Here is a 348,982-nt window from a genome sequence, read left to right as displayed (position 1 = left end):
AAAAAAAAAAAAAAACATCAACCATTAATCTCTTAACCTATTAACTAGTAAATCCCAAACTGGTTCGTCCCAGCCCTTTTCCGCCTATTTAGATATAAATCCTTATATTTGTAGCAAATTATTCGGTTTTCAGGGTTTATTGTGATTCTTTTCTAGTCTTTCACTCCTGCCATTCTATGATTTCTTTTGGTCGAAATCAAACTGAAAAACCACCATTATATGCAATTATTGCATTCATTGCCGTGAGAAAAATTCTCTTTGCAGGCTAAAACAATCTGAAATACGAAACCATGCACGTAATAGATTATACAATCTTTATCGTTTATATGCTGGCTATGCTTGGAGTTGGCTATTATTTTTATAAAAAAAACACAACCGCAGAAGATTTTTATGTTAGTGGTCGAAACATGAACAGCTGGCATATTGGGTTGTCTGTTGTAGCAACAGATGTGGGAGGTGGATTTTCCATCGGGCTTGGAGGTTTGGGCTTTTCGATGGGATTGTCTGGTTCTTGGATGTTGTTTACAGGATTACTTGGTGCTTGGTTGAGCGCTGTTTTTTTAATCCCAAAGATAAGTCAATTAGGCCATCAACATAAATTTTTCACATTTCCACAAATTTTTAATCACTTTTATTCCTCAAAAGTAGCCCTGCTGGCAGGAGTCATTTCAGCAATTGGTTACATCGGTTTTACCAGTTCGCAGGTTTTGGCTGGAGCCAAATTAGCCTCGGCAACCATACCCCAATTAAACGTACAGACGGCATTAATAATCATGGGACTTATTGCTGTTGTCTATACTGCCATTGGCGGTTTGAAAGCGGTCATTTATACTGATACCATTCAATGGATAATTTTGATTTGTGGTCTTGTTTTTATTGGGATTCCCTTAGCTTATCATGCAGTAGGTGGTTATGAAGCCATTCAAAACGCACTTCCTTCCAATTATTTGTCTTTGACCCATATTTCAGGATATCAAATTTTAAATTGGTCAATAACCATCATTCCTATTTGGTTTGTAGGGATGACATTGTACCAAAGAATTTATGCGAGTAAAAATGAAAAAGAAGCTAAAAAGGCTTGGTTTATTGCAGGATTTTTTGAGTGGCCTATTATGGCTTTCATGGGTGTTATTTTAGGTTTATTGGCCAAAGTAGCCGCCAATCAAGGCTTATTCTTTGGAATTTCGGATGCAGCAAGTATGGATAGCGAAATGGGATTACCTGTTTTATTGGCTACTATTTTGCCTGTAGGTTTAATGGGGTTGATGCTTTCCTCTTATTTTTCAGCTATTCTCTCCACAGCAGATAGTTGTTTGATGGCCGCTTCAGGAAATATTGTAACCGATATTATTGGTAAATTCTTTAAATCCAAGTTAACCCATCAAAAAGAATTGCAAATGTCACAAATTGTAACCTTGTTAGTGGGGATTTTTGCCATTGTGTTGGCTTCCCAAATGCAAAATGTATTAGAACTCATGCTGTATTCGTATGCATTCATGGTGTCTGGTTTGTTTGTACCAGTGATAGGAGCTCTATTTTGGAAAAAAAGCCACTCCATTGCAGCATTTTGGAGTATGGTGCTGGGAGGGAGCACCACCCTATTCTTAATACTAACAAAAAATAAACTACCTTTAGGAATACAACTTTCACAAAATTTGGATGCAAACGCTTACGGTATCAGCCTTTCTGCCCTCGTTTTTGTGACCTTATCATTATATCACAGTACTAAAAATAAAAAAACAACATGGAATTCAAAATAATTAACACCACTACAGGAGAAGATTCAAAATATACTAACGAAGTCATTGCACAATTTCTTTTTACTCATCTCGAGCAATACGGCGATAAAATTTCCGATATTTTGAAATGTATTCAGTATGTGATGGATCCAAACAAGGGCGGAAATATAGTCATTGGAATCGACGAAGGAAAAATAGTTGGGATTACAATACTGAATAATACCGGCATGCAAGGTTTTATTCCTGAAAATATATTGGTTTACATTGCAGTGGACAACAGCCAACGAGGTAAAGGATACGGTAAAAAACTCATGCAAAAAGCTATCGAAATCACAGACGGAGCTATCGCACTTCATGTGGAGCCTGATAATCCAGCTAAAGGATTGTATGAAAAACTAGGATTTACTAATAAGTACCTTGAAATGCGTTTGATTAAATAACTAAACAATGGAGCTTTTGAATTTAAACACAAATGAATTAACGCTTTTGCGTAAAGATTTACATAAACATCCAGAAGTAGCTTTAAATGAGAAGAATACTGCTGAACGAATTACTGCTTTTTTACGTAATTATCCTCCTGACGAAATCATTAACCAAGTGGGTGAAACTGGAATTTTGGCCGTTTATAAAGGGACTAAAAAAGGGAAAACCTTAGTTTTCCGGACAGAGTTAGACGCACTTCCAATTGAAGAAATCAATACTTTTGAGCATGCATCAGTCAACAAAGGGGTCTCACATAAATGCGGACACGACGGACACATGAGTATTTTATGTGGATTAGCGACTCTTTTACATCACACGAGACCTGAAGCTGGAAAAGTAGTTTTATTGTTTCAGCCTGCTGAAGAGGACGGCCGTGGTGCTGTTCGTATTTTGGCCGATACTCGCTTTAAGGTTTTACAACCAGATTATATTTTTGCATTACACAATTTACCAGGATATCCTAAAAACCAAATTGTAGTTAAAAACAACACTTTTACCTGTGCAGTTAATAGTATAATCATTGTACTCAAGGGCAAAACTTCGCATGCTGGAGAACCAGAGAAAGGGATTAATCCGGCTATGGCAATGGCTGAAATTACTACACAGTTTTTAGCTCAAAACCAAGCAGATGCCACAAAAGAAAATTTTTGCATCCTCACTCCTATTTATTCAAAAATGGGAAAAAAAGCCTATGGCGTTTCGGCGGGTTATGGTGAAATTCATTTTACTGTGCGAAGTGACAGTAACGAACGCATGCGAAAATTAGAAGCCACACTAGAAAATGTAGCACAATCTATCGCCAAAAAATACCAACTTGAGCCTATTCTATCTTGGACACAAAGTTTTCATGCGAATGAAAACCATCCTAAAGCGGTGGATTATGTTCGTCTTGCGGCCAAGCACCATGCATTGGATATTCATGAAAAAGAATTTCCTTTTACTTGGGGGGAAGATTTTGGGATTTTTACCCAACATTATTCAGGTGCTATGTTTGGTTTAGGTTCAGGAATAGAAACACCTGCATTGCACAATCCTGACTATGATTTTCCTGACGATATCATTCCAACAGGGGTTGCCGTCTTTCATCAAATTGTCAAAGAAATTACGCATGCATACTAATTCAGTTATAGAACTCAGCCAGAATGCTTTAAAGAACAACATTGCTTTTTTGCGAAAAACTTTTGGCTCCAAAGTGCAATTGTCTTCGGTTGTCAAAGGAAATGCCTACGGACATGGGATTTATTCGTTTACCTCAATGGCCTATGCGGCAGGAGTAAATCATTTTTCGGTTTTTGATGTTGAAGAAGCTAAAACAATTCATGCTCATTTGAACCAAAAAGTAACTATTATGGTTATGGGATTAGTTACTGATGAAGATATGGAATGGGTTATTACGAATGAAGTAGAATTTTTTGTATTTGAAAAAAAACGATTGCTAAAAGCTTTAAAAACAGCTAAGTTGTTTCAGAAAAAAGCCAAGATTCATATCGAATTGGAAACAGGAATGAATCGTACAGGTTTTGACAAAAAAGAGCTAGGTTCTCTTATTGCAATTTTGAAAAAAGAAAAAGAATATTTTGAATTCAAGGGGATTTGTACGCATTATGCAGGAGCCGAAAGTATTGCTAATTACTATCGCATCGACAAACAAATTAAAAAGTTTGAAGAAATGCATCAGATTATCGTGGCGCACGATTTGAAACCTGAAATCAAACATTCTGCTTGTTCAGCAGCTTCTATTATGTTTCCACAAACTAGAATGGATTTGGTTCGAATTGGGATTATGCAATATGGTTTGTGGCCAAGTCCTGAAGTGTTTGTCAATTATCTCAATACTAAAAAAAGCAAAGTGGACCCATTGCAACGAGTTATAACTTGGAAGAGCAAAATCATGAATATTAAAACAGTACAAGCTGGAGAATTTATTGGTTATGGCAACAGCTTTTTGGCCGAAAGAAAAATGACAATTGCGGTAATCCCAATAGGATATTCCCATGGATACAGTCGTTCACTAAGCAATCAAGGGCGGGTTTTAATCAAAGGACATCGCTGTATGGTAGTGGGCTCTATCAATATGAATATGATGACTGTTGATGTCACGGATATTTCAAATGCAAAAATTGAAGACGAAGTTATTCTTATTGGAAGACAAGACAACATTTCCATTTCAGTGGCTTCATTTAGTGATTTGAGTAACCAATTAAATTATGAATTACTAACACGAATTTCAAAAACAATCCCAAGAAAAATAACCGACTAATGGCTTTTATACAACTATATAGAGACAAATTACAAAAGAATTATCATTATCTGGACTCGCTTTTTTCGTCCAAAAAAATTGAGTGGGGTGTTGTTTCCAAACTATTATGTGGAAATACAATTTACTTGCAGGAAGTAATTGCTCTTGGTGTAACAGAAATACACGATTCACGGGTAAGCAATCTTAAAAAAATTAAAGAGATTAATCCTAATATACAAACCGTTTATATCAAACCACCAGCTAAAAGAAGTATTGAACCCATAGTGCGTTATGCCGATGTGAGTTTTAATACCGAAAAATACACTATTCAATTGCTATCAGAAGAAGCACAAAGACAAAATAAAATCCATAAAATCATCATTATGATTGAGATGGGCGATTTGCGAGAAGGTGTCATGGGAGAAGAGTTAGTGGCTTTTTATGGCGAAATTTTAAAATTACCCAATATCGAAATTAGAGGTATTGGAACTAACTTAAATTGTTTAAGTGGTGTTATGCCTACTCAGGATAAACTTATTCAGTTGAGTTTATACAAACAATTGATAGAAGCAAAATTTAACATCAGTATTCCTTGGGTTTCTGGTGGCACATCTGTTGCTGTCCCTTTGATTTTAAAAAATGCGCGCCCTATGGCTGTCAATCACTTTAGAATTGGAGAAGCTTTGTTTTTTGGAAAAGATCTTTTTACAGGAGAAACCATCACAGGAATGCATCATGATGTTTTCAAACTTTTTGCTGAAATCATTGAAATAACCGAAAAACCCGACACACCCACTGGTGAACTCGGTGAAAATGTAGCAGGAAATGCTTTTGCGGTAGCTGAGGATGTGGATTATAGTACTACTTCGCTCCGGGCCATACTCGATATAGGATTATTAGACATGCAACCTCAATATTTACAACCTGAAGACGAAAGCATCACCATTGTTGATGCAAGTTCAGACATGTTAGTGATAGATATAACCCATTCGTCTAAAGAATATAAAATAGGAGACCTTATCAGTTTTACACTTCAATACATGGGTGCTTTGTATCTTTTAAATTCAGATTATATCGATAAAACCGTAATCTCTTGATTGAATTGTCCTTTTGGCTTTGCTAAAATTTTATTTCCTAGTAAAGCCAAAATGTTTAATTGTTAAGGTTTTGAACTAAATCCAACACCAATGCTAATTGTTCTTCTCTGGTCATGTTAGAATTGTCAATTTCTATTGCATCGGCGGCTTTTACCAATGGAGAATTGGCTCTATGAGTGTCAATATAATCTCTCTCTACTACATTTTGGAACACTTCATCATAGCTTACGTCATCTCCTTTTTGGATTAATTCGTCGTAACGTCTTTGTGCGCGAGTAGTTGCGCTGGCAGTCATGTAAATTTTGAGTTCTGCATTCGGGAAAACTACCGTTCCAATATCTCTTCCATCCATCACAATGCCTTTTCCTTTTCCCATTTCTTGTTGTTGCTCCACTAATTTAGTTCGAACTTCATCAACAGCTGCAATCTTACTTACAAATCCAGAAACTTCAATAGTTCTAATTTCTTCTTCTACAACTATATCATTCAATACCATAACGCCAAAACCCAATTCAGGTTTAAATTCGAATTGCAAACGGATAAAAGGCAAACTGTGAACCAAAGACTCTTTGTCAAAATAATCGTGTGTAATGTAGCCGTTTTGCATAGCAAAATAAGTCACTGCACGATACATTGCACCGGTATCTACATATACATATTCTAGTTGTTTAGCCAATTGTTTAGCTAAAGTACTTTTGCCCGTTGATGAAAATCCATCTATTGCTATGGTGATTTTTGAAGCCAAAATGTTTTATTGAAAATTAATGGTTAACCCAAACAAACTTGTATTTGCAGCCAAAGTATATCTTGAATAAGAATAATCAAATTTTAATTTGTTCATTCTTAATCCAAAACCTACTGAAAAGCCTGAAAAATTACGTTGTTCTACTATTTTTAATTCTTGAGCACGTCTAAAATTATAACTCAATCGCAAATTAAATCCTTTTTTAGGAAATAACTCCGCTCCTACAATAACATGCCTGAAAGCATTGCCTAAAAAGGATACTTTTTCTTCTTGAGTGGTGCCATCTAATGACGATTCAGCTCTTTCAGGATTTGCAAAAGCAATATTCCATTGTTGTAAATTTTCGAGTGTCAAGTGCCAGCGTATGGGAACGTGTTCTAATTCTTGCGACACACCAAAAATAATTTCTAAGGGTAATTTTTCTCGTATTCCAGAATAAGTTGTGAATTGTGTTCCAATGTTTCGAATAGCAAAACCCCAGTTGACATCATTGGCTTCATCAATATAAACCGCACCTAAATCAATCGCACCACCCCAAGAGGAATATGTTTCTAAGTTGGACGAAATCAATTTAGCATTGGCACCAATATACAATGAAGTGTAAGGAATGTTATAAGAGTACCCGCCAGATAAAGCAATTTCACTTCCTGTAAAAGAAGCAGTTTGTTCTCCGTTTTCGTCATAACCCTCAAAATTTCCATAATTAACATAATTAACTCCTGCATGAAATGTTTGCAAATGTCGGTCATAAGTGTAGGCATACGAAGCAGTTCCATAGGTTACTTCACCAAAATAATTGCCATAATTTAAGGAAAGATGGTTGTGCATCTCAGGATTGATAGATGCGGGATTAAAAATTCCTTGGTTTACATCTTGGTCATATAACGTAACCACTTTACCACCAAGAGCAGCTTGTCTTGGGGAAGTGACTAAACTTAAAAATTGGTACACATTCTTACCGCCTATTTGTGAATAAGACAATGAACTTATAAACAAAAACAAATAAACTAAATGCTTTTTTAACATGCTATAAATGACTCTATTGGTTGAGCAATACGGTGCATTTTTACTGTAAGCCTTTTAAAAGAGTAAAAGTATTCCCGATATTCCTATTCATTGGAAGTTTATTGAAACCCCAAGTTGTTTTTTAGTATAAAACGCGTTTGCGAAGATAAAATTATTATATATAACTAGTTGCTTTTTTATTGAAAATCAAACAATAAAAAACAAAACCAAAATTAGGGATATAAAATCATCCCATATTTTGGTTTTGTTACAGTCACTCTAATGTAGTGTTTTATAATTTCTTAGCGTTTTTTACTTTTTGATCAGTAATTGCAATTTCTAGTACTTCTTTCATTTCTTTTACATAATGAAAGGTAAGCCCTTCAATGTATTCAGGTTTAATTTCATCCACATCGCTTTTGTTTTCGTGACATAAAATCAACTCTTTGATGTTGGCTCTTTTTGCTGCCAAAATTTTTTCTTTGATACCTCCTACTGGCAGAACTTTTCCTCTCAAAGTGATTTCACCTGTCATTGCAATGCTCTTTTTCACTCTTTTTTGTGTAAACAAAGAGACTAGTGAAGTCAACATAGCAATTCCAGCACTTGGACCATCTTTTGGTGTGGCACCTTCAGGTACATGCAAGTGGATGTTGTATTTATTTATAACATCACTATCTAGTCCTAAAAATTCAGTATTGGCTTTAATATATTCTAGCGCAATAGTAGCCGATTCTTTCATTACAGTACCTAAATTACCCGTAATGGTCATACTCCCTTTTCCTGGAGAAATCAACGATTCAATAAATAAAATATCTCCTCCTACGCTTGTCCAGGCCAAACCAGTAACCACACCTGCCACATCGTTAGATTCGTATTTGTCTCTTTCTAAACGAGGTACACCAAGAACTTGTACAATATCAGCATCGGTTACTTTTTTGTTGTATTCCTCCTCCATAGCGACAGATTTAGCGGCATTACGAATTACTTGTGCAATTTTAGCTTCTAAACCACGCACTCCTGATTCTCGGGTATAACCTTCAACAATTTTTTCTAATTGTTTTTTACCAATAGTCAGTTGTTTGGAAGTCAGTCCGTGTTCTTTTAGTAATTTTGGAAATAAATGTTGTCTGGCAATTTCTACTTTTTCTTCAATAGTATATCCTGACATTTTTATTACCTCCATACGGTCACGCAAGGCAGGTTGAATCAATGACATATTGTTAGATGTTGCAATAAACATCACTTTGGATAAATCATAACCTAACTCTACAAAATTATCATAGAAAGCACTGTTTTGCTCAGGGTCTAATACCTCCAATAAGGCTGATGAAGGATCACCTTGATTGCTATTGGATAATTTGTCAATTTCGTCTAATACAAAAACAGGATTAGAAGTTCCTGCTTTTTTCAAACTTTGAATGATGCGACCCGGCATAGCGCCAATATAGGTTTTTCTGTGCCCTCTAATCTCTGCTTCATCACGCAATCCTCCAAGAGATATACGCACGTATTCTCTACCCAAAGCTTCGGCAACAGAACGACCAATCGAAGTTTTTCCTACCCCAGGAGGTCCTGTTAAACAAATAATGGGCGATTTCATATCATTACGCAACTTCAAAACAGCCAAATGTTCTATCATTCGTTTTTTGACATCTTCCAAACCAAAGTGGTCTCTGTCTAAAATCTTTTGAGCGCGTTTTAAATCAAAATTATCCACAGAATATTCATTCCAAGGCAATTCAAGTAACAATTCTAGGTAATTTCTTTGAATTCCAAAATCAGGTGCCTGTGGATTCATACGTCGCATTTTGGAAACTTCTTTTTCGAAATGCTTTTGACATTTGTCGTCCCATTTTTTGGTTTTGGACTTGGCAAGCATTTCTTCTATTTCTTCTTCCTGTGAATTGCCCCCCAATTCTTCTTGGATGGTTTTCATTTGTTGGTGCAAGAAATATTCTCTTTGTTGCTGGTCTAAGTCAAAGCGTACTTTAGATTGAATATCGTTTTTGAGTTCCAATTTTTGCAACTCAATATTCATGTATTTTAAAGTCTCTAAAGCTCTGTCTTTTAAATTATTAATAGCTAATAAATCTTGCTTTTCTTTAACAGATAAATTCAGGTTTGAAGTTACAAAATTGATTAAGAAAGACTGGCTCTCGATATTTTTAATAGCAAAAGTTGCCTCACTAGGAATGTTAGGGCTTTCTTTGATAATTTGGATAGCCACATCTTTTACAGAATCTAAAATAGCCAAAAATTCCGTATTTTTTCCTTTAGGTCTTTTTTCAAGAATGTCTTTGATTGTGGCTGACATATACGGTTCTTCTGAAAGTACTTCTGTAATTTCAAAACGTTTTTTTCCTTGTAAAATGACGGTAGTATTTCCGTCAGGCATTTTTAACACGCGCAAAATACGTGCTACTGTACCTATGGTGTGGATATCATTTTTGGTAGGCTCTTCTATATCTTCATTGATTTGGGCTACTACTCCAATTATTTTTCCAGCAGCATTCGCATCATCAATCAACTTAATTGACTTATCTCGACCCGCTGTAATCGGAATTACAACTCCTGGGAAAAGCACCATATTGCGAAGGGGCAAAATAGGAATTGTTTCTGGCAAAACCTCATTCATCATTTCCTCTTCGTCCTCTGGGGTCAATAACGGAATTAATTCTGCTTGGGAATCCAATTCTTGAAGTGACAGATTGTCAATTGTACTTATTTTATGATTTGACATAATTATTTTGAGTCATTTTGTCATTAAATAGGAATATATTTAATCACAAAGTTAAAATTATAGTGTTATATTTTATTGATAATCAAATACTAACAACTTCATTAGTACTCTCTTTACTGTTTAAAGTCAATCTTTGTGCCAAAATAATTGAGGCATCTTGCGGTTTTGTACACCACTTGTTTTAAAATATTTTTTAGGCACTAGTGCATGGAAGTGTACTAGGTTAATTTTGTTTTTTTATGTAATTGAATTAACAATACTACTCCAGTTAAGAAAAACAAAGCTAGGAAAACAATCGCAAATCGTGGACTTCCTGTTATTTGGTCAATTAAACCATATACCAACATTCCGATTACAATTCCGATTTTTTCAGCCACATCGTAAAAACTAAAAAAGGAAGCTGTGTCTTTGGTTTCAGGTAATAATTTTGAATACGTGGAACGTGATAAAGATTGAATCCCTCCCATAACCAGTCCTACTAAACCTGCCATTATATAAAACTCAAAAGGTTGTGTAATAAAATATGCCGCTATACAAAGCAACACCCAAAAGCTATTTATAGCTACAAGTGTGGGAATATTTCCGAATTTTGCAGAAGCATACGAAGTTATAAAAGCGCCTGCTATCGCTACTAATTGAATGACCAAAATACAAATAATTAACCCCGTTGTGCTTTCACTTTCAGAGGACCAAGCTATTTCTTGAGCGCCAAAATAAGTGGCAATCAACATCACAGTTTGTACAGCCATACTGTAAACAAAAAAACTGCGTAAATACCCTTGTAAAATAACATTTTGTTTCACAATTGCCCATACTGTTTTCAACTCTTTAAAACCGTTAAATAAAATGGAGGTAGTTACTTTTTTTGATGTGCTTCGATTTCCTTTAGGCAAATAATAATAAGTATATTGACTAAATACAATCCACCAAATTCCCACGGTTACAAAAGAATATTGCATCGCTTTTATAGCAGCGCTTCCGCTCGTATTTGAAATTCCGAATGCTTCAGGTTGCATCACCATACCTAAATTGACCATTAACAACAACACACTACCAAAATACCCTAACGAATATCCTTTGGCGCTAATAGCATCTTGTTGCTCAGGATAAGCAATATCAGGCAAATAAGAATTGTAAAAGACCAAACTTCCCCAAAAACCAATTAAGCCCAAAAAGTAACAAAGCAATCCAAAATAAATGGAATCCAAACTAAACCAATTTAAACCGATACATGATAAAGCCCCTAGATAGCAAAAAAATTGCATAAAACTTTTTTTATTCCCCACATAATCCGCTATTCCAGATAATAAGGGCGAAATAAATGCTACTACTAAAAAACCAACCGCTGTGACAAAACTAATTAAAGCCGAGTTTTTAAAATGATAACCAAAAACCGTGAGATAAGGATTTTTAGCATCAAATAAGGCATTATAAAATATGGGGAAAATCGCAGAACTTATTACCAGTGGATAAGCCGAATTGGCCCAATCATAAAAGGCCCATGCATTCAATAATTTCTTATCTCCTTTTAATAAATGACTCATAATGTGTGGTTTTCAAGTGGAATTAAAACGTGATTATTTTTATAGAATAAAAAAAGTACAACAGAACAAAAATAACATCCTGTCTTTATAAATTGCATTTTTATAGTTAAGATTTTATTCTCTTTCAAAAGTTATTTTTAAAAACAGATAATTATCAAAAAAATGCTTTTGCAAATGAATAAAAAAGAAAAAAAAACCAGACTTTTAGGTAAAATCTGGGTTTGATGTATTTATCGCAAACATTTTCTCAAAATGCTTACTGGGTGCTGTGCTTTACGACTGGTTCCGTCATAAATTTGATGGCGACAACTGGTCCCAGCCGCAGCTATTTCAGTGGTTTCGGCAGTAGCTCTAATTTTAGGAAATAAAGTATCTTCCCCCATTTGCATACTGATATCATAATGCTCTTTTTCGTACCCAAAAGAACCTGCCATACCACAACAACCAGAATTGTAAATGGTTACCGTATTGTTTTTAGGAAGATTCAACATCGCAAAAGTAGCCTCAATAGTACTCAATGCTTTTTGATGGCAATGACCATGAATTTTAATTTCCTTAACTTCATCAGTAAACGACGCTGGGGTGATGTTTCCTTTTAGGATTTCATTTTTAAAAAACTCTTCAATAGTAAAAACATTTTTGGCTAGTTTTTCCGCTTTAGTTTTATCCTCAGCCAAACGAATATACTCGTCTCTAAATGATAAAATCGCTGAAGGCTCAATTCCTATTAACGGTGCTTCATCGGTTACTACAGCACTAAAAATTTCGATATTGATATTGGCAATTTCTTTAGCTTCTTCCAGAAATCCTTTGGACAAATAGGCTCTACCGCTTTCTTCATGGTTTAAAATAACCACTTCGTAGCCTAAGGCAGTCAACAATTCGAAAGCATCGATTCCTACAGACACATCGTAATAATTGGTAAACTCATCACAAAACAAATACACTTTATTGTTGATTAAAGTATCTTGAATTACAGATTCTTTTTGATTTTCGTACCAATCTCTAAAAGTGATTTTAGCTAAATGGGGAACTTCACGTTTAGGAGCCACTCCCATCATTTTTTTAACCACTGACAAATTAGAAACCCAATTGGTAAAGGACGGAAAACCACTACCAAGATGATTCAGTTTGGCATTATTAGCAAAAATACGTGAGCGCAACGAAAAACCATTTGCTTTTTGGTATTGGTATAAAAACTCAGCTTTCAAGGAAGCAATATCTACATTACTCGGGCATTCACTGGCGCAAGCCTTACAGCTTACACACAAATCAAAAACTTGATACAATTCTTCATGGTTAAACTTGTTGGTTTTATCAGAATTGGTCAAATAATCTCTCAAGGCGTTGGCACGAGCACGAGTGGTGTCTTTTTCGTTTCGGGTGGCGCGGTAGCTCGGACAAAGCGTACCACCTGCCGATGGTAGTTTTCGGCAATCGCCAGAACCGTTGCATTTTTCAGCGGCTCGAAGAACCCCTAGACTGTCTGAGAAATCCTGAATCGTCTCAATTTCTGGTTCTACTCTACCGGGTTCAAAACGGAGGTTTTCATCCATTTTTAAGGCATTGACAATTTTGCCCATATTCAAAACCGAATGGGGGTCGAAAGCCAATTTTAATCGTTTCAACAATTCATAGTTCTGTTCCCCAATCATAAAGGGTAAAAACTCGCCACGTACAATTCCGTCCCCGTGTTCTCCACTCAAAGACCCTCTATATTTTTTTACTAAATGGGCTACTTCGGTAGCTATATTTCTAAATTGATAAACACCTTCTTTGGTTTTTAGATTCAAAACAGGACGCAGGTGGATCTCCCCTGCGCCAGCGTGAGCATAGTAAATTGCGCTTTGCCCATGACGTGCCATCATAGCTGAGAAATCAGCAATATAATTTGGTAAATCACTTAATTCCACCGCTGTATCTTCAATCGAATCGGCGGCTTTATCATCACCTACAATACTTCCTAACAAGCCCAAACCTGCTTTGCGCAATTCATTGATTTTGTCAATATCACCACCGTAAATTTTTGGCAGAGCATACCCAAAGTTATTTTTTTCCAAGTCGGCTATCAAGGCATCCGCTTGTTTTTCGGCCTCTTCCATGCTTTCGTACGAACCTACTTCAAACATCATCACCGCTTTGGGGTCGCCCACAATAAAAAATCGGTTTTTGGCTTGTTCTCTATTGGTTTTGGTACACTCAAGAATGGTGTCATCCATCATTTCACAGGTGTACAAATGATGCTTCATGGCTACCACAACGGCTTCCAAACTCTCTTGAATGGTATAAAAATGCGCCACTACCATCACATTATTTGTGGGAGGTAAATCATCTACTTTTAAGGTCACTTCGGTGGTAAAGGCCAAAGTTCCCTCGCTTCCGCAAAGCAATTTCCCTACATTAATTGTCGGTTCCGTACCACCAAATAAATCTGATTTTAATAAAATATCTACCGCGTAACCTGTATTTCTTCTGTGAATTTCAGGTTTTGGAAATTCTTTTTTGATTTCGTCTTGTGTCGCTTGAACCGATAGTTCTTCGTATAACGTTCGATAAATTTGATTTTCTAAAGTATCTCCTTTGGTTTTTTCGATAAACTCGGCTGAAGTAATTTCTTCAAAAACCACTTGGGAACCATCACTCAAAACGGCTTTGATTTTTACAATCTTATCTCTGGTTACACCGTAACGAATGGAAGTAGTTCCAGAAGAGTTGTTTCCTACCATTCCTCCAATCATACAACGATTTGAAGTGGAGGTATTAGGGCCAAAAAACAATCCATGAGGTTTTAAAAACAAATTCAATTCGTCCCGAATCACACCCGGTTGCACCGTTACTGTTTTATTTTCCTTATCAAAAGAAACAATTTTGGTAAAATGCTTGGAGACATCGACTACGATTCCGTTGCCCACCGTTTGCCCTGCCAGCGATGTCCCTGCCGTTCTAGGAGTAATTGATAATTGATGGTCTTTGGCAAAGCAAATTATTTTTACAATATCCTCAACCGTTTTGGGTAACGCTACCGCTTGAGGAACTAATTTATAAGCAGAAGCATCTGTTGCGTATAGTATTTTGTGTAGCTCATCATATAACAGGGTACCTTCTAACTTTTTAGCTAAGGTGTCAAATTTGGTTTGCAAAGACATGAATAATCGTGTTTAATAAGAATAGCAAATATAACGATAATCCCTTTTTAACCTTTATCAATGATAAAAGTTTGAATCAAGAATTACTGTTAGAAACAATGATGCTATAATCGATTGAAATTTAAACTAATAAAAAAGAGATTGTAAAAAACAATCTCTTTTGGGGTCTGTTTTTACAGTTTTGTGAAAAGACTTTCGTCAAAATCAGATTTAACCACTACATTTTTAGGACCACCCGCACCTTGTGAGCGATTAAAAGACAATAAAATATTTCCCATTTTTTGATAATTATCCCAAGCCAAAGTAAATTTAGGCTCTGCATCGTCATACTTTTTAAAATAAGACCATTGTTTTATCAAATGTTCTTTTTGGTCGATATATACCCAATATTTATTTTCAGGGGTAACGCCCACAGCATTAAACGTGAGTTGCAAAACATCGGCAGTATGCCCATCTGGTAAATTAGCTGTTTTAACATAGGATAAATGCACACCCGGATCTTGCAACTTCCAAGGCATTACGAGCCAGTACGAATCATTAATCCACCATTTTTGTGCTTGTTGAAGTAATTTGGTCGTTTTTTGTTCATCAGTAATCAAGTTGCCATTTTCATACGCTTTCCCTTTTAATGTATTGATGTTAACCAAAATTACTTGATTGGCCTCAGGATTTTCTACCCTCACATCTCCTGTCCATTTGTTCCAATATAATTTTCGTTTCCCAAAATCCCATTGAATGTATTTGGTGTTGTTATAATTTTTCATTCCTCCCATAGCGTCTTGCATGTTTTGGACTAACTTATTGATATCTTTTTGGGCTGACGTAGGTTGTACAAAGCAAAGTGAAATAATTAAGGTAAAAGCTAAAGGTATCAATCGGTTCATAGGAAGTTTTTTTATATGATAGTCATACAAAAATACATTGTTTTTGTTTCTAATTTTGGTTTCTGACTAAAATTAAATACAGGCAATGATGCATCAAACCGACCTAACGTGAAGTTAATTTTTGGGTTCCTCTTTTTCTACTCTTTATAAAATACTTATTTTTGCAGTCTAAAATTGAAAATATGCCAAATAAAAAATATAAAATCGCTGTAATTCAACTGAATTTAAATGACGTAGCCAAAAACAATTTGAAAAAATGCCTTAGTTGGGTGCGTGATGCAGCGAGTCAAGGAGCCGAAGTTATTTCACTTCCAGAATTGTACAGCAGCCATTATTTCTGTCAAAGTGAAGATGTAGATAATTTTGCGTTAGCAGAACCTTTGTACAGTACTTCCTTTATTGCTTTTAGCGAATTGGCGAAAGAATTAGGAGTGGTGATTATTGTTCCTTTTTTCGAAAAAAGAATGGCTGGCATCTACCACAACAGCGCTTACATTATTGATACCGATGGTAGTGAAGCGGGATTGTACCGAAAAATGCACATTCCAGACGATCCTCATTTTTATGAAAAATTCTATTTCACTCCTGGAGATTTAGGATTTAAAACGATTCCAACGAAAAAAGGAAAAGTGGGAACATTAATTTGTTGGGACCAATGGTATCCTGAAGCAGCTCGTTTGACCGCTCTAAAAGGTGCCGAAGTTTTGTTTTACCCTACAGCTATTGGATGGCATCCACAAGAAAAAGCCCAATACGGTGAAAACCAATACGGCGCATGGATGAACGTTATGAAAGGACATGCTGTTGCTAATGGTGTTTATGTAGCTGCGGCTAACCGCATTGGACTAGAACAATATATTGAAGGTACAGCGGGAATCGAATTTTGGGGAGCATCCTTTATTGCAGGACCTCAAGGGGAAATCTTAGCACAAGCTTCGCACGATAAAGAAGAAATCTTGATTGCCGAAGTTGATTTGGATTTACAAGAAAATGTACGTCAAAATTGGCCATTTTTTAGAGACAGACGTATTGATGCTTTTGATGACATTACTAAAAGAGCGATTGATTAAGTGCACGTCTTTGTAGAACAATAAAAAAAATCGGAGTATTACCTACTCCGATTTTTTTATGGATTAAAACAAGAAAGTCATCCCCGCTTTGAAATTTCGCCCTCGAGTACTGTAGCCTACTGTTTCAACAAAATTTTCATTAAAAATATTCGTAACTGTTCCAAATATTGAAAGCCTATTAGGAATAACATTAAATTTCACCAAGGCATTTACTAATTGGTAAGCATCTAATACCGATACTACAGGAGGATAACCTGTAAAACCATCTCTTTTATCTAAGTATTGGTAGGAAATCCCAACTGAAGCGTTGTTACTGATATCATAATCCATAGCTAGATTTACTTTATGCTTTGGATTGTACAAATTAGCTCTTACATTAGGAAATGTATTGTTTACCGCTTTTTCTTCCACTTGGGTGAAGGTGTAATTGGCATTAAAATTCAAATGGTTTGCTAATGCAATACGAAAAGCTGTTTCGATACCTTTGGCATTGTATTTTCCATCGGCATTAAAATAGGAAGATGCATAAGTTATTGGATTTGAATAATATTCAATTGCCGATTTTTCTTCTCTATAAAACCCTACAGTATTCCATGTAATTTTATTTTTCCATAATGAAACTTCAAAACCAGCTTCGATAGTAGCATTTTCTTCTGGTTGTAAATCTGTATTCCCTGCATAGGCATCATACAATTGGTATAAACTTGGTGTGATGTAAGCCGTACTATAAGAAGCCAAAAGTTTTAAAGGTAGGTCCTGAAAATTATAAGATGGATTGATGTTATACACAATGTGGTTGCCATAATCACTGTGATTATTCAAACGTGCTCCTGCATTAAGATTAAGACCAAAAGGAGAAGTATAAACCACATTTAAATAAGGATCAACCAAATTGAATTTGGCAAACTTATTAGAAATAGCAGTATAAATACTATTGATAGACATTTCAAAAAATTGATATTGAAGTCCAGTAACTAAAGATAAATCTGGAATAATCCTGTATTTATTGAAAAGGTCAATATTGGTATTTCTGGATTTGTAATGGGTGGTAGTCCCGTAATTCAAAAGTTCTTTCGCAATAAGATTCCCACTTGTGTTTAGGACTAATTCCCCATTGTCATACTTAAATTTAGGTGACAAACCGATACGATACTGTTCAGATAAATTAAAATTATTAGGGTCATCCTGAAAAGCACCTTTATCAAACTCGTTTCTCATTCGGTCATAATTGGCAAAGAAATCAAGGTTTATTTTTTTAGTTGGGCTTACGCCAAATTTAACCAATGCGTTGACTCTTGAAAATTTATCATCCTCAAAGTTATCGCCTTTGGCTTCTGAAATTCCAGAAGCTCCTGTAGCATTCACAGCAGCAAAATAATTTATTTTTTCTTCCTTAGCACCAAAACTCACTCCTTGGTTGATTTCGGCAGGACTGTACGAACGCTTATCAGCCGTGTTTTGTGTGCCCAAATTGAGGTAAGTACTTCCAGAGATGGTTTTATTTGTTCCTTTTTTCAAAGTAATATTGATGACACCTGATGCAGCACCTGTACCGTATAAAGTACTCGAAGCTCCTTTCATAATTTCGATACTTTCTACTTGTTCAATAGGAATCAAACGCAAATCATAATCAAAATTAATCCCTGATGCATCTGATACAGGCACGCCATCAATAATAATTAAAGTTTGTCGGCTACGGCTACCACGTATGTAGTAACTAAGATTTTTTCCGGGACTACTTTGATTTCCATTGATTTCAAGACCCGCAACAGAACTCAAAACATTGCCTAAAGTTTGTCCTTGTTTTTTTTCTAAATCAGCGGCTGTAATTTTGACAATAACTTTACCTGATTTTTCCTTTGTCATTGCAAATTTAGAATCCGTAATAACTACTTCTTCTAGTTCACTTGGAGTTGCTATAACTCCTTTTTTTTGTGCAAATACTGTTGCACCCATTATTAGGCATAGTGCACTAATACGAACGATTTTGTTGTTCATTTTATTAAAAACATTTTGCTGTGGTTATAACCACAACAGGATTAATAATGGGAGAAAAGCATAGAATTACCCATACCCAAACCTTTTTTCCCGAAAGTTTGATACTCGATGTATTAGGCAGGTCTCCTGGCTTGCGTCTTGTTGTTTACCTTCTCATCCGCCACGGCAGACAATGGTGTTGTAGATAACAACAAGCTTAATAGCTTACAGTTGCGGGTACAGCTTAGGATTTATGATTCCAGATTATGGATTATAAATAGAAAACGTTTCAAAACGAATGTCTATTTGTTGGTATCATTCACCTAATTCCCTTTTAATGCTGCTTTAAAATTGAAAAAACAGCAACCTCAATACGGCGGCAAAGATAGTATTAAATTTATTTTTTATTTAACAATTTTATTTTTGGTTACTATAAATTAGTATGTAGTTGTATTTTAGATGGTTATCACCATGAAAAAATTAACAAGCACTATAGAACTGAAAATTAAAGTCCCATTGGTCTAGCCCTGACAGCAATGAAAAAACTTTATATAGGGTAAAAAAATAGAAATCCCAATGAAAAACAACTTCTATAAAAAAGAATTATCCCAAACCACAAAACAATAATTATTGTGCAAAGTGGTAGTATAGGCTGGTAAAGAAATTTCGTTTTGAAATAATGGACAATCGAGTACTAGAGTGTGAAATTCGCCGTTTTCTCCACAAGGGTCGATTCCTTTTTGTTGTAATTCTTGAGCCAATTCAAGAGTAAGTATTTCACCTAGATAAGTTTCGCCCATTTGGGCATTGCAGGACACAATCATGGTTTTGATACCGTTCTCCAGCATTTCATATACGAGTTGAAGGCGGTCTTGTTGCCAAAGAGGTAAAATGGCTTTGAGTTCAGCTGCAGCGCATACTTTGTCTTCCCAATCTTTATGAGCTTGTAAGTCGATGTCACCAAAAACAGCTGCTTCAATAGCATAATTGTTTTTTATCCTTTTCAAGGTTTCGATATATTTAGGCTCGTATTCTTCCCAAGTGGCTGCAACAGCCTCTAAAGGCAATTGTAATTGTAAGGCTTGTTGATTTAAAATAGCCAAAGGGAGACCATGAGAGCGGGAAATTTTACCGTTTTCATTCATTACATTGAGCAAAACCTTAGGAGTAAATCCTTGTTCAACGGCTTTCATCATGGCATAACAACTATCTTTGCCACCACTCCAAGAAGTTAAAAAATTCATATTTATTTTGGCTTTAAAACCGCAAATATAGTATTTGCAATTGGAGTGAATTCTAAAAATAAATCGGAATTTTTATAATTTCTCCTACCTTTGTATCCAAAAAAGATGCTAAATAATGATATTTAAATCCCTTTTCCCTCTTTTGGTAGGGACTATTTTAATGCTAGTTTCCTGTAAAAAAAAGGAAGATGTCTCCAGTGTAACACAGTCTGTTACAACCAATCAAATTAAATATGCAACAAGTTTAGCTATCTATGAAAACAAGGATTTTTCGATTGTAAAAATCATTACCCCTTGGCCCAATGCAACTGAGGATTTGACTTATATTTTAAAAGAAAAACAAGGCCACGTCCCAGATAGTTTAACAAAATACCCTATCATTACCGTTCCACTCACGTCAATTGTTGTGACTTCCACTACCATTATTCCTTACCTTGAATTACTGGATGCCTCGGAAAAACTCGTAGGATTTCCTAATACAGATTATATTTCATCCCCAAAAACAAGAGAACGTATTGATAAAGGTTGGGTTAAAAATCTAGGACAAAACGAAAAATTAAATATGGAGCAATTGATTGATTTGGCTCCTGATTTGATTGTTACTTTCAGTATGGACAATCACAATCCGATGATTGAAAATTTAGAAAAGAGCGGTTTAAAAACTTTGGTACAAGCAGATTGGATGGAGCAAACACCACTAGGAAAAGCGGAGTGGATTAAATTATATGGTGCTTTACTAGGTAAAAAAAGAGAGGCCAAAAAAGAGTTTGACCAAATCGTGCAAAACTATCAAGAAGCAGTAAAACTAGCTGATACAAAAGGAGTGAAAAAAAGCGTGATGTATGGTTCTATGTACCAAGATCAGTGGTTTGTAGCCAAAGGGAATAGTTGGGTAGCTCAATTTATTAATGATGCGCAAGGAAATTATCTTTGGGCAGACACCCAAGGGTCAGGAAGTTTGTCTTTATCTTTTGAAACGGTTTTGGATAAGGCAAAAAACGCTCAAGTGTGGGTAGCAACTAGTTCATTCAAAACCTTGAAAGAAATGACAGATGCCAATCCTCATTATGCACAATTTAAAGCATATCAACAAAAAGAGGTTTATACTTTCGAAGGAAAATTAGGGGCTACTGGAGGTACTGTTTATTATGAGCTAGCACCTAGCCGCCCCGATTTGGTTCTAAAAGATTATATCAAAATGCTTCATCCTGAATTACTTCCTAATTATACATTTACTTTTGCACAAAAACTGAACTGATAGTGGCGTCCAAACAAACAATATATGCGTTATTTATTCTAACTGGAATAGGTTTTTTAAGCTTGTTTTTTTTAAACATTAGTCTAGGCTCTGTTACGATTCCTTTTGAAGAAATTGTGACTAGTTTGACCGGAGGACAAGCCAGTAAATCTACTTGGGAATACATCATTATCAATTATCGTTTACCTAAAGCGATAACAGCAATAATGGTAGGTATGGGATTGTCAATTAGCGGTTTATTGATGCAAACACTTTTTAGAAACCCACTAGCCGGACCTTATGTCTTAGGACTCAGCTCAGGGGCAAGTTTGGGAGTGGCTTTTGTAATATTAGGTGCTGGCCTGATGCCTTCTTTTTTGGCTTCGATTTTATTGTCATCGTATGGGATTGTGCTTGCCTCAACCTTCGGGAGTGCTGTTGTTTTACTAGCAGTATTGATTGTAGCCCAACGATTAAGAGATACCGCTGCCATTTTAATTGTAGGACTTATGTTTGGGAGTTTTACATCGGCTATTGTGAGTACTCTTACTTATTTCAGCACAGCTGACCAATTGCAAAAATTTACATTTTGGGCCATGGGGAGTTTGGGGAATTTATCATGGAATTCCATTTTAATTTTGACTGTTGCCGTGGTAGTAGGAATGGGATTGAGTTTGTATAGTATCAAAGCTCTTAATGCCTTGCTTCTGGGAGAAAATTACGCTAAAAGCATGGGGTTAAACTTCAATAAAACCCGCTTTATAATCATATTGGCTACTAGTCTATTAGCAGGAAGTATTACGGCGTATGCAGGTCCCATTGCTTTTATAGGTTTAGCGGTTCCTCATATTGCTAAATTGCTTTTTCAAACGAGTAATCACCAAATCCTTTTTTGGAGTACCCTACTTATTGGCGCTAGCATGATGTTGCTTTGTGATGTTATTTCACAAATGCCTGGATACGAAACAACTTTACCTATAAATGCCGTAACTTCGTTATTTGGAGCGCCTATAGTCATTTGGTTATTGGTGCGAAAAAGAAGATAAAATTGTTTTTATCCTGACACAAAGCCCTAATATAATCAAAATAGGAAGTATAACTTTAGAAAAAAATGCCATGCCTAACAACCCTATCTTAGAAGCTTCTCGTCTTCGTATTGGATATTTGACTAAAAATGATAAAAAAGTCATTGCTTCGGAGGTGAATTTGACGTTGTCTCAGGGGAAACTGATTGCTTTAATAGGTGCCAATGGAATAGGTAAATCGACACTTTTGCGTACTTTAACAGGAATTCAAAAGCCTCTTTTAGGCACAGTTGTGCTAGCGGGCAAACCTATAGAAAATTATAGTCCCTTGGCTTTAGCTCAACATTTGAGTGTGGTCTTGACTGAAAAATTGCCCCCAAGTAACCTAACAGTTTTTGAGCTCGTTGCCTTAGGAAGACAACCTTATACCAATTGGATAGGAAAACTGAACGATACCGACATTGCTAAGATACATGATGCTTTGGAACTCACCCAAATCAATCATCTAGCTTCTAAAAAACATTACGAAATAAGTGATGGACAATTACAAAAAGTATTGGTAGCAAGAGCACTAGCCCAAGACACTCCTTTGATTATTTTGGACGAACCCACCACTCATTTGGATTTATTACACAAAGTAGCGCTGTTCAAATTATTAAAAAAACTGAGTCAGGAAACTCAAAAAGCCATTTTGTTTTCTACTCATGATATCGATATGGCGATACAATTAAGCGACGAAATGATTGTCATGACTCCTGAGAAAGTAATTCAAGATACACCTTGTAATCTCATAACCCAAGGTTGTTTTAATACTTTATTTCAGGACGAACATATCTATTTTGATAACGAAAAAGGAAAATTTATAATTTCCTAAAATACTTCAAAATTTACAACTAAACCCTGCCAACAGTCAGGCAATTATCATATATAACCCGTTTGGTGAAATTAATAAGATTCATTAAAACTGGTAATTCTAATTTAAATCTAAAGTTAATTATACTTAAAATGTCAGTCTGAGCCTGTCGAAGACTTCATAGTATGATACATTTCGACAAGCTCAATGTGACAATAGTTATAAAATTAACTATTAAATTAATTTCACCCTACGGGTCATATATAGTTCTTTTTAAAGCCAATAGAAAGGCATTGACAAAACTTATTTATGAGCAGTCCAAATTTGTCTTCTCGCCTCACCAACTACAAAGGCAACCGAATTAGCAATGTTGAAACTTCTAATTTTATTAGACATCGGTATTTTCAAATGATGCTCAAATTGATCTAAAACTTCTTGGCTCAAACCCACACTTTCTTTTCCAAAAACCAGCCAATCTCCATCTTGAAACTCAATATCCAAATAAGAGGTTGTCGCATGTGAACTCATTAAGAAAACTCTTGACAAATCAGGAATTTGAGCCTTCCATTCTGCTACATTTTGATATTCAGTAACATCAAGGTGTACCCAATAATCCAATCCCGACCTTTTTAAGTTTTTATCATTAATTACAAAACCAAATGGATGAATCAAATGCAATCGGCTTTCAGTACCCACACAAAGTCGGCCAATATTTCCTGTATTATTAGGTATTTCAGGTTCTACTAAAACAATGTTTAACATTTTAAAAAGTTTAGGGTTTAAGAGTTTTATTTTATGAGTTTAAAAAAAGTTTAAAAAAGTTTAAGAGTTTAAAAGTTTAAGGGGTATGGTTTATGTTGTTTTAGTTGTTTATAATTATGATTGCAATTCTTTATTCCTATTCATATTGTAATTGAATATTGTCATTGCCATTGTTTATTGCCATTTCTATTTAATTCCAACTTGTTTAAGATTTGTAAATTCATCGACTTCAATAACTTCACCTGATTGTAAATTACCCAACATAACATCTCCTACCCTTACACGAACCAGCCTCAAAGTTGGAAAACCAACGGCTGCAGTCATTTTGCGCACCTGCCTAAATTTTCCTTCATTGATAGTGATTGAAGCCCAAGATGTAGGACCGTGACGCTCATCACGAATTTTTTTACCTCTAGGACCAAATTCAGGAATGCATTCAAGTAGTCGGGCTTGACATTTTTTGGTTTTGTATTTTTGACCGTTCACACCTATTTCTACCCCCATTTGGAGTTGGTCAATAGCTGCTTGGGTAATTACGCCATCCACTTGTACATAATATTCTTTTGCTACCTTTTTACTCCGAATTAATTCGCTCATTTTTCCATCCGTAGTAAGAAACAAAAGGCCTTCTGAATCTTCATCTAATCGACCTATAGCCATAGTACCTTCTGGAAAATCATACAATTCACCCAAAAGTTTTTTCTTTCGTTTCAACTCATAAATAAACTGACTGAGATAACCATAGGGTTTATATAACAAAAAATGGCGGTGGCGCATGGATTGGGTTTACATTTCAAGGGCAAATTTAGTTCTTTTCTATCGAGCTCCCTTTGTTAGATGAAAATTTTTAGCTTCAAAAAAGTATTAATTTGAAATAATTTCTTACCTTATAATCCCTTTTTTTGAATCGTTATGGTTTTATTATCAATTATACACCTTTTTAATTATGATAAAAAGAACATTACTTATTGAAAATAAAGCTTCCATTTCAGTTAAGCACCTTCAGCTAGTTGTTAAAACAGAAATTAGAGAAAGCACTATTCCCATTGAAGATATTGGGTTTATTGTCATTGATCACTCAGAAATCTACTTGAGTATTCCAGCGATGAATTTGCTTGTCGAAAACAATGCTGCACTTATCATTTGCGGGAAAAATCATTTGCCCAATGGACTATTTTTGAACCTAAATAGCCATCACATACAACAAGAAATTTTCAAAGCACAGATTGAGGCTTCTGTCCCACTGAAAAAAAAATTATGGCAACAAACCATTATCGAAAAAATTTCCAATCAAGGAATACTGTTGCAAAAAATTACCAAACAAAAAAATAGTTTTGATTTTCTGGCTAGCAAAGTTTTGAGTGGTGATACCACTAATATGGAAGGTGTGGCGGCCAATCAATATTGGAAAGTATTTTTTGATACGTATGACATTACTTTCAGACGAGAGCGATTTGGCGATTATCCCAATAATTTTCTCAATTACGGGTATGCTATTTTAAGGGCAGCAACTGCGCGAGCACTAGCAGGAAGTGGATTACTCAATACTTTAGGCATTCATCACAAGAGTAAGTACAATGCTTTTGCTTTAGCGGATGATATTATGGAACCTTTTCGTCCCTTGGTAGATGAAAAAGTATATGAAATTATGCAAAAATTCCCTGAGCAAGAGTTGAATACGGCTATTAAAGCGGAATTGCTACAATTGCTTACTCAAACCGTTTATTTTAAAGAAGAAAAAAGTCCTTTGATGGTTGCCTTGCAAAAAACAGCAAGCTCCTTGCAACAATGTTATACTGGAATTAGGAAAAAAATAAAATATCCTAAATTATGGAACTTAACGGATACCGAATAATGTGGTTGTTTGTATTTTTTGATTTACCCACCGAAACCAAAAAAGACCGTAGAAATGCTAGCTTATTTCGAAATAATCTTTTGAAGGACGGATTTTCTATGATGCAATTTTCTGTTTATGTGCGCCATTGTGCTAGTAGCGAAAGTGCCGATGTACACGAAAAACGAATTTACCAACTGCTCCCTCCTTTGGGAAAAGTGAGTATTCTCCGCATCACCGACAAACAATTTGGAAACATTCAAAACTTTTGGGGAAAAGCCGAAGTTCCTAAAGCACCTCAACCCACACAATTAGAGTTATTTTAAAAAAAATACGGTTGGATACCCCCTCTGCTAATACTCAAACAAAAAAATGTATCAATCTTGCCTTATCACTGCAAAAAAGATACATTTTTCAATACGATATTTTAGTTTAATCTTTTGAATATCAGAAGCTAACAAAGCAACTAATATCGTGTTTTCTAATCTTTAATCAAACCACAACAAACAGCGCACAACCTCAGATTGTGACTTCAATATCGTGTTTTCTAATCTTTAATCAAACCACAACGGGTAGTATTTATCATTAATCCACTAAACGAATATCGTGTTTTCTAATCTTTAATCAAACCACAACCGGTTTCGCTTAAATCGTTTATCCTGCATTAATATCGTGTTTTCTAATCTTTAATCAAACCACAACTTCTTGTTTATTGGCGTAGTAATTTTTATAAATATCGTGTTTTCTAATCTTTAATCAAACCACAACGTCATTACTCCGCGACCTGCAAGTGTTCCTAATATCGTGTTTTCTAATCTTTAATCAAACCACAACTATTGACTTATATAATAGTTCGACTGTTTTAATATCGTGTTTTCTAATCTTTAATCAAACCACAACCGAACGACCCTTTTATTAAAAAATGTAGGTAATATCGTGTTTTCTAATCTTTAATCAAACCACAACAACATTAGGAAAATTAGTAAAAGGCGTTCTAATATCGTGTTTTCTAATCTTTAATCAAACCACAACGCATTTTCTTACGCTCTCTTTGTGTTTTTGAATATCGTGTTTTCTAATCTTTAATCAAACCACAACTGGCCAGTACTTTTGGAGTTTTAGGTGTTTAATATCGTGTTTTCTAATCTTTAATCAAACCACAACGCTAAGTTGTAATTCTTAATGAATTTTTCCAATATCGTGTTTTCTAATCTTTAATCAAACCACAACTCTAATTTTTTAATTAATTTCACTAAACTCAATATCGTGTTTTCTAATCTTTAATCAAACCACAACGATTGAAAACTGGTGCCGTAAATTTAGTTTAATATCGTGTTTTCTAATCTTTAATCAAACCACAACGCTTAATTGGTTCTAAATCCTCAGCCATGAAATATCGTGTTTTCTAATCTTTAATCAAACCACAACCGTTTTGTTTAATGAAACCAAAGTAGGCAAAATATCGTGTTTTCTAATCTTTAATCAAACCACAACAAAAAGATAATGTAAGCTATTGGACAGATAAATATCGTGTTTTCTAATCTTTAATCAAACCACAACCAAGCGAAAATGTGTTATTGCCAACCGAGAAATATCGTGTTTTCTAATCTTTAATCAAACCACAACCGCTGTCTATCTCGTCTATTAATTTATAATAATATCGTGTTTTCTAATCTTTAATCAAACCACAACTAGATGGACAAAAGATTAGAGATTATGAAAAATATCGTGTTTTCTAATCTTTAATCAAACCACAACTAGTAAGCAACATCCCTACAATATTGTACAATATCGTGTTTTCTAATCTTTAATCAAACCACAACCAAGGGTATGTTACGGACTTAAAAGAAAAGAATATCGTGTTTTCTAATCTTTAATCAAACCACAACTAAAATGACAAACATCACCAACTGTAAGCAAATATCGTGTTTTCTAATCTTTAATCAAACCACAACTAGTAAGCAACATCCCTACAATATTGTACTAATATCGTGTTTTCTAATCTTTAATCAAACCACAACTTAATAGTAGTTTTAAGTTTTGAAACCTCAAATATCGTGTTTTCTAATCTTTAATCAAACCACAACTAGTATTAGACAATGATAATACACAAAAAGAATATCGTGTTTTCTAATCTTTAATCAAACCACAACAAAATCGTTTGGATGCATTGGAAACTGAAAAATATCGTGTTTTCTAATCTTTAATCAAACCACAACTACTTTGCAATTGCTGGTACTGATTGGTATAATATCGTGTTTTCTAATCTTTAATCAAACCACAACCAAATTGTTCTAAACATATTTCTGCTTTAAATATCGTGTTTTCTAATCTTTAATCAAACCACAACAAATAGGGATTGACAAAGTAGCCGATAGCAATATCGTGTTTTCTAATCTTTAATCAAACCACAACCAGCAAACAGTTATCGAAATTTACGCTCTAATATCGTGTTTTCTAATCTTTAATCAAACCACAACCGTTTCAGCTTTTAAAATTAGTGGGGTAGAAATATCGTGTTTTCTAATCTTTAATCAAACCACAACTTTGAGTAACTTCCCCGCTATGTTCTTGTTAATATCGTGTTTTCTAATCTTTAATCAAACCACAACCGATGGCTGGTATAAGCGGTGGTTTAGCTTAATATCGTGTTTTCTAATCTTTAATCAAACCACAACCTCCCTGCCATAACATTAGCACAGGGGTTGAATATCGTGTTTTCTAATCTTTAATCAAACCACAACTAATTTGTTTTTTTACATTTATTCCAAAAAAATATCGTGTTTTCTAATCTTTAATCAAACCACAACTGCCTTTTCAACTACATCTCTATATTCTGAAATATCGTGTTTTCTAATCTTTAATCAAACCACAACGAGTTGCTTCTACTACTGGAGTAGATTCTAATATCGTGTTTTCTAATCTTTAATCAAACCACAACAGCAATCGTAGGCGATTACGGGTTTGCGCTAATATCGTGTTTTCTAATCTTTAATCAAACCACAACATTGTTTTCATTTTCTTGAATTTTTGAAGTAATATCGTGTTTTCTAATCTTTAATCAAACCACAACATACCAACGCCCAACAATAAACGAACCTACAATATCGTGTTTTCTAATCTTTAATCAAACCACAACGCACCATTTGAGATTAATATTGTTTTATCAAATATCGTGTTTTCTAATCTTTAATCAAACCACAACCTCCGCACACGTATCTTATTCCTTTGTCCAAATATCGTGTTTTCTAATCTTTAATCAAACCACAACGCCCCATTTGAGATTAATATTGTTTTATCAAATATCGTGTTTTCTAATCTTTAATCAAACCACAACGATGATTGGAATATTGAAATTTAAAATAATAATATCGTGTTTTCTAATCTTTAATCAAACCACAACTCTGGTATTCTAAAGTGGTAAGTCGTGCTTAATATCGTGTTTTCTAATCTTTAATCAAACCACAACATTTAATTAAAAGCACTGGTCATAACATACAATATCGTGTTTTCTAATCTTTAATCAAACCACAACATGTTTGTTTTATAATGCGTATCTTTACTAATATCGTGTTTTCTAATCTTTAATCAAACCACAACTCTTTCTTTCCACCCCCAATACGGTAATGTAATATCGTGTTTTCTAATCTTTAATCAAACCACAACCTTCGAGGCTGTCCAATACTTCTTCCTGCTAATATCGTGTTTTCTAATCTTTAATCAAACCACAACCCCCTGAATGTGTTCTTTTAACTGGTGACGAATATCGTGTTTTCTAATCTTTAATCAAACCACAACAGTTCAAATCGAATTATGAAACCAATACCGAATATCGTGTTTTCTAATCTTTAATCAAACCACAACCATAATCTCCTTTGAACTCACCTAATGAATAATATCGTGTTTTCTAATCTTTAATCAAACCACAACGGAAATCGACTTTCGATTTTTGAAGCAACGATTTCCGTTGTGGTTTGAGCTGTTTAAGATTATGAAAATTTATGTCAAAGAACTTTACTTTTTATTTTGTTTTCCCTCATAGAGCTATAGCTTTTCGATTTTTCCAGAAACTGAAATTTTTACTTTAATTGGAGTAAAAGTATTCCAACCCGTTTTACCATCTCCAAAACTATGAATCCTCACATAGAATGGTTGGAAATTATTTTGTATTGATGCCTGAGAACTTTGTCTAAATTCATAAAATTTTGATGATAATTTCTGTATCCTATACAAATGTTCCTTTAAAACTTCATAATCTGGTTTCTCCCAATTGATTTCATCATCATTTAATCCCAATAAAAACATATCATTAATATGCAAAGTAGTTATAATTTCTTTACCTCCGACTGGTAATTGATACACGGCTTGCCCAGTTCTTTTACGTTCTACCACCGTCCAAAAAGTCACTACTTCCTCTTTAAGGTTTCCTTTTTCATCTTTATAAATTAAAACATGATGATTGTTTCTAGGATTTACCCATTGATTTACATTTACTTTGAGTTTTTCCGCACCACCAATATTCTCTTTTACTCTTACTTTCAATATGGGTACAGCAGCTCCATTTTTATTAGGTAAGAAAACTTGTGGTTGTTTCATTCCATTTTCGTCTGCTACAAAAAATGTATTGGCAGGAACTTTGTCTTTTATAAACCCACCTAATTCATTTACTCTTTTTAAAATTAATTTTCGAATTGTTTCATCAACAACTTTATCAATTTGTTTTGCTGTTTCCAAACTTTCAATTGGTTTTCTAACATGATACGCTTCTTCACCATTAAAAGTACGTTTTCCAAAAACCGTTTCCTTATGCAATTGACCTCTTGCTGCTACTCCAAGATTGGTATGTTTTTTACCGTTTTTCTCTACTGTTTTGGTTCTAATAGTAATATCATTTGATACTTTTTTGTGAGAAATCAAGATTTTTTCGACAGCCTTTTCTGCATCAGAATTAAAAGTTTCCCAAGGCAACGGAAATTTTTTCAAATCATAATTTCGGTTGTATCGATTCCATTTTGACAATTCTTGAACATACGAAACTTTTGTACAAGCCATAACCAATGCATCAATAGCATGATGGCGATGGTCTTCACGCGTTTTCTCTTTCTCATCATTCAAAATATGATTCAATCCCCATTTTTGACGTAAGTTTGATGTGGCTTGACCTGGAGAAACTGTTACTTTTTTACATATTTTTGATAAATAATTCTTTGCTTCTTTACTGATAAAACGGGTATCATTTAATTGTCGTGAAATAAAATCATCATCAAATTTTTGTTGCACAAATCGCTTGAATTTTTGATAGGCATTTGGATATTCTTTAGTGTCAGAAAATAATTTTAATGCTCTTTCCTTGATAGCAGACCAATTTTGTTCATCACTACCATAAAATTCAAAAGGAGTTTTGTTACCTTTTTTTATGTTTTCAGTTCCCAAACATAGTGTTTTATTAGAAAAACTATCGTTTAAGGATTTACTCCAAGGATGAATATGTTCTATTTGCCATTTGTTTGTAAACAATTCATTTATAGGTATTGACAAACCAGTATAAGGACAAGTTCTTTTACATTCTTCCCAAAGTTTAAATTTTAAAATATTATCATGAGATAGATGTGTATATTTTAAAACTTCTTCTTTTACTCTGTCATTTTCTCGTTCTAATCGCTTTTGATCTCTTCTAATTTGATTACGTTGTGATTTTGAAATTTTTAAATCACGTGCCATTTCTACTTTTATTTCGTCAATTTTACCGTGTTCATCAATCAATTCATTGACTAATTTTCGTAATTCAAACAAAGCAGTAATCACTATCGGATTTCTAATAGACTGTATTTCCTTATCCGCTTCCTTTCCTAGTGGTAATTTTTCTAATAAATCTGTAACATTAATAGTAGCTGAATGATGATACAATTTTCGTAATTGATTATCAGATATGCCATAATCGTTTCGAAGAATATCTTTTACAACATCTATAAATCCACCTTTGGTTTTTGAACGAACGATTCCTTCAATATTATCAATCAAAAAGTTTCTTTTTTCATCAGATAATTTTTCCCAACCTGAACCAAAAACATTTTTAATTCCACCCATCACAACAGCTACATCATAAGTATAACCTAGTTTCAAAAACGGTAATATGTTTGAAATCGCTTTACGACTTAAACTAGAATACCCATCTTTTAAATTAAATTTAGCTATTGCTATCGCTTGGTCTTCTGTAAAATTCCAATTTTTAATGGCATATTCTTTTAAATTAGATTTACTATCAAAAAAATACAATACATGCCAAATATCTTCTTGTTCTTTCTCTGAAAAATCAAACCATTTTTTTCCAAAGAATTTTTTATTAGATAAATTAGAAATGGTGTGTGTTCCAACTATTTTATCATCATCTTTATAATTAAATTTGAATTCTGCACTTTCTTTACCTATCATTTTTCTGATTTTTTTAAAATCAGGTTTTTCATTTGCAAATAAAAATTCAGCAATTTTTTCTTTCTCTTCCTGAGAAATCTTCTTTCCATTATATTCTACTGTATTTACCCATTGCCACACTCTAAATTCTTCAAATGCAATCGCGCTTAAAGGACATTTAGTTTTGGTAGGTTCAAATGAGCAATAACCAACTAAATGCTTTTGGGAACGTAAAGGTCTTTGATGAAAAAGTATTCCATCTACCATATAGCCATCTAATTTTCTTCCTCCAAACAAAGTCTTTAACTCAAGGTTAAAACTATTATGAAATTGAGCTTGCTTTTCCCAAATCAATTCAAATTCGTTCACATACATTTTTCGAGTAGTATATCTATTTCGTATTCTCTCTAATCCTTGTTGATAAGGTTGATTTTCTTTAGGATAAATTTCAAACAAATAAGAACCTAATGTTTTATCAGCTATATTTTGTTGTGTTTCTGTAATCCCAATTTTTCCTTCTTTAGGATTTCCTTTAAAAATAGCACCATCATCACTTCCTCCTTTTCTGCTATTACTCAAAAAACCTCTTCTTTGAATGAGATGATAAAAAATTCTACCTATTTCCTCTAAAGTTAATTTTTCGACAAGTGCTTTTTGACGTAATTCATACGGATTCAGTGCAAACCAATTTGCTAATTTTTCCGACGGAAATTGTTTTGTATTTTTCCAATCTTCAAAATCTTCCGAATTCATTGGACACATACTATTCTCAGACAAAGCTTTAAGCAAAACTTTTTTTCTAAGTCTTCTTCTAAAAAACTGTCGTCTCACTCCCCTAGCTCCTGTTCTACCAGCATTTTTAGACATTTCCCTACCTTCTCCTTCTCCTAAATTATCAACTCCCATCGGAAAAATTCTACTTCCAACACCTAATATTTTATTAATTTGATCATCAATCAAAGCCCACCCAATCGAGTTAGTCCCTAAATCTAGTCCTAAAATTTTTGCCATAGTAATTTAAAATTTTGAAAAAAATAAAAATAGTAAGAAAAATACAAATTAAATATTTTTTTCTATTTTGATAAATAAAAAGTTTTTACTTACATTTGTAACAGATTAAAACAATTCTAATCTTTAATCTTATCACAATAAGGCTATATGCCGTAGATGAAAATCTTTAGTCCTGCTTCGGTGGGACTTTTCATTTAAACTATTTTCAAAACAACATATACATACAAATGCAGGCATATAAGAATAGCGCATGATATATGAATCTACAGGTTGGCACTTGTGTAAAGACAGGTCGTGACTTGTCCCTACGTCATTCAATAAATTTTTCTATCCTGCCCTATGACATCCCCACAATTTATTCCTACTTTTACTTTTTATAAAAACACGATTATTCTATGCCTACACTTCTTTCTTTTTTATTGATTTTTTGTATTGCCCTGGCTTTGGGGTTTATGATTGGGAAATTCCTACTTACCGCACAATTTCAGGCGGAAAAAAGTGGATTAGAAGAAAAACTAAATGGATTAAATCTCCAAATTGCACAATTAAAAGAACAGCATCTTTCTGATAAAGTGGCTTTCGAAAAGCAACTCGAAATCAGCCAAATTGAAAAGGAATCCATTCGAAACGAAAAGGAAAGTTTGGCTATCCAACTTTCGAAAAAAGAAGTGGATTTTGAAAACCTATGGGAACGTCATAAGGAACAAAAAGAGGAAGTTGAAAAATTACAAGAGAAATTCACCAAGGAATTTGAAAATTTAGCCAACAAAATTCTGGATGAAAAATCCAATAAGTTTACTGAACAAAACAAAGAAAACATGAAAAATATCTTGTCTCCTCTACAAGATAAGATTCAGTTGTTTGAGAAAAAAGTAGAAGATACCCATAAAGAAAGTATTGATTATCATGCCGCTTTGCGTCAGCAAATTTTAGGTTTGCGTGAAATGAATTTGCAAATGAGCAAAGAAACCCTCAACTTGACCAAAGCCCTAAAAGGGGATAGCAAAATGCAAGGAAATTGGGGCGAGCTTGTATTAGAGCGTGTATTGGAAAAATCAGGATTGGAAAAAGGTCGTGAATATGATGTTCAACAAAGTTTTACTGCTCAAGAAGGCAATCGTGTCCAACCTGATGTGGTGATTAATTTGCCAGACGGAAAAAAGATGATTGTAGATTCTAAAGTATCCTTGACAGCTTATGAAAAATACATCAATGAAGATGAAGATGAATTAAAAGTAAATTTTCTCAAAGAACATGTTAATTCGATTAAGCGTCATGTGGAGCAGCTAGGAAATAAAAATTATCAGGATTTGTATCAAATAGAGAGTCCTGATTTTGTGTTGCTGTTCATTCCAATTGAACCAGCATTTGCTTTGGCTTTAAACGAAGACAATAGCTTATACAACAGAGCTTTTGAAAAAAACATTGTCATTGTGACTCCTTCCACCTTATTGGCTACGTTGCGTACTATCGATAGCATGTGGACCAATCAAAAACAACAAGAAAATGCGTTTGAAATCGCACGACAAGCAGGGGCTCTATATGATAAATTTGAAGGTTTTTTGGCCGATTTAATTAAGATTGGTAAAAAAATTGACGAAAGCAAAACAGAATATAGTGGGGCAATGAATAAACTTTTTGAAGGAAAAGGAAACCTCATTACTAGTGTCGAAAAATTAAAAAAAATGGGAGCCAAAGCCAAAAAATCACTCCCTGAAAACATCTTAGCTAGAGCGAAAAGAGACGAAGAAAAACTTTTAGAATAAAAACGGCTTGAAATCTAAAACACCTATTTTTTGACGTGTTAAAAAAGAGATAAAATTCGTATTTTATATTTCCATTTTCTATTAAAAATCCAAAAAAAATCGTAACTTTAAGAAGGACTCTAAAGTAGTTTTCATCATGAAAAAAACAGTACTTTTCTTCTTATTGTGTGTCATGACCGCTTATTCTCAAAAAATAGTGACGGTTGATAATGCTGTTGTTTTTTTTGAAGCTTCTGTTCCTTTATTTATTCCTGTAGAAGCTAAAAACGAGTCCGTTAAAGCCACCCTAAATATAAAACGAGGACATGTTTTTTTTGAAATACCTATGAAAAATTTTCATTTTGAAAGAAGTTTAATGGAATCTCATTTTAATGACTATTATTTAGAAACACATAAATACCCCAAAGCAAAATTCAAAGGAACTATAGAAAAGTTTGATTTAAAAGTAATAACCAAAATTCCAAAGACTTTTTTTATCAAAGGTGTCATTGAAATTCACGGTAAATCAAAACCAATTACTGTTAGCAGTAGCCTTTACAAAACCATTCAAGGCGGGATTGCGCTTTTTTCAGAATTCACACTTTTATCAGAAGATTTTAATATTGAAATTCCTTATCTGATCCGTGAAAAAATTGCTAAAACCGTGAATGTAAAAGTACAAACACTATTTCAATTGGAAGCAATAGACCCTAAAAGTATCACCGATACGCAATAGTAAAATATGATTTTAGACGCAATTTTGTAATGCTTGAGAAAGTTTATTATAGCCAAATTGAAATCCTAGATTTTCTATTTTATCAGACGAAACTCTTTTCCCCTTTAAAAGAAGTACGGACAACTCCCCTAAAGCCAATTTAATCAAAAAAGACGGCACTGCTGGCAACCAAAGTTTGTACCCCAAAACTTGTGCTAAGGTTGTCGAAAAAATGCTATTAGTCGTATGGTCATTAATGGCGGCGTTATATGCTCCCATCATTTTTGTATTCTGTAACGCTTCCAAATAAATTGCACACAAATCATCAATGTGTATCCAAGGCATGTATTGTTTTCCTGAACCTAAAACTGTTCCTAAACGCCATCGGAACGGTGGAACCATCTTTTTTAAAAAACCTCCATTCCTCCCCAAAACCAATCCTGTTCTTATTTTAACAATTCGGTTTGAATAGTTGAATAAAGCATCAGCTGATGCTTCCCAAACTTTACACGTTTGTCCTACAAAATCTGTTGCCGCTGCACTGGATTCCTCCATTATTTCGGGACTATTATCCGCTCCATAAATTCCTATTCCAGAAGCTGAAATAAAAGCTTCTAAATTTTTATCGTGTTTCTTTAATACCGATTCTATCAATTGCACAGGCCGAACTCTACTTTCAATTATAACTTTCTTTCTTTTTGCAGTCCATCGCTCATCAGCAATGCCAGCACCAGCCAAATGAATAATGTAATCCGCGCTCAAAACCGCTTCTTCCTCTATCTCAAAGCTGTCAACATTCCAGGTATAATAGTTTACATTGCTGGTCGCTTGTCTTTGGGTTCTACTTAAAACATTTACTGCAAAGCCATTTTGAATCAATAGTTGAATCAAATGTTTTCCAATAAATCCTGTTCCACCTGTAATCAGTACTGTTTTTTTCATATCACCATTTTTTGTTAACAAAGCTTACACAAAGATACAATTATATTTTGTTTAACTTTTTAAAAAATAAGTTAAACATTTTTTTAGTAACTTTATACAGAATTTAAAAATCAACATCATGGCAACTAAAAAAATAAAGATTACGCAAGAGTATCTCATCTCTCAGTACATGGAATATAGGTTGGAACACCAACAAAAACCATCATCGGTTTATGCCTTTAGCAAAGCGGCAGGGATGAATGAAGGGCAATTTTATAACTTCTTTGGAACTCTAGAAGCGTTAGAAAAAGAAATTTATACTGTTTTCTTCACAAAATCAGTCGAAATGCTAGAAAATGACTCCAATTATGCAACCTATGATAGCCAAACCAAATTACTGAGTTTTTATTTTACTTTTTTCGAACTATTAGCTGCCAATCGTTCTTTTGTCACATTAAGTTTGAATACTCATAAAAACCAACTCAAAAACGTATTGCTATTATCGGACTTACGTCAAAAGTTCAAAAACTATATTGCATCTATCCTTACCGACAGCTATCTTTTGAAACAAGAAAAAGCGAGAGAAATTCAACTCAAAGCATTACAAGAAGCCGCTTGGATTCAATTTTTACTTACCTTAAAATTCTGGTTAGAAGACGATTCGGCCTCTTTTGAAAAAACAGACATCTACATCGAAAAATCTGTTAAACTAAGTTTTGAACTTATCAATAGTAGCCCTTTGGAAAGCCTAATGGATTTTGGGAAATTTATTTTTAAAGAAAAAATACAACAACACTCATGAAAACAATAGACTACATCCCTACTTCAAAAATAGAAAGAGCTACTAAACTGGTACAAACAGGTGCTAAAGTAGGTGTCAACTACTTGAAATACTATGGCGAAAAAATTGTCAATAGTGATTTGACTCGCGACAAATTAAACGAAGAAAACGCTGAGGATATCTACGATGGCCTCAAAAGTTTAAAAGGAAGTGCTTTGAAAGTTGCGCAAATGTTGAGCATGGACAAAAACTTTCTGCCACAAGCCTATGTTGAGAAATTTTCGCTTTCTCAATTCTCTGTACCACCCTTATCGGCTCCATTAGTTTTAAAAACATTCAAATCGAATTTTGGTAAAACGCCTTACGAAATTTTTGATGAGTTTAATCCCAACTCCATCAACGCAGCTAGTATAGGACAAGTACACTTAGCTGTTAAAGAAGGGAAAAAACTAGCTGTTAAAATTCAATATCCCGGTGTTGCGAACAGCATTTCCTCTGATTTAGCCTTAGTAAAACCCATTGCTATCCGAATGTTTAATTTGCAAGGAAAAGACTCTGATAAATATTTTAAAGAAGTTGAAGACAAATTGATTGAGGAAACTAATTATGAATTAGAACTCGCTCAAAGTCAAGAAGTGGTTAAGGCTTGCAAAAAAATAGATAATCTGCGATTCCCTAACTATTATCCTGAATTTTCATCTCAAAAAATCATTACAATGGACTGGATGTCAGGAGTACATCTCTCAGAATTTAAAAACACCAATCCTGAGATTGCCAATAAACTTGGCCAAGCTTTATGGGATTTTTATATGTATCAAATTCATATTCTTAAAAAAGTACATGCTGACCCACATCCTGGTAATTTCTTGGTAAACCATCAAAACGAATTAGTAGCACTTGATTTTGGGTGCATGAAAGCCATTCCAGAGGACTTTTACATTCCTTATTTTGAATTGGTTGATAAAAAAATCATTAACGACCCAAAATTATTTCGTGCCAAATTATTTGAACTCGAAATTTTACGCAAGGATGATTCAGAAGACGAAATCGACTATTTCACTCAACTATTTTACGATTTATTGTCCGTGTTTACCCAACCGCTTCAATTTGAAGTATTTGATTTTTCTAACGAGAAATTTTTCAACAGTATTGCCCAATTAGGCGAACGTTTTTCCAAAGATACCCATCTAAAGAAAATGAACGGAAACCGTGGCTCCAAACATTTTATTTATATGAACAGAACATTTTTTGGTTTGTATCATCTCCTTTTTGATTTGAAAGCCACTATTGTAGTCAATCAATTTGAAAAATACCGATAATGAAAACAATACTCGACGATCTCGCTAAAGATAGAATTATAGAGATGGCTTGGGAAGACCGAACCACATTTGAAGCCATCAAAATGCAATTTGGTCTAAAGGAGCAGGAAGTAATCAACTTGATGCGATTAGAACTGAAACCTTCTAGTTTTAGAATGTGGCGCGAACGTGTTCAAGGTAGAAAAACAAAACATGAAAAACTACGCGTTTTTGAAAAAGGGCGGTTTAAATGCTCCCGACAACGACAAATTAGTATTAATAAAATTTCGAAACGATAATACATGAAAAACATACTCATCATAGGAGGAAGTAAAGGCATAGGAAGCGCCGTTTTACTTAACCAATTGGAAGCTAATAAAGTGATTAATTTAAGCCGAAACGCACCTGATGTTTCCCATCCAAACTTATTGCATCATAGTGTTGATATTACTCAAGATGCCTTACCGGAAATTGAGGATATTGATGCTTTGATTTATTGTCCGGGTACTATCAATCTCAAACCTATTGGCAATTTAAGTGTTGAAGATTTCAGGAACGATTTTGAAATCAACGTAATGGGTGCTGTAAAAGCGATTCAAAAGTATTTGCCCATTCTCAAAAATAGCAATGCACCTTCCATTGTTCTTTTTAGTACCGTAGCTACTAAATTAGGTATGCCCTATCATGCGAGTGTGGCTACTGCCAAAGCAGCCATTGAAGGATTAGTAAAATCCTTAGGTGCTGAACTTGCAGGAAGTGTACGCATCAATGCGATTGCGCCAACCATCACTGACACCCCTCTGGCGGCAGGCATATTACGCAACGAACGTATGAGAGAAAACATGGTAGAAAGACACCCTTTGAAAGGCTATTTGAATGTTAAGGAAGTGGCGGATATGGTTGATTTTCTGATTTCTGACAAAGCAAAATCCATGTCGGGGCAGATTATAACAATGGATTACGGACTAGTAACTTTTAAACTCTAAACTTTGAAAATTCTTCTAACAGGCGCAACAGGCTACATCGGAAAACGACTTTTACCTTTATTAATAAAAGAAGGCCATCACGTAGTGTGCTGTGTTAGAGATAAAAACCGATTTTCAGTCCCACAAGACTGTAAAGAAAACGTTGAAGTTATTGAAGTCGATTTTCTAAACGAAACAACACTATCTGCTATTCCAAATACTATCGATGCGGCTTATTACTTAATTCATTCCATGTCGAGTTCTTCAACTAATTATGATGAATTAGAAAAAATTTCAGCTCATAATTTTGTTCAAAAAATCAATATTACTTCTGCTAAGCAAGTAATTTACCTCAGTGGTATTGTCAATGACAAATCCCTTTCAAAACATTTATCGTCTCGAAAAAATGTCGAAAATATACTGAGCTCAGGAACTTTTGCCTTGACCACATTACGCGCTGGAATAATTGTAGGCTCTGGTAGTGCTTCATTTGAAATCATCAGGGATTTAGTCAACAAACTCCCCATTATGATTGCACCCAAATGGCTTAATACTAAATGCCAACCCATTGCTATTACTAATGTGCTGGAGTTTCTTATCAAATCTCTTTCTAATCCTGCTACCTACGGGCAAAGTTTTGATATTGGCGGTTCCGATATTTTAACTTATAAAGAAATGTTGTTGGCTTTTGCCAAAGTCAAAAAACTCAAACGTTGGATAATTACAGTACCTATAATGACGCCCAAACTTTCTTCTTATTGGTTGTATTTTGTCACTTCAACCTCTTATAAACTAGCCACTGCTCTTGTAAGCAGTATGAAAGTTGAAGTAGTTTGTCGTGATAATTCAATAAATAAATTGCTCCAGGTAAACCCCATGTCTTATGAGGAAGCGGTTACCAAAGCCTTATTAAAAGTGGACGAAGACAAGGTAGCTTCGAGCTGGAAAGATGCTTTCATCAGCGGACGTTTTAAAACGAATATCTCCCAACACTTACCCGTTCCTACCAAAGGATGCTATATCGATCAAAGGAAAATGACAATTAAAAATCAAGACTATACGCTCTCTAAAATTTGGTCCATCGGTGGTGAAACAGGTTGGTACTACGGAAATTGGCTTTGGGAAATTCGGGGTTTTATTGATAAACTAGTCGGTGGTGTAGGATTGCGAAGAGGACGAACCAATAAGCGAACCATTTTTGCTGGTGACGCTCTTGATTTTTGGAGGGTGTTGTATGCTAACAAGACACAAGGGAATTTAATTCTTTATGCTGAAATGAAACTACCCGGTGAAGCCTGGTTAGAGTTTAAAATAGTAGATACTGTTTTGTACCAAACGGCAACATTCAAGCCAAGAGGAATTTGGGGCAAACTCTATTGGTATGCCGTTTTACCTTTTCACGGGTTTATTTTTAAAGGAATGTTGAAAAAATTAGCTGATTAAATTCTTAGATAGAAGGCTAAAAAAAACATTGAGATTTTAAAATTAATTTCTCTTAACTTCTCAATGGTTTTTATATTAAAATGTGCTTTAAACTTGTGTAACTAATGAATAAAATCACTTCAAAATTCCCGCCTTATAGGTAGCAATCGCTCTGTCTCTAGCCATGGCATGATCTACCATGGGCTCGGCATAACCCAAATCAAATTCGGGAATCCATTTCCGAATGTAAATTCCTTTTTCATCAAATTTTTTCAATTGAATATCGGGATTAAATACTCGGAAATAAGGCGCAGCATCACACCCTGTCCCTGCAGCCCATTGCCAGTTGCCCACATTGGCAGACAAATCATAATCCAATAATTTTTGAGCAAAATAGGCTTCGCCCCATTGCCAACTAATCAAAAGGTGTTTGCACAAAAAACTCGCTACCACCATACGCACTCGATTGTGCATATACCCCGTTGCGTTGAGTTCGCGCATCCCCGCATCTACCATTGGGTAGCCTGTGTTTCCTTCACACCAACGCTTAAATTCGGCTTCGTTATTTCGCCACTGAATTCCATCATAAGACGATTTAAAATTGTGAGTTACAACTTTTGGAAAATGAAACAATATTTGCATGAAAAATTCTCTCCAAATCAGTTCGCTCAAAAAAACAGGATTTGTTTTTTGTGCCCAAACAACTAGTTTACGAATACTCACTGTCCCAAATCGTAAATGTGGCGATAAATAGGAAGTGGAATTCAAAGCTGGAAAATCACGCGTTTCATGATAGGTTTCAATTTGGGTTAGGTTGTAGGGGGTGACTTTGATAGTGCTTTCAACAAAACCAATTTCAGTCAAAGATGGAAAATGAAAATCTTCTTTATGAAACTTTTGCAAAAGACTTTCAGTTTCATAAATAACTAGATCACGTCCTTGTTTGTATTCTGACAACCATTTGTTTTTATAAGGTGTGTAAACGGTATAAGGCAATCCATCTGCTTTAACTATTTCGCTTTCTTCATAAATTACTTGGTCTTTATAGGCGTAGGCCGAAATGTTTTTTGACGTTAAATAATCGGATATGGCTTTGTCTCGTTGAATAGCATAGGGTTCATAATCCTTGTTATAAAACACTTCTTGAATATCAAATCGTTCAACTAAGTCTTGCCAAACTTGAAGTGTAGTGCCTTTTTGTACCAAAAGCGAACTTCCAATTTCGGATAATTTTCCCTGTAGCTTAAGTAGCAATTCATGAATAAACGTCACTCTCGCATCATCTTTAGGTAAATTTTCTAGAATAGCATCATCAAAAATAAAAACAGGAATTACCGGAAAAGGCGATTTCAAGGCGTGATACAAACCCACATTATCTTCCAGTCGCAAATCACGTCGGAACCAAAAAAGTGTTACTTTCTGTTTGCTCATTTTTAGGCATTAAAAATTTCATTTACTGCTTTTTCTCTGAAATTGAAAATTGTTTTCAATTTAGATTGCACCACCAAAGTATTCATTATTCTTCCTAAAATACCTAATGGTAAAGCATAATGCACGATATCAGTCATTTTTACCCCTTGAGGAGTTGTTTCAAAAAAATGTTTGTGATGCCATAAGGTATAGGGGCCAAAACGCTGTTCGTCAATAAAATAAGAATGGTCTTTTACCTGAGTAATTTCAGTAACCCATCGCAATTTTATTCCTAATAATGGACTTACTTTGTATTGAATAATTTGACCCGCATACATGGATTTTCCATCATAATCTGTAATGATAAAACCCATATCAGAAGGTGTTATTTTTTGTAAATTTTGCGGACTGGAAAAAAAAGCCCAACAATCTTCCAAACTCGCATTGATGTATTGAACGGTTTCTTTTTTATACACTTTCATTTTTTTTGATTTTTATTTTCTAGTCTTTCCATGATAACTAATGTCATCAATAGCATTGAGAATGCATAGCCTACATCTTCAATAGGTATGGTTCCCAATCGAATATTTAGATTTTCCAAATTATTGTAATACACAACGGGTTCGTCGATAAAACTTCCTGTTAGGATTCCGTTGACTAACGCAAAAGGAAGCAAAATAATGAGGAAGGTGATGAAAAAAGTTTGCAGAATTTGTGGCGCTTTTGAAACGGTATAAGTCAATAATAGCAGCAATAAACTATAATTTACGGTAGTGTACCATTTGCCCCAATTGAATAACAACACTGGCAATACCACGGCTACAATAAGCCAATAAAGTTGCCAAACACGAATTAGTTTGAGTCTAACTTTTGGAAAAAAATAATGAAAAGCAAAATGAATAAACAAACTCGCATAAGGAATACAAATAAAAAACAGCCATTCCTCAATGGGTAATCCTGCTATTTCTATACCCGTATGATATCTGGGGTTAAAGTGCCAAACACCAATTTTGGTAAAAAAAATATCCCAAGCAATAAAAACCACTGCCGTAACTAACAAGGCTGGAAAAAAGGATTTCCATCGTGAACTGAACCGCATTCGCTTTTCAAAACTATAGAGAAAAGGGATGATAAACGAAGCCAGATTTAAAATGAGATACAGTGACATTGAGTTTAATGGTTAATTGGGTAATTGTTTAGGGCGTAATTGTTTAGGGGGTAATCGGTTAGAGGTTAATCGGTTAAAGGTTAATTGTTTAAAGGTTAATTGTTTAAAGGTTAATTGTTTAAAGGTTAATTGTTTAAAGGTTAATTGTTTAAAGGTTTATCGGTTAAAATAGTCGATTAAACAATTAACCAGTTAACCCAATAACCCAACTAAAACTTCCAATATTTAAACGGGACAAACAACATTCCAAAACATTCGCCATGTTCTTTGCCTAAATGTTTATGGTGAACTTTATGAGCTTTTCGCAATCCAATTAAATAGCGGTTTTTGGTATTTTTAAACCATTTGAAGCGTTGGTGAATCAAAACATCGTGAATCATAAAATAGCAAAAACCATAAAAGGTAATTCCTAATCCTATAAAAAACAAGTAGTTAAAATTTGCCTCAGCACCAAAATAAAACAAAACGATACTCGGAATCGCAAAAATCACAAAAAAGATATCATTGCGTTCAAAGACATTGGCATATTTGGGTTGATGGTGGTCTTCGTGAAAATACCACATAAAACCATGCATCACGTATTTGTGTGTCAACCAAGTCACACATTCCATTAGCAAAAAAGTAACTAAAAATATTAAAAATGAAATCATTTTCTTTGGGTTTTAAAACATATACTATTATACCAACTTCAGTTTATAGGAAACAAAGGATTGTGCCAATAACCCTATTTTGGAATAATTAGATACTCTTATTCGGGTCGTTCCTATTTGATGAGATGGGGTGTTTTCCAATTTATGCAATAATTTTTTGTAATACACATAAGCGGTATAAACTCCAAATTTAGCTTCTATAGGTAATTTTACAATGCCCTGATAAGCTACCATAAAATCGGCTTCAATTTCATCAATAATGGCTTTTTTAGCTTTTTCATCAAAAGAATTCAAATCGACTCCTGGAAAATAATTGCGGTTCAAAATCAAATTGTCATCTTTCAAATCTCTCAAAAAATTGACTTTTTGAAAAGCCGAACCTAAACGCATCGCTTCCCCTTTCAAAGAATTGTATTTTTCTTCATCTCCTTTGACAAATACCTTTAAACACATCAAACCTACCACATCGGCAGAGCCATAAATATAATCATTATAGTCTGCTTTATTGTCATATTTGAGTTTTACTAAGTCAAGTTTCATGCTTTTTAAAAATGCCTGAATTAAATCATCGGTTATGTTGTATTCTTTTACGGTATGTTGAAAAGAATTCAAAATAGGATTCAAACTAATACCTGAGTGATAGGCTTTGTAATACTCTTTTTCAAAATCATTGATAAGTTGTTCCTTATCATAACCATGAAAAGAATCTACAATTTCGTCAGCAAAACGAACAAACCCATAAATACTATAGATAGCATCCCTGATACTTGGCGAAAGCATGTAAACAGCCATTGAAAACGATGTGCTATAATTTTTAGTAACTAATCGGCTACACTTAAACGATACGGTATCAAATATTTTTTTCATAAGCTAGGATGCTAAATTGTTTATTTATTAATTCTGAAACCAGTTTTCCTGAAATCAATGCTGGCGGTACGCCAGGTCCAGGAACAGTTAACTGCCCTGTAAAATACAAGTTTTTGACTTTTTTACTTTTTAGCTTTGGTCTTAAAAAAGCCGTTTGTAGCAAGGTGTTGGCCATTCCGTAAGCATTGCCTTTATAGGAATTATATTCAGACACAAAATCATTTTTGCAAAACGATTTTGTATAAATGATATGGTCTCTTACTTTTTGCTCTGTAATATGCTCAAAACGAGTCATTATTTTGTCAAAATATTGCGCTCTCAGTTCGGGTGTATCTTCAATACCTGGTGCTAGTGGAATCAGAAAAAATCCCGATTCCATTCCTTCTGGAGCAGCTGTAGGATCAGTAATAGAAGGAAAATTAGCGTAAAACAAAGGTTCATTAGGCCATTGCGGTTCATCATAAATTGCATGAGCGTGCTTGTCAAAATCTACATCAAAAAACAAATCATGATGCGCAACATTTTTTAATTTTGTATTAAATCCTACATAAAACAATAACGACGAAGGCGCAAAGACTCGAGATTCCCAATATTTTTCTGAATAGGCTCTGAATTCTTTATCCAATAAGGTTTCTGTATGATAGTAATCGGCGCCACTTAAAATCAAATCAGATTCGATGCGTTTCCCGTTGACAATAAGAGCGGTGGCTGTTTTATTTTCTACAATAATTTTTTCGATATTAGAATGGGTTTTGAAAGTAACTCCCAATTCTAACGCTAATTTTTCCATGGCTCGCACCACATCATACATGCCCGTTTTAGGATGCCAAGTACCTAATCCAAAATCAGCATAATTCATAAAATTATAAAAAGAAGGTGTATCTGCTGGCTTTGCACCCAAAAACAAAACAGGAAATTCAAGGATTTGCACTAGTTTTGGATTTTTGAAATGCTTTCGAACATCTTTCTTAATGTTGCTAAAAAATTGACCTATTTTTTTAGTTGTTTCCAGCGTCACTAATTCTAAAGGTGATACGCCGGGTCGATAAACCAATTCTTTGATGGCGATGTCATAATTGCTTTTGGCTTGCGCAATAAAGTTTTGGAGGTGTTTGCCACTCCCCTTTTCTATTCTTTCAAACGTTGCTATTATTTCGTCCAAATTATCTGCTATTGCAATGAAATCTTGTTTACCATAATATACGTTGTAGGCAGGAGAAAGTTTTATCAAATCATAATAATCAGTTGTTTTTTTACCAAAATCAGCAAAAAAACGTTCAAAAACATCGGGCATCCAATACCAACTCGGCCCCATATCAAAGGTAAAACCTTCAGCTTTGAATTGTCGGGCTCGACCACCAATACTCTCATTTTTCTCAAAAACAGTCACACAATGACCTGCTTGAGCCAAATAACACGCTGCTGCCATAGCTGAAAAACCGGAGCCGATAATGGAAATATTTTTTTTCATTTGTTCAACTAATAAAAACAATTAATAAACAGTACTATAACTGTTGAATACATTCAGCAATTGTATCAAAGCGCGTGATGTGTTGGGGCAATTTTTCAATATTTAATTTTTGAGCCATACGTCCAAATAACCAAATAGCGGTAGCATCATCTACTAATTCGCTGGTCATTGTTTCAACATACGACTCCAGTTCTTCTACTGCGGGCTGGATGGTGAAATAGGAAACAAAAACAATATTGGTAAAATGTTTTTTTACTTCATGTAAATTCTCCAAAGGAACACTTTCACCCAAATAAATGACTTGATAACCATGATTGGCCATTTCATAATTCAAATACAACAAACCTAAATCATGAATTTCATTTAAAGGTAAAGACAATACAAATGTTTTGTCAAATTTTGTTCTGTCTTTCGCTTGAGCCTCATGAACAGCTAGAATTATTTTTTGTCTAATCAAGTGACTCATAAAATGTTCATGAGCTGGCGTTATGGTATTGGTTTGCCACAATCCGCCTATTTCATCTAATAATGGAATAAAAACCTCTAAGAAAATTTGTCTAAAAGTTTTTTCTTCAGATAACCAATTATAAGTTTTTACAAATAATTGGTGATCAAAATTCATCATGGCCATTTTAAAAATATTCAGCGCATGATTTTTAGCATTTTTTTCTGTGACAATACCGCGAACCATTGCGGTAATCTCCTCATCAGAATAAGAGGCTATTTTTGATATTTTATACCCGTATTCATGCAAGAAATTAATATTTAAAAGCTTTTGCAAACTCTTTAGGTCATAAACGCGGATGTTAGTATCCGTTCGGAGTGGCTGAAAAACTTCATATCTTTTTTCCCAAATCCTAATGGTGTGCGCTTTGACTCCTGAAAGATTTTCAAGGTCTTTTATACTAAACGAACTTTTAATATTGTTTAACATAATTACAATTATATTAAACAAAAGTAAATTAAATATTTTGAATATCCCAGTAAATTGAGAATCAATTTCTAAACTAAATCTATTTTTTCAAAATCATGGAGTTTATCCAAATCCAAAATAGTTTTTGTTTGAGCATGATTGCGAGTGTACATTGGAACAAATTTGGCTCCATACACCACTTCTTTAAATATATAAGATGTTCTAGCCGCAACAGTTGTACTGAACATATCGTCAAAAGTCTTCACATAGACCAGCAATTCTCCATCAATGGTTTCAAAATCGGTTGAATTTAATTGATACAAGGGACTTTGTGGAGTTATAGGATGTACTAGAGTCCAGCTCAAACTTAGAGAACTTATTTTTTGTAATTCTAAGTCCAAATTATAGAATTTATTCACCTTTTGCCCATTTTCTTCCACCATCATTCCTAAAGTTATTTTGGCTTCAGCATCAGTAAAATTGGTGTTTTTATGTGGTGCCATGCGTATCATTAAACCTGTTCCTTGTTCATAAGGAGCTATTAAAGCATTATAGGAAAATTTTAAAAAAGCAGTAGGTTTACTAAAACGACCAAAAAACAAACCTGTAGCAATTGCAAAACTCAGCAATCCTATTAAGGCCTCAGTTGCTGATAAGGCACTGGTTAAAAAACCTTTAGGACTAATATGTCCATAACCAACAGTCGTAAAGGTTTGTGCACTAAAAAAATAAGCCTTTCCAAATTTTTCAAGGGCACTGTCTTCCATAGAAATCCCGTCCAAATGTTCAATGCCAATTCCAAAATAAATGAGTGCGAAGGCAAAATTAATGACGATATAAAATGCTAATACTATAAGCATAAATCGCCACATAGGCATTTGAATTAAAGTGTGATACCAGCTAATTCGAGCCAAAAGATTAATCCCTCTCTTTTCTATATTAGCCACACCGTCTTTATTCACAAAACGACCACCGTAACTGTTAGAATTTGTGCCAAATCCAGTATTCTTTTCTGTTTTGGCTATTTTATTTATTGTATCAAACACCCTCTTTTTTATTTAATTGAAAAAATAACCAGCTCAAATGCATAGAATCGCATTTCTTTTTTTATAAAAATAATCATTTAATGCATAATGTTTCGAAAATTAAAATTATTTCGTAAAGTGAAATAAAAATACCTCTATCCCTCTTCATGTATAATTATGGTAAGCCCCTAAGTATAATGTTAATTGATTTAAATAATTATAATTAACTAAAATTCAAATATTTACAATAAAAAAACAACTAAAAATTTACAACTATAAAGAGATTTTGAGTATCTTTATATTGGTTTTCAATATGTTTTCTAACAATTTCACAATGTAATTAATTTTAATTGTTAAAAATACTTATTACATAATGGTAAATTAACTAAAAGTTATGCTACTCCCTTGTGCAAATTGATACAGCGATTCAACCCACAAAGCTAAAACGAACAGAGCAATCCCCTTAACCTCTGGACACTAACCTACATTTTAAAATATTTTTTAATTTAATAATTAGTGTCATGAAAAAAATTGAAATGGAAATCCCGCTACAATCTGTTACGCTTAAAGGATCTATGGCAATTCCAGATCAAGCCACTGGAATCGTTATTTTTTCTAATGGTAGTGGTTCCAATATTTCGAATACAAGAATCAAATTTTTGGCCGAATTTATTCAGCAAAAAAACATTGGAACGTTGGTTTTTGATTTACTTACAGAAGCTGAGGACGAAATTTATGAAAATAGATATAATATTGATTTATTAGTCAGTCGCTTAATTCAAATAACAGAATGGTTGATGCAAAATAAGCATACCAAAGAACTACCTATTGGATACTTTGCATCTGGAACTGGTGCTGCAGCGGCAATGAGAGCAGCGGCTTACTTTGGTAAAACCATTAAAGCGGTAGTTTCTCGTGGTGGCCGACCTGATATGGTCATCAATACCTTAAATCAAGTACTCTCCCCTACTTTATTAATTGTAGGAGGTATTGATGTACCTATCATAGGAATGAACAAAATGGCTTTTGATGAATTACAATCAGTAAAAGAAATGAAAATTATTCCTAAAGCAACCCAACTTTTTAAAGAACCAGGAAAATTACAAGAAGCAGCCGAATTAGCGATATCTTGGTTCAAAAGATATTTTTTGCAACAAAACAAAGAAGCTAGTTTACGCTATGAATGATTATAGAATTAAAAGTTTCAAAATTGTATAAGTCTAGTTAATGCTTTAGTATTTTTTTTACTAAAGCATTTTTTATAAATATGCTTTTAACTTTAATTAATTCCAGTTAATTACATTCCAATTCAAATCTCATTTCGCAATACATTTTTATTTTTTTTAATATCAACATGTATAAGGCTATGAAACAACTATTTACACAGCGCATTTTTGTATTAACAAAAGTTATTTATAAATAATCTAAATAAATATTTGTTTTTCTGAAATCTGATTTTATCTTTGCAGAAAATTATTCTTATTCATTCTAAATAAATAAAAATGAAACATTCCAAATTATTTTTTTCTGCTCTTACTATAGCAACTTTAGCATTTACATCTTGTGATGACAATGATGATGCTGGTTTAAATTATGAAATTCCTACTGATTATACTTTCGAAAGAAACAGTACAACTACGGTAGATTATTCTGGACAATCAAGCCGTTTATTAATGTTGGCTGAAATGGGAACTTATATTGGTAATGCAGCAAAAAATGGAACAGTTGCGAGTGCGACAGTTTTATCTAACATGTATTCTAAAACAAACAATCCATTTTCAACATCTGATTTAAATACTTCTGGAAAACAATTAAAAGATAAAACAGCTGCTTCTAAGGATTATTTCTCTTTGTCTTTAGGCGGAGGAAGCACTGTCGAAAAAGCTACAGTTCAAGCTTTCTTTGAAACACAATTAACTAATGCTGCTACCGCAAGTGCATTACCACAAGCAAATGCATCAGCTGGAGTTGCAGGTGTTTATGTTGATGGAACTTCAAAAAGATTATTTGCAGCTAACGGATTAGAGCCTCAACAAATTTTATTAAAAGGAATGATGGGTGCATGTTTCTTAGATCAAGTTGTAAATAATTATTTGAGTACAAATAAGTTAGATGAATCTACAAACGTAGAAAACAACACCAATAAAGTATTAGAATCTGGAAAATCTTATACAACTATGGAACACCTTTGGGACGAAGCCTACGGATATATCTATGGTGCTGGTGGTGGAAAATACTGGGATAGTTATATCACTCAAGTAAATGCTGATGCTGATTTTAACACTGTAACTGCTGATATTAAAAATGCATTCATCAAAGGTAGAGCAGCAATTGTAGCTAATGATTACACAACGAGAAATGCTCAAATTAACATTATAAAAGAAAAACTAGCAATTGTTCCTGCTGTACGTGCTGTTTTCTATTTACAAGAAGGAAAAGCAAAATTGACTACGGATAATGGAGCTAAAGCCTTCCATGCTCTTTCAGAAGCGTATGGTTTCATCATGTGTTTACGTTATACAAATAAACCAGGAACAAACGCTCCTTATTTCACAAAAGCAGAAGTAGATACTATTCTATCAACACTTACTGCGGGAACAAATGGCCTATGGGATGTTGATTATTTAAATACAAAACTAGATGTATTATCAACTCAAATAGCTACTAAATTTGGTTTCACCGTTGCTCAAGCAGCTACCGTAAACTAACACAATAAATTCATAGTAAGAGCAGGTAACTGCTCTTACTTTTTTGTAGTTTTGCAAAAAATTTAAAATCGGGTACTTAAGCAATTAGAAAACTTGAATGTATCTTTTGTAAAACACCCTAGTTTTTAGATAAAAACAATACCCTTTCATGAAAAAAATTTTCTTTTTATTCAGTCTTAGTCTTATTGCAGTAGCGGTTGCCTGTTCATCAAGTGATGGTGGCAATGACAGCAGTGATGGTTTTGATAGAACAGCCTTGTTAACTCATTGGGCTAATAACATCATTCTTCCTAGCTATACCAATTACCAAACGAAACTACAAGTGGTTGTTACAAGTTCTACTACTTTTACAACAACGCCTACTGAAGCTAACTTACAAACTTTACGTTCAGCTTGGTTAGAAGCCTACAAAGCGTATCAGTATGTTTCTCAATACAGCTCAGAGAAAACAGACAATATTTATTTCAGAGAAAAAGCAAACACTTATCCTACAGATGCTAGTGCCATTAATGCTAACATAACTACTGGTACTTATAATTTTAGTTTAATTTCTCAGTTCAGCAAACAAGGTTTTCCAGCTTTGGATTATGTTTTGAATGGATTAGGAAATACAGATGCTGAAATTGTTGCATTATACACAGGACCCAATGCAGCCAAATACAAAAAATATTTAACAGACTTGGTTTCTACACTAAAAGCTGATGCCGATACTATTGTAACAGACTGGAATAGCACGTATAAAACAACATATATTGCTAATAATGGAAACACTGTAACAAGCTCTGTAAATACAACAGTAAATCTATTTATTAAGCACTTTGAAAAAGACATTCGCGCTGGTAAATTAGGTATTCCCGCTGGCGTATTTTCTGGAGGAACTTTATACGTTGATAAAGTTGAAGCTTATTACAAAAAAGATGTTTCTAAAATATTACTTACAACTGCTCTTCAAGCGTCAAAAGACTTTTTTAATGGTAAAAATTTTGATAACACCTCAACAGGTCCTAGTTTGAAATCGTATTTGGATTATTTAAATGCTGTTAGAAGTGGACAAAATTTAAGCACAGTAATTAACAACCAATTTGATTTGGCCTTTACTAAAATAAACGCTTTGGAGGCTAATCTTTCCAATCAAATTACAACTGATAAGATCAAAATTCTTGATGCTTATGATGCATTGCAACAAAATGTAGTGTACCTTAAGTTAGACATGATGCAAGCTTTAAAAATAACAGTTGATTATGTAGATAATGATGGGGATTAATTGTTGTCCTAATTTCATGAATTGAATAAATTTTATGCTATCTAATTATTTCAAACAAAATACATCAGCCGCAACGCTAGCCTTTTATAGGCTAGCGTTTGGTTTAATGATGCTTTTGAGTTTGATTCGGTTCGCGAGTTATGGATGGATTAAAAAATTTTACATTGAACCTCAATTTCATTTTACCTATTATGGATTCGAATGGGTAAAACCTATTGGGATTTATACTTACCTAATCTTTATCGTTTGTGGGATTGCCGCTTTATTTGTAGCAATTGGTTTCCAATACCGATGGGCGATTCTGATTTTCTTCTTGAGTTTTACTTATATTGAACTCATGGATAAAACTACGTATCTCAATCATTATTATTTCATCTCAATAATTAGTTTTGTGCTTTGTTTTTTACCTGCACAAAGTTACTTTTCAGTAGATGCCTATCGCAATGAAAAGATTCGTTTTCAAAAAATCCCAAAATGGACACTTGACATCTTAAAATTATTTTTGGCAATCGTGTATATTTATGCTGGAATTGCCAAACTTAATTCTGACTGGCTTTTTGAAGCAATGCCTCTTAAAATATGGCTTCCAGACAATACCAATCTTCCTGTTTTGGGTTATTTATTAAATCAAACCTGGACTCATTATGCTTTTAGTTGGGTAGGTGCACTTTATGATTTGGTTATCGTTTTTCTTTTGTTAAACAAAAGAACCCGCGGTTTTGGTTTTTTTCTTGTGGTTGTTTTTCATGTACTAACCCGCATCTTATTTCCTATTGGAGTATTTCCCTATGTTATGATTATTAGCTCTTTGATTTTCTTTGAAGCCACTTTTCATAAAAAAATACTACAATGGATAGCTCGTTTGTTTTCATTTGATTATTCCCTTTTTGAAAATGGAAAACATAAGAACCAGTGCTTTTCTCCTACACAACAAATCAAATTAAGTTTTTTGACTTTGTTTATAATGTTTCATTTAGTATTTCCTTTTCGTTATTGGTGTTATCCAAACGAATTGTTTTGGACTGAAGAAGGTTTTCGTTTTTCTTGGCGTGTTATGTTAATGGAAAAAGCTGGATATGCAGAATTTACGGTCAGAGATGCTAAAAACAATAAAAGTATAAGGGTTAATAATGCCCAATTCCTAACTCCTTTTCAGGAAAAACAAATGGCTTTTCAACCTGATTTTATTTTAGAATACGCTCATTTTTTAAGAGATCATTACCAAAAACAAGGATTTGAAAATCCTGAAGTATATGTGAATAGTTATGTTGCCCTTAATGGTAGGTTAAGCCAACAATATATAGACCCAACAATCAATTTAGTAAAAGAACATGAAAGTTTCAAACACAAAACCTGGATTCTTCCATTTAATGACACCATCAAAGGTTTGTAAAGTAATCCTATTTTTTATAATTACTTTAAATAGCCTTGCTCAACATAAAATATCCGGTACCATTACGGATAGTAAAGGAACCAAATTGGGTGCTGTAGAAGTTTTTAACAAAACTACAGGTACCAAAACATTGTCTAAACCTAATGGAGAATTTGAATTTAATTTCAAAAAGCAAGGTAGCTATGACCTTATTTTTTTTAAAAATGGGTATAGCATTTTGGAACAAATTAGCATTACGACAGGAAGTCAATTGACAGTGGTTTTGAACAAAATCAATGATTTATCGGAGGTTATTATTAAGAAACAAAACGACCGATTGTTTTCTATCCGAAAATTAAAAGACATTGAAGGTACTTCAATATTTGCAGGCAAAAAAACCGAAGTTGTAGATGTAACCAAATTAACTGCTAATAAAGCGACTAATAATGCACGTCAAATATTCTCTCAAGTGGTAGGATTGACAATTAATGAAAGTTCAGATGGAGGACTACAACTGAGTATTGGTGGTCGAGGATTAGATCCTAATAGAACTTCTAATTTCAATACCCGCCAAAATGGTTATGATATTAGCGCAGACGTTCTAGGTTATCCTGAAAGCTATTATGCTACGCCAACTGAAGCTTTGGAAGAGATTCAAATTGTACGTGGAGCAGCCGCTTTACAATACGGAACACAGTTTGGTGGACTGGTAAATTTCAAAATAAAATCACCCACTTCAAAACCATTTGAATTGGTTACCCGAAATACAGTAGGCTCTTTTGGTTTGTACACCAATTTTACTTCGGTAAGTGGTACTCATGATAAATTCAGTTACTATTCTTTTTTCAACTACAAAAAAGGAAATGGCTTCAGAGCCAACTCAGATTTTGATAGCCGTAACTATTTTGCTAATTTGAATTACAAATTCAATAACAAAACCTCTTTGCATTTAGATTACACCTATTTTAATTATTTAGCACAACAAGCAGGTGGATTAACCGACTTTATGTTTAATCAAGACCCTACTCAAAGCAATAGAGAACGCAACTGGTTTACTGTAGATTGGAATTTATTTGCTTTGAAATTAGACCATAAATTTGATAACGATGCCGATTTTTCGCTTCAATTATTTGGATTAGATGCTAACAGAAAAGCGGTAGGATATCGTTCAAACAGAGTTTCAAATCCAGATACACCTGGAAGTGTGCGAGATTTACTAGTGGGCGATTTTGTCAATTGGGGAGCAGAAGCACGTTATTTAAAGCGCTATGTCATCAAACAACAAACTAGTGCCTTTTTAATTGGGGGGAAATATTATCAATCCAAAAATACGGGCTTGCAAGGTCCCGGTAGTTCTGGAAGTGATGCTAATTTTAATTTGGCTACAAATGAATTTCCGAATTACCCAAATCAATCTAACTATACTTACCCTAACTTAAACTTATCTCTTTTTGGAGAAAATATATTTAGAGTAAATGCTAATTTATCGATTACCCCTGGATTTAGATTTGAATACATTCGTACTCAAGCCGAAGGATATTATAGGCAAATCAATGAAGATTTAGCCGGAAATGTAATCTTTGACCAAACCCTAACGGAAAACCGCATCAAAGACAGAAACTTTATTTTACTAGGTGTTGGTGTGAGTTATAAACCTGAAAACAAAATTGAATTGTACGGAAACGTTTCTCAAAATTACCGTTCTGTAACTTTTAATGATATTCGAACTGCCAATCCAAGTAGTGCTATTGATGCTAACATTACGGACGAAAAAGGCTTTACCTCAGACATTGGTATTAGAGGTCAAATAGGCGAAAAAATCACCTTTGATACTAGTATTTACGGATTATTATACAATGATAAAATAGCAGAATTTGAAGCTCAAAACCCCAATGGTTCCGCAGCTGTAGTACGCTATCGTTCTAATGTGGGAACCGCGTTGACTTATGGTTTTGAAACTATATTAGACTGGAGCATATCCAGAACGTTCTTTCCTGAAAAAGAAAACATCATTTGGAATGCTTTTTCAAATTTTGCACTTACAAACTCGGAATATTTAAAGTCGGATGCTCCAAACATTGAAGGAAACAAAGTTGAATTTGTTCCTTTAATTAATACGAAACTGGGAACAAGCATTGGATATAAAAACTTTTTATCAAGTGTTCAATTGAGTTATGTTTCGTCACAGTTTACTGACGCTAGCAATAACACTACCAATCCAAATGATAATATTTATGGAATATTTGGTGAAATTCCAGCGCATTATGTTGCTGATATTTCAACTTCTTATAAATGGAAAAATTTCAAATTGGAAGCAGGAATTACAAACTTTACCAATAACAGTTATTTTACTCGTAGAGCCACTGGATATCCTGGACCTGGAATAATCCCGTCTGATAGCAGAACGTTTTACACAACCTTAGAATTTGTATTTTAAGTATTCATTTAAAAGTCAAAAAAAAGACCATTTGCAAATTATATGCAAATGGTCTTTTTAATTTTATAAGAATTAAGCTTATTAACAGTAAATCCTGTAACTTTTAAAATTAATACTGTAAGAAACAAAAAGCTTTCCTTTTTTACCTTTGGATAAATAATTTTAAAAAACTGATAAGATGAATCTTAAAAGAATTTTTGGAAGCATCCTAACCTTATTAGGCATAGGCTCATTAATTTATACGGCAGTGCTCTTTAGTAACACAACCGATAGTACTCACGATATAAAATCTTTAATCATTTATGGAGTGTTAGGACTAATTTTCTTTAGTTCTGGAATTAGTTTAGTACGCACTATTAAAGATGAATCTTAATTTTTGCAACAACTTTAAATCTACTAATATGAAAACAACAGGAATACTACTCGTAATCATTGGAGCGCTAATGATGATTTACACTGGTTTCAATTATGTTACTAAAGAAAAAGTAGTTGACATAGGCCCCATAGAAATCAATCATGAGAAAAATAATCCAGTAAGTTGGTCTCCAATTGTTGGGGCAGTACTTTTTTTAGGTGGGATTGTTATGGTAGCGAAAAGCTCAAAAAAATAATAGCTAAGTTATGACTCTTGAAAGTTAAACTCAAAACTTTCATGTTATAACAAACTAACAAACAAAACATTAAGCATATTTACTTCTAAATCTCATTTAAGATTGGCATGCAGCATTTTAAAATAGTCAAATGCTTTTAACAGCCGGGAGCCGTACCACGAAAACATTTCTCCATCCACCAATACAATGGAAGTGTCGGGAAAAAGAAGTTGTAATTCATGGGCATCCTCTTTTTTGAAGGGATAAGGTTCAGAGGACAACAAAATCAATTCAGGTTTTTCTTGTTCTAATTGTTCTACTGTAATCTCGGGATAACGAGGTGTAGAGGAGAATACATTATCAAAATGATTGAGACTTAACAATTCTTGGATATAATTTGTAGAACCTGCAACCATATAGGGATTTTTCCAAATAAAATACGCTACTTTTTTAACCGGTTGTTTGACGATGAAATACTTAAAATCCTGTAAAGAAAATGCTAGTTTATCCAACCATTTTTTAGCTTCAACACGGCGATTAAAAAGTTGACCAAAGTCAGAAATCATTTGAAAATTATCTTCAATAGTTAAAATATCCGTCACCCAAACTGGACAAATCTCGCTAAGTTTTTCAACAATCTCTTTGGTATTTTCTTCTTTGTTACAAATAATTACATCTGGTTCTAATAGACGTATTTTTTCAAAATGAACCTTCTTAGTCCCTCCTACCTTTGTTTTAGTAGCTTTTAAATAATAAGGATGTACACAGAACTTTGTAATGCCAACCAGATTTTCCTCTAATCCCAAATCACACAATAATTCCGTTTGAGAAGGCACCAAAGAGACTATGCGTTTAGGAGTTTTCTCGAAAGTATGAACGGTGCCAAGCTGGTCAATTAATGTCATTTAAAGAGGGTAATTGGTTAATCGTTCAAGGGTTAACTGGTTAGTTAGATAATCGGTTAATTGGTTAATTGGTTAACTGGTTAACTGGTTAATTGGTCAACTGGTTATTAGAAAAAAATTAAACTTTTAAACAATTAACCGATTAACCTTTTCTACACTTTTAAACTTTTAAACAATTAACCTTTTCTAAACCCCTACCCCATCAAACCTGCCATTTCCTGTTGCATTTTTAACGCTTCGGCTCTTGCTTTTTCAGCAAAATCAGTTCCATTTGAAGCGTAAATAATACCACGAGAAGAATTAATCAACAAGCCTACTTTGTCATTCATACCGTATTGACATACTTCAGACAAACTTCCGCCTTGTGCGCCCACTCCAGGAACGAGTAAGAAACTATCTGGGATGATTTTTCGGATTTCAGTAAAATATTCTGCTTTGGTAGCTCCCACAACATACATCAAATTATGGCTATTTTTCCAAGATTGAGACGTTTCCAATACCCGTTTGTACAATTCTTTTCCCTGCACATCAAGGGTTTGAAAATCAAAAGCACCTTCATTTGACGTCAAAGCAAGCATAATGGTATGTTTATTTTCAAAAGCCAAAAATGGTTCTACAGAATCTTTGCCCATATAAGGAGCAACAGTCACACTATCAAAATTCAAATCTTCAAAAAAGGCCTTGGCATACATAGAAGAAGTATTCCCTATATCCCCACGTTTAGCATCGGCAATGGTAAAAATATCAGGATATTTTTCATTGATATATTCAATCGTTTTTTGTAAAGCCATCCACCCTTTGATACCATAAGCTTCAAAAAAAGCTGTGTTAGGTTTGTAAGCCACACATACATCATGGGTTGCGTCGATGATGGCCTTATTAAATTCAAAAATAGGGTCTTCAAGAGCTAGTAAATGAGGGGGTATCTTGTTGAGATCGACGTCGAGTCCTACGCAAAGAAAAGATTTTTTTTGTTGAATTTGATTGTAAAGTTGTTCTGTAGTCATGTTATAATTGGATTCTGATTGCAAATTTACAAACTAGAATCCATATAAATTGGAATTTTATAATATTCCTAAAAAATTGTATAAAGTGTTTCAGACTCGTTGCCAATACCTTTGTAAGGAACGTTAATGAAACAATTAAAATTAAAATATATGGAACCTAAAATTGGAATCACAAAAAAAGATTTAAATACCAGTATCGATTGTTTAACCGTTGTTTTGGCAAATGAAATGTTGCTGTACGTAAAAACTAGAAAATTCCATTGGAATGTTTCAGGGAACAGTTTCATGGAGTTACACAAACTTTTTGAAGCACATTATACACAGTTAGAACATACCATTGACGAAATCGCAGAGCGAATCAGTAAACTAGGAGCTAAAGCTATTGGAACAATGCAGGAATTCATAGATCATGCTTCTCTTAAAGAAAATCCAAAAACGGTAGAACAAAAAGACATGATACAAGAATTATTAGCGGATCATGAAACCATTTTAAAGGAATTAAGAGATTACATTGAAAAAATGGAGGACACTAATGATTACGGTACAGCTGATTTCTTAACCTCTATTTTGCAACAGCACGAAACACAAGCATGGACTATCCGAAAATATATAAATTAAAAACAATTATTAATATTTAAAATCAATTATCATGAATACTACAGAAATTAAAGGAAATTGGAATGAATTGAAAGGGAAACTAAAACAAAAATATGCCGAATTAACGGACGATGATTTGATGTTTGCCGAAGGAAAACAAGACGAATTATTAGGTCGTTTAGAACAAAAGCTGGGTAAGTCAAAAGACGAAATCAAAAAAATGATTGCCGAGTTGTAAGTCTAACATTTTGTTAGAAAAAACTTGAAGCCTATTGGTTTATAATTCTTACTTTTAAGGATTATAATCAATAGGCTATCTTAGTAACTAAATAAATTACCTTTATGCCAAATAAAAATCATGTTGCACTGGATTTATTAGCGGTTGTTTTAATTGTATTTATGGCTTACATATTACAAGACTTCATTATTCCGCTTTTATTTGCCATTATTTTAAGTGTTTTGATATATCCAATTGTTCAGTATTTTGAATCTCGCTTATGCTTTAATAGGATTATCTCCATCACATTAGCAATAACGATTTTTACAGCGCTCTTGTTGGTCATGTTTGTATTAATAGGAATACAGTTTGATGAAATAATGAGCAAAAGTGATAGTTACTATGCCAAGATAGAACAAAAAACAACCCCTTTATTAGCGGATTTAGAACAATTAATTGGTGTTTCCAGAAAAGATATTGTAGGGAATAACAAACTTGAAGTAAAAGAAATTGTAAAACAAAATTCCAGTAGCATCCTTCAATTTTTGACAAAATCGGGAGGTATATTAAGTGATTTTATATTATCACCATTATATATGTTTTTGTTTTTACTTTATCGAAATTTTTTGGTGAGTTTCCTTTACAAAGCTACTTCAGGTCTTTGTAATAAAGCTAAAACCAGAAAAGTTTTAGGCGAACTATATAAGGTACAGCAAAATTACCTCGTAGGTTTGGTTAGTGTGATGGTAATTGTGGGATTCCTCAATAGTATTGGTTTATTGTTTTTAGGTATTGATTATCCTTTTTTCTTTGGTTTTTTCTGTGCTTTACTACTATTAGTTCCTTATATAGGAATCATTATTGGTTCTTTAATTCCTGCATTAGTAGCATTGGCTACAAAGGATTCCTATTGGTATGCCGTAGGAGTTATTGGGATTTTTGGTTTTATACAATTTATAGAAGGTAATTTTATAACGCCTAAAATTACTGGAAATAAAGTTTCGCTAAATGCTTTTGTTTCCATTTTATCTATCGTTCTTTTTTCGATGCTTTGGGGAATTCCAGGAATGATTTTGGCCTTGCCTATTACGGCATCGTTAAAAGTGATTTTTGACAATTCAACCCATCTTCAAGCGGTTGGTTTTTTATTAGGTGAAGCAAAAGAAAAATATTTTAGTAATAAAGCCAAAAACCGATTAAAAATTTGGAAACGATTACGAAAATTAAAAGTATAGCTCTTTCCTAGATGATTTAGAAAAACGAAATTTATTTACACATACTAAGTCAATCAATTAAGGAAATTTTATAATAATTACATTTATTATTAAGCATACAAAAGCGTATTTTAGCAAAACAAAAATGACGAATAATGAATAAATCAACCATTTTCATAAAATAACGTTATTCAATTCGTATCAAAATAGACATATATGAAGGTATTTATAAAATTTGATTTTAATACTATTTGCAATAGAGTGCTAGAAGAAAAACTAAAAGAATCTGAAATTAAGTATCGGATTTTAGGGTTTGGTGAGGTCGAATTTTTAGAAAAAATAGCACCTGAAAAATGGGAACAGTTCACCCAAAACATCCATTCCTATGGTATCGAAATTGTTGAAAATCAAAAAACCATTTTGATTCAAAAAATAAAAGATGCTATTATCGAAATGGTCTTTAATGACGAAGCCAATGTATCTGTGAAAAGTTCTGTGTATTTAGCCGAAAAACTTAATCATAGTTATGGCTATTTATCCAATTTATTTTCTGAAGTTACCTATACTTCTATTGAAAATTTCATCATTCTACAAAAAATAGAATACACGAAACAATTGATTATCAACAACCAATTGTCTTTGACCGAAATTGCCTTTAAGTTGAACTATTCGAGTGTATCCCATTTGAGTTCACAATTTAAAAACACCACTGGACTGACACCTTCAGCCTTTCAAAGAATTATCAAAAAAAGAAGAGAACTAGCTACCAACAATTTTTAACTACAATAAACAATGCAACAAGACCATATTATTATTACGCTGGCTGATGATGACGAAGACGATAGGTTATTTTTCACAGATGCTTTTGACGAACTCAAAATCAATACCATTGTTAATACCGTAAACAACGGAAAGGAATTATTGAATTATTTGAACCATCCCGATACGAGATTGCCTAATATTATCTTTTTGGATTTGAATATGCCCATCATGAACGGTATTGATTGTTTGAAAGAAATTAAAAAAAACGAACAGTTTAAAGATATTGCTATCGCTATTTATTCGACCTCTTCTTCAGAGAAAGATATCGAAAATACGTTTGTATTAGGTGCCAATATCTACATCAAAAAACCTAGTAATTTTTCGGAATTAAAAAAGATATTGTCTGATGTAGTTGTTATCAACTGGCAATATCATACCAATAGTTTGAACAAAGAAAACTTTTTACTTCGCTTATAATTTATGAAGGATAACAAGTATAAATCGTCTATTTACCATAAGATTATATTTGCGATAAGCTTAATCGTATTGTTGTTCATAGGCGTCATTACCGTTAAACACATCAATAACATCTCTGATTCCTCCAGATTACTCATGCATACCTATGAAGTCAATTTGGAGTTAGAGCATTTATTTTCCTATATCAAAGATTCAGAAAACAGCATGCGTGGGTATTTAATCTCAAAAGACACTCTTTATCTTAAACCCTATAGAACAGCTACAAAAAACGTAAACAACTCTTTTTTGTTATTGAATAATTTGACGAAAGACAATCCCATCCAACAAAAGAATTTGGAATCCTTATATGGTATTGTCAATAAGCGTTACGAATACATCTCTAATTATGCCGATGCAAACCATAGTATTGATCTAACCAAAGACAATCATTTCAAAAAAAATTTTCGTGAAAGCAGTACCTTATTGGTCGAAATTAGAAATAAGCTGAATGAAATGGTTGCATTAGAAGAATTGTTTCTAAAAGAACGAAATAAGCTCTATCAAAGTCAAATCTACCTTACACCTATTTTAACACTTAGCATTTTGTTTCTTACACTTATGGTATTGGTTTTTGCGTATTACCAAACCAATAAGGACGTCGAAAAATTGCAAGCAGCTAACATTAAATTAAGTAAATCCCAATTTTTAAGTTATCAAGCAGAAATTCTGTCTGAATTTGGAACCTGGGAATGGAACTTAAACAATAACAGCCTGAGCTTTTCGGATAATTTATATCGAATATTAGGCGTCGAACCGCAGTCTTTTGAGGCTTCTGAAGAATCATTTTTGAAATTTGTACATCCAGAAGATATCGAAGTCGTTAAAGACACCAATAAAAAAATTGTAAACCAAGAAGAGGTTCCTTATACCTATTTCCGAATCATTAAAGCCGACGGAACTCCAAGACTACTAAGAGCTACAGGTAAACTCTTTACAGACCGTTTAGGGAATCAAACGGTATTAGGTGTGACAGAGGACATCACCGTGGAAAATGACAAAACCGAACTACTCAAAAGCAATTATGAGGATTTAATTAAAGCTAATAACCACCTTAAAATTTTTGAAGAATCGAGCAAGCAAGCTGAAATATTAGGCAAATATGGCAGTTGGGTTCTTAATTATGATACCTTAGAATTTACATATTCGGATAACCGATTTCGATTATTAGGTTTTGAACCTCAAGCTTTTAAACCTTCTATAGAAAAATTTGTTGAGTTTGTTCATCCAGAAGACAAACACATTGTGATCAATGCACTTGATAAGGCGCAAAAAGAAAAAAAATTCCCTACTATCAATTACCGCATCATTAGAAAAGATGGTAAAATTAGAAGATTTAGAACCAATGCCACTTCATTTATCGACTTTTTAGGTGCCAAATGTATGATTGGTACTACCCAAGATGTTACCGTGGATTACAACAAAAGTTTACAGCTAAAAGCTCGTAACAAGGAATTGGAACAAAAAATTAACGAACTCAATGAGTTCAACCATGTTGCTAGTCATGACTTGCAAGAGCCGCTTCGTAAAATTCAAACTTTCATTTCTCGTATCAACGATAAGGAAACCAATAACCTATCCGATTTTGGGAAAGAGTATCTCTCTCGTATTGAATCGGCATCCGTTAGAATGCGAGTACTGATCAATGATTTGCTACAATATTCACGAACAAATAAATCCGAAAACAAATTAGAAAAAGTGGATTTGAATATCGTTTTGCAAGATAGCTTAACCGAATTATCCCAAAAAATTGAAGACACACAAGCCCGTATCCACTATACTGATTTACCAGAAATCAACGGACTTCAATTTCAAATGCAGCAACTGTTTTACAACTTATTAAGTAATTCTTTGAAATATGCCAAAGAGCAGGTCATTCCAGAAGTTTCCATTTCTTATACTGAAGTCATGGCTAAAACAGAACTTCTTTTGAAAGAAAAACAAAACAAAAAGTACTACAAATTTGAGTTCACAGATAACGGAATCGGATTTGAGCAAGAACACGCTGAAAAGATTTTTTTACTTTTCAATCGTCTGCATGGTAAAACGGAATACCAAGGAACAGGTGTAGGATTAGCTATTTGTAAAAAAATAATCGAAAATCATAATGGATTTATTTTTGCAACTAGTGAGCCAGAAGTTGGCACTACATTTACCTTTTATATCCCCGCGTAAGCCCAAAATGGAAATTATATAAAGTCTGCATTGAATCATGTAAATCAAGCATCTCATTGTTTCTTTAATTTTGTAAAAAATGCAACTATGAAAAAAAGACTCCCTTTTAAAATACTCATCGGTAGTCTATTCTTAATTTTAGTTTTTGGCTCAATATATTCTTGTTTTAAACAAAGAAAAGATTTTGGTGAATTTGTTTTTCAAGAACCCACTCATGATGTAAATTCCACAATGGACTTTAATAATTTGGCGTGTTTAAATGAGTCGAACAAAAAGATTATCGACATCAGTACCTTGATTTTTAATCAAAATAAAAAAGTTCCACATCTTGCACTTGTTCTAAAGATTAAGAAAAATCATGAAAACAACAATTTCCTTTTAAGAGAACTTACTAAAAGGAATATGATTGTAATACCAAAGCCCATTTATCATTTGAATTTAGATAAAAAAGCCTTGGGAAATAAAGATTCAACTTCTTATTTGGTACAAATTTTAAACCAAGAAATTGATATTCAACTTGAACTTTTAAGCACTATAAAAAGTACAACGTTTAATCCAGAACTTAAAGCATTTGCTGAAAAAACAGAAAAAATCGTAATGCAAAACAGCAAAGATTTAAAAAGCAATTTTAAACTTTAATTCAAATGAAAACGGTTCAGCCTTATTTACAAACATTATGGACGGTCTTAAAACAGAGCGTCAATTGTTTTTTGGAACATAAGGCAATGAAAATGAGTGCATCTTTGGCTTATGTTACCATGTTTTCATTAGGTCCCTTATTGTTGGTTATACTCTATTTATCCGATTTCTTTTTAGGAAGAAAAGCAATTGAAGGGGAAATATTTAGTCAAATAAAAAGTTTTGTTGGACCATCTAGCGCACAACAAATTCAAACTATTATCGAAAATTTATCATTATCCGATGACGGAAATTTTGCAGGTATAATCGGGATGGTGACGTTACTTATAGGGGCTACATCCGTATTTGCTGAAATACAGGATTCCATTAATACCATTTGGGGAATTCAACCCAAAAAAAAATCGGGTTTCTGGCTGTATCTTAAATCCCGTTTGTTATCGTTTGGAGTTATCGGAAGTTTTGGTTTTATTCTTCTGGTTTCCTTAGGAGTATCAGCTATTATGGATACTTTAAGTGACCATCTCTTTTCAGCCTTATCCGATGTGTTTTATTACCTAGTTTATACAATTAATAGCCTAATCACTTTTGCCATTATATCCTTATTATTTGGTTCGATTTTCACTATTTTACCAGATGCTGAAATCAAATGGCGTCAAGTGAGACTGGCTTCTTTTACAACTGCCATTTTATTTATGATTGGTAAGTTTTTGATCTCTTTTTATATAGCCAATTCTAACATTCAAAACGTATATGGCACAGCAGGTTCTTTTGTAATTATTATGGTATGGGTTTATTATTCTTCTTGCATTTTATATTTTGGAGCCGAATTTGCTAAAAATTATGCACTTCAATATTCGACTCCAATTGTCCCTTCCAAATTTGCAGAAATAGTCCATGCTGTAACTGTTACTTCTAAAGAAAAAAATCTTCAAGACGCCCAAAAAGAGATAGATACTCTGTCTAAAAACGTATAAAGGATTTGCCTAGAGCATATTCAGTTGCCATCAACAAATTGATTATCATTAGTATAAAACAAGACTTCGAAAAGTTCAGCCTGATAGGCGTATAAAAAAACTAGTTATTACCTTAAATAGTTCCAGCCTTCATTACTACAAATAGATTGTGGTTTATTCCTAAAAAAAGTTAATAGCTTACAGTAATTTTTTTTTGTTCTAATACGCTGCGAATAAATTTCCAAAACCCATTGTATTGACACAATCTTAATAAAAAGATGCTTTTTTGGACTTATAAAAATTTCATACCACAGTTTTCAAATTTTAAAAAATTATTAGTAATACAAAATTTGTGAATTTGTGGTTAAATCCATTTTCAACCTTGGAAACTTTAAGTCAGCGAATCATTCCATGAATTTCAAATCCATAGTGGTTTAGTTAAATACATCCGACATACCTAATTGTTTTTTTTAACTAACACCCAACATTATTTTACTTCTTATTATACTTGATTTGTTTGTTTCTTTTACTAAATGGAAATTCTATAAAACATCGCAAATATCTTATAACAGGTTAGGCTTCTTCTTGTTGCATCTTTGTAATGTAGAAACAAATAAATATATATTCTTATGAAAAATCCAATTAGAACAATAGCAGCCCTAACTTTATTTATTGGCTTAGGAACATCTCAAATGAAGGCACAAGTTAACAACGGTACCCCACAATTTGGTATCAAAGGTGGTGTAAACTTTTCCAACATGTACACTGAAGATGTGGATGATAACAATGTATTGACCAGTTTTAATGCCGGTATTTATACTTTGATTCCAATAACAGATTTTGCTGCTTTCCAACCAGAAGTTCTGTTTAGTCGTAAAGGTTCAGAATTGACTTATGACAATGTAATTGCTTCAGGTAAAGCCAAATTCAAATTGAATTATATCGAAGTTCCTTTACTAGTAAAAGGAAATTTAACTAAGAATTTAAGTGTGCACGCTGGTCCTTATTTTGCTTACTTAATCGATGCTCAAGTGACTAATGAAACTAGTGATGGATCGTACAACTTTGAAGAAAATTTCGACAATGATGATTTCAACAAATTTGATGCAGGTTTATCAGCAGGTATCGGACTTGACTTTGATACAATTGGATTTGGTGCACGTTATAACTACGGTTTAACTACGGTAGGTAAAGAAAGAGATTCAGGTACTGGAACATATACTTTTCCTGATGGAAAAAACAGTAATGTAAGTGTGTACATGACTCTAAAACTGAATTAGTAACTTCTTAAAAAATAGAAATCATGTCTAACTTATTGTATTTAATCGCAGTAGTACTTATTATATCATGGCTATTAGGCGTTTTTGTCTATAGTGCGGGCTCTTTAATTCACTTACTTTTAGTAATTGCATTAATTGCCATTATACTAAGACTAATCAAAGGTAAAGGAGTATAAAAGAACATAAAACAACAATAACAAAAACAATTTAAAATCAATATTATATTATGGAAACGAATAAAACAATTATCGGAATATTAGCTGCAGCTGCAGTAGGTGCAACATTAGGAGTATTATTTGCCCCAGACAAAGGAACAAATACCAGAAAAAAAATTGCTAAAAAAACAGCAGACACCAAAGAGGAAATTAAAGGTAAAATTGATCAATTGAAAGAAACACTTTCTGAAAAATACAATGCCGCTCTTAAAAATGGTGAAAGAATTTTGGAGAACGGGCAAGCTGAAATGGCTAACATCAAAAACATCAATGAAAAGACTATTTTATAGTCTTTTCATTGAATACCATAGCATACAGTTATAAACTGTAAATAATTTTACTAATTTAAAAAAAGAAGAAAATGAAAAAAATAACATTTTTAATCGCAATAGCCAGTACAGGAATTGTTTTAACTTCCTGTAAAGATGAACACCAGCAACAAGCAGAGCAAAAATTAGATTACTACACGCAATACATTGATTCTGTAAGCGGTGTTGCCGAAGACAAAGCAGCAGCCAATTGGGACGCTATTGAAGAAAAATACAACAATGCCAAAATGGAAGTAGAAAGCTCGATTGCTACTGCTAGTGACAAAATGGCTCTTCAAGAAAAAATGGACAAAGCATCCATGAAATACGAAGAATTTAAGACGAAAATCGTTTCTCAAAAGGAATTGGCTAATAACAATAAAGGTGCATTGCATCAATCTCTTTTAGGTCCTGCTTATGTAAACGATGATATGCAATTTAACTGGGTAACTAAAGACAATATCCTTTCGGTTTATGACAATTTTGTAACGACAGTACAAAAAAACAAAGACACTTATTCTCGTGAAGATTGGGACGAAATCAAGTTAGTGTATGAAGCGCTTGACACCCGAAAAAATACTGTTGAAAAAGAAGGTCTTTCGGCAGAAGATAATCGTAAAATTGCAGCATTGAAAGTAAAATTTGCTCCAATGTACACTGTTAATCGTATGGGTGCAAAATCGGAAGAAAATGCTGCAGCAAAACAATAATTAAGCCTATTGCCAAATAAAATAAGCTAATAAATACAATGCCCCCAAATAGTTAGATACTATTTGGGGGCATTTTTTTATATAAATTCAGAGAAAATTAAAAAACTTCACTCGCTTCTTTTAATTTCTCCATATTGTTTACTAATTGCAATTCGTCAATAATTTTTTGAATATCACCATTCATAATGTTGCTTAATTCATATAACGTCAGTCCAATACGGTGGTCGGTAACACGACCTTGTGCATAATTGTACGTACGGATTTTTGCCGAACGGTCTCCTGAACTTACCTGAGATGAACGTTTGGAAGCGTCTTCCGCCTGTTTTTTAGCTAATTCTTGCTCGTACAAACGAGAACGTAATACCTCTAAAGCTTTGTCTTTATTCTTATGTTGTGATTTTTGATCTTGACATTGCGCTACTAATCCAGTAGGAATGTGTGTCAAACGCACAGCCGATTTAGTAGTATTTACTGATTGTCCACCAGGTCCTGAAGAACAGAACAAATCAATACGTACATCGTTCATGTCAATTTGCACATCAAACTCTTCGGCTTCAGGCAATACCATTACAGTAGCAGCTGATGTATGCACACGTCCTTGTGTTTCGGTTTGAGGAACACGTTGTACACGGTGCACTCCTGCTTCAAATTTCAAAGTCCCATAAACATCCTCACCCGTAACTTCAAAAATGACCTCTTTGAAACCACCAGATGTACCTTCATTCATATCCACTACTGAAGTTCTCCAGCCTTTGCTTTCACAATATTTGGTGTACATACGGAATAAATCACCAGCAAAAATACTTGCTTCATCCCCACCCGTTCCAGCACGAATTTCCACCATCACATTTTTAGCATCTTCAGGATCTTTAGGAATTAACATGAATTTGATTTCTTCCTCCAATTCTGGCAATCGTTCTTTTGCTTCATCGAGTTGCATCTTGGCCATTTCCGTCATATCCGGATCACTCCCATCAGCAATAATTTCATTTGCTTCATCAATATTAGCCATCAAAAGGACATATTCGTCTCTTTTTTCCGCTAGCGCTTTCAAATCTTTATATTCCTTATTAAGCTGTACATATCGTTTTTGGTCAGCAATCACATCTGGTTGAATAATCAAATCCGAGATTTCATCAAAACGTTGCTTTACTACTTGAAGTCTATCTAACATATCGTTATATCCTTATATTTGGAGTGCAAAAATACAAAAAAGTATTCAGTTTTCTTCTTTCCTTGTTTCAGTTTTTTTAAGAGGCCCACTTAGCCTTTATTCAGGATGTTTTTTGCTCAATACAACTTCATTATCTCCACCTAAGTATTTACTCTTCTCTTTACTTGCTTGCACTAATCTATTACAAAACAAACATTTTGTTATATTTTGTTAGAATTAATGAAATTTATTGTAAAACCAATAAAGAGTAATAAATTTGCTTAAAAAAAAATTAAAATGCAACCAAAAGACTTACTTCAACTCTCAGAACAATTTGGCACACCGCTTTATGTTTATGATGCCGAAAAAATAAAATCACAATACAATCGCTTAACCAAAGCCTTTTCTAAAGTCGAAAAATTACGAATCAATTACGCTATGAAAGCGTTATCTAATGTGGCTATTCTACAATTGTTAGAAGGAATGGGTTCTGGATTAGACACTGTTTCTATTCAAGAAGTACAATTAGGGCTTCATGCAGGATATGCTCCTGAGCGTATTTTTTATACACCAAACGGAGTTTCACTTGAAGAAATTGAAGAAGTGAATGCTTTAGGGGTACAAATTAATATCGACAATCTTTCTATATTAGAGCAATTTGGTGCTAAGCATCCTGATGTTCCTGTTTGTATTCGTATCAACCCTCACGTAATGGCAGGTGGTAATGCCAATATTTCAGTAGGTCATATCGATAGTAAATTTGGAATTTCAGTACACCAGTTACCACATTTAGTTCGTATTGTTGAAAATACCAAAATGAACATTGTAGGTATTCACATGCATACAGGTTCAGACATTTTAGATATTGAAGTGTTTTTATATGCTGCCGAAATTTTGTTTGATGCGGCTAGACATTTCAAAAATTTAGAATTCTTAGATTTTGGTAGTGGTTTTAAAGTACCTTACAAAAAAGATGATATCGAAACTGATATTGAAGAATTAGGTAAAAAACTATCCAAAAGATTCAATGAATTTTGTGAAGAATACGGCAAAAACTTAACGCTAATCTTTGAACCAGGTAAATTCTTAGTAAGTGAAGCTGGTCAGTTTTTAGTAAAAGTTAACGTTATTAAACAAACGACTTCAACGGTTTTTGCTGGAATTGATAGTGGATTCAATCATTTAATTCGTCCGATGTTTTACGGTTCTCAACACCACATTGAAAACATTTCGAACCCAAAAGGTAAAGAACGTTTTTATTCCGTAGTGGGATACATTTGTGAAACGGATACTTTTGCTAACAACAGACGTATTGCCGAAATCAAAGAAGGTGATATCTTAAGCTTTAAAAATGCAGGTGCTTATTGTTTCTCAATGGCCTCTAATTACAATTCAAGATACAAACCAGCCGAAGTTTTATGGATGAATGGACAAGGGCATTTGATACGTGCTCATGAAACATTTGAGGATTTAATCAAAAACCAAATCGGTTTGCCTCAAACAGCTTCAATTTAAGCATCTTAATCCTCATAACAAGAAAGCCGTCTCTAAAATAATGGAGACGGCTTTCTTATTATATAGGTTTTGGTGATTATTTACTCCACTCGTTAATACTATCTTTATTTAGCTTAACATAATCTTGATTACCTGCTTTTTCAGCAGCAGCCATGGAAAGCTTTGCTGTTTCAATTGCACCATTTTTATCCCCTTTTTTAGCTTGAACTAATGATTTTAATCGCAAATAAAAGAAAGGTTTTTCAGGAGTTAATTCCAATGCTTTGTCAATAAATTTCTCCGTTTTTACAATATCTCCATTCGTTTGATAATAATATTGTGCCGCTGAATAATAATCAGCGCCCGAAGGCCCCGCTAATACTTTTTCGATACTAGCCATAGCTTTTTTCTCTGTGGGCACTTCAAATTTTAAAGTAACAAACGAATGTTCCCAAGCAATATCTAAGTTAGCCGAATTGGTATCCAATGCACTAATCCCAATAGTAAACGTTTCTATTGAATACGGAAGCGCAATTTCCTTTGCTTTGGCTTTCAGAGCCACATTAGCTTCATCAAATTCTTTAGGTGTTCCCCAGTTATCAGTTGTTTTGTAAAAAATGACCTCCCAAGATTGAATATTTGGAATGGTGTATAAGGCATATTTACCCTTTGGCAATTTTTTCCCATCAATAACTACATCATCACTGAAACTGATGGTCGTATTTTCATTGGCACCTGTTCTCCATAATTTTCCAAACGGAACCAGATTACCGTAAACATTTCGACCTCTTGCTGACGGACGACTGTAAACAATTTCGACATCTGTAAGTCCTACTTGTTGATTGATCACTGCCTTAGGACTTTGTTGTGGGGTTTTTATTTGTGCTTCGATTGTAAATTGCGATAATACAAGCACGAAGGCTATCCATATATTTTTCATTTCTTTAAATTTTATTTTCAAAAATACGAAATCCAAAAAGGTTTCGCTGTTAAAGATTCCCTAAACCCCTGGATTAAAATAAAGACACTGCAGCATGATTCAATTCGTCAAAATGACTAATAACACGATCGGCCAAATCTAAATTTTGATCTTTTGAATGCGCACTTTTGTACCCTACACAATAAATCCCAGCTGCTTTAGCTGCTTTCACTCCATTGGTACTGTCTTCAATTACAATACAATTTTCTTTTGGTGCCATCGAAAGCGATGCTGCATGCAAAAAAATGGCAGGATCTGGTTTGGATTGTGGAAAATCTTCGCCACTTACAATATGTGAAAAATAGGGATGCAAATTAAAACGAGTAAAAACTCTTTCTATTGTTACTTTAGAAGCAGAGGAAGCCAATATCAACTGCATGCCGTTATGATAAAAATCTTTAATCAATGCCTCTACTCCATCCAATAGTTGTAAATCTTCTTTGGTATCAAATGCGTCATTAAACAAGGCTCTCTTTCTAAGAATCATTGCTTCTACATCCTGTTTTAAACCAAATTGCTCTTTAAGTTTTTGATACGTATTACGAGTTGAAAGTCCTGTAAATGTGGTGTATAAATTTTCAGAGACTTCAATTCCTAATTCTTTAAAATGTTGAAAATAGGCATAACGATGTACCGGTTCAGTATCAACGATTACACCATCCATGTCAAAAATGATTGTTTTTATCATTATATTTTAAGTTTTTCTAGCTTAACGCTATTGTATTAATTTTTAGTATCCGATAGCAAATGTCTAATAACTGTTTCAGCAGCATGCAAACCAAATAATCCAGGCATGTAGCTATTTGTACCGTAAAACGATTTTTTAAAATTAGATCCATCGGTCTTTTTAACACTATCGTAATCTGGTTTTTCAACAGAAAAAACGGCTTTTACCCCTTTACTAACACCCATTTTTTTCAAACGCTTACGAACAACTTTGGCCAAAGGGCAAACATCTGTTTTACTGATGTCTTTTACCACCACTTTACTAGCCATCATTTTACCACCAGCACCCATATTGGAAATAATTTTGACCCCTTTTTTCTTTGCACTTACAATTAAATTAAGTTTTGGAGTGATGCTATCAATACAATCCAATACATAATCGTATTCTTTTGAAACCAATTCATACGCTCTTTCAGGCGAAAGGAATTCTTTTATCCTTATTAAATTTAATTCTGGATTGATATCCATCAATCTATTGCCAACAATTTCTATTTTAGGTAAACCTACTGTTGAATGTAAAGCCGGTAATTGTCTGTTAATATTGGTAATATCGACAACATCGCCATCTACGATAGTCATCTTCCCTACTCCAGCTCTAGCTAAAAATTCAGCTGCAAATGAACCTACTCCTCCTAAACCTACGACCAATACGTGGGCATTTTGTAATTTTTCTAATCCTTCTTTTTTAAACAAAAGCTCAGCTCTCTCTGTCCACTCTGCCATAAATATTCTATTTATTAATTAGCTATTTTGATTTTTCTATAAAAACGTTTGTATAATTTTTTGTGAAGAGTTCCTGCATCTCAACTCCTGATTTCCCTTTATATTGAGCCGCTAATGCATAGACTTCCTGAATAGTTTCATCGACCATAGTGTCTGTTTCTAAAAAAATGCGGTCATCAGGAACTGATTTGAAAACTGTTTCCATTTTTGGCTTTTTCAATAAATCTTTACCAAAAGAAAGATAAAAGCCAGCCGCTACCAATTGTTTGGCTAATGGTTCACTTTTAGTAAATCCATGAATGATAACAGGCACTGTAAGTTTCATTTTCTTGTGTGTTGCTATCAATTCGTCAAAAGCAGCTACACAATGTACTATCACAGGTTTGTTGTACTGTTGTGCTAATACCAATTGTTTTTCAAAGACCACTTGCTGCAAAGCGAGGGGTATTCCTATTTTTTTATCCAATCCACATTCGCCCAATGCCAAACAACTTTTATCTTGCAGTTTTTTTGTAATAAAATCCAAATCGAATTCAAGTCGGTTTTCCTCAATATACCAAGGATGTATTCCTATGGAATAAGCCGTAACAGCGTCTTTAAAATCCCATGGATATTGATTTACCACCTCAATTATTTGAGGATGATTTGTAATGGTATGCGTATGTATATTCAAATAGGTCATTATTTTCTCAAATCCAGTAGCAAACGTTTACCAAACTCTTAAACACGCTTCATATTTATTTTGCAAAAATAGGGTAAAACTAGTAAAGACACAAAGAGAACATTTCCAAGGGTTAACCAAAAGGATTCGTGTTAAAAAGTGTACCTTTATCACAAAAAAATGTTTCGAATTCTCGCCCAATTAAACAAGTTGCTACTGCCCAGTTTTACCAAACAAGGTTTGGAGATTTCCAAAGCAAAAAAATGGCAGTTGGCTCTCATTGGTTACCGCTATTATGTTACTGTAAGAGCAATCCATCAATAAGAAATCGCTGCAAATACCTTTTGATTATTGAATTTTTCTCTCCCTTTTAAAAATGAAATTTCCATTAAAAAATTCAACTGTACGATTTCACCTCCTAATTGCTCTACTAGTTCACAAACGGCTTTAGCTGTTCCTCCTGTAGCCAATACATCATCATGTATCAATACCCTATCTCCTTTTTGGATGGCATCTTTATGAATCTCAAGCGTATCAGTACCGTATTCTAAGGCATACGAAGCCGCAATCGTTTCATAAGGCAACTTATTCGGTTTACGTACAGGGACAAAGCCAGCTCCCAGTTCTTGAGCCAACAACATTCCAAACAAAAAACCACGACTTTCGGCTCCTACAACTTTATCAACAACAGTCCCATGCAAAGATGCTGCTAATATTTGAACACATTCCTTAGTCGCTTTTGGATCCAAAAGCAACGGAGTAATATCTTTGAACAAAATTCCTTCTTTTGGAAAATCCTGAATATCACGTATATAATTCTTAATTGACATTATTTTTAATTTTTATTTAAATTTAGGCTTGCAAATTACACATTTATCTTTATATTTGCACCCGCAATCACGTTATGACAATCACGATTTCATAACCATCGCATTGGCCTCGTGGCGCAACTGAATAGCGCATCTGATTACGGCTCAGAAGGTTACTGGTTTGAATCCAGTCGAGGTCACAAAGCTCTAAACCCACTCCCAACAAGGGTTTAGAGCTTTTTTTTAAAAATATCTTACGGCTTGTAATTACTTAATCGGCAACCCTAACGGCAACCCTTCATGTAATTACTAAAATGGCAAAATCACTATTATTTGACTGTTCCTACTCCGAAGTGTGGGTTCATCCAGAAAATTGGAAAACTCTAACCTCCAAAAAAAGTTTAGATCTAAACTGGTATGTGGAATGTAAATTCTACGATCCTGTGTTTAAAAAGAAATACCCAAAAGGATTTCCTTTTAGAAAAAAACTAAATCGTTTTAAAACCCTTGAAGAACGAAAAGAAGCTATTGAAATACTTCTAAAAGAAATCCCTATTCTATTTGAAGACAAAGGTTGGAATCCTATTACTAAAAAATTCATGATTCCTGAAGAAAAAGAGGTTGTTCCTGATACTCTTAACCCTAATCTACCAGTAATGAAAGCTTTTCGCTTGGCTCATGCTCAAATCAAAGCTTCTGATAAGCATGTGAACCAAATTCGATTTGCTTTGAATAGATTTGAAAAAGCGATAAACGAATTGAAGTACCAGGATATAAAAATTATTGATTTCAAGCGTAGCCATTTAAAAACTACCCTGGACCACATAAACCTAAGTGATGATTATTACAATAAATTCAGGGCATATTTTTCATCCTTATTTTACGAGCTACTGGATTATGATTGTGCTGAAAGCAACTATGCACGAGATCTGAGAAAAAGGAAAACAGTTAAAAAAATACGTGATGTTTTAGAAATAGATACCTTGAAACAAATCTTATCATTTTTAAAGATTAAATATCCTGAATTCTATAATTACACGAATTTATTTTTCTATTCCGGTGCAAGGAGTTCGGAATTATTTAGATTGAAAGCTAAAGATGTTGACTTAAATAATCAGGAATACAAAGTAACCATTCAAAAAGGAACTCGATATATTGAGACAACCAAAATAATATTGCCAAATGCTATTCGTTATTGGGAAAAAGCATTGCTAGGAGCAAAACCGAATGAGTACTTATTTAGTAAAAATTTAGTTCCAGGAGACGAAATGGTAAATCCTGATAGAATCACCAGAAGATGGAAATCACATGTTAAAAACAAACTTTTAATTAAAGATGGCCAGATTTATGAAAAATCAAAAATATTGGATTCTTTGTCAAAATACGAACCCATAACGGCTGATTTTTACGCTTTGAAACATTTATTTTTAGACATTGTAGATGAAAAGTCAAATAGTACTGTTTCATCGCAACTGGCCTCTCACACTTCGTCTAACATCACAAACAAAGTTTACTTGGTAGGCAAGAAAAAGAGAGAGAACGAAGCTTTGAAGAAAATTACAATAAATGTTTTGAATGCTTAAATTTGAATATATGCAAATATTAGAAATTATAATATCGATAGCGGTTTTTGTTTTGGTTGGCAGGTTAGTTTGGGAGTGGATTAACAGCCATCCAAGCGACAAATACCACAATGATAGCTGGAAAAGAAAAAAAAATAAAAGTGGTCGTTTTTGACCACTTTTTCTATTATTCCTCCTGACTATCTTCCCAGATAAAATAATCCTCCAGGTACTTCCACGCAGCTTTCAAAACCTTATCTGCATTGTAATCTGTATCTTCACAATTATTCTGTACAAAAACACCAAACCAATTTTCGTCCAAATATTCAAAACGGTCTTGTTTGCCTGTAAACTGAAAATCCTTGAAATCATCCACATTGATGAATTCAATAAGTGATAAACTTGGTCGATGGTAGATCCAAATCCTATCGTCATTCTGGGAACCATCTTTAATTACCACCTCACAAAACAAAAAGTCTGGTTGTTTTAAATCAAATTTTTTCATTACCAATAATTAAAGGGATTTCTAATTTTTCTAAAATAACATACAATTGTGCAGCATTTGGAGAGTATCTCGCATCCTCTACACGGATAATCGTACTGCGACTCACTCCTACTTCGTTAGCCAGTTCTTCTTGTGTCATGCCTTTTTTCAATCTTGCTGCCCTGATAATTTCGGCAACTTTTACTTCTTTTTCTCTTGGTTTATCCATGGTTATTTTATAATAATTGTGTCCACTTTTTAATTATTTCATCTTCTCTTTTTAGCCTGTTTTTTTCCAAAATATGCTCTTTAGTGTAGTAAAAAAAATCTTTACTCATTGTTATATTTCCTTCCCAATCACACAAAAGAATACGCTTAACCATATACTTACAAGCTCTAGTATCATCTGTATCTCCGAATCTACTCCATTGAAACTTGAAAAGTTTTTTTAAATCAGGATGAATAGACTCTAAAAGAAAATCCTTGTATTCTTTCCATGTTTTAAACTGACTTGGTAGCTCTTTTATAGAATACATTAAATTTTCTTTCCCATACATCGCAGCAGTATGAACACCTTGCAATCTTTGTTCTAATTTATCATACGTATCAGGTTCTAATTCCTGCAAATCAGTCAGGCATCTGAAAGCTTTTTCGTGAACCAAATTTGAAACTCTGAAATATCGCAAATTACCACCTAACATGTACATCTTATCATAAATCTTATTGTATTTCAACTCATTTTCAATAAGATATTTCCAAACATCTGTATAACTCCAATCGATAATTGGGTAAGCTTTGTGCGGTTCTGTTTTTCTTCTGATCCAAAACAATTCTGAATCTTCTCCAAACATCACAAATCTTCTGTCTGGACTTTCTTCGGCTCTCAAACCGATGATAGAAACAAAACTACCTTCAAAATTCTTTCTGTTTTGCTGTGCTACCCAAAGATTAAACTTGTAAAAACGTTTTGGATATTTTTTGTCCAATTTTTGAATTGCTAACGGATTTTTTTCTCTTACCCAATTTTCGCCATCACCCCAAGCCCAAAGAAATAACTGCTGATGACTAGCGGCATTGGTCATAAAAATTGGAACTTGATACCATTGCGGAATAACATTTGGTTGCGACATTGCCCATTCTACCAAATCAATTGTGCCTTGATATTCGGCTTCCTGGTCCTGAAAATACAGGATAAATTTTCTATCTCTTTTTTTTGCTTCTTCGTTTACCAAATGAAACAAAACAGTACTGTCTTTACCTCCAGAGAAAGCCAATTGAATATTATCGTAATTATCGAAAAGGAATGAAATTCTTTTCTTTACGGCATTCAATACATTTTCTACCCCTCTTATTGCTGTTCTTCCCATTATCTGACTATTATTTTATTCTGATTAATGTGTTCTATTAAACAAGCTAAACGCTTTTTATTTAATTCTGTGCCAACAAATTTTTTTCCATACTTATTAGCATAAAAACCAACCAGACCTTTACCCATACATAAATCTCCAATACAATTGAAATCTAAGTTTTGACAGATGTATTCAATAGCTTTTTCCTCGTCAACATAGGGTAATTCAAAATCATTCGCTACAACAGTTGCGTAAAAAATATAACATTTATTCTTCTCAGAACCGTAATAATACGATGTAAATTCTTTAACAAAATACCGAGTAGATAGTTTTTCTAAAATGTTCTTTTTATTAGAAGCAAAAGACTCTATAAACAAATGCTTTGGCTGAATTTTGTCAATTAACTCAAACAACCTCTCATTAAATGCTATGATAGATTTTCTTTTTTCTAAATCTGCTTTCGTATAAAAGCTTTTTAAATTTCCCTCATTGCAAGGAGGGTCTATAAACAAACAATCCGCTTCAAACATGAAACCAGGCAAATCATCAAAAATATCATGAACTTTTATTATCCCTGTTCCTATCTTTATTACTTCGGACATATCATATTTTTGATAAAATCCTCGGTACTCAAATTTACTCATAGTCTCCATCTTTAACATCTTCTCCAGCTTCTACAATTTGACGTTCTATTGAGTATGGAACTCCTTTTATTTCTGAAGCAATTCCTTTCAAACCAATTAATCTTTGAACTTCCTCTAAAGTCATTCCAAGTTCTTTCATAATTTTAAGTTCGTCCCATCCTTGTTTCAGCATCGAAACCAAAGAAGCTTGAAGCTCTACTTCGTGCTTTCCTCTCGCCCTGTTGTGGCGAATAGTAGAGGCCATTCTGTCCTCAATAGGTTTATCAATTACCGATACTGGGAGCATTCCATTTTCACGCTCAAAAATATCTTTCCTTGTAAGCATTATTGTATATCTGTGAAAACCATCAACAATAATATACTTATCTCTTACTTCATCATAAAAAGCAACAACAGGCATTGTATAACCATCAGCTTTTATTGATTGATAAAGCAAATCCATTTCACGTTTTGCAACATGATTAGGATTATAATCGTTTGCTTCCATTTTATCCATGGGAACCGCTATAACGTTGTATACTGGGCTTATAAATTTTTTACTCATAATATTTTCTTTAATTGTTTTTTACTAATACTTTTAAAATACTCGCTAATACCGAGTTTCTTTTGATTGTTGTCAAAATATAATTTACCAAGCCCAACATTGGCCACTAATCGTAAATAACGACAATCATTTTCTTGGCCAGTGCGATAGTTTCGGTGTTGGCTTTGGCTAACATCTCCCCAATCAAATGTTTGGTCAAAATAGACCGTGTATGGCCTTTCTTGTAAATTAAGTGACAGGCTTCCTGTTTTGTAGTTTAAAACCAAAGCATCGGGGAAACGTGCTTTGCAAGCTTCGAAACTTACAACATACAGGCAGTAGATTATTGTTTTGCTTTCATCTGTTATCCAATCCTCTACGACTTCAAACTTTTCTTCACTACAACTATAACTGTGTTGCATTTTCTGGGTCATTTCCAGAAAGATGTTATTGTTCATCGCCATGAGCTTTTCATCGTCAAGATAGGTCTCTTTGATATAATTGTACTCTTTTTGCTCATCATCCGAAAGACTGAACGTTTTGGTTTCAAAAATCTTTTGGATGTTCAGATCCAAATCACACTCAAACACATATTCACCTATTAACGAGTACAGGTAATCAATGTTTTCGTAACCTGTAATAAACTCCTTAGTGTAACTCTTGTGAGTTCCTGGAAAGCTTTTGGTAATGGTTGTGTATTTGCAAAACGTATTCTTGAACTCAGATAAAGACATATTGAGAATTTCAGGGTCTAAAAAATGAAATTGAGCCCATATATCCAATAAATCCCTTGTGATAGGTTCGCCATTCAAGATAAACTTATACTCTACCATTCGGGAGAAAGTGATTAATCGTTGCGTACGTTTGGCATCGTGGTTTTTAATCTTGATGCTTTCATCTACAATCAACACACATCGCCACGCTGTAGCAATTTGTTTGTATAATTGTAGGTAGGTTCTATCACTGGATTGTAAGGTTTCAATTCCTACATAGACTACATTCTGACAGTTGAAACCACCCCATTTGGCAATTTCTTCTTTGATGGATGGTGTTCTTTCGTCAAGTGGCTTGATGCTTCGTAGAGGACCAACCCAAACTACCAAATCTACTTTTTCAATTGCGTTAACCAGCTCAACCGTTACACGTGTTTTTCCAGTGCCCATTTTCATGAACAAAGCAGCTACCTTATTTGATAGATGCTTTGTTATGGCTTTTGTTTGGTTGGGGAGAAGGTTCATTTTTTCAATCGTTTAATAGTATTATTCTCTTTTGGCTCTACTCTATCTGGAGTGTGGTGCTCAACTACCCAATCAGGTGTTATTAATGTTTCGTCAAATCCTTTTTCGTTGATGTCGTGACCTACAATGTCGTTGATAATGAATGTTGGCAGTATCACGTTTCCACCAAGCTTTTTATTAGTAATAAAACGTTTGCATTGTGATTTAGGCACCCATCTTTCTCCATCTCTAAACAGGAGAAGAAAAGCCTTGGGAGTTTCTCCCAAGAGCTTATCGAATCGTATCATGGCTGATTTAATCATAACTTAGACGCTTTGAATTTTTCAATTGAATCGGCTAGTTCTGTAGTATATTGAGCTATTCTGTTTTCTAACTCAATTTTTCTTTTTGCTTTTTCTTCTTCAAGTACAGCATTTAATTTATCTGTAATATGTTCTGGAATTTCTTTTACAACATAAACGTTTTTTTTATTTGGTCCGTTTGTGCCTTGTTTTCTTAAAAAAACAAAATCCAAAACATCCTCGAACTCAACTTTAGTTTCGCCTACTTTTACAACTCCTAATTTTTCTGAAAAAGGTTCGTTTGATGAGCGTTCACGCTTAAAAAAAACTCTCTCAAAAGAATTACTGTAAATCATAGGAGCGTAATCATCTTTTTCGTTTAAAAACCTTTGGTTTGTTTTTAACTGAAATAGATTAAAATTAATATTCCAAAGTAAAGGATGATTTGTAGAAGAAATATGGAAATTTAATTTCTTAAGATAATCACCTATATTTTCACTGTTAAGTGATTTAATTTCGGCTAATCCTTTAGACAATTCCTCTTGAATGTTTTTCTCTTTAACTTCAACAACTTCATTTTCATCTACTGGATTCAAAATTTCTTCAATTGCTTTTTCCACTCCTTCAATAATCATATCTTCCTGAGAAGTAATCCAATTGTCATTTTGAGAAGGACATTCAATTCTACAACTTACCCCAAAAGTCCCGTCCTTACGCTCATACACATAAGTTTTAGTACTCATTTTTTTAGTGTTGTAACCTTCTTCTAAGTAAACCCTTTTCAAGTCTCCTTTTTCCCAATATTTACCGTTTAATTTTGTAGCAAGTTCCTGAAGTGTGATTGTTGCTTTCATAACCATTTCGTCGTGTTTATGCTGCTGACCCCGCAGTTCTGATTATTTGATGATTCAAAAGTAGCAAATTTGCTACTTGAATCCAAATTTATTTTGAAGTTTTTTTACAAAAAAAGGGGAGAATCTTTCGAAACTCCCTTTGATCAGATTACCGCCCTCCTTTCGTTACATTAAACATCACTCTTTTTTTTGAATTCTTAAAACTTGGCTTTGGCCACATTCATCAAATTGTTTTGCTGTGAATTCTTTTTTACCAAGGAAACGAGTTTTTATTCCTAAAAAGGACCATTGTCGTCTTTGCCAGTAGGCTACTCCGTCAGACTTGTTTTTGAATTCTCTGTCATTGACGGTGACTTTTAATTTTTGGCCATCAAAGGAAACGTTGCCTTTTATGGTTAAACATTGAGAGGTGTCTGTCCAGGATTGTGTTTTTGGAATTGCTTTTTTGATGGCATCGACTAACTCTGTAACATCCTTTTCTTTTTTGATGGTGTCACGATATTGATAATTAGAGGAAACAATACTTTCAATTCGTCCGAGTTTGATATTGTTGTTTTCTAATTTTTTTTGCAAATCTGGATTTTGGTATTGTAAGTAATCTTTAATTTCTGCAATAGTCAAATTTTGACTGGTAAAACGTAGGCTATCGGCTTTTCGGAGCTGTGAAGCATTTTCGCTTTGTCGCTGGTTCTCTGTTTTTTGGAATTGGTAGTCTTTGTAAAACCACACTACAGTTGCAAGGAGTACCATTATTGCTATTGTTTTCCAGTTATTGATAATTGTAGTCATAAGTAAATAATTTTAGTTACAATGCATCAACCACACTGCGGTGATCAAGATTAGGATGTAGAGTATTGTTCTCATTAGGCTACTGATTTAAAATGGTCTAAAAGGATTTTTCGGTGAGCGAATCCGTTTGCATCACCGTAAGCGATTGTTTTTCTTCCAATATTGACAATATCACTAATACCATCAATATCATCTTTATCGGCTAAAACATTCAAATTGTTGTCGTTCCAATACACTAATGCTGCTATGATTGCATTTGGTTCTTCGAGGATTAAATTAGGTTGGCCAACAAAATCAATTCCTGTAACATCTGTTAAATGTTGGTACTGATTTTTACCTGTGTTTTGCAAATAGCCACCACCTCTGTATTTCCATCCATCACCTGAAGCTTCGTCTCCGTTACCCATTCGATTAGCATAAACATAGTTGGCCAGTTTTTCAGGATTTCTTAAGTACTGAGAAACAAACCCATCTGTTTTTCCTTTAAATGGAGATTTGAAGTTTTTTCGTAAGCCTTCAATTTTGGTGTAGTACAAATTTTCTCTTTTCAGCTGGAACCCACTTTCGTGACCTATTTGAGATAAAAAATGCGCTCTACGTAATTTTGTGTTTACGTAGTATTTATTGAAAATCGTTTTGTATTTGGTGGCTAAGTCCATGGCTATTCTTCTTCTTTATCGTTAATTTTTTTTACTCCTAAAATCAAATCTCGAATCCCTTTAGGAATGTTCAAACCGCAATTGGGTAGGTTCTCCCAAAAGATTGAGAATAGTTCATTGGCACAAAATACCAGTAAGCATATAGTAGTAATATCAATTTGTACATCAGTGATTGACGAAAAACTCATGTTTTTGATTAGAAATGTTTGTTGGAATTTCAACACAACGAGTGGGAATCCTCCGTAAATGATTCCTTTGACAAAACATTTTTTGAATTTGTCACTTGAAAAACCACCTGATTGTCCAAAAAAGTATTTTCCTTTTGGTGCTTTTTCCGCCCAAGTGAAGTATGACGAAAGTAATCCTGTGGCAAAATCAATTAAAAATAAAACCACCAAAATAAAAACGACTTCTTTTAAGTTTACAACTGGAGCTATTGCGATACTTGGGGGTATTACTGCTAATGAAATTGGCTTAATGATGGAGTGTGTTAATATTTCTTTCATGGGGTTAAAAGTGTTTTATAATGATTATTGATTTCGGTTTTGTTTATTGTTTTTCCTCGCTTGATAAAAGCATACGGCACAAATCCCACACTTGTAATTGTCAAGCCTATGAATCGAGAATAGGCGCTATATAAGCCTTTGCCTTTTCGCTCTGTGCCTTTGGCGAATAGCCAGTCAACTTTGAATTTGGTTGCAAAATTGGCTCCTGCATTGAAAACGATGTAATGGTAATCGTGAAGCATGGCATCTAAATCTAATCCTGGTATATCAACCAAATCCTTTACAATCGTTGCTCCGTCATACTGCGATGGATTTTGGCAGAAATACTCATACGCTTTTTTATAAATCATAATTTCAGCTACACTATATCCTTTGGCAGAAAGTAAATTGTAAACAAACGCCCACTTAGCTAGTAAGGTGTTGCTGTCTTGGTGGAAGTATATAGATGTAGAGCCTAGCATGGTTTATTCAATTACGGGGTCAGGAGTAAACTCCCAGTCATTAGCTGTCAATTCATAGATAGTTTTGCCACTTGGTAACAAATTAGTTTTAGTATCAAGCATCAAACCGATTTGCATTTTTTTACGCTCTCGTTGTGTTTTTGGCAATTGCAAAACCTCTGGATAATTTTGCTCAATGTAGTTATCCAAAAAATCAATTTCAGCAGCGGTTTTAGGGATTGGTTTCGATTCTACAAATGACCTATTACCTGCTTCGTCAATTTTCCAATCTGTCACTGTATATGTTGTGTTTCCAGCATCATCGACAACAGGATTAGATAATTCTATTCTTATTTTTCCAATTTTACCACCTCTTAGATTGTAATGGATTTCTGTTTTAGTTTGTATCATATTTTAATATATTGAATATTTTGAATTTAAAGTTATTACAATACCACTCCGTAGGTAAAATTTCTCATAGACCTAATAACAGCTAATTCACTTTGGCTAAATGACTTATCCCATCCATTTATCTCAGAGAACTCTCCTTTATAATTATTATAACACGTTATAGATAATCCTGTGATTTCTGAATTAGAACCAATTGGAACTGTGTAAAGATTACCTTCCACATGTATTTTTGCTGTAAAACCATCCCATGTAAACTGAATAATTCGTTTTAATCTTGTAACCCCTGTCAATACTGTTGTATTCAAACCTCTTATGTTTACCACAATATTGTAAATCCCGGAAGCGGTGTATTCGTTGTAAATACATAAATTACAATTCACATTAGTTCCAGTACCATATCTAATAATGGTTTGTTTTTGACCAGCAGAAGTTCCTCCGTTATCTGGATAATCTCCTGTCATTAATGAAAATTTATTTGTACTAGAGCAGAATAAATTACCCAGAGATACTGGTATTGAAAATGGCGCGTTATTACCATAATAATCATAATTTGTGTCACTCGTCCACGGTTGAGTTCTATATGTTGGAACTGTGCTAATTGCCAGACCATTATTATTATTACCAGAAACGTCGTTATAAACAGCTCCGTTTTGCACACTTGCATTATACCTAAACAAAGGGTTATATGTGTTTTTCTTAGTTCCAAATATTTGTCTTTGAAATAAATTCATAATTATAAATTTCCAGCGGTTAAATATTCATTTGCAGTTCCAGTATTTAATAATGTACATGACAGCTTTTCAGACATTGTAGTACCAGTATTATTTAAAAGCGTTACTGAGCCACCAAGTGACAAAGTAAGCGTAACACCTGTCTTAGTCGAGATTGTTACTCCAAAGTTTGTCGCCAAACCATTAGGCAACGTAATTGTAGCATTGGCAGTTAATAATATCACTTTGCCGTTGTAGGTATCGTCAAGTGTTGTGTTTGAACCAATGGAAACTACAGGGGTGAATTTAGGAGCGTAAAGCGTATCGTTATACGTTTTTGAAGCAGCTCTACGATTCGCCCAAGAAACTTTTTTTAATTTATTAGAATCTGCTGAATCCATTATAATATCGAAATCAGCATCTACAGGTGTAGTTTTCGCTGTCAATCCATTGATGAATGTTCCAAAGTTTACGTCGGTTAGAATAGCCTGATAAGTCGTAGCGATATTATCAATCAAGTACTTAATCTTACCAAAAGCTGTCAACACCGTATCACTAGAAGTGAATGTTCCTGAAGCTGCTGAAAGTCCTGATAATATTGTTGCTAAAACTCCAGAAGCATCTACTTTACCATTCCAAATTGTTTTTTCAGCACTAGAAACGGATTGGTCTATTGCTGTTACTTTGGCTTTATCAGCATCTGTATAAGCATTGGTATCAGCATTACTTTCGTATTTGGTTTTGATAGAAGTTGGTGTTTCACCTCCTACAGCTACTTTTCGCCAAAAACCAACACCGCCTACTTGATCGTCTGGAGCAACATCACCACTCGAAGCCGTAGCATCATAGAAATAATCGCTTAAATCATTTTCAACATATACCCTTGCTTTGTCGCTAATACTGGCTTGTGGCATAGCTGATAAATCGGCTAAACTCTGTAATGGTGCTAAATAATGGGTAGCATCAATACTGGCTAGTTTGTTTTTTTCGGCAGTACTGTAGTTGTTATCTGAAAGGACTTTTGCACCGTCTTTATCGACTTTGTTTGCTGCAACGCTGTCAGTATATGAATTTGCAGTTGCTAGCGTTGCTGTATCTTGCGTGTCTGCGTAGTCTTTGGCTTCTTGCAACAAATCATCGGCATTGCCTGTGTAGGTGCCTTTGTCGAGTTTGGTATTTAAAACATCGGTCATATCGGCATTGGAACTGGAATAAACCAACACCAAGTCATCCTCGGTCATTTGGTCCTCTCCATCACCGTAAATTCCGTTAATACCAATAAAATTGTATAGTAGTTTTACATCGTCCTTTATGGCACGGATGTAGTAAATCTTTTCATCATCGGTATAATCACGTGCAGGATCTGCTGTATTGATAACGTCTAAAATAGGGTCGGTAATTGTACCAAAATCATACACAATGGCAATAGGTGAAGAGGTGAGTTCGTCAGCTACTATTTCGTTGATAAAACGAGGTTGTAATTCGATTAATTTGGTATTGATATCCGTAGAACCTATAGGGTTAAATTCTCCTTTTCCTAGTTTCCACAAAAACTGTCTTTGTACTAAAGTTGCGTTTACTGTGGCTAATGCGGTGAGGATTACCATTTCGTCTTCGGTAACGGTAATTCCTGTATTTTCCAGAAGGTAGTTAAGGTCGTGAGCTTCGGTGATGCTGCCTAATATGACTTCACGAACTTTATTATTTTGCCCCGATAAACTAAGGCTTTCAATTAGTTTTTGAAGTGTTAATTTCTTGGAAGTATATATCCCTGCAACTTGTTCGGAAACAATTACTAAAGCATCTGGATTCACCGTTTCCATTTCGGGTAATTCTTCTGCTTTTTTAGCGTTTGCCTTCCAAAGAATTAAGGTTTGGTTGATGCTCCTTACATAATTTAATATTTGTTCCTCTAAAGCCATCTGTATCTATTTTTTAACTAAACAAATGTAATTAAATTTATTCTATTTTTATTTAGTCTAAATAATAATAATGTAAAAATCAACACAAATTAAGCTAAAGAAAACCGTAGGAAATGATTTATTTGTAATTTTGGAGTTATGGATTTTATTATTTTCCTCTTTGTGCTTTGCGTGGGCGGTTGTTGGCTTTTGGCTAAAACAATAGGCGCAGCTTTGTTTGGTAAAAGCGATAAGGATAAATATACTTTTGTTGATAAATCAGTACATTATCACGAACATAAGCACCTTCATGTTATTGATGATGAAACCAAAAAACAAGTGTTGCATTTAAAAAAGAGTAGAAAAAATGAGTAATATTCCATTGTTTTTTAAAGATGTTGATACAGGGGCTTTTTATGAATCCGAATCAGGTTATTTCATGAGGTTAGATTTTAACATTATAGGACCTAAAGAATGCGATTATTGTACTTATCAGGGATATTCAAATTTTAAAAAGGTTAAAATAAAAAACTGTGACACATGTAATAAAAATGCAATAGATAAAAAAACTAAACCTATAAGTTGATTACTACTTCGAGTAAAACAAATAAAAAAACGGATAGCCTTGAAGTTATCCGTTTTTTGTTTTATACAATAATCTGTAAAATTTATATACAATTTTCGATGTTAATTATATATTAATACTCCAAAAATCCAATTTCGGTTTCGATTAATCCTGGTATCTCGATACTACTGGTATTGAAATCATCCCCTGTAGCACTATCTGCATTATATACAATTCCTGTTTTAAGCATGGTCGCTTTGAGCACATATAAGTTAGAATCATCCAAAGCGCCTTCGGTTTCAAAGTTCCCGTTTTTCACATATTGAACACCATTGATAAACACGTTTTTGTGTGATAATGCAACCATCATTTTCCACCAGATCCCCTCGCTTTGTGGTTCAAAGGTGAATTTTTTCATCTTATGCAATTGAGCACTCAATAAGATGGCCGTAGTGTCGGTTTTATAAGCTTCGCTTTCCTCATCTACTACTCCTTCTTCTTTAGTAAGCGCCACATTAATCAAGTGACGAATACCAGTAGCATAAAACACATCGGTGTTATCATCGTTCCAGTAGTAAATCTCTACGTTCTTAGGGAAATTGACAGCTATTTCTAGTTTTTCGCTCAAATGGGTTACTGGTTCAAAAACAGCATCGGTGTTTTCTATTTTTACCTGAATTTTTTGGTTCAAATAGTCCACCATATCAATCACAAACTCGTAAATTTCGAAATTAAAAGTATTGTAAATGGATCCTACTACAACGGAAATTTCGGCTCCTGAATAGTTTTCAGCATATACAATTACATCAGCGCCTTTGGTTTCGTCATAGTAAATTTCGTCAATGGTAAACCAAGCGCTGCCTATATTTACATATCCTCCTGCAATTGCCCATTCAGGTAGTGTACCGTTTAGGGTATGCGTGCCCGTAATAGCATTGGTTTCATAATCGTATATGTTTCCTTCAATGAAATAAATACCTACTTTGCCATTGCCTAATGAATATTTGAATGCATCTCTTTTGTCTCGTACTCCAATGTTATTGGATTTTTTGACAACGGGAACATTCACCGCTGTACCATCTTCTTTAATGATGGTTACGGTATTGGTTTCATAATTCGATTTGAACTGAGTTGTAATCACGTTGGCCGATTTAAACCTTTGACAACCACAATAAGGAATTCCCACCTCAACTTCACAACCTAAGGTGTTTTCGTCATTTTTATAGTTGGCAGCATCACCCCAGTTCACACGGTTGGCAAAACGTATGGAATTGCTTTCGGATATGTAAAAATAAGGGGTTTGGATTCCGAATTCAGTAATAGAAAAAGTCATTTGGATTTGAGCACCATAGCTATCCCTGATATATAAAGTATAATCATCAACCAATAAACCACTAAAAATGTTTTCAGATTGAAAATCAATATTGTCCAGGGAATACTCCAGAACCAAATCGGTTATGTTTTTTTCGGTAATAGTGACCGTACCACCAAAAGGTGTAGCATTGATGTTGATTGAAAAATTAGCAGGGTCTAACACATCAGGCATTTTATAGAATGTACCAATATCATTTCCATTAGCATCTTCCAAATTTAGCCATCCTGATGAACCCCTGATTAAATCTAAATAAAACGGATTGTCAGTATTATTAGCTACTACTGGACTTACTATTTTAGTAGCCAAAACACTAGTTTCAACATTTAATCTAACGTGTGTTTGCGGTGATGATGCAGTGGAATATCCAGCGGAAACAAATTCGAATATTGGTGCTACATCTTCATTTGTTATTACCACGTTTACACCTTCAGGTTTTTCTATCAACTGAAATTGTGCACCTGGATAAGTTGCTGTAATTTCGATGGAACCCGTACCAGTGCCCGTACTTCCTCTAGTGACAACATTTGTGAAATATCCAAAAAAGTTATAATCTAAAACAAAAGCATCTCTGTAATTATACGGCATATACTCATGATAGAATGAGCCTGTTTTTCTTGGTAATTTTGCTTGCATTGATGTAGTTCGGGTGGTTTTGAAAACCTCTCTCATTACTAATGGTGTTCCAAAACTGGTATCTGTAAACTGCAAAACGCTGTTTTCAGCAGGTACGGTTATAAATTCGATTCTTATTTTTGAATAAGCCATACTATTAGATTTTATCGGTTAGACTTTAATAATTTCCACTTGCTTTCGTTGGGTTTGAGGTTGAAAAGGAATCCTTTTTCGATTTGGTTTCTTTCGTTGATGAATTCCACGGTACCATAGAAGTTTTGAATTACTTTTCCATTTATTTTAGTGGTTCCTTGTACCATTTGCATGATATCAAAATTGCATTCGTGTTCAAACTCTATCCATTCGCTTACAAATCGAGGTTTTCCTATTTCTGTATTGATGATATCGCCATTTTCGGCATATTCATTCCCTCCTATTAATTGGGTTTTTAATTGGCTGTTGGCTGTTGAGGACCCGTAACGGATTTTCTCGGTAGCAAACTTTTTCAAACTAGCTGCTAATATCCATCCGTGACGAAGCAACATATTGAAAGGTGAAAACCGCAAATTGGTTGCTGTTTCTGGAGAGAATATTCCAGTAGGCGCTTTATCAAAATCATCCTTTGATCTGTCATATTTATTAAACCAAAGTCTTTCTTCAAAATTTCCTGCTGGATTTTTAAATAGATCCAACAAAAACACATCAGAATCGTACTTTGTATCTTCGGTAGGATACTTTGCGTACGGTTTTCTTCGAGCAAACTCCTTACCATAGCTATCAGCACGGTATTTTGATAATTGCGAAAATACGTTTTTGCCTTTGTTGATAAATGTGGTAAAATTGGATTTCCCATTAGGTTCATCAAGACCTTGCGCTTCTTCATAATTCCCTCCGCTTTCATAACCTACTTCAATAGAAGGCCAGTAATAGTCTGTTGCTGTGGCTCGAGTTAATTTTTTAACTTGATTAGGTAGTTTAATTGTAACATTGTTGTTATAAAAATAGCTTAAATCCTCTACCCTTACTCGTTCTTTTCCGTTGATTTCTTCAATTCCTACACCTACATTCAAAACGCTTTTGAAAGACGACAGCGCATCACGCAATGAAGTAGTCAAGGGCTTGTATAAATTCTCCACTCCGTTATCAGGATCAGGCAATGGCAACTTGTTAAAGCCACGAACCGCAAAACCATGAGTGGTTGCTATGTACGCTCCTGGACCATCAACTGGATAGCCTAAATCCGTTCGTCCAAAATAATCAGAATAAAACACTTTGTTTTTATTGGCGCAAATGGTCGTGAGCTGGTTAAGTAAATCGTGCGCCAAATAACATTTGGCTGTAGATGCTGGGAAATTAGAATCTTCCTCAGCGTATAACGTACCTTTAATTTCGTTTACTTGCACATAAAAACGAGCTCTATTTTCAGTATAATTCTTTAAATCTGCTTTAATCATAAACTCTAAAGCCACACTATCCCCTTCCTCTACGGTTATAGGAATATCAAAGGCAGGAATTTGAATGGTTTTATTATTGATATCCCATAAATTAGGGGTTGTGGTAGAGTTTTCACCAGCAACAAAAATATTGGTACGGTGTTTTAAATTGTAATCACTTCCGTTTTCATATACTGATACGGCAAAGTTAAAATGTGCCCACTGCCAATCGCTTTCGATAATGGTGGGTTTAAAAGAAAAACCTGCGCTTTTGATATTGATATCCCTGGTACGGTCAAAATTTGCTAGAAACATCATTCCTGTTGTTCCTGTGACTTCGTCACCTCTAGCTTCAGGCAATACAAATTGTCCTTGTTCGTGTGAGCTGGCGGTATAAGCCATAGGAACACCTTGTGTTTGAGAACGTGTGTTTCCTGCATTAGAATATACCGCTAAAAAAACGCTGTTATCTGTGTTTTTCACTTCCCATGTTGATTTCAAAAAGATTCTTCTCCCTTGAAGAAACACTTCATTTTCGGCTATTGGAGCAATAGACAATCCGTTTATAGTTGTGGTACGGTCGATCTCTACGTTTTCGTCTTCACGTGATTTTATATCATCCTGCAAACCGCCTGAATTGAACTTCACTGATAACTGGTTGCTTTCCCATTTCCTTGTCATTAGGTCCAGATAGCCCCAGTAGCTTCTTACCCATTTGTCAGTACGTGGATGGCGCTCGTATTTTGTCAATTTGATACTGGCCATTACATCGTACAAATCATAAGCCAGGGTGATGTAATCAGCACCATCACCGATGAATTTCAAGGAATTAGAGAACTTCGCAATAATACCATCGTAATCCGTAACTCTAGCCAGTTCTTTGTTGTCATTATCCCAGCCTATAGGTTCTGTGATGATGGTTTCGTATCCCAACTGCTCGCAAAATAATACGTATTTTACTCTGTCAATGTATCCGTGATTAATTGTTCCCATTATGATCTCCAGTTAATATTAGACCATCTGTAATTTTCAAAGCCCAAATCGATTTTATTAACCACTTGGACGTTTGTCTTTTGTTTTTTGATGGCATCAGTGTTTTTTCTTAATTCATCCAAAAGCTCCGAATTATCACTACTTGTACTGATTACTTGATAGGTTGAAGCTTTTTCTTTTTCCTTATAAAATCCTTTCATGATAGAACGTCTCATGTACTCGTTGTAATCAGCCACCGACTTATGGACTACATCATCTTTTTGAAGATAAGTAAGTGTAGGTTTGTTTGGCGTGATTCGAGCGCCAGAACCATCAGGACGTGATATGACCTCAGGAACACCACCATCACCCACAATTGCAGCCTCAGCAGGACCACCTTTACGACCGGATTTGTAAGCTTTAGGTATTGGAGTAGCTAAAATTGCTCCAATCTGAACCGCGCCTAATGCTCCTGCTACTGTTGCCATAATTGGCCCCATAGGTAAAAACGGTTTAGTATTCAAAGCATTAAGAACTGCTAAAGCAGCCATAATACTTGCTTGAGCTAAAGCAGATGCTTTTTCAAATACAGCTGCTTTATGTTGTTCTTTACGTTTTTGCTTTTCAAGCTCTTTTTCTTTTTTGGCACGTTCTTTTTCGAGCAATGTTTTTTGGCGTTCGTCATTACCTGCTAATTCAATTTGACGTTCGTAATACTCATTATTTTTTTCAATCTCGTAGTCTATTTGTTGTATTTTGGCATCAAATATAGCATTGGATAAATCTGTTAATGCGGAGGTTAATTGTGATGAAATATCTAATATTTGTTCTGCTTTTATCTTTTCATTTTTGATTAAATCATCACTTTGATCTAGATATTGCTCATACCCAATCTGAGAGTATTCGGTTTTTGCTGCTTGTAATTGAGCTTCAATATTTCTTCTTTTATCAGCGGAAATTTGTTCTCTTTCTGGACGAGCGGCGTCTAATGCTAATTCTTTTTCAATAGCCTTTATTTGAATTTCAAGAGCATCTAGAGCAAATTTCTTTTTTATTTCATAAATCTTTCGCTCGTGTTCTTCAATTGCTTTTTCTCTTTCCCTTTGTGTTTGATTTTCTACCTTATTAATCGCTTTAAACTTTATATTTTCGGCTTCAATAACTTTGTTTAGTTCGTTATTTTTATTTGCTAATTCAGCATCAATTTGTTGTTGAACTAAAGATGCTTCGTTATCAATTATCCTTTGGCGTTCAGCATTTCCTTTTTCTTTGATTTTAGATTGTTCTTTTTGGAACTTTTCCAGGATCAGTAATTGTTCAGACGTTAGTCTTTTCTTAATGGTACCTTCATTCAATAACGTTTGGATTTCGGTGTCAGATAATTGACGAACTAACTTTCCTGTTTTCTCATTGTATTTACCTAATTGCTGTAACTCATATTCGGCAGCCTCTTTATTTTTGGCTGTGACTAATTGCTGGTACTCGGATAAAGCATCTACACGATCAGAAAGGCTGGCTTTATCGTTTTTTAGAATTTCCTCATTCATATCGATGGCCACCTGTAAACGAAATTGGGTGAGTTTAAACAAGTCGTCTTGTATTTTTTTCTCAGCATCGTAGGCTTCTTTCAGTCTTTTTTCTCGGGCTCTTTTAGCTTTGTCTGATTCTTCTTTTTGGAAATTGGCATCTTTAATGGCTTTTTCTTTGTCCAAATCATTCAGTAAGCCATTTAACCTTTTTTGTTCTTCAGATGTGATTTTGGAATTCTCAGCTAAGGCACTTTTGGATAGTTTTAATTTTTCTTTTTCAATTTCAATTTGGTCAATTAATTCGTCTCTACGTCTTCCTGTAGTTGCTCCAGCATCACGCTCCTTTGCCATTTGAGCAATACGAGCTTCACTTTGTTGGATTTGGTTTTTGGTACGATCTATCTCTGTTTTTTTGAGGTCGTTGTAAACATCTAAAGTAGCTTGAATAATTTCTTTTTTTCTGGCAATTTCTTCTTCATCTAGTTTTTTAGAGTTTTCACCTTTTGCACGTCTCAACGCAATTTCATCTTCAATAGCTTTAAAATGTTTTGCGTTCGATGCATCTCTATCTTTAGTAGAAATTGCTTCTGTTTCTTGTAGTTGTTTGGTTTGATTGTTTATACGAATAAGGAGTTTTTCGTTCTTTGATAATTCATCATTAAATACCATATAGGCCACAACTACAGCAGATAAAGCTGCTAAAATCGCCCCCCAAGGTGTCGCTTTTACTGCGGTGTTTAAGGCGGTTTGTGAAGCAGTTGCTTCTTGTGCTGCTAAGGCTTGTGCTTTCATTGCAGCTGTTCCAATTCCTGTAGCAGTGGTGAATGATATTTGTGCAGCAGTACCAGCGACTTTTAAAGCGTTATAGGTAATTATTGCAAAGTTCACCAGTTTTTGAACTCCTAAAAAAGTAAGCACAACCGAACCGTATTTTAAAAACCCGTTGATGATATCTTTTAGGTTATCTCTAAAGAATTTAAGTGTTTTGGTGATAGCTTCAGTTCCTGAATTGGCATCATTAGTAGCTAAAATATAACCTTCGAATTCGTCTTTGATATCTCCAATAATTGAAGCAATACTTTGAGAAGCGGCTTCAACTTCTTTACTTAAGGCAATGTTATTTTCATACTCAGCATCAGCCAAAGACATTGCGTTTTCAAGAACTTCATAATTTGCTGCCAAAGAACCTACCACGGTAAAAGCTCTTTTTTCTGTAATACCCAAATCATTCAATACCAAAGAAAGGTTTTGACCTTCATCTTTAGCATCGCTCAATCCTTTTACTAATTTCTGGAAAACACCGGTGGCATCTTTATTGAATTGCTTTGATAATTCAGCTTGAGTTAAACCGGTTAATTTTAAAACCTTTTCTAAATTTTCACCTGTGGCAACTGCATTATTGATTACGGCAAAAGTAGATTGGATTGCACTTCGAGAACTTTCGGCCTCAGAACCTAAAGCAGAAGTAGCTGCTCCAATTCCAAGAATACCATCTGCAGCTGCATTGTAAACTGCAACTCCTTTTTGAATCTCAGTAGCATTACTTAAAACTTGTGCTTCAGTAGTGGCCATGTTGTTTCCTAACTCGGTAATTACAGAAGCCAAACGATCTGCATTTTCGAAACCATCTGACGATACCTCGATGAATTTAGCGAAGTTTTGAACTTGTTCGTCTGAAATGATATCAGAGGTTAATTTCAATTTCTCAATAGCAGTGGAGAATTTTAAAATATTGTCTGTTCCTTTTACTCCTAATGTTCCAGCAACCTCAGCCGATTTCAATAAACCATCTATTGAAATACCGTCAAGATTTTCGCCTAGCTCCACTACATCACTACCAAATTGTTTTAAATCTTCTCCAGTAATATTGGTTGTTTTTCCAACAGCTATCAACTGGCGGTCAAAGTCTTTTATAGTACCGAAAATATCCTTCATGATGGTACCAAACAAAGCCACTCCAGTAACCAAACCGAAAGTAGAGATAAGCTCTTTCAATGTGGTGTTTAGTCCATCAAAAGCGCTTCTATAGTTACCAATGTTTTTAGAATAATTTTTGGTAGCTGCATCAACTGCTTTTACCCTTGCATCAAGTTTATCGTACTCTCTTTGAGCAATAATAATCTCAACTGTATTTTTCTTTTCAGCAGAAAGTAAATCAGCTAGTCTTTTTTGAGCTTCAAGTCTGGCACGGTTTAATTTTTCGTAGGTAGTAACTAAACCTAAACTTTCCCTAGCTTGTTGTTTGATTTCTTTGTTTGACTCAGCTAATAAAATACGCTCTTTAACTAAGGCTCTATTGGTTGATTCCGTAGCTAATTCGTTTTTTCTTTTTGTGGAAATTAAAGCCGTTTCAAGTTGGTTTTGTTCTTTCCAAACTTGATTATTCTGTTGCAATTGCTTTTGTAAAGCCGTTTCTGAAGCTTCAAGAGATTTATTGGCAGCTATAGATTGAAGCGTAATAGTATTCTCTTTTTCCTTTAATGAAATGTATTCTTTTTGGTTGCTTACATTTCGAAAAGAATTCACTAACGGTGCCATTTCCTTCAATGAAGCGACCAACTGCTTATTGGCAGCAATAGCTAATTGCATGTTTTCAGCGTAATCGATACCAATTGTCAATGCTTGGTCCTCGATTATATCTTTCCTGGTTATTAATCCGTCTTTTGCCATCGCTTATTTATTGATATTACGGTTGTTTTCTTCGATTGCTTTTATTTTTTCAGATACTTGCTTTTGCAAGGCCATTACTTTGGTATAGGTTACGGTGTTATAGTCGAAATCCATTCCGTTTAAAACTGTGCAATAAAAAGCCAGTACTTCATCGATATTTACTTTGGTGAAATCTTCGCCTTCTTCCTGTTTTGGTAGGTTGTTTTGGTGTCTTTTGATTACGTTTAGAATTGCTTTGCTCTCTCTTCTTACACGTTCTAAGTCTTGATAATAATTTTCATTATCAACACGAATGGTGTAACCAAACTCTCTAAGCATATCAGCCAATTCTTTATCGTAATCGAATTCTAAGGCACAAACAGATAATTGTATGAAGTCGTATTTGGCTTTTAAGGCCGAAATTTCACGCTCTATATGTAATATTTTGTTTGATTCGTTGTTTGGGTCCAGGGCAATCAATTCTTCGTAAATACTCATCCATATTTCACCCAACTTTTCAAAGTCTGGATTTTCCTCATCGGTGAGTAAATGAAGATTTGAAACAGGATCATTGACTATTTTTAAAACTACCTTGTAAGGTGTGGTTTCTAATGTTTTGTAGGTCATAATTCTAATATATTACGGTAATTACTGATTACAAATGGCGTTAGATCATTAGTGATAATCTCTTTTAGGTTTTCGTCTGTCAATCCTAAAATATCAGTCGATAGCCAGCTTTTTGACTTTTGGATGTCAACCCAATGAGGCGATTTTGAACCAAAACGGATTACTCCTGATACTTCCTGCATGTACATTTGTTTGAAAAAATCCCCTGAATCCTTACCATCAAAAGGTTCGCCTTGTTTCTTTCTTCCTTTGGTGATTTGTTCTGTGGCATAGGAATAAAAACCAATGGCTTGGCCGTGTATGTCTTGGCTTTTTTCAAAAATTTGTTCTCTGTTTTTATCCAGGATTTGTTTTTCAATGCTTCGGATGAACTTAAAAAGGTCTCTCGAAATCTTTTCAGGTTTCAATTGCTTTGCTTTTGCGAGTTGTGTATTGAAGTTTGCCATGATTTTTAAAGAAAAAAGAGGTCGAACCATTACTGATTGTGACCTCTTGTTCAATAAGAATAATTTTATTTTGAAACTGGTTTGCTTTCTTTTGCTTTAGTATCTGTTGCCTTTTTAGGGTTAGATATCGCAATTTGAAAAGCTTTTTTCAGTTCAACCAATCTTTCTTTTGGTTGCAAGACTTTGAAAACCCAAACATCCTCAAACTCAGCTTTGAACTGTTCAAACGTTTTGTTTCCCTCTTTCCAAGTTTCACAAAACGTTATTCCTTTGTATTGATTCTTATTCACTACGAGATACCAGTTACAGTAGCTGGTCCTGTACTTTCGTATGATGCTTCTGTTTGGGAAACCACACCATCTAAATCAATTAACAATCCATTTGCAAAACCTGTACCTGTTAAGGTGTACACTCCATTGGCATCAGCTGCTACAAAAGAATGCGTTACTGCAGAACCTCCAGCATCTTTTAAAGTCACATCTCCTTCTTCTAAAGAAGTGATGAAATCATCACCAGCACATCCACCATTTACAGTGAATTTGATTTGAGTAGATGTAGCGCTTACTAATTCAATCGACACGTCGAAGATACCATCAAGCTCAATGTTAGACCATGTAGGTTTTACAATTACTCCATTATCTTCAAACTCGTTGTAGTCTTCGTACTGAAGCGTTACTGGTGTATAAGCTGGTTTGTCTGCCAAAGCATCAATACGTTTTCCAACAGTAATTGTTACCAATTGACCTCTTACTTTAACATCATCAACAGAAACTCCTTTGATTTCTTGAGCATCTGTAAACTCATAAACACGCATTTTTTTACCGTTGTACGATTTCAAAGCGTTGTGAGAACAAAGCCCTAACATACAGTTGAATGTTCTGATTTTTTTACCTGTTTTTGTCAAATAACGGCTGTTCCCTTCAAAATAAGTATCTTCAGTATCTGCTGTTGCAAGTTCTTCGATAGCATAAAGAGGAATTATTTTCTTTAAGTCTCGATCGGTTTTCCAATCTGCTAATGTTTTGAATGAAGCGACCGTTGCGAACTCTTGCTCGTCTGTTGCTAATGCATGACGAATAGTTACACCTTCAAGGCATTGTTCTTTTGCCCCTGTGTTTTTATTTGAAACGCCATCTTTGGCGCATTCTACTAATATCCCCATAGGTTCTATTTTTTAGTTGTTACAATTAAATGTATAATTCAAATCAGCTGTGACAGCGAAAATGTGAAATGGTCTTGTGTCCTGTAGTTTGATGTTTTCAGTATTGAAATCATTCAGTACATTATCCAATCCTTTTTCAAGTCCGGTTATCGTAACTGACCTTGTTTTTTGTATTTGCTTAACAGCAATATCATGAGCTTGTGCATCTGTTATTGGTTCTGACTTAATTTTGTTCAAATTCAGCATGAAAACGATTTTAATTTTAGCCGTGAACATGATACCATCTTTGGTTATGTGATCATTTGCATCAATAAAAAATACATTTCCTCCAATTGCTTTTGCATCATCGTAATAAACTTCTTTTGACTCTGTGCTAGAAATCATCACTTCTGGCGATAATGAATCACCGTTTTTGTCTATCCCTCTCAAAGTGCGGCCATAAAAATCTACAGTATTAAACCCTAATGATGTAGCAAGTACATTTTGCAAGATTTTAATTTTGTGATCGATACCTATGGATGGATAGTTGTTGTAATTCATGGTTACCAAATTTGTTTAAAAGTGACTGTTTTTTTTATTGGAAATAACTTCTCTGTGGCCATTGTAACTGCTTTATCCAATTTTTGTCCTAATCCATTGGCTACTGTGATTCCAGATTCGTTTTTCCAACCTTCAATTTCTACTTTTAGGGAAGCAACGGCCATTTGAGTGGAGCGTTCTCTAAAGTTTCTTCTTTGAGTTGAAATAAAAAGTTCCAATACACTAATAGCTACAGCGTTTCCTAGTGCATCATCAAATAAAACAGGATTATTAGTTATAACGCTAGAATAATCTTTATTCGAAATACTATTAGGATTCAAGTCAATTATCAAAGTCAAAATTGATCTAGCTGCATTATCTCTAATCTCATATAATTTTGCATTGAAATCATCATCTCCAATAGCTGGATCAGGAAGAGCAGCCAAAATATTTTCAACAGTTACCAATTGGTGAAACGATTGGAAGTTTCGTTTACTTGTACCATTTTGGATGGCTTCATCTAAATTAATAGTGAAGCCACCCTCTTGTGGTTTACCCCAACCAATACGGTTAGCAATTGCTGATATGGCGTTTTCAGAATACATTATCCTTCAAATGATGCTTGAACAACGTTAGTAGTAAGAATGAAGATTCTATCCACATCTACAGATGGGAAAGCGTTCATTTCCATTTCTGTAAACTCAGTCAATGGGTTGTTTTCGGCATACTTTTTAAGTAATGTAGGTCCGAAATCCGCATAAGAAACACTTTCCACTGGATGTAATTTCTCCATTGAAACTGCATTGAACAAAGTACCGATTTTACCCATTGGCATAAATGAAACTGCATTCACATCAAAAGCTTTGTAAAAGGTAGGTTTACCATCTTTCTCAATGTGGGATACATGATTAATGATATCAATCGTTGGTAATTTGTTGGCAGATAAAGCCATATTTACATTATCCAAAGTAATTGCAAATGAAGAGGTTCCTTTTCCGATGTTGAAGAAAGAAGCCAACCATGTTTTTACTTTAGCCGATTTAATAAAATTCAACCACATATCATAAGACATGGTCATCATTCCAAACTGAATTCCTTTAGTTCCCCACGCCCATTGTGTGAAGTTCATAATATCGGTAATAGGATCTGCATTTGCAGCATCCGTCCAAACTACAGGAACTCCTTGTTTTTGGTATGATTTAGCTAATAAATCAATTTCACCATAAATAACCCCATCAGGGTTATTTGTTGCATTTACATTGATTTTTAAAGTTGACATTGCTTGCAAAAGCATAATATCAACCCTCTTATCTCCTGAAACTGCTGCTTCCTGAAGGTCTTTATTCAAAAAAGAAATAAGTGAATCGCTGGTTCCGTTAAGGTTCATTGTTCTTAACATTTCCAGTTGTCTCATTTCGTCCTGAGTCATTTTGAAAGCCTCTTTAATCGCTGGAATTTTACCTTTGTAAAGTTCCAATTTGTTACGGCTTCTTAACGGAGCAGAAGCATCGCTATCTACAATTGATGCAGCAGCTTCAATTCTTTCTCTACCAATAGCAGAATCAAATGTTAATGAAACTTGTGGCAAACCTAAATTTAGGTATTTTCTCCACAATGTTTTTTCCTGTAAGTTTTGCTGAGAAGCATCTAACAAGAATTGCATACTTTGGCTTGAGGCCAATTCTTGAAAATATGAAGGTACTATCATGATTAGTAAGATTTAGAGTAAATGAAATGTTTTAATCCTGACAATGCTTCAATAGCTGCTGACCATGGCACTCTACGAGCGTAAACCGTTCCACGAATTACTACAGATAAAGAAATATTAGAGCTCACGATGATTTCGTCGTAAGTCAACCCATTTATTGCAGGCAAAGCTGATGCAGTTGCACCTTCAGCTGTGGAAGCAAATAATAAATCGCCAGCGGTAACCGCTCCGATTGTAGTTCCTACGGTCAATACGTCATAACCAGAATTTGATGTATCAATAGCTGTAATTGCATAGGCTTTTCCTCCTACTGCTCCACTGGCTAAATAATCTCCTACGATTAAACTATGACCTTTTAACACTTGGTAGTTTACTGCATTTGATGCTGCATTTGCATGCGCTGTGGCATTGTGCAAAATGCTTGCTACACGTGTTGTTTCGTCATATACAACTGGAGTACCTGCTGGAATTGTAGCTCCTGCGGTTAATCCAGTAGTATTTAATAGACATCCTCCTTGTAACAATTGAATGTCCTTGGATGTTCCCTGATAGACAGGGATTCCAGACTTCGTTGGTGTTTGGGTAATTCCCATTCCTCCACTCATGTGATGTGATTTTTAGTTAGTACTATTTTTTAATTTTTCGGCAAAGGCCTTCACCTCTGCAGGAACTTCATTTTTTATAGGATTTGGTTTTTGGTTACCACCTCCTGGAATGTCAAGCCCTAGATTACTCAATTTATTTGCTTCGGCAAAAGTTGTATAATCTGTTTTTAGTTCTTGAACTGCTGTGTCAAACTCCTCCTCTGTTTTTGGAATTCTGCCTTTAAACATAAATTCAGGAATTCCTTTTAAGTCTGGATTAGATTTGAATCGTTCCTCTAAGGTTTTTTGTTGGTTTTGAGTTTGAAAAACTTCTAATTTTTCAGATAAATCCTGATTTTGTTTTAATAATGCTTTAGCCCATTCAGGCGCATCATTATCAAGAATTACAGTATCATCTTTTTTAGATAGATCTTTACCCTCCTTATTTTTTTCGTTAGCTATTTTAACCGCTTCCGTGACACGTCTATCTGCTTCTGCTGATGCTTCTAAAACTATATCTTCACGATCATTGATGTATTCATCAATATCCGCATCCGTTTCGATTTTAGCCGCCCATTTAGTTGCTAGATTATCCTTTAAAGTTTTACTAAGTGACTTACCCTTGAATTTGGTTTCAATTGCTGTCAACACTAACCCTTTTTCTACTGCCATAATGAATATTTTTTAATTAACTGTTAATTAGTAACAAATGTAATAAAAATTATTCTTATTTAGTCTAAATAAAAATAAAGCAAATTTAAATTAAAAAACCACTCGGTGAGGAGTGGTTTAGTTTATGATTTTAAATATTAAACCTTTTTCTAAAATTGTTTTTTGGTTTGCTAATAAACTTGCTTGGTTCTGGTACTAAGGGTATTTTAGGTTTATAATTCCCATACATAGATCTATGAGAAGAGGTTTTTAATTTTTTTTTTTGACTTACATTATCATTAAGAACAATATCAATACACTTTTTTCGTCCTATTGCTTCAGCTATTGCGATTCCTACAGAGGAACAAAAGCTACCAATAATTAATACTTTTTTCATGAGTTTACCATTCTATAACTAAACAATCTTCATTTGCAAAACCTTTACCATGACTTAACTTGAATCCCATTGCGATTAACTCTAATTGAACCTCTGGTGATACATAATCAAAATGTGGTATAAAATGTTTGCAAATACTAGGGTTTGCTTTATTATTTGATTGTATATTATCAAAAATTTCTTTAGCCGTTCTGCTTATTTTTTTTAAATCGCTTGCTTTCATAATTTTTATTTTATTGGTTCTTTAATTTCAGTTTCTGCTTTAATTTCTTCATAGGTCTTATCTACATCATCAGTAGCACCAAATTCTCCGATACTATCTTTTTGAGACATCAAAGGTTTGTTTCCATTAGCTTTCATAAGCATATCCACCTTTTCAACCCTATCATCAATTTTGAATAATTCAAATTCAGGTGTGATATCTAAATCTTGAGCCCCTTTGCAATCTGGATACAATTCGCTTACAGCACTTACCAAGAAATTACAACGTCTTTGAATTCCTTCACCATAAACACCGTTTTGCATGTCCTTAGCTTTAAGGTGTGCATCAATCATAATTCTTTCAAAGGCGACACCAGATACAGCCCCTAAACCTTTCATTTGCTCGAATGAAATATTAGGTGTTTGCGTACAGGTGTAAATGTAATCCTCTAGCTTAGCTGCTTCTAGTTTGATGCTTTCTGGAGCATGATCCCAACTCACATATTTTAAATCGGCATTTTCAGATAGTTCAACTACTTTTCCACTCTCACCTTTTGAACTAAAGCCTTTTATTTCACCTAAAGCTGCAAGAATAGGAGAACCGTTATAATCATTAGTATCTCCAAAATTAGATATTAGGTTTTCCAACCTTTCAATAATAGGTTGTACATCGGTCCAAATGGCTTCTTTCGTTGAGTAGTAAACCACTGGTATTTTGCCATACATCAATGGAACTGGATTTACAACGCCATCACCAGAGGCCAATACCCAATTACCATTTACGGCTTCGTATTTAAATAATTTATCTCTTGTATAGACATCAAGGTTTTCTATTTTTTCTTGATTTTTTTCGGTTTTGTATCCTAAACCAAAGGCAATCATATCCCTGTTGTTATCAAATATGGGAATCAAATCATAACCATCACTAGGTTTGTAAATGTTGCATTTGATTTCGAATTCTTTGTCGCTAATTTTTCGGGTGTACCAAATCTCAGCACATTCGGTTTCTGAATAAATTGCTTTTCCTATTTCTGAGTTTTTGTAGTAGCATTTATTCTTTTTCCAAATTTCTTTGAATCGTTCCAATGCTTTTTCTTGAGCAGTTCCTTCAGGTTTACTTTTGAACGACACTCCTCCACTAGTTAAGAATGCAGTTGACCTAATGGTAATTAATTTTTGCATTGGAATAGCAATTCTATTTACTTTTTCAATGGTTGGAATCATAACCGGTGTACCATCTTCTCTTATAGCTCCTGATGGGTCTGGTATCAAGATGTTTTTATCCTTCCGATAGGTTTTATTATTGACTTTGTGTTTTTGAGGATTATACTCATCAAATAATTTTTTGTCGAAAGTGGAGTTATGTTCTTTCTTGATTGCTGGTATTAATTCAACTGGATTTAATAGATTCTCGGTTAAAAACTGTGCGTCCATGTGTTAGTTATTTAAGATTACAAAAAGTTTTAAAGTAGCTTTGGTGTCTCCAAAAGCGGTATGTGCATCATCATTGATGATTCCGAAATGCTCACATAGGGCTTCGAGCTTGTACGATGGTAGTTTGTGTTTTGATTTAGCCATCAGCATAGTATCTAGTTTGGCTAATAAATCGATACCGAAATTGGCAAATCGATTGAGTAAATAATCAACTCTAGGAATATCAAATGCATTCGAATTGTGTCCTATGACAACTTCAATTCCATGAGTGATGATGAAGTTTTTTAAGTTTTGCATCGCTTCGACAACCTCAACACCTTCCTCGATTAATCTATCAACTGTAAGGCCGTTGATAGCCATTGCATCGTCTTTATAAGAAACGAGTTCATCAGAGCCATCTTCTCTAGTGTATGGTTTTATGAATGTATGGAAAGTATCCACTATTTCATTATCTTGATTGACTGCCAATAAGCAAATTTCACAAACTCCATTTTTGGTAATGGAAAAACCGCCTGTTTCAATATCTAATATTCCTTTCATGATCTATATTTTTAATTAAATTAATTTTATCCAGCCTAATGCAATTAAATCTTTTATTGAGTATTTCATAAAAGGCATAGCGTAACCTTTTCCTCTGAAAAAATCAGCAAAATCAACAGAAAAACAGGTTTCACTGTTATAAGAATTTCTAAATCTTTTTATAAAATTACCTTTATCTTTTCTAAACAAATCTTGATAGTCCATCCACTCCAGAATATCATTATCGGTAACATTTTCAATTGACTTTAACTCTAAATGTCTTTTTTCTACACCTTGAGCAATCGCATCGTTTACGCTCCATTTTAGAATAGAAACATTTGATGGGTATTTAGCTATTTCTTGCCCCCAATATTGAGCAAAAAACCTGCTCTTAACATCTTGTTCGTTAGATTTTTCCATTTTTTTAAAATTGTGTTACGTTAAAATTCCTTTCCAAAATCTTGATTACGTTTTTCTTATTCAAAGCAGATATGTAAATACAATTAGGCTTCTTTGTGATTTTACACTTTTTAGCTGTTAGATTTCCTTTGGCAGCATCTTCAAAGCTTATCGCTGGCAATGCATCAAACACCGCTTTTTCGATAGTGTTTGTTTCTAGGTTTACTTCGAATAAAGTGTGGTTTTTTCTAGGCCTAACGCTTCCTAAAAATTCCTTTTGATTGTGATGTGCTTCTTGCTTCACTTCTTCGATACGGTCTTTATGAATTTTTTCTTCCATAATTTTAAAATAATTAGTTATCTAAACACTCCAGCCCATGCAGGAGTTCCTGTTGTTAATTTATCTTCTCCGAAATATTCTACTACACCGGTTAAACAATCCTCAGCATCATCACTACTGTTTTTACCTGATTTTAAATAATTGGTAACGTGCTTATAAAAATGTGGCCACCTTGTTTTCCAATCTACAGGCATATATACCAGGTTATTTACTTTGGCAGAATTGTTAAAAATTCGGACCTCTTTATTGTCTCCTTGATGAAAGGTTTTAAATGTTGTAAGGTGGTTTTTTAATATTCGGGTTTGTTTTTCTACTTCAGTAGCGAATCCTTCTCCTCCATTATTTGATTCTACACGACAAATATTTACTTTAAATTTAGCCTGCTGCATTGCTGTCATGGGTTGAGTATCCCTCATTGGTAGGTTCGTATAAAGTACATCCAATACATAACATCCATGCTCTAGTTCATCATAGACTATAGAGCATAAATTGTCTTTCCCTTTGTCCGCTACGTCTATATATGCTTTTCTGATGGTTTTGGCAGTTGCAGGAATATGAGTGTAGGTTTTGAATGTATCATACATCAATCCTTCTTTTGGCTGTGGGTTCTGCATGTACTGCGTTCCAAACACATGTTTATTAGTGTCTTCCATTTTTCGAAGTTCTTCCAATGAATGTTTGAATTCCCACAGCGCATATTCGTTACCGTTTTCATCTTCTTGAATTACTGGAATGCTTAACAAAAACCATTTTGATAAATCGGATTTGGCTTCTTCTAAATCGGTTGTAAAACCGTCACTCTCCATAACATAACCAGATAAATCATTGGGATGGGTTCTTTGACCCATGATGATAATAGGGGTTTTTCTACTGTTGACACGGTTTTTGATTGTTGAATCATAACGAGCATTGATTCTTTCTCTTTTGGTTTCACTCTCAGCATCCTCTGGCTTAATTGGATCATCAATAATTAGAGCCCCTGCAAACTCTTCTTTGGTTTCAATGAAATCTAAATCTAGTTCCTCATTATCATCCTCATTTTCTTTATCAACGGCTCCAGCTCCAAAACCTGTAACCTGTCCAGCAGTTGATGTAGCATATACACCACCACCTGCAGTTGTGTACCATTTCTTTTTAGAGTCTGATCCTTTTTTTATTTCGACATCAGGAAATAGCATTCTGTATTTTTCCAGTTTCAAAATATCCTTAACTGCTTCGGAGTTATCCAAGGCTAAACTATCGGAGAAAGAAAGATGAATGTATCTTGATGCTGGATTAAGCGCTAATGCGTGGCTAATGAAGTTTTTTACTGCTAATTCTGTTTTAGAATATCGAGGAGCGATATTGATGATTACTTTTACTAGGTTCCCTGTCAATACTTGTTCCAGAACATTACATACTTGCTCATGATGGGAATTGACAACAAACTTTCTTTTGTATTGCTCCATGAAGAAGTACCGTGTATGAAATAGAATGCTTTTCAAACACTTTACTTTGGCTACTTTTAGCTTTTTGGCTTCATTTACTGCAATAGCTTCCATTTGTTATTAATTCCAGCTGCTTGAAAAATCAGCAATACCTGTTTCTTTTAGAAAAGCAAAAACATTGTAACAAGTAGCTTGAGAGATATTTATTTTTTTGGCTTCTACTGCCAGTTTTTGAGGTGTTGTCAAGTTTTTTGATATAATCAAATCAATAAGCATTTCACGCTCTATCGTTTTTCTATGATTGCGGGTTTTAATGTAATCGTGATACTTTTGCTTTAAAGTTGATAAATCAACTACTGAATTTTCAGCATAATCTAAAACTGCATACCCAATAAGTACTGGATCAATTGTTTCCTTACCATCCAAGAATATACGTCCGTTATCAATTTCAATTTTCATAGGTAATTAAGAGTTTAGATTTTCAATAATTTCTTTGGCAATTTTTACCTCTCTATCTAGGTAGTTTTTATCCTCTATGTATTCTTCACCAAATTTTTTAATTTGATACACTATTCGTTGGACACTTTCAACTGTTGCTCTTTTTAAAAGTATTTTTTCTAAGAAAGGACTTGAGGTGACTAGATTTTTGAAAGTTTCTGTGTTTTGGATTTGATTGGTTGTAATCATGAGATTATTTTATTTGTCTCCACCGTAGGAGCAATGTTGACTCAGGTATTGATTTTACTGGATTCTTTAAAATTTATAATAAAAGCCATTCACATCTGATTTTTTATAGATTAGAATTCAAAAACACTTCCTCTAATCAACGCTATACGACTCAGATTTTCTACGTTCTATTGATAATGTACCCGACAAAATCCCATTAATTCACGTATCACGTAATGATTTAACGAGCTTTTCCAACCCGAATGGTTCCATGTGGGTGGCTTATCACCCTTGAATGGCTTTTATTTTGTTCTTTGGTGTGATTAAGGATTCGAACCTCATCTGCTGCTTAAAAGGCAACCGCATTACCAATTATGCTATCTCACTTTTGCTGAATTTTAAAATGACGCCTATTGAAACTCCTTCAGCTATGTTTTCGATCTTCGTGGTTGTTGTGGAGAAGAACGGATTCGAACCGCTGACCTCTAGCTTTTTCCATTACGATACTAACTCTTGCTCTAACCATTGGATTACTCCCTGAGCTACTTCCCCATTTAAAAAGCCAATCATTAACTGACTGGCTTCTTTGTTTAAACTCAAATAATACTATTTCATGGCTAAATGATTTTAGATAATTCAAATATAATAAAAAATGTAGCATATTATACTACATTCTAAATAAAAAAATTTACACCTCGTTTTCTAGTTCATCGGAAATTTGTTTTATTTCTTCTTTTGATACCGAAACCTTTACGATAGTTTCTTTCTGTCTATTGTCTTTCTCATACCCTCCTAAATGCTTCATTAGTTTTTCAACTACATTGAGCTTGTCAAATATCTTTACTTTCTTAGATTGGCCAATAACTTTGTTTTTAGAAAATATCTCATCTGTATGCAATTCAGATATCATTAAGCGAGCTTTTTTAGGGATTTGGTGAATGTTTTTCAATTTACCATCTTCATCATACAATTCAGCTACATCAAATTGAAGCATATCAGCAAGACCGTTTACGATTTCATCTATGGTAATATCGTTTCGTTTTTTCAATTCATCCTGTAATACCTCTATCCTTGCCGTAACCAAGCCGTTATTAAACAATTCCTGTGCTTTACGATGAATGGTGTTTGCTTTCATTCTTTCGGCAGAATAAGCCTCACGATAGGCCGCTGATTTATCTCCAAGCTTTATATATGCTTGACAAAACTTTTCTTGCTTTATGGTTAAGTTATTTGATTTCATAATTTAGAAATATCATCACACAAAAGTAACACATTATACTACATAATTAGTAATAATTTAAAAACCACTCGCTTAGGAGTGGTTTTAATTTACATTGCTTTTTTAAAGTTTATATTATCGTGAATAAACAATCGCCCCTTCTCAGTCCATACCGTATTCATAGCGGTTTGAGTATTACCATGACTATCTGTAAAGGTGTGCGTCTTGGTTTTCGTATAACCTTTGTCTTGATATTTAGCGTATAACAACCAAGTGTTTGATTGTTTGTACTGGATTCCAAGGCTTTTTAACTCGTTATTCAAACCAATGGCACTCATGCCTAATTCCTTGGCAATTTGATTAGTGGTGTAAGTAGATTTACTTTGTAAAACTTCGTCAACATAAAGGACTTTTGGAGCAGCTATTTTAAGTTGTTCATCTTGTAGCTGATTTTGTTGCATTAATCGCTCCTTTTCTTCTCGCTCTTGTTTGAGCTTGTTTAATAATCCAATAGCAAAATCAGGATCATCAATCATGTTTTCGATTGTAGGAGCTGTAGCATACATTCCGTTTTTCCGGATTGATGGTAAAACTTCAGATGTTATCCATTTTTTAAAGGCTTTTGCTTCTGGCTTATTGCTCCTCAATACCAAAGAATATAAACCACTCTCAGTGATAACATTAACATTTCTGTTTTGACCTGCTACGCATAATTTGCGTATCAGCTTTTCATCATCATCTAAAATTCTTAACGCGTCACTTGCTGAAGAATATTCTAAAACTTCACACACATCTTTTGCAACGAACATTGGTTCATTATTTTCAGCAACCACTACTCGTACTTCATGATTGCCAAAATTGAAAACTTCATTTTTCATAATACGTAATTAAAAATTAAAAAATTGATAATTACAAGCCGTAAGAGAAACTGATATGCATGGTAAGAACTTGGGAATTCTTACATTCGTATTGCAATTGGGAGCGCAATACGGTGCAAAAATATAACTATTTTCCATTAGACAGCGATTTTATATGATGAATTATACTTTTTGATAGCGATTGACCATTTAGCAAATATAATATCCGCTAATTCTCTGACTTCTAGGTCTGATTCTTTCATTTGTTTTGCATTATTACCATACACAAAATCATTAAAAATATTTTCTAGAATGTTATCCAGGTTTTCATCTTTTATTTTTAATACCGTAATGGCATTACATATACCATGATAATGTACTTCGGGTTCAAACTCTTGTTCTGTTACTTTGGGATTGAAAGCATTAAGAATATCCATCATTCTATTGCTGATTCTAGCAAATAATATTGCATCCATTAGAATAGGCACTACTACACATCTCTTTTTCTCTAACTTTTTCATGGTGCTATTGATTAAAAGGTTGAGAAAATAATTCATTAAATAAAGCATCCATTGACTGTTGAGCTCTAGGTGATAAATCAGAGCGTTTGATGTACACGTGAGTATGAATCTCTCTTGGTCCAGTTTGACCAAATAAAAGGTTTTTGATTCTTTGTATCAAGCTACTGTTGTTCGCTTTAATACCATTTCGATTGTTTTGCATTGTATTATGGTTTTAAAATTACACAATAAAAAAAGCCATCCAGCTTTCCCGTTGCAAAACAATCTTTCTCAAGGTTATTTAATAGTACCATTACGACACTATTGCGGGGGTCTGAACGGCTCGATCTTCAATATTGTAAATCTTGCTCGTAGGCATAAAAAAACGCCTTAACCGATATTTTGGTTAGGCGGTGACGCTTAACCTTGAGTATTATAATTGTTTTGCATTTCAAATATACAACAATTTTATTACTTCACAATACCGGTAATTAAAAAAAAGAACTTAAAGGAACAAATTTACTTCATTTGTAACATATAATGCTACATTTTTATAGGTTTTTGATAAATTTAGAACGAGTTTAAATTAAATCCCTAGTTTAAAATGCTCTAGTTGCTCTTATTCTCACGTCGTAATTTATTACGGAATTATATTTTAAAAATACAGTTGGAGTTTTATTTGAACGAATCATCCACACATTTTCATAATCATAATTTGAAGAAGTCCAATATCCTGTAACTGCTCCAAAGTATACATTTGGCTTATCTTTAAGTACATTAATCATCATTAACATTTCATCTTTTGACGGTAAAAACCAATCAGAATAATTATTTAAAACTAAATTATCACAATAATCAGCAGCGGTATTAGTACTTATATAATAATTTGTTATTGCATTTGTATTAGATAATCCAGAACCTATTATTGTATTATTAGCTGCTGCAATATCAGCTGAACCACCCCAATTAACAGCATTTGAATTGTCTTGCCAATGTGCCACAAGACCAGTTCCATTTGATGTATTAAGGTAATAAATTAATCCCCCTTTATATGTTTTACCATATAAAGAATCTATAATAATTCCGTTGTTATAAATTGATAATGGAGATTCATTCTCATTTAATCTTTGTTGTACTGATTTATATTTGGCATCTATTACAATATCTTTATCATCACTAGATGATGAACATCCAAATAAAATGATTGCTATAAGTAGTAATATAATTTTTTTCATAATATAAATTTTAGTTGAAACGTATCAAATGTACGAAAAATAATCTTTTAAAAATTTACTCATAAATCGTTAAGCAATATTGGGTTGACAATTTGGAAGTATCAAGGGATTTCAAAACAAACTCAATTGTTTATCTTTTTTGACCTTTGGCAGAATGTATTCCCATAAATGAGGATGCATTTGCATATACTTGACCATGTACTCATACCCTTCTCCTGATAATATATTTACATCAATAAAATTTTGATGTAACTTAATCAAAGGGGTTTTATCACCATGTGTATGATTAGCATAAATGATGTTGTTTTCTCTACTTAGGAAATAACAATCTTCAACAGGAGGAATCATAACTTTTTATCTCTTTAGTGAGTATCAAATGAAATTTATTATCCTCAGTGATGCATTTTTTTACATACGAATACCCTTTAGCTATTTCCAGACAAACTTTCATGCATGCCATTGTGTTATCAAATTTTTGAGAAAAGCCGTCTCTAATTAGGAATTCAAAATCATTATCTGATTGTTTAACAGTTACAACCTTTCCAAATTCTGAAAGCTTGTCACGATCATTGCATTCTTTTGTTTCTTTAATCATAACTGGAGACATTTCCTCCCAGCATTTAGTACAAAAGTTTTCTTCACTTTCATCTTGTTTCATTTCTTCATAATTGAATTTGCCTTTGCAACCAATACATTCTACGATATCAATATCTGGCTCCCAAAAACTCAATTTTCCTTTTACGTTCAGTATTGGTTTTTCATAAAGTACTGGATTGGACAAAACCCAGTTCCAAATAGTTGTTGGATCTTCTTGACTAAAATCTGTCTTTTCAGCCCAAATACTCGGATGATTGATAACGCAGTCAATGATTTCTACCTCTCCGATAATTGCTGATAATGGAGTAATATCAATCGGTTTTTCTAGTTGTTTTAAAACCTCTCTTTGTTCTCCGTCAAAACACACAGTCATGCCAGAAGCTGAAGCATGAATATAAATTCGACCTCTAAAGTGGGTTTTCCAAGTGCGGTTTTCGATGTCTTTGATTCCATGAGCAATTAAACTTGCCCAGGGCTGTTTTATGGATAGTGCTTTCATCATACTGGTTTTAAAATTTGCAATGGTTTGTTTAATCTAAGAGCAATTATTTTCAAATCTCTTGCTTTAGCAGCTGCCCTTTCCTCTTCGAAATAACCACACTCGTAAGTCACTCTTTTATCAGTAACTGTAGCTTTCCATTTTTGACTTGCTTTGTCCCAGCCTACCCCTTTGTAGCTTGATACTTTGGTTTTAATTTTTTGTGCCATGTTTTATTAAAAATTAGTTCCTATTCTGATATACCCACTACCTACCATGTGATTGGGATAGTCGTAAAATTTCTGATCACTTCGGTAATCGTAAGATGTTCGTAATCCTATGAACGCTTTATCGCTTATCTTAAAATCAATTCCAGCTTCAACTCCTGCGGTGGCGTTGGTCATCGCTCGTTTTATCACACCAAGACGTACACCTGCATAATAGCGTATGTTGTCAAAATAACCACTGGTTAGATTTAATCCAATCCCTCCTATTGCTTCGGTGTAACCGTCTTGAAGTACGGAAAAGTTGGAAATACCTAATCGGGTGTAAATGGTTCCTGAGTATTCAATCTCAGCACCAATGAATAATCCACTTTCTTTGAATGATGCTCGTGGGTCCGTAATAACCGAAAGTGTAAAGTCTTCGGATTTTTTGACTTCTAATCCTTGTGCTGTGAGTAGCACAGGAAAAAGGTATAATAAAATTGCTTTCATGCTGTCTTGTTTTTACTTTTCAGTGCTTTTTCCTTTTGTTTTTTCCAGAAAGAAATAATACTGATCATTACTTCGATTCGTTTTTTGTTCCCTTCTTCTTGTAACTCGATTAAGCGTTTTTCGTGTTCCTGAATTCTAGCTTCTATTTCAGCGAGTGTGGCCATAGTTATTTCTGATTTTTAAGTTCGTTAATGATCTCAAGATTCGAATTGTAAATTGCTTTGTTTTTTGCGGCAATCGATTCAAAATATTTTTGCTGTTGAGCATAAGTCGCTTCCAGTTCTTTCTCTAAAGCTGCATGTCTAATTTTTAAGGCATCAATTTTGTTTAAATAAATAGTTGTTGGTGATCTATGATATTTTTCAATAGCTTCAAATTGCCAAGCTGTTAAATCAGAATCATTAATTTCAGCATTGAAACAATCATCTTTTCCTATAATTTTTTTTGTACTAATGCTATCAATTTTATATTCAAAAACATTATTGTTATTTACATACCATACAGTATCTCTTGGTCTTAAATCTTTGATTGTTTTTTTTGCCATGATTATTTTTTTATAAGTTTTAATAAATCGTTTTCTAAATTCTGGTAGTTTAAAGCGGTGTATCTAAGGACACGCCAGCCGTTTTGTATTGCTAAATTGTATTTGTTGCAATCTTCTGAAAACCCTTTTGCGGTCGTATGACGGCTTTTTTTGGAAAAGATGCCTTCATATTCAATTCCTATTTTTAAATCCAACAGCGCCCAATCAAAACGGTAATTTCGTACTGCATCAAACTTATGCTCGGTTACAAATCCGGTTATTACTTCACTTTGCTTCAAACTCATCAAAACAAACTCGATGGTGTTTTTTTCGATGGATATCTTTTCGACTTTGATTTTTGGCTTTACCTCTGGTGGTTTTTCAGCTCTTGGATCATCTACCTTTAGGCCTTTGGCTCGTAATTTCTGAAGTTCCTGTTCGTTCCAACTCATCATTCAATCTGTTTTTTGAATTCTTCAAAATCCGTTAAATACTCCTTCAGGAAATTAGAAGCCACGATGCTTTTGCATTTATTGGCCACTGAACCAATGATTTTTCCCTTAGCAATCTTACTCCTGGCGTCTTCAATAATTATTTTTGCTGAATGAAAATGCTTTTTTGTAGTTTCGTTTAGCAATTCAACCACATAAATTTGAGCCTGCTGAGCATACAATTCTTTTTTTTGGGCTTTGGAAATATTAATTAATCCATTAGCCTCTAGCTTATCATAAAGCAACCAAGCATCTAAACTCAATCCTGTGGCTTTCAAATCATCAAAAACAATTTTCAATAGTTCCTGATGGTTTTGATTTATTTCTTCTTCTGACATGGTATTTTGTTGGATTAAAAGTTTTTGTTTTTTAAAGTCATACACTCGTAGACTATCGTTTCTAAATTCTTTGAAAGCATTCAACACATCGGCCACAACCAAACAATCCAGCATTCTAAAAACTTTCAGGTTTGGGAATTCGCCAGCGACAAACATTTTGAAAGCTTCTTTGATTTCAGGGACGGTTAAACTACCGAACTTGGTTTTTATCAAATCAAAAATCAAAATCATTTGTTTGTCCAGCTGTAACTTTTCCTCTTCGCTTGAAACCTTGATGTTTAAGATTGTGATTAAGAAATTTAACAATCCGTTGATTTCCTGCTTTGAGTCGATCGTTTTTACTTTCGGGTAATCTTCATTCAGTATCGCTAGAGTAGGTCTCGATAACTCTGTCAACGCTAAACTCGTAGGCTGTTTTTGTTGGATTTGAATTTTGTTGTCCATTTTGAATTTTATTTTTAGAATTATCTTTTTCCCTAGATTCCCAACCCCCTACTGCCTTTTTCCAATCTTTCATTTTGTTTTTACCAACCATCCAGTTTTTGGATTCATAAAAATTCCAAAAGGATGTTGCATTTACTCCGTATTTTTTTTCAACAATAAAAGTTTGAACTTCCAAAAGAGAGGGTGGGGAAAATCTTTTATTTTCCCTCTCTTTATTTATTACATTACCATTTACATTTACATTAACACTTACATTATCATTTACATTAACAGTTGATTTTGTTGCGGTTTGTTCAACACTTTCAACATGTGTTGATTTTGTTGCATTTTGTTTTTTTATTTCAGCACTTTTTTTGCCCGCTAAAGACCGTTTTTCCTTTATTACATCCCACTTAGCAAGATTTCGTTGTAGTTGTAGTCGGATGGGTTCAAATGCTATTTTCAACAGCAAATCTTCAATATCAACCTCAACATCATTAACATATTTTAGGATAATTTTGAATAATTTACCTGCAATTTCATCTGGTAAATGGTCCACAACTTTAAGTAAGTCGGTGTATAAAACGAATGATTTTTTATCTTCTGCCATATTATTTTCCTTCTAATACTTGGTTAATTTGCTCTAATCTTTTTTCAAGATTGCGCTTTCTAATCTTGAGTTCCTCTATTAAATTTGAATCATCGATATACACATTAGTTTCTGCATAATCTTCAAAAGCTTTGATGCAGGATAAAAATTTAGGTCTAAAGTTTTTATCGTTTTTATAGTGCTTGAAAAGTTCTCTGTAGTAAAAAATAGTGCAGTGCGTTTTATTCAGTGATTTTGCTATTTCTGTTAGGGTATAACCAAGATTAAGAGCGATTATGGAAACTACTATTCGAGCATCTACCAACGTATTTGTACGTCTAAAATCATTTAAATCTACTGACAGGGTAACCTCAACAACACTTATTATTTCCTCTATTTTCATAACTATTTGAATAAATCCATTACTCTGTTTAAAATGTTTACAGGTACATTGTCCTCAGCTCCTGTAATAGCATTTGCAATTGCTTTTTTCTCTTGAATGATATCATACAACCATTGATCTAAGGTGTTATCTCCAAGTAAATAAGTAGCTCTCACGTTAGTAGGTTGCCCCATACGGTGACAACGTGCCTCACATTGTTCGCAATCGGCCTGTGTCCATGGCAACTCTAACATTAAAATCTCGCTACTCGCTGTAAGCGTTAATCCTACCCCTCCAGCCTTATGGTTTAGAATGATTATTTTAGCACCATCTGGCCTTTGAAAACTATCCACAGCGGCTTGTTTTTGATACTCGTTATCTTGGCCAGTTACTGTAACTGCTTTTGGGTATTCTTTTTTAAGCAAATCAACCACTGCCTTATGCTTACAGAACACAACAATCTTTTGGTTAGATTCGATGATTTCATCAATGTATTCCTTAGCGGCTTCAATCTTTCCAATGGCGGATAATTGCAATAACATGGTTATTTGCACAATCACTTGACCATTGATTTTTTTCTTTATTTCGGCATCGGTCAAATCGCTACTTCGTAAAAAGGCCTGAAAATCATTTTTAACCTTATCAAACTCCTTTCTATTGGTAATATCACAAATCAATGTTTGGCGCGACAAAGGGGGTAAATCTTTCAATACTTCTTCTTTTTTTCGCATGAAGTAGCAATTCATATTCATCAGGTAATTCAGCTCTTTCAAATTTGATTTTCCTCGACCTCCTTCACAATAGCGAGTTTTAAACCCATTTGCGCCCCCAAAATGTTTTAACTTAAATATGATAGCCAATTGAGAAAATAAATCGATAGGGAGGTTCACAACTGGTGTTCCTGTCAATCCTATGATATACTTCTTGTGCTTGGTTATGTTGATACATATTTTGGAACGAATAGAGTTTGGATTTTTAAGCTTATGGATTTCGTCAATGATGGCTGATTTGAATATACTAATGCGTGGATCCATGATGATTTGTGTGGAGTGCTGCAAATCCTTTGTGGCAGGTTTTGAGGTTACAAAGAATTTTTCCAATGATTCAAAGTTTACTATGAACACATCAGCCATTCCCATTTCGTGGAAACGATGCCAGTTGGTTTTTACGCTATCGTTTAAAATCATTGGCTTTTTATTGGTCCACATTTCAAACTCACGTTTCCAGTTTTCCTTTAAAGCCGAAGGACATATTACCACACATGGAAAAACTACCTCTTCCATCTTTTCAGCACCAATTAAGGTACCAATGCTTTGCAGTGTTTTTCCAAGTCCAGGCTGATCACCGTTGATGAATCTTTTTAGTTCCATTCCTCTGGCAATTCCTTCTTCCTGATACGGTCTTGGTTTGAATCCTTTGGTTTTATGAACGATACCCAAATCAATTTTAAGTTTTGGAAGCGCTGGAATCACATCAACTCGTTCAGGAAGATTATCCTTGATGATTACGTGTGAAGCTTTGCATTTTTTACCAATAGCATATACTTGTGACTTGTAATCTATAGGCACGATATACACCTTTTTTTCAAAGCTCCATTTGGCCACCGGTTCATACTTTCTCCAAGTGATTTTTTCGTTATCCTTAGAGTGCTCAACAGGAATATTTATTTGGTTAATATCCTCGCACAATGCACCACCTACAACAGCAGGTAATGAAACATAAGAACCTGAAAAAATACTCGTTTGCCACTGTCTTACTGCTGTGATACTTTTTACGGATTTGACTTGATAATCCTTGAATCTGCCAAATCCAATAGAGATATGAAACTCATTTAAAAATTCTACTATTTGCATTAGCTTACTGCTTTTAATTTTTTAGACTTCTTTTGTTTTTCAGGACCTAGTTTGCTTTTAATTTTTCCTAGATTACTTTTTACCAGTGAAACTATTTCATTATGGTAATCAGTCGATTGATTGCTTATACCTCTAGACTGCACTATTGTGAGTTCTGGAATTCTTATCTCAATTGTTTCAGTTCGTTTACCATTTACTTTGGCAGAAAAGATTAATGATTTTTCCTTGAGATAATATTCATTAGTGTAAACACAATGCTTGAGTTCGTCACCTTCTTGCTTGAATTCGTCAATACTTTTTAGGATAGTAATTGAGATATTGCCTTTGGTAAATTCTAAATCAAATAATTTTTGATTTCGCTCAACATATTCAACAGTTGCTTTCTCGAGTTTTTGTTGTCTCTTTTCGGCTTCCAAACGCTCTCTTTCTCTATTTCTAGCATCTATAATCTTTCGTTTTTTATTCATCAAGCGGTCATGCTCTTTGTTTAGATTTTTAGGACAAATGAATATTGGATTATGAATGTCTTTTTTGAAATACCTCAATAGGTCCAGGTAATCGTACCAGATACCAGCATCTTTAATTTTGTATTTATTTCTGATAACAAGTTTGATTTGTGGCCAATATCTATTGTGATGACTATCTTTATGAAGTGCAAAAAACAATAAGTCTTTTTGTCTGGCTTTTAATAAAGTTTCTAATTTCGGGGATGATCCAAGCCTATCTAATAATAGTCTATAATCGAAATCATGCTTATAGCTTGTCAATCCGTACTTTTTAAACCTTGGCAAAATTTCTGCTCCTGGACAATTATAATCTGAAACGAAACCATCATAAGGATTTCCACGCCATCCAGATGTATTAACATACCTTATTTCATAGTCAGATGAACTAAAACCATCACCACTCCACGATTGAGTTCTACCAACTATTACTCTTTTCTTTACATCAAAATCATTCCATTCTTCAAAAAGACTATGAAAACTATATCTTGGTAGTTTATTTTTCTGCATGTGCTTCCAGCAAGAAAAATACCTGAAGAGTTGAAATCTACCTACCACCTGCGTAACTGAATAAGTTAAAATTCGACTGGCCATTCCTCCATTTTGAGTAATAACTTTTTCTAACTTCTTTTTGCAAGAAGGACATTCTACCCCAATTAATTCTTCCTGCCATACTTGTGATGGTTTCCATTGATGATTGCATTCTAAGCAAACTAAATTCTTATAGTGCGTGGTGTAATAGAATTTATGTTTAGAAATTACATAAGGCTCATGCTCTTTTGGGTTATCTAATCTTTGATGCAGATCCCAAACCTCTACTTGTAGTTTTGTTCTTGGTTTCATAAATCATCATTTAAAACAATCCTACTTGCTGAACTTTTGGCGCTTCTTCGACAGGAGCAACAACCTTTTTGGGTTGGGGTTGTGATTTTTCAACCGTATGATTCACCACCACTTTTGCGTTTACCGATTTGATATTTTTAATATCATCTTCATCGTAATAATGAACCGCCCAGCCAAAAACTTCTTCATCTGCATAACCTTGTGCGCCTCCCTTATGAGCACATTGCATAACATAATTGCAACACTCTTCAAGATTCTTGTTTTCTTTTTTGTAGGTTACGGCAAAAAGTTCATCTTCTGCAGCACGTTTATCTAAATAAGCCTTGATTGTTTCCTTAAATGCGTTTGATGCTTTCATAGTTTCAGATTTTAGTTTACGTTAATAGGACCTACAATTGCTCTTATATTCTCAGCGATGAAAATACATGGCTTGCTACCATCAGTGATATTCATTTCAATGCTTTCTTCAATCGCTGTAAGCATATTATTGATGTAATTAGCATTGAAAGCGATGTTTATTTCTTCATCGGTATATTCACAAGGCAACGTTTCCTTTGCTTCGTATTTTTGAAGCTGATTATTGAATGACAATTCCACAATGTTCTCTTTGATGGAGAATTTTACCGTTTGATTGTTTTGATCGGTAAGCGCATATAATCTTTTGATGGCCGGTGCAATGATTCCGTTATCAATGGTTAGCTTTTTATCTGGAGAATAGGCTTCAAAAATTCGCAAATAAGGTGGAAAGGTCGAATTGCTTAATATTGCGTTGATTTCCTTTCCTTCAGTTGCAATAAATAAATGACTGTCTGAATAACTCAGCTCTACCTCTTCATGGGAGGAAAGAATTTGGATTAAATGGCTGGCAATGCTTCTTGATATAATCAAATCCTTTTCATCACCTCCAGCAGTCATGGAATACTCCAGAATGACGTTACCATCGGTACTAACTATTTTGGTACCGTCTTTTTTGATGGAGATTAAAACATTGTGTAAGTTGGTTGCATTAGTCTTATCTGTGAAAAGCAATGCTTTTTTGATGGCATCTATCAGCTGGGATGATTCCATTTTAACCGTGTCGGTTGTTGTTTTTTCTTTTGATTCTGGAAACTCTTTAGTATCTACTAATGGTACAATGTAAGTTCCTGTTTCAGAAAGAATTTTTAGATTCATTTTTTCCAAAACCAATTCAATAGGTGTACTTGGAAAACCTTTAAGGATATTGAAAACTAATTTGTAAGGAACACAGGTTTTAAATTCCTCTTTAGATTCGATTGGTAATTCTACTTTTGATCTTATCTCAAGATTATCCGAAATGAAAACCAATTTATTATTTTGAAGCTCGATTAGGATATTGTCTAAAATTGGTAAGGCATGATTCCCTTTTACAATTGCTCCCACGGTTTGCACCGCTTTTAAAATGTCTTTACTGTTTACTACTAATTTAATACTCATTGTCTCTGAAATTTGATTTTTTATATAATTTGATATTGGTGGGTGTATCCAAACTCTTTTAAAAGTTTGTTAGCGAATTTCCCTTTAGGAATCCCCGAAAATTCTCTTTTTCGGGGATTTAATAATTGGTAGTCTTCGGGTTCTAGCATTTTGACTTTAGCGTGCAGATAGTACCTGCGTTTGTTTAGCTTAAGCCGTCTATCACGGATACTACATTTCGTTTTCGACATCTGCACCTGCAAAAGCTTCTTGTTCTTCTTCCTCTTGGTCCTCAAACATATCGAGTTGATTTTGAGCAGGAGCTCGTTTGCCTTCGATATACTCATACACTTCAGATTTCAATAAATCAACCGCTGCGATAAGTTCTGAATCAAAAGGATAATCATCATCCCATTTTAAGAATGGCGTGTTGATGTTGATGCTTTTACCACTATCCAATCTTTTAGAACCGATGATGGTAACGCCTTCAGATTCTTTACCTAATGTGAAACCGATTACAGTGTACTTTCGCAAAGGATCAGTTTCTTCGGTTGGGTGAAAAACTCCTTGTTTGAAGTCGTTAATTGATTCGCGACATACACTTTCTGAAATTTCCTCGCAGATGTAAGCAAAGTGAGGTGTCAAGGCTAAGAATGCTTCTCTCAAATCATCGTGAATAGGTGCATCACCTGTTGTGGATGGATGACTGTATTTTGTACTTCCTACAAAATGATCGTAGCCATATTTTAAGAATAGGCTGTTTTTGATACTGGCATTTTTGATTGTGATGTTCATAGTTATTTAAGGTTTTAAAATTTCGTATGTTAATACTTTAGCTTTGTAATTCCATTCACTTAATGAGTGAATATTTCCACTTGATATTGCTTGGTGGAGTTTGGTTAGGGTTTCGAGTAGTTCTGGAGCCGATGCTATAAGTTTGGCATTCGCTTCAATTTCCTCTTCAGACAAACCATTCTTATTTTCTGATTTGTGAATTATTTTATTTGATTCAGAAACAATTATTCTGTATCCTGAATGCTGTTGTAATTCTTTATTGTAAATCCACTTTCCTTTTGTTCCTTTGAATTCTGCCATAATGATTATCCATTAAATGCGGACATTTCCGCTTTTGCTTTTGAAATAATTGTTCGACACCAGTCTAATTGGTGGGTACAAGCTGCATTTAATCTCGTAGCCCAGGTTAGTAAGTAGGTTTCATTTTCAACTAGAGTATCCGTGTATTTCACAGCCACACTAGCAGGAAATTCGATTAGTTTTTTATACTCCTGAATCATGGAACTTCTTAGCTTTTGTTCACGATGTATTTTGGCATCTGCTATAAGTTTCCCAGTTCTAGCCATGTAAACCGCTAAATCGTTTCCTCGTACTACTGCTTCGGTAGCATCTTCACTCATAGTGACTTCAAGGAAGGCTTGAATTGTGGTCAATTCATTAATGATATCCTGTGGTGGTGTGATTAACTGATTCATTTAAACGATTCTTGATTTGATATCCATTCTAAAATCTTGCAGATTGGCTATGAGGTTATCTACCTTGGTTAACATTTCCTTTTTTTCTTCCAGATCATTGAAATCATTCCAAATTCTTACTGAGGTATTGCAATCTGAGATTCTTAAAACTGCGGTACCATCTTTTAGAATTTTAGCATGAACCGCAGCCATTGAACGAATAGAGTTTGGAGCTAAAAATTCTTTTTTGTTGTAAGTGCTGTGAAATATGGTTGATTTCTTTTTCTTTTTTTCTTTTGCCATTTGTTATTCGAATAATGCCCACCATTTAAAAGCGAGCTCGTTATACTTTTTAAATCCTGAATTGTATAGTTCGTCGCCTCTACGGATAGGAACTTTAAAAACTTTGAAATTCTCTTTTGAAACTCCAATTAAAACGTCTTGATCACTTCCTGCTATATCCATATACCAGGCACGTTGGCGGTCGTAATCAAAATGTCTTACTGCTTCTTCAAATTGCTTTTGAGTGGTGGCGGTGGTGCTTTTTAGGTCACCACCCCATCCTAAACCATCCATCCATAAATCCCATTTGCAACGAACTGGAAGTTCAAATTCAACCTCATCATAAGTGAATGTTCTATTGGTAATCATTACCTTTTGTGTATCACTTTGTTTTAGTAGATTTTGTGCTAATGGATCCTTCATAAAAGCCTTTTTCATTTGGATAGCTTTCTCAAAATCTTCTTCGGAATACTGAACTCCATCTACTTGAAACTTGAAGTAATCTACTTTGAAAGGTTCTGTGATAATGGCATCGATTAGTGTTCCAAACTTGTACGCTTTTTGTTTGGTAACTTCGTCCAGCTTATCTTCTTTCCAATAATCTTTTAGCCAACTCAAATCAGAGTTACTCACTTCGTTTCTTCCAAAATAAGGGTCCATTATTCAGTTGCTTTTTGGATTAGTTTTTCTACGTCCTGACTTAACCCATATTCCTGAGTACATTCTCTTAATACCTTCTCTACTTTAATAAGCATTTCTAACATCTCAGGAGCTGCTGCAATAAGTTTTGCATTAGAGTTAGAAACGGACTCACAAATAAGATTGCCACCATAATATTTGATTGCATCTTCACCTACTCCACCACTAATAGTTATACTTTCTTTATTATCTGATACTACAGTACCGGGTCTTCCAACTATCCAAGGCGCTTTTGTTCCTTTAAATTCTCCCATGATTACTTTCTATTTACGGCTTTGTAAACCGGTTCATATTTCAAATTATCGCTTACAATCATATCACCTGATTTATGCGCTACTTTTTCGCAATAGGCTTTCATTTGGGTGATTGATTTCTTTTCCAATTCTTCTAAAGACAAAGTCATTCCTTCGCGTTGGAACCAGAAGGTGAAGATTTCAGCAATAGCAGGCTTATTAATCAAAGTAATTTTGAAGCCGTCTCTGGTTTCTGGAGCAACTGTATCGTTCAACTCCAGATTGTTCATCAAGGCATTGGTTTGTTCGGCTGTTTTTTTAACCTCAGCTGCTTCCTGATCTGATTTTATTTTAGCTTCTGCTTCTTCCTGTAATTTTTTGGCAGCAGCTGCTTCACGTTCTTGCTTTTCTTTGGCTAATCTGGCTTTCTCAGCTTCACCAGCTTTTGCCATATCCTCAAGGCTTTTTTTCAAACTTGGTAGTTTTTCAATCAATTCCTCTTTGAATTTTCTGATTTCATCAACAACTACTGCGGCAATCAGATTGAAATCTTTTGATGCAATGAATTCATCAAGTAAAACAGATGTTTCTTCCTGAGTAACGTGTTTTCTTAACCAATTAGGGGAAAAAGCTTGAAAATGTGATTTTTGGTACTCAATCGCTAAAGTCTTTAATGCCTTTGATTTTTCTTCCAAATTCTCCAGGGTGATTTTATTGAAGGAATCTTGAAGTTTTTGTTTGCGTTCTGCAATATGATTGTTCACATAAGTTGACAATTGCACTTCTAAGCTGGCTTTGATATCAATAATTTCATTTTCTTTATCGATTTTGGCTTGAGCAATTCTTTGTTTTTCGGCTTCCTCAGCTCTTAATTTTGCTACCCATTTATCACGATAAGCTTGAATTTTGGCAGGATGAGAATCTAATTTTTTTGGGTCTAATTTTGCTTCATTCTCTGTGAACTGTTTTCTGATCGTATCAAAAAAAGCTGTGATAGGCTTTCTTTGCGTTTCAATTTCACTTTTTGCATTTCTGCAATTCACTAAGAACTTATTGCATCTTTCATCCATGTCGGTGCTCATGCCTTTTTCTTGAATTTCAGCTAATAATTTATCTCCTACGCTTATTGCTTTGGAAACTCTTAATTGACTGCTTTGTAATATTTCTGAACCGCTTAAAATTATTTCTTGCAGTTGGTCCTGTGTGGCTATTTCTGTTGTCATTTCTCTAAAATTTGATTGTTGTTAAAAATTAAAATGCTTCTTCGTCTATTTCTTCTTCTTGATGATTAGAATCTTCAGGAACTTCTTCGAATGAAGCGTATTCAGGTGCTGGACTTGGAGCAGGTTCTGAAAAGTGTTCTGGTGTTGGTGGGTTTTCATCTTCTGGTTCAATTTCAACATTGAATTGCTCAAGCTCAATAGGTGTAGAACCAGTAAACCAACATTTCTCTTTGGCAGCATGAAGAATGATTTTAGTTCGTAAAAAAGCAGGTTCTGGGTTCAATCCTCCAATCACTCCGTTATCCCAAAGTGACTCAGATAACCATGTTGGCGATTTTTGAACAGTTGCAGGATTAGAAGATTTCTTTCTCCAAGACTCAAAGTCTGATTTTCTATAGATGAAATATTTAAATCCACCTCCTGCAGTATTGAATTTTACATATCCAGCAATGATGGTTTCATCTTCAAACTTCTCAATGTGTCTTTTTACTACTCCATCTTCTACTTCAAAAACATCCCCTTTGAAAACCAATTTTGGTTGTTCGCATCCTGTAGCCTGTTGTGTTTGGATTAGCCTACGAACATAAGCGCCTGCTTGCAATTGCATACATGCTTTTCCACCGCGTGGCACTAAGTAGATTTCGTTATCTAATGGATCAAATGAATATCCTTTTACAGCTGCAGTGATGAAGCAGGCATACAATGAAAATTTGTCGGCATTTTGTAATTGTGTGCTGGCAGCAATGTTTTGATTAAAATATACCAATTGTCGGTGGTACATTAATTCTCCGTTTTCGGATCTATTCGCTAAGTTGTAATTCTTAATGAATTTTTCCTTAACCATTTCCAATTCTGCAATTTTTCCTGGTGCAGTGTTTTGGATTAACTCTAATGTGTTTGTTTTACTCATTACTCTAAAATTTGATTATTATAAATTTTCTATTGCTTCTAAAAGCGAATTGTATTTGTCTATTCTGGCCAGTACTTTTGGAGTTTTAGGTGTTTTGTTATCTTCATACATGGCAATTACTTTTTTTAGAAAAACCATGGCCTCCTCCTTACTTCCGTGTGCTTTGATGTATTGCTTTGCTTCAGTTGATTTATCCATTAATCCTAGATTTTAAAGACGTTATAGTATGGCTTGCTACTTTTGCTCTTGCATGACACATGGCTTTATCATTATGCAACCATTTAGATTTCACAACCTGAACCATCCACTGATTAAATTTTTCTACGTTTGTCATTGTCCTAATAAAAAAATGGTTAATAAAATTCCGATGCATATCCCCATCATGAAAAATGATATTACTAATACCAGTAATCCCCTTAACATTCTATTTTCTTGTTTACACATGGTGGTTCGATTTTTTGATTAAATACTTCTTCTCTTGGATCAGTAATGGAACCACACTCGATAATTCCAAAATCCTTTTCCATAATCTGATTGAGTAAATGGAAATTCCATCTTCTAAAAATTTCAAGGGTATTCATAGTGTGGAGCTGTTAGGTGAAACAAATCAGATTTAGTTAAACCTGTGGGTCTGTACTGCGTATTATTGAAATAATAACTGAATGGAATGGCTACCTTATTACGATAAAGAACTTCCGCTTTATCAACCGCTTCTTGAATTGTAGTGGCCTCAATTTTATGCATTTCGTAATCTTTTTCAACTTCATCTCCTGAAGGATATCGAAACCATACTTCGATTTCGAATATTTCTTGTGATTTTTTTTGTAAGTTTGACATCTCTAAAATGTTTTAAATTATTACTCGTAATTTGAAATTTGATCGAAACCGCCAGCGCTCACTGGCGGTTTTTTATTTTGTTAGGCTTCCTAATATTTGCAGTTTTTTTTCATCAGAAAGAACATTTGCGTAATTGCCCTTTCGGGTGGAACTGGAAGCTCCCAAACTATCCAGTTCCGTTTGTAAAGCATTCTTACGGCTTGTAATTACTGCTAAGCTTTGTTTTAAAACCAGTTCGGAATTTTCTAATTCACGAATGATGGTTTTAGTCTCTCTTATTTTTTGCTCTTTGTTCATGAGTGTTATCAGTTTCCAAAATTTCATCTTTAGTTTTACCTATATTCTTAGCAATTAAATCCACAATAAAAGGAAGGCTAAGTTTTTTTGATTCTCTAACAGCAGACAAATAGACAGATTGAGGTTCTATGTTTAGAGCATCTGCTATTACATGTCTCAAAGGGATATCATTACGAATAATGTGATAAATCTCTTTTTTAAGTCTTTTTTTAGGTGTTCTTTTTCTAAGCATTTCCTTTATTTATTTCGTTTAAAATTGATTGTAAAATTTTCTTTTGTTCTGGCTTTAAGAATCCAATGCCTAAACTAGAGGCGTTTTCTGCCGCCATTATATTTCCTAGAGCATCTTTTAAATGCAGTACCTCATCTCCCACTAATTCTATTTTTAGAATTACCTCTTTAGAAATTTTCATAAGAAGAAATTATTTTAGAATATTTTGAAAATTCAGCTTTACTCACTTGTCTATCATTTATATAATAAGAATGAGAATGAGAATGAATAGTGTGATTATGAACACCAGTAGTTTCAATGATGTTCGATTTTGATTTTAATTGTCCAATTACTAGAATTAAAGCAATGATTAAAAAAAGTAGTATCATGATGATTAGTATTAAGGATTAGTATTATTTTATTCTCCAAACTCTTACTCCATTTGGAATTGAAGCCGTGGTGAATTTCTTGTCTGGATTAGTTTTACAAAACCTCCAAATAGCCACATATATATTTTGTTTCTTTTGGATAGATTTTACATTGTTTTCAATTTTAATTTGAAAACTATCTTCAATATCCATTTCCTTAAATGGATAAATGCGTCTATTCTTTTTTTTTGGAATAGGTATGTTTTTTTCGATTTTAAGTGTTGACATCATTATTCTTTTTAATTAATAGATAGTGTCATTGTTGCTTTGATGCTACGGCAAATCCGCAATGACTGTTTTGTACTCGATTTTTACTTTTCATCCTTTTGCAAGTAGGTTTTTCTGTAACCCATCGGATTTATTTTCTTTTTATAGTTTTTTCAATATTTCAAAGAGCTATTTTTGCTACATTTGCGTAATGCAATTGTACAGAGCAAATATATAACTCTTATTGAAATAAACAATAACTTTTATGTATTTTTTTAAACATTTAGAATTATTTTAAATAACTGTTATGGAATTAGATGATATAATACGTGAAATAAAGAATAGAGGTCTTACTGGATATAAGATTTCAGAAGACACTGGGCTTACTCAGGTTGGAATTGATAAAATATTAAACGGTACAACAAAAAAGCCTACTAAAAACACTTTAAAAATTTTAAACAACTATTTAAATAAGAGTTATACAACAAATAATGAGTTAGCTGAACCTACAGAACTTTATGCCAAAGGAGTGCCGTATTATGATGTAGATTTTACAGCAGGATTTTTAGCAGTTGAAAATAGCGATATAGCAACTCCAGATTCTTATATAAGTCATCCGTTTTTTAAAGGCTGTGATTATGTTGTAAGAGCATCAGGCCAGAGTATGGCTAAAGTAATATGTCATGGTGATGCAATAGGATTAAGAAAGGTTAACAATTGGCAGGAATTTTTTCCTTTTGGAGAGATCTATGCAATTGTTACGCAAGATGGATTTAGAATGATAAAGATTATCACTAAAGGCGATACTGACGATTACTATACTTTAATTAGTAAACCAACGGATAGCAAGAAAGATGAATTTCCTCCACAACAAATTAAAAAGAGTTCAATATTATCAATTTTCAAAGTTCAGGCTTCTAGCCATTTATTTTAAATATTATGGAAGAAGAAATCTCTGAATTAAAAAATAAGATTGAAGATATTTATTCTATTTTAAATTCATTAGATGAATTTGTAAAAAGCCAATCAGAAGTAAATAATGAACTTGGTAGTTTTATAAAAAACTTAACCATTGGTGTTAATGAAATTAATAAGAAAGTGGATTTTATAGATGAAAATTTATTAAGTACAATAAAGAATAATAACATAGCTCATGATGCTTACAATAAAATAAATGAATCTAATCAAAGAATCATAAATAAAATAATTTCTTTAATAAAATAAATTTTATATGATGAAAAAAACAACTACACTCATACTATTTATAATATTTACATTAGGATGTTCTAATGACAATTCAGACAATGATAATAATAATATAAACACTGGTAAACTGATTAAAATTGTGCAGGTGGACAACAATGATAATGAGACTACTACTGCTATTTTTACTTATAACGGAAATAATATAGTCACAAGTACAACAACTGATTTAGAAGGTATTTTCAAAACAAATTGTATCTATGAAAATGGTAAACTAGTCAAACTAGAACGATACACTAATGATATTCGAAAAGAAAATGAAGATTTATCTTTTACTTATGATGGACAAAATATAAGCACTTCTTATGGATATGATGGCAGCACTACGCTTTTTACTAACAAATACACCTACAATTCTAATGGTCAAATGATTTTGAAAAAGCAATATAACAATGATAAATATTGCTGTGAGACATCCTATACTTATGATAGTAAAGGTAATATTTCAAATTACATTTATGATGATAAAATAAATCCATTATACCATGTGTTACCAATGGCTTATAATAAAATAAATATTACAAGCAAAAATAATATTATTTCAGAAGGAGACCGTAGTTATTCATATACTTATGATGATAGAAACTATCCTATTCAGGTAATTGAAACACATAAGTATAAACCTAAAACAATAGTAACGACTTATTTTTATGAATAATAAATTATGTACGATTACGATAAAAATATAATCAAGCTCATAGATATACTTTTAATTGAAAATATTATTAGTTCAAAAACTGAATTCTATGATGAAATAAAAACGATCAGACAAACTATTTCCAAAATTAAAAAAGGTATAAACCATTTTACGCCTTTACAAATTCAAATTATTTGCAAAAAATATAATGTAAATGCGAATTGGATTTTTGGAATTCAACCTAATGTTTTCAATACCTAACAAGTATTTTATCGGTTTTACATGCCGACAACCCCTTTCGATTTCAAAAACATAAAAAACACACAATTTTTCAAAAAACAAAAATACTTAAACTCAATAAAATCAGGTAATTACAAAAAGTAAGAGATAGACAACTTTTGATTACGGCTCAGAAGGTTACTGGTTTGAATCCAGTCGAGGTCACAAAAAAAATCCTTAAACACACTGTTAATCAGTAGTTTAAGGATTTTTTATTTATACATTTGTACGATTTCTGTATTGTTGAATAAATATTGGATCAAGTTCAAAAGTTGGGGATTAGGAAAAAAGATTGGATAATCTAAACAGGAAAAAATCAATTTTTCTAACACCTCTAAATTGCGCTCTAAAAGCTTTGATTTTTGCATTGAAAGACTCGGCTGAAGCATTCGTGCTTCTATTGTCAAAGTAGTTTAGTATTGATTGGTAATTAATCTTTATGGTATTGAGGACAATGTTGAAGTTTTCAAAGCCTGATTCTTCTATTTTTCTATACCAATGTGCTAATTTCAGCATAACAACATTTTTATTGTTATTATTGTTGTAGTTTTTACCAAAATTAGAAACAAAAAAAAGAGACAAATCAGAAAATTTCTGTTTTGTCTCTTATGGTGGGCGATGAGGGGTTCGAACCCCCGACCCCCTCGGTGTAAACGAGGTGCTCTGAACCAGCTGAGCTAATCGCCCCATTGCGTGTGCAAATATAAGACGAGATTTTATATTTACAAGCTTTTTTTCAAAATAAATACACAAAAAACAACCATTTTATTCTTTATCGTTCTCTAACAACATTTTAAGTCCTCAAAAGAGATTAGATTTTTTTTCTACTGCCTTTATATTGTACATTTGCAAAAAAAATAAACCACGATGGCTCGTTTTAAAGAAAATGATTTACCTAAAGCGAAATTAACTTCTAATTCGCTTCAAAAAGCTTTACGTATATTTAATTATGCCAAAAACCAAAAATGGAAATTCTTCATTGGTTTGGTGTTTTTACTCTTAACCAGTGCTACCGCTTTGGCTTTTCCTAAATTAATGGGAATGCTTGTGGATTGTGTCGCTTACAAAGATTTATCCAAAGCTAATGAAATTGCTTTAGCATTAATGGGAATATTAGTTCTACAAGCCGTTTTTTCTTTTTTCCGAATTTCATTATTTGTCAATTTTACTGAAAACACATTATCTAACATTCGTTTTGCTTTGTATGAAAATTTGATAAAATTACCCATGTCTTTTTTTTCACAAAAACGCGTTGGAGAATTAAATAGCCGTATCAGTGCCGATATTTCCCAATTACAAGATACCCTTACCACTACAATAGCCGAATTTTTACGTCAATTTATATTAATTATCGGCGGATTCATAATTCTAGGAAGCATTAGTCCTAAATTGACTATTATGATGCTTTGCATTGTACCCGTTGTTGCAGTTGCTGCAGTTGTTTTTGGACGTTTCATTAGAAAATACGGAAAAATGACACAAGACAAAGTAGCCGAAAGTCAAGTTATTGTTGAGGAAACGTTACAAGGCATTACTAATGTAAAATCATTTGCCAATGAATGGTATGAATTACAACGGTATAAAAATAAAATCAAAGAGATTGTAGCAATTGCTATTAAAGGAGGACAATACAGAGGCTATTTTGCTTCCTTTATCATCTTATGTCTTTTTGGCTGTGTAGTTGCAGTGGTATGGTATGGTATTACTTTGACTATTAAAGGGGAAGTAGAAGGTGTTGGGGATTTAATTTCATTTATACTATACACTACCTTTATTGGCGCTTCCTTTGGAGGTATTGCTGAAATGTATGCCCAAATCCAAAAAGCAGTTGGAGCCACCGAACGTGTTTTTGAATTATTAGATGAAACTGCCGAAAATATTAGCACTAACCCCAATCCAAAACCTATTACTAAAATCAATGGTACGCTTCAATTCCATAATGTTGCTTTTAGTTACCCATCGCGTAAAGAAATAAAAGTATTAAAGGAGGTAAACTTCTCAGCTGGTTTTGGTCAAAAAATTGCCATCGTAGGACCTAGTGGTGCTGGAAAATCTACAATTGCTTCTTTATTACTCCGCTTTTATGATATTGAAAGTGGTGAAATCATTATTGATGGAAAAAATATTTATGATTATGATTTGGAAGAATTGCGTGGCAATATGAGTATTGTACCTCAAGATGTAATCCTCTTTGGTGGAACCATAAGAGAAAATATCGCTTACGGAAAACCAAATGCCAGTCAGGACGAAATAATAGCAGCTGCAAAACAAGCCAATGCCCTGGAATTTATTGAAGGATTCCCGGAAAAATTTGATACCATTGTAGGAGAAAGAGGTATTAAACTTTCTGGTGGTCAGAGACAACGTATTGCTATAGCCCGTGCTTTACTTAAAAATCCAAGTATTCTTATTTTGGATGAAGCCACATCGTCATTAGATAGCGAAAGCGAAAAACTAGTACAAGAAGCTTTAGAAGTTTTAATGCAAGGCAGAACGAGTATCATCATCGCACACCGCTTATCTACTATTCGTTCGGCTGACCAAATTTTAGTATTGGATAACGGAAAAATTTCTGAACAAGGGACGCACCAAGAATTAATAACCTTGGAAAATGGTATTTACAAAAACCTTAGTAACTTACAATTCAGCCATTCCTAAATACCGTCATAAACACCTATTCAATAAGAAGTTTGAAAAATATCCATCCCCAATTGAAATTTTAGGGATATAATTTTCAGACTTCTTGTTTTTTTTCTCTACGTGCTCTTTCTTTTTTTATCAATTCTAACTCTCTATTTGTTTGGCCTGCAATAGAAGTATTCTCTTCAGCACGACGAATCAAATACGGTATAACATCTTTTACAGGACCAAAAGGCAAATATTTAGCAACATTATACCCTTTTATTGCTAAATTAAAACTGATATGATCACTCATACCGTACAATTGTCCAAACCAAATGCGAAAATCACTTGGCTGAAGATTCTTTTGCTTCATTAATTCCATTACTAAATAACAACTTTTTTCATTGTGAGTCCCGATAAAAAGAGAAAAGACGTCTAAATTTCCTAACAAATAAGAAATAGCAGTATCGTAATTAGCATCAGTGATTTCTTTGGAGGAACAAATAGGTGTTGCGTAACCTTTCTCATTGGCTCTATCATTTTCTTTTTCTAAATATGCGCCACGAACCAATTTTATTCCCAAATAAAATTCTTCCTTAAGGGCAACTGCATTAATTTTTTCCAAATACTCCAATCGGTCTAAACGATACATTTGAACAGTATTGTAAACAATTGCTTTGTTTTTATTGTATTTCCGCATCATGTCCAAAATCAAATCATCGGCGGCATTTTGCATCCAACTTTCTTCAGCATCAATCAATAAAGGAACATTATGATCACAACTTGTTTTGCAAATTAAATCAAAACGAGCCACCACTCTACTCCACTCTTCTTCTTCGTTTTTTGTCAAAACAACTTGAGATGATTTTTTTTCAAATAAACTAAACCTTCCCAAACCCGTGGGTTTAAAAACTGCAAAAGGTATGGCTAATTTTTCTTTACCAAAAGCTATTGTTTTCAAAATCATTTGGGTTGCTGCTTCAAACTGCACTTCCTCTTCTTTTCCTTCAACAGAAAAATCAAGTACCGAAGACACCCCTTTAGTAAACATTTTATCTACCACCTTCAAACAATCCTCCTCATTGACACCGCCACAAAAATGATCAAAAACGGTCGAACGTATCAATTCTTCAATCGGAAGATGTACTTTGAGCGCAAATCGAGTTACCGCAGTACCCATGCGAACCAACGGCTCATTGGCTATCAATTTAAAAAGAAAATAAGCCCTTTCTAATTCAGTATCCGTTTTCAGCGAAAAAGCAATTTCGGTATTATTGAATATTTGTTCCATCAAATTCAAAAATTGGTTTTAGGTAAAGTTATTGAATTCTTCCTACTAGATTGAAATACAAAATAAAAAAAGCTACAAATTCACGAATTTTAAAAATTATTCTACTTATTAAATTCGTGGATTCGTGGTTAACAATACTCATACCTTTGCCTTTATTCCTATTAATATTTCTTATACTAAAAACAGTACTTAATTTTTAAAAAATTACACGAATAAAAATCAAAAAAATAGTAGTTTTGCCAATTCAATTTAAATACAGGAAAGAACAATATTCTCCCATAATAATGTATTCAATTTGAATATTTTTACATCATTTTTGAAAATTATTAAATAGATATGCCTTTACAATCACAGACCATTCAAGCCGTTGATCATCCCATACATTTTAATGAAAAAGGATACGAAGCCTTAAACAAACATTTAACTGAGAACAAATACTCCAATATATTCATAATTGTTGACAGCAATACTAACGAACATTGTTTGCCTAAATTCCTACCCTTAATCGAAACCGATTTAACAATTGAGATAATTGAATTTGATGCAGGTGAAGCGTATAAAAACATTGAAACTTGTGTGCAAATTTGGAATGTTTTAACAGAATTGGGTGGTGATCGAAAATCACTTGTAATTAATTTGGGTGGTGGGGTCGTAACTGATTTAGGTGGATTTGTTGCTTCAACTTTCAAACGTGGGGTCGATTTCATTAACATCCCTACAACATTATTATCAATGGTTGATGCATCAGTAGGAGGAAAAAATGGTGTAGATTTGGGTAATTTAAAAAACCAAATAGGTGTTTTTAACCTTCCAAAAATGGTTCTTGTAGATACTGCTTATCTTGAAACGGTTCCTCAAAACGAAATGCGCTCAGGACTGGCAGAAATGCTAAAACACGGATTGATTTATGACAAGACCTATTGGGAACAATTTTTAGATATTACTGCCATTGATTTTGCTCAATTAGACGAACTTATTTTTCGTTCTGTCGAAATCAAAAACGAAATTGTTACACAAGATCCAACAGAAAAAAACCTCCGTAAAGCTTTGAATTTTGGTCATACTTTAGGACATGCCATCGAAAGTTATTTTTTAGAAAATGACAATAAAACAACTTTATTGCATGGTGAAGCTATTGCGGTAGGTATGATTTTAGAAAGTTATATTTCGCTTCACAAAAATTTAATTAATGAAGCCGAATTCAACCAAATAAAGACTACATTAAAATCAATTTACGATGACATCACATTTGAAGAAAATGACATCGAACCTATCTTAGATTTATTGATACACGACAAAAAAAATGAGTACGGTACCATTCAGTTTGCCTTAATTGATGGAATTGGAAAAATCATCATCAACCAAACGGTTGAAAATGAATTGATTCTTAATGCCTTTAACGATTATCAATCCTAAGTTTTTTTTACAATAAAAGCATTGCATTGCTTATATAATATTTTTTACATTTGCCTCAATGAAAAATAGTTCCAAACAAATAAAATACCATTTCAATAACGTTCATAACAATAGAGCCTTTATGAGTTCATTGAGACGTTTCTATTGGATAAAAGGTAATTTTATTTTTGATATTTTTCAGTACTTAAAAATGGAAAACGAAAAGTTACAGATTATTTATGCTAATATTCGAGTTTGAATTATAGAATCATTTTGTTTACTGCGTATAAATTAAATCATTCTTTACAAAACTCAAACTAAAATGAATACTAAATATTCGGACTTAATTAATCAAACTTATTATTTTCCTCAAGAAGAATTTACCTTAAACAAAGACAATCTTTTGTTTCACAACATCGATTTGATGAAACTGGTTGAACAATATGGTACTCCTTTAAAATTTACTTATTTACCTCAAATTTCCAACAACATCAACAAGGCCAAAAATTGGTTTCGTAAGTCGATGGAAAAAAATAAATATGAGGCAAAATACTACTATTGTTATTGCACCAAAAGCTCTCATTTTGAATATATTATGAACGAAGCTTTCAAGAACAACATTCACATTGAAACTTCATCTGCTTTTGATATTAATATAGTTGAAAATTTACTGCAAAACGGTAAAATCAACAAAAGCACTTATGTGATTTGTAATGGTTTTAAAAGAGACCAATACATTGAAAATATTGCACGATTAATCAATAACGGACACAAAAACACCATTCCAATTATTGATAATTATGAAGAATTGGATTTGCTACAAGCTGAAATCAAAGGCAAATTCAAAATTGGAATTCGTATTGCTGCCGAGGAAGAACCTAAATTTGAGTTCTATACTTCTCGTTTAGGAATTGGATACAAAAACATTGTTAACTTTTACAAAAAACAAATTCAGGACAATCCAAAATTGGAACTGAAAATGTTACACTTTTTTATCAATACGGGTATCAATGACAATGCTTATTATTGGAATGAATTAGTGAAATGTATCAAAGTGTATATTGCTCTTAAAAAAGAATGCCCAGGTCTTGACGGATTGAACATTGGTGGTGGTTTTCCTATCAAAAATTCATTGACTTTTGAATACGATTACCAATACATGATTGACGAAATCATCAATCAAATCAAGATTGCTTGTGATGAAGCGGAAGTAGATGTACCTAATATCTTTACAGAATTTGGTTCATTTACGGTAGGCGAAAGCGGTGGCGCTATTTACCAAGTTTTGTATCAAAAACAACAAAACGACAGAGAAAAATGGAACATGATTGACTCCTCATTCATTACCACTTTACCTGACACTTGGGCGATTAACAAACGTTTTATCATGTTAGCAGTCAACCGCTGGAATGATACTTACGAAAGAGTATTATTAGGAGGATTAACTTGTGATAGCGACGATTATTACAATTCGGAGCAGAATATGAATGCCATTTATTTACCTAAATATAACAAAGAAAAACCGCTTTATATTGGTTTTTTCAATACCGGAGCTTATCAAGAAACTATTGGTGGTTACGGAGGATTACACCACTGTTTGATTCCACAACCTAAGCATATATTAATAGACCGAGATGAAAACGGTATCTTAGGTACGGAAGTTTTTTCAGAACAACAAACCTCTGATGAAGTATTGAAAATTTTAGGTTACAACACAAAATAATAATTCAAATAAGTATATAGTTAAATTAAAAAATCTTTACATTTGAAATTAGAATCCTTTTCAAATGAATGATTTTAATATCTTTAAAAAAAATAAAATGAGCAAAGGACCTATTAGCCAATTTATAGAAAAGCATTATTTGCATTTCAATTCAGCTTCTTTAGTAGATGCAGCAAAAGCATACGAACAACAATTAGCCAATGGTGCTAAAATGATGGTGAGTATGGCTGGCGCCATGAGTACAGCTGAAATTGGTAAAATATTCGCCGAAATAATTCGTCAAGACAAAGTACAAATCATTTCTTGTACAGGAGCCAATCTTGAAGAAGACATCATGAACTTAGTAGCTCATTCTCATTATGAAAGAGTACCACACTATAGAGATTTAACACCACAAGATGAGTGGGATTTATTAGAAAGAGGATTAAACAGAGTTACAGACACTTGTATCCCTGAGCATGAAGCTTTTAGACGTTTGCAAAAACACATTTATAAAATATGGAAAGATGCTGATGACAAAGGAGAGCGTTATTTCCCTCATGAATTCATGTACAAAATGTTGCTTTCAGGTGTTCTAGAAGAATATTACGAAATTGATCTAAAAGACAGCTGGATGTATGCAGCTGCTGAGAAAAACTTACCTATTGTTGTTCCAGGATGGGAAGACAGTACCATGGGAAATATTTTTGCATCGTATGTGATTAAGGGAGAATTAAAAGCTTCAACGATGAAATCAGGAATTGAGTACATGACTTTTCTTGCTGATTGGTATCCAAAAAACAGTGAAAACGGAATAGGATTTTTCCAAATTGGTGGTGGAATTGCAGGAGATTTTCCAATCTGTGTTGTACCAATGTTGTATCAAGATATGGAAATGCATGACGTGCCTTTCTGGAGCTATTTTTGCCAAATTTCGGATTCTACCACTAGTTACGGGTCTTATTCAGGAGCGGTGCCAAATGAAAAAATCACTTGGGGAAAACTAGACATTACAACTCCTAAGTTTATAATAGAATCAGATGCTACTATTGTAGCACCATTAATTTTTGCTTATTTATTAGATTTATAGAATATCATTATGAAAAGAGTAATTGTTGATTACGCAAAACTTACAAACGAAATCCTAAACTTATTAGTGGATAGATTCCCTGATGGATATGATGATTCAGATATAATTCGTTTTAGAAATGCTAAAAACGAATTAGTTGAAGCTGTAGAAGTACGCACTGAAGACACTATTTATTTAGTAAAAGTGAGTACGAAACTTGCTGACAGAATCGAAAATTATGATGAAGATGATGAAATTGATGACGTAATCGAACCAATTGCACCTATCAAAGGTTTGGACTTAGATGACGACATTAGTGATGACGATGATGACGATGATAATGATGATAAACCAGAGTTAGACGATGATGACGAAGACGATGATGATCGCAATAGCGCTTCTGACGACGATGACGAAGAGGATGAGGACTAATTAACTTCATAACAATAAACTAAAGGAACTCCTTATCAAGAGTTCCTTTTTTTATATTCACAAACCACAACCCACACTTTCTTTGACTCTATTCCATGACAACTGCTACGCCACTTCATCAAACGCTTAAAACTTTTTTTGGTTTTGAAAAATTTAGACCCAATCAAGAAAAAATCATAAGTGCAATTTTGGACAAAAAAGATGTCCTCGCAATTATGCCTACCGGTGGCGGAAAATCGATTTGTTTTCAATTACCAGCTTTATTATTTCCTGGGATTACGATTGTAATTTCGCCTTTGATTGCTTTAATGAAAGACCAGGTCGATAGTTTAAAAGCCAATGGAATTGCCGCTTGCTGTATTAACAGCAGTCAGTCAGATCAAGTACAACAAGCACATATTGAGGCGATACTTCGTAACGATATCAAACTTGTATATGTTGCTCCAGAAAGTTTATCATATTTAGAAAACACATTTAACCAAATAATTGTCAGCTTAATAGCCATTGATGAAGCGCATTGCATTTCATCATGGGGACATGATTTTAGACCAGCGTACACTAATTTAGGTTACTTAAAAAACCGCTTCCCCTCCACTCCTATTCTCGCTTTGACCGCAACCGCTGACAAAGCCACACGAACGGATATTTGCCAACAATTAAATTTACACAATCCAACCGTTTTTATTTCGTCATTCGATAGAAAAAACCTGAGTTTAGAAGTACGACCTGCCTTAGACAGAGTAAAACAAATTATAGATTTTATCGAAAAAAAGCCTCACGAATCTGGTATTATTTATTGTTTAAGTAGAAAAACAACCGAAGAACTTGCTGAAAAATTACAGAATTCAGGAATTAATGCCAAAGCGTACCATGCTGGATTAGACAATCTTGTCCGTGCTCAAACACAAGATGATTTCATCAACGATGATTGCCAAGTGATTTGTGCAACGATTGCCTTTGGTATGGGGATTGACAAATCAAATGTACGCTGGGTGATTCACTATAATCTTCCAAAAAACATCGAAGGATATTACCAAGAAATTGGTCGGGCGGGCCGCGATGGACTCCCCTCAGAAACCATTTTATTCGAAAGTTATGGAGATGTTATTCAGTTACAGAAATTTGCTTCTCAAGGTTTAAATGCAGAAGTACAGCTATCAAAATTAGAACGAATGAAACAATATGCCGATGCCGTAAGTTGCAGACGCAAAATATTGCTTTCGTACTTTGGTGAAATCGTTACTGAAAATTGTGGTAATTGTGATGTATGTAAAAATCCACCTGAATTTTTTGACGGAACTATTTTGGCTCAAAAAGCACTATCAGCAATAGCTCGCTTAAAAGAATCAGAACCTCTACCAGTAATAGTTGATTTTTTGAGAGGCTCTAAAAACGCACATATTTTTGAAAAAGAATATCAAAATTTAAAAACCTACGGTGTAGGAAATACTGTTTCTTGGCATGATTGGAATCAATATATCATTCAATTGATTAATCATGGTTATTGTGAAATTGCCTTTCATCAAAAAAATCATATCAAACTTACTTCTTTAGCTCATGAAGTTTTATTTAATGGCGAAAAAGTACAATTAACCACCGTTCATAAAACGACTTCTGAAAAAGAAATTCTTAGAGAAACCAAAATCAAGCCCAAAAAAGATACTCTTTTTGAAGTATTACGCAAATTACGTTACGAACTTTCTAAAGAAGAATCGGTACCAGCTTATGTTATTTTCAGTGATGCGGTCTTACGTGAAATGGAAATGAACCGCCCAATGAGTGACGATGAATTACTTGCCATTGATGGTGTAGGAAAAGCCAAACTAGAAAAATATGGCACTACTTTTATAAAAGCCATTATTGAATTCCATAAAAACAAAGCTATAAAACCAAAAAATGAAAAATCAACATACAAAGAAACACTAGCTTTGTTTGAAAGTGGCTTATCTCCTGAGGCTATTGCAGAAAAGCGTAGTTTAGGCGTGAGTACTATCATGTCGCATTTTGCTAAATTATACCAAGACGGTCACGTAATAGATTTGTACCAATTTGTTTCCAAAGAAGATGTAGCCCAAATTGCAGCCGCCAAAATAAGTCTTGAAAGCCCTAGTGCCTTGAAACCCTATTTTGATTATTTTGAAGAACAAATGCCGTATGACAAAATCCGCTTGGCTCTAGCAATCATTGAAAAAAGAAACCAAACCAACTTATAATATGATTTATTCTTTTGCTCCTTATGTAAATTCTAAAACAGAGATTTTAATTCTAGGTACCATGCCTGGAATTGCTTCGTTGGAAAAACAAGAATATTACGCACACAAAAGAAATCATTTTTGGAAAATCATGTACACGCTACTCGGAGAATTACCTGTTTCTGAAGTTTTTGAAGAAAAAATTAAAGTATTAGAATCGCATAAAATAGGTCTCTGGGATGTGTTGCACTATTGTGAGCGCAAAGGAAGTTTGGATATTCATATCAAAAACCAGAAAGAAAATGATTTTGAAACTTTGTTCAAAAACTATCCTTCTATTAAAAAAATCGCTTTCAACGGAAAAGAAAGTCATCGGTATTTTACTAAGAAATTTGGACATATAAAAGGCATCACGTATTATGTGATGCCTTCTACAAGTCCAGCTAATACTATGACTTTTGAAAATAAATTAAAAATCTGGGCTACTATTTTGGGATAGTTTAAAGGTACCTTTCTTCAAATATTTTTTGGTGGTGTTTTTGATGTCCAATCGTTAAGAAACCTAAAGCTCGCACTGAAACCGAATGTTCAGAAACAGTCCCTACTCTCATTAATTGTTCATCAGTCAAACTTTTGAAAAGAAATAAGGTCGAAAAACGAACGGCTGAAAATTCAGCTAATAAATCCTGAATAGTCCTTGAATTGGCATCAGTATTGTCAACAAAAAGATTTTCATCAAAACCTGGTAGAAAAGTCTTGTCATTTCTTGAAATTCGCATGGCGCGATAAGAAAAAACTCTTTCTGAATCAATCAAATGCTGAATAATCTCTTTGATTGTCCATTTGCCTTCAGCATAACGAAAATCAAATTTATCCATTGGTAAATTTTGCACAAACTTGATAAATTGATGAAGACTTATTTCTAAGTCTTCAATCAATTCAACATTATCTAATGCTTTTATATAAGTAGCAAAAAAAACAGAATACTCGCTTTCATGTAATTGACTAGCGTTCATCTATAACTAAATTATGCCGAGTTTCTACTTGCATTGGTATTACCAAAAAGCGAACGCATTACAATTTTCTCATACACACTAATAAGTTGTGTATCAGGATTTTTTTCTTTGTTCAATTCATTGATACGCAACAAAGCATATTGCTGTATCGTTAACAATGGCAATACGATACGTTCTCTAATTTCAATTGAAGCTTTACCATCAGGATAATTTTCCATCAATTCTGTATGACCTGCAATTTTCAACAACAAACGTTTTGTGTCCAAAAACTCATCATATATCATTTGCCAAAACTCTCCAAATTCAGGATCGTTTTTCATGTACGCTGTCAATGGGAAAAATGATTTAGCCAATGACATCATACTGTTTTCTAACAAGGTTCTAAAGAACATTGAATTATCATATAACGCTTGAACTTTATCCCATTGTCCTACTTCTTCAAAGTGTTTCAAGGCTGCACCTACACCATAAAACCCGGGAACATTTTGTTTTAATTGGCTCCACGATCCTACAAACGGAATAGCTCTTAAATCTTTAAAATCCAGTTGCGCCGATTTGCTTCTTTTGGAAGGTCGGCTTCCAATATTGGTTTTTGCATAGTACTTCAACGTACTCATTTGCTCCAAATAAGGAATAAATTTAGGGTGATTTTTGAAATCCAAATATTTTTGGTACCCCAATTGCGACAATTGTTCCATCACCGCTTTATCTTCTGGAGAGAAAATATTAATCTCTCTATTAAATACTTGATTAGTAACCCCAGCACTCAATAAATTCTCCAAATTATAACGGCAAGAATCTAAGGTTCCAAAATTAGAACTAATTGTTTGCCCTTGAACTGTAACTTGGATTTCTTTGTTTTCGATATTAGGCCCTAAAGAAGCATAAAATTTATGTGTTTTACCACCACCACGTGCTGGAGGCCCACCACGACCGTCAAAGAAGATTACTTCAACATCGTATTTTCTCGAAATAGCTGTCAAAGCTTCTTTTGCTTGATAAATACTCCAGTTAGCCATCAAATATCCTCCATCTTTGGTTCCATCCGAGAAACCTAACATAATAGTTTGAATATTTCCTCTTCTTTTCAAATGACTAGCATACATTGGATTAGTATATAACTTCTCCATTACATTATGAGCATCTAATAAATCTTCTACAGATTCAAACAGAGGAACTACATCAACGGTTGGATTTTCCCAATTAGTCAAATGAATCATGGCTAATGTTTCCAGTACATTCAATGCGCTTTCATTATTACTAATGATGTAACGGTTTGCTCCTTCTTCACCATTTTTCGCTTGTATCACTTTAATTGCTTGGATCGATTCGATTGTAGCTCGAGTCATTTCAGCTTCAAAATCTTTCGAATCTAAATCCCCTTTAACTTTTGCTAAGACTTCAAATTTTTCAGCTTCAGATAATTCATAGTAATTGGCTGGAAAAACAGAAGCATCTGTTTTTTGATAATAATCAAAAATATCTTTGAAAACAGCATCATGTATGCGACTGTTTTGACGAATATCTAAACTAGCAAAATAGAATCCAAATAAATTGACGTTGATGATTAATGATTCTAATTCATCTAAATACAATGATTCGTGCTGCTCAATTACAATACTTCTGATTTTATTCAACTGTGCTTTTAACTCGTCCAAAGTGATAAAAATATCCCCTTGTGAATAAAACACGGAACGGTATAATTTATTTTCTAATTCAGCTACTAATACATCTACATTAAAGAAAGTAAGTTTTCTTTTAAGTTTACGCACTTCCATATAGTAGCATTTTAAAATTGACGTTCTTAAACGATCAGCTACTTTTAATGTAATTTCAGTAGTTACAAACGGATTCCCGTCACGGTCACCACCTGGCCAAAAACCTAATTTAATAATTGGATTTTCGATATTTTGCCCTGGAAAAACATTTTTTTGCAAATAGTGAATCATATCACTAGAAGTAGGATAAAAAACGTTCTCTAAGTACCAAATCAAACTTACTGCCTCATCAAAAGGCGTTGGTTTTTCATTTTTAATAAAAGGCGTTTTTCCTAATTGCGCTAACAATTGTTTGATTCCAAGTAAATTGTTTTCTCTAATTGCTTGAGTCAAATCATTAATAATTCCCAATACAGGTCCAGGATAAAATTGTGTAGGATGTGCCGTTAAAACGGTTCTAACATTGAAATTTCTTAAAAAATCAATAAGCTCTTCTTGCTTACCCTTAGCATCTGCCTTTTCTTTAATATCTCGCAACGAACCTCTACCTTCCATATTATTAACAACTGGAAAAGCAGCATCTTCTACGGCATCAAATAGTACAATTTGACGCTCAATGTACTGAATAAAACGAAACATAATGTCAATTTTATCCTTTTCAGTAGCGCTATGCAAGTATTTGTTTGAGAAAAACTCCATAATTTCTTTTGGAGTCTCTTGCTTTTTGAAACCTGTTTCGCAAACCTCTGTAAACAAAGGCAGCATTACTCCTGTATTATCTATCGAATCAAAAGGCAATGTAATAAAAACACTATTGTAAATGTTATATTTCGAAAGGACATTTTGATTAAACCGTTCAATTTTTGGGAGTGTGTACATAATTAAATCGTTATTTTGGATTGGATTTTATAAAAAAATAACCCCAAGAACAAACTTAAGGTTACTATAAATATAGCTTTTAAGTGAATTACATGTTTTTGAAAATAGTATGCATCAAACGCTTTTTGTCGTTGATGCTTTCTTCAAGGGAAATCATAGTTTCTGTTCTGTAAACTCCATCAATATCATCAATCATAAAGATGACATCTTTAGCATGCTTAGTATCTTTAGCTCTAATTTTACAAAATATATTGAATTTTCCAGTAGTTACTGATGCTACAGTAACAAATGGAATTTCGTTGATACGCTCTAAGACAAATTTAGTTTGGGAAGTGTTATTTAAGAAAACACCTACATAAGCAATAAAAGAATAGCCTAGCTTATCGTAATCTAAAACTAAGGAAGATCCCATGATAATCCCTGCATCTTCCATTTTTTTAACTCTAACATGCACGGTTCCAGCAGAAATTAATAACTTTTTCGCAATATCTGTGAAAGGCACTCTCGTGTTATCAATTAACATATCTAAAATTTGATGATCAACTTCATCTAAACGGAACTTACTCATATCTCTTTAATTAATTTAATTAACAGCTTTTACAAAAACATAAAAATATACATAAAAATGAAAAACTGATGCAAAATATTACTTTTTTATCAATCCATTAACAAATTCTATATTATTTTCTAAACAGAAATTCGCTTTTTTGTTTAATTGCGGAATACCACCTTCTTCATCCCGATACGATGCCCCTTGAGCATCATATTCTAGATGACCGAAGCGATTTTCTAAATCTCCTATTTCAATAATGTAGGCATTGAAAACAATCTTCCCATCAATTATTTCTTCCTTATACTGTGCAGCAAAATTCGTTATTTTTTCAATACCATCATAATTTATTTTTATGTTTTTGTATTTAAAATCATAAAAAGACTGTTTATTTTGAGGAATATTTAAATAATCTTCAATTCCATTAAGAACTACATCGTTTTCGCTTAACAATTTAAAACTTGTAACCAAAGCATAAAAAACAAACTCTCGAGTCACTTCTCGCTCATAATCCCCTGGATAATGCCCTGCTTCAAATAAAATTGTGGGAACCCCTAAATATTGGAAGGTATCACCAATACAATTAATATTAAACGAATCATCAAAACGCCCTACTTTACCCGGTATAAATTGTTGCAGAGTCGCATTTATTCCTGCGATAAGTTCAATGGCTTTTAATCGAGAAGCATTAATTTCCCGCTCTTCATTATAGGAAGGAGCCAAAAAAGACATCGTTGCAGGTTCACCCGTCATATCAACACCAAAAATAGTCCGTTGATCATGAAGGTTAAAACAATAATCCGGCTGAAACAACTCAAAAGTTTTACGCAACAACTGACTTTCAGGCTGTGTTAAATCCTGCGAATCTCTATTCAAATCAATTTTATTCGCATTCTCGCGAGTATATAGCCTAGCTCCATCAGGATTAAGCATAGGTAAAGCACAAAAAGTAAAAGTGTCTAAAAGTTTTTTAGCAAAAGAGGAACCGCTTTTTAAAAGATTGAAAAAATCAAACAATCCTTTAGTAGTTGTACTCTCATTTCCATGCATCTGTGACCATAGAAAAATTTTTGTCTGACCAGTCCCAATTTGAATCTTATAAATTGGTTCTCCTAAAACCGATTTTCCAATAATAAACAAATCACTGACAGCACTTAATGTATTCAACAAAGGAGTTAATTCATCCAAAGTTAAATACCTCCCTTTAATCGACAACTCTTTATATTCGTTATACAATTCCTTTAAATCCATAATTCAAATTTTAATTTACAAAAGTAAACATCTTTGTTTTTACAATTGTAAACATCTGTTTTTATTTAAAAATTAGATTTGTAAACACAGTACATCGTTTTTTAATGCTTAAATTTTCAAAAACAAGCTAGCCGTGATTACAATTAAATAAAAATAAAATAAAACTATAAAAACCAATTACTTAAGTCAATATAATTAAAGTCATACCTTAAAAAAGCATAACAAAAAAGCATGATAAACTTCCTTCTAATTGTTTATTGTATTTAATTTTTTTACATTTGTAACAATAGTAATCCAATTAACAATTTTACAATGGTAAACACAACTGATTTCATAAAAAGATTGGAACTTATACTAGATTATTACGGTTTAAACGCTTCGGCTTTTGCTGATAAAATAGGTGTTCAACGTTCAAGCCTATCTCATCTCCTTTCGGGGAGAAACAAACCTAGCCTCGATTTTATTTTAAAAATTCTAGATGAATTTCCTGAAATAGACTTGTACTGGATACTAAATGGAAAAGGACAATTCCCAAAAGAAACCGACGAAGCAATTCCACAAAAAAGCACAGAACATCCTCCCGCAATTCCAGAAGTTTCTCAAGATTTATTTAGTAGTCAATCTTCTGCTACACCTCTTCCTAAATCTACCCAAAGCAACGCAACTAAAGAAGTTAGTATGCAGCAAACCATAGAAGCCGAGATTGAAAAAATAGTTGTTTTCTACAAGAATGGCACCTTTAAAACCTATTCTCCTGAATAAAAAAAAGAACCAACTTAGTCAGACTAAATTGGCTCTTATCCTAAATAAATTAACTAACCTTGATTATTTCCTCAAAACAAAAATTGATGTCACCCCCGCTTCCGTTCTTGCACTCAATGGAGCATAATCGCCTGATGCGCTTGGAGTACTATAAATCAATACCTGTCCACCTCCGTTAAGTCTTTCAGCTACATAAATATTTTTTGAAACATTATCGTACGCTACATCCACTGGATTCCCTAATAACGATTTTGGCCCGTAAATTCTAATTTGTTTGTCCATAGTAATTTTTCCTGCTGCAGCTGTCGAAGCAAATACAGAAGAAAAATTATTAATTAAAACCAATCCTCCATCAGTAGCTGAAGTAGCACTTCCTACATCCGTTAAAACCATTACATTATCCGAGGCCGAATACGTAATTCCGTGAGTTCTTATTAATCCTTCAATAGTCACTCGTTTCGTAGCGGTAATAGCGCCAGATGCATTGTTTTCAAAATTTTTAAACTGAACAATATCACCCGTCAAATCTACTACAGCATACAAATCACTACCATCCATATGAATACCCCATAATTTAAAATCAGTAGTGAAAGTTTTTAACAACGTAATGCCTGCATTATTTCTTTGGTATAAAAACAACTTGTTCAAATTTCCATTAGCAGCAATTTGATCTTGAACTACAACGATTTTATCACCATACACAGCCGTTTCTCTTGCATTTAAAAAATGTCCAATTTCACTGCTTAACGATAACGATAAATTATCTGTTCCTGCTAAAACCCCTGCTTTTATCCCTGTATAAGTTTCTAGTTTGTTATTTGTTCTAGAAGCTACTGTAACCGCATCGGCTTGACTATCATACGATATACCCTCTGCGTCTAGTGAAGCAATGGTAAAAGATTTGACCATTGGCGAACTTTCTAATAAATTAGTGTAGGTTATTTTTCCAGAAGTATTACTAGAAGTTACTTGTGCTAACTCCTTTGAATTGTTGTTGTTTTCATCATTGTTATCACAAGATGAAAAAACCAAAAGAACCATCGAAAGACAAATAAATACTTTTTTCATGATTAAAACATTTAGAGATTAGTACTTATTTACGAAAGAAAACACCTAATGGTTTTAAAAATTTTATTTTTTTTTTAAAATATTTTCTGTTAAGAAATTACAACACTTTATCTTATCCTTTTAGCTTCATTAAACCCATTAAAACTAGTTAATAGAGGAATGCATTAGAATTCTTTATTGCTTTTGTAAGAAAACAATAAGTGCTGGTAAAGAATTTAAACTTATTTTTGATGAAAACCATTAATAGATGCTCAAAAAAATTCTAAGTTATTTATTCCCTATTACCGTTCATTCCGAAAAATCAACAGTTAGCAAATCAATTGATGTAAACTGGGAAAATGGTGCATTAGTAATGGATTCTAAAAATACTAATTATTCATACGGAAACCTTCAGGAATTCTTGAAATTAGGTTTAAAAGAAATTGGCTTTGAGAAAATAAAAAACATGGAGCATATTTTGGTTTTGGGAGTAGCTGGAGCTAGTGTCGTCAAAACAATAATTAATGACATTGATTACAAAGGTCGAATTACAGGTGTTGAAATTGATGCCAATATTATAACAGTGGCTAATAAATATTTCAACATCCATAAAATTCATCAACTCGAAATTGTTATTGATGATGCTTTTGAATTTGTATTAAAAACCAAAGACCAATATGATTTAATTATCATCGACCTTTTTCAAGATACTCGAATACCTAGTTTTGTTTATGAAAATTACTTTAGAGATCGAGTTTGTTTTTTACTTAAAAACAAAGGCGCTATTCTGTTTAATACCATATTATTAGATTCTAAACAAAACCAACTAAACGAAACTTATATCACGAGTTTTTACAAAGAAAACTTCACCATCAGAACTATCCCGAGAGTTGAAAAACACAACGAATTAATATTGATTGAAAGAGTGGATTAAATAGATTTAGTGGCAAACTACTCTCAAAAGACAAAACTCTATAGTAGCTTTCTGGCTTTCTCTAAATCTTCTTTGGTATCAATGCCAATACCAGCATGAGTAGTTTCAATCATTTTAATTTGTTTACCATATTCTAAATAACGTAGTTGCTCTAATTTTTCAGAAGCTTCTAACGATTTCATTGGCAAATGATAAAAATCCATTAAGGCTTGTTTTCTAAAAGCATATACCCCAATGTGTTTCATAAAACGAACACCTACATTTTTCTCTCTAGGATATGGAATTACTGAACGTGAAAAATACAAAGCAAAATTACTTTGATTCACTATCACTTTCACATTGTTAGGGTTGTTGATTTCTTCTTCGTCTTTGATTTCATACATCAACGAAGCCAAATCAACCTTTTTATCAGTGTCGTATTTAAACACTTCAATAACTTCTTTTAGCGGTTCCGCATTGATAAAAGGTTCGTCACCTTGAACATTGATAACGATATCTACATCCATATTTTCAACAGCTTCCGCAATTCGGTCACTCCCCGATTCGTGTTCCTTGATACTCACAATGGCTTTACCGCCATGATTTACAATTTCGTCAAAAATCAAATTGGAATCCGTAACCACAAATACATCATCAAATAATTGAGTGCTCAAGGCTGCTTCATACGTTCTTAAAATCACTGTTTTACCCCCTAAATCCTGCATTAATTTGGCATGGAATCGTGTTGAGGCATATCGGGCGGGAATAACTGCTATTATTTTCATATAAATTTTAGGTTTGCCATGAAGACAAAAAAGTACAATGTTTTCATTTGACTTTTTTCATTAAACAAATATAATAGATTCAAATGAGAAATAGAATTTCATCTAATTAATACAAAAATTACACCATCTTTACCGTAGTCGTAGTGAAAGAACCTGCTATTTTTTTATTATTGAAAAACTTCAATGCCTTACTGCTTTTAAAAAGAATTACTGGACAAAACTTTCATCTTTAAAACCTATCAAATACAATTTGTTTTTAGCACGGGTCATTGCAGTGTATAACCATCTAATGTAGTCTCTATCAATGCCGTTAGGTAAATAAGGTTGTTCTACAAAAACAGTGTTCCACTGCCCTCCTTGTGATTTGTGGCAAGTTATCGCATAAGAGAACTTTACCTGCAAGCCATTGAAATATTCATTGGCTTTCACTTTTTGAAATTGTTTGTATTTGGTTTCTCCTTCATAATCTTTCAGTACTTCTTGATACAACCGATTCGATTCTTCATACGTCAAGGAAGGAGATTCACTTTTTATCGTATCCAATAGCAAAACGGTTTCAAAAGGTTTTTGATTAGGATAATCGACCATTCGGATTTTGACTTTGGCAAACTTGAAACCGTACAATTCGATGATTCTAAATATTTCTAAAACTTCAATGATATCCCCATTCGCGATAAAACCAGCTTCGTCCGAATCTTTGAGCCAGAAATAATTGTTCTTCACCACCATCAAGAAATCTCCTGTTGCCAATTCACTTTCTTTGTCAAGAATTTTAGAGCGAATTTGCTCATTGTATTGATTAGCCCTTTTATTGGAACGAACAATAAATGCAGTATCCTCAATGCTATAATTGCTATAAGCTGAATTGATAGCGTCCTGAATATCATACCCATCGACTAAACGCACGATGTCCTTAAATTTTCGAACATTAAATTGAAAATCAGTAATAAAAGAATCTTTTAGTAATTCCCGGAGTTCAGTGGCATTGAATAAAATTCCAGAATCTTCTTCCTGACGCATCACCTCGTCAAGTTCAATATGATCCACCTCTTTATTATAATGTAAACTCAGTGTATCAATATCTAATGCTGGACTAATATCTAAATTCACAGGAGGCAACTGAGCAGTATCTCCTAATAAAATCATTTTGCAATTGGTTCCCGAATAAACATAGGAAATCAAATCATCTAATAAAGAGCCATTAGCATACAACTTTGAATCAGAATCCACATCCGAAATCATGGAAGCTTCATCCACGATAAAAATTGTATTTTTATGTTTGTTGGGCTGCAAAGTAAATGATACGCCTCCCCCTGAGGTTTTCTTAGGGAAATAGATTTTTTTATGGATTGTAAAGGCTGGCTTTTCAGAGTAGTTCGCAATTACTTTGGCCGCGCGACCAGTAGGTGCTAGCAACACGTATTTTTTATTAATTTCAGTAAGGTTATTGACTATGGTAGAAATGACAGTTGTTTTTCCTGTTCCCGCATATCCTTTCAATACAAAAATGGAATCGTTATAAGTATCCGTTAAGAAAATAGCAATTTTTTGAAAAAAAATATCCTGTTGGTACGTTGGAGAAAACGGGAATTTCTTTTTTAAAAGACTGTAAAACTGTGAAGAATTCATTTAGGATAAGAATTGAAAAACGAATTTCAAAGATAGCTTTTAAAGCTGGTTTAAAGGCTATGATTTTTATCAAAATTCTAAAAAATCATGCTGGATTGAACTCTCCACAATCCATTCTAATAGCTTCGACTTCTAATTCTTGATTGAGTAAACCACAAAAAGGCTTGTCGTTTTCATTCGAAAAATAATGACAATTGTAACAGCTTCTCTGAATAGTGATAATATTCATCTTGTTCAATTGGAGAATCATACTAGAAATGTTTTTCCAAAGAGTTATTTTATCTTCAATAGATGATTGCGAGACAATCTCCGTCAGCGGATTTGTAAAACTTTCAGTTTCAAAAACAATTTCTTCACCTCGTGCCGTTAAAATAACTCGATAACTTCTTGTATCTACTGCATCAACCACTTTTTGGATGTATTTTTTTTGTTCCAAAATCTTAATCGTTTCACTAACTGTGGGTTTTGAGATATTAAATTCTTGTGCCAAATAGCTCACAGTACATTGATTTGAAGCATGGTGCTGAATAAAAATTAACAATTGGATTTGAATAGGAGAAAGATTAAACGCTTTGGATTTTTCCCAAAGTAAAGTTTTAAAAACTTGAGATATACGTTCTAATCCTGCAACAATTTTATTGTCAAGATTGGAATTTTGTTCGTTTAAATTAAAAACTGACATACTCTCTATTTTAAATAACATTTCATTAAATGTAAAAATAAGTGTTTTTCCATTACTGATTTCTAAAAAATTATCCCTGCTGCAGATTAATGACAACAGGGATAATCCTTGTTAGTTCTTTAAATCTTCAATGGATGCTCCAAAATTCAAATGCAATACATTTCCTTTTGGTGTTACTAAGGCAGGAACTGAAGTAACTCCTGCTTTTTCAGCTTCTTCGATTTTGGACTTATCCTCACCTAGATGAATGATTTGAACATTTTCTTGTCCAATTAAATCAATTACATCTTGTTCAGCGCTCACACAGACAGGACAGCCTGCATGATAAAAAACAGATTTGCTCATAATTATACATTTTTTGGTTAAACAATATTTAGATTACAAATATAGTTAGTTATCCTAACTATTTATAATCATTTAACATACTTTTAAAAAACAAGTTCCCATAAAGGGTTTTAAAAAAATTTCATTTAAAAAGTACTTAATAAAGGAAAATAAGACAATGCATTCTTTACAAATAAGGCTTAAGGATATAATTGTTTTTTGAGATTTGAATTTGTAAGTTTGCCTAAATAAAAATACCAACTGTACACATGAATATTACCGAAAAAAAATATAAAAAGCTTTCCATTCAGGTTTCCTTGACTGGACTTTCTTTTTGTTGTTTCGATACTTTAAATGGTACGGTTTCTTCTTTTTGTGAAGTAAATTTTGATCCAATCGATAGAGGTATCAAAATTGAAGAATTATTTTCAGATGCTTTTGAGAAACATCCAGAGCTGAATGAACGATATGATGATGTGACGATTATTCACAACAACAACCTCTCCACCTTCGTACCAGCAGCATTATTTGATGAAAATTATTTAGGTAGTTACTTACAATACAATACCAAAGTATTCGAAACTGATTTCTTTGCTTTTGATGAAATTAGCAACTACCAAATTAATTTGGTTTACATTCCGTATGTAAACATGAATAATTATTTCATCGATAAGTTTGGAAGTTTTGATTACAAGCATGCCAATAGCATTTTGGTAACCAAGTTAATGGATGCATCCAAAAACAACGATACCAAAACAATGTGGATTCATTTTGCACAAGGTCATTTTGAAATTGTTATTATTCAAAATCAAAAATTGCTATTGTTTAATTCATTCGAATACCAAACTCCCGAAGACTTCTTATATTATCTATTGTTTACTGCCGAGCAACTCCAGATGAATCCTGAAAATTTCCCGTTGGAATTAATTGGTGATATTACAACTGATAGTCCTTATTACAAAATCGCTTATAAATTCATCCGCAATGTCAACTTGAAAGATGTTGAAGACTTGCGATGGAATAATTATTTTTCTGAGGTCGAAAACAGAAAACATTTTATACTTTTCAACTCATGAGAATCATTTCAGGAAAATACAAAGGCCGACGTATCACTCCTCCTAAAGGACTTCCTGTTCGTCCCACAACCGATATGTCCAAAGAAGCATTGTTTAATGTTTTGAACAATCATTTTAACTTTGAAGGTTTAAAAGTATTGGATTTATTTTCAGGCACTGGAAACATCAGTTATGAATTTGCTTCTAGAGGAAGTTCACCTATTACTTCAGTAGATGGTGATTTTGGTTGCGTAAAATTTATCAAACAAACTGCCGCTCAATTTGACTTTAATATTGCGGCTGTAAAAAGTGATATTTTTAAGTTTTTAGAAAAAAACAACGCCACTTACGACATCATTTTTGCCGATCCTCCTTACGATTTTGACCAAGCTACTTTCGAAAAAATAGTTTTAATGATTATTGAAAAAAATAGTTTGAATGAAGACGGAATGATGATTATTGAACATTCAAAATACACCAAACTTGACCACATGATGCATTTTTCATTTAAGAAAAGTTATGGTGGCTCAATTTTTAGTTTTTTTGAACCCAATATTACCGAAGAAATTCTCGATGGTGATGGTGAAGAGGAATAGTTTTAGTTGGTTATTTGGTTAAATAGTTAACTGGTTAATCGACTATCCTAAACAATTAACCCCTAAACGATTAAACTCTAAAAATCACCCCATAAACGATTAACTCTAAACGATTAACCTCTAAACGATTACCTCTAAACTATAAAAAAAACAGACCTATAAGCCGGATTCTGTATTCGCCTAAGCGAACCCTTATCATTTATCTAGACTTACAATTACTCATAAGTTCCATCTATCTACCCTTCAGCGTCGGGCGAGAAACCCTTATTCCGAATTAACGGAAGCTGATATACTTGATATTTCACCGCATAGAGTTTACCTGGTTTCACTACAGCATTACCTGTACATACTTTCTGTTGCACTTGTCCTAATTTATTCTGAAATGAATTCAGAACAAACCGACGGGTGTTACCCGCTATGCTTCTCTGTGGTGTCCGGACTTTCCTCCCCGATACATCGGGACGATAAGGCGGTCTGTGTTGCAAATTTACATTATTTAAACTGTTTTTTCATTTTAATAAATACACTTTAACAGGAGATTTGTAAATAATTAATTTTAAAATAGTTATCTTTAAAGTACAACTTAAAAACTATTATTATGTCCAAAATGTATCATTATACTTCAGTAGCCAAAGCTTTAGACCAGCTTCACGAAAAAGGATTTACCTACGATTTTAATCTCCATGAAGAAGACATTGTAAAAAATCCCAGTAAATACGAAATTGTGCATATCTATCGGTATGAAGGCGATTCTAATCCTGATGATGAAGCGGTTGTTTATGGTATCAAATCAAGCTCAGGAAAAAAAGGCGTTTACGTCGCTGGTTTTGCCGCCAATTCCATCAACGAAGCACATGAGACACTCATTCAATTGAGTATAAAAGGACGAAATTAATCCTAAAATATAAATCTGCAATGCATAGCTACAGTTACAGATTTATATTTTGCTGGATTTTCACTTCGATTGATTACAAAAAAAAACAACCTATTTTGATAAGAATCATTTATTGTTATACTATAGGGACTTGCTTAAAAGAATCTATAACCTCCTTTTTATATTATAGATGGAGTGTTTGGAAAATTGTTATTTAAAATAACTGATTTATATCTAAAAGTTATTCTCCCAAAAAAAACTTACATAAAGGAACGTTTAACACTTACAGAATATGGTAAAACTACAATTCAAGACAACAATTAATGCATCTGCTGAGAGCGTTTATAATGCGATGCTTGGCAAAAACACCATTGAAACTTATCAACAATGGACATCTGTATTTAATCCTACATCAACTTATGAAGGAGGCTGGGATAAAGGAGCCAAAATCTATTTTATTGGAACGGATGAAAATGGAAAAAAGGGAGGAATGGTCTCTGAAATTGCTGAAAATATTCCATTTCAATTTGTTTCCATTCGTCATTACGGTATCTTGGATGGTGAAATCGAAATTACCGATGGTCCAGCCGTTCAAGAGTGGGCAGGCGGCTTCGAAAATTATTCCTTTAGTGAAAAAAATGGCGTAACTACAGTATCGGTAGCAATCGATGTTACCAATGACTTTGTTGCATATTTCAATACTTCGTGGCCAAAAGCGTTGGTTGCGCTCAAAGACTTAGTCGAAAACAAAAACACTAACCTATAAAACATCTTCAATCGTGCTTAAATTTGAAGTCACGATAGGCTATTTTATTCAACGAACTTTCCGAACTATTCCAAATAAATTTCAATTTATCAATATACGTTTTCCCGCCCCAGACCGAAGCGGTAGCCCCGATAAGTTGATGGCTATTTTTTTACTGGCACTAGAGAGCGACCAAAGAAAGCTCCTCTAGTGACTTGTAAAAAAAGCCACCAACTAGAGGGCTATAGCAAAGGGCTGGAATAGGCGCCATAAAAAACTGTGAATTTTGAAACTTTTTTTAATTCTTATATAAAAAAAATGTTGATTAAATTCCGAACTTCACTTTCTAATAACCAACAGTATTTCAACTAAATAAGGTTTACCTCATTAAGGCCGCCTTTCAACAAAACGGAGAAAAGATAACCCGTTATTACAACTGTTGTAAAAAATAATTCAATTACTAACTTATAAAGATGGCGTTATGAATAAATTATTAAGAGGTCTCTTGGCGGGCTATGGAGCCAAAAAATTAGGCGGAGGTTGCTTCAGTACTATTCTAATCTTTATACTGATTTGGGTATTATTAGGTCAATGTAGTCATTGATTAGTTATAAAAACCTCGAAAGAAAATTAAATTTAATGTTATGGAAAGAAAAAAAACAGAAGCGCTTGAAACAAATGCTTCGCAAACGGATATCAAAAAAAATTGTCAGGAAAACAATCCCCTTGAAGACAAAAACACTGATTTACCCTTGAGTAAAGAAATTGAAACGGATGCCGACGGAAATCAAATGGTTGTGGATAGAGCTCGAAATCCTATTGAAAGCCCTGAAGAAATTCCGAACGAGATAAAATTGGACAATCCTAATGCCAATCGAGGGGTTACTACTGACAAAGAAGCGATGAAAACCGTCGAAAACAAAGATTTGAATTCAGATGTTACTCCCAATCGTTACCCTGCGAGTCATCCTGATAATCACAAAGACAGAGGAAATATGAAGTTAGACGAATAACGCTAATGTTTGTCATTGACTGATTCAAAAAAGTAAAAGCAATGCATAATCATAAGGATGTTTGAGGTATGCAACAAATTATGTGAAGAATTTGATAAAAAGAACCTTCTTTTTCACTAAATTTATACTGGATATTCACTGCTTATGCCATCTAAAGCGCTTACGATTAAAGATTATTTAAACGAACTTTCACCCGAGAGGAAAGAAGTTATGCAAAAACTTCGAGAAACTATTTTGCAACACCTCCCTAATGGTTTTGTCGAAGAAATGAATTATGGAATGATTGGTTATGTAATTCCAAAATCAGTTTATCCCCCCGGGTATCATTGTAATCCAAAATTCCCTTTGCCTTTTATCAATATCGCTTCTCAAAAAATTATATTGCGTTTTACCACATGGGTTTGTATGTAAATCCTGAACTTTTACAATGGTTTATTTCAGAATACATCCTTCGTTACAATACCAAGCCGGACATGGGAAAAAGCTGTATTCGATTTAAAAAAACGGACAAACTTCCGTTACAACTCTTGGGAGATTTAGTACAAAAGATTACCGCAACAGAATGGATCAATTGCTACGAAAAACAACTAAAAAGATAAATTATTCTGTTCAACTTAAAACTAACATCTATGAAAATTATTAAAAAAATACTCTTCATTGTTTTGGGATGTATTGCATTATCCTTATTGGTTGCACTTTTTATGCCCAATAATTATGCTGTTGAAAGAGAAATTATCATCAACCAACCCAAAGACACCGTCTTTAATTACCTCAAATTTTTAAAAAATCAAGATGAATTTAGTGTTTGGTCAAAAAAGGATCCTGACATGAAAAAATCATTTTCAGGTACCGATGGAACCATAGGTGCTATCGCTGCATGGGAAAGTCAAAACGAACAAGTAGGGAAAGGCGAACAAGAAATAAAACAAATTATCGAAGGAGAACGAATTGATTTTGAATTGCGGTTTAAAATCCCTTTTGAAGCAAACGACAACGCTTATTTCACTACAGAAAAAATTACTCCTAACTCCACTAAAGTAAAATGGGGCTTCAACGGAAAAATGCCGTATCCCATGAATTTGATGCTTCCTATAATGAATATGGATAAAATGCTTGGTAAAGATCTCCAAAAAGGATTGGAAAATTTAAAAGTCATTTTAGAAAAATAATTTGGCCAGTTCTAAAAGAAAATGCCTGTAATTTCCTTTTTTGAAAAATTACAGACATTTTAATATTAACCTGAATAGAATCGATTATTGTGCTAAAAAAGCCAATACGTTTTTTTCAATCCTTTGATCTATATTGGAGATATCAGCTTTGACAAATTTTTCCCCAATAATATTTTCATACAATTCAATATACCTTTCAGATACTGTTCCGATATAGGTATCTGTCATTTCAGGAATTTGTTGTCCTTCTTTACCTTGAAAGCCATTTTCCATCAACCAACGTCTAACAAATTCTTTTGATAACTGTTTTTGTTCCACCCCTTTGTCTTGTCTTTCTTGATACCCTTCAGCATAAAAATAACGAGAAGAATCAGGAGTGTGAATTTCATCAATTAAAACAATTTTTCCTTCTTTGGTTTTTCCAAATTCATATTTTGTGTCCACTAAAATCAGTCCTCGACTAGCTGCTATTTCTGTACCTCTTTGAAACAAAGCACGAGTGTACTTTTCTAAAACCACATAATCTTCCTCGGTCACCAAACCATTTGCTAAAATAGCTTCTCTAGAAATATCTGCATCGTGTTCACCATTATCCGCCTTAGTTGTTGGTGTAATGATAGGTTCAGGAAATTTATCATTCTCTTTTAGTCCTTCGGCCATGGGTACGCCACAAATTTCTCTTTTACCTAGCGCATATTCACGAGAAGCGTGTCCTGATAGATACCCGCGAATAACCATTTCAACTTTGAATGGCTCGCACAAATGTCCAACAGCAACACTTGGATCAGGAGTAGCAATCAACCAGTTAGGCACAATATCAGCGGTCAACTCCATAAATTTAGTAGCAATTTGATTTAGAATTTGACCTTTATATGGAATTCCTTTTGGTAAAACCACATCAAACGCTGAAAGTCTGTCAGTGGCAACCATAACCAGCAACTCGTCATTGATATTGTAAACTTCCCTTACTTTACCTCTATAAACTGATTTTTGATTAGGAAAATTAAAATTAGTGGTGGTAATTGTATTGCTCATTTGCTAAAATGTTGTGTTGTTTTATTTGAAGCCACAAATTTAGGATTATTTTATAAAGTTACACAACAAATCCCAGAATGTTATTTACAGCTTATTGTAAGATAAATTATGTTTTTAATTAACTAGTTTATCAAATAAAAATTGAGCGACACCATCCATAGCATTTGTATCAATTACTTCTAAATGAGCCAATTTATTTTTTAAACTCTCAGGAGCATTCCCCATTATCATCCCTTTGTAAGCTGCTACTAACATCTTTTCATCATTAAATCCATCACCAAAAGCAATAGTTTGTTCAAAATTATAATTTTCTAGCGCTAAAATCTTTGCAATGGCCACACATTTATCAACCGAAGTATCCATAAATTCCAAACAATGTGGCAAACTAAATGCCGAAACTACTTTTTGAGCATGTTTTTCTAAAATTTGGTCTCTTAACGCGACCAGCTTTGTGTGTTCTTCGTGTGTAAAAAACAATTTAATGGTACTAAAATCTTCTAAGGTGTTAAAATCGACCAACTCTGGCTTATAATTCATTTCTGGCTGAAAATTGTTCAATTTTTCATTGTGTTTATTGGTTTGCCAGACTGTTTCTTTATATAATACAGTAGTAAATTCATCTGGAATTCCAATTTCAATAATAGACTTAATAGTTTCGCTCGCTATGTCAAATGAAAAAAGCAATTCTTTGTGAGGATTGTGAATTCTGGCTCCATTAGAAGTAACTAAATACACTGGAAACCCTAATGGCTCCACCAATGGCATGGCATCCAAATGATGACGACCTGTAGCAACAATAATTAAATATCCTCTTTCGTGGAGCGTTCTAAATATCTTTTGGGAATAATCAGAAATGGTATGCGAGGGATTAAGTAAGGTACCGTCTAAATCTGTAATAATTACTTTTACATTGCTCCAATCCTCCATAAAGTTTTTTTTGGCAAAAATATTCTATTCCCATGATAAATAAAACCCGTATAACAGCAATCATGAGGATTTAACGCTAATTTATCATTTAAAAACGGAGCGACGTATCATTCGAGCAAACATTTGATACCCTAATCGTTTTCTAGCGATATGTAGAAAATTAGCATCAAAACCAATGGTGTGCCTTTTAAAATTTTTGGACGGATTTTCAGCAATTTGAAGCAGTTCTTCAACAATGGATTGTTTTAAATCAACATTTTTTTTGGTTTTTTGAGCCAAAACTTCATCAATTTTACGCATTAAATTAGCATACGCTGTAATGGATGTAGTAGTAGATTTGACAACATTTTTTTGAAAATTAGAAGGCGTATTACCAAACTGAACTGTAGTAACACTTATATTAAAATCGAGTAGTTCATACGCCATACATTCTGAAAAACTTTCAACTGCATGTTTGGTCGAATGGTAAAAACTTCCTAATGGCAAATTAACTAATCCCGCAATCGAAGTAATATTAATAAACTGTCCGAACTTTTGTTCACGGAAAACAGGAATAAAAGCCCGACATACTTTGACAACACCTAGCCAATTAATTTCTACAATACGCTCTATTTCATTATCGCATGCCAATTCAACAAAACTTCGGTACCCTACTCCAGCATTATTAATTATGGTATCTATTTTAGGAAATTGCAAGAGTATATCATTTTTGCATGTTTCAATACTCGCTGTCGAAGTCACATCCAATGCAAAACAATGAATATTGTCATAAGGTTCAAATTCTTTTTTTTCCTCTAAACAGAGCATTGTGGCAATTACACTCCAACCTTTGTTAGCAAAATACAAAGCTGTAGTTTTTCCTATTCCTCCACATGCACCAGTTATCAATACAGTTTTCAATTCTATTCTTTTTTGAAATCAATAATAATAAAAACGACCTCAAAAAGAGGCCGTTGCATTTCTTTATTGTTTTTTTATTAATCGTTATTTTCTGTGTATTTGTATGCATCAATGACTTTTTTAACCAATCGATGCCTTACAATATCTTTATCGTCTAGATAAATAATTCCGATGCCCTCGATGTCTTTTAAAACCAATAACGCTTCTTTTAATCCCGAAATCGTACGACGCGGTAAATCAACCTGTCCAGGGTCACCTGTAATCATGAATTTAGCATTTTTTCCCATACGAGTCAAAAACATTTTCATTTGAGAATGAGTGGTATTTTGAGCTTCGTCCAAAATAACAAAAGCACTATCCAAGGTACGTCCACGCATAAATGCCAGAGGTGCAATTTGAATGATTCCTTTAGTGATGTAATCTTCTAATTTTTCATGTGGAATCATGTCTCTCAACGCATCGTAAAGCGGTTGCATATAAGGATCTAATTTTTCTTTCATATCTCCAGGAAGAAAACCTAGATTTTCACCTGCTTCAACAGCAGGTCGTGTTAGTATGATGCGTTTTACTTGCTTTTCTTTTAAAGCCCTAACGGCCATTGCTACCCCTGTATAAGTTTTTCCGGTTCCTGCTGGACCTACGGCAAAAACCATATCGTTTTTGTTGATGGTATCTACTAATAGCTGCTGATTAGGCGTCATGGCTTTAATCATCTTCCCTCCTACACCATGAACCAAAATTTTATCATTAATAGTCGTTTTTCTATCCTCGTCTCCATCTCCTAGAATAACACGTTCAATCACATTGTCATCAATATTATTATATCTTGAAAAATGCAATAACAAGCGTTGGAATCGTTTTTCAAATTCATCTAAGATGTCTTTTTCTCCAAAGGCCTTCAACGTTGTGCCTCTCGCCACAATTTTTAGTTTCGGGTAGTATTTTTTAATCATTTCAAGATGAGTGTCTTGAGCGCCCCAAAACTCTTTTGGTGCGATGTCTATTAGCTCGATGATTCTTTCGTTCAAATTGTGTAGTTTTAAATTAACATTTATCCAACTAATTTTCTAATGCGGATAGGAAGTACATCTTAATCTATTTCCTAAATTGAATGGAATTTGTTTTTCGTTTTTTGTGTTTTTGAAATTACTATTATTAGCTTTGCATTTCTCAAATTTAATAAAAATTAGTTTTAGAATCCAGTAATAGTTATAAACAAAATTATGTCAATAATTACCCTTACTACCGATTACGGCTTGAAAGATCATTTTGTAGGTGCGTTGAAAGGGAAACTATTATCAGAGTATCCAGAAGTTACCATTATCGACCTTTCGCACGATATTGACCCATTCAACACTGTTGAAGCCAGTTACGTAATCAGTGCTGCTTATTCGAGTTTTCCAAAAGGTACTGTACATCTCATAGGAGTGGATTTAGAATTAAATAAAGAGAATCAGCATATTGCCATGCAGTGGAACGATTCTTATTTCATAGCAGCTGACAATGGGATTTTAAGCATGCTTTCGCAAAGGATTGTCCCTCAAAAAATTGTTTCTATCAACATTCATGACCGTTTACCTAATGACGCCACAGATTTGGATGTTTTTGTAAAAGTAGCTTGTCATATTGCCCGTGGCGGATTACTCAATGTTATCGGCAAAGAAATAAGTGCTATCAAACAAGTAACTGAATTACAAGCCATCGTATCCGAAGACAATAATTCACTCAAAGGGCATGTTATTTATATTGATCATTTTGGGAATGTGGTTACCAATATTTCGAAACAACAATTTCTAGCGGTAGCCAAAGGGCGTCCTTATGAAATTGTGATGAAAACCAAAAATATTAAAACAATTTTACCTCGATATTCTGCCATTGCCATATCCGATAAATACCCTATAAAAAACTATGAGGGAGAAAAATTAGCCATTTTTAACGAAGCAGGCTACCTCGAAATTGCCATATTTAGAAGCAACCCTTCTACTGTAGGTTCTGCCCATAGCTTGTTAGGCCTTAACTATAGAGATATTGTGCTCATACAATTCAAATAAATGTAAATTAATTACAAATGAAATCCATTTTATTACGGGAAATTAAATCCTTCTTTGGTTCACCAATAGGTTATTTAGTCATTGCACTTTTCTTGATTCTCAACGGGTTATTCCTTTGGGTTTTTAATGGTGAATACAACATCCTTAATTCAGGATTTGCGGATATGAGTCCGTTTTTCACTTTGGCTCCCTGGATTTTTATTTTTTTAATTCCCGCCATAACCATGCGTAGTTTTTCGGATGAAAAAAAACAAGGTACATTAGAATTGCTTTTGACAAAACCTTTGTCCTTATGGCAGATTGTTTGCGGAAAGTTTCTTGGAGCCTTTCTATTAATTGTCATAGCAATTATACCAACATTTATCTATGTCTTGATTATTTCTAACCTTGGACAACCTGAAGGAAATATCGACATGGGAAGTACATGGGGTTCCTATTTTGGATTGTTATTTTTAATGGCAGGCTATACCGCTATCGGAATTTTCACTTCTTCTTTATCTGACAACCAAATCGTAGCCTTTTTAATCGCAGTATTCCTCTGTTTTATTTTTTATTTTGGATTCGAAAGCTTCTCTTCTGTATTGCCTGTGTTTTCAAATTTTATAGCTGCATTAGGAATGGAAGCACATTTTAAGAGTATGAGCAGAGGAGTTCTTGATACCCGAGATATCATTTATTTTTTGAGTGTTACAATTGCCTTTCTTTCATTTACAGTTAACAAACTTAAATCCGTTCAATGGTAATGGGAAATTCTTTTTATAAAAACAGCAAATCAGTTCTATTAATCTTACTTGTATTATTTGTTTTAAATGGTATTAGTAGCTATTTTTTCCTTCGATTGGATTTGACCAAGGACAAACGATATACCTTGTCCCCTACATCACTTGAAATCCTTAGTAAAGTTCACGAACCTTTATATGTTAAAATTTATCTTGAAGGCGATTTACCTCCTGAATTCAAACGTTTGCAACAAGAAACCAAACAGTTATTAGAAGAATTTCAAGCCTATAATAAAAACGTTTCATTTGAATTCATCAATCCACTTGAGAATGAGGAATCCAGCATGGACAACATCAAACAACTTTATACAAAAGGACTCACACCTGTAAACATTACTGTTGATGACAAAGGAAAACAATCACAAGCGATTGCTTTTCCTTGGGCGATTGCCTATTACAAAAACAAAGAAGTCAATATCCCATTGTTAAAAAATATTATGGGGGCATCAACCACTGATAAAGTTATTGGTTCGGTACAGCATTTAGAATACTCCATAGCAGATGCTTTTCATAAAGCAACAACAAAAAAACAAAAGAAAATTGCAGTAATCAAAGGGAATGACGAACTGCAAGACATTTATATTGCTAAATTTTTACTTCAAATAAGAGAAAGTTACCACATAGGCCCTTTCACACTGGATTCGGTTGCTAATAGCCCTAACCGCACCCTCGACGCATTAAAGGAATATGATTTAGCTATCATTGCAAAACCTACTGAAACATTTTCGGATGCCGAAAAACAAGTTTTGGATCAATACATTGTAAATGGTGGAAAAAGCTTATGGCTAATTGATCAAGTAACAGCCGAAATGGATAGCCTATACAATCCAGCAGGAGCAACCTTAGCTTTTCCTAAAGATTTAGGACTTAATGACATGTTCTTTAAATATGGTTTTAGAATCAACCCTGACATTATCAAAGACGAACAAGGAAGTCCTATAAAACTTGCTACTGGCGAACAAGGAAGCGCAACACAATACCAAGATTTCAATTGGAAATTTGCTCCAATTGTATATCCTGAAAGTCAACATCCGATTGTAAAAAATTTAGGTGGAATTAAATTTGATTTTGCCAATCCAATTGACACCTTAAAAAACGGAATAAAAAAGACTATTTTATTACAATCCTCCCAGTATTCAAAAAAAATTGGTACGCCGGTCGAAATCAGCCTTGATATTGTTACCGAAGAAACAAGCCCCAATCATTACATTAATACTGGTTACAAAAGCTTGAGTGTTTTACTGGAAGGTAATTTTAAATCAGTGTTCGAAAACCGCATTCTTCCTTTTGAACAAAAAGATTTTAAATCCTCAGGAAATATTAACAAAATGATTGTTATTGCTGATGGAGATATCGTCAAAAATCAACTGGACAAAAATGGAGAACCCGTCGAATTAGGTTTTGATCAGCGCTCTGGAAATTTGTACGACAATAAAGATTTCATGCTAAATTGTGTAAATTACCTTTTGGATGACAGCGGACTTATTAACATTCGCTCCAAAGATTTGGATTTGCCTTTGCTTGACAAAGAAAAAGTATATGAAAACTACACACAAACACAAGTCCTAACTATAGGACTACCATTATTAGCATTAGGTTTTTTCGGATTTCTGTTCACCTATCTTCGAAAAAAGAAATACAGCAAATAGTGTTAATAAATAATTTTCAATACTAATTTAGATTACGATATATTTGTAAAATGTATTCTATTTTCAATACAGTTTAAAGCCATACAGACTTCAAAAAATAAAACATAACAGATGAAATTTATAGTATCGAGTTCGTACTTATTAAAACAATTACAAGTTTTAGGAAGTGTTATTAATAGTAGTAATACATTACCTATTTTAGACAACTTTCTTTTTGAATTAGACCAAAATGAATTAACCGTTTCTGCATCGGATTTAGAAACAACCATGTCTGCAACATTAGCCATTGATTCAACCAGCCAAGGAAGTGTTGCCGTACCAGCTAAATTGCTTTTAGAGATTCTTAAAACGTTCCCTGAGCAACCTTTAACTTTCACTGTAGAAGAAAACAGCACAATTGAAATTAGTTCTAACTCGGGTAAATACGCACTTGCTTATGCACCAGGGCAAGAATTTCCAAAATCAGTTAATTTAGACGAACCTTCTGTTACACTTGTTCCTGCAGAAGTATTAGCTACAGCAATTAGCAAAACCATTTTTGCTGCTGGGAATGACGATTTAAGACCTGTAATGTCGGGAGTGTTTTTTCAATTTTCACCAGAAGGGTTGATTTTTGTAGCCACTGATGCTCATAAATTAGTAAAATATGCACGCACGGATGTAAAAGCTTCTGAGGTTGCTGATTTTATTATGCCCAAAAAACCGTTGAATATTTTAAAAAATATACTTTCAACATCGGATGCAGAAGTTAAAATTGAATATAACGACTCCAATGCCACTTTTACATTTGACAATTACAATTTGATGTGTCGCTTAATCGATGGGAAATATCCAAATTATGAAGCGGTGATTCCAAAAGAAAATCCAAACAAATTGATGATTGACCGTTCTCAATTTTTAAGTTCTGTACGTCGTGTGGCTATTTTTTCAAACAAAACTACTCACCAAATACGTTTAAAAATTGCAGGCGCTGAGTTGAACGTTTCAGCCGAAGATATCGATTATTCAAATAAAGCCGAAGAAAGGCTAACTTGTGATTATCAAGGCGATGATATGCAAATTGGTTTTAATTCTCGTTTCTTAACTGAAATGCTAACGAATCTACAATCTGATATGATTATGCTCGAAATGTCTTTACCTAACAGAGCTGGAATATTAACACCTGTAGATGGTTTAGAGGAAGGTGAAACAGTTACAATGTTGGTGATGCCAGTAATGCTAAATAGTTAATTTAACTTATAATTAATATTAATTTAATATTTTATTGTATTTTATTTTGAAGGTATAATAATTATACCTATTATTGTAAAACAAATGCGCTATTAACCAACCATTTTTTATATTTTAAAAAACCGCTATTTCCTAAGGGATAAGCGGTTTTTTTTTATTCTATAATTTTCTAAAACTTTTATTCGGTTATCATTTTCATGAATTCTATCTCGGAAATGATGGGGATATTCAATTTTGAAGCTTTTTCTAATTTTGCAGGTCCCATATTGTCTCCAGCCACTACATAATCTGTTTTAGCCGAAATAGAACTCCCTACTTTGCCGCCGTTGTCTTCGATGGCTTTTTTCAATTCATCACGTGAAAATTGTGTAAACACACCTGACACAACAAATGTTTTTGCAGTTAAAATTTCTGTTGCATTAAGATTTACTTTTTCTTCCAATTCAAATTGGATTCCATAACTTTTTAAACGTTCAATAATCACACGGTTCTCTTGATTTTCAAAAAAGTCAACCACACTTTGTGCAATACGCTCCCCTATTTCGTCCACCAACACCAAATCCATTAAACTAGCTTGCGACAAAGCATCTATATTTTTATAATGCTTAGCTAACTTTTTAGCCACCGTTTCACCTACAAAACGAATCCCTAAAGCATACAAAACACGCTCAAAAGGAATTTTTTTAGACGCTGCTACACCCTTTATTAAATTCTCAGCTGATTTCTGAGCCATACGCTCGAGTGGTAAAATTTGCTCTACAGTTAGCTCATATAAATCTGCATAATTGTGAACTAAATCATTATTAAACAACAAAGCCACCGTTTCACCACCTAAACCTTCTATATCCATGGCTTTACGTGAAATATAGTGTTGAATTCGACCTACAATCTGTGGAGGACAGCCGTAAAAGTTAGGACAATAATGATTGGCCTCTCCTTCATTTCTAATCAATTCTGTTTGACATTCAGGACAATCTGTAATATAATGTGTAGGTTCAGAATGTTGGGGTCTTTTACTGAAATCTACCGCTATAATCTTAGGAATAATTTCTCCTCCTTTTTCAACAAAAACAGTATCCCCAATACGAATGTCTAATTTTTCAATTTGATCAGCATTGTGCAATGAAGCTCTTTTTACAATGGTACCTGCTAATTGCACAGGTTCTAAATTAGCAACTGGAGTGATTGCCCCCGTTCTTCCTACTTGGTACGAAATTGAATTTAATGTCGTAGCTACTTGTTCTGACTTGAATTTATATGCCATCGCCCAACGTGGGGATTTAGCCGTATAACCTAATTCCTCTTGGTACTGAATCGCATTCACCTTAATCACAACCCCATCAGTTTCATACGGCAATTCATGACGATGCACATCCCAATAATTGATGAACTCAAAAACACCATCCAAACTAGATACCAATGCAGCAGCCTCAGGAACTTTAAATCCCCATTCCCTTGCCGCTTGCAATCCTTCAAATTGATTAGCGAAAGGCAAATTGTCACCCACAATTGAATAGAGAAGACATTCCAGAGGTCGTTTTGCTACTTCGGCACTATCCTGTAATTTCAAACTTCCTGAAGCTGTATTACGTGGATTCGAATAAGGTGTCTCTCCTATTTCTATTAATTCTTGGTTCATTTTTTCAAATCCTTTAAATGGCAGAATGATTTCACCTCGAATAGCAAACTTAGCAGGGTAATTTCCTTTTAGTTGTAACGGAATCGATTTGATGGTTTTAATATTATTAGTCACATCATCACCTTGAAAACCATCTCCACGGGTCACAGCGCGCACCAGAGAGCCATTTTCATAAGTAATACTAATCGAAGCGCCATCATATTTTAATTCACAAGTATATTGCAAAGGCACTTCACCTAAAACTTTTTGAATGCGTTTCTCCCAATCCAACAAATCTTCAATGGAATATGAATTATCCAATGAATACATACGCTGTTCATGGGCTATGGTATCAAAATTTTTAGTTATCATTCCACCCACTCGTTGAGTAGGAGAATTGGAGTCAAAATATTGTGGGTATTGATGTTCTAAATCTTGTAGTTCTTTTAATTTCGAATCAAAATCATAATCAGAGATGGTAGGATTGTCCAACACATAATAATTATAATTATGTTGATTTAATTCTTCACGCAACAACAGTATTTTTGGTAAGATATCCATAAAAAAATTGGCTATTTTAGTATTACATTTAGTGTACTAAAATAACCAATTAAAAAGAAATATTACCAATATTACGATTCAATAATCGTATTAATTTGTTTATACAATTGACCGTCACTTAAAAATGCACCTTGTTGAATTAAAGCAAACAAAGAACTGTTTCTATCTTCTGAAAATTCTTTTTTTCCTACTTTCATTTCAATTGAATCCGTAAACATATTATCACTTAACCATTGCAAACCTTCTTTGGTTAAAAAATCTACTTCAGGATGTAATGATTTTAAAACAATTGAATTTATATAAGTATCAAAAGATTGAAAAAGAAAAATATGGTTTTTTGAAAAATGTTCTAAATATTCAGCACGAGTTAATACTCCTTCCCATATTAAATCCGAAAAAACATCCAATTCTTGTTCAGCCACTTCGGGTTTATTTTCTTTGATACTATCCCATTCAGCTTTATCAATAGATTGAGAAGCTAAAAAATTAGTGAATTCTTGTGTCAATTCTTCAAATTGTTCTTTTGTTAATCTTGCGTATTTCATTTTAAATTAAGGAATTTTGATTTAGGATTTATTTGGCAAATAATTATTTAAAGGTGATAAAACGAGAACACGAATATGATAACTTAAACCCAAAATCCAAAAAAGTTTTATAAAAAAAAATCCCGATTTTCATCGGGATTCTCTATATCTAAATTCAAGCTAAATTATTCAGCTATTACTTCGTAAGGTAATTCAATAATTACATCTCTGTGTAAACGAACAGTAGCAGTATATTTACCAGTACGTTTAATAATTCCAGAAGTAATGAATTTTCTATCAATTTCTTGACCACCTTTTGCTAAAGCTTCAGCGATGTCAATATTTGTGATTGAACCAAATAATTTTTCACCTCCTGCTTTTGCAGCGATTTTAATTTCGATGGCTTTTAAAGCTTCAGCTAATGCTTGAGCATCAGCAATTACTTTAGCTTCTTTGTGTGCTCTTTGTTTTAGGTTTTCAGCCAATACTTTCTTTGCGGAAGCAGTTGCTAATTGAGCAAATCCTTGTGGAATTAAATAATTACGACCATATCCTGCTTTTACAGTTACGATATCATCTTTAAATCCTAAATTTTGAACGTCTTGTTTTAAAATAAGTTCCATGTTGTTGTCCTTTGTTATAGAAGTTAGCCCGCCGTGGCGAGGCAACAACTGTTAATTTTTAATTATTTTAGTAAATCAGCCACATACGGCATTAAAGCTAAGTGACGTGCTCTCTTAACAGCTACAGACACTTTTCTTTGGTATTTCAATGAAGTACCAGTTAAACGACGAGGTAAAATTTTACCTTGCTCGTTAACAAATTTCAATAAGAAATCAGCATCTTTATAATCGATGTATTTGATTCCTGATTTTTTGAAACGACAGTATTTTTTAGTTTTGTTCGTTTCTATATTCAAAGGAGTAAGATATCTGATATCTCCGTCTTTTTTTCCTGAAGCAGATTGTTGTAAAGTTGCCATAATAATTAAGCTTTTTGAGATTTAAGTTTCGCTCTTCTTCTTTCAGCCCAAGAGATAGCATGTTTGTCTAAACTTACAGTTAAGAAACGCATTACTCTTTCGTCACGTCTAAATTCAGTTTCAAAAGCAATTAATACTTCTGGAGCTACTTTGAATTCGAATAAATGGTAAAAACCACTTTTTTTGTTTTGGATTTCGTAAGCCATCTTTTTTAGACCCCAATCCTCTTTGGCTACCATTTCAGCTCCTCTACTAGTAAGAAAATCTTCAAATTTGCTTACTGTTTCCTTTACCTGAACATCAGATAAAACGGGATTTAAAATGAAAACAGTTTCATAATGATTCATATTGTGTATGTATTTGTTAAAATTGGGTGCAAAAATAATTATTTTAATTCACTACACAAGTAAAAAGAAAAATAATTCGTTGAAATGCACAAAACACCGTTTAAAAGCAAAAAAAAACGATTAAAATTAGTTTTATATGAAAAAACATCTTATTTTTACCGAACCAAATCTTTAAAAAAAATAATTATGAAACTAAATTGTGTAGTTGTTGACGATAGCTCCATACAGCGGATGATTATAGCAAAGTTAGTTAATAATCACCCTAACTTACACTTAGTAGGTGATTTTTCTAATGCTATAGAGGCCAAAAGCTGTATGTCTATACATAATGTGGACTTGATCTTCCTAGATATAGAAATGCCCGTTATTAGCGGTTTTGATTTCTTAGATGGTTTAAAAACCAAACCTCAAATTATTTTCGTTACGTCAAAAGCAGAATATGCCATGAAGGCATTTGATTACGATGCTACCGATTATTTGCAAAAACCTATTGCACTTGATCGTTTTAATGCTTCAGTAAAAAGAGCGGTTGACCAATACCTATACAAACACGATAATAAAGATGATGATGGCGAACATATTTTTATCAAAAGCAATCTCAAAAAATTAAAAGTGTACACTTCTAAAATTAAATGGATTGAAGCTTTTGGTGATTATGTACGGGTGGTAACGGAGGATGATAGCAATCTTGTTCTTTCAACTATGAAAGCCTTTGAAGCTGATTTACCAGGAAACCGTTTTGTTAGAGTTCATAAATCCTACATTATAAACATTGACAAAGTAGAACGTTTCAATAGTAAATTTGCAGAAATTGGACCAACAAAAATTCCGTTAAGCAGAAATAAAAAAGAAGACCTCGTAAGAGCGCTCTCTATTGAATAATCAATAAAAATCAACATTTACTATTGCCTTAATTGCTTTATATTGAGGTACCGAATCAAAACTATTCAAAATCTTTTGAATAGTTTTTTTTGTGCCATTAAGAGAAGCTTCTTGTGGAATTTTAATCATTATTGTGCGAATGTATTCATTTCGAATGCGATTGATAGCAGGCTCTTCTGGACCTAGAACGGGAAGCTTAAGATTTTGCACCAGCACATTATACAACCACATTGCTCCTTCATTTAATTTATTGTAATCTCTTTGTTTTAAAGTCAATTTTATCAATCTAAAATAAGGCGGATAATAATAAATTTTTCTGTCGTACAGTTGTTCTTTGTACATCCCATTATAATCGTTCCTTGTGACTTGTTGAATAGTATTATGATTAGGATTGTAGGTTTGAATGACTACTTTCCCTTGCTTCAATGTCCTACCTGCTCTACCAGCCACCTGAGTCATCATTTGAAAACTTCTTTCAAAAGCTCTAAAATCAGGATGATACAACATATTATCTGCATTCATTATCCCCACCAAACTCACATTATCAAAATCCAAACCTTTGGCTAGCATTTGGGTTCCTACCAGAATATCTATTTCTTTGTTTTTGAAACTATCTAAAATTTTTTCAAAACCAAACTTCCCACGAGTTGTATCTTGATCCATACGACCTATATTATGATTGGGAAAAAGGTGCAACAGCTCCTGTTGAATCTGTTCTGTGCCAAAACCTTTGGTCGTTAAATCAATACTTGAACAGTTATGGCAATTGCTAGGTTTTGCAATCGAATAACCACAATAATTGCAACGCAATTGTTTTTTATGTTTATGATAAGTCAAACTCACGTCGCATTGTTGACATTGCGGAATATGGCCACAAGTCATACACTCTAATAATGGAGAATAACCTCTTCTATTTTGAAACAAAATGACTTGCTCTCCTAAAGCCACGGCATGGGCAATTCGCTCGATAAGTAAATCACTAAAATGCCCCGACATCCTTTTGCGAAAGTATTTATCTTTTAAATCCACCAATTCAATTTCAGGCATTTTTACCTTACCGTACCGTTCTTTGAGTGTCACCAATCCATATTTACCTGATTGTGTATTATAATAAGTTTCAAGACTTGGCGTAGCCGAACCCAACAAAACTTTCGCTTGACATAGATTTGCTAATACAATTGCAGCATCGCGAGCGTGGTATCTTGGCGCAGGATCCATTTGCTTGAAAGTTTGCTCATGTTCCTCATCCACAATAATCAAACCTAGATTTTGAAAAGGCAAAAACAACGAAGAACGAGAACCTATTACAATTTGTGCATTTTCCGCTTGATGCAATACCTGATTCCAAACCTCTACCCGCTCATTATTGTTGTATTTTGAATTAAAAACAGCGACTTTGTTTCCAAAATACTCTCTCAGCCTTGTAACCTGTTGGGTACTCAATGCTATCTCGGGAAGTAAATACAACACTTGTTGACCAATTGAAAGGTGTTTTTCAATTAATTTAATATAGATTTCCGTTTTTCCGCTTGAAGTTACTCCATGTAATAAACAAACATCTTTTGAATCAAAGTTATCTTCTACTTCTTGAAATGCCTTTTGTTGTGCTTCACTCAAAACAATAAATTCCTCTGAAGATTGTCCTATAAATTGTATTCTATCCTCTTGAACATAATACGCTTCAAAAACTTCTTTTTCAATCAAGGCTTTAAGAATGGCCGAAGTAGTTTTAGCAGCTTCAATTAATTTTTTTACGGCGATTGGCTTTTTTTCAAGGGCACTGAGCTGAAAATAAGTCAATACTATTTCTTTTTGTTTTGTGGCATTTTTCAACAATTCCAATAGGATTCCTAACCCCTCATCTGAATTGTATTTGGAATGCAAACGGATATAACGAACCAATTTAGGTTTGTAACTTTCTTGGAGCTCTTCTTCAATCATGATGATGTTTTTATCAATCATTTTTTGAATAATTGGGAAAACAGTTTTTTTATTTAATATCGAACTGATTTCTTGTATTTTAAGAGAAGATTGTAACTGTAAAGCTTGATACACTAAATATTCTTCGTCGGTCAAAAGACTATCATCTATAAAAACGCCTTGTTTTTGAAGAACTTGAGTTTCACTTTCTAACAAAAAAGCCGAAGGCATTGCCGCTCGATACACATCCCCAATGGCACACATATAATAAGTTGAAATCCATTGCCAATGTGCAATTTGAAAATCAGTAACTAGAGGTTTATCGTCTAAAATCTGATGAATTTCTTTAGCTTCGTATAAATGGGGTTGATTTTGATGTAATGCTATAACTAGAGCGGTATAAATTTTATTTTTTCCAAAGGGAACAGCTAATCGCATTCCTTTTTTTATATACTGATATTCCGTTTCCGAAACACTATAGGTAAATGTTTTAGCTAACGAAAGCGGCATTATAACTTCAACAAAAAAAGGCATCTAGAAAATTTTATAGGTTAAGAGTACAAAAATAACTTACGAAATTAATGTTCTTAAGTTTCTTTTGCATTATCTCTTTTTAATTTATTTATGGTGGCATTCAATTCGAACCCTAGCAATAATACCATACAATTTATCCAAATGTAAAACATCACTATTAATAATGTTCCTATTGAGCCATATAATTCATTGTATTTAGAAAAATGCACCACCCATATCCCAAAAACGTAGGAGATAACAATGGTTAATATAGTAGTAAATACTGAAGCTACCGATATAAAGGCGCCTTTGTAATTATGTTTGGTTCCAAATTTAAAAAGTATCGAAGTGGTAATTAAAATCATCAATATCAAAAAAGCATAGCGTCCCATAATGATAAAAGGAATACTATCACTAAGTACATCCTGAATCGCCTTAAGTTGTATTACAACTTCAAAAACAACGATAATAGCCACGGTCAAAATCAATAAAAAAGACAAAAACAAGGACATTCCTAAGGCTACCAAATATTGCTGAAAAAAGCCTCTCTTGACCAACACATGTGATGATTTTTCAAAACCACCCAATATGGCATTCAATCCATTGGCCATCAAAAAAATAGACAGAAAAAAACCCGTTGACAACAAACCCGAATGACTATTATTCAAGATATCATCAATAATGTTTTCGATAGCAGAATAAGTATTGGGTGGCACTCCGTCCGCTACAAACTCTAAAAAATCTTGTTGAAATCCCTCAATTGGAATATATGGAATAAGGTTTAAAATAAACAAAGCAAAAGGGAATAAAGCCATAAAAAAACTAAATGCAATCGAACCAGCACGGTTTGAAAATGCTCCCTCAGTCAACCCCAGACCATATAACTCTAATAAATCATACAAAGTAAGCCCTTCCAGCCTTGGAAGTTTTACTTTTTTTAATCCCCTTGCTACTTTTCCAAGTAAAGGAACCCGATTGATTATTTCTTCAATTTCTGCTGACATTCAATTGGTGATTTATTACCTGAATTTCTATTAAAATGCTTTCAAACTTAAATCCATATTGTAAATAGAATGGGTTAAAGCTCCCGAAGAGATGTAATTTACGCCACATTCAGCATATTTCCTAATAGTTTCTTCATTGATATTCCCCGAAGATTCTGTCAAACATTGGTTTCCAATCAAAGCTACTGCCTCTTTTGTCATTTCGTAATCAAAATTATCTAACAAAATTCGGAACACACCCCCACTTGCAATAATCTCTTTTACTTCATTCAAATCCCTTGCTTCCACAATTATTTTCAAATCCAGGTTATTCGCTTGAAGATACTCTTTTGTTTTGGCAATTGCCAAGGATATTCCTCCTGCAAAATCAATATGATTGTCTTTCAACATAACCATATCGTACAAAGCAAAACGGTGATTTTCTCCACCACCAATTTTAACAGCCCATTTTTCGGCCACTCTAAAACTAGGCGTTGTTTTACGAGTATCTAATATCTTTGTATTTGTTCCTTCTAACAATTGCACATATTGATTTGTTTTGGTTGCAATAGCCGACATTCTTTGCATCGAATTTAAAACCAAACGTTCCGCTTTTAAAATCGATTGCGAACTCCCCGTAACATGAAAAACTACATCGCCAAAACGCACCTTTGCTCCATCTTCAATAAACGTTTCTACTTCCAAATTGGCGTCCACATATTCAAAAATCATTTTAGCGAACGCTACGCCAGCAATAATTCCTTCATCTTTTACTAAAAGTTTTGCCTTTCCTTGGGCATCAGCTGGAATACAAGCCAAAGAACTATGATCTCCATCACCTACATCTTCACGAATGGCATTAGCAATTAACAATTGTAATTCGGCTTGAAATTGAGTTTCTGATATCATTATTGTAGTCTAAAATTTATATCTGCTAAATTAGAATATTTTTATGGATTAGAAAATGACAAATCGGGCTACTCTTTTTATCGTTCCTAAATCTATATTGTTTCTATATTCACATGTTAAATCACATTGTTTTTTTAATTGATTACACAAAAAAAACTTGAAAAAATAATTATAACAAACTAAAAAACAACAAAACACAAACTAAAACACAGACCACATCTACTTAAAGGTTATCAGTTAAACTTCATTCATATCTTAGTAAGGATGGTGCTATTTCAAAACTATTTCTATCTTTGAAAATGAATTTCAATTTAAATTTTTATCATGCAACAACACCTACATTGGGATATCCTTTTACACAACCATGTCGCTAAAAATGATTTTATCAACCAACTTCTATCTGGAACATCTGAAGGAGCACTTGCCAATTTTAATACAAAAAAAGGAATATTATTCTCCGATGTAGCCATTGAAAAATTTATTGAAAGAGAATTTCAATACGAATCCATTGAAGCCGCTCCCGAAACTAATCGGCAATTGCGAACTTTTTCATCTGGAGAACGTAAAAAAGAATTTTTAAAATATTGTATCAAACAACACCCTGATTTCATTATTTTGGATAATCCGCTTGACCATTTGGACCAAAATTCTCGCCATGAGTTACAGCACCAACTCGAAATTTTAGCTCACGATATTGTTTTAATTCAACTCGTAAATCGTCATAGTGACCTATTGCCATTTATACAAAATAAGAGAGAAATAAATGATAATTCTTTTCAACTTAACCCCTTAACGAAAGCACCTGAAATAGAAGCTTTCGCTCTAAAAAACATCCCCAAAACAATAGATTATGTTGAGTATTTGGAGCCCGTTTTAATTCAAATGAAAGATTTGAGTGTTAATTACAACGGCTCACCTGTCTTAAACAATATTAATTGGACTATCAAAAAAGGGGAATTCTGGCAACTCATAGGTCCAAATGGCTCAGGGAAAAGCACTATTTTATCATTAATAACCGGAGACAACCCTAAAGGTTATGGCCAAGAATTATATTTGTTTGGAAAAAAGAAAGGTAGTGGCGAAAGTATTTGGGATATCAAAAAAAACATTGGACAGTTTTCGACAGCCATGATTGATTTATTTGAAAAAAAACACACTGTGGAACAAATGATTCTTTCAGGTTTTTTTGATTCTATAGGCCTTTATAAACTTCCTAGTAGTTTACAAATCAAAGCGATGAACGAATGGTTGGACTTCATAGATATGAATCATTTAAGAAAAACTCCCTTTGTGCGTCTTTCCACAGGACAACAACGCGTCATTATGATTATTAGAGCCGTGCTTAAACACCCACCTTTATTAATATTAGATGAACCCACAGAAGGGTTAGACGATGAAAATGTAGCCTTAGTCACTCAACTCATCTCAGAGCTATCAAAAAAAACAAACATCACCATCATTTTTGTTTCTCACAGGATTGAAAAACTTTTGAAACCCAATGCTATTTTTGAATTAATACCAAATATAACGGGTTCAATTGGTCAAATACGAACTTTAGATTAACAGCTAAAGACAATTTTAACACGAAGTATACTAAGACTTACGTAAGGGAAAGCAAAAGTTTTAAAAATGAACAAATTAAGTAAATTTAACATCTAGTGTTTACTAAAACTATTGATAATGAACATTAGCATACTTTGCAGTTTAAGTGAACACCCATTCGAACAATCAAAATAACGTAGCACTCTTGCGCTTAATTCATATTTGCTCAAGTTTCCTATCTTTGTTTTTTTGAAACCTTAACTATGAATATCAAACTCATTGCCATTGGCAAAACCGATAATAAAGCACTACAAACGTTAATAGATGACTATACGAAGAGGTTATCGTTTTACATCAAATTTGATTTAGAAATTATACCTGATATTAAAAACGTCAAAAACTTATCCGAAAGCCAACAGAAAGAAAAAGAAGGAGAATTAATTTTATCAAAAATAGGTGCTACTGACCAATTGGTACTTTTGGATGAAAATGGCAAAAATTTTTCTAGTTTAGGATTTGCTCAAGAATTACAAAAGAAAATGAATTCAGGAATCAAAACATTGGTTTTTGTAATTGGAGGTCCCTACGGATTTTCAGATGCTGTATATTCCAAAGCCAAAAGTAAAATTTCGCTCTCACAAATGACCTTTTCACACCAAATGGTTCGATTGTTTTTTATTGAACAAGTGTATCGAGGTTTTACCATTTTAAGAAATGAACCCTATCACCATCAATAAAACAAAATACCTTCTTTCTAAAAAAAACTTAAAATAGTATTAATCAATATTTTACATCAAAAAAAAGTCATTCTTTGCTATTTTTTCGTTACATTTATAGTATCCATTTTTCTTCAGGATTTAATGTTTTAAACAATTATTTACTAACCTCAAAAATGAACTTTTATGAAACGTATTTCAAAGATGATTTTTGTTTTAATTGTACTGGTTTGTTTTTCATCCTGTGATAAAGATGATGATACAACCGACAATAACAAGATTACATTCAAAGCAGTTTTAAACGGAAGTAGCGAAGTCCCTTCAAACACTTCAACCGCAACTGGTACAGCTACATTGGTTTTTGACAATACCACTAAGATTTTCACTATCACTGTAACCTATACTGGTTTAACAGTTACTAATGCACACATTCATAAAGGTGCGGTAGGAGTTAGCGGAGCTCCAGTATTTGGTTTTAGCACTTTTGTTTCCCCCATCTACTATACAAGTATTGCTTTAACCACAGAACAAGAAGCAGATTTAAAAGCAAATCTCTATTATGTGAATTTACATAGTTCCGCGTATAGTGCTGGTGAAATCCGAGGACAATTAATCATGCAATAATAAAAAGAGGCCATTGAGCCTCTTTTCTATTATAGAATACTATTAAATTATACCGAAAAATTACTTGCTACTACTTTATTACAAAGTAGAATAGTTTCAACTGCTTCTTTCACATCGTGCACACGAAGTATTTTTGCACCTTTAGACAATGCAATTGTATTTAAAACTGTTGTTCCATTCAGGGCTTCTTCGGGTTTGTTTTTCAGAACTTTATAAATCATTGATTTTCGAGAAATACCTACCAACAAAGGCAAATCCAAAATTTCAAATAAATCAATTTTTTGAAGCAACTCATAATTTTGCTCTACCGTTTTAGCAAAACCAAAACCAGGATCAACCACTAAATCATTGATTCCAAGACTCCGCGCTTGATGAATACGCTCGGAAAAATAAAACAAAATTTCCTTAAGTAAATCTTCATAACTTGTCAATGATGACATTGTTTGAGGTGTACCTCGCATGTGCATCATGATATAAGGAACCTGATACTTTGCAATTGTTTCTAGCATCTTATCATCAAGTTTTCCAGCTGAAATATCATTAATTAATGCTGCTCCATTTTCGATGGCTATTGCTGCTACTTCGCTTCTAAAAGTATCCACTGAAACTAAGGTATCTGGGAATTTTTGCAAAATCAGTTTTATTACGGGAATAAGTCGGTTGATTTCTTCTGCCTCTGAAACAAATTCAGCGTTAGGCTTGCTTGAATACGCACCCACATCAATAAAAGTTGCTCCGTCTTTCAACATTTTTTCGACTTGAGAAAGTATTTCTGATTCATTCTTGTATTTCCCTCCATCAAAAAACGAATTAGGAGTAACATTTAAAATCCCCATCACCCTTGGCATTTCTAAATCGACTAATTGTCCTTTGCAGTTTATTGTCATGGTTTTGCTATTGATTTTTTACACGAATTTTACAAATTTAGACGAATAAGTAAGTCTTATTAAATTTCATTAACCTTCTTAAAATAAGACAAGCAACGTAAATCAAATTTATATCCCTTATAATTTGTTAGAATTCGTGGAATACACATCTTTCCCCCTTTTCGTCTGTTTCTCCCTCTTTCAATTCAAAAAAAAAGTTATTTTTGTGACAAATATACATCAATAATGAAGAATACTTCTCAAGAATATGATCACGTTATGGCAATTTGCCGCGAATTGTTTACCAAAAAAATGAAGGATTACGGAAGTGCCTGGCGGATTTTAAGACTACCCTCATTAACTGATCAAATTTTTATAAAAGCACAACGTATTCGTAGTTTACAAGAAAATGAAGTGCGTAAAATCAACGAAGATGAAACTGGTGAGTTTATAGGTATTATCAATTATTCCATTATGGCATTAATTCAATTAGAATTGGGCGTAGTTGATCAACCTGATTTGAATCTTGAAAAAGCGACTGAATTATATGATGCTAAAGCCTTACTTACCAAAGAATTAATGGAGGCTAAAAATCATGATTATGGAGAAGCTTGGCGTGATATGCGCGTTAGCTCGCTGACTGATTTAATTTTACAAAAACTTCTTAGGGTAAAACAAATTGAAGACAATAAAGGCAAAACATTGGTTTCAGAAGGAATTGATGCCAACTACCAAGACATGATAAATTATGCGGTTTTTGCATTAATATTAATGGGATTTAAAAAATAATTTACTCCGAACATGAAGAACATACTTACACAATTCTCTAGATTATTTGTTGGAATTTTATTTATAATTTCAGGTTTAATAAAACTCAATGACCCTCTAGGTTTCTCTTATAAACTAGCTGAATATTTTAGTGAGCCTGTTTTCAATATGCCTTTTTTTACACCCTACGCACTAAGCATAGCATTATTTATTGTTATCCTTGAAGTTGTCTTGGGCGTGTTTTTACTCCTTGGTTATCAAACTAAATGGACCATTAGAATTTTGTTAGTAATGATTATCAAATTTTCATTCTTAACTTTCTATTCTGCTTATTATGATGTGGTAAAAGATTGTGGATGTTTTGGAGACGCATTACACCTAACACCCTGGGAATCTTTTACTAAAGATATTGTTCTTCTAATTTTCATATTGATTTTAGCCTTCAATTCTAAACTTATAAAACCATTATTCGGTCCCAAAACGCAATCAGTTTTAGCATTTGGTAGTTTTCTTGCTGCTGCATTTATGGGATATTGGGTATTAAATCATCTGCCTCTTATTGATTTCCGACCTTATAAAGTGGGAACCAATATTCAAAAGGGAATGGAAATCCCTGAAGGCGCTCCTAAATCAGTAGTCGAAATGATTTTTATTTACAATGTCAATGGTCAAAACAAAGAATTCACCGAAAATGACTTAATGAACCTCCCTGAAGGAGCTACTTTTGTTGACCGAAAAGACAAAATTATCAGCGAAGGCTACGTCCCTCCTATTCATGATTTTACAATGGAAAAAGAGGGAACCGATTACAAAGATGAATTGTTACAAGAGGCTAAATTATTGGTTTTTATCGCCTATGATTTGCCTAATGCTTCTGTTGATGGTTTAAAAAAATTGACTTCAATAACTAAAGTGGCTAAGCAAAAAGGCTATAAAGTTATTGGCATGACAGCCTCAACTCCTGAACAAATTACTACTACTCAACAAAAATATGCTTTCGACTTTGATTTTTATTTTTGTGATGCAACCACTTTGAAAACCATCGAAAGAGCCAATCCAAGTCTTATGATTCTTAACCAAGGCACGATTGTACAAAAAGTCCATTATAATGATAGCGCAGATTTAAGATTATAGTTTTATAAGCAATTCAACCTTGATTTTGAAATCTATTCAATAATAGGTTCAACTATTACGTTTTCATAATCAAAACAATAGATAATTATTGGTATTACTTAAAAAATTGCCTTAAAAATCAAATTTAATAAACATTTAATAGGGCGTTATTGCTACATTAATTATTTTAGCAAAAATTTAAAACCTTGCAAAAAACAACCACTCTTTTATCTTGTTTTTTAATCTTTATAGCTTGTTCCAATGCTTATAAAGAAAAAACGAATTTCTCTAAACAGGCATTAAAGGAAACCTTACTGCATCGAGAAGGAAATCAAGTTGCATTTGAACAGATTTTAAAGGAAAATAAAGGACAAATTACACTCATCGAAATTTGGGCCTCATGGTGTAGCGATTGTATAAAAGCGATGCCAAAACTAAAAGAATTACAAAAAACGCATCCTGAAATAAATTACGTATTTATCTCAATGGACAAATCCAAAGAAGCATGGATTAACGGAATTGAAAAGCACCAATTGAACGGAAACCACTATATGGCCAACGATCAAATGAAAGGTAAATTCGCAAAAGCCATAGACCTCGACTGGATACCTCGTTACATCATTGTAGATAAGACAGGAAAAATAGCTTTGTATCGTGCTATAGAAACCGATTTTGAAAAAATAAACCAAACCATTACTGAACTAAAATAAAAAAACAAATCAAAAAAATGAGAAAGAAAATTGTAGCTGGAAACTGGAAAATGCACAAAAACGCAGCTCAAACTGCCGAATTATTAAATGAATTAACTGCAAAATTACCTGCAACAACAACTGCACAAGTGATTGTTGCTCCTACATTCGTAAACTTAGCAGCAGCAGTAAACCAATTAAAAGGCACACCTATAACTGTAGCCGCTCAAAATGTACACCAAGCAGAAGGTGGAGCATTCACAGGAGAAATCACAGCTGACATGTTAACTAGTGTAGGTGTACAAACTGTAATTTTAGGACATTCAGAGCGTAGAGCTATTTTTCACGAAAGCGACGCACTAATTGCCGATAAAGTAAATACAGCTTTAAAACACGATATGACAGTAATTTTTTGTTTTGGAGAAGAATTGAAAGACCGTCAAAACAAACAACACTTCAACGTAGTAGAGAATCAATTACGTGATGGTTTATTTCAAATCGAAAAAGCATCTTGGTCAAAAATTGTTTTAGCATACGAGCCTGTTTGGGCTATTGGTACAGGCGAAACAGCTTCTCCTGAGCAAGCACAAGAAATGCACGAATTTATTAGAGAAACTATTCGTAAATCTTATGGAGCTGAAATTGCTGATGAAGTAACTATCCTTTATGGTGGAAGTGTAAAACCGGACAACGCAGTGGAGATTTTCTCAAAACCAGATGTTGATGGTGGTCTTATTGGAGGGGCTGCTTTAAAAGCAGATGACTTCTTAGCTATTGTAAATGCTATCTAAATATAAGATAAAACCAAATTGCTTCAAGCGGTAAAGTAAATTTTACCGCTTTTTTTATATTTATGATATTTCAAAATAGAGAAATACTACCTTTGCAAAAAAATAAAAAATGTCAAATATTTATATAGGATACCATTTTACCATTGAACCAAAAGAATTAGGTTCTGAAATTTTAATTGCTGAATTAGGTGAAACGGCTTTTGAAAGTTTTACAGAAACAGAAACAGGAATTTCTGCCTTTGTGCAAAAAGACTTGTGGGACGAAATGATTTTGAATGATATCCAAATTTTACAATCGGAAGCGTTCAAAATTGACTATACTTATGAAGAAATTGAACAAGTAAACTGGAACGAAGAGTGGGAAAAGAATTTTGAACCTATTGATGTTGATGGGAAATGCCATGTTCGAGCACCTTTTCATCCAAAAACAGATGCTGAATTTGATATTGTCATTGAACCAAAAATGAGTTTTGGAACTGGTCATCACGAAACCACTCACATGATGATCCAACATTTATTAGAAATGAATGTTGAGGGATTAAAAACATTAGACATGGGATGTGGTACCGCAATATTAGCTATATTAGCTGAAATGAAAGGCGCTCAACCTATCGATGCTATTGATATTGACAACTGGTGCTATTTGAACTCAATCGAGAATGCCGAACGTAACAACTGCAAACGCATTTCCGTTTACGAAGGTGATGCAGCCTTATTAAATGGTAAAAAATACGATTTAATTATTGCTAATATCAATCGAAATATTTTGTTGAACGACATGCAAACCTATGTTGCTTGTTTGAACCCAAAAGGAATCCTACTATTAAGCGGTTTTTACAACGAAGACATTCCGTTTATTGATGCCTCTTGCGTCGAAAACGGATTAACTTATGTTAAAAAATTCGAAAGAAATAACTGGGTATCATTAAAATACGTAAATTAGAGTTACCTTTTTTATTAATTAATAAGTACCTAAAAAAATAACAAATGAGTACTAAAGAAAAAATAAGAGAACGTGTTAGTCTAAAGGAAGTACTTTCTTTACATAATGAAATTGTAGTATATAATGATGACGTGAATACGTTTGATCATGTAATTGACACCTTAATCAGGGTATGTGATCATACCCCTGAACAAGCTGAACAATGTTCGCTTATTGTACATTACAATGGAAAATGCACAGTAAAAACAGGTCCTTTAGACAAACTTAAACCACAATGCTTGCAATTACTTGATGCAGGCATCAGTGCTGAAATTATTTAGACTACACTTTCGTTATAAAAAAGCATTTTCAAGAAATTGAAAATGCTTTTTTATTTTAGATGACACCCATTTTTTTCATTAAGAAAGAAGCGCTCTTATTTTGACAAACTCCATCTCTCAATTTGTAATCAAAATGAAGGTCATTATTGACAATTGCAACTTCAAAACATTTATTGATTAATTTATCCGGATATTTTGCAGTTGTTAAACACACCTCTATATCGTGTGTTGCAATCGCACCAACTGCATTGTTGGCAATCATTTTTTGAACCACCTCAATCGTACCATTGCGCTTATCATCGGAGTTGGTACCTCTCAAAATCTCATCTAATAGTACAAAAGCAGGTCTTTTTTCGAGTGCATCCATAATAAGTTTTAAACGCTTGATTTCGGCATAAAAATACGACTCACTGTCTGATAATGAATCCGACAAACGCATCGATACCAATATAGGTAAGGGATGAACATGTGCTCTTGTAGCGCAAACCACCGCACCTGTTCCTGCCAAAACCATATTTATACCCAAAGACCGTAAAAAAGTACTTTTCCCAGACATATTAGACCCTGTCAATATCATAAAGGATTCAGGATAAAAAGCAACATTATTCCCTATTCTAGATTTTACAGGAAGTAAAGGATGACCCAGGTTTTCAAAATCTATTTTGGAATCTGTATTTAATTGAGGATATACAAAATCCGGGTTATTGAATGCGAAATTTGCCATACTATTCAAAAATTCAACTTCACCTATCACATCCAACCATTTTTTGACCGCAAATGCATGTGCTTTTTTCCATTGAATCAAATGTTTTAAAACATGGATATTAAACAAAAAAGTACCATTAAACAATACTGCGGTAACCAAATTAGCAATCGTGTCATTTTTAGAAAACAAAGCTGATAATGCCTTTAGATGCACACTGGCTGTTGAAGACTCAAATCGTAATTTTGTTTGCAAATCAATTAATTTGGAAGACGTAAAGGATGTTTTCTCGATTTTTTCTAACAACAATCCATAATGACCAATCACTTTGTCAATGTCATCCGAATTGGCAATTTCAAATTTAATTCGTTTTAAAAAAACACCCAAAACAATCAAATTCAGTACAAACAAATACGACAAAATATTTAAAAACAAAAGATTCGAAGTTGTCCAATACCCAAACAACACACTTATAAATACCAACGGACTCCCATAAGAAAATGCCACTGCCCACTTAGGTAAAGCATTACTATTGAATGTAGTCCATTGCAACAAAGCGTTATAGGATGATGCTGTATCATTAGTGATTTTGGCAAAAGCATAAAATTCTTGACGCCAATCCACCATTGGTGTTAATTCTTGTATAGCTTCTTGATTTTTGATAATCTCTTCTAGAGGTGATGTATTCAATAATTTTTGGGCTACTGTTTTTTTTCCAACAAAAGTGGCTGAACGATTCAAATTTTGAAACAAAGAATGTTCACCGAAAATATCCAAATCATACGCATACGGATGATGAAAATCGATATATTCAAGCCCGCTTTCAAACGGAAGTTTGTTTTTTTCTAAAAAATCAATTTCATCTGAATTAATTTGAAAAAGCGCCTCTTTAATTTTTTTCTCAAAAAGCAATTTAGAATGCATACGCATCAAAATCACAAAACCAATGAAAAAAGCAAATGCACTACCTGCAAAAACCAACTCATTATTTTGAATGTACTTATAAATCGAAAGCACTACCAATAGAATAAATACTAAACGAAACATACTTACGGAATTGTATCTTTTGTTTAATGCTTTTAATTCGTTGCTTACTGCTTCCTTTTTTGAATGATAGATTTTCATGACTAATTTGAATAAAAAACAAATATAACATTTCAGTGATGCCAAATGAATTCTTTGTAAAACATTTAAGAAATTCCAGACTTATTGAACCAAGTATTAATTCACAAAAAAATCTCACTAATGAAAACTCTGAAAGAAAAATAGTATAAATTATTTCATCAAAAAAAACTACCAATATTGATTTTGAATTTAAAAATCTGCATGATTTTTGTTGTTTTTCAACTTTTGATTTAACCCTGACTATCGAAACTAAAGATTAATATTGGAATTAAAATTTTCGACTTGTTTTTTGGTTATTCAAATCCTATATTTGCTTTCGAATACACAAAATCTATGGAGCAATTTATCGTATCGGCTAGAAAATACCGTCCTCAAACATTTAAAGATGTAGTAGGACAAAAAGCCATTACCAATACATTATTAAATGCGATAGATAACAATCATTTAGCATCGGCCTTATTATTTACGGGACCTAGAGGTGTCGGAAAAACAACTTGCGCACGTATTTTAGCTCGAAAAATAAACCAACCTGGCTATGATGATTTGAATGAAGATTTCTCTTTTAATGTTTTCGAATTAGATGCCGCTTCCAACAACTCTGTGGACGATATTCGAAACTTGATTGACCAAGTACGAATCCCTCCGCAAACTGGAAAATACAAAGTGTATATCATTGACGAGGTGCACATGCTATCGTCGGCTGCTTTTAATGCTTTTCTTAAAACTTTAGAAGAGCCTCCTAAACATGCCATTTTTATTTTGGCGACTACCGAAAAACACAAAATCATCCCTACGATACTTTCTCGTTGTCAAATTTTTGATTTCAAAAGAATTACTGTTAAGGATGCCAAAGAGCATTTGGCCGAAGTTGCAACCAGTCAAGGAATTACTTTTGAAGATGACGCTTTGCATATTATTGCTCAAAAAGCTGATGGTGCCATGCGTGATGCCTTATCCATTTTTGACCGAGTTGTTTCTTATTGTGGAACTAATTTGACTCGTCAAGCAGTTACAGAAAACCTCAATGTTCTTGATTACGAAACATACATCACCATCACGGATTTGATTTTAGAAAACAAAATACCTGATTTATTGATGGCTTTTGACAGCATTTTAGCCAAAGGATTTGATGCACACCATTTTGTTTCAGGCTTAGCCAGTCATTTTAGAGACTTATTAGTTGCCAAAACTCCAACGACTTTAACTTTATTGGAAGCCGGGGAGCAAGCACAAAAATTATATGGACAACAAGCCCAAAAATGCGAAGCAGATTTTTTACTTAAAGGAATCGCAATAGCCAACGAATGTGATTTGAAATACAAATTGAGTCAAAACCAGCGTTTACTAGTGGAACTTTGCTTAATGCAGTTGGCCTCTATCACTTTTGATGGAGAAAAAAAAAAGTTGAGTCTTTCATAATTCCTCCAACCTATTTTAGAAAAAGAGAGTATTCTATAGCTGATCAAACAACTACAACTGAAACAAACAAAACGGTAGTTACTGCTGAAGTCCAAGCGAATACCAACACAATTTCAGCAACAGCACCCGAAAATAATTTAGCTTCAACAAAAAAAGAAACCCCTAATTTTGATGGGCCAAGCGTTTCAGCCTTTTCATTGGCAAGTATCCGCGCAAAAAAAGCACTAGAAGAAAACAGTAAAAATTTTGTAAAACCTGTTGACCACACGGTCTTACCTACCGAATCCTTCACTGAAACAGAAATGCTTATTCAGTGGAATAATTATGCTAAAAAACTTGGCATGAAGGGTTCTCGCATTATGGAATCCTTATTACTAATTAATGACCCTAAATTGAATGGTACCCAAATAACAATTGAATTACCTAATGAAGGTTCTAAATTAGATTTTGAAAGTGAAAAAATTGGGCTTTTAGGCCATTTACGTGGTCATTTGCACAATCATGATATTACTATTGAAGTCATTGTAAATGAAACCATAGAAAACAAACGTAGTCTCAACGATCAAGACCGTTACAATCGTTTGCTCGAATTGAATCCTAATATTGAACTCCTTCGCAATACGTTTGGCCTAGATGTAAATATTTAATTTCACTTCATTTTTTAAATTTAAGCCCCTTTTTTTTTTCTATTCTTACTTTAGAGTTTAATATATTCTTATTTTTTCTAAAAAAATAATATCTCTCCAGAATAATCTATTGAAAAATATTTCACTTTTATACAACTCATAAAACATTAAAAAACAGTAGATTAAACCCATAACAATATCCCCAACATTACTTTATTAAACTCCCAACTAAATGTTTTGGCACAGTTGTTGAAAATATCATTTCAACAATGAAATTAAAAACAATTTAAAACAATAGAAATCATGAAAGCAATAAAAGTAATAGCGATAGGAATGTTGTTTGCAGCTACTAGCGCAATCCAAGCACAAGTATCAGTAAGTTTAAATATTGGGACTAGACCAGTTTGGGCTCCAGCTGCAGGTTATGCAGCAGTCGATTTTTACTATGTACCCGAAGTACAAGCATACTATGACACACATGCCTCTGTTTTTGTGTATCTTAATGGGAATAATTGGGTTAGATCAAGATATTTACCTACGCACTACCGAAATGTAAACTTAAATCATTGTCATAAAGTTGCATTAAGTGGTTATAGAGGTTATCGTCCTTATGAATATTACGACAACCACAGAGGGCCACAACGTGTTGTGTATGTAGAAAAGAAACACCATCATTATGATCGTTACGATCGTTATAACCGTTATGATGATGACGATGATTATAAAAAAGGTAAAAATAAAAAATATTATAAAAGATAATAGCACTCTTCATAAGTGTAAATTTAGTTTGGTTAGTTAGTAAAAAAGAGCATCAATTGGTGCTCTTTTTTTTTTTCATTATTATTCCCATAATAGATGGTTATTTTAAAAAATAATAAGTTAATTAAAATACCATCTAAAAAAACATAAATACTTAAAAATAAAATAATTAACTTAATTAATGTAAACTAAAAAACAAACTAATTTAATGGTAAAAAAGGTTTTGGCATAGTTGTTGAAAAATACTTAAATAAGAACCTATACAACAGAAATGTATAACACAATAAATTTTAGAAATCATGAAAACATTAAAATTATTAGCTATCGGTATTTTGTTTACAGTTTCAAGTTCAATGTATTCACAAGTATCTGTAAATGTGAATATAGGGGCACGTCCCGTTTGGGCTCCAGCGGCAGGGTATTCAGCAGTTGATTTTTACTATATTCCTGATGTTCATGCTTATTACGACACCCGCGCATCTGTATTTATTTATCTAAATGGAAACAATTGGGTACGCGCAAGAAACTTACCTGCACATTACAGACATTATGATTTAAGAAATTGTCACAAAGTTGCCTTAAAAGGGTACAGAGGAAATCAACCGTATCGTCACTTTGATAACCACAAACATCACTACAAATCAAATAAAGGATATAAAAAACACAAACATTAATAAAAGCGTAATTTCCAAAAAAATTGTTTTACCACAGTGAACAAAAAAGAGCATCTTTGGTGCTCTTTTTTTGTTAAGAAAATTTGAAAAAACAATCACAAAAAATTATAATCACTACATTTGAAATTATTGCCAATTAATATAAAAAATAAGATGTCTCCTTACCTAACAAGATCTTTTATACTTTTTGTTTTATCCATTCAACTAGTTGGTGCGCAAAAACCGCAAAAACCAAATTCAGCTGAAATTTACAACCAAATAAAAAAACTTAATTTTTTAGGTTCCGTTTTATATATTGCGGCGCATCCTGATGATGAAAACACCAAATTGATTTCCTATTTAGCTAACGAAACAAAAGCAAGAACTGCATATTTGTCTTTAACACGAGGAGATGGTGGTCAAAACTTAATTGGCCCTGAACTTCGAGAACAATTGGGCGTTATACGAACACAGGAATTATTAGAAGCACGAAAAATCGATGGAGGGGAGCAATTTTTCACACGAGCTAATGATTTTGGATATTCCAAAACCCCCAAAGAAACGCTCCAAATATGGGATAAGGAACAGGTATTACATGATGTAATTTGGGCCATTCGAAAGTTTCAACCCGATATTATCATCAATCGTTTTGATCATAGAACCTCAGGAAATACTCATGGTCACCACTCGGCTTCTGCTCTTTTAAGTGTAGAAAGCTTTGATTTAACCAATTCTCCATCGGCTTTCCCTGAACAACTTCGATACGTTGCGCCATGGCAAGTTCATAGACAATTTTTCAATCCTTCGTATTGGTTCTATGGCAGTCAAGAAAAATTTGAAGCAGCAGACAAAACAAATTTCAGCAGGATTCCTATTGGTGTTTTTTATCCAAATCTAGGTAAATCCAATAATGAAATTGCCGCTTTAAGTAGAAGTTGCCATCAATCGCAAGGATTTGGAAGTACCGGAAACCGCGGGGAAGAAACAGAATATTTAGAACTGATTAATGGTCCTGCATTAGTTAACAAAAACGACATTTTTGAAGGTATCGACACGAGTTGGAAACGTTTAAAGAACGGAAAACCTATTGGTGATTTAATTCAAAAAATTATATCCAACTATGATTTTAACAGCCCTCACTTAAGTGTTCCTCATTTAGTCAAAGCCTACAAAATGATTCAAGCATTAGAAGATTCGCCATGGAAAACCATCAAGATTGAGGAAATTACCAATTGTATCTTGAATTGCGCTGGGCTTTACCTAGAAGCTAGTGTAACCCAACAAGAAGTAACCTTAGGTAGCACTATTACTGTAAAAATAGAAGCGATTAATCGCAGTGAAAACAATATTATTTTGACCAACTTAAGATGTTTACCTACACAAACTGAAATTCACCAAAACATTTTATTGCCTAATAATATTGCTTATAAAACTACTATCCCTTTAGAACTTCCTGCTGAACTGGAATATACCACTCCCTATTGGTTAAAAGAAAAAGGTACATTAGGAATGTATCATGTTACGAATATTGAAAACATTGGAATACCCAATAGTAATCGGGAAACCAAAATTGTTTTTGATCTAACTATTAACGGTGAAATCATTCCCGTAGCTCGTGATATTGTGCATAAAACCAATCACCCTGTAAAAGGCGAAATGTTTCAATTTCTTGACATTGTACCAGAGGTAACTACCAGTTTTCCTGACAACGTTGTCCTATTTAATAATGACAAACCGAAAACAATCACCGTCAAAGTAAAATCAGGGAAAGACGATTGCAGTGGGACCCTTCAATTGGAGTTGCCAACGGATTGGAAAGTTTCACCTAATGAAATTCCATTTACTCTAAAGAAAAAAGGAACAGAGAAAAATTTTACTTTTTCAGTAACTCCTCCATCATCTCCCTCTGAAGTTTGGGCAAAAAGCACTGTAATTGTTGATAATAAAAAATACAATTTTGAAAAAATCACCATCAACTACCCTCACATTTCCACACAACAGATAGTACAAACTGCAGAAGCTAAGTTTCTAAAACTAGACTTAAAAATTGGACCACAACGTATTGGTTATATTATGGGCGCTGGAGATGCTGTCCCTTCAAGTTTATTACAAATGGGTTATGATTTAGTAGTCATCGACCCAGAAGAAATTACAGAAGATTATGTGGCTACTTTTGATGTAATCATAACCGGTGTGCGAGCTTACAACACTATTGAAACATTGGTGCAAAAACAACCAATCCTATTTAATTACATCAAAAATGGTAAGACTTTGATTGTACAATACAATACTCCAAGTTTGTTACCTGGAACACAATTAGCTCCTTTTCCACTTACTATTTCGAATGATAGGGTTACTGAAGAAAATGCTGAAATGCGTTTTTTAGCTCCCAGTCATCCTGTTTTAAATTATCCTAATAAAATTAATCCAAACGATTTTAAAGGATGGACTCAAGAACAAGGGTTATATTACCCAAATCCTTTTGATGCTTCCTTTACCCCTATACTATCTTCAAATGACACTGACGAATCTCCAAAAGATGGAGCACTATTAGTTGCTCCTTATGGCAAAGGGTATTATGTTTATACAGGCTTAAGTTTTTTTAGAGAATTACCAGAAGGTGTCGCAGGAGCTTACCGATTAATTGCGAATTTAATTTCGTTACAAAACAGAGAAAAAGAAACAACCTCACAATCTAAACCGTAATAGTATGGAGCCGAATAAAAAAAACAGATGGGAGAAAAATTACAGTTGGGTATTAATTGCCAATGCTATTTATATTTCGATATTCTATTTAATAATGAAATTATACTCTTAAAAGATGCAACTATTTGATTGGATTATACTTATTGTTACCTTACTATTTATAGTTATTTATGGTTCTTGGAAAACCAAAGGAAGCAAAAACGTGCAGGAATTTATTCTTGGTGGGAATGAAACACCTTGGCATACCGTAGGATTGTCCGTGATGGCTACACAAGCTAGTGCAATTACTTTCTTATCAACTCCAGGGCAAGCCTATCATGATGGAATGGGTTTTTTACAGTTCTATTTTGGACTACCTATTGCCATGATTGTCATATCCTTAACCTTCATTCCAATTTATCATAAATACAAGGTTTATACCGCTTACGAATATTTGGAAAAACGTTTTGATTTAAAAACGCGTTCCTTAGCAGCAGTATTGTTTTTATTTCAAAGAGGATTGGGAACAGGATTAACTATTTATGCTCCCTCCATCATTTTATCTGCGTTATTAGGCTGGAATTTAACCTACATGAACATTGTGATGGGAGTCTTGGTTATCATCTACACTTTTTCAGGTGGGACCAAAGCGGTAAACGTCACTCAAAAACAACAAATGTTTGTAATCATGTCGGGGATGTTTATTACTTTTTTCTTGATTCTAAAATTCTTACCTAATGATATGACCTTTACCAATGCTTTGCATATTGCTGGTGCAAATTCTAAAATGGATATCGTTAGTTTTTCAACTGACCCTGAAGACAAATACACCTTTTGGAGTGGAATTACTGGGGGTTTTTTCTTAGCATTAGCATATTTTGGCACAGACCAATCTCAAGTAGGTCGTTATTTATCGGGTAAATCAGTAAGAGAAAGTCAGATGGGATTGATTATGAACGGCTTTCTTAAAGTTCCAATGCAGTTTTTTATACTGTTGACGGGGGTTATGGTTTTTGTGTTTTTTCAATTTAATCCAGTTCCATTAAATTTCAATCCGAACAACAAAATCACCATCGAAAAATCAAAATTCAAAAACGAATACCATTCATTAGAAAAAAAATTAGAAACCCTGTCCGAAGATAAAAAAGTCATCAACCTACTTTATATTGACCAACTCAATCAAGATTACGACAATCCCATTTTAAGAAAAGAACTGATTACATTATCCCTAAAAGAAAAAGATTTGCGAGACCGCGCTAAAGAAATTATTTCTAAAGCTGATAGCAATAGTGAAACCAATGATAAAGATTATGTGTTTTTTCACTTCATTTTAAATTACCTCCCCAAAGGATTAATTGGATTGTTGCTGGCAGTTATCATATCAGCAGCCATGTCATCTACTGCTTCCGGATTAAATGCTTTGGCATCTACCACAGCAATTGATATATACAAGCGAAATTTAAAAGTAGAGAAAACAGAAAAACACTATTTGAATGCCACTAAGTTTTTCACACTTTTTTGGGGAATAATTGCGATTTTATTTGCTTGTGTTGGAACTTTATTTGAAAATTTAATTCAGTTAGTTAACATTATCGGTTCCATATTTTACGGTACCGTCTTAGGTATATTCCTTGTAGGTTTCTATTTTAAATTTGTAAAATCAAAAGCTATTTTTTATAGCGCTGTAACGAGTCAACTTACTATTTTTATCATTTATTATTTTACCAATATTATTTATCCAACTGGAAAAGAAACGCTAGGCTATTTATGGCTTAATTTTATTGGTGCCATGCTTACGGTTATTTTGTCCATGCTTTTACAACAACTTTTGTTTAGAAACGAATCAGAAATTCAAAAGAAAACATTGCCTTCTTAAACCCACAAAATCTATACTTCACCTATTCTGTAGCAATCCAAATTGTTACAGGATTATGAAGGAGTTTATCTCTTTAAAATAAGTTGATTAATCACTTTAAATAAAATGGGAGCCTCGTAAGGTTTTACAATAATGTCATTCATGCCCACTGATAAGGCTTTTTCAGTGATTTCATCTTTACTAAAAGCAGTTAGTGCGATAATAGGAGTAGTAATTCCCATAGCTCTGATGATTTGAGAAGCTTCAAAGCCATTCATTTCAGGCATGTTGATATCCATCAAAATAACGTCAAACTGAGCGTTTTTTAAAAGCTCAATCGCATCTTTACCTGAACCCACGACTTCGCATTTGTAATTGCGTTTTTCAATTGTTTTTTGGGTCACCAATCTATTGATGTTGTTATCATCTACTACTAAAACTTTAAAAAACTGACTATCGGTCAAATCGACTTCAATATTATTGATAATTTCATTTGTTTTTTGGGGATCATATTCAAACGGAATCGTAAAGGAAAAAATAGTTCCTTTACCAAGTTCACTTTTAACACTAACAGTGCTGTCAAATAATTCTAATAATTTTTTAACAATAGGAAGTCCTAAGCCCGTTCCTTGATAGTCTATATCTTTTCTTCCTACTTGAGTAAATTTGTCAAATACTTTCTCTAAATCCTCATTTGCAATACCAATACCTGTATCTTTAATTTTGAACTCAATAAAATATTGATTCCCATCAATTTTAATCAATGTGGCAAAAAAACTTACCTTTCCGTCATGGGTAAATTTCAAAGCATTACTAAACAAATTAATTACAATCTGTGAAAATCTTAATTTATCTCCTATCAACAATTCAGGAATTGCAGGATCAATTTCGACTTCGATAGTATTATTATGATTTTTTGCAATAAAAGACAAAGAAGTTATAATCATTTCAATCTCATCACTAATATTGAAAGTCATATCTTCCAGTACGATTCGGTTTTCTTCAATTTTATTGATTTGCAAAACATCATTAATCAAAGACAATAAATACCTAGCGGAAAATTTTAACGAATTCAGATGTGGACTATTTTCTAATTCTTTATGTTCTTCTAATAACATATTAGTAATCCCAACCACACCATACAAAGGTGTTCTCAATTCATGAGTTATAGTGGAAACAAACTGGGATTTTAATCGAGAAGCTTCATCTGCCTTTTGTTTAGCCACAATCAATTCAGCATTGGTCAAAGTCAATTCCTTATTGGCATTTTTCTTAAAAATATAATTTTTATATAAGGTGTATAATTGCAGTAACAGAATCCCAATAACAACTATAAAAAGAACCACAATAATTTTAGACTTTTTCAAACTTTGGTTTTGTAAAACATTGACCGCAGTTATAGATTCTACTTTTCGTTTGTATTCATCGAGTTCAACATTGACACCTACACGTTGGGCTCGTTTTAGTTTTTCATCATTTTGGATTTCTTTAGAAAGTTTGTTGTACTTAATTAAATAATCATATGCTTTTTTATAATCCCCTATTTTAAATAAATAATTAGAATATTCTTGGTAAGTAATCGATAAATCAGTTCTGTTTTTTTCTGCGATTCCTAAAGCAATTGCTTTTAAAAAAGAAGCAGTCGCTTGTTCGTGTTTTTGAACATACCCGTAATACATGCCATTTAGCACATTCAATATTACCCAATTGGGTTTTGTCAAAAATTTTTCACTATTTTGATTTACAAATTCTAGATAAGGTTTTCCTTCTTCAAATAATTTAATATCAAAATAAGCCCACGCTATATTCAATTTAGTCAAAACAATTTTTGTCGAATCTTTATTTTTCTTATAAAAACGTAGTGACTCATCAAGGTAAGAAATGCCTAATTTGTAATCTCTTTTTTCAAAACAATAAATATTTCCTAAGTTATTATTGATCCAGTTTTTTACCGTATCATTTTTAGCTTTCATCGCATAGACCAATCCTTTTTTATAGTACGAAATGGCTTTATCATATTCCGATAATTGTTCATAATTGGCCCCTATAGTGTTGTAGGATTTAGCTATTAAAAAATTATCTTCTTTAGCAAAAGCATAATGCAAAACGATTCGGGAAGCACTAAAAGACTTTTCAAAATTAGATTCATGGAGCCATTCAGAAGCTTCATTCGCTAATTTCAAAATTTCTTTTCTAGAGAGTGTCGTATGAGTGGTATCTATATCATTACCATAAACAAAGCCAGAAAACAGAATGATTAGTAAAAATCTAAGTTTTTGCATATAGAAAAAATAGTAGTCAAATATACATTTTAAAACAAACAGATTGAGTTTATATTCAACAAATACTGCATGTTGATTTTCTTTTTGTTACTCTTCAACCCGTAATTTAGCAACTGATTTAGCTACTATAGTAGCAATTGTAGCATCACTCGTTACATTGACTACCGTTCTGCACATATCCAAAGGTCTGTCAATAGCAAAAATTAAAGCCAGACCAGCCTCCGGGATTCCTGCCTGTCCCAAAACAATAACTAACATCACCATACCTGCACTAGGTACTGCAGCTGACCCAATTGAAGCCAATGTTGCTGTTACTACAATCATCAATTGGGTACTCCAGTCTAGTGGATACGGTAGCATGGCTTGTGCAATGAATAAAGCTGCTACTGCTTGATACAAACTGGTTCCGTCCATATTGACTGTAGCTCCTAATGGTAAAACAAAACTGGACACTTCCTCATCGACCCCTAAATTTTCGGTAACACAATCCATTGTAACGGGTAAGGTAGCAGCGCTTGAACTAGTAGAAAAAGCTAATAATTGTGCCGGTGCAATAGCTTTAAAAAAATACAACGGCCTTACTCCAGCGAATACAAACAATAAGCTAGGGTATAAAATAAAAGTCATGATCAAAAGCCCTATTAAAACGGTCAAACCGTATAAACCCAAAGCTCCCAAGGTACTAAAATCAGGGATTTCGACCATTAATGCTGCCATTAATGAAAATACACCATAAGGGGAAAACAACATAATGAGGTCAATGATTTTCATGATAACCTCATTCAAACCTTTAAAAAAATCAACAACTGGCTTTGCTTTTTGTTCTTCGATTAAAATTAGACCTATGCCAATTAGAATAACAAAAAAAATCACTTGTAGCATGCTCCCATTATCAGATAAAGCATTAAAAAAATTATCAGGAACAATTTCCACCAAGGGTTGTAAAGGTCCACTAGATTTTGTTTCAACTGCTAATTCGATTTTTTGGGTCGCTTCACCCGAAAAATTTTCTAATAAACTCTTTCTAGAATCATCATTTATAAAACTTCCAGGTTGAATAATGTTAGCTAAAAACAAACCCAAACACACCGCAATTACGGTCGTACATAAATAGAAAACAACAGTTCGCCCTCCTAACTTAGAAAACTTAGAGATATCTTTCAAGTCTGCTAATCCCACAATCAAGGACACTACGATCAATGGTACCGCTATCATTTTGAGCATATTAATAAAGATTGTTCCAAAAGGTTTTACCCAATCAACTACAATTCCTTTTTGCTCTAAATTTTTCATTAGTAATCCAAAAAGTAAGCCCAATAGCATCCCTATAAGGATTTTCCAATGCAATTCCATTTTCTTTATCATGCCATACCAAACTTTAAATTTTGGAAAAAGATACAAAAAAAGGTGCGCTTAATTAAAAAATTATGCTGCACCTTTTTATTATTATACTATTATTAAAAACAGTACCTTATTTTTAATTAAAACATAGTAAAGCTTATTTATATGTTTTATTTAGCAATGTAAAATCCGCTAAAACTATCGCAGCCATCGCTTCTACAATAGGTACAGCGCGAGGAACCACACAAGGATCATGTCTTCCTTTACCGGTCATTTCGGTAATATTTCCTTTATTGTCTAATGATTCTTGTTTTTTCATAATAGTAGCAACCGGTTTAAAGGCTACTCTAAAATAGATATCCATGCCGTTACTAATTCCTCCTTGAATACCACCAGACAAATTGGTTTTGGTTGTACCATCAGGATTATACAAATCATTATGTTCGCTACCTTTCATTTTGGAACCGCAAAAACCACTTCCAAACTCAAAGCCTTTCACTGCATTAATTGAAAGCATTGCTTTACCTAATTCAGCATGCAATTTATCAAATACGGGTTCTCCTAATCCGATGGGCACATTTTGTATCACACAAGTAACTGTTCCCCCTACAGTATCACCTTCTTTACGAATTTCACGAATATATTCTTCCATTTGGGCTGCCAAAGCTTCATCTGGACAACGTACAGGATTGCTTTCAATTTTAGAAAAATCCAAATCTTGATACGGTTTTTCCAAATAAATAGGACCTACTGAAGAAACATACGCATTGATTTTTATATCCGATAACATTTGTTTTGCAATAGCCCCTGCTACTACTCTACTTGCTGTTTCACGAGCCGAACTTCTACCACCTCCGCGATAATCTCTACCTCCATATTTCTTATCATAAACATAATCAGCATGACTAGGTCTATAATTATCTTTGATATGGGAATAATCGTCTGATTTTTGATTGGTATTGGGAATAATAAACCCTATTGGGGTTCCCGTAGTTTTACCTTCAAATATTCCTGATAAAAACTGAACATCATCTGGTTCTTTTCTTTGTGTAACAATTGCGGATTGACCTGGTTTACGTCTGCCCATTTCCAGTTGAATTGCGTCAAAATCCAATTCTATTCCTGATGGACATCCATCTATAATTCCGCCTAAAGCTTCTCCGTGTGATTCTCCAAAAGTTGTTAATCTAAATAGTGTGCCGTAGCTATTTCCTGCCATTATTATAAATTTTGAACAAAAATACTATTTTAAACCGATTATGTATCGAATATTCCCTAAAAAAATACGCGCCTGATGATATAACAAAACAACAAAAACAAGGAGTAATCCTCTTCCTTATCTTTCCCTCTTAAATAGTTTTAACTTTGTCTTTTATTAGAAGAAACAAATATTGATTTTAGGTTAATATTCCAATGATTTTCTTAACCTTAACTTTAGTTTTGTTTTTCCTCATTTTCTTTAATTTGCTCAAATTCAAATTAAGATTACATTGAAAAAAAGAAAAGTGGAACTGGTTGTGATTTCTGATACACATCTTGGTACATACGGAAGCCATGCTAAAGAATTATACAAATACTTATCTTCAATAAAACCCAATACTTTAGTTTTAAATGGTGACATCATTGACATTTGGCAATTTAGAAAATCCTATTTCCCAAAATCGCACTTAAAAGTTATTCAACAAATTATTACTCTCGCCTCCAAAGGTACCAAAGTGTATTATATCACTGGCAATCACGATGAAATGCTACGTCGATTTACGGACTTAAACATGGGCAATTTTTCCCTAGTTGATAAATTGGTCTTAGAATTAGATGGAAAAAAAGCTTGGATTTTTCATGGTGATGTTTTTGATGCTTCAGTACATCATGCTAAATGGATTGCAAAATTAGGCGGTTTGGGTTATGATTATTTAATCCTATTCAATAGGTTAGCCAATTGGTTTCTTAACAAAATGGGGAAAGAACCCTACTCTTTTTCCAAAAAAATAAAAGCAAGTGTAAAAAAAGCGGTCAAACACATTTCTGATTTTGAAGAAACAGCTACTGAACTTGCTATTGAAAACCACTATGACTATGTTATATGTGGCCACATACACGAACCTAAAATTTTGAATAAAATCAATAGAAACGGAAGCACACTTTACCTAAATTCAGGAGATTGGGTCGAAAACCTAACTTCGTTAGAGTATAATAAAAAGAAATGGAAAATGAGACGTTATGATGAATCTAATTTTGTAAATTTTGTGAGTCCTACCGATGAAGAAGAGGTCTTGAACCATAAATTAATTGCTTCAATTTTATTTTCTAAATAAACAAAGTGCAATCATTTTTTAACCATTTTATCTCATTTTATTTTGACTCTCGTAAATATCTGACATTAAATTCCTTATAAAATTTTCACTGCTTTTTATACTAATTCAACAATTATAGCTTAAATTTACCGTTATAATTTTAATATAACATTGTTAAAACTCAATTAAATTATGAAAAAACTTATTTTATCAGCCTTTATGTTAATGGGATTAGCATTTAGCACACAAGCGCAGGATATTTCAAAAAATGCTTTAGGATTGCGTTTTGGGGACAATGATGGTTTTGGTGGAGAGATCTCGTATCAAAGAGGATTATCTAGCAACAACCGTTTAGAATTAGATTTAGGATGGAGAAATAGTAACAATGTAGATGCCTTTAAATTGACAGGACTTTACCAATGGGTTTGGAACATTGATGGAGGATTCAATTGGTATGCTGGTGTCGGTGGTGGTGTTGGAAGTTGGAGTATTGACAACAAAAACTTCAATGACAGTGGTTCTTTTGCTTTTGCTGCTGGAAATGTGGGTATTGAATACAACTTCGATATTCCGTTGTTAATTTCTTTGGATTTCCGTCCTGAATTTGGAGGAAGCGGTTATTACAAAAACAATTACGGTTCTGATATCGCTTTGTCTTTGAGATACCAATTCTAATTTTCAACTACAATAAAACTGAAGGCTGTCTTTTTCGACAGCCTTTTTTTGTTATAATTCTCAAAAAGCAGCTTAATCATTGGTAAATACCTGTGTAAAAGTGTAAGTTTGTGAAAACACATTACTTGCCAGTAGGCAGACGGAATGCTTTTCTCTTATGGAATCTCAGTTCAATTGAATAATTTTAATCAAACCCATAAATTAAAAAATAAATATGCCTTCTTTTTCATTTAATCATGTAGCGCTATCTGTAAAAGATGTTGAGGAATCGGTACTTTTTTACCAGAACGTTTTTAATATTCCAGAAATAAAAAATACCGCTTCAAATTCTAAAACGAGATGGCTGGCTTTTGGAGATAACAAACAGTTGCATTTGATTCCACGTCCTAATGAAGAAATCAAAATTACCAAAGCAGTACATTTTGCCCTTGCAACACCTGATATCGATTTGTTTGTAAAGCATCTAACCCATTTACAAATTAAATATAGCGATTGGATGGATGTACCTAACAAAATGTACCTTCGAGATGATGGCATAAAACAAGTTTATTTTCAAGACCCTAACGGATATTGGATTGAGGTTAACAACGACATCTAATTAGTCCCAAATCTGATTATAATTTCAAATTATATTACCTTTGTTTTTTTATTCAAACAAATATAAAAGCAATGAGTATTTTAGAATTAATCCAAAAGAGATACACCGCCAAAAAATACAATTCAAGCAAATCAATTCCACAAGAGAAAATTGAAGATTTAAAAGAAATATTACGCCTTACTCCTTCTTCGATTAATATCCAACCTTGGAAATTTACGTTTATCCAAAATCCTGAAATAAAATCACAATTAGCAGCCGTTTCAATGCACAATACGGAAAAAATCAACCAAGCCCAATTGCTCGTTGTTTTTAGTGTGGCTGATGACTTAGAAGCATTCCAAAAAGTGGTTGACGAGGAACTCCCTCAAGCCCGAAGAGATTGGTACAACCAAATAAAAGCAAATACACCTGAAGCCGAATTAAAAATTTGGCTAGCAAAACAAGTCTATATTGCCTTAGGAGTAGGCTTAACGGCTAGTGTTGCCTTAGGACTTGATTCTACCGCAATGGAAGGAATCGAAGCCGATAAATACAGTGCTATTTTGAATATGAGTACTTACAAACCTCTTTTTGCAATGGCCGTAGGCTATGGTTCCGAAGACGATTTCAATCGATTAGAAGTAACCCCAAAATCAAGACGATTAGCGGCAAGCGTTATCGAAACATTGTAATTTATACCAAAACAAACCTCTATTTAACCCATAAAAAACTCGGGAATGCTAGTAAGTTATTGTACTAACATTTCCCTGTTTTTTTTACATCAAGCAACAACCAAACATGAATTATAAAGGTATTATATTTGATTTAGACGGAACACTTATTGATTCGCTGGAAGATATAGCAGACGCTATGAATACTGTCCTGAACACCTATCAATTCCCTACACATACATACGAAACTTATCAATATTTCATAGGTAGCGGTCTTCGAAATTTAGTACAAAAAGCACTTCCTCTTACACACAAAAACGAAATTACAATCGAAGAAACTTACCAGGAGATGATCACCGTTTATACGCAAAATTGCACCTGTAAAACCAAAATATATCCAGGAGTTTTGGAATTAATTACAACATTAAAAACACTAAATATTCAATTAAGCGTGTTTTCTAATAAAGCCGAAGAATTAACCAAAGCAATTACCCAAACCCTTTTTCCTGATGTTTTTGATTCAATATTGGGATTAACCACGGAACCGTTGAAAAAGCCCAATCCTACAAAAGCAATCGAAACAGCAAAAAATTGGCAATTAGAACCAAATGAAATTGTATTTGTAGGCGATTCCGACATTGATATGCTGACTGCTACAAACGCCAATATGTATGCGGTAGGTGTAAGTTGGGGCTACCGAACAGAAGAAGAATTGGTAGCTGATGGAGCTCAAAAAATTATCAACCATCCTATGGAATTACTATCAATACTGACTCCTTAAAACAAAAAACATCAAATTTAACCCATCCTCCACCGGAAGTTAAGCAGTACTAATAAGTTTCCATACAAACTCCTATTTTACTATTTCAATTATTCTTTCTAAATAATGGAATAAATTACCATTTTTGGCAAAAAAGTTGTGTGTATTTATTTCGATAAAATATTTGGATTTTATCGAAATAAACTACTCCAAAAAAACTATTTTTGATTTTGATAAAAAACATCCCAAAAATGACTCGTAACTTTTCAGTAGCTGTACTTTCTTTCTTTTTGGCTACCTTCTTTTCAGTTTCCTTAGCACAAGTGAATTCTTTGCACCCCAAAAACGAATTTAGAGCCATTTGGATTGCAACTGTAGTCAATATTGACTGGCCAAAAACCAGCACAGATGCCGTTGAAAAACAAAAAGCTGATTATATTGAAATATTAGACACCTACAAAAAACTCAATTTTAATGTTGTTATTGCGCAAATCCGAAGTGTAGGCGATGCTTTTTATCCTTCTAAACTTGCGCCTTGGTCTCGCTACCTAACTGGAAAAGAAGGAAAAGCACCAGACCCTTATTACGACCCATTAGAATGGATGATTGAACAAGCACATTTGCGTGGCTTTGAATTTCATGCTTGGTTCAATCCTTTTAGAGCCACATTTGACCTAAAAAAAGAAACACTTAGCCCCAACCACGATATGATTAAACATCCCGAATGGATGATAAAATATGGTGAAAAATATTATTATAACCCAGGCCTCCCCGAAGTACAAAATCATCTTGTGGCAGTTATAGAAGAGGTCGTTAAAAACTATGATATTGATGCTGTCCATTTTGACGACTATTTCTACCCTTACAAAATACCAGGACAGGAATTCAATGATGCTGCAGCTTATAAAAAGTACGGTAACGGATTATCTCTTTCTGACTGGAGACGTTTGAATACCAATAATTACGTTAAATGTACTAACTATGCCATCAAAAAAATAAAACCATGGGTGCAGTTTGGCATTAGCCCATTTGGTGTTTGGCGCAATAAATCTGTTGATCCAAAAGGTTCTGAAACACAATCAGGTCAAACCAATTACGATGACTTATTTGCTGACCCAATGGCTTGGATGGAATACAAATGGGTTGATTATATTTTACCTCAATTGTATTGGAGCATTGAACACAAAACAGCTTCTTATTCAAAATTGTTAAAATGGTGGTCGGAGAATTCGAATGGAAACACGGCAGTCTATATTGGAAACAGTACCTATAAAATCAATAATGACTCGGATAAAAAATGGACCAACCCATTTGAAATTCCAAACCAAATTGATCTTAACAGACAATACAAAAACATTCAAGGGAATGGTTTTTTTAGTGCCAAATGGTTCTTAAATAACCAAAACAAAGCGGTTACTACAATTTTGGCTCAAAATCAATACAAATATCCTGCCCTACCCAATGTGGTGCCTGGTTTTAAACGCAAAGTAGAGGATGTGCCTGTGGTATGGGATATCACAACTCAAAATGAAATGGCGGATGTTATTTTAAAATTTCCAGAAATCAACAAAATGAGATACGTGTTGGTCTATGGTGTTAAAAATTGTAACAAAATTGACGTATCCAATCCTGCTCACATTATCGACAAAATTGTCATTACGGCACACAAAGGAAGCATCAATATCACCTTACCTAAAACGTATTTAGAGAAAAATAACAGTTGTGCTGTTTCTTATATTGACTATTATGGAAATGAAAGTGAAGCCACAATTGTTTCCATATCAAAAAATCCTAAAACGATTCTAAACCAAATCACCTATGAAGAATAATACCAACCCTTGGTACTGGATACCTGTACTGAACTTTGCTTCAGGATTGCCTTATGCAATTATTATTTCGGTTTCGGTTATCATGTATAAAAACCTAGGAATCAGCAATGAAGACATTGGAGTTTATACCAGTTTATTGTACTTGCCTTGGGTGATCAAACCTTTATGGAGCCCGTTTATCGATTTGTATTCTACCAAGAGAAAATGGTTTTTGGCTATGCAATTATTGATATCAATTGCCTTTTTGATTGTAGGACTTAGTATTCCTTTGAATCATTTTTTCATGATCAGTTTGGCTTTCTTTTGGATGGCGGCTTTTGCCTCAGCCTCAAATGATGTGGCCAGCGATGGCTTTTACATGATTGCACTCAGAAAAGAACAACAATCTTTTTTCCTAGGTATTCGAAGTACTTTTTACCGCCTTTCGATGTTGACTGGAAATGGTTTAATTGTCATCATTGGAGGGTATCTCGAACAAAAATACGGTGACAATCAAAAAGCATGGTCTTATACCATGATTTTTGTTGGTTTGTTGATGACTGTTCTCACCATTTACAACTATTTTGCAACGCCAAAAAGTGAAGCCGCCAACAATGCCAAAGCTTCGTACTCGGATTCTAAAAAGAATTTCTTTGTGGTTTTTGGTAGTTTTTTTCAAAAGAAACAAATTGGCCTCATCCTTTCGTTCATTTTGCTTTTTCGTTTAGGTGAATCGCAACTATTAAAAATGTTAACGCCCTTTTTGATTGACCCAATCACTGTTGGTGGACTCGGATTAACCACTCAAGATGTAGGGATTATCTATGGAACCTTTGGCGTTTCAGCCTTAACCATTGGAGGGATTTTGGGTGGAATCGCCATTTCTAGAGATGGTTTAGGCAAATGGATGTTACCAATGATTTTGACCATGCATTTACCCATTATTGGTTTTATATTATTAGCTTTTTTTCATCCTGCGTCCATATATTATGTGTATGCTACAGTCATTGCCGAACAATTTGGTTACGGATTTGGTTTTGCTGCCTTTATGATGTATCTCATTTATGTTGCTGATGGTGAATCCAAAACCTCTCATTACGCCATAGCCACTGGATTTATGGCATTAGGAATGATGTTACCTGGAATGTTAAGTGGTTATATTCAAGAATTTTTAGGTTATGGAAACTTTTTTATCTGGGTGTTTTTAGCCACAATTCCAGGATTGATTTTGTCGCGCTTTTTAATCTATCCTAAAGATTTTGGAAAAAAGAAAGAAGAGCAAGAAGAGTAAATAGCAAATTCAAATCCTAAATCCTAAATCCTCAATCCCAAAATGACTGTTGAACAAAAAATAGGGCAATTCTTTTTTCCAGCGGTATTCATCAATGATACGGAAGAAAACATTCAGGCTACTGAACAATTAATTCGGGAGCATCATATAGGCGGACTTACTTTTTTCCATAGCCGAGCCAGTGCGGCTACCAATTATGAAAGCAAAAAACCTATCGTTTATAACGACGACAGTTACGAACGGTTGAAAGATTTAATCGTTCGCTATCAAAAATGTGCCACTACTCCTCTTTTAATGAGTATTGATGCCGAATGGGGATTGGCTATGCGTGTTGAAAAAACGCCACAATATCCGTACGCAATCACATTGGGAGCTTTGCCTGAAAACCAAGCCCATTTGGTTTACGAAGTAGGAAAGCAAATCGGATTAGACTTAAAGTCGGCGGGAATTCATTACAATTTAGCTCCGCTGGCGGACATCAATAACAATCCTAATAATCCTGTAATTGGCTATCGTTCGTTTGGTGAAAACAAAGAAAAAGTAGCTCGTTTTGCCCTAGAATATTTACGAGGAATGAGTGAAGTAGGTGTTTTAGGCTGTTTGAAACATTTTCCTGGACATGGTAATACCAATGTAGATTCGCATTTAGGCTTACCCATTCTCGAAGAAAGTTTGGAAGAACTATTGGAAAACGAATTATTTCCATTTATTGAAGGCATTAAACAACAAGTCGATTCTATTATGATTGGACATCTGGCTGTGCCAGCATTGAATAACGGAAAAAACACATCAGCAACCTTATCTAAGGCGATTATTGAAGAGCTTTTGCGTAATAAACTTCAATATGACGGCTTAGTAATTTCGGATGCTTTAAACATGCATAGTGTGTCCAAATTATACCAAACCAAAGGACAATTAGAATGGGAAGCTTTTAACGCTGGAAATGATGTATTGTGTTTTGCCGAAAATGTAGCCGAAGGGATTCAAGAAATTCTCAAAAATGCTTCGCCAGAACGCATTGAAGCTAGCTACAACCGAATCCTAGCGTGCAAGAAAAAAGCAGGATTGTTTGACACAAAATCGGGAACCATGGGCCAACTGGATTTTACCGCAGCATCTCTTTTGAATCAAAAAATAGCAACTTCCTGCATTACAACGATAAAAGACAACTACAATCTCGAAATGGTTTTGGAAGCTTCCCAAAACAAAAAACTGGGAATTCTAAGTGTTTACCAAGAGGGTACCAATGCATTTAGCCAAACGATTGCAGCGACTACTGAAGCACCAATTCTTTCTGTAACCAACGGAAGTTCTGAGCAAATTGCAGCTTTTACGACTAACGTAGCTCCATTGGACACCCTCCTTATTGCTTTATTTGTCCCCAAAGCCAAACCTTTGCAAAATTTCGAAATTGAAGACAGTATATTGACACTTTTAAGTACTCTTTTTACAACCAAAAAATGTATCTTCTACCTTTTTGGAAACCCTTATGCTTTACAAGTGATTCCTCATTTAAATTCGGCAGAAGGAATTATACAAGCGTATCAAAATTTTGAAGAATTTCAACAATCCGCGGCTCATGCATTGTTAAACAAAATCCAAGCTACGGGAAGTTTACCAGTAAATTTGACTGTTTGTTAAATCAAAACTAATCTCCTAAAACCACATTTATGGAAATAAAAATTCACAGAAATAAAGAGTTATCAGTAGGAGAAGCCTTAGTTCCGGTTTTTGCGATTATTATTTTACTGGGATTTAACGTCTATGTGTTTGGCGACGATGCTTTGAGTGGTAGCAATCAATTTGTATTATTGATAGGGGGTGCTATTGCTGCTATCATTGGTTTTTTCAACAAAGTTAGTTTCCACAAAATGATGGAGGAGGTAGCTAAAAATATCCAATCAACGGTAGGAGCTATTTTAATTTTACTCATGGTAGGTGCCTTAGCGGGTACTTGGTTTGTAAGTGGTATCATTCCCACTATGATTTATTACGGTTTACAAATTTTGAATCCCACCATTTTTTTACCAGCCACTTTAATCATTTGTTCTATCATATCCATTGCTACAGGAAGTTCGTGGACAACGAGTGCAACAGTGGGAATTGCGCTTATTGGTGTAGGTGGTGCTTTGGGTTTTGACTTAGGGATGGTGGCGGGTGCGGTGATTTCGGGCGCCTATTTTGGTGATAAATTATCCCCTATTTCTGACACGACCAATTTAGCTCCCGCTATGGCAGGAACTGATTTGTTTACTCACATTCGCTACATGATACTCACCACTACCCCTACTTACATCGTAACCTTACTTATTTTCATCATCATGGGATTGAATGTAGAAAGCAAAGGCGATGTCAATATAAACCAACTCTTAATCGACCTGCAATCTACATTTAATACTTCACTTTGGTTGTTTGCTGTTCCTGTATTGGTAATTGGACTTATCATAAAAAAGACCGAACCTCTTATCGCCCTTTTTATCGGAACGATTTTAGCCGCTGTATTTGCGCTTTTTTTTCAACCTCACATCATCAATCAAATTGCAGGAGTATCCGAAATGACATTAGAATCAGGGTATAAAGGAATCATGAATGCCATAACTCGAGAAGTTGTGGTGCCAACCAATAACAAAACCTTAGCCGACTTATTTACCTCAGGCGGAATGCAAAAAATGCTCGGTACAATTTGGCTCATCCTCTGCGCAATGGTTTTTGGAGGAATCATGGACGCTATTGGTGCCTTGGCAAGAATAAGTCAGTCCTTATTAAAAATTGCTCATACTACTTTTGGGCTGTTCGCTTCCACCGTGGGAAGTTGTTTAGCAATCAACATTACGGCTTCGGACCAATATTTATCACTAGTTATTCCAGGTAAAATGTTTGCCAAAGCCTATCAAAAAAAGGGACTAGCACCAGAGAATTTAAGTCGAACATTGGAAGATTCAGGAACTGTTACCTCTGTTTTAATTCCGTGGAATACTTGTGGTGCATACCAATCAGGCACTTTAGGAGTGGCTACAATTGAGTATTTACCCTATGCCATTTTTAATATTTTAAGCCCAATTACCACCTTGTTGTTTGCAGCATTCCAAATTAAAATCAAACAATTAATACAACCTGAAATTCAAGAAGTCTAAGTCAATATGTTCTTGTATTAATCCGTTAAAGGAACCACAAAATATTTTTCCAACTAATTATCGCTCCAAATAATGCTGCTTTTTAAAATAAAACAATGTTAAAATTTTCTATTCCTTAAAAAGAAAATGCCCACCTCTTTTCTGACTACTCTTTTGATTTACAAAGAATAGCCAATCCTTTTTCTTTCATTTTGTTTAAAACTAAAAAAATAACGTAAAAAATTACTTCATTTTAACGCAACCCTTTTTTTGCTGTGGTATCTATATTTTGTGTGCATCAACCAATAAACAGCACACATAAACTGTAAATGTGACACAATTAATACCCCAAAATGAAAAACGACAGCTTAAAAAAAATCTTTTTAGAAACACATAACATTAAAAATTTACGAACCGGTTTTGGTCAATTTAATTACAATTTAGCTAGAGCCTTAAGTAAAGAAACAGAATTCTTACAAGACCACGAATTGATTCTAAATTGTAACAATCCTGTAGTGAAAAGCGAAATTGGCACTACTCTATCGTATCATAGGTACCGCCCCATTACCCGATATCCTTTTTTTAGAATTAAAAAAAAATTCAGCATTTGGCATTCGGTCAATCAAAACACCAAAATCGAACCTGCTTCATCTAATATTCCGTATGTATTGACGATTCACGATGTTAATTTCCTTGAAGAAGAAACAGGAAAAAAATTAGATTTTAGAATCAATCAATTGAACAATAAAATTAAGCGTAGCTCGGCCATTGTTTATGTATCAGAATTTGCCATGTTCAATACCCATACTCATTTTAATGTCCCCAATATTCCTGAATATGTCATCTACAATGGCAACAATTTCAATTACCAACACGCTAAACATTCGGAATTGTATTGCTCTGGGGTGGTTCCAGAGAAGCCCTTTATCTTTACCATCGGACAGGTTGTCGAAAAAAAGAATTTCCATACTTTAATTGAAATGCTTCCGTTTGTTCCTGAGGTAGATTTAGTCATTGCAGGAGATTTAAAATCAGAATATGCCGTGTTATTACAACAAAAAATACAGGCTTACAAATTGGAAAAAAGAGTTCACCTTCTAGGTTCCATAACGGAATCAGATAAAATTTTCTACTACAAAAACTGTTTGGCTTTTTGCTTTCCCTCACTAAGAGAAGGTTTTGGATTACCTGTTTTAGAAGCAATGACTTTTGGTAAACCTATCTTTCTTTCAAACAAAACTTCGTTACCCGAAATAGGCGGAAAATATTCCTTTTACTGGGAAAATTTCGAACCAAAATACATGGCCGAAATCTTCCTCCAAGGCTTATCGTTCTACAATCAAAATACTGAAATGTACGCAACAGCATACCAAAACAGAGCACAAAAGTTCACTTGGGAGAACGCAGCCAAAGAATACCTAAATGTTTACAAATCTGTTTTAAATCAGTAACATCACTTTTTACAATTTACATTTGAATGAAAAATTTTAACCGTTTTCTTAAATACCTAAAACCTTATAAAAAATACCAATTTTTAAGTATTCTATTCAATATTCTCTATGCCCTATTTTCATCTATATCGATGTTATCATTGCTCCCGATGATTAAGGTTTTGTTTGAAGAAAGCATCAAAATAAAAGAAAAACCCACCTTTAATAGAATTCAAGATTTTGACATTCATTATATTGAAAATTACTTGAATTTCTATATCACTTCCTTGAGAGAAAGCAAGGGGGAACTCATTACTTTGATTACCATTGTGGGCTTTGTTTTAAGCACTTTTTTATTGAAAAATTTTTTCAGTTACTTATCCATTTTGTACATGACCTATCTCAACAATGGGATTTTGAAAGATTTACGTCAAGATGTATACAACAAAGTCATTACGCTCAATGTAGCTTTCTTTTCTAAAGAACGTAAAGGAGATCTTATTGCTCGTATGACCTCTGATATAAACACCATCAAAACTTCATTTATGAATGTTTTAATGATGATTAGAGAACCTTTAACCATTCTGTTTACATTAATAGGGATGGTTGCAATTAGCTGGAAACTCACCATTTTTGTGTTCTTCTTTATTCCAATTTCAGGCTATTTGATTTCTAAACTCAGTAAAGGAATCAAAAGCCAATCAGGTGATATTTTTGCATTAGAAGGACAATTATTATCTAACATTGAAGAAACTCTGGGAGGAATCAAAATCATCAAAAACTTTACTTCAGAAAAATACTTTTCAAAAAAATTCAATGCTTTTACTAATGACATCAATGACCTGAACAATTCCGTTGGAAAGGTCATGAGTTTATCCGCTCCTGCTAGTGAATTTTTGGGAATCCTAGTGATTTCCATACTATTGATTTATGGGGGCTCACTTGTACTTGTAGAAAAATCACTAAGTGGAGGCGCATTTATTGCTTATATGGGATTGGCTTACCAAATCCTAACTCCTGCCAAAGCCATAACCCGTGCACACCAATCCTTATTAGGAGGAAATGCTGCTTATGAAAGAGTTGCTTTTATTTTGGATGCTCAAAATCCTTTGAAAGACCTCCCTAATGCACATGTTATCAACGATTTTAATCATGAAATAAAATTCCATAATGTTTCTTTTAAATACAATGATGATTATGTTTTAAAGAACTTTTCGCTTACGATTCCTAAAGGAAAAATGGTCGCATTGGTGGGACAGTCAGGTAGTGGCAAATCAACTATTGCTAATTTGATTACCCGTTTTTATGACGTGACCGAAGGATGCATCACTTTTGATGGAATTGACATCCGAGAGGTAACTACCCAATCATTGCGAGAACAAATGGGGATTGTTGCCCAAGACTCCATTTTATTCAATGATACGATAGCAAATAATATTGCTTTAGGAATAGAAAATACGACTCAGGAAGAAATTTTAGCAGCTGCCAAAATAGCCAATGCGCATAATTTCATTTCTGAATTTCCGAACCAATATCAAAATAATGTAGGAGATGGAGGTTCCTTACTTTCGGGTGGACAACGCCAACGCATAGCTATTGCAAGAGCTGTAATGAAAAATCCCCCTATTATGATTCTAGACGAAGCCACATCTGCATTGGATACCGAATCAGAAAAATTAGTTCAAGTAGGACTAGAAAACATGATGGAAAACCGAACCTCAATAGTAATCGCTCATCGATTATCAACAATTCAAAAAGCTGATTTAATTGTGGTTATGAACAACGGCATGATCATCGAACAAGGTACTCATGAAGAACTCTTGAAAATGCAAGGAACCTATACTCATTTGGTTTCTCTACAATCCTTAGAAATTAATTAAAAAACACCTAAATAATCATGAAAACTCAACAACACGGCATCAATATCATTGGTTATACAGAATCTGAATTTGGTTTAGGTGAAGCGGTTCGATTAAATTGTAAAGCAGCTAGAAAAAAAAACATTCCCTTATGTTTGATAGATTATGACCAAATAAAACGGAATCCTAATTACCAATACCGTTTTGATTATGCTGTCAATTTAGTTCAAATAGCACTTGGTGACTTGGAATCATTTTTTGCCAATATTGACAGTAATTTATTTAAAAACAGATACACCATTCTTTTTTTAGTATGGGAATCAGAATATATTGCCCCTGAAATCATCCCTAATTTACAACTCTTTAACGAAATATGGACTACCTCAGAGTATTGCAAATCCATCTTTAAAAAAGTGTTCACTGACCCCATTATTGTGGTTCCGCATCCCATCGAAATGGAGCTTATTGCTAATCCAACCAAGAACACTACCTCGTTATTTAACCCCAATGCTTTTAGTTTTCTGTTTGTTTTTAGCTACCATAGTTCTATCGAACGAAAAAATCCCTTTTTTCTAATTGAAGCTTTTAAAACCGCTTTTGGTAATAACAATCAAGTCGAACTGGTTATTAAAACCGTGGGAGGGCATCAATACAAAAAAGCCAAACAACGCCTTCTCAAGAGCACTGCAAACGCTACAAATATCAAAATCATTGACCAAGAAATGGACAAAAAAAGTGTCAATGAGCTCATTCATGCATGCGATGCTTATGTTTCATTACATCATTCAGAAGGTTTTGGGCTTACACTTGCCGAAGCTATGTTTTTTGGCAAACCTACTATCGCTACTAATTATTCTGGAAATACAGAATTTATGACTACCCAAAACAGCTATCTCGTGGATTATGAATTAGGATTTATTGAAAATCCAGACCATAACTTTTGCGCTAATACACTTTGGGCCAACCCCATTTTAGAAGACGCTGTGGCGAAATTAAAAGCCGTTTACGAAAAAGAAGAACAAAGAACTGACAAAGCCACATTAGCCAGCCTACAGATAAAAGAACAACTATCTTTTGAAAGTATTGGCAACATAATATTCGAAAGAATTAGCTACCTCTATACCCATTTTGATAAAGTGGTAACCAAACAAAGTCAATATAATTACTTTCTGAACCAATTGTATTGCACTAAAGCGGAAAATGCAAAGTTGAAACGCGAAATTCGAAGAATGAAAAAAAATCTCATCATTCGTTTTATCGTTTATTTGAAAGATACGACTCGAAAAGTAAAATCAAAAATAAAATCCTAAAAAAAAAGCCGCTTAGTCTAAGTAGAATGCATTGTGTTTCGCTAGGACTATGCGGAATGTACTTTTAATTTTTATCTTCTAAAAGTGGAACAAATCTGAATTCGCCTAATTCGTGTTTTTCAAACTGCGTTTCGTTTTTACGAATCAATAAGGTCATAATCTGAACCTCTTCGCCCAACGGAATTACCAGCCTACCTCCTATTTTTAACTGTGCCATAAGTGGCTGCGGGATGAAAGGTGCACCAGCAGTAACAATAATACTATCAAAAGGAGCAAAACCAGGCAATCCTTTGTAACCATCTCCAAAAGTGAGATGTTTGGGACGAATGCCTAATTTAGGCAATAAGGCCGACGTTTGTTTAAACAACTCATTTTGCCTTTCAACACTAAATACTTTGGCTCCCATCATGCACAAAACAGCAGTTTGATATCCCGAACCTGTTCCTATTTCGAGGACTTTATCATCCTTTTTAATTTCTAATAATTGGGACTGAAAAGCTACCGTATAAGGTTGAGAGATGGTTTGTCCTGCCCCTATCGGAAAAGCTTTATCTTGATAAGCATACGCTTCAAAACTAGAATTAAGAAAGAGATGCCGAGGGATTTTGCGAATCGCTTCTAAAACATTTTTATCAATTATTCCTTTTTCTTGTAAAACGCTTACTAATTGATTACGAAGTCCTTGATGTTTTGCAGTATCTTTCAATGTGAGGTATTTATATTTTGGTAAAAATAACAAAGAATTTCAAATTTCATAGCCTCTTGCAAGCTTAAAAAATCAACTCATAATTGTAGGCCTAGTTATTCCATTTTTCTATTTAATTGTTATTTTTGTAGAAATTACATCATTATGCTGAAAATTGGAGTATTAGGTGCAGGCCACCTTGGAAAAATACATTTGCGTTTATTACAACAATCTGAAAAATACGAATTAGTAGGGTTTTATGACCCCAATCAAGAACACGCCGAAAAAATTTCAAAAGAATTTGGATACCAACATTTTGATACCATTGCAAAATTAATTCATGCCGTAGATGTAATTGATATCGTTACTCCAACCCTTTCTCATTACAAATGTGCCAGAGCCGCTATCAAATCAGGCAAACACGTTTTTATTGAAAAACCCATTTCAAATACTGTTGAAGAAGCCGAAGAAATTATCGCTCTAGCAAAAGAATACAACGTCAAAGGACAGGTGGGACACGTAGAACGATTTAACCCTGCGTTTATAGCGACTAAAAACATGATTGAAAACCCCATGTTTATTGAAACCCATCGTTTGGCTGAATTTAATCCTCGTGGAACTGATGTTCCTGTCGTTTTAGATTTAATGATTCACGATATTGATGCGATTTTGAGTGTAGTAAATTCACCTGTAAAAAACATCTCGGCTAGTGGTGTCTCTGTTATAAGTGAAACACCTGATATAGCCAATGCTCGTATTGAGTTTGAAAATGGTTGTGTTGCCAATTTAACTGCAAGCCGTATTTCCTTAAAAAATATGCGTAAGAGTCGCTTTTTCCAAAAAGATGCATACATCTCTGTCGATTTCTTAGAAAAAAAATGTGAGGTGGTTAAAATGAAAGACGCACCAGAAGTACCTGGTGATTTTGATATGATTTTACAAAATGCCGAAGGAGTTAAAAAGCAAATATATTTTTCTAATCCAGAGGTAAGTCAAAACAATGCTATTCTGGATGAATTAGAAACATTTGCCGATGCTATCAACACAGACACAACCCCTATTGTAACTCTAGAGCAAGCAACAGAAGCACTCAAAATTGCGTACCAAATTATTGATTGTTTTAAAAAATAAAATGAAAATTTAGTTTAAAAGGTTTCAAGTTTCAAGTGTAACGTTTTCAGAACGAACTTGAAGCTTGAAACCTTAACTTTAAACATAAAAACAAATGAAAACAGTAGCAGTTATTGGAGCTGGAACAATGGGCAACGGAATTGCACATGTTTTTGCACAGCACGGATTGGTAGTCAAACTAATTGATGTTTCTGAAAAAACATTAGACAATGCTATGAACACCATAGCCAACAACCTAAACCGAATGGTTTCCAAAGGCACTATTACTCCTGATTTATTTGCTAAAACCATCACCAATATTATAACCTACACTGACCTTAAAGACGGGGTGACAGGAGCCGATTTTGTGATTGAAGCAGCTACCGAAAATTTAGATTTGAAGCGAACAATCTTTAAACAGCTAAATGATTTTTGTGCGCACAACACCATTTTTGCCTCCAATACCTCTTCTATTTCGATTACAGAAATAGCAAACGAAGTGGTACATCCTGAAAGAGTAATTGGAATGCATTTTATGAATCCTGTACCTCTTATGCCTTTGGTCGAAATTATTAAAGGAAAAAAAACCAGCGAGGAAGTGGTCACAATCACCGTTGCACTAGCCAAAAAATTGTCAAAAACTGCTGTCGTAGTACATGATGCTCCCGGCTTTGTAGCCAATCGAATCCTAATGCCGATGATTAATGAAGCTATCGAAACACTACAGACAAATATTGGAGGTGTTATCGAAATCGACACCATTATGAAACTCGGTATGAACCACCCAATGGGTCCCTTACAATTAGCGGATCACATTGGACTCGATGTCTGTTTGTCTATTATGAATGTTTTGTACGATGGTTTCAAAAACCCCAAATACGCTCCCAATTCATTATTAATTCAAATGGTGAAAGAAGGCAAACTAGGTGTAAAATCTGGTGAAGGATTTTATGATTACAAAGAACATAAAAAAGCCGAAAAAGTAGCCAAGCAGTTTGTTTAAACACAAATGGCACCCTTACATTCGCCAATTTACTTTTAAATTGAGGTTATTTTGTTAGGCTGAAGTAAGCATAAATTCTGAGTGTAGTAGTTTAACGACAACAATATAAAATTAAAAATGAGCGAACTAGCTAAAAATACATATAAAGACATGCCTTGTATGTATTAAAAATTGAATTAAATAAAATAAATAAAGCCCTTTTTCATATGTCAATTGCACAAAATCTTCAAAACATACAAGCCAACTTACCTCATGAAGTAACATTAGTTGCGGTTTCAAAAACCAAGCCCGTTTCAGATTTAATGGAAGCTTATAATGCCGGGCAACGCATTTTTGGTGAAAACAAAATTCAAGAGATGGTTGACAAATGGGAACAAATGCCCAAAGACATTAAATGGCACATGATAGGGCATGTGCAAACAAATAAAGTCAAATACATGGCTCCGTTTGTGAATTTGATTCATGGTGTGGACAGCTTGAAACTTTTGAAGGAAATCAACAAACAAGCCATCAAAAACAACCGAACAATTGATTGTTTACTACAACTCCACATCGCCGAGGAAGAAACAAAATTTGGTTTGGATGAAAATGAATTGGATGAGATTCTTCATTTCGTTCAGAATAACAAAGAGGGAATGAAAAACGTTCGAATTGTAGGACTGATGGGAATGGCGACCTTCACAGACAATCAAGACCAAATCAAAAAAGAATTCACTCTCCTGAAAACGATTTTCGACAAAATCAACGCACTGGATTCCGTGAACTGCCAACTGAATGTTCTTTCGATGGGGATGTCTGGTGATTATCCGTTAGCTATTGAATGCGGAAGTACCATGGTTCGAATTGGAAGTAGTATATTTGGGGGGAGATAATCATTGAGGATTATTAATTAACGATTTTTGATTTCAAATTAAATCTGAACACTTATAAACTGAAAACCGAATACTAATTTGTACGCAATACTAGACATAGAAACTACTGGAGGGCAATTCAACGAAGAAGGAATTACAGAAATTGCTATCTACAAATTTGATGGGCACGAAATTACAGATCAGTTCATCAGTTTAGTCAATCCCGAAATTCCTATTCAGCCTTTTGTTATACAGCTCACTGGTATTAACAATGCTATGTTGCGTTCGGCTCCTAAATTTTACGAAATTGCAAAACGAATTATAGAAATAACTTCTGATTGTGTTATTGTGGCTCATAATGCCAGTTTTGACTACCGTATCCTACGCACCGAGTTTCGTCGTTTAGGATATGATTTTCAATCACACACCATTTGTACTGTCGATTTAGCCAAAAAACTAATTCCAGAACAAGCCTCATACAGTTTAGGCAAATTAGTTAGAGCCTTAGGCATCCCTGTAACTGATAGACATCGCGCTAGCGGAGATGCGTTGGCAACAGTCAAATTATTCAAAATGCTGTTAGAAAAAGATGTCGAAAAAACAATCGTCAAAGATTTTATCAAACTTGAAATAGAAAAAGGCATTTCTCCGAAACTCCAAGACATCATCAACAAATTACCTTCTAAAACAGGTGTTTTTTACATCCATAATCAAGCGGGTACTATCATCCATATTGGCAAAAGTAGGAACATCAAAAAAAGAGTAAATCAAATTTTCACAGGCATCACCAAAACTGCTAAAAAAATTCAAAAAGATGTTTTTGAGGTGACTTATGAAGAAACTGGCACTGAATTAATTTCTTTTTTAAAAGAAGCTGAAGCCATCAAAATCAACCGTCCTATTCACAACCGAATTCCCCAAAAGCACAACTTGCCTTGGTCCATTTACGCTGAAAAAGACCATAATGGGTACCTCAACTTAAAATTACAAAAAACAGACGGACGTAAAAAAGAAATCACTTCGTACAACAATGAAATCAATGGTAAAAATGCTCTCTTTCGCATCACCGATGATTATCAATTGTGCCAGAAACTTACTGGTTTATACTTAACTAAGTCTGCTTGTTTCAAGCATAAGATTAAAGAATGTGATGGCGCTTGCATTGGAGTTATCTCAACCGAGGAGTACAACCTTCGCGTCAAAAAATTCATTGACAAAAACAATTTTGATACGGTGAACATGATTATTATTGATCGAGGCCGCACCATTAGCGAACGCTCGGCATTATTAATCGAAAACGGACAATTAAAAGGATATGCTTTTTATGATTTGAATTACCAGATCAACAATCCCGAGATTCTTAAAAACATCTTAATCCCAATGTCCAATTACAGAGATACCAAACACATTATCCAATCTTATCTCAAAAAAAACAAAGGGCATAAAATCATCAAATTCTAATTTATGCAGCATATCAAATCAAAATACGAACGCTTCAAACAGCATACTTATATCATCATCTATGGGACAAGTACTAAGGCTGGTCGCATTTTTGATTTGGTTTTACTTGGCTTAATTTTACTTAGTGTATTATTAGTGATGCTAGAAACCGTAGCCAATTTCAATTTCAAATACCATTTTGAACTCGTTTTTTTAGAATGGATAATCACTGTTTTTTTTACTATAGAGTATGCCCTTCGCATCCTCAGTATCAACAGACCTTGGAAGTATATTTTTAGTTTCTATGGCATAATCGACTTTCTGGCTATTTTACCCATGTACCTTACATTTATTTTTGTGGGGTCTAATGTATTTACTGTTGTCCGTTCGTTACGACTTTTACGTTTGTTCAAAATTGTTAATCATCCCCAATTTCATAGCCAATCCGTCCAACTAAAACAAGCCATTAACGCGAGTAAAGGTAAAATTGTCGTTTTTATCTATTTTGTATTAATTATCACTATTTTGATTGGCTCAATAATGTATGTTGTCGAAGGTGAACAAAGTGGTTTCACCAGCATACCCGCTGGGATTTACTGGACCATTGTAACCCTCACCACAGTTGGATACGGCGATATTTCACCCGTCACCCCATTAGGCCAATTCATTGCGTCTTTGGTCATGATTTTGGGTTATGGCATCATTGCGGTTCCTACAGGAATTGTAACTGCTGAAATTGCCAAATCACATCAAAAAACCATTCCGCACCCTGAAACCCCTTGTCCAGGTTGTGGTACAGACGATTACCCCAAAAATGCTCGTTTTTGTCACAACTGCGGTCATAGTCTTAACAAATAAAATAAGGAGCTCTTTCCAGCTATTCACTACAACTCCTCCGCTTGCAAATTGTATTTCTAAGTCGTAAAAGGAGCTCCTAAAGTCGCTCTTTTACAACAAGAAATACTAACTTGCAACCGTCCGGGGTTTTCGTTTCTATCTGGGCTACAAAACGTCATGAAATATTTAATTACCATCATCGGTCCCACAGCAATAGGCAAAACAGCTTTGAGTATTCAATTAGCTAATCATTTCCAATGCGAGATTGTTTCTTGCGATAGCCGTCAGTTTTATAAAGAAATGGCCATAGGAACCGCCGTACCCCATCCAGAGGAATTAGCCGCAGCACCACATCATTTCATTCAAAATAAAACTATTTTTGAGAACTACACTGTAGGCGATTATGAAAAAGAAGCTATTGCACTCATTGATACTCTTTTTCAATCCAATGATTATGTAGTTCTTGTAGGTGGTTCAGGTTTATATGTGAATGCTGTACTAAAAGGATTTGACAGCTTTCCCGACATTGATCCTAGTATTCGTTCCTCAATCACTACATCCTATGAAAAACTAGGCATTGGCTACTTACAAGAACAATTGCAAAAATTAGATTCCAATTATTATAAAAAACTCACATCCGAAAATCCACAAACACTTCTCAACCCACAACGTATGATGCGTTTTATAGAAGTTTGTATCGGCACAGGACAACCCTATTCTTCTTTTTTGAACCTCAAAAAAAGCAACAGATCCTTCACTCCTATCCTCATCGGACTAGAAGCTGAACGTTCCATAATGTACCAACGCATCAATCAACGAGTGGATATTATGATTCAAGAAGGATTAGTTGCAGAAGCTAAAAATCTTTATCCTCACAAAAACTTAAATGCTTTGCAAACTGTAGGTTATAGAGAACTATTTCAATACTTTGATAAAGAAGTTACATTGGATTTTGCTATCGAAGAAATCAAGAAAAATACCCGCCGTTTTGCCAAACGCCAACTCACTTGGTTCAAACGAGAGGAAAACACAAAGTGGTTTGACTTTCAAACACCTCTTCCTACGATCGTTGATTATATTCAGAGCCAGTTGTAATTTATTCTAATTTTCATATTTTGCATTTATATTAGCAAAACTTTTAAATACAATACCTAACAAATGCCAATAGCCCCTAATTTTACTTCCGTACTGCTTAAAGAATTCGAAATCAATTTTACACAATGCCTCCCTTCAGGTTGTTTAAAATATACCGAATTGTGCAATATTCTCCAGCTTACTGCGGCAACTCACGCTGATTTAGGAGGCATCAGTTTCAGCGATATGCAAGAATTCAACCAAGCGTGGGTTTTAAGCCGTATGCGGGTAGAAATCGATTCGCTACCACAATGGAAAGATACTGTTACAGTAAAAACCTGGATTAACACTCTTGAAAATTCCCGTTCGGTAAGGGCACTCGAAATTTATCGCAATGGAAAAAAGATAATCGGTTGCGAAACTTTTTGGGCTGTATTTAACACTGAAAAACGCCGTCCTGAACCTTTGGCTTTAAACCACGAGCATTTTCAGTTATTCCCACATCAAAAAGCCACACATGAAAGTTTTTCCAAAATCAACATTAATCCTGAAAAAGAAGAGGTATTTGGCAAAACCGTAATTCTTTCTGACTTGGATATTGTCAACCATGTGAATCATGTCAAGTACTTAGAATGGTGTATGGATGTAGTTGATGAAAACATTATTTTGAAACAAAAAATTAAAAGTTTCGAAATGAACTTCATGAAAGAGCTTTCTTTACGAGACCAAGTAGCCATTCATGAATACATCACCGACGAAGCAATTGTTTTTAGTATAACCAAAGAAGATAAAAATTGTTTTGCACTGCAATTGAACTTAGTTTAAGCAACTCAAAAAAGGAAATACCAATGGAAATCTTTTATTAAATTTTCATTGGTTTTTGTAATTTAGCCCAAACAAAAGTAAACCCTAACTCCCATGGATTTAAACTTCAATAAAAACGAAGATCACAATAAATTATTAGTTTCTCAATTAAGGCACAAATTTGCCCAAGTTAAATTAGGTGGTGGTGAAAAACGCATCCAAAAACTTCACAATGAGGGCAAAATGACTGCTCGGGAACGTATCGATTATTTACTAGATAAAGACGCTAAAAATATTGAGATTGGAGCTTTTACGGGAGAAGGCATGTATGCAGAGCATGGAGGTTGTCCCTCTGGAGGTGTGGTCGTAAAAATAGGATACATTCAAGGCAAACAATGTATCGTGGTTGCAAACGATGCCACTGTAAAAGCTGGTGCTTGGTTCCCCATCACTGGTAAAAAAAATCTAAGAGCACAAGAAATAGCAATCGAAAACAACTTGCCTATTATCTATTTGGTTGATAGTGCTGGGGTCTATTTGCCGCTACAAGATGAAATATTTCCTGACAAAGAACATTTTGGTCGAATTTTCAGAAACAATGCTATCATGAGCAGCAAAGGGATAACACAAATTGCAGCCATTATGGGAAGTTGTGTTGCTGGAGGTGCTTACTTACCTATTATGAGTGATGAAGCCATCATTGTGGACAAAACGGGTAGTATATTCTTAGCGGGTAGTTATTTAGTCAAAGCGGCTATTGGTGAAACGATTGACAACGAAACTTTAGGTGGTGCCACTACACATTGCGAAATCTCAGGTGTAACTGATTATAAAGCCAAAGACGATAAAGACGCACTTGATAAAATCAAAAACATTATCGACAAATTAGGAGATTATACTCCTGCTGGATTCAACCGAATCAAATCAGAAAAACCTAAACTTGACGAAAAGGAAATGTACGGCATTTTGCCTAAAGCCCGTAACGAACAATATGACATGATGGAAATCATCCACCGTTTAGTTGATAATTCTGAATTTGAAGCGTACAAAGACGGCTATGGACAAACCATCCTTACAGGGTATGCACGTATCGATGGTTGGGCTGTAGGTATTGTAGCGAACCAACGTAAAGTAGTCAAAACTAAAAAAGGTGAAATGCAGTTTGGCGGTGTCATTTACTCCGATAGCGCCGATAAAGCCACACGTTTTATAGCCAATTGCAACCAAAAGAAAATCCCATTAGTTTTCCTTCAAGATGTCACAGGATTTATGGTTGGCTCCAAATCAGAACAAGGTGGAATCATTAAAGATGGAGCCAAGATGGTGAATGCTGTTAGTAATTCCGTAGTGCCCAAATTTACCGTGGTAATAGGAAATTCCTATGGAGCAGGAAATTATGCCATGTGTGGTAAAGCATTCGATCCAAGATTGATTTTTGCTTGGCCAAGTGCTGAATTAGCTGTAATGGGAGGCACACAAGCCGCTAAGGTTTTGGCACAAATTGAAGCTTCGGCACTAAAAGCCAAAGGAGAAACCATTGATGAGGCTAAGGAAAACGAACTCTTTACCAAAATCAAAGCCAAGTACGACGAGCAAGTATCGCCTTACTATGCCGCGGCGCGTTTATGGACAGACGCCATAATAGACCCGCTAGATACCCGAACTTGGATTTCGATGGGAATTGAAGCAGCAAATCATGCTCCCATTGATAAACAATTCAATTTAGGCGTTATTCAAGTTTAAAATTTCCGATGCATTCCTTTTGCTATTGTTTTAAAAATCACTACCTTAGTGTATTAACCCAATAAAACTATAGCCTTATGAACAACGTTAAAAGCTTGAATAAATGGGCAAATGCGCACACTTATTTATCTATAGATTTAGTTAGAATTGCTCTGGGAGTGTTTTTATTCATGAAAGGAGTCGAATTCATTACCAATATTCAATATTTAGTTGATTTAATTTCGCCAATAGATAAAATTGGAGGCGGAATGTTCTTAGTCCATTATATCGCTCCTGCTCACATGATTGGGGGGATTATGATTGTATTTGGATTACTCACCCGATGGGCAATAACAGCACAACTTCCCATACTCCTAGGTGCTGTTATCGTAAATATTATGGGAGATATGCCATCTCAAAACTTACTTATAGCTGTGTTAACCTTAGCGGTATGCATCTTCTTTATGTTTTACGGAAGCGGAAAAAATTCAGCCGATTATTATTTTAAAATGCAACAATAAAAGAAATCAAAATTCTATTACATTTCGTGTATGAACGAAAAAAAACGAGCCTATTAAGAAATCAATAGGCTCGTTTATTTAATATAACTTTGGTTATTGCAAAGTTGCTAAAATTTCTTTGCGCTTAATTTTTCCATTATCAGTTTCTGAAAATTTATCTACAAAGAATATTTTCTTTGGTTTTTCATATTTATCCAAAACATCAAAAATCGATTCATCAATATCTCTTTCAGGCCCTTCAACTACTAAAACTAATTTTTCACCCAATAAATCATCTGGAATTCCACCTACAAAAAACTTTTCACTAATAGCATTTGACAATTTTTCTTCAATCTGCTCAGGAAGCATCTTAATACCTCCACTGTTGACTACATTATCAATACGCCCTAAGAAAATAAATTGTTTTTCATTTAAAACTTCGACGATATCATTTGTAACAATAGGCTCTTTGGCAACTCTTGGCGCATCAATTACCAAGCATTTTTGGTCATTTTGCGAAATTTTAATTCTAGGCAGAACTGTAAAAGCCTTCTCCCCTATCTTTTTGGCGGCAATATGAGTCATCGTTTCAGTCATACCATAAGTTTCATAAACTTTAGTATTAATTTTCAACAAACTTTTTTCTAGCTCTTTACTCATTTGCGCACCCCCAATAATTAATTTCTTAACATTTCTTAATTCAGGAATCGAATTTTTAGCCTGTAAAGGAACCATTGCTGCAAAATCATAGACCGTTTCGTTGCGTTCCAATGGATTGGAAGTAGGTGCGACAAAATCGATATCTAGCCCTAGAATAAAACTGCGCACCAGCATCATTTTACCCGCAATAAATCGTGTAGGCAAACAATACAATGCCTTATCTCCTGGTTTTAGTTCGAAAAAATCTCCCGTAGCCAAAGCCGAATTGACCATGGTTTGTTTCACTGTTCGAAGTACTTTTGGCACGCCTGTGGTTCCTGATGTTTGCAAATCGATATAAGGTTTATCATCAAACCAATCCAGCAAAAAATCCCCAATTGACTTTTCGAATTCATCTCCTTCTTTGACCAAAGAATAGGAAACATGAATTAAATCTTCTTTGCTTAAATAAACTCCATTTAATCGAAAGCGATTGTGAACGTTTTTATAAGTAACATTTCTCATTGTTGTTAGTTGTGTTTATTATGTAGTTAGTGTATTATTCCAGTTAATTTTTCTTTCCAATTTATCCATTGGTATTTACGACTAAAGATAAATAAAAGCATCGGGTATATTACAAACACAGGCAAAATAATATCAAATCCTGCTTCTGGAATTGAAATATCTTTTAAAATGGAATTCGTTTGAAAAGCCGACCAATCGGTTGTCACTAACAAAGCGCTTACCAAATTGTTAGCAGCATGGAACCCTAGAGCCAACTCCATTCCTTCATCCATCAAGGTAATAATACCCAAAAACAATCCTGTCCCAATGTAATAAACAAAAATAATATTTCCCATTTTTGAAACTTCTGGATTAAAAAAATGCATCAACCCAAATAAAACAGACGTCATCAAAAGAGGAAACCATTTATTCTTAGCCAAATTTGCAAAACCTTGCATCAAGTACCCTCTAAAAACATATTCCTCAAGACTGGTTTGAAAAGGGATTAAACAGCCTCCAACTATTACTAAAATAATGAATGCCGTAGGATTAAAATTGAAAACAAATTGGTTCGGATTTAAAATATAATCTCCTAAAGTCGTTAGAGCAATAAATACAGACCAAATGCTAAACGAAAATAAAATTCTTTTGCTATCTATTTTTTTTCGGGAAGTTGTTATTGAACGAATGCTTTGTTGGTGCCAACGGCGTATGATGTAAAAAAAACCAAAAAGTGCTAAAACTGAAGGCAGTAAAATCAGTAACAAAATCACATTAGCATCAAAAAAATGCATTAATTCTTTATTTGTCGTTGGATACGTAGCCTTATTAAAAAAAACGTGGTAAAATATTCCCAATAATAAGGGAATTTGTCCTAAAAATGAAATCGCAATTAGCAGTAAGGAACCAATGATATATTTCCAAAATTTATTTCCTGATGTGACACCTTGCTCAACAAACATGTAATTTACAATTTATTTAGCACTAAGATATAATATCAAATGGTATTTTAGCAACTATTTTAGCAATTATATCTTATAAAATTTTAACTCGACTCGTAAAAAAACATGATGATACAAATATACCACAACCCAAGATGCGGAAAATCAAGAAATTGTTTAGCCTTCATGGACGATAACAACCTTAATTATGAAATTATTAAATATCTTGAAACGCCACCTACTGAAGAGGAACTGAAAGTTCTTTTGGAAAAATTAAACCTTACACCTCTTCAAATTATTCGACAAAAAGAAAAGATTTGGATAGAAAATTACAAAAACAAATCCCTTAGTGATGAAGAACTTATAAAAATTCTGGTAGCTCACCCGATTCTTATTGAAAGACCTATTGTAATTTCTGAAAACAAAGCTATAATTGGCAGGGAATTTGATAAACTTGAATCTTTTATTACAAATAAATCATAAAAGTTCAATTAATTACCATCGCATTTTAAACCATTTACTAGTTTTGGCATTCTATACCTTAAATATTTAAATCAAAAAAAATCATAATGCAACAATTACTAAAGCATCTAGTAACACTTAGTCTGTTTTTTAGTCTATTACATAGTTACGCTCAAGACCAACCCACATCAAGAGAAAAAATTAAAATTTCGGGTACTATCCTTGAAAAATCCACCAAACAACCGCTTGAGTATGCGACCATCACCTTTATCAATCCTAAAACCTTAAAACCACTTACAGGTGGTATCACCGATGGCAAAGGTAGCTTTACAATTGAAATAAATCCAGGGGTTTACAACATCAAAATGGAATTTATTTCATTCAAACCCATTGAAATCAAACAACGCTCTTTACAAAAAAGCAGTTCATTAGGTACCTTTTCACTCGAAGAAGATGCAGCACAACTAAAAGAAGTAGTGATTGTAAATGAAAAATCATCTGTAGAAATACGTTTAGACAAAAAAATCTATAACGTAGGCCAAGACATGACGGTTAAAGGTGGAACAGCAAGTGATGTATTAAATAATGTTCCATCGGTAGCAGTGGACACAGACGGAACGGTAAGTTTAAGAGGTAATGAAAACGTAAGAATCCTTATTGATGGAAGACCTTCTAATGCTACCAATATTAATGACGCATTACGCACCATCTCCTCAGATGCTTTAGACAAGGTAGAAGTAATTACCAATCCATCGGCTAGATATGATGCCGAAGGTGGTGCTGGTATTATTAATATTGTATTAAAAAAAGGAAAAAACAATGGGATTAACGGCTCAGTAGTAGCTACTATTGGTGACCCAAAAAACCTAGATTTTAATGCCAATATCAACTACAAGACAAATCTTTATAATATATTCACCACTGTTGGATATAACGACAGTAATACACCGGGAAATACTACCACCAATACCAATTATCTAAATGCAGATAACTCTCTTAATAAAGCAATCAATGAAAAAAACAAGAGAGAACGCAATAGAGATGGATACAACACAACCATTGGAATGGATTTGTTTATTACCCCTTCCATCACCTGGACTAATGCTTTTAGATACAGATATCAAAAAGGATACAATCCGGAAAATGTAGATTTATTTAACTATGAAGAGGATAAATTCTACATCCGTAATCGTTTCAATAATCAAAACTCTGTTGACGAAGATTTTCAGTACAGTACCACATTTACTAAAAAATTTGAAACTGATGGACACCAATTTATTTTAGATTTCTCTACTTCTAACAATAAAGATATTGATAAAGCGATAATCTCTGACCAAATCGTCAACCAACCAACTACTCTTACACAAGAATATACGGATAGTGATAGAGAAGATATTACAAATATCCTTCAAGCTGATTATGTGCTACCATTAGGAGAAAACAGTCAATTTGAAGCAGGATACAAAGGACAATTTAAAGTACTTACTACCAGTTACGACATAGGTAATGTAGAAACTGACGGAAGTTTTACATCAAATCCAAATTATAGCAATGTATTAGAATACAAAGAATACATCAATGCATTTTATACACAATATGGTTCTAAAATCAATAAGTTTTCCTATTTATTAGGGGTTCGCTACGAAAGTTCTAATATTGACATCAACCTGTTATCCGACAATAATTTTAACAACAAAAAATACGATAACTTTTTCCCAAGTGCTTATCTTACTTATGAAATCTCAGATGAGACCAGTCTTTCACTTAATTATAGTAAAAGAATCAATCGCCCTAGTTCACGATACATTAACCCTTTCTCGAACTATTCCAGTAATGTTAATATCTTCCAAGGGAACCCAGATTTAAACCCTTCTTTTACAGATGTATATGAAATGAGTATTTTGACCAAAATTGGCAAAGCGACTCTAACTTCTTCTGTTTATTATAATAGAAGTACCTCCGTTTTTCAATTTATTAGAAGACCAAATGGTGATATTGTAGAAACCGAAGTAGATGGAGAAATCAAAGAAACACCAGTTATCCTGACAACACCAATCAACTTAGCTAAAGAAGATCGTTATGGATTTGAATTTAACTTAAATTACTCTCCTTTTAAATGGTGGAAACTTAGTAACAATTTAAATTTATTTAAAAGTATTACCACAGGAGACTACACCTATAGAGACATTAATGATGTAGAGGTGAACGAAAATTTTGACCGTAGTGCTTTAGGATGGTTTACACGTGTTACTTCAAAAGTAACTTTACCATATAAAATAGATTGGCAAACTAACTTTATGTATTTCAGCCCTAGAAACAGTCCTCAAGGGAAATATTTAAGTACCTCACTTGCAAGTATTGCATTAAGCAAAGATGTACTAAAAGAAAAAGCCACAATTTCACTCACGGTAAGTGATATTTTTAATTCAGGCAAACGAAGATTTGAAACATTCATCCCTGGTGAAATCAGTTCTTATTCTGAATTACAATTCAGACAAAGACAAGTCAACCTTTCTTTTACCTACCGTTTCAACAAGAAAAAAGGGGAAAATGAAAAAGAAAAGAGACAACAAAACAATGAAAATGGCGATGGGGACTTTCCTGGCTAAAAGTAGTTTTTCCTAAATCATCCTGTTGTTTTTAAGGAATTTAAAATAAAGGAACGAACTATTTAATTGCATATATTTTCTAAAAGACACTCAATTAATAGAAAAAATCGAGGGGTTTATAAAGCGAACAAAGACTTGATTCACTTTATAAACCCTTCTTTTATTTATTAAAAAAACCTTTTTCAAATAATTTAAAAGCGATTCTATTTTCGTAAAATATTTACATGCCGTTACGCACCAAATCTTAACAGCCTAATAATTTCATTTTCAAGGTTCTTTTAGTATCTTTAAAAATAAAACTTAGATACGATTTATTATGAAAAAAATCACCATTATTTTTTTTTCGTTATTGCTGATGAACTGCCAGGCTCAAAACAAACCTGACGAAATTCCACTCAAAGAAGAAATGGTTACTTATACCTTTGATCCCATAGCTGAAGGCATTTCCATTCCATGGGGAATGACATTTTTACCAGATGGTGCACTTCTTGTCACCGAAAAAAGTGGTAAACTTTACCATATTCATAACAAGATAAAAAAAGAAATTCTCAATGTTCCTCCTGTTTACAATCGCGGGCAAGGTGGCCTATTGGACATCGCTTTACATCCCAACTATTCACAAAATGGCTGGATTTACATTACTTATGCATCTCCAGAAGGAGAAGGGACTGGAGGAAACACAAAGTTAATAAGAGCCAAGCTAGAAAAAGATGCGCTTACACAAATAGAAACCTTATACAAATGTTCGCCAAACACCACCAAATCACAACATTTTGGTTCCCGAATTGTTTTTGATAATCAAGGGTATTTGTATTTTTCTGCTGGCGAACGTGGCGAACATTTTGTCAATCCACAAGACATCAGTCGTGATAATGGAAAAATATACCGACTACATGATGACGGTCGTATTCCTACTGACAACCCCTTTGTAGGACAAAGCAATACCAAAGAAGCTATTTATTGCTATGGTGTAAGAAATCCGCAAGGTATGGCCAAACACCCTATTACAGGTGATATTTGGGAACACGAACACGGACCTCAAGGAGGGGACGAAATCAATATCATTAAAAAAGGAGCCAATTACGGGTGGCCAGTCATCACGTACGGAATCAATTATGACAATTCTATCATTAGTAACGAACAAATGAAACCAGGAATGGAAGCCCCAATTTACCAGTGGACTCCTTCTATTGCTCCCTGTGGAATGACATTTGTAACAAGTTCAAAATACCCTGATTGGAAAGGCCACCTACTTGTGGGGTCTTTAAAATTCCAATACTTAGAACTTGTCAAATTAAATGGCAAAAACATCATAGGCAGGCAAAAAATAGCTACTAATATCGGCCGTTTACGAAATGTAATCGAAGGTCCTGACGGATTCATTTACATAAGTGTTGAAGGCAAAGGAATTTTAAAAATCATCCCTAATTAAACCTATTTCGTATGTCAAACAGTATCAATATTCTTCTATTCAGCTTTTTGGGTTTTGTCCTTTCATTGCCCGCCTTTCAAACAACAGCTCCAACCGAATATAGCGAAATCAAACGCTCTCAACCCAAAAAAAATCCGTTGGAAGAAAGCATTGGTCGAGGCAAAGATATTTACATGGATTTTTGTATCCAATGTCATCTTGCCACCGGCAAAGGCGATGGGGCTAATATCCCGCCACTAGATGGCTCTGATTGGCTTATCAAAAAAAGAACAGAAAGCCTGCATGCTGTCAAATTTGGACAGAATGGCCCTATCGTTGTCAATCAAAAAAAATACACGAATACCATGCCTCCGATGGGCTTGAGTGATGATGAAATTGCCGATGTTATGAATTATGTTATGAATTCATGGAGTAACAAACAAACCAAAATGGTTACCCCTGAAGAAGTGGCACAAATTAAACCCTAATAATACCTAGAGCATACAATAATTTTAAATTATTGCGTTTACTTACATAACACCTAAACAAACTAGCCCGAATCAACCCGAATAAAATGTCTCATTCCAACAAATACGAAACCCTTCCCATCTATATTAAAGCAAAACTCATTTATCAATTGGTAGAAAGTCTTATTACCTCTATCCCTGAAAATGATGACTATTTACAAGACACCAAAGAGTTTATGCGTGTGGATGCCATGATTATTCCAGCCAAAATTGCTGGCGCGGAGGGTGGTAATCTTTACAGTATTAGAATGCAAAATGCTGCCATAATAAGAGAACACGCCATGCATTTGAATGTGCAAGTAGGCAGTCTTCGATTTCATGAAACCTTTAAAGATATCGAATATGTAGATTTAATCCGAAAAGAAATTGAGGCATTTCGTATATTATTTGTCGAATGGATTCAAAATTTTGATACTACCAACTACATTTGGGATGAATGGGAATTATTTAATCCACCTCATGCCCTTCGTCCTAGTAATGACCTCACATTTGATGAAGATTTTAATTTTGATGATTTTTTAAATGATGAAAATGAGGACGATGATTAAATTTTCATCCCTTTCAAATCGTAAGAAAAAAAACACTGAACCAACAAAAAACATTACAATATTGCTAATATTGCGTTAATTTTTTGTAAAATAAACACATTAACGTACTTTAGAATCCCCTTTTATCAAATACTTGGCTATAATTATGAAAAGAAAACAATCTGAAGCAAAAATAAACTTATCCCTTTTTTCACTTTTGCTTTTTTTACTACTAGGTTTCTCTAGTGGTTATGCTCAGTGCGTAAAAACAGATAGCCTTACTTCTAAAAAATACGCTTCAGTAGATGTGCCCAAAACGTACGAAAGAATTATAGCCAAAGGATATGAATCACTTGAAATGTTTGATTATTTAGGTCACTATTATTACAAAGTGAACGATTTAGAGAAGGCAAAAACTTATTTTGATTTGCTGTTTAAAAAATATCCAATTGCTAAAATTTCCCAAACCAGTATCGAAGTGTACCGAAAAATCCATGAGATTGAAAAATCTAAAAAATTCATTACCGCTTTAGAGTAATCAAAAAATCTTTTTCCTACATCAATCTATCCTTCACAAATTCTATTTTTGTTTTTCCGTGAGGCTTAGGTTTTCCATCAGCACCTAAATTGACCATTGTTGTAGCATCAATTGTTATTATGGTTTCTCGCGTCATCATATTGCGTACTTCACATTTTAGTGTAATTGATGTAGTCCCAAATTTAACAACATCAATACCTATTTCTACAATATCTCCTTGTCTTGCCGAAGTTCTAAAATTTATCTCTGACATTGTCTTTGTGACCACCCTTGGGTTTTCTAATTGAATGATAGAATATAAAGCCAGCTCCTCATCAATCCAAGCCAGTAATTGTCCACCAAACAAAGTTCCATTAGGATTTAAATCTTCGGGTTTAACCCATTTTCTAGTATGAAATCGCATATTATAAATTTAATAACGCTAAAATAGTCTTTCATAAAGTTTTTTTAGCTATTTTTAAATAAAAAATGAGCCAAAGAGATCAATTTTTGCAGGAGTTTAGAGGTGAGTCTATAGGAACTATTAGCACTGTTTCCTCTTCGGATGAAATATTCCAAAATCAAGTATTACGCCCTATTTTAAAGCTACAAAATGATTTATTCGTGGCTTCCTTTCACAATTACATTTCAAAGTATAAAAGTGACTTTTATACGCAATCAGTAGAGAAAAAATTATTCACTATCGAAAATGCCATTCAAAAAGACATCAAGTTTAGAAATGCACTAAAAGGGATGGTTATCGCTTTATTCACCGTTGAAGAATATGAAACTTACATCAAAAATTCGTCGAGTTTAAACAAACGCATGATGAATATGCTCATCGAAAGACTAAAAAGCCAAGTACAACTTTTTGAAAACGCTCCAGTTTCTTAACTCAAAAATCTCATTAATAACGTTTATTTCAATCTCAAAGTATCTTTCTTAACTATTTCATAATGAGTTTTATTTTTATTCATGAAGCCTTAAAAAGTTAAAGAAAAATTGATTTTTGTTTTTTGTTTTTTCCCTATACTTGTTAAAACAAAAGACATGAAAGAAGCTTATTATAAATGGTTTTCACCTCATTTGAGCAGGGATATAGAAATGTTAGTTTTTGGACATTCGGGGAAGCCGGTTATTTTATTTCCAACATCAATGGGCAGTTTTTATGAAAATAAAGACAAAGGACTAATTGAATCAGCCAGATGGTATGTTGAAGAAGGATTGATACAAATCTTTTGTCCTGATAGCATCGATAGAGAAAGCTTTTATAATAAAACCATTCATCCTTACCATCGGATAACTAATCATGTATGGTATGACAAAATGATTTGTCATGAAATTGTCGAAAAAGTTAAAAACAATACTCCTTCAGGAAAAGTGGTTGTCGCTGGCTGTAGTTTTGGTGGTTATCATGCTGCCAATTTTGCCTTTAAACATCCCGGTTATGTAAGCCATTTATTTGCGATGGGAGGTGCTTTCAACATCAAAAGTTTTATGGATGGTTTTTATAATGACACTGTTTTTTACAATAATCCCGAAGATTACTTACACGGGTTGCAAGATTATGAATTGTGGAATATGGATGTTGCCTTAGGGACTTCTAATTGGGATATCTGTTTTGATGCCAACCTCAAACTAAGTGCTATTTTAAAAAACAAAAACATTCCCCATTGGCTTGATATTCGTCCCAATCGTGAACACGATTGGCCGGTATGGCAAGAAATGTTTCCTCATTATTTGTCACGTATTCACTTTCATTAAATCTAAACTCAAATAAACTTTTAAGTCAAAAACACTTATGAAAAAAATAGGTATTTTATTTGGAATGGAAAACACTTTCCCTCAAGCATTTATTGACAGAGTCAACTCAAAAAACGAAAAGGGAATCCTTGCTGAAGCAGTTACAATAGACAAAGTTATGCAAAACAAAGGAGGTGAATACGCCGTGATTATAGACCGTATTTCACAAGACGTTCCATTCTACCGTGCCGCGTTGAAAAATGCTGCGTTGACAGGCACAAATGTCATTAACAATCCGTTTTGGTGGAGTGCAGACGACAAATTTTTCAACAATGCCCTTGCAGATACTCTAGGTGTTCCCCTACCTCGAACTGTATTACTCCCTTCAGTAAAACATCCTGATGATACAACTTCAAATTCTTTTCGAAATCTTAAATATCCCTTGGACTGGGAAGGTATTTTCGACTACGTACAATTTCCTGCATATATGAAACCGTATGCTGGTGGTGGATGGAAAAATGTTTACCGCATTGAAAACAAAGAAGAATTTTGGAAAAAACATCAAGAAACAGGACAGTTGGTAATGATGCTACAAGAAGAAATTGTATTTACGCAATACTTTAGAGTGTATTGTTTAGGTTGTAAAGCAGTACGAATCATGCCGTATGAACCTCGAAATCCACATCATCTCAGATATGTACAGGACGGACCTCCAACCGATAAAAAATTATTAGCCACTATAAAAGATTATACCATCCGACTTTGTAAGGGATTAGGATATGATTTCAATACCGTAGAATTTGCCGTTCGCGATGGTATTCCCTACGCTATTGACTTTGGTAACCCCGCTCCTGATGCCGAATTGAGTTCGGTAGGTGCCGAAAATTTTGAATGGGTAGTAGAGGAAGCTGCAAAAATGGCAATTGCTGTAGCAAAAAAACAAAAAGCTGGAAAAATTAACCTAACTTGGGGTAGCTTCATCAAAAAAGCAGCACAATAAGTTTTATATTGCAAGTTAGAATTACGAGATTATGTTTTATTAATTAGGTAGGCATACAATGAAAAAACTTCCTGTTTTTACACTCGGTATCGAAGAAGAATACCAAATCATAGATCCTGAAACTAGAGATTTACGTTCTCATTTGTCCAAAATTGTGGATGGTGCCAAAACCTTACTACAAGAACAGGTAAAAGCTGAAATGCATCAATCTGTGGTGGAAGTAGGAACCAATATTTGTAAAAACATACATGATGCCGAAAAGGAAATTAAGTTTTTGCGTTCCAAAATTGTCGAATTAGCCGATAACCAAAATTTAATAGTTGGAGGTGCAGGTACTCACCCATTTGCCAAATGGCAAGACCAGCCCATCACAGACGATCCTAGATACCATAACATTATCAATGAGTTACAAGACGCAGCACGTTCCAATTTAATTTTTGGAATGCATTGCCATGTAGGAATTGAAAATAGAGAAATTGGTTTGCAGTTAATGAATCAAGCCTGTTATTTTTTACCCCATATATTTGCATTATCTACTAATTCCCCTTTTTGGGAAGGAAGACAAACAGGTTATAAATCCTATCGCACCAAAGTATTCGACAAATTTCCTAGAACCGGTTTACCTGAATATTTTGAATGCTTAGCTTCTTATGATAATTTTTTAGAAACCTTAGTCAAAACCAATTGCATCGATAATCCCAAAAAAATCTGGTGGGATTTGCGTTTGCATCCTTTTTATGATACCATTGAATTTCGCATCTGCGACATGAGTTTGACCGTACAAGAAACCATGTGTATTGTAGCTGTAATTCAAGCCATTGTGGCTAAATTATATCGCATGAATCAAAGTAATATGAGCTTCAATGTGTACCGTTTAGCGTTAATTAAAGAAAACAAGTTTAGAGCTGCTCGATATGGTATTGAAGGTAAAATGATTGATTTTGGTTTGCAAAAAGAAGTGGAAACCCGAATTTTAATTCATGAATTATTGGATTTTATCGATGATGTAGTGGACGAATTGGACAGCAGACAACACATTAATTACGTTCATGAAATCTTAAAAAACGGAACTGGAGCAGCACAACAAATTGCCGTTTATGAAGAAACTCAGGATTTAAAAAAAGTGGTGGATTACATAACAACTCAGTTCAAAAAAGGGCTCTAAAAATTATACCGTATATTTGCATTTTATTTTAAATACCACAAAATGAACAATAAGAAATCAATCAGACTGGCCATTTTAGATATGTATGATGGTCAACCTAATCAAGGTATGAGATGTATTATTGAGATTGTAAATCGTTTTTCTCCTTTAATAAAATTTGACATTTTTGATGTTAGGGCAAAATGTGAGTTACCTGAAATTGAAAAATACGATATCTACATTTCAACTGGTGGCCCCGGAAATCCATTAGAAGGAAACGGAAATTGGGAAATAAAATACTATCATTTTATCAATGAATTAACAAGATGGAATCTAGAAAATAAAATAAAAAAACATGTTCTTTTTATTTGTCATTCCTTTCAAATGGCTTGTAAGCATTTTGGACTTGCTGAAATTACCAAACGAAAAGATACTTCTTTTGGAGTGATGACCATACATAAAACTGCTGATGGACAAACCGATCCTATTTTTGAAGGTTTGGATGACCCTTTTTATGCTATTGATTCCAGAGACTATCAAGTTATACAACCAAAACTTACCGTTTTTAGAAACAAAGGGGCCAAAATACTTTCTCTTGAAAAAATACGAGACAAAGTACAGTATGAAAGAGCCATTATGGCGGTGCGATTTACCGATTATTTTGTAGGCACACAATTTCATCCCGAGGCCGACCCTATTAGTTTTATTTCAAATTTAAGAGATAAAGAAGCTAAAGACAAAATCAGAAAAATGAAAGGAAAAAGAAAATTCCGAAACATGCTAGAGGACTTGTTGGATGATGATAAAATTTATAAAACAAATGAAACTTTGATTCCTAATTTTCTTCGAATTGCTATAAACGACTTGATTATGACCAAAAAAATCATGTCTAATTAATCTTTTTTCTATGATTACTAAATACAGGGAATTATTCAACAGCCAATTTTCAACAGAAAAATACGAACAATTTAAAGAGGATATTGCTTCAGATTTTGATTATGCCCCAACTTTTAGAATTGGTGAAACACCTTTTTTTATATCCAATGAATTAAAATCACAATTAATTGAAGGATGCAATGAAGTTATCGCTTTTATACAAAGAAAAGACTTTAAAGAATTAACAAACAAAGCCCTAGAGTTAAATAAAAAAGTACCTAACGAAGACAACCACACCCATTTTATAGCTATCGATTTTGGCATTTGTGAAGAAAATGGAGTGGTTATTCCAAAATTAATTGAAGTACAAGGTTTTCCATCACTATTTAATTATCAGAACAATTTATTTGAAAAATTCAAAACGCATTATCCCTTTCTGAAATCGTTATCACCATTTATAAAACCGATGACGAATGAGGAGTATTTAGCAAATTTGACTCAAGTGATTTGCCAGCATCATCCTAAGGAAAATGTTGTTTTACTCGAAATAGAACCTGAAAAGCAAAACACCAAAATTGATTTTTATTATTGCAAAAGAGATCTAGGAATCAACATTGTTTGTGTTACCGAAGTAATCAAAAAAGGCAACCAATTGTTTTATCTCAATGAGAATGGAGAAGCAATATTAATCAAACGAATTTACAATCGTGTTATATTTGATGAACTAGATTTACGTCCCGACTTACACCTAAATTTTAGTTTTACGGATAAACTTGATGTAGAATGGGCAGGACATCCCAATTGGTTTTTTAGAATTAGTAAATTTATTCTTCCCATGCTTAAAGGAAAATATTTTATCGAAACAACCTTATTAAGCGAATTAAAGTCTATTCCCCAGGATTTAGAAAATTATGTCCTAAAACCCCTTTTTTCCTTCTCTGGTTCTGGGGTTGTATATCATGTAAAACGAGAAGATATCGAAGCGATTGCCGACAAGGAATTATATATTTTACAGAAAAAAGTAAGCTACCTCCCTATCCTTCAGGCCCCTGATGACAAGATTAAAGTCGAAATCAGGATGTTATGCACTTGGAATAATAAAGAGGAGTCTCCTAAAATACTATGCAATTTAGTACGATTAAGTCGTGGCGAAATGATTGGGGTAAAATACAATCAAGACAAAGATTGGGTAGGTGGTACTATTGGCCTATTTGAAAATGAAACCTAAACTGACTTTTAGTTCTTCCATAATTTTTGGAACAAAACAGGACAAATTTTGCTCATTGTTTTGGGTTCGTCCACATTCCAATTAAATGTTAACAAAGGATAATGTTCGTCATTGGTTACAAAAGTATCGTAATCAATAAAGTTATAAATTTCATGATCGGTTTTATTTAAAAAAGCATTCATGGCTACAAACCAAAATCCTTCAAACTCATAGGCATTTTGCCCATCTTTTACCAAATTAATCAAGCTATCAGGGTTTGCTAACGCATTATAATATGCTTCTTTTCCTTTAGAAATAATCCAACACCTAAAATAATCAAAACCACCATCAGTAGTCCCTCCATTCATAATGTAAGCGGCACACCACAAATCAGAAGTATAAGAATCAAATAATAATTTGTCTGTTCGGAGTCTAAAACCAATAATTTCTTTTGGAGATAATTTTTCTAACTCATTTGTTAAAAAAAGCTCCTGATCTTCCTGACTCAAATTTGCTTTGACTGTTTTGTCTATTAGTTCCCAATAGATTGTTTCGTCCAGCATTTCGGCTGATTTTTGAAAATGTATCGAATCAAAAACAACTTCTGGTGCCGTTTCCATTACTTCTGTCTTTTTAGGCAAAACCTCTTTAGCCTTAGCAGTATTTTGTGCCAAAGTTGCTGTACTAACTATCAAAAAGCTCGAAAGAAGTAAAATTGTTTTTTTCATAAACCGTGTGAATTGATTTTGCAATAACTAGGTAAAATTAGTCAATTTTAATTTCTAATTTGTTTTTCGTTTATATAAAAATTGTTATCAATTTTGATTTTGACCCATTCTGAAGGAATCACTTCACATTTCCATTTTTCAGTTGGTTTCAACCACTTGATTTTGTTGCCAATAAAAACCTTCACAGGCATATCGAATCCTGAAATACAAGTCCCCCATCGGTACCAAAGTTTGTTATTTTCTATTCTATATTCCCATGTAGGAATTCGCACATCTCTTAAATACTGATTAAAAACAGAAGTTAGATTGCGCCCTACTGATTGGGATAAATAAGTTTCCACTTGTTGTGTTGTAACAGTTTGGTGAAAAAATTTTGAATTCAAATTCCGTAAAATCTGCCTCCATTTTTTATCGTCATTTACAAACTGCCTTAGGGTATGCAACATATTTGCACCTTTAAAATACATATCCCCAGAACCTTGATGATTAACACCATAAATCCCAATACTAGTTCTATCATTGACCACGTTCATACGTGTCCCTTTCACGTATTCAAATCCAGCTTCTTTTCCATAATAATATTCTAGAAATAAACTTTCGGCATAGCTGGCAAAACTTTCATGAATCCACATATCCGCTCGGTCTTGATTGGTAATACTATTCCCAAACCACTCATGAGCCGATTCATGAATAATGATAAAATCAAAATTTAATCCCCATCCGGTCCCACTTAAATCGTTGCCTCTGTATCCCATTTTATATCCATTGCCGTAGCTAATAGCACTTTGATGTTCCATGCCTAAAAAAGGGCTTTCAACTAATTTATAACCATCTTGATAAAAAGGATATGGTCCAAACCAATATTCGAATGCTTTTAACATCCTAAAAACGTCTTTAAAATGTTTTTGGGCTTTTTCTAAATTAGGTTTTAATACATAATAAGTACAATTTAAAATCCCTTTTTCCCCCTGATAGTTTTCGGAAAAAGATACATAATCGCCTACCGAAAAATGTACCCCATAATTATTAATTGGATTCTCCACTGCCCAGTCATACGTTACAGTATCCTCATTCAGCGTATGTGTGTTGGTTAATTTTCCATTAGAAACAGCGACCAACCCTCTAGGAACGGTCAAACTTACTGTCATACTTGCAACTTCATCATACAAATGATCTTTATTAGGCCACCAAATACTCGCCCCTATGCCTTGACAGGAAGAGGAAATAAAAGGGGTTCCATTAGCATCCTTTTTCCAAACGATACCTCCATCCCACGGCGCTCGTATAGCTGATTTGGGTTTGCCTTCATAACAAACTGTTAGAGTATTAGTCGTTCCTTTCAGTTGTTTCTTTTGTAAATCAATTAAAAAAACAGAACCATTTCTTTTAAATGGCAACGATTTCCCGTCCTGTAAAACTTTGGTAATTCGCAATGGCTCTTGCAAATCAATCTGAAGAGTAGTGTGATGATTTAAAACTAAATAACGTATATCATTTGAACCAATGATAGTACTGTCAACAGGATTAATCCTTAATTTTAAATCATATTTTTGGACATCCCACCAACTTCTTTCTTTTGTAATACTCCCTCGTAAACTATCTTGTGAAGTGAATTGAAACTCATTTTGGGAGTGTTTTTTTTGTGCAAGTAATCCATTGACAACAAAAAATAGAAGAGCTGGAAAAACCAAAATATTTTTCATAGAAAGACATCATTATAGCGACTATCAATGCAATTTAGCTATTTTTTTAGGAATACCAATAGCAGAAAAACCATTGGTTAAGCGATAAGCATAATCGTCTAGAAGAAATTGAATGCGTTGCTGACTGGGTGATTTTACAATCAACCCTGCATGGTATTCCAAAGGGACAATAAATATAATTTCGGAATCTGAAAAAGAAGATAAATTCGGAAATTGTTCGTTTGCCAACGTCAAAACAATCCCAGCATGCTCTTCACTTAAATCAGGTAATTGATAGGCAATGTTTTTGACCAACGCATTTTCAATGGCAGCCCATTCTTTCCATAAATTGATTCCTGATGCAGCCGCCACCATTTCGGCCAAATATGCACCTCCTACCCTTGACGATGTTTCTAGAAAATAAATTTCGCCTGTTTCTTTTGATTTAATAAACTCTGTATGAGATACCCCATGCTTCAATCCAAAACCATGGATTACTTGCTCGTTCATAAGCCTAATGGTCTTATCATCATCAGAATTTCTAGTGATGGTAGCACTTCTAAAAATTCCACCTCCTTGCGCAATTTCTAATGGAGTCGCTAAATATTGCGATGTCAAACTAAACAAAACTGTTTTATCTTTTATCAAACTATCACAATGAAATACCGCTCCAGGAATAAACTCTTCCAAAAGGTATTTGAACCGGTTATTATCCATAGCGTGAATTGTATTCCAAGCTGTTTCCTTGTCATATAATTTTACTATTCCCAGTGATGAAGCTTCAGAACGTGGTTTTAAAACCCAAGGCGCTGGTTTTGAATCCAAAAAAATGTTAATATCCTGGTCGTTAAACAACGAAACAAAAGCTGGAATTGAAATACCGCAACTTTTAGCTCGCATCCGCATGGCTAATTTATCTCGAAAATACCTGCCTGTGGTTTGCCCCATGCCTTCAATACGAAGGTTTTCACGTAAATAAGTCGCTTTTTCTACATCAAAATCATCAAGCGCTACAATTGCATCAATTTTTTTTGATTTCATTAAAGTACTTATGCCTAACAATAAATCCTCTAAATTCCAATCGACATCCTGACCTGGCATATAGAAAATTTCTTCTATTGTAGCTGGCCAAGGTTTGTCCTTCATTTTCTCACTTGTTACCAAGTAAACTGTATTTCCTAATTGATGTAGATGTGATATAAAATCTGTTCCTTTAAAATAATTTGAAATACAAATGAAGGTTTTAGATTGTGGCATAGTTTATATGTTTTCAATGAATTTAGTCAATAAATGAACCCCATAAGCGCTAGCATGTTTGGTTTTTGCAAACTCACCATCTCCAAAAGCAACACCTGCAATATCCAAATGTGCCCAAGCCTTATGTTCGTTTGTAAAAAACTCTAAAAATTTGGCCGCACTAATGGCTCCAGCTACAGGTTTTCCACTAAAGTTCATTACATCAGCAATGTCACTTTCAATATCCGACTTGTATTCATCCCATAAAGGCAATGGCCAAACTCGTTCTCCTACTGCATCGCCCGCAAGTTGAATTTTTTGAGACATCTCCACGTTATTCGTAAATAAAGCAGCACATTCGTACCCAAAAGTACCTACAGCACTTCCTGTTAAAGTAGCTACATCTACGATATAATCGGGTTGATAATTTTTAATCAAATAAGATAATCCATCCGCTAAAACCAATCGTCCTTCAGCATCTGTATCAACAATTTCAATAGTTTTACCGCTATAACTTGTAATCACATCACTTGGATAAAAAGATTTAGCATCAACAGCATTTTCCGCGCAGGGAACTATCGCTGTAACCTGAACTGGTAATTGTAAATCAGCAATCAATTGCATTGTTCCTAATATTGCTGCACCACCTGCCATATCACATTTCATGTGCAACATACCCGCTGTTTTAATATTTAAACCGCCAGTATCAAATGTGATTCCTTTCCCTACTAAACCAATGTGTGGCAACGGAGTTGTATTGCCCTGAGGCTCATAACTCATGATGATAAATTGAGGTTCATTTTCACTCCCTTTACCCACGGCTAAAAAAGCTCCCATATATTCAATTTCGCAAGCATCCCGACCCAATATTTTGACATCAAAACCAAATTTTGCTCCTTTTTCCTGAGCCCATTGCGACAAATATTTTGGATTAACTGTATTAGGAGGTAAATCGACCAAAGCCAATGTTTCCAATTGCGCCTTTGCGATTTTTATTGCTCTATTGACAGTAGAAGTATAATCTTGTGTACTTAAAAATTGTAATTCAAAATCCGATTGTAAAAAAGGATGCGGGATGTTATTTTTGAAATGTCCTAGATCATACGTTCCTAAAAGCAACCCCGAAACCATGGCTTCTACATCATGTTCGCTAGCTTCAAGGGGAATAACCAAAGTACTGTTTTTTTCAAAATAAGTAGTGTTATTTTTAGCTATTCGACGAAAAATTGTTTTAAGATTTTTATAATCAATCTTTTTACCGATGCCTACAAATATAAAAACCGAATCGTTTTGAACTAAAAGGTATTGCGTGTCTTTTTTCCCATTGAAAATTTTACTCGGAATCGAAACATTGTCAAATGTTACTACTGCTTGTTCTGTTTCATATACCGGCACCATCACTACACCCGTAAACCCATTTAAATCAACCACTTGTTTTGTTTTCATATTCTCAATTTAATCTTTAGTACTAAAAAATAACCATTCGATGGCTTTTGGAAATTCGTCACTCCAGTAGGTTTCGTTATGTGTACCTAGCTTATTAATACTCAAATTAATTTTCATTTTATCTTTGACAAACTGACTGTTAATAACACGTTCTCTAAACTTTTGAACTTGTTCCACCATTTGCTCACTCTCTTCACCTCCTGCATACAAGTAGATTTTTGTATCCTCTGCATTTTCGACTTCCACATCAATTTTAAGTTTAGGAACTACCCATAGCGAAGGTGAAAAAATCATTAGTTTTCCAAAAATTTCAGGTCGCTTTAACCCACTAAAAATACTTATCAATCCTCCCATAGAACTTCCACCGATACCTGTATTTTTTCTATCGGGCTTGGTTCTAAAATTTTCGTCCACATAAGGTTTTAATGTTTCTGTCAAAAACTTAATGTATTTTTTTCCTTGTCCTTTTCCTAAAACCGTTTTACCAACACTGTATTCCTTTATTCGATCATCATCGGCATGTTCGATAGCTATAATTATAATTTTGCCAATTTGATACTCAGCCATTACAGCCAACTTTTTATCAATTTCCCAGTTGCCATAAAGTGCATTTTCATTAAATAAATTTTGAGCATCTTGCAAATACATTACTGGATAACGTTCCTCTGAATCATCATAATCATGTGGTAATAAAGCCCATACTTTACGAGTCGTTTTTAATTGCGGAATTTCGAACTCATCCGAAAGCAAAACCACTTGTGGTAAAAAATTAGGCTTAAATGGCAACCAATTCCTCCTCCATTTAGGTACATATTCCCTTTGTACCCCAGATTTTAAATAGGTGGAACGGTTGGGGGTAATTTCCTCATGTTCACCAATTTCAACCGCACTCCAATCTCCTTTAGTAAATTTATACAAAAGTGGTTCTGGGTATGTAAAATCTAGGTTAAATTCGTAACAATACGTATTTTCTCCTATTTGTTTTAAGATATAATTAGAGTCTTGGGTATTCCAATTGTTAAAATTTCCTGCTATATAAATAGGACGACCATCGATTTCATCAGTAGTCAACAGGATGGAAAGACTTTTTTTATGGGTTTTATCTTGCGCTTTGTAATCTATTGTGGTATTATCAGATTCCATTATTTATTAAAATTGTGAAGGTATTTCATCTATGCTAACAAAGATAGTTTTTTGAACTAAAAACAAGAAAACCCAATAGTTAAATTTAAAACTATTGGGTTTAAAGTATCTAAATGAAAACTTTTATCTATTTCTGACGGCTTTTTAAAACATCAATAACATCGTTAAGTTTAAATCCTTTGGCTTGCAAAAGCATTAAATAATGAAACAACAAATCGGCACTTTCGCTCAAAAACAATTCATCATTATTATCTTTGGCTTCAATGACAACTTCTACCGCTTCTTCTCCTACTTTTTGAGCCACTTTATTGATTCCTTTTGCAAAAAGTGAAGCCACATAGCTTTTTTCAGAATCCGCATTTTCAATTCTGGATTGTATTGTCGCTTCCAAATCAGATATAAAACCGTAGTTAGCTTTGTTTGGCTCTTGCCAACAAGTATCAGCACCTGTATGACAAGTTGGGCCCACAGGTTTGGCTTGAATCAAAAGCGTATCTTCATCACAATCATTCTTAATTGAAACTACATTCAAAAAATTACCGCTTTCCTCCCCTTTTGTCCAAAGTCTTTGCTTCGAACGACTGAAAAAGGTTACTTTCCCTGTTTCTACTGTTTTTTTATAGGACTCTTTATTCATGTAGCCTAACATCAATACATTTTTAGTTTCGCTATCTTGAATAATGGCTGGAATTAATCCGTGAGCCAATCTTGAAAAATCTATGTTCATTTTATTTGTATTAAGCAGTTGGAATTAAGTATTACGATTTAAATTCTAACTTCTATATTATTATTTTTTAACTCTTTTTTCAAAGTCTTAATTTCGATTTCCTTGAAATGAAAAACGCTGGCTGCCAAAGCAGCGTCTGCTTTTCCATTGATAAATGTATCAGCAAAATGCTGCATATTCCCTGCTCCTCCCGAAGCAATAATCGGAATATTGACTAAACTTGACAAATGTGCCAAAGCTTCATTTGCAAACCCATTTTTGGTTCCGTCGTGGTTCATCGATGTAAACAAAATTTCTCCTGCACCTCTTTGCTCCACTTCTTGTGCCCAATCAAATAACTTGATATCAGTAGGTACTTTTCCGCCTACCAAATGCACCATCCATTCGCCATCAATTTGTTTGGCATCAATAGCGACCACCACACATTGGCTTCCAAATTTCTGTGCCAAATCATTAATCAACTGCGGATTTTTTACCGCCGAAGAATTAATAGAAACCTTATCTGCTCCGTTTTGCAACAAGACTTCCACATCTTCCACAGCCGAAATTCCACCTCCTACAGTAAACGGAATATTAATCGTAGCCGCTACTTTTCGAACCAAATCCACTAAGGTTCTTCTTCTTTCTTCCGTTGCCGAAATATCCAAAAACACCAATTCATCCGCACCTTCATCGGAATAGATTTTGGCCAATTCCACAGGATCACCTGCATCTCGTAAATCTACGAAATTTACGCCTTTAACGGTACGACCATTTTTTATATCCAAACAAGGAATTATTCTTTTTGTAAGCATCTTTATATTGTTATTACACAGAGATTCACAAAGCTCTCGCAGAGATGCACTAAAATTCTTTGAGAACTTTGTGTTTTCTTTGCGCATCTTTGTGAAATAATCTATCGTATTATAAAATTCTCAAGTTGTTTCAACGAAATTCTTCCTTCATATATCGCTTTCCCGATAATCGTTCCTTCGCAACCTATTTCAGCTAATTTTGGTAATTCATCAAAAGTTGAAATTCCACCCGAAGCGATTAATTTTAATCCTTTGGCTTGACTCAATATTTTAGAATACAAATCAAAACTTGGTCCTTCTAACATTCCATCTTTAGCAATATCGGTACAAATTACGTATTCTATACCTTTTGACTGATAGTTTTGAATAAAAGGTACTAAATCTTCGTTCGATTCTTCTAACCATCCTGAAACGGCTACTTTTTCATTATTCGCATCAGCCCCTAAAATAATTTTATCGGCTCCAAATTTCGCAATCCATTGCTCAAAAACGTCACGGTTTTTCACCGCAATACTTCCACCTGTAATTTGGTTTGCACCACTTTCAAAAGCAATCTTCAAATCGGAATCCGCTTTTAAACCTCCGCCAAAATCAATTTTCAAACTGGTTTTAGTAGCAATTTGTTCCAAAATTTTATGGTTTACAATCTTGCTAGACTTGGCTCCATCTAAATCTACTAAATGCAAATACTCGATTCCGTGGGCTTCGAATTCCTTGGCTACTTCCAATGGATTTTCGTTGTAAATAATTTTAGTATTGTAATCGCCTTTAGATAAACGCACGCATTTTCCGTCGATGATGTCTATAGCTGGTATTATTCTCATGATTAAGTTAGAAGTTAGAAGTTAGTAGTAAGAAGTTTTTCAAAATTTGTTCGCCCACATCACCACTTTTTTCAGGGTGAAATTGCGTGCCGAAGAAATTTTTATTTTCCAAAGCCGATGAATACTCCACTTCATAATCCGTAGTGGCAATGGTTTCTTTGCAAATAGGCGCATAAAAACTGTGTACCAAATACATATATTCGTTTTCAGCTACATCCTTAAACAAACCCGATTTTAGATTGTAAATGGTATTCCATCCCATTTGTGGCACTTTAACTTTAGGTGTAAACTTAACGACATCCACATCAAAAATCCCTAATCCATCAGTATTACCTTCTTGGGTATGTTTGCACATCAATTGCATTCCTAAGCAAATTCCTAAAACAGGTTGGGTTAATGTTGGAATCAAAGTATCCAGTCCGCTTTCTTTCAGCATCTTCATCGCGTAACTCGCCTCTCCCACTCCTGGAAAGATCACTTTGTCTGCCGCTTTGATTTCGGCTGGATTATTAGTCAACACAGCAGTAAAACCTAATCTTTCTATGGCAAATAGAATACTTTGAATGTTTCCTGCTCCGTAATTTATGATAACTATTTTCACTTTTATTTTGTTTAAAGGTTTAAAGTTTAATGTTTAAAGTTAGCACGAAACCTTTAAACATTAAACTTTAAACTATTTTTATAGCATCCCTTTCGTTGATGGCAATATCATTTTCTCTGTGTCACGTTTTACCGCAACTTTTATTGCTTTCGCAAAAGCTTTAAAAATCGCCTCAATCTTGTGATGTTCGTTATCGCCTTCGGCTTTGATGTTAATGTTTGCTTTCGCACCATCAGAGAAGGATTTGAAAAAGTGGAAAAACATCTCTGTTGGCATCTTTCCTACCATTTCACGTTTAAATTCGGTTTCCCAAATCAGCCAGTTTCTACCTCCAAAATCAATCGCTACTTGTGCTAAGCAATCGTCCATTGGCAAACAGAAACCGTAACGCTCAATTCCTAATTTATTTCCTAGTGCTTTAGCATAAACTTCACCCAAAGCAATCGCAGTATCTTCAATCGTGTGGTGTTCGTCCACTTCCAAATCGCCTTTTACTTTGATATCCAAATCCATTTGTCCGTGACGCGAAATTTGGTCCAACATATGGTCGAAGAAAGCAATTCCCGTATCGATATTGCTTTTTCCAGTTCCGTCAAGGTTCAATTTGATATAAATATCTGTTTCGTGTGTTTTTCTGGTGATAGAAGCCGTGCGCTCTTCTAATTTCAAGAACTCATAGATTTGTTTCCAATCGGTAGATTGTAACGCGATTACAGCATCCAATTCTTCTCTTTTCGCACTGATTTCATTGCTGCCTGCTCCGTCAGTGGTGTTTAAGAAAATGGCTTTAGCACCTAAATTCTTTGCCAATTCCACATCGGTAAGTCTGTCGCCAAGTACAAATGAGTTCGCCAAATCGTAGTTTGGATTATCGATGTATTTGGTTAACATTCCTGTTCTCGGCTTACGTGTTGGTGCATTGTCCTCTGGAAACGAACGGTCGATAAAAATATCATCAAAAAGCACTCCTTCGTTTTGGAACGCTCTCAAAATGAAATTTTGTGTAGGCCAGAAAGTATCTTCCGGAAAAGAATCGGTTCCTAATCCGTCTTGATTAGTCACCATTGCTAGTTCATAATCCAATTCGGTAGCAATTTTTGCCAAATATTGAAACGCTTTTGGATAAAACTCTAATTTATCCAAGCTGTCTAATTGATATCCTTCTGGTTCTAAAACAATCGTTCCATCACGATCGATAAAAAGTACTTTTTTCATTTATTTTAATTTTAACCCTGTCAGGGTTTGAAACCCTGACAGGGTGAATAGTTTTTATTCAATAATCAAATCAATAATATCATTTAAATTTTGCTTTTCGCTATGATAACAAATAAAATTTTCTATATCACCATACATTTCAATTGTCTCATTTCTTTTAAGCTTTGTGGGCTTATCTGAAATAATTGTTCCGTAAGACGACCAAGGATATGAATTCATATCTATTACAAAGCCATGATGAACAGGATTGTTATGAATATAAAAAATAAGTTGTTTAAAATAACGCTCTGATGTAACTAACTTTCTTTCAAAGGTAGTTTCAAATAAACTTCCAGTTCTATTATACCTTTTATTTACTGCTTGTGTATAAGCGTTAAACAAATGCGAAAACTGCCTTGAAGGATTAATTACCTTAGGGTTTTCGGTTGTTGTGTAGCTTAACTCCTCATTTACAATTTCATTCTGTTCTTTGATTCTCACTAAAACATGAAAATGATTTTTCAACAAACACCAAGCAAAAGTTTCAGCAATAGGTTCAATGTATTTAGCATATAGTTTTAAAAAATGGTTGTAATTATCGACTGATAAAAAAATATCAATTCCATTATTACCTCTGTTGTAGATATGATAGTAATTACCATGTTCAATAGGCTGTTTTACTTCCATTTTTTAAAGCATAAATTAAAATAAATTAATTCTATCCTATAAACAACCCTATCAGGGTTTAAAACCCTGATAGGGTTAGATTAAATATTCTTCAAAGCCTCCATCAACTTCTTATTCTCTTCTTCCGTTCCAATAGTAAAACGCAAACAGTTTTCACATAAAGGTTGCGTCGTTCTGTTACGAATCACGATTCCTTTGGCAATCAATTCATCATAACGTTTGTTGGCATCATCTACTTTTGCCAAAATAAAATTAGCTTCAGAAGGATAAATTTTCTCTACAAAAGATACTTCATTTAAAACTTTAAGTAAAGATTCTCTTTGCGCTATAATAGAAGTGATTTCGTTATCAATTTTAGCTTGATCTTTCAATCGTTCTAAAGCTCTTTGTTGCGTTAGTTCGTTAACGTTATACGGTGGTTTGATTTTATTCAAAACCGCAATTACTTCAGCAGAACCATAACAAATTCCCAAACGAATTCCTGCTAAACCATAGGCTTTAGAAAGCGTTTGTGTGATGATTAAATTGGGGTATTGGTCTAATTTGGCTAACCAACTCGCTTTGTCTGAAAAGTCAATATAAGCTTCATCAATCACCACAAAACCATTGAATTTTTCTAAAATAGTCGTTACACTTTCTTCGGTAAACGAATTCCCGGTTGGGTTGTTTGGCGAACACAAAAAAATGATTTTCGTATTCGGTGTAACCGCTTCTAAAATAGCTTCTACTTTGGGTTGAAAACTTTCAGAAAGCACGATTTCTTTGTGTTCTACATTATTGATATTAGCCAAAACACCATACATCCCGTAAGTTGGTGGCAAACTGATAACATTGTCTTCTTTAGGCTCACAAAACGCTCTGAACAATAAATCCAATACTTCATCACTTCCGTTTCCTAGTAGAATTTGATTGGTATTCAAACCTTTATTTTGCGCCAAAACTGCTTTCACACTGCTTTGTTGTGGATCAGGATAACGATTCACACCATTTTCATACGGATTTTCATTAGCATCCAAGAAAATCATGTTGGCAGTATCAAAATCTTCAAACTCATCACGTGCTGAGGAATACGGTTTCAAAACCTTCACATTCGCACGAACTAAATTATTTATATCGAAATTATTTTTCATTTTCAATCGCTTTTAAACGTAATGTAACTGCATTTTTGTGTGCTTGTAACCCTTCAGCTTCGGCCATCAATTCAATAGCAGTACCGATATTCTGAATTCCCTTTTCAGAGATTTTTTGAAAGGTCATTGACTTCATAAAACTATCTAAGTTCACACCGCTATAGTTCTTTGCATAACCATTCGTTGGCAAGGTATGATTGGTTCCTGAGGCGTAATCACCAGCACTTTCGGGCGTATAGTTTCCTATAAAAACCGAACCTGCATTTTGGATTCCATCTACATAAAAATCATTGTCAGCCGTACAAACAATAAAGTGTTCTGGTCCGTATTCATTGATTAAGTTCAAAGCAATTTTATCGTTTTCGACAAATATCAATTTCGAATTAGCAATGGCTTTTTCAGCAATGGCTTTTCTTGGTAACACTTCTAATTGGGATTGAATTTCGCTTTCCACAGCATCCATCATGGCTTTAGAAGTCGAAACTAAAATCACTTGACTATCCGTTCCGTGTTCCGCTTGACTTAACAAATCCGAAGCTACAAAAGTAGGAACAGCCGTATCATCAGCCACAACTAGCAATTCAGAAGGTCCAGCAGGCATATCAATCGCCACTCCAAATTGCGTTGCTAATTGTTTCGCCACCGTTACATATTGGTTTCCAGGTCCGAAAATTTTATAGACTTTAGGAATCGCATGTGTACCAAATGTCATTCCGGCAATTGCTTGGATTCCACCTACTTTGATGATTTTAGTCACCCCACACAAATTGGCAGCATATAAAATCGCAGGATTGATATTTCCGTTTTTATCAGGAGGCGAACACAATACGATTTCGCTACAACCTGCTATTTTAGCAGGAACTGCTAGCATTAATACTGTCGAAAACAAAGGCGCTGTTCCGCCTGGAATGTACAAACCTACTTTTTGAATTGGTCGTTTTTCTTGCCAACATTGCACGCCTTCGGCAGTTTCTACAGAAACGCGTGTTGTTTTTTGCGCTTGGTGAAAGCTTTCAACATTGGCTTTTGCCAAAGCAATCGCTTCTTTTAAATCCGTTGGCAAACTAGCAACTGCTGTTTCAATTTCGGCAGTCGTTACTTCGATGTTCTCAAAACTCACACCGTCAAATTGCGTAGTATATTTGGCTACAGCCAAATCCCCAACTTTTTGAACCGCAGCAAAAATTTCTTTTACTGTTCCTTCGATATCATTAACCGTTTTCGTTGGTCTTTCTAAAATTGAAGTCCAAGTGTCCGGTGCTGGATTGTATATTTTGTTCATCTTTTTCCTCTCCCCCAGCCCCTCTCCAAAGGAGAGGGGAGCTAGGTCGTTAAAATTATTTATTTCAAAAGCCCTCCCTTTGGGAGGGTTGGGTGGGATTTAAAGTACCATTTTCTCAATTGGACAAACCAAAATTCCTTCGGCACCAGCTTCTTTCAATTGGTCAATTACTTCCCAGAAAGTGTCTTTGTCAATCACTGTGTGCACACTACTCCAACCTTCTTGTGCTAGTGGCATCACGGTCGCACTTTTTAAAACAGGAAGAATACTGCTCACTGCTTCAATTTTATCATTAGGAACGTTCATCAAAATGTATTTTGATTTACGAGCTCTTAAAACTGACTCAATTCTGAATTTTAAAGTGTCAATGATTTTTTGAGTTTCAGGAGTTACCTTTGGAGAAACCGCTAAAACTGCTTCACTTTTAAGGATAACTTCTACCTCTTTCAAATTGTTTTTAAACAACGTACTTCCGCTTGAAACAATATCCACGATAGCATCTGCCAAACCGATATTTGGAGCAATTTCAACAGAACCTGAAATTTGGTGAATATCAACTGTCACGCCGTGAGCATTGCAAAAATCTATTACGGTATTAGGATAAGAAGTAGCAACACGCAGACCGTCTAAATCTTTTATTGAATTGTATTCAAATGATTTAGGCACAGCAACCGAAACTTTACATTTAGAAAAACCTAATTTTTGAATCACTTCAATGTTTTTCCCTTTTTCAACCAATAAATTATCACCTACAATAGCGATATCTACTACTCCATCAATCAAATATTGAGGAATATCAGAGTTTCTCAAATACAAAACTTCTAACGGAAAATTAGAAGCTTCAGCCTTTAACTGATCAATACCATTGTTGATAGAAATCCCTGCATCTTTAAGGATTTGAATACTATCTTCGTTTAATCTACCTGATTTTTGAATTGCAATTTTTAAAGTACTCATTGTTTTGTTTTTTTATGTTTTATTGAATGTGTTTGAGTACAAAGGACTTAACACACAATGAAAAACCCGTTTGATGTACTCAAACGGGTTTATTAATATGATGACTTACACGCATACCATTAACACATCGCTTGAGAGCAATTGTGAGAATGATGATGATGTACTTGATTTGATAACATATTTTGTAAAATTGAACTATCTTTAATTTCGATTGCAAATATACTTTTTATTTTAAATATAAAGCAATTTTTTATTTCATTTTAAAATAAAAAAAGGTTGCCACGAATTCACGAATCAGTAAGATTAAAACACCTTAGCAGCTCAGTTTAGAAAAATTAGATAAATCTACACCTCAGCTTCAACAAAAGGACGAGAACCGACTTAAATGCTCTTTCTTAATATAGTTTAAAACAAACGTATATGATTTATATTTAAAAAACTTTAACTGTTAATCTCCATCTGGGGTATGCACAGGAATGGTCTCTGGATTTACCTCACGTATCTCAGTATGTCTGATTTCGCCTCCAGAAGTTCCTGTTTGTAACGCAAAAACAAGCCCGATACCCGCCATGACCAACACAATTATCGATATCAATCGCGCTCTGGTATGTGTTTTTACATTCAGATAAAAACCATAAAGTGACAACAATCCCAAAGCATATAAAATCAAAGCAAACTTTTCAGCATACTCTTCGTGTTCGTGGATGATATGGTGTCCTATATTAGGCATGTCTTCCACTATTTCCTCTGCACCTTCTCCTGTGGCCATACTCAAAAAAGCTGTAATAGCTGCCACTACAAATAGCGAATAGGCTGTGTTTTTAATACCATTATTTCGAAAATACAATCCTGAAATTAATATTCCAAAACCAAAAATCAATCCCACAATTGGAAAATGATTTACCATAAGGTGCAAATGTGCGTCGTTCATAAATAGCGTTTTAATTTATCTTGTTTCTATTAATCATTTTATTTTTTGCTTTCAAATATAGAATAGTTTTTTTGGGAATGAAAAATAAAGAAACATTTTAGCTTTTTTTTTACATCCCCACCTTATTTTACTCTTCTTCCTCTTCGCTATTTTTCATTTTAGAAAGTAAATCATAAGCGCCATTGGTCACAATCTTCCAGTTTTTCCAATTGGAATTATTCTCCATAATGAGTTCAGTATAATTTAGCTCTGAAACACCTTCTTTAATTGGCACCAAAAGGTATTGAGTAGTATTAGTTTTAGGATTTTCATTAGTCATCACGAATATATATTTGCCTCCTTCAAATTCGACAATCGCTTTGTTAGGAACAGCAGGTACTTTATGACTCCCCTTTTCAACCAATGCTTTAAGAAACATCCCAGGCAAAAGATGGGTATCTTCTTGATCCAAATGACAATGTATTTGAACGGTTCTTTCTTGACTGATTTCCTTCCCGATTAAATAGACCGTCGCCATTCTCTCCTTGGTTTCATTTGCTAGAACAAAACGAACTTTTTGCCCTATTTTCAGTTTTGGTACATCTTTTTCAAAAACGGTCAACTCGGCATGTAAATGCTCTGTATCGGCAATTTGAAACAACACATCTGTAGGTGTAGCATAAGCACCAATATTTGTATTCACCTGAGTTACATACCCATTAATGGAGGAATATAGGGGCAATGTACTTTGAATATTCCCTTTTTCTAAACTAGCCAAATTAACATTCATCAACTGAAGTTTCGTTTTTAAGCCTGCTACTCTTGCTTTTGCACTTTCGTAATCTGATTTCGCTTTTTGCACTGTTTTCTGAGCATTAATATTTTCTTTAGCTAATTCTTGTTGGCGTTCGTATTCCAATTTGAGATAATTCAATTGGCTTTTCAAATCGATATAATCCTGTTGCGGCTGCACATAATCAGGATGTTGTATCATGGCTACCACTTGCCCTTTACGCACTTTCAACCCTTGGAGCATGGTCGTGTTTTTTACAAATCCACCAAAAGGAGCCCCAATTGAAACTAAATTTTGTGGTGGTACATCGAGTACGCCATTTACTTTGGTAGTACTGCTCAATTCTTTTTCTTCAACATTTCCCAGTTGAATGTTCGAACTCTTGCGTTGTTCTGCGGATAATTCTACAACTGAGCTTTCTTGATTTTGTTCTTCTACAGTGGTTGCTTCTACTTGGTTTTTATTACCACAACCCAGAATGCTAATCCCTAAAAAAAGAACGCTAATAGTTTTATATATTGATTTCATCATGTATTATTTTAGTTCATTTGTTTTCCCTGAAAGATACTCCAATAGTAATATGCTTTGGTTGTATTCTAAAATCGACGACAAATAATTTTCTTCTATTTCGATTGCCGTTCTTAAATTCAAAAGATGTTCAGCATAGCTAATTTCACCATTTTTATAAGCACTTTGACTTTTGGTTAAAATAGAATTTGCATTTGGCATTCCCGACTCTTTGTAATAGGTCAAACTCTTTTTATTTTGTTGAAACGTTACAAATGCTTGTGTGTATTGTCCTTTTAAACTGATTTGATTGTGGTCCAAAATGGTTTTAGCAATCTCTTTGTTGATTGTGGCAGTTTGCACTTTGGCAGCATACGAACCATAAAATATAGGGATAGACAATCCCAATTGAAAACCTTGAAAACGATTCGCTGCCGTAGCCACTTCCGAACCTGTTTCGTTCAACGAACTCCCAATGAGCGATTGATTAAAATAGCCAAAAGTAAGGTCAGGTAATACTTTGGCTTGTTCAACTTTTTTCTGTTTTTCAGCAATCGTCATTTGTTGTTGAAAATAAGCTAAAACAGGATTTTCAGTTATTTCCTTTTCATTATTAGTTCCTAAAAAAACTTGTTCGTTCAATTTTTTATCTGCAACAACAAGCGGTTCTTCGGTTCCTATTAGAGTTTGCAATTGAGACAAACCCACTTCAATTTTTGCTTCATTCTCTTTGAGTAAGTTTTGTGTTTCACGCCACCTTGTTTCGGCTGTGCTTTGTTCTAAGATGGTACTTTCTCCTGTTTTATAACGCCATGACGCTGCTTTTACAAAACCTTGATAAATACTGTCTTGTTTTTGCAATAGTGTTTGTCGCGAGTATAAATATTGTAAATTAGAATACACCTGTTTGATGCGATAGACCAATTCATTCTTGGTAATCATTGTTTTTATTGCGCTACTCTTGACAAGGGCATTCCCTAAAGACGCATTTGCCGAAAAAACGGTAGGAAATGGAATGGTTTGAGAGATACTAAAATTATTATCTTTTGTAACATAACTATTGTATTGCCCAAACTGCCCCGAAACATCCGTTTTAGGAATTTCAATTCGGGTTCTTTTTAATTGTTGTTCCTGTTTTTCTTCTAATTGGGAACGAATCATCTCTTTATTGTTTTTCAATCCCAACACAATCGCTTGATTCATGTCTAGAGGTTGGTTTTGAGCCGTTACAGTAGGGGCTACAAAAAAGAAAAACACAACTGCAAGTAAAGGATTTACAGGTTTCATAGGTTTGTTAATTTTTTCAGACCACATATACAATATTGGTAAAACTAAAAGTGTGAGTAAGGTTGCTGTGAGTAATCCGCCTATTACGACTGTTGCCAAGGGTTTTTGTACTTCGCCTCCAGCACCCTGAGTTAAGGCCATAGGTAAAAAACCTAATGAAGCTACGAGTGCCGTCATAATAACGGGTCGCAACCTCACGGAAGTTCCTTTGATAATGATTGCTTTTACATCCGTCATGCCTTCTTTTTTAAGCGAATTGAATTCGGCTATCAGCACAATTCCGTTTAAAACCGCTACTCCAAACAAGGCAATAAACCCAACACCGGCAGAAATACTGAATGGCATTCCTCTAATCCAAAGCGCCAACACACCTCCAATAGCCGAAAGTGGGATAGCTGTATAGATTAAAACGGCTTGTTTGATAGACCCAAAGGCAAAAAACAACAAAACAAAAATAAGCAATAATGCTGCTGGCACTGCCACTCCTAGACGTTCTTTGGCAGCGATTAAGTTCTCAAAAGCGCCACCATAAGTAGCAAAATAGCCTGCTTCAAACTTTACTTGTTGGTTTATTTTTTGTTGAATTTCTTCAACGGTACTTTCTACATCCCTACCACGCACATTGAAACCTACAATAATTCTTCGTTTAGCATCTTCACGCTGAATCTGATTCGGTCCTTCTTTAAAATCAATAGTTGCCAATTGTTCCAATGGGATTTGATTTCCATTAGGAGCCGTAACATACAAATTTCGGACATCGTCAATGCTTTGACGGTTCTCATTATCCAAGCGAACCACCAAGTCAAAACGTTTTTCTCCTTCAAATACCAAACCTGCAATTTCTCCAGCAAAACCAGCTCGGATGACGGTATTCACCTCTTCGATATTCAGTCCAAATTGGGCAATTTTATCCCTATGGAACTTGACAACCACCTGAGACAAACCAGCAATGGGCTCTACATAAATATCCGTTGCTCCTTCTATTTTTCCTGCGATTTTCCCAATTTGTTTGGCATATTGTGTTAGTTTATTTAAGTCTTCGCCATAGATTTTTACAGCAACATCCTGTTTGACCCCAGAAATCAATTCGTTAAAACGCATTTGGATGGGCTGTTGAAACCCAAAGGTAGTTCCCGCAATATGTTGTTCTAATTTTTGTTGCATTTTCTCAGCCAAATCAACTCGGGAATCCGCTGAAGTCCATTCGCTTTTATCTTTCAAAATAATCATCAAATCACAAGCTTCAACACCCATTGGGTCTGTAGGTATCTCAGACGAACCAATTTTACCAATTACCTCTTTCACTTCAGGGAAATTGTCCTTCAGCACCTTCGCTGCTTTTTGCGCTTGCTCAACCGTATAAGACAAACTGCTTCCGGTTAACGTTCTGGTCTCCACAGCAAAATCACCTTCATCAAGAGTTGGAATAAATTCGGCTCCCAAAAAGGTAAAAATAACCCCGCTAATTAGTAGCAAACTAAGAGCGATACCGATTACCAAAACTTTTGATTGCATGGCAAATGAAAGCAAGGGAGTATAAACTCGTTGAATGGCATTTATGATTCTATCCGAGATATTTTCTTTGTGAATTATTTTTTTGTTCAAAAACAAAGCACTCATTACAGGAACATAAGTCAATGACAATAAAAAAGCACCTAAAATGGCAAAAGAAACCGTTTGCGCCATAGGACGAAACATTTTTCCTTCAATCCCCACCAAAGCCAGAATAGGCAAATACACGATTAAAATTACAATTTGACCAAAGGCCGCTGAACTCATCATTTTGCGTGCGTTACTTAACACACTTTGATCCATTTCTTCTTGCGTAATAACTTTACCTTTATGTGAAACGTGTAAATAATGCATCGTAGCTTCAATAATAATGACTGCTCCATCCACGATTAATCCAAAATCTAGCGCACCCAAACTCATCAAATTCCCTTCGACACCAAATAAATTCATCAAACAAATGGCAAACAACATCGCCAATGGAATTACCGAGGCTACAATTAAGCCCGCACGTAAATTTCCCAACAGCAAAACCAAAATGAAAATAACAATTAATGCTCCTTCTAATAAATTGGTCGAAACGGTGTGAATAGCGTTATCCACTAACTTAGTTCTATCCAAAAAAGGCTCAATAGTAACCCCTTCAGGTAAGTTTTTTTCAATTTGTGAAATTCGGCTTTTTACATTTTCAATTACTTTAGAAGCATTCGCTCCTTTCAACATCAGAACTAGTCCTCCCACTACTTCACCTTCGTCATTTCGAGTCATGGCTCCGTAGCGCGTTGCCGCTCCAATTTTTACTTCAGCTACGTCACGTATCAGTACTGGAACACTATTGGCATTGGTTTTTACGACAATATTCTCAATATCATCAATATTTTTAATCAAACCTTCGCTTCTAATGAAATAGGCATTGGGATTTTTATCGATATAAGCCCCGCCTGTATTTTGATTGTTTTTTTCCAAAGCATTAAAAACAGTAGCGATACTAATGTTCATGCTCCGTAATTTATCGGGATTCAAGGCAATTTCATATTGCTTCAAAAAACCTCCAAAACTGCTCACATCAGCAATCCCTTCCACTCCTAAAAGCTGACGACGAACAATCCAGTCTTGAATAGTACGCAATTGGGTGGCATCATACTTGGATTCAAAGCCTTTTTTCGTGTGAATGACATATTGGTAAATTTCACCCAAACCTGTAGAAACAGGAGCCATTTCTGGCGTCCCCATCCCTTTTGGAATTTGGTTTATCGCTTCGGTCAAGCGTTCGGAAACCTGTTGTCTAGCCCAATAGACATCCACTTCTTCCTTAAAAACCACCGTCACAACAGACAACCCAAAACGACTAAAAGAACGAATTTCTTCAATATCCTTAATCGTTGCCATGGTTTGTTCTACGGGAAAAGTGACAAATCTTTCGATATCCTCGGCGCCATTGCTAGGTGATGTGGTAATGATTTGCACCTGATTATTAGTGATGTCAGGTACGGCATCAATAGGTAAATTTTTAACCGAAAAAATACCCCAAACGATGAGAGCTAAAACCATTAGCCCTACAATCAGTTTGTTTTTTATAGAAAACGCAATGATTTTGTTTAGCATGTATAACAAATTAAATAATTGACAAAAAAGCACATTGCAAGGTACATTACCTTACAAAGAATTGGTTTTGAAACATCAAAACCTAAAATATCAATTAGCTAAGTTGTGGGGGTTGCCAAATGGCATTTTGAAAATTTGAGAATAAAGTAGTGGTATAGGCTACCGTGTTTCTTTCAACAAAAAGATTGATTGTCAAAAGGTCTTTGGTGAAATCATTGAATTTATACAATCCCATACAATGACAGCAACTGCAAACACAAAAAGGAGAACAATTGTCTTCTAAATGATGGTCCGAAGCCGAATTCTCATCCGATTGGACAATATGATTCTTCTCCTCTATACCATAAGCAGCGTCCGCACATGGCATACAAGACAAGGCGATAATATAAATCGATAATATGATTCGAAGTATTTTCACTTTGTAAATGTAATAATTTTAGTTTTAAAACACCAAAAATTACTAAATCGCAAATACCACAACGAAGTTTTAATCCCAAATTCCATCCCGAAGCTTCGTAATTAAATTCCAAATCCAACGCAAACAACCAACTCCAAACCATAAACTACAAACATCTCCATCATCTCACTACTCTCATGTGGAAAGTACAAACGAAAATAGTAACTTTGCTTCCCATATTCGGAATACGCCAAATTTATGCTAGATACAGACAATACTATTGACGTTTTAGGAGCTAGAGTGCACAATCTTAAAAACATAGACCTCTCGATTCCTCGAGAAAAACTGGTGGTAATAACCGGACTTTCGGGTTCTGGAAAGTCATCATTGGCTTTTGACACCATTTATGCCGAGGGACAACGCCGTTACATCGAAACTTTCTCCGCTTATGCTAGACAATTTTTAGGTGGACTTGAGCGCCCTGATGTAGATAAGATTGATGGTCTTTCGCCAGTAATTGCCATCGAGCAAAAAACAACTAGCAAAAGTCCGCGCTCGACTGTGGGAACTATCACGGAGATTTATGATTTTCTTCGATTGCTTTATGCCCGCGCGGGTGATGCTTACAGTTATAACACGGGCGAAAAAATGGTTTCCTACTCTGATGAGCAAATCAAAGACCTTATCCTTCAGGATTACAACCAAAAACGCATCAATATTCTGGCACCTGTAATTAAGGCTAGAAAAGGACATTATGGCGAGTTATTCCAACAAATTACCAAACAAGGTTTTCTAAAAGTACGTGTCAATGGCGACATTCTGGATATTACCCCCGGAATGAAATTGGACCGCTACAAAACGCACGATATCGAAATTGTAGTGGACAGAATTGCGATAGACTCCACTGCCGATACTGCCAAAAGGCTAAGCGAAAGCATCAATACCGCGATGAATCACGGCGAAAATGTGTTGATGGTCCTAGACCAAGACAGTCAAGAAATTCGTTATTTCAGTCGTAACCTCATGTGTCCGTCAACAGGTATTTCTTACCAAAATCCCGAACCCAATTTGTTCTCTTTCAACTCTCCAAAAGGAGCTTGTGAACATTGCAAAGGTTTAGGAACAGTACACGAAATCAACCTAAAAAAAATACTACCTAATCCACAACTATCAATCAAATCAGGTGGATTTTTGCCTTTGGGCGAATACAAATCCTCTTGGATTTTCAAGCAGTTGGAAATCATAGGAGAGCGTTTTGGTTTCAAAATCACCGATGCCATCGACACCATTCCCGAAGAAGCCATGCAAATGATACTGCATGGTGGTAAAGAAAAATTCAGTGTTCAATCCAAAGAATTAGGCGTTACCCGAGATTACAAAATTGAATTTGAAGGAATTGCACATTTTATCAAAAACCAACACGACGAAAGCGGCTCTTCGACCATTAAACGCTGGGCTAAGGAATTCATGGACGAAATTGACTGTCCGGTATGCCAAGGTTCTCGATTGAAAAAAGAAGCGCAATATTTCCGAATCAACGACAAAAACATTACCGAATTAGTCAATATGGATATATCGGATTTGACTATTTGGTTTAACGAATTAGAAAATCAATTGTCCCAAAAACAACTTGCGATTGCTTCAGAGGTATTAAAGGAAATCAAAGACCGTCTGCACTTTTTAATGAACGTTGGTTTGGACTATTTGGCCTTAAGCCGAAGCTCCAAATCGCTATCGGGTGGTGAAGCACAACGCATCCGATTAGCTACCCAAATTGGCTCTCAACTGGTAGGAGTACTTTACATTTTGGACGAACCTAGTATTGGATTGCACCAACGAGATAACGAAAAACTGATTCATTCATTGGAACAATTACGCGATATTGGAAATTCTGTTTTGGTCGTTGAACACGACAAAGACATGATGGAGCGTGCCGATTATGTTATCGACATTGGCCCTAAAGCAGGTAAATATGGAGGCGAAATTATCAGCAAAGGAACTCCTCAAGAAACCTTGAAATCCAATACCATTACAGCTCAATACCTCAATGGAAAGTTGAAGTTTGAAATCCCCAAAAAACGTCGTGAAGGCAATGGCAAAACGCTAAAACTTTCTGGCGCAACAGGCAACAATCTAAAAAACGTTTCGGTCAGCTTTCCGCTCGGAAAATTAATCTGTGTAACGGGTGTTTCAGGAAGTGGAAAATCTACTTTAATCAATGAAACCCTCTACCCTATTTTGAACGCTCATTATTTTAATGGAGTCAAAAAACCGCAACCTTATAAAAAAATTGAAGGCTTAGAACATATCGACAAAGTTATTGATATTGACCAAAGTCCGATTGGGCGTACACCTCGCTCGAATCCTGCCACATATACCGAAGTTTTTACCGAGATTCGCAAACTCTTCACAATGACTTCTGAGAGTATGATTCGAGGATACAAAGCAGGACGTTTTAGTTTCAATGTCAAAGGCGGACGCTGTGAAACCTGCGAAGGCTCGGGAGTACGCACCATCGAAATGAACTTTTTACCCGATGTGTATGTTGAATGTGAAAGCTGTCAAGGCAAACGTTTCAACCGTGAAACCCTAGAAATTCGCTATAAAGGAAAATCCATTTCGGATGTTTTGGACATGACAGTGGACGAAGCAGTTCCTTTTTTTGAAAACATTCCTAAAATCCATCGTAAGGTAAAAACCATTCAGGATGTGGGCTTGGGGTATATTACCCTTGGCCAACAAAGCACCACGTTATCGGGTGGCGAGGCACAACGCATCAAACTTGCGGGTGAATTGTCCAAAAAAGATACCGGAAACACGTTCTATATTTTGGACGAACCCACAACGGGTCTCCATTTTGAAGACATTCGGGTCTTGATGAACGTACTCAACAAACTGGTTGACAAGGGCAACACCATACTCATCATCGAACACAATATGGACGTCATCAAACTAGCCGATTACATCATCGACATTGGTCCTGAAGGCGGTAAAGGTGGCGGAACTTTAGTTGCCGAAGGCACTCCTGAAGAAGTTGCTAAAAGCAAAAAAAGTTATACCGCTAAGTTTTTGAAAAAAGAATTAGCGTAATTTTTTGGGCGTATCCCTGCGGGTCGGGCTGTCCACTGTATCTTTACCTTTTGCTATCGCAACGGTAAAGGATGCCGTTTCCATCCCTTACGCGAATATCCTTTTCATAACAACGCTCTTTTTTTTACCAAAAAAAATAATGTGCAATCCGTTCAAAAACACTGATTCCGCAGTAACAACTCCCCAAAAGAGTGTTACTACGGAATCAGAATTGTAGTAATTGGAAATTATTTCAAGTTAGGCTGAAAAATTTTCACTGTTCCATCTCCTTCACTACTTACTACTAATAAACTTCTTTTCGTAGGTGATTTGGAAGCAGGAATAAATAACAATCCTTCAGGTGCATCACCAGTTTTGATTGTTTGTAAATACTGAGGAGCAGCAGGATTGGTTACATCATAAATTACAACCGCATCCGCTCTTTCTAATCCAACAAACAAAATTTGTTTGTCTCCCATCTTAGCAACCACTACAGCTTCTGGTTCGCTACCTTTATCATCACTACGCGTATCATCATACAATCCCATATCATTAGCACGCTTGTCTAAATCATTATGGCTATCAAAAACTAAACTTCCTGTAGTACCGTTCCAAATCGTAAAAGAGCGCGCTCCGTAACTAAACAATTCATCCAAGTCACCGTCGTTATCGGTATCACCTAGAGTCGAAATCAAGTTCAAACGTCCCATCATGGCATCAGCTTTTAAAGCAGCTGCATTTGGAAAAGCTACAGCATCTAAGTTAGCCGATTTTAATCGTATAATATCTGTATTTCCTTTGTACTCTCTAGCATCACCTTCATTAGCAGTGACGAAATAAGCCACACCGTTAACTGTATAACTTGTAATAGCATCAGGCATATAAACACCTTTTAATTTCCAAGGATTAAATACAATCGAACCATCTTTATCACTGATATCAATTCCGTTAGCCGTTGTGTTAAAATCTTTATAACCTAAAGGAAAAATGCCTGTAATAGTTTTGGTAGTCAAATCTACTTTGGCTACACCATTATTTTCTTGCAAACTTACCCAAGCCGTCTTAGAATCAGCAGAAATAGTAACATATTCTGGCTCAATATCCGCAGCAAAATTATTCGTTGGGTGCGAAATTCTAAATCCTTTAGCTTTTAAAGCAGTTACTTGTGAGCTAAAACCAGTGAAATCCAATGTAGTCACACTGTAATTGTTAGCTACATCAATGATTGAAATAGAACCATTAGGGTCTTTAGTATAATCATCATTAGGCTCACCTTCATTCGCTGTCATAATGAACTTCCCATCAGGAGAATAAGTAACCATATCAGGCAACGCACCTACTGTAACCTCTTTAATCAAACTATAATCCGATGTTTTAAACACGACAACTTTACCATTCGCTTGTTTGTCAGTAGTTGATTCTAAAGCAACCGCCAACGAACCATTAAAAGTCGCAACACTATTAGACGCTCCATTATAAGATGTCAAACTAATAACCGCAAGTTTTTTCGGGCTACTTGGGTCAGCTAAATCCACTACATCAATTTGGTTCGTACCGCTATTGTTCACTGTAAACAAACGTTTGGTCGTTTCGTCATACGCACTAATTTCGGCAGCAGCTTCACCACCTATGGTAAGACTACCAATTTCAGCAAATGTTGCAGCATCTTCATTTACACTAAATTCTGAATCCCCATCTAAAGTGTCATTTTCACAGCTGGCAAAAATCAAAAGTGCCGATAATAATGAAATACTAATTTTTTTCATGTTTCGTTATTTTTTTTTGTTTTGGGCAAAAATAGATTCCGAAACAGCTGTTTTTGATTAAGACATCTTTATAAAATCTTTAATTTGACCCCCAATCATGTTAGTAAATCGTTTCCAAAAACCAACTTGATATTACGGTATTGAAAACAGCAACTCATTTTTAGAACTCAGACTAATTTTTCACCTAGCAGATAACAAAGGAAAACAGCGAAATCTATATGACATTAAATCATTTTGTAGCTAGAGATTACTAAAAAAAGATTCCCTCCACTAGGTCTTTTGGGTTCGTAGGCATTTGTATAAAAAAAAAGAAGCCTACATGGTTTTAAAACCTGTGCAGGAGAACCAAAGCCTTATTGTTATGACAAACAGCAAGAATTAGCTGTAAAACTAATAAAAGCCAAATGCTGGGATATTGTTGTTTTATGGGCTTTGGTTTTTATAATCCTTGCGAATGCTTATATTTGCGGTCATTAAATTTTAGCTTCGTTTATATGACTACTACAAACAGACGTTTTCCTGCTGAATGGGAAAAACAAGAGGGAATTTTACTTTGTTTTCCGCATAATGGAAATGATTGGCCGGGTAAATACGAGGCGATTCAGTGGGCTTTTGTAGAGTTCATTAAAAAAGTAGCGACCTATGAAAAAGTCTTTTTGGTTGTCGCTGACGAAAAACTAAAAGCTAAAGTGAACGATATGCTCGAAAGAGCCCGTGTGAACTTGGAGCAAATACAGTACATTATTCATAAAACTAATAGGAGCTGGATGCGTGATTCGGGACCTATTGTGGTGTATAACAACGGGAAAAGAGAAGGATTGAACTTTAACTTTAACGGTTGGGCGAAGTATAAAAACTTTCAATTAGACAAGCATGTTCCTAAGCTTGTAACAGAGGCTTTACAAATGCCATTGAAACAAGTGACGTACAAAGGAAAACCTGTAATTGTAGAAGGTGGCGCGATTGATGTAAACGGTCGTGGTACCCTTTTGACTTCGGAAGAATGTTTGATGCATCCTGATATTCAGGTGCGAAATCCTGGATTTACGAAGGAGGATTACGAAGCGGTTTTCAAAGAATATTTAGGCGTGACCAATGTGATTTGGCTCGGCGATGGCATCGAAGGTGATGACACCCACGGACATATTGATGATTTGGCTCGATTTGTAAACGAGGATACGATTGTAACCATTGTAGAAACCGACCCGAATGACGCCAACTTTAAGCCGTTACAAGACAATTTAAAACGTTTGCAAAATGCCAAGCTAGAAAACGGACAAGTACCTGTTATTGTGACTTTACCAATGCCCAAACGTTTGGATTTTGAAGATTTGCGTTTGCCAGCAAGTTATGCTAATTTCTTGATTTTGAATAACTGTGTATTGGTGCCTACATTCAACGATGCAAACGATAGAAAAGCATTAAATATTTTGGCAGCATGTTTCCCTGATAGAGAAGTTATTGGCATTAGTGCTATTGATCTGATTTGGGGATTTGGCACACTGCATTGTTTGAGTCAACAAATACCAGCATAAGTTATATAACCAAAGCGTACATGCTCACACGATTATGCAGTACCGCAACAAACTACTTCCAAAAGACTAGTTGCAAAACTTAAATCGCACATTTGTAAAACAAAAAGAGGAATTGCCTGTTGGAATTCCTCTTTTTTATGGTGAATTTATCGCCCTGAAAGAGCGAAACAGATTAAAGGTTCTTATTTGTTGTCTTTGGTAAATGGAATTACTTGTCCGTTATTCATAATCATATCAAAACCAGTGCGTTTTTCATTAAACTTAAATTTCAGCCCCGCTGATTTTGATTCAAATACATCTTTTTCTACATAGGTCAATGCAAATTTAGGATAACCAGTGATTTCCACCTGTAGCGCATTAGATTGCTCAGTCATCACAATTTTGATGGGTGCTTTTGCGTTGCTATACGTACCTAAATAGGGGTCCAAAATGAGGTCTTCCTCTAAGGTACCTGTCGCTGCAGACCATATATTATTGGACTCATTGTAATCTGGAAAAACATGTTCTGGATCCAGAATCACACTATCAATTTCTTGGGTTGTATGGACTTTAAAAGACCATTGGTTGTTTTTTTGCCAAACTTCTACTGGAAGTTGAACCCGTTTTATTTCGCCTGATTTTAATTTAATGTCCAAAACAACAGGCATAGCCATTTGATCAAAATTATCAATAGTAATAACAGCTCCTTTTGCAGGGTCATTTTTAACATATTTCACCGCTTGGACTCCTTGATCCAAACGCCAATTATTGACAAACCATGCTCTCCAAAACCATCCTAAATCCTCTCCTGTAACATTTTCAATAGTTCTAAAAAAATCTTCAGGATACGGATGCTTGTAAGCCCAACGCTCAATATAAGTTTGAAGAGCCAAATCAAATCGTTCTTGACCTACAATTTGTTCTCTCAAAATAGTCAAAGCAGCACTCGGTTTTGCATATAATAAAAGTCCCATGTGAGCTTCTTTCAAATTATCTGGTGCATTCATTACAGACTCTAAATTAGGATTGGTAAAATATTCTGCTCTTTGGTGCATATCCATTTTTTCCCCTTTATATTCTCCATTATTGAATGCATCAGTAGATAAACTATTGATAAAACTATTCAATCCTTCGTCCATCCATCCAAACAAGCGTTCATTTGACCCCACAATCATTGGAAACCACGTATGTCCAAATTCATGATCGGTCACCCCCCACAAACGTTTTCCCTTGGCTTCCCAATTACAAAACACAATACTTGGATATTCCATTCCGCCTACAACTCCCGCTACATTTATAGCAGTAGGATAAGGATATTCAAACCATTTTTTAGAATAATGTTCAATAGACCCTTTAACATATTCTGTAGATCTTCCCCAAGCTAGATCTCCCGCACTTTCTACAGGATAGGTAGATATAGCCAATGATTTTTTACCACTTGGTAAATTAATTTTAGCGGCATCTACAATAAAAGCTGCTGAAGAAGCCCAGGACACATCACGAGCATTTTTGAGGGTAAAGCGCCATGTTTTAGTCGCAGTAGCTGGCGTCTTTGCTAATGATTCTACCTCTTCGGCAGTGCGAATAAATACGGTTTTATCACTTTGCTTTGCCTGATTCCATCTATTTTGTTCTACTGTAGAATAAACCGCAGAAGGATTCGTCAACTCACCGGAACAAACCACCACATGATTTGATGGGGCTGTAATCGCAATATCAAAATCACCATATTCCAAATAAAACTCCCCTGCTCCTAAGTACGGTATGGCATTCCATCCCTTCACATCATCATACACACACATGCGTGGATACCATTGAGCAATCGTAAAGATTTTACCATTTTTAGTTTTTAAAACACCAGTACGGTCTGAACCTTGATCTGGAGAGATGTATGAGAAATCAATTTTTAATTTAACTACTCCACCTTTAGCCTGCAGTGCCGAAGGCAAAAAAACTTGCATGCGTGTATCTGTAATGTTAAACTTTACTTCTTTTTCGGTAGTTTTACCGCCCACAGTAGTAATAGCTTTTACTGATTTTATTTTATGTCCTCCATCAAAAATTTGGCCACGAGCACCATTTCTACTACCCGTAATTGGGACAATAGCTTCCCCCCTAGAATCCGATTTAAATAAATTTTGATCCAAATGCAACCACAAAAAAAAGAGTTTATCAGGACTATTATTGGTATAAGAAATGACAGCCGTTCCTATAATTTCATTTTTCTCTTCATTCAGTTGTGCCGTTAATTGATAATCTGCACGGTTTTGCCAGTAAGCAGCACCCGGTTGTCCACTGGCAGAACGGGTTGGTGAAACAGTAGGCGTATAAAAATTAGAAGCAAATACCTCACTGTAATTGTATTTTGATGATGGTTGGGCAGCTTGTTGTCCCCAAGAGCTAAAATTAGTCAACGCTAAAGCAATATAGAACAGCCCTATATATTTGATTCTTTTCATAAATTTAGATTTTGAAAACAAATTAATGAAAAAAAAACGGACAGTTAACTTATATTTGAGTACTGAAACAGTATTTTAGGTAATTTTTAATATTTCTTTATAAAAATAAATTCAAACAATTGAAAACACTATTACAAAACGACTTTATATCTGCAGAGATAAAGTCCATCGGAGCCGAATTAATTTCATTAAAAAACAAGGACAATGTCGAGTTTATATGGGAAGGGAATCCTCAATTTTGGGGCAAACACTCTCCAGTATTATTTCCTATCGTAGGCGGTTTAAAAAAAGATACGTATCATTACAATGGAAAACAATACCATTTATCGAGACATGGTTTTGCTAGAGACATGGAATTTAACGTTGTGGAAAAAACCAATACACGAGCGGTTTTTTCGATACAATCCAATGAAAGTACCTTATTAAAATATCCTTTTGAATTTGAGTTCCAAATCATTTACACGCTTGAGGCCAATCATTTGCATATCGGCTATAAGGTATGCAATCACAATGAGGAGGTAATGCCGTTTTCAGTTGGAGCTCATCCAGCATTTGCTTTGCCTAAAAAATTTGAGAATTACACCTTAAAGTTCAATCAAAACGAGATCTTGCACTACCATCTTTTGGAAAATAATTTAATTGCTCCAACCACACAAGAATTAGCCTTAAACAATGACAATGGAGTGAAGCTGTCGTACGCCTTATTTGAAAATGATGCCCTAGTATTCAAAACCATACAATCCAAAACATTAAGTATTTTAGACGCTGACAAGGCTATTGTCCGTGTGCATTATGCTGATTTTCCGAATTTAGGAATTTGGACAGTTGCCAATGCCCCTTTCCTTTGCATCGAACCTTGGTGCGGTTATGCCGACACTGTTGATGCTTCAGGAAACCTCTTGGATAAAGAAGGCATCATCCCTCTAGAACCTAACCAAACTTTTGAAGCAAAATTCTCGATTGAGGTAATATAAACGTAGAGACTGCATTTTAATTCATCCGAAAATTCAATGCAGTCTTAGTTGTACCACATCAAAGTTTAGGCAAGGTGTGTATATACAGTTCCTCAACTTTTTTTCGTGCCCACTCTGTTTTTCGTAAAAAAGTAAGAGACGAATTGATGCTAGGATTACTCTTAAAGCAATTGATTGCAATCAATTCACCCAAGGTATCAAATCCATAATAATTAACGAGTTGTTCCAGCATGACTTTCAAAGTTATGCCATGTAATGGGTCTTTTGACGCTTGTTTTTCCATCCCACAAATTTAACTCAATTTGATTAAAAAATTGTAGAGTTATCGTAATTGTTCTACATTTGCAATCCTATGCTTAAAACAATAAACATACTTAATAAACGCGCTCGATTTGATTATGAAATCATCGAAAAGTACACTGCTGGAATTGTTTTGGCAGGAACTGAAATTAAATCCATTCGATTAGGAAAAGCCAATATTACTGAAAGCTTTTGTGAATTTAGTGGTACTGAACTTTTTGCTATCAATACCTATATTGAAGAATACGCTTTTGGAAACCAATTTAACCATAAAGCACGTAGCGAAAGAAAGTTGTTACTTAACAAAAGAGAGCTTAAAAATTTGGCTCGAGCAGTACAATCCAAAGGATTAACTATTGTCCCATTACGGTTATTTACCAATGAAAAAGGGTTGGCCAAATTGGAAATCGGTTTGTGTAGAGGTAAGAAAACCTACGACAAAAGAGAATCATTAAAAGAACAAGATACCAAACGAGACTTAGACCGCATCAAAAAAGCGTATAAGTAATTTTATATTTCTTCTAACTCACTTCTTGGGATTACCTTATTTAATTTTTTCCATCCAAGAAATCCTTTTTAGAAGAAATTAATTCAATTTAAATCATAAAAAAACTCCAGATTGCTCTGGAGTTTTTCTTTTAATTATCGTGTGATGATTTATTTAATCATTTCAATTTTTTGTACTTCTTCTTCGTTAATGCTATCAAAGAAACCTTGTTCATTCATCCAGTCATCACTAAATACCTTACTCATATATCTTGAGCCGTGGTCTGGAAAAATAGCAATTACATTACTGTTTTCATCAAATTCCCCTTCTTCTGCATACTGCTTAATCGCCTGTAAAACGGCACCTGAAGTATAACCTACAAACATGCCCTCTTTTCGGGTAATTTCACGAGCGGAATGTGCACTCTCCTCGTCTGTAACTTTCATGAACTTATCAATTACATCAAAGTCTGTTGCTGTAGGAATTAAATTTTTACCTAATCCTTCAATACGATAGGGATAAATTTCTTCTGTATCAAATTCTTTTGTTTCGTGGTATTTTTTCAAGACCGACCCAAAAGCATCCACTCCAAGAATTTTAATATTAGGGTTTTGTTCTTTCAAATATTTGGCAGTTCCAGAGATGGTTCCTCCAGTACCACTACAAGCTACTAAGTGCGTGATTTTACCGTTGGTTTGTTTCCAAATTTCAGGACCTGTAGTGTTGTAATGAGCATCAATATTAAGTTGATTAAAATATTGATTGATATAAATGGAACCTTTTGTTTCTTCGTGTAATCTTTTAGCAACACTGTAATATGAACGTTCATCATCTGCGGCTACGTGAGCGGGGCATACATAAACCTTAGCTCCTAAACTACGCAACATATCAATCTTATCTTTTGATGACTTAGAACTTACGGCAAGGATACAGTTATATCCTTTTATAATACTTACCATGGCTAAACTAAATCCTGTATTACCTGATGTAGTTTCAATAATAGTATCACCTGGAGATAATATGCCTTTTTTTTCTGCTTCTTCAATAATGTATAGTGCAATTCTATCCTTGGAAGAATGTCCAGGATTAAAAGCTTCTACTTTAGCATAAAAATTACCGGTAATATTTTCGGTAACTTTATTGAGTTTTATAAGCGGTGTGTTGCCTATTAACTCTAATACATTATTATAAGCATTTATTTCTTCTTTCATAAATAAATAGTTAATCAACGTTAATTTTATTTAACAATGATACATTGCAAATTTAACAAAAAAATCCAATTAGATTTTATTTTTTTCTAAATCTAGTAAAAAACTAAATTCTTTTGCCAATTCCTTAAGTGCTTCAAAACGCCCCGAAGCGCCACCGTGACCTGCATCCATATTGGTATCCAAATACAAAACGGTGTCGTCTTGTTTTGCTGTTCTTAACTTAGCAACCCATTTAGCTGGTTCCCAATATTGTACCTGAGAATCATGCAAACCTGTTGAAACATACATATTAGGGTATCGTTGTTTTTTGATATTATCATACGGCGAATAAGAACGCATGTATTCATAATATTTTTTCACATTAGGATTCCCCCATTCATCATATTCACCCGTAGTCAATGGAATACTTTCATCAAGCATGGTGGTCATTACATCCACAAAAGGTACTTGAGCTATTACTCCATTATACAATTCAGGCGCTTCGTTGATAACTACTCCCATTAACAAACCTCCTGCTGAGCCTCCCTCAGCATACAGATGTTCAGGGCTTGTATATTTTTGTTCGATAACAAATTTAGAACAATCAATAAAATCAGTAAAAGTATTTTTCTTATTTAACAGTTTTCCATCTTCATACCAATTTCTCCCCAAATCTTCTCCTCCTCTAATGTGAGCAATAGCGTAAATAAACCCTCTATCCAATAAAGACAATCGAGTAGATGAAAAATGGGCATCCATGGAATGACCATAAGAACCATAAGCATACAATAAAAGTGGATTTTTGCCATCTTTTACAATCCCTTTGCGATACACCATGGAGATGGGAATTTTTGTCCCGTCTGTTGCGGTTGCCCAAATGCGCTCTTCGATATAATTATTCTTATCAAATTGTCCTCCAAGTACTTGTTGCTCCTTTTGAATTTGTTTTTCAAACGTTCGCATATTAAAATCAATAATAGACGAAGGTGTAGCCAATGACTGGTAACTGTATCTTAAAATTTCCGTTTCAAAATCTACATTTACCGATGTATAAGCTGTATATGTTTCGCTGTCAAAAGGAAGATAATACTCTCCCTCCCCACTCCAAGGAATAATGCGTATTTTGTTTAAACCATTTGAACGCTCTTCGACGACAAGATAGTCTGCAAAAATCTCCACGTCTTCCAGCAATACATCCTCCCTATGCCCAATTAATTCGACCCAATTATCTGAGGTCGTAGCATTTTCAGGGGTTTTCATCAATTTAAAATTCTCGGCATCGTCTTTATTGGTAAGAATATAAAAACTATCTTTATAATGATTGATGCTATACTCTACTCCTCTTTTTCTTTTTTGGAACATCTTAAATTTGCCATCAGGAGTATCGGCATTCAAAATGCGGTATTCCGTAGTCATCGTACTCCCACATTCGATTGCGAGGTATTTTCGTGACTTTGATTTTAAAATATCCACACTAAAAGTATCGTCCTTCTCAAAATAAATGAGTTCATCTTCTTCTTGTCGAGCGCCTAATTTGTGCTTGAATATTTTATCGGAACGAAGTGTTACTTCATCTTGTGAAGCATAAAATAGCGTAAAATTGTCATTGGCCCAAACAGCGGAACCTGTAACATTTTCGATTTTATCAGATAAAATTTCGTTAGTTATCAAATTTTTTATCTGAATTGTATAAATGCGTCTTCCTACAACATCAGTACTAAAAATGGCCATCGTATTATCTGGACTTACACTTAAACCACCTAGTTTAAAATAAGCCTGATCTTCAGCCATGACATTGCAATCAAACAAAATTTCTTCTTCCGCAAATAGACTTCCTTTTTTTCTAGCATAAATAGGATAGCCTTTGCCTGTTTCATAACGCGTGATGTAATAATATCCATTATAAAAATAAGGAACAGACTGGTCGTCTTCTTTGATACGACTTTTCATTTCCTCAAATAATTCTTTTTGAAATTCCTGAGTATGCGCAGTCATCGCTTGATAATACTCATTTTCTTGATTCAAATAAGCAATAACTTCTGGATTTTCACGGTCGTTTAACCAATAGTAATTATCGACTCTTATATCATTAAATTTTTCTAATTGCGTAGGTATAATTTTGGCAACTGGAGCTTGTAAAGTTTTTATCATTGGTGATGATTTCGAATTTTGATACGATTGACCGCAAAAATAGCAAAGCCGATGTAAACCCCACTTGTTTTAACCTTATTTAACATTGTGCATTGATAGGAAAGTATTAATTTCGCTAAATAAACTGCTAAAAATTACAAATATGGATTTAATGGGAATGATGGGTAAACTAAAAGAAACCCAAAATAAAATAGAAGCAACCAAAAAAAGACTTGATACTGTTTTAATTGATGAACAAAGTTCAGATGGTTTATTCAAAATAACCATGACTGCCAATCGTAAAATCACCGCTGTTACCATTGCAGATGAATTATTGGAAGACAAAGAACAACTAGAGGATTACCTTGTCTTGGTGGTAAACAAAGCCATCGAAAAAGCTACTAAGGTTAATGAAGCTGAACTGGATGCCGTTGCTAAAATGGATATGCCTATGATTCCGGGTATGGATAATTTATTCAAATAATTTATTCAAATAAAAACTCTACTAGAAAGCATGAAATCAAGATGGATTTCATGCTTTTTAATTTTATATATTTTATCCTTTTGATCAATCGATACTTCTTGTACATTTTTTTTTTCTCTGATTTCATTTCTTTTTTTTATCTAGTTTTTTACACCCTATATTTATAAAACTAATTTTTATTTCACCTCTCCTAATGGACACTTTTGATTCAACCACTAAAAGTGCGTCCTAGTTCCTTATATTTTATAGCCAGAATTTTTTCTGAAAGACAACCCGACAACTGAAAATTATATAACTTAATGTGTTAGTCTTGTAAAAAAGCAGCTTCTATTCTTTTATAAATTTACTTTAATGAAAAAGTAGGTAAGAATCATTATTCGAATGGTTCTTATTATTCTTATCCAACTCGCAACAAGAGATTGAAAAGAAACTAACGAATCTAAGAGTTTGTCATTGGAGCAATACCTATGGCTCAAAATGTCGCTACTCGATTTTGAATGGAAATTATCGAATCAAAAAACTAAGCTATGGGAATTCCAACTATAAAAAATGAAAAACAATACGAAGCTTTACGAGAGAAAGGCTACAGCAAACAAAAGGCTGCGAGAATTGCAAATACACCCGATGCTGGCGTCAAAGGAGGTCATGCAAAACCCTATGAGCAGTGGACGAAAGCAGACCTTTATGAACAAGCTAAAAAAGTAGGCATCAATGGGCGGTCAAAAATGACTAAAGCCGAGTTGATTTATGCTTTACGTCATAATTAAATTAACCCCCTTTACACCTCGCTTTAAATGAAAAAAATTAACCCTCTTATCATTCGGCAACTATTTACTTTACTATTGCTATTTGCAATGGCAGGGTTAATCTTTTTAGAAATTTACCCCTTTATTTCTGGTTTTCTAGGCGCCATCACCTTATTTGTATTGTTAAAAAATTACATGACACAATTGACAAACAAAGGATGGAACCCTAGCTTATCCGCAGGTTTATTGATGTTTTTGTCATTCATTATAATCTTAGTTCCTATTGCAGGAATGGTTATGCTACTCAGCAACAAAGTGGGAAAAGTGGCTAGCAAATCCGAAAAAGTGATTCATGCAATTGAATCAAAACTGAAGGATTGGGAACATCTTTTAGGCTTTAACATAACAGATCAACTTGATGCTAGTTCAATTTCAAATGCCATAACTAATAGTGTTAGTAGCATCTTAGGTGGGACAGTAAATACTTTTATTGCTGTTTCAATAATGTATTTTATGTTGTTCTATATGCTAACAAATCAAAAAAAGCTAAAAACAATATTGATTGAATACGCCCCTGTAAGTGCTAATAATTTTGAATTATTGAATACCAAAATTCAAGAAATGGTCAAATCTAACTCGTTGGGCATACCGCTTGTAGCCATTGCTCAAGGATTGGTTTCACTAGTAGGGTTTTTAATTTTTAATGTTGACAGTGCCGTATTTTGGGCGGTGGTGGTTACCATTGGCTCCATGATTCCTTTGGTGGGAAATCTTTTGGGAACTATTCCTGTCTTTATTTTGTCATTATCAAATGGAGATTCTTTTCAAGCTTGGGGCATTTTGCTTTACGGTATGGTTGTCGTAGGTACAGCAGACAATATCATACGTTTGTATGTCCTTCGAAAATTAGATAATGTACATCCATTGATTACCCTTTTAGGCGTCATTATTGGGATTCCTCTTTTTGGCTTTATAGGGTTGATTTTTGGTCCGTTGTTAATTAGCCTGTTTTTATTAATCATCCATATTTATAAGAAAGAATATACGGAACACATCCCCCTTACTGTATAATTTTTCTTTACCAAAATTCACATCCGCCTTATTAGGTACATTATTCATTTGTAAAAATGATTGTTATTAATTTTTAATTTTTTTGTAGATGAATGCAGACATCCTTTTAATGTTTTTAGTATTGTTTACTACCATAATTCTGTTTGTTTTTGAAGTTTTTTCAATCGACAGAATTGCTTTTTTCATTATTGTAACCCTCATTCTATTAGGGCTAGTAACTCCTGAGGAAGGAGTAAGTGGTTTTTCTAATAGTGCTACTATTGCAGTACTTTCCTTGATGATACTTACCATTGCAATGGAAAATAATGGTGTCATTCATTGGCTCACTTCGAGTATTAGCAAAGTAAAATCACTCCCCATTTACTTGATGGCTCCCATAATCATGTTTGTAACAGCTGGAATTTCAGCATTTATTAGTACCACTGCCGTAGTGCTGGTGTTTATCAAAATCGTAAACCAACTTTCAGAGAAATACAATATTCCTCAGTCAAAACTCTTATTGCCTATTTCATTTGCAGGAATATTAGGTGGTTCTTGTACGCTAATGGGAACCTCAACCAATCTGATTGTAAATTCAGTTGCCAAAAATTTAGGAGCTGAAAAAATTGGCTTTTTTGAAATTTCAACTTTTGGGATAATCTTTCTGGTGGTTTCGATAGCTTTCATTACACTGTCTTTAAAATGGTTGCCTTGGGACAGCAAAAAATGCATTAGTGCCGATTATGAACTAGAGGATTATATTACCCGAGTTATTATCAATCCTGGTTCTCCTTTGATAGGCAAAACCATTCGCGAGAGTTTTTTATTTGAAAATCCTAATGTATCACTTTTGCAAATTATAAGAGATAATCAAATGCATCATTCCCCAGGAAAATACATAACCTTAAAGGAAAATGATGAATTGCTTTTGATGTGTAATATCGAAAATTTAGAACAAATTATAAAATCAGATAATTTAAGTGTTCACACAGAACTAAGACACGATGAAACGGAACAAACCGACGAAAAGAATCAAAGTAAAAACACCAATGAAGAAGGACAACCTGTTTTTGTAGAACTTTTAATGCTTCCCGGTGCGGTGCTTTTAGGAAAAACGTTGGGAGAATTAAGGCGTTATATGTTACAAGGCGCTATTCCGTTGGCCATCAAAAAAAGAAAAACCATTGTAAACACCAAAGAACGCATGATACGAAGCAGTACAAGCCAATTAGTACTAAAAGAAGGTGATCGTTTATTAGTAGAAATCTCTAGAGAGCAACTTCCTGCTTTGCAGTTTCTTGAAAATGTTATTTTGTTACAGGAATTTGATACAAATACCCAAATTTCAAACACTAGAAAATATTATTCCCTAGGTGTATTGATTTTGGTGGTTTTATTAGCTGCAATAGGAATTTTTTCAATAATGGTCAGTGCTTTAATTGGAGTCAGTTTATTGCTTTTATCTAAAAACTTAGATTTAAATACCGTATATAAAAAAGTAAATTGGCAAGTTTTTTTTCTACTAGCTGGAATGATACCCCTAGGAGCTGCCATGCATAATACTGGAGCTGATAAATGGATTTCCAATCATTTATTAGTATTTTTGGGAGGACAGCCTAGTTATATAATTATCGGGACACTATTTTTGGTAACAATGTTGTTGAGTGGTGTGGTGAGTAACAATGCTACGGCAATTATCATGACCCCAATTGCGATATCCGTCGCTAGTGGAATGAATTTAGATTACAAACCTTTTATCTTGACTATTATGTTTGCTTCTAATTTTAGTTTTTTTACGCCTATGGGATACCAAACCAATACGTTGATTTATGGAATTGGAAACTATCGCTTTAAACATTTCTTGATTATTGGTGGAATTTTGAGCTTGATATTGTGGTTGTTAGCTACTTATTTATTGACAAATATGTTATAATATTATTTACTATGGACGCACGATTTTCAATACAAGACACTTTAAATAAGCTTTGGGATAAAATGGCAGAATGGATGACCGAAATCATTCTAAAATTGCCCAATTTCATCATGGCTATAGTGATTATGGTATTTTTTTACTTTTTAGCACGTACGCTTAAAAGAATACTACAACAGTTTTTATTGCGGAGAATCGCTCAAAAATCGATACAAGACATTTCTGGTAAAATTGCCTTTATAATTGTCATCTTCATAGGATTCTTTATCTCGCTTAGTGTTTTAGGTCTCAACAAGCTTTTGACAAGTGTTCTCGCAGGAGCAGGTGTTTTAGGTTTAGCCATAGGTTTAGCCCTTCAAGGCACATTGAGTAATACTTTTGGTGGACTGGTACTTTCCTTCATGCCAAAAATAAGAATCAATGATTATATAGAAACCAACGAAGCCAAAGGATTTGTCGCAGAAATCAGCTTGAGAAACGTTGTATTAAGACAAACCGACAACAACTATGTCATTATTCCAAATTCTAAGTTTGTAGAAAATTCCTTTACCAATTATTCAATAAGCAAAAGGAGCCGAATTGCTGTCAAATGTTCTGTAAGCTACGATAGTAACTTACAACAGGTTGAAGATTTAGTAACTCGTATTATCGCCGAAAATTTCGAGCAAAATGAGGGGGAAACAGTGGAATTTTTCTTTACTGAATTTGATGATTTTGCTATCAATTTTATGACTCGTTTTTGGATTGATATGATAAAAATAAAACAAGAACATGACGCGAGACACAAAGCAATTAAATTAATCAAAACCCATTTTGATAAAGAAGGCATCACAATCCCTTTCCCTATTCATACTATCGAATTTAGCAAAAACAAACCTACTAGAGAAGAATAGTACAAAACAACTCCAACTATACCTCATGTTCCTTTTTATTTTTACTACAAATCGATAGCATCAAAATTGCATTCTTTTGTGTTAATTTTTATATTTTTTTTTAACCAAATTTGTTACCAACAGTAATTGGGCTGTGAATAAAAACCCTAATTATTCATTAAAAAAAATAATAGAAATGAAAAACCAATTTGACAAACACGAAATTGACTACATAAAAATTTATCAAGAAAAAGGATTTGTATCCAATTTTTATTTTAAAGATAAAAAATTCAGAAACGCTGAAACAAAAGTAGTTTTTGAACCCGAAGATCTTTTTATAGTTGCTGAACACCGCTATGAAGGAATGAGCAATCCCGAGGACATGTCTATATTGTATGTTATCCAAACCAAAAATGGTGACCAAGGAACCTTTTTGATGGGCTATGGGCCTAATTCTGATTTGGAACTGGCAGAATTTTTCAAAAAAATACCTAAAACAAACATTACCAACGATTTAAACATTGACTTGTAAAATCTGCCCAAACTAGGATTTGAAATTTTATTACCCAAAAGTAATTTAAACATCATGGTGCTGATTTAGGTTTCATTAAAGTTAAAAAATGAATTCAAATCCAATATAATCGTTATAATACCTTTTTTTCTCATTTAAATAGAATATCTTTGATGTAAGTAAAATACATTAAAAAGGATATGGTAATCTTATCGTATGGATTTTAAAGATTAATCCTGTTTTTTTTATTAAATAGTTTCTCATTGATGATATATTTCGATTTTACAGATTTCTTTTTGCAATAAAAGAGTCAAAAAACAGTTAATAATATATACCCCCCCCCAAATGAGTAAAACCTTTTTTAAAATTTTCTTAGCGGATGATGACGAAGATGACCGAATGTTATTTAGCGAAGCCTTAGAAGAAATATCTTTGCAGACGAGCCTATCCTTATTTTGCCATGGTCAAGAATTATTAGACTATCTATTTCAACCTGATGTACAATTGCCTAATTTTATATTTCTGGATTTAAATATGCCTATTAAAAATGGGCTGCAATGTTTAACCGAAATCAGAAACAATCCCCATCTCAAAGGACTGAACGTAGCCATCTACTCTACCTCTTCTTCTCAACGAGATATTGAAGAATCCTATTCAAAAGGAGCTAATCTTTACATCAACAAACCCAACAATTTTACCACATTAAGAGACGTAATTGAAAATGTGCTCACTCGCAATGAGGAATTACATTTACAAAGTACCGCGAAAGAAAATTTTCTTTTTCGGATTTAAATACTAAAGTTTATTAAGCAGACTCAGAACTTTTCCACAATGGTGTTTTGAGTCTGCTTTTTTTATTTTGTTGTCATACATTCACCTAAAGTAACAACTATTAAGTTAAACAGGAATGTAAATATGAAAGGTAGCCCCTTTATTAGGCACCCCTTTAGCTAAGATAAATCCATTATGATTCTCAACAATTTTCTTAACTATAGCTAATCCTATTCCCGTTCCTGCATATTCATCTTTACCGTGTAATCGTTGAAAAACTAAAAATATTTTCTCGCTGTACTCTTGATCAAAACCAATTCCGTTATCCTCCACACTAATGTGCATATAATCATTATCAGTTGGAATGTTATGGTCAATCAAATCCTTCACGGTGGCTTTTGTGCAATCAATCTTAATCAAAGGCGCTCGTTTTTGACTAGAAAATTTGAGTGCATTACTAATCAGATTAAAAAGCAATTGTCTAAATTGAAATGGAATTACTTTTACCTCACACATGTCCCTCATTTCGATTACAGCCTCTTTAAGTTGTAACTCCTCTTTTAAATCTTCTTTTATTTCCTCGACTATTTCACTTAAATCAATACTTTCAAAAATTCTTTGCTGCGTACTTGTTCGGGAATAAGCCAGTAAATCTTGGATCAGCGTTTGCATTCTGAAAGCTGCTTTTTGCATGCGTTCAAACTTATCCATGCCTGATTTAGATAAATTAACAGCTTCTCTTTCCATAATTTGAGAGGCAAAAGTTTGAATCTTACGCAAGGGTTCTTGCAAATCATGACTAGAAATATAAGCAAACGATTGCAGTTCTTTATTCATCTTTTCGAGTTGTTCATTTTGAGTTCTTAATAACTCTTCTGCTTTGTTTCGGGCTGTCATGTCTTGATAGGAAGTTACCACATAACTATCCGTTCCCATGTGGATTATTTCAAAGGAAATAAGCACCGGAATTTTTTCACCATTTTTCTTGGTGTACAAGATTTCAAAGTCCTGCATCGCCTCAGACTGTTTTAATTTTAAAAGGAGGTTTTCGATTTCAGGTTTTGACAATGATTGAATTTCATCCAGACTTCGTTCTTCTTTAAGCAATTCCAAAATCAAATTAGTAATTCGATTATTTTCATCCGCATCAATGAGGTGCAAATCAATCGAAGAATTCCCAATTACTTCCTTTTTGGTGTAACCAAATAAGTTGTAAAAGAGCGTATTGGCATATCGAATTTCATTTGTTTTTATTTCTGAAAGCGTCATTGGAATTGGATTACTATCAAAAATTTTATAAAAACGTTCTTCACTAACTTGTAATTCTTGTTCGTATTTCTTTTGTTCTGTAACATCCTGTGCCGTTCCAGACATTCCTACAACATTTCCATTGGCATCCAATATTACTTTTCCGGTAGAACTTAAAATACGTACGTTCCCGTTAGGACAAATGACTTTACGGAATATTTTAAATGATTTTTTGTCTTGGATAGCCTGTTGTACCGTTTGGTTGACATAGTCACGTTCTTCATAAGGAATAAAACTCAAATATTTTTCATAATCAATAGCTATTTCCTGTGGTAGTAAGCCGTGAATTCTATATAGTTCGTCTGACCATTCAATTTTATTGGTTTCAATATCCCATTCCCAACTCCCAATGTGCGCTTGTTGTTGGGCTTCTAATAATTGATTGGTTTTATTTTTTATGGTTTCCTCAGCTTTTTTGCGGATAGAGATATCTCGAATAAAACTGATGTGTAAAAAACTATTGTTAGTGTATAATCGGGAAATCTTTAATTCTATAGGGAACTCACATCCATTAGAATTCACAACTATTCTTTCAATCGGTTTGTTACTATTCTTTTGAGTATCGTTAAAGAAATACTGCATGGCTGTCGCATTACAAGAGTAAAATCGTTTTGGAATAATGGTTTCTGCCAATGATTTACCCATAACTTCGCATTCTTTCCAACCAAAGATGGTTTCAGACTCGGCATTCCAACTCATTATTCTTCCGTTTTCATCAAAAGAAATAATAGAATCAGGCGCATGTTGCAAGATAGTTTGCATTCGCTCGTTGCTTTCTTTAAGATTTTCTTCTAATGTTTCCGAATGTTCAATTTGATTTTGTACCACGGTCTTAGAACCAATCCACAAAATTATTTTTCCTTGTTTGTCTTTTACAGGAATGGCACGCCCTAAATGCCATAAATATTTACCATCTTTTCCTAAAATACGGTACTCATTTTCGTAATCTTCACCCGTTTTCAAAGAATGTTCAAGGAGTTGTTTTGTTTTTTCCCAATCTTCAGGATGAATGATTTTTTTCCAGCCCCAATCTTTTAATTCCTCAAAAGTAAGCCCGCAATAATCGAGCATTACTTGGTTAAAATACGTTCGATTTCCACTGATATCCGAAGTCCAGATTTTTTGAGGCATTCTTTCTGCCATTTGCCTAAATTGGTCTTCAGCTTCTTTTTGTTTACTAATATCTGTATTGGTACCAATCCATCGAATTACATTCCCATTGTCATCTTTTAACGGATAGACCAAAGTAAGAAAGGGACGAAAAATGCCATCAGCTCCCTTTAAAGGGAAAACCATTTCAAAGCATTCTCCTGTATTAATTGAATGCTGCCACTTTTCTAAAACCTTTGGTAAATGCTCTGTATCATGCACTGATTGCCATCCCCAACCTTTCATTTGTTCCAGTGATGTTCCAGTGTATTCATACCAACGTTCATTGTACCAATAAATAGCTCCATTTGCATCAGCCATCCAGGCTAGATTTTGAATGTTATTAGCAAGTGTCTTAAATTGCTTTTCATTCTCTTTTAGCGTTTCTTCGACTTGTTTCAACTCTGTTATATCACGAGTAGTTCCCGCTATGGCTTCAACCTCCCCTTCATTATTGATAACGGGTACCAAAATATAATCATAAACCCTTTTGCCTAAAGTAGCATGTGGAAACGAAACTTCACCACGGATGGATTTTTTTGTCGCAATTATTTGATCGATTTCTCTTTCATGCATTTCTGCATGCCAAGGTTCATAGCCCAGTTCGAGAAGAAATTTCCCATTAGCTTCTTCCCAAGTACGGCCCCACATTTTCAACAAAGCATCATTAGCATACGTAAAACGATAGTTTAAATCAAAAACATAAATTAAATCGGGGGTACTTTTGGTAACAGCCTCATATAAACGCTTTTGTGCCTTTAATTGGATTGCTGTTTCCTCAGCTTTTTTTCTAGCCAATACTTGTTGAGAAACGTCAAAGCCAATGGCCATAACGCCATTTATAACGCCATTTTCATCATACAAGGCTTCGTATGAAAAATTAATATAAACGGTTTCTAAACTACCATTGCGCAACAATTGTAAAGGTAGTTCAGTAGTCGCAAAGCGTTTCCCAGTTGTAGTTACTTCATCCAATAATTCTTTTATGCCTTGTTCCATCAACTCAGGCATACTACTAAATATAGACTTGTTAAGTATTTCTTCTTCTGTTCTTCCCCAAAGATCTAAGGCGTGTTTGTTGGCTATTTCTACCTTATAATCCCAGTCACGTAAAATTGAAATGGCAATAGGAGCCTGATGAATCATCAGCTTCAAATTGTTTTCACTTTCGATAATTTTTTGATGCGCTTGAACCTGCAACGTATTATCAATTACCCAAACCGCAATTTTCTGTACAATTCCTTTTTCATCTTTTATGGGAGCATATACAAATGTCACATGAATGTTTTCTTCTTTCCCGTGACGAATTAACATCAAGGCCACTTCGTTAGCATAGTAAGGATTCCCTGTTTGAACTACACTTTGGAGCGCTTCTTCATAATAGGGTTTTGCTTCCGCAAAAGTGTCCCAATAATATGTATTGATGATGCTATCATAAGGTTTACCCGCAATTTCCACAAAACGATCATTGACAATCTCCGAAACCAAAGTAGCAGCATCCAACAAACATATTCCGATGGGAGCCTCTAATACCATTTGGCGCGTAATTTGTTGACTCTTAATCCTTTTTTGGAGTGACTTGGTTCTTTTGGTTATGTCTTCAACAGTTCCGTTAAGACGGTAAGCCATTTGCTCTTCATTAAACCACGTTTTTCCTTTGGCATGAACAATAATTTTTTTATTGGTTACAGGATTGATTAGGCTGTATTTTATATCGTAGCTACCACCTGAAGTATGGTCTAATGCTTTTGCAATAGCGTCACTAACTCTCACTCTATCATTAGGTGCTATACTGTTTATTGCGTCATTCAGGTTGATTTCTTCTTCGGGAGGCAAACCAAACCATTCTTTTAGTCGGTGGTTGGCGGTGAACTTATTCGTAAGAGGATTGTAATCAAAAGTTCCTAATTGGGCTGCTTCAATGGCAAATTCCAACTGATTTTGATGTTCCTTTTGTACTTCTTCATTTTTCTTTTTATCCGTTGTTTCAATAACGGTTACCAAGACGCCACCCACTTCTCCATTTTCCATTCGGATAGGACTATAGGCAAAATCAAAATAGCATTCTTCGACAAAACCATTTCGATTAAGAGGCAGCATAAAATCAGGAAAACCCACAGGAATTCCTTTCATAACATCCTCAAACATAGATTCAATGATGTGCCATATTTCGGAAAAGGTTTCCTTTGTACCAATTCCTAAAGCTTGCGGATGTTTAGTTTCGCCCAGTATAGGGCGGTAACCATCGTTATATATTTGTGTAAATTCTTTACCCCATGCGATATACATCCCAAAAGGATTGTTTAGCATTACGGAAACCATTGTTTGTAAACTCTGAGGCCAATTTTCAGGAGCACCTAAAGGCGTTTTACTCCAATCTTTTGCCCTAATAAGCTCACCCATTGCTCCACCGCCTTCAAGAAAATATAAATCCGTTATTTTTGGAGCCATTTTATTCGGTTTAGATTATACAATTATTATTGTTTGTAGATTCAAGAGATACCAAATATAATCTTTTTTGTATGAATTTATAGGTATAATTGAACACAAACCTACTATTTAGAGACTCCAAAAAATAAAATACATCCTATACAACTTGTAGCTAACCTATGGGTAACATTGCCTTAAAAAGTAAAGATAAAAGTTCCGTTGTTTGTTATCCATTAATGATTTCACCTCCATTAATATGCATAAATTGTCCCGTCATATAACTACTGTCTTCTGAGGCCAAAAAAACATACGCGGGTCCTACTTCACAAGGTTGTCCTGCTCTTCCCATAGGTGTGTCTTTGCCAAAATCACTTACATCATCAAAACTAGAAGGAATTAATGGCGTCCAAATAGGCCCGGGAGCAATACCATTTACTCGGATTTTTTTTGGCGCTAGTTGGGTAGATAATGATCTAGTGAAACTAACAATAGCTCCTTTGGTACTGGCATAATCAATCAGATGTTCACTTCCTCTATACGCTGTAACAGAACTGGTATTGATAATCACATCGCCTGGAATTAAATATTCCAAAGCTGCTTTTGTCAAATAAAAATAAGGATAAATATTGGTTTCGAACGTTTTCAATAATTGCTCTTTATCAATATCCAATAACGAATCCTGAGGGAATTGCACGGCAGCATTATTCACCACAATATTTAATTGACCATATTCTTCAATACAAGTTTGCACACAAAATAAACAATTGGCTTCTTCTGTTAAGTCTCTTTTGATAATAGTACACTTTCTGCCCATGTTTTCAATTTGGTTTTTTACCGAAACAGCATCTTTGGTTTCGTTTAGATATACCAATACTACATTTGCCCCTTCTCTAGCAAAATGCAAAGCGGCACTAGCTCCAATACCACTATCACCACCCGTAACTAAGGCTACTTTATCCATTAATTTCCCTGAACCTCTGTAGTTGTCTCTAATTAATACAGGTTCTGGTTTCATCTTATATTGTTCCCCAGGCAACGATTGTTGTTGTTGAGAAAATTCTTTTTCTTTTTCCATGATGTTTCAATTTTAAATTGTCTTACAAAGTAAAACGCTGTTTGATAATCAAATGGTTGTTATTGAAAAAAAAACTAACCCAATTCGTTTTTTATTTTAATTTAAACTCTCACTTCAAATGTGTTATTAAAATTTGCGATTGGATTAATCCCTTCCCCTAGTTTACCCTTTATTTGTTTTAATATCTCATTCATTTATTAAGTAAAAACATAAAAATTTTGAATAAGAAATATCTTATTTTTTTATCGCTTCTGTTTTTAGTAATAGCTACCGTCTTTACAGTTCAGGGAAGGGTAAAGAATTATATTAAAAACAGTATAGAAAAGAAACTCCCTTCTGCATTAGCTGTAAAATACACTGATTTAGATATCGCTATTCTGTTGGGAACTGTGAGTGTCCATAATGCCGAATTAAAATTAAAAAGTCATGATTCATTAGAATATCATACTATTTTAAAAACCAAAAAGCTACAACTGCAAGGTGTAGGTTACTGGGAGCTTTTGTTTAACAAAACACTTTCTGTAAAAAATCTAAATCTTGAAGCGCCTACTGTTACTTTTTATCCCTATAAAAAAGTAAACACTAAAAAAACTGATAAAACTCCTAGTGACCAAAGTTTACAATTTATCAAAATCAAAGAATTTAGTATTACAAATGGAGCTTTTCAAATACTACGAAAAAGCAAAGACAGCATCCAACTATCAATGCCTTCCTTTGATTTTAAGCTTTTTGAAAGTCGGTTAAATTTAGGTTCAGAGGATGCTTTTCCATTGAAATTTGAAAACTATAAATTGGATGCCCAAAATATAATATTAGACAATAATGCATTCTCAAAAATCACTATGGATTCTTTGTGGATTGAAAAGAAAGATCTGGTAGCCACTAATTTTGAAATAGTACCCAAGTACACTAAAAAAGAGCTTTCGAAACACCTAAAAAATGAACGCGATTACATCAATTTGAAAATTCCAAAAATCTCTTTCAAAAAATTTGATTTTGATTATGGCCAAAAACGAGTAGCTGTGACTTCCTCATTAGTGCAATTGATACAACCGCATTTAGAAATTTACAGAGACAAACTTATTGCCGATGACATGAGGGTAAAACCACTTTACAGTAAGTCGTTACGGGATTTGTCTTTTGATTTGAATATTAAGGAATTAAACATAAAAAAAGGGTATATTTCGTATGCCGAATTAGTGGAACCCAATCAACAAGCAGGGAAACTTTTTTTTAATGAGGTAAATGCTAGTTTGTATGCCATTTCGAATCTTAAAAAGGCTAAAAAAACTGAAATTAAAGTTCAGTCAAAACTGATGGGAACAGCGCCATTGAAATTGAATTGGAGTTTTGATGTCAACAATTCCTCGGATGCTTTTAGTGTTACGGGTTCTGTTCATCGTTTAGATGCAACGCGTTTAAATCCGTTTTTTAAACCTAATTTGAATGCGATAGCCGAAGGAACATTAGAACAAATGTATTTCAGTTTTAACGGAAATCATACGCATTCAAAAGGTAAAATGAAAATGAAATACGACGATTTTAATTTCAAAATTTTACGAAAAAACAGCAATAAGATTAATACGTTTTTGACCGCCATTGGGAATATTTTTATACATAACGATTCAGACACCAAACCAAATGACTTTCGCATAGGTGAGATTGAGGCTGAACGGGATGCTACGAAGTCCTTTTTTAATTATTTGTGGATTAATGTAAAAAGCGGTATTGTAGATACCCTCACTGGAAATGAAAAATAGCGAAAGAATATCATTTTGCTTAAAAAACTATGAAATATGGCATTTAGTAATCATACCAAAAGAGCTTTGATTGGCGGAATAATTTCGCTCTTCATCATTTTATTAGGAACTTTTCTTTTAGGGGAATTAAGTGGTTATGAAGCTAAAATTCTAATCAAAAAATCACTTTCCGGGCTTAATACACTTTGCAATACCATTGTATTGGCTTCGGCAACCATTCTCGCTTTATTGTTAACGGTATTGAGTATTAGTTCGAATTCCAAATCAAAATTAAAAAAAGACTACTATTTACAGGTGCTCCAAATAGCCAAATTGGATACCATCGTTTTTATTGCATCCATTATTTCCTTTTTAATTTTAAATCTACCCTTAACAGAGTCAGATACGGTGCCAAATAATTGGTTCAATTTTATCTATTATACCTCTCTCGCGATTTCTAGCATTTTAAGTTCAGGACTTATCGTGGTGGTTTTGATGCTTTATAATACCATCGTGAGTATCATCAAAATTATAGGATTAGGCATGCACAACCATCCTTTGGCCGATAAAACGAATATCAAAAAAGAGTTTGATGAATAGACTTTTTTAAATCGAATTAAAAACTCAATTTTTTGATTTGATTGGGTTAAGAAAATTCTCTTTAAAGCTAATGATAGGCATTCTAAGTACCTAAATTAGCTTCAATGTTACAACCGTAAATTTGGTTGCAATTGAAATGTATTATATCATTTTAAACATTGAAAATCATGTAAGTAGAAACAAAATTTTAGCCCTATGAGAACCGAAAAAGATATTAAAAGTAAAGTCATTGCAATGCCTTTACAAAAGAGTAAAGTAAGAAGTAAAATTAGTATTCCAAACAAAAAATCGACACCTATTCCTAAAATAGTACTTATTGCAACTTATCCTCCCCGAGAATGTGGCATTGCCACTTATACATACGATTTAAAAACGGCATTAGACAATCAATTTGACAATTGTTTTGATGTTCGAATTGGTGCCATCGAAAATAGTACGGATAGACATCACTACAATTCAGAAGAAGTGGATTTCGTTTTAACTACTGATGATGTCAGCTCATATAAATCAGTTGCGAATACCATCAATTCAGATGAAAATATTGAAATCGTAATGATTCAACACGAATTTGGTTTGTTCAAAAACAATGAAGATTCTTTACTCGCATTTTTGGAAGCCATTACTAAACCTATCATAATTGCATTCCATACGGTTTTACCGCATCCGAATCAAGGATTAGAGAAAAATGTTAAAGACCTAGTGGCTCTGGCAGAAACCGTTACTGTGATGACCAAATCCTCAGCGGAGTTATTAAAAAACACCTACGGAGTTGACGAAAATAAAATAAAAATAGTGTCTCACGGTACGCACTTAGTAAAACATCAGGACAAAGCAATTCTCAAAGAAAAATACAATGTTTTGGGACGAAAAGTGATTGCTACCTTTGGTTTTTTAGGGCCAGGGAAAAGTATCGAAACAACCTTAAAAGCCTTGCCTGAAATTAGTAAAGAGCATCCTGAAATTCTATTTCTTATCGTAGGTAAAACCCATCCTACTTTATTCAAAGAACAAGGCAATGCCTATATGGAAGGTTTACAAGCCTTGGTTGACGAACTAAAAATAGGCGATCATGTACAGTTTGTAAATAAGTTTGTACCACTTCCTGAACTGCTAGAATATTTGCAATTAGCAGATTGTTATGTGTTTACTTCCAAAGACCCTAATCAAGCGGTAAGTGGGACTTTCTCTTATGCAGTAAGCTGTGGTTGTCCTATTCTTTCAACTCCCATTCCCCATGCGATGGAAGTATTACGGGATGGAGAAGGTTTGTTGTTTGATTTTGGAAATTCCAAGCAATTGGCCGAAAAACTCAATGGATTATTGAAAGATGAAGAATTAATGTATAATATGAAAATGAAAGGTTTGCATACTTCTTCATCTACTTCTTGGGAAAATGCTGCTATTTCCCATGGGCATATTTTTTGCGAAACGATTAGAAAACCCGTTTCGTTAAAATATAAAAAACCAAAGATAAATTTGGAACATTTGGTAGCCATGACAACTCATGTGGGTATCATCCAATTTTCGAAAATCAACACTCCTGATTTAGATTCAGGCTACACTTTGGATGATAATGCGAGAGCTCTTATTACGGTTTGTGAAAATTATAGATTTACTAAAAATCCAGAACATTTGAAATTAGCGCGAACCTACATCAATTTCATATTAAAATGCCAGCGCGATAATTGCCTGTTTTTGAACTATGTAGATAAAGACAAAAAATTCACCAAACAAAATAACGAAGTGAATTTAGAAGATTCCAATGGTAGAGCCATTTGGGCTTTGGGATATGCCTATAATTGTTTAGAAGAGAGCATTGATATTGATACAACCTTATTTCAAAATATCAGATGGAGTATCAATTATTTTAGTTTAGAATTGCTTCGTTTCAATTCTCCTCGTGCGCTTGCATTTGCGATAAAAGGCCTGCATTTTTTCAATAAAAAAGAGAATAATCCAACGATAACAGAGATTATTAATAAAGAAGCGCAAAAATTAATGGAACTATATCAATACAATTGTGAAAAGGACTGGAAATGGTTTGAACCCTATCTTACGTATGGGAATAGTGTACTGCCAGAAGCGCTTTTATACGCTTGGAAATCAACTGGAGAGATTCGATTCAAAGAAGTTGCCAAAGAATCGTTTGATTTTTTACTGTCCAAAATTTTCATAAACAATTACATCAGAGTAATATCAAATCAAAATTGGTTGCTTAAAGGAACTGATGACAATAACACAAAACCTGGAGGGGAACAACCTATAGATGTGGCTTACACCATTTTAGCTTTGAAACAATTTCATGCCGAGTTTCCATTAGAAGGTTATGATGAAAAAATAGAAATTGCTTTTAATTGGTTTTTGGGGCACAATCACTTGAAGCAAATTATCTACAATCCTTGTACAGGCGGTTGCCACGACGGATTAGAAGAATTCAATGTAAATTTGAATCAAGGTGCTGAATCTACCATCAGTTATTTATTAGCTCGATTGGCTTTTGAAGAGGTCTAAAATTTGATAAGAGAACATAAAAAAAGTTTATTGAAACCCGTTGGGTGAAATTAATTTAATGGTTAATTTTATACCTATTGTCACATTGAGCTTGTCGAAATGTATCATATATGAAGTCTTCGACAGGCTCAGACTGACATGTTAGGTATAAATAACTTTAGATTTAAATTAGAATAGCCATTTTTAAATGAATCTGATTAATTTCACCCAACGGATTATTGAAATTGCTCCCAATAAACTTTTTTTATGTAAAAAAATACGTTCCTAATACTAATAGAACTTTATATAATAATTAAAACTGAGAATAAATTCCAATCGGTGCAGTGTATTACTTTTTCAACTCTGCTAATAAATCATCCAAATTTATCGTAACGTAAGAAGAGGCATAATCGGATACAGCATAAGGCAAAATCAGATGATTGTTGTGAATAAGACTTCCGCAAGAATAAACCACATTGGGGACATATCCTTCTCTTTCTTCTTCTAAAGGAGTCAAAAGAGGTTCTTTTAATCGACCAATTTCTTTAGTGGGGTCTTCTAAATCTAATAAAGAAACACCAATGCAATAGCGTCTCATAGGTCCCACGCCATGCGTAATGATTAACCAACCTTCTTCGGTATAAATCGGTGAACCACAATTTCCTATTTGAGTAAACTCCCATGGAAATTTAGGTTCCTGGATTTTGATAGGATCATTCCAAAGCGTAATTCTATTCGAATAAAAAAGGTAATTGTTGACGCCATCAATTCTGGCTAACATTGCATATTTTCCTTTTATTTTTCGAGGAAAAAGGGCAAAATTTTTGTTTTGTGCTCCATAACCATGCATGGGCATAATCCTAAAATTGACGAAATCCTTTGTCGCCAGCAATTTGGGCAAGATGGTAAAACCATCGTAGGCGGTATAAGTGGCATAAATTGTTTCTGTGCCGTCATCATCCGTAAAACGTACGAAACGAGCGTCCTCGATACCGCGACTTTCAGAAGAAGAAATAGGTAAAATGGCACGTCCGGAAATTTTAGAGTCTTCATGAAACTGAATGTCGTAGTAAGAGTTTACTAGCCAAGTCATTTCTTTGAGCGCTTTTCTTTTCTGTTCGTCCATGTCCAATTTCATTAACTTTCTGACGGCCTCTTTCAAAGTGTAATATTCAAATCGGTTGGGCAAAACGTTCATTATGGGGTCTGAATACTCTTTTGGAATGTTCATTTCTTCCATTTTTTTCATGAACCGTTTTTTGTTATAGGATTTTTTCTTTGTGATAGTAGGAAGGTCAATATGTTGTTGCGGTTCCATCATTTTAAGATTGTTGGAAGCGTCTAAAATTCCTTTTCGAAACACAATCGAAGATAAATGGCCTTCACCAGTAGCTCTGAATGACAATATCACTCTTTTCTCACCTTCGGATAAAAAAGATTGATCAAAATCTTCTACAATCGAAGGATTGAACAAAGCAGCCGCTTCCAAGGAATATTCTAAGGTGGAATAAGAGCCTATTAAAAGACGTCTTTCGATAGACAACTCATCATAATTGATACCTATCGAATGAATCAAATTTCTATAATTATTAGCGTGTTTTAGAAAAATTTCAGAAATGTTTCGATGTCTTCCTCTAAAACCATTAAAGGTTATTTCAAGTTCTTGCTTGACCATTTCTTCAGTTAAACTCATGATGCGATGGACGAGTTTGATGGTTCTTGCATCACCATTATTAAAAAAACGAGCTACCACTCGGCTGGAATCGGGTCTAAAATAAAGGTCTTTACGAATTACTGGTACTGCCATAGTAATTTTGATTTAGGAAGTGATTCTAATTGGAAATAAAACTTTAAAAATGAAATAAAACGAATTATAAAAAATACTACCTATCAAGAAGGAAAGAACACCCGTTCTTATCGCTTTCTTAATAGGTAGTAGAGCAGTTAAAGGGTTACTTTACTGCTTTTTGATTCAGACTACTTTCCGCTAATTTGTCTAAGGTATTATCAGCATTGTATTCTTCATCTAAGGTTTCTTGCAAGGTAACTGCAATATCATCATGCCCTAATTCTTTTGCATAACGTACAGCTGTACCGTAGGCTGAAATTTCATAATGCTCTACACGTTGAGCTTCAGCAATGAGTCCAGCATCCATAATTTCCTTATTATCAGCTTCGTCCATAAAGCTTTCGGTCTCTTTGATAAGTCCTTTCATGGCTTTACACGTTTCCCCTTTTGGAGAAAAACCTAAACTTTCGCAAATCTCTTCGAGACGCGATTGATGATTTTTGGTTTCTTCCAGATGCTCTTCAAAGGCTTTTTTCAATTTGCTGTCGCTTGCTTTTTTAGCCACTTTTGGCAACGCATCAATCAATTGGGTTTCTGCGCTATATAAATCTTTTAACTGATGTTCAAATAAATCTTTTAAAGTTTTCATGTTATATCTATTTAAAAATTAATAGTTTAAAGGTATTGACAAATCGAAAGGAGAATTAATCGTAAAAAAAGAAATCTTAACTCAATTGCTTAATTGTCTTAAAAATTTGTTCTCCTTTGGCTCAAAATCGATTCGTTTTTTTTTGCATCAATTTTTTTCTTGATTGCATTAATTTCTTCATCATTTCAAGCTTACATTTAGTGGGTTTAGGCATGAAAAGTTGCATCAAAAAAATTCAATTTGGTAACATGAAAACGCAAGAAGTAAAATCCCCCACTCCTATTCCTTCTATTGATGAGGTAATTTCAAATTACGACCTTCAATATACTCACGAATTCGATTTGGCTATTGTCCGAAAAAAGCAAGGAAAGAAATTTGTTTATTTTAAAAGTGGAAAAGAGATTCAAAAAAAGAAAGAGCTTGAGCGCATCCAAAGCTTAGTGATTCCACCCATCTGGGATGATGTGAAAATCAGTTGCGTAGCAAATAGCCATTTGCAAGCGGTAGGCAGGGATATCAAAAACCGAAAACAATACATCTATCATCCACAATGGAATAAACTTCGAAATAAAACCAAGTTTTATAAAATGCATGCTTTTGGCAAAAAGTTACCTGTTTTAAGAAAACAAATTGAAACCGATTTAAACAAAAGAGGTTGGCCTAAAGAGAAAGTAATTGCTCTAGTCATTCGGTTGATGGAAGTAACTCACATTCGGATTGGGAACAGTTATTATGAAAAGGAAAACAAATCTTATGGCTTAACCACCCTGCGAAAAAGACATATTACGATGGGTAGCAACAAAATGAAAATTCAATTTGTGGGTAAAAAAGGAAAAGAGCATACCATTACGGTACGCAACAAAAAACTGATTCGATTAGTCAATCGCTGTGAAGAGCTACCAGGCTGGGAGTTATTCAAATACATCGATGAAAATGGCGAACGAAAAACGATTAAAAGCCATCATATAAATGAGTATTTACAGGAGATTTGTGGTGCACAATTTACCGCCAAAGATTTTAGGACATGGTCTGGCTCTGTGACTTTTTTTGATAGTTTACTTGAATTAGAAAAAGCCGAATCTGAGGACGAAATCAAAAAAAATATTTTGAAAGCATACGAGCAAACCGCCAAAGCATTAGGTAATACTAAAACCGTATGCCGAAAATATTATGTACATCCTGTTATTGTAAAAGGGTATGAAGATGGAAAATTGAATCGGATTTTTAATAAAGTCAAAAAAAGTACTACAATAGATTCCTATTTTTCGCCATCAGAAACTGAGATTTTAAAGCTTTTTAAAAAATATGAACTCTCCTAAAACAAAATACTACTGGAAAGATTTATCGAACACATTGTGAGCCAAATCCCATTTTAAAAGGTGTCATCAAAGACAATACGCTACCATATAAATAATTAAAGGTGAATTCATTACAAATTCACCTTGGTTGTTTTTTTAATTTTAATTAAGTAATTTTCTCTATGCTCTTCCTCTTATTATTGAAATGAGAAATAATATGATGAAAATGAAGAATAATACTTTGGCTATACTAGCTGCTCCAGCGGCAATTCCGCCAAAACCTAATACACCGGCAATAATTGCCAAAATGATGAATATAACGGTCCAACGTAACATAATGATAAGGTTTTAAGGTTTCTATTTTTTTATAAAAGGACATCTATCCTTTTGGTTCTCATTCAAATATAGCTTAGATACCAACTATTTATTGTTCCAATAAAATTAAATACTAACGCAAATGCTTAAATGAATCTTTCTGGTTAAAAAAAAGAGAGGATTTATTACCTCTCTTTCTTGAATTCTTGTTTTAAAAATTAGCTCTTCAAATCTTCTAATTTTTTGATTGTTCTTAAATCATCTTCGATGGCTTCTTTTTGTTTGAGCAAAATGGAACGAGTACTCAAAGGCAAGTGATGATCATTTAGGATGTCATTGTAATCTTCCAATGCAGTTTTTTCACCTGTTATGGCAGCTTCAAGCATGGCTTCGTCATTATCCATAGAGAAAAGGGCTTTTATATCCATCCATGTTCGATGCGCCGCACCTTCAAAACTACCACTATCATCATCATGCACACCGTACATACTGATGTCTATTTTGAGTTCATTCACAAAATCATACCTCTCTTTGGATTTTTTCTCAAAATATCTTTTCAAAAAAAGATGATCTGTGTGTTCTGATGCTTTTTTAAAACCTTTTTCCCCATCATGAATTCTTTCAAGTAAGTTATTTAATTTTATACGTAAGGGAGATGTGAACTTTTCCATAATTTATTTAAGTATTAAAGTTAGCAATGGTTTATTTTGCGATGCCCACTGCATGACATCGTTTGTTTATTAGAATTTATACAGGAATATTTTTAACAATAGTTCTTCGGTCCCAATTGCGGTGTTTTGCCATGGCTTTGACAAAATCCTCAGGTGTTTTATTGATAAAAACAGCTTTGTCATCCTTGTAGTCTTTTACAAAACTCTCATTGATAAGGTCTTCGCCTTCATTATCCACTGCAATGGCTTTGCAGTGTTTGAACGTTTCATTGATAAACTTGATGAATTTGGATTCTTTTTTTAAACTTTCTACTGCTTTTTTTCCACCTGGAATATATAAAGCATCAAAGAGAACGCTCTCTGTCGTCATGATGGCAGCATCCACCTTGTGTTCCATATTTTCATCACAGATAACCTTCCCACCGTGAGGGGCAATCAATTTAATTACAGCCCCTTCTTGTTCGAGAACATCAGTCATTTTTTTAAAGTTTTTCATCGAAAAACCCTTTGCTACTAAAACAGCTACTTGACGTGTAGCGATACTATCAAATTTGGTATTGGCTTGGCTCAAAGTAGGTGCTTTGTCTAGATAAATTTTCTTTTTGGGAGGTTGCTGTTTTTGAATATCAGCATCAGCACCTATAGCTTGATTGATAGGTTGTTCGATCGATTTTGGCACTTCAAGTCCTAATCCCTTTGCTACTTTGTTAGCCAAATCTTCATCGATTTGAGCAATAAGCCACAGCATTCTTTCTTGAATTTCGGAATGCATGCATTTCCCTAATTCAAAGGTGTAAGCCTCAGCAACATGCTCTTGCTCATATTGAGATAAACTACGGTAAAACAAGGCGGGTTGCGAAAAATGGTCATTAAAACTTTCGCTTCTGGTTCTGATTTTTTTGGCATCAATGCGTTCTTCATACGAATCAAAAGCGCCTTCAGCAATTTTAGCCAAATGAGGACAACCTCCGCCCAAACTATTAGGAAAATAAGCCGTTTGTCCTTTGACAATATCCATTTGCATCATTCCATCACGTTGGTTGTTATTTGCGGGAGCAATTGGTCGGTTGATTGGAATTTGATGGAAATTAGGGCCTCCTAAACGAGATAATTGGGTATCTCGATAGGAAAACAATCGTCCTTGCAATAATGGGTCATTTGTAAAATCAATACCCGGTACGATATGTCCTGGCAGGAACGCCACTTGCTCAGTTTCGGCAAAGAAATTTTCAGGATTTCTATTTAAAGTCATTTTCCCAATGATTTTTACTGGAACCATTTCCTCAGGAATTAATTTGGTGGGGTCTAACAAATCAAAATCGAATTTGAATTCGTCTTCTTGCGGAACGATTTGGATACCCAGTTCCCATTCTGGATAATGCCCAGCTTCGATAGCGTCCCATAAATCGCGTCTGTGGAAATCAGAGTCGGCTCCACTTATTTTGACAGCCTCATCCCAAGTTACGGAATGCACACCTAATTTAGGTTTCCAATGAAATTTTACAAAATGAGATTCCCCTTTGTCGTTAATCAGTCTGAACGTATGAATTCCAAAACCTTCCATCATACGGAAACTTCTTGGTATCGCTCTATCACTCATTAACCAAATTTGGTTATGAAGGGTTTCCGTAGTTCGGGAGACAAAATCATAAAAAGTATCGTGAGCCGATGCTGCCTGAGGAATTTCTTTGTTAGGTTCTGGTTTAACCGAATGTACCAAATCAGGAAATTTCATCGCATCTTGAATGAAAAAGATAGGCATATTATTTCCTACCAAATCCCAAGTGCCTTCTTCGGTATAAAATTTTACAGCAAATCCACGTACATCGCGAGCTAAATCAGTTGAGCCTTTTGAGCCTGCTACCGTTGAAAAGCGTACAAATACTGGAGTTTTTCGATTAACATCGGTAAATATTCCTGCCTTACTATATTGTTCGATGCTTTCATAGAGTTCAAAAACACCATGAGCCGCACTTCCTCGTGCATGAACAATTCGCTCTGGGATGCGTTCATGATCAAAACTGGTTATTTTTTCGCGAAGTAAAAAATCTTCTAACAAAGTCGAGCCACGTTCTCCAGCTTTTAAGGAATTGTTTGTATCGTTAATCTTTACCCCTTGATTCGTTGTTAGGGTGGTGTTTTCTTGATTTTTATAATTTTGTTCTAAATCATTGATTTTCTTTGAATCTTTTTTTGGGTTTTCCATGAGATGCTATTTTTACAGTTGAATTGAAATTAGATTACGCTCAAATTGTGTTCTACAATTCTTGAGGTCTAAATTCTAAAAAAAGAAACACTGTAATTAACCCAATGCATTATTTTAAGTGCTCTAAAGCATTTGTTTTCAGCTGTAACCCAAAAACTAACTATAAATTTCCATTCCCTTCATATACCTTTGTAATCTGCTCTATTTTAGCACTTTCTTCCTCGCTATCGTTATTTGACTCTAACCAAGACTGTACTATTATCAAACTGGTCGCATGACACGCTTGAATACCAAAGGAGTAAGGCCTCGTTCCCATGATATGAGGAAAACTAGCATCATAAATATGAGATTGTGCTTTTCCTTTTTTATCTATAATGCGGTAGGTGGCATCAACATCGATTCCGCCTGGATATAAATACGTGCCGCCCCCTTTGGAATAAATGGTTTTAGAAGTTGGTATGCCCTTCGTTTTTGGTGTTTTTTGGAATTTTCTACTCGCTTTACGCACCACTCCTTGTTTTACCATGGACTGAAAAGGATATTTTTTTATATCAATAGGTGCTTCTCCACTACAATCAATAAAGAGAGAATAAGCTTTGGTGGTCATCATGCCCTCTAAATCTTCTATTTGGATGATGGTTTGGGAGCTATCGCTTTCCAAAATTTCAACTTTTCCCTCTTCCAATTCAATACAACCCGCTTCATATAAAGCTAGTACGATATTTGCCGATTTTAAAGGCAATGCCGCAATAACATTCATCAAAAAGGGCATTACTTCTTTGGTAAAAAAAAGATAATCTTCGGCACTAATTAACTCTAAATGAAAATTAAGACAATACATCAAGTCATCAAGTGTTTCCTTCCAATGAACAGGAGCATTGTTTTGAACAGAGTCTAAAGCCGAACGTTTTTCTTCCTTCATGCCTTCAAATGAATTGGAATAATGGTGTCTCTGCGACATCGCAATCACAAAATCTTTAAACGTAAAATCAGCATCTTTCATAAGTTTTACCATAGTAGGCTTTTGGTCCTTTTTAAAAGCACTGATTAAAGCTGGACGGCAAATGGCGTCAAAAAAAGTTTCCAATTCCAGAAAATTCTCTTTATTGACTAAGGAAAGTATTTTCTCTCGTGTGGTATGCCTATACACTTCTCTGATAGGCAATCTTTGAGCATATTGTAAATGTGGGAGCCATCCCTCAGCCGAGTGCAATATGATTTTGAAACCTTTGGCACTTGGAGCTAAATGATAAGTGAGTCCCTTTCCTGATTTCCTGAATTTACCATGTCGATGAGCTAATGAAGTAACAATATCTAAAGCACTCAATGATGCGCCTAAAGTCCCTATTTCATAATTGTAGAAATGCTTTTTTTTAGGTAACAGTTTAGCTATGGGCCATGGAGACGCATAATATCCTTTTTCAGGTTGATCTTTTTTACTCCAATGATGTCCCATTGCAATTACGACTTTGGAAAACAAAAAAGAAACCAAACCCACTTTTACCTCAATTTCGTCCACTTCCTTATTCACTAATACATCCGTTACTTTATGATTGGGCAATTCAACGATGGTAAAACCCTTGGCTTTGAGTTGGGAAATTATTTTTTGATACTGATTATGAAAATAATACCCTAACGCTAAGCGACTATAAACTTCGGATTCACTTATTGGAAAAGCAGTAATATTCCATTTTTTTAATTGCTCCTTGTCTTTGGTTTTTAGCCAATTAACAAAAGATTGCGTCAACTCAGGAATTTCTTCCGAAGATATATTAGCCAAATTATATACATCAGTAGTTTCAGGTGTATAAGGCATTCCCATGCCCATATAACCTCTTTTTTCAAAAATGGTAATGCTACTAATTTGTTCTTTAAGAATAGCGCTATTAGTAGCAATATGTTTTAGAAGATATAATGCTGTGGGACCTGAACCTATTATTGCGAGATGATTTTTTTCCATATTTGATGATTCCGGCGTAATCCTAATCTAGGGTAAACAGACTTAAAATACATCATGGCATTTAGGAATGGATTAGATTTTTAAGTCTTGCGACAATGAAAAAGGAATACGTAATTTTAAAAAAGTAGGCTGTCTATAACGTTTTTAAGAGTGTCAATATGATGTACAGTAGCTTACAAACTACTTTATGATATCCTAAGTGAAGCTACCGTTGGCACTCTTCATTATTAGACAGCCTGTTTCATTTACTAAGCTGTAATAGCAAATTTATTTTGATGATTTTGATAATGTTTTGGACTACAGTTGTATTTTTCTTTAAAAATTTTAGAAAAATAACTTCTACTCGTAAAACCTACGGTATAAACAATTTCAGTGATATTGAGTTCCGAGGTGCGTATCAAATTTTCGGCTACTTCTACTCTAACATTTTTTATAAAATCAGCAACCGTGCGATTGTGCAAAATCTTAAAGCCTTCTTGGAGTTTGAATGGGGACAAGCCAAATTTCCTGCACAGGTATTTGAGACTGTATTGAATTTCAGGATTGGATTTGATATGCTCTGAAGCCGACTTTACCATGACCATTTCAGAAGGAGTTAGTGAATTATAATTTGTATCGGCCTTTATTAAATCATACTTATGTTGTTCTATTTCCAAGGCTAAAATTAGATACACCGTACTGTTAATCAATAGATTTCGAACCAGTCCTTTTTGATGAATGGTATTAAGAATGCCTATTTTTTCAAAAATTTTCAAATTCAAAGAACCTACATAAGCCAATTGACCGTTTTCTTTATTTTTCAAAAACGTATTTTTCAATTGTTCTCTCAATTCTGAGTCATGAACAGATAAGGTATCAACAGTAACCATAGATACTTTTACTTCTTGATTTTTGTTGAAACTAAAATAATTAGCTTGGCTCGAAGAATTGGAAAATATTCCGGTTTGAAATTGATTGAGTTTGTTCTTTTTTCCATTTTCACCAAATTTTTGCACAAGTTGCCCTTTGGAACAATACCCAAAATGAATCGCATTGGAATTGTCTTGTCGATAAGTAAGTGAAACATCCTCGTTAAAATCAATTTCGTATTCAATGTAACAAATGGCAGGTTCTATTGCTATGCCAATAATGAATCCTTTACCTATTTCGTTATCGATTTTGAGTTTATATTCTTTTGATTTTTCTTCCAGCTCACCGCCTATTTGCATTTGCAATTGTTTAAAAACTTGGGAGAGACAATTTGAAGTGATTGCTATTGTTTTCATTTTAATACGTTTAAATTTAATGTTTCAATAAATAAGGGGCTTTATACTATTCAAACAGTATTGCTTTACTTCATTATCTTTTTAGATGATTTAATGGCAATTTTCAAATCTTTGATTTTGGTAGGATTCAAATATTCGATAATAAATTCTTGAAGACTTAAAGTTCTTCTTACGATGGCGTTTTGTCCTGTGCTTATATTTATATTTTTCATTTGATTGATAGTATTAATTATTCCTTATGCGGATTACTACAAAGTTGCAATAACATAACCTACAACATGTTATATAATTTTAGGGTTGTTTTATATAATTATAATCGTAAGAACTTTATCTTATTTTATATTAACGTATTAGAATAGAAAACATTCACTCAGGAGAAAAAAACAAGTAACGCTTTTAAATCATTTGATTCCAACTTTGTGAAACTTTATATAGAAGAAATGGTAATGCTTTATTTTTTTTTGATTCAGTTAAAATAGGTTTTGTTTGAGTTAATGCGACGCTTTTCATCCCTGTAATTTTATAACCAAAGAATTTTAAAAAAAAGGATCCCCATTGACAACTACATCACTGGAAACTATTTTACAACTCCTACAGTTAAGTTGTCAATTATATGTCAAGACTTTGGGACAGAATAAATACAATACATTTTTAATTAAAAAATACCATTATGAAAAGAAGTGCAACAGCCATTTGGAGCGGAAATTTAAAAGAAGGAAACGGTTATTTGATATCAGAAAGTAAAGCATTAGACAATATGCCTTACTCCTATCATAGCCGATTTGAAGAAGGGACAGGGTCAAATCCTGAAGAATTAATGGCAGCCGCTCATGCAGGTTGCTTTACCATGCAATTCACAGCTGATTTAACTAAAGCGGGTTTTGTTCCGGAAGTAATAGAAACCAAATGTAAAATTACGCTGGAAGATGGTGTCATTACAACATCCCAACTCACCGTGAATGCTAAAATTGCAGCCATCGAAGAAGAAAAATTTCAAGAACTGGCACAACAGGCCAAAGAGAATTGCCCAGTAAGTAAAGCCTATAAAAGTTTAGAAATTAGTTTGGATGCCCATTTAGAAAATCATAGTAATTGATTGCTTTAAACTCACACTATCATGTTACACAAACCCTTTCTCATTTACCTAGTTGATGACGACAAAGAAGATCGTATGTTTTTTAGAGAAGCTTTGGACGAGATTGATATACCTGTAATCATTAAGGATTTTGATAATGGTGTATCGCTTATGGAAGACCTTTTGGATGCCGAAAACATTTTGCCGGATGCCATCTTTTTGGATTTAAATATGCCCTTAATGAATGGTGAAGAATGTATTGAAGACATTCGAACTGAAGCTCAATTCTCCAAAATTCCGATTATCATTTATTCTACCTATGTAGATGAAACAACAGCGTATCGATTACAAATGAAAGGCGCCAATTGGTACTTAATCAAACCCGAATCCTTTGATAAATTGAAAAAACTATTGGCCAAAAGTTTAGCGTACATCCATCAAAAACAAACCAATGAATCGGATTCCACTTCATTTGTCATCACTACTGTTTGATTGCTTCCAGTAGAGGTTCTTATGCGAAGAGATTGTTTTTTTAGCAGAATGGCAATTCTGTAAAATTTAGAACATATTTTATAATAAACAGATTAATAATGAATTGCACCTTTGTTATGTAGCAATAATAAAATGAAATTCACTTAGAAAATTAAATTATTATGAAAAATAAAATCGAAAACGTCGTCGCTAATTTGGTCGTGTTGGTTTATTTAACAATACAACGTTACAGTCCTATTTATAATTTGTTCTTTTCCTAAAAAATAGTGTTGTATTTACCAAACATTACAATCCAAAAAGAACAGGATTCGCTAGGACTCAAATGAAAAAGCACAGCATCCGTGCTGACCAAAGCCTAAAAGGTGTATCCCTTTAAATCAATAACAAACAATAAAATTAATAATCCATAAAAAGAAGAAAAATGAAAACAAGTAAAACAATCATAGGTGTATTAGGAGGCGTAGCCGTAGGAGCTGCCATAGGAATTTTATTTGCTCCAGATAAAGGAACAAATACGCGAAAAAAAATTGCTGACAAAAGCAATGACACCAAACAGTCTATCATAAATAGTATCAAAGAATTATTAGACACCTTTTCAGAAAAATACGATTCAATGCTTACAAAAGCCGAAGAATTGGTTCAGGAAGGAAAAGAAGAATTTAACAATGCCAAACAACAAATCACTAAATAAGAAGTAAAATGGAAACAATTACAGCAAACATAGAGTTATTATATAAGAAAGCTAAGGAGTATGCTGATATTAATATCGAATTAATTAAACTCAATTCAATTGATAAAACAGCTGATGTACTATCATCTCTAGTCTCTAGAATAGTGATATTTATGTTTGTTGTAATGTTTATACTATTAGTCAACATTGCTTTAAGCTTGTATTTAGGAGAAATTTTAGGCAAGGATTATCTCGGTTATGCCGTAGTGGCAGCTTTTTACCTGCTCTTAATTGTGATTATAAAACACTATAAAGATCCATTGATAAAGGTTCCCATAACCAATTTAGTTATTGCCAAATTATTGAAAACAAAAACAGTTTCAACCCACTCAAACACGGAACAAGATGAAATCGTATAAAAATCAAAATACACTATTAGACGAAGCCATTGCCCGCTTAGAAGTAGAAAAAGCAATGAAATTTGATGAACTCAAAATCCAAATGCATCATACACTTACCAGTATGAAACCCATCAATATTTTGAATGGCACTCTCGAAGACCTCAAACAATTTCCAGAAGTAAAATCCAATATTTTACAAATCATTACCAGTCTTATCGGAGGATATGTATCCAAAAAAATTGTCATTGGAAAATCAACATCAACAGTCAAGAAAATAATGGGCTACCTTTTTCAATATGCTGTAACCCATTTTATTTCTAAAAAAGTTCAACAACCTTAAAGACACAAAATATGAAAAAAACATTCTCTCTTATAATTCTAATTTGTGTTTTAGTTTTTTCACAAAATAGCAAGGCACAGCAAAATAACGATACGTATAAACGAAATTTGAAATTAGGTTTTGGTCTTAACACTGGTTTGCCTTTTAACGAGCCATATCGTTTTAACCTAGGCGCTGATACCCGATTGCAATACAACATTTCGGAGACCTATTCCATTTGTTTTACCACGGGTTATAACAATTTATTTGTCAAGAATGATGCACCAAATTTTGGATATATTCCCGTCAAAGTAGGGTATAAAACTTTTATATTCAGTAATGAGTTTTATGTCATGGGAGAAATTGGAGGCGCTTTTTCGACCACCAAAGCTTACCAAGAAAATTCCATGTTATTTTGTCCTAGTATTGGATATGCGACCAAATATGTTGATATCAGCGTACGATATGAATTTCTAAAAGATTTTCCTGTCATCAAAGACAATGTGATGGATGATGGTTTAGGCCAAATTATGCTTCGATTAGCTTATGGATTTAGTTTATAAATTTTCTATTTTTTAAAATAATTTTAAAAAAACTAATTATGAATCACAGCCAGTCCCATACAGAAATAGGAAACTACACAAAATTTGTAATAATGTTATTTGTCTCTTTTTGTGCTATGTACATCACGATGTATTTTAATAGCTATTCAATTGATCATGTTTATTTCAGTTTGACTCGTTTGTATATGAGTGGTATGGGAATAGCATGTATGGCACTTATTATGTGGTTCTTTATGAAAAAAATGTATCCTAACAAAAGGAAGAACCGCGCTATTATTACCTGCAGTATAGTACTCTTTGTGAGTGCCTTATTTTTAGTTCGCGCTCAAAAACCACTTGTTCAAGATGTTCTTTGGATGAAAGCCATGATACCCCATCATTCAATTGCAATCTTAACCAGTGAAAGAGCGGATTTACAAGATCCAGAGGTTAAAAAATTAGCCGAGAAAATTAGTAACGCCCAACGACAAGAAATTGAAGAAATGAAAATGATGATTGAACGATTAGAACAATCTTCTAAATAGTCCTGCTTTTGGACAATCTTCTTTAAAAAACTATTTATTTCAAAACCCTCTCTTGCAAATTGAATACTGTTCCTGAAGGATCTTGAATCCAATGCATATTGGGTGAAAGTTCTTCCAATTCGTCACAAGTCTCGACTCCTTTTGACACTAAATATTCCGTTGCTTGCTCAATATTAGGTACGGTAAGTTGCAACCAAGTTTCGGACTGGGTATAATTGTCCACACAGTCCAACCAAATGATATTATGACCAAATTTTACTTGATGCGTCCTAGAAACAGTTGGATTACTAATCGGCTTTTCTTCGACTTCTAGTTTTAAGATGTCTTTATAAAAAGCTACCGTTTTTTCGTATTTACTTTTCGGAATTTTTATTGCAATATTAATCCCTGCTTCAAAATGAGTATCCATCTTTTATTCTTTTTTTCGTTTGTAATGCAATTGAGTAAGTCCCGTATCAAAAGTTTTTACTTCCACCAAATCCAATAATTGCTCTGGCCTTCCGTCTTGGAATAACCGAGTTCCATTACCTAGTAAAATTGGAATAATGGAAATGATAAGTTCGTCTATTAAATCATTTTTTAAAAGTTCGTTGATAATTTCGGCTCCACCATCACAGTAAATATTTTTCCCGTTTTCGCTTTTTAATTTATTTACTAATTCTGTTACCTCCCCAGTATAAAATTTTACGCTACCCCTACTAGGCTTTTCTGTTCTAGTGATAACATAAATGTCATTTTTACCATTATCGTAATGTGAAGAGCCAATTTCTTTGACCACATAATCATACGTTTTTCTGCCGATAATAATAGTGTCAATCGTTGCCGTAAATGCGGCATAGCCATAGTCTTCGCCTTCTTTTTCTACTAATTTCAGAAAACTTAAATCGTCATTGGGTTTAGCAATATACCCATCAACACTGCTTGCAATAAAAAGGGATAATTTTCGCATAGAAAAATCAATTTATATCTATTTAATGATTAGGATTCGATTCAGGACAATTTCCGTCCAAATAGTTTTGACGTTGGATTTCACCATACTCTTCCATAGTTATTTGATGGGGAGTAAATTTTTCGTTTAAACAAATGACGGTTTGCATTCGATCGATTCTGAAATTCCGAAATTCATTTCGCAAGCGACACCAAGCCACAAGAATCCAATCTTCAGAAAAACTATGGTAAATGGCAAAAGGCTCGATAGCTCTTACAGTTGGGTGGGTATCTGATTCTTTTGCATAAGCAATTTTAAGAACTTCAAAATTGGTCAAAGCGCGTTGAATGGTGGACAAATGATTGCTTGTTTTTTCATTTTCCCAATTTTTTCCAATGATAGTTCTATTAGAAAGAAAATCGGCTTTATTTTTTTCGTCAGTACGCAGTACCGCTTTTACTTTTTCAATGGCTTTGTTGAATTCTTTTATCAGCGATTCGTCTTTGGTTTTTGCCATCATTTTTTCAGCAAAAATGAGTGCATTTGCCTCTGATTCAGTAAACATTACGGGCGGAATTTTATAGCCATCCATCAGCGTATAGCCTTTTCCTTCAACATTAATAATAGGCACATTGGCTTGTTCAAGCGCCGCCAAATCTCGATAGACTGTTCTAATACTAATATTGAAATGTTCCGACAGTTGTTCTACCGAGACATACAAATTAGACTGTAATTTTAAATGAATTGCCGTCAATCGGGATAGTCTCGAAATGTTATCAGTATAAGCCATGCAATGCTTTTTAAACTTTTAAAAACGGAATTTCATCTGATAGAATTTCGATGTAAAAACCATCATCGGTCACCACTCTTAGAATAGCGTCATTGTCTAATGTTTCTTCAAAAGTTTCAACTCTTAGAATATGGTCGCAATCTTCAAGGTCGAAGTCAATTTTATAATGGGGAAAAAACTGCCGAAGTTGCCTTAGCATTTGCTGAGCATCTTCTTCTTTGATGATGTTGGTTCTGTAAATTTCAATCATTTTAAACAAACATTAGATTTATACTACAAAGAAACTTAATGGAAGTGACAACCCTTTGACAGTCTTTTTTACTTATCCATTTATTTTCTCAAAATTTTATCCATTTTTTTGCCTTTGGCCAATTCATCAATTAATTTGTCCAAATAACGTACTTGTTGTATGACTTTGTCCTCAATTTCTTCTACCCGATAGCCACAAATAACTCCTGTAATTTTAGAAACATTAGGGTTCATTTGCGGTGCTTGGGCAAAAAAGTCTTCAAAATTGGTTTTATGTTCAATTTGCTCTTGTAAAGATTTTTCGTCATAACCTGTTAGCCAAAAGATAATTTCGTCAACTTCTGCCTTGGTTTTACCTTTTCGTTCCACTTTTTTGATATAAAGCGGATACACACTGGCAAATGACATTTGGTACACTCTCTGAATATTTTTATCGTTCATTTTAGTTACGGATTTGATAATTTATTCTTTTGTTGCGGTTATCCACCACGTATTCCAAAAGGGATCTTTTACTCCACAAATTTGGATATATTATAAGATGAAAAAATATTTTTTGGTTGCGTCTGAATTATTAGTTTTTTTCAACAAAATCCTTCAAGGCGGTATGAATAAGATATGTCCAACCATTGACAAAATTTTCTTTGGCAAAATCGGGATTGGATGTTGGGAAAGAACCCAGTCCTTCGTGTGTCAATTGTATTTTCGTTTTATTATTGCCTTCTTCTGAAAGCTCAAATGTAACTGTAGAATAACCCTCAAAATTTTCGTAAGTCCAACTGTGTTTTAATTTTCGTAAAGGTTCTACTTCTAAAATTTTACATTTATGAAGGTAATTTTCACCTTTCAAACCCTGACCAGAGAATTCAAATTCAAAATCTATTTCGGGTTTAAAATCGCTCACCTCAAAATACCATTTTTTTAATAATTCCTTTTCAGTTATGGCTTTCCAAACCAAAGAAATAGGAGCATTAAAAACGCGTTCGATTATTACATTTTTGTTTTCCATTTTAAAATTTCTAGTTTACTTTTTAAATTCTAATTCATTATTTACCAATAATGTTTGAAGTTTAGTAATGGTACTCTTTCCCATGCCGTGAAGATTGATAATTTCTTTTTCACTCCATTTGGCCAACTCTTCTAATGTCAAAATATTTTCTCATTCTAGAGCTCTTCGTGCTGGAGCTCCAATTAATGCAAGAAAATTATCACTTGGTTTTCTATTTTCTTCACAAATTGGACAGTCTGAACTTTTATAAAATTGATGTCCTTCTGGGCAGCGTTTTAAATTTTTTGATGATCTCATAGTATTTTATTTAAAATTATGGATGCTACTATTTAATTTTTCCTTCTATTAATAATTCATCCAATTGTTCAAAAATAGCCACCACACCGCCTTCAAAACCACTTTGTACCATTTCATCTCGATCTTCAATGGATCGAAATACATCTTGAATAATAAGTTTTGTTTTGTTGTTGTCAATTTCTTCAAAATCAAAAATCTCCAAAATCACGTTTCCTGCTTTGGGTTGATCTTCCATTTCTACCGTTTGAGTCATTCTTTCGGGCGGTAATATTTCGTGAATAACCCCTTTGAACGTGCAATAAATTTTACCCGCTCCATCAGAATGTGTCCAACTATAAGAGCCTCCACTACGGAAATCTGCATAATTGAACTTCATTTTTATTCCATAAGGAGCATAAAATTGCAATAATATTTCAGGCGTTGTAAATGCTTTGAAAACCAATTCTCTTGGCGCATCAAATTCTCTGGTTATAAAAAGTTCTTGCTTGTTGGGTGCTGCTGTAATTGTGGTTTTGTTAGCCATGATTAACACATTTTTATTAAATCTAGATGAATGTTACTTTTTACCAATTTCTTCTGCCAATCCAATAAGAATTCCCTCTGTTCCTCGAATGTAACAGAGACGATAAGAGTTTTCATACTGAACCACTTCTCCAACGAGTTGAGCACCTTGTTTAATTAGTCTTGCTACCAGTTCGTCAATATCCTCTACAGTAAACATAACACGTAGATAACCTAGAGAATTCACAGGGGCAGTTCTATGATCGGATACAATAGAAGGCGTAATGAATTTCGAAAGCTCTATTTTGCTATGTCCATCAGGTGTCACCATCATAGCTATTTCTACTTGTTGAGCTTCTAGTCCCGTAATTCGACCAGACCATTCTCCTTCTATTTTCCCTCTACCTTCAAGGGTTAATCCTATCTCTGAGAAAAATGCAATAGCATCATCCAGTGATTCTACAACAATGCTAACATTGTCCATTCGTAATAATTTATTTTTTGCCATTGTATTTTAGAATTTTATTTATTTGATAACAATGCTTTTAGCTTTTCATTTCGCAACCAAATACTGCCCCAAACAATGATTCCAAAAATCACAGGAAATAAAATGTTAAATAGTGGGTCTCGATGGATAACATGTGTTGCCACCGCACCACTAAGCCAGCCAGTAATGAGGATAGCACCAAAGATTACAGTTCTTGGGATGGCATATAAAATAACGGCAATAAGTTGCACAATGCCCAAATAGAGCATCGCTTCTTTAGGGTACCCCATTTCTATTCCGCCTTTTATGGCTTCTTCATTTTGTGAAAGATTCATAAAGACTCCCATTAAGAACATTAGGACTATAATTCCTTGTAGAATGTAGGATGTCCATACAATTGCTTTCGATGTTTTTTTTGTTTCCATAGTTATTTTAGTTTTATAATGATTTGTAATGGTTTTTTAACTTTTTAATTTGAGTCACGATAAAACTATTCATTTGTATCGTTTCCTTGGGTTAAGAAATTATTTATCAATGGAATGATAACAAAGTCAGTTTCTTTATAATTTGGTTTTAATGTGGTAATTTCTCCCATATATGTACCGTGACCCCCTGGAACAATTGCTAATTCAGAATTTGGAATAAGCCTTTGCATTTCGATGGCGTGTTCAGGAGTAACAATATCTTTGTCTCCAATAACGATTAAAGTAGGTGCTTTGATGGATTTTATTTGCTCCTCAGAAATGTTTGTAAAAGTTTGCATTCTTTGTACATCTCTTTTATACATTTGATGAAGCGCTAGGGTATCTGGGTTTATTTTTAAAAATTCGTCTTTGTACATTTGCGGCATACCTTCAAATGAGGGGGTATTCATCATATCCCAAAACCAATCGGGAGCCCCAGATTTTTTATAAAAAGTAGAAGCTACAATAATTTTATGGGTCATTTCTGGATGTCGAATGGCAAACTGAAGCGTTGTACTTGCTCCGTTACTGAAACCAAAAATGGATGCTTTTTTAATATTAAGTTGCCGAAGTAATGAGGCAATATCATCGGCATCTTGCTCAAATGAGAGTGGCGTATCTCGGTCAGCCGTATGTCCGTGTGCTTGCATCTCGACAGCAATTACTTTATTCTTTTTTGCCAGTATAGCTAAAATTCTTCCAAAAGTTGTTTGAATTGTAGAACCACCACCGTGAATTAAAACCAATGGATTGCCTTGTCCGTGAACTTCATAGTACATTTTTAGCCCATTTACTTCTATATAATTTGAGGAATTATTTTCAGTTGCTTTCATTTGATTTCTTTCAATTTTATTTTTTGTGGGATTGCACGAGAGTAGCATAAGTGCTAATAATACTGAGTAAAAGCTTGTCTTTTTCATTCTAATTATTTTGATGGAGAAGCAATTGCATTTTATCTAACATTTGTAACCAACTAGGATAGGCTCCTGTTTTTATTGCTAGTTCTTGAGAAACCGTTTGATGCAATTCCATTCTTGTTTTAGTATTTTCTTTTTCGAAAGTAATGGTAACAAGTGTTTCTCCGGGCCAATCAGGATCCATTCCAATTTTGGTTGGGTCAATCGGATTACCATTTTCATCTGCGTTAATCATTGTAAATACAATTTTCGAATTTGGTACCACTTCTTTGTATTCACCAATACACCAACAATCGCCATATTCAGGATTAGAAATGCACGAATGGAACTTACCACCCGTTTCAACTTCAATATGTTTGAAATGAATGGTACAACCATTAGGCGCATACCATTTCATTAATAATTCAGTATCGGTCCAAGCTTTCCAAACCATATCTATTGGAGCATCGAATATCCTAATTATTTTTACTTCTTGATTTTTTGATAGCTCCATAGTTCTAAAAAATTTTAAATGATATTCTTAAAATTAAACATCCAATTGATACCGTACTTGTCCGAACATTCTCCAAAAAAAGAACCAAAAAACATATCCTGTAAAGGCATTGTTATGTTTCCACCTTCTGAAAGTGCATCAAATAGTCGTTGGGTTTCCTCTCTTGATTCAGGTTCAAGACAAATGTGCATATTATTCCCACTATTCAATGTAAAGCCCATTTCCTTTGGCGCATCGGTTGCCATTAAAATATGTCCTCCTAAAATAGGCAATTCAACATGGAGAATCATCTTCTTGATTTCGTCTGCAATGGGTGGATGACCTTGTTCAGCAGGTATGTCACCAAAACGTTGCATTCCTTTGCCGCTAAATTCGGTTTTGAAAACCGATTTATAAAATAGGAAAGCCTCTTCTGTATTTCCTGGGAAATTAAGATAGCTTACTACTCTAGGGGTATTATTGGTTTTTAATTCATTTCGTAATTTGAATTTTTGTTCAATATAAGCATCAAGATTTTCAAGAGAAGCAGTAAATCCTTCTTTAAAGCCCATTTCGATTATTTTTTGAATATCTTCAACCTTTTCAAATGAAATTTCAATATTTACTTGGGTTTTATCTTCTAAGAATTCAAATTGGTTGTACCAATGCATACTAGGATGCTCAGTACTTGGAACTCCATTTTCATCACAAAAAGCATCTTTTAGGCTAAAATTTTGATGGTGATTTATTTTTAAATAATCTACACGACACCAATGTCTGTCACCTTCTGGGCTTAACATATAATATAGACAATGCCCTCCCTCGCTAAAATCCATCGATTTAACTATTGCTTTATAGGGTTTTGGTGCCCACCATTGCTCCATTAAATCGGCTTCTGTCCAAGCTTTCCATACGAACTCTAAAGGTGCCTTGAAGGAACGTTTTACGTATAGTTTTTTGTTATCTAAATCTTGGGTAAAATCGGTTAGGTTTTTCATATTTATTACTTTAGAGTTGATAGATAGGTAGCTAATTTTTCTACATTTTGTTTTAAACCTTCATCTGCTTTGTGGGCTTTTACTACCGCTTCAAACATTTCTTCTGTTTCAAATAACATCGTCCAATCCATTTGGGTTTCTTCTCCCTTAGATTCAAATAAAACAGTAGTAATGAAATTTGGATTAAAGTGTTCAAAAACAATTTTTTTGAATGGGATGATTTCTTTATAAATGCTCTTATTCGGATAGTTCGTTCCATCAGGACCGTGCATAGTGAGTATCCATTCACCACCTACCTCAACATTCATATTGCGAATAGTAGTAGAAAATCCGTTGGGTCCCCACCAATTTGCAATAAGTTCTGGTTCTGTCCAAGCTTTCCAGACGAGTTCTATTGGAGCTTTAAAAATTCTAATAATGTTTAATTGTCTGTTTTCTGTATTCATTATAATACTTGTTGATTGATTACTTTTCGTCTTTTGATTCCGTTTGCATTTTCAGAAGCAATTGGTCTAATTGATCAAAACGATCTTCCCATAATTTCTTGAATGGAGCTAACCAATCAGCTACTTCTTTCATTTTTTCAGGGTTAAAATGATAGTAAATTTCTCTACCTGATTGCACTTGATTCAAAAGTTCGCATTCGGTTAGTATCTGAATGTGTTTTGAAATAGCCTGCCTACTCGAATCAAAATTAGCCGCTATCGCGTTCGGCGTCATGGCTTGTACTGCAATCAATCCTAAAATTGCTCTTCTCGTGGGGTCGGCTATTGCCTGAAATACATCTCTTCTCATCATCATTTATTTTTACGCAATTGAATAGTTGCAAATATATACGCAATTAATCAGTTGCGCAAATTATTTTATCTCTTTTTTTTATAAAAAGAATAAAATAACCGAAACTATACCTTTCTTTTACAATCACTTAAACTCATTTCATAATAGTTTGTGACCAAGAAAAAAAGAAAAATGAAATACAAATAAGATAAATCAAACCAAGCTTATCTCGAAGGCAATCGGCTAGATCGACAGACTAAAAATCTAAGAGATGGAATATCATGCAACCACACATTTGCAAATTATTATCATTTCTAATATTATAAAAATTTGCTTGACCTGTTCGAGCAAAACTCTCGGTTCAATGATAAAAAATTGCGTAAGTATCTGAATTTGAAGAAAAATAAAGTTGAATAGATTTCTATAGCGGAATTTTGGTTTAAGATCAATAAATAAAAAAAATAGTAGTAACCAATGCTCCTATAGCATTTCTTATCCTCTAAAATCGGGATTTGTTAAAAAAATCTATTATTGAATACGAATTGGTTTTTTGGAATTTATTTTTACCACACTATATGGATAGGTGATTTCTTGTACAACTATATCCGTTGGTTTAGGTTGAACCTCTTTAATTTTAATAATTATAGAATCCTTCTTTTGGAAGACCTCCTCTACTCCTATTTTATAACCTCCAGTGGGATGCTCTCCCATATTTAAAATGACAAAATTGGCATTCTCAATATCTTCACTAACTATTTTCTTTTTTAAAAAAGCATCATGGAGTAACATTTTGATTTCGTTGGGTTCTGTCAAAATTTCATAAAATCGAATATTAGCACCTCCTGTTTCTTGTTGGGTCAACACTTGGTATAACGGCTGGTTCTTTGGATTCTTTACTGCGGTTGAGCCACAAGAAATGATAACGAATGACAAGAATAGAAAAACTACTTTTTTCATTTGATAATTTTTAATTGGAATCCGAGGAATGTTTGGCTTTTTTAGCGTATTTTTTTAAAGCTTCTTCATACAAATTCACATAAAGAGGAAGTATGTTTTTTATATCAAATTTTTTAGCAACCTCTAATGCATTTTTCTTGAATTGAGCCAACACAAGGTCGTCACTTAATATAGAAACAGCATTTTTAGCCATTGCATCAATTTCGCCTACATTACTCAAATATCCCGAAACACCATCAAAATTCACCTCAGGTAATCCACCTGAATTACTGGAAATTACTGGTACTCCCCAAGCCATTGCTTCTAAGGCAGCTAAACCAAAACTTTCTGTTTCAGAAGGAAGTAAAAACAAATCCGAATAGCTCAAAATTTTATCTATCTCGTGACTGTTTCCAAAGAAAATAACCTTATCTAGGATACCTAGTTCTTGACACAAAAACTCCGCTTTTTCTTTTTCAGGACCATCTCCTACCATCATTAATTTAGCTGGAATTTCTTGTTGTATTTTATAAAAAATCCTAATAATATCTGGAATGCGTTTTACCTTTCTAAAATTACTTATATGAGTAATAATTTTTTCTCCTTTATCAGCCATAACCGAACGACGGCAAGGAATATGAGGATCAGTAATATTTTTATCCAATTCTATAAAATTAGGAATCACATGAATATCGCGTTTGATATTCAATAATCGATAAGTATCCTCCTTTAAACTTTGTGAAACAGAAGTCACCACATCAGATTTATTGATACTAAAACTTACTGCAGGTTTATAATAAGGATGATTCCCTACTAATGTGATATCCGTACCATGTAAAGTGGTCACCATCGGAATATGAATCCCTTCGTCTTTTAACATTTGCCTAGCCATATATCCTGCATACGCATGAGGAATGGCATAATGAACATGTAAAATTTCGATTTTATACAATTTTACCATATCCACAAGTTTACTTGACAAAGCTAATTCATAGGGCTGGTAATGAAACAAAGGATATTCAGGCACATTGACTTCGTGATAGTGAACATTAGGATTTAACAAAGCCAAACGAACGGGTTGACTATAGGTAATAAAATGCACTTCGTGCCCCATTCTCCCTAATTCTAATCCTAACTCAGTAGCAACAACACCACTCCCCCCAAAGGTTGGATAACAAACAATTGCAATTCTCATTTATTGATTTTATTATAGCCCGCAAATTAGTTAAAAATGCTACAATAAAGCGTAAAATAAAGTTAAAACTAAATTTTGTTTTGAATTTGAAAAAAATGGTCAAAGCTTACCAAAGAACGCTTTGAGATGTATTTCAGGCAATTATTTAATTATTTTATTGAAAAAAAGGTGCATTATAAAAACAAACCCATTTGATTTGTACTAAATTAAGTATTATTGTAAATAAGTTTGTATAAGTTTGTAAAACCAAATAAAAAGCATCATGACCCAAGAAGAGTTATTAGTTTTAATTTACAAAAAAGACGACAAAGCTTTCACTTATCTATACGATATGTACTCCAAAAGTTTGTTTTCAGTTATCAATGTTCTGGTCAAAAACACAGAAGAAGCCGAAGATGTGCTCCAAGAAGTATTTGTTAAAATATGGAAAAACATGGATTCTTACAATGAAAGCAAAGGACGTTTTTACACTTGGATTCTCAATATTGCCCGAAATACCTCAATAGACAGACTACGTTCTAAAAACTTTAACAACAGCCAAAAAAACCTTTCGTCCGATAATTTCGTACATCTATTAGATGACAATACCAAACTCACTAACAAGGTAGATACGATTGGACTTCAAGAATTTGTAAAAAGGTTAAAACCAAAATGTATCCAAATAATAGATTTGCTTTTCTTTAAAGGATACACCCAACAAGAAGCTGCTGATGAATTAGAAATTCCTCTTGGAACTGTAAAAACCAACAATAGGAATTGTATAAATGATTTAAGAACCTATTTGAAAGTATAATGGAAAATAAAGAATATATCAACTCAGGCATATTAGAACTTTACGTTTACGGCTTACTCAGTGAGGCTGAAAACGAAGAAATTGCCAATAAGGCCAAAAACGACCCCGAATTACTAGCTGAAATTGTAGCCATTGAGAAAACAGTTGTAGCTTTATCCTCTAGTTTCTCTCCTTTTAATTCTATCCGTAATTATGAGAAAATTAAAAGCAAACTAGGATTAAATCCTGAAGCTAAAGTAATTGAAATGGAACCAAAGCGTAACCTTTCTTCTTACTTAGGCTGGGCAGCTGCAATACTATTATTAGTAGGTATTGGATACCAATACACTCAACTCACAACGGCAACTAATCAAGTGGCAACAACAGAAGCTGAAAAAAGTAAAATAGAAAAAGAACTCAATACGCTTACTCTAGAAAACAAAGCAATAGAATCTAGCTTAGCCTTTATCCGAGACAACAACACTAAAGTGGTAGCGCTTGGAGGCCAAGCAGTGGCTCCTGAATCTTTTGCTAAAATTTATTGGAACAAAGACTCTCAAAAAGTTTATGTAGATGCCACAGGATTACCAGAACCACCAAAAGGCATGGTGTATCAAGTATGGTCATTAAAACTAAGTCCGCTTACTCCTACAAGTATTGGATTGTTGGATAATTTTGCGGCTAACAGCCAACGTTTATTTAGTGTTGATGGAACAGCTGATGCAGAAGCCTTTGGAATTACTTTGGAACCCGCAGGAGGAAGTTTGACGCCTACAATGGAACAATTATATACCTTAGGAAAAGTTTAAAATACTATAAATTACCACTGAAAAGGAACATCTATTACTTATAGTTGTTCCTTTTCTTTATTTTAGAATAGGAATAACCCAATCTTCAATCAAAAACAAACACTTATTTTAAAAAAAATCTACTCTTTTAGTAAAAAAACCAAATTAATGTTAAAATTAAAAAACTATAACAAAAATTTAGTCCTTAATATTAAGTGACTTCTATATTTTTATAATACTTTTGTCCGCTTAACATAATAACTAATTTAATTGTAATGAAAAAAATATTTTTTTTACTATCTGCTTCTCTTTTATTATTTTCTTGTAACAAAGACAAGTACACCGTTTCTGGAAGTATTGAAGGAATTGAAAATGGAAAAACAATCATCCTTGAAACACAAGATGAAAGTGGTATGGGATTAAAGTCTGTTGATACAGCTAAAGTTGAAAATGGTAAATTTGTATTTGAAGGAAAAGCATTAGAGCCTTCTTTCCACACTTTACAAATCGAAGGTATTCAAGGTAAAGTTCCTTTTATATTAGAAAATGGAGATATTAAAATCGTTATTAACAAAGATAGTATCCAAAACGCAAAAGTTTCTGGAACTTACAATAACGAGGAATATGTTAAATTCAATGAAGAAATCAAAGGAATCCAAAAGAAATTAATGGATTTCCAAACTCAGAATATGGGGAAAATGAATACTGCACAACAAGCTAAAGATACTGCGGTAATCAATAGCTTAATGCAACAATTTTCTAAAATTCAAGAAGAAGTAGGTAATGCTTCTAAAGCAAAATACATCGGATATGCTGAAACACATCCAAAATCATTAATTAGTGCTTTAATCATCCAAGGAATGCTTAATGACCCTACTGCTGATGTTAAAAAAGCAGAAGCTATCTATAATAGTTTTGAAGAGTCCTTAAAAAATACTAAACCAGGAAAAGCTATCAAAACAAGATTAGGCGAAATTAAAAACCCTGCTGTAGGTACAGCTCCACAAGCTGGTGGTGCTGAAGCTAAATGAAGAACAGATTTTTCTGGACCTAACCCTGAAGGAAAAATAATTTCACTCAAGGAAAATCTAGGAAAAGTAACTGTTGTTGATTTTTGGGCTTCGTGGTGTGGACCTTGTAGGCAAGAAAATCCAAATGTAGTAGCTATTTACAACGAACTACATTCCAAAGGTCTTAACATTGTTGGTGTGTCCTTAGATAAGGACAAAGCCAAATGGAAAGAAGCCATTGCTAAAGACAAATTAACATGGGTGCATGTTTCTAATTTAAAATTTTGGGACGAACCCATCGCAAGACAATATCAGGTAGAAGCTATTCCAGCGACATTTATTCTTGATGCATCAGGAACTATTGTTGCCAGAGATTTAAGAGGAGATGCTCTAAGAGCTAAAATCATTGAACTTTTAAATAAAAAATAGCCTACTTAATACGTTTATAAAAAAATCTCCTTTGGGAGATTTTTTTATTTTATTCAATACCAACCGTTTAAAAAAAATACTGAAAATATCCGAAAAAATAAGGGGAAATAAGTTTGTACAAACCAAAACTGTTCTTATATTTGCAACCGCTTAGAACAACAAGCAACAACACATTGGTCATGGGGAGATACTCAAGCGGCCAACGAGGGCAGACTGTAAATCTGCTGTGAAAACTTCGCAGGTTCGAATCCTGCTCTCCCCACAAAAAACGCTGCAAAAATTTGTAGCGTTTTTTTTACCCCATTAATAAAGGATAATAATGACGCTTTTAAAAAACTAATCAAATCAAAGTACGACAAATCAAAAAACATTGTTTTTTAAAACAAAAAAGGATTCAGAAAAAATCCAAATCCTTTTTAAACTTCAATCAATTTTTACAGTTTGTTTATATAACTGCCATAAATATCTCTAAACTGATATCCTGTTGCGATACGGTCTTTACTTAGTTTTCTGTTTTCAACCATCGCCCACAGTACAAATTCTTTCATAAAAAGTTGCTCTTCTTTCGGTACTTTATTTTGAAACTTTTGAATCAAAACTTCAAGCGGTTCGATACCATTGAGGATAGTTTGGTATTCCGCATCCGTACATTCGTCTAGCAATTCAAAACCATTTTCTGCAAAAAACCATTCAACCAAGTCGGTATAGGTATTTTTCTCATTGGGTTTTTCGAGTTTTTCAATTTTTGGAAAATAGTCAGGAAACAAATTGCGAATGGCAGCTCCCAACAGATGTTGCGCTACAAATGCCGCTCCCTCCTGCTCACCTTCATAAACCAATTCTATCTTTCCTGTAATAGCAGGAATCACCCCCATAAAATCAGACAAACGAACCACCGTTTTGTCTTCTCCATTCAGTAAACACCTACGTTCGGCGGTACTCAATAAATTTTCATAAGCCGTAATACTCATTCGGGCACTTACCCCACTTTTATAATCAACATATTCACTAACTCTTGCTTCGAAACTAATTTGTTCCAACAAATCCTTTGCCAGCGACGGAACATACACCCTTTCCTCCTGCTCCTTATCCAATCTAGCCTCTTGCTCTGTAATCGTTCGGGCAATAGCAACGGTTTCTGGATAATGTGTTAGAATCTGTGAACCAATACGGTCTTTCAACGGTGTTACAATGCTTCCTCTATTGGTATAATCCTCAGGATTGGCCGTAAAAACAAATTGGATATCAAGAGGCAAACGCAATTTAAACCCTCGAATCTGAATATCCCCTTCTTGTAAAATATTGAACAAAGCCACCTGAATGCGCGCTTGCAAATCAGGCAATTCGTTAATCACAAAAATACAGCGATTGGCCCGCGGAATCATCCCAAAATGAATCACTCTATCATCAGCATAAGACAACCTCAAATTAGCCGCTTTAATCGGGTCCACATCTCCTATCAGGTCGGCAACGGTGACATCTGGAGTTGCTAATTTCTCCGAAAAGCGCTCCTTGCGATGCAACCATGAAATAGGGGTTTCATCACCCTGTTCCTTGATAATATCCTGAGCAAACCTCGATATCGGACAAAAAGGGTCGTCATTAATCTCCGAACCACTCACATAGGGAATATATTCATCGAGCAACTCCACCATCTTGCGTGCCAATCTGGTTTTCGCCTGCCCTCTCAAACCCAATAAATTGATGTTGTGTCGAGATAATATAGCGCGTTCCAACTCCGGAATCACGGTGTTTTCAAATCCATGAACGCCCTCAAAAACAGGTTTTCCCGCTTTTTTTCTCTCAATTAAGTTGGCCCTCAATTCGTCCTTAATCGATTTGGATTGGTATCCCGAAGCCTTGAGCTCTCCTAAAGTTTTTATGTTTTGTATGTTCATTTTATCTTTATTTCTATCTATTTTTTTTCTTAATCCTTCACTCTAAACCATAAACTATAAACGCTTAACAATCAACTAAAATTTGACATCTTATAATTACTGAATACTAAAAAAAACTGACCACTGACCACTAGCTACTGACGACTAATCAACTACCTCACCCGCTTCTTCCTATTCGTTTCATAATCCTCAAAAATCATTTCGCCCAGCCCTTTTAAGCCCGTATAAAAAGCCTTCCCTTGATTGGCCTCCGTAAATTTATTGACAAACTTCTGCAAATAAGGGTCACTGGCAATCATGAAAGTCGTAATAGGAATATGCAATTTTCTAGCTTGTTGCGCTTGAGTATAGCATTTATCTACAATATATTCATCAAGACCGTTACTGTTCATGTAGTAACTCCCGTCACGTTCTCTCACACAACTAGGCTTGCCATCGGTAATCATAAATATCTGTTTGTTGGTATTGCGTTTTCTGCGAAGCATATCCATCGCTAATTGCAATCCTGCAACCGTATTGGTATGATAAGGCCCCACTTTCAAATAAGGCAAATCCTTAATCGCAATAGGCCAAGCGTCATTTCCAAAAACCAATATATCTAAAGTATCTTTTGGATAACGGGTTGTAATAAGCTCTGCCAGAGCCATTGCCACTTTTTTAGCAGGCGTAATTCTGTCCTCACCATACAATATCATACTGTGACTAATGTCAATCATCAGTACAGTACTCATTTGAGATTTATGCAAGGTATCTTCAACAACCAAATCATTTTCAGTCAATCTAAAATCACCTATCCCATGATTGATTTGCGCATTGCGTAAACTCTCCGTAAGCGAAATCCGTTCAAGACTATCCCCAAAATAAAACTCCCGAAACTCCCCCGTATGCTCATCCCCAATACCTGAGTGTTTGGTTTTATGATTCCCCGAGCCCGAGCGTTTCAGGTTTCCAAAAATTTGGTCCAATGCCTGTTGGCGAATCGCACGCTCCGTTTTAGCTGTAATACCTAAACCTCCACTACCATCATCACGCAACTCTTCCTTGATGTAGCCTTTTTTCTTTAAATCTTCAATAAAATCATCAATGGTATACTTTTCGTCCGTGAGTTGATATTCCTTGTCTAATTCGCGTAACCAACTGATAGCTTCGTCAAAATCCCCAGAGGTATGCGTAATCAACTCTTTGAAAATCTGAAAAAGTTTCTCAAACGGACTCTGTTCTGGTGCCGTGTATTGCTTAAAATAAAACCCTTTTTTAACTTCATTTTTCATAATTTTAAAATTACGGCTTTTTTAAAGTATAGCTCCCCCAAACGTTTATTAATTTTAAGTTAAAATCCTGTTTTTAAGCTGTCCGGGCAGGCTATCCACTACAAGTCCGCAGGCATCAGGCTATAAAATACAACCCCAAAAAGGAGCTTCTTGCAGTCGCTCTTTTGGAGTTTATTTTATTCGCCTTCCCCCTTTGCGGGCTTTTCGTTCCTATCCTTGACAGAAAAGACCAAACTGCAAACCAAAACGTCATTCGGCTCCATTTTACGTTCCTTCGTACCAATTTGTTTTGTATTTTTGACACAAAATTAAACCATCAAAAAAGCAATGAATAGTTATTTCCTGCATAACGGAATTGAAAGTAGTGGTCCATTTACCCTAGAAGAATTAAAATCTAAAAATATCAAACCCAACACCCCCGTATGGTGTCAGGGAATGCCGGATTGGAAAACAGCTGCCGAAGTCGAAGAACTCAAAAGCCTGCTGGTTCCTATTCCGCCACCTATCAAAACTGTTGTAACGCCTGTTGTTACAAGCCCAGCTCCTGTCACAGCAACAACTCCAGTTGAAAATATAGAAACCCATGCAGTTAGTTCTCCTAAAAAGAAGAAACGTATTTTTGGCTTAAAAAGAAGTGTTTTTTACTTTATTTGTTTTTTTGGAATTCTGATTATTGCTAGTTTTTTCTTGAGTGTTTACCAACAAAACCGACGAGAAAAATTGGAACTACTGAACAAACAAACCGAAAAAAACAACATTCAATTCCGCTTGCAACAAAAAGAAATTGAAGAACAAAAAATACAATTGGCTATCCAAGAAAAAATTGAAGCCGACCGAATTTTAAAAGAGAAAAAAGAAAACATCCAAAACAAAATATTCAATAACAAGGAACTCTTAATTGTAGCCAACACCAATTTTGAAGAAGCCAAAAAACAACTGGCAGAAGCTTCTAATTTTCAATTTTTAAGATCGGCTGCTGAACGCGAAGAGGAAATCAATGAGGCTAATAAACAAATAGCACATTGGAAAAATGAAATGGAAAAAATTGAAGACGAAAACCATCGTCTATCATTAGAATTGGAACGACTCCATTAACACCCAATAGAAGCAAAAATAAGGTCTTAGCGCCTAATAAACGAAAAAAAATGAAGGTTTGTATAGCGGAGAAACCCAGTGTAGCACGTGAAATCGCTTCTGTTTTAGGTGCAAACACTAAGCACGACGGTTATTTTGAAGGGAATGGTTATGTAGTTACCTATACATTTGGGCATTTATGCACCTTAAAAGAACCCAATGATTACAAACCTCATTGGAAAAGCTGGGATCTGAACAACCTGCCAATGCTGCCTGAAAAATTCGAAACTAAGGTAGTGCCCAACGCAGGAATTCAAAAACAATTCAACATCATAAAAAGTTTGTTCGACAAAGCGGATGTCGTTATCAACTGCGGGGATGCTGGACAAGAAGGAGAACTTATTCAACGCTGGGTCATGAATGAAGCCAATTATAAGGGCGAAGTGCAACGACTCTGGATATCCTCGCTTACCACTGAAGCCATCAAAGAAGGTTTTGAAAATCTAAAACCTTCAACTCATTTTGACAATTTATACCACGCTGGCTTTTCAAGAGCTATTGGAGACTGGCTCTTGGGCATGAATGCCACCCGTTTATATACCGTAAAATATGGCGGATATAAGCAAGTGTTGTCTATAGGTCGCGTACAAACCCCTACACTTGCCATGGTCGTGGACCGATTTAAAGAAATCGAAAATTTCAAACCACAACCCTACTGGGAATTGCAAACCCTGTATAGAGCAACACTTTTTAGTTACGAAGAAGGTCGATTTTTAAACAAAGAAGATGGGGAACGATTAGCCAATCAAGTCAAAGAAAGCGAATTTAAAATTATTTCTTCCGATAAAAAAAACGGAAACGAATATGCTCCAAAATTATTTGACCTAACAGGTTTACAAGTTTATTGCAATACAAAATTTGGGTTTTCAGCTGAAGAAACCTTAAAAATTGCCCAAACATTGTACGAACAAAAAGTCATCACCTATCCTAGAGTGGACACGACGTTTTTGCCTAGTGATATTTATCCAAAAGTACCTGAAATTCTTCAAAAACTAACCAATTATAGCGTCTTAACAGAACCTTTATTGGGCAAAAAAATAAAAAAATCGGCCAAGGTATTTAATGATAAAAAAGTAACAGACCACCACGCCATTATTCCTACTGGTATTCAAAACAATTTACCCTATAACCAACAACAAGTTTATGACATCATCACCAAACGCTTCATCGCAGTATTTTACGAGGATTGTTTGGTTGCCAACACCACCGTAATTGGAAAAGCTGCTACAGTTACTTTTAAAACTACCGGAAAAGTCATTTTGAAAAAAGGTTGGCGTGTGGTTTTTGAAACCGTTTCAGAAAACAACTCAGAGACCAAAGAGAAAGAATCCGACGTGTTGCCTAATTTTCAAATTGGAGAAAAAGGACCGCACGAACCTTCATTTTTAGAAAAGGAAACCAAACCACCGCACCAATTTACCGAAGCAACTTTACTACGTGCCATGGAAACAGCAGGAAAACAAGTAGACGACGAAGACCTGCGTGAAATTATGAAAGAGAATGGTATAGGACGTCCGTCAACTCGAGCCAATATCATCGAAACCCTTTTCAAAAGACAATATATTGTACGAAACAAAAAACAAGTTCTTCCAACACCTACTGGCATCCAATTGATTGCCACCATCCAAAATGATTTAATCAAATCAGCCGAATTAACAGGGACTTGGGAAAAACAATTAAAAGACATAGAAAAAGGCGAATATTCAGCTGCAGCATTTATCAAAAACATGAAACAAATGGTAGATGATTTGGTATATGAAGTACGGAGTGAAGCTGTTCATGCTAGCATATCACATGTGGTACAAGTTGCCCAACAAGCAGAAAAAACAGAACAAAAAAAGAACGCAGGTATTACTGCAATTTCCTGTCCTAAATGTAAAAAAAGCAATCTTCTTAAAGGAAAAAAAGCTTATGGCTGTGGCAATTACCTATCAGGTTGCGACTTTGTATTGCCATTTGTTTATGCCGAGAAAAAAATTTCTGAAAACCAATACCTACGTTTATTACAAAAAGGTGCTACTGTCAATTTAAAAGATTTTAAAACACCCTCTGGTACCACCACCGAAGGTGTACTGAAATTAGACGAAAATTTCAAACTAGAATTAATCCAAAAAACACCTGCAACGTCCCCTCTCGCAAACTCAAAAGAAAGCACTACCGAAAACACCAGTGAACTCATGCCTTGCCCAAAATGTCAAAAAGGCCACCTCCTTAAAGGAAAAACCGCTTATGGATGTAGCAATTATAAATCAAATTGTAATTTTAAAGTCCTTTTTGAGGTGGTAAGAGAAAAGTTGAACCATCAAAAACCGACCAAAGCACTAGTGTACGCCATTTTAACGGAAGGATTTTAAATAGTCCTTCTTAAATACTATCTTCTTCTTCACTGTCCAATTATACATCAAAAAAATTGCCTACCTAAATACCTCCAAAAAAGTTCTTGAATTAGTCTTTTTATAGTTTGCAAAGTTAAAAAATATACTTTCTATCAAAAAATCCGTCTTTTTTCTCAAAAAAAAAGAAAATTTAAAAAATATATTTTAAACTTTATAGTCTTACAATTTTAAGTCATCTGTAAACGCTTCACATCCACTAATCCCTTGTAATTACTACATTTTTTCACCCATACCAAAATTAAAAAAACATTGATAATCAACTTAAAAGTTATAAATTAATTTTCTTTTTAACAAAAAAATCTCTAAAAGCAGTACACATCAGGACACCAACTACATTTTACTAACTTAATTTTGCTTTAATCAACAAAATAAACTCTTTTATGAATACAACGACAACAAAATTTAATCACGTAAACTACCTTTGGGATAATGATAAAGCAGCCGCTTTAGGAGATGATCAAGTTGCTTTATTTTTATATCGCTCAAACATTTTAGGTGCAGACCTTAGAATCACTAATTATGGTGGTGGAAACACCAGTTGTAAAACCATTGAAAAAGACCCTTTGACCAATGCTGATGTAGAAGTAATGTGGGTGAAAGGTTCTGGTGGTGATATTGGGACTTTAACTAGAGCTGGTATTGCAGGTTTATATACTGACAGATTGCGTGACTTGAAAAAAGTGTACGGTGGATTAGAAGACGAAGACCGTATGGTAGGACTTTTTGACCACTGTATTTATGACTTAGATAGTAAAGCACCTTCTATCGATACACCTTTACACGGATTATTACCTTTTGCACATATTGACCACTTGCATCCTGATGCTTTGATTGCGGTTGCAGCTGCTGCAGATAGCGAAAAAGTAACCAAAGAAATTTGGGGTGACACTATGGGATGGGTGCCATGGCAACGTCCTGGTTTTGACTTAGGTCTTCAATTAGAAAAATGTTTAGCCGATAACCCTGGAATCAGAGGAATCGTTTTAGGTTCTCACGGTTTGTTTACTTGGGGAGATACTTCTTATGAGTGTTATATCAACAGTTTAGAAGTTATCGAAATGGCTTCTGAATATATTGAGAAAAAGATTGCTGAAAAAGGAAGTGTTTTTGGTGGACAAAAAGTACAAAGCTTACCAAAAGAAGAGCGTCTTGAAAAAGCAGCTCAAATCATGCCTTTATTAAGAGGGCTATGTTCTTCTGAAAAAAGAATGATTGGACACTTCTCTGATAGTGATGTGGTGATGGAATATATCAACAGTAATGACTTAGAGCGTTTAGCGCCTATGGGTACTTCTTGCCCTGACCATTTCTTGAGAACTAAAATCCAACCTTTGGTATTGACTTTAGATCCTAATGAAGATTTATCTGACTCAGCTGCTATTCTTGCTAAATTAGAACCGGCATTTGAAGCTTACAGACAAGAGTATAAAAACTACTACGAAACTTGCAAAAAAAGCAATAGCCCAGCGATGCGTGATCCAAACCCTGTGATTATTATTTATCCTGGTGTAGGTATGTTTAGTTTTTCAAAAGACAAACAAACTACTAGAGTTGCAAGTGAATTTTACATCAACGCTATCAACGTAATGCGTGGTGCTGAGGCAATTACTGCTTACACTTCATTACCAAGACAAGAGGCTTTTGATATCGAATATTGGTTGCTAGAAGAAGCTAAATTATCACGTATGCCAAAAGAAGCGGCTTTGTCTCGTAAAGTAGCCTTAGTTACTGGAGCAGGTGGAGGAATTGGTAAAGCGATTGCTGATAAATTAGCAGCAAATGGAGCTAATGTAGTCCTGACTGACATTAATGAGCAAGCACTTATCGAAGCAAATGCTACTTACAAAAGAGACGTTTCAACCTACGCTGTTTGTGATGTAACGAATATTGAATCTATTGCATCGGCATACAAAAAAGCGGTTATTGAATTTGGAGGTGTGGACATCATCGTTCACAGTGCTGGTTTAGCAATTTCTAAATCTATCGAAGAAACGACTGACAAAGACTGGAATATTCTACAAAGTATCCTTGTAAAAGGACAATTTGATTTAGCAAAACAATTTACTGAAATCGTTCGCAAACAAGGTTTGGGTGGTGATTATATTGCTATTGCTAGTAAAAATGGTTTAGTAGCTGGTCCAAACAATGTAGCTTACGGAACTGCAAAAGCAGCACAACAACACATGGTGCGTTTATTAGCAGCTGAATTAGCAAAAGACAAAGTAAGAGTAAATACGGTAAACCCTGATGGTGTTATTGTAGGAAGTAAAATCTGGGAAGGTGCTTGGGCTGAAGGAAGGGCTAAAGCAAACGGAATTACCGTTGAAGAATTACCAGCATTCTATGCTAAAAGAAATTTATTGAACGAAATCATTACTCCAGATGATATTGCTAACGGTGTATTTGCTTTAGTAGGTATCCTTGACAAATCTACTGGTAACATCATCAATGTTGATGGTGGAATGGCCAATGCTTTTGTAAGATAAAAACTTTTTAAGGTACTAAGTTCCTAAGGTGCTAAGAGACTACAGTTTTAATCAATAATATCTTAGAAACTTAGTGCCTAATATTTTTAGTTTTAAAGTCGAAAGTCTTAAAGTACGCTAGCTTATCAAGTGATACTTTAAACTTTCGACCTTAGACTTTTCACTTTCGACTTATATAAAAATACTATTATGAAAATAACCACTGAACAAATTCAGGATTTTAATAAAGCTGGTCTAGGTTCTCATAAAGAAAACTTTGACTTTTTAGCTAATAAATTAACACAAAACGGTCACAATGTAGAGGCTATCCTTTCTAAATTGGCTGATTTTCAAATTGCTATCCCAAGCTGGGCATTGGGAGCAGGAGGAACACGTTTTGGACGTTTTTCTTTTTACGGAGAGCCATCTTCTTTGGAACAAAAAATTGAAGACATTGGATTAATCCACTCTTTAACACAAACTGCTGGTGCGGTTTCTTTACACATTCCATGGGATGTACCACAAGATTACAATGCTGTTAAAGAATTGGCACAATCATTAGATATTAAATTTGATGCGGTAAACTCGAATACGTTTCAAGATCAAAAAGATTCTAAATACAGCTACAAATACGGTTCGTTAAGTAATATTGAAAAAGAGGTAAGACAACAAGCCATCCAACACAATATTGATGTAATCAACATCGGAAACAAATTGGGTTCAAAAGCATTAACGGTTTGGTTAGCGGATGGATCTTGTTTCCCGGGACAAAATAACTTTCAAGCAGCTTTGCAAAACACTCAAGACAGTTTAAAAGACATCTACAAAGGGTTGCCTGAAGACTGGAAAATGTTAATTGAGTACAAACCTTACGAGCCTAACTTCTACTCTACAGTAATTCAAGATTGGGGAACTTCGTTTATGTTGGCTAACGAATGTGGTGAAAAAGCATTGTCATTAGTCGATTTAGGACACCATTTACCAAACAGCAATATTGAACAAATCGTTTCCATTTTGATGTTAAAAGGAAAATTAGGTGGTTTCCACTTCAACGATAGTAAATACGGTGATGACGATTTAACCGCTGGAAGTATCAAACCTTATGCTTTATTCTTAATTTTTAACGAATTGGTGTACGGAATGGCTAACAATCCACAAAATCCAGACTTAGCTTGGATGATTGATGCGAGTCATAACGTAAAAGATCCTTTGGAAGATTTAATCCAATCATTGGAGGCTATTCAAGAAGCTTTTGCTAAAGCCTTATTGGTAGATCAAGCAGCTTTAAAAGCAGCACAACTAGCTCATGATGTAGTAAAATGCCAAGAAATTTTACAAGGAGCCTACAGAACAGATGTGAGACCATTGCTTGAAAAAGCAAGATTGAACAGAGGTGGTGTCATTAGCCCTATCAATGCGTTCCGTTCTTTAGATGTTAGAAATGGTTTAATCAAAGAAAGAGGTCGTAATTCAGTAGCAACAGGTCTATAATTAAATAATAATGAAACAAAAAGTAACTGCTGTTTTTGATATTGGAAAAACCAATAAAAAATTCTTCCTTTTTGATAAAGACTTCAAAGAAGTGTATCGTGAATACATCAAATTTGACGAAATTCAGGACGAAGATGGGTATCCTACAGAAGATATTGTAGCGTTACAAAAATGGCTTAAAGAATTATTTCATAGAATATTAGAGGCACAGGAATACGATGTCAAAGCCATCAATTTCTCTACCTACGGCGCTAGTTTTGTTCATTTGGATGAAAATGGCGAACTAGTAACTCCTCTTTACAATTATACTAAACCCATGGACGAAGCGTTAATCGCTTCGTTCTATGAAAAATATGGGCCTGAATTAGAATTTTCAGCTAAAACAGGTTCAACTAATTCGGGTATGTTAAATTCAGGCATGCAATTGTATTGGTTAAAGCACACCAAACCTGAAGTATTCAAAAAAATAAAATACTCATTGCACTTGCCACAATATATGAGTTATATCTTTACAGGAATTCCATTGAGCGAGTACACTAGCATTGGTTGTCATACCGCACTTTGGGATTATGAAAAGAAAGATTATCACTCTTGGGTGTACGAAGAAGAAATTCACAAAATCCTCCCTCCTATTGTTTCTACCGAGACGAGTATCAATATGAACTACAACGGAAAAAGAATTAAAATTGGAGTAGGAATTCACGATAGTTCTTCGGCTTTATTGCCTTATGTGCGAAGTTCCAAAGAACCCTTTGTTTTGGTTTCTACTGGAACTTGGAGCGTTTCTCTGAATCCTTTTTCAGATAAAACATTAACGGTTAAAGACATTCAAGACGATTGTATCAATTACATGCGAATTAACGGGAAACCCGTCAAATCAGCTCGATTGTTATTAGGGAATGAATACACACATCAAGTGCATGCCTTAGCAGATCATTTTGGTTTAGCGCATGACTATCATAAAACCGTTTTATTTGACTCTAATTTGTATCATAAAATCAAAAAGGATTTCAAATATTGTTTCAGATGGAATGCTATTGAAGATGCTAACATGCCTGCAAAAACAGAGATTATTTATGATAATTTCAAGGAGGCCTACCATCACTTGATGATTGAGTTGGTTTTATTGCAAGTGCAAAGCATCAAGAGAGCCGCTGGAAACACCAAAATAAAGAAACTCTTTGTCGATGGTGGTTTTAGTGATAATGATGTATTTATCAAACTATTATCTCATTATCTAAGAGACATGGTGCTTCGTTCTACCAATTCTTCGTTAGGCTCAGCCCTTGGAGCAGCTATTTCTATCTCGGACACCAAATTGAACTCTAAGTTTTTGAAAGAAAATTATTCGCTCAAAAAACACGTTCCTTTTATAATCAATTAAAAAAGCTATTATGGCATCACAATTAGACTCTAGATACCCTTCGATAGACGACTTAAGAAAACAAGCGCAAAAAAAGATACCAAAATTTGCTTTTGAGTATCTTGACGGAGGCTGTAACGAAGATGTTAATTTACATAGAAATACTTCGGAATTAAGAGAAGTACAACTAAAACCAAATTACCTTAGAGACCATCAAGGTTCGAGCATGAAAACCAAATTGTTTGGTATCGAATACGATGCCCCTTTTGGTGTAGCTCCAGTGGGACTCCAAGGATTAATGTGGCCCAATGCTACAGAAATTTTGGCGAAAGCTGCCTTTGAACACAATGTCCCATTTATCTTAAGTACAGTAACCACCAGCAATATCGAACGGGTTAGCGAAATCACAGAAGGTAAAGCATGGTTTCAATTGTATCATCCTGCAAAAGATGAACTAAGAGATGCTTTGATTAATAGAGCCGCAGCAGCCGAATGTCCTGTATTGGTGATTCTTTGTGATGTACCTACTTTTGGATTCAGACCCAGAGATGTTCGTAACGGTTTAGCAATGCCTCCTAAAATGTCTGTTGCCAATATTTTACAAGTAATGGGCAAACCAGAATGGGCTATGCAAACCTTAATTCATGGACAACCTAATTTTGCCAACTTGCTACCTTATATGCCTAAAGGTTTGGATTTAAAACAATTAGGAAAATTCATGAACGATACTTTTTCTGGACGTTTGAATGAGGCTAAAATAAAGCCTATCAGAGACATGTGGAAAGGGAAATTAGTGCTGAAAGGGGTGGCTTCTGAAGAGGATATCGAAGAAGCGATTCGTTTAGGAATTGATGGAATTATCGTTTCCAACCACGGTGGACGTCAATTGGATGCTGGTGAATCAGCTATCAATTCATTAAAACGATTGGTGGCTAAATATGGCGACCAAATCGAAATTATGATGGACAGTGGGGTACGCTCTGGACCAGATGTAGCAAGAGCAATGGCTTGTGGTGCGAAGTTTACCTTTATGGGACGCTCTTTCATGTATGGCGTGGCTGCTCTTGGTAAAAAAGGAGGCGATCACACGATGACCTTATTAAAAACCGAATTACAACAGGTAATGGAGCAATTGAATTGTGCCACTGTTGAAGAATTCAAAGATCATTTGATTTAAATATTCTATTTCTAACCATAATTAATTTTAAAAAACCAAAAATATGCAAGCATTATTAGGTCTTATTTTTCATACTATCGGAGGAATATCTTCGGGTAGTTTTTACATGCCTTTCAAAAGAGTGAAAGGATGGGCTTGGGAAAGCTACTGGATTGTTGGTGGTCTGTTTTCATGGCTTATTGTACCTCCATTGGCAGCTTACTTGACCGTCCCTAATTTCATGGAAATCATCTCAGAAACTGTTTTTTCTGTAAAAGCCTTTACCTATTCTATGGGAGTAATCTGGGGAATTGGAGGACTAACTTATGGTTTGGGTGTTCGCTACCTTGGAATGTCTTTAGGGAACTCTATCGTATTAGGTTTTTGTTCAGCTTTTGGTGCTTTGGTGCCTCCTATATATTACAATTTTAATCCAACCGATGGAAAGGTGACTTTCTCAGATATGCTTGCGAACTCTGGCGGACAATTAGTACTTCTTGGTGTTGTTGTTTGTCTTTTAGGAATTGCTTTTTCTGGAAAAGCAGGGATGATGAAAGAAAAAGATTTAGCTGGTGGTGAATTAGACAAACAAGAATTTGATTTGGTGAAAGGTTTGATTATCGCGATTATCTCTGGTATCTTGAGTTCGTTCTTTAACTTTGGAATCGAAGCAGGTAAACCGATGGCAGATGCTGCAGTAGAACAAGGTTTCAATCCATTGTTTCAAAATAATGTAACCTATGTGGTTTTACTTTGGGGTGGATTGACTACTAATTTTATTTGGTGTATGTACCTTAATTTCCGTAACAAAACATTTGTTGATTATACCAATGTGCAAACACCTATCGTTAGAAACATTTTGTTATCTGGTCTAGCAGGAACTATGTGGTATTTACAATTTTTCTTTTACGGAATGGGTGAAAGTAAACTAGGCAACGGTGCTAGTTCTTGGATTGCTCACATGGCAACCATCATCTTAACAGCAAACGTTTGGGGATTAATCCTGAAAGAATGGACAGGCGTTTCGTCTAAAACGTTCCGCACCTTCTTATACGGAATTGGTTTGATTCTACTTTCTATCGTTTTGGTAGGAATTGGAAACTCAATCTAAAACAAAAAAAGAAAGTCCTCTCGCTACTAAACTATAGTATGGATTAAGTCAACTTTCGTTTAAAACAATTGCAATGCGAACCTTTGATTTCTTTACAGAAATAAGAGGGTTCGCATTTGCTTTTAATTCAGTTTTGAAATTCAGATTCCATTTACTATGCCGTACCATTTTGTGCTGAAATGATGTTTTTATAATTATATTTGAAAAACTATTAAAACTTCATTTAACCCAATAACCTAAAAATGAAATTAAAAAAATTCCCCTTAGTCTGGCTCATGCTTTTATTGACGTATAGCATTGTAGCACAAAATGAGACTTTAAACGTTTTGGTCTTTTCGAAAACACAAGCTTTTAGACACAAATCTATACCAAAAGGACAAGAAGCGCTAAAAAAACTAGGTACAGAAAACAAATGGAAACTCACTTTCTCAGAAGACGCTAGTGATTTCAACGAAAATTTGTACCAATACGATGTTTTGGTTTTCTTAAACACTTCTGGAGATCTCTTTAATGACGAACAAAAGAAATTTTTTCAAAATTTCATTGCTAGAGGAAAAGGTTTTGTGGGCATTCATGCCGCATCGGATACTGAAAAAAATTGGCCTTGGTATAGTGCTATGATTGGAGCCGTATTTAGCAACCACCCAAAAATTCAACAAGCTACATTAACTACCACCCTACCCTATGCTCAATTTATGACTACGGATTATAAAACTCGAAAAACCACTGATGAATGGTACAATTTTAAAGAAGCGGTAAAACCGTATGTAACTGTACTTACCCATATTGATGAGAAATCATATACTGGTGGAAATATGAATGGAAATCATCCAATCACTTGGTTTCATCATTATGACGGTGGACGTATTTTTTATACTGGTTTAGGTCATCGTGACGAACAATATGATGACACTATTTTTTTAAAAGAAATCAAAACTGGCATCCTATGGGCTGGTGGAAAAATAGCCGACCCGAAGCCCTCCACAAAACCTACATCACTATTAACAGAAAATCTAAATGACCATTGGGCAGTATTTATAGGTTGTCCACACGCAACGGTTCAAAATCTAGCCCATGTGGACCCCAAAAGTAATGGAAAAACAGGAGAGCCTTTAGGATTAAACAACGACCCTAAACAGGTTTACAAAATAATACAAGAGGGCAAGGAAAACATTTTGCATATCTCAGGAGAAATATTTGGTGCTTTAACCACAAAATTAGAATATGAAAACTATCATTTGCGTTTACAGTTTAAATGGGGAAAACAAGTGTGGGAACCTCGTTTAACCTTACCTAAGGATAATGGCATTTTATACCATGCTAATGGACCATACCGCACATTTTGGAATGTGTGGATGCAATCACATGAGTTTCAAGTTCAAAAAAATGACATGGGTGATTTTTATGCTTTAGGTGGTGTTAAAGCTACAATTGCTAGCGTACCCGTAAACGACGGAAAACAATTAGGCTATTCTAAAACTGGCCAAAAAAACGATTTTATGTCTAGTGCTAAATCACCTTATAATTCTGCTAAAAGAGGTTTTGATAATGAAAATACTGAAGGAGAATGGAATACACTCGACCTATATTGTTTGGGTGATAAAAGCATTCATGTAGTCAACGGAAAAGTAGTGATGGTATTAGAAAACTTAAAACGAATCACTCCCGACAAAAAAGAAATTCCTGTTACTAAAGGGTTAATCCAAATTCAATCAGAAGCGGCTGAAGCTTTCTACAAAGACATCCAAATTCAATCCATTTCAGCGTTTCCCAGAAACATTTTAAAACAACTATAACCATATATTTAGGTTCGTTATAATAAATTTACGCCCCAAAGAGAACTATTATAACGAACCACTTTCAATGCTTTTTATATCGAATTTCGATCTATAAAATGAAACGGAACTTTTATAATTCCTTTTTGATTATTTTCAATCATCGAGGCGGTTTCTCTTCCTAGAAATTTAAAATCAGTGGACATCACAGTGATTCCCAAAAGTTCTTTCAAAGGAGTATCATTATAGGATATCACCCCTATTTTGTCACCCAAAACAAATTCTTCATCTCTGATTTGTTTAACTAGTTTGACTAAATCAGCTTCAACAATGGTGATAAATAAATCTCCTTCTTTCAAAATAATGTCTTCGTAAACTTCATCGATAATTTCAAAATGACTATCATGCTCTACACAAAACTTTTTAAAACCAAATAATATACGTCGAGGATAAGGATACAGTGATTTTTCAGGATACACTAAAATCAGTCTTTTGTACTTCTTAATTTTTACTATCCCTTCTAACAAAGCATCATAAATATCATTTTCAAAGTCTTGATAAATTTGGCTTACCTCTGAAGCAACAGGCAAACTCATATTGTCCATAATTATCAGTTTGTTGCTAGGAATTTTATTCAAAGCATCCATCACTTTCTCAGTATAACTAATGTGTTTAAGTTCTTCTGTTTTAAAATGAGGCGTAATGACATAATAATCATAAACTGATTCATATTTTTCTAATAAATTTAAAAACAAAGTCTCATCACAATGATACACTTGAAAATCCGTATGGCAATTGGGACCTATATGCTCTATAAATGATTGAAACATACTCATTTTATAGGTACTCAACTTATTTATAATAAAGAGAATATTTACCTTGACACTAATTTTATTCGTTGAAATATAGTACCCTTTGCCTATAATAGGATTGATGATTTTTCTTTCCTTCAAAATGCCGTAAGCTCTTTCCACAGTATCTCGGGACAAGTAAAAAGCTTCACTCACCGCATTAATAGAAGGTATTTTATCATTAATAGAAAAATTACCTATAGCAATATTATGAATTACGGAATCCACAATTTGCTTGTACTTAGGAACCCTGGAATCCTCTTCTATTTTGATAAATTTCAACATTTTTTGTCGTTTAATTGAATCAAAATTAATTTATTTTGGCTGTAATAACTAATTTTTAGCTGGGCAACAAATCACTAAAAATCGAAAACTTATTTTACATAAAAAAAGACAGTACTGAGAGCACTGTCTTTTAGATTGTTTCCTAAAAAAGAGGAATAATTATTTTTTTGCCAATGTTGCACTCATTTCCATCGAAATAGCAGAACGCTCCATTTTTAATTTTCCAGACATCGTTTCAATCACAACTGTAGTTTCGCCTAATTCAACTACTTTTCCATGTAAACCACTTTTAGTAATGATTTTGTCTCCTACTTTCAAGGCAGCTTCAAATGCTTTTTCTTGCTTAGCTCTTTTTTGTTGTGGTCTAATCATAAAGAAATAGATAACCACAAACATCAATAAAAACGGGGCAAACTTATTTAACTCTTCCATAATGTATATTAATTTTAATTGATACGTATTAAATTAAACCACGACCGGTTTTTAACAAAGACTTATTCGATTCTAATTCTTTTACTAAATTATCTAAAATACCGTTAATAAAAATACTACTCTTAGGAGTAGAATATTCTTTAGCAAGTTCTAAATATTCATTCAGAGTTACTTTTACAGGAATAGAAGGGAATTTCAATAATTCGCAGATAGCCATTTTCAAAATAATGGTATCAATTTCAGCAATTCGCTCTGTATCCCAATTAGGTGTTTTGTCAACAAATTTTTGTGCTAACTCCTTTTCATTCAAAACCGTTTTTCTGAATAAGTCTTTAGCAAAATCTTTATCTTCAATGTCTTTATACACTTTAGGAACTCTAAAATTATCCTCTTCAAGTGTCTTAAGTCCTTTTAATTGTTTTATAATCAAAGTGTTCACCAATGGAATATCATCAATCCAAGTTAGTTTGTCATCTTCCAAATATTCATACAACTTCTCGTTAGGCACAATTATTTGAGTGAACAAATCCAAAATTAATTGTTTATCTTCTTCAAATGATTGCTTTGGATTACTCATATAATCCGTGTAATACTTACTTGTTTTTACCGCATTGAGTAATAACAAAATGTAATCTTCATTCAAATACCAAGGATTGACTTTACGTGTTTCCAGCGCAATACTCAACGAATTATTTTCTGCTAATATTTGGAAAACAGCATTGTTGATGAATTTTTTATTGGGATTTCGTTCAGCGGCAGTAGCAAGGTGTTTCAAACTTGATTTATGTAAAAACTCCGCCTCTTTTTTACAAATTTCCATTAAGGAAGAAACCATGGTAAGGTATAAATCCTGAATACTATCGATACTATAAAAAAGAAATTTCTCTTCTTTCTCTAAATTTTCAGAACCATTTTGATGCATCGCATATATGGATTGCATTACTTTGACGCGAATGTGTCTTCTGTTTACCACCGTGTAAGAACTTTTATAAATTAGTGTGCAAAAGTAGTTATTCCTTTTTTAAAATGAAATTTAAATTTAAAAAAAGAACCATTAGGATAAAATGAAAATCTTCTATACTTAACCTCGATTTTGTTAAACATATAAGTCATATAAGTTTTTTCTGTTGTACTTAGTTTTTAAAAACATTAAAGAAATTTAAGAACATTGAAGCATTGCTAAGTAATGGACTTTTAAAACTGTAGCTTTAATATTTAAACCTTATACAGCACTTAATTCCAACATCTTAGTTTGCTGAAATTCAAAATACTATTTCCAAAAACTTATATGCTCTTAAATTTCTTAAATGTTTCAAATTCATCTCTACAAAAAACTTATATCACTTATATGTTTAAAAACCTTTACTGTCCTTTCGAAAAAACGCAGTATGATTTGCTATAAACCCATCCCAAGAATACAACTTTACTTTAACAATAAATCTCCATGAAACCTGTATATTTGTCAATTCAAGCGGGTTTTTATTCCCTAAATTACTAGCCACATCGCACACATGAAAGAATTAGGTTATCTCAATAAATATTTTTCCAAATACAAATTTCATTTCCTTTTAGGAATTGTATTCACCATTATTGCTCAAATATTTTCATTATTTACCCCAAAATTAATTAGCAAGTCCTTTGAGTCCATAGAAAATTTTGCCAAAGACAAATCAATACCCACTCAAGCCATCCAAGACCAATTAATCAATTACATCTTACTGATTATTGCTACAACGATTATAGCTGGGTTCCTTACTTTCTTGATGCGTCAAACCTTGATTGTCATGTCGCGCCACATTGAATTTGACTTAAAAAACGAAGTGTTTCAACAATACGAAAACCTTTCTCAAAACTTTTACAAAAAAAACCGAACAGGAGATTTAATGAACCGCATCAGCGAGGATGTTTCTAAGGTACGTATGTATGTAGGTCCAGCAGTTATGTACACCATTAACACGATTATTCGCTTTGCCGTAGTGATTTTATACATGTACAATGTATCTCCTAGACTTACCTTGTACACCTTATTGCCTTTACCTATTTTATCGTATGCTATTTTCAAATTAAGTTCTGAAATCAATATTCGCAGTACAACTTTTCAGCAATACCTTTCTAAAGTATCTAGTTTTACCCAAGAAATATTCTCTGGAATTCGGGTACTAAAAGCGTATTCGTTAGAAAGACAGCACCAAAACAATATGGTGGATTTAGCACAAGAAAGCAAAAATAAAAGCTTAGAGTTGGCCAAAGTCCAATCCTTATTTGGCCCTTTGATGATAGCCCTTATCGGAATCAGTAACTTGGTTGTTATTTATTTTGGAGGTTTAATGTATATCAACGGAACCATTAAGAGCATTGGTACCATCGCTGAATTTATATTGTATGTCAACATGCTTACTTGGCCTGTAGCTTCGTTAGGCTGGGTTTCATCAATGGTTCAAGAAGCCGAAGCGTCCCAAAAACGATTGAACGAATTCCTGAAAATTAAACCTGAAATCACCAATATCAATCCTGAAAATTCTATCATTGAAGGAGCAATTGCTTTTAACAATGTATCTTACACCTACCAAGACACAAATATCACAGCGTTGCATAACATCAGTTTTTCTGTAAAAAAAGGTGAAACCCTAGCCATCTTAGGAAAAACAGGTTCTGGAAAATCAACCATACTATCCCTTATTTCCAGAATATACGATGTAAGCCAAGGAAGCATATCAATTGATGGTGCCGAAATTAGCACACTCAATTTATACGATTTGCGTAACAGTATTGGAAATGTTCCTCAAGATGCTTTCTTATTTTCGGATTCTATCAAAAACAACATTAAGTTTGGCAAAGAAGAAGCTACCGATGAAGAAGTGATTCAAGCAGCTAAAAAAGCCGTTGTACACAAAAACATTATGGGATTCAAAAAACAATACGAAACCATTCTGGGAGAAAGAGGAATTACCCTCTCTGGCGGACAAAAACAAAGAGTTTCTATTGCCAGAGCCATCATAAAAAACCCTCCTATTTTATTATTTGACGACTGCCTGTCTGCTGTTGATACGGAAACTGAAGAAGCTATTTTGAACAATCTTTTTGAAATTTGCAAAGATAAAACGACCATTATTGTGAGTCATAGAGTTTCGTCAGCAAAAAATGCCGATCGAATTATTATTCTCGAAGATGGTAAAATTATTCAACAAGGCTCTCATAACCAGCTCATAAATGAAGAGGGCTATTATGCATCGCTCTATTTAAAACAACTTTCAGAAAAAGAATTGCTTTAATTGTTGTTTAATAATTATTTTTTTATCATTTTTGGTTACGATTTAATAACCATAAATTGTCAGAAAGGATTATGAGAGAAAATGATATGTTAGAAAAAGAAGAAATTTTTTCTAAAGTTTTACGAGCTGGAAGAAGAACTTATTTCTTTGATGTAAGAGCTACAAAAGCCGATGATTACTACATAACGATTACCGAAAGTAAAAAGTTCACAGAAGAGGACGGTTCTTTCCACTTCAAAAAACACAAAATATATTTATACAAAGAGGATTTCACAGCTTTCTCTGAAATTCTTGAAGAAATGACTTCTTATGTATTGAACCACAAAGGCGAAGAAGTAATCTCTGAAAGACATCAAAAAGATTTCAAAAAAGAATATGTTGCTGATAAAGCAGGTATCGAAGAGGCCGCTTTACCGCAAACTTCAAGCTTCACCGATATTGAATTTGATGATATATAATCCTCATTTTCAACTTACAAAAAGTCCAAAAACACAACTGCTGTTTTTGGACTTTTTGCATCATAACGATTTTATTTTTTTTATCAAAAACACCGCAATTACAACCTAATTGTATTTTGAAACTATTGCCGCTTAACAGCAAATAATCAAGTGTTGTATTGATTTTAACAGAATAACAACAACAGGAATTCGCTAGAGTTCCAAAAAACTTTTAAATTGCAAAATCAAGGGAAATCACCTAATTTCTTTTAATTTTTTTTACCAACAAATACAAATTTTTTAAACACCTTATGGAAACAGATTATCTTATTAAAATTTTTGAAAAATACGCCAGTCTTTATGCCGAAAAAGTAATTGCATGGTCTATGAATAATGGAATCAAAGTTCTTTTTATTGCTATTGGAGCCTATTTCATCCACAAAATACTGGTACGATTCATCGCTAAAGCCGTTCGAATAGCTGTTCGCCCCGAAAAACATCAAACTAAAGAAGCCGAAGAAAAAAGAGAAAACACACTCATTCAAATATTTACAACCACATCAAAAATTGCCATTATCACCATTAGCTCCCTGATGATTTTAAGTGAGTTCGGAATTGAAATTGCACCAATTATTGCCGCAGCGGGAATTGTAGGTTTGGCTTTTGGTTTTGGAGGACAATACCTCATACGCGATGTTATTTCGGGATTGTTTATTATTCTAGAAAACCAATACCGCATTGGTGATGTTGTAAAATTTGATGTTTTAGGAGGCGCTGTAGAACAAATAAGCCTTCGCAAAACAACATTAAGAGATATCGACGGTACCGTACATCACATTCCACATGGAGAAATTAAATCGGTTTCTAACCTTTCTAAAGATTATGCTCGTGTAAACTTGGATATGGGCGTTGGATACGCTACTGATTTGGAGCATTTAATCACAGTAATAAATCAAGTAGGTAATAGTATTGCCGAAGACCCAGAATGGAAAGACTTTATTATCAAAGCCCCTCAGTTTTTACGTGTAAATGATTTTGCTGATTCCGCTATTATGGTCAAAATTTTAGGCGAAACTATCGCACATCGTCAATTTGACGTTACTGGTGAACTTCGCAAAAGATTAAAAATAGCATTTGACAAAGAAGGTATCGAAATTCCGTTTCCTCAAGTGGTCGTTCATCAAGCCGAAAACAATCAAAAACAAGACTTAAAAAACTAATTCCAGAAGCTAATCGAGGCGTTAAAACAGCTCCACATTTGTTTGCTTAATTAAATAAAACACCTCATTATCGCAAATAGTTTAAAAAATTGTTTGAGAAACGAATGTTTTGTTGTTTTTTTGATGACAAATTAATAAATATACCATGGAAGAATTTGTAGGTCATTTAAATGATATTATCTGGAGTAATGCTTTGATCATTTTATGCTTGGGAACGGGATTGTACTTCTCTATTCGCACCCGCTTTTTGCAACTGCGTCACCTAAAAGAGATGATTCTGTTATTATTTGATGGAAAAAGTACAGATTCAGGAGTTTCTTCTTTCCAAGCACTAGCCATGTCTCTCGCAGGAAGAGTAGGAACTGGTAACATTGCGGGAGTGGCTACAGCAATTGCTTTTGGTGGTCCTGGTGCATTATTTTGGATGTGGATGGTTGCTTTTTTGGGAGCTAGTACTGCATTTATTGAAGCTACACTAGCCCAAATCTACAAGGAAAAACACCTTGGTCAATTTCGTGGTGGTCCTGCTTTTTATATCGAAAAAGGTTTAGGTATCAAATGGTTCGCTGTACTTTTTGCTATTGTTTCGGTGGTTTCGGCAGGGTTGTTTTTACCGGGAGTACAAGCCAATTCTGTAGCGGAGAGTATCCAAAATGCGTATCAAATAGACACTTGGTGGTCTGGAATTGGCATGGTTATTTTATTTGCCGCAATTGTTTTTGGGGGAGTGAAGCGCATTGCTAAATTCACAGAATATGTAGTTCCATTTATGGCACTTGGTTATATTCTATTCGCTTTAATCATTATCATTGTTGATATTCATCAATTGCCAGATATTATTGCTTTAATTTTCAAAAGTGCTTTTAACTTAGAAGCAGGATTTGGTGCCGTATTTGGATTAGCCATTCAATGGGGAGTAAAAAGAGGGATATACTCCAACGAAGCAGGGCAAGGTACCGCCCCACACATAGCTGCTGCAGCTGCTATCACCCACCCAACCAAGCAAGGTTTAGTACAATCGTTCTCGGTCTATATTGACACCTTATTCGTTTGCTCTGCTACAGGTTTTATGCTACTTATTACAGGGATGTACAATGTACACAATCCTAATTTTGGCACAGAAGGAGCACCAGAATTCCTTTACCAAGGACTACAAAATATCATGGTAGGCCCTGCTTACACACAAAATGCTATGGATACAGTATTCCCTGGTTTTGGTTCTTATTTTGTGGCTACCGCATTGTTCTTCTTTGCATTTACAACTATTATCGCTTATTATTATATAGCTGAAACCAACATTTCCTATTTGACTCGCAAAATTGAATCTCCGCTTTATTATCATTTATTAAAAATAGCCATGATAGCAGTTATAATGTATGGTGCAGTAAATCAAGCAACGCTGGCATGGGCTATAGGAGATCTAGGGGTAGGTTTAATGGCTTGGTTCAATATCATTGCGATTTTACTGTTACAAAAACCAGCTTTGGCAGCACTTAAAGATTATGAAAAACAGAAAAAACAAGGAATTGACCCTCAATTTCACCCTGAAGATATCCATATCGACAATGCACCTATGTGGAATTCGGTAAATCAAAAATAAATTAATCAAGACACTTACTTAGTATTTAATTCTAGTTCAAAAACTAAATATAACAGCTTCTGTAAATTTATTACTATTTTGATTTACAGGAGCTTTTGTCATTTTTTCACATCCTAATTTACAACACCATTTGATGCTGTTTATGTGGCAAAAGAGGTTCATTGCTTTGCCTTTTAGGAATTTGACAAAAAACTCAAACATTTGTCAAATAGGAATCTAGGTTAAATGGTATTTCGAATATTAAATCTGTTATCTTTGCGCCTTAAAAAAAACAACAGAACTCTTTATAATTACAAAATGATTACAATTAATGATATTTCGGTACAATTTGGTGGAACTACACTTTTTAGCGACGTTTCTTTTGCTATAAACGAAAACGATAAAATTGCCCTTATGGGGAAAAATGGTGCTGGAAAATCGACCCTTTTGAAAATTATCGCGGGACAAAGCAAACCATCAACTGGAAGTGTATCTACCCCTAAAGAAGCTGTAGTTGCCTATTTACCTCAACATTTGTTAACAACGGATGGTGCTACGGTAATGGAAGAAGCTTCGAAAGCTTTCAGCGAAGTGTTTAAAATGAAAGCCGAAATCGATGAAATTAATGAGCAATTGACCGTTCGTACTGATTATGAAAGTGATGCTTACATGAAATTAATTGAAAGAGTTTCTGATTTAAGTGAAAAATATTATGCAATAGAGGAAATCAACTACGAAGCCGAAGTTGAAAAAATATTAACGGGACTGGGTTTCGAACGTGAAGATTTTACCCGACAAACTTCTGAGTTCTCAGGGGGTTGGAGAATGCGAATTGAATTAGCCAAAATCTTATTGCAAAAACCCGATTTAATTTTACTTGATGAGCCTACCAACCACATGGATATCGAAAGTATCCAATGGTTAGAAGATTTCTTAATCAATTCGGCTAAAGCCGTTGTGGTAATTTCGCACGATAGAGCCTTTGTAGATAATATCACCAATCGTACTATTGAGGTAACAATGGGACGAATTTATGATTATCGTGCTAAATATACCCATTATCTTGAATTGAGAAAAGATCGTCGTATTCACCAACAAAAAGCTTACGATGAACAACAAAAAATGATTGCAGATAACCGTGCTTTCATTGAGCGCTTCAAAGGAACTTTTTCTAAAACAGATGCGGTACAATCGCGAGTTCGTATGCTTGAAAAACTAGAAATTGTTCAGGTGGATGAAGTAGATACCTCAGCCCTGCGTTTGAAATTTCCTCCTGCAGCACGCTCGGGACAATATCCCGTAATTGTTAAGGAATTGCACAAAGCCTATGGAGATCATGTGGTTTTTAAAGATGCTAATATTGTGATTGAAAGAGGTCAAAAAGTAGCTTTTGTAGGTAAAAACGGAGAAGGTAAATCAACTATGATTAAGGCTATCATGAAAGAATTGCAAATCGATAGCGGAAGTGTCGAAATAGGACATAATGCTCAGATTGGTTATTTTGCACAAAATCAGGCTTCTTTACTGGATGAAAACGCAACCATATTTGAAACTATTGACAATATTGCCGTGGGTGATATTCGTACCCAAATTAAAAATATTTTGGGCGCTTTCATGTTTCAAGGTGATGATATTACCAAAAAAGTAAAAGTATTATCTGGAGGTGAAAAAACTCGTTTGGCCATGATTAAATTATTGTTAGAACCTGTAAATCTATTGATTCTGGATGAACCTTCTAACCACTTAGACATGAAAACTAAAGACATCATTAAAGATGCTTTACGCGATTTTGACGGAACTTTAATCTTAGTGTCGCACGATAGGGATTTCTTAGACGGTTTAGCTACCAAAGTATTTGAATTCAAAAACAAAAGAGTCATCGAACATTTTGAAGATATCACAGGCTTCCTAGCCAATAAGAAAATGGAAAGTATGCGTGAAATTGAAAAATAAATCGCATTAAAAAATACCTCAAAGTCTGATTCTGTTTGCTTTGAGGTATTTTTTTTACAACCTTATACCAGGAGGTAATAATTCCTTAAATTCTGGATTTTTCTTAAAGAAAGTGACTATTTCAGGTAAAATAGGAACCACTTTTAATTTACGCTCTTTGGCAATTGCCAAAATATCCGTTATAAACTGATGAATCAATGCTGTATTTTCAAAATGATCAGGTGTATTGATTTTAGTCAAAAACAACTTTCGTTCCTGAAAAGAATACTCTACAGCTACCAAACCTTCCGTTACCATGATTTCAAATTGTCGTGCAAAAGTATTGTCTTTAATGTCCAGAGAAATTAAATGTTCCATTTGATAATGTATTAAAGTTTATGTTTTAGTGGTACAATTTTGAAGTTAAACTTCATAATTGCCCGTCTCCTCTTAGAGGTCAAATGATTTTTAAATACCCAGTAGTAGGAAATTGAATTTTTATTCAAAAAAAAAAATGGGATAGTATTAAAAAACAAAGATAACTATTTGATAATCAATTCGCAAAATTTCACTAAAACATAATAGTTTCTTAAACTTATTTCATTTTAAAAAAACTACAATTTTTAAACCATTTGTAATCACAGGTAAGTATCTTTTGAATCGTTAAATCAAAATAAAGAACAATAAAATCAAAAAAAAAAACTTGAAAATGAATCGAAAAAAAGTAATTTTAGAACTGCGTTTTAGATGATTCACGATGAGTAAAATACCTGTCTATTTTATGCCTGGCCTAGCGGCAAGCACCCTGATTTTTGAACGAATTGCTCTTCCTGAGCCTTTTGAAATATTTTTTTTAGAATGGGAAATTCCATTAGAAAAAGAATCGCTTAGTGCGTATGCATTGCGAATGACTCAAAAAATAAAGCATCCAAATCCTGTTTTAATAGGTGTTTCATTTGGAGGCATTTTGGTACAAGAAATGGTGATGCACATTCCTGTCCAAAAAATCATTATTATTTCGAGTGTCAAAAGTAATCTAGAATTCCCATTGCGATTTCAACTTGCTAAAACTACCAAAGCCTATAAACTTATCCCGATGCGATTGATTTTGAATCTGGAAAATTTGGCTCGTTTTTCTTTTGGAGAAAAAATAAACCAACGCTTGCAATTATATGAAAAATTCCTTTCGGTTCGTGATATCACCTATTTAGAATGGGCCGTAGAACAAGTCATTTTATGGAATAGAACTGAAATTGACCCACGGGTTGTTCATATCCACGGGGACGCTGATGATGTTTTTCCTATCAAGAATATCAAGAATTGCATAACCCTAAATGGCGCAACTCACATCTTGATTTTGACAAAGTACAAATGGCTGAACGAACATTTACCAAAGATTATTATGGAAGAATAAAAGACTATTTCCATTTGATATTACAGCCAATACTAGGTTTTTGATTGGGATTAATCACCCTATTATATAAAACACCATCGATTGCGCCTCTTAAATCACTGCCACTCAACGGAATTCCATTACCGGGACGGCTGTCGTCTAATTGACCACGATACACTAAAACATCTTCTTGATTAAACAAATAAAAATCAGGAGTACAGGCAGCTTGATAAGCTTTGGCTACTTCTTGAGTTGGATCAAACAAATAGGGAAACTCAAAATTATTTTCATACGCAAAAGCCGTCATCAATTCAGGACCATCTTGTGGATATTTTACGCTATCATTGCTCGAAATCGCAACTATTCCTATTCCTTGTACCCGATAATCATTAGCAATACGCACAATCTCATCTAGAACATGATGCACAAAAGGGCAATGATTACAAATGAACATCACTAGTGTCCCTTTTTCGCCCCTCACATCACTGTAATGAAAATTCTTCATTTCAGAAGTTCGATCGTTTAGATAAAAATCGGGTGCTTTTGTACCTAATGCCAGCATAGTTGATTCAGTTCGAGCCATAGTCTTTTTTTTGAAATCTTAAAGTTAAGAAAAAAGTGTTGTTTTATAGGATTAATAAAGTATTTTTGATACCCTTAAAATTACAAACAATGATTAGTTGGCAAGATTTTGAAAAAGTAGCCATGCACGTAGGGACTATCTTAGCTGTAAATGACTTTCCTGAAGCTAGAAATCCAGCCTATCAATTACAAATTGATTTTGGAACGACCATTGGTATAAAAAAAACCTCCGCTCAAATTACCAAACGCTACTCAAAGCAAGAGTTAATAGGGAGACAGGTTGTGGCTGTGATTAATTTTCCCAAAAAACAGATTGGAAAATTCATGAGTGAATGTTTGATTCTAGGCGCAGTAGGAGACGCTGGCGATGTGGTTTTATTGGCGCCTGATTGTAAGGTCGAGAATGGTTTAAGAATTAGTTAAGATAAAAATTATTACTACTGAAACACCTTATTTTGTCTTTTAAACCATTTGTACACTTCAATCCAAAGCACTGATAAACCGCTGATAAAGCCACAAAGCAATATGTGATACCCATTCAAGGGAACTACTTTAAAAAAGTTGGCAATTTCTGGCTGATAAACAATCATTGCAAGACAAAACAATGTTAATCCATTCATAAAAACCATCATTCCATTTCTATTCTTTAATGTTGAAAAAACAGAATAATAGAAAGAACGGTTAACTAATGACAAAATGATATTTGAAAAAACCAAAGTGGTAAAAACCATGGTTCTGGTTAACGTTTCGGTCCCTTCATTTTGAACGGTTAATTGGTACACAAATAAAACACCACAAGTGATAACTAATCCTTGTATTACACTAAGTCCCATTTCTTTGAGAGATAAAAAAGTTTTCCCCAGTTGTCGTGGAGGTTGTGTCATACTGTTTTTTTCAGCAGGTTCATTTTCATACACAATCGAACACATAGGTCCCATAATCATTTCGAGAAAAATGACGTGAACTGGAGTAAAAATATCCGTATAAACCCAACCTAAAAAAAGCGGTAAGGAGACCGTCAAAATGATTGGAATATGAATCGAAACGATGTATTGTACTGCTTTTTTAATGTTCGAATAAATACGCCTTCCTGCGGCGACAGCTACAATCATTTTGGATAGGTCATCATCCACCAAAATCATATCGGCTGCGTTTTTTGCAATTTCAGTTCCTTTTTTCCCCATGGCAATACCAATATGTGCCGACTGTAACGCAGGACCATCATTGACCCCATCCCCTACCATTGCAACCAGTTGTCCATCATTTTTTAAAGTGGTAATGACAGCTAATTTAGCCTCAGGAAACATCCTAGTAAATAGAGTATGCTTATGAATGGTTTCTAATCTATGATGTTCATCCATTTTCATAATTTCCTGCCCCTCAATCGCCTGTTGCGTGTTTTTTAATCCAGCACTTGTTGCGATACTTTGGGTTGTAAGGCTATTGTCTCCAGTAATTACCTTTACCACGATTCCTGCCTCATAAAATTGTTGAAAAACACTTTGAATATTGGCTTTAGGTGGGTCATAAAATACTATCAAACCGATAAATGTAAAGGAAAAATCCAATTGGTTTTTAGGATACTCATCAGCATCAAAATGGGATTCAGCCACACCGAGAATTCGATACCCCTGAGAAGCGAGTTGTTGGAGGATGAGGGCTACTTCTTCCTTCTGTTCAGCACTCAAACCGCAGGCATTTAAAAGTGTTTCTGTCCCTCCTTTTGCAGCTATAATACGTTGCCCCTCTTCATTTTCAAACACATGGGTCATCAAGGGAGGCTTCCCTTCAAGTGGATACTCTTGGACAAGAGAAAAAGATTTACGTAAATCCTCATTCGTCAATTTTTCATACTGTGCATGAAGTGTTTTTTCCATAGGATCAAAAGGGACTGGTTCACTTGCCCACATGGCTATTTCAATCACTTTTTGTGCAGCTGGTTCATACCAACTGTCTTTTGCATACAACTGCCCAGTTGCAAATGCATATACCGACTGCAAATTCATTTTGTTCTCTGTAATAGTACCTGTCTTATCAGTACATATTATGGTAGCACTTCCTAAGGTTTCTACCGTTCGAATTTTCTTTATGATGATCCCCTCTTTAAGCAATCTCCAAGAGCCTAATGCCATGAAAGTAGTAAATGCAACAGGAATTTCTTCAGGAAGTATTGACATTGCCAGCGTGAGTCCTTTGAGCAAACTATTGAGAAGATCTCTCGTATTGAAAAAATAAACACCCCACACCAATAAAAACACTGTGATTCCAATAATAGCCATACCTTTTACAAACCGCTCTATTTGAAGTTGTAAAGGGGTTGGTGTTTCTTTAGCTTCCAAAAGTGAGCTTCCTAATTGACCAATCTTAGTTTGGGCACCAATGGCTGTTACTTTATAAATCGCTAAACCAGAAGCTACCAATGTACCACTGAGCACTTTATTATCTTCGGTTTTTTCAGATTTAAAAACAGAATAAGCCTCACCAGTAAGTGTAGATTCATTCACTGAGAAATCGTTACTGTGTACAATGATACCGTCAGCATTAATAGTATTACCCTCTTCAACAATTACTAAATCGTTAATTACGATTTCTTTGGTGGGTATTTTTATTGCCAATCCCTCCCGATAAACAGTACTCAAGGGTTCCGTTAACTTTTCTAGTGCTTCAATAGCTTTTCGGCTGCGATTGTCTTGGTAAAAAGAAATACTTGACACCGCTATAATCGCTGCCAACATAAAATACGCTTCTTGATTTTCGCCCAAAATGAAATAAATAACCGTTACTGCAATTAATAACAACAGCATGGGTTCTTTTAAAATATCGATTATGCCTAGCCACCATTTATACTTTGCTTTATGTGTTTGAAAATTATGTCCAAAGTCGGCTCTATTTTTTTGAACTTCAGAGTTATTAAGTCCAATAATTCGATCCGGAATATTAATCTCTCTAGCCATATTGAAGTGTTTTACACTCAAATATACCGATTTTATGCTGTAAGCGAAAGTTTTATAAAAGGTTTTAAGAACCTTCCGAAAGAAGAATTTGAAGCTCTTTAAATTTATTCTTTTTATTAAATTTAAAAGAAGACAATCAAAACAACAACGCCACGAAAAAAACACAACTAATTCATAATGAATAACAAACACCCAGTCTTAAAGCTATTCCACAAAGTATCTTGCATTTTTCAATATCAAATTACTGTTAATGAAACATGAAAAAGACAAACCTATCAAAAACTTTGTAACTTTGAGCCGTTATAACTTTGAATCCCCATAAAATGAATTATATCCTCTTTGACGGTCCTTCTAGAAATGCATTGTTGCCTCTTACTTTTACCCGTCCTGTTGCTGATCTTTTAATTGGAATTGTTTCCATTCGCCAAAAATGGGAAATGTACTTAGGTTCAACAACCACAACTTTGACCGAGGAATATTTATCCCAAAAATACCCAATGGTAGAATTAGAAGAAAATATAATGATAAATGCTTCTTTTTTACCTAATGAAGAATTGGTCGAATTAATCAAAGATTTAGGCAAAAACCAAGCGATATTCAAAGATGAAGAAGTCATTGCTTTTTATTCTAATGAGAGTCAGGAAGAAGTTAATTTTGACCATTATGAGATTATCGAATTGGAATATGATGTCCTCTCCATCAACCATCCTTGGGAGATTTTTTCTAAAAATGATTTGGCTATTCGCGCTGATTTTGACTTTCTTACAGAAGACCGTGAATCACAGCCAATTCCTAAGAGTGTGAATGTTATCGCTCCTGAAAACATTTTTATTGAAGAAGGAGCCAAACTAGAATTTGTGACACTAAATGCCTCCACAGGACCTATTTATGTCGGGAAAAACAGTGAGATTATGGAAGGAACTGTTATTCGTGGTCCATTTGCATTATGTGAAGGAGCTACTGTAAAAATGGGTGCTAAAATCTACGGTGCAACAACTGTAGGACCACAATCTAGAGTAGGTGGCGAAATTAACAATTCGGTGATTTCAGCCTATTCTAACAAAGGACATGAAGGCTTTTTAGGGAATTCAGTATTAGGAGAATGGTGTAATATAGGTGCCGACAGTAATAATTCTAATTTAAAAAACAACTACGAAGAAGTGAAATTATGGAGTTATGAAACCGAAAGTTTTATAAAAACAGGATTGCAATTTTGTGGCTTAATTATGGGAGACCATAGTAAATGTGGTATCAATACCATGTTTAATACCGGGACAGTCGTTGGGGTAAGTGCTAATATTTTTGGTAGTGGATTCCCACGCAACTTTGTACCTAGTTTTTCTTGGGGAGGTGCATCAGGATTTACGACCTATCTCACTAAAAAAGCGTTCCAAACGGCACAAATTGTAATGAGCCGTAGAAACATCACTTTTGACGAACAAGAAGCCGCTATCCTAGAACATGTTTTTGAAGAAACAAAAAAATGGAGAAAAGAATAATCGTCAACGCAAACTGTTGTCATTATTCTATTGCTAAACTAGCATAAAAAATAAGGATTTCTAAAGAGCAATTATTTCAAATGCTTTTAGAAATCCTTTTTATTAAGGTTTAATAGTCAAAAATAGTTGGTAAAAACACCGTAAGGCATTATAAAATATGATGTTTCCGAAAGTTTATTGAAATTCGTTTCAATA

Annotated in this window: 344 protein-coding genes, 5 tRNA genes, 1 other RNA gene, 1 pseudogene, 1 CRISPR repeat array and 1 riboswitch; of the genes and pseudogenes, 159 read left to right on the top strand and 192 right to left on the bottom strand. The window is 34.1% G+C overall.

Features of this window, described 5'->3' with window-relative positions; genetic code table 11:
• Nucleotides 1-290: 290 nt before the first annotated feature.
• From K5R64_RS06055 to K5R64_RS06035, 5 genes are read left to right on the top strand one after another with little or no spacing between them, the layout of a single operon-like run.
• Nucleotides 291-1,760 carry a sodium:solute symporter gene (locus tag K5R64_RS06055; RefSeq protein ID WP_255580311.1) on the top strand — a complete coding sequence of 490 codons (1,470 nt, stop codon included), beginning with the start codon at nt 291-293 and terminating at the stop codon, nt 1,758-1,760.
• Entirely contained in the window at nt 1,745-2,179 is a 435-nt protein-coding gene (locus K5R64_RS06050; RefSeq protein WP_220761821.1) for a GNAT family N-acetyltransferase, read from the top strand. The genes K5R64_RS06055 and K5R64_RS06050 overlap by 16 nt, the downstream gene beginning before the upstream one ends.
• Before the next feature lie 7 nt (nt 2,180-2,186).
• Nucleotides 2,187-3,341: an amidohydrolase gene (locus K5R64_RS06045; RefSeq protein ID WP_220761820.1), complete on the top strand. Its 1,155-nt coding sequence runs from the start codon at nt 2,187-2,189 to the stop codon at nt 3,339-3,341.
• Nucleotides 3,331-4,482: an alanine racemase gene (gene alr / locus K5R64_RS06040; protein ID WP_220761819.1), complete on the top strand. Its 1,152-nt coding sequence runs from the start codon at nt 3,331-3,333 to the stop codon at nt 4,480-4,482. Before K5R64_RS06045 ends, alr begins: the two co-directional genes overlap by 11 nt.
• Nucleotides 4,482-5,558, top strand: a complete 1,077-nt coding sequence (locus tag K5R64_RS06035) for an alanine/ornithine racemase family PLP-dependent enzyme (RefSeq protein WP_220761818.1) — start codon at nt 4,482-4,484, stop codon at nt 5,556-5,558. Before alr ends, K5R64_RS06035 begins: the two co-directional genes overlap by 1 nt.
• A 55-nt stretch (nt 5,559-5,613) precedes the next feature.
• Here the strand turns inward: K5R64_RS06035 and cmk are convergent, their stop codons facing one another.
• From cmk to K5R64_RS06005, 6 genes are all read right to left on the bottom strand, one after another.
• A complete protein-coding gene (gene cmk / locus K5R64_RS06030; protein WP_220761817.1) occupies nt 5,614-6,303 on the bottom strand; it encodes a (d)CMP kinase in 690 nt (229 codons plus the stop codon).
• Between the two features lie 6 nt (nt 6,304-6,309).
• On the bottom strand, nt 6,310-7,329 hold the full coding sequence (porQ, locus tag K5R64_RS06025) for a type IX secretion system protein PorQ (RefSeq protein ID WP_220761816.1): 1,020 nt from the start codon (nt 7,327-7,329) through the stop codon (nt 6,310-6,312).
• Between the two features lie 271 nt (nt 7,330-7,600).
• Nucleotides 7,601-10,051 carry an endopeptidase La gene (lon, locus tag K5R64_RS06020; RefSeq protein ID WP_220761815.1) on the bottom strand — a complete coding sequence of 817 codons (2,451 nt, stop codon included), beginning with the start codon at nt 10,049-10,051 and terminating at the stop codon, nt 7,601-7,603.
• Between the two features lie 218 nt (nt 10,052-10,269).
• Complete coding sequence (locus K5R64_RS06015) at nt 10,270-11,595, bottom strand: MFS transporter (RefSeq protein WP_220761814.1); 1,326 nt, start codon at nt 11,593-11,595, stop codon at nt 10,270-10,272.
• A gap of 230 nt (nt 11,596-11,825) precedes the next feature.
• Nucleotides 11,826-14,741: an FAD-binding and (Fe-S)-binding domain-containing protein gene (locus K5R64_RS06010; protein WP_220761813.1), complete on the bottom strand. Its 2,916-nt coding sequence runs from the start codon at nt 14,739-14,741 to the stop codon at nt 11,826-11,828.
• Between the two features lie 173 nt (nt 14,742-14,914).
• On the bottom strand, nt 14,915-15,625 hold the full coding sequence (locus tag K5R64_RS06005) for a hypothetical protein (RefSeq protein WP_220761811.1): 711 nt from the start codon (nt 15,623-15,625) through the stop codon (nt 14,915-14,917).
• Between the two features lie 182 nt (nt 15,626-15,807).
• On the opposite strand from K5R64_RS06005, the gene K5R64_RS06000 reads away from it, so the two are divergent.
• Nucleotides 15,808-16,695, top strand: a complete 888-nt coding sequence (locus K5R64_RS06000; RefSeq protein WP_220761809.1) for a carbon-nitrogen hydrolase — start codon at nt 15,808-15,810, stop codon at nt 16,693-16,695.
• Nucleotides 16,696-16,758: 63 nt separating this feature from the next.
• Here K5R64_RS06000 and K5R64_RS05995 read toward each other — a convergent pair whose 3' ends face one another.
• Together K5R64_RS05995 and K5R64_RS05990 are read right to left on the bottom strand one after the other, a co-directional pair.
• On the bottom strand, nt 16,759-18,693 hold the full coding sequence (locus K5R64_RS05995; RefSeq protein ID WP_255580310.1) for a TonB-dependent siderophore receptor: 1,935 nt from the start codon (nt 18,691-18,693) through the stop codon (nt 16,759-16,761).
• A gap of 98 nt (nt 18,694-18,791) precedes the next feature.
• Nucleotides 18,792-19,058: riboswitch (cobalamin riboswitch) on the bottom strand.
• Between the two features lie 204 nt (nt 19,059-19,262).
• On the bottom strand, nt 19,263-19,916 hold the full coding sequence (locus tag K5R64_RS05990; protein WP_220761806.1) for a diphthine--ammonia ligase: 654 nt from the start codon (nt 19,914-19,916) through the stop codon (nt 19,263-19,265).
• Between the two features lie 115 nt (nt 19,917-20,031).
• Between K5R64_RS05990 and K5R64_RS05985 the strand changes: the two genes are divergently transcribed.
• The 3 genes from K5R64_RS05985 to K5R64_RS05975 all read left to right on the top strand — a co-directional run bounded on the left by K5R64_RS05985 (nt 20,032) and on the right by K5R64_RS05975 (nt 23,052).
• Nucleotides 20,032-21,174, top strand: a complete 1,143-nt coding sequence (locus tag K5R64_RS05985; RefSeq protein WP_220761804.1) for an ABC transporter substrate-binding protein — start codon at nt 20,032-20,034, stop codon at nt 21,172-21,174.
• A 2-nt stretch (nt 21,175-21,176) separates the two neighbouring features.
• A complete protein-coding gene (locus tag K5R64_RS05980; RefSeq protein ID WP_255580309.1) occupies nt 21,177-22,199 on the top strand; it encodes an iron ABC transporter permease in 1,023 nt (340 codons plus the stop codon).
• A gap of 70 nt (nt 22,200-22,269) precedes the next feature.
• The gene (locus K5R64_RS05975) at nt 22,270-23,052 is read left to right on the top strand and encodes an ABC transporter ATP-binding protein (RefSeq protein ID WP_220761802.1); all 783 of its coding nucleotides are present in this window, start codon (nt 22,270-22,272) and stop codon (nt 23,050-23,052) included.
• Nucleotides 23,053-23,334: 282 nt separating this feature from the next.
• On the opposite strand, the gene K5R64_RS05970 is transcribed toward K5R64_RS05975, so the two are convergent.
• Both K5R64_RS05970 and K5R64_RS05965 read right to left on the bottom strand, forming a co-directional pair.
• Nucleotides 23,335-23,793 (bottom strand): tRNA (cytidine(34)-2'-O)-methyltransferase, encoded by a 459-nt coding sequence (locus tag K5R64_RS05970; protein ID WP_220761800.1) that lies wholly within the window; start codon nt 23,791-23,793, stop codon nt 23,335-23,337.
• Nucleotides 23,794-23,979: 186 nt separating this feature from the next.
• Entirely contained in the window at nt 23,980-24,570 is a 591-nt protein-coding gene (locus K5R64_RS05965) for a pseudouridine synthase (protein WP_220761798.1), read from the bottom strand.
• 169 nt (nt 24,571-24,739) lie between these two features.
• On the opposite strand from K5R64_RS05965, the gene cas1 reads away from it, so the two are divergent.
• Both cas1 and cas2 read left to right on the top strand, forming a co-directional pair.
• On the top strand, nt 24,740-25,648 hold the full coding sequence (gene cas1 / locus K5R64_RS05960) for a type II CRISPR-associated endonuclease Cas1 (RefSeq protein ID WP_220761796.1): 909 nt from the start codon (nt 24,740-24,742) through the stop codon (nt 25,646-25,648).
• The gene (gene cas2 / locus K5R64_RS05955) at nt 25,624-25,953 is read left to right on the top strand and encodes a CRISPR-associated endonuclease Cas2 (protein WP_220761794.1); all 330 of its coding nucleotides are present in this window, start codon (nt 25,624-25,626) and stop codon (nt 25,951-25,953) included. The genes cas1 and cas2 overlap by 25 nt, the downstream gene beginning before the upstream one ends.
• Before the next feature lie 142 nt (nt 25,954-26,095).
• Nucleotides 26,096-29,557: a CRISPR direct-repeat array (repeat unit 36 nt; unit sequence AATATCGTGTTTTCTAATCTTTAATCAAACCACAAC).
• 114 nt (nt 29,558-29,671) lie between these two features.
• Here cas2 and cas9 read toward each other — a convergent pair.
• Nucleotides 29,672-33,049 (bottom strand): type II CRISPR RNA-guided endonuclease Cas9, encoded by a 3,378-nt coding sequence (gene cas9, locus K5R64_RS05950; protein WP_220761792.1) that lies wholly within the window; start codon nt 33,047-33,049, stop codon nt 29,672-29,674.
• A 395-nt stretch (nt 33,050-33,444) separates the two neighbouring features.
• Between cas9 and rmuC the strand changes: the two genes are divergently transcribed.
• Together rmuC and K5R64_RS05940 are read left to right on the top strand one after the other, a co-directional pair.
• A complete protein-coding gene (rmuC, locus tag K5R64_RS05945) occupies nt 33,445-34,815 on the top strand; it encodes a DNA recombination protein RmuC (protein ID WP_220761790.1) in 1,371 nt (456 codons plus the stop codon).
• A 136-nt stretch (nt 34,816-34,951) separates the two neighbouring features.
• Nucleotides 34,952-35,530 (top strand): YceI family protein, encoded by a 579-nt coding sequence (locus K5R64_RS05940; RefSeq protein WP_220761788.1) that lies wholly within the window; start codon nt 34,952-34,954, stop codon nt 35,528-35,530.
• A gap of 12 nt (nt 35,531-35,542) precedes the next feature.
• On the opposite strand, the gene K5R64_RS05935 is transcribed toward K5R64_RS05940, so the two are convergent.
• A complete protein-coding gene (locus K5R64_RS05935; protein ID WP_220761786.1) occupies nt 35,543-36,451 on the bottom strand; it encodes a TIGR01777 family oxidoreductase in 909 nt (302 codons plus the stop codon).
• A gap of 118 nt (nt 36,452-36,569) precedes the next feature.
• On the opposite strand from K5R64_RS05935, the gene K5R64_RS05930 reads away from it, so the two are divergent.
• From K5R64_RS05930 to K5R64_RS05910, 5 genes are read left to right on the top strand one after another with little or no spacing between them, the layout of a single operon-like run.
• Nucleotides 36,570-37,232: a TetR family transcriptional regulator C-terminal domain-containing protein gene (locus K5R64_RS05930; RefSeq protein WP_220761785.1), complete on the top strand. Its 663-nt coding sequence runs from the start codon at nt 36,570-36,572 to the stop codon at nt 37,230-37,232.
• Complete coding sequence (locus K5R64_RS05925) at nt 37,229-38,530, top strand: AarF/ABC1/UbiB kinase family protein (RefSeq protein ID WP_220761783.1); 1,302 nt, start codon at nt 37,229-37,231, stop codon at nt 38,528-38,530. Before K5R64_RS05930 ends, K5R64_RS05925 begins: the two co-directional genes overlap by 4 nt.
• The gene (locus tag K5R64_RS05920) at nt 38,530-38,808 is read left to right on the top strand and encodes a TIGR03643 family protein (RefSeq protein ID WP_220761781.1); all 279 of its coding nucleotides are present in this window, start codon (nt 38,530-38,532) and stop codon (nt 38,806-38,808) included. Before K5R64_RS05925 ends, K5R64_RS05920 begins: the two co-directional genes overlap by 1 nt.
• 3 nt (nt 38,809-38,811) lie before the next feature.
• Nucleotides 38,812-39,495, top strand: a complete 684-nt coding sequence (locus tag K5R64_RS05915) for an SDR family NAD(P)-dependent oxidoreductase (RefSeq protein ID WP_220761779.1) — start codon at nt 38,812-38,814, stop codon at nt 39,493-39,495.
• 3 nt (nt 39,496-39,498) lie between these two features.
• Nucleotides 39,499-40,917 (top strand): SDR family oxidoreductase, encoded by a 1,419-nt coding sequence (locus tag K5R64_RS05910; RefSeq protein WP_220761777.1) that lies wholly within the window; start codon nt 39,499-39,501, stop codon nt 40,915-40,917.
• Nucleotides 40,918-41,031: 114 nt separating this feature from the next.
• Here K5R64_RS05910 and K5R64_RS05905 read toward each other — a convergent pair whose 3' ends face one another.
• The 8 genes from K5R64_RS05905 to K5R64_RS05870 form a co-directional block, all read right to left on the bottom strand.
• Nucleotides 41,032-42,327, bottom strand: a complete 1,296-nt coding sequence (locus K5R64_RS05905) for a deoxyribodipyrimidine photo-lyase (RefSeq protein WP_220761775.1) — start codon at nt 42,325-42,327, stop codon at nt 41,032-41,034.
• A 2-nt stretch (nt 42,328-42,329) separates the two neighbouring features.
• Nucleotides 42,330-42,788, bottom strand: coding sequence for an SRPBCC family protein (locus K5R64_RS05900; RefSeq protein WP_220761772.1), 459 nt, complete (start codon nt 42,786-42,788; stop codon nt 42,330-42,332).
• The gene (locus K5R64_RS05895) at nt 42,785-43,474 is read right to left on the bottom strand and encodes a lycopene cyclase domain-containing protein (RefSeq protein ID WP_220761770.1); all 690 of its coding nucleotides are present in this window, start codon (nt 43,472-43,474) and stop codon (nt 42,785-42,787) included. Before K5R64_RS05895 ends, K5R64_RS05900 begins: the two co-directional genes overlap by 4 nt.
• Nucleotides 43,475-43,683: 209 nt before the next feature.
• Nucleotides 43,684-44,124: a sterol desaturase family protein gene (locus K5R64_RS05890; protein WP_220761768.1), complete on the bottom strand. Its 441-nt coding sequence runs from the start codon at nt 44,122-44,124 to the stop codon at nt 43,684-43,686.
• Between the two features lie 27 nt (nt 44,125-44,151).
• Nucleotides 44,152-44,991, bottom strand: coding sequence for a phytoene/squalene synthase family protein (locus K5R64_RS05885; protein ID WP_220761766.1), 840 nt, complete (start codon nt 44,989-44,991; stop codon nt 44,152-44,154).
• Complete coding sequence (locus tag K5R64_RS05880) at nt 44,975-46,462, bottom strand: NAD(P)/FAD-dependent oxidoreductase (protein WP_220761764.1); 1,488 nt, start codon at nt 46,460-46,462, stop codon at nt 44,975-44,977. Before K5R64_RS05880 ends, K5R64_RS05885 begins: the two co-directional genes overlap by 17 nt.
• A gap of 34 nt (nt 46,463-46,496) precedes the next feature.
• The gene (locus K5R64_RS05875) at nt 46,497-47,396 is read right to left on the bottom strand and encodes a MerR family transcriptional regulator (RefSeq protein WP_220761762.1); all 900 of its coding nucleotides are present in this window, start codon (nt 47,394-47,396) and stop codon (nt 46,497-46,499) included.
• 68 nt (nt 47,397-47,464) lie between these two features.
• Nucleotides 47,465-48,421 (bottom strand): ion channel, encoded by a 957-nt coding sequence (locus K5R64_RS05870; protein WP_220761760.1) that lies wholly within the window; start codon nt 48,419-48,421, stop codon nt 47,465-47,467.
• Nucleotides 48,422-48,921: 500 nt separating this feature from the next.
• Between K5R64_RS05870 and K5R64_RS05865 the strand changes: the two genes are divergently transcribed.
• The 7 genes from K5R64_RS05865 to K5R64_RS05835 all read left to right on the top strand — a co-directional run bounded on the left by K5R64_RS05865 (nt 48,922) and on the right by K5R64_RS05835 (nt 56,792).
• Complete coding sequence (locus tag K5R64_RS05865; RefSeq protein ID WP_220761758.1) at nt 48,922-49,587, top strand: dienelactone hydrolase family protein; 666 nt, start codon at nt 48,922-48,924, stop codon at nt 49,585-49,587.
• A 315-nt stretch (nt 49,588-49,902) separates the two neighbouring features.
• Entirely contained in the window at nt 49,903-51,108 is a 1,206-nt protein-coding gene (locus K5R64_RS05860) for a DUF4856 domain-containing protein (RefSeq protein ID WP_220761756.1), read from the top strand.
• Nucleotides 51,109-51,256: 148 nt separating this feature from the next.
• Nucleotides 51,257-52,372: an imelysin family protein gene (locus tag K5R64_RS05855; RefSeq protein ID WP_220761754.1), complete on the top strand. Its 1,116-nt coding sequence runs from the start codon at nt 51,257-51,259 to the stop codon at nt 52,370-52,372.
• 25 nt (nt 52,373-52,397) lie between these two features.
• A complete protein-coding gene (locus K5R64_RS05850; protein ID WP_374758128.1) occupies nt 52,398-53,765 on the top strand; it encodes an HTTM domain-containing protein in 1,368 nt (455 codons plus the stop codon).
• Nucleotides 53,704-56,181 (top strand): TonB-dependent receptor domain-containing protein, encoded by a 2,478-nt coding sequence (locus K5R64_RS05845; protein WP_255580308.1) that lies wholly within the window; start codon nt 53,704-53,706, stop codon nt 56,179-56,181. Before K5R64_RS05850 ends, K5R64_RS05845 begins: the two co-directional genes overlap by 62 nt.
• 178 nt (nt 56,182-56,359) lie before the next feature.
• Nucleotides 56,360-56,554 (top strand): hypothetical protein, encoded by a 195-nt coding sequence (locus K5R64_RS05840; RefSeq protein WP_220761750.1) that lies wholly within the window; start codon nt 56,360-56,362, stop codon nt 56,552-56,554.
• A gap of 28 nt (nt 56,555-56,582) precedes the next feature.
• Nucleotides 56,583-56,792 carry a hypothetical protein gene (locus K5R64_RS05835; protein WP_220761748.1) on the top strand — a complete coding sequence of 70 codons (210 nt, stop codon included), beginning with the start codon at nt 56,583-56,585 and terminating at the stop codon, nt 56,790-56,792.
• Between the two features lie 92 nt (nt 56,793-56,884).
• Here the strand turns inward: K5R64_RS05835 and K5R64_RS05830 are convergent, their stop codons facing one another.
• On the bottom strand, nt 56,885-57,676 hold the full coding sequence (locus tag K5R64_RS05830; protein WP_220761746.1) for an ABC transporter substrate-binding protein: 792 nt from the start codon (nt 57,674-57,676) through the stop codon (nt 56,885-56,887).
• Nucleotides 57,677-57,870: 194 nt separating this feature from the next.
• Nucleotides 57,871-58,683 carry an orotidine-5'-phosphate decarboxylase gene (gene pyrF / locus K5R64_RS05825; RefSeq protein WP_220761744.1) on the bottom strand — a complete coding sequence of 271 codons (813 nt, stop codon included), beginning with the start codon at nt 58,681-58,683 and terminating at the stop codon, nt 57,871-57,873.
• A gap of 150 nt (nt 58,684-58,833) precedes the next feature.
• Here pyrF and K5R64_RS05820 point away from each other — a divergent pair, with 150 nt between their 5' ends.
• From K5R64_RS05820 to K5R64_RS05765, 12 genes are all read left to right on the top strand, one after another.
• Complete coding sequence (locus tag K5R64_RS05820; RefSeq protein ID WP_220761742.1) at nt 58,834-59,301, top strand: Dps family protein; 468 nt, start codon at nt 58,834-58,836, stop codon at nt 59,299-59,301.
• A 31-nt stretch (nt 59,302-59,332) separates the two neighbouring features.
• Complete coding sequence (locus tag K5R64_RS05815) at nt 59,333-59,518, top strand: CsbD family protein (protein ID WP_220761741.1); 186 nt, start codon at nt 59,333-59,335, stop codon at nt 59,516-59,518.
• Between the two features lie 104 nt (nt 59,519-59,622).
• Nucleotides 59,623-60,732: an AI-2E family transporter gene (locus tag K5R64_RS05810; RefSeq protein ID WP_220761740.1), complete on the top strand. Its 1,110-nt coding sequence runs from the start codon at nt 59,623-59,625 to the stop codon at nt 60,730-60,732.
• A 195-nt stretch (nt 60,733-60,927) separates the two neighbouring features.
• The gene (locus K5R64_RS05805) at nt 60,928-61,491 is read left to right on the top strand and encodes an AraC family transcriptional regulator (protein WP_220761739.1); all 564 of its coding nucleotides are present in this window, start codon (nt 60,928-60,930) and stop codon (nt 61,489-61,491) included.
• 12 nt (nt 61,492-61,503) lie between these two features.
• Nucleotides 61,504-61,950 (top strand): response regulator, encoded by a 447-nt coding sequence (locus K5R64_RS05800; protein ID WP_220761738.1) that lies wholly within the window; start codon nt 61,504-61,506, stop codon nt 61,948-61,950.
• 3 nt (nt 61,951-61,953) lie between these two features.
• Complete coding sequence (locus K5R64_RS05795; RefSeq protein ID WP_220761737.1) at nt 61,954-64,161, top strand: PAS domain-containing protein; 2,208 nt, start codon at nt 61,954-61,956, stop codon at nt 64,159-64,161.
• A 30-nt stretch (nt 64,162-64,191) separates the two neighbouring features.
• Nucleotides 64,192-64,800: a hypothetical protein gene (locus tag K5R64_RS05790; RefSeq protein WP_220761736.1), complete on the top strand. Its 609-nt coding sequence runs from the start codon at nt 64,192-64,194 to the stop codon at nt 64,798-64,800.
• 5 nt (nt 64,801-64,805) lie between these two features.
• Nucleotides 64,806-65,774: a YihY/virulence factor BrkB family protein gene (locus K5R64_RS05785; RefSeq protein ID WP_220761735.1), complete on the top strand. Its 969-nt coding sequence runs from the start codon at nt 64,806-64,808 to the stop codon at nt 65,772-65,774.
• Between the two features lie 608 nt (nt 65,775-66,382).
• Nucleotides 66,383-67,033, top strand: a complete 651-nt coding sequence (locus K5R64_RS05780) for a porin family protein (protein WP_220761733.1) — start codon at nt 66,383-66,385, stop codon at nt 67,031-67,033.
• Nucleotides 67,034-67,056: 23 nt separating this feature from the next.
• The gene (locus K5R64_RS05775; protein ID WP_220761731.1) at nt 67,057-67,209 is read left to right on the top strand and encodes a lmo0937 family membrane protein; all 153 of its coding nucleotides are present in this window, start codon (nt 67,057-67,059) and stop codon (nt 67,207-67,209) included.
• A 50-nt stretch (nt 67,210-67,259) separates the two neighbouring features.
• Nucleotides 67,260-67,538 carry a YtxH domain-containing protein gene (locus K5R64_RS05770; protein WP_220761729.1) on the top strand — a complete coding sequence of 93 codons (279 nt, stop codon included), beginning with the start codon at nt 67,260-67,262 and terminating at the stop codon, nt 67,536-67,538.
• 71 nt (nt 67,539-67,609) lie between these two features.
• A complete protein-coding gene (locus K5R64_RS05765) occupies nt 67,610-68,266 on the top strand; it encodes a DUF6565 domain-containing protein (protein WP_220761727.1) in 657 nt (218 codons plus the stop codon).
• A gap of 97 nt (nt 68,267-68,363) precedes the next feature.
• Here the strand turns inward: K5R64_RS05765 and prfA are convergent, their stop codons facing one another.
• Nucleotides 68,364-69,440, bottom strand: a complete 1,077-nt coding sequence (gene prfA, locus K5R64_RS05760; RefSeq protein WP_220761725.1) for a peptide chain release factor 1 — start codon at nt 69,438-69,440, stop codon at nt 68,364-68,366.
• A gap of 276 nt (nt 69,441-69,716) precedes the next feature.
• Between prfA and lysA the strand changes: the two genes are divergently transcribed.
• Entirely contained in the window at nt 69,717-70,934 is a 1,218-nt protein-coding gene (lysA, locus tag K5R64_RS05755) for a diaminopimelate decarboxylase (protein ID WP_220761724.1), read from the top strand.
• A gap of 76 nt (nt 70,935-71,010) precedes the next feature.
• Here lysA and K5R64_RS05750 read toward each other — a convergent pair whose 3' ends face one another.
• The 4 genes from K5R64_RS05750 to K5R64_RS05735 form a co-directional block, all read right to left on the bottom strand.
• Nucleotides 71,011-71,853, bottom strand: coding sequence for a DUF2911 domain-containing protein (locus K5R64_RS05750; RefSeq protein WP_220761723.1), 843 nt, complete (start codon nt 71,851-71,853; stop codon nt 71,011-71,013).
• A 73-nt stretch (nt 71,854-71,926) separates the two neighbouring features.
• On the bottom strand, nt 71,927-72,580 hold the full coding sequence (locus K5R64_RS05745; protein ID WP_220761722.1) for an HAD family phosphatase: 654 nt from the start codon (nt 72,578-72,580) through the stop codon (nt 71,927-71,929).
• A 35-nt stretch (nt 72,581-72,615) separates the two neighbouring features.
• Nucleotides 72,616-73,341 (bottom strand): ThiF family adenylyltransferase, encoded by a 726-nt coding sequence (locus tag K5R64_RS05740; protein ID WP_220761721.1) that lies wholly within the window; start codon nt 73,339-73,341, stop codon nt 72,616-72,618.
• 22 nt (nt 73,342-73,363) lie between these two features.
• On the bottom strand, nt 73,364-74,023 hold the full coding sequence (locus K5R64_RS05735; RefSeq protein ID WP_220761720.1) for a TatD family hydrolase: 660 nt from the start codon (nt 74,021-74,023) through the stop codon (nt 73,364-73,366).
• 159 nt (nt 74,024-74,182) lie between these two features.
• On the opposite strand from K5R64_RS05735, the gene K5R64_RS17150 reads away from it, so the two are divergent.
• Nucleotides 74,183-74,326: an SsrA-binding protein gene (locus tag K5R64_RS17150; RefSeq protein ID WP_255580307.1), complete on the top strand. Its 144-nt coding sequence runs from the start codon at nt 74,183-74,185 to the stop codon at nt 74,324-74,326.
• Here the strand turns inward: K5R64_RS17150 and K5R64_RS05730 are convergent.
• On the bottom strand, nt 74,320-74,832 hold the full coding sequence (locus K5R64_RS05730; protein ID WP_220761719.1) for an adenine phosphoribosyltransferase: 513 nt from the start codon (nt 74,830-74,832) through the stop codon (nt 74,320-74,322). The genes K5R64_RS17150 and K5R64_RS05730 overlap by 7 nt on opposite strands.
• A gap of 105 nt (nt 74,833-74,937) precedes the next feature.
• On the opposite strand from K5R64_RS05730, the gene K5R64_RS05725 reads away from it, so the two are divergent.
• A tRNA-Arg gene (locus K5R64_RS05725) sits at nt 74,938-75,011 on the top strand.
• A 114-nt stretch (nt 75,012-75,125) separates the two neighbouring features.
• Complete coding sequence (locus K5R64_RS05720) at nt 75,126-76,394, top strand: site-specific integrase (protein ID WP_220761718.1); 1,269 nt, start codon at nt 75,126-75,128, stop codon at nt 76,392-76,394.
• 166 nt (nt 76,395-76,560) lie between these two features.
• On the opposite strand, the gene K5R64_RS05715 is transcribed toward K5R64_RS05720, so the two are convergent.
• The 15 genes from K5R64_RS05715 to K5R64_RS05645 form a co-directional block, all read right to left on the bottom strand.
• The gene (locus K5R64_RS05715) at nt 76,561-76,878 is read right to left on the bottom strand and encodes a hypothetical protein (RefSeq protein ID WP_220761717.1); all 318 of its coding nucleotides are present in this window, start codon (nt 76,876-76,878) and stop codon (nt 76,561-76,563) included.
• Complete coding sequence (locus K5R64_RS05710) at nt 76,865-77,086, bottom strand: helix-turn-helix transcriptional regulator (RefSeq protein ID WP_220761715.1); 222 nt, start codon at nt 77,084-77,086, stop codon at nt 76,865-76,867. Before K5R64_RS05710 ends, K5R64_RS05715 begins: the two co-directional genes overlap by 14 nt.
• A 7-nt stretch (nt 77,087-77,093) precedes the next feature.
• Complete coding sequence (locus K5R64_RS05705; protein ID WP_220761713.1) at nt 77,094-78,224, bottom strand: phosphoadenosine phosphosulfate reductase family protein; 1,131 nt, start codon at nt 78,222-78,224, stop codon at nt 77,094-77,096.
• On the bottom strand, nt 78,224-78,850 hold the full coding sequence (locus K5R64_RS05700; RefSeq protein WP_220761711.1) for a hypothetical protein: 627 nt from the start codon (nt 78,848-78,850) through the stop codon (nt 78,224-78,226). Before K5R64_RS05700 ends, K5R64_RS05705 begins: the two co-directional genes overlap by 1 nt.
• Nucleotides 78,843-79,394, bottom strand: a complete 552-nt coding sequence (locus K5R64_RS05695) for a ParB/RepB/Spo0J family partition protein (RefSeq protein ID WP_220761709.1) — start codon at nt 79,392-79,394, stop codon at nt 78,843-78,845. Before K5R64_RS05695 ends, K5R64_RS05700 begins: the two co-directional genes overlap by 8 nt.
• The gene (locus K5R64_RS05690) at nt 79,391-80,611 is read right to left on the bottom strand and encodes a DEAD/DEAH box helicase (protein WP_220761707.1); all 1,221 of its coding nucleotides are present in this window, start codon (nt 80,609-80,611) and stop codon (nt 79,391-79,393) included. The genes K5R64_RS05695 and K5R64_RS05690 overlap by 4 nt, the downstream gene beginning before the upstream one ends.
• Complete coding sequence (locus K5R64_RS05685) at nt 80,608-80,898, bottom strand: hypothetical protein (RefSeq protein ID WP_220761706.1); 291 nt, start codon at nt 80,896-80,898, stop codon at nt 80,608-80,610. The genes K5R64_RS05690 and K5R64_RS05685 overlap by 4 nt, the downstream gene beginning before the upstream one ends.
• An 11-nt stretch (nt 80,899-80,909) precedes the next feature.
• Nucleotides 80,910-81,746, bottom strand: coding sequence for a hypothetical protein (locus tag K5R64_RS05680; protein ID WP_220761705.1), 837 nt, complete (start codon nt 81,744-81,746; stop codon nt 80,910-80,912).
• A 177-nt stretch (nt 81,747-81,923) separates the two neighbouring features.
• Complete coding sequence (locus K5R64_RS05675; RefSeq protein WP_220761704.1) at nt 81,924-82,535, bottom strand: hypothetical protein; 612 nt, start codon at nt 82,533-82,535, stop codon at nt 81,924-81,926.
• A gap of 74 nt (nt 82,536-82,609) precedes the next feature.
• Nucleotides 82,610-83,194: a glycoside hydrolase family 19 protein gene (locus tag K5R64_RS05670; protein WP_220761703.1), complete on the bottom strand. Its 585-nt coding sequence runs from the start codon at nt 83,192-83,194 to the stop codon at nt 82,610-82,612.
• 2 nt (nt 83,195-83,196) lie between these two features.
• Nucleotides 83,197-83,700: a phage holin family protein gene (locus K5R64_RS05665; protein WP_220761702.1), complete on the bottom strand. Its 504-nt coding sequence runs from the start codon at nt 83,698-83,700 to the stop codon at nt 83,197-83,199.
• Complete coding sequence (locus K5R64_RS05660) at nt 83,697-84,161, bottom strand: hypothetical protein (RefSeq protein ID WP_220761701.1); 465 nt, start codon at nt 84,159-84,161, stop codon at nt 83,697-83,699. The genes K5R64_RS05665 and K5R64_RS05660 overlap by 4 nt, the downstream gene beginning before the upstream one ends.
• Before the next feature lie 3 nt (nt 84,162-84,164).
• Entirely contained in the window at nt 84,165-84,551 is a 387-nt protein-coding gene (locus K5R64_RS05655; RefSeq protein ID WP_220761700.1) for a hypothetical protein, read from the bottom strand.
• Between the two features lie 35 nt (nt 84,552-84,586).
• Complete coding sequence (locus tag K5R64_RS05650) at nt 84,587-85,012, bottom strand: hypothetical protein (RefSeq protein WP_220761698.1); 426 nt, start codon at nt 85,010-85,012, stop codon at nt 84,587-84,589.
• Between the two features lie 272 nt (nt 85,013-85,284).
• On the bottom strand, nt 85,285-87,183 hold the full coding sequence (locus K5R64_RS05645) for a hypothetical protein (protein ID WP_220761696.1): 1,899 nt from the start codon (nt 87,181-87,183) through the stop codon (nt 85,285-85,287).
• Nucleotides 87,184-87,321: 138 nt separating this feature from the next.
• Here K5R64_RS05645 and K5R64_RS05640 point away from each other — a divergent pair, with 138 nt between their 5' ends.
• A complete protein-coding gene (locus K5R64_RS05640) occupies nt 87,322-87,537 on the top strand; it encodes a hypothetical protein (RefSeq protein WP_220761694.1) in 216 nt (71 codons plus the stop codon).
• Nucleotides 87,538-87,860: 323 nt separating this feature from the next.
• On the opposite strand, the gene K5R64_RS05635 is transcribed toward K5R64_RS05640, so the two are convergent.
• The 58 genes from K5R64_RS05635 to K5R64_RS05345 form a co-directional block, all read right to left on the bottom strand.
• Nucleotides 87,861-89,867: a hypothetical protein gene (locus tag K5R64_RS05635; protein WP_220761692.1), complete on the bottom strand. Its 2,007-nt coding sequence runs from the start codon at nt 89,865-89,867 to the stop codon at nt 87,861-87,863.
• A gap of 11 nt (nt 89,868-89,878) precedes the next feature.
• Nucleotides 89,879-92,140, bottom strand: a complete 2,262-nt coding sequence (locus K5R64_RS05630) for a hypothetical protein (RefSeq protein WP_220761690.1) — start codon at nt 92,138-92,140, stop codon at nt 89,879-89,881.
• Complete coding sequence (locus K5R64_RS05625; RefSeq protein WP_220761688.1) at nt 92,140-96,318, bottom strand: hypothetical protein; 4,179 nt, start codon at nt 96,316-96,318, stop codon at nt 92,140-92,142. Before K5R64_RS05625 ends, K5R64_RS05630 begins: the two co-directional genes overlap by 1 nt.
• A gap of 3 nt (nt 96,319-96,321) precedes the next feature.
• Nucleotides 96,322-96,924 carry a hypothetical protein gene (locus tag K5R64_RS05620; RefSeq protein ID WP_220761686.1) on the bottom strand — a complete coding sequence of 201 codons (603 nt, stop codon included), beginning with the start codon at nt 96,922-96,924 and terminating at the stop codon, nt 96,322-96,324.
• Nucleotides 96,921-97,370: a hypothetical protein gene (locus K5R64_RS05615; protein WP_220761684.1), complete on the bottom strand. Its 450-nt coding sequence runs from the start codon at nt 97,368-97,370 to the stop codon at nt 96,921-96,923. The genes K5R64_RS05620 and K5R64_RS05615 overlap by 4 nt, the downstream gene beginning before the upstream one ends.
• 65 nt (nt 97,371-97,435) lie before the next feature.
• Nucleotides 97,436-97,660: a hypothetical protein gene (locus tag K5R64_RS05610; protein WP_220761682.1), complete on the bottom strand. Its 225-nt coding sequence runs from the start codon at nt 97,658-97,660 to the stop codon at nt 97,436-97,438.
• On the bottom strand, nt 97,660-98,532 hold the full coding sequence (locus K5R64_RS05605; protein ID WP_220761680.1) for a hypothetical protein: 873 nt from the start codon (nt 98,530-98,532) through the stop codon (nt 97,660-97,662). The genes K5R64_RS05610 and K5R64_RS05605 overlap by 1 nt, the downstream gene beginning before the upstream one ends.
• Before the next feature lie 12 nt (nt 98,533-98,544).
• Nucleotides 98,545-99,072: a hypothetical protein gene (locus tag K5R64_RS05600; RefSeq protein ID WP_220761678.1), complete on the bottom strand. Its 528-nt coding sequence runs from the start codon at nt 99,070-99,072 to the stop codon at nt 98,545-98,547.
• A gap of 2 nt (nt 99,073-99,074) precedes the next feature.
• Complete coding sequence (locus tag K5R64_RS05595) at nt 99,075-99,656, bottom strand: hypothetical protein (protein ID WP_220761676.1); 582 nt, start codon at nt 99,654-99,656, stop codon at nt 99,075-99,077.
• Entirely contained in the window at nt 99,656-100,759 is a 1,104-nt protein-coding gene (locus K5R64_RS05590) for a major capsid protein (RefSeq protein ID WP_220761674.1), read from the bottom strand. Before K5R64_RS05590 ends, K5R64_RS05595 begins: the two co-directional genes overlap by 1 nt.
• Nucleotides 100,760-100,761: 2 nt before the next feature.
• The gene (locus tag K5R64_RS05585; RefSeq protein WP_220761672.1) at nt 100,762-101,364 is read right to left on the bottom strand and encodes a hypothetical protein; all 603 of its coding nucleotides are present in this window, start codon (nt 101,362-101,364) and stop codon (nt 100,762-100,764) included.
• A 12-nt stretch (nt 101,365-101,376) separates the two neighbouring features.
• A complete protein-coding gene (locus K5R64_RS05580) occupies nt 101,377-102,015 on the bottom strand; it encodes a hypothetical protein (protein ID WP_220761670.1) in 639 nt (212 codons plus the stop codon).
• A gap of 130 nt (nt 102,016-102,145) precedes the next feature.
• Nucleotides 102,146-102,391: a hypothetical protein gene (locus K5R64_RS05575; RefSeq protein ID WP_220761668.1), complete on the bottom strand. Its 246-nt coding sequence runs from the start codon at nt 102,389-102,391 to the stop codon at nt 102,146-102,148.
• A gap of 4 nt (nt 102,392-102,395) precedes the next feature.
• The gene (locus K5R64_RS05570; RefSeq protein WP_220761666.1) at nt 102,396-102,614 is read right to left on the bottom strand and encodes a hypothetical protein; all 219 of its coding nucleotides are present in this window, start codon (nt 102,612-102,614) and stop codon (nt 102,396-102,398) included.
• Nucleotides 102,615-102,619: 5 nt separating this feature from the next.
• Nucleotides 102,620-104,026, bottom strand: a complete 1,407-nt coding sequence (locus K5R64_RS05565) for a phage portal protein (protein WP_220761664.1) — start codon at nt 104,024-104,026, stop codon at nt 102,620-102,622.
• Between the two features lie 3 nt (nt 104,027-104,029).
• Nucleotides 104,030-104,566: a 3'-5' exonuclease gene (locus K5R64_RS05560; protein WP_220761662.1), complete on the bottom strand. Its 537-nt coding sequence runs from the start codon at nt 104,564-104,566 to the stop codon at nt 104,030-104,032.
• Nucleotides 104,567-104,581: 15 nt separating this feature from the next.
• Nucleotides 104,582-104,965 (bottom strand): hypothetical protein, encoded by a 384-nt coding sequence (locus K5R64_RS05555; RefSeq protein WP_220761660.1) that lies wholly within the window; start codon nt 104,963-104,965, stop codon nt 104,582-104,584.
• Between the two features lie 4 nt (nt 104,966-104,969).
• Nucleotides 104,970-105,284: a hypothetical protein gene (locus K5R64_RS05550; protein ID WP_220761659.1), complete on the bottom strand. Its 315-nt coding sequence runs from the start codon at nt 105,282-105,284 to the stop codon at nt 104,970-104,972.
• Nucleotides 105,285-105,301: 17 nt separating this feature from the next.
• Complete coding sequence (terL, locus tag K5R64_RS05545) at nt 105,302-106,825, bottom strand: phage terminase large subunit (protein ID WP_220761657.1); 1,524 nt, start codon at nt 106,823-106,825, stop codon at nt 105,302-105,304.
• Between the two features lie 6 nt (nt 106,826-106,831).
• Nucleotides 106,832-107,170, bottom strand: a complete 339-nt coding sequence (locus K5R64_RS05540; protein WP_220761655.1) for a hypothetical protein — start codon at nt 107,168-107,170, stop codon at nt 106,832-106,834.
• 6 nt (nt 107,171-107,176) lie between these two features.
• Nucleotides 107,177-107,398, bottom strand: coding sequence for a hypothetical protein (locus K5R64_RS05535; RefSeq protein WP_220761654.1), 222 nt, complete (start codon nt 107,396-107,398; stop codon nt 107,177-107,179).
• A 294-nt stretch (nt 107,399-107,692) separates the two neighbouring features.
• Nucleotides 107,693-107,763 (bottom strand) — tRNA-Lys (locus K5R64_RS05530).
• 69 nt (nt 107,764-107,832) lie between these two features.
• Nucleotides 107,833-107,929 (bottom strand) — tRNA-OTHER (locus K5R64_RS05525).
• A gap of 136 nt (nt 107,930-108,065) precedes the next feature.
• The gene (locus K5R64_RS05520) at nt 108,066-108,617 is read right to left on the bottom strand and encodes a terminase small subunit (protein WP_220761653.1); all 552 of its coding nucleotides are present in this window, start codon (nt 108,615-108,617) and stop codon (nt 108,066-108,068) included.
• An 89-nt stretch (nt 108,618-108,706) separates the two neighbouring features.
• Nucleotides 108,707-109,474, bottom strand: a complete 768-nt coding sequence (locus tag K5R64_RS17145; protein ID WP_255580305.1) for a phage antirepressor KilAC domain-containing protein — start codon at nt 109,472-109,474, stop codon at nt 108,707-108,709.
• A 137-nt stretch (nt 109,475-109,611) separates the two neighbouring features.
• Nucleotides 109,612-109,974 carry a hypothetical protein gene (locus K5R64_RS05505; protein ID WP_220761652.1) on the bottom strand — a complete coding sequence of 121 codons (363 nt, stop codon included), beginning with the start codon at nt 109,972-109,974 and terminating at the stop codon, nt 109,612-109,614.
• 4 nt (nt 109,975-109,978) lie between these two features.
• Complete coding sequence (locus K5R64_RS05500) at nt 109,979-110,176, bottom strand: hypothetical protein (RefSeq protein WP_220761651.1); 198 nt, start codon at nt 110,174-110,176, stop codon at nt 109,979-109,981.
• Between the two features lie 376 nt (nt 110,177-110,552).
• Nucleotides 110,553-111,188 carry a hypothetical protein gene (locus tag K5R64_RS05495; RefSeq protein ID WP_220761650.1) on the bottom strand — a complete coding sequence of 212 codons (636 nt, stop codon included), beginning with the start codon at nt 111,186-111,188 and terminating at the stop codon, nt 110,553-110,555.
• Between the two features lie 111 nt (nt 111,189-111,299).
• Nucleotides 111,300-111,536, bottom strand: coding sequence for a hypothetical protein (locus tag K5R64_RS05490; protein ID WP_220761648.1), 237 nt, complete (start codon nt 111,534-111,536; stop codon nt 111,300-111,302).
• A complete protein-coding gene (locus K5R64_RS05485; protein WP_220761646.1) occupies nt 111,520-112,287 on the bottom strand; it encodes an ASCH domain-containing protein in 768 nt (255 codons plus the stop codon). The genes K5R64_RS05490 and K5R64_RS05485 overlap by 17 nt, the downstream gene beginning before the upstream one ends.
• Nucleotides 112,284-112,493 carry an AP2 domain-containing protein gene (locus K5R64_RS05480; RefSeq protein ID WP_220761645.1) on the bottom strand — a complete coding sequence of 70 codons (210 nt, stop codon included), beginning with the start codon at nt 112,491-112,493 and terminating at the stop codon, nt 112,284-112,286. The genes K5R64_RS05485 and K5R64_RS05480 overlap by 4 nt, the downstream gene beginning before the upstream one ends.
• 6 nt (nt 112,494-112,499) lie before the next feature.
• Nucleotides 112,500-112,979 (bottom strand): hypothetical protein, encoded by a 480-nt coding sequence (locus K5R64_RS05475; protein WP_220761644.1) that lies wholly within the window; start codon nt 112,977-112,979, stop codon nt 112,500-112,502.
• Nucleotides 112,976-113,143, bottom strand: a complete 168-nt coding sequence (locus K5R64_RS05470; protein ID WP_220761643.1) for a hypothetical protein — start codon at nt 113,141-113,143, stop codon at nt 112,976-112,978. The genes K5R64_RS05475 and K5R64_RS05470 overlap by 4 nt, the downstream gene beginning before the upstream one ends.
• Before the next feature lie 2 nt (nt 113,144-113,145).
• Nucleotides 113,146-113,523 (bottom strand): hypothetical protein, encoded by a 378-nt coding sequence (locus K5R64_RS05465; protein ID WP_220761642.1) that lies wholly within the window; start codon nt 113,521-113,523, stop codon nt 113,146-113,148.
• 2 nt (nt 113,524-113,525) lie between these two features.
• The gene (locus K5R64_RS05460) at nt 113,526-113,957 is read right to left on the bottom strand and encodes a hypothetical protein (protein WP_220761641.1); all 432 of its coding nucleotides are present in this window, start codon (nt 113,955-113,957) and stop codon (nt 113,526-113,528) included.
• Complete coding sequence (locus tag K5R64_RS05455; RefSeq protein ID WP_220761640.1) at nt 113,954-114,775, bottom strand: hypothetical protein; 822 nt, start codon at nt 114,773-114,775, stop codon at nt 113,954-113,956. Before K5R64_RS05455 ends, K5R64_RS05460 begins: the two co-directional genes overlap by 4 nt.
• On the bottom strand, nt 114,687-115,364 hold the full coding sequence (locus K5R64_RS05450; RefSeq protein ID WP_220761639.1) for a DUF6291 domain-containing protein: 678 nt from the start codon (nt 115,362-115,364) through the stop codon (nt 114,687-114,689). Before K5R64_RS05450 ends, K5R64_RS05455 begins: the two co-directional genes overlap by 89 nt.
• Nucleotide 115,365: 1 nt before the next feature.
• Nucleotides 115,366-115,746 (bottom strand): hypothetical protein, encoded by a 381-nt coding sequence (locus K5R64_RS05445; RefSeq protein ID WP_220761638.1) that lies wholly within the window; start codon nt 115,744-115,746, stop codon nt 115,366-115,368.
• 2 nt (nt 115,747-115,748) lie between these two features.
• Nucleotides 115,749-117,578 carry a DEAD/DEAH box helicase gene (locus tag K5R64_RS05440; protein WP_220761637.1) on the bottom strand — a complete coding sequence of 610 codons (1,830 nt, stop codon included), beginning with the start codon at nt 117,576-117,578 and terminating at the stop codon, nt 115,749-115,751.
• Nucleotides 117,578-118,924, bottom strand: coding sequence for a PcfJ domain-containing protein (locus tag K5R64_RS05435; RefSeq protein ID WP_220761636.1), 1,347 nt, complete (start codon nt 118,922-118,924; stop codon nt 117,578-117,580). Before K5R64_RS05435 ends, K5R64_RS05440 begins: the two co-directional genes overlap by 1 nt.
• Before the next feature lie 10 nt (nt 118,925-118,934).
• On the bottom strand, nt 118,935-119,282 hold the full coding sequence (locus K5R64_RS05430) for a Cas9 inhibitor AcrIIA9 family protein (RefSeq protein ID WP_220761634.1): 348 nt from the start codon (nt 119,280-119,282) through the stop codon (nt 118,935-118,937).
• Between the two features lie 11 nt (nt 119,283-119,293).
• Complete coding sequence (gene dnaN / locus K5R64_RS05425; RefSeq protein ID WP_220761632.1) at nt 119,294-120,379, bottom strand: DNA polymerase III subunit beta; 1,086 nt, start codon at nt 120,377-120,379, stop codon at nt 119,294-119,296.
• Nucleotides 120,380-120,589: 210 nt separating this feature from the next.
• The gene (locus K5R64_RS05420; RefSeq protein ID WP_220761630.1) at nt 120,590-121,153 is read right to left on the bottom strand and encodes a hypothetical protein; all 564 of its coding nucleotides are present in this window, start codon (nt 121,151-121,153) and stop codon (nt 120,590-120,592) included.
• A gap of 6 nt (nt 121,154-121,159) precedes the next feature.
• Nucleotides 121,160-121,453, bottom strand: coding sequence for a hypothetical protein (locus K5R64_RS05415; protein WP_220761628.1), 294 nt, complete (start codon nt 121,451-121,453; stop codon nt 121,160-121,162).
• 5 nt (nt 121,454-121,458) lie between these two features.
• Nucleotides 121,459-121,848 (bottom strand): hypothetical protein, encoded by a 390-nt coding sequence (locus K5R64_RS05410; RefSeq protein ID WP_220761627.1) that lies wholly within the window; start codon nt 121,846-121,848, stop codon nt 121,459-121,461.
• The gene (locus tag K5R64_RS05405; RefSeq protein ID WP_220761626.1) at nt 121,849-122,130 is read right to left on the bottom strand and encodes a hypothetical protein; all 282 of its coding nucleotides are present in this window, start codon (nt 122,128-122,130) and stop codon (nt 121,849-121,851) included.
• Nucleotides 122,131-122,133: 3 nt separating this feature from the next.
• Nucleotides 122,134-122,769 carry a PD-(D/E)XK nuclease-like domain-containing protein gene (locus K5R64_RS05400; protein WP_220761625.1) on the bottom strand — a complete coding sequence of 212 codons (636 nt, stop codon included), beginning with the start codon at nt 122,767-122,769 and terminating at the stop codon, nt 122,134-122,136.
• A complete protein-coding gene (locus K5R64_RS05395) occupies nt 122,769-123,062 on the bottom strand; it encodes a hypothetical protein (RefSeq protein ID WP_220761624.1) in 294 nt (97 codons plus the stop codon). The genes K5R64_RS05400 and K5R64_RS05395 overlap by 1 nt, the downstream gene beginning before the upstream one ends.
• A gap of 2 nt (nt 123,063-123,064) precedes the next feature.
• The gene (locus K5R64_RS05390; RefSeq protein ID WP_220761623.1) at nt 123,065-124,264 is read right to left on the bottom strand and encodes a hypothetical protein; all 1,200 of its coding nucleotides are present in this window, start codon (nt 124,262-124,264) and stop codon (nt 123,065-123,067) included.
• A 28-nt stretch (nt 124,265-124,292) separates the two neighbouring features.
• Nucleotides 124,293-125,174: a recombinase RecT gene (locus tag K5R64_RS05385; RefSeq protein WP_220761622.1), complete on the bottom strand. Its 882-nt coding sequence runs from the start codon at nt 125,172-125,174 to the stop codon at nt 124,293-124,295.
• Nucleotides 125,175-125,192: 18 nt separating this feature from the next.
• A complete protein-coding gene (locus K5R64_RS05380) occupies nt 125,193-125,372 on the bottom strand; it encodes a hypothetical protein (RefSeq protein ID WP_220761621.1) in 180 nt (59 codons plus the stop codon).
• Nucleotides 125,373-125,590: 218 nt separating this feature from the next.
• Nucleotides 125,591-125,755, bottom strand: coding sequence for a hypothetical protein (locus K5R64_RS05375; protein WP_220761620.1), 165 nt, complete (start codon nt 125,753-125,755; stop codon nt 125,591-125,593).
• The gene (locus tag K5R64_RS05370) at nt 125,742-126,011 is read right to left on the bottom strand and encodes a hypothetical protein (protein ID WP_220761618.1); all 270 of its coding nucleotides are present in this window, start codon (nt 126,009-126,011) and stop codon (nt 125,742-125,744) included. Before K5R64_RS05370 ends, K5R64_RS05375 begins: the two co-directional genes overlap by 14 nt.
• 72 nt (nt 126,012-126,083) lie before the next feature.
• Nucleotides 126,084-126,308 carry a hypothetical protein gene (locus K5R64_RS05365; RefSeq protein WP_220761616.1) on the bottom strand — a complete coding sequence of 75 codons (225 nt, stop codon included), beginning with the start codon at nt 126,306-126,308 and terminating at the stop codon, nt 126,084-126,086.
• Entirely contained in the window at nt 126,277-126,540 is a 264-nt protein-coding gene (locus K5R64_RS05360; protein WP_220761614.1) for a hypothetical protein, read from the bottom strand. The genes K5R64_RS05365 and K5R64_RS05360 overlap by 32 nt, the downstream gene beginning before the upstream one ends.
• Nucleotides 126,533-126,721 carry a hypothetical protein gene (locus K5R64_RS05355; protein ID WP_220761612.1) on the bottom strand — a complete coding sequence of 63 codons (189 nt, stop codon included), beginning with the start codon at nt 126,719-126,721 and terminating at the stop codon, nt 126,533-126,535. The genes K5R64_RS05360 and K5R64_RS05355 overlap by 8 nt, the downstream gene beginning before the upstream one ends.
• Complete coding sequence (locus K5R64_RS05350; RefSeq protein WP_220761610.1) at nt 126,708-126,908, bottom strand: hypothetical protein; 201 nt, start codon at nt 126,906-126,908, stop codon at nt 126,708-126,710. Before K5R64_RS05350 ends, K5R64_RS05355 begins: the two co-directional genes overlap by 14 nt.
• 24 nt (nt 126,909-126,932) lie before the next feature.
• Nucleotides 126,933-127,175, bottom strand: a complete 243-nt coding sequence (locus K5R64_RS05345; RefSeq protein ID WP_220761608.1) for a hypothetical protein — start codon at nt 127,173-127,175, stop codon at nt 126,933-126,935.
• Nucleotides 127,176-127,461: 286 nt separating this feature from the next.
• On the opposite strand from K5R64_RS05345, the gene K5R64_RS05340 reads away from it, so the two are divergent.
• The 3 genes from K5R64_RS05340 (at nt 127,462) to K5R64_RS05330 (ending at nt 129,075) form a co-directional block, all read left to right on the top strand.
• A complete protein-coding gene (locus tag K5R64_RS05340) occupies nt 127,462-128,088 on the top strand; it encodes a S24 family peptidase (protein WP_220761606.1) in 627 nt (208 codons plus the stop codon).
• 5 nt (nt 128,089-128,093) lie between these two features.
• Complete coding sequence (locus K5R64_RS05335; protein WP_220761604.1) at nt 128,094-128,378, top strand: hypothetical protein; 285 nt, start codon at nt 128,094-128,096, stop codon at nt 128,376-128,378.
• Between the two features lie 127 nt (nt 128,379-128,505).
• A complete protein-coding gene (locus K5R64_RS05330) occupies nt 128,506-129,075 on the top strand; it encodes a hypothetical protein (RefSeq protein WP_220761602.1) in 570 nt (189 codons plus the stop codon).
• Nucleotides 129,076-129,612: 537 nt separating this feature from the next.
• On the opposite strand, the gene K5R64_RS05325 is transcribed toward K5R64_RS05330, so the two are convergent.
• Together K5R64_RS05325 and K5R64_RS05320 are read right to left on the bottom strand one after the other, a co-directional pair.
• Nucleotides 129,613-129,915 (bottom strand): transposase, encoded by a 303-nt coding sequence (locus K5R64_RS05325; RefSeq protein ID WP_255580304.1) that lies wholly within the window; start codon nt 129,913-129,915, stop codon nt 129,613-129,615.
• A gap of 27 nt (nt 129,916-129,942) precedes the next feature.
• Nucleotides 129,943-130,020: transfer RNA gene (locus tag K5R64_RS05320), tRNA-Val, on the bottom strand.
• 180 nt (nt 130,021-130,200) lie between these two features.
• Here K5R64_RS05320 and K5R64_RS05315 point away from each other — a divergent pair.
• Nucleotides 130,201-131,991 (top strand): ABC transporter ATP-binding protein, encoded by a 1,791-nt coding sequence (locus K5R64_RS05315; RefSeq protein WP_220761598.1) that lies wholly within the window; start codon nt 130,201-130,203, stop codon nt 131,989-131,991.
• A gap of 76 nt (nt 131,992-132,067) precedes the next feature.
• On the opposite strand, the gene K5R64_RS05310 is transcribed toward K5R64_RS05315, so the two are convergent.
• Nucleotides 132,068-133,246 (bottom strand): proline dehydrogenase family protein, encoded by a 1,179-nt coding sequence (locus tag K5R64_RS05310; RefSeq protein WP_220761597.1) that lies wholly within the window; start codon nt 133,244-133,246, stop codon nt 132,068-132,070.
• Between the two features lie 336 nt (nt 133,247-133,582).
• On the opposite strand from K5R64_RS05310, the gene aroB reads away from it, so the two are divergent.
• The 6 genes from aroB to K5R64_RS05280 all read left to right on the top strand — a co-directional run bounded on the left by aroB (nt 133,583) and on the right by K5R64_RS05280 (nt 140,535).
• Nucleotides 133,583-134,662, top strand: coding sequence for a 3-dehydroquinate synthase (gene aroB, locus K5R64_RS05305; RefSeq protein ID WP_220761595.1), 1,080 nt, complete (start codon nt 133,583-133,585; stop codon nt 134,660-134,662).
• A 301-nt stretch (nt 134,663-134,963) separates the two neighbouring features.
• Complete coding sequence (locus K5R64_RS05300) at nt 134,964-136,364, top strand: arginine decarboxylase (protein ID WP_220761593.1); 1,401 nt, start codon at nt 134,964-134,966, stop codon at nt 136,362-136,364.
• A gap of 97 nt (nt 136,365-136,461) precedes the next feature.
• A complete protein-coding gene (locus K5R64_RS05295; RefSeq protein ID WP_220761591.1) occupies nt 136,462-137,433 on the top strand; it encodes a deoxyhypusine synthase family protein in 972 nt (323 codons plus the stop codon).
• Nucleotides 137,434-137,442: 9 nt separating this feature from the next.
• A complete protein-coding gene (locus K5R64_RS05290) occupies nt 137,443-137,844 on the top strand; it encodes a DNA primase (RefSeq protein WP_220761589.1) in 402 nt (133 codons plus the stop codon).
• Between the two features lie 95 nt (nt 137,845-137,939).
• Entirely contained in the window at nt 137,940-140,057 is a 2,118-nt protein-coding gene (recQ, locus tag K5R64_RS05285) for a DNA helicase RecQ (RefSeq protein ID WP_220761587.1), read from the top strand.
• Nucleotide 140,058: 1 nt separating this feature from the next.
• Nucleotides 140,059-140,535: a DNA-deoxyinosine glycosylase gene (locus K5R64_RS05280; RefSeq protein ID WP_220761585.1), complete on the top strand. Its 477-nt coding sequence runs from the start codon at nt 140,059-140,061 to the stop codon at nt 140,533-140,535.
• A 1-nt stretch (nt 140,536) separates the two neighbouring features.
• On the opposite strand, the gene K5R64_RS05275 is transcribed toward K5R64_RS05280, so the two are convergent.
• From K5R64_RS05275 to K5R64_RS05260, 4 genes are all read right to left on the bottom strand, one after another.
• Entirely contained in the window at nt 140,537-141,052 is a 516-nt protein-coding gene (locus K5R64_RS05275) for a DinB family protein (RefSeq protein ID WP_220761583.1), read from the bottom strand.
• Nucleotides 141,053-141,063: 11 nt separating this feature from the next.
• Nucleotides 141,064-143,649 carry a phosphoenolpyruvate carboxylase gene (locus K5R64_RS05270; protein WP_220761581.1) on the bottom strand — a complete coding sequence of 862 codons (2,586 nt, stop codon included), beginning with the start codon at nt 143,647-143,649 and terminating at the stop codon, nt 141,064-141,066.
• An 88-nt stretch (nt 143,650-143,737) separates the two neighbouring features.
• Nucleotides 143,738-144,217 (bottom strand): Lrp/AsnC family transcriptional regulator, encoded by a 480-nt coding sequence (locus K5R64_RS05265; RefSeq protein ID WP_072943262.1) that lies wholly within the window; start codon nt 144,215-144,217, stop codon nt 143,738-143,740.
• 78 nt (nt 144,218-144,295) lie between these two features.
• Complete coding sequence (locus K5R64_RS05260) at nt 144,296-145,450, bottom strand: M14 metallopeptidase family protein (protein ID WP_220761579.1); 1,155 nt, start codon at nt 145,448-145,450, stop codon at nt 144,296-144,298.
• Between the two features lie 312 nt (nt 145,451-145,762).
• Here K5R64_RS05260 and K5R64_RS05255 point away from each other — a divergent pair, with 312 nt between their 5' ends.
• Entirely contained in the window at nt 145,763-146,212 is a 450-nt protein-coding gene (locus K5R64_RS05255; RefSeq protein ID WP_220761576.1) for a helix-turn-helix transcriptional regulator, read from the top strand.
• 63 nt (nt 146,213-146,275) lie between these two features.
• On the opposite strand, the gene K5R64_RS05250 is transcribed toward K5R64_RS05255, so the two are convergent.
• Nucleotides 146,276-147,280, bottom strand: coding sequence for a hypothetical protein (locus K5R64_RS05250; protein ID WP_220761574.1), 1,005 nt, complete (start codon nt 147,278-147,280; stop codon nt 146,276-146,278).
• Between the two features lie 247 nt (nt 147,281-147,527).
• Here K5R64_RS05250 and K5R64_RS05245 point away from each other — a divergent pair, with 247 nt between their 5' ends.
• Nucleotides 147,528-148,193: a spermidine synthase gene (locus K5R64_RS05245; RefSeq protein ID WP_220761572.1), complete on the top strand. Its 666-nt coding sequence runs from the start codon at nt 147,528-147,530 to the stop codon at nt 148,191-148,193.
• A gap of 38 nt (nt 148,194-148,231) precedes the next feature.
• Here K5R64_RS05245 and kdsB read toward each other — a convergent pair whose 3' ends face one another.
• The 4 genes from kdsB to K5R64_RS05225 form a co-directional block, all read right to left on the bottom strand.
• Nucleotides 148,232-148,957, bottom strand: a complete 726-nt coding sequence (gene kdsB / locus K5R64_RS05240; RefSeq protein WP_220761571.1) for a 3-deoxy-manno-octulosonate cytidylyltransferase — start codon at nt 148,955-148,957, stop codon at nt 148,232-148,234.
• A gap of 207 nt (nt 148,958-149,164) precedes the next feature.
• Nucleotides 149,165-150,586 carry an ATP-dependent RecD-like DNA helicase gene (locus tag K5R64_RS05235; protein ID WP_220761569.1) on the bottom strand — a complete coding sequence of 474 codons (1,422 nt, stop codon included), beginning with the start codon at nt 150,584-150,586 and terminating at the stop codon, nt 149,165-149,167.
• A gap of 85 nt (nt 150,587-150,671) precedes the next feature.
• Entirely contained in the window at nt 150,672-151,268 is a 597-nt protein-coding gene (locus K5R64_RS05230; RefSeq protein ID WP_220761567.1) for a MarR family winged helix-turn-helix transcriptional regulator, read from the bottom strand.
• A gap of 111 nt (nt 151,269-151,379) precedes the next feature.
• Nucleotides 151,380-151,613 carry a thioredoxin family protein gene (locus K5R64_RS05225; protein WP_220761565.1) on the bottom strand — a complete coding sequence of 78 codons (234 nt, stop codon included), beginning with the start codon at nt 151,611-151,613 and terminating at the stop codon, nt 151,380-151,382.
• Between the two features lie 248 nt (nt 151,614-151,861).
• Between K5R64_RS05225 and K5R64_RS05220 the strand changes: the two genes are divergently transcribed.
• Both K5R64_RS05220 and K5R64_RS05215 read left to right on the top strand, forming a co-directional pair.
• Entirely contained in the window at nt 151,862-152,668 is an 807-nt protein-coding gene (locus K5R64_RS05220) for a DUF3822 family protein (RefSeq protein ID WP_255580303.1), read from the top strand.
• The gene (locus K5R64_RS05215) at nt 152,665-153,243 is read left to right on the top strand and encodes an RsmD family RNA methyltransferase (RefSeq protein WP_220761564.1); all 579 of its coding nucleotides are present in this window, start codon (nt 152,665-152,667) and stop codon (nt 153,241-153,243) included. The genes K5R64_RS05220 and K5R64_RS05215 overlap by 4 nt, the downstream gene beginning before the upstream one ends.
• A gap of 143 nt (nt 153,244-153,386) precedes the next feature.
• Here the strand turns inward: K5R64_RS05215 and rnpB are convergent.
• An RNA gene (rnpB, locus tag K5R64_RS05210) (RNase P RNA component class A) lies at nt 153,387-153,724 on the bottom strand.
• A 117-nt stretch (nt 153,725-153,841) separates the two neighbouring features.
• On the opposite strand from rnpB, the gene K5R64_RS05205 reads away from it, so the two are divergent.
• The 7 genes from K5R64_RS05205 to K5R64_RS05185 all read left to right on the top strand — a co-directional run bounded on the left by K5R64_RS05205 (nt 153,842) and on the right by K5R64_RS05185 (nt 157,044).
• Nucleotides 153,842-154,138: a hypothetical protein gene (locus K5R64_RS05205; RefSeq protein ID WP_220761563.1), complete on the top strand. Its 297-nt coding sequence runs from the start codon at nt 153,842-153,844 to the stop codon at nt 154,136-154,138.
• Nucleotides 154,139-154,409: 271 nt separating this feature from the next.
• Nucleotides 154,410-154,883, top strand: a complete 474-nt coding sequence (locus K5R64_RS05200) for an SRPBCC domain-containing protein (protein WP_220761562.1) — start codon at nt 154,410-154,412, stop codon at nt 154,881-154,883.
• Between the two features lie 460 nt (nt 154,884-155,343).
• Nucleotides 155,344-155,466 (top strand): hypothetical protein, encoded by a 123-nt coding sequence (locus K5R64_RS17140; protein ID WP_255580302.1) that lies wholly within the window; start codon nt 155,344-155,346, stop codon nt 155,464-155,466.
• A 40-nt stretch (nt 155,467-155,506) separates the two neighbouring features.
• The gene (locus tag K5R64_RS05195; RefSeq protein WP_220761561.1) at nt 155,507-155,875 is read left to right on the top strand and encodes a hypothetical protein; all 369 of its coding nucleotides are present in this window, start codon (nt 155,507-155,509) and stop codon (nt 155,873-155,875) included.
• Between the two features lie 144 nt (nt 155,876-156,019).
• Nucleotides 156,020-156,286 (top strand): DUF1801 domain-containing protein, encoded by a 267-nt coding sequence (locus K5R64_RS17285; protein ID WP_308443153.1) that lies wholly within the window; start codon nt 156,020-156,022, stop codon nt 156,284-156,286.
• Complete coding sequence (locus tag K5R64_RS17280; RefSeq protein WP_308443152.1) at nt 156,271-156,474, top strand: hypothetical protein; 204 nt, start codon at nt 156,271-156,273, stop codon at nt 156,472-156,474. The genes K5R64_RS17285 and K5R64_RS17280 overlap by 16 nt, the downstream gene beginning before the upstream one ends.
• A 30-nt stretch (nt 156,475-156,504) precedes the next feature.
• The gene (locus K5R64_RS05185; RefSeq protein WP_220761560.1) at nt 156,505-157,044 is read left to right on the top strand and encodes an SRPBCC family protein; all 540 of its coding nucleotides are present in this window, start codon (nt 156,505-156,507) and stop codon (nt 157,042-157,044) included.
• An 84-nt stretch (nt 157,045-157,128) separates the two neighbouring features.
• Here K5R64_RS05185 and K5R64_RS05180 read toward each other — a convergent pair whose 3' ends face one another.
• From K5R64_RS05180 to K5R64_RS05165, 4 genes are all read right to left on the bottom strand, one after another.
• Entirely contained in the window at nt 157,129-158,079 is a 951-nt protein-coding gene (locus K5R64_RS05180; RefSeq protein ID WP_220761559.1) for a phosphoribosylaminoimidazolesuccinocarboxamide synthase, read from the bottom strand.
• Nucleotides 158,080-158,193: 114 nt separating this feature from the next.
• Nucleotides 158,194-159,006: a Cof-type HAD-IIB family hydrolase gene (locus K5R64_RS05175; protein ID WP_220761558.1), complete on the bottom strand. Its 813-nt coding sequence runs from the start codon at nt 159,004-159,006 to the stop codon at nt 158,194-158,196.
• Nucleotides 159,007-159,090: 84 nt separating this feature from the next.
• Nucleotides 159,091-159,906 carry an SDR family NAD(P)-dependent oxidoreductase gene (locus tag K5R64_RS05170; protein WP_220761556.1) on the bottom strand — a complete coding sequence of 272 codons (816 nt, stop codon included), beginning with the start codon at nt 159,904-159,906 and terminating at the stop codon, nt 159,091-159,093.
• 77 nt (nt 159,907-159,983) lie between these two features.
• Nucleotides 159,984-160,934: a PhoH family protein gene (locus tag K5R64_RS05165; protein ID WP_220761554.1), complete on the bottom strand. Its 951-nt coding sequence runs from the start codon at nt 160,932-160,934 to the stop codon at nt 159,984-159,986.
• A gap of 195 nt (nt 160,935-161,129) precedes the next feature.
• On the opposite strand from K5R64_RS05165, the gene K5R64_RS05160 reads away from it, so the two are divergent.
• From K5R64_RS05160 to dnaN (K5R64_RS05145), 4 genes are all read left to right on the top strand, one after another.
• A complete protein-coding gene (locus K5R64_RS05160; RefSeq protein ID WP_220761552.1) occupies nt 161,130-161,957 on the top strand; it encodes an S-adenosyl-l-methionine hydroxide adenosyltransferase family protein in 828 nt (275 codons plus the stop codon).
• Between the two features lie 17 nt (nt 161,958-161,974).
• A complete protein-coding gene (gene gldF, locus K5R64_RS05155) occupies nt 161,975-162,700 on the top strand; it encodes a gliding motility-associated ABC transporter permease subunit GldF (protein WP_220761551.1) in 726 nt (241 codons plus the stop codon).
• Nucleotides 162,700-164,385 (top strand): gliding motility-associated ABC transporter substrate-binding protein GldG, encoded by a 1,686-nt coding sequence (gldG, locus tag K5R64_RS05150; RefSeq protein ID WP_220761548.1) that lies wholly within the window; start codon nt 162,700-162,702, stop codon nt 164,383-164,385. The genes gldF and gldG overlap by 1 nt, the downstream gene beginning before the upstream one ends.
• A gap of 111 nt (nt 164,386-164,496) precedes the next feature.
• On the top strand, nt 164,497-165,615 hold the full coding sequence (gene dnaN, locus K5R64_RS05145) for a DNA polymerase III subunit beta (protein ID WP_220761546.1): 1,119 nt from the start codon (nt 164,497-164,499) through the stop codon (nt 165,613-165,615).
• A gap of 178 nt (nt 165,616-165,793) precedes the next feature.
• On the opposite strand, the gene ligA is transcribed toward dnaN (K5R64_RS05145), so the two are convergent.
• The 5 genes from ligA to rpsF form a co-directional block, all read right to left on the bottom strand.
• A complete protein-coding gene (ligA, locus tag K5R64_RS05140; RefSeq protein ID WP_220761544.1) occupies nt 165,794-167,794 on the bottom strand; it encodes an NAD-dependent DNA ligase LigA in 2,001 nt (666 codons plus the stop codon).
• A 71-nt stretch (nt 167,795-167,865) separates the two neighbouring features.
• A complete protein-coding gene (locus tag K5R64_RS05135) occupies nt 167,866-168,339 on the bottom strand; it encodes a DUF6495 family protein (protein ID WP_220761542.1) in 474 nt (157 codons plus the stop codon).
• A gap of 164 nt (nt 168,340-168,503) precedes the next feature.
• Nucleotides 168,504-168,941 (bottom strand): 50S ribosomal protein L9, encoded by a 438-nt coding sequence (gene rplI, locus K5R64_RS05130; RefSeq protein WP_220761539.1) that lies wholly within the window; start codon nt 168,939-168,941, stop codon nt 168,504-168,506.
• 62 nt (nt 168,942-169,003) lie between these two features.
• A complete protein-coding gene (gene rpsR, locus K5R64_RS05125) occupies nt 169,004-169,300 on the bottom strand; it encodes a 30S ribosomal protein S18 (RefSeq protein WP_007138295.1) in 297 nt (98 codons plus the stop codon).
• Nucleotides 169,301-169,305: 5 nt separating this feature from the next.
• Nucleotides 169,306-169,647, bottom strand: a complete 342-nt coding sequence (gene rpsF / locus K5R64_RS05120) for a 30S ribosomal protein S6 (protein ID WP_026715038.1) — start codon at nt 169,645-169,647, stop codon at nt 169,306-169,308.
• Between the two features lie 186 nt (nt 169,648-169,833).
• Between rpsF and K5R64_RS05115 the strand changes: the two genes are divergently transcribed.
• Complete coding sequence (locus K5R64_RS05115) at nt 169,834-170,529, top strand: LytTR family DNA-binding domain-containing protein (protein WP_220761537.1); 696 nt, start codon at nt 169,834-169,836, stop codon at nt 170,527-170,529.
• Here the strand turns inward: K5R64_RS05115 and priA are convergent, their stop codons facing one another.
• From priA to nadC, 3 genes are read right to left on the bottom strand one after another with little or no spacing between them, the layout of a single operon-like run.
• Nucleotides 170,530-172,983, bottom strand: a complete 2,454-nt coding sequence (gene priA / locus K5R64_RS05110; RefSeq protein WP_220761535.1) for a primosomal protein N' — start codon at nt 172,981-172,983, stop codon at nt 170,530-170,532. It lies immediately after the preceding gene.
• Nucleotides 172,984-173,036: 53 nt separating this feature from the next.
• Entirely contained in the window at nt 173,037-173,966 is a 930-nt protein-coding gene (locus K5R64_RS05105; RefSeq protein WP_220761533.1) for a YihY/virulence factor BrkB family protein, read from the bottom strand.
• A gap of 30 nt (nt 173,967-173,996) precedes the next feature.
• A complete protein-coding gene (nadC, locus tag K5R64_RS05100; protein WP_220761532.1) occupies nt 173,997-174,854 on the bottom strand; it encodes a carboxylating nicotinate-nucleotide diphosphorylase in 858 nt (285 codons plus the stop codon).
• A gap of 324 nt (nt 174,855-175,178) precedes the next feature.
• Here nadC and K5R64_RS05095 point away from each other — a divergent pair, with 324 nt between their 5' ends.
• The 3 genes from K5R64_RS05095 to K5R64_RS05085 all read left to right on the top strand — a co-directional run bounded on the left by K5R64_RS05095 (nt 175,179) and on the right by K5R64_RS05085 (nt 177,736).
• Nucleotides 175,179-176,417, top strand: a complete 1,239-nt coding sequence (locus K5R64_RS05095) for an ATP-binding cassette domain-containing protein (RefSeq protein ID WP_220761530.1) — start codon at nt 175,179-175,181, stop codon at nt 176,415-176,417.
• 242 nt (nt 176,418-176,659) lie between these two features.
• Complete coding sequence (gene rlmH / locus K5R64_RS05090) at nt 176,660-177,133, top strand: 23S rRNA (pseudouridine(1915)-N(3))-methyltransferase RlmH (protein WP_220761529.1); 474 nt, start codon at nt 176,660-176,662, stop codon at nt 177,131-177,133.
• 165 nt (nt 177,134-177,298) lie between these two features.
• Entirely contained in the window at nt 177,299-177,736 is a 438-nt protein-coding gene (locus K5R64_RS05085; RefSeq protein WP_220761528.1) for a CHRD domain-containing protein, read from the top strand.
• Nucleotides 177,737-177,783: 47 nt separating this feature from the next.
• On the opposite strand, the gene folP is transcribed toward K5R64_RS05085, so the two are convergent.
• Nucleotides 177,784-178,623 (bottom strand): dihydropteroate synthase, encoded by an 840-nt coding sequence (folP, locus tag K5R64_RS05080; RefSeq protein ID WP_220761527.1) that lies wholly within the window; start codon nt 178,621-178,623, stop codon nt 177,784-177,786.
• 225 nt (nt 178,624-178,848) lie between these two features.
• On the opposite strand from folP, the gene K5R64_RS05075 reads away from it, so the two are divergent.
• The 6 genes from K5R64_RS05075 to K5R64_RS05050 all read left to right on the top strand — a co-directional run bounded on the left by K5R64_RS05075 (nt 178,849) and on the right by K5R64_RS05050 (nt 183,226).
• Nucleotides 178,849-179,391: a DUF1599 domain-containing protein gene (locus K5R64_RS05075; RefSeq protein ID WP_220761526.1), complete on the top strand. Its 543-nt coding sequence runs from the start codon at nt 178,849-178,851 to the stop codon at nt 179,389-179,391.
• A gap of 12 nt (nt 179,392-179,403) precedes the next feature.
• Complete coding sequence (locus K5R64_RS05070) at nt 179,404-180,504, top strand: BT_3928 family protein (RefSeq protein WP_220761525.1); 1,101 nt, start codon at nt 179,404-179,406, stop codon at nt 180,502-180,504.
• A 185-nt stretch (nt 180,505-180,689) separates the two neighbouring features.
• Nucleotides 180,690-181,193 carry a TlpA disulfide reductase family protein gene (locus K5R64_RS05065; RefSeq protein ID WP_220761523.1) on the top strand — a complete coding sequence of 168 codons (504 nt, stop codon included), beginning with the start codon at nt 180,690-180,692 and terminating at the stop codon, nt 181,191-181,193.
• A gap of 17 nt (nt 181,194-181,210) precedes the next feature.
• Nucleotides 181,211-181,963 (top strand): triose-phosphate isomerase, encoded by a 753-nt coding sequence (gene tpiA / locus K5R64_RS05060; RefSeq protein WP_220761521.1) that lies wholly within the window; start codon nt 181,211-181,213, stop codon nt 181,961-181,963.
• 109 nt (nt 181,964-182,072) lie between these two features.
• Entirely contained in the window at nt 182,073-182,906 is an 834-nt protein-coding gene (prmA, locus tag K5R64_RS05055) for a 50S ribosomal protein L11 methyltransferase (RefSeq protein ID WP_220761519.1), read from the top strand.
• A gap of 44 nt (nt 182,907-182,950) precedes the next feature.
• Nucleotides 182,951-183,226, top strand: a complete 276-nt coding sequence (locus K5R64_RS05050) for an ATP-dependent Clp protease adaptor ClpS (protein ID WP_220761518.1) — start codon at nt 182,951-182,953, stop codon at nt 183,224-183,226.
• 55 nt (nt 183,227-183,281) lie between these two features.
• Here K5R64_RS05050 and K5R64_RS05045 read toward each other — a convergent pair whose 3' ends face one another.
• On the bottom strand, nt 183,282-185,054 hold the full coding sequence (locus tag K5R64_RS05045; protein WP_220761517.1) for a DNA mismatch repair protein: 1,773 nt from the start codon (nt 185,052-185,054) through the stop codon (nt 183,282-183,284).
• A 333-nt stretch (nt 185,055-185,387) separates the two neighbouring features.
• Between K5R64_RS05045 and dnaX the strand changes: the two genes are divergently transcribed.
• The 6 genes from dnaX to K5R64_RS05015 all read left to right on the top strand — a co-directional run bounded on the left by dnaX (nt 185,388) and on the right by K5R64_RS05015 (nt 193,072).
• On the top strand, nt 185,388-186,473 hold the full coding sequence (dnaX, locus tag K5R64_RS05040) for a DNA polymerase III subunit gamma/tau (protein WP_220761516.1): 1,086 nt from the start codon (nt 185,388-185,390) through the stop codon (nt 186,471-186,473).
• A gap of 197 nt (nt 186,474-186,670) precedes the next feature.
• Entirely contained in the window at nt 186,671-187,120 is a 450-nt protein-coding gene (locus K5R64_RS05035) for a DNA polymerase III subunit gamma/tau (protein ID WP_255580301.1), read from the top strand.
• A 282-nt stretch (nt 187,121-187,402) separates the two neighbouring features.
• The gene (locus tag K5R64_RS05030; protein ID WP_220761515.1) at nt 187,403-187,858 is read left to right on the top strand and encodes a hypothetical protein; all 456 of its coding nucleotides are present in this window, start codon (nt 187,403-187,405) and stop codon (nt 187,856-187,858) included.
• A 299-nt stretch (nt 187,859-188,157) separates the two neighbouring features.
• The gene (locus K5R64_RS05025) at nt 188,158-188,532 is read left to right on the top strand and encodes a hypothetical protein (protein WP_220761514.1); all 375 of its coding nucleotides are present in this window, start codon (nt 188,158-188,160) and stop codon (nt 188,530-188,532) included.
• 153 nt (nt 188,533-188,685) lie between these two features.
• Nucleotides 188,686-191,217: a PIG-L family deacetylase gene (locus K5R64_RS05020; protein WP_220761513.1), complete on the top strand. Its 2,532-nt coding sequence runs from the start codon at nt 188,686-188,688 to the stop codon at nt 191,215-191,217.
• 115 nt (nt 191,218-191,332) lie between these two features.
• Nucleotides 191,333-193,072, top strand: coding sequence for a sodium:solute symporter (locus K5R64_RS05015; RefSeq protein ID WP_220761512.1), 1,740 nt, complete (start codon nt 191,333-191,335; stop codon nt 193,070-193,072).
• A 65-nt stretch (nt 193,073-193,137) separates the two neighbouring features.
• Here the strand turns inward: K5R64_RS05015 and K5R64_RS05010 are convergent, their stop codons facing one another.
• From K5R64_RS05010 to aroC, 3 genes are all read right to left on the bottom strand, one after another.
• Nucleotides 193,138-195,333, bottom strand: coding sequence for a response regulator (locus K5R64_RS05010; protein ID WP_220761510.1), 2,196 nt, complete (start codon nt 195,331-195,333; stop codon nt 193,138-193,140).
• A gap of 87 nt (nt 195,334-195,420) precedes the next feature.
• The gene (locus K5R64_RS05005; protein ID WP_220761945.1) at nt 195,421-196,695 is read right to left on the bottom strand and encodes a dicarboxylate/amino acid:cation symporter; all 1,275 of its coding nucleotides are present in this window, start codon (nt 196,693-196,695) and stop codon (nt 195,421-195,423) included.
• Between the two features lie 136 nt (nt 196,696-196,831).
• A complete protein-coding gene (aroC, locus tag K5R64_RS05000; RefSeq protein ID WP_220761508.1) occupies nt 196,832-197,893 on the bottom strand; it encodes a chorismate synthase in 1,062 nt (353 codons plus the stop codon).
• A 271-nt stretch (nt 197,894-198,164) separates the two neighbouring features.
• Between aroC and K5R64_RS04995 the strand changes: the two genes are divergently transcribed.
• The 12 genes from K5R64_RS04995 (at nt 198,165) to K5R64_RS04940 (ending at nt 212,462) form a co-directional block, all read left to right on the top strand.
• A complete protein-coding gene (locus tag K5R64_RS04995) occupies nt 198,165-198,989 on the top strand; it encodes a UDP-2,3-diacylglucosamine diphosphatase (protein WP_220761506.1) in 825 nt (274 codons plus the stop codon).
• Between the two features lie 171 nt (nt 198,990-199,160).
• The gene (locus K5R64_RS04990) at nt 199,161-199,643 is read left to right on the top strand and encodes a hypothetical protein (protein WP_220761504.1); all 483 of its coding nucleotides are present in this window, start codon (nt 199,161-199,163) and stop codon (nt 199,641-199,643) included.
• A 214-nt stretch (nt 199,644-199,857) separates the two neighbouring features.
• Complete coding sequence (locus K5R64_RS04985) at nt 199,858-200,241, top strand: VOC family protein (RefSeq protein WP_220761502.1); 384 nt, start codon at nt 199,858-199,860, stop codon at nt 200,239-200,241.
• A gap of 71 nt (nt 200,242-200,312) precedes the next feature.
• Complete coding sequence (locus tag K5R64_RS04980) at nt 200,313-200,912, top strand: nitroreductase family protein (protein ID WP_220761500.1); 600 nt, start codon at nt 200,313-200,315, stop codon at nt 200,910-200,912.
• A 106-nt stretch (nt 200,913-201,018) separates the two neighbouring features.
• Nucleotides 201,019-201,672 (top strand): HAD family hydrolase, encoded by a 654-nt coding sequence (locus K5R64_RS04975; protein WP_220761498.1) that lies wholly within the window; start codon nt 201,019-201,021, stop codon nt 201,670-201,672.
• Between the two features lie 230 nt (nt 201,673-201,902).
• Nucleotides 201,903-203,480 (top strand): glycoside hydrolase family 10 protein, encoded by a 1,578-nt coding sequence (locus tag K5R64_RS04970; protein WP_220761496.1) that lies wholly within the window; start codon nt 201,903-201,905, stop codon nt 203,478-203,480.
• The gene (locus tag K5R64_RS04965; RefSeq protein ID WP_220761494.1) at nt 203,470-204,750 is read left to right on the top strand and encodes an MFS transporter; all 1,281 of its coding nucleotides are present in this window, start codon (nt 203,470-203,472) and stop codon (nt 204,748-204,750) included. The genes K5R64_RS04970 and K5R64_RS04965 overlap by 11 nt, the downstream gene beginning before the upstream one ends.
• Nucleotides 204,751-204,792: 42 nt before the next feature.
• Entirely contained in the window at nt 204,793-206,391 is a 1,599-nt protein-coding gene (locus K5R64_RS04960) for a glycoside hydrolase family 3 protein (RefSeq protein WP_220761492.1), read from the top strand.
• A gap of 29 nt (nt 206,392-206,420) precedes the next feature.
• On the top strand, nt 206,421-207,884 hold the full coding sequence (nhaC, locus tag K5R64_RS04955) for a Na+/H+ antiporter NhaC (protein WP_220761490.1): 1,464 nt from the start codon (nt 206,421-206,423) through the stop codon (nt 207,882-207,884).
• 332 nt (nt 207,885-208,216) lie between these two features.
• The gene (locus tag K5R64_RS04950) at nt 208,217-209,314 is read left to right on the top strand and encodes a glycosyltransferase family 1 protein (RefSeq protein WP_220761488.1); all 1,098 of its coding nucleotides are present in this window, start codon (nt 208,217-208,219) and stop codon (nt 209,312-209,314) included.
• Nucleotides 209,315-209,340: 26 nt separating this feature from the next.
• A complete protein-coding gene (locus K5R64_RS04945) occupies nt 209,341-211,173 on the top strand; it encodes an ABC transporter ATP-binding protein (RefSeq protein WP_220761486.1) in 1,833 nt (610 codons plus the stop codon).
• A gap of 17 nt (nt 211,174-211,190) precedes the next feature.
• Entirely contained in the window at nt 211,191-212,462 is a 1,272-nt protein-coding gene (locus K5R64_RS04940) for a glycosyltransferase family 4 protein (RefSeq protein WP_220761485.1), read from the top strand.
• Nucleotides 212,463-212,526: 64 nt separating this feature from the next.
• On the opposite strand, the gene K5R64_RS04935 is transcribed toward K5R64_RS04940, so the two are convergent.
• Complete coding sequence (locus K5R64_RS04935) at nt 212,527-213,168, bottom strand: protein-L-isoaspartate(D-aspartate) O-methyltransferase (RefSeq protein ID WP_220761483.1); 642 nt, start codon at nt 213,166-213,168, stop codon at nt 212,527-212,529.
• Nucleotides 213,169-213,312: 144 nt separating this feature from the next.
• Between K5R64_RS04935 and K5R64_RS04930 the strand changes: the two genes are divergently transcribed.
• The 9 genes from K5R64_RS04930 (at nt 213,313) to K5R64_RS04890 (ending at nt 222,509) form a co-directional block, all read left to right on the top strand.
• Nucleotides 213,313-214,278: a Gfo/Idh/MocA family protein gene (locus K5R64_RS04930; protein ID WP_220761481.1), complete on the top strand. Its 966-nt coding sequence runs from the start codon at nt 213,313-213,315 to the stop codon at nt 214,276-214,278.
• A gap of 94 nt (nt 214,279-214,372) precedes the next feature.
• Nucleotides 214,373-215,260: a 3-hydroxyacyl-CoA dehydrogenase family protein gene (locus K5R64_RS04925; RefSeq protein WP_220761479.1), complete on the top strand. Its 888-nt coding sequence runs from the start codon at nt 214,373-214,375 to the stop codon at nt 215,258-215,260.
• A gap of 206 nt (nt 215,261-215,466) precedes the next feature.
• Nucleotides 215,467-216,132 carry a YggS family pyridoxal phosphate-dependent enzyme gene (locus tag K5R64_RS04920; protein WP_220761477.1) on the top strand — a complete coding sequence of 222 codons (666 nt, stop codon included), beginning with the start codon at nt 215,467-215,469 and terminating at the stop codon, nt 216,130-216,132.
• Between the two features lie 78 nt (nt 216,133-216,210).
• Nucleotides 216,211-217,572, top strand: a complete 1,362-nt coding sequence (locus K5R64_RS04915) for an exonuclease domain-containing protein (RefSeq protein ID WP_220761474.1) — start codon at nt 216,211-216,213, stop codon at nt 217,570-217,572.
• A 3-nt stretch (nt 217,573-217,575) separates the two neighbouring features.
• Nucleotides 217,576-218,409: an ion transporter gene (locus K5R64_RS04910; protein ID WP_220761472.1), complete on the top strand. Its 834-nt coding sequence runs from the start codon at nt 217,576-217,578 to the stop codon at nt 218,407-218,409.
• 156 nt (nt 218,410-218,565) lie between these two features.
• Nucleotides 218,566-219,483, top strand: coding sequence for a tRNA (adenosine(37)-N6)-dimethylallyltransferase MiaA (gene miaA, locus K5R64_RS04905; RefSeq protein ID WP_220761470.1), 918 nt, complete (start codon nt 218,566-218,568; stop codon nt 219,481-219,483).
• 63 nt (nt 219,484-219,546) lie between these two features.
• Nucleotides 219,547-220,287, top strand: coding sequence for an acyl-[acyl-carrier-protein] thioesterase (locus K5R64_RS04900; RefSeq protein ID WP_220761468.1), 741 nt, complete (start codon nt 219,547-219,549; stop codon nt 220,285-220,287).
• Nucleotides 220,288-220,380: 93 nt separating this feature from the next.
• Nucleotides 220,381-222,009, top strand: coding sequence for an acyl-CoA carboxylase subunit beta (locus K5R64_RS04895; protein WP_220761466.1), 1,629 nt, complete (start codon nt 220,381-220,383; stop codon nt 222,007-222,009).
• A gap of 77 nt (nt 222,010-222,086) precedes the next feature.
• The gene (locus tag K5R64_RS04890; RefSeq protein WP_220761464.1) at nt 222,087-222,509 is read left to right on the top strand and encodes a DoxX family protein; all 423 of its coding nucleotides are present in this window, start codon (nt 222,087-222,089) and stop codon (nt 222,507-222,509) included.
• Nucleotides 222,510-222,602: 93 nt separating this feature from the next.
• Here K5R64_RS04890 and K5R64_RS04885 read toward each other — a convergent pair whose 3' ends face one another.
• Together K5R64_RS04885 and K5R64_RS04880 are read right to left on the bottom strand one after the other, a co-directional pair.
• Nucleotides 222,603-223,652 carry an AMP-binding protein gene (locus tag K5R64_RS04885; protein WP_220761462.1) on the bottom strand — a complete coding sequence of 350 codons (1,050 nt, stop codon included), beginning with the start codon at nt 223,650-223,652 and terminating at the stop codon, nt 222,603-222,605.
• Nucleotides 223,653-223,678: 26 nt separating this feature from the next.
• Nucleotides 223,679-224,593 (bottom strand): CPBP family intramembrane glutamic endopeptidase, encoded by a 915-nt coding sequence (locus tag K5R64_RS04880; protein WP_220761460.1) that lies wholly within the window; start codon nt 224,591-224,593, stop codon nt 223,679-223,681.
• Between the two features lie 105 nt (nt 224,594-224,698).
• Between K5R64_RS04880 and arsC the strand changes: the two genes are divergently transcribed.
• The 6 genes from arsC (at nt 224,699) to K5R64_RS04850 (ending at nt 230,646) form a co-directional block, all read left to right on the top strand.
• Nucleotides 224,699-225,055 carry an arsenate reductase (glutaredoxin) gene (gene arsC, locus K5R64_RS04875; RefSeq protein ID WP_308443151.1) on the top strand — a complete coding sequence of 119 codons (357 nt, stop codon included), beginning with the start codon at nt 224,699-224,701 and terminating at the stop codon, nt 225,053-225,055.
• Nucleotides 225,056-225,141: 86 nt separating this feature from the next.
• Nucleotides 225,142-227,643: an outer membrane beta-barrel family protein gene (locus K5R64_RS04870; RefSeq protein WP_220761459.1), complete on the top strand. Its 2,502-nt coding sequence runs from the start codon at nt 225,142-225,144 to the stop codon at nt 227,641-227,643.
• Between the two features lie 316 nt (nt 227,644-227,959).
• Nucleotides 227,960-229,075, top strand: coding sequence for a PQQ-dependent sugar dehydrogenase (locus K5R64_RS04865; RefSeq protein WP_220761457.1), 1,116 nt, complete (start codon nt 227,960-227,962; stop codon nt 229,073-229,075).
• An 11-nt stretch (nt 229,076-229,086) separates the two neighbouring features.
• Nucleotides 229,087-229,542: a cytochrome c gene (locus K5R64_RS04860; RefSeq protein WP_220761455.1), complete on the top strand. Its 456-nt coding sequence runs from the start codon at nt 229,087-229,089 to the stop codon at nt 229,540-229,542.
• Between the two features lie 86 nt (nt 229,543-229,628).
• Nucleotides 229,629-230,129 (top strand): hypothetical protein, encoded by a 501-nt coding sequence (locus K5R64_RS04855; protein ID WP_220761453.1) that lies wholly within the window; start codon nt 229,629-229,631, stop codon nt 230,127-230,129.
• A 145-nt stretch (nt 230,130-230,274) separates the two neighbouring features.
• A complete protein-coding gene (locus tag K5R64_RS04850; RefSeq protein ID WP_220761452.1) occupies nt 230,275-230,646 on the top strand; it encodes a hypothetical protein in 372 nt (123 codons plus the stop codon).
• A gap of 16 nt (nt 230,647-230,662) precedes the next feature.
• Here the strand turns inward: K5R64_RS04850 and K5R64_RS04845 are convergent, their stop codons facing one another.
• Nucleotides 230,663-231,049 carry an acyl-CoA thioesterase gene (locus tag K5R64_RS04845; protein ID WP_220761451.1) on the bottom strand — a complete coding sequence of 129 codons (387 nt, stop codon included), beginning with the start codon at nt 231,047-231,049 and terminating at the stop codon, nt 230,663-230,665.
• Between the two features lie 65 nt (nt 231,050-231,114).
• On the opposite strand from K5R64_RS04845, the gene K5R64_RS04840 reads away from it, so the two are divergent.
• The 6 genes from K5R64_RS04840 (at nt 231,115) to K5R64_RS04815 (ending at nt 236,616) form a co-directional block, all read left to right on the top strand.
• On the top strand, nt 231,115-231,519 hold the full coding sequence (locus K5R64_RS04840) for a glyoxalase (RefSeq protein ID WP_220761450.1): 405 nt from the start codon (nt 231,115-231,117) through the stop codon (nt 231,517-231,519).
• A gap of 156 nt (nt 231,520-231,675) precedes the next feature.
• Nucleotides 231,676-232,389 carry an esterase family protein gene (locus K5R64_RS04835; protein ID WP_220761449.1) on the top strand — a complete coding sequence of 238 codons (714 nt, stop codon included), beginning with the start codon at nt 231,676-231,678 and terminating at the stop codon, nt 232,387-232,389.
• A gap of 37 nt (nt 232,390-232,426) precedes the next feature.
• Entirely contained in the window at nt 232,427-233,368 is a 942-nt protein-coding gene (locus tag K5R64_RS04830; RefSeq protein ID WP_220761448.1) for a RimK family alpha-L-glutamate ligase, read from the top strand.
• A 58-nt stretch (nt 233,369-233,426) separates the two neighbouring features.
• Nucleotides 233,427-234,533, top strand: coding sequence for a carboxylate-amine ligase (locus tag K5R64_RS04825; RefSeq protein WP_220761447.1), 1,107 nt, complete (start codon nt 233,427-233,429; stop codon nt 234,531-234,533).
• Nucleotides 234,534-234,575: 42 nt separating this feature from the next.
• Nucleotides 234,576-235,409: a type 1 glutamine amidotransferase gene (locus tag K5R64_RS04820; protein ID WP_220761446.1), complete on the top strand. Its 834-nt coding sequence runs from the start codon at nt 234,576-234,578 to the stop codon at nt 235,407-235,409.
• Nucleotides 235,410-235,419: 10 nt separating this feature from the next.
• Nucleotides 235,420-236,616, top strand: a complete 1,197-nt coding sequence (locus tag K5R64_RS04815) for a hypothetical protein (RefSeq protein WP_220761445.1) — start codon at nt 235,420-235,422, stop codon at nt 236,614-236,616.
• Nucleotides 236,617-236,624: 8 nt separating this feature from the next.
• Here K5R64_RS04815 and K5R64_RS04810 read toward each other — a convergent pair whose 3' ends face one another.
• From K5R64_RS04810 to K5R64_RS04725, 18 genes are all read right to left on the bottom strand, one after another.
• Nucleotides 236,625-237,323, bottom strand: a complete 699-nt coding sequence (locus K5R64_RS04810; protein WP_220761442.1) for a DUF4240 domain-containing protein — start codon at nt 237,321-237,323, stop codon at nt 236,625-236,627.
• A 47-nt stretch (nt 237,324-237,370) separates the two neighbouring features.
• The gene (locus K5R64_RS04805; RefSeq protein WP_220761440.1) at nt 237,371-239,026 is read right to left on the bottom strand and encodes a M1 family metallopeptidase; all 1,656 of its coding nucleotides are present in this window, start codon (nt 239,024-239,026) and stop codon (nt 237,371-237,373) included.
• Nucleotides 239,027-239,050: 24 nt separating this feature from the next.
• Nucleotides 239,051-240,262: an acetyl-CoA carboxylase biotin carboxylase subunit family protein gene (locus K5R64_RS04800; RefSeq protein WP_220761438.1), complete on the bottom strand. Its 1,212-nt coding sequence runs from the start codon at nt 240,260-240,262 to the stop codon at nt 239,051-239,053.
• A gap of 3 nt (nt 240,263-240,265) precedes the next feature.
• The gene (locus K5R64_RS04795) at nt 240,266-241,687 is read right to left on the bottom strand and encodes a M17 family metallopeptidase (protein ID WP_220761436.1); all 1,422 of its coding nucleotides are present in this window, start codon (nt 241,685-241,687) and stop codon (nt 240,266-240,268) included.
• Nucleotides 241,688-241,696: 9 nt separating this feature from the next.
• On the bottom strand, nt 241,697-242,830 hold the full coding sequence (locus K5R64_RS04790) for an alpha/beta hydrolase (RefSeq protein WP_220761434.1): 1,134 nt from the start codon (nt 242,828-242,830) through the stop codon (nt 241,697-241,699).
• Nucleotides 242,831-242,957: 127 nt separating this feature from the next.
• Nucleotides 242,958-243,557 (bottom strand): bifunctional phosphoribosyl-AMP cyclohydrolase/phosphoribosyl-ATP diphosphatase HisIE, encoded by a 600-nt coding sequence (hisIE, locus tag K5R64_RS04785; protein WP_220761433.1) that lies wholly within the window; start codon nt 243,555-243,557, stop codon nt 242,958-242,960.
• A gap of 38 nt (nt 243,558-243,595) precedes the next feature.
• Nucleotides 243,596-244,351, bottom strand: a complete 756-nt coding sequence (gene hisF / locus K5R64_RS04780) for an imidazole glycerol phosphate synthase subunit HisF (protein ID WP_220761432.1) — start codon at nt 244,349-244,351, stop codon at nt 243,596-243,598.
• 101 nt (nt 244,352-244,452) lie between these two features.
• Nucleotides 244,453-245,175 (bottom strand): 1-(5-phosphoribosyl)-5-[(5-phosphoribosylamino)methylideneamino]imidazole-4-carboxamide isomerase, encoded by a 723-nt coding sequence (hisA, locus tag K5R64_RS04775; RefSeq protein ID WP_220761431.1) that lies wholly within the window; start codon nt 245,173-245,175, stop codon nt 244,453-244,455.
• Nucleotides 245,176-245,182: 7 nt separating this feature from the next.
• On the bottom strand, nt 245,183-245,776 hold the full coding sequence (hisH, locus tag K5R64_RS04770; protein WP_220761430.1) for an imidazole glycerol phosphate synthase subunit HisH: 594 nt from the start codon (nt 245,774-245,776) through the stop codon (nt 245,183-245,185).
• A gap of 78 nt (nt 245,777-245,854) precedes the next feature.
• Entirely contained in the window at nt 245,855-246,991 is a 1,137-nt protein-coding gene (gene hisB, locus K5R64_RS04765) for a bifunctional histidinol-phosphatase/imidazoleglycerol-phosphate dehydratase HisB (RefSeq protein WP_220761429.1), read from the bottom strand.
• Between the two features lie 54 nt (nt 246,992-247,045).
• Nucleotides 247,046-247,657 carry a hypothetical protein gene (locus tag K5R64_RS04760; RefSeq protein ID WP_220761428.1) on the bottom strand — a complete coding sequence of 204 codons (612 nt, stop codon included), beginning with the start codon at nt 247,655-247,657 and terminating at the stop codon, nt 247,046-247,048.
• 80 nt (nt 247,658-247,737) lie between these two features.
• A complete protein-coding gene (gene hisC / locus K5R64_RS04755) occupies nt 247,738-248,787 on the bottom strand; it encodes a histidinol-phosphate transaminase (protein WP_220761427.1) in 1,050 nt (349 codons plus the stop codon).
• Nucleotides 248,777-250,069 carry a histidinol dehydrogenase gene (gene hisD / locus K5R64_RS04750; RefSeq protein WP_220761426.1) on the bottom strand — a complete coding sequence of 431 codons (1,293 nt, stop codon included), beginning with the start codon at nt 250,067-250,069 and terminating at the stop codon, nt 248,777-248,779. The genes hisC and hisD overlap by 11 nt, the downstream gene beginning before the upstream one ends.
• A gap of 99 nt (nt 250,070-250,168) precedes the next feature.
• Nucleotides 250,169-251,026, bottom strand: coding sequence for an ATP phosphoribosyltransferase (gene hisG / locus K5R64_RS04745; RefSeq protein ID WP_220761424.1), 858 nt, complete (start codon nt 251,024-251,026; stop codon nt 250,169-250,171).
• Between the two features lie 448 nt (nt 251,027-251,474).
• Entirely contained in the window at nt 251,475-251,957 is a 483-nt protein-coding gene (locus tag K5R64_RS04740) for a DUF2231 domain-containing protein (RefSeq protein ID WP_220761421.1), read from the bottom strand.
• A 127-nt stretch (nt 251,958-252,084) separates the two neighbouring features.
• Nucleotides 252,085-253,257, bottom strand: coding sequence for an efflux RND transporter periplasmic adaptor subunit (locus tag K5R64_RS04735; RefSeq protein ID WP_220761419.1), 1,173 nt, complete (start codon nt 253,255-253,257; stop codon nt 252,085-252,087).
• Between the two features lie 6 nt (nt 253,258-253,263).
• Nucleotides 253,264-257,637 (bottom strand): CusA/CzcA family heavy metal efflux RND transporter, encoded by a 4,374-nt coding sequence (locus K5R64_RS04730; protein WP_220761417.1) that lies wholly within the window; start codon nt 257,635-257,637, stop codon nt 253,264-253,266.
• Nucleotides 257,638-257,731: 94 nt separating this feature from the next.
• Complete coding sequence (locus K5R64_RS04725) at nt 257,732-258,055, bottom strand: DUF6660 family protein (RefSeq protein WP_220761415.1); 324 nt, start codon at nt 258,053-258,055, stop codon at nt 257,732-257,734.
• A 237-nt stretch (nt 258,056-258,292) separates the two neighbouring features.
• Here K5R64_RS04725 and uvrA point away from each other — a divergent pair, with 237 nt between their 5' ends.
• On the top strand, nt 258,293-261,124 hold the full coding sequence (gene uvrA / locus K5R64_RS04720; protein ID WP_220761413.1) for an excinuclease ABC subunit UvrA: 2,832 nt from the start codon (nt 258,293-258,295) through the stop codon (nt 261,122-261,124).
• Between the two features lie 227 nt (nt 261,125-261,351).
• Here uvrA and K5R64_RS04715 read toward each other — a convergent pair whose 3' ends face one another.
• Complete coding sequence (locus K5R64_RS04715) at nt 261,352-262,869, bottom strand: choice-of-anchor I family protein (RefSeq protein ID WP_220761411.1); 1,518 nt, start codon at nt 262,867-262,869, stop codon at nt 261,352-261,354.
• A 494-nt stretch (nt 262,870-263,363) separates the two neighbouring features.
• On the opposite strand from K5R64_RS04715, the gene K5R64_RS04710 reads away from it, so the two are divergent.
• On the top strand, nt 263,364-264,404 hold the full coding sequence (locus K5R64_RS04710) for an agmatine/peptidylarginine deiminase (protein WP_220761409.1): 1,041 nt from the start codon (nt 263,364-263,366) through the stop codon (nt 264,402-264,404).
• A 182-nt stretch (nt 264,405-264,586) separates the two neighbouring features.
• On the opposite strand, the gene K5R64_RS04705 is transcribed toward K5R64_RS04710, so the two are convergent.
• Nucleotides 264,587-266,842 carry a M1 family metallopeptidase gene (locus tag K5R64_RS04705; RefSeq protein ID WP_220761407.1) on the bottom strand — a complete coding sequence of 752 codons (2,256 nt, stop codon included), beginning with the start codon at nt 266,840-266,842 and terminating at the stop codon, nt 264,587-264,589.
• Between the two features lie 119 nt (nt 266,843-266,961).
• Between K5R64_RS04705 and K5R64_RS04700 the strand changes: the two genes are divergently transcribed.
• On the top strand, nt 266,962-267,816 hold the full coding sequence (locus tag K5R64_RS04700; protein ID WP_220761405.1) for an aldose 1-epimerase family protein: 855 nt from the start codon (nt 266,962-266,964) through the stop codon (nt 267,814-267,816).
• A 58-nt stretch (nt 267,817-267,874) separates the two neighbouring features.
• Here K5R64_RS04700 and K5R64_RS04695 read toward each other — a convergent pair whose 3' ends face one another.
• Entirely contained in the window at nt 267,875-268,099 is a 225-nt protein-coding gene (locus K5R64_RS04695; RefSeq protein WP_220761403.1) for a VF530 family DNA-binding protein, read from the bottom strand.
• Nucleotides 268,100-268,168: 69 nt separating this feature from the next.
• On the opposite strand from K5R64_RS04695, the gene smpB reads away from it, so the two are divergent.
• On the top strand, nt 268,169-268,624 hold the full coding sequence (gene smpB / locus K5R64_RS04690) for an SsrA-binding protein SmpB (RefSeq protein ID WP_220761401.1): 456 nt from the start codon (nt 268,169-268,171) through the stop codon (nt 268,622-268,624).
• 149 nt (nt 268,625-268,773) lie between these two features.
• Here smpB and K5R64_RS04685 read toward each other — a convergent pair whose 3' ends face one another.
• Complete coding sequence (locus K5R64_RS04685) at nt 268,774-269,814, bottom strand: PLP-dependent cysteine synthase family protein (protein ID WP_220761399.1); 1,041 nt, start codon at nt 269,812-269,814, stop codon at nt 268,774-268,776.
• A 69-nt stretch (nt 269,815-269,883) separates the two neighbouring features.
• Nucleotides 269,884-271,944 carry a S9 family peptidase gene (locus K5R64_RS04680; RefSeq protein WP_220761397.1) on the bottom strand — a complete coding sequence of 687 codons (2,061 nt, stop codon included), beginning with the start codon at nt 271,942-271,944 and terminating at the stop codon, nt 269,884-269,886.
• A 142-nt stretch (nt 271,945-272,086) separates the two neighbouring features.
• Here K5R64_RS04680 and K5R64_RS04675 point away from each other — a divergent pair, with 142 nt between their 5' ends.
• The 7 genes from K5R64_RS04675 to K5R64_RS04645 all read left to right on the top strand — a co-directional run bounded on the left by K5R64_RS04675 (nt 272,087) and on the right by K5R64_RS04645 (nt 278,308).
• Nucleotides 272,087-272,407 (top strand): YbaB/EbfC family nucleoid-associated protein, encoded by a 321-nt coding sequence (locus K5R64_RS04675; RefSeq protein WP_220761395.1) that lies wholly within the window; start codon nt 272,087-272,089, stop codon nt 272,405-272,407.
• A gap of 527 nt (nt 272,408-272,934) precedes the next feature.
• Entirely contained in the window at nt 272,935-273,174 is a 240-nt protein-coding gene (locus tag K5R64_RS04670; protein ID WP_220761393.1) for a Rho termination factor N-terminal domain-containing protein, read from the top strand.
• A gap of 27 nt (nt 273,175-273,201) precedes the next feature.
• Nucleotides 273,202-274,224, top strand: a complete 1,023-nt coding sequence (locus K5R64_RS04665; RefSeq protein WP_220761391.1) for an AI-2E family transporter — start codon at nt 273,202-273,204, stop codon at nt 274,222-274,224.
• 88 nt (nt 274,225-274,312) lie between these two features.
• Nucleotides 274,313-276,136: an SLC13 family permease gene (locus tag K5R64_RS04660; protein ID WP_220761389.1), complete on the top strand. Its 1,824-nt coding sequence runs from the start codon at nt 274,313-274,315 to the stop codon at nt 276,134-276,136.
• 11 nt (nt 276,137-276,147) lie between these two features.
• Nucleotides 276,148-277,026 carry a mechanosensitive ion channel family protein gene (locus K5R64_RS04655; protein ID WP_220761388.1) on the top strand — a complete coding sequence of 293 codons (879 nt, stop codon included), beginning with the start codon at nt 276,148-276,150 and terminating at the stop codon, nt 277,024-277,026.
• A gap of 175 nt (nt 277,027-277,201) precedes the next feature.
• On the top strand, nt 277,202-277,537 hold the full coding sequence (locus K5R64_RS04650) for a hypothetical protein (protein ID WP_220761386.1): 336 nt from the start codon (nt 277,202-277,204) through the stop codon (nt 277,535-277,537).
• 324 nt (nt 277,538-277,861) lie between these two features.
• Nucleotides 277,862-278,308: a response regulator gene (locus tag K5R64_RS04645; protein WP_220761384.1), complete on the top strand. Its 447-nt coding sequence runs from the start codon at nt 277,862-277,864 to the stop codon at nt 278,306-278,308.
• A gap of 105 nt (nt 278,309-278,413) precedes the next feature.
• On the opposite strand, the gene K5R64_RS04640 is transcribed toward K5R64_RS04645, so the two are convergent.
• Both K5R64_RS04640 and K5R64_RS04635 read right to left on the bottom strand, forming a co-directional pair.
• Nucleotides 278,414-283,195 carry a PAS domain S-box protein gene (locus tag K5R64_RS04640; RefSeq protein ID WP_220761382.1) on the bottom strand — a complete coding sequence of 1,594 codons (4,782 nt, stop codon included), beginning with the start codon at nt 283,193-283,195 and terminating at the stop codon, nt 278,414-278,416.
• A 205-nt stretch (nt 283,196-283,400) separates the two neighbouring features.
• Nucleotides 283,401-284,249 carry an SDR family oxidoreductase gene (locus K5R64_RS04635; RefSeq protein ID WP_220761380.1) on the bottom strand — a complete coding sequence of 283 codons (849 nt, stop codon included), beginning with the start codon at nt 284,247-284,249 and terminating at the stop codon, nt 283,401-283,403.
• Between the two features lie 218 nt (nt 284,250-284,467).
• Between K5R64_RS04635 and K5R64_RS04630 the strand changes: the two genes are divergently transcribed.
• The 3 genes from K5R64_RS04630 to K5R64_RS04620 all read left to right on the top strand — a co-directional run bounded on the left by K5R64_RS04630 (nt 284,468) and on the right by K5R64_RS04620 (nt 289,099).
• On the top strand, nt 284,468-286,009 hold the full coding sequence (locus K5R64_RS04630) for a DUF748 domain-containing protein (protein ID WP_220761378.1): 1,542 nt from the start codon (nt 284,468-284,470) through the stop codon (nt 286,007-286,009).
• A 36-nt stretch (nt 286,010-286,045) separates the two neighbouring features.
• On the top strand, nt 286,046-286,588 hold the full coding sequence (locus K5R64_RS04625; protein ID WP_220761377.1) for a hypothetical protein: 543 nt from the start codon (nt 286,046-286,048) through the stop codon (nt 286,586-286,588).
• A 195-nt stretch (nt 286,589-286,783) separates the two neighbouring features.
• Nucleotides 286,784-289,099 (top strand): glycosyltransferase, encoded by a 2,316-nt coding sequence (locus K5R64_RS04620; protein ID WP_220761376.1) that lies wholly within the window; start codon nt 286,784-286,786, stop codon nt 289,097-289,099.
• A 328-nt stretch (nt 289,100-289,427) separates the two neighbouring features.
• On the opposite strand, the gene K5R64_RS04615 is transcribed toward K5R64_RS04620, so the two are convergent.
• Nucleotides 289,428-290,885: a glycoside hydrolase family 130 protein gene (locus K5R64_RS04615; protein ID WP_220761375.1), complete on the bottom strand. Its 1,458-nt coding sequence runs from the start codon at nt 290,883-290,885 to the stop codon at nt 289,428-289,430.
• Between the two features lie 145 nt (nt 290,886-291,030).
• Nucleotides 291,031-291,516, bottom strand: a complete 486-nt coding sequence (locus tag K5R64_RS04610) for a ferritin-like domain-containing protein (RefSeq protein WP_220761374.1) — start codon at nt 291,514-291,516, stop codon at nt 291,031-291,033.
• 248 nt (nt 291,517-291,764) lie between these two features.
• Here K5R64_RS04610 and K5R64_RS04605 point away from each other — a divergent pair, with 248 nt between their 5' ends.
• Nucleotides 291,765-292,835 carry a DNA topoisomerase IB gene (locus tag K5R64_RS04605; protein ID WP_220761373.1) on the top strand — a complete coding sequence of 357 codons (1,071 nt, stop codon included), beginning with the start codon at nt 291,765-291,767 and terminating at the stop codon, nt 292,833-292,835.
• A 159-nt stretch (nt 292,836-292,994) separates the two neighbouring features.
• Here K5R64_RS04605 and K5R64_RS04600 read toward each other — a convergent pair whose 3' ends face one another.
• The 5 genes from K5R64_RS04600 to K5R64_RS04580 form a co-directional block, all read right to left on the bottom strand.
• Complete coding sequence (locus tag K5R64_RS04600; RefSeq protein ID WP_220761372.1) at nt 292,995-293,150, bottom strand: DUF1328 family protein; 156 nt, start codon at nt 293,148-293,150, stop codon at nt 292,995-292,997.
• Between the two features lie 197 nt (nt 293,151-293,347).
• The gene (locus tag K5R64_RS04595; RefSeq protein WP_220761370.1) at nt 293,348-293,800 is read right to left on the bottom strand and encodes a PA2169 family four-helix-bundle protein; all 453 of its coding nucleotides are present in this window, start codon (nt 293,798-293,800) and stop codon (nt 293,348-293,350) included.
• A 76-nt stretch (nt 293,801-293,876) separates the two neighbouring features.
• The gene (locus K5R64_RS04590) at nt 293,877-296,006 is read right to left on the bottom strand and encodes a catalase (RefSeq protein ID WP_220761369.1); all 2,130 of its coding nucleotides are present in this window, start codon (nt 296,004-296,006) and stop codon (nt 293,877-293,879) included.
• Nucleotides 296,007-296,166: 160 nt separating this feature from the next.
• On the bottom strand, nt 296,167-297,966 hold the full coding sequence (locus K5R64_RS04585) for an FAD/NAD(P)-binding protein (protein ID WP_220761368.1): 1,800 nt from the start codon (nt 297,964-297,966) through the stop codon (nt 296,167-296,169).
• A 248-nt stretch (nt 297,967-298,214) separates the two neighbouring features.
• Nucleotides 298,215-299,231: a helix-turn-helix domain-containing protein gene (locus tag K5R64_RS04580; protein ID WP_220761367.1), complete on the bottom strand. Its 1,017-nt coding sequence runs from the start codon at nt 299,229-299,231 to the stop codon at nt 298,215-298,217.
• Nucleotides 299,232-299,901: 670 nt separating this feature from the next.
• On the opposite strand from K5R64_RS04580, the gene K5R64_RS04575 reads away from it, so the two are divergent.
• The 7 genes from K5R64_RS04575 (at nt 299,902) to K5R64_RS04545 (ending at nt 303,275) form a co-directional block, all read left to right on the top strand.
• Nucleotides 299,902-300,327 (top strand): OsmC family protein, encoded by a 426-nt coding sequence (locus K5R64_RS04575; protein WP_220761366.1) that lies wholly within the window; start codon nt 299,902-299,904, stop codon nt 300,325-300,327.
• A gap of 21 nt (nt 300,328-300,348) precedes the next feature.
• On the top strand, nt 300,349-300,798 hold the full coding sequence (locus tag K5R64_RS04570) for a response regulator (RefSeq protein ID WP_220761365.1): 450 nt from the start codon (nt 300,349-300,351) through the stop codon (nt 300,796-300,798).
• 421 nt (nt 300,799-301,219) lie between these two features.
• Entirely contained in the window at nt 301,220-301,489 is a 270-nt protein-coding gene (locus tag K5R64_RS04565) for a YtxH domain-containing protein (protein WP_220761364.1), read from the top strand.
• Nucleotides 301,490-301,497: 8 nt separating this feature from the next.
• Nucleotides 301,498-301,887: a hypothetical protein gene (locus K5R64_RS04560; protein WP_220761363.1), complete on the top strand. Its 390-nt coding sequence runs from the start codon at nt 301,498-301,500 to the stop codon at nt 301,885-301,887.
• Nucleotides 301,874-302,209, top strand: a complete 336-nt coding sequence (locus K5R64_RS04555) for a hypothetical protein (RefSeq protein ID WP_220761362.1) — start codon at nt 301,874-301,876, stop codon at nt 302,207-302,209. Before K5R64_RS04560 ends, K5R64_RS04555 begins: the two co-directional genes overlap by 14 nt.
• Nucleotides 302,210-302,220: 11 nt before the next feature.
• On the top strand, nt 302,221-302,751 hold the full coding sequence (locus K5R64_RS04550; protein WP_220761361.1) for a hypothetical protein: 531 nt from the start codon (nt 302,221-302,223) through the stop codon (nt 302,749-302,751).
• A gap of 38 nt (nt 302,752-302,789) precedes the next feature.
• Nucleotides 302,790-303,275 carry a DUF305 domain-containing protein gene (locus K5R64_RS04545; protein ID WP_220761360.1) on the top strand — a complete coding sequence of 162 codons (486 nt, stop codon included), beginning with the start codon at nt 302,790-302,792 and terminating at the stop codon, nt 303,273-303,275.
• A gap of 34 nt (nt 303,276-303,309) precedes the next feature.
• Here the strand turns inward: K5R64_RS04545 and K5R64_RS04540 are convergent, their stop codons facing one another.
• The 17 genes from K5R64_RS04540 to bshA form a co-directional block, all read right to left on the bottom strand.
• A complete protein-coding gene (locus tag K5R64_RS04540; protein ID WP_220761359.1) occupies nt 303,310-303,684 on the bottom strand; it encodes a VOC family protein in 375 nt (124 codons plus the stop codon).
• 3 nt (nt 303,685-303,687) lie between these two features.
• Nucleotides 303,688-304,224 (bottom strand): dihydrofolate reductase family protein, encoded by a 537-nt coding sequence (locus K5R64_RS04535; RefSeq protein WP_220761358.1) that lies wholly within the window; start codon nt 304,222-304,224, stop codon nt 303,688-303,690.
• 22 nt (nt 304,225-304,246) lie between these two features.
• Nucleotides 304,247-304,993: a YafY family protein gene (locus K5R64_RS04530; RefSeq protein WP_220761357.1), complete on the bottom strand. Its 747-nt coding sequence runs from the start codon at nt 304,991-304,993 to the stop codon at nt 304,247-304,249.
• 10 nt (nt 304,994-305,003) lie between these two features.
• Entirely contained in the window at nt 305,004-305,243 is a 240-nt protein-coding gene (locus tag K5R64_RS04525; protein ID WP_220761356.1) for a hypothetical protein, read from the bottom strand.
• A gap of 80 nt (nt 305,244-305,323) precedes the next feature.
• Nucleotides 305,324-305,683: a DUF2200 domain-containing protein gene (locus tag K5R64_RS04520; RefSeq protein ID WP_220761355.1), complete on the bottom strand. Its 360-nt coding sequence runs from the start codon at nt 305,681-305,683 to the stop codon at nt 305,324-305,326.
• 130 nt (nt 305,684-305,813) lie between these two features.
• On the bottom strand, nt 305,814-306,248 hold the full coding sequence (locus K5R64_RS04515; RefSeq protein WP_220761354.1) for an SRPBCC domain-containing protein: 435 nt from the start codon (nt 306,246-306,248) through the stop codon (nt 305,814-305,816).
• Between the two features lie 15 nt (nt 306,249-306,263).
• Nucleotides 306,264-306,389 carry a hypothetical protein gene (locus tag K5R64_RS17135; RefSeq protein ID WP_255580300.1) on the bottom strand — a complete coding sequence of 42 codons (126 nt, stop codon included), beginning with the start codon at nt 306,387-306,389 and terminating at the stop codon, nt 306,264-306,266.
• A gap of 184 nt (nt 306,390-306,573) precedes the next feature.
• The gene (locus K5R64_RS04505; protein ID WP_220761353.1) at nt 306,574-307,068 is read right to left on the bottom strand and encodes an SRPBCC domain-containing protein; all 495 of its coding nucleotides are present in this window, start codon (nt 307,066-307,068) and stop codon (nt 306,574-306,576) included.
• A 33-nt stretch (nt 307,069-307,101) separates the two neighbouring features.
• A complete protein-coding gene (locus K5R64_RS04500; RefSeq protein WP_220761352.1) occupies nt 307,102-307,530 on the bottom strand; it encodes a VOC family protein in 429 nt (142 codons plus the stop codon).
• A 38-nt stretch (nt 307,531-307,568) separates the two neighbouring features.
• Entirely contained in the window at nt 307,569-307,958 is a 390-nt protein-coding gene (locus K5R64_RS04495; protein WP_220761351.1) for a DoxX family protein, read from the bottom strand.
• Between the two features lie 65 nt (nt 307,959-308,023).
• Nucleotides 308,024-308,917 carry an alpha/beta fold hydrolase gene (locus K5R64_RS04490; RefSeq protein ID WP_220761349.1) on the bottom strand — a complete coding sequence of 298 codons (894 nt, stop codon included), beginning with the start codon at nt 308,915-308,917 and terminating at the stop codon, nt 308,024-308,026.
• 1 nt (nt 308,918) lies between these two features.
• Nucleotides 308,919-309,407, bottom strand: coding sequence for an SRPBCC domain-containing protein (locus K5R64_RS04485; RefSeq protein ID WP_220761347.1), 489 nt, complete (start codon nt 309,405-309,407; stop codon nt 308,919-308,921).
• A gap of 14 nt (nt 309,408-309,421) precedes the next feature.
• Entirely contained in the window at nt 309,422-310,384 is a 963-nt protein-coding gene (locus K5R64_RS04480) for an SRPBCC domain-containing protein (protein WP_220761345.1), read from the bottom strand.
• A gap of 5 nt (nt 310,385-310,389) precedes the next feature.
• The gene (locus K5R64_RS04475) at nt 310,390-310,830 is read right to left on the bottom strand and encodes an SRPBCC domain-containing protein (protein WP_220761343.1); all 441 of its coding nucleotides are present in this window, start codon (nt 310,828-310,830) and stop codon (nt 310,390-310,392) included.
• Between the two features lie 19 nt (nt 310,831-310,849).
• A complete protein-coding gene (locus tag K5R64_RS04470) occupies nt 310,850-311,185 on the bottom strand; it encodes a helix-turn-helix transcriptional regulator (protein WP_220761341.1) in 336 nt (111 codons plus the stop codon).
• A 504-nt stretch (nt 311,186-311,689) separates the two neighbouring features.
• Nucleotides 311,690-312,118 carry a protease complex subunit PrcB family protein gene (locus K5R64_RS04465; protein ID WP_220761339.1) on the bottom strand — a complete coding sequence of 143 codons (429 nt, stop codon included), beginning with the start codon at nt 312,116-312,118 and terminating at the stop codon, nt 311,690-311,692.
• Between the two features lie 10 nt (nt 312,119-312,128).
• Entirely contained in the window at nt 312,129-313,292 is a 1,164-nt protein-coding gene (gene bshA / locus K5R64_RS04460; protein WP_220761337.1) for an N-acetyl-alpha-D-glucosaminyl L-malate synthase BshA, read from the bottom strand.
• Nucleotides 313,293-313,554: 262 nt separating this feature from the next.
• Here bshA and K5R64_RS04455 point away from each other — a divergent pair, with 262 nt between their 5' ends.
• From K5R64_RS04455 to K5R64_RS04435, 5 genes and pseudogenes are all read left to right on the top strand, one after another.
• Nucleotides 313,555-314,085: an RNA polymerase sigma factor gene (locus K5R64_RS04455; protein WP_220761335.1), complete on the top strand. Its 531-nt coding sequence runs from the start codon at nt 313,555-313,557 to the stop codon at nt 314,083-314,085.
• A complete protein-coding gene (locus K5R64_RS04450) occupies nt 314,085-314,873 on the top strand; it encodes an anti-sigma factor domain-containing protein (RefSeq protein WP_220761333.1) in 789 nt (262 codons plus the stop codon). Before K5R64_RS04455 ends, K5R64_RS04450 begins: the two co-directional genes overlap by 1 nt.
• A 254-nt stretch (nt 314,874-315,127) precedes the next feature.
• Entirely contained in the window at nt 315,128-315,883 is a 756-nt protein-coding gene (locus K5R64_RS04445) for a DUF4369 domain-containing protein (protein WP_220761331.1), read from the top strand.
• A gap of 18 nt (nt 315,884-315,901) precedes the next feature.
• Nucleotides 315,902-316,291: pseudogene (locus K5R64_RS04440) on the top strand (TlpA family protein disulfide reductase); the annotation flags it as partial.
• Nucleotides 316,292-316,472: 181 nt separating this feature from the next.
• A tRNA-Tyr gene (locus tag K5R64_RS04435) sits at nt 316,473-316,553 on the top strand.
• A 172-nt stretch (nt 316,554-316,725) separates the two neighbouring features.
• Here the strand turns inward: K5R64_RS04435 and K5R64_RS04430 are convergent.
• Nucleotides 316,726-318,189, bottom strand: coding sequence for a magnesium chelatase (locus tag K5R64_RS04430; protein ID WP_220761329.1), 1,464 nt, complete (start codon nt 318,187-318,189; stop codon nt 316,726-316,728).
• 152 nt (nt 318,190-318,341) lie between these two features.
• Nucleotides 318,342-319,460: a VWA domain-containing protein gene (locus K5R64_RS04425; RefSeq protein WP_220761323.1), complete on the bottom strand. Its 1,119-nt coding sequence runs from the start codon at nt 319,458-319,460 to the stop codon at nt 318,342-318,344.
• A gap of 327 nt (nt 319,461-319,787) precedes the next feature.
• Between K5R64_RS04425 and K5R64_RS04420 the strand changes: the two genes are divergently transcribed.
• The 8 genes from K5R64_RS04420 (at nt 319,788) to K5R64_RS04385 (ending at nt 332,372) form a co-directional block, all read left to right on the top strand.
• Entirely contained in the window at nt 319,788-320,555 is a 768-nt protein-coding gene (locus K5R64_RS04420) for a DUF4339 domain-containing protein (RefSeq protein ID WP_220761321.1), read from the top strand.
• Between the two features lie 50 nt (nt 320,556-320,605).
• Nucleotides 320,606-322,948 carry a type IA DNA topoisomerase gene (locus tag K5R64_RS04415; protein ID WP_220761319.1) on the top strand — a complete coding sequence of 781 codons (2,343 nt, stop codon included), beginning with the start codon at nt 320,606-320,608 and terminating at the stop codon, nt 322,946-322,948.
• Between the two features lie 422 nt (nt 322,949-323,370).
• Complete coding sequence (locus K5R64_RS04410) at nt 323,371-325,476, top strand: bifunctional aldolase/short-chain dehydrogenase (RefSeq protein WP_220761317.1); 2,106 nt, start codon at nt 323,371-323,373, stop codon at nt 325,474-325,476.
• 189 nt (nt 325,477-325,665) lie between these two features.
• Nucleotides 325,666-326,946 carry a sugar isomerase gene (locus tag K5R64_RS04405; protein ID WP_220761315.1) on the top strand — a complete coding sequence of 427 codons (1,281 nt, stop codon included), beginning with the start codon at nt 325,666-325,668 and terminating at the stop codon, nt 326,944-326,946.
• Between the two features lie 10 nt (nt 326,947-326,956).
• Nucleotides 326,957-328,330 carry an FGGY-family carbohydrate kinase gene (locus tag K5R64_RS04400; RefSeq protein ID WP_220761313.1) on the top strand — a complete coding sequence of 458 codons (1,374 nt, stop codon included), beginning with the start codon at nt 326,957-326,959 and terminating at the stop codon, nt 328,328-328,330.
• 10 nt (nt 328,331-328,340) lie between these two features.
• A complete protein-coding gene (locus tag K5R64_RS04395; protein WP_220761311.1) occupies nt 328,341-329,486 on the top strand; it encodes an alpha-hydroxy acid oxidase in 1,146 nt (381 codons plus the stop codon).
• 43 nt (nt 329,487-329,529) lie between these two features.
• Complete coding sequence (gene rhaT, locus K5R64_RS04390; RefSeq protein WP_220761309.1) at nt 329,530-330,576, top strand: L-rhamnose/proton symporter RhaT; 1,047 nt, start codon at nt 329,530-329,532, stop codon at nt 330,574-330,576.
• A 242-nt stretch (nt 330,577-330,818) separates the two neighbouring features.
• Nucleotides 330,819-332,372, top strand: a complete 1,554-nt coding sequence (locus tag K5R64_RS04385; protein ID WP_220761307.1) for a ThuA domain-containing protein — start codon at nt 330,819-330,821, stop codon at nt 332,370-332,372.
• 74 nt (nt 332,373-332,446) lie between these two features.
• Here the strand turns inward: K5R64_RS04385 and K5R64_RS04380 are convergent, their stop codons facing one another.
• The 3 genes from K5R64_RS04380 to nusB form a co-directional block, all read right to left on the bottom strand.
• Entirely contained in the window at nt 332,447-333,487 is a 1,041-nt protein-coding gene (locus K5R64_RS04380) for a GntR family transcriptional regulator (protein WP_220761304.1), read from the bottom strand.
• Nucleotides 333,488-333,646: 159 nt separating this feature from the next.
• Nucleotides 333,647-333,919 carry a preprotein translocase subunit YajC gene (gene yajC, locus K5R64_RS04375; protein ID WP_220761302.1) on the bottom strand — a complete coding sequence of 91 codons (273 nt, stop codon included), beginning with the start codon at nt 333,917-333,919 and terminating at the stop codon, nt 333,647-333,649.
• 28 nt (nt 333,920-333,947) lie between these two features.
• Nucleotides 333,948-334,859, bottom strand: coding sequence for a transcription antitermination factor NusB (nusB, locus tag K5R64_RS04370; RefSeq protein WP_220761941.1), 912 nt, complete (start codon nt 334,857-334,859; stop codon nt 333,948-333,950).
• Between the two features lie 571 nt (nt 334,860-335,430).
• Between nusB and K5R64_RS04365 the strand changes: the two genes are divergently transcribed.
• The 5 genes from K5R64_RS04365 (at nt 335,431) to K5R64_RS04345 (ending at nt 342,380) form a co-directional block, all read left to right on the top strand.
• Nucleotides 335,431-337,191 (top strand): ABC transporter ATP-binding protein, encoded by a 1,761-nt coding sequence (locus tag K5R64_RS04365; RefSeq protein WP_220761300.1) that lies wholly within the window; start codon nt 335,431-335,433, stop codon nt 337,189-337,191.
• A gap of 71 nt (nt 337,192-337,262) precedes the next feature.
• The gene (locus K5R64_RS04360) at nt 337,263-337,649 is read left to right on the top strand and encodes a PUR family DNA/RNA-binding protein (RefSeq protein ID WP_220761298.1); all 387 of its coding nucleotides are present in this window, start codon (nt 337,263-337,265) and stop codon (nt 337,647-337,649) included.
• A gap of 290 nt (nt 337,650-337,939) precedes the next feature.
• On the top strand, nt 337,940-338,848 hold the full coding sequence (locus K5R64_RS04355) for a mechanosensitive ion channel family protein (RefSeq protein WP_220761296.1): 909 nt from the start codon (nt 337,940-337,942) through the stop codon (nt 338,846-338,848).
• Nucleotides 338,849-338,993: 145 nt separating this feature from the next.
• Nucleotides 338,994-340,448, top strand: coding sequence for a sodium:alanine symporter family protein (locus K5R64_RS04350; protein ID WP_220761294.1), 1,455 nt, complete (start codon nt 338,994-338,996; stop codon nt 340,446-340,448).
• A 297-nt stretch (nt 340,449-340,745) separates the two neighbouring features.
• Nucleotides 340,746-342,380, top strand: a complete 1,635-nt coding sequence (locus K5R64_RS04345; protein WP_220761292.1) for an ABC-F family ATP-binding cassette domain-containing protein — start codon at nt 340,746-340,748, stop codon at nt 342,378-342,380.
• A gap of 54 nt (nt 342,381-342,434) precedes the next feature.
• On the opposite strand, the gene K5R64_RS04340 is transcribed toward K5R64_RS04345, so the two are convergent.
• Nucleotides 342,435-342,737, bottom strand: coding sequence for a GNAT family N-acetyltransferase (locus tag K5R64_RS04340; protein ID WP_255580299.1), 303 nt, complete (start codon nt 342,735-342,737; stop codon nt 342,435-342,437).
• A 379-nt stretch (nt 342,738-343,116) separates the two neighbouring features.
• On the opposite strand from K5R64_RS04340, the gene K5R64_RS04335 reads away from it, so the two are divergent.
• Nucleotides 343,117-343,773 carry an alpha/beta fold hydrolase gene (locus tag K5R64_RS04335; protein WP_220761291.1) on the top strand — a complete coding sequence of 219 codons (657 nt, stop codon included), beginning with the start codon at nt 343,117-343,119 and terminating at the stop codon, nt 343,771-343,773.
• A gap of 4 nt (nt 343,774-343,777) precedes the next feature.
• Here K5R64_RS04335 and K5R64_RS04330 read toward each other — a convergent pair whose 3' ends face one another.
• Nucleotides 343,778-344,335, bottom strand: coding sequence for a thioredoxin family protein (locus K5R64_RS04330; protein WP_220761289.1), 558 nt, complete (start codon nt 344,333-344,335; stop codon nt 343,778-343,780).
• 89 nt (nt 344,336-344,424) lie between these two features.
• Here K5R64_RS04330 and K5R64_RS04325 point away from each other — a divergent pair, with 89 nt between their 5' ends.
• The gene (locus tag K5R64_RS04325) at nt 344,425-344,757 is read left to right on the top strand and encodes a tRNA-binding protein (RefSeq protein ID WP_220761288.1); all 333 of its coding nucleotides are present in this window, start codon (nt 344,425-344,427) and stop codon (nt 344,755-344,757) included.
• A gap of 14 nt (nt 344,758-344,771) precedes the next feature.
• Here K5R64_RS04325 and K5R64_RS04320 read toward each other — a convergent pair whose 3' ends face one another.
• A complete protein-coding gene (locus K5R64_RS04320; RefSeq protein WP_220761286.1) occupies nt 344,772-347,288 on the bottom strand; it encodes a cation-translocating P-type ATPase in 2,517 nt (838 codons plus the stop codon).
• Nucleotides 347,289-347,611: 323 nt separating this feature from the next.
• On the opposite strand from K5R64_RS04320, the gene K5R64_RS04315 reads away from it, so the two are divergent.
• Nucleotides 347,612-348,787, top strand: a complete 1,176-nt coding sequence (locus K5R64_RS04315; RefSeq protein ID WP_220761284.1) for a GlmU family protein — start codon at nt 347,612-347,614, stop codon at nt 348,785-348,787.
• The last annotated feature ends 195 nt before the right edge of the window (nt 348,788-348,982 follow it).

The sequence above is a fragment of the Flavobacterium sp. UMI-01 genome, assembly GCF_019656315.1.
In the GTDB taxonomy this organism is placed as follows: domain Bacteria; phylum Bacteroidota; class Bacteroidia; order Flavobacteriales; family Flavobacteriaceae; genus Flavobacterium.
This window is presented reverse-complemented; position numbering and strand designations above follow the sequence as displayed.

Excerpts from the sequence above, each read along its gene's own strand:
- K5R64_RS04560 (WP_220761363.1), top strand. The coding sequence starts at position 301,498 with ATGGAAACAATTACAGCAAACATAGAGTTATTATATAAGAAAGCTAAG.
- K5R64_RS05695 (WP_220761709.1), bottom strand. The coding sequence starts at position 79,394 with ATGAGTAAAAAATTTATAAGCCCAGTATACAACGTTATAGCGGTTCCC.
- K5R64_RS05680 (WP_220761705.1), bottom strand. The coding sequence starts at position 81,746 with ATGAAAGCAACAATCACACTTCAGGAACTTGCTACAAAATTAAACGGT.
- K5R64_RS04450 (WP_220761333.1), top strand. The coding sequence starts at position 314,085 with ATGGAAAATAAAGAATATATCAACTCAGGCATATTAGAACTTTACGTT.
- K5R64_RS04740 (WP_220761421.1), bottom strand. The coding sequence starts at position 251,957 with ATGAACGACGCACATTTGCACCTTATGGTAAATCATTTTCCAATTGTG.
- K5R64_RS05720 (WP_220761718.1), top strand. The coding sequence starts at position 75,126 with ATGGCAAAATCACTATTATTTGACTGTTCCTACTCCGAAGTGTGGGTT.
- K5R64_RS04960 (WP_220761492.1), top strand. The coding sequence starts at position 204,793 with ATGACTGTTGAACAAAAAATAGGGCAATTCTTTTTTCCAGCGGTATTC.
- K5R64_RS05225 (WP_220761565.1), bottom strand. The coding sequence starts at position 151,613 with ATGAGCAAATCTGTTTTTTATCATGCAGGCTGTCCTGTCTGTGTGAGC.
- K5R64_RS05095 (WP_220761530.1), top strand. The coding sequence starts at position 175,179 with ATGCAACAACACCTACATTGGGATATCCTTTTACACAACCATGTCGCT.
- alr (WP_220761819.1), top strand. The coding sequence starts at position 3,331 with ATGCATACTAATTCAGTTATAGAACTCAGCCAGAATGCTTTAAAGAAC.
- K5R64_RS04825 (WP_220761447.1), top strand. The coding sequence starts at position 233,427 with ATGAAAAAACTTCCTGTTTTTACACTCGGTATCGAAGAAGAATACCAA.
- K5R64_RS05280 (WP_220761585.1), top strand. The coding sequence starts at position 140,059 with ATGATTTATTCTTTTGCTCCTTATGTAAATTCTAAAACAGAGATTTTA.
- lysA (WP_220761724.1), top strand. The coding sequence starts at position 69,717 with ATGCAACCAAAAGACTTACTTCAACTCTCAGAACAATTTGGCACACCG.
- K5R64_RS05405 (WP_220761626.1), bottom strand. The coding sequence starts at position 122,130 with ATGGCAAAAGAAAAAAAGAAAAAGAAATCAACCATATTTCACAGCACT.
- K5R64_RS05485 (WP_220761646.1), bottom strand. The coding sequence starts at position 112,287 with ATGATGAAAGCACTATCCATAAAACAGCCCTGGGCAAGTTTAATTGCT.
- K5R64_RS04610 (WP_220761374.1), bottom strand. The coding sequence starts at position 291,516 with ATGAAAACTTTAAAAGATTTATTTGAACATCAGTTAAAAGATTTATAT.
- K5R64_RS04380 (WP_220761304.1), bottom strand. The coding sequence starts at position 333,487 with ATGTTGAAATTTATCAAAATAGAAGAGGATTCCAGGGTTCCTAAGTAC.
- K5R64_RS04715 (WP_220761411.1), bottom strand. The coding sequence starts at position 262,869 with ATGAAAAAAATTAGTATTTCATTATTATCGGCACTTTTGATTTTTGCC.
- K5R64_RS05175 (WP_220761558.1), bottom strand. The coding sequence starts at position 159,006 with ATGGAGGATTGGAGCAATGTAAAAGTAATTATTACAGATTTAGACGGT.
- K5R64_RS05985 (WP_220761804.1), top strand. The coding sequence starts at position 20,032 with ATGATATTTAAATCCCTTTTCCCTCTTTTGGTAGGGACTATTTTAATG.
- K5R64_RS05200 (WP_220761562.1), top strand. The coding sequence starts at position 154,410 with ATGGTAAAACTACAATTCAAGACAACAATTAATGCATCTGCTGAGAGC.
- K5R64_RS05705 (WP_220761713.1), bottom strand. The coding sequence starts at position 78,224 with ATGGGAAGAACAGCAATAAGAGGGGTAGAAAATGTATTGAATGCCGTA.
- K5R64_RS04355 (WP_220761296.1), top strand. The coding sequence starts at position 337,940 with ATGGAAACAGATTATCTTATTAAAATTTTTGAAAAATACGCCAGTCTT.
- K5R64_RS06010 (WP_220761813.1), bottom strand. The coding sequence starts at position 14,741 with ATGTCTTTGCAAACCAAATTTGACACCTTAGCTAAAAAGTTAGAAGGT.
- K5R64_RS05465 (WP_220761642.1), bottom strand. The coding sequence starts at position 113,523 with ATGGCAAAAAAAACAATCAAAGATTTAAGACCAAGAGATACTGTATGG.
- K5R64_RS05920 (WP_220761781.1), top strand. The coding sequence starts at position 38,530 with ATGAAAACAATACTCGACGATCTCGCTAAAGATAGAATTATAGAGATG.
- K5R64_RS05580 (WP_220761670.1), bottom strand. The coding sequence starts at position 102,015 with ATGGCAGTAGAAAAAGGGTTAGTGTTGACAGCAATTGAAACCAAATTC.
- K5R64_RS04840 (WP_220761450.1), top strand. The coding sequence starts at position 231,115 with ATGAGCCAAAGAGATCAATTTTTGCAGGAGTTTAGAGGTGAGTCTATA.
- K5R64_RS05275 (WP_220761583.1), bottom strand. The coding sequence starts at position 141,052 with ATGAACGCTAGTCAATTACATGAAAGCGAGTATTCTGTTTTTTTTGCT.
- K5R64_RS05840 (WP_220761750.1), top strand. The coding sequence starts at position 56,360 with ATGAATCTTAAAAGAATTTTTGGAAGCATCCTAACCTTATTAGGCATA.
- K5R64_RS05900 (WP_220761772.1), bottom strand. The coding sequence starts at position 42,788 with ATGAAAGTGTATAAAAAAGAAACCGTTCAATACATCAATGCGAGTTTG.
- K5R64_RS04850 (WP_220761452.1), top strand. The coding sequence starts at position 230,275 with ATGAAAAGAAAACAATCTGAAGCAAAAATAAACTTATCCCTTTTTTCA.
- dnaX (WP_220761516.1), top strand. The coding sequence starts at position 185,388 with ATGGAGCAATTTATCGTATCGGCTAGAAAATACCGTCCTCAAACATTT.
- K5R64_RS17140 (WP_255580302.1), top strand. The coding sequence starts at position 155,344 with ATGAATAAATTATTAAGAGGTCTCTTGGCGGGCTATGGAGCCAAAAAA.
- K5R64_RS04655 (WP_220761388.1), top strand. The coding sequence starts at position 276,148 with ATGGACGCACGATTTTCAATACAAGACACTTTAAATAAGCTTTGGGAT.
- K5R64_RS05250 (WP_220761574.1), bottom strand. The coding sequence starts at position 147,280 with ATGAAAAAAGTATTTATTTGTCTTTCGATGGTTCTTTTGGTTTTTTCA.
- K5R64_RS04895 (WP_220761466.1), top strand. The coding sequence starts at position 220,381 with ATGGATTTAAACTTCAATAAAAACGAAGATCACAATAAATTATTAGTT.
- prmA (WP_220761519.1), top strand. The coding sequence starts at position 182,073 with ATGTCAAATATTTATATAGGATACCATTTTACCATTGAACCAAAAGAA.
- rlmH (WP_220761529.1), top strand. The coding sequence starts at position 176,660 with ATGAATATCAAACTCATTGCCATTGGCAAAACCGATAATAAAGCACTA.
- K5R64_RS05810 (WP_220761740.1), top strand. The coding sequence starts at position 59,623 with ATGCCAAATAAAAATCATGTTGCACTGGATTTATTAGCGGTTGTTTTA.
- K5R64_RS05335 (WP_220761604.1), top strand. The coding sequence starts at position 128,094 with ATGGAAGAAGAAATCTCTGAATTAAAAAATAAGATTGAAGATATTTAT.
- K5R64_RS04730 (WP_220761417.1), bottom strand. The coding sequence starts at position 257,637 with ATGCTAAACAAAATCATTGCGTTTTCTATAAAAAACAAACTGATTGTA.
- K5R64_RS04695 (WP_220761403.1), bottom strand. The coding sequence starts at position 268,099 with ATGGAAAAACAAGCGTCAAAAGACCCATTACATGGCATAACTTTGAAA.
- K5R64_RS05410 (WP_220761627.1), bottom strand. The coding sequence starts at position 121,848 with ATGAATCAGTTAATCACACCACCACAGGATATCATTAATGAATTGACC.
- K5R64_RS05030 (WP_220761515.1), top strand. The coding sequence starts at position 187,403 with ATGAAAGCAATAAAAGTAATAGCGATAGGAATGTTGTTTGCAGCTACT.
- K5R64_RS05355 (WP_220761612.1), bottom strand. The coding sequence starts at position 126,721 with ATGAAAATTTCTAAAGAGGTAATTCTAAAAATAGAATTAGTGGGAGAT.
- bshA (WP_220761337.1), bottom strand. The coding sequence starts at position 313,292 with ATGAGAATTGCAATTGTTTGTTATCCAACCTTTGGGGGGAGTGGTGTT.
- K5R64_RS05635 (WP_220761692.1), bottom strand. The coding sequence starts at position 89,867 with ATGGCTTATTCAAAAATAAGAATCGAATTTATAACCGTACCTGCTGAA.
- K5R64_RS05290 (WP_220761589.1), top strand. The coding sequence starts at position 137,443 with ATGAAAAGAGTAATTGTTGATTACGCAAAACTTACAAACGAAATCCTA.
- K5R64_RS04980 (WP_220761500.1), top strand. The coding sequence starts at position 200,313 with ATGAGTATTTTAGAATTAATCCAAAAGAGATACACCGCCAAAAAATAC.
- K5R64_RS05685 (WP_220761706.1), bottom strand. The coding sequence starts at position 80,898 with ATGATACGATTCGATAAGCTCTTGGGAGAAACTCCCAAGGCTTTTCTT.
- K5R64_RS05070 (WP_220761525.1), top strand. The coding sequence starts at position 179,404 with ATGAAGAACATACTTACACAATTCTCTAGATTATTTGTTGGAATTTTA.
- K5R64_RS05585 (WP_220761672.1), bottom strand. The coding sequence starts at position 101,364 with ATGAGTGGAGGAATGGGAATTACCCAAACACCAACGAAGTCTGGAATC.
- K5R64_RS05505 (WP_220761652.1), bottom strand. The coding sequence starts at position 109,974 with ATGAAAAAGTTAGAGAAAAAGAGATGTGTAGTAGTGCCTATTCTAATG.
- K5R64_RS05445 (WP_220761638.1), bottom strand. The coding sequence starts at position 115,746 with ATGAAAATAGAGGAAATAATAAGTGTTGTTGAGGTTACCCTGTCAGTA.
- K5R64_RS05345 (WP_220761608.1), bottom strand. The coding sequence starts at position 127,175 with ATGTCAACACTTAAAATCGAAAAAAACATACCTATTCCAAAAAAAAAG.
- K5R64_RS04640 (WP_220761382.1), bottom strand. The coding sequence starts at position 283,195 with ATGGCTCCAAAAATAACGGATTTATATTTTCTTGAAGGCGGTGGAGCA.
- K5R64_RS05600 (WP_220761678.1), bottom strand. The coding sequence starts at position 99,072 with ATGAATTACAACAACTATCCATCCATAGGTATCGATCACAAAATTAAA.
- nhaC (WP_220761490.1), top strand. The coding sequence starts at position 206,421 with ATGGAAATAAAAATTCACAGAAATAAAGAGTTATCAGTAGGAGAAGCC.
- K5R64_RS05800 (WP_220761738.1), top strand. The coding sequence starts at position 61,504 with ATGCAACAAGACCATATTATTATTACGCTGGCTGATGATGACGAAGAC.
- K5R64_RS04540 (WP_220761359.1), bottom strand. The coding sequence starts at position 303,684 with ATGGATACTCATTTTGAAGCAGGGATTAATATTGCAATAAAAATTCCG.
- hisD (WP_220761426.1), bottom strand. The coding sequence starts at position 250,069 with ATGAACAAAATATACAATCCAGCACCGGACACTTGGACTTCAATTTTA.
- K5R64_RS05415 (WP_220761628.1), bottom strand. The coding sequence starts at position 121,453 with ATGGCAGAATTCAAAGGAACAAAAGGAAAGTGGATTTACAATAAAGAA.
- nadC (WP_220761532.1), bottom strand. The coding sequence starts at position 174,854 with ATGATATCAGAAACTCAATTTCAAGCCGAATTACAATTGTTAATTGCT.
- K5R64_RS05550 (WP_220761659.1), bottom strand. The coding sequence starts at position 105,284 with ATGGAAGAAAAAATTCATAAAGACCGTATCGAAGAAGTGAAGCAAGAA.
- K5R64_RS05500 (WP_220761651.1), bottom strand. The coding sequence starts at position 110,176 with ATGCAAAACAATCGAAATGGTATTAAAGCGAACAACAGTAGCTTGATA.
- rplI (WP_220761539.1), bottom strand. The coding sequence starts at position 168,941 with ATGGAACTTATTTTAAAACAAGACGTTCAAAATTTAGGATTTAAAGAT.
- hisG (WP_220761424.1), bottom strand. The coding sequence starts at position 251,026 with ATGAGTACTTTAAAAATTGCAATTCAAAAATCAGGTAGATTAAACGAA.
- K5R64_RS05220 (WP_255580303.1), top strand. The coding sequence starts at position 151,862 with ATGAATATTACCGAAAAAAAATATAAAAAGCTTTCCATTCAGGTTTCC.
- K5R64_RS05590 (WP_220761674.1), bottom strand. The coding sequence starts at position 100,759 with ATGATAGTACCTTCATATTTTCAAGAATTGGCCTCAAGCCAAAGTATG.
- K5R64_RS04735 (WP_220761419.1), bottom strand. The coding sequence starts at position 253,257 with ATGAAATCAATATATAAAACTATTAGCGTTCTTTTTTTAGGGATTAGC.
- K5R64_RS05365 (WP_220761616.1), bottom strand. The coding sequence starts at position 126,308 with ATGAACAAAGAGCAAAAAATAAGAGAGACTAAAACCATCATTCGTGAA.
- K5R64_RS04815 (WP_220761445.1), top strand. The coding sequence starts at position 235,420 with ATGATTACTAAATACAGGGAATTATTCAACAGCCAATTTTCAACAGAA.
- K5R64_RS05470 (WP_220761643.1), bottom strand. The coding sequence starts at position 113,143 with ATGGCCACACTCGCTGAAATAGAAGCTAGAATTCAGGAACACGAAAAA.
- K5R64_RS04415 (WP_220761319.1), top strand. The coding sequence starts at position 320,606 with ATGAAGGTTTGTATAGCGGAGAAACCCAGTGTAGCACGTGAAATCGCT.
- K5R64_RS05455 (WP_220761640.1), bottom strand. The coding sequence starts at position 114,775 with ATGGACAACAAAATTCAAATCCAACAAAAACAGCCTACGAGTTTAGCG.
- K5R64_RS04470 (WP_220761341.1), bottom strand. The coding sequence starts at position 311,185 with ATGATGATGAGAAGAGATGTATTTCAGGCAATAGCCGACCCCACGAGA.
- K5R64_RS05660 (WP_220761701.1), bottom strand. The coding sequence starts at position 84,161 with ATGCTAGGCTCTACATCTATATACTTCCACCAAGACAGCAACACCTTA.
- uvrA (WP_220761413.1), top strand. The coding sequence starts at position 258,293 with ATGCTAGATACAGACAATACTATTGACGTTTTAGGAGCTAGAGTGCAC.
- K5R64_RS05115 (WP_220761537.1), top strand. The coding sequence starts at position 169,834 with ATGAAACTAAATTGTGTAGTTGTTGACGATAGCTCCATACAGCGGATG.
- K5R64_RS06000 (WP_220761809.1), top strand. The coding sequence starts at position 15,808 with ATGCCAAATAAAAAATATAAAATCGCTGTAATTCAACTGAATTTAAAT.
- K5R64_RS04675 (WP_220761395.1), top strand. The coding sequence starts at position 272,087 with ATGGATTTAATGGGAATGATGGGTAAACTAAAAGAAACCCAAAATAAA.
- rmuC (WP_220761790.1), top strand. The coding sequence starts at position 33,445 with ATGCCTACACTTCTTTCTTTTTTATTGATTTTTTGTATTGCCCTGGCT.
- dnaN (WP_220761632.1), bottom strand. The coding sequence starts at position 120,379 with ATGAGTATTAAATTAGTAGTAAACAGTAAAGACATTTTAAAAGCGGTG.
- K5R64_RS05880 (WP_220761764.1), bottom strand. The coding sequence starts at position 46,462 with ATGAAAAAAAATATTTCCATTATCGGCTCCGGTTTTTCAGCTATGGCA.
- K5R64_RS04820 (WP_220761446.1), top strand. The coding sequence starts at position 234,576 with ATGAACAATAAGAAATCAATCAGACTGGCCATTTTAGATATGTATGAT.
- gldG (WP_220761548.1), top strand. The coding sequence starts at position 162,700 with ATGGGAAATTCTTTTTATAAAAACAGCAAATCAGTTCTATTAATCTTA.
- K5R64_RS04420 (WP_220761321.1), top strand. The coding sequence starts at position 319,788 with ATGAATAGTTATTTCCTGCATAACGGAATTGAAAGTAGTGGTCCATTT.
- K5R64_RS05430 (WP_220761634.1), bottom strand. The coding sequence starts at position 119,282 with ATGAAAGCATCAAACGCATTTAAGGAAACAATCAAGGCTTATTTAGAT.
- K5R64_RS06045 (WP_220761820.1), top strand. The coding sequence starts at position 2,187 with ATGGAGCTTTTGAATTTAAACACAAATGAATTAACGCTTTTGCGTAAA.
- K5R64_RS05675 (WP_220761704.1), bottom strand. The coding sequence starts at position 82,535 with ATGACTACAATTATCAATAACTGGAAAACAATAGCAATAATGGTACTC.
- K5R64_RS05475 (WP_220761644.1), bottom strand. The coding sequence starts at position 112,979 with ATGAAAGCAATTTTATTATACCTTTTTCCTGTGCTACTCACAGCACAA.
- K5R64_RS05930 (WP_220761785.1), top strand. The coding sequence starts at position 36,570 with ATGGCAACTAAAAAAATAAAGATTACGCAAGAGTATCTCATCTCTCAG.
- nusB (WP_220761941.1), bottom strand. The coding sequence starts at position 334,859 with ATGCAATCCATATATGCGATGCATCAAAATGGTTCTGAAAATTTAGAG.
- K5R64_RS04360 (WP_220761298.1), top strand. The coding sequence starts at position 337,263 with ATGAGAGAAAATGATATGTTAGAAAAAGAAGAAATTTTTTCTAAAGTT.
- K5R64_RS05835 (WP_220761748.1), top strand. The coding sequence starts at position 56,583 with ATGAAAACAACAGGAATACTACTCGTAATCATTGGAGCGCTAATGATG.
- K5R64_RS05015 (WP_220761512.1), top strand. The coding sequence starts at position 191,333 with ATGCAACTATTTGATTGGATTATACTTATTGTTACCTTACTATTTATA.
- K5R64_RS05340 (WP_220761606.1), top strand. The coding sequence starts at position 127,462 with ATGGAATTAGATGATATAATACGTGAAATAAAGAATAGAGGTCTTACT.
- K5R64_RS05935 (WP_220761786.1), bottom strand. The coding sequence starts at position 36,451 with ATGAAAAAAACAGTACTGATTACAGGTGGAACAGGATTTATTGGAAAA.
- K5R64_RS04480 (WP_220761345.1), bottom strand. The coding sequence starts at position 310,384 with ATGAAAAACCTAACCGATTTTACCCAAGATTTAGATAACAAAAAACTA.
- K5R64_RS04550 (WP_220761361.1), top strand. The coding sequence starts at position 302,221 with ATGAAAAAAACATTCTCTCTTATAATTCTAATTTGTGTTTTAGTTTTT.
- K5R64_RS04400 (WP_220761313.1), top strand. The coding sequence starts at position 326,957 with ATGAAACAAAAAGTAACTGCTGTTTTTGATATTGGAAAAACCAATAAA.
- K5R64_RS05185 (WP_220761560.1), top strand. The coding sequence starts at position 156,505 with ATGAAAATTATTAAAAAAATACTCTTCATTGTTTTGGGATGTATTGCA.
- K5R64_RS04950 (WP_220761488.1), top strand. The coding sequence starts at position 208,217 with ATGAAAAACGACAGCTTAAAAAAAATCTTTTTAGAAACACATAACATT.
- K5R64_RS05135 (WP_220761542.1), bottom strand. The coding sequence starts at position 168,339 with ATGAAATACGCAAGATTAACAAAAGAACAATTTGAAGAATTGACACAA.
- K5R64_RS05370 (WP_220761618.1), bottom strand. The coding sequence starts at position 126,011 with ATGTCAAACTTACAAAAAAAATCACAAGAAATATTCGAAATCGAAGTA.
- K5R64_RS05670 (WP_220761703.1), bottom strand. The coding sequence starts at position 83,194 with ATGGACTTAGCCACCAAATACAAAACGATTTTCAATAAATACTACGTA.
- K5R64_RS05750 (WP_220761723.1), bottom strand. The coding sequence starts at position 71,853 with ATGAAAAATATATGGATAGCCTTCGTGCTTGTATTATCGCAATTTACA.
- K5R64_RS04615 (WP_220761375.1), bottom strand. The coding sequence starts at position 290,885 with ATGGCAGTACCAGTAATTCGTAAAGACCTTTATTTTAGACCCGATTCC.
- K5R64_RS04520 (WP_220761355.1), bottom strand. The coding sequence starts at position 305,683 with ATGAACGATAAAAATATTCAGAGAGTGTACCAAATGTCATTTGCCAGT.
- K5R64_RS04345 (WP_220761292.1), top strand. The coding sequence starts at position 340,746 with ATGATTACAATTAATGATATTTCGGTACAATTTGGTGGAACTACACTT.
- K5R64_RS04855 (WP_220761453.1), top strand. The coding sequence starts at position 229,629 with ATGTCTCATTCCAACAAATACGAAACCCTTCCCATCTATATTAAAGCA.
- K5R64_RS05965 (WP_220761798.1), bottom strand. The coding sequence starts at position 24,570 with ATGCGCCACCGCCATTTTTTGTTATATAAACCCTATGGTTATCTCAGT.
- K5R64_RS04845 (WP_220761451.1), bottom strand. The coding sequence starts at position 231,049 with ATGCGATTTCATACTAGAAAATGGGTTAAACCCGAAGATTTAAATCCT.
- K5R64_RS05570 (WP_220761666.1), bottom strand. The coding sequence starts at position 102,614 with ATGAAAGCAAGCGATTTAAAAAAAATAAGCAGAACGGCTAAAGAAATT.
- cas9 (WP_220761792.1), bottom strand. The coding sequence starts at position 33,049 with ATGGCAAAAATTTTAGGACTAGATTTAGGGACTAACTCGATTGGGTGG.
- K5R64_RS05495 (WP_220761650.1), bottom strand. The coding sequence starts at position 111,188 with ATGAAAAAAATTATATTACTACTTATAGCAATCATTTTATTTGGATGT.
- tpiA (WP_220761521.1), top strand. The coding sequence starts at position 181,211 with ATGAGAAAGAAAATTGTAGCTGGAAACTGGAAAATGCACAAAAACGCA.
- hisC (WP_220761427.1), bottom strand. The coding sequence starts at position 248,787 with ATGAAAAATAATTTCGATATAAATAATTTAGTTCGTGCGAATGTGAAG.
- K5R64_RS17285 (WP_308443153.1), top strand. The coding sequence starts at position 156,020 with ATGCCATCTAAAGCGCTTACGATTAAAGATTATTTAAACGAACTTTCA.
- hisF (WP_220761432.1), bottom strand. The coding sequence starts at position 244,351 with ATGCTTACAAAAAGAATAATTCCTTGTTTGGATATAAAAAATGGTCGT.
- rpsF (WP_026715038.1), bottom strand. The coding sequence starts at position 169,647 with ATGAATCATTATGAAACTGTTTTCATTTTAAATCCCGTTTTATCTGAT.
- K5R64_RS06035 (WP_220761818.1), top strand. The coding sequence starts at position 4,482 with ATGGCTTTTATACAACTATATAGAGACAAATTACAAAAGAATTATCAT.
- K5R64_RS04595 (WP_220761370.1), bottom strand. The coding sequence starts at position 293,800 with ATGGAAAAGTTCACATCTCCCTTACGTATAAAATTAAATAACTTACTT.
- K5R64_RS05905 (WP_220761775.1), bottom strand. The coding sequence starts at position 42,327 with ATGAGCAAACAGAAAGTAACACTTTTTTGGTTCCGACGTGATTTGCGA.
- K5R64_RS05195 (WP_220761561.1), top strand. The coding sequence starts at position 155,507 with ATGGAAAGAAAAAAAACAGAAGCGCTTGAAACAAATGCTTCGCAAACG.
- K5R64_RS04495 (WP_220761351.1), bottom strand. The coding sequence starts at position 307,958 with ATGGAAACAAAAAAAACATCGAAAGCAATTGTATGGACATCCTACATT.
- K5R64_RS04580 (WP_220761367.1), bottom strand. The coding sequence starts at position 299,231 with ATGAAAACAATAGCAATCACTTCAAATTGTCTCTCCCAAGTTTTTAAA.
- K5R64_RS05770 (WP_220761729.1), top strand. The coding sequence starts at position 67,260 with ATGGAAACGAATAAAACAATTATCGGAATATTAGCTGCAGCTGCAGTA.
- K5R64_RS05270 (WP_220761581.1), bottom strand. The coding sequence starts at position 143,649 with ATGTACACACTCCCAAAAATTGAACGGTTTAATCAAAATGTCCTTTCG.
- recQ (WP_220761587.1), top strand. The coding sequence starts at position 137,940 with ATGACAACTGCTACGCCACTTCATCAAACGCTTAAAACTTTTTTTGGT.
- K5R64_RS05450 (WP_220761639.1), bottom strand. The coding sequence starts at position 115,364 with ATGGCAGAAGATAAAAAATCATTCGTTTTATACACCGACTTACTTAAA.
- K5R64_RS05990 (WP_220761806.1), bottom strand. The coding sequence starts at position 19,916 with ATGAATTTTTTAACTTCTTGGAGTGGTGGCAAAGATAGTTGTTATGCC.
- aroC (WP_220761508.1), bottom strand. The coding sequence starts at position 197,893 with ATGGCAGGAAATAGCTACGGCACACTATTTAGATTAACAACTTTTGGA.
- cas2 (WP_220761794.1), top strand. The coding sequence starts at position 25,624 with ATGGAACTTAACGGATACCGAATAATGTGGTTGTTTGTATTTTTTGAT.
- K5R64_RS05575 (WP_220761668.1), bottom strand. The coding sequence starts at position 102,391 with ATGAAAAAAGTATTAATTATTGGTAGCTTTTGTTCCTCTGTAGGAATC.
- K5R64_RS05400 (WP_220761625.1), bottom strand. The coding sequence starts at position 122,769 with ATGGACCCTTATTTTGGAAGAAACGAAGTGAGTAACTCTGATTTGAGT.
- folP (WP_220761527.1), bottom strand. The coding sequence starts at position 178,623 with ATGACAATAAACTGCAAAGGACAATTAGTCGATTTAGAAATGCCAAGG.
- K5R64_RS04465 (WP_220761339.1), bottom strand. The coding sequence starts at position 312,118 with ATGAAAAAAGTAGTTTTTCTATTCTTGTCATTCGTTATCATTTCTTGT.
- K5R64_RS05915 (WP_220761779.1), top strand. The coding sequence starts at position 38,812 with ATGAAAAACATACTCATCATAGGAGGAAGTAAAGGCATAGGAAGCGCC.
- K5R64_RS04910 (WP_220761472.1), top strand. The coding sequence starts at position 217,576 with ATGCAGCATATCAAATCAAAATACGAACGCTTCAAACAGCATACTTAT.
- K5R64_RS05765 (WP_220761727.1), top strand. The coding sequence starts at position 67,610 with ATGAAAAAAATAACATTTTTAATCGCAATAGCCAGTACAGGAATTGTT.
- K5R64_RS04530 (WP_220761357.1), bottom strand. The coding sequence starts at position 304,993 with ATGGCTTATACTGATAACATTTCGAGACTATCCCGATTGACGGCAATT.
- K5R64_RS05890 (WP_220761768.1), bottom strand. The coding sequence starts at position 44,124 with ATGATTTCATTTTTAATATTTTTAGTTACTTTTTTGCTAATGGAATGT.
- K5R64_RS04625 (WP_220761377.1), top strand. The coding sequence starts at position 286,046 with ATGGCATTTAGTAATCATACCAAAAGAGCTTTGATTGGCGGAATAATT.
- K5R64_RS05490 (WP_220761648.1), bottom strand. The coding sequence starts at position 111,536 with ATGATTCCTCCTGTTGAAGATTGTTATTTCCTAAGTAGAGAAAACAAC.
- K5R64_RS05655 (WP_220761700.1), bottom strand. The coding sequence starts at position 84,551 with ATGATACAAACTAAAACAGAAATCCATTACAATCTAAGAGGTGGTAAA.
- K5R64_RS04650 (WP_220761386.1), top strand. The coding sequence starts at position 277,202 with ATGAAAAACCAATTTGACAAACACGAAATTGACTACATAAAAATTTAT.
- K5R64_RS04325 (WP_220761288.1), top strand. The coding sequence starts at position 344,425 with ATGATTAGTTGGCAAGATTTTGAAAAAGTAGCCATGCACGTAGGGACT.
- lon (WP_220761815.1), bottom strand. The coding sequence starts at position 10,051 with ATGTCAAATCATAAAATAAGTACAATTGACAATCTGTCACTTCAAGAA.
- K5R64_RS04965 (WP_220761494.1), top strand. The coding sequence starts at position 203,470 with ATGAAGAATAATACCAACCCTTGGTACTGGATACCTGTACTGAACTTT.
- K5R64_RS04885 (WP_220761462.1), bottom strand. The coding sequence starts at position 223,652 with ATGAGAAATGTTACTTATAAAAACGTTCACAATCGCTTTCGATTAAAT.
- K5R64_RS04500 (WP_220761352.1), bottom strand. The coding sequence starts at position 307,530 with ATGGACAATGTTAGCATTGTTGTAGAATCACTGGATGATGCTATTGCA.
- K5R64_RS05925 (WP_220761783.1), top strand. The coding sequence starts at position 37,229 with ATGAAAACAATAGACTACATCCCTACTTCAAAAATAGAAAGAGCTACT.
- K5R64_RS04800 (WP_220761438.1), bottom strand. The coding sequence starts at position 240,262 with ATGCCACAATCTAAAACCTTCATTTGTATTTCAAATTATTTTAAAGGA.
- K5R64_RS04525 (WP_220761356.1), bottom strand. The coding sequence starts at position 305,243 with ATGATTGAAATTTACAGAACCAACATCATCAAAGAAGAAGATGCTCAG.
- K5R64_RS05375 (WP_220761620.1), bottom strand. The coding sequence starts at position 125,755 with ATGAATACCCTTGAAATTTTTAGAAGATGGAATTTCCATTTACTCAAT.
- K5R64_RS05020 (WP_220761513.1), top strand. The coding sequence starts at position 188,686 with ATGTCTCCTTACCTAACAAGATCTTTTATACTTTTTGTTTTATCCATT.
- K5R64_RS04705 (WP_220761407.1), bottom strand. The coding sequence starts at position 266,842 with ATGAAAAGAATCAAATATATAGGGCTGTTCTATATTGCTTTAGCGTTG.
- K5R64_RS04395 (WP_220761311.1), top strand. The coding sequence starts at position 328,341 with ATGGCATCACAATTAGACTCTAGATACCCTTCGATAGACGACTTAAGA.
- K5R64_RS04490 (WP_220761349.1), bottom strand. The coding sequence starts at position 308,917 with ATGAAAAAGACAAGCTTTTACTCAGTATTATTAGCACTTATGCTACTC.
- K5R64_RS04485 (WP_220761347.1), bottom strand. The coding sequence starts at position 309,407 with ATGGAGCTATCAAAAAATCAAGAAGTAAAAATAATTAGGATATTCGAT.
- K5R64_RS04685 (WP_220761399.1), bottom strand. The coding sequence starts at position 269,814 with ATGAAAGAAGAAATAAATGCTTATAATAATGTATTAGAGTTAATAGGC.
- K5R64_RS05855 (WP_220761754.1), top strand. The coding sequence starts at position 51,257 with ATGAAAAAAATTTTCTTTTTATTCAGTCTTAGTCTTATTGCAGTAGCG.
- K5R64_RS04585 (WP_220761368.1), bottom strand. The coding sequence starts at position 297,966 with ATGGAAAAAAATCATCTCGCAATAATAGGTTCAGGTCCCACAGCATTA.
- K5R64_RS04920 (WP_220761477.1), top strand. The coding sequence starts at position 215,467 with ATGTCAATTGCACAAAATCTTCAAAACATACAAGCCAACTTACCTCAT.
- K5R64_RS05205 (WP_220761563.1), top strand. The coding sequence starts at position 153,842 with ATGTCCAAAATGTATCATTATACTTCAGTAGCCAAAGCTTTAGACCAG.
- K5R64_RS04620 (WP_220761376.1), top strand. The coding sequence starts at position 286,784 with ATGAGAACCGAAAAAGATATTAAAAGTAAAGTCATTGCAATGCCTTTA.
- K5R64_RS04535 (WP_220761358.1), bottom strand. The coding sequence starts at position 304,224 with ATGCGAAAATTATCCCTTTTTATTGCAAGCAGTGTTGATGGGTATATT.
- gldF (WP_220761551.1), top strand. The coding sequence starts at position 161,975 with ATGAAATCCATTTTATTACGGGAAATTAAATCCTTCTTTGGTTCACCA.
- K5R64_RS04930 (WP_220761481.1), top strand. The coding sequence starts at position 213,313 with ATGCTGAAAATTGGAGTATTAGGTGCAGGCCACCTTGGAAAAATACAT.
- K5R64_RS04990 (WP_220761504.1), top strand. The coding sequence starts at position 199,161 with ATGAAAAAACTTATTTTATCAGCCTTTATGTTAATGGGATTAGCATTT.
- K5R64_RS05640 (WP_220761694.1), top strand. The coding sequence starts at position 87,322 with ATGGATTTTATTATTTTCCTCTTTGTGCTTTGCGTGGGCGGTTGTTGG.
- K5R64_RS05615 (WP_220761684.1), bottom strand. The coding sequence starts at position 97,370 with ATGGCAAACTTCAATACACAACTCGCAAAAGCAAAGCAATTGAAACCT.
- K5R64_RS05830 (WP_220761746.1), bottom strand. The coding sequence starts at position 57,676 with ATGACATTAATTGACCAGCTTGGCACCGTTCATACTTTCGAGAAAACT.
- K5R64_RS05885 (WP_220761766.1), bottom strand. The coding sequence starts at position 44,991 with ATGAAAAAAATATTTGATACCGTATCGTTTAAGTGTAGCCGATTAGTT.
- K5R64_RS05235 (WP_220761569.1), bottom strand. The coding sequence starts at position 150,586 with ATGAATTCTTCACAGTTTTACAGTCTTTTAAAAAAGAAATTCCCGTTT.
- K5R64_RS04670 (WP_220761393.1), top strand. The coding sequence starts at position 272,935 with ATGGGAATTCCAACTATAAAAAATGAAAAACAATACGAAGCTTTACGA.
- hisA (WP_220761431.1), bottom strand. The coding sequence starts at position 245,175 with ATGAGAATAATACCAGCTATAGACATCATCGACGGAAAATGCGTGCGT.
- miaA (WP_220761470.1), top strand. The coding sequence starts at position 218,566 with ATGAAATATTTAATTACCATCATCGGTCCCACAGCAATAGGCAAAACA.
- K5R64_RS05715 (WP_220761717.1), bottom strand. The coding sequence starts at position 76,878 with ATGAAAAAATTTGATTTAAAACAACCAGACTTTTTGTTTTGTGAGGTG.
- K5R64_RS05735 (WP_220761720.1), bottom strand. The coding sequence starts at position 74,023 with ATGACCTATTTGAATATACATACGCATACCATTACAAATCATCCTCAA.
- K5R64_RS04405 (WP_220761315.1), top strand. The coding sequence starts at position 325,666 with ATGAAAATAACCACTGAACAAATTCAGGATTTTAATAAAGCTGGTCTA.
- K5R64_RS05895 (WP_220761770.1), bottom strand. The coding sequence starts at position 43,474 with ATGTCACTGTATCTCATTTTAAATCTGGCTTCGTTTATCATCCCTTTT.
- K5R64_RS05540 (WP_220761655.1), bottom strand. The coding sequence starts at position 107,170 with ATGAAAATTGAAATTGATAACGGACGTATATTCTTGGATGGTAAGGAA.
- K5R64_RS05690 (WP_220761707.1), bottom strand. The coding sequence starts at position 80,611 with ATGAACCTTCTCCCCAACCAAACAAAAGCCATAACAAAGCATCTATCA.
- K5R64_RS05395 (WP_220761624.1), bottom strand. The coding sequence starts at position 123,062 with ATGGGAGAATTTAAAGGAACAAAAGCGCCTTGGATAGTTGGAAGACCC.
- K5R64_RS05845 (WP_255580308.1), top strand. The coding sequence starts at position 53,704 with ATGAAAGTTTCAAACACAAAACCTGGATTCTTCCATTTAATGACACCA.
- K5R64_RS06055 (WP_255580311.1), top strand. The coding sequence starts at position 291 with ATGCACGTAATAGATTATACAATCTTTATCGTTTATATGCTGGCTATG.
- K5R64_RS05435 (WP_220761636.1), bottom strand. The coding sequence starts at position 118,924 with ATGAAACCAAGAACAAAACTACAAGTAGAGGTTTGGGATCTGCATCAA.
- K5R64_RS04970 (WP_220761496.1), top strand. The coding sequence starts at position 201,903 with ATGACTCGTAACTTTTCAGTAGCTGTACTTTCTTTCTTTTTGGCTACC.
- K5R64_RS05085 (WP_220761528.1), top strand. The coding sequence starts at position 177,299 with ATGAAACGTATTTCAAAGATGATTTTTGTTTTAATTGTACTGGTTTGT.
- K5R64_RS04565 (WP_220761364.1), top strand. The coding sequence starts at position 301,220 with ATGAAAACAAGTAAAACAATCATAGGTGTATTAGGAGGCGTAGCCGTA.
- K5R64_RS04635 (WP_220761380.1), bottom strand. The coding sequence starts at position 284,249 with ATGGAAAAAGAAAAAGAATTTTCTCAACAACAACAATCGTTGCCTGGG.
- K5R64_RS04865 (WP_220761457.1), top strand. The coding sequence starts at position 227,960 with ATGAAAAAAATCACCATTATTTTTTTTTCGTTATTGCTGATGAACTGC.
- K5R64_RS04870 (WP_220761459.1), top strand. The coding sequence starts at position 225,142 with ATGCAACAATTACTAAAGCATCTAGTAACACTTAGTCTGTTTTTTAGT.
- K5R64_RS05045 (WP_220761517.1), bottom strand. The coding sequence starts at position 185,054 with ATGAAAATCTATCATTCAAAAAAGGAAGCAGTAAGCAACGAATTAAAA.
- K5R64_RS05460 (WP_220761641.1), bottom strand. The coding sequence starts at position 113,957 with ATGATGAGTTGGAACGAACAGGAACTTCAGAAATTACGAGCCAAAGGC.
- K5R64_RS05815 (WP_220761741.1), top strand. The coding sequence starts at position 59,333 with ATGAATACTACAGAAATTAAAGGAAATTGGAATGAATTGAAAGGGAAA.
- K5R64_RS17145 (WP_255580305.1), bottom strand. The coding sequence starts at position 109,474 with ATGAAAAATGAAGTTTTCAATTTTGGCAATCATGAAGTACGAGTAGTG.
- K5R64_RS06050 (WP_220761821.1), top strand. The coding sequence starts at position 1,745 with ATGGAATTCAAAATAATTAACACCACTACAGGAGAAGATTCAAAATAT.
- K5R64_RS04645 (WP_220761384.1), top strand. The coding sequence starts at position 277,862 with ATGAGTAAAACCTTTTTTAAAATTTTCTTAGCGGATGATGACGAAGAT.
- K5R64_RS05385 (WP_220761622.1), bottom strand. The coding sequence starts at position 125,174 with ATGAGTAAAACAAACACATTAGAGTTAATCCAAAACACTGCACCAGGA.
- dnaN (WP_220761546.1), top strand. The coding sequence starts at position 164,497 with ATGAAATTTATAGTATCGAGTTCGTACTTATTAAAACAATTACAAGTT.
- cas1 (WP_220761796.1), top strand. The coding sequence starts at position 24,740 with ATGATAAAAAGAACATTACTTATTGAAAATAAAGCTTCCATTTCAGTT.
- K5R64_RS04570 (WP_220761365.1), top strand. The coding sequence starts at position 300,349 with ATGTTACACAAACCCTTTCTCATTTACCTAGTTGATGACGACAAAGAA.
- K5R64_RS05025 (WP_220761514.1), top strand. The coding sequence starts at position 188,158 with ATGAAAACATTAAAATTATTAGCTATCGGTATTTTGTTTACAGTTTCA.
- aroB (WP_220761595.1), top strand. The coding sequence starts at position 133,583 with ATGCCTTTACAATCACAGACCATTCAAGCCGTTGATCATCCCATACAT.
- K5R64_RS04795 (WP_220761436.1), bottom strand. The coding sequence starts at position 241,687 with ATGAAAACAAAACAAGTGGTTGATTTAAATGGGTTTACGGGTGTAGTG.
- K5R64_RS05245 (WP_220761572.1), top strand. The coding sequence starts at position 147,528 with ATGCTCAAAAAAATTCTAAGTTATTTATTCCCTATTACCGTTCATTCC.
- K5R64_RS04430 (WP_220761329.1), bottom strand. The coding sequence starts at position 318,189 with ATGAACATACAAAACATAAAAACTTTAGGAGAGCTCAAGGCTTCGGGA.
- K5R64_RS04445 (WP_220761331.1), top strand. The coding sequence starts at position 315,128 with ATGAAAAAAATATTTTTTTTACTATCTGCTTCTCTTTTATTATTTTCT.
- K5R64_RS05255 (WP_220761576.1), top strand. The coding sequence starts at position 145,763 with ATGGTAAACACAACTGATTTCATAAAAAGATTGGAACTTATACTAGAT.
- rhaT (WP_220761309.1), top strand. The coding sequence starts at position 329,530 with ATGCAAGCATTATTAGGTCTTATTTTTCATACTATCGGAGGAATATCT.
- porQ (WP_220761816.1), bottom strand. The coding sequence starts at position 7,329 with ATGTTAAAAAAGCATTTAGTTTATTTGTTTTTGTTTATAAGTTCATTG.
- K5R64_RS04805 (WP_220761440.1), bottom strand. The coding sequence starts at position 239,026 with ATGAAAAATATTTTGGTTTTTCCAGCTCTTCTATTTTTTGTTGTCAAT.
- K5R64_RS05565 (WP_220761664.1), bottom strand. The coding sequence starts at position 104,026 with ATGGACGCACAGTTTTTAACCGAGAATCTATTAAATCCAGTTGAATTA.
- K5R64_RS04660 (WP_220761389.1), top strand. The coding sequence starts at position 274,313 with ATGAATGCAGACATCCTTTTAATGTTTTTAGTATTGTTTACTACCATA.
- terL (WP_220761657.1), bottom strand. The coding sequence starts at position 106,825 with ATGGAAGCTATTGCAGTAAATGAAGCCAAAAAGCTAAAAGTAGCCAAA.
- K5R64_RS05105 (WP_220761533.1), bottom strand. The coding sequence starts at position 173,966 with ATGTCAGCAGAAATTGAAGAAATAATCAATCGGGTTCCTTTACTTGGA.
- K5R64_RS04680 (WP_220761397.1), bottom strand. The coding sequence starts at position 271,944 with ATGATAAAAACTTTACAAGCTCCAGTTGCCAAAATTATACCTACGCAA.
- K5R64_RS05970 (WP_220761800.1), bottom strand. The coding sequence starts at position 23,793 with ATGTTAAACATTGTTTTAGTAGAACCTGAAATACCTAATAATACAGGA.
- K5R64_RS04575 (WP_220761366.1), top strand. The coding sequence starts at position 299,902 with ATGAAAAGAAGTGCAACAGCCATTTGGAGCGGAAATTTAAAAGAAGGA.
- K5R64_RS04790 (WP_220761434.1), bottom strand. The coding sequence starts at position 242,830 with ATGGAATCTGATAATACCACAATAGATTACAAAGCGCAAGATAAAACC.
- rpsR (WP_007138295.1), bottom strand. The coding sequence starts at position 169,300 with ATGGCAACTTTACAACAATCTGCTTCAGGAAAAAAAGACGGAGATATC.
- K5R64_RS05940 (WP_220761788.1), top strand. The coding sequence starts at position 34,952 with ATGAAAAAAACAGTACTTTTCTTCTTATTGTGTGTCATGACCGCTTAT.
- ligA (WP_220761544.1), bottom strand. The coding sequence starts at position 167,794 with ATGGATATCTTACCAAAAATACTGTTGTTGCGTGAAGAATTAAATCAA.
- K5R64_RS04600 (WP_220761372.1), bottom strand. The coding sequence starts at position 293,150 with ATGTTACGTTGGACCGTTATATTCATCATTTTGGCAATTATTGCCGGT.
- K5R64_RS06015 (WP_220761814.1), bottom strand. The coding sequence starts at position 11,595 with ATGAGTCATTTATTAAAAGGAGATAAGAAATTATTGAATGCATGGGCC.
- K5R64_RS05535 (WP_220761654.1), bottom strand. The coding sequence starts at position 107,398 with ATGATTACAACCAATCAAATCCAAAACACAGAAACTTTCAAAAATCTA.
- K5R64_RS04985 (WP_220761502.1), top strand. The coding sequence starts at position 199,858 with ATGCCTTCTTTTTCATTTAATCATGTAGCGCTATCTGTAAAAGATGTT.
- K5R64_RS05805 (WP_220761739.1), top strand. The coding sequence starts at position 60,928 with ATGAAGGTATTTATAAAATTTGATTTTAATACTATTTGCAATAGAGTG.
- K5R64_RS04515 (WP_220761354.1), bottom strand. The coding sequence starts at position 306,248 with ATGGAAAACAAAAATGTAATAATCGAACGCGTTTTTAATGCTCCTATT.
- smpB (WP_220761401.1), top strand. The coding sequence starts at position 268,169 with ATGCTTAAAACAATAAACATACTTAATAAACGCGCTCGATTTGATTAT.
- K5R64_RS05420 (WP_220761630.1), bottom strand. The coding sequence starts at position 121,153 with ATGAACATCACAATCAAAAATGCCAGTATCAAAAACAGCCTATTCTTA.
- K5R64_RS04315 (WP_220761284.1), top strand. The coding sequence starts at position 347,612 with ATGAATTATATCCTCTTTGACGGTCCTTCTAGAAATGCATTGTTGCCT.
- K5R64_RS05860 (WP_220761756.1), top strand. The coding sequence starts at position 49,903 with ATGAAACATTCCAAATTATTTTTTTCTGCTCTTACTATAGCAACTTTA.
- K5R64_RS04945 (WP_220761486.1), top strand. The coding sequence starts at position 209,341 with ATGAAAAATTTTAACCGTTTTCTTAAATACCTAAAACCTTATAAAAAA.
- K5R64_RS04605 (WP_220761373.1), top strand. The coding sequence starts at position 291,765 with ATGAAAACGCAAGAAGTAAAATCCCCCACTCCTATTCCTTCTATTGAT.
- K5R64_RS05230 (WP_220761567.1), bottom strand. The coding sequence starts at position 151,268 with ATGTCAGTTTTTAATTTAAACGAACAAAATTCCAATCTTGACAATAAA.
- K5R64_RS04665 (WP_220761391.1), top strand. The coding sequence starts at position 273,202 with ATGAAAAAAATTAACCCTCTTATCATTCGGCAACTATTTACTTTACTA.
- K5R64_RS05795 (WP_220761737.1), top strand. The coding sequence starts at position 61,954 with ATGAAGGATAACAAGTATAAATCGTCTATTTACCATAAGATTATATTT.
- K5R64_RS05380 (WP_220761621.1), bottom strand. The coding sequence starts at position 125,372 with ATGGATAAATCAACTGAAGCAAAGCAATACATCAAAGCACACGGAAGT.
- K5R64_RS05215 (WP_220761564.1), top strand. The coding sequence starts at position 152,665 with ATGAGAATCATTTCAGGAAAATACAAAGGCCGACGTATCACTCCTCCT.
- K5R64_RS04505 (WP_220761353.1), bottom strand. The coding sequence starts at position 307,068 with ATGGCTAACAAAACCACAATTACAGCAGCACCCAACAAGCAAGAACTT.
- K5R64_RS05995 (WP_255580310.1), bottom strand. The coding sequence starts at position 18,693 with ATGAACAACAAAATCGTTCGTATTAGTGCACTATGCCTAATAATGGGT.
- K5R64_RS05310 (WP_220761597.1), bottom strand. The coding sequence starts at position 133,246 with ATGGAACAAATATTCAATAATACCGAAATTGCTTTTTCGCTGAAAACG.
- K5R64_RS04710 (WP_220761409.1), top strand. The coding sequence starts at position 263,364 with ATGACTACTACAAACAGACGTTTTCCTGCTGAATGGGAAAAACAAGAG.
- K5R64_RS04760 (WP_220761428.1), bottom strand. The coding sequence starts at position 247,657 with ATGGAAGTAAAACAGCCTATTGAACATGGTAATTACTATCATATCTAC.
- K5R64_RS04810 (WP_220761442.1), bottom strand. The coding sequence starts at position 237,323 with ATGAAAAAAACAATTTTACTTCTTTCGAGCTTTTTGATAGTTAGTACA.
- K5R64_RS05260 (WP_220761579.1), bottom strand. The coding sequence starts at position 145,450 with ATGGATTTAAAGGAATTGTATAACGAATATAAAGAGTTGTCGATTAAA.
- K5R64_RS05620 (WP_220761686.1), bottom strand. The coding sequence starts at position 96,924 with ATGACCTACAAAACATTAGAAACCACACCTTACAAGGTAGTTTTAAAA.
- K5R64_RS05390 (WP_220761623.1), bottom strand. The coding sequence starts at position 124,264 with ATGACAACAGAAATAGCCACACAGGACCAACTGCAAGAAATAATTTTA.
- K5R64_RS04330 (WP_220761289.1), bottom strand. The coding sequence starts at position 344,335 with ATGGCTCGAACTGAATCAACTATGCTGGCATTAGGTACAAAAGCACCC.
- K5R64_RS04410 (WP_220761317.1), top strand. The coding sequence starts at position 323,371 with ATGAATACAACGACAACAAAATTTAATCACGTAAACTACCTTTGGGAT.
- K5R64_RS17150 (WP_255580307.1), top strand. The coding sequence starts at position 74,183 with ATGTTTCGAATTCTCGCCCAATTAAACAAGTTGCTACTGCCCAGTTTT.
- K5R64_RS05075 (WP_220761526.1), top strand. The coding sequence starts at position 178,849 with ATGAAGAATACTTCTCAAGAATATGATCACGTTATGGCAATTTGCCGC.
- K5R64_RS04335 (WP_220761291.1), top strand. The coding sequence starts at position 343,117 with ATGAGTAAAATACCTGTCTATTTTATGCCTGGCCTAGCGGCAAGCACC.
- arsC (WP_308443151.1), top strand. The coding sequence starts at position 224,699 with ATGATGATACAAATATACCACAACCCAAGATGCGGAAAATCAAGAAAT.
- K5R64_RS05785 (WP_220761735.1), top strand. The coding sequence starts at position 64,806 with ATGAAAACGGTTCAGCCTTATTTACAAACATTATGGACGGTCTTAAAA.
- K5R64_RS05480 (WP_220761645.1), bottom strand. The coding sequence starts at position 112,493 with ATGGCACAAAAAATTAAAACCAAAGTATCAAGCTACAAAGGGGTAGGC.
- K5R64_RS05010 (WP_220761510.1), bottom strand. The coding sequence starts at position 195,333 with ATGCAAAAACTTAGATTTTTACTAATCATTCTGTTTTCTGGCTTTGTT.
- hisIE (WP_220761433.1), bottom strand. The coding sequence starts at position 243,557 with ATGAACATAGATTTTTCAAGATTGGCTCACGGATTAATTCCAGCCATT.
- K5R64_RS05265 (WP_072943262.1), bottom strand. The coding sequence starts at position 144,217 with ATGAGTAAGTTCCGTTTAGATGAAGTTGATCATCAAATTTTAGATATG.
- K5R64_RS04925 (WP_220761479.1), top strand. The coding sequence starts at position 214,373 with ATGAAAACAGTAGCAGTTATTGGAGCTGGAACAATGGGCAACGGAATT.
- K5R64_RS04830 (WP_220761448.1), top strand. The coding sequence starts at position 232,427 with ATGAAAAAAATAGGTATTTTATTTGGAATGGAAAACACTTTCCCTCAA.
- K5R64_RS04860 (WP_220761455.1), top strand. The coding sequence starts at position 229,087 with ATGTCAAACAGTATCAATATTCTTCTATTCAGCTTTTTGGGTTTTGTC.
- K5R64_RS05180 (WP_220761559.1), bottom strand. The coding sequence starts at position 158,079 with ATGAGCAATACAATTACCACCACTAATTTTAATTTTCCTAATCAAAAA.
- K5R64_RS05625 (WP_220761688.1), bottom strand. The coding sequence starts at position 96,318 with ATGGCAAAAGACGGATTAATAACCAGGAAAGATATAATCGAGGACCAA.
- K5R64_RS05295 (WP_220761591.1), top strand. The coding sequence starts at position 136,462 with ATGAGCAAAGGACCTATTAGCCAATTTATAGAAAAGCATTATTTGCAT.
- K5R64_RS04890 (WP_220761464.1), top strand. The coding sequence starts at position 222,087 with ATGAACAACGTTAAAAGCTTGAATAAATGGGCAAATGCGCACACTTAT.
- K5R64_RS04425 (WP_220761323.1), bottom strand. The coding sequence starts at position 319,460 with ATGAAAAATGAAGTTAAAAAAGGGTTTTATTTTAAGCAATACACGGCA.
- K5R64_RS05730 (WP_220761719.1), bottom strand. The coding sequence starts at position 74,832 with ATGTCAATTAAGAATTATATACGTGATATTCAGGATTTTCCAAAAGAA.
- K5R64_RS05605 (WP_220761680.1), bottom strand. The coding sequence starts at position 98,532 with ATGGGGATATTAGTAGAATGCGCCAAAGATGGCGTTTCAAATAAAAAC.
- K5R64_RS05360 (WP_220761614.1), bottom strand. The coding sequence starts at position 126,540 with ATGCTTAGAAAAAGAACACCTAAAAAAAGACTTAAAAAAGAGATTTAT.
- K5R64_RS05520 (WP_220761653.1), bottom strand. The coding sequence starts at position 108,617 with ATGAAATCAAATAACTTAACCATAAAGCAAGAAAAGTTTTGTCAAGCA.
- K5R64_RS04590 (WP_220761369.1), bottom strand. The coding sequence starts at position 296,006 with ATGGAAAACCCAAAAAAAGATTCAAAGAAAATCAATGATTTAGAACAA.
- hisB (WP_220761429.1), bottom strand. The coding sequence starts at position 246,991 with ATGAAAAAAGTACTTTTTATCGATCGTGATGGAACGATTGTTTTAGAA.
- K5R64_RS05865 (WP_220761758.1), top strand. The coding sequence starts at position 48,922 with ATGAAAAAAATTGAAATGGAAATCCCGCTACAATCTGTTACGCTTAAA.
- K5R64_RS05350 (WP_220761610.1), bottom strand. The coding sequence starts at position 126,908 with ATGATACTACTTTTTTTAATCATTGCTTTAATTCTAGTAATTGGACAA.
- K5R64_RS04365 (WP_220761300.1), top strand. The coding sequence starts at position 335,431 with ATGAAAGAATTAGGTTATCTCAATAAATATTTTTCCAAATACAAATTT.
- K5R64_RS05440 (WP_220761637.1), bottom strand. The coding sequence starts at position 117,578 with ATGCAAATAGTAGAATTTTTAAATGAGTTTCATATCTCTATTGGATTT.
- kdsB (WP_220761571.1), bottom strand. The coding sequence starts at position 148,957 with ATGAAAATAATAGCAGTTATTCCCGCCCGATATGCCTCAACACGATTC.
- K5R64_RS05555 (WP_220761660.1), bottom strand. The coding sequence starts at position 104,965 with ATGGAAAAATCTAACGAACAAGATGTTAAGAGCAGGTTTTTTGCTCAA.
- K5R64_RS05710 (WP_220761715.1), bottom strand. The coding sequence starts at position 77,086 with ATGGATAAACCAAGAGAAAAAGAAGTAAAAGTTGCCGAAATTATCAGG.
- K5R64_RS06005 (WP_220761811.1), bottom strand. The coding sequence starts at position 15,625 with ATGAACCGATTGATACCTTTAGCTTTTACCTTAATTATTTCACTTTGC.
- K5R64_RS05300 (WP_220761593.1), top strand. The coding sequence starts at position 134,964 with ATGAATACTAAATATTCGGACTTAATTAATCAAACTTATTATTTTCCT.
- priA (WP_220761535.1), bottom strand. The coding sequence starts at position 172,983 with ATGCCTTTTTTTGTTGAAGTTATAATGCCGCTTTCGTTAGCTAAAACA.
- yajC (WP_220761302.1), bottom strand. The coding sequence starts at position 333,919 with ATGGAAGAGTTAAATAAGTTTGCCCCGTTTTTATTGATGTTTGTGGTT.
- K5R64_RS05780 (WP_220761733.1), top strand. The coding sequence starts at position 66,383 with ATGAAAAATCCAATTAGAACAATAGCAGCCCTAACTTTATTTATTGGC.
- K5R64_RS05975 (WP_220761802.1), top strand. The coding sequence starts at position 22,270 with ATGCCTAACAACCCTATCTTAGAAGCTTCTCGTCTTCGTATTGGATAT.
- K5R64_RS05630 (WP_220761690.1), bottom strand. The coding sequence starts at position 92,140 with ATGGGAACAATTAATCACGGATACATTGACAGAGTAAAATACGTATTA.
- K5R64_RS04340 (WP_255580299.1), bottom strand. The coding sequence starts at position 342,737 with ATGGAACATTTAATTTCTCTGGACATTAAAGACAATACTTTTGCACGA.
- K5R64_RS05645 (WP_220761696.1), bottom strand. The coding sequence starts at position 87,183 with ATGGCTTTAGAGGAACAAATATTAAATTATGTAAGGAGCATCAACCAA.
- K5R64_RS04900 (WP_220761468.1), top strand. The coding sequence starts at position 219,547 with ATGCCAATAGCCCCTAATTTTACTTCCGTACTGCTTAAAGAATTCGAA.
- K5R64_RS04350 (WP_220761294.1), top strand. The coding sequence starts at position 338,994 with ATGGAAGAATTTGTAGGTCATTTAAATGATATTATCTGGAGTAATGCT.
- pyrF (WP_220761744.1), bottom strand. The coding sequence starts at position 58,683 with ATGACTACAGAACAACTTTACAATCAAATTCAACAAAAAAAATCTTTT.
- K5R64_RS05315 (WP_220761598.1), top strand. The coding sequence starts at position 130,201 with ATGGCTCGTTTTAAAGAAAATGATTTACCTAAAGCGAAATTAACTTCT.
- K5R64_RS04880 (WP_220761460.1), bottom strand. The coding sequence starts at position 224,593 with ATGTTTGTTGAGCAAGGTGTCACATCAGGAAATAAATTTTGGAAATAT.
- K5R64_RS05160 (WP_220761552.1), top strand. The coding sequence starts at position 161,130 with ATGTCAATAATTACCCTTACTACCGATTACGGCTTGAAAGATCATTTT.
- K5R64_RS04545 (WP_220761360.1), top strand. The coding sequence starts at position 302,790 with ATGAATCACAGCCAGTCCCATACAGAAATAGGAAACTACACAAAATTT.
- K5R64_RS04320 (WP_220761286.1), bottom strand. The coding sequence starts at position 347,288 with ATGGCTAGAGAGATTAATATTCCGGATCGAATTATTGGACTTAATAAC.
- K5R64_RS05050 (WP_220761518.1), top strand. The coding sequence starts at position 182,951 with ATGAGTACTAAAGAAAAAATAAGAGAACGTGTTAGTCTAAAGGAAGTA.
- K5R64_RS05560 (WP_220761662.1), bottom strand. The coding sequence starts at position 104,566 with ATGAAAGGAATATTAGATATTGAAACAGGCGGTTTTTCCATTACCAAA.
- K5R64_RS17280 (WP_308443152.1), top strand. The coding sequence starts at position 156,271 with ATGGGTTTGTATGTAAATCCTGAACTTTTACAATGGTTTATTTCAGAA.
- K5R64_RS05595 (WP_220761676.1), bottom strand. The coding sequence starts at position 99,656 with ATGTATTCTGAAAACGCCATATCAGCAATTGCTAACCGTATTGGTTGG.
- K5R64_RS04555 (WP_220761362.1), top strand. The coding sequence starts at position 301,874 with ATGAAATCGTATAAAAATCAAAATACACTATTAGACGAAGCCATTGCC.
- K5R64_RS04835 (WP_220761449.1), top strand. The coding sequence starts at position 231,676 with ATGAAAGAAGCTTATTATAAATGGTTTTCACCTCATTTGAGCAGGGAT.
- K5R64_RS05740 (WP_220761721.1), bottom strand. The coding sequence starts at position 73,341 with ATGGCAGAGTGGACAGAGAGAGCTGAGCTTTTGTTTAAAAAAGAAGGA.
- K5R64_RS05700 (WP_220761711.1), bottom strand. The coding sequence starts at position 78,850 with ATGAGTAAATTTGAGTACCGAGGATTTTATCAAAAATATGATATGTCC.
- K5R64_RS05665 (WP_220761702.1), bottom strand. The coding sequence starts at position 83,700 with ATGAAAGAAATATTAACACACTCCATCATTAAGCCAATTTCATTAGCA.
- K5R64_RS04940 (WP_220761485.1), top strand. The coding sequence starts at position 211,191 with ATGAAAACTCAACAACACGGCATCAATATCATTGGTTATACAGAATCT.
- K5R64_RS05875 (WP_220761762.1), bottom strand. The coding sequence starts at position 47,396 with ATGTTAAACAATATTAAAAGTTCGTTTAGTATAAAAGACCTTGAAAAT.
- K5R64_RS04385 (WP_220761307.1), top strand. The coding sequence starts at position 330,819 with ATGAAATTAAAAAAATTCCCCTTAGTCTGGCTCATGCTTTTATTGACG.
- K5R64_RS04975 (WP_220761498.1), top strand. The coding sequence starts at position 201,019 with ATGAATTATAAAGGTATTATATTTGATTTAGACGGAACACTTATTGAT.
- K5R64_RS05775 (WP_220761731.1), top strand. The coding sequence starts at position 67,057 with ATGTCTAACTTATTGTATTTAATCGCAGTAGTACTTATTATATCATGG.
- prfA (WP_220761725.1), bottom strand. The coding sequence starts at position 69,440 with ATGTTAGATAGACTTCAAGTAGTAAAGCAACGTTTTGATGAAATCTCG.
- K5R64_RS04475 (WP_220761343.1), bottom strand. The coding sequence starts at position 310,830 with ATGAATACAGAAAACAGACAATTAAACATTATTAGAATTTTTAAAGCT.
- K5R64_RS05745 (WP_220761722.1), bottom strand. The coding sequence starts at position 72,580 with ATGATAAAAACAATCATTTTTGACATGGATGGTGTAATCGTTGATACT.
- K5R64_RS05820 (WP_220761742.1), top strand. The coding sequence starts at position 58,834 with ATGGAACCTAAAATTGGAATCACAAAAAAAGATTTAAATACCAGTATC.
- K5R64_RS05650 (WP_220761698.1), bottom strand. The coding sequence starts at position 85,012 with ATGACAGGAGATTATCCAGATAACGGAGGAACTTCTGCTGGTCAAAAA.
- K5R64_RS04455 (WP_220761335.1), top strand. The coding sequence starts at position 313,555 with ATGACCCAAGAAGAGTTATTAGTTTTAATTTACAAAAAAGACGACAAA.